Origin of the sequence: Streptomyces canus (assembly GCF_030815415.1) — a bacterium.
GTDB lineage: Bacteria > Actinomycetota > Actinomycetes > Streptomycetales > Streptomycetaceae > Streptomyces > Streptomyces canus_F.
On record NZ_JAUSWW010000001.1, the window covers coordinates 6,656,487 to 7,117,859 of the forward strand.

Consider the following 461,373-nt stretch of genomic DNA (forward strand, 5'->3'; position numbering starts at 1 on the left):
GGCTGCATGTCCATCGGCAGGTCCATGCGGGCGGTCTGGTCGGCGCCGTAGGACGGCTGCTGCGGGATGCGCGGGGTCGGTGTGACGGCGCGGTAAGCGGCCGCGAAGCCGTTCGCGGGCTCGGGGGCGGGCGGCGCGGGGGCCTCGTAGGACGGGGCCGTACGCGACTGCCCCGCGCGCTTGTTCTCGTAGCCCGGCAGGGCGGACGCGGTCTCCGCGTTCCTGGCACGGCTCGCGTCCAGCTCCTCGCGGCCCGGCCGCTCCCCGGTGCCCAGGACGGCCTGGATCCGGTCGGCGACCTTGCGCTTGATCGGGCGGGGCGCCGCGCGCAGGGCGAGTGCGCCGATGACGCCGGCCAGCGAGAGGCTGTAGAGGATCACGAAGATCGGCTTGGCCTCGCGGCCCGAGTACAGGCCGTGGACCAGGGCGAAGCACCAGGCCGGGTAGGCCAGCATGTGCATGGCGCGCCAGCGGGCGGCGACTGGGGCCGGGGAGGCGAACTGGCTGCGCAGGGCGCCGGTGATGCCCACGAAGATCATCAGCAGGCCGGCCAGTGATCCCAGGCCGATCAGGCCGGCGCTGCCGGTGACGCCGAGTGAGAACGGGATGATCGCCGAGATCAGCGATGTGTGGTCGAGGGCGACCTTCGTGGTGATGTGCAGCAGCAGGAACGCGATCGAGCCGACCGCCGTCGTCCGGTGCACCGCCTGGCCGATGATCCGCTGTTGCGGATTGAGGAAGATCCGGTCCTGGGCGACCAGGCCCCAGATCACCGAGCAGGTGAGGCAGACGAGGGAGAGCACGCCCGCGCCGAAGTTCAGGAAGTCGCGGACCCTTTCACCTCCGACCAGTACGAACACGGGTATGAAAAGCAGGACGACAGCCGACACCACGCCATAGGCCGAGCGGCCTGTCCTGGGGAGCGAGCTGTTACTACGACGAGCGTTCATGGGGGCAACTCCGAGCAGTTCGGGAAAGCGGTCCCGCTGCCGCACTCTAAGTGGAGCCATACCGATCGGTACGAGGTTTGAGTTATTGCGTTGTTACCAAAGGACTATGCGGTTGTTGTGATGTCCTTTACTAGTCGTTACGCGAAGTAACTTTTGACTCTTGTTCAGTTCTAGGCGGGTGATGTTGGAGTGCTCTGCGGGGTTGGAGCGAACGGCACCCGGTGCCGAAGAGGCATACGTAAGCGCGTCGCGGCTTGCTCAACGGCTGCGGTACTCTGACGCCATGCGTGCCGTACGCCTTCTGCTTAGCGGGCCGCGCTGATCAGTCCCGACCGCCGGGCGAACCGGGTGGGTCGGAATCGGCGCGGCGTCCCCTCCTGTGCGAGGGGATTTTTCGTTTCCTGAACGACACAGCCGCTGGCAGAGACGATCGATGGAGCTTAAGGATCATGAGCGAGACGAACCCCGCTGCCGAGGTGGCCGCGCCGCACCGCTACACGGCCGCCGTGGCGGCCGAGATCGAGGCACGCTGGCAGGACTTCTGGGACGTCGAGGGCACGTACGCCGCGCCGAACCCCAAAGGTGACCTGGCCGGTGACCCGGAGCTGGTCGCCAAGCCCAAGAAGTTCATCATGGACATGTTCCCGTACCCCTCCGGTGCGGGTCTGCACGTCGGCCACCCCCTGGGCTACATCGCGACCGACGTCTACGCCCGGTTCCAGCGGATGACCGGCCACAACGTCCTGCACACCCTGGGCTTCGACGCCTTCGGCCTGCCCGCCGAGCAGTACGCCGTGCAGACCGGCACGCACCCGCGTGTCTCCACCGAGGCCAACATCGAGAACATGAAGGTCCAGCTGCGCCGGCTGGGTCTGGGCCACGACAATCGCCGGTCGTTCGCCACGATCGACCCGGAGTACTACAAGTGGACCCAGTGGATCTTCCTGCAGATCTTCAACTCCTGGTACGACGACGAGGCGAAGAAGGCCCGCCCGATCTCCTCGCTGATCGCCCAGTTCGAGACCGGTGAGCGCGCCGTACCGGGACACACACGCGCGTGGAACGAGCTGACCGCCGCCGAGCGGGCCGACGTCCTGGGCGAGTTCCGCCTGGCCTACGCCTCCGACGCCCCGGTCAACTGGTGCCCCGGGCTGGGCACCGTACTGGCCAACGAGGAAGTCACCGCCGACGGCCGCTCCGAGCGCGGCAACTTCCCCGTCTTCAAGGCCAAGCTGCGCCAGTGGAACATGCGCATCACCGCCTACGCCGACCGGCTGCTGGACGACCTGGACGCGCTGGACTGGCCCGAGGCCATCAAGCTGCAGCAGCGCAACTGGATCGGCCGCTCCGAGGGCGCCCGCGTCGACTTCCCCATCGACGGCGAGAACATCACCGTCTTCACCACGCGCCCGGACACCCTGTTCGGCGCCACCTACATGGTGCTGGCGCCCGAACACCCGCTGGTCGAGAAGTTCACGCCGCAGGAGTGGCCCGAAGGCACCCACGACGTGTGGACCGGCGGTCACGCGACCCCGGCCGAGGCCGTCGCCGCCTACCGCGCGCAGGCCGCCTCCAAGTCCGACGTGGAGCGACAGGCCGAGGCCAAGGACAAGACCGGCGTCTTCATCGGCTCGTACGCCACCAACCCGGTCAACGGCGACCGGATCCCGGTCTTCATCGCCGACTACGTCCTGATGGGCTACGGCACCGGCGCGATCATGGCCGTCCCGGCGGGCGACCAGCGCGACTTCGAGTTCGCGCGCGCCTTCGAGCTGCCGATCCACTGCATCGTCGAGCCGACGGACGGCCGGGGCACCGACACCTCCACGTGGGAGAACGCCTTCGCGTCCTACGACGCGAAGATCATCAACTCCAGCGGTGAGGGTGTCTCCCTGGACGGCCTGGGCGTCGTCGAGGCCAAGGCGCGCATCACCGAGTGGCTGGAGCGCTCCGGCGTCGGTGAGGGCACCGTCAACTTCCGGCTGCGCGACTGGCTGTTCAGCCGGCAGCGCTACTGGGGCGAGCCCTTCCCGATCGTCTACGACGAGGACGGCATCGCCCACTCCCTGCCCGAGTCGATGCTGCCGCTGGAGCTGCCCGAGGTCGAGGACTACTCGCCGCGCACCTTCGACCCGGACGACGCCGACACCTCTCCCGAGACGCCGCTGTCGCGCAACGCGGACTGGGTGAACGTCACCCTGGACCTGGGCGACGGGCGCGGTCCGCGCGCGTACCGCCGTGAGACCAACACCATGCCCAACTGGGCCGGTTCCTGTTGGTACGAACTGCGCTACCTGGACCCGCACAACAGCGAGCAGCTGGTCGACCCGGAGATCGAGCAGTACTGGATGGGCCCGCGCGAGGGCCAGCCGCACGGCGGTGTCGACCTGTACGTCGGCGGCGCCGAGCACGCCGTGCTGCACCTGCTGTACGCGCGCTTCTGGTCCAAGGTGCTGTTCGACCTGGGCCACGTCTCCTCCGTGGAGCCGTTCCACAAGCTGTTCAACCAGGGCATGATCCAGGCCTTCGTCTACCGCGACAGCCGTGGCATCGCGGTGCCGGCCGCCGAGGTGGAGGAGCGCGACGGCGCGTACTACTACCAGGGCGAGAAGGTCTCCCGGCTGCTGGGCAAGATGGGCAAGTCCCTGAAGAACGCCGTCACTCCGGACGAGATCTGCGAGGAGTACGGCGCCGACACCCTGCGCCTGTACGAGATGGCCATGGGCCCGCTGGACGTCTCCCGGCCGTGGGACACGCGCGCGGTGGTCGGCCAGTTCCGGCTGCTGCAGCGGCTGTGGCGCAACGTCGTCGACGAGGCGACCGGCTCGCTGGTGGTGACCGACGCCGAGCCCGACGAGGACACCCTGCGCGCCCTGCACAAGGCCATCGACGGCGTGCGTCAGGACCTGGACGGGATGCGGTTCAACACCGCCATCGCCAAGGTCACCGAGCTGAACAACCACCTGACCAAGGCGGGCGGCCCGGTGCCCCGCTCGGTCGCCGAGTCGCTGGTGCTGCTGGTCGCGCCGCTGGCCCCGCACATCGCCGAGGAGCTGTGGCGCAAGCTGGGTCACACGGACTCGGTCGTCCACCAGGACTTCCCGGTCGCCGACCCGGCGTACGTCGTGGACGAGACCGTGACCTGCGTGGTGCAGATCAAGGGCAAGGTCAAGGCCCGTCTGGAGGTGTCCCCGGCCATCTCCGACGAGGAGCTGGAGAAGGTGGCGCTGGCCGACGACAAGGTCGTGGCGGCGCTGGACGGGGCGGGGATCCGCAAGGTGATCGTGCGCGCGCCGAAGCTGGTGAACATCGTTCCGTCGTGAGCCACGGCGCCCCCTAGGGGTTCCGTACGGGCAGGTTCGGGGTTCTTCCGGAACTCCGCGCCTGCCCGTTGCGTTTACCGTTGAAGAGCGGCGCGGAGCATCGCGTCCGGTCCAAGGAGGAGCATCGTGGAGGCACTGATGGCGATAGTCGCTCTGCTTTTCGTGCTCTTCCTGGTGCTCGGCGCCTACGCCACGGTGAAGGTGGTCGGCGCGGCCAAGCGCGGCGTGGACCGCACCATCACCCAGGCCCGCCGCACGGTCGAGGACCACACACTGCGGGCCAAGTCCTTCGCCCAGCCCGGCGCGGCGGGCGAACTGGCGCAACTGCGGCTGAAGCTGCGCACCTCCATGCGCGCCACCCAGGACGCCCTGCACGCGGGCGTGGCCGAGGACGAGTCCCTCAAGGAGTCCCTCGCCCTCTTCCAGCGGCTCAGCGCCCACGGACACGAACTGGACGCCGAACTCAGGCGCCTGGAGTCCGAACCGGACCGGGCGACGCTCGCCGAGCGACTGCCGGGGCTGCGCGAGCGGACCGAGCAGATCACGCACTCCGCGGACTCACTGCGCTGGGCGGCCCGGGACCGCGCCCGCCGCTTCGCGGACGACGACCTGGACTCGCTGAGCTCCCAGATCGACATGGAGGCCGGCGCGCTGCGGCACTGGACGACAGCGGAGCCGACCGAGCCCGCGCAGTCCCCGCCCCCGTGGCCCGAGGCACCCGTCGCCGACGCCACCACGGCCCGGCAGACCTGGCCGGAGACACCGAAGTCACGCACCGCCGACGAACCGACCCGGCCCGCCATCACCCCGCCGGCACAGCGCCCCGCGTACCCCTGGCAGAAGAAGCCCCGTCCCGAGAGCACGACTTGATCCGGTCAAGGCTGTTCCAGGTGACAGGGGTCGGGCTGCCGCCCTGGCGCTACGGCAGGTAACCTCCAGCTCATGTCCCGCCATGTCGCGATCGTCACCGATTCAACGGCCTACCTGCCGCAGCGGACGATGGAGCGCCACGGCATCACCGCGGTGCCCCTGACCGTCGTCCTCGGCGACCAGGCCCTCGAAGAGGGCACCGAGATCTCGACCCGATCCCTGGCCCAGGCACTGCAGAAGCGGCGCCCGGTCACCACCTCGCGCCCCAGCCCCCAGCTCTTCGCGGAGACCTACCGGCGGGTCGCGGAGTCCGGCGCGACCGGCATCGTCTCCCTGCACCTGTCCGCCGAGCTCTCCGGCACCTACGACGCCGCGGTCCTCGCGGCGCGCGAGGCACCGGTGCCGGTACGGGTCGTGGACACCGGGATGATCGCGATGGCCCTCGGTTTCTGCGCCCTCGCGGCGGCGGAGGTGGCCGAGGCGGGCGGCACGGTGGACGAGGCCGTCACCGCCGCGGAGAAGCGGGCCGCCGGGACGTCCGCCTTCTTCTACGTCGACACTCTCGACTATCTGCGCCGCGGCGGCCGGATCGGCGCCGCACAGGCACTCCTCGGCTCCGCGCTCGCGGTCAAGCCGCTGCTCCAGTTGCAGGGCGGGCGGATCGAACCGCTGGAGAAGGTGCGCACGGCGTCGAAGGCGATCGCCCGCCTCGAGGAGATCGTGGCCGACCGGGCGGGCAGCGCGCAGGTCGACATCGCAGTTCATCATCTCGCCGCCCCCGACCGAGCGTCGGCACTGGCGGACCGGCTGCGGGCGCGGGTGCCGGGGCTGGCGGATCTGCATGTCAGTGAGGTCGGTGCGGTGATCGGGGCGCATACGGGGCCCGGGCTGTTGGGGACCGTGGTCTCGCCGCGGTGAGGCGGTGACGCGAAGGTGCGGTGACGCCGTCATCGAAGGCTGTGGGCGGGTGGTCGGCTGCCACTCGTGAGGGTGGCGGAGTTATCCACAACCGGGGTGGCGTCCCCGGGAATTGAGCAAGATCATCGCGAGCGTGCCGGGTGCCCGATCCTCGTCGCATGGCACTTCGATCACGTTCACGCACAGCGACTCCGACCAGCGGGCCGGGCCGTGGGCCTGCCTCCGACGTCCGTACCCGTCACCACCAACACCACCACCGGACGCCACGGGGTCGGCACCGGTACGCCTCGGCCGAGGAACTCCGTCGGCGTGCGGAGGTCATGTTCGCCGATCGCGTCGGGGAGCGACGCGAGGCGGGGACGGGGCCGCCGGGCCTCGACGGGGGTGGTGTGCCCGGTGCGGAAGCCGACGGAATCGGCGCGGACACGGACTTCGGCCCTGACGCCGGGCCGGCACCGGTGGACTGGGCTGATGTCCCTCCTACGACGGGCGACCGGCGAGTGCGGGCCGGGCTGGCTCTGCGGGAGCGGATGCCGGTGTGGTTGCAGACCAGGTGCGGCCTGGAGCGGCGGAGCGTGGTCGCGCTGGCGGTGGTGCTCGTCGTCGCCGCGGGCTTCGCCGTGCAGCACTTCTGGGCGGGGCGGACGCAGGCGGTGCGCCCACCCGAAGTCGTGGCCGCCCCCTTCGCGGAGCGGAGTGAGCAGGCCGGTCCCGGAGCTTCGGCCGGTGCGCCGAACGCGGTGGGCTCGCCCGTGGCCGAGATCGTGGTGGACGTCAGTGGCAAGGTCCGCGAGCCCGGCGTCCACCGGCTCCCCGCGGGTTCGCGCGTCGCCGACGCACTGCGCGCGGCCGGTGGGGTGCGGTCCGGTACGGACACCGAGGGGCTCAACCGTGCTCGCTTCCTCGTGGACGGCGAGCAGGTCGTGGTCGGCGGCCCTGCCGCGCCCGGGGCCGGCCAGGGCGGGCCGGCGGGCGGCGGTCCGGTCGGTTCCGCCGGATCCGTGCCGGGAGCGGGACCCGCTGCCCCGGTCCCCCTCAACACGGCCACCGTGGACCAACTGGACACCCTGCCGGGGGTCGGCCCGGTCCTGGCCCAGCACATCGTCGACTACCGCACCCAGCACGGCGGCTTCCGCTCGGTGGACGAACTGCGCGAGGTCAACGGCATCGGAGAACGGCGCTTCGCCGATCTGCGGAATCTCGTACGGCCATGAGTCACGTACCCGAGGGTCAGCCCTCCTCCCCATCCCCACCCCCGATGCCCCGGTCTCGCCGAGCCGTGCACGCCGCCTCCGGCACACGGCTCGGGGACGCCAACCCCCGCCAGGAAGGGCCGGCCGACCTACGACTCGTCCCACCCGCGCTCGCCGCCTGGGCGACGGCGGCGCTGACGCTGGACGCCGCGCCCGAGTGGATCACCGGGATCGCCGTCCTGTGCCTGGTGGCGGCAGGTGTGCTGCTGCTGACCCGGGGACGTGCGGGGCCACGGGTCCCCGTCGCCGCCGCGCTGCTCTGCGTCGCCGCGGCCGCCGTCTCGGCCGGACTGCACGGAGCCGATCTGCGCCGTGGGCCCGTACCCGGGCTGGCGCGGGAGTACGCGACCGCGACCGCCGAGATCGAGGTCACCTCCGATCCCCGGCTCACCCGGCCGAGGGTCCAGGGAGACCGTCCGGCGCCGACCTCCGTGCTGATCAAGGGTGAGGTGCGGCGGGTGGAGAAGGCGGGCGGGGCGGTGGTGGACACGCGGACACCGGTGCTGGTGATGGTCGACGTGACAGGGACCGGAGGGAGTGCGGACGGAGGGGCCGGGGCGCCGACGGCGGGTTCGGGAGGTCGAGGGAGTCCGAGTGCCGTTGCCCGGGGCGGAGAGGGAGGCGTGGATCGTTCCGGCGGGGCGGTGAACGGGGGCGGATCTGGCCTCGGGGCGGCAGGTGGGGGCGGCTTCGCCGACGGATCGAAAGGGGGGAGTCCCTTCGCCGACCGGGCGGCGGGTGGTGGCGGCTCCTTGGTCGGCGGGCCCGGTTCCTCGCCCTGGCTGCGGTTGCTGCCCTCCACACGGTTCCGTGTCTCCGCGCGGCTGGCGCCGGTGATGGTGGGCGGGGACAGGGTCGCGGCCGTGGTGCGGGTGCGGGGGCAGCGGGCGCCGGAGGTCGTGGCGGGGCCGTCGGGGGTGCAGCGGTTCGCCGGGCGGTTGCGGGGCGGGCTGCGGGAGGCCACCGACGGGCTGCCCGGAGATGCGCGGGCGCTGCTGCCCGGGTTCGTCGTCGGGGACACCTCGCGGATCACCCCGGACCTGGACGAGGCGTTCAAGGAGACCGACCTCGCGCATACGCTCGCCGTCTCCGGGAGCAACCTCACGATCATCCTGGCCCTGCTCATCGGGCCGCCAGGACTGGCCCAGCGCGTAGAGCGCCGGGGGCTCGCACCCCGGCTCGGCATCCCCCTGCGGACGACGGCGCTGCTCGGCGGGGCGCTCACGCTCACCTTCGTCGTCGTGTGCCGACCGGACCCGAGCGTGCTGCGGGCCGCGGCCTGCGGAACCGTGGTCCTGCTCGCCCTGGCGACCGGGCGCCGCAGGTCGCTGATCCCGGCGCTGGCGACGGCCGTCCTGCTGCTGGTGCTGTACGACCCCTGGCTGGCCCGGAGTTACGGATTCCTGCTGTCCGTGCTGGCCACCGGGGCCCTGCTCACGCTCGCGCCCCGCTGGAGCGCGGCCCTGCGAGCGCGGCGGGTGCCGCCGCGGCTGGCCGAGGCGCTGGCCGCCGCGGGTGCCGCGCAAGCCCTGTGCGCGCCGGTCGTCGCGGTGCTGTCGGCGCGGGTCAGCCTGGTGGCGGTGCCGTGCAATCTGCTCGTGGAGTTCGCCGTGGCGCCGGCCACCGTGCTGGGCTTCGCCGCGCTGGCCACGGCACCCCTGGTGATGCCGGTCGCCAAGGCACTGGCCTGGTGCGCGAGTTGGCCCGCGGGATGGATCGCGGACGTCGCCCGTACCGGGGCGTCCCTGCCCGGCGCCGGGATCGACTGGCCCGGCAGCTGGACCGGCGCGGTCCTGCTCGCCCTGGTCACGGTGGCCGTGGTGACGGCCGGGCGGCGGCTGTCGCGGCATCCCGCGTGGTGCGGGGTCTGCGGAGTACTGCTCCTGCTGGTGGTGGTGCAGCCGCCGCCGCTGGCCCGCGTGATCACCGGGTGGCCGCCGCCCGGCTGGCGGCTGGTGATGTGCGATGTGGGGCAGGGGGACGCGACCGTGCTCGCGGCGGGCGACGGTACCGGTGTGGTGGTGGACGCGGGGCCCGATCCGACGCTCGTCGACCGGTGTCTGCGCACCCTCGGCATCACCAGGATCCCGCTGGTCGTGCTGACCCACTTCCACGCCGACCACGTGGCAGGGCTGCCCGGCGTGCTGCGCGGGCGGAGCGTGGGGGCGATCGAGACGACCGGGTTCGAGGAACCGGTGGACCAGGTGGAGTTCGTACGGCGGCAGGCGGCGCGGCAGCGGATTCCGCTCACCCGTGCCGTGGCGGGGGAGCGACGGCGCACCGGGGCGCTGGACTGGGAGGTGGTGTGGCCGCCGCCGACCGGGGGAGCTCCGGCCCTCTCGACGGAACCGGAAGGGCCGAACGACGCCAGCGTCGCCCTCCTCGTGCGGTCGGGCGGACTGCGGTTCCTGCTCCTCGGCGATCTCGAACCCCCGGCCCAGCGGGCTCTGTTGAGATCCCCGGCGGGCGCGCTGCTGGGTGGCGTAGACGTCCTCAAAGTCGCCCACCACGGCTCGGCCTACCAGGATCCGGAACTGATACGCAGAGCGGCTCCGCGGCTGGCGCTCATCTCGGTGGGGAGGGACAACACATACGGACATCCGGCCCCCGGCACGGTCGCGGCGCTGCGGGCCCACGGGGCGATGGTGCTGCGGACGGACGAGGACGGGGCGCTGGCGGTCCTGGGAACGGGTGAGTCGATACGGGTGGCGGGAGACTGAGGGCATGAATTCCGCACAGGTTGATGCCTATCTCCGCCGCCTCGGTGCCGAGCACCCGGCGTGGCCCACCGCGGACGTCCTGCGCGAGCTGCAACTGCGCCATCTGCAGACCGTGCCCTTCGAGAACCTGTCGATCCATCTCGGCGAGGAGATCGTGCTGGAGGAGAAACGGCTGCTGGACAAGGTGGTGGGGGCGCGAAGGGGCGGGTTCTGCTACGAACTCAACGGTTGCTTCGGGGCGTTGCTCGCCGCGCTGGGCTTCGAGGTGACACTGCTCGCGGCCCGGGTGTACGGGGAGGAGGAGCGCCTCGGCATCCCCTACGACCATCTCGCCCTGCGGGTGCGGACGGTGGACGGGGGCGACTGGCTGGCCGACGTCGGCTTCGGGGCGCACAGCCACCATCCCCTGGCGATGGGGGCGCGGGGGGAACAGGTGGACCCCGGGGGCACGTTCCGGATCGTCGAGGCCGGGGCGGACGCGGCCGGGGTGCGGGGCGGGCACGTGGGGGCGGAGACGGCCGACCTGGACGTCGTCATGGGCGGCAAGCCCCAGTACCGCCTGGAGGTACGGCCCCGGGTGCTCGGTGACTTCGTGGCGGGCGCCTGGTGGCACAGCACCTCGCCGGCCTCGCACTTCACACGGTCGCCAGTGTGTTCGCGGGTGACGGAGGACGGCGGCAGGATCACGCTCAGCGGGCGCAGCTTCACGGTGACGGGGGCGGACGGGACCCGCGAGGTGCGGGAGCTGGGGACGGACGAGGAGGTGCTGGGGGTGTACCGGGAGCGGTTCGGGGTGGAGCTCGATCGGGTGCCGGTGGCGCGGAAGACGGGGTGAGGTGGATGGGCCGGGACAGCGGGGCAGGTCCTGGTGGTCGTGGGCTGAGCTGGGGTTCGAGGCTATCCGGGTGCCGGACAATGGCTGGGTGAGCGATGTGAGACATGTGCTGGTGCTGCCTGATCGGGATGCCGCGGCGGAGGTGGCGGAGGCGCTCAGGGAGCGGTTCGGGGTGGCTGAGGAGCCCCGCATCGTCCGCGACGCGCTGGCCGGGGAGGACGACGCCGAGGACGCGCAGTGGCTCGTTGTGCTGCGGGACGAGGACGGACGGCTGGATCCCGGGACGCTGGACGAGTTCGCGGGGGAGTGGGACGGGTGGCGGGAGGAGCCGTAGGGGTGGGGCTGCCCGTCGGGCTCGTGCGGTGGGCGGGGCTCGCTGTCAGTGGCCCGTGCCATGCTTGTCGACGATGGCAAAGAAGAGTGCGAACGACGACCCCCTTGCCCCGCTGACGCTGGCCGTGGGGCAGGAGGACCTGCTGCTCGACCGTGCCGTGCGGGAGGTGGTGGCCGCCGCGAAGGCCGCTGACGCCGACACGGACGTACGGGATCTGAACCCGGAACAGTTGCAGCCCGGCACTCTCGCCGAGTTGACCAGTCCGTCGCTCTTCGCGGAGCGCAAGGTCGTGGTCGTACGCAATGCGCAGGATCTGTCGGCCGACACCGTGAAGGACGTGAAGGCGTACCTCTCGGCCCCCGCCGAGGAGATCACGCTCGTGCTGCTGCATGCCGGCGGGCTGAAGGGCAAGGGGTTGCTCGACGCCGCGCGGAAGGTGGGGGCGCGGGAGATCGCCTGTCCCAAGATGACCAAGCCGGCGGATCGGCTGGCCTTCGTGCGGCAGGAGTTCCGGGCGACCGGGCGGTCCGCCACACCCGAGGCCTGTCAGGTGCTCGTCGATGCGATCGGGAGTGAACTGCGGGAGCTGGCGTCGGCCGTGTCGCAGCTGGTCGCCGATGTCGAGGGGACGATCGACGAGGCGATCGTGGGGCGGTACTACACCGGGCGGGCCGAGGCGTCGAGCTTCACCGTCGCCGACCGGGCGGTCGAGGGGCGGGCGGCGGAGGCGCTGGAGGCGTTGCGCTGGTCGTTGGCCACGGGGGTGGCGCCGGTGATGATCACGAGTGCGTTGGCTCAGGGGGTGCGGGCGATCGGGAAGCTGTCGTCGGCTCGGGGTGGGCGGCCGGCGGATCTCGCGCGGGAGCTGGGGATGCCGCCGTGGAAGATCGATCGGGTGCGGCAGCAGATGCGGGGGTGGACGCCGGATGGGGTCGCTGTGGCGTTGCAGGCCGTTGCCGAGGCGGATGCGGGGGTGAAGGGCGGGGGGGACGATCCTGGGTACGCCCTGGAGAAGGCGGTCGTGGTGATTGCTCGGGCGGCGCGGTCGCGAGGGCGGGGGTAGCGGGCCTCGCTGAGGTTCGTCCGTGGCCGGCGTCGGGCTGTTTTCGCCCCCGCCGCCCCTACCCGTCCCGTCCTCCAGGGGCGCTGCCCCTTCGACCCCGTTCCTGGGGGCTGCGCCCCCAGACCCCCGTCGGCCCCGAAAGGGCCTCGTCCTCAAACGCCGGACGGGCTGTAGTTGCCTATATCGGCGTGACGGCGGGCTTCTCCCGGAGGACAATCAGGTCCATCAGCCGTATATCGCCGAAGCAACGGGAAGGTGGCGGTTGCCATGGCTGAACACCCGCACGCTGTGCTCGTCCGCAAGGGCTACGAGGCCTTTCAGCGCGGTGACATGGACGCCTTGCGTGGTCTGATGACCGCGGACTGTACGCAGCATGTGCCCGGTAGTCACCCGCTCTCGGGGGACTACAAGGGACAGGACGCCATCATCGAGATGTACGGCCGGCTGTTCGAGGAGACCAACGGCACGATGAGCGCCGAGCTGCGCAGCCTCCTCGTCGACGGTCGCGGCCATGTCGTCGCACTGCACCACTTCACCGCGGAACGCAACGGGAAGCGGCTGGAGGAAGACGGCTGCATCGTCTTCCGGATCGTGGGAGACAAGGTCACCGATCTCGACGAGTGTGTCGAGGACATCGACAGGGCCGACGACTTCTGGTCGTGACAGCGCATGCGAAGGCCCATGCCGAAGGCCCCGGCTTCCGCCCTGGGGAAGGGCGGGCTCCGGGGCCTTCGGACCAAGCTTTCGAGCTCATACCCGCGTGGCGAACGCAGGCCGCGTACGAGCTCTGGGTGCCGGGTGGGAGCGGATGAGAGAGGGCCCGCTCTGGGTCCTTCCGGCAGTCAGATCAAAAAGATCAGATCAGATAGAGGTGTCAGCCCTTGAGGGAAGCGACCTTCGAAGCAAGCGCCGACTTCTTGTTGGCGGCCTGGTTCTTGTGGATGACGCCCTTGGCGACGGCCTTGTCGAGCTGACGCGCAGCAGCGCGCTGGTACTCGGTGGCCTTCTCGGTGTCACCCGCGGCAGCGGCCTCACGGGCCTTGCGGATGGCGGTCTTCAGGGAGGACTTGACGGCCTTGTTGCGCAGCCGAGCCTTCTCGTTGGTCTTGATCCGCTTGATCTGGGACTTGATGTTCGCCACTGATTGAGCCTTTTCAGGTTCAGGCACGGGACCACAAGGGACCCGGGCCAGGTGATTTCTTGGGGTGTGCCTCGTGCTGAGAGGGCAGGAGACACAGCCACCCACAGTACCAGTGGGCCGACCGACGGCCCAAAACGGCCTCCGGTCGCCGCCCATGGGACCATGGAGCCTACGTATCGATCCGACCCGAGGCACAAGGCGCCTCAAGAGACAGGACCCTGCGTGCCCGCGACCCCTAACAATGTGCCCGAGCCGAGCCGTACCGACCCGGCTCTGATCCGCAATTTCTGCATCATCGCGCACATCGACCACGGCAAGTCCACGCTCGCCGACCGCATGCTCCAGCTGACCGGAGTGGTCGATCAGCGCCAGATGCGTGCTCAGTACCTCGACCGCATGGACATCGAGCGTGAGCGTGGCATCACGATCAAGTCCCAGGCAGTCCGACTGCCCTGGGCCCCGACCGAGGACCCGGGCAAGACCCACATCCTCAACATGATCGACACCCCGGGGCACGTGGACTTCACGTACGAGGTGTCCCGGTCGCTGGCCGCCTGTGAGGGCACCGTCCTCCTGGTCGACGCCGCCCAGGGCATCGAGGCCCAGACTCTCGCCAACCTGTACCTGGCGATGGAGAACGACCTCAAGATCATCCCCGTACTGAACAAGATCGACCTGCCGGCCGCCCAGCCGGAGAAGTTCTCCGAGGAGCTCGCCAACCTCATCGGCTGCCAGCCCGAGGACGTGCTCAAGGTCTCGGCGAAGACCGGTGTCGGCGTGGACGCGCTGCTCGACCGTGTGGTCCGGGACGTGCCGGCGCCGGTCGGCGTCAAGGATGCCCCCGCCCGCGCGATGATCTTCGACTCGGTCTACGACTCCTACCGGGGCGTCGTCACCTACGTCCGTGTCATCGACGGCCAGCTCAACAAGCGCGAGCGCATCAGGATGATGTCGACCGGCGCCACCCACGAGCTCCTCGAGATCGGCGTCTCGGCCCCCGAGATGACACCGGCCGACGGCATCGGCGTCGGCGAGGTGGGCTACATCATCACCGGCGTGAAGGACGTCCGTCAGTCCAAGGTCGGTGACACGATCACCAGCAAGGACAAGGGCGCCACCGAGGCCCTCGGCGGGTACAAGGACCCCAAGCCGATGGTCTTCTCGGGCCTGTATCCGCTGGACGGCTCCGACTACCCCGAGCTGCGCGACGCCCTCGACAAGCTCCAGCTCAACGACGCCGCGCTGGTCTACGAGCCGGAGACCTCCGCGGCCCTCGGCTTCGGCTTCCGCGTCGGCTTCCTCGGGCTGCTGCACCTCGACGTCATCCGTGAGCGCCTGGAGCGCGAGTTCAACCTCGAACTCATCGCCACCGCGCCCAACGTGGTCTACCGCGTGATCATGGAGGACGGGAAGGAGCACACGGTCACCAACCCGAGCGAGTTCCCCGAGGGCAAGATCGACAAGGTCTTCGAGCCGGTCGTCCGGGCCACGATCCTCGCTCCCAGCGAGTTCATCGGCTCGATCATGGAGCTCTGCCAGACCCGTCGCGGCACCCTCCTCGGCATGGACTACCTCTCCGAGGACCGCGTCGAGATCCGCTACACGCTCCCGCTCGCCGAGATCGTCTTCGACTTCTTCGACAACCTGAAGTCCAAGACCCGTGGCTACGCCTCCCTGGACTACGAGCCCACCGGCGAGCAGGACGCCCAGCTGGTGAAGGTCGACATCCTGCTCCACGGCGACCGGGTCGACGCCTTCTCCGCCGTCACCCACCGGGACGCCGCCTACGCGTACGGCGTACGGCTCGTCGCCAAGCTGCGCGAGCTGATCCCGCGGCAGGCCTTCGAGATCCCCATCCAGGCCGCCATCGGCTCCCGGGTCATCGCCCGCGAGACCATCCGCGCCATCCGCAAGGACGTCCTCGCCAAGTGCTACGGCGGTGACATCTCCCGTAAGCGGAAGCTGCTGGAGAAGCAGAAGGAGGGCAAGAAGCGGATGAAGATGGTGGGCTCTGTGGAGGTTCCGCAGGAGGCCTTTATCGCCGTGCTGAGCAGCGACGACAACGCGGGTTCCGGCAAGGGCAAGAAGTAGCGTCGTTTTCCCGTGAAAACAGGGGCCTGTCGCGGGTGAGAGCGACGGGCCCCTACGCGTGCGTAGTGTCGCGCTCTGTAGGAAGTGACAGGCCGCCGCCCCTTACATCGGCGTCGGTCGCGTTCTACTCTGATCTCCACTCGATAGTTACTCGTGAGTTAAACAACACCCCTCGAGTCACCAGCCGCACTGAGCCAGCCGCCGCACCGTCGCGGGCCCCGGAGGATGTCGTGAGCGACACACAGACCCTGATCGAGAACCGTCCGCCGAGCGTGGCGTCCCTCTTCTTGGAGCGCGTTTCGGCCACTCCGGACGCCGAGGCGTACCGCTACCCCGTGCCCTCGGCCTCCGGCGAGGGTCCCGACGACTGGAAGTCGCTGAGCTGGGGGCAGACCGCCGAGCGGGTCTACGCCATCGCCGCCGGCCTGATCGAGCTCGGGGTGCAGCCCGAGCAGCGGGTCGCCCTGTCCTCCGCGACCCGGATCGAGTGGATCCTCGCGGACCTCGGCATCCTGTGCGCCGGTGCCGCCACGACCACGGTGTATCCGCAGACCAACGCCGACGAGTCCGCGTTCATCGTCGCCGACTCCGACAGCCGCGTGCTGTTCGCGGAGAACGCCGAGCAGCTGGCCAAGGCGCAGGAGAAGCGCGCCGAGCTGCCCGACCTGACCCATGTCGTGGTCATCGACGCCGAGGGCGTGGAGACCGGCGACTGGGTGCTGACCCTCGCCGAGCTGGAGGCCCGTGGCACGGCCCGCCTGGAGAAGGACCCCGACCTGATCAAGGAGCGGGTCGGCGCGATCACCAAGGACCAGCTCGCCACCCTCATCTACACCTCCGGCACCACCGGCCGCCCCAAGGGTGTCCGCCTGCCGCACGACAACTGGGCGTACATGGCGAAGGCGATCGCCGCGACCGGTCTGGTGAGCGTCGAGGACGTGCAGTACCTGTGGCTGCCGCTCGCGCACGTCTTCGGCAAGGTGCTCACCTCGGGGCAGATCGAGGTCGGTCACGTCACCGCCGTCGACGGCCGAGTCGACAAGATCATCGAGAATCTGCCGATCGTGCAGCCGACGTACATGGCGGCCGTCCCTCGTATCTTCGAGAAGGTCTACAACGGCATCGCCAACAAGGCCCGCGCGGGCGGCGGCGCCAAGTACAAGATCTTCCGCTGGGCCGCCGAGGTCGCCCGCGAGTACGCCAAGGTCGCCCAGGACAACTTCCGCCGCACCGGCACGGCGAGCGTCCCCTTCGGCCTCGCCGCCAAGCACGCGGTCGCCGACAAGCTGGTGTACGCCAAGATCCGCGAGGCCTTCGGCGGCAATCTGCGCGCCTGTGTCTCCGGCTCCGTGGCCCTCGCCCCCGAGATCGGGTTCTTCTTCTCCGGTGCCGGCATCCACATCCTCGAGGGCTACGGGCTGACCGAGTCCTCGGCTGCCTCCTTCGTGAACCCGGGCGAGGCGTACCGCACCGGCACGGTCGGCAAGCCGCTGCCCGGCACGGAGGTACGGATCGCGGAGGACGGCGAGATCCTGCTGCGCGGTCCCGGCATCATGGAGGGCTACCACCGGCTGCCGGAGAAGACCGCCGAGGTGCTGGAGGCCGACGGCTGGTTCCACACCGGCGACATCGGCGAGCTGTCGCCCGACGGCTACCTCCGCATCACCGACCGCAAGAAGGACCTCTTCAAGACCTCCGGCGGCAAGTACATCGCGCCCACCGAGGTCGAAGGACAGTTCAAGTCGGTGTGCCCGTACGTCTCCAACATCCTGGTGCACGGCGCCGACCGGAACTTCTGCACCGCCCTCATCGCCCTCGACGAGGTGTCGATCCTCGGCTGGGCGAAGGAGAACGGCCTGGAGGGCAAGTCGTACGCCGAGGTCGTGGCCGCGCCGGCCACCGTCGAGATGATCGAGGGCCACATCAAGGAACTCAACGAGGGTCTCCAGCGCTGGCAGACCATCAAGAAGTTCCGGCTGCTGCCGCGTGACCTCGACGTCGAGCACGGCGAGATCACTCCGAGCCTCAAGCTGAAGCGGCCGGTGGTGGAGCGGGAGTACAAGCACCTCATCGACGAGATGTACGCCGGGGCTCGCGAGGCGTAGGGGCGTGGGGCGTTACAGGCGCCCTCCGCCGACCAGTCGGCGTATCTCCCGGACCTGTGTGCGCAGTGCCGCCAGGTCCGGGGGGTTCTCTCCGGAGAGTTGCTTCTCCAGTTCGGCCAGTCGGGTGTTCACCTCGCCCTGGTCCTGGGCCAGCAGTCGCTTCAGTTGCTGGTTCTTGCGGTGCAGGTCCAGGAAGACGGTGACCTTCGCCCGGAGCACCCAGGGGTCGAAGGGCTTGGTCAGATAGTCCGCGGCGCCGGTCGCGTAGCCGCGGAAGGCGTAGCCGGAGTCGTCCTCCGCGCCGGTCAGGAAGATGATCGGGACGTCCTTGGTCTGATCGAGCCGTTTGATGTTCGCGGCGGTCTCGAAGCCGTCCATGCCCGGCATGCGGACGTCGAGCAGGACGAGGGCGAACTGCTGCCGCAGCAGTGCCTTCATGGCCTCCTCGCCCGAACGTGCGCGGACGAGCGGCTCGTTGAGGGACCCCAGGACGGCCTCCAGGGCGACCAGGTTGTCCTCCATGTCGTCGACGAGGAGGATGCTGGCGCGCTCTTCGGTCGTTGCCTCAGCGCTCATGGTGACTGTGCCTCATTCAGTCGTCGGCGGGACCGGCACTTCGCCTGTCATGCCCGGTTCCGCTGCGTCGGTCACCGCGTCGGCCGCGGGCCCCTGGGTGCCATCGTCGCCCTGCGGGCCCTCCGGGTCGAGGAGCGCGCACACGACGGTCAGCAGCTGGTCCACGTCGACCGGCTTGGGTACGTAGTCGTTGGCGCCCCGCGCGATCGACTTCTCCCGGTCGCCCGGCATCGCCTTCGCGGTCAGCGCGACGATCGGCAGGCCCGTCCAGCGCGGGGTGCGGCGGATGGCGGCGATCGTCTCGTAACCGTCCATCTCCGGCATCATGATGTCCATCAGGACGAGCTCGACGTCCGGGTTGCGCTCCAGCGTCTCGATGCCCTCCCGGCCGTTCTCGGCGTAGAGGACGGGCATGCCGACCCGGCCCAGGACATGGGTCAGCGCGAAGACGTTGCGGATGTCGTCGTCGACGATCAGCACCCGCCGCCCGGGCAGCACCTGTCCCGCCCGGCCCCTCTTCCACGCCTCCAGTTTGGTGGGCGTCGGCCAGGAGTCGTCCACCTCGGCGGAGGTGAAGAGCTCGGTCGACGGCTGTTCCGGTACCGGCAGGGTGTGTTCCTCGGGGGTGGGGCCGGTCGCCGCGTGGCCGGGGCTGACCACGGGGACGTACAGCGTGAACGTGGAGCCCTTGCCGGGCTCGCTCTCGGCGACGATCCGGCCACCGAGCAGACCGGCGATCTCGCGGCTGATCGACAGACCGAGGCCGGTGCCGCCGTACTTGCGGTTGGTGGTGCCGTCGGCCTGCTGGAACGCCTCGAAGATCACCGGCAGCTTCTCCTGCGCGATGCCGATGCCGGTGTCGCTGACGGAGAACGCGATCACCTGACCGCTGTCGCGGACGTGGTGGAGCTCGGTGTCCGTGACCCGGTTGACGCGCAGCTCGACCCGGCCCGACGCGGTGAACTTGATCGCGTTGGAGAGCAGGTTGCGCAGGATCTGCTGGAGCCGCTGCTCGTCCGAGTACATCTCGCGCGGCACGTCCTCGCCGACCGCCAATTCGAAGGCGAGCCCCCGGTCGATGGTGACTGGGCGGAAGGTGGCGTGGACGTAGTCGAGCAGCTTGATCAGCGGCAGCTTCTTCGGGCGTACGTCCATCCGGCCCGCCTCGATCTTCGACAGGTCGAGGATGTCGTTGATCAGCTGGAGGAGGTCCGAGCCCGAGCGGTGGATCGTCGTCGCGAACTGCACCTCCTGGTCGGAGAGATGGCCGTCGGGGTTGTCAGAGAGCAGCCGGGCCAGGATCAGCAGGGAGTTGAGCGGGGTGCGCAGCTCGTGCGACATGTTCGCCAGGAACTCCGACTTGTACTGGGAGCTGGTCGCCAACAGGGCCGCCTTCTCCTCCAGTTCGGCATTCGAGCGCTGCAACTCCGCCTGCTGTTTCTGCAGTTCGTCGGAGCGCTCCTGGAGCTGGCGGGCCAGGCGCTGGGACTCGCCGAGCAGGGACTCCGTACGGGAGTTGGCGATGATCGTGTTGATCGCGACGGCGATGGTGTTCACGAACTGGTCGAAGAAGGCGAGATGGACGTCGGAGAAGCGGGAGAACGACGCCAGCTCGATCACGCCGAGGAGCTTGTCCTCGAAGAGGATCGGGATGATGACCACGCTGGTGGGCGCCGCCTCACCGAGCCCGCTGTTGATCTTGATGTAGTCCGGCGGGGCCTCCTCGACCAGGATCCGCTTCTTCTCGCGGGCGGCCTGCCGGACCAGGCCGTGCACCGGGAGGCCGCCGGTCTCCATGGTCGCGCCCTGCGCCGAGCCGTAACCGGCGATGAACGCGAGTCCCTTCGCGGGAACGGTGGTCCGCAGAGCCGCACTGTCCTCGTCGGGGTCGGCCAGGAAGAACGCGCCGTACTGGGCGTTCACCAGCGGGGTCAGCTCGCGCAGCAGCAGGTCGGCGACCTCCATCAGGTCCCGGTGGCCCTGCATCAGCGCGGCCAGGCGGGCCAGGTTGGACTCCAGCCAGTCCTTGGCGCGGGTGGTCTCGCGGAGGTTGGCCACCATCAGGTTGATGTTGTCCTTGAGTTCGGTGACCTCGCCCTGGGTCTCCACCGTGATCGAGCGGGACATGTCGCCCTGGGCCACCGCGGAGGCGACCTCGGCGATCGCGCGGACCTGGGTGGTCAGGTTCAGGGCGAGCTCGTTCACGTTCGTCGTCAGACGCTTCCAGGTGCCGTAGACGCCCTCGACCCGGGCCTGGCCGCCGAGCTGGCCCTCGGAGCCGACCTCGCGGGCCACGCGGGTGACCTCGGAGGAGAAGGAGGACAGCGTGTCGACCATGGTGTTGATGGCGGTCTTCAGCTCCAGGATCTCGCCCCGGGCGTCCACGTCGATCTTCTTGGAGAGGTCGCCGTTGGCGACGGCCGTGGTCACCTGGGCGATGTTGCGGACCTGCGAAGTGAGGTTGTCCGCCATGTAGTTGACGTTGTCCGTCAGGTCCCGCCACACCCCGGACACGCCCAGTACCTGGGCGCGGCCGCCGAGCCGGCCGTCGGTGCCGACCTCGCGGGCCACCCGGGTGACCTCGTCGGCGAAGGCGCGCAGCTGCTCCACCATCGTGTTGACGGTGTCCTTGAGTTCGAGGATCTCGCCGCGCGCGTCCACGGTGATCTTCTTGGAGAGGTCGCCGTTGGCGACCGCGGTCGTCACCTGGGCGATGTTGCGGACCTGCGAAGTCAGGTTCAGAGCCATGAAGTTGACGTTGTCGGTGAGGTCCTTCCAGACACCCGACACACCTCGCACCTGCGCCTGGCCGCCGAGATTGCCTTCGGTGCCGACCTCGCGGGCCACCCGGGTGACCTCGTCGGCGAAGGCGGAGAGCTGGTCGACCATCGTGTTGATGGTGGACTTGAGCTCCAGGATCTCGCCCTTCGCCTCCACCGTGATCTTCTTGCCGAGGTCGCCCTGGGCCACAGCGGTGGAGACCAGGGCGATGTTGCGGACCTGCGAAGTGAGGTTGTCCGCCATGAAGTTGACGTTGTCGGTGAGGTCCTTCCAGACACCGCTCACCCCCCGCACCTGAGCGCGCCCGCCGAGGTTGCCCTCGGTGCCGACTTCGCGGGCCACGCGGGTGACCTCGTCGGCGAAGGCGGAGAGCTGGTCGACCATCGTGTTGATGGTGGACTTCAGCTCCAGGATCTCGCCCTGCGCGTCGACGGTGATCTTCTGGCTCAGGTCGCCGTTGGCGACGGCGGTCGTGACCTGGGCTATGTTCCGCACCTGCGAGGTCAGGTTCGACGCCATGAAGTTGACGTTGTCGGTGAGGTCCTTCCACACCCCCGACACGCCCCGCACCTGGGCCCGGCCGCCCAACTGGCCCTCGGTGCCGACCTCGCGGGCGACCCGGGTGACCTCGTCGGCGAAGGCGGAGAGCTGGTCCACCATCGTGTTCACGGTCAGCTTCAGCTCGAGCAGCTCACCGGTGGCCTCGACGGTGACCGAACGGGTCAGGTCGCCGCGCGCCACCGACGTGGTCACCAGGGCGATGTCCCGCACCTGGGCCGTCAGCCGGGACGCCATGGTGTTGACCGCCTCGGTCACATCCCGCCAACTTCCCGACAGCCCTTGCACCTTGGCCCGACCGCCCAGCCGCCCCTCGGTGCCGACCTCGCGCGCCACCCGGGTCACCTCGCCGGTGAACAACGACAACTGGTCGACCATCCTGTTCACGGCCCGCCCCAGCCGCCGCAGATCACCGCGCAACTGGCGGTTGCCGTCGTGCAGGTCGACCCGCTGGGTCAGATCGCCGCCGGCCACCGCGTCCAGGACCCGGGTCGCGTTCGCCGCCGGGGCCACCAGGGCGTCCAGCAGCTGGTTCACATCGCTGACCCGGGACGCCCAGGCGCCCGCCCCGGGGCTCGGCGAGAGCCGCTCGTCGAGCCGGCCGTATCGCACCAACTCCCTTTTCACCCGCTGGACTTCGGTGGTGAAGTGGACATTGCGGTCGACCAGTTGATTGAAGATCGCGGCCAGTTCGGCCGTGACGCCATGGGCGCCGGTCTCCGTCACCTTCGCGAAGTGCCCGTCCCGGGCGGCCGTCATCGCGGCGAGTAGCGGACGCAGATCCGATGCTCGAATCTGGTCATCTTTCTGTCCGTCTTCGAGCACACGCGTAGCACTGTTCTCACTCATGGCGGCCCACTTCAGTAACTCGGCGCTTATGGGCGGGGCCAGTCTGTCACTCTGTCCGCACTGACCGAGGTGTATTCGTCCGAACTGCTCGGGGAGCGGGACATGGGGGCCATTCCGGCACAACGGGAGACCGATCCCGGTACGTGTGACGCCCCCGTGCGCAGGAGTGTGCTTCCGTACGCCCGGGCGCACGCCACCCTCGCGGGCAGCCCCCTCGCACCGAGCGCCGCCCGCGCCCTTCTGCGCGCCGCCCTCTCCGAGTGGGCCGAACTGGGCCTGCCCGACACGGCACCGCTCACCGACCGGCTCGCCGACGACGCCGTCGTGGTCGTCAGCGAACTCGTCACCAACGCGGTCGTGCACGCCGGCACCGACGTCGATCTGGAGTGCCGCCTGGAGACGGAGACCGGTGCCCTCGTCGTCGAGGTCGCCGACCAGCACCCCTCGCGCGCCCCGCGCGACGGCACCGGCGAACCGTCGTACGAGACACCGGAGTACGGCCGCGGACTGCGCCTCGTCGCCACCCTCGCCGAGTCCTGGGGCATCACCTACCGCAAGGGCACCAAGACCGTGTGGGCGCGGCTGACCGAGGAGGACAGCGCGGCCGTCGGGCAGAGCGGACCGTACGCGGGGCAGGACGGGGTGTACGCGGGGGCGCACGGCCTGGAGATCGCCGCGGTCCTCGCCCCCGAGCCCCGGCGCACCGAACGCGACCGGGACTGGCTCAACCGCGGCGCCCTGTCCTTCCTCGCCGAGGCCTCCGACCTGCTCGCCGGACAGCTCGACGAGGACCTGGTCGCCGCCCTCGCCGGACAGCTGATCGTGCCGCGGCTCGCCGACTGGTGCGCGGTGTGGCTGGAGGACGAGCACATGGGGCGCGGCGGCGTCTGGGGCAGCGAGGGGACCGGCGGGGCGGGCCCACGGCTCGCCCGCGTCTGGCACGGCCACGAGAGCCGTATCGAGGAACTGCGCCGGGCCCTGGAGAAGGACCCGCCCAGACCGGTGGACCCGCCGCGTTCCGGGCCCGTGCCGTTCCCCTGGCCCGGTGACGCGCTGGGCGAGCGCGGGGCGCGCGGCACGGCACTGGCGTACCGGCTGATCGCGGGCGGGCGGCCGCTCGGCACGCTTGTCATCGGACGGTCCGGGCTGCTCCGCTTCCCCGACGAGATCACCGGCCTGGTCGAGGACCTCGGCCGCCGGGTCGCCCTCGCCATCGGCGCGGCCCGCCAGTACGCCCGCCAGGCCACCATCAGCGCCATCCTCCAGCGCGGGCTGCTGCCCGGCGCGGTCGCGGAGATCCCCGGGATGCGCAGCGCGCTGGTGTACGAGCCGTGCGACAAGGGCGGTCCCAGCGGCGACTTCTACGACCTCTTCCCGGCCGGCGACGGCCGCTGGTGCTTCGCCGTCGGCGACGTCCAGGGCAAGGGCCCCGAGGCCGCCGTGGTGATCGGCCTGGCCCGCCCCTGGCTACGGCTCCTCGCCCGCGAGGGCTACCGCGTCGCCGACGTCCTGGACCGCCTCAACCAGCTGCTCCTCGACGACGCCACGGAGGCCGCCGACGCCGCCGCCCGCGCACTGATCGCCGCGGGCGGCCGGTCCCTGACCGGCGACGGCCCCCAGACCCGCTTCCTCTCCCTCCTCTACGGCGAGCTGGCCCCCTTCGACGGCGGCGTGCGCTGCACCCTCGCCTCCGCCGGGCATCCACTCCCGCTGCTCCTCGGCGCGGGAGGCGAGGTCCGCACCGTGGCCCGGCCGCAGACCCTGCTCGGGGTCGTCGAGGACGAGACGTACACCAGCGAGACCTTCGAGCTGCGACCCGGCGACACCCTGCTCGCCGTCACCGACGGGGTGACGGAGCGGCGCTGCGGCCCCCGCCAGTTCGACGACGGCGACGGACTCGCGACGGCGCTCGCCGACTGTGCCGGGCTCACCGCCCCGCTGATCGCGGAGCGCGTCAGACGGATGGTGCACGAGTTCGGCGTAGGACCGCCCGAGGACGATCTCGCGCTGCTGGTGCTTCAGGCGGAGTAGCCGGAGCAGTCGCCACGGTCCTGGACAATGGAGGACATGCCTTCCGCACTCCCCGACGGCGAGCCCGTCCCCGACGACGGCGCGCTCCCCGCGTCCGCACTCGCCGGGGCCGAGGCCCGCCCCCTCGGGTTCTACCTGCACGTTCCGTACTGCGCGACCCGCTGCGGCTACTGCGACTTCAACACCTACACGGCGACCGAGCTGCGCGGCACGGGCGGTGTGCTGGCCTCCCGCGACAACTACGCCGACACCCTGATCGACGAGATCCGGCTGGCCCGCAAGGTCCTCGGCGACGACCCGCGCCAGGTCCGCACGGTGTTCGTCGGCGGCGGTACGCCGACCCTGCTGGCCGCGGACGACCTCGTACGGATGCTGGCGGCGATCCGTGACGAGTTCGGGCTGGCGCCGGACGCGGAGATCACGACGGAGGCGAACCCGGAGTCCGTGGACCCGGCATATCTGGCCACCCTGCGGCAGGGCGGCTTCAACCGGATCTCCTTCGGCATGCAGAGCGCGCGGCAGCACGTGCTGAAGGTGCTCGACCGCACCCACACCCCGGGCCGCCCCGAGGCGTGCGTGGCGGAGGCCCGGGCGGCCGGGTTCTCGCACGTCAACCTGGACCTGATCTACGGCACTCCCGGTGAGTCGGACGACGACTGGCGGGCGTCCCTGGAGGCGGCGATCGGTGCGGGACCGGACCACGTCAGCGCGTACGCCCTGATCGTCGAGGAGGGCACCCAGCTGGCCCGTCGTATCCGGCGCGGCGAGGTCCCGATGACCGACGACGACGTCCACGCGGACCGCTACCTCATCGCGGAGTCGGTGCTGTCCGAGGCGGGCTACGACTGGTACGAGGTGTCGAACTGGGCCACCTCGGAGGCGGGCCGCTGCCTCCACAACGAGCTGTACTGGCGCGGCGCCGACTGGTGGGGCGCGGGCCCCGGCGCGCACTCCCACGTGGGCGGGGTGCGCTGGTGGAACGTGAAGCATCCGGGGGCGTACGCCGGGGCGCTGGCGGCGGGTCGGTCGCCGGGGGCGGGCCGTGAGCTCCTGTCCGAGGAGGACCGACGGGTCGAGCGGATCCTGCTGGAGCTGCGGCTTCTGGAGGGGGTGCCGTTGTCGCTGCTGCGGGAGGAGGGGCTCCGGGCCTCCCGCCGGGCTCTGTCGGACGGGCTTCTCCAGGAGGAGCCGTATGGCGCGGGGCGTGCGGTGCTCACCCTGCGGGGACGGCTGCTGGCGGATGCGGTGGTGCGGGACCTGGTGGACTAGGCGCCCTGTGGGGTGCGGGGCATTGTCGTCTGGCGGCTGCGGGCTCGTCGTGGCTGGTCGCGCAGTTCCCCGCGCCCCTGAGGCGGGTGCGGTTCGCGTTTCTTAGGACGTTACGAAGTCGATCAGTTCCTCTACCCGTCCCAGCAGTTCCGGCTCCAGGTCCTTGTAAGAGTTCACCCGCTTCAGGATCGCCTGCCACACCGCGCCCGTGTTCTCCGAGGGCCAGCCCAGGGCCCGGCACACGCCCGTCTTCCAGTCCTGGCCGTGGGGGACGCGTGGCCAGGAATCGATGCCCAGGGACGACGGCTTCACCGCCTCCCAGATGTCGATGTACGGGTGGCCGACGACGAGGGCGTGGTCGCTGGTCACCGACTGTGCGATGCGCCACTCCTTCGTGCCCGGCACCAAGTGGTCCACCAGGACGCCCAGACGGGCGTCCGGGCCCGGCGCGAACTCCTCGACGATCGACGGGAGGTCGTCGACGCCCTCCAGGTACTCCACGACCACGCCCTCGATGCGCAGGTCGTCGCCCCAGACCCTCTCCACCAGTTCCGCGTCGTGCCGGCCCTCGACGTAGATCCGGCCGGCGCGGGCGACGCGGGCGCGGGCGCCGGGGACGGCCACCGAGCCGGATGCCGTACGGGTGGGACGTAGCGGCGCCTGACCGGTGGGACGTACGAGCGTCACCACCCGGCCCTCCAGCAGGAAGCCCCTCGGCTCCATCGGGAACACCCGGTGCTTGCCGAAGCGGTCCTCCAGGGTCACCGTGCCCGCCTCGCAGCGGATCACCGCACCGCAGAAACCGGTGCCGGGTTCCTCGACCACCAGGCCGGGCTCCGCCGGGACCTCGGGGACGGGCTTCGGCTTCTTCCAGGGAGGGGTCAGGTCGGCGGAGTACTGGCGCATTCGGATGACGATAGGAGAAGTGCGCCGTCACCTAACGCGACACGCCGAAGCGGGTCGCCAGGGCGTCGCGCTGCCGTCGTACGAACGCCGCGTCCACCACCGCTCCGTGACCGGGTACGTACAGCGCGTCCTCGCCGCCCAGGTCCAGAAGCCGGTCCAGCGCCGCCGGCCAGTGCGACGGTACGGCGTCGGGGCCCGCCTGCGGTTCGCCGGACTCCTCGACCAGGTCGCCGCAGAAGACCACCTCGGGGGAGCCCGGGACCAGGACCACGAGGTCGTGGCCGGTATGGCCGGGGCCGACGTTCGCCAGCAGGACCTGGCGGCCGCCGCCGAGGTCGAGGGTCCACTCGCCGGAGACATGATGGCGGGGGCGGGGCAGGGCGTCGACCGCCTCGTCGGCCAGTGCCGGGTCCAGGCCGTTGTGGATCGCGTCCGCGCGCAGCGCCTCGCGGGCCTGGTGCTGGTCGAACAGCGCGTCCATGCCCACCGGCCCGTACACCTCGGCCCCCGCGAACGCCGCCGCCCCGAAGACATGGTCGAAGTGGGGATGGGTCAGCGCGAGATGAGTCACACGCTGCCCGGCGAGCGATTCGGCATGCGCCCGCAGCCGCGCGCCCTCGCCGAGGCTCGATCCGGCGTCGATCAGCAGAGCGGTCCCCGAACCGACGACCAGCCCCGCTGTGCAGTCCCAGCCCGGCAGCCGGCACCGCCCGACCCCGGTCGCAACCCGCTCCCACCCCAGCTCTTCCCAAGTCACCGTCATACGGCGACGCTAGCCGTAGGAGCGGTCGCGGCAGGGCCGACCTTGCCCGGGCGGTACCCCACCGCCGTACACTGGGCCGGGGGATGCTGGCACTCGGACGGACAGAGTGCCAGGCAAGCACAGCGGGAACGACTTCTGGAGGTGTGCGCGATGCTGAGTGAACGCAGGCTTCAGGTGCTGCGCGCCATCGTCCAGGACTATGTGGGCACCGAGGAGCCGGTCGGTTCCAAGGCCCTCACCGAGCGGCACAGTCTCGGCGTCTCTCCTGCGACGATCCGCAACGACATGGCGGCCCTGGAGGACGAGGGGTTCATCGCCCAGCCGCACACCAGTGCCGGGCGGATCCCCACGGACAAGGGCTACCGGCTGTTCGTCGACAAGCTCGCGGGCGTCAAGCCGATGACCGCGCCCGAGCGGCGCGCCATCCAGAACTTCCTCGACGGCGCCGTCGATCTCGACGATGTGGTGGCGCGGACCGTACGGCTGCTCGCGCAGCTCACACGGCAGGTCGCGGTGGTGCAGTACCCCTCGCTCACCCGGTCCACCGTGCGCCATGTCGAACTGCTCGCGCTCGCACCCGCACGCCTGATGCTCGTGCTGATCACGGACACCGGGCGGGTCGAGCAGCGGATGATCGACTGCCCGGCGCCCTTCGGCGAGACGTCCCTCGCCGATCTGCGGGCGCGGCTCAACAGCAAGGTCGCGGGCCGGCGCTTCAGCGATGTGCCGATGCTCGTCGAGGACCTCCCCGAGGGCTTCGACCTGGAGGACCGCGGCACCGTCTCGACCGTGCTCTCCACCCTTCTGGAGACACTCGTCGAGGAGAATGAGGAGCGGTTGATGATCGGCGGAACCGCCAATCTCACCCGCTTCGGACATGACTTCCCCCTCACTATCCGTCCGGTGCTCGAAGCCCTCGAGGAGCAGGTCGTGCTCCTCAAGTTGCTTGGTGAGGCCGGGGATTCGGGCATGACCGTACGCATCGGTCATGAGAACGCCTATGAGGGACTCAACTCCACGTCTGTCGTGTCGGTCGGCTACGGTTCGGGCGGCGAGGCAGTAGCCAAGCTCGGCGTGGTCGGACCGACCCGCATGGATTACCCGGGAACGATGGGAGCGGTACGCGCAGTGGCACGGTACGTCGGACAGATCCTGGCGGAGTCGTAAGTGGCCACGGACTACTACGCCGTTCTCGGCGTGCGTCGCGACGCGTCGCAGGAAGAGATCAAGAAGGCCTTCCGTCGGCTCGCACGCGAGCTGCACCCGGATGTCAACCCTGATCCGAAGACCCAGGAGCGGTTCAAGGAGATCAACGCCGCTTACGAGGTGCTCTCGGACCCGCAGAAGAAGCAGGTCTACGACCTCGGCGGCGACCCCCTGTCCCAGGCGGGCGGCGGTGGCGCGGGCGGCTTCGGAGCCGGCGGGTTCGGGAACTTCTCGGACATCATGGACGCGTTCTTCGGTACGGCGTCGCAGCGGGGTCCGCGGTCGCGTACGCGGCGGGGCCAGGACGCGATGATCCGGCTGGAGATCGAGCTGGACGAGGCGGCCTTCGGCACGACGAAGGACATCCAGGTCGACACGGCGATCGTGTGCACCACCTGTAGTGGTGAGGGCGCGGCGCCGGGGACCTCCGCCCAGACGTGTGACATGTGCCGCGGACGCGGTGAGGTGTCGCAGGTGACGCGGTCGTTCCTGGGGCAGGTCATGACGTCCCGGCCGTGTCCGCAGTGCCAGGGGTTCGGGACGGTCGTTCCGACGCCGTGCCCCGAGTGCGCGGGCGACGGTCGCGTACGGTCCCGTCGCACCCTCACGGTCAAGATTCCGGCCGGTGTGGACAACGGCACGCGGATCCAGCTCGCCGGTGAGGGTGAGGTCGGTCCCGGTGGGGGGCCCGCCGGTGACCTGTACGTCGAGATCCACGAGCTGCCGCACTCGCAGTTCCAGCGGCGTGGTGACGATCTGCACTGCACGGTCACGCTCCCGATGACCGCGGCGTCTCTCGGCACCAAGGTCCCGCTGGAGACGCTGGACGGGCTGGAGGAGGTCGACATCCGGCCGGGCACGCAGTCCGGGCAGTCGATCCCGCTGCACGCGCGTGGTGTCACGCATCTGCGCGGCGGCGGCCGCGGTGACCTCATCGTCCATGTCGAGGTGCAGACGCCGAACAAGCTGGATCCGGAGCAGGAGCGGTTGCTGCGGGAGCTGGCGAAGCTGCGCGGTGAGGAGCGGCCCACGGGGCAGTTCCAGCCCGGGCAGCAGGGGTTGTTCTCGCGGTTGAAGGACGCCTTCAACGGTCGGTGAGCGGGGTGGCTGCGGGGCCTCGTTCAAGCGCCGGACGGGCCGGTTTTCGTTGGTCCGCGTCGAGCGGTCGAGGCCCTCACCCCGCGCCCATTCCGCTGTCCTATGCCAGTGGAAGGCCGGATTCGGACTTGTTCGGAGGACGTGACAACATGCGGTCATGTCCTCCGCGCTGACCGATCTTTTCCCGCATCCGATCGTGCAGGCCCCCATGGCGGGCGGCGTCTCCGTGCCGCAGCTCGCGGCCGCCGTGTCCGATGCCGGGGGGCTCGGGTTTCTTGCCGCCGGGTACAAGACGGCGGACGGGTTGTACCAGGAGATCAAGCAGCTGCGGGGGCTGACCGGGCGGCCTTTCGGGGTCAATCTGTTCATGCCGCAGCCGGAGTATGCCGACCCGGCCGCCGTCGAGGTGTACGCGCACCAGCTGTCCGGCGAGGCCTCCTGGTACGAGACCGAGCTCGGGGACCCCGACAGCGGACGTGACGACGGATACGACGCCAAGCTCGCCGTACTGCTCGACAACCCGGTGCCGGTGGTCTCCTTCCACTTCGGCGTGCCCAGCAGCGAGGTGCTGGAGTCCCTGCGGCGCGCAGGAACCTTCACCCTCGTCACCGCGACGACCGCCGAGGAGGCCCTCGCCGTGCAGCGGGCCGGTGCCGACGCGGTCATCGCGCAGGGCGTGGAGGCCGGCGGGCACCAGGGGACCCACCGCGACATCCCGGAGAACGACGGGACCGGGATAGGGCTGCTGTCCCTCGTCGGGCAGATCCGCGAGACCGTCGGCATCCCCGTCGTCGCCGCCGGCGGCATCATGCGCGGCAGCCAGATCGCCGCCGTCCTCGCGGCAGGCGCCGCCGCCGCCCAGCTCGGCACCGCCTTCCTCGCCACCACGGAGTCCGGCGCCGCACCCATCCACAAGCAGGCGCTCACCAACCCCCTGTTCGTCCGCACCGAGTTGACCCGTGCCTTCTCCGGCCGCCCCGCCCGCGGGCTCGTCAACCGCTTCCTGCGCGAGCACGGCCGGTACGCCCCCGCCGCCTACCCGGAGATCCACCACCTCACCTCCCCGCTGCGGAAGGCCGCCGCCAAGGCCAAGGACGCCCAGGGCATGGCCCTGTGGGCCGGCCAGGGCCACCGCATGGCGCGCGAGCTGCCCGCCGGGCGGCTGGTGGAGGTACTGGTCGCCGAACTCGCCGACGCCCAGACAGCGTTGTCGGTCTTCCCGAAGGGCGATGAGCTGCGATGACGGCTCCCGTGTTCGTGGTCGGGCACTTCGACGCCGGGGCCGGCGGACGCTACGTCCTGGAGGGGCCCGAGGGACGGCACGCGGTCTCCGTGAAGCGGCTCCAGCCCGGCGAGGAAGTCGTCCTCACCGACGGCGCGGGTCGCTACGCGGTGTGCGACGTGATCGGCACCGAGGGCAAGGACCGGCTGATCGTCCACATGACCTCGGTGTCCGAGGAGCCGGCGGAGTCCCCCCGTGTCACCGTCGTCCAGGCCCTCCCCAAGGGCGACCGCGGGGAGCTGGCCGTCGAGACCATGACCGAGACCGGCGTCGACGCGATCGTGCCCTGGCAGGCCTCCCGCTGCATCACCCAGTGGAAGGGCGACCGCGGACTGAAGGCCCTCACCAAGTGGCGGTCCACCGCCCGCGAGGCCGGCAAGCAGTCCCGGCGGTTCCGCTTCCCCGAGGTCGCGGACCTGGCCACGTCCAAGCAGGTCGCGGCGCTGCTCGCCGAGGCCGACTTCGCCGCCGTACTCCACGAGAGCGGTGACGAACCGCTCGCCACCGTCGAACTCCCCGCCGAGGGCGACATCGTGCTCGTCGTCGGGCCCGAAGGGGGCGTCTCCCCCGAGGAGTTGGCGCTGTTCGAGGAGGCGGGCGCAAAGCCGTACGTCCTCGGGCGTACCGTGCTGCGTACATCGACCGCCGGGACCGCCGCGACCGCCGTGCTCCTCGCGCGCACCGGCCGCTGGTCCTGAGAACCAGAGGGAACGCCTTGGAACTCGCCCAAGTCCGGCTGCTCGTCTCCGACTTCCCCGTCTGTTACCGCTTCTACGCCGACGTCCTTGGCCTCAAGGCGCAGTCGGGGGCGACGCAGGGACCGTACGAGAAGTTCAGTCCCGCCACCGGCTCCGCCGGTATCGCCCTCCAGGACCGGTCCATGATGGCCGGAATACTGGGGGAGCTGGGCGACGAGGCGAGCGGGCACCGGTCACTGGTCGTGCTGCGCGTCGACGATCTCGACACCTACTGCGAGCAGATCGCCGAGCGGGGCGCCGAGCTGCTGCACGGGCCCGCCCCCATGACCGACCGGATGCGGGTCGCCCACCTCAAGGACCCGGAGGGCAACCTTGTGGAGCTGCAGGAGTGGCTGCTGCTGCGCGCTTGAGGTCGACGGCCCCGGCGACGGCGTGGAACAGCTCCCAGCCGTCCAGCTCCCGGTCACCGGGCCGCAGCAGTCCGCGCCGGGCGGCTTCGTCGAGCAGGGCGCGTACGACGCCGGGCTCGCGGAGGTTGATCCCCTCGCCCTGGCCGTCGGCCGCGTAGCCCTGGAACCAGGGGTGGCCCTCGGAGACGTACTGCCCCGACCCGGGGCCGCCCGCCCGGAAGACGATCCGGGTGCGGTCGCCGTCCCGGTGCAGGGTGACGATGTCCCGCCAGACGCCGTCAGGGCCCTTCTTCTGGCGGAAGTTCCACAGGTAGGCCGTCCGCTCGTCCACGACGAGACGGCGAAGGCGGCGGTCGTTGCGCATGCCGTCACGCTAGTGCCCCGGCAGGCAACGTTTGCCCCGTCGCGACGCCCGGCACGCACTCTCGCCGCACCGGCCGAAAGCCCAAGTACGTCCAGTACGAGGGCTTCCGGCCGGCACGCCGAGAGCACGCACCGGACGCCGCTCCTTGACGGGCAAACGTTGCCTGCCGCGGCACTAGACGGACGGGCAGCGCTCGGTCTTCGGGTTTTCCGCGGGGATCAGCCGGACGTCCTCGCGGCGGACCGCGAAGGACTCCTGGACGTCGCCGTTCTTGCGCTTCGGGTCCCAGAGCCAGATCCAGTCGCCCGAGGTGCCGAAGGACAGGACGGGGTGGTCGGTCGGGGCCGGGCCGTTCTCGACGGGGAGCGGCTTGTCCGGGTCCACCGGGCTCAGACACATGAAGTGGCCGTAGATGCCGAAGTAGGGCTTCGGTTCCTCGCCGTCGCGGGCGGCGTTCTCGGCGTCCCGGCCGGCGGTCTTGGCCGCCTGCGAGGTGCCCAGGAGGATGGCGCCCAGCGCGTAGGAGACGAGCAGCAGGCTCGCCAGGACCGCGGCGAAGAAGCGGTTGCCGCTGTCCCGGCCCAGGTGGAAGTGGCGCAGCCAGCCCACCACCGCCAGGAAGAACAGCATGCTGCCCAGGGCGAGGCCCATGGGTTCGCCGGCCGCCAGATAGGTGCCGAGACGGGGTGTGGGCACGGCGTTCGCGCGGATGTCGAAGCGGTCCAGATACGACGCATGCATCTGGCCGCCCAGCCAGTTGACCATCGACCACACCACCGGCACCGACAACGGCAGCAGCCAGGCCGCATGCCGGGTGAAGATCGTCCGGCGCAGCGCGAGCACCGTCCCGGCCCCGGTGAACGCGACCACCGCCATCACCAGCACGACCGCCCACAGCACCCGCGGCTCGGTGTCCGTGCCCACCAGTGCCCCGAAACCCGCCATCGCCGAGGTCCCCGCCACCCCCGCCGCCCACTGCACCGGCCGCCCCCGGTCCCGGGTCTCCTTCGCCATCCGGCCCAGCGGCAGCGCCCCTGCCGTGCTCAGCAGCGCGGGCAGCAGCTTCCACCAGCCGTCCGCCCACACCACGTACATCCCGCAGACAGCCGCCAGCACGATCCCGGCCGCGCCCGCCGTCACCCAGGTCCAACGGACCCGGCGTGCGTGCGGGGTCTCGTCCAGCGGCGGATTCGCGTCCGAGTGCCCCGGCACCCGCAGCCCGTGCGCGGCGGGGTCGAAAACCCGCCCGCCCAGCGCCCGGGCGGCCAGCTCGGTGCGCGCGGCCTCCCGGGACTCCGGCCCCGCCGGCACCGTCACCGCCCGCTGCTCGTCCGCGAACCCCAGCCAGGTCAACAGGCCGCCCCAGGAGGGCAGTACGCGATGCACGTGGTACGTCGTCGTCGCCGGCCGGGGGTGCTCCACCAGGGCCGCGTCCCGCACCCATGCGCCCAACTCCGCCTGTCGGGCGAGCCGTTCGACCTCCGCGGTGGCCGTGCGCAGCGCTCCCAGACGGGCTCCGTGCAGCCGGATCTCGACGACGAGCGAGGTGCGGTGCGGCGCGGCGGGGGCGGACTCCCCGGCCTCGGCCGGACGCACGGTCCAGCCCCGCTCCTCGAACAGGGCTGTCACATAGGCCACTTCATCCGCCTGGTCGACCACGTCGACAAGCATCCGCACCCGACGCCGACGCGGCGGAGCGGGCGGCCCCGCCGTCGGGTCGGGCGCCGTTTCCACGGACTGCGGGGTGTCGTCCGAGGGGCGCGGCGCGGGCAGAACGCGCCGACGGAGCGGCGAGCTGGGCAACGGTCCTCCAGATGATCGTGTGTCAGTCGATTGTGGGGCGAGTGTCCGTATGCGCTCTACCGCGGCGGCCGTGACAGTGGGAAGCTGCCCTCCATGGGGGTATTGCTCAGGTTTTGGGGCCGCCCGCGAGGACACCGGGTCCAGCGGGTGGCAGCCGTGTCCGTGCTCGCGGTCGTGGTCGCCGGCGGGCTCACCGCCTGTGATCCGGCGGGGCTGAACTCCGCGTCCGTGGCGTACACGACCGATCAGACGGTCACCAAGGAGCTGGAGCGTCAGAAGGCCAACGTGCAGTGGCTGACCTGCCAGGCCTCCTACGGGAACCGGCCCACGCCGACGGCGACCGACAACGCCGTCGCCGAGGTCCACTGCACCGGGGAGACCACCAGCAATCAGGACATCGACGTCGACGGCAAGATCACCCGTGTGGTCAACGGGCAGTGTGTGCGCGGTGAGCTGACCGCGAAGATCGACGGCAAGCAGTGGTTCCAGGTCAACGGACTGGGCAACTGCGACGCCTCGCCCGAGCCGAACAACCCGGGCGGCAACGGGCAGCCGGGGGACACCGTCACCGTGACGGTCACGGAGACCATCTGGTGCGACAAGTACCCGGACTGCAGGCCCGTCCAGGGCAAGTGATCCAAAGCCCTGTCCGTGGGCCGTCGGCCCTGCATAGGGTTGACGGGTGACACAGCCCGCGACGCCCTCGTATCTCCGGTTTCCGCACCTGCACGGCGACTTGGCGGCCTTCACCGCCGAGGACGACGTATGGATCGCCCCCCTCGACGGCGGCCGGGCCTGGCGGGTCAGCGCCGACAACGTGCCCGTCTCCACACCGCGCATCTCGCCCGACGGCACCACCGTCGCTTGGACCTCCACCCGGGACGGCGCCCCCGAGGTGCACATCGCCCCGGTGGACGGCGGTCCCGCCAAGCGGCTGACGCACTGGGGTAGTTGGCGTACCCAGGTGCGCGGCTGGACCCCGGACGGCCAGGTCCTCGCGATCACCACCCACGGCCAGGCCAGCCTGCGCCGCTCCTGGGCACACGCCGTCCCGCTCGACGGGGGACCGTCGACCCTCCTGCCGTACGGGCCCGTGGGCGGTGTCGCGTTCGGACCGTCCACCGTGCTGCTGTCCGCGCCGATGGGGCGGGAGGCCGCCTGGTGGAAGCGGTACCGGGGCGGCACGGCGGGCAAGCTGTGGATCGATCACGAGGGCGACGGCGAGTTCGTACGGCTGCACGAAGACCTCGACGGGAACATCGAGTTCCCGGTGTGGGCGGGGGTGGGGGTCCCCCCGGTCGAGCGAAGCCGAGAGTGGGGGAGGATTGCCTTTCTCTCCGACCACGAAGGCGTCGGCGCGCTGTACTCCTCCCTCGCCGACGGGTCCGATCTGCGGCGCCACACACCCCTCGACGGGTTCTACGCCCGGCACGCCGCCGGTGACGGCACCCGCGTCATCCACACCTCGGCCGGTGAACTGTGGGTCCTGGACGACCTGGACGGGGCCGAGCCGCGCCGGCTGGAGGTGCGGCTCGGCGGACAGCGCGTCGACCGGCAGCCGTTCGCGGTGAACGCCTCGCGCTGGTTCGGCTCCGCCGCCCCCGACCACACCGCGCGCGGCAGCGCGGTCGCCGTCCGGGGCGCTGTGCACTGGGTCACCCACCGCTCCGGTCCGACCCGGGCGCTGGCCGCCGAACCCGGCGTACGGGCCCGGCTGCCCCGCACCTTCCGCACGGAGGGCGAGGAGTGGGTGGTGTGGGTGACCGACGCGGAGGGCGACGACGCCCTGGAGTTCGCGCCCGCCACCGGCCTCGCCCCCGGTGCCACCCCGCGCCGCCTCGCCGCCGGACAGCTCGGCCGGGTCCTCGGGCTCGCCATGGCCCCCGACGGCAGCCGGGCCGCGGTCGCCGCGCACGACGGCCGCGTCCTGCTCGTCGAGCGGGAGACCGGCGAGGTCCGCGAGGTGGACCGGAGCGCCGACGGCGACGTCTCCGGGCTGGTCTTCTCGCCCGACTCGACCTGGCTCGCCTGGTCCCACCCCGGCCCGCGCCCGCTCCGCCAGCTCCGCCTCGCCAACACCACCGACCTCTCCGTCACCGAGGCGACCCCGCTCCGCTTCCAGGACTACGCGCCGACCTTCACCCTGGACGGCAAGCACCTCGCCTTCCTCTCCACCCGCTCCTTCGACCCGGTCTACGACGAGCACGTCTTCGACCTCGCCTTCGTGGTCGGCGACCGCCCGCACCTGATCACGCTCGCCGCGACCACGCCCTCGCCGTTCGGCCCGCAGCGGCACGGCCGCCCCTTCGAGGCCCCGGACAAGGACGAGACACCCGACAGCGAGGGCACCCCGGCCACCCGCATCGACCTCGAGGGCCTCGCCGACCGGATCGTGCCGTTCCCGGTCGAGGCCGCCCGCTACTCCAACCTGCGCGCGGCGAAGGACGGCGTGCTGTGGCTGCGTCACCCGGTGCAGGGTGTCCTCGGCTCGTCCCGGGCCACCCCGGACGACCCCGACCCCAAGACCGAGCTGGAGCGCTACGACCTCGCCCAGCAGCGCCTGGAGCATCTCGCCGCCGACGCCGACCACTTCGCGGTCAGCGGGGACGGCAAGCGGGTCCTGCTGTGGACCGACGGGCGGCTGAAGGTCGTCCCGAGCGACCGGCGGGCCTCGGGCGACGAGGACAGCGACAGCAACATCACCGTCGACCTCGCCCGGATCCGGCAGACCGCCGACCCGTCGGCCGAGTGGCGGCAGATGTACGAGGAGACCGGCCGCATCATGCGGGACCACTTCTGGCGCCCCGACATGAGCGGTGTCGACTGGTCCGGCGTCCTGGACCGCTACCGCCCCGTGGTGGACCGGGTCGCCACCCACGACGACCTCGTCGACCTCCTCTGGGAGGTGCAGGGCGAGCTCGGCACCTCGCACGCCTACGTCATGCCGCGCGGCGGCTACGGCAGCGGCCCGCGCCAAGGGCTCCTCGGCGCCGACATCTCCCGCCACGACGACGGCCCCCAGGGTGCGCCGCAGTGGCGTATCGACCGCATCCTGCCGACCGAGACCTCCGACCCCGACGCCCGTTCCCCGCTCGCCGCGCCCGGTGTCGCGGTGCGCGCGGGCGACGCGATCGTCGCGGTCGGCGGGCATCCGGTCGACCCGGTCACCGGTCCCGGCCCGCTCCTCGTCGGCACGGCGGGCAAGCCGGTCGAGCTGACCGTCTCGCCGTCCGGCGGCGGTGACGTGCGGCACGCCGTCGTCGTACCGATCGCGGACGAGGAACCGCTGCGCTACCACGCGTGGGTCGCGGACCGGCGGGCGTACGTCCACGAGAGGTCCGGTGGCCGGCTCGGCTACCTGCACGTCCCCGACATGCAGGCTCCCGGCTGGGCGCAGATCCACCGTGACCTGCGGGTCGAGGTGGCTCGTGAGGGGCTGGTCGTCGACGTCCGGGAGAACCGCGGCGGTCACACGTCCCAGCTCGTCGTCGAGAAGCTGGCCCGGCGGATCGTCGGCTGGGCCCTGCCGCGCGGGCTGCGGCCGTACAGCTACCCCGAGGACGCGCCGAGGGGCCCGGTGGTCGCCGTGGCGAACGAGTTCTCGGGCTCCGACGGCGACATCGTCAACGCGGCGATCAAGGCGCTGGGGATCGGTCCGGTGGTCGGCACGCGGACCTGGGGCGGCGTCATCGGGATCGACAGCCGGTACCGGCTCGTCGACGGCACGCTGATCACCCAGCCCAAGTACGCGTTCTGGCTGGAGGGTTACGAGTGGGGCGTGGAGAACCACGGCGTGGACCCGGACGTCGAGGTGGTCCAGCGCCCGCAGGACCACGGCGCGGGGAAGGACGTACAACTGGACGAGGCGGTACGCATCGCGCTGGAGGCCCTGGAGCGGACTCCGGCGAAGGTGCCTCCGTCGCTTCCCTGACCTGATCGATACGATGCCCCCACACCCGCGACCCGAAGGGACACCACATGCCAGGGGAACCGCAGGACGACTGCCTGTTCTGCAAGATCGTCGCAGGGCACATCCCGGCGACGATCGTCCGTGAGACGGACACCACCGTCGCCTTCCGGGACATCAACCCCCAGGCCCCCACGCACGTCCTGGTGATCCCCAAGGCGCACTACGAGAACGCCGCGACCCTCGCCGCCGCCGAACCGGCCCTCGCCGCCGACGTCCTCGGCGAGGCGCAGTCCGTCGCCGACGAGGACAAGCTGGAGAGCTACCGCATCGTCTTCAACACCGGTGCCGGTGCCGGCCAGACCGTCTTCCACGCGCACGCGCACGTCCTGGGCGGTCGTGGTCTGCAGTGGCCGCCCGGGTAAGTCACCGTGTCCGTACGTGAATTGGTGGTCCTCGGCACCGCCAGCCAGGTTCCCACCCGGCACCGCAACCACAACGGCTACCTCCTGCGCTGGGACGGCGAGGGCATCCTCTTCGACCCGGGCGAGGGCACCCAGCGCCAGATGCTGCGGGCCGGTGTCGCCGCGCACGACCTGAACCGGATCTGCGTCACGCACTTCCACGGCGACCATTCGCTGGGGCTCGCCGGTGTCATCCAGCGCATCAACCTCGACAAGGTCCCGCACCCGGTCACGGCCCACTACCCGAAGTCCGGCCAGCGCTTCTTCGACCGGCTGCGGTACTCCACGGCGTACCGGGAGACCGTCGGGATCACCGAGGCACCGGTGAGTGCGGACGGGCCGCTGGCCACGGGCTCTTCCTACGAGCTGGAGACCCGCAAGCTCTCCCACCCCGTCGAGTCGTACGGCTATCGCGTCGTCGAACCCGACGGCCGCCGCATGCTGCCCGACCGCCTCGCCGCGCACGGCATCAAGGGCCCGGACGTCGGCCGGATCCAGCGGGAGGGCTCGGTCAGCGGGGTCCTTCTCGAGGACGTCAGCGAGGTGCGGCGCGGGCAGCGGTTCGCGTTCGTCATGGACACCCGGCTGTGCGACGGCGTGCACGCGCTGGCCGAGGGGTGCGACATGCTCGTCATCGAGTCGACGTTCCTGGACGAGGACATCGACCTGGCGGTCGACCACGGCCATCTGACCGCCGGGCAGGCGGCCACGGTGGCGCGGGACGCCGGCGTACGGCATCTCGTGCTCACGCACTTCAGCCAGCGCTACAGCGACCATGGGGGCACCTCCCGCTCGAGCGAAGCCGAGAGTGGGGGAGAGTTCGAACGGCAGGCGCGGGCGGCGGGCTTCGAGGGCGAGCTGACGGTCGCACACGATCTGCTGCGGGTGCCGGTTCCGAAACGGCGGTAAACCACCCGTACGATGCTTCGATGCCCCTCCCCAAAGCTGAACTGCACCTCCACATCGAAGGCACGCTGGAGCCCGAGCTGGCGTTTGAGCTGGCCGCCCGCAACGGCGTCGAGCTGCCGTACGCGGACACGGACGAGCTCCGCAAGGCGTACCAGTTCGAGGACCTCCAGTCCTTCCTGAACCTGTACTACGAGCTCATGGCCGTCCTGCGCACCGAGCGGGACTTCGAGGACCTCGCGAACGCGTATCTCGCCCGTGCCGCCGCGCAGGGGGTGCGGCACGCGGAGATCTTCTTCGACCCGCAGGCGCACCTCGCGCGCGGTGTGGGCATGGGGACGGTCGTCGACGGGCTGTGGCGGGCGCTCGGCAGCAGCGAGGCGAACCACGGTGTCTCCACGCAGCTGATCCTGTGCTTCCTGCGGGACGAGTCCGCCGAGTCGGCCCTGGAGACGCTGGACGCCGCCAAGCCGTATCTCGACCGGATCGTCGGCGTCGGGCTCGACTCCGCCGAGGTCGGGCATCCGCCGGTCAAGTTCCGCGAGGTGTACGAGGCGGCTGCGGCCCTTGGTCTGCGGCGGGTGGCGCATGCCGGGGAGGAGGGGCCGCCGGAGTACATCACGCAGGCCCTTGATGTGCTCGGCGTGGAGCGGATCGATCATGGGCTGCGGTGCATGGAGGACCCCGAGCTGGTCTCGCGGTTGGTCCGGGACCGCGTGCCGCTGACGCTGTGCCCGTTGTCGAACGTGCGGCTGCGGACGGTTGATGTGCTGGCGGATCATCCGCTTCCGGCGATGCTGGACGCGGGGTTGTTGTGCACGGTGAACTCTGATGACCCGGCGTACTTCGGGGGGTACGCCGGGGACAACTTCGATGCGGTGCGCTCGGCGCTGGGCCTTGGCGAGGAGCGGTTGCGCGAGCTGGCTCGGAACTCGTTCGTCGCGTCCTTCTTGGAGCATGACGAGGAGCGGCGTCAGCGGTATCTGGGTGAAGTGGAGAGCTACGAGTTCTCGTAGTCGTCATGCTGCGGCCGGTGGGGGTTGATCGCGCAGTTCCCCGCGCCCCTGGCGGGGCGCTTACGCGGCCGTTGCCCTGTCGTATGCCGGAGCCTCCACCGGGATTTCCACCACCGGCAGTTTGTGGCGTCCCGTGCCCACTGCCACTGCCGTCATCGGTACGGCGATGACCAACAGCCCTGCTGCCAGGACCAGGCCCATCGCCGGGAAGCCTGCCTGGGCCGCCAGCAGGCTGCCGGTCAGGGGGCCTGCCGCCGTGCCCAGTGATGATGCCGAGCCGACCAGGACCGCCCATCTGCCGCGGGGGTCCAGGGAGGCGGCCAGGCCTATGACGTAGGACAGGACGATCGGGTAGAGCGTGTTCCAGGCGATCTCGCCCGTTGCGAAGGTCGTGAGGTCGGTCGCGGAGGCGCTGAGGGCGATGCAGGCGGCGATCAGGGCCGTGCCCGCGCCGATGGGCAGGGCGTGGCCGAGACGGGGGCCGAGGGTGCCCGCGCCGATGACGCCGAGCAGGCCCGCGCCGAGCGCCACGGCGAAGACGGCGCCGACCGTGGCCTCCGTCAGGTGGGCCTGGGTGAGGCCGATGTGGCCGCTGACGCCCCAGAGGGCGTTCTGGGCGAGGGACCAGCAGGGGAGGGTGGCGGCGAGGAGCAGGCCGGACCGGAAGTGGGGGAGGGGGGTGTCCGGCGGGTCTGCGGGGTGGCGGCCGTGTCCAGCGGGAGACGGTTCGTCAGGGGCCAGACCGCGAGGGCGGTGAGGGCGATCGCGGCCAGGGGTTGGCCGTGGCCCGGCCCCAGGTGCGGGACGGTCAGATAGACGGCGCCCGCCAGGGCGGAGACGCCGAGCAGACCGAGTGTGGTCGTGCGGTGCGGGTCGCGCTGGGCGGCGATCCCGGTGGCGGCGACCGTGGTGGCCGTACCGGATCCGAACCCGCCGATCATCGCGCCGGTGACGACGGCCGCGACGCCGCCGCTGAGCGCGGCCCAGCCGTAGCCGGCCACCGCGAGGGCGAGTCCGATCCGCGCCAGCCGCCGCGCGCCGATCCGGTCCACCTTCGACGCCAGCAGGAACCCCGCGGCCGCCGAACTCAGCAGCAGCGCACTGCCGACGGCGCCCGCCTGAGTGGCGGTCAGTGGAAGACCCGAATCCAGTCTGCCGACGGTGGTCGGGAGGAGGTACGGGGCGACGTACCCGGCCGTGAAAAGGGCGACAAAGGGCCAGGCGATGGTGCGGGGGGCGAACACGGGCGTTCCCTGGGCATGCGAAAGAAGCGGCTCAAAAGGGTGATTGGGCGACGACCGTCGACGGACAGGAACGCGCGGGCAATTTGTATCAAGCACGCGGTTTCAGAAGAAGAGTGGGGGGTGTGATCTGAGGCACGTGGTGTTTCGGGTGGGGAATGCCGGGTAAACGAGCGCCTCAACGCCAGTGAACAGCGGCCCCGCCCGCCGCCGGTACTGTCGCCTCGATCTTGGCCCTGACCTCCCGCATCACCGCGATGATCTGCTCCTCGTGCGCCGGGGTCAGCCGGGCCACCGGGACCGAGCAGCTGATGGCGTCCTGGGCGGGGGAGTCGTACCGCAGCGCGAAGCCGAAGCCGATGATGCCGAGGACGCCCTCCTCGCGGTCGACGGAGTGGCCCCGGGAGCGGATCTCGCGGAGGTCGGCCGTCAGGGCGTCGCGGGTGGTGTGGGAGTTGGGGGTCAGGGCCTCGTACGGGCCCTCCGGCAGCTCGTCGTCGGGGTGTTCGGCCAGGAGGGCCTTGCCCAGGGCGCCGACGTGGGCGGGGAGGCGGCGGCCGACGCGGCTGATCGTGCGCAGGTACTCGTGGGACTCGCGGGTCGCCAGATACGCCACGTCCCGGCCGTCCAGGCGGCCCATGTGGATGGTCTCGCCGAGCGACTGGGACGCCTCGTCGAGATAGGGGCGTACGCCCCGGACGCGTGGGTCGGAGTCGAGGTAGCTCGTGCCGGTCAGCAGGGCGTGGATGCCGATGCCGTAGAGCGAACCGGTGATGTCGGTGCGGACCCAGCCGCGGGAGATCAGGGTCTGCAGCAGCGCGTACATCGAGCTGCGCGGCACCTCCAGCTCGTCCGCCAGCTCCTGCAGCCGCGCCGGGCGGTCCCCGCGCGCGGCCAGCACTTCCAGCAGCTCGACCGTCCGCGCGGCCGACTTCACCTCGCGCACGCCCCCTGTCTCCGACATGCACCGATCGTAATCGGGGTGTCCGCGCCATTGACGGTCGCGGTTCGCGTATCTAATCTCCATCTTCATACGTGGATAGTGTCTACATAGGGAGATGATTGAGGGTGAGTCTCGATACGGGCGACGTCGTGCGGCGGCTGGAGGAGGGCATGGCGGGCGGCGTCCTGTCGTTCCCGCTGACCAGCTTCCACGCCGACGGCTCCCTCGACCCGGACGGCTTCCGCACCCATGTCGCCGCCCAGATCGCCACCGCCCCCGGCGCCGTCTTCCCCGCCTGCGGCACCGGCGAGTTCTTCTCACTGGACGAGGACGAGTACCGGACCGTGGTCTCGGCGGCCGTCCAGGAGTCCGCCGGCCGGGTGCCCGTCGTCGCCGGGATCGGCTACGGCTGGGCGCAGGCCGTCCGCTTCGCCCGCATCGCCGAGGAGGCCGGCGCCGACGCGCTGCTGGTGCTCCCGCACTACCTGGTCGCCGCTCCGCAGGAGGGCCTCGTCCGGCAGGTGGCGGAGATCGCCGCGCGGACCCGGCTGCCGCTCATCGCCTACCAGCGCGGACAGGTCGCTTTCGGCGTGGAGGCGTTCCGGCAGCTGGCCGCCATCCCCACCGTCATCGGCCTCAAGGACGGCCACAGCGACCTCGACCGCCTCCAGCGCCTCACCCTCGCCGCCCCCGGGGGCTTCCTCTTCTTCAACGGCGCCGCCACCGCCGAGATCCAGGCCCGCGCCTATGCCACCGTCGGCGTCCCCGCCTACTCCTCCGCCGTCCACGCCTTCGCCCCGGAGATCGCCGACGCCTTCTTCGGCGCGCTGAAAACCGGCGACGAGGGCACGGTGGAGAAGCTGCTGCGCGACTTCTACGTCCCGCTCGTCGAACTCCGCGACCGCGTCCCGGGCTACGCCGTGTCGCTGGTGAAGGCCGCGGCCCGGCTGCGGGGCCGTCCCGTGGGTCCCGTACGCGCGCCCCTGACCGATCCGTCGGCCGCCGATCTGGCCGACCTCACGTCCCTCCTCGCCACCGGCCTCGACCTCGTAGGAGCCGACCTGTGAACCTCACCATCACGGATGTCCGGCTGACGCCGATCCTCGTCGCCGACCCGCCGCTGCTCAACACACAGGGCGTGCACCAGCCGTACACCCCGCGGCTGATCGTGGAGGTGGAGACCGCGGACGGGGTGACCGGGATCGGTGAGACGTACGGCGACACCAAGTACCTGGAGCTGGCGCGGCCCTTCGCCGAGAAGCTGGTGGGGCGGCAGGTGTCCGACCTGAACGGGCTGTTCACGGTCGCCGAGGAAGTCTCGGTCGACTCCTCCCGGGTCTCCGGGCAGGTCGACGTCGGCGGGCTGCGCGGTGTCCAGACCGCCGACAAGCTGCGGCTGTCCGTCGTCTCCGGGTTCGAGGTCGCCTGTCTCGACGCGCTCGGCAAGACGCTCGGGCTGCCGGTGCACGCGCTGCTCGGAGGGAAGGTGCGGGACGCGGTCGAGTACAGCGCGTACCTGTTCTACCGGTGGGCCGATCACCCCTCCGGCGTGGCCTGCGAGAAGGACGACTGGGGGGCGGCTGTGGATCCCGCCGGGGTCGTGGAGCAGGCGCGGCTGTTCAAGGAGCGGTACGGGTTCACGTCGTTCAAGCTGAAGGGCGGGGTCTTTCCGCCGGACGAGGAGATCGCCGCCGTTCGGGCGCTGGCGGAGGCCTTTCCCGGGCATCCGCTGCGGCTCGACCCCAACGGGGCCTGGTCCGTGGAGACTTCACTGAAGGTCGCCGAGGAGCTCGGGGACGTCCTCGAATACCTGGAGGATCCGGCGCTCGGTACGCCGGCCATGGCCGAGGTGTCCGCCGGGACCGATGTGCCGCTCGCCACCAACATGTGCGTGACGACTTTCGCGGAGATCAAGGAGGCGTTCACGCGCGATGCCGTTCAGGTGGTGCTGTCGGATCACCACTACTGGGGAGGGTTGCGCAACACCCAGCAACTCGCTGCGATCTGCCGGACGTTCGGGGTCGGGGTGTCCATGCACTCCAACACCCATCTGGGGATCTCGCTGGCGGCGATGACGCATGTGGCGGCCACCGTGCCCAACCTCCACCACGCGTGCGACTCCCACTATCCCTGGCAGTCGGAGGACGTTCTCACCTCGCGGCTGACCTTCGACGACGGCAAGGTCGCTGTCTTGGACGCGCCGGGTCTCGGGGTCGAACTGGACCGGGAGAAGCTGGAGTTCCTGCATCAGCGGTGGCTCGACGACGACGGGGCGTTGCGGGAGCGGGACGACGCGGCGGCGATGCGGGTCGCCGAGCCGGGGTGGGTGACGCCGAGCGTGCCTCGCTGGTAGCGCCGGGCTTTTTCTCGCCCCCGCCGCCCCTACCCGTCCCATCCTCCAGGGGCTGCCGCCCCTTCGACCCCGCCCCCAGGGGGCTCCGCCCCCTGGACCCCCATCGGCCCGAAGGGCCTCGTCCTCAAACGCCGGACGGGCTGAAATAGCGGGACCGGCATCGAGAGGCGGAGCCCTCTCCGGGTGGGTGGGGGCTGGGGACGGCAGGTCCTCGTTCTCGAACGCTGGAGGGGCTGAGTTTGCCTGGGCCGGTGTCGAGTGGTGCAGCCGCCTGCGGGTGGGTGGGGGCTGGGGACGGCAGGTCCTCGTTCTCGAACGCTGGAGGGGCTGAGTTTGCCTGGGCCGGTGTCGAGAGGCGGAGCCCTCTGGGCGGCGGGTGCGACGACCGGATCCGGACACGGCCCGCGAAGGGGCCGGTGGCCTCCCCGGCCCCCAGGGCGGCTCCCGGAGCGGCTCGCAGCGCCCGGCCGGGGCCGTCGGCGGCCTGACGTGACGGGCGGGTCGGGCGTGAGGGGCGGCCGGTTGTCAGTGGTGTGGTGCAGACTGGCCTGATCGGCACCACGTCAGGGAGCGCACCGTGATCGTGTCCGGGAAGGGACCGTCGTACGACACCGGAGAGATCGGCCACTGCCAGGCCCGGGTCGACCCGCTGGCCGCCCTGCGCGCACCGGACGACCCGCCCTGGGACGTGTATCTGACCGGCCCCGTCTTCCTCGACATCATCTTCACCGGGCTCGACTCCGCCCCGGTCCGCGGGACCGAGTCCTGGGCGCGCGGGATGGGGTCGAGCCCCGGCGGCGTCGCGAACATGGCCACCGCGCTGGCCCGGCTGGGGCTGAAAACGTCCCTTGCCGCCGCCTTCGGCTCCGATCACTACGGCGAGTACTGCTGGGACGCCCTGGAGCAGGGCGAGGGCATCGACCTCTCACCGTCCCGCACGGTCACCGGCTGGCACTCCCCGGTCACCGTCTCGATGGCGTACGAGGGCGAGCGCACGATGGTCTCCCACGGGCACGAGCCGCCCCCCGAGGAAGCCGCCCCGGACTGCCCGCCCCGCGCGCGTGCGGCCGTGGCCTCGCTGGTGCCGGGCAAGCGGGCCCCCTGGATCACCCAGGCCGCGCGTGAGGGCACTCGCATCTTCGCCGACGTCGGCTGGGACGAGACCGGTGCCTGGGACCTGGCGGGTCTGGCCGACCTGGAGCACTGCGAGGCGTTCCTGCCGAACGCGGAAGAGGCCATGCGGTACACCGGCGCCTCCTGCCCCCGCGAGGCCGCCCACGCCCTCACCGCACACGTGCCGCTGGCCGTGGTCACCCTCGGCGCGGACGGCGCGTACGCGGTGGACCGGCGCACGGGGGAGACCGCCGAGGTCCCCGCCATCGCCGTGGAGGCACTCGACCCCACCGGCGCCGGCGATGTCTTCGTGGCCGGCTTCGTCACCGGCACGCTGGCGGGCTGGCCGCTGGCCGACCGGCTGGCCTTCGCGGGGCTCACGGCCGCGCTGTCGGTGCAGGAGTTCGGTGGGTCGCTGTCGGCGCCGGGCTGGTCCGAGATCGGGGCCTGGTGGCGCAAGGTCCAGTCCGTCGAGGGACAGGACCCGACGGCCCTGCGGCGCTACGGGTTCCTGGCGGACCTGGTGCCTACGGAGCAGACGAGGCCGTGGCCGTTGCGGCGGGCGGTGCCGACCATCGGCTTCCGCCGGTCGGCCTGACGCGCGGCGGGCAGCTTCAGGCGGCGCGGGCGAGGACGGCGGTCACCTCTTCGCGGACCACGTCCCACGCTCCGGCGGGCAGCGCGCCGATCGGTGTGCGCGCCAGGGCGTCGAGGACCGGGCCGTTCCCCGTGTCGTACTCCACGCTCTCGCAGAGCACGTCGTAGCCGTCCCGGACGGCGATCCGCAGGACGTGTCCGTCCGTCCCGTCCCTCCCGGCCGTCACCGCGACCGCGACGACGAGCGGCGGTGCGCCGCCCGGCTCGTCGGGCAGCTTGCGGTGGCTGCTGGCCAGCGGGGTGCGCCAGCGCAGACTCAGCAGCACCGGACGCTTCGCCGTGAGCTCGCTCAGGTCGGTCTCGTAGGGGCCCTCCGCGTCCAGCACCGTGGCGCGGGCGTCCAGGACGAGCGCCGCGGGGAGAAGGCAGCGCAGAGTGCTGCCGACGATGTTCCCGCCGACCGTCGCGGCCCGGCGCACCGCCCCGGTACCCACCCGCGAGGCCGCCCGGCGCAGCACCTCCGGGACCCGGTCGTCGACCCGGGACAGCAGCACCGCCGCCCCCAGCTCCTCGGCGGCGAGCACATTGGCCTCCGGCACCTCGCGCAGCGACACCGCCTGCTCCGGGAAGCCGTCCCGTTGCCAGAGGGCCCACTGGAGCGTGGCACCGCCGACGGGTATCGCTCCCTCGGACAGACACCGCTGTGCCTCGGACACGGACGTGGGCAGAAGCAACAGCACGGCCGACCTGCTTTCCCCGGACTTACGGCGACGAACGGAGCCGCCCCGAACATGCGTGGCACGGACGGGGCGGATTCTGCCCATGCGTGCGGGGGGAGCATGCAGGGCTCACCGTTTCACGCAGGGCGCCCTCATCCGTCGGTGCCGCCGAGGCGGTCCGTCGCCCGAAAAGGCCTACGGGGTTGTCAGTCCAGCGGCGTACCCTTGAAATCGCCAGGCCGCCCATGTGGCGGGCGAGTCTTTTCGAGGAGGACGAGCAAGGCCTACAGAGCCGGCCCATGACTCAGACACCCACAGCTCACACACCCGCGCAGGGGCAGGCGAGAGCAGAGTTCACCGTCCCCGCCCAGCACCCCATGGTGACCGTGCTGGGGTCCGGCGACTCCCTCCTGCGCGTGATCGAGAAGGCATTCCCGGCGGCCGACATCCATGTCCGGGGCAATGAGGTCAGCGCGGTCGGCGCCCCCGCCGAAGTCGCCCTCATCCAGCGCTTGTTCGACGAGATGATGCTGGTGCTCCGCACCGGACAGCCGATGACGGAGGACGCAGTGGAACGCTCTATCGCGATGCTCAGAGCGAGTGAGAACGGCGAGGGAGACGGCCCGGAGACCCCGGCCGAGGTCCTCACCCAGAACATCCTCTCCTCGCGCGGCCGGACGATCCGCCCCAAGACCCTGAACCAGAAGCGGTACGTCGACGCGATCGACAAGCACACGATCGTCTTCGGTATCGGCCCCGCCGGCACCGGCAAGACCTACCTCGCCATGGCCAAGGCGGTGCAGGCCCTGCAGTCCAAGCAGGTCAACCGCATCATCCTGACCCGGCCCGCGGTCGAGGCGGGCGAGCGGCTCGGCTTCCTCCCCGGCACGCTCTACGAGAAGATCGACCCCTACCTGCGCCCGCTGTACGACGCGCTGCACGACATGCTGGACCCGGACTCGATCCCGAGGCTCATGGCCGCGGGGACCATCGAGGTCGCGCCGCTGGCCTACATGCGCGGCCGTACGCTCAACGACGCCTTCATCATCCTGGACGAGGCCCAGAACACCTCACCCGAGCAGATGAAGATGTTCCTCACCCGTCTCGGCTTCGAGTCGAAGATCGTGATCACGGGTGACGTGACCCAGGTCGACCTGCCCAACGGCACCAAGTCGGGTCTGCGTCAGGTCCAGGACATCCTGGAGGGCCTCGACGACGTCCACTTCTCCCGCCTGTCGTCCCAGGACGTCGTACGGCACAAGCTGGTCGGCCGTATCGTCGACGCGTACGAGAAGTACGACAGCCAGAACGGTACGGAGAACGGCACCCACAAGGGCGGCCGTAACAAGCGGAAGTAGACGACCCAGCACCATGTCGATCGACGTCAACAACGAGTCCGGAACCGAGGTCGACGAGCAGGCGATCCTCGACATCGCCCGCTACGCACTCGCGCGGATGCGCATCCACCCGCTCTCCGAGCTCTCGGTGATCGTCGTGGACGCCGACGCCATGGAGCAGTTGCACATCCAGTGGATGGACCTGCCGGGGCCGACGGACGTCATGTCCTTCCCGATGGACGAGCTCCGTCCGCCGTCGAAGGACGACGACGAGCCCCCGCAGGGCCTCCTCGGCGACATCGTGCTGTGCCCCGAGGTCGCCAAGAAGCAGGGCGAGGAAGCCGAGACGCAGCACTCCATGGACGAGGAGCTCCAGCTCCTCACCGTCCACGGGGTGCTGCACCTGCTCGGCTACGACCACGAGGAGCCGGACGAGAAGGCCGAGATGTTCGGTCTTCAGGCCGCCATCGTGGACGGCTGGCGCGCGGAGAAGGGCCACACCGGCCCGTCCCCGGCCCCGACCGTGTCATGAGCCTTCCCCTCGTCTCCGGTGCGATCGCCCTGGTCGTCGTCGCGTGGCTCGCCGCCTGTGCGGAGGCGGGCATCGCGCGCATGTCCAGCTTCCGTGCCGAGGAGGCCGTACGCTCCGGCCGCCGCGGCAGCGCCAAGCTCGCCCAGGTCGCCGCGGACCCGACCCGCTATCTGAACGTGGCGCTGCTGGTCCGGGTCGCTTGCGAGATGGCGGCGGCCGCCCTGGTCACGTACGCCTGCCTCCAGGAGTTCGGCGGCACGACCGAGGCCCTGCTGGTCGCCATCGGCGTCATGGTCCTGGTGTCGTACGTCGCCGTCGGTGTCTCCCCGCGCACCATCGGCCGGCAGCACCCGCTGAACACGTCCACGGCGGCGGCGTACGTCCTGCTGCCGCTCGCCCGGGTCATGGGCCCGATCCCGAGCCTGCTGATCCTCATCGGCAACGCGCTCACCCCCGGCAAGGGCTTCCGGCGCGGTCCCTTCGCCTCCGAGGCGGAGCTGCGTGCGCTGGTCGACCTCGCGGAGGCGGAGTCGCTGATCGAGGATGACGAGCGCCGGATGGTGCACTCGGTCTTCGAGCTCGGCGACACGCTCGTGCGGGAGGTGATGGTGCCGCGGACCGATCTCGTGGTGATCGAGCGGTACAAGACGATCCGTCAGGCACTCACCCTCGCGCTGCGGTCCGGTTTCTCGCGGATACCGGTCAGCGGTGAGAGCGAGGACGACATCGTCGGGATCGTGTATCTGAAGGACCTGGCCCGCAAGACGCACATCAGCCGGGACGCGGAGAGCGAGCTGGTGTCGACCGCCATGCGGCCCGCCGCCTTTGTGCCCGACACCAAGAACGCCGGTGACCTGCTCCGTGAGATGCAGCGGGACCGCAACCACGTCGCCGTCGTCATCGACGAGTACGGCGGCACGGCCGGCATCGTCACGATCGAGGACATCCTCGAGGAGATCGTCGGCGAGATCACCGACGAGTACGACCGTGAACTCCCGCCGGTGGAGGAGCTGGGCGAGGACCGCTACCGGGTCACCGCGCGCCTCGACATCACCGATCTAGGGGAGCTGTACGACCTCGACGAGTACGACGACGAGGACGTGGAGACCGTCGGCGGGCTGCTGGCGAAGGCGCTCGGACGGGTGCCGATCGCCGGGGCGTCCTCCGTGGTGGAGCTGCCGGACGGGCGGGCGCTGCGATTGACGGCGGAAGCGGCGGCCGGGCGGCGGAACAAGATCGTGACCGTGCTGGTGGAGCCGGTGGAGCCGCCGAAGGAGGAGGACGAGCCGGAGTGACCCCACAGGAGCTGCGTACCTTCTGTCTGTCCTTCAACGCGACCGAGGAGGACTTCCCCTTCGCGCCGGAGATCTCGGTCTTCAAGGTGCTGGGCAAGATGTTCGCGCTGAGCTGGATCGACGCCAGCCCTCTGAAGGTCAACCTCAAGTGCGATCCGGAGGACGCGATCCGGCTCCGTGGCGAGTACGAGGGGTTGATCGCGCCCGGGTACCACATGAACAAGCGGCACTGGAACACGGTGCGGGTCGACGGGGAGCTGCCGGACCGGCTGGTGCGGGAGCTCATCGAGGACTCGTACGACCTGGTGGTGGCCGGGCTGCCGCGTGCGGAGCGGCTCCGCCTGGACCGGGGCTGATCCGTGATGTTTATGCTCGCTCCATGACTGACAGCAGCGCGCTTGACCCCGAGGACCGCAAGATCGTCACCCTGGCCCGTTCCGCGCGGGCGCGTAACGGTGTGCCCGAGGGGGCGGCTGTGCGGGACGAGACGGGGCGCACGTATGTGGCGGGGACGGTGGGGCTCGACTCGTTGCGGTTGAGTGCGTTGCGGACCGCGGTGGCGATGGCTGTGGCGTCCGGGGCGAAGTCGTTGGAGGCGGCGGCGGTGGTGACGGATGCGGAGTCGGTGCCTGCGGAGGATCTGGCCGCGGTGCGGGATCTGGGTGGGGCGGGCACGCCGGTGCTGGTGGCTGGGGTGGACGGGGTTGTGCGGCTGACTGTGTCGGCGGGCTGAGGCCCAGAGGGTTTTCGCCCCCGCCGCCCCTACCCAGGCTGAAAGACCCGCCGGGCTGAGAGGTCGCGGTGTCGGCTGGAATTGAACCTTGCCGTTTTCAGTCTCTCGCGCATCAATGGAATCTGTAGTTCCGACGGTCCGTCAGATCTGGATCCCGCCACCCCCCACGCGGAGCGTTCCGCACCACGCGCCGCAGGCGGGCCGTTCGGGTGTTCTCCCAATCCATCCCCACATGGCAATTTCCCTGTATGGGAAGGGAGTCGGAACCCCATGAGAGGCAAACGATTCGGTACGGGTGCGGCACTGGCCGTCGGGGCCCTCGCGGTCACCGGGCTGGCGTTCGCGCCCACCGCCGTGGCCGTGACCCCGGACACGGCCACGATCACCGCCGACTGCGGAACCTTCGGCAGTGGCGAGGCAACGCTCACCGCCACCCAGGACGGTACGTCCGCAACCATCACCGTCACCTCCGCGATCACCGCGCCGATCGCGCTGGCCGAGGACTCCATCACCTCCACCCTCACCCTGGTGAACGCGAGTGGCGGCACCGCCACCTTCAGCGGCACGGAGAACCCCGCGCTCGCCGCCGGTGACGCCGTCACCGTCGGTCCGCTCAATGGCACCGTGGCCTCGGGCGACAGCCTGGAGGCGTACGGCGGCTCGCTGCAGATCGTCGTCCTCGGGATCACCGTCACCTGCACGGCGACCGGGCCCCAGTCGCCCGGACCGTTCGTGTTCGACTGAGAATCTGCAACCGAACCGGCCCAACCTGCTTGTCTGGAGCGTCAGTTCACCTCGCGACACGGTGAACTGACGCTCCATCAGTTCACCGGCTCGTATCCATTGACTTCTCACGCAATCCACACATCAATGCCCCCTGTCGGCGCAGAAGAGCCGCCGCGCCCGCATCCCTCAGAGGGGGCAACCAGACATGAGATCCCAAGCGCCCAGACCCAGAAGTCGAAGACGCCGTCTCGCCGCGCTGCTCGGCGCCACCGCCCTCGCGGTCACCACGGGCGGCGCGCTGGCCGGTCCGGCCCAGGCCGCCGACAACGTCGACTTCGCCACCCGCTGCGTCCCGCCCGCCATCTCGGGACTCCCGCCGATCGAGGGCACCACCACCGCGATCATCACGGTCAGCGACACCACCCCCTACGTCGGCGACACCGTCGACGTGACGTACACGGTGGTCAAGCCGGCCGCGAGCAACCCCACCGCCATCGACCTGCCGGCCGACATCATGACGCCGTCCGGCAAGGCCGTCCTGAGCGGGGCGCAGAGCGGGAACGTCACGGTCGCCGGACCCAAGAAGAACAATCCGGTACCGGGCAACGCCGCGTTCCCGTCGTTCAGCATGACCGGCAGCTTCACGGTCACCGCCACGGGCGCCATCACGCTCTCGCCCGGCGACTACAACATCCACACCAGCTATCTGCTGGAGCTGGACACCCCCTGCACCGTCATCACCCCGCCCGCCCCGGGCTCCGTGACCCTCACGGCGAGCGATGCCCCCGGGCCCAACACCCGTGCCATCGCGCTGGGTTCGAACTCCGGTAACCCCGGCGCCGGTGTCACCGTCACCGGCAGCCACTTCACCCCGGGCGCCACCGTCACCCTCGCCGGACGCGCCGGTTCCAGCCAGACCGGGGACACGGCGACCGTGACGGCGGACGCGAGCGGTGCCATCAGCGGCTCGCTGGTCGTCAACGACAAGACCACGACCGGCATCGTGGCCTACGAAGGGAGCAGCTGGGACTCCGCACTGGGGGCCGGACCGGTCGCCTACACCGTCATCGACGACACACCCGTCCCGGACAACGCCCAGAAACTCACCACCACGGTGCGCGGCGGAGTCCTGTCCATGACCCAGGCCGGGGACACCGTCTCACTGTCGGCGGTCGAGTACGGCGCGGGCGGCGCCTCCACCGGTGACCTCAACGCCGTGACCGTCAAGGACTTCCGCGGCGGTACCGCGGGCTGGTCCCTGACCGGCAAGGTCACCGACTTCACCGGACCCGGTGTCACCATCGGTGCCGACCAGCTGAACTGGACCCCCGCCTGCGACACCAAGGCGGGCAGCCCCAGCACCTGCCAGGCCGGTTCGGCGGGCAAGGTCGGCTCGTCCGGGGCGACCCTCGCGTCGGCGCCCGCCGACACGACGACCGGCGGCGAGTTCACCGCCAACGCCGAACTCTCCCTGAACGTACCGGCGTTCACGCCTCCGGGCTCGTACTCCGGCGTTCTCACCCTCACGCTCAGCTGACCGTACGGGCGTCCGCACCCGCCCGTCCACCTCGTCCCGTGGGGGTCCGCACCCATGCGCAAGCTGTACGTCCTGCTCCTGAGCCTGCTGCTCACCGCCCTCGCCACGCCCTCGCACGCCGCCGACAACGGGAGCTGGTCCGTCTACCCCGTGTCCGGGTCGGTGGCCGAGCGGCCGTACTTCTACCTCTTCGCCGATCCCGGGCAGACCATCGAGGACAAGGTGGTCGTCGTCAACAAGACGGCCGAGCCCATGACGTTCCGGCTGTACTCCGCCGACGCCTACAACACCGCGCGCGACGGCGGATTCGCCGTACGCACCGTGAAAGAGAAGATGCGCGGCGTCGGTGTGTGGGCGAAGCCCGCGAAGTCCCGGATCAAGGTCCCCGGGCACGGCAAGGTCACCGTCCCCTTCACGCTGAAGGTGCCCGACGGCGCCGAACCCGGTGACCACCCCGGCGCGATCGTGGCACTCGACGAGCGCGTCGACCGCGGGGACGGTTCCGTCGCGCTCGGGGTGCAGCGGGCCGTCGCCGCCCGCCTCTACCTCCGGGTCGGCGGGCCCACCCTGCCCGCGATCTCCGTCGAGGACGTCCGCGTCGCCCACCACCAGCCGCTCGTGCCCGGCTTCGGCGACAGCGCGGCGACGGTCTCGTACACCCTCCACAACACCGGCAATCTCACCCTGAACCCGAAGGTGGAGCTGCGGGCGACGGGCCTCTTCGGCCGTACGCTGCTCGCCCGCGACCTGACGAGGATCCCCTCCGAGCTGCTGCCCGGCCAGCGGGTACGGCTGAGCGAGCCGTGGAAGGGCGCGCCGCAGCTGGACTGGGGTGAGGTGACACTGACGGCGAGCGCTGAGGACACCCGCGAGTCGGCGGGTGCCTCCTTCTTCGCGCTGCCGTGGCTGGTGGCGGTGGTGCTGCTGGTGGTCGTGGCCGTGGGCGTCGTCCTGCTGATCAGGGCGCGACGGGCACGGGCCGGGTCCCGGCGCCCACGGCGCGGCGCGGGCGGTCCCGCCGCGGGGGAGCCGCGGGCGGTTCGGCGGGAGCCGGCCGCCGTGTCGTCACGAGCTCCGCGACGGTGATGAGGGCGAACGCGTACCGCTCGCCCTCGTGACGCACCGGCTCAGAGCGCGTCCGGACCGCGCTCGCCCGTCCGCACCCGTACGACGGTCTCGACCGGCAGGGCCCACACCTTGCCGTCGCCGATCTTGCCGGTGCGCGCGGCCTTCACGATCGCGTCGATCACGGCCTCGGAGTCGGCGTTGTCGACGACGACCTCGATACGGACCTTGGGTACCAGGTCGACCTGGTACTCGGCGCCGCGGTACACCTCGGTGTGGCCGCGCTGACGGCCGTAGCCACTGGCCTCGGTCACGGTCAGCCCGTGCACGCCGAGCTCCTGGAGCGCCGTCTTGACCTCGTCGAGGCGGTACGGCTTGACGATCGCGGTGATGAGCTTCATGCCTGGGGCTTGACCTTCTGAGCGGAGGGAACGACGGAGGCGCTGACCGGGGCACCGTGGCCCAGGACGCCGTGATCGTATGCCGTCTCGGCGTGCACCGTAAGGTCGAGACCGGTGTGCTCCTGCTCCTCGCCCGCCCGCAGGCCCAGCGTCCTGTCGATCAGCCTGGCGATGCCGTACGTCACCACGAAGGCGTACGTCCCCACGGCGACCACGGCCACCAGCTGTTTGCCGAGCTGGGCGAGGCCGCCGCCGTAGAGGAGGCCCTCGGTGCCGCCGGTCATCGACTCGACGGCGAAGACGCCGATGAGAAGGGTGCCGATGACGCCGCCGACCAGGTGGACGCCGACGACGTCGAGGGAGTCGTCGTAGTTCAGCCTGAACTTCCAGCCCACGGCGTACGAGCAGACGACACCGGCCGCCAGGCCGATGACCAGCGCGCCGAGCAGGGAGACCGAGCCGCAGGACGGGGTGATCGCGACGAGACCGGCGACCGCGCCGGAGGCCGAGCCCAGGGTGGTGGGGTGCCCGTCGCGCTTCTGCTCCACGAACAGCCAGCCCAGCAGGCCCGTGCAGCCCGCCGCGAGGGTGTTGAGGAAGGCGGCCGCGGCCAGTCCGTTGGCGCCCAGTGCCGAGCCGGCATCGCGTCCTTCTTGAAGCCGAGACGCGGGCCCAGGACCAGGCACAGCGCCAGACCGGAGGCACCCGAGGTGATCTCGACGGGGAGACCGCCCGCGAAGTCGAGGGCGCCGAGCCTGTCCAGGATCCAGCCGCCAGGGCCCCAGACCCAGTGGGCGACGGGAACGTATACGAGCAGCGTCCACACCGGGACGAAGACCAGCCACGCGCCGAACTTCGCACGGTCCGCGATCGCGCCGCTGATCAGCGCGGCCGTGATGATCGCGAAGGTCAGCTGGAAGGTGGCGAAGAGGAGGGTGGGGACGGTGCCCTGGACGCTGTCGGGGCCGAGGCCGGCCATGCCGGCGTGGTCGAGGCCGCCGACGAGTCCGCCGCCGATGTCGTCACCGAAGACGAGGGAGTAGCCCGCGGCCAGCCATACGACGGTCACCAGGGCGATCGACACGAAGCTCATCATCAGCATGTTGAGGACGCTCTTCGTGCGGACCATGCCGCCGTAGAACAGGGCGAGGCCCGGGGTCATCAGCAGGACGAGGGCGGTGGCGGCGAGCAGCCAGGCGGTGTCGCCGGTGTCGATACGCCCGGCGGCAAGGGGGGCGGCGAGAGTCACGGGGTCTCCATCGAGGTGGGGGCTCGTCAGAGGGTCACCGGCGTGCGTTACCGGATGTGTACCGGCGTGTTTCCGTCACGTTTCGTTGCGTACGGGTTACCGGGACCTCACCGTCGGGGACGGGTGCGGCCGGTTGTACGGCGGGGCTCCGGGGATCAGGGAGAATGGGCGCCATGAGCGTTCGCAGTCAGTCATCCGAGCAGTCCGCCGAGTCCGGCCACCGTGCGGGCTTCGCCTGCTTCGTGGGCCGTCCCAACGCGGGCAAGTCCACCCTCACGAACGCTCTGGTCGGCCAGAAGGTGGCGATCACCGCGGACCAGCCGCAGACCACGCGGCACACCGTCCGGGGGATCGTGCACCGCCCGGACGCGCAGCTGATCCTGGTGGACACGCCTGGGCTGCACAAGCCGCGCACGCTGCTGGGCCAGCGCTTGAACGACATCGTGCGGACGACGTGGGCCGAGGTCGACGTGATCGGGTTCTGCCTTCCCGCGAACGAGAAGCTCGGTCCCGGTGACCGCTTCATCGCGAAGGAGCTGGCGTCGATCAAGAAGACGCCGAAGATCGCGATCGTCACCAAGACGGACCTGGTGGACTCCAAGACGCTGGCCGAGCAGCTGATCGCCATCGACCAGCTCGGCAAGGAGCTCGGCTTCGAGTGGGCCGAGATCGTTCCCGTCTCGGCGGTGGCGGACCAGCAGGTGGATCTGCTGGCCGACCTGATCGTGCCGCTGCTGCCGGAGGGGCCGGCGCTCTACCCCGAGGGTGACCTCACGGACGAGCCCGAGCAGGTCATGATCGCGGAGTTGATCCGCGAGGCGGCGCTCGAGGGTGTCCGCGACGAGCTTCCGCACTCCATCGCGGTCGTGGTGGAGGAGATGCTGCCCCGCGAGGACCGCCCCGCCGACAAGCCCCTCCTCGACATCCACGCCTTCGTCTACATCGAGCGCCCCAGCCAGAAGGGCATCATCATCGGCCCCAAGGGCAAGCGCCTGAAGGAGGTCGGCATCAAGTCCCGCAAGCAGATCGAAGCGCTGCTGGGGACGCCGGTCTTCCTCGACCTCCACGTGAAGGTGGCGAAGGACTGGCAACGGGATCCCCGGCAGCTGCGGAAGCTGGGGTTCTAAGGGGTTACTCCCCGAGGGGACAGGTCCTGCAAGCCCACCACCCGCAGCAGCTGCAACCGCTCGTGGGACTCCGTGCCGGGGCGGGCTGTGTGGATGACGAGCAGGTGGTGGTCCTGGTCGAGGAGGATCTCGCAGTCCAGTTCCAGGAGGCCCACCGAGGGGTGCAGGAAGCGTTTCGTCGTCTGGCGGCGTACCGCGACCTCGTGGGTGTCCCACAGGCGGGCGAACTCCTCGCTGGATGAGCGGAGTTCGGCCACCAGCCGCGCCGGTTCCGGGTCGTCGGGGCGGGCTGCCGCCACCGCTCGCAGGTTCGCCACGTGGGCGCGGGCGTGGTCGGGCACGTCCTCCGCGGGGAACAGCTCCCGTGCCGCCGGGTCCAGGAAGAAGCGGCGCAGCAGGTTGCGCTCCCGGGGCGGGCGGGCGCACACGTCCCCGCCCAGAGCCCTCGCCATCGCGTTCTGCGCCAGCACCTCGCCGGTGTCGCTCACGACCTGCGCCGGGGTGTCGTGCAGACGGTCCAGAACCAGCAGCAGACCCGGGCGTACATGCGCCGACGTGCCTCCGCGACGCGGCGGCTCCTCGCCCGTCAGATGGAACAGGTGGTCTCGTTCGTCGTCCGTCAGGCGCAGCGCGCGGGCCAGCGCGGTCAGCATCTGGCGGGACGGACGCGGGCCCCGGGCCTGTTCCAGGCGTGTGTAGTAATCCACCGACATGCCCGCCAGTGACGCCACTTCCTCCCGGCGCAGCCCTGGTGTGCGGCGGCGGGCCCCGGGGGGCAGGCCCACGTCGGAGGGTTCCAGGCGGGCGCGGCCACGGCGCAGGAAGTCGGCGAGCTCGGATCGGTTCACCTCTCCAGGCTGCGGCAGTCCGTCCGGCTTATCCAGGGTCTGCCGATCCCCCGATCGGCAGGTCTCTCCCGCTTCCCGTGGCACCGCCCGAGGCTGGGTCGGGACGAGAGGAGCAGGACATGCTGACGTTGGTGACGGGGACGACAGGACAGGTCGGCCGGCGGTTCGTGCCCAGGCTGCTGGCGCAGGCCCGGCCGGGGAGGGTGCGGGTGCTGGTGAGGGACGCGGAACGGGCGGAGCCGTTCGCGGGGTCGGGCGCCGAGGTCGTGGTCGGGGACCTGCGGGACGACGGGGTGCTCGGCAAGGCGGTCGCCGGGGTGGACGCGGTCGTCAATATCGCGGCCTCCTTCCGCGGGGTCCCGGACGACGAGGCCTGGGCCGTCAACCGGGACGTCGCCGTCGCACTGGGCCGTGCCGCGCTCGCCGCCGGCGTACAGCGCTTCGTGCAGGTCAGCACCGGGCTCGTGTACGGACTCGGACGCGGCCGTCCGCTGACCGAGGAGGACGAGATCCGGCCCGGTGGCGAGATGTGGGGCGCCTACACCGAGTCGAAGGCGGCGGCCGAACGGGAACTGCTCGCCCTGGAAGGACTGGACGTGCGGGTCGGCCGGCTCGTCTTCGTCTACGGCGAGGGCGATCCGCACCTGGCCCAGTCCCTGATGTGGGCCCGGAACTGGGCGTCGGCCCAGCGGTTGCAGATGGTCCATCACGCGGATGTCGCCCAGGGGCTGCTGCGTCTCCTGTACGCGCCGGGGGTCGCCGGCCGGATCTACAACATCTCCGACGACGCCCCCGTCACGGCACTCGAACTGCACGAGCTCAACGGCGTCGAGGTCCCCGCCGAACTCCACGACCGCACGGATCCCGACCCGTGGCTCGGGATCACCTCCACCGAGCGCATCCGCCGGGAGCTCGGCTTCCGCCCGCTGTACCCCAGCGTCTGGTCGGCCCGGGACGCCGGCGCCCTCTGACCGGCCCTGGTTCAGCGCCGGTCCACTCCTGGTCCACCCCTTTGATCCGCCCCACCAGCACCGCCCCCGCCAGCCCGACCAGCGCGGCCACCAGATACAGCACCCGGTATCCGCCCAGGTACGTCACGATCGGTGCGGCGAGGGCGGGGGCGGCGACCTGGGGCAGGGAGTTGGCCACGTTGATGACGCCGAGGTCCTTGCCGCGGTCCCCCGCCTTCGGGAGCACGTCCGTCATCAGCGCGAAGTCGACCGACATGAACACCCCGAGGCCCACGCCCAGCAACGCCGCCACGACGATCGCGCTCGGCCAGGTCTGCCACACGGACAGCAGGGCCGTGGCCGCCGCCATCAGCACCCCGGACCACCGCACATACGGCTTGCGGCGGCCCGACCGGTCCGACCGGACGCCGCCCACCACGACCGTGGCCAGCAGCCTCACGCTGTTCACCGCGGTCAGGATCAGCACGCCCCGCTCGGGGTCGTCGTGGTGGAGGCGGTCGCGCAGGTAGTAGAGGAGGTAGAGGATGACCAGCGCGTTGCTGAGGTTGATCAGGAAGCGGGTCAGCCAGGCCCAGCCGAAGTCCGGGTAGCGGCGCGGACTCAGCCAGAACCCGCGGAAGAAGGTCTTCGCGGACCACGCCGGGCGGTCCGCCACCGGCAGCCGCAGATCCTCGTACCGGAGCACGTACGGCAGTACGCCCGCCAGCGTGAAGGCCGCACAGGCCGCGTACCCCGCGGCGGTCCCGCCGGCCGCCGTCGCCAGCCCCGTACCGGCGACCGCCCCGAGAATCTGCGCCGCCCCCAGCCAGCCGCCCACCGCACCCCGCTGCAACCGGGGCACCCGGTCCGGCACCGCCGCGGTCACCGCCGCGAAGGCCGCGTTGAGGGTCAGCTGGACCAGGCACCAGCCGAGCATCATCAGCCACAGCCCGCCCGCCCCCGCGAGCAGCAGCAGCGACAGCGCGCGGCCCGCCGCACGGCCACGATCCTCCCCCACTCTCGACTTCGCTCGAGCGGGGGGACCCCCACGTACGGCGGCCCCGGTGGCTCGTGGTGCGGTCCGACATTGCGCCGAAGAACGGGTTGGCGGTCAGTGACACCACCGCGCCCACACCGGTCACCCACGCCAGCAGCGACTCCTTCGACATCCCGGCGCCGGGCGCGAAGTCCTCCGCCTGCCGGGCCAGCAGGATCTGGAGCGGGCCGTACCAGCCCACCCAGATCGCCACGTTGGCCAGCGAGAGCGCCGTCATCCAGCCCCGGCCGACCCGGTCGGCCGGCTCGGTGAGGGCCGTGGTCACCTCTGGGCCCGGAGCAGCTCCTGGTACCAGCCGTACGAGTCCTTGGGCGTCCGCTCCTGGGTGTCGAGGTTCACGTGCACGAGCCCGAACTGCTGGGCGTAACCCTCGGCCCACTCGAAGTTGTCCATCAACGACCACACGAAGTAGCCGCGTACGTCCACACCAGCCTCGACCGCCCGGTGCAGTGCGCGGAGATGACCGTCCAGGTAGTCGATCCTGGCCCGGTCGTGGATCCCCTCGTACGAGCAGCCGTTCTCGGTGATGACGACGGGCGGGAGGCGGTCGCCGTAGCGCTCACGGAAGCCGGTGAGGAGTTCCGTCAGCGCCTCGGGCACCACCGGCCAGCCGAAGTCGGTCACCGGGACGTCCTCGATCTCCCGCACGGAGAAGGGGAGTTCCGCCGGGATCGTCAGGCCACCGAACTCGATGTCCGCACCCTGCGGGGCGCCCACCCTGGTCGGCGCGTAGAAGTTGACGCCGTAGAAGTCCAGCGGCTCCCCGATGACCTTCAGGTCGGCCGCCACGTCACCCGGCATCAACTCGCCCAGCCCCGCGGGGTATTCGCCCAGCAGGACCGGGTCCGCGAACAGCCGGTTCAGCAGGACGTCGTAGAAGTCCGCCGCCTCCACGTCGGCGGCCTCCTGGGACGCCGGCCATGTCGGCCCGTGCGAGTTGGCGATACCGATGTCGGTGGCACCGGCCGCGCGCAGGGCCTGGACGCCCAGTCCGTGGGCCAGCAGCAGATGGTGGGCGACCGGCAGCGCGTCGAACATCAGCCGCTTGCCGGGCGCGTGGGCGCCCAACGCGTGCCCGAACAGGGTGTGTTCGGCGGGCTCGTTGATGGTGATCCACTTCTTGACACGGTCACCGAGCCGCTCGGCGACGACCGAGACGTACTCCGCGTACCGCGCCGCGGTGTCCCGCTCCAGCCAGCCGCCCCCCGCGGCGGAGCCGCTGTCGGACACAGTCTGGAAGGCCACCGGCAGGTCCCAGTGGAAGAGGGTCGGCACCGGTCGTACGCCCGCGGCGCACAGCTCGTCGACGAGCCGGTCGTAGAAGTCCAGGCCGCCCTCGGCGCGCACCCGCGGCCAGGAGATGGAGAAGCGGTACGCGTCCACGCCGAGGCCGGACAGGAGCGCCACGTCCTCGCGGTAGCGGTGGTAGTGGTCGACGGCCACCGCCGCCGTCGAGCCGTCCTTCACCCGTCCCGGCTCGGCCGTGAAGGCGTCCCACACCGAGGGCTCGCGCAGCTCCGCCGCGCCCTCGATCTGATGGGCCGAGGTCGAGACACCCCACAGGAAGCCGGCCGGGAACTGGGGTATCGGGTGCTCTTGATTCGCCATGCGCCGGATCATCCGTACCGCTGGTAACGGAAGTCAACGGGCAGGCGTGAAGAAGGGGTTACGCACCTCCCGTCAGGCCCCTTCTTTCAGGACCCATGAGATCAGCTCGCGCTGCTCCTCGGTCAGCCGTGGGTCGGCGGCGTACACCGTTGTGCCGTCCACGGTGATCTCGTAGGCGAAACCGTCGGGCACCCCGATGGGCGGCGTGCCCCGGCCGGAGGCGAGCGCCTTCTCGGCCAGGGCGTGCCACTCGTGGGCGTCGGGCCGGCCCGAGGTGTCCACCTCGGCATGACGCTCGATGCCCGCGAATCCACCGGTACGTCTCACTCGAATACGCATGGGACCGTGTCTAGTACGGAACTACGCCGTGCGCACCCCGACCTGCTCCCACGCCTTCAGAACGGCCTGAAGCTCCTCGCCGTCCTTGTAGCGGTCCTTGGCCGCCTCGACCGTCAGGGCGGCGAAGTCCGTGAAGAGGGCGTCCTTCTTCAGCCGACCGCCGGTCAGGACGTCGTACCAGATCTGTCCGGCCCGCTCCCAGGCGTGGCCGCCGAGGGTGGTGGCGGCGAGGTAGAAGGCGTGGTTGGGGATGCCGGAGTTGATGTGGACGCCGCCGTTGTCGCGGCCGGTGCGGACGAAGTCGTCCATGGTCGCGGGCTGCGGGTCCTTGCCAAGGACGTCGTCGTCGTACGCCGTGCCCGGGGCCTTCATGGAACGCAGGGCGGAGCCGGTGACGCGCGGGGCGAGCAGGCCCGCGCCGATGAGCCAGTCGGCCTCGGCGGCGGTCTGCCCGAGGGTGTGCTGCTTGATGAGGGAGCCGAAGACGTCGGACATCGACTCGTTGAGGGCGCCGGGCTGGCCGAAGTAGGTGAGGTTGGCCGTGTACTGCGTGACGCCGTGGGTGAGTTCGTGGCCGATGACGTCGATCGGGATGGTGAAGTCGAGGAAGATCTCGCCGTCGCCGTCGCCGAACACCATCTGCTCGCCGTTCCAGAAGGCGTTGTTGTAGTTCTCCTCGTAGTGGACGGTGGCGTCCAGCGGGAGGCCGCCTCCGTCGATGGAGTCGCGTCGGTACGCCGCCAGGAACAGCTCGAAGGTGGCTCCGAGACCGGCGTAGGCGCGGTTGACCGTGGCGTCCTTGCCGGGCTCCGAGCCCTCGGTGCGGACCTTCTTGCCGGGCAGGTCGGTGCGGTGCCGGGCGTCGTAGACGGTGCGGTGCGGCTTGCCGGGCTCGGCGCCGGGCGGCGCGGCGACGGAGGGGGCGCCGACGACCGTGGTCAGCCGGCGGTGGGTGCGCTCGAAGGCGTCGCGTTCCAGGGTCCTGCGGGCGGGATCGGCGAGCGCGGGGTCCTCGGCCTGGGCGAGCTTGTCGAGGACATGTGGTGGTACGACGGTGCAGAAGACGGGCTCAGAGCCCCCGTGGGTCGTCATGCCCGGCACCATTGCACTGTGTTACGCCGCTGTCACTACTCGCAACCATGATTGGTGAAATGTGCGGACAAGGAGCCCGGGTCGCCGTCACCGAGTGGTATGGCGCACGTTTTGTCCCGTTGGTCCCCCGGGTCCCGCATACTGATACGGCGCCCCGCACGGACCGCGGCTCGGATAACATGCTTCGCATCATGCGTTTCGGGCTGCTTCTTCTTAGCTGCCGCGGCGAGGGCCTGTAGTCCAGGTCGACTCCCTCCCCGCGGAGCTTGGCGTTGCGTCGTCGGCCGTCCTTCCGGACATCCTGAGGAGCCCCCGCATCATGGCGAACCGCCAGCAGCCCAGTGCCATGCCGATCCACAAGTACGGCCAGTACGACCAGGTCGACATCGCGGACCGCACCTGGCCGAACAACCGGATCACCGTCGCCCCCCGCTGGCTCTCCACGGACCTGCGCGACGGCAACCAGGCCCTGATCGACCCGATGTCGCCCGAGCGCAAGCGCCGGATGTTCGACCAGCTGGTCAAGATGGGCTACAAGGAGATCGAGGTCGGCTTCCCGGCCTCGGGGCAGACCGACTTCGACTTCGTGCGCTCCATCGTCGAGGAGCCGGGCGCGATCCCCGACGACGTCACCATCTCCGTACTGACCCAGGCCCGCGAGGACCTGATCGAGCGCACGGTGGAGTCCCTGAAGGGCGCCAAGCGCGCCACCGTGCACCTGTACAACGCCACCGCTCCCGTCTTCCGCCGCGTGGTCTTCCGCGGCTCCAAGGACGACATCAAGCAGATCGCCGTCGACGGCACCCGCCTGGTGATGGAGTACGCCGAGAAGCTGCTGGGCCCCGAGACCGAGTTCGGCTACCAGTACAGCCCGGAGATCTTCACCGACACCGAACTGGACTTCGCGCTGGAGGTCTGCGAGGCGGTGATGGACGTCTACCAGCCGGGTCCGGGCCGCGAGATCATCCTCAACCTGCCCGCCACGGTGGAGCGTTCGACTCCGTCCACGCACGCGGACCGCTTCGAGTGGATGAGCCGCAACATCTCCCGCCGCGAGCACGTCGTCATCTCCGTCCACCCGCACAACGACCGCGGCACCGCCGTCGCCGCCGCCGAGCTGGCCCTGATGGCCGGCGCCGACCGCGTCGAGGGCTGCCTGTTCGGGCAGGGCGAGCGCACCGGCAACGTCGACCTGGTCACCCTGGGCATGAACCTGTTCTCCCAGGGCGTCGACCCGCAGATCGACTTCTCCGACATCGACGAGATCCGTCGTACGTGGGAGTACTGCAACCAGATGGAGGTCCACCCGCGCCACCCGTACGTGGGCGACCTGGTCTACACGTCCTTCTCCGGCTCCCACCAGGACGCCATCAAGAAGGGCTTCGACGCCATGGAGGCCGACGCGGCCGCGAAGGGCGTCACCGTCGACGACATCGAGTGGGCGGTCCCGTACCTGCCGATCGACCCGAAGGACGTCGGCCGCTCCTATGAGGCGGTCATCCGGGTCAACTCGCAGTCCGGCAAGGGCGGTATCGCGTACGTCCTGAAGAACGACCACAAGCTGGACCTGCCGCGCCGGATGCAGATCGAGTTCTCCAAGCTGATCCAGGCCAAGACGGACGCCGAGGGCGGCGAGGTCACCGGCGGCGACATCTGGGCGACCTTCCGGGACGAGTACCTGCCGAACCCCGAGAACCCGTGGGGCCGCGTCCAGGTCAAGAACAACCAGTCGACGACCGACACGGACGGCGTGGACACGCTGAAGGTGGAGGCCACGGTCGACGGCCAGGACACCGTCCTGACGGGCTCCGGCAACGGTCCGATCTCGGCCTTCTTCGACGCCCTGCAGTCCATCGGCATCGACGTACGGCTGCTGGACTACCAGGAGCACACGATGAGCGAGGGGGCCTCCGCGCAGGCCGCCTCCTACATCGAATGCGCGATCGACGGCAAGGTTCTGTGGGGGATCGGCATCGATGCGAACACGACACGTGCGTCGCTGAAGGCGGTCGTCTCGGCCGTCAATCGGGCGGCTCGCTGACGGTTCACTGCCGCGACAGGGGGTGCCTCGATCGGTCGTGGATCGGCTGCGGGCGCGTCGTGGCTGGTCGCGCAGTTCCCCGCGCCCCTGAGGTGTGCCCCGCTCGCCGTTTCTCGGTGAGTGGGGCACCTCTGTTTTCGGCCAACGAGCTGTGCAGGTCACGGAGAGGTCTCGTCAGGGGTGCTGACTCCGGGTGCGTGATGTGGCTAACATCACGCCAGCACGGCGATGTTGCCGTGCCGTTACGCGGAGGTGCGACGTGCTGCCAGGACGGGGACGAAACGGCCAGGCCGTCAGGGCTGCGCGCCTGCTGGGCACCCGCACCGCGTGGACGCCCGTGGGCGACGGGGAGTTCTTCTGCCCCGGCTGCGGCGGCGACCGCAACTACCAGCGGCTGACCGGCAGGCGCCGCTTCACTCTCCTCGGCATGCCCGTGCTGCCGCGCGGCGAGACCGGACCGGTCGTGGAGTGCGCCGCCTGCAAGCGCCACTTCGGCACCGACGTCCTCGACCACCCGACCACCACCCGCTTCTCCGCGATGCTCCGCGACGCCGTCCACACCGTCGCCCTCGCGGTGCTCGCCGCGGGCGGCACCTGCTCCCGTACGGCGCTGGAGGCCGCCGCCTGCACGGTCCGTGCCGCCGGCTTCGACGACTGTACGGAGGACCAGCTCGGGGCGCTGGTCGAGGCGCTGGCCGCGGACACCGGACGGGTCTTCGGCGAGCCCTGCGGGGCAGGCCTGGCCATAGAGCTCCACGAGGCTCTGGACCCGCTGGCCCCGCACCTCGCCCCTGCCGGCCGCGAGTCGATCCTCCTCCAGGGCGCACGGATCGCCCTGGTCGACGGGCCCTACACCCCAGCGGAGCGGGACGCCCTCGCGACGGTCGGCGCCGCGCTCACCATCTGTGCGGACGATGTGACGCGGCTGCTGGCGGCGGCGCGCACCCCGTCGTAGCAGGCGGGCGGTGCCGCCGCAGTCGTACCACCGCCGTTACTCCCCGGGGAGTAACGGCACCTGAAGGACGCCCTGCGCAGTAACCCCCAACTCGCCCTGCCGCCCGACGAATCGGCCCCCGGCCGCCGGGAGTCTGGAACCGAACCAGACATCCGACCGAGGGGAGGCCCGACTCATGGGGGCCGCAACGACAACCATCCGGGGACGCCGTGCCGTGCCCTGGCTCGTGCTGGGGCTGTGGATCGCCGTGCTGGCGCTCACCTCGCCGTTCGCGTCGAAGCTCGCGGACGTGCAGCGCGACCGGGCCGTCGACTATCTGCCGGCGAGCGCCGACTCCACCCAGGTCGCCAAGATCCAGGACCGGTTGCCGGGCGGCGAGACGACCCAGATGGTCGTCGTCTACCACCGCGACGGCGGACTGACCGCGGCGGACAAGGCGACGGCCGCCGACCAGATCGGCGAGATCGCGAGCGCGCACCGGCTCGCCGCGCGGCCGGAGGGCGTCCCGTCCAAGGACGGCACCACCCTGATGTACCCGGTGGCCAGCACCGAGCCCGGCACGGACGAGGAGAAGCGCGACCAACTCGTCGGCGACGTACGGGACATCGCCCAGGGTGAGGACGGGCTGAGCGTCGACGTCGGCGGCGAGGGCGCGCTCGCGACGGACGCCAGCGAGGTCTACAACTCGCTCGACGGGCCCCTGCTCTACACCACCGCCGCCGTCGTGGCGCTGCTGCTGATCCTCATCTACCGCAGCCCGTTCCTGTGGCTGGTGCCGCTCGCCGTCGCGGGCATCGCCGACTATCTGTCCATGGGGGTCGCCTACGGGCTGAACCAGGGGTTCGGGACGTCGGTCTCCGGCCAGAGCTCCGGCATCATGACGATCCTCGTGTTCGGCGCGGGCACCGACTACGCCCTGCTGCTCGTCTCCCGGTACCGCGAGGAGCTGCGGCGCGTCGAGCGGCCCTACGACGCGATGGCCGCCGCGCTGAAGGGCTGCGGACCGGCGGTGCTGGCCTCCTCCGGGACGGTCGCCGCGGGCCTGTTCTGCCTCCTCGCCGCCGATCTCAACTCCAGCCGCGGCATGGGCCCGTTGGGTACGGTCGGCATCCTGTGCGCGCTGGCCGCCATGATGACCCTGCTGCCCGCGATCCTCGTCCTGCTCGGCCGTCGCGTCTTCTGGCCGCTGGTGCCCCGCTACGGCAGCACGCCCAAGGCCCGCCGGTCGCTGTTCGCGGCGATGGGCAGCTCCGCCGGACGCAGGCCGCTGACGGTCCTCGCGGGCGGCGCGGTGCTGCTCGGCGCGTTGGCGCTCGGGGCGCTGAACCTCCCCGGCAGCCTCAAGCAGGAGGACTCCTTCACCAGCAAGCCCGAGGCGGTCGCCGCCCTGGAGACCCTGGGGAAGGCCTATCCGGAGCGCGGCACCCAGCCGATCTCCGTCATCGCCCCCACCGACCGCGCCGACGCCGCCCTGGCCGAGGCCCGGGACACCCCGGGCGTCGACAGCGCGACGCGCGGCCGCAGCGGATGGGGGTCCCCCCGCTCGAGCGAAGCCGAGAGTGGGGGAGGCTGGACGGAGCTCTCCGTCATCGCCGGCTCCGCACCCCAGTCGGCGGGGGAGACCGCCACCATCAAGGAGCTGCGCGACCGCCTCGACGGCTCCTACGTCGGCGGACCCAGCGCCGAGCAGCTCGACATGAAGGACACCAACGCCCGGGACCGGCTGGTCGTCGTACCGCTCGTCCTCGCCTCCGTGCTGCTGATCCTGATCGCCCTGCTGCGGTCGGTCGTCGCGCCGCTGATCCTGGTGGCGGCCGTGGTCGCGGTGTGGGGCGCGGCGCTCGGCATCGGCGGACTGGTCTTCGGCCCGGTCTTCGGCTTCGAGGGCACGGACCCGGGGCTCGGCCTGCTGTCCTTCGTGTTCCTGGTCGCGCTGGGCGTCGACTACGGCATCTTCCTGATGCACCGCATGCGCGAGGAGTCCCTGAAGGGCACCGAACCGGCGCAGGCCGCGCTGATCGCGCTGCGCACGACCGGCGGGGTCATCGCCTCGGCGGGCCTGGTCCTGGCGGCGACGTTCGCGGTGCTGACCAGCATGCCGATGGTGCAGCTGGTGGAGCTGGGCTTCGTCATCGCGGTCGGCGTGCTGCTGGACACCTTCCTGGTCCGCACGTACCTGGTCACCAGCGCGAGCGTGGCGCTGCGGCGCAAGGTGTGGTGGCCGGGCGCGCTGTCGAAGCAACCGGCAGTGGGCGGCGACTCGCCCGAGCCGGTCGCGGAGCCCGCGGGGATGCGCTGAACCGCACGCGCACAGCCGGCCGGACCTCCGGGCTCACTCCCCGGGGGTCCGGCCCCGGGCCGGATCCGCGAGGATGGAGCACGTGGTGACCACCAAGGAGCAACTCGCCCGCCCCGGCAGGCGACTCGTCCGGCCCGCCCGGCGCGACTGGCTGTTCGCGGTAGGGGTCGGGCTGGCGTCGGTGCCGCTGGCGTTCGTGGCGCAGGGCTCCGGCGCGCACACCCCGGACGTCGTCGGCTGGACGCTGTTCGGCCTCTCGGCGCTGACGCTCGCCTGGCGGCGGCACTATCCGATGGGCACGCTCGTCGCGCTCATCGTCGTCGAGGGCACCTACCACTCCCTGGACAACGCCCACTCCGGGCTGATCGCGGTGACGATGGTCGCCATCTACGCCCTCGCGGTGGCCGGACCGAGGCGCCGGACCCTGATCGTGGTGCCGAGCCTGGTCGGCCTGAGCGTGATCATGCTCCTCCTGATCAATCCGGAACGGGGTGTGGAGCTGCTGCGCATCTCCGGCTGGATCCTGGCGACCGCCATCACCGGTGAAGCGGTCCGCGTCCACCGCAACTATGTCGGAGCCATCCTCGAACGCGCCGAACGTGCCGAACGCACCCGCGAGGAGGAGGCCCGGCGCAGGGTGGCGGAGGAACGTCTGCGGATCGCCCGGGACCTGCACGACCTGCTCGCCCACAGCATCACCCTCATCGGCGTGCAGACCTCGGTGGCCGCGCACGTGCTGGCCACGGACCCGGAACGCCTCGACCGCGAGACGGTCGCCAAGGCGTTGGAGGACATCGCGCAGACGTGCCGTTCGGCGCGCGGAGAGCTGCGCACGACACTGGAGGTGCTGCGCGAACAGGGCGCCGCCGGGGACGTCCGCGGCCCGCTGCCCGGCCTCGACGGCCTGTCCGACCTTGTGGAGACGGCCCGGCAGACGGGGGCGCGGGTCGAGCGGACGGTACGGGTTCGCGAGGCGTCCCCCGCCGTCGGCGCGGCGGCCTACCGCATCGTCCAGGAGGCCCTGACGAACGCGGTCCGGCACGCGGGACCCGAACCGGCGATCTCCGTCGAGCTCTACGAGGACCAGGGCGCCCTCAGGCTGTCGGTGACCGACGACGGCACGGGCCCGGTGGCCGGTTCCGAAGGCGCCGGCTTCGGGCTCGTCGGCATGCGGGAGAGGGCCCGCAGCGTGGGTGGCACACTCGACGCCGGGCCGCGGCCGGAGGGCGGGTTCGCGGTGACGGCCGTACTGCCGTTGACGACTGCGCTGGAGAGGGCCGTATGACGATTCGTGTACTGCTTGCCGACGACCAGACCCTCGTACGGGCCGCGTTCGCGATGCTCGTCGAGTCGGCACGGGACATGGAGGTGGTGGGGGAGGCGGCGACCGGCCGGGAGGCGGTGGACCTGGCGCGACGGACACGGCCCGACCTCGTCGTCATGGACATCCGGATGCCCGACCTCGACGGCATCGAGGCGACCCGGCTGATCGCGGCGGACGAGGAACTGGCCGGGGTGAAGGTGCTGGTCCTGACGACGTACGACACCGACGAGTACATCATCGAGGCGTTGCGTGCGGGCGCCTCGGGGTTCCTGGTGAAGGACACCAGACCGGCGGAGCTGCTGGACGCGATCCGTACGGTGACGGCGGGGGAGTCGCTGTTGTCACCGGGCCCGACGGCCCGCCTGATCGCCCGGCTGCTGAGCCAGACACCGGCGTCGGCACCGGCGCTCTCGAGTGGGCCGGAGTGCTTGTCGGAACGGGAGCGTGAGGTGCTCGTGCTGGTCGGGCGGGGACTCAACAACGCCGAGATCGCCGAGGCGTTGGGCTTGAGTCCGCTGACCGCGAAGACCCATGTCAGCCGGATCATGGGGAAGCTGGGGGCGCGTGACCGGGCGCAGTTGGTGATCGTGGCGTACGAGTCGGGGATGGTCACGCCGGGGAGTGTGCGCGAGGGCTAGCCTCCCGGCGACCCCTCACAGCAACCCCGCCCCCGACAGGAACTTCCCCACCCCCTCGATCTCCCTCTCCGACAACGGAACCTGAGGCTCGGCCGTCACCGGGCACTCGATGACCCCCCGCAGATACAGGGCCGCCTTGAACGCCCCCAACGCCGCCGAACTCGCGCCCATCCGCGCCGGATCCCCCGCCTTCACCATCCCGAACAGCGCACACAGCCGCTCCTGCTCCACCCGGGCCCGCTCCCAGTCGCCCACCCTGCACAGCCGGTCCAGCCGCACATAACCCTCCGGGTCGACGTTCGCGAGCCCCGGTACCGCCCCGTCCGCCCCCGCCGCCAGTGCCGCGTCCACGAGCAGCTCGGAGCCCGTCAGCACGCTGAAGCCGTTGATGTCACCCCGGGTCCTGGCCCCGACGACGACCTCGCGGAACGCCCCCAGGTCCCCGCTGGAGTCCTTGAGACCCGCCAGCACCCCCTCGGCCGCGAGCGACAGCACCAACTCCGCGGGGAGCTTGGTGTGGACGGCACCGGGGAGGTCGTAGGCCAGCACGGGCACCGGGCTCGCGGCGGCCACCAGTCGGTAGTGGCGGGCGATCTCCGCGGGGTGCGTACTCGTGTAGAACGGCGAGATCACGACCACCGCGTCGGCCCCCGCCGCCGCCACGGAAGCCACGTGGTCCAGGACCCGCGGCGTCGTCAGGTCGATCGCGCCCGCCAGCACCGGGAGTTGGCCACCCACATGGCCCGTCACCGTCTCCACCACCAACCGGCGCTGCGCGTCCGTCAGATACGCCGCCTCCGACGACGTACCGAGCACGAACAGCCCGTGCACCCCGCTCCGCACCAGATGGTCGACCAGACGGAGCAGCGACGGGACGTCCACCTCGCGTGACGGTGTCAGGGGGGTGCAGACGGGCGGGACGACACCGGTCAGCGGGGCGGGGATCGTCATCAGGGCTCCCTGTCTTCGTGGTTCTCGGGTACAGGTACCAGGCCGGGGGTCTGTTCACCCTTCTTTCCCCGGATGGTGGCCGCGGATGGTCGAATGGACCCGTGGAGAACTGGGACGAGAACACCGCGGGAGTACTGCGACTGCCGTCCGGCAGGCTGGTGCGGGGCCGTGGCCTGCGGTACCCGCTCGCACCGGGGGCGCCGACCCCTTCGTACGCCCTCTACCTCCTGGGCCGTCAACCACCCGCGGTCTCCTGGGAGTTCCACTGGATCCGCTGGCCCGACTTCCGCCTCCCGGCGGACCGGCCGGCCGCTCGCGCGGCGCTGAGCGAGGCCTGGGAGCGGGCCGCGGGTGAACGCGTCGAGGTCGCCTGCGGGGGCGGACGCGGACGTACGGGGACGGCGCTGGCCGCTCTCGCGGTCCTGGACGGCGTACCGGCGGACGAGGCCGTCGGATATGTGCGGGCGCACTACGACCGGCGAGCGGTGGAGACGCCGTGGCAGCGGCGGTATGTGCGGCGCTTCTCAGGGACGGCGGGCGCGGAAACGTAGGCTGCCGGACTTCTGGTGGACGTCCACGGCCACCTCGCCGAAACCGGCCCGCTCGAGACGGGCCGGAAGGCTCGCGGGGTCCAGGGTGTTCATCGTGTCCCGCAGGTGGAGAAGCCGGAAGCCGAAGCTCGGTTGGCTGTCGCTGCCGGCGAAGGTGCCGCCGGGGCGCAGGACGCGAAACGCCTCGGCGAAGATACGGTCCTGGTGGGCGACCGTCGGCACGTGGTGGAGCATGGTGAAGCAGACGACGGAGTCGAACGCCGCCCCCTCCACGGGCAGTTGGGCGCCGTCGGCGTGGAGGATGCGGGCGCGGTCGCCCCACCGCTCCGTGAGCAGGCGGGCTGTGTCCGCGTCGATCTCGGCGGCCGTCAGCCTCGGCACCCGCTCCACCAGAACACGGAGGTTGGCGCCGTAGCCCGGTCCGATCTCCAGCACGTCCTCGCCGAGGTCCACCTGCTTCAGGGCCCAGGGCAGGATGCGGTCCTTCGTCGTCTGCGCCCACGTCTCGGAGCTGCACAGTCTCCGGTGGGCTCGGTTCATCGGCATGGGTCCGACGCTAGGCGGGGTCCTGGGCTGTCCACTACGGGCTAGGCTGCCGTCCCATGTCGCCGAACGGACAGTACGGCCCGTACCCTCCGGCCGACACCGCGGTCTTCGTCGGCCGTTTCTCGATGCCCCGGGGCAGCTTCTTCGGCACCCACCGGCACGACCACCACCAACTCGCCTGGTCCGTGCGGGGATTGCTCCGCGTCCGCAGCGAACAGGCTGTGTGGCTGCTGCCGCCGTCGCTGGCCCTGTGGATCCCCGCGGGCGTTCCGCACGCCACCGGGTCGGAGGGCGGTGCCCTCCTGCGCAGCCCCTACGTCGACCCCGCGTGCTGCCCGCACATCGGCTGGACCGAGCCGACCGTCGTGCAGGTCACCGCGCTGCTGCGGGCGCTCGTCGACCATCTCGTCCGGACGGACCTCGCCCCACAGGCCCGCTCGCGCGCGGAGGCAGTGCTGCTCGACGAGCTGCGCCCGGTGCCGGTGACCAGTGTCTCGGTCCCCTCGCCCCGTGATCCGCGGGCCCTGGCCGTGGCCGGGGCGCTGACGGCCGACCCGGCGGACGCGCGAACTCTGGCCGACTGGGGTGCCCAAGTCGGCGCGAGCGCAAGGACGTTGGCCCGCCTCTTCGTCGCCGAGACCGGCATCGCCTTCGGTCAGTGGCGGGAACGGCTGCGGATGCAGGCCGCGATGCCGCACCTCGCGGCGGGCCTCCCGGTCGAACCGGTGGCCCACCGCGTCGGCTATGCCTCGGCCAGCTCCTTCACCGCCGCCTTCCATCGGGTGGTGGGGGTGACGCCGAGGCAGTACTTTCCCGTCGGCTGAGCCGTCAACCAAGCGCGTCCGCGAGGGCCTTGGCCGTGTTGGCGACCAGTATGTCGTCGCGGGGGGCGGACTGCTCCGGCATTGTCGTCAGGACGGCCAGTACGAGCGGGGTGCCCTCCGGTGTCCAGGCGATGCCCACGTTGTTGTTGGTGCCGTAGGAACCGCCGCCCGTCTTGTCGGCGACCGTCCATGTCTTCGGCAGCCCGGCGCGCAGCCGGGTCCCGCTCGTGGTGTTGTTCAGCAGCCAGTGCGTGAGGAGCTCGCGGTCGCGGCGGTTCAGGGCGTCGCCGAGGACCAGCCGGCCGTACGTCCGGCCGATCGCGTACGGGCTCGTCGTGTCCGTGATCCGCCAGGGCTCCGCCGAGTTGAGCTCGGTCTCCCAGCGGTCCAGGCGGGTCACCCGGTCGCCGAGGGAACGGGCGAAGCGGGTGATGGCGGTGGGGCCGCCGAGCTCCCGCAGCAGGAGGTTGCCCGCGCCGTTGTCGCTGAACGTGATGGCGACCTCGGCGAGTTCGGCGACCGTCATGCCGTCGGCCAGGTGCTCCCGGGTCTTGTCGGAGCCCTCCTTCGGCAGATCGGCGTCCGTGTAGTGGATCCGGCGGGACAGGAACTCGCCGTCGCGGTCCAGATCGCGCAGCACGGCCGCGGACGCCAGGGTCTTGAACAGCGAGCACATCGGGAACAGTTCGTCGGCGCGGTGCCGCACGGTCCGGCCGGTGCCGAGGTTGCGGGCGAACACGCCGAGGCGGGCGCCGTGTTGCCGCTCCAGCTCGCGGAGGCGTTCGGTGACCCGGGGGGTGGTGGCGTTCGCGGGGGCGGCCGCCACGAGAGTGGCGGCAGAGGCGGCGAGAAGGGTACGTCGGGCTAAGATCGCGCTCTCCTTCGTTCGGTGGACGTGCCTTTGGCAGGCGGGCGTGGACGATCTCCTCAGTAGATCGACGCCGGAACGCATTCCTTGGTTGCGGCGCTGTAGACCATCGGCGGACGGCGGGGCGGGCGCGGGCTCGCCACAGTGGCCGTATGGAGAAGACCAAGGGGATCAACCGGGCACAGTTCCTGGCCGGGGCGGCGGCGGTCGGGGTGGCGGGGGCGGTGCTGCCCGCGGGCGGAGCCGGGGCGACCGGGCGGGGCGAGACCGGCGGCCGGGGCGGGCTGACCCGCCGGGGTGTCGTCTACACCCTCGGCGCCGGTGAGACGCCGGCCACCGCGTGGAGCGCCGACCGGATGCGGGCGGACCTCCGCGCCATCCGCGACGACCTGCACGCCGACACCGTCGACGTCACCGGCGACGGCGTCGAACGCCTCACCGCCACCGCCGCCGAGGCGGCCGAGCTCGGACTGCACATCTGGCTCCAGCCCACCCTCGGCGACGTCCCGGAACGGGACATCCTCGACCACCTCGCCGAGACCGGACGGTTCGCGGAACGGCTGCGCCGGCAGGGCGCGAGCGTCGAGTTCAGCGTGGGCTGCGAGTTCTGGCTGTTCGTGCCCGGAATCATCCCGGGGGACACGGTCCTCGAGCGCATCGAGAACCTCCAGAACGGCACCGTCGACCGGGCGCGGATGCAGCGCCGACTGGCCCGCTTCACGGCGAAGGCGGCGGCACTGGGCCGCAAGGTCTTCCACGGCCGGCTGAGCTATGCCTCCGCCCCGGAGATCGACCACGTCGACTGGAACCTCTTCGACGTGGTGGGCATCGACTACTACTCGTACTTCCCGCAACGAAAGGACTACGTGCGGGAGTTGAGGCAGCACCTGCGCTGGGGCAAGCCCGTCGCCATCACCGAGTTCGGCACCTGCACCTACCGTGGCGCCCCCGAGGCGGGCGGCATGGGCTGGGACATCGTCGACTACGACAAGACACCGCCGGAGATCAAGGGCGACCCGCCCCCGGTCCGCAGCGAACGCACCCAGGCGGCCTACCTGCTCGACCTCCTGGCCGTCTTCGAGTCGATGAACCTGTACGCGGCGATGGTGTTCGAGTTCCTCACCGCGGACGCCCCGCACCGCCCCGGCGACCCCCGCCATGACCTCGACATGGCGAGCTACGGCATCGCCAAGGCGGTCCAGGACCGCCCCGGCGACCCGGACACGGGCTGGCACCGGGAGCCCAAGGAGGCGTTCCACGCCGTGGCCCGCGCCTACCGCCGGGCGGGTCAGCGGCAGTAGGTGTCGGCGGCGGGACGCTGACCGGTGGCGAGGAACCTCGACACGGTCTCGTCCCCGCACGCGTTGCCGTTGCGGAGATAGGAGCCGTGGCCCGTGGAGTTCACGGTGACCATGACAGCGCGCCGGCCGAGGGCCTCGCGGAGCTTCAGGGCGCCGCTCACGGGGGTGGCGACGTCCCGTTCGTTCTGCACGAGCAGAATGTTCGACGGCCCTCGGTCGGTGACGCGGACCGGCGGCTCCTTCGGCGCGTAGGGCCAGGCGGCGCAGACCATCGCGTTGCGCGGCATGCCGGCGGTCAGCGGGTACTTGGCCCGGCTCTCGGCGACACCCTTCTCGTACACCGCCGTTGAGGTGGGCCACGCGACGTCGTTGCAGAGGGTCCCGGCGCCGACGGCGGTGACGTTCTGGAGTGCCGCGTCGGGCGGCGAGGCGGGCGCGGGCGGCAGGGTGCCGCTCTGGGCGGCCAGCATCAGCGCGGCCAGGGCGGGGAAGTGGTCCGGGTCGTAGAGGGTGTCCAGCATCGTCTGGCGCAGCACGTTGCCGTTCAGCTCCTCGGGGTTGGCGCCGGGCCAGGGGATCGGTTCCCGGTCGAGTCGCTCGGCCAGCCGCAGGAACAGCGGCCGCACCTCGGCGGCCGTGTCGGCGAGACGGTACGGATTCCCGGGCTCCGAGGCCCACTTGGCGAACTCCGGGAAGGTGTCCTCGACACCCTGCTCGTGCCCGGCGAGCCAGGCCCTGGAGACCTTCGTCGGGTCGGGGTTGTCGTTGCTGTCCAGTACGAACCGGTCCGTGCGCGCCGGGAACAACTGGGCGTAGACGGAGCCGACATACGTTCCGTACGACACTCCCCACGCGGAGATCTTCCGCTCGCCCAGTGCGGCCCGCAGCCGGTCGAGATCGCGGGCTTCGTTACGGGTGCTGAGGTGCTGGATGAGCTCACCGCCGTTCGCCGCGCAGGCGTCCGCCATCCGCCGGGCGGTGGCCATGTTGCCGTCGACGGACCCGTCCGCGGCGGGCCACGGCCGCAGCTTGGAGAGGGCGAGGTCCCCGTGCTCCAGCCCGCAGTCGACGGACGTGGAGGGCGCGAGCCCACGAGGTGCGAACCCGATGAGGTCGTAGGCGTCCCGCACCTCCTGAGGCAGCTTCTGCCCCTTGTTCGAGGGGTCGGTGAGGCTCGACCCGCCCGGCCCGCCGGGGATCAGGAACAGCGCCCCGCGCCGGGCGTCCGGGTTCTCGCTCGGGATCCGTGAGACGGCGATCCCGATCTTCCGGCCGTCCGGGTGGGCGTAGTCCATGGGCACCTCGAGAGTGGCGCACTGCTGACGGGGGTCGAGGGTGGAGCCGGCGCACTTCTTCCAGTCGAGAGCGGGCGCCTGCTCCACCGCGACGGCCAGCGGAGTGACCATCCCGAGGGCGACGGCGGTGACGGCCACGAGGGCGGCATTGCGCTTGATCTGCGTCATGGAACGAGCCTCGCGGATCTTCTTCGCGGCCCCCATCCGGTCAACTCCCTTGTCGATCGGGGGTTTTCCCCAGGTGTGTGCGGTCCGCCCTGCCAGGCACCCCGCCGAAAATCCCGCGCCCCCGCAGCACCCCCATGGAACCCTGCCCCCATGACCCGGCACCCCTCCTCGCTCCCCACCCCCTCCACCACCCCCACCCCCTACGACGAAGACCGAGCCGCCTACTCGCCCCGAGCCCTCGCCCGTCTGGCCCTCTGCGCTCGAGCGGTGGACCTCGCGGCTGCCGCTCAGGCGCTCGTGGGGACGCAGCACGACGTGGACACCGGGCTCGGGGGGCGGGTCAGTGAGGGGGTGCGGGCGGTGGAGATCGCGGAGGGGGTGCTGGCGCGGGCTGTTGTGTACGAGAGGGAGCGCGGCGCGTCCTGGGAGGACATCGGGCGGTATCTCGGAGTGGACGCCGGGGCCGCCGAGGAGCGGTACGCGCCCGAAGTCGAGCGTTGGAACACCGCGTTCCAGGTTCCGTACCGACTGGACCCCGCCGGACGCAAACGCATCCCCCAGCTGCCCCAGGCCGCCTACAACCCCAGGAGCGCCGCCCGGCAGCTGGACCTCTGGGCCGGGCTGCACGTGACCACCGGCGACTGGCATGCCGTGAGCGGAGGGCTCGGGGGGCCGGCGGGCGGTCCGGCCGTTCCGTACGACCTCGACGGGTCCCTGCGCAGCGAGAACCTCCGTACCTTCCTGGAGCTGCTCTCCGGCTATGTCCACTACGACTTCGACGACACCGACTGGGACACCATCGCCCTCGGGATCGAGGAGACGGACGCCGAGGACGCCGCCGCCTGGTACGACTATCCGCTCCACGGCGGTCTCCACGCCGCGCAGGTGCATCTCGCGTACTCCCGGCCCTACCCCGAGGACGACGACGGCGAGCCCGACACCGTGTCCGTCCGTGTCACCGGCGCGCACCCCCGCGACCTGCGGCTACGGATCGACACCCTGATCGCGGCGCTGGGTCACCCTCCGCAGTTCCCGTGAACTCGAATGCGCTCGAATGAAGTCGAACCAATCGGCGTGGCGTAGGGCGCGATATCCGCCGCACAATTCCCCTACCGCTTTCCCGTCGCGGCTTTCCTGCTCGAACTGCCCCATGTAAAGGCGGGCCGTATACGAAGCCCGCAGGTCATGCAGGTCATGTGAACCCTGGGCCACGGATCGACGCCCCTGGGCCACCCCGCCCTTGGCGTGCACAGACTCCTGCCGAGTGTAGGAGCACAGCGGGGTGCCGTAGGTGAAAAGCGTGAAAGTCGAAAAGGCGGGGGATCCAGGTGACGGTGGAGAAAGAGGAGCGGAAATGAAACCCCCCGTCGGAAGCCACGTCGTGGACACCCGGAGCGGAAAGGTCGGCATCGTCATGGGGCACGAAGGACCGTACGTACAACTCAGACCGTACGGCGGCGGAAAGGAGTGGGACGCGGCCCCGGTCACCGTACGCCGGGCCACCCCCGCCGAGCGGCTCAGCGCGGCGAACGCGTATGCCGACGCCCGCAGCCGGGATGAGGTCCCTTGACGCCGGTGTCGTAGGGTGCGGGCGCATGGGCCTGTGGAGCATACGCAGATGGACGAGAGCGAGGCGGAAGGCCACCGACCGTCCTCCCGTGCCGCCGCTCACCACGCACCAGCTCTGGATGGTGTCGCTGAGCGCGCCGGTGAGCCGGGACCGGGGCGCTTCGCGGACCACCCTGTACCCGTTCACGCGGGCCGACGACGACGGTGCCCGGCGCTGGCTGGCCGAGCAGTGGGAGATCACCTCGCGGGACGGGCTGGCCGACCGGCTCGACGAGCTGGCCCGCTCCGGTTACCGCGCCCGGGCCCAGCGCCTCCTCGGCGTCTCACCGCTCGCCTGGGACGCCGCCCTGTACGTCGACATCTCCCGGCGCGGTTTCGCCGCCGGGATGATCACCGAGGGCGAGGCCTGGACCGCCCTGAAGAACATCGTGCCGGCGGTGGTGTCGGCGTACGCCTCCTGGCAGGAGTACGCCGATGACTATCTGCTGGGCCGCAAGGTGTGGAAGGACGGGCTGGACGGCACCCCCGACGCCCCCGCCCCGCAGACGACCGCCGACGCCCACCTCCGCGCCCTCCTCGACCCCGCCAACAGGGACAGCCCCTGGAACCTGGCCCCCTGGGACACCATCAGCCACCCCGACCGTGCCCGCTGACCCCCGCGCGTACGGGAGAATGGACCCATGAGCCTGTTCCGCGACGACGGCATCGTGCTGCGCACCCAGAGGCCGGGTGAGGCGGACCGGATCACGCTGCGCGCCCCCAGGGAACACACCGCCCGGGGAGCCGCCCGATGAGCCTCTTCCGTGACGACGGCGTCGTGCTGCGCACCCAGAAACTCGGCGAGGCCGACCGCATCATCACCCTGCTCACCCGCGGTCACGGACGGGTACGGGCGGTGGCCCGCGGTGTCCGGCGCACCAAGTCCAAGTTCGGGGCGCGGCTCGAACCCTTCTCCCACGTCGACGTGCAGTTCTTCGCGCGCGGCAGCGAGCTGGTCGGGCGCGGGCTGCCGCTGTGCACCCAGAGCGAGACCATCGCGCCGTACGGCGGCGGCATCGTCAGCGACTACTCCCGGTACACCGCCGGGACGGCCATGCTGGAGACGGCCGAGCGGTTCACCGACCACGAGGGCGAGCCGGCCGTACAGCAGTACCTGCTGCTCGTCGGCGCCCTGCGGACGCTCTCCCGGGGCGAGCACGCCCCGAACCTGGTGCTCGACGCCTTCCTGCTGCGCTCCCTCGCCGTCAACGGGTACGCCCCGAGCTTCAGCGACTGCGCCAAGTGCGGTCTGCCCGGGCCGAACCGGTTCTTCTCGGTCGGTTCGGGCGGTTCCGTCTGCGGGGACTGCCGGGTGGCGGGGAGCGTCGTACCCTCGCCGCAGACCCTGGAACTCCTCGGCGCGCTGCTTACGGGAGACTGGGAGACCGCGGACGCGAGCGAGCCGCGGCACGTCCGGGAGGGCAGCGGGCTGGTCTCCGCCTACCTGCACTGGCATCTGGAACGCGGGCTCCGCTCGCTGCGTTACGTAGAGAAGTAAGCCGAAGAGGAATCGAGAAGCACATGGTGGTAGGCCGGCTGTTGGGGCGCCAGCGGCGCGAGTACAAGTCGCCGGAGCCGCACCCGTCCGGCGCCCGTGCGCCGAAGCTGCCCGGCGAGCTCGTCCCCAAGCATGTGGCGATCGTCATGGACGGGAACGGCCGATGGGCCAAGGAGCGCGGGCTGCCGCGCACCGAGGGCCACAAGGTCGGTGCCGAGCGCGTTCTCGACGTGCTTCAGGGCGGGGTCGAGATCGGCGTCGGCGCCATCTCGCTGTACGCCTTCTCCACGGAGAACTGGAAGCGCTCGCCCGACGAGGTGCGCTTCCTGATGAACTTCAACCGTGACTTCATCCGCAAGACCCGTGACACCCTCGACGAGCTCGGTATCCGGGTGCGCTGGGTGGGCCGGATGCCCAAGCTGTGGAAGTCGGTCGCCAAGGAGCTCCAGATCGCCCAGGAGCAGACCAAGGACAACGACAAGCTCACCTTGTACTTCTGCATGAACTACGGCGGCCGTGCCGAGATCGCCGACGCGGCGCAGGCGCTGGCGGAGGACGTCCGGGCCGGGCGGCTCGACCCGTCGAAGGTCGACGAGAAGACCTTCGCGAAGTACCTCTACTACCCGGACATGCCGGACGTGGACCTGTTCCTGCGCCCCAGCGGCGAGCAGCGCACCTCCAACTACCTGCTGTGGCAGAGCGCGTACGCCGAGATGGTCTTCCAGGACGTCCTGTGGCCGGACTTCGACCGCCGCGACCTGTGGCGGGCGTGTGTGGAGTTCGCCTCCCGGGACCGCCGCTTCGGCGGCGCGATCCCGAACGAGGAACTCCTGGCCATGCAGGGAAGGACTCCCGACCAGCAGTCCACCTCATAGCCGCCACGCGTTCACCCGGGCCGTCGACGCTGCGGGAGACCACCCACGGTCTCCCGCTCGTGGAAACGGCCCGCGCCCGCATCCGCTCGGGTCACCCCCCGGCGCGCCCCGCGCAGTCCGCGCACGTGCCGAAGATCTCGACCGTGTGCGCCACATTGACGTAGCCGTGCTCCGCGGCGATCGCCTCGGCCCACTTCTCCACCGCCGGGCCCTCGACCTCGACGGCCTTGCCGCACACCCGGCACACCAGGTGATGGTGGTGGTCGCCGGTCGAGCAGCGGCGGTAGACGGACTCCCCGTCGGAGGTGCGCAGAACGTCGACCTCGCCCGCGTCGGCGAGGTTCTGGAGCGTGCGGTAGACCGTGGTCAGGCCGACCGAGTCGCCCTTGTGCTTGAGCATGTCGTGGAGTTCCTGCGCGCTGCGGAACTCGTCGACCTCGTCGAGCGCCGCCGCCACGGCGGCCCGCTGTCGGGTCGCGCGGCCCTTTACGGGCGGTCCAGCGGTCGTCACCGGTTGCCTCCTCACGTCTGCACTTGCCGGGCCATTGTGCCAGCCCGGTCTGCGCGGAGTCAGACGCCGACCTTCCCGGTCCCCTCCCGGCTGGCCGGAATCGTGCACTCCGCCGGGTCGCCGCCGGGCTGTGCCGCGGCCGCCTGACGGGCTCGGCGCCGGGCCAGTGGGGTCGCCAGGACGGTCAGCACGATGAACGCGCCGATGGTCAGCAGCACGATCGTCGCGCCGGGCGGGACGTCCTGGTAGTACGAGGTCACCGTGCCGCCGATGGTCACGCTGACGCCGATGGCCACGGCGATCGCGAAGGTCGCCGCGAAGCTGCGGGTGAGCTGCTGCGCCGCCGCCACGGGCACCACCATCAGCGCCGACACCAGGAGCAGGCCGACCACGCGCATGGCCACCGTCACCGTCACGGCCGCCGTGATGGCGGTCAGCAGGTTCAGGGCGCGCACCGGCAGTCCCGTGACGCGCGCGAACTCCTCGTCCTGGCTGACCGCGAAGAGCTGCCGGCGCAGGCCCAGGGTGACCAACACCACGAAGGCGGCGAGCACACAGATCGCGGTCACGTCGTCCTGGGAGACCGTCGAGAGCGATCCGAACAGATAAGAAGTCAGGTTCGCGTTGGAGCCCGTCGGCGCGAGGTTGATGAACATCACGCCGCCGGCCATACCGCCGTAGAAGAGCATCGCGAGGGCGATGTCGCCGCGGGTGCGGCCGAACCAGCGGATCAGCTCCATGAGGACCGCGCCGAGGACCGACACGACGGTCGCCGTCCACACCGGTGACCAGGAGAGCAGGAAGCCGAGGCCGACGCCGGTCATCGCGACGTGGCCGATGCCGTCTCCCATGAGGGCCTGGCGGCGCTGGACCAGGTAGATGCCGATCGCGGGGGCCGTGATGCCGACGAGGACGGCGGCGAGCAGAGCCCGTTGCATGAAGGCGTAGTTCAGGAATTCCATCAGCTCAGCAGCCCCGTCCGGATCGGTTCGGCGTCGTGGGCCGCGTGCGGGTGTACGTGGTCGTGGCCGGGCAGCGCGTGCTGGCCGAGGGCCTTCGGGGGCGGGCCGTCGTGCATCACGCAGCCGTCGCGCAGGACGACCGCGCGGTCGATCAGCGGCTCCAGGGGGCCCAGTTCATGGAGGACGAGGAGGACGGTCGCGCCCTGCGCCACCTGCTCGCGCAGGGTCCGCGCCAACACCTCCTGGCTGGCGAGGTCGACGCCCGCCATCGGCTCGTCCATGATCAGCAGTTCGGGGTCGGAGGCCAGCGCGCGGGCGATGAGCACGCGCTGGTGCTGGCCGCCGGAGAGGGCGTTCACGGAGTCCTTGGCGCGGTCCGCCACGCCGACCAGCTCCAGGGCGTGGCGGACGGCCGCGTGGTCCGCCTTGCGCAGCACGCCGAAGCGGGCCCGGGACAGGCGGCCGGAGGCGACGATCTCGGTCACGGTGGCGGGCACGCCGCCCGCGGCCGTGGTGCGCTGCGGGACGTAGCCCACACGCGCCCAGTCGCGGAACCGGCGGCGCGGGGTGCCGAACAGTTCGATCTCGCCGGCCGCGACGGGAACCTGGCCGATGACGCTGCGCACGGCCGTCGACTTGCCCGAGCCGTTGGCGCCGAGCAGCGCGACGACCTCACCGCGGTGCACGGTGAGGTCGATGCCGCGGAGGACGGGGCGTGAGCCCAGGTCGGCGCGGACACCACGCATCGATATGACGGGCTCGATGACGGGTTCGCTCACGAGGGCCTCCGTAACGATCACTTGGCGCCTAGTGCTGTCTTGAGCGCCGAGAGGTTGGACTCCATGACCTGGAAGTAGTCGTCGCCCTTGGACTTGTCGGTGATTCCCTCGAGCGGGTCGAGGACATCCGTCTTCAGTCCCGCGTCCGAGGCGAGGGTCTTCGCGGTCTTGTCGGACACCAGTGTCTCGTAGAACACAGTGGTCACACCGTCGGCCCTGGCCTCGGTCTGGAGCTCCTTGATCCGGGCCGGGCTGGGCTCGCTCTCCGGGTCCAGGCCGGAGATGGCCTCCTGGGTGAGGCCGTAGCGCTCGGCGAGGTAGCCGAAGGCGGCGTGGTTGGTGAAGAAGACCTTGGTCGCGGTGTTCTTCAGCCCGTCCTCGTAGGCGGTGTCGAGGGTGTCGAGCTTCTTCGTCAGCGCGGCGGCGTTCTTCCTGTAGTCGGCCGCGTGGTCGGGGTCGGCCTTCTCGAAGGCCTTGGCGACGCCGTCGGCGACCTCGCGGTACTTCACCGGGTCGAGCCAGATGTGCGGGTCGAGGGCGTGCTCCTCCTCTTCCTCGGCGTGCTCTTCCTCGGCTCCGTGCTCGTGCTCGACGTCGCCGTGGTCCTCGAGCTTCGTCAGCGTCGCCGCGTCGATCTTCGACTTGACCCCGGACTGGGAGACGGCCTCGTCGACGGCCGGCTGGAGGCTCTTGAGGTAGAGCACGGCGTCCGCCTCGCCGAGTTCGGCGGTCTGCTTGGTGCTGAGCTCCAGGTCGTGCGGTTCCTGGCCGGGCTCGGTGAGCGTGGTGACGTTCACGTGGTCCCCGCCGATCTGCTCGGCGAGGTACTGCATCGGGTAGAACGACGCGACGACGTCGAACTTGTCCGTGTTGCTGGCCGCGGCGCTGTCGGTCGAGCAGGCGGACAGGGTCCCGAGGCCGAGAGCGGTGGCCGCCGCGATCGCGAGCCCGGTCATCCGGGATGCCCGGGGTATGCGGTGTCGTCGTACGTTCATGACAGTCATTTTCAACAAATATGGAAACGGTTGTCAACAAAGCGTGGTAGGAGGCCTGTGAGGGCCCGTAGACCGAACCGATTTGATTGAGGGGCAGGCGCCGCCGGTAACCTGAAGCATTCGCTCTGAAGCACTGCTCGATCGCAGACATGCTTCGTCGCCCGTCGTCGTAATGAAGAGAGCACCGTGGCCGCCGACAAGATCGACACCATCGTCAGCCTGAGCAAGCGCCGTGGCTTCGTATTCCCGTGCAGTGAGATCTACGGCGGCCAGAAGGCCGCCTGGGACTACGGACCGCTGGGTGTCGAGCTCAAGGAGAACCTGAAGCGCCAGTGGTGGCGCTACATGGTGACCTCGCGCGAGGACGTCGTCGGTATCGACTCGTCCGTGATCCTGGCCCCCGAGGTCTGGGTGGCCTCCGGTCACGTCGCCACGTTCTCCGACCCGTTGACCGAGTGCACCTCCTGCCACAAGCGGTTCCGCGCGGACCACCTGGAGGAGGAGTACGAGGCCAAGAAGGGCCGCCTGCCGGAGAACGGCCTCGCGGACATCAACTGCCCGCACTGCGGCAACAAGGGCCAGTTCACCGAGCCCAAGCAGTTCTCGGGTCTGCTCTCCACGCACCTCGGCCCGACCCAGGACACCGGCTCGATCGCGTACCTGCGCCCCGAGACCGCACAGGGCATCTTCACCAACTTCTCCCAGGTGCAGACCACTTCGCGCAAGAAGCCCCCGTTCGGCATCGCGCAGATGGGCAAGTCCTTCCGCAACGAGATCACGCCCGGCAACTTCATCTTCCGCACCCGCGAGTTCGAGCAGATGGAGATGGAGTTCTTCGTCAAGCCGGGCGAGGACGAGAAGTGGCAGGAGTACTGGATGGAGCAGCGCTGGAACTGGTACACCGGTCTCGGCATGCGCGAGGAGAACATGCGGTGGTTCGAGCACCCGAAGGAGAAGCTCTCCCACTACTCCAAGCGCACCGCTGACATCGAGTACCGCTTCCAGTTCGGCGGCAACGAGTGGGGCGAGCTCGAGGGTGTGGCCAACCGCACCGACTACGACCTCAACGCGCACTCCAAGGCCTCCGGCCAGGACCTCTTCTTCTACGACCAGGAGGCCCAGGAGCGCTGGACGCCGTACGTCATCGAGCCCGCGGCCGGTGTCGGCCGCGCGATGCTGGCGTTCCTCCTCGACGCCTACGTCGAGGACGAGGCGCCCAACGCCAAGGGCAAGCTGGAGAAGCGCACCGTGCTGCGCCTGGACCACCGCCTGGCCCCGGTGAAGGTCGCGGTGCTGCCGCTGTCCCGCAACCCGGAGCTGTCCCCGAAGGCCAAGGGCCTGGCCCAGGCGCTGCGCCAGAACTGGAACATCGAGTTCGACGACGCCGGCGCCATCGGCCGCCGCTACCGTCGCCAGGACGAGATCGGTACGCCGTTCTGCGTCACGGTCGACTTCGACACGCTCGAGGACAACGCGGTCACCGTCCGCGAGCGGGACTCGATGAAGCAGGAGCGCGTGTCGCTGGACCAGATCGAGGGCTACCTGGCGAGCCGCCTGATCGGCTGCTGACACCGTTCGCGGTCTCGCCCGACCGCGCTCGGCGGCGGGCATCCGAAGCCCCCGCGTCCTCGACGGACGCGGGGGCTTCGGCGTATCAGGGCCCAGGTCAGTTGGCGGTGTGGCCGCCGTCCACCGCGAGGGCGGCGCCGGTGGCGAAGGAGGCGCGGTCGCTGAGCAGCCACAGCGCCGCCTCGGCGCTCTCGGCGGGTTCGGCCATCCGCTTCTGCATCTGCCGGGCGACGAAGTGCTCCGCGAGCTCCGGACGCCTCGACGGCCTGGGCGATCATCTCGGTACGGGTCGTGCCCACCAGGAGGGTGTTGATCCGGATACCGCGCTCGGCGTACCGCCGGCACTCCCGCCGGCCGCCGGCATCACCGGGATCTGGGCGCGCGGACAGTTCCAGGTGCCGCGCACGTTGACGTCCATGACACGGTCGAAGTGGGCCTCGTCGAGTTCGTGCAGGGGAGCGATCTTGTCGCCGGCGTATCCGGCGTTGTCGAACCGTCAAGCGCCCCGAACCGCTCCGTCGCGGTGGCCACCGCGCCGGACGTCCTCGGCGTCCGCGACGTCGCCCGCGCTGACCGCCGCCCGCCCGCCGCGGCGATCTCCTCGGCGAGCTGGTCCAAGGCCTTCTCGCGCCGGGCCATCAGGACCACGGCCGCTCCCTCCGCCGCGAACAGCCGGGCGGCGGCCTCGCCGATCCCGCTGGACGCGCCGGTGATCATCACGACTTTGCCGGCGAGTGTTCCGTTGCTGTCAGTCATCCGGCCGGTAAATCCCGGAGTGCCGAGTTCCGGGTAAGTCCCTTTGTGTCCAGGCCGGTTGGCGTCTCCGATTGGTCCGTCATGGAGGCGCGCGATTGGCCCTGCGGGGCGACCGCCGGCCGCGGCAGGGTGGTCCGCATGAGTCTCGCGTTTCTGCTGACCACCCTCGTCGTGGTCGCCACTCCTGGTACCGGTGTCGTCTACACGCTCGCGGCGGGGCTGTCGCGGGGGCGGCGGGCGAGTGTCGTCGCGGCGTTCGGCTGCACCCTGGGGATCGTGCCGCACATGGTGGCGGCGATCACCGGGGTGGCGGCGCTGCTGCACGCGAGCGCGACGGCGTTCCAGGTGCTGAAGTACGCCGGTGTCGCGTATCTGCTGTGGATGGCGTGGGCGACGCTGCGGGACCGCGAGGCGATCGCCGTGGAGCGGGACGCGGCTCCCGTCTCCGCGGGGCGGGTCGTGGTCCGGGCCGTTCTGATCAACGTCCTCAATCCGAAACTGACGATCTTCTTCTTCGCGTTCCTGCCGCAGTTCGTGCCGTCGGGGGAGTCGGGTGCGTTGCTTCGGATGCTGGTGCTGAGCGGGGTGTTCATGCTGTCCACCTTTGTGGTGTTCGCCGCGTACGGGGTGCTGGCGGCGTCGGTCCGTCGTCATGTGATCGGGCGGCCGAGGGTGATGGCGTGGCTGCGACGGAGTTTCGCGGGGTCGTTCGTCCTGCTCGGGGCCAAGCTGGCCACGACAGACGGGTGACAAATGACAGCTGACAGATATTGAAATCTGTCAGCTGTCATGTCAGGGTGGAGGGCATGACGACACAGACCCCCCGCACCCTCGGAACCACCGGCCCCCAGGTCTCCGCCCTCGGCCTCGGCTGCATGGGCATGTCCGGCGCGTACGGCGAGTCGGACCGTGCCGAGTCCATCGCCACCGTCCACGCCGCCCTGGAAGCCGGCGTGACCCTGCTCGACACCGGCGACTTCTACGGCATGGGCCACAACGAACTGCTGATCGCCGAGGCCCTGCGCACCGCCCCGGCCGCGCTCCGCGAGAACGCGCTGACCAGCGTGAAGTTCGGTGCCCTGCGCGGCCCGGACGACTCCTGGAACGGCTTCGACGGCCGCCCGGCCGCCGTCAAGAACTTCGCCGCGTACTCCCTCCAGCGCCTCGGCGTCGACCACATCGACGTCTACCGCCCCGCCCGGCTCGACCCGGACGTGCCGATCGAGGAGACCGTCGGCGCGATAGCCGAACTGGTCGAGAAGGGATACGTCCGCCACATCGGGCTCAGCGAGGTCGGCGCCGACACCATCCGCCGGGCCGCCGCCACCGCCCCGATCGCCGACCTCCAGATCGAGTACGCGCTCATCTCCCGCGGCCCCGAGCGGGAGATCCTGCCCACCCTGCGCGAACTGGGCATCGGCGTCACCGCGTACGGCGTGCTCTCGCGCGGGCTGCTCTCCGGCCATGTCGCGGCCGGACAGGGGTTCGCGGCGAACGACTTCCGCGCCCACTCGCCCCGCTTCCAGGGCGACAACCTCCAGCACAACCTCACGCTCGTCGAGGCCCTGCGCAAGATCGCCGAGCAGAAGGACGTCTCCGTCGCGCAGATCGCCATCGCCTGGGTGGTCTCCCGCGGCGAGGACATCGTGCCGCTGATCGGCGCCCGCACCCGCGAGCGGCTCGACGAGGCCCTCGGCGCCCTGGACGTGACCCTGGACGCGGCCGACCTCGCCGCCATCGAGGCCGCCGTACCGGCGGACGCGGCGGCCGGCGAGCGGTACGCCCCCGCACAGATGGCCATGCTCGACAGCGAGCGCTGATCGCGGTGCCGGGTACCGTCTACGCATGCCTCCGACCAGCGAGACCCTGACCGCCGAGCGCATCCTCGAGGCCACCGAGGACGTGCTGCGCCGCCACGGCCCGGCGAAGGCGACCGTGGTCGACGTGGCCCGCGCGCTCGGCGTCAGCCACGGCAGTGTCTACCGGCACTTCCGTACGAAGGCGGCGCTGCGGGAGGCCGTGACCAAGCGCTGGCTGGACCGGACGACGGAGGAACTGGCCGGCATCGTCGCGGCCACCGACCGTGACCCGCAGACCCGGCTGCGCGACTGGCTCGCGGCGCTCCTGGAGGCGAAGCGCCGCAAGGCGGGCGACGACCCCGAACTCTTCGCCACCTACTCGGTGCTGGCCGCGGACGCCGGTGAGGTGGTCGGCGCCCACCTCACCGAGCTGACCGACCAGCTGACCGAGATCGTGCGGGCCGGCGTCGCGGCGGGCACCTTCACCACCCCCGACCCGGCCACCACCGCCCGCGCCCTCTTCCACGCCACCGGCCGCTTCCACGACCCCGGTTACGCCCGGGAATGGGAGCGGCCGGAGGTGTGGGACGACTTCGCGGCGGTGGTGGACATGCTCGTACGGGGACTGCGGGCCTAGTGCCGCGGCAGGCAACGTTTGCCCGTCAAGGAGCGGCGTCCGGTGCGTGCTCTCGGCGTGCCGGCCGGAAGCCCTCGTACTGGATGTACTTGGGCTTTCGGCCGGTGCGGCGAGAGTGCGTGCCGGGCGTCGCGACGGGGCAAACGTTGCCTGCCGCGGCACTAGGCGTCAGGGGTCCCGTACGGCGTCTGCTCGCCCTCGTGCAGCGTCTGGAGCCGGTGTTCCGTGGGCGAGACCCCGTACGCGGCGCGGAAGGCGCGGGGTCCGCCAGATCGTGGCGGTCAGCCTCCGCCCGGGTCCACCGTCGCCTGGTGTTCCTGCGCGAGGTGTTCCTCCGCCTTCAGCCACGGCAGGAACTGCGCGTTCTTGCGCCAGCCGCAGGTGTCGCATCTGATCGTGCGTTGCGCGCCTTTGCGCTGCACCTGGACGACATGCTCGCGTCCGTGTTGGTCCCAACGGCTCACTTTGCTCGTGTTGATCTGCAACATGGCCTCGCCTCCGGCTAGGAGTGTGCAGCAAGACCAACATCAACAGCGGTTTCTTCACGGCAAGTTCGTCGATCCTTGAACCGCCTCACCCGACCGTCCTCGGCAGCCGCAGGCTCAGCAGCCCGGTCAGGGCCACGCCCACCAGCTGCACCAGGAGCGTCGTCACCAGCGCGTCCCGCATGCCCAACCCCGGGGTCAGGGACAGGAACAGGGTGCCGAGCGTCGCCACCCCCAGGGCCAGGGCGGACTGTTGGGTGGTGACCATGACCCCGCTGCCCACGCCCGCCCTCGCGGTCGGCACCTCGGAGAGCACGATCCGGAAGATCACCGGGAGTTGAAGGGCCTGGCCCGCGCCCGCGATCGCCGCTCCGGGCAGCAACTCCACCAGGCCCAGGTCCGGCCAGGAGCGCCACGCCACCAGCGCCATCAGGCCCACGCCCACCGCCTGGATCCCGGCACCCGCGGTCACCACGCGCGTCCCGTACCTCGTCACCAGCCGCGGACCCGCGAGGGAGACGAAGAAGAACACCACCGCCATCGGAGCCAGCGCGAGCCCCGCCCGCACCGGGCCGAGCCCCGCACCCTGCTGGAGCGCCACCGCGATCACGAACATGAAGCCGCTGAAGCCGATGGAGAACGGCACGATCATCACCAACCCGCGCCGCAGGGACACCAGTCGGAACAGGCTCGGCGGCACCAGCGGCGTCCGTCCCCGCCGGTCCGCCCCGCGCTCCACCGCGTAGAACGCCGCCGCCACGAACGGGAACGCCGCCAGCGACAGCCACGTCCACAGCGGCCACCCCGCGGAGCGGCCCTCGGTCAGCGGGGCCAGCAGCGCGAGCAGGGACGCGGCGAGCAGGACCGTGCCCGGGCCGTCCACCGGCTCCGGGTTCGGGGAGCGGGTCTCCGGGACGGCACGGGCGGCCAGGAACAGGCCCACGAGGACGACCGGGACGTTCACCAGGAACACCGAGCGCCAGCCCGTGCCCGCGCCAAAAAGAAAAGACAGAGGCGTGGCCGCTACCAGGACACCGCCGAGGATCTGGCCCGCCACCATCGACAGACCGGCCGTCGCGCCGTACAGGCCCATCGCCTTCGCGCGCCGCTGTCCCGACGTCGCCGCCTGGATCGTCGCCAGCACCTGCGGCAGCATCGCCGCGGACGCCGCGCCCTGCGCGACCCGGGCCGCGACCAGGGTCCACGCGGTGGGGGCGAGCCCGCAGGCCAGTGAGGTCAGGCCGAAGGCCGCCATGCCGCCGAGGAAGAGCCGGCGGCGGCCGAAGAGATCGCCGAGCCGCCCGCCGAGGACGAGGAGGACGGCGTACGCCAACCCGTAGCCGGAGACGACGAGTTCGAGGACCGACTCGCTCGCCGCGAGGTCGTGGCCGATGGTGGGCAGGGCGACGTTCACGATGAAGAAGTCGATGAGGGGGAGTGCCGCGCCGAGCAGCACGGTGAAGAGTCCGAGGCCGCCGAGCACGGGTGGCGCGCTCGCGGTGCGGACCTGGCCTGGGATGGTGATTTCGGTACTCACGGAGACAAGCCTCCGCTTCCCGTCAGACGGGTACCAGAGTGTCTTTATCCTGGTACAAGGAGTACCTGGAAACAGGGTCCGCGGGGCGGCACGCTGGAGGCATGACGATGACGGTCCAGGAGACGACGACGGCGGCTCCCGCGGACATCCGGCGGCACGAACTCGCCGCCTTCCTGCGCCACCGCCGCGAGCACATCACGCCCGAGCAGGTCGGCCTGCCCCGCGGCCGCCGGCGCCGCACCCCCGGTCTGCGCCGCGAGGAGGTCGCCCACCTCTCCGCGGTCGGCGTGACCTGGTACACCTGGCTGGAGCAGGCCCGTGACATCCAGGTCTCCGTGCAGGTCCTGGACGCCCTCGCCCGCAGCCTGCTGCTCGACCCGAGCGAACGCGCCCACCTCTTCCAGCTCGCCGGGGCGGCGGACCCGATGCCGGCCACCAGCTGCCCGTCGATCACCCCCGCGCTGCGCCAGCTGATCGAGCAGATGGAGCCGCTCCCGGCCTGTGTGCAGAACAGCCGCTACGACATCCTCGCCCACAACCGCACCTACGGCCTGCTCCTGTGCGACCTGGACGCGGTGCCGGCAGAGGACCGCAACTGCATGGTCCTCTGCTACACGAACGAGGAGTGGGCCGGGTCGATCGTGCACCTGGAGGAGACCCGCCGCCTCATGGCCGCCCGGCTGCGCGCCGCCATGGCCAACCATCTCGCCGAGCCCGCCTGGAAGATGCTGCTGAAGCGGCTGCGCGCGGAGTCCCCGGAGTTCTGCGAGGCCTGGGACCGGCACGAGGTGGTCTCGCACCGCAGCAAGCAGAAGGAGTTCCGCAACCCCTACGTCGGCCGGGTCTCCGTCATCCACACCGACCTGTGGCTCGGGCCGGACCTGGGTCCGCGCATGGTCACGTACACGCCGGCGGACGAGGAGTCGCGGAGGCGGCTGGAGGAACTGCACGCGATCGCGGTCGCCAGGTCGGCCTGATCCACCGCGTCAACGGTCGGTTCCGGTCGCACGCGAGGCTGGTACCGGCTTTCGGCGCGACGGCGAGGTCCAGCGCCAGGCGCCACGTACAGCCGGACCTGCTCAGGGACGCGGGGCTGTATCGCTATGCGGCTCCGCCGCGCGGGCGCGACCAGCCACGACGCACCCGCACCCGCCGGACTACGCGCCCACCCTCTCCGCTTCGCGCACCTCGACCGACTCCAATCGCTCGGCGGTCCGCTGAGCGGTCCCACGGGCCCAGGCCCCGCTCGTCACCGCACCCAGCACCAGCACGGCGAGCCCGCACCCGGCGATGATCCACCAGGCCGGTACCGAGGCGGAGACGAACGTGTCGGCGTACGAGGACGACCCGACGCCCGCCACCAGCACGGCCCCCACCACGGCGACCCCCAGTGTCTGCCCCAGCTGCCGGCTCGTGGACGCCACCGCCGCGGCGACCCCGGCCTGCGACCGGGGCATCCCCGACACCGCCGTGTTCGTGATCGGCGCGTTCACGAAGCCGAACCCGACGCCGAACAGCACGTACCCGAGCAGCAGGGTGCCATGGGACGTCTCCGCGTCGAACGCGGCGAACAGCACCCCGCTCGCGGTGATGGAGACGCCGGCGACCAGCAGCGGCAGCCGCGGTCCGTGCCGGCCGACCAGCCGTCCGGACAGCGGGGCGCAGAGGAACGCGGGGGCCGCGATCGGCAGCATCCACAGGCCGGCGTGCATCGCGTCGAGACCGCGGACGTTCTGCAGGTACAGCGTCGACAGGAACAGGAACCCGCCCAGCGCGGCGAACGCGCTGATCGCGATCACCGTGGCCCCGCTGAACGGCGCCGACCGGAAGAACCGCAGATCGATCAGCGGCTCGGCACGCCGGGGCTCGTACACCAGCAGCCCGATCAGCGCGGCAAGCGCCAGCACGGCGTACGGCAGGACCGAGCCGAACCCGGTGTTCGGCGCCTCGATGATCGCGTACGTCATCGAGCCGAACAGCGCGATCACCAGGAGCTGGCCGACCGGGTCGGGGCGGCGGGCCTTGGGGGCGCGGGACTCGGGGACGAAGCGGAGGGTGAGCAGGAGGGCGGCGAGACCGACCGGGACGTTGATCCAGAAGATCGAGCGCCAGCCGACGGTGTCCACGAGCAGTCCGCCCACCAGCGGTCCCGCCGCCATGGAGATACCGACGACCGCGCCCCACGCCCCGATCGCGCTGGCCCGCTCACGGGGGTCGGTGAAGGTGTTGGTGATGATCGACATGGCGACCGGGTTGAGCATCGAGCCGCCCACCGCCTGCACCATGCGGAAGGCGACCAGCGCCTCCAGGTTCGGGGCCATCGAGCACAGCACCGAGCCGATCGTGAAGACGACCAGGCCCGCGACGAAGACCCGCTTGCGGCCGATCCGGTCGGCCGTGGAGCCGGCCAGCATCAGGAGCGAGGCGAGCACCAGCGTGTACGCGTCGATGGTCCACTGCAGGCCCGACGTGGTGGTGTCGAGATCGTGCTGCATGGACGGCAGGGCGACGTTCAGCACGGTGTTGTCGAGGCTCACGATCAGCAGGCTCATACAGCAGATCGCGAGGACCAGCAGACGTCGGCGGAAGCTGGGCTCGGGCATGCGCTCCATCGTACGCCGACATCGATAGTGCGTCTAACTAATGGTCGATACAAGATCAGTCGGCCGGGCACGGGCCGCCGTACGCCACAATGGGGGAATGCCCACGATCACGACCACCTCGAACACGACCCTGCAGATCGGGCCGCACACCGTGCAGCCGCCCGTCGTCCTGGCCCCCATGGCCGGGATCACCAACGCGCCCTTCCGCACCCTGTGCAGGGAGTTCAGTGGTGGCAAGGGGCTGTTCGTGAGCGAGATGATCACCACCCGGGCGCTGGTCGAGCGCAACGAGAAGACCATGCAGCTGATCCACTTCGACGCGACCGAGAAGCCGCGCTCGATCCAGCTGTACGGCGTCGATCCGGCGACCGTCGGCAAGGCCGTCCGCATGATCGCGGACGAGGGCCTCGCCGACCACATCGACCTGAACTTCGGCTGCCCGGTCCCCAAGGTGACGCGCAAGGGCGGCGGCTCGGCACTGCCGTACAAGCGGAATCTGCTGCGCGCGATCCTGCGCGAGGCGGTGAGCGGGGCCGGCGACCTCCCCGTCACGATGAAGATGCGCAAGGGCATCGACGACGACCACATCACCTACCTCGACGCCGGCCGTATCGCGGTGGAGGAGGGCGTGACGGCCATCGCGCTGCACGGCCGCACCGCCGCCCAGCACTACGGCGGCACCGCGGACTGGGACGCCATCGCCCGGCTCAAGGAGCATGTGCCGGAGATCCCCGTCCTCGGCAACGGTGACATCTGGTCGGCCGAGGACGCGGTGCGGATGGTGCGCGAGACCGGCTGCGACGGAGTGGTGGTCGGACGCGGGTGCCTGGGGCGGCCGTGGCTGTTCTCCGACCTCGTGGCCGTCTTCGAAGGCCGTACCGAGGACATCGCGCGTCCCGCCCTGCGTGAGGTCGCCGATGTGATGGTCCGTCACGCCACGCTCCTCGGCGAGTGGATCGGCGACGAGGCCCGCGGTGTCATCGACTTCCGCAAGCACGTCGCCTGGTACCTCAAGGGCTTCGCGGTCGGCTCGGAGATGCGCAAGCGCCTCGCTATCACCTCCTCCCTGGAGGAACTGCGGTCCGGTCTCGACGAGTTGGACCTCGACCAGCCCTGGCCGGCGGGCGCCGACGGGCCGCGTGGACGTACGTCGGGGAACAACAGGGTTGTCCTGCCGGACGGTTGGCTCAAGGACCCGTACGACTGCGCGGGCATCGGCGAGGACGCGGAACTGGACACGTCGGGCGGCTGAGTCGGGCGCGGAGCGGCGAGCCTGTTGCGTCCGGTTGCTGTAACGGCAGGTGGACGGCGGGGAATCGTTGCATTGGCTGCCGCGCCCGACGCACCGCCCGCCGCCTATGCTTCAGGTTTCCGCGGCGCACGAAGGAGGCCCGATGCCGGGAGGCAGGCTCACCCAGCAGGAGCGTCAGCAGATCGCGCTGGGGCTGGCCGACGGACTCGCCTACGCGGAGATCGCCCGCCGTCTGGAGCGCCCGACCTCGACCGTCACGCGCGAAGTCATGCGCAACGGCGGTCCGAGCGCCTACCGCGCCGAGGCGGCCCATCGCGCCACCGAGCGCCGCGCGCATCGGCGCAGGCCGACCACGCCGCGGGACGCGTGGGCGCCCGAGCAGGCCCATGGGCGTGATGCCGAGGCGGTGCGCGAGTACGAGGAGACGTTCACCACCGTCATGATGGGCTCCGGCATGCCCACGATGATGTCCCGCGTGATGGCCTGCATCACCCTCACCGACACCGGCAGTCTGACCGCCACGGATCTCGTCCAGCGCCTGAACGTCAGCCCTGCCTCCGTCTCCAAGGCGATCACCTTCCTGGAGAGCCAGGGCATGGTGCGCCGGGAACGTGACGGGCGCCGCCGCGAGCGCTATGTCGTCGACGACGACATCTGGTACCAGTCCATGATGGCCAGCGCCCGCTCCACCGCCCAGATCGTCGAGATCGCCCGCCAGGGCGTCACCGTCCTCGGCCCCGACACCCCGGCCGCGGTCCGCCTCGAAAACATCGCCCGCTTCCTCGACTTCGTCTCCGAGAGCATCGCCCGAGCGGCGGAACAGGCCCGCGACATCCTCTACACGAAGCCGGGGACGCCGTCGGACGACTGAGGGTTTCCGCCCCCGCCGCCCCTACCCGTTCCCATCCCCAGGGGCTGCCGCCCCTTCGACCCCGCCGCCAGGGGGCGCTGCCCCCTGGACCCCCGCTCCTCAAACGCCGGAGGGGCTGAATAAAGCCCAGCCCCTCCGGCACCCCAGAAACGAGGCTGACGCCGTCCCGAACTCCATCCACCCGCCGGAGGCGCGCCGCGAGGGCTCGCCGTCTCGAACCTTCACCCACCCGCCGGAGGCGCGCCGCGAGGGCTCGCCGACCCGCCCCCTCCACCCACCCGCCGGGGCGCGCGTCACGAGGGCTTGCCGCCCCGAGCCCCCCGCCGGGGGCTTCGCTTCTCGGCGGCGGTCCGCATTTTTCAGCCCGTCCGGCGTTTGAGGACGAGGCCCGTTCAGGGCCGTAGTGGGGGTCTGGGGGCGGTAGCCCCCAGGGATGGGACGGGTAGGGGCAGCGGGGGCGAGAAACCTCAGTCCTTCGACGGGTGCGGGGTCGAGCCGTAGGCCGTCAGGAAACGGTCGCGGAAGGAGCTCATTTTCCAGACCGGGGCGTTGTGGGAGGGGCGCAGACCGTCGGTCCAGTTCCAGCTCGCGATCCTGTCCAGGATCTTCGGGTCCTTGGCCACGATCGAGACCGGGACGTCCCGGCTGGCGTGGTCGCCGCTGACACGGGCGATGGGCTGGTGGTCGCCGAGGAAGACGAGGACGGTGTCGTCGGTGCCGTAGCGCTCCAGCCACTGGGTGAGGGCCGTCACCGAGTACTGGATCGACTTGCCGTACTCCTCACGGGACTTGGTCGAGTCCGTGACGATGTCACCGGGGTTCTTGCCGGCCTTCTGGATCGCGTCGAAGACCGAGCCGTCGCCGAGCCGGTCCCAGTCCACCAGCTTCGGGATCGGCGCCCACGGCTGGTGGCTCGACGTCAGAATGACCTCCGACATCAGCGGCTTGTCCCGCTTCTTGCCGTGGACGAGGCGCTGGAAGGCCTCCAGCGCATACTGGTCGGGCATCGTCGACCAGCTGAACTTCGGCCCCTGGTAACCGAGTTGGAAGGCGTTGTAGACCTTGTCCAGACCGTAGTACTTCGCCTCCGGCCAGCCCTTCTGGATCCCCGGCATCACCCCGACCGTGTCCCAGTCACCGGTCTTCTGGAACGCCTTGGTGAGGGTCAGATGCTCCCCGGAGGTCACCGTGCGATACCGCTGCTGGTTGTCGATCCACAGGCCCGACAGAAACGTCGAGTGCCCCAGCCAGCTGCTGCCCCCGTACGTCGCCGACGTCAGCCACCCGCTCTTGGCATGGAACCCCGCCTTGTCCAACGCCTTCGTCCGCGCCGCCAGCGTCGAGTCCACCCCCGGCGCCATGATCGGATCCTCGATCGCGCTACGGCCGTAACTCTCGATGAACGTGAAGATCACGTCCTTGCCCCGCAGATCCGGCACCAACTGCGCACCTGGCGTCGCCCCGAACGTGTCCGCCTTCGCCTCCTTCGCGAACGCCGCCTCGTCCCGAACCGTGTCCGCCACCCGCCGCGCCTGGATCTTCAGCGCGTCGGCGGCCCGGTCGGAGGCGATGGGGGTACCGGCGATCTGCAGCCCGAGCGCGTAACAGGTGATCCACGCCAGCGCCGCGATGAGCGTGCCCCGCGCGGCGACCGGTCTGCTCGCCACCAGGACGTTGCTCAGCCGCACCATCGCCAGCGCCATGACCCCCACCAGCACCAGCACCAGCACGACCGCCCCGACGGCGGCCAGCACCGCGAACGTCCCGCCCATCGAGTCCGCCACATACGACTGCGCGTCGTCCAGCAACTCCCAGTCGAGCACCAGGTTGAAGCCCCGCCCCAGATACTCCCGGAACCCCATGTCGAGCACGTTCAGCACGGTCAGCACCCCGAGCCCCACCCCGGCCACCACCGCCAGGACCACCCGAGGCCGCCGCGGCAGCCACAACGCCACCGCCGCCCCGAGGATCGCCTCGGCGGGGATACGGGTGAACCGATTCGGCTTCAGCGCCCCAAGGGCGTTCGGCAACAGCAACGCCCCGAGGACGAGCAGCGCGGCAAGTGCGGTGACCGTCCACCGGAGGATCGGCGGACGCGCAGAAGGCGCGGGTGCATCCGGCAGCTGGGGCGTGCGCAGAGTGACGGCCACCCGAGGGTCCTTCCGTACGGAACTTGGCACATTCCCGTACGGCTCTCTCACGAGGGCCGTTCACAGCCCCGGGCAAACAGGCAGCAAACAGCAGACCAAAGGCAACTGCACCCGCCTAAGGGGCGCGGGGCTGTATCGATTTGCGGCTCCGCCGCGTGGGCGCGACAAGCCACGAAGCACCCGCACCCGAAATTCGGCCCTCCCAGCGGAGCGTCTACGCACCCCCTACCGCGGTCAACAAAGCAAGAGGCGCCGCCGCAGACCGAGACTCCCGCACACATGCATGCGGATACGGCACCGGCTCCGGATGCGAGTCCCGCCCGTACCCCGCGATAACCTCCGGCAACCGATGCCCCGTGGTCGTCGCCGCGTCGACCAACGCGTGCGCGACCGCCCGCGCCTCGTCATGCAGCCCGTACCGAGCCAGCCCCAGCGTGATCAGCGCGTTGTCATGCGGCCACACCGACCCCCGGTGATACGAGAGCGGGTGATACGCCGACTGCCCGGCCGCCACCGTCCGCACCCCCCACCCGGAGAAGAAGTCCGGCTCCAGCAACCGCCGCCCCACCGCCTCCCCGTACTCCTTGTCCAGCAGCCCGGACCACAGCAGATGCCCGGCATCCGAGGCCAGCGCGTCCACCTGCTGTCCCTCGCCGTCCAGCGCCAGCGCCGGAAACGTCCGGTCCGGCATCCAGAAGTCCCGCTGGAAACGGTCCCGCAGATCGCCCGCGGCCTGTTCGAGGAGCGCCGCGTACGTCTCGTCCGCCCAGACCGTCCGCGCCACCCAGGCCGTGCGCCGCAGCGCGTCGTACGCGTACCCCTGCGCCCCGGCCGCCATCACCGCCCCGCTCGCCCGCGTCCCGTCGGCCCAGCAGATCGCCCCGGGCGAGTCCTTCCAGTTCTGGTTGGCGAGCCCGCCCTGGTCGGCGCGGTACACGAGGTATCCGCGCGAGGTCAGCCCGCCGTGGTCCAGCATCCAGCCGATCGCCGCCCGGGCATGCGACTCCAGACGCCGGGCCATCGCGACGTCCCTCGTGTGCTCCACATACGCCCCGAGCAGCACCAGGAACAACGGCGTCGCGTCCACCGAGCCGTAGTAACGCCCGTACGGCACCTGGCCGAAGTGCGCCAGCTCCCCGTGCCGCACCTCGTGCACGATCTTTCCGGGCTGCGCCACCGAGTCCGCGCCGACCTCCGTGGCCTGGGCCGCGGCGAGCGCGGGGAGGGTGTCGGCTGCCAGCTGGGGACGGTAGGGGAGGGCGAACAGCGAGGTGAGCAGCGCGTCGCGGCCCAGCAGGGTCAGGAACCAGGGCGCGCCGGCGGCCGGGACGCGCAGTTCCTCGCCGTCCGGTCCGGTCGCCGGGACCTGGAGCGAGGCGAGGTCGGCGAGGCCACGGGCGCACGCGGCGGCCAGTTCGGGCCAGCCGGTCGGGAAGGCGACGCCCTCCACGAACTCGCCTTCCATGGCGAGGAGTTGTGAGTTCAGAGCGGCCGGTGACTTCGGTACCCGCAGGGTCCGTTTGTCGCCGTGCGGCCGTGCCATCACCCGCAGCGTCAGCTCCGCCGTGCCGTGCGGCTCCAGTTCCAGCGTCCACACCAGGCGCCGGGCTCCGGTGCCCGTCTCCTCGACGCCGTCCGGAGCGGGCTCGGCCGTCACCGTCGTACAGGAACGCCATTCGCCGCGCTGGTAGGTGAACTCGACGCCCGCGTCGAGGACTTCGCGGGAGCGGGTGGCTCCTGTCTTCGGGTAGGTGCGGTAGTCGGAGCGGAGTTCGAACTGGTCGGTGAAGTCGGCGTCGGCGGTGACCGCGAGCCGGACCGTGGCCGGCGCCGGGCGGTTGCTGGTGACGCGCAGGGACTCGATGAACGAGCCGTCGCCCACGGCCTGTTCGCGGAAGATCGTGTACGCGGGCGGTTCCTGGCGGCCGCCGCGCGGGACGAGGACACAGCGCGCGGTGTCGCCGTCGGCGACGGGGGTGAGGGCCTCGGGCACGGCGCCGTCGACCGTCAGCTGCCAGCGGCTGAGGTGGCGGGCGTCGCGTACGAACAAGCCTTCCGGGGACGGGGAGGCGCCGCCCCGGACCCCGCTGATGTCTCCGCCGTCGCCCACGGCTGCGAACGTCCCGCCGTGCACGAGCAGATGATGCCGGTCCGTCATTGCCGGTCCCCTCCCTTGGCTGTGCCGGTGTGCAGCAGATCGAGCGTGAGCGCGGCGGTCCAGCCGAAGCCGGTCGCGCCGCAGGCCTCACCGGTGTACGGGTCGACGTACTCGGCGAAGCCCGAGGTGTCCGCGATGTCGAGGACGGCCCGGCGCAGGGCGTCGGCGCGGCCTCGCTCGCCGTGGGTGCGCAGGCCCCGCTCCACCAGCCAGCCGGTGTTGAACCAGGCCGGGCCCCGCCAGTAGCGGTGCGGGTCGAAGGCCTCGCCGAGAAGGTCGTAGCTGGGCACGAGGCGGGTGGTGCCGCCCAGGCCGAAGTGCTTGGAGGCGGCCGTACGGACGAGCGCCTCGACGATGTCCCGGGGGAGCGTCGGCAGCAGGAGCGGGATGAGCCCGGACACGCTGCGCTCGGGGATCAGGCCCCCGCCCCGCACGTCCCGGGAGAAGAACATGCCCTCCGCCGGGTCCCACAGCCGGTCGATCAGCGCCGCCGTCAGACGCTCGGCGCGCGCGTGCCGGGCCGTGCCGGTCGCGCCCAGCTCCTGCGCGATACGGGCGAGGGCGTGCTCGGAGGCGATGAGCAGGGCGTTGAAGGAGGGGTCCTCGACGGCGAATTCGCTACGGCCGCCCCCTTGTCTCCCGTCCAGCCCGTCCCGGTACTCCCCGTCCCGGTAGTCCGTCGCCAGCCGCACATACCGCCCGTAGTCCAGATCCGTCGGCCGGTCCTGAGCCGACCCGTGGTCGAGGTCGGCGCGCCGGAAGGAGCGGGCGGGGGCGGGGGTGACGCGGGAGAGCGGCAGGTCCCAGCAGGGGCTGTTGTCCATCCCCTGTTCCCAGGGGTGCACGACGGACGCCAGCGAACCTCCGCCCAGGTCCCGCCGGTGCAGCAGATAGCGGTGCCAGGCCGCCAGCCGGGGGTACATCCGGGTGAGGAAGCCGCGCGCCCGTGACAGACCCGGGTCCGAGCAGTGCACCAGCCACGCGGCCAGCGCGTGCACCGGTGGCTGCACGATGCCCGAGGTCTGTACGGTGCGCGGGGCGCCCGCGGCGCGCCCCGCGGTCGAGGAGCGCCAGAAGTCGGGGCTCGGGAAGTACGCGTCGAGCGGCACGGAGGGGTTGAAGACGATGTGCGGGATGCGCCCGTCGTCCCACTGGGCGGCGAGGAGTGTCTCCAGCTCCGTCTGCGCCCTGAGCGGCGACAGATGCCGCAGGCCGATCGCGATGAACGCCGAGTCCCACGACCACTGGTGCGGATACAGGCCGCGCGAGGGCACTGTGGAGGTGCCGGTCCAGTTGTCCTCCAGCACCCGAGCGGCCCTGAGGTGCAGCGAACTCCGGGTCGGCGGTGGATCGTATACAAACTCACGTTCTGTGAGACGGGCTGTGAGCTGGGCAGTGCGATCCACTCGGGGCTCCCCGAAAGACGTCCGGCCGACCGGTTCGGTCGTGGCTACCGTAGGGTTACGTCTATTTAACACGCAAAACTCAATATGTAATGCAGAGTTGAGAAACACAAGGGGGTGCGCATGACCGGACGGGGTCAGGGAAGCGCCGGTGATCTGCTCGAACTGGTACGAAGCGGGCGTGCGATCACGCGCGGCGCGCTCCAGCAGGCCACCGGGCTGTCCCGTGCCACCGTCGGCCAGCGCCTGGACCGTCTCTTCCGCGCGGGCTGGCTGCGCGAGGGCGCCGGCGGTCCCGTGGACTCCCCGCTCGGCGGGCGTCCCTCCATCACCCTGGAGTTCGACGACGCCCATGCCGTCGTCCTCGCCGCCGACCTGGACACCCGGCACGCCCGCGCGGCTGTCGTGTCGCTGACCGGCGAGCTTCTCGCCGAGCACAGCGGCACGCTCGTCATCGAGGACGGGCCGGACGTGGTGCTGGGGGAGCTGGGCCGCTGGTTCGCCGAGCTGCTGGAGAAGGCGGGCCACCGCGCGGACGAGGTCTGCGGGATCGGGCTCGCGGTGCCGGGACCGGTCGACAGCGAGAGTGGCCGAGTGGTCCAGCCACCGATGATGCCGGGCTGGGACGGCTACGACATAAGAGGCCGCCTCGCCCGCTCCTTCACCGAACACACGGGGGCGGCCCTGGTGCCGGTCCTCGTCGACAACGACGCCAACCTCATGGCGTACGGCGAACAGCGCACGTCCTGTCCCGACTGCTCGGCGTTCGTGCTGGTCAAGGTCTCGACCGGCATCGGTGCCGGGGTCGTCGTCGGCGGCTCGATCTTCCGGGGCATCGACGGGGGCGCCGGGGACATCGGCCATATCCGGGTGGGCGCGGACGCGCTGTGCCGGTGCGGTTCCCACGGCTGTCTGGCCGCAGTCGCCAGTGGTGGCGCCGTGGCGCGGCGGCTGGCCGAGGCGGGGGTGCCCGCGGCCTCCGGAGCGGATGTGCGGGACCTGCTGACCGCCGGTCATCCGGAGGCGGCCGCGCTCGCCCGCGAGGCCGGGCGGCAGGTCGGGGACGTCCTGGCGACCGTGGTGACGCTGCTGAACCCCGGGGTTCTGATGATCGCCGGCGATCTGGCCGGAACCGCCTTCCTCACCGGGGTGCGGGAGCTGCTGTACCAGCGGGCGCTGCCGCGCTCGACCGCTCATCTGGACGTCGTGACGTCACGGCTGGGGGAGCGGGCCGGACTGGTGGGGGCGGGAGCGCTGGTCGTGGAGCACCTCTACGCCCCTGAGCGGGTCGAGGAGCGGCTGGCCGCGCTCGGTGTGTGACCGGCGCATTTCGGTCCGGACACCCGTCCGCATGGTGAAATCCGGGCGCCTGTGGCAGCGTGATTCTCGCCACCCTTGATAGGGGTAGCGCTCAGATGAGCGGATCTTGAGCGACTGCACTTCTCCAAAGGGTGGCACTCGGTGCCACCCTTTGATCGTTCATCGATCGAAATCAGGCGTGCCGAATGCCGCTCAGGTGAGCGATATGCCGCCACTTCGAGAGCTCTCGTGTTCAAGAAGTGAAAACATCCGAGTCCTGACGCTTGCCAAGCTTTGACTTTCAATCCGCTGGCGGACGAGTGGTTACAGGCACATGACGCGCAAGTGGACCTCCCCAGAAGCCTTCGATCTGGGTATGTTCCCCGTCGTCAGGGCAGCCACCGCGTCCTCGAGGGAGTCGAGAACCGTGTCGGAAAACAAAGAACCCCACGTAACGAAGTTCGTTTACGACTTCACCGAGGGGAACAAGGACCTCAAGGACCTCCTGGGTGGCAAGGGCGCGAACCTCGCCGAGATGACCAACCTGGGACTCCCCGTTCCTCCCGGCTTCACCATCACGACCGAAGCCTGCAAGGTCTACCTGGAGAGCGGCGCCGAGCCCGTGGCACTGCGTGACGAGGTGAGTGCACACCTCGAAGCGCTCGAGACGCAGATGGGCAAGAAGCTCGGCCAGGCCGACAACCCGCTCCTCGTCTCGGTCCGCTCCGGCGCCAAGTTCTCCATGCCCGGCATGATGGACACGGTCCTGAACATCGGCCTCTCCGACAGGTCGGTGAAGGGCCTCGCCGAGCAGGCGGGCGACGAGCGGTTCGCCTGGGACTCCTACCGCCGTCTCATCCAGATGTTCGGCAAGACGGTCCTCGGTGTCGACGGCGAGCTCTTCGAGGAGGCGCTGGAGGCGGCGAAGGCGGCCAAGAAGGTCCACGTCGACACGGACCTGGAGGCGGCCGACCTCAAGAAGCTCGTCACCAAGTTCAAGAAGATCGTCAAGACCGAGGCCGGGCGGGACTTCCCGCAGGACCCGCGCGAGCAGATGGACCTCGCCATCGAGGCGGTCTTCAACTCCTGGAACACCGACCGCGCCAAGCTCTACCGCCGCCAGGAGCGCATCCCCGGCGACCTGGGCACCGCCGTCAACGTCTGCTCGATGGTCTTCGGCAACCTCGGCCCCGACTCCGGCACCGGCGTCGCCTTCACCCGCGACCCGGCCAGCGGCCACCAGGGCGTCTACGGCGACTACCTCCAGAACGCCCAGGGCGAGGACGTCGTCGCCGGTATCCGCAACACCGTCCCGCTCGCGGAGCTGGAGTCGATCGACAAGAAGTCGTACGACCAGCTGATGCAGATCATGGAGACCCTGGAGAACCACTACAAGGATCTCTGCGACATCGAGTTCACCATCGAGCGCGGCCAGCTCTGGATGCTCCAGACCCGCGTCGGCAAGCGCACGGCGGGCGCGGCCTTCCGTATCGCCACGCAGCTCGTGGACCAGGGTCTGATCGACGAGGCCGAGGCGCTCCAGCGCGTCAGCGGCGCCCAGCTGGCCCAGCTGATGTTCCCGCGCTTCGACGAGGACACGAAGGTCCAGACCGTCGGCCGGGGCATCGCGGCGTCGCCGGGCGCGGCGGTCGGCAAGGCGGTCTTCGACTCGTACACCGCGGTGAAGTGGTCGCGCTCCGGGGAGAAGGTCATCCTGGTCCGCCGGGAGACCAACCCCGACGACCTGGACGGCATGATCGCCGCCGAGGGCATCCTGACCTCGCGCGGCGGCAAGACCTCGCACGCGGCCGTGGTCGCGCGCGGCATGGGCAAGACCTGTGTGTGCGGTGCCGAGGAGCTGGAGGTCGACACCAAGCGGCGGCGGATGACGGTGCCCGGCGGCCATGTGGTCGAGGAGGGCGACATCATCTCCATCGACGGGTCCAGCGGCAAGGTGTACCTCGGTGAGGTGCCCGTCGTCCCCTCCCCGGTCGTGGAGTACTTCGAGGGCCGGATGCACGCGGGTGCGCAGGACGCCGACGAGCTGGTCGAGGCCGTGCACCGGATCATGGCGTTCGCCGACCGCAAGCGCCGGCTGCGGGTGCGGGCCAACGCGGACAACGCCGAGGACGCCATGCGCGCCCGTCGCTTCGGAGCCCAGGGCATCGGCCTGTGCCGTACCGAGCACATGTTCCTCGGCGACCGGCGTGAACTGGTCGAGCGCCTCATCCTGGCCGACACGGAGAACGAGCGCGAGGAGTCGCTGAAGCAGCTGCTCCCGCTCCAGAAGCAGGACTTCGTGGAGCTGTTCGCGGCGATGGACGGCCTGCCGGTGACGGTCCGGCTCCTGGACCCGCCGCTGCACGAGTTCCTGCCGGACATCACCGAGCTGTCGGTGCGTGTGGCGCTCGCGGAGTCCCGTCAGGAGCCGCACGAGAACGAGCTGCGGCTGCTCCAGGCGGTCCACCGGCTGCACGAGCAGAACCCGATGCTGGGTCTGCGCGGTGTACGCCTCGGCCTGGTCATCCCGGGTCTGTTCACGATGCAGGTACGGGCGATCGCGGAGGCGGCGGCCGAGCGGAAGGCCGCGAAGGGCGACCCGCGCGCGGAGATCATGATCCCGCTCGTCGGCACGGTCCAGGAGCTGGAGATCGTCCGCGAGGAGGCCGACCAGGTCATCGCGGAGGTCGAGGCGGCGACGGGCACCGAGCTCAAGCTGACCATCGGCACGATGATCGAGCTCCCGCGCGCCGCGCTGACCGCCGGTCAGATCGCGGAGGCTGCGGAGTTCTTCAGCTTCGGCACGAACGACCTCACCCAGACGGTGTGGGGCTTCAGCCGGGACGACGTGGAGGCGTCCTTCTTCACGGCGTACCTGGAGAAGGGCATCTTCGGCGTCAGCCCGTTCGAGACGATCGACAGGGACGGCGTCGGCTCCCTGGTCAAGCTGGCGGCGGAGGCCGGCCGCAAGACCCGCCCCGACCTCAAGCTCGGCGTCTGCGGCGAGCACGGCGGTGACCCGGAGTCGGTCCACTTCTTCCACGAGGTCGGCCTGGACTACGTCTCCTGCTCGCCCTTCCGTATCCCGGTGGCCCGCCTGGAGGCCGGCCGCGCGGCCTCGGAGTCGGCGGGCAGCGACCACCGCTAGGGCCGCACGGCCACCACGACCCCGGAACCGACGCTTGTCCCCGACCCTCAGTACCGATGGGCGCCGGTTCCGGATCACCAGGAAGGGGCGGCACCCTGTGCGGGGGTGCCGCCCCTTCGGTCTGCGTTCAGTGGTGGTCCGCGCGCCGCCTGTTCACGACGACCAGGACGCCCGCCCCGGCGAGCATGACGGACATGCCGGCGGCCGCGAAGTACGGGGTGTTGTCGTCGCCGCCGGTCTCGGCGAGGTCCGTGTCCTTCGGGGCCGCAGCGTCCGCCTCCTGGTCCTCGGCGGGGGTGAAGTCCGCGGGCGGGCTGTCGCAGCCGATGCCGTCGCCGTCCCGGTCCAGATGGGTGCCGTAGTGCTCGTCGCTCTCGGGGATGTTCGCGTAGCCGTTCTCGTACGCCTCGGTGCAGTTGGCGAACGGGTGGTCGCCGTCGTGCGCCTGGGCGGCTGAGGGCAGGACGGCGAGGGCCAGCGCGGCGACGACGATGGCGCCGGGCTTGCGGAGCAGGTTCACGGCGGGTCCTTACGGGGTTGGTGGTGACAAGAGGTGCCCGAAGGTAGTGCGAGACCGTGTTGGTGGAAGTGGTGTGAAGAACCCGTGACGCGAACGTGACGCGACCGAACGGAAGCGCACAGTGACCGCTCAAGTCCGGTCGCACGTAAGGGCATTGTGATCCACCCGGCAAAGTCAGCTGAGGCGGCGAGCCCTATGAGCGGAACGGACCCGTCACCTCGTACGTGATTCCGCCCGATGAGCTCCCCGTCGTGCCCCGCTGGCTGGAGAAGTACAGCCGGGTGCCGTTCGGGGAGAATGCCGGGCCGGTGATTTCCGAGGAGGACTGGCCGTCGATTCTCAGGAACGGTGTCACCACGTCGTCGGGGGTGATCAGGCAGATGTCCATGCTGCCGCCGTCCTCGGCGACGTAGAGGTCGCCGGAGGAGGAGCCGGTGATGTTGTCGACGCCGGTGAGCGGGGCCGTGCCGGAGGTGACCAGGGAGTCGTCGTAGGCCAGCTCGTAGGTGTTCGCGGTGAGGTCGAGCTGCCAGACGCGGTTGTCGCCCTTGGTCGTGAACCAGACCTTGTCGTCGGCGTAGTGGCAGCCCTCGCCGCCGTTGAAGGACTTGGAGCCGGAGACCTGGGTGCGGGTCGACGTGGGGGAGCCGTCCGGGTCGGGGACGGTCGTCCAGGTGTAGGAGCCCGAGGTGGCGGTGCCGGCGACCAGTACCTGGAGGGTGCCGGAGGCGAGGCTGCCCCAAGTCGTCGGTACGAAGCGGTAGAAGCGGCCGTTCGTCTCGTCCTCGGTCAGATAGATCACCTGGCGGACCGGGTCGGCCGCGGCCGCCTCGTGCTTGAAACGGCCCATCGCGGGTCGCTGCACCGCCGCGTTCGTGCCCCACGGATCGGTCTCGTAGACGTACCCCCGGTCGACCTCCTCGCAGGACAGCCAGGTGTTCCACGGGGTCCTGCCGCCCGCGCAGTTCTGCCGGGTGCCGGACAGGATGCGGTACGCCGAGGTGATCGCGCCGCTCGACGAGAACCGCACCGCGCTCGCGCCGCCGGAAGGGTTGATCTCCGAGTTGGAGACGTAGATCCAGCCCGTGCCGTCCGCGTAACAGGCGCCGCCGTCCGGGGCGTTGTGCCAGGTGTACGACGTTCCGGTGACCGTCTGGCCCGAGCGGGCGATGACCCGGCTGGTGAAGCCCGACGGGAGTCTGATGCCGTTGGCGTCCGGGGATCCGAGCGCCCCGTAGGGGCCCGTGCCGGGCTGGGCCGGTGCGGCGTACGCGGCGCCGCGCCACAGGGTACCGCCGAAGACGGCGGAGGTGCCGCCGATGGCGGTCGCACGGAGGAAGGTACGACGTTCCACTGTCGCTCCAAGGGGTGCCGTGACCGTCCCGCCACCGGTCGGGGGCGGGAGCGTGCGGGTGGAAACCTAGGGGAACTCGGTAGCGATGTCATGGACAGGCCATGAACGCGTGGTCCATGGCGAGTCCAAGGTTTCCCGGTGTCCTGTCGACGGCGGGCCTCATCGGGGGCAGGCTGGCGGCAAGCGCCGAAGCGGCGGGAAGGAGCCCGGGCATGTCCTCCGGCTGGAACGAGCAGCACATCCCCGAACAGCACGGCCGCACCGCCGTCGTCACCGGTGCCAACAGCGGCATCGGCTACGTCACCGCGCGCGAGCTGGCACGCAAGGGCGCCCGGGTGGTGCTCGCCTGCCGGAGCGAGGCGCGCGGGACCGAGGCGGGGGACCGGCTGGTCACCGAAGTGCCGGGCGCACAGGTGGAGTTCGCTCGGCTCGACCTCGGAGACCTCGCCTCCGTAAGGGAGTTCGCGCGGACGCTGCCGTACGACCGGCTCGACCTGCTGATCAACAACGCGGGCGTGATGGCCCTGCCGTACGGCACCACGGCGGACGGCTTCGAGACCCAGTTCGGCGTCAACCACCTGGGCCACTTCGCACTCACCGGGCTGCTGCTGCCCGCGCTGCTCGACACCCCGGGCGCGCGGGTGGTGACCGTCTCCAGCACGACGCACGCCCTGGCCAACATCGACATCGACGACCTCAACAGCGAACACAGGTACCGCCGTTGGGTCGCCTACGCCCGCTCCAAGACCGCCAACCTGCTCTTCACCCACGAACTGGCCCGCAGGCTCGCCGCCCACGGTTCGGACGTCGTCGCGGCGGCCGCCCACCCGGGATACGCGGCGACCAACCTCCAGGCGGCCGGACCCCGGATGGCGGGCCGCCGCTTCACCGAGCGCTTCATGGCCGTCGGCAACAGGTTCTTCGCCCAGTCGGCGCAGGCGGGCGCCCTCCCCACCCTCTACGCCGCCACCGCCCCCGACGTGTCCCCCGACTCCTTCACCGGCCCGTCCCTCGCGGGCTGGCGCGGCTCGCCGGGACCGTCCTGGCGAGCGCCCTGGACCCACAACGACCAGGCGGGCGAACGGCTTTGGGTCGCGTCCGAGCGGCTCACGGGAGTGTCGTACGACGTCCTGAAGGCCTAGGGTCACTCGCCATGCGACCGGACTTACCGACGAAGCTGCCGAAGCATCCCCTGAACACCCCGCTGCTGGAGTACCTGCGGGCGCAGGGTGCGCCACCAGGCAGGCCGGGCGACTACACGTTGGGTGAGTGGCAGCTGCACGCGCACCCCGATCTGTTGGATCGGTTGAAGGAGTTGGCTCTGGGCGTGCCCCTGAACGGCGCCTATGGCATTCCGCTCCTGGCCCACAAGGGCGTCGCGGCCGTCGCCGCCCAGGGGACGGGCACCCTGCTGATGCGCCTGCCCGAGCCACCGGCCGACCTCAAGGAGGGCCGCTGGCCGGTCCCCGAGCTCACCGGTCACGGATGGGTGACCGTCGACGCCTGGCAGAGCGACCTGCGCATCATCGAGGGAGAGCACAGGCTTCTGATGGCCATCGAGCAAGCGTTGTCCCACACCCGGGACCTCATGTCCTAGCCCGGTGTGCGGCACTCCGGCGGAGCGTTCACGTGGTCTTGCCGCTGTCCACCACCAGGTCCGCGCCCACCACGGACGCGGCGTCGTCCGAGGCCAGATAGAGGACCGCGGCGGCGATCTCCGCCGTGGTGGAGGCGCGGCCCAGCGGCACCGAGTTCTCCATGCGCTCGGCGCGCTCGGCCTCCGTCTCGCCGGGGAGCAGGGACATCTCCGTCTCCACGGGACCGGGGCTGACCGCGTTGATGCGGACCCCGTCGCCGATGTGGTCGCGTGCGGCGCCCCGGGTGAGGACGGAGACGGCGGCCTTGGTGGCGGCGTACGCGGTGGCGCCCGGGTGGCGGGCGTGGACGCCGAAGACGGAGGCGATGTTGACGATCGCGCCGCCGGACGGCTGGGACCGCATCTGACGGACCTCGGCCTGGAGGGCGTGGAAGACGCCGGTGACGTTGATGTCGAGCTGTTCGGTCCAGTCGGACTCCGACAGGTCGGCCAGCGGCTGCCCGCCCCGGAAGACCCCCGCGTTGTTGACCGCCGCGTCGAGGGAGCCGAAGCGGTCAACGGCGGCGGCCACGACGGCCTGGACGTCGGCGGCACGGGACACGTCGGCGGTGAGCGCCAGCGCCTTGCCGCCCGCCTCCTCGATCAGGGCCGCCGTGTCGTCGAGGGGTTCCCGTCGCCGCCCGGCCACGACGACCTGCGCCCCCTCGGCGGCGAACGCCAGCGCGACGGCACGGCCGATGCCGGAGCCGGCGCCGGTCACGAGAACGGTCCTGTCGTGGAAACGCGTGCTGGTCATGATCTCCCCTTATTCTTGACCGAACGGTTCATTATGGCGTCAAATAAAAACGGCGGCCCTCGGTGAGCAGCCGCCCTCAGTCCAGCAGTGTCAGAGCCTGTTCCGCCGCGTCCCGCACCCGCGCCGGGTCCGGCGACGCCTTGCCCACCACCTTGAGGCCCTGGAGCAGCACCAGCAGCATGCGGGCGAGGGCGAGCGGATCGCGGCCCGCGCCGAGCTCGCCCTGGGCCCCGGCGCGGACCAGCGCCGAGTGCAGCACTGTCTCCACGTGGTCCCAGTTCCGCTCGACCTGCCGCGCGGCGGCCGGGTCGTGCGGGGCGAGCTCGGCCGCCGTGTTGGTGATGAAACAGCCGTTCAGGCGCAGGTTCTCGGCGGTGGCCTCGTCCGCGTAACGCCGTACGAGCGCCCGTACCGCGGGCAGTACCGGGCCCGGCCGGGACAGCTCCCCGAGCAGGTCCGGGAGCTGTTCCTGATAGCGCTCCAGTGCCTTCAGATACAGCTCGTGCTTGTTGCCGAAGGTCGCGTAGAGGCTGGCGCGGCCGATGCCGAGGTGCTCGACGAGGTCGGACATGGACGTCGCCTCGTAGCCGCGCCGCCAGAACAGCTCCAGGGCTGCCTGCAGCGCGGCCTCCGGATCGAACTCCTTGGTCCTGGCCATGTGTCGCAGCCTAGATCCAATGAGAACGGTCGGTCAAGAAAGGTTGGGCCGGGAGCGGGTCACGACACCCGGACCTGGTACGTCGGGATCCGTACCGTCTCGTCGTCCAGGCACTGTCCCGACAGCAGATCGAAGCGCTGCTTCAGCAGGGGCGAGGCGACGAACGGCCGGCCCTCGTGGGTGCCGGTCAGTCCGCGGGACAGGACCGCCGCGCCACCGAACGGGTCGCGGTTGTCGATGGCGTACAGCTCGCCCGCGCGGTCGCGGAAGAGGGCCACCTGCCGGCCGTCGGGCAGCAGGGCCGCCACGCCGCGGCCCGGCAGCAGGACGTTCAGGTCGCAGACCGTGAACCAGCCGTCGTCGAGGCGCAGTTGGATCTTCAGGGCGGTCGTCTCGGGTGCCAGGGTCATCGCTGGGCGCTTCCTTCCAGGACGTCTTCAGCGGGGCGCATGCCGATGGACAGCAGGGGCAGGTCGGGCTTGATCTGGTCGCGCTCGGGGACGAAGCCGACGACCGGGTCGGGGGTGTCCGGCGCGTTCACGAAGGACACGAACCGGGCGAGCTTCTCGGGGTCGTTGATGGTGTCGGACCACTCGTCGCGGTAGTGGGCGACGTGCGAGGTCATCAGCGACTCCAGCTCCTCGCAGATGCCGAGGGAGTCCTCCACCACCACGTCCCGGACGTGGTCCAGGCCGCCGGGGATCCGCTCCAGCCAGGTGGAGGTGCGCTCCAGGCGGTCGGCGGTGCGGATGTAGAACATCAGGAACCGGTCGATCAGCTTGATCAGTTCGGTGTCGCTGAGGTCCTGGGCCAGCAGGTCCGCATGGCGCGGGGTGGCGCCGCCGTTGCCGCCGACGTACAGGTTCCAGCCGCCCGAGGTGGCGATGATCCCGAAGTCCTTGGACTGGGCCTCGGCGCACTCGCGGGCGCAGCCCGACACCGCCGACTTCAGCTTGTGCGGGGAGCGCAGGCCCCGGTAGCGCAACTCCAGGTCGATCGCCATGCGCACCGAGTCCTGGACGCCGTAGCGGCACCAGGTCTGGCCCACGCAGGACTTGACCGTACGCAGCGACTTTCCGTACGCGTGGCCGGACTCGAAGCCCGCGTCGACCAGCCGGGTCCAGATCAGCGGGAGCTGTTCGACGCGGGCGCCGAACATGTCGATCCGCTGACCGCCGGTGATCTTCGTGTAGAGGCCGAAGTCGCGGGCGATCTCGCCGATGACGATCAGGCCCTCCGGGGTGATCTCACCGCCGGGGATACGCGGGACGACCGAGTACGAGCCGTTCTTCTGGAGGTTGGCCAGGAAGTGGTCGTTGGTGTCCTGGAGCGCGGCCTGCTCGCCGTCCAGGACGTAGACGTCGGCCCCGATGGTCGAGGCGAGGGAGGCGATGATCGAGGCCACGGCCGGCTTGCAGGTCTCGCAGCCGTCGCCGCCCCGGGCGCCCTCGCGGCCGTAGCGGTCCAGCAGGTCCTGGTAGGTGTTGATGCGCAGGGCGAGGACGATCTCGTAGAGCTCCTCGCGGGTCTGCGAGAAGCAGCCGCACAGGCCCTTGTCGACGACGACGCCGGACGCCTCCAGCTCGGCGGTGACCAGCTGGCCCAGGACCTTGACGCAACTGCCGCAGGTCGTACCGGCCTTGGTGCACTTCTTCACCTCGGGCACGGTGGTGCAGTTGTGCTCGGTGACCGCGCCGCGGATGGTGCCCTTGCGGACGTTGTTGCAGGAGCAGATGATCGCGTCGTCCGGCAGGGCGCTCGGGCCGAGCTGGACGGACTCGCCGGCACCGGCGGGCAGCACGAGTGACTCGGGCGAGACCGGCGGGACCGAACCCGTGAAGGCCTTCAGCGTGCCGTACGCCTCGGCGTCGCCGACCAGGATGCCGCCCAGCAGCGTGCCGTCGCGGCCGATGACGAGCTTCTTGTACAGGCCCGAGCGGGAGTCGGAGTAGACGACGTCGAGGCAGTCCTCGGTCGCGCCGTGCGCGTCACCGAAGGAGGCCACGTCCACGCCGAGCAGCTTCAGCTTGGTGGAGAGGTCGGCGCCGAGGAACGAGGCCTCGTCCGAGGCGATGGTCGCCGCGACCGTCTCGGCCTGCTCGTACCCGGGGGCGACCAGGCCGTAGACCCGGCCGTCGGCGGCCAGCGCGCACTCGCCGATCGCGAAGACGTGCGGGTCGGCGACCGTGCGGCACTGCTCGTCGACGGTGATGCCGCCGCGCTCGCCGACCGTGAGGCCGCAGTCGCGGGCCAGCTGGTCGCGGGGGCGGACACCGGCGGAGAACACCACCAGATCGGTGGCGAGTTCGGAGCCGTCGGAGAGCTTCATGCCGGTGACGGCACCCTCGGAGTCGACCACGATCTCCTGCGTGCCGACGCCCGTGTGGACGCTCAGCCCCATCTCCTCGATGGTCCGCAGCAGCGCCGCGCCACCGCCCTCGTCGACCTGCACCGGCATCAGCCGCGGCGCGAACTCGACGATGTGGGAGGTGAGTCCGAGGCCCTTCAGCGCGCCTGCGGCCTCCAGGCCGAGCAGACCGCCGCCGACCACGGCACCGGTGGTGCGCGTCCTGGCGTACTCCTCGATGGCGAGGAGATCCTCGATGGTGCGGTAGACGAAACAGCCCTTGGCGTCCTTGTTGGGGACCGGCGGCACGAAGGGGTACGAGCCGGTCGCGAGGACGAGGATGTCGTAGTCGAAGACCTCGCCGGACCGGGCGGTCACCCTGCGGGCGTCACGGTCGACGGTCTCCGCCGGGTCGCCGACGTAGAGCTCGATGCCCTCCTTCTCGATGAACTCCATGTCCGTCATCGAGAGGTCCTCGGGCGTCTTGCCCGAGAAGTACGAGGTGAGCGCTACGCGGTCGTAGGCCGGGCGCGGCTCCTCACAGAGCACGACCACGCGGTGCGTGGCGGTCAGGCCGCGCTCGGCGAGCGCTTCGAGGAAGCGCTGGCCGACCATGCCGTGGCCGACGAGCACGATCGTGGGAGTGGTCTCCCTGTTGGCGGTCATCAGGAGCCTCCATCGTTGGTGAGCAGGTGGAGCAGAGGACCGTCGTCGGGGAGCGGCTCTGCTCCCTCCCAGGCGCGCGCGAGCGCGCCGACGGTGCCGAGTTCGCCGACGAGGACCCCGCCGACCAGGCGGTCGTCGCGGACGACGACCTTGCGGTAGGTGCCTCGGGTGGCATCGGCGAGCTGTACGACGTCGTCGCCGGGAAGTGCCTCCGTCTCGCCGAACGCGGCGAGGTCGAAGGCGGTCTGACCGGGCAGCGTGAGCCGGGTCAGCGAACGGGTGCCGGTGTAGCGGGCGGTCGCCCGCCCGGCCAGCAGCTCGGCGAGTACCTCGGCCTGTTCGAGGGCCGGAGTGGCGAGCCCGTAGACGTTTCCGTCGTGCTGGGCGCAGTCGCCGATGGCGTGGATGTACGGGTCGGAGGTGCGCAGTTCGTCGTCCACGACGATGCCCTTGCGGACCTCGATGCCGGCGCCCCAGGCGAGACCCGCGCGCGGGCGCACCCCGCAGGCCAGGACCACCAGGTCGGCGTCGAGGGCGTATCCGTCGGCCATCTCGACCGAGCGGACCGCGCCGTTGACGCAACGCACGTCACGCACCCGCAGATCGGTGTGGACCTCGACGCCGAGCTCGCTCAGATGGCGCCGGACGAGCTGTGAGGCGTTCGGGTCGAGCTGGCGCTCCATGAGCCGCTCGGACTGCTGGGCGAGGATCACCTGCGCGCCGCGCTGGGCGAGCGCCCGGGCGGCGGAGACCCCGAGGAGTCCACCGCCGATGACGACCGCCTTCGCACCCGGCCGGACCGCCTTGGACAGGCCCAGGCAGTCGTCCATCGTGCGGAAGGCGTGGACGCCCTCTGGCAGGACGTGGTCGGGGGTGAACAGACCGCGCAGGGGCGGCAGCACCGGGTTCGAGCCGGTGGCCAGAACCAGCCGGTCGTATGCGATCTTGGAACCGTCGGCGCACTCGACGGTCCGCGCCTCCCGGTCGATGCCGGTGACCCGGGCGCGGGTGAGCTCCGCGGGGGCCGGCAGCGCGATCACGTCGGGGCTGTACCGTCCGGCCAGCACCTCGGCGAGCAGCACCCGGTTGTACGGGCGGTGCTCCTCGTCGCCGATCAGCGTCACGGGCGTGCCGAGCTCGCCGAGCCGCCGGGCGAGACGGACGCCCGCGAGGCCGGCGCCGATCACCACCACACGCGTATTCGAGGTCATGTCCAGGAGCGTGCGTTGCCGGTGTTACCCGACCGCATCACCTCTGTTTCCCGCGAGGAACGCTGCCCTCAGCAGAGGCGGTGGGCGGGTGTGAGGGTTCCCGGAGTGCGCCGGGGACGGGCTGTGAGGTCGCGAAACCAGCGGAATCCGTGCAGGTGACATCGTCTACGAGACCCAGCTGAAGATCATCTCGATGGACTGGACACCTATCTCCTGTCTAAGGTCCCGATCATGCCCGACATATCGCTGACCACCCTCGTCGTCCTGTGCCTCGCGGCTCTGGCCGCCGGCTGGATCGACGCCGTGGTCGGCGGCGGGGGTCTGCTCCTGCTTCCGGCCCTGCTGCTGGGCCTGCCGTCGAGCACCCCGGCCGCGTACGCCCTGGGCACCAACAAGGCGGTCGCCATCGTCGGCACGTCCGGCGCGGCGGTGACCTACGCCCGCAAGGCCCCGGTCGACGTACGCCTCGCCGTCCGCATCGGCCTCGCGGCCCTCGCGGGCTCCTCGGCGGGGGCGTTCTTCGCGGCGGGGATGAGCACGGAGGTACTGAAGCCCGTGATCATGGTGGTGCTTCTGGCCGTCGCCGCCTTCGTCATCCTGCGCCCCGCCTTCGGCACCGCCCCCGCCACCGGCCCGGCCGGCCGCCGCCGCGTCTTTGCCGCGATCGGCCTCGCGGGCCTCGGCGTCGGCTTCTACGACGGTCTGATCGGCCCCGGCACCGGCACCTTCCTGGTCCTCACGCTCACCGCCGTCCTCCACCTCGACCTCGTCACCGCCTCCGCCACCGCGAAGATCGTCAACTGCTGCACCAACGCCGGCGCGCTGGCCACCTTCGCCTGGCAGGGCACGGTCCTGTGGCAGCTGGCGGGACTGATGGCGGTGTTCAACCTGGCGGGCGGCATGCTCGGCGCGCACACGGCGCTGAAGAAGGGGAGCGGTTTCGTCCGGGTCGTGCTGCTGACGGTGGTGTTCGCGCTGGTGACGAAAATGGCGTACGAGCAGTGGCTCGCCTGACCTACGGTGACGTCATGGCGACCCAGGTGATCGTAGTCAACGGCGGCTCCAGCTCCGGCAAGTCCGGGATCGTGCGGTGTCTGCAGGCGGTGCTGCCGGACCCGTGGCTGGCCTTCGGGGTCGACTCGCTGATCGAGGCGATGCCGGGTCAGGGCGCGGGCATCGAGTTCGCCCCGGACGGCGCGGTCCACGTCGGCCCTGAGTACATGGCCCTGGAAGCGGCCTGGGCCAAGGGCATCGCGGCCATGGTCCACGCGGGCGCCCGCGTGATCATCGACGACGTCTTCCTCGGCGGAGCGGCGACCCAGGACCGCTGGCGCCGTGTCCTCGACGGCCTGGACGTGCTCTGGGTCGGCGTCCGCTGCGAGGCTTCGGTCGCCGCGGGCCGGGAGATCGCCCGCGGCGACCGGGTGCGCGGGATGGCGGAGAAGCAGGCGGAGATCGTCCACCAGGGAGTGGTGTACGACGTGGAGGTGGACACCGCCGGGACCGAGTCCCTGGAGTGTGCGCGGACGATCGCCGCGCACGTGGGCTGAGCGCTCCGCTGGAAGTGCCGCGACATGTCGTCGATCACCTGCGCCACCGTCGTGGCTGGTCGCGCGCACGCGGCGGAGCCGCATATCGACACAGCCCCGCGCCCCTCGGGGCGCTGCCGAACCACAGGGACTTCGCCCGACCTGCTCAGACCGTCAGGACTTCTTCTCCTGCACGAGCAGTTCGAGCACCCCCGTGATGTCCTCGTCCCCGTGCCCGTCCGCGACCCGCCGCGCCATCAGGTCCGCGTACGGCGTCAGCAGTTCGGTGCTCACGCCCTGCTCCTCGGCCGTGCTCAGCAGCGTGGCGTTGGCGGCGGACTGCATGGCCAGGTTGGAGACCACGTCCTTGGCGTAGTCGCCGCTCGCCACTTGGTCGGCGGCCTTGTGCACCATGAACGTCATCGCGGTCAGCCACTCCGCGAGCAGCTGGGCGAAGTCCTTCGGCGCGATGTCCTCGGAGTGGATCAGCGCGAAGGCGTGGGTGATGCCCGCGAACATGCCGTCCATCGCGCTCAGCAGCGCCACGTCGTGCAGCGCGGCGAACCCCGGGTCCGCGCCGACGTACGTGGTCGCGGCCGGTACGGCGAGGGTGGCGCGGTGCTCCTCGAAGAGGCCGGCGGAACCGCTGTAGAAGACGTACGCACCGGAGTCCGGCGCCTCGATCATCGGCGGTGTGCCCATGATTCCGCCGTCCAGGAAACGGGCGCCGCGGCCCTGTGCCCAGGCGGCCCGCTCCCGCCCCTGCCCCGGCGTCCCGGTGGTGAGGTTCACCAGGTCCCTGTCCTGGAGATCGGCCGTCCCGAGCGCCTCGCCGACCGAAGCGTCGTCCAGCAGACAGGCGATCACCAGCCGGTTCGCGGCCACCGCCGCGGCGGCGCTGGCGGCGACCGTCGCGCCCTCGGCGGCCAGGGCCTCGGCGCGGGCGGGGGTGCGGTTCCAGACAGTCACGGGATGGCCGGCGGCGAGCCAGGTGCGGGCGAGGGCGGTGCCCATGGCACCGGCGCCGAGGAGGGTGAGCGGGGTCTTGGTGGTGAGGGCGTTGTCAGTCATGCCGCTTAGGGTTGTTCGTGGGGAAGCGCCTGCTCAAGTACGTACTTGAGAGTGGGTGGTTACCGCCGGGAAAGAGTCCAGGCAGGAAGAGGGGGCGGCATGGCGAGGGCACGGCGGCCGGGGTCGTACGTCTGCGGGATCGACGCGGCGATGGATGTGATCGGCGGCAAGTGGAAGGTGCTCATCCTCTGGGCGCTGCATGAGAAGCCGTGCCGCTTCGGCGAACTGCGCCGGGAGCTGCCGGGGGTGACGGAGAAGGTGCTCGCGGCTCATCTGCGGGAGCTGGAGGCGGACGGGATCGTGCACCGGGAGGCGTACGACGAGGTGCCGCCGAGGGTCGAGTACTCCCTGACCGAGCGGGGCGAGACGCTCAACGAGGCGCTGGGGCCGCTGGGCGACTGGGGCAAGGAGAACATGCTCGGTGGCGTGTCAGCGGCTGCCGGTCAGATGCGCGAAGACGACGACGTTGCCCTGATAGCCGGTCGCCCGTGAGTAGCCCCCGCCGCAGGTGATCACCCGCAGCTCGGGCCGGTGCGCCGCGCCGTACACCTTCTCGTCGGGGAAGTCCTTCGCGTCGTACACCTCGACGGCGTCGACCGAGAAGACGGCCGCGGTGCCGTCGCGCCGGGCCACCTCGATGGTGCTGCCCTTCTTCAGGGCGCCGAGGCGGTAGAAGACGGCGGGACCGTCGGCGTTGTCGACATGTCCGGCGACGATCGCGGTGCCCGTCTCACCGGGGGTGGTGCCGGCCTCGTACCAGCCGGCGAGGTTCTCCTTCTCGGCGGGCGGGACGTCGAGGCTGCCGGCCGGGTTGAGTCCGAGGCCCGTCAGGGGGGCGTTCACGCGGATCGACGGGATGTGGATGCGGTCCGGCGGGGAGGGCGGCAGCGCGGGCGCGGAGCGCGCGTCGGCGCGGTCGGCGCGGGCCTCGGCGGCGGACGGCTGCGGCGGTGCGTGGGTCGAGGCGCCACTGCGCAGTAGCCAGGCGCCGCAGCACAGGGCGATGACGGTGACGGCCGCTATGACGAAGTTGCCGGCGCCGTGGTGTCCGCGCATGCCGAGCCTCCTTTTCGCTGGGCCTGCTCCTGTCCCCCTCCGGGCCGCGAGGGGCGTCGGACCCGGAGGGGGAGGGGACATGCGGTACCGGCGGACGGACAGCGGAGGGTGTCCGTCAGATCCCGTCGCCTCTCGCCCGGCGATGCAGGAGCCAGGTACCGCCCGCGGCGGCGACGGCGAGAGCCGCCACGCCGGCCGCGGTCTGCACGGGATCGGGGCCAAGCGCGCCACCGACCCCCGTCTTCACACTTCCTCGGGGGTACACCTGCTGACGGGTGGCGGTGAGTGTGACCACCAGGTCACCCGTGACCCGCCGGCCGCCCTCCGCGCACGTCGCGACGATCTCGTACGTCCCCGGCTGCGCGCTCTCCGGCACCTGGAACTGTCCGATCGCGTCCTGCTCATGGGTGCTCGGCGCGAGCGTGAACGGGCCGGCGCCCACCGCACTCGCGTCGCCCGCCGCGGTGTCGCCGTCCTCGCACGCCGCCGTGTTCACGGTGACCTGTTCACCGGGCACGACCGAGGACGGGTACACCTCCAGGCTCCCGGCATCCGCGGCGTGCGCCGGTGCGGCGACCAGTCCCGCGGCCGCGACGGCGAGCGCGGTGCCGGTCAGCATGCGGGCGGTACGGCGCATCGGTGCTCCCTCGAGCTCTTCGGTGTTCCCTGCCCTTCCGAGGTAAGTGGCAGCGGGCCGAGCGCGCTTCCTGAGCGTGCGTCAGAAATGGGGTGAATGGGTGTCAGATCGGTCTGCGGCCGGGCCGCGGTGGCGGTGTTTGGGCAGGTCACCGGCGTGGGACGGAGGTGTCGCGGAAGAGAACCCGAAGGGCGCAGAGCGAGGGTGCGACCGGGTGACCCGGTGTCGGCGGCCGGGGCTTGACCTCAAGCTTTGTTGAGGTATCAGGCTGTTCCTCATGCAGATCACAGACGCCCCTTTGAAGGTCACCCTCGTCGTCGGCAGCAACCGCCACGGCCGCTTCGGCCCCGTCGTCGCGGACTGGCTCCTCGACCTGATGCACGACCGGGAGGGCCTGCTCCCCGAGGTCGTGGACGTCGCGGAGACGGACCTCCCCATGTCCTTCGCCCGCACCCGGGAGGCGACGGCCGCCCTCTCCGGGATCTCCCCGAAACTGGCCGCCGCGGACGCCTTCGTCGTCCTCACCCCCGAGTACAACCACTCCTACCCCGCCGGCCTCAAGAACCTCATCGACTGGCACTACACCGAGTGGCAGACCAAGCCCGTCGCGCTCGTCTCGTACGGCGGCATGTCCGGCGGCCTGCGCGCGGTGGAACACCTCCGGCAGGTCTTCGCGGAACTGCACGCGGTGACGGTCCGGGACACGGTGTCCTTCCACAACGCGGGGGCGTCGTTCGACGACGAGGGGAGGCTGAAGGACCCGGCGGGACCGGGGGCGGCGGCGAAGACGATGCTGGACCAGCTGGTGTGGTGGGGGAGGGGGTTGAGGGAGGCGAGGGAGCTGAGGCCGTACGGGGCGTAGCCCCGCCCCTTGCCCGGCGGTGCGGCGGCGGGCCTGGTCACGCCCGCCGCCGCACCGCCGTCGCGTCACCGGCTGCCGCGCCTCAGCTCACGTTCACCGCACTCCACGCCGCGGCCACCGCGTTGTACTCCGTGCTCCCGGCCCCGTACAGGTCCTTCGCCGCGTTCAGCGTCGCCGTACGCGCACCCGCGTAGTTCGTCGAGGACGTCATGTAGACCGTCAGCGCCCGGTACCAGATCGCGCCCACCTTGTCCCGGCCGATGCCCGACACCGAGGACCCGTTGCAGGTAGGGGAGTTGTAGCTGACGCCGTTCACCGTGCGGGCGCCGCTGCCCTCCGCCAGCAGGAACGCGAAGTGGTTCGCGACGCCGGACGAGTAGTGCACGTCCAGGTCCTTGACCGTCGAACTCCAGCAGTCCGCCGAGTTCCCGTCCTTCGACGGCTTGTCCATGTAGCGCAGCGCGTCCCGGCCGAAGCCGGAGCGGACGATCTTCTCGCCGATCAGGTAGTCCCCGCCGTCCGTGGAGTTCTTCGCGTAGAACTCCACCAGCGTCCCGAAGATGTCCGACGTGGCCTCGTTCAGGCCGCCCGACTCACCCGAGTACGTCAGCGCCGCCGTCTTCGATGTCACCCCGTGCGACATCTCGTGGCCCGCCACGTCCAGCGACACGAGCGGACCGAGCTGCGTCCCGTCGCCGTCGCCGTACGTCATGCAGAAGCAACTGTCGTCCCAGAAGGCGTTGTTGTAGTTGTTGCCGTAGTGGACGCGGTTGAACGAGCCCTTGCCGTCGCCGGCGATACCGCTGCGCCCGTGGACGTTCTTGTAGTAGTCCCAGGTGACGTCGGTGCCGTACTGGGCGTCCACGGCCGCCGTCGCGCGGTCCGAAGCCGCCCCCGTTCCCCAGTGGTTGTCCGCGTCCGTGAAGAGCGTCGCCGGGGCGCGGCTGATGCAGATGCCCAGGATGCAGAGGTCCGTCTTGTTCGCCGCGTCGCCCGTGTACGTGTTTCCGCGCGTCGCGTCCTTGAGCTGGTACGCCGACCCTGACAGCGTCGTCTCCAGCGGCACCGTCCCGCCGTACAGCGACTTGCCGTCACCCGTCGCCGTCTCGATCGAGTCCCACGCGTCGATCTGCGCGCCCGTGCCCGCGTCGGTCAGTACCGTGCGCCCGACCGGGTTGCCGAGCGCGTCCTGGGCGACGACGTTCGTCTGCCAGGCCAGCTTCGGGGCGCCGTGCAGGGCGTCGACGACCAGCTGGGGCTTGGCCGTCAGCTTCCTGAGCGTCTCGCCGAGGTTGGCCGCGCGCAGTGCGTTCGCCGCGATGTCGGCGGCCTTCGGGGCGGCGAGGGCAGGGGTGACCGAGGGCAGGGTGATGGACCGGCGGGTGGCCCTGTCGGTGCCGCGGTACGTTCCGTTCGCGTGCAGGTGGACCACGAAGTCGCCGCCCAGTACCGGGATTCCGCGGTACGTACGGTCGTAGCGGACGTGCTGTCCGCCGTCCTTGTCGACCACCACGTCCCGGACCTTCGTGTCCTGCGCGGCGGTGAGGCCCAGCTTCGAGGCCTGCGCCACGAGCACGTCCGCCGCGTTGTCGATCGCGGCGGCCCGGGTCGGCCTGTCGGCCGCACCCGCGGTCGGGGAGAGCGCGGTGGCCAGGAGGGTCGCGGCGGTGGCGGCCATACCGACCGTGGCGAGACGGGACCCCAGGAGGGTGTGGACAGGGCGAACGGGACGTATCCGGCTCATCTGTCTCCTTGAAAAGGCGCGTTGGGGCGCGTGGGGGAAAGGAGGAGGCGCGAGTGCTGCCTGAGATTTAAGGGGTCATGACATGTGGTGTCCATAGGGCGTCTGTGCACGTCCGGCACCCGTGTGTGAGGAGAGAGAATCGTTTCTGTGAGACTCCCGTTCTTCGTCTACGGCACCCTTCGGCCCGGAGAGGTCAACCACGACCTCTTCCTCCGCGGCCGCACCGGCTCACAGGAGCCGGGGCGGCTCGACGGCGTGGTGCTGTACGACGGTCCCGGCTATCCGTACGCCGTCGAGGAGCCCGCGGGCGCCGTCCGCGGGGAGCTCGTCACCGCCCTCCCCGAGGCGTACGACGACCTCCTGGTCGCCCTCGACCGGCTCGAGGAGTACGCCCCCGGCGATCCCCGCAATCTCTACGAGCGGATCGAGGGCGACGTCGTACGGGACGCCGACGGCGTGTCCGTGCGGGCGTGGGTGTACGTCGCCGCCCCCGCCGTGGCCGCCGAACTGCGTGCGCGCGGCAAGCTCATCGACAGCGGCGACTGGCTGGTCCGCGGCTGAGGAAGCACCCCGGTGCCGATGCCGTCGAGCACCTGAGCCGCACCGGCATCGACGCCGGCCGGACGGGACGGCCGGCTCCTACGGCTTCACCGTCTCCAGCCGTACCGCGCACGCCTTGAACTCCGGCATCCGCGAGGTCGGGTCGAGCGCCGGGTTGGTGAGGGTGTTCGCGCGGCCCTCGCCCGGCCAGTGGAAGGGCATGAAGACGGTGTCGGGGCGGATGCCGGTGGTGATGCGGGCCGGTGCCACGGCCCGGCCCCGCCGCGACACGACCGCCACCGGGTCACCCTCGGCCGCGCCCAGCCGGGCCGCGAGCCGCGGGTGCAGCTCCACGAACGGGCCCGGTGCGGCGGCGTTCAGCTCGTCCACCCGCCGGGTCTGGGCGCCGGACTGGTACTGGGCGACGACCCGGCCGGTCGTCAGCAGCACCGGGTACTCCTCGTCCGGCTCCTCGGCGGAGGGCCGGTGCGAGACCGGGACGAAGCGCGCGCGGCCGTCCGGCGTGGCGAAGCGGTCGAGGAAGAGACGGGGCGTCCCGGGATGTCCCGCTTCCGCATCGGCCGCGGGACACGGCCAGAACACCCCGTTCTCCTCGGCCAGTCGCCGGTAGGTGATTCCCGAGTAGTCCGCGGGCCCGCCCGCGCTCGCCCGCCGCAGCTCCTCGAAGACCTCCTCGGGGTCGGTCGGGAAGCCCTTCTCCACACCGAGCCGGTCGGCGAGTTCGTGCATGACCTCCAGGTCACTGCGCACGCCCTCGGGCGGGGTGATCGCCTGGCGGCGCAGCAGCACCCGGCCTTCCAGGTTGGTCGTCGTGCCCGTCTCCTCCGCCCACTGCGTGACCGGCAGGACGACGTCGGCGAGCTCCGCCGTCTCCGACAGCACGACGTCACAGACGACAAGGAAATCAAGGGACTTGATGCGCTCCTCGATGTGCGCGGCACGCGGCGCCGACACCACCGGGTTGGAGCCCATCAGCAGCAGCGACCTGATGTCGACACCCAGGGCGTCCAGCAACTCGTAGGCGCTGCGTCCGGGGCCGGGCAGCGAGTCGGGCTCGACACCCCACACCTCGGCCACATGCCGCCGCGCCGCCGGGTCGTCCAGTTTGCGGTAGCCGGGCAACTGGTCGGCCTTCTGGCCGTGTTCGCGCCCGCCCTGTCCGTTGCCCTGCCCGGTCAGACAGCCGTACCCGGAGAACGGCTTCCCCGCCCGGCCCGTCGCCAGACACAGGTTGATCCAGGCGCCCACGGTGTCCGTGCCCTTGGACTGCTGCTCGGGGCCGCGCGCGGTCAGCACCATCGCGGCCTCCGGCTCGCAGAACATCCGTACGGTCTCGCGGAGTTGGGGCACCGGAACGCCGGTGATCCGCTCCACGTACTCCGGCCAGTGGGCCATCGCCGCGGCGCGGGCCTCCTCCCAGCCGGCCGTGCGCTCGTCGACGTACGCCTCGTCGACCCGCCCCTCGGCGACGACCAGGTGCAGCAGGCCCAGCGCCAGCGCGAGGTCGGTGCCCGGGCGGGGCATCAGATGCAGGTCCGCCTGCTCGGCGGTCTTGGTGCGGCGCGGGTCGATGACGATGAGCGTGCCGCCGTTCTCGCGCAGCTCGTTGAAGAAGCGCAGCGACGGCGGCATGGTCTCGGCGAGGTTGGAGCCGACGAGGATCACACAGCCCGTCTTCGGGATGTCCTCCAGCGGGAACGGCAGCCCGCGGTCCAGGCCGAACGCCTTGATTCCGCCGGCCGCCGCGGAGGACATGCAGAAGCGGCCGTTGTAGTCGATCTGCGAGGTGCCGAGGACGACCCGGGCGAACTTGCCCAGCGTGTACGCCTTCTCGTTCGTCAGGCCGCCCCCGCCGAACACCCCGCACGCGTCCGGACCATGCTCCGCCCGCGTACGCCGCAGTTCCCCGGCGATCCGGTCCAGCGCCTCTTCCCAGGTGGCGGGCACCAGCTTGCCCTCGGAGCGCACCAACGGGGAGGTCAGGCGCACCCGGGAGGAGAGCACCTGGTGAGCCGTGCGGCCCTTGCCGCACAGCGCACCCCGGTTCACCGGAAAGTCCGCGCGCTCGGTGACCTCCACGCCCCCGTCCGGGACGGGCGTGAGATTCATCCCGCACTGCAGGGCGCAGTAGGGGCAGTGGGTGGGCGTCGCGGAGTTCTGCATGCTCCTCAGCGTGCTTCCGCCGTGTTACGTGCACGGGGGCTCCCTGTTACACGAGCGGGACGGCGACCTCCCCGCCGGACGCCGGGCGCGGTGAGGCCGCCCGGCCGGGCGCACAGGTGCCCACCAAGAGTCGCCACCGACGGTGACGAACGTTGCCTCTGCTGTGAAAGACGTCACATGTGGCTCGTTCCGTCTCGTCGTTGGCCGATGACGCGTTGTTGAGCGTTGAAAAACCGGAGCTACAGTCGAGCGCGGATCCAGCTTGGCGCCAGGCAATCTCTCACGCGAAAAGCCAGCCAGGAGGTTTCCCCAGCATGCCCCTGCGCCATCTAGCCCCCCGCGACCAGCACCTCTTCCACCGGTACGGCTTCGGCCCGGCCGTCCCCGTCCCGGATCCGCTGATCCACCACGCCGTCGAACGGCAGGCGGCCGCCGCCCCGCACGCCGTCGCCGCCGAACACCTCGGCGCCCGGATCACCTACGGCGAGCTCGACCGCTACGCCGACGCCCTCGCCGCCCGTCTGATCCGCCGGGGTGTGCGCCCCGGCGACCACGTCGGCCTCTTCGTCCGCCGCTCCGTGCCGATGCTCGTCGGCATCCTCGGCATCCTGAAGGCGGGCGCCGCCTACGTCCCCCAGGACATCGGCCTCGCCCCCGCCTCCCAGCTCGCCCACGTGATCCGCGCCGCCCGCACCCGCGTCGTGATCACCGTCGCCGAGCACGCCCACCGTGTCCCGCTGCCACCGGGCCACCATCTGATCGCCCTCGACGAGCCGCTGCCGTACGTCCCGGGCCCCCGCACCGCCGCCCCCGGACCGGCACCGGACGTCCGGGTGCACCCCGACGACGGCTGCTACGTCCTGTTCACCTCCGGCACCACCGGCCGCCCCAACGGGGTCAAGGTCACCCACCGCAATGTCGCCAACATCCTCCTCACCGCCCCCGGCGACCTCGGCATCCGCCCCGGCGACCGGGTCGCCCAGCTCCTCAACATCGCCTTCGACATGGCCGCCTGGGAGATCCTCGGCTGTCTCGCCCACGGCGCCACCCTCGTCATCCGCGGCAAGGACATCGCGGCGGCGGCCCGCCGTGCGGACGTCGTCATCGCCACCCCGACGGTCCTGTCCGGCGTCGACCCGGCGACCTGCCCGCGTGTGCGCACGGTTGCGGTGGCGGGGGAGCCCTGCCCGCGCCCGCTCGCCGACCGCTGGGCCCGACAGGCGACGTTCTACAACTGCTGCGGTCCGACGGAGACGACCATCGTCAACACGATGCGCCGCCACGAGGTGTCGTCTCGGACCCTCACCATCGGCCGCCCCACCCCCAACAACACGGTCTACGTCCTCGATCCGGACCTGCGTCCGCTCCCCATCGGCGAGGTCGGCGAGATGTGGGCGGGCGGCGCCTGCGTCTCGGCGGGCTACCTGGACAACGACCGGCTCAACGCCGAGCGCTACGCCCCCGACCCCTTCCTGGGCGCCGGCCACCGCATGTTCCGCACCCGGGACCTCGGCCGCTGGACGCCCGACGGCGAACTGGAGCACCTCGGCCGCACCGACGACCAGGTCAAGGTGCGCGGCTTCCGCGTCGAACTCGACTCCGTCTCCTCGGTGCTGGAGTCGGTCGAGGGCTGCCGGCGTGCGGTGACCCTGAAGCGGGACGCCCGCACCCTGGTCTCCTTCGTCACCCCGGCCGACGTCGACCCCGACACGGCCCGGCGCGCGGTGGCGGACGCGCTGCCGTACTACTGCGTGCCCGAGAGTGTCATGGCCCTGACATACCTGCCCGAGACGGACCGCGGCAAGATCGACAAAGCGGCGCTGCTGCGGCTGGCCGAGGAGCGCACGGCGGTGTCCCGATGACGACCTCACTCGAGCGCCAGTCGGTGGAACTGCCCCCGCGGGCCTCGGCCCCGCGCCGACTGCTGAAGCACCCGCGCCTGATGCACTACAACCGCCTGGCGGCACTGGTACTGACGGCCAACCTGGTGTTCCTCTACATGAGTTGGACCCCGTCGGCACGCACCATGGGCCACGCGGCCCTCGCCGACCTGGCCCTCGCGATCCTCGTGCGCCAGCAGTACGTCATCAACCTCCTCTTCAAGCTGGCCACTTGGGCGCCGACCAGCTGGCCGCTGAAGGTCCGCTGGACGCTGGGGAAGGTGTACCACTTCGGCGGACTGCACGTGGGCGGGGCGCTGGCGGGGGCGAGCTGGTTCCTGGCGCTCACCGTCACCACGACCGACGCCCCGCTCAGGGCGGTGGGCTGGACCCTGACGGCCCTCCTCGCACTGATCATCGCCACGGCCCTGCCACCCTTCCGCTCCCGCCACCACGACCACTTCGAGAAGATCCACCGCTTCGGCGGCTGGGCGGCCCTCGCCCTCTTCTGGACACACACGCTCCTGGCGGCCCCGGGCCCCGTGGAGGTGACGGTCCTGTCGGTCGTCACCTTCAGCGTCGCCCTGCCGTGGCTGCGCCTGCGCAAGGTCGACGTACGCGTCGAACGCCCGTCCCCGCACGTGGTGCTGGCCCGCTTCGACCACGGCGAGACCCCCTTCGCGGGCTCCTCCACGGCCATCAGCCGCAGCCCGCTGAAGGAATGGCACTCCTTCGCCAACGTCCCGGCCCCCGGCGAGCCCGGCTTCCGGCTCACGATCTCCCGGGCCGGTGACTGGACGGGCGCCTTCATCGACGACATGCCGAACCGGATCTGGGTCAAAGGCATCACCACGGCCGGAGTCGCCAACATCGAGACCCTCTTCACGAAGGTGGTCTACGTGGCGACCGGCAGCGGCATCGGCCCCTGCCTCCCGCACCTCCTGGCCGCCGAGGTCCCCTCCCGCCTCGTCTGGGCGACCCGCGACCCCCGCACCACCTACGGCGACGCCCTCGTCGACGAGATCCTCGCCGTCCAGCCCCACGCCCTGATCTGGGACACCTCCCGCGACGGCAAACCCGACATGGTGCGCCTCGCGTACGCCGCCTACCGCGACTTCGGCGCCGAGGCGGTGATCTGCATCAGCAACAAGAAGCTGACCTGGCAGGTGGTCCACGGCCTGGAACAGCGGGGGATTCCGGCGTACGGCGCGATCTGGGACTCGTAATTCCACGGAGGACAGATGAACACGATAAAGATCGAGCGCTACGGCCGTGTCGTGGCCGTACGCCTGCACCGCCCCCACGTCCGCAACGCGCTGAGCGGCGAGCTCCTGACCGAACTCCTCGACGCCCTGCGCCCGCTGGACGCGGATCCCGAGGCCGGCTGCTTCGTCGTCACCGGCTCGGAGAAGGTCTTCGCGGCGGGCGCCGACATCAAGGAGATGGCCGCGAGGACGGCCGTGGACATGGCCGCGGAGGACTACTTCCGCGCGTGGGAGGAGTTCGCGGACCTCCGCACCCCGAAGATCGCCGCCGTCAACGGCCATGCGCTGGGCGGCGGTTGCGAACTGGCGATGATGTGCGACCTCGTGATCGCGGGGGAGTCGGCGGTGTTCGGCCAGCCCGAGATCAAGCTCGGCGTGATCCCCGGCATCGGCGGCACCCAGCGTCTGACCCGGCTCATAGGCCGGGCCAAGGCCATGGACCTGGTCCTCACCGGCCGCACGATGGACGCGAGGGAGGCGGAGAGCGCCGGCCTGGTCTCCCGGGTCGTCCCCGACGAACGGGTCCTCACGGAGGCCCTGGAGGCCGCGGAGACGATCGCCTCGTACGGCCGTACGGCGGTCAGGGCCGCCCGCGACTGCGTCGACCGGTCCCTGGAGACGGGCCTGCGCGACGGCATCCGCTACGAACGCCGCGTCTTCCACGCCCTGTTCGCGACCCAGGACCAGAAGGAGGGCATGACCGCCTTCCTGGAGAAACGCGCCCCGCGCTTCACCGGCCGCTAGCGAGCGCCTGCCCGACCCCCGGTTCCTCCGGGCCGAGGAACCGGGGGTCCGGCTCGAAGACCGCGTCGAGAGCCGCCTTGCCCGCCGCGACGACCTCCCGCGCCCCGCCGTAGTACCAGGTGGCGTCGTGCTTGGCCTCGACCCCGATGCCGTACGACGTCACACCGGCCTGCTGGCACAGCGCGACGGCCCGCCGGATGTGGAAGCCCTGGCTGATCAGGACCGCCCGGTCGACGCCGAAGATCTTCTTGGCGCGGACGCAGGAGTCCCAGGTGTCGAACCCGGCGTAGTCGCTGACGATGCGCCGGTCGGGAACACCGTGCCCGGTCAGATAGGCGCGCATGGCGTCGGGCTCGTCGTAGTCCTCGCGGCTGTTGTCGCCGGTGACGAGGACGACCTCGATCCGGCCCTCGCGGTACAGCTTCGCCGCCGCGTCCAGCCGGTGGGCGAGGTACGGGGACGGCTCGTCGTTCCACAGCCCCGCGCCGAAGACGACGGCGACCTCGGTGTGCGGCACGTCCGCGGTCGTGCGCAGCCGGTCGCCCGTCACGACGTACATCCACGTCGCCGGCAGCAGTGCCAGTACGCACCCGAGCATCACGGCCTGCACCAGCCGCCGCTGCCCGGTACGGGTGCGGGGGATACGTGGCCTGTGCGGCCTGCGCAGTCTCACGGGAGCCCCTCCCTGGTCGTCCTTCGACAGTCAGGGACGTGATGTAAGCCCCGACGGTTCGCCGAAGGGCACGTGACCAGCCTCACCAGCTTCGGCGAAACCGCAGGTCAGAACAGCTCACAGAGGCTACCCACCCCACCGTGAACCCACGGAAAATCCCCGTTATCTTCGCGCAACGGGGCGGCAACCTCCCACCGCGACCATCTGTTCATGACGCCGTCGAACCCTCCGCGCGACGAGTCCACCGCCAGCCCCGGCGCCCTGCTGCTCCCGGGGGCCGACCTCGACAGTACGGCGCACCTCATGAACCGGATCAGCAGCCAGCTCGCCAGCCAGCTCAGCCTCGTGTCGCTCGACGGCAGGCGGCGCCCCGAACAGCCCGCGCTCGTCGTCGTCGCCCACGGCAGCCGCGACCCGCGTGCCCTGAGCACCGTACGCACCCTCCTCGACAAGGTCCGCGCCCTGCGCCCCGGCCTGTCCGTCCACCTCGGCCACATCGAGCTGAACGAGCCCCTGCTGCCCGACACCCTCACCGCCCTCGGCGACCGCGAGGCGATCCTCGTCCCGCTCCTGCTCAGTCGCGGCTACCACGTCAAGCGCGACATCCCCGAGATGGCCGCCGCGACCCGGGTACGCGCCCGCGTGGCCGCCCCGCTCGGCCCGCACCCCCTCCTGGTGGAGACCCTGTACTCCCGCCTCGTCGAGGCCGGCTGGTGCACCCGCATGGACGACACGACGCGCGGCCGCACCGCGGTGGTCCTGGCGGCGGCGGGCTCCCGCGACCCGGAGTCCAAGGTCGACACCGGCCGCACGGCCCAGCTCCTCTCCGACCGGCTCGGCGTCCCGGTCGTCCCCGCCTACGCCACGACGGCGGCTCCCAGGGTCCCCGACGCCATCGAGGCCCTCGCGGCGAGCGGCCGCACGCGAATCGCCATCGCCTCCTACTTCACGGCCCCCGGCCGCTTCGCCACGGAGTGCGCGGAGGCGGCCCCGTGGATCGCCTCGGCCCCCCTGGGCACCCACCCCGCGATGGCGAGGCTCCTCCTGCACAGGTACGACCAGATGACCAACCTCAGGGGCGCGAGCAACCACACGCCGGCCGCACTCGCCGGATAGCGGAACCAGGCAGACGCGAAGGCGCACTCCGTTTGTCAGCCCCTGCCCTTACTGTCGAGACATGTCGTACGACCTGGAGTCAACCGAACGCTGGGCCCCGGAACCGGACAAACGCCCCGGCCGCACCGCCTTCCAACGCGACCGCGCCCGCATCCTCCACTCATCGGCCCTCCGACGCCTAGCCGGCAAAACCCAGGTCGTCACCCCCGGAACCCGCAGCCAGGCCTGGGACGCCAGCCCCCGCACCCGTCTCACGCACTCCCTGGAATGCGCCCAGGTGGGCCGCGAGCTCGGCGCCGCCCTCGGCTGTGACCCGGACCTGGTGGAAGCCGCCTGCCTCGCCCACGACCTCGGCCACCCGCCCTTCGGACACAACGGCGAACAGGCGCTGAACGAATTCGCCGAGGACTGCGGCGGCTTCGAGGGCAACGCCCAGTCCCTCAGACTCCTCACCCGCATCGAACCCAAACGCTTCACCCCCGAGGGCTCGGTCGGCCTCAACCTCACCCGGGCCGCCCTCGACGCGGCCACCAAGTACCCCTGGCCCCGAGGCGCCCACCCCACGGACCCCAAGAGCCCCAAGTTCGGTGTGTACGACGACGACCGCCCCGTCTTCGACTGGGTCCGCAAGGCCGCCCCCGGCACCCGCACCACCTTCGAGGCCCAGGTCATGGACTGGTCCGACGACGTGGCGTACTCCGTCCACGACGTCGAGGACGGACTGCACGCCGGCCACATCGACCCCAACCACCTCCACGCCGAACCCGAGCGCGAGGCGGTCTTCGCGGTGGCCCTCGGCCGGTACGTCCCGCAGGACACCGACCCGGCGGAACTCGCGGCGGCCCTCGACCGGCTCCAGGACCAGCCCTGGTGGCCGCACGGCTACGACGGCTCGGCCGTGGCCCAGGCCCGGCTGAAGGACGCCACCAGCCAGCTCATCGGCCACTTCTGCCTCGCCGCGGAGGCCGCCACACGCGCGCGCTACGGCACCGGGCGCCTGACCCGCTACACCGCCGAACTCGTCGTACCCCACGAGACCCGGCTGGAGTGCGCGGTCCTCAAGGCGGTCGCCGACCGGTACGTCATGCAGCGCGCCGAGCAGGAGCGGCTGCGGGCGGACCAGCGGATCGTGGTCGCCGAACTCGCCGAGGCGCTCACCCGCCGTGCCCCGGACGGCCTGGAGCCGCAGTTCCGCGCGGCCTTCGACCAGGCCCCCGACGACCGCGCCCGCAAGCGCGTGATCGTCGACCAGATCGCCTCCCTCACCGACCCCTCGGCCCGCTCGCTGCACGCACGGCTGACAGGGCACGCGTGAGAGCGCTGCCGTGTGCACATGTTCCCGACCGGGTACTTGTGCGACATATGTGCCACGGGTGACGCCAAACGCGCCCGAATGTGACCCTCCGTGGCCTGATCGGGCCACTCCCTCTTCCCCCATCACGCTCCGTGCGGGACGCTCCCATGTGGCGGCACCCTTACGAGGAGGCATCAAGTGGTCGACGCGGATCAGACATTCGTCATTGTCGGAGGCGGTCTCGGCGGCGCCAAGGCGGCCGAGACGCTCCGCGCGGAGGGCTTCACGGGCCGCGTGATACTGATCTGCGACGAACGCGATCACCCCTACGAGCGCCCGCCCCTGTCCAAGGGCTATCTGCTCGGCAAGGAGGAGCGCGACAGCGTCTTCGTGCACGAGCCGGCCTGGTATGCGCGCAACGACATCGAGCTGCACCTCGGCCAGACCGTCGACGCGATCGACCGCACCGCGAAGACGGTCCGCTTCGGCGACGACGGCACGCTCGTGCACTACGACAAGCTCCTCATCGCCACCGGTGCCGAGCCCCGCCGCCTCGACATCCCGGGCACGGACCTCGCGGGCGTCCACCACCTGCGCCGCCTCGCCCACGCGGAACGGCTCAAGGGCGTGCTGGCCGCCCTCGGCCGGGACAACGGACACATCGTGATCGCCGGCGCCGGCTGGATCGGCCTGGAGGTCGCGGCGGCGGCCCGCGAGTACGGCGCCGAGGTCACCGTCGTGGAGCCCGAGCCGACCCCCCTGCACTCCGTGCTGGGCCCCGAGCTCGGCGGGCTCTTCGCCGACCTGCACCGGGAGCGCGGCGTCCGCTTCCACTTCGGCGCGAAACTGACCGAGATCGTCGGCCAGGACGGCATGGTGCTGGCCGCCCGCACCGACGACGGCGAGGAGCACCCGGCGCACGACGTCCTCGCCGCGATCGGCGCCGCCCCGCGCATCGCCCTCGCCGAGGCCGCGGGACTGGAGATCGCCGAGCGCGCGTACGGCGGCGGGATCGTGGTCGACGAGCGGCTGCGCACCTCCGACCCCGACATCTACGCCGCCGGGGACGTGGCCTCCTTCCACCACGCCCTCTTCGGCACCCGGCTGCGCGTCGAGCACTGGGCCAACGCCCTCAACGGCGGCCCCTCGGCGGCGCGCGCGATGCTCGGCCGCGACCTCGCCTACGACCGCGTGCCCTATTTCTTCTCCGACCAGTACGACTTGGGGATGGAGTACAGCGGCTGGGCGCCCCCGGGGTCGTACGACGAAGTGGTGATTCGAGGGGACGCAGGAAAGCGTGAGTTCATCGCGTTCTGGGTGAAGGAGCGCCGCGTGCTCGCCGGGATGAACGTGAACGTGTGGGACGTCACAGAGCCCGTCCAACAGCTGATTCGCTCGAAGACACAGGTGGACACCGAGGCGCTGGCGGACCCGCACGTTCCGCTCGAAAACCTCGTCCCTTAGATGTCAGTTCTGCCCCGGCTGCAACTCCCGGGGGGCAACCCCCGGACCCCCGGCCGACGGACAGCTCGCCCCATGAGTGTCAGTTCTGCCCCGTAGACTCACCTCGTGGCAGGACGGATCAACGACGAGGACGTGAAGGCGGTACGGGACGCGGTCCCGATCGACGCCGTGGTGTCCGAGTACCTCCAGCTGCGCAACGCGGGCGGAGGCAATCTCAAGGGCTTGTGCCCCTTCCATGACGAGAAGTCGCCGTCCTTCCAGGTCAGCCCCAGCAAGGGTCTCTTCCACTGCTTCGGCTGCCAGGAGGGCGGCGACACCATCACGTTCGTGATGAAGGTCGACCACCTCTCCTTCTCCGAGGCGGTCGAGCGCCTCGCCGGACAGGCCGGCATCACGCTGCGCTACGAGGAGGGCGGCTACAACCCCTCCCACCAGCGCGGTGAACGGATCCGCCTGGTCGAGGCCCACAAGATCGCCGCCGACTGGTACGTGGAACAGCTCGCCACCAGCCCCGAAGCCGACGCCGGCCGCAAGTTCCTCGCCGAGCGAGGCTTCGACCAGTCCGCCGCCGAGCACTTCTCCGTCGGCTACAGCCCCCAGGGCTGGGACCACCTCACCCGCTATCTGCGCGGCAAGGGCTTCACCGACAAGGAGCTCCTGCTCTCCGGCCTCTCCCAGGAGGGCCGCCGCGGCCCCATCGACCGCTTCCGCGGCCGCCTGATGTGGCCGATCCGCGACATCGGCGGCGAGGTCGTCGGCTTCGGCGCCCGCAAGCTCTACGAGGCGGACACCGGCCCCAAGTACCTCAACACGCCCGACACGGCGATCTACCGGAAGTCCCAGGTCCTCTACGGCATCGACCTGGCGAAGAAGGACATCGCCAAGGCGTCCCGCGCGGTCGTCGTAGAGGGCTACACCGATGTCATGGCCTGCCACCTCGCGGGCGTCACGACCGCCATCGCCACCTGCGGCACCGCCTTCGGCAGCGACCACATCAAGATCCTCCGCCGGCTCCTGATGGACAACGGATCGGCCCGCGTGATCTTCACCTTCGACGGCGACGCGGCCGGCCAGAAGGCGGCCCTGCGCGCCTTCGAGGACGACCAGAAGTTCGCCGCCGAGACGTACATCGCGATCGCCCCCGACGGCATGGACCCCTGCGAGCTGCGCCTCGCGAAGGGCGACGAGGCGGTGGCCGAGCTCGCCGAACCCCGCACCCCGCTCTTCGAGTTCGCGCTCCGCCAGATCGTCGTCCGCTACGACCTGGACACCCCGGCGGGCCGGGCGGCCGCCCTGGACGAGGCCGCCCCGATCGTCGCCCGGATCAAGAACAGCGGCGCCCAGCACGAGGTCGCCGTCCAGCTCGCCGGCATGCTCGGCATCCTCGACACCCAGTTCGTGGTCAAGCGGGTGGCCCAGCTGGCCCGCTGGTCCCGCGACCGCGGCGGCAAGGGCCCGGCACCGGCCGCCCGCGGCCCGCAGCACTACGACTCCGCACCCCGGCCCCAGGCATCAGGACCGGCCCTCAACCTCCGCAACCCCGTCTACGCCACCGAACGCGAGCTCCTCAAACTCGCCCTCCAGCGCCCCGAGCTGGTCTCCCCGGCCTTCGACGCGTACGGCATCGACGAGTTCACCGCCGCGCCCTACGCCGCCGTACGTCAGGCGATCATGGAGGCAGGCGGCGCCGAGTACGGCGTGCAGGACTCCCAGGACTACCTCGTGAGAGTCCGTGAGGCCGCGCCCGACGACACGGTCCGCGCGATGGTCACGGAGCTGGCCGTCGAGGCGATCATGCGCAAGACCGTCGACGAGATCTACGCGGGCGTACAGCTGGTGGCGGTCCGCCGCCGCGCCGTCGAGCGCCGCATCATCGACATCCAGTCCACGCTCACCCGGCTGGGAACCCACGGAGATCCGGCGCAATTGGCCGCCGTACAGAACGAATTGTGGGTACTCCAGCAGTACGACCAGGCGCTGCGCGGGCACGGAGCCGCAGCTCTCTGAGGGGTTGGGAACTGCTGCCGCTGGACTTAGCAGAAGTGACTTCTGGTGATCGTGAGTGAGCGCCTGTACTCGATGCGGTGGTTCATTTGCACGCCAAGAGGGTCTGCCGACGGGGGTGTGCTGCCTGCAGTTTCGGGAGGGAACGCGAGTTCGTGGGTCGAATGAGTGACCTTTGCGGATGCTGCTCGTTGACTGCCGTGGACGGGGATTTTCGGAAGGGCGGGGGTGTATGAGTGGGCGCACTGCGGGAGGTGGCGGCGTCGTTCGTGGTGCCCGGCCCGGCCGGAGTGGCGGTCCGGGACCGGCTGCGGGTGTCGGATGCGGACGCGGCGGTGCTCACCGAGGTCGGTGTCTACTTGGGTTCGCTGGCGGCCGGTGATCTCGCGGAGCGGTCCCGGCAGGGGCCGGCACATGATGCCGCGGGGTGGGCGGTGCGCAAGCGGGAGCTGACGGGGAGGTCGTCGGCTCGGTGGGCGGGCAGTATCACCAAGGCCACGCATGATCAGTGGGCGCTGGCCCGGCGTGGGCAGGCCGCCCACATGGCGTGGCTGCGGGGGCAGATCGCGTCCATCGAGGCGCGGCTGGCCCGGCCACTGGGCGCAAAGGCCGACAAGCGGGCAGGGCTGGCGCGCGGTTATGCCACGCGCGTCGAGTGGCATGCCAAGTCCCGCCGCCTGCAGACGTTGAAGGCCCGGCTGGCGGTGGTGGAGGCGGACTGGGCGGCGGGCCGGGTGCGGGTCGTGCGTGGTGGCAAACGCCTCGCCCACACCCGCCACCACCTTGAGGCGGCCGGACTGGAGGAGCACGCCTGGCGGGAGCGCTGGCGAGCGGAGCGGATGTTCCTGGCCGCAGACGGGGAGTCCGGCAAACGCTTCGGCAACGAGACCCTCCGCGTCACCGACACCGGACAGGTCTCCCTCAAGCTCCCCGCTCCGCTGGCCCACCTGGCGAACGCGCCGCACGGCCGGTTTGTGCTGGACTCGGCCGTGGTGTTCAAGCACCGGGGGCAGGAGTGGCTCGACCGGATCACCGTCAACCGGGCGGTGGCTTACCGCATCCACCACGATGTGGTGCGCGGCCGCTGGTACATCACCGCGTCCTGGCAGCGCGCAGCGCCCGCCCCCGCCCTGCCGCTTCAGGCGGCGCTTGCGCGGGGGGTGGTGGGAGTGGACATGAACGACGACCACCTCGCCGCCTGGCACCTCGATATGCACGGCAACCCCATCGGCGAACCCCAGCGCTACTTCTACGACCTGACCGGCACCGCCCAGCACCGGGACGCGCAGATCCGGCACGCCTTGACCCGGCTGCTGCACCACGCCCGGCGCTGCGGGGCCGCCGCGATCGCCATCGAGGACCTCGACTTCACCGATGGCACCAGCCGCGAGAAGCACGGCCGCAACAAGCGTTTCCGCCGCCTCATCTCCCGCTTCCCCACCGCGAAGCTCAGGTCCCGGCTGGTGTCGATGGCCGCCGAGCAGGACATCGCCGTCGTCGCGGTGGATCCCGCTTACACCAGCCGCTGGGGCGCGCAGCACTGGCAGAAACCGCTGACCACCACGACTCGCACGATTTCCCGGCACGATGCGGCGAGCATCGCGGTCGGGCGACGCGCCCTCGGGCATCCGATCCGGCGACGGACGACACCGCCCCCGTCCCACCAGAGTGATGGTGCGGGGCATCGGACCGTCCAGGCCCGACCGGACACCCGCAGGCGTGAGGGAACCCGCCCCCACCCTCCCGGACCGCGCACCGGATGCGCGCCGCCGGGCCATGGAGCGAAAGCGGGCGACCAGGGTGCCCAACACCGTTCGGGACACCCGGCTGAGCACCGGTCCTGGCAACAGGACTCACTCCCGCTCAGTCTTTAGGAACGGTTCGCCTCCGTCAGGGTAACCACCCGGTCACGGACCGGACTCAAAAAGTCACCGCACGCCCCTCGTGGCGGCGATGTGTCGTACTCCACACTGGGTTCCGGTGCCTGAGTCCTCGGAGCGCGGCCGATCCGTCCCCAGCGGGTCCCACACCCCCGCGGTTCCGCTCATCGCGTACGGGACGGACAGCGGCGAGGCCGTCGACTCCGCCCCCGAAACAGCGCTGCCGCTCACTTCTGCAGCGATCATCCTGGAGGTCGCCCCCGTGCAGACCCAGACCCTCAACAAGACCGACGCCAGTACGGACGGCGCGGAGCCGGATACGGAGACCGACGTTCTCGCCGCGGTCCCTCCGCAGAGCCGTGTCGCGCACCACCCCGAGGCGGAGCCGGACGAGCCGCCGGCCGACGCCCTGGAGACCGTGGAACCCGCCGAGCCGGTCGAGGCTCCCCAGCCGAAGAGCCGCAGCCGCGTCGCCGACACCAGCGGGCCCTCCTCCGATCTCTTCCGTCAGTACCTCCGCGAGATCGGCCGTATCCCGCTGCTCACGGCAGCCGAGGAGGTCGAGCTGGCCCGCCGCGTCGAAGCCGGCCTGTTCGCCGAGGAGAAGCTCCTCAACACCCCTGACCTGGAAAGCCAGTTGGCGATCGACCTGGACCGCCTGGTCGTCATGGGCCGGATGGCCAAACGCCGGCTCATCGAGGCGAATCTGCGGCTCGTGGTCTCGGTGGCCAAGAGGTACGTCGGCCGCGGCCTGACCATGCTCGACCTGGTCCAGGAAGGAAACCTGGGCCTGATCAGGGCCGTCGAGAAGTTCGACTACGCCCGCGGCTACAAGTTCTCGACCTACGCGACCTGGTGGATCCGCCAGGCCATGTCCCGGGCTCTCGCCGACCAGGCCCGGACCATCCGGGTCCCGGTCCACGTCGTGGAGTTGATCAACCGGGTCGTCCGCGTCCAGCGCCGCATGCTGCAGGAACGCGGCTACGAACCGACCCCGGAAGAGGTGGCCGCCCACCTCGACCTCGCCCCGGAACGCGTCAGCGAGGTCCTGCGCCTGGCCCAGGAACCCGTCTCCCTGCACGCCCCGGTGGGCGAGGAGGACGACGTCGCCCTCGGCGACCTCATCGAGGACGGCGACGCGACGTCGCCGGTCGAGTCGGCGGCGTTCCTGCTGCTCAGGGAGCACCTGGAGGCGGTGCTGTCGACGCTGGGGGAGCGGGAACGGAAGGTCGTACAACTCCGTTACGGCCTGGCGGACGGCCGCCCGCGCACGCTGGAGGAGATCGGACGGATCTTCGGCGTGACGCGGGAGCGGATCAGGCAGATCGAGTCCAAGACGTTGAACAAGCTGCGGGACCACGCATTTGCGGATCAGCTGAGGGGCTATCTGGACTGACGCCGGGCGCGGGTGAGTTGTGGCCGGTCGCGCAGTTCCCCGCGCCCCTGAGGTACGTGTACTGGACCCACCTCTTCAGGGGCGCGGGGCTGTGACATGTGCGGCTCCGCCGCGTGGGCGCGACCAGCCCCCACGCACCCGCAGTCGACCGCCGACCTGCCTCGCCCCCTCCTCAGTCGACCTCGGCCACCGCCTGCGCGAACTGTGCCTTGTACAGCCGCGCATATGCTCCATCCGCGGCCAACAGGTCCCCGTGTGAACCCTGTTCCACGATCGACCCGTTCTCCATCACCAGAATCGTGTCCGCGTCCCGGATCGTCGACAGCCGGTGCGCGATCACGAACGACGTCCGTCCGTGCGCCAGTTTCGCCATCGCCTTCTGGATCAGCACCTCGGTCCGGGTGTCGACGGACGACGTCGCCTCGTCGAGGACCAGGATCACCGGGTCGGACAGGAACGCCCGCGCGATGGTGATGAGCTGCTTCTCACCGGCGCTGACCCCCGAGCCCTCGTCGTCGATCACGGTGTCGTACCCGTCGGGCAGCGTCCGGATGAACCGGTCCGCGTGCGCGGCCCGCGCGGCCTCCTCGATCTCGCCCCGGGTGACCTCCCGCGAGGCCCCGTAGGCGATGTTCTCCGCGATCGTGCCGCCGAACAGCCAGGTGTCCTGGAGCACCATGCCGATCCCGGCCCGCAGGTCGTCCCGGGACATCCGCGCGATGTCGACCCCGTCGAGAGTGATGCGCCCGCCGGAGACGTCGTAGAACCGCATCAGCAGGTTGACCAGCGTGGTCTTGCCCGCGCCCGTCGGACCCACGATCGCGACCGTGTGCCCCGGCTCCACCTTGAGCGACAGATCCTCGATGAGCGGCTTCTCGGGGTCGTACCGGAAGGACACGCCTTCCAGTGCCACCCGCCCCCGCAGCTCGGCGGGCCGCTCGCCCGGCATCGGGTCGGCCTTCTGCTCCTCCGCGTCGAGCAGCTCGAAGATCCGCTCGGCCGAGGCGACCCCGGACTGCACCAGGTTGGCCATTGACGCGACCTGCGTCAGCGGCATCGAGAACTGGCGCGAGTACTGGATGAAGGCCTGCACATCACCGATGGACAGCGTGCCGGAGGCGACCCGCAGGCCACCCACCACCGCGACCAGCACATAGTTCAGGTTCGACACGAACATCATCAGCGGCTGCATGACCCCGCTGTTGAACTGCGCCTTGAACCCGGCCTCGTACAGCGCCTCGTTCTGCTCGGCGAACTGCTGCGCCGACTCGTCCTGCCGCCCGAACACCTTCACCAGCGTGTGCCCGGTGTACATCTCCTCGACGTGCGCGTTGAGCTTGCCCGTCGAGCGCCACTGCTGCACGAAGTGCGGCTGCGACCGCTTGCCGACGCGCGTGGCGATCACGAACGACAGCGGCACGGTGACGAGCGCGACCAGCGCCAGCAGCCATGACACCCAGAACATCATCGCGAGCACCCCGATGATGGTGAGGATCGAGTTGATGAGCTGGCCCATCGACTGGTTGAGGGTCTGCCCGATGTTGTCGATGTCGTTCGTCGCCCGGGACAGCACCTCACCGCGCTGCCGCTTGTCGAAGTACGACAGCGGCAGCCGCGACAGCTTCGTCTGTACGTCCTCCCGCATCCGGAACATGGTCCGGTTGACGACCCGGTTCACCAGCCGCGTCGCCACCAGCATCAGCAGCCCGGCGGCGACGAACACGACGAGCGCGATCAGCAGGACATGGCCGACAGCACCGAAGTCGATGCCCTCGCCCGGGGTGAAGTCGGTGCTGCGGAGCATGTCGGCGACCTGGCCGTCCCCGCGCTCCCGCATCGCCTCAAGCACCTGCTCCTTCGAGGCGCCGGGCTCCATCTGCCGTCCGACGATGCCCGCGAAGACCAGATCGGTGGCCTCGCCGAGGATCTTCGGCCCGACGACCGACAGACCCACGCTGACGAACACGCAGAACACCAGCGCGTAGACCGTGAACCGCTCCGGCCGGAAGTGGGAGATGAGCCGCCGCCCCGACACCTTGAAGTCCATCGACCGGTGATCGGGGCCGGTCCCGGCCATCATGCGCCCCATGGGCCCGGCCATCAGGCAGCCTCCGCTTCCGTGAGCTGGGAGAGCACGATCTCCCGGTAGGTCTCGTTGTCCGCCATCAGTTCGTGATGCCGGCCGGTGCCGACGACCCGTCCTTCGTCGAGTACGACGATCCGGTCGGCGTCCCGGATGGTCGCCACCCGCTGGGCGACGATCACGACGGTCGCCTCGGCGGTCTCCCGGGACAGGGCCGCGCGCAGGGCCGCGTCGGTGGCGTAGTCGAGGGCGGAGAAGGAGTCGTCGAAGAGGTAGATCTCCGGGCGCTGCACGAGCGTACGGGCGATGGCGAGCCGCTGCCGCTGACCACCCGAGACATTGGTGCCGCCCTGGGCGACGGGGGAGTCGAGCCCGTTCTCCAGCCGCTCCACGAAGTCCTTGGCCTGCGCCACCTCCAGCGCGTGCCACAGTTCCTCGTCCGTGGCGTCCGGATTGCCGTAGCGCAGATTGCTCGCCACGGTCCCCGCGAAGAGGTACGGCCGCTGCGGCACCATGCCGACGGTCCGCGCCAGCAGCTCGGGCTCGATGCCCGCCACGCTCTCCCCGTCGACCAGCACCTCGCCGTCGGTGGCGTCGAACAGCCGGGGCACGAGCCCCAGCAGCGTGGACTTGCCGCTGCCGGTCGACCCGATGACGGCGGTCACCTCACCGGGCCGGGCGACGAGATCGACGCCCTTGAGCACCGGCTCCTCGGCACCCGGGTAGCGGAAGCCCGCCCCGCGGATCTCCAGATGGCCGTGGCGGCGCAGCTCCAGCACCGGAGCCTTGGGCGGAACCACGCTCGAGGAGGTGTCCAGCACCTCCTGGATCCGCTCGGCGCACACCTCCGCGCGCGGCACCATCATGAACATGAAGGTGGCCATCATCACGGACATGACGATCTGCATCAGATAGGCGAGGAACGCCGTCAGATCACCGATCTGCATCTGCCCGTCGTCGATCCGGTGGGCGCCGAACCACACCACCGCGATCGACGACACGTTCACCACCGTCATGACCATCGGGAACATCAGCGCGAGGTACTTGCCGGTGCCCAGCGACATCTCGGTGAGCTCGGCGTTCGCGCGCCGGAAGCGGTCCTTCTCGTAGTCGTCGCGCACGAAGGCGCGGATCACCCGGTTGCCGGTGATCTGCTCGCGCAGCACCTGGTTCACGGTGTCGAGGCGCACCTGCATGGCCCGGAACAGCGGGCGCAGCCGCCGCACGATCAAGGTCACGCAGACACCCAGCACGGGGACGACCGCGACGAGGACCGCGGACAGCGGCACGTCCAGACCGAGCGCCAGCACGATCCCGCCCACACACATGATGGGCGCGGACACCATCAGCGTGAACGTCATCAGGGCCAGCATCTGGACCTGCTGCACGTCGTTCGTCGTCCGGGTGATCAGCGAGGGCGCCCCGAACTGGCCCACCTCGCGGGAGGAGAAGGACTGCACCCGGTCGAACACGGCGGCCCGCACGTCCCGGCCCAGCGCCGCGGCCGTCCGCGCGCCGTAGTACACGGCACCGATGTTGCACACGACCTGGATCAGCGAGATACCGATCATCAGAGCGCCGAAGGACAGGATGTACCCGGTGTCGCCCTTCACGACGCCGCTGTCGATGATGTCCGCGTTCAGCGTGGGCAGATAGAGGGTGGCGCAGGTCTGCAGGAACTGCAGCACCACCAGGAGGGCGATGGGTTTCCGGTAGGGCCTGAGATAGGTCCGCAGAAGTCGTATGAGCACGCTTGTCTCTCGGAGTCGGCGGTAGGAGCAGGGTGGTTGCCCCTGGCCCCTATCGTCGGACACTCCCCCCGCGTTACCTCAACCGATTAAGCCGACAGCAGTGCTTCGTACGGCCTTCCGGGGTACAGAAGCGCTGGTTTCCTACCGGTCTCTTACCTTCCGCTACGACCGGAACGCCCCCGGATGCGTCTGCTCCCGCACCGACACGAACTGCTGCCGCACCGCCTGTCCCACCGCCAGGTCCTCGCCGGGCTCCAGGATCTGCGCGGCCGCCCCCTGCCAGGCCGGCGGGTTCCGCGGGTCGAGCGTGCCCTGCGACACACCGAGCGCCCAGGCGGCCTGCCGGGCGGCACCGCGCGCCGCGTAGTCCGCCGGCTGCGGTACGACGACCTGCGCCCCGAAGATCGACGGCGCCGCCGCCTGCACGGCCGCCAGCTCGGCCGCCGCCCCCAGCAGAAAGACCCGCCGCACCTCCACACCGCGTCCGCGCAGCACGTCGAGCGCGTCGGCGAGCCCGCACAGCATGCCCTCGAACGCGGCCCGCGCGAGATGCTCCGCCTTCATCGACTCCCGCCGCAGCCCGGCGAGCGTCCCGGCGGTGTGCGGCAGGCTCGGCGTCCGCTCGCCTTCCAGATACGGCAGCAGGACGAGGCCATGGGCGCCCGGCGTCGACTTCATCGCCAGCTCCGACAGGCTCTCCAGGTCGGGCAGCCCGAGCAGCTCGGAGGTGCCGCGCAGGGTGCGTACGGCGTTCAGCGTGGTGACGACCGGAAGGTGCATGCCGGTGGCGTCGGCCAGGGACGTGATCATCCCGGTGTTGTCGACGAGCGCCTCGGGGTGCACGGCCATGACGGAGCCGGAGGCCCCGAGCGAGACGACGGCGTCGCCGAGCCCGATCCCCAGCCCGAAGGCGGCGGCCATGGTCTCGCCGGTGCCGGCGGAGATCAGCAGGCCTTCCGGAGTCGTACCGGCCGCGTCGGAGGGGCCGATCACCTCGGGCAGCATGGCCTGGTGACCGAGCGCCAGCTCGACGAGGTCGGTGCGGTAGCCGCCGGTGGCGGCGGACCAGTAGCCGGTGCCGGAGGCGCCCCCGCGGTCGGTGGTCCGGCGGACCGGCCTGCCGAGGAGCTGCCACACCAGCCAGTCGTGGGCCTGGAGGAGGACGGCGGTACGGGCGGCCGCGTCGGGCTCGTTCTTGACCAGCCAGCGGAGCTTGGTGATGGGCTGGGCGGCCTGCGGTACGCATCCCACCGCCTGCGCCCACGCCTCGCGCCCGCCGAGCGCGTCGACCAGATCGGCCGCCGCGACCTGGGCGCGCTTGTCGCCGCCGACGAGGGCGGGGCGCACGGTGTTGCCCTGGGAGTCCAGCGGCACGACCGCGTTCTGCTGGGACGACACGCCGATGGCCTGCACGCCCTCGAGGAGTCCTCCGCCGGCTGCCTCGCCGAGGGAGAGGAGCCAGGCCTGGGGATCGACGTCGGAGGGGCGGCCTTCCACCGGATGCGGGGCATACCCCTGTTTGAGCACGGCACCGGTGTCCGCGTCGCAGACGACGATGCGAGTGAAATCGGGCGAACTGTCCAGCCCGGCGACTATCCCCATGGCGGAAATTCTATGGGCCACGCGCCGTGGGGGTGCGCGGGCGCTGTCGGGCGCGGGTGCGACGCGGTCGTTCGCGCCGTTCCCCGCGCCCCCAGGCCTGTCTCCGGCGACGCCGGTCTATGTGTTGCTGGTGCCCCAGTCGTCCTGTGCCGCACCGTTCGTGTTCCTGTCCCGCAGGGAGCGCACCCGCTGAGTCACCGACTCGGGAACCCGCTCGCCCACCTTCTCGCTGACCACGTGGTACGCCTTGCCCGCGAACTGGCGGCCCTGCTGGGCGGCCGACTCGGCGGTGTTGCGGACCGCGGGGTTCTGGGACACCTGACGTGCCGACTTCTTCAGCTGTTCGTAACGTTCCCGTCCGGCCCGGGTGCCCAGCACGTAACCCAGTGCCAGCCCGGTGACGAACGTGAGCTTGTAGCGCATGGCGGAGCCACCCTTCCGTCGTGCAGAAGTACCGATTGGCGGAGCACCCCCCTGCTTGCGCTAATGTATGTGTCGCAGCGAACGCCCGCCCCCTGGCGACTACCCAGGGAGCTACGTTCGATGCAACCGAGGCATTCCTCCGTAGCTCAATTGGCAGAGCAGCCGGCTGTTAACCGGCAGGTTACTGGTTCGAGTCCAGTCGGGGGAGCTTCGATCTTCCGTAGCTCAATTGGCAGAGCAGCCGGCTGTTAACCGGCAGGTTACTGGTTCGAGTCCAGTCGGGAGAGCACGTTGAAAAAGGACCCCCGAAGGGGTCCTTTTTTCATGTGATCACCCTTGCCCCGGGAACCGTGCAGGTCACAGCGGAGTCCTTCAGGGCATGCGAAGTCGACCATCCGAAGCAGGAGATCGTATGAGCGGCTATGCTGCGGCAGACGGCGCGCACACGTGTACGCGACACGCCGCTATGGGGCGGTAGCTCAGCCGGTTAGAGCAGCGGACTCATAATCCGTCGGCCGTGGGTTCGAGTCCCACCCGCCCCACTCTTCGCTACGCGAGGAGAAACCTTCTGACCAGCAACTTAGCTGGGGGGCTGGGTCACTTGAGGGATCTTGGCGGCTCTAGTGGATCAAGGAATCATGATCCAGGGGCCAGCCAGGGGCCAGAGGGTCACGCCGCCTGCGCGGGGCCCTCATCAGGGGCCGAATCGTCCGCCTCGGGGGTTGCCGTGGAGTCCTCAGAGACCTCAGCCCCGTCCTGGTCCTTTTTCTTGGGGCTGGTCTTGCGCTCGGCGCGGGGCACCGTGGCGATGGTCGACTCCGCCTCGGCGGTCATCAGCTGGGGCAGGACGCTGGTGTACGTGTCCGACGTGATCTGACGGGAACTGTGGCCCAGACGCTCCTGCACCACCTTGATGTCGTTCTTCGCGAGTAGCGACAGAGTGGCGGAGATATGGCGCAGATCATGAAGGCGGACGGGCGGAAGCCCGGACAGCTCGACCAGCCTCTTGAAGCGCCGACTGATCCAGTCCGGGTGGTACGGCTCGCCGTTCTCCTGGGTGAAGACCCGGTCTGACTCGGTCCAAGCCTGCACACCGGACCACTGCGTCCGTTCCTTCTCCTGAGTGATCCGCCATTCGCGAAGCACCTCCACCGACTCCGCGCTCATGGAGATCGTGCGGACGCTGTCGGCCTTCGGCGGCTCGCCGTACAACAGGTACGCGACTTCGACGATCTGAGCAGAGACGCGGAGCCACCGGCTCGTCAGATGCACCTCCGGCCACGGCAGGGCGCACATCTCACCGCGTCGTGGGCCGAGAAAGATGAAGGTGTGCCACAGGGGGTAGAGCCGGTCGTCGCTCACGAAGTCGAGGAACTGGCCCGTTTGCTCCGGGGTCCAGACCATGACCGGGCCTGGCTTCTCGCCGGTCTGTCTCCACTGCTCGACCCGCTCTGGTGTCCACACCAGGGGCTTGGGCCGTTTGGCTGCTGGAAGTTCGACGAGCTGGGCCCAGTTGGTTGAGTACTCGCCTCGCCTGATGCCGAGGCCCAGGAATGAGCTGAGGGTGGCGTTGATCCGGTGCATCGTCGCGGCGCTGATGATCTTCCGCTTGCCTTTGCGGCCCTCCCGCAGCGCGGCGTTGGCATCCAGGTAGGCACGGCGTGCGACACGGCGCTCCTCCCTCTTGCCCGCGGCGCGCACCCAGGTCGTGTAGGCGGCGTCCCGAGCTTCCTGCAGTTCGAGCACCTTGGCGTGGTGGAGCAGCCGCTCGGCGTTCTGACGCTCAATCGCGTCGTACATGGCCTCGATGTGGCGCAGCCTGAGGTCGCGCCGCTTGACGTGACCGAGGTGCGGTTCGAGGTAGAGGTCGATGTGCTCCTCATAGCCGTGGCGCGTGGTACGGGCCAGGCTCCTCTTGCGCTTGAGCCAGGACCGCAGGTCTTCACCGACGGTCGTATCGCTGAGCACGTCGGTCCCGCCGAAAGCCTCGCGGTACACCTCGGTGGCCTTCTCCTTCGCCGCGTCCTTGGTCGCGAACCCGCCCCGCCGCGCGCGTTGCCGCTTGCCGCCCTCACCGGGATCTACGTCGAAGGCGAAGTACCACGTCCCGTGGCCCTTGCTCGTGAGCTTGGGGCAGGTCTGGCCGATGTCCTTCATCTTCCGTGAACCGTCGGTCTTGAATATGGGCTTCCCGGCGTCGTCTGTCGCCGGCGCCTTGCACTGGCAGCGTTTGAAATAGCTGATGTCTGACACGCTTCTCCCCGCGTGGTGGCATGTGGATCTTCTGTGTCGGTCCTTGTCGAACCAATGTCTATCTTGCCCCAACACTCCAGTGTTGGCGTATCCTTATGGCATGTTGGCGTGGGGGAGATCGCGACAACGGGAATGACAACGAAGGACGCTTCTGCAGCTACGGACTCCGGGGCCAGCCCGATGACCCGGGAAGAACTGCTCGCGCTCCCGACGACGGTGAACGTCACGACGGCTGCTCGGGCGATGGGGATCGGCGCGCACAAGGCTTACAACTTGATCAAGAACGGGTCATTCCCTGTGCCGACACTCCTTCTGGGCGGCACGGTGAGGGTCCCTACCGCAGCACTCTGGCACGTTCTGGGGGTGAAGCCCCCGGAGTAGTGACCTGCGTAGCCCTTGATCAGCCGGTCCTCTCGGTTCATAGTCACGGCACAGGTGCTGTGACTTAGGATTCGGGCGGTTGCAGGGCGTATGAGATGAGAACGGACCACCGCATGCCACGGCTCTACGGTTTCGACGATCAGTCGCGTCAGCGGCTGCGTGATGACGAAGTGGACCCGCTGCGCCAGATGGTCAGCCGGGCGCTGGTCGACCTCACTGTGTCCAATGCAGACGTTGCTGTCTGGGCGAATGGACAGGGCTACCGGGGGACGCTCGGCGGAGAGTGGAAGGACGCCTCGGTCGGACGGCTCTTCCGTAACCCGGCGATCGCAGGGCTGCGCTACGACGACGATGGACAGCTCGTCGACGCCGGCCACCTGGGCGTTATTACTCGCGAGGAGTTCGAGGCGCTGCTCGAGCGCGAGCAGCACCGGAAGCTGGGCGACGCAGACGTGCCGTACGACTACCTGTTGACCGATGGCGGGTGCACCTGTGGCCAGTGCACTCATGCGCTTCAGGGTGCACGGACCAATGCGGGAACCCCTGGTTATCGCTGTCGCCCGAAGGACAAGGAGGGGCGAGGCGGTTGCGGTGAAGTCCGTATCGATGCGGAACTGCTGGAGAGTCACGTCGGTGAGTACGTCGTGGCAGAGCTCCTCAAGCCCGGTGTCCGAGCCCAGATCCTCAAGGCCCAAGAGGCTGTGCGGAAGCTGGTGAAGAGCCTTGACCTTGACATCAAGGACCTGGAAGCGCGTCGGACTGAGGTCGGAACCCTGTACGGAGCGCGTCAGATCAGCAAGGCTGCGCTCGTGGCGGCTGAGAAGGAGATCGCCGACAGCCTCAAGTCCGCTCGATCCCGGAAGCGGTACTCGGATCAGATGGCGAGCTTCTCACTGGGGCGGGCGAAGGATCTGGTGAGGTGGTGGAACTCTGCGCCAACCGCATCGAAGAGGGCCATCACCACGCTGCTCTTGGAGGGCGTTGAGGTCTTCCCAGCGAGCGCCCGCGGTGTTCGCACCTTGGAGCCAGGGCGTGTTGTCCTCCGCTGGCGCAAGCTGGCCGACCTCTCAGCTGAGTCAGACGATGCGGGCGGCGAGCCGCCTGCCGATCATCGCCATGGTCAGTCCGGTGATTAGTGTGATCACGGAGAGCCCCGCCAGAAGGGGCGAGATGATCTCTTCCGTCTCCAGACTCCAAGGGTGGCCAAGGTAGTTGGCCACCAGGTATGAGCCCTTGCTGGCGGCGTAGCCAACTCCGAGAAGCGCCGACACCGTAGAAAGCCCCAGCCCGCGAGCCGACCAGGAATGCCCCCTTCGCCTGGCGACGAGCGCCATCCCAGAGCACAGGAACGCGATCTCGCCGCACGTGATGGCGGCGTAGCCGAGGTAGACCAGCAGGTAAACGGTGACGCCGGGGACGTTGGCGTATTCGGTCGTGAACTCGATCCCCTCCGCGGTGGTGTAGGCGAAGAGCGGCAGCATGGCTGCAAGGACGCACGCCGCGAAGGCGATACGCGCGTAGAGGCTGGCCTTCAGTACGTCCTGGTTGTACGACCAATCCACGAGCATGAGTTGAAGGCTGCCGCACCACAGGACCGCGCAGATGTGGGCGCCGATCTTTGCCGCGTTGTTCATTCCGGTCGCAGACTCGACCAGGCTCTCAATCGCTGGTACAGCCAAGAGCACGCCTAACGTGCAGACGCCGAAGGCCGCTGCCCGGGTGGATCGAGCGATGCGGTACTCGATTTGGTCCCGATGGCGCCATGCCTCGCGAGCGGAGAGCAAGGTGCCCGCTAAGCCGAACAGGGCGCACAGTCCGAAGACGATGCCGTCCATGTAGTTCAGTTTCCTTCCAGATCAGAGACCGCGCGTTCGGCTGCTTCGGTGAAGCTGAGGCGCCTGCGCCGACCTGGCCGCGGTGGTTCAGCTACAGGGGGGAGAGGTTCGGGCACCTCTGGCACGGTGAGATCGCTGCGCCCATGTCGCAGCCGGATCTCACGTGCGGCCTCCAATAGTTCAGCGGCGCCGGCTTCACCCAGGTCGTGAATGAGCCGGAGCGCCTCGCGGGCGTCTTGGTGTTCTTCGTAGACGGTCAGGGAGGTCAGACCGTTGTAACCGGAGAGTAGGTAAGCTACCGGACCATCGAATGCCCTTGCGAGTCCGGCCAATTGGGAACTCTTGGGGTCAGACTTCACGCCGTTCAGAAGATCGTTGATGACCTGATGAGTCATCACCGGCTTGCCCCCGGGCGTCGCTGCTGTCGCACTGGCCAGGTTGCGAGTACTGGGTGTTTTCCCTTCCCTCGCCCGTTTCCTGCCGAGCAGTACAGCGAGCTTGCTGGAAAGAGGGGTGTCCGGGCCGAGCGGCATAGGACGGCGGCTCCTCGGTGAGTAGCGGGCCCGGTTGGGCGGTAGTGGCAAGGCGTGGTGCATGCCAAGTATCAGGGGTGACACAGGGAACGGTCTAATGTCTAGGTTGGTTGACATTGCAAGAGGGCTCCAGCAAGATCGGTAGCCAGCAGTCATAGAAAGCGCACTCAGCGTGCGGGTCGCCGCCCCACTTCCACCTCTCAGGCTGTGAGAATCGCGTCCGGCGCCCTTTGGTGTCTGATGTGTGCCTCCATCACGGCTGTGTAGGGATCTAAGCGACCACGTTTGCCGCGGGGGACGAACGGCTGAACGCGGGGAGGGTACGGGTGGGGATCGAGCTGGACCGAGTGCTAGCCCGATTGGAAGAGTCGGGCGGCGTGGAGAACGTCGCCCTGGATGAGGGGACGGCGCTCGTTGCGCTCGGCGCGCTGGCCATTGTTGACCCGAAACGGGTCGGGTGTGGCTTGCAGCAGTCGGATGCGCCCGCCGCGGGCTGACCTGCGCGGAAAGTCGAACGCGGATCCGTCGTGGGTCCGCGTTTTGGCGTCTGACCTGCAGAAACTTATCGAAAAATTGTGGACGCTTCTTCTAAATGCATATAGAATAGAACCAGAAGGAAGGGGGAAGCCCGAGCCCCCACTGACCGCTTGGAGACCGAAATGACGCACAAGTACGCCACCCTGAAGATGCGCCAGATCCACCGCAACCCGCACCAGCCCCGTAAGGCCTTCACCGAGGACGCGCTGAACGAGCTGGCCGAGTCGATCAAGGAGCACGGCCTCCTTCAGCCGATCGTCGTCCGGAAGGTGGCGGAGGGCTACGAGCTCGTTGCCGGCGAGCGCCGCTTCCGCGCCAACGAACTCGCGGACAACATCACCATCGAGGCGAAGATCCTTCTGCCCGAGGGCGAGTCCGAGATCAGCGACATGGACTCCTTCAAGAAGGCGATGGCCGAGAACCTGAACCGCGAGGACATGCTTCCGCTGGAGGAGGCGCGCGGCTTCAAGAAGGTCCTGGACGACGAGTACGACGGTGACCCTGCCTGCGTCCCCAAGGTCGCCAAGACCTTTTCCAAGTCGGTCCAGTTCGTCAACCAGCGGCTGGCCCTGCTCGCCCTGCGCCCCGAGATCCAGGCGGCCGTCGACCTCGGGCACATCGGTACCCAGGCAGCCGTCCAGATCGCCGCGCTGTCGAGGGAGAACCAGAAGGCGGTCTTCCAGGACTGGAAGAAGGGCGACAAGAACGACAATCAGCTCGTCCACATCGCCTACGCCATGCGCAAGCAGGAGAAGGCGGCCACGCAGGCCTCCATGGTCGACGTCGACGAGATGACCCCCGAGGAGAAGGCCGAGCGGAGCCGCGCGCAGGCCAAGACCAAGAGCGACCTCGACGCCATCGAGGGGATGTGGGCGCTGTTGGACAGCATTGGAAAGGCGGACCCCATGGAGCTGGCCCGCACTCTGGCGGGGGAGGTCGGCAAGCGGCTTGAGCAGATGGACCGGGTCGCGGACGTCGTGCAGAGGGCCCGCTTCCAGCTCCGCCAGGCGAAAGCGCACGCCGACGCCAGCGAGATCATGGTCAACCCCGCCGCCGCGGCACCCGACCTGATGGCCGACGCCGACGCCGTTCTCGCCCAGCTGGACCCGGCTGCGGGCGACGCCGAGCCGGAGACGCAGGCCGAGCCCGCCTCGGACGCCGACGCCGACGCGGAGACCGGGGCCGCTCTGGCCGCCGATGTGGAGCCCGAGGGCCCGGCGGAGCAGGAGGGGGACGACACCGAGACCGAGGCGGCGGCCGAGCCGGGCGCCGTCGCAGCTTGACCTGTCCATCCCGGGGCGGCCCCCAGCGGGCCGCCCCCTTCCCTATGGAGCCCCACAGTGATGAACGACATCAGGGCTATGCGCAGCATCAACCGCAACCTGTTCGACGTGCCGGTCTCCGCCAACGCCCTTGAGGAGTACGACCCCGACGTGGCTCAGCTCGTCCGCGAGGCTGCGGCGCACCTGTTCAAGGCGCGTCGTGACAATGAGGGGACGGCGCTGAACGAGGCGTACAACCTCACGCTGCTCGCGGCCGCCGGCCTCATGGAAAGCGCCGGGAGTTCGGTGTACGTGCGCACCCACCTCATGGTCACGGCCCGCCTGGTCGAGCTCGAAGCGGCGCTGCTCGCCGCCGAGGCCAAGGCTGCCAGGGAGTGAGGGAGCTTCACCTGCAAGGCCGATGGTGGTCCGGCAGGGGCTGTTCTTCACGGACGGGCCGACAGCCCACGGCGCAGAGCCCCTCGACGGGTTCGAGTACGGCGCTGCGTCATAGGCAAAAATAGATCCCAACACTGACGCGTGGTACGGTCTATCTCGTTGGTGGGGACGGCCTCAGCCGAGGAACCGGCTCACCAACGTGCCGTGGCATGCGGCACTCCCCTTCGGTGCCTGGCGGGTGGCCAATCCCCCGCGCCCTACCCGCCAGGCACCGGCCCCGCGCCTGAGCGGAGCCGCCGGAGCGCCGCCAAGATCCACGATCACGACCGGACCCGTCCCCGCCTCACGCCGGGGGCGGGTCCCCGTGCACTCAGGAGTGCCATGAACACAGAGGACTTCGCCGGGCACCCAGAGGACCGCGAGCTGTACGAACGTCTCCTCGTCGAGCGGGACGGGAAGCCGATCAGGGCCCTCGCTGAACGTGACCCGGGCCTCGAAGTACCAGGAGACCCCGATCCGGACGCAGCCCGGCACCTCACGGAACCCGAAGCAGCCGCAACTCCCCGACGACGAAAGCGACATGGAGCATGACCGCCAAGCAGGCACCGCCCGCAGAACCGGACCGTCGGACACCTCCCGTACCTGGCGCGGAGTGGTGCCGATCCTGTGCTTCCTGGTGCCTGCCTACCGGCATCTGCGGCTGCAACAACCGATGATGCACACCCTCCTCCGCCTTGCCGCCGACGCGATGGCCGTCCTGCTCATGGCGGCCATTGCTGTTGTCGCCTGGGTCGTTGTACAGCTCGGCGGCGGTGGGGTCCTTCTTGCCAGCCTCTTGGCATTCCCCGCCTGCGGGCTGGTGGCCGCCGCCATCCATCACGTTCACCGATGGGTGGGCAGTCGGCGACGAACGGACCAGCTGAACCCTCGCCCTGGCGACCGCCGCGACCCAGCGTGATCGTCTAGTCTGAACTGGCTGTAGGGCGCGGGGAACGGCCTACACAAGGGACGCCCAGTGACCCCGACGCCCGTCAACATCCCCGACCTGCTCCTGCCGCTCGCCATTCCTACCGAGGACCTCGTTCCGTACTACCGGAACCCGCGCAACGGTGACCTCCCCTCGATCGCCGAATCGCTGACCGTCAACGGCCAGTACCGCGCGATCGTCGTCAACAAGGGCACCCACACGGGACGCCGCAACGAGATCCTGGCCGGCAACCACACGTACGCGGCTGCCCAGCAGCTCGGCTGGGAACAGATCGCCGTCACCTGGGTCGACGTCGATGACGACGCGGCGGCCCGCATCGTCATCGTCGACAACCGGACCAACGACCTCGCCGGATACGACAGCGTGCTCCTGGCCGAGATCCTCTCCGAGATCCCGGACCTGGCCGGTACCGGCTATGACCGCGAGAGCGTAGACCGGCTCCTCGACGACACCTCCCTTCCCGAGACGCTGGAACTCACCTCTGACGGCGCGGGCACCGGTGCCGCAGCCACCGTCGACTACCTCCAATGGGGCTACCTCCAGTGGGAGTCCAAGCGGGTCCGGATCACCTCCGAAGAGGTCGAAGCCCTCAACGCCATCTACACGAAGTTCGTGGACGACACCAACAGTGACCTCGGCTTCGGCTGGCACGTCTTGCAGCAGGCCCACGAGGAGGGCGAGGCGGCGTGAGCAGTGCCCCCACCACGACGTTCTACGAGGCGTACCCGCTCGATCGACTTCGCCCTGCCGACTACAACCCGCGCCGTCTCAGCGAGGAGGCGTTCGTCAGGCTCCAGGCACCCCTGCGCCGCCACGGTGTCGTGAAGCCCGTCATCCTCAACGCCGACGGCACGCTCGTCGCAGGCCACCAGAGAACCAAGGGCCTCCAAGCCATCGGCCTGACGCACACGCCCGCGGTCATGCTGGGCACGAAGGTCAGGTTGCAGGACGAGATCCAGTTCAACCTGCTGCACAACCGGGTCGAGACCGAGGCCAGCGTCGTCTACGCCGAGCCCGGCGTCATCGGCGCCTGGTCGTGGATTCCGTGGCAGTCCATCCGGGTGGCAGAACGGAAGAACCTCTCGTTCGTCAACGCCATCGGACACATGACCGCCGGCCATGGCCCCTGGGGGAGCGTGGTCATCGACGACCAAGGCCGCATCGTCCTCAACGCCGAATACGCCGTCGTCGCCTCCATCAACCGCTTCGACCTCCTCGCCTGGACCGTCACGTCCGCCGACGCCGCCCAACTCCACGCCGATCTCACCGGCGAGTACGGCGTCTACGACTGGACCGCCATCGAGAGCAAGGCCCCGGTGTGGAACCAGCACATCGTGCAGCCCAAGAGGCTCCGCAAGTTCTCCTCCAAGGCCAAGGCCGGAAAGCTTGCCTACGGCTCCGAGACCTGGGACCAACTGGTCACGCCCTGGCTCAAGCCCACCCACCGGGTCGTGGACTTCGGCGCCGGGTACGGCGACTACGCCAAGCACCTGCGCGCCATGGGCTTCAACATCCACGACTACGAGCCCTACCGCTGCCGAGACGGCTCGTACGCCGTCGACATCCGCGCCGTCGTCGGCATGATCCGCGACATCGACAAGGACATCCAGGCCAACGGCCTCTACGACGTGGTGGTCCTCGACTCCGTCATCAACGCCACCACCACCCTCGACTACCAGCACTGGGTGATGACCACCGTCAACGCCCTCTGCGCGGCGGACGGCGTCGTATGCCTCGGCACCCGCAACCTCGCCCGCGAACTCAGGGACGAGCAAGCCAAGCGGGTCACCTCCCAGACAGCCACCACGAAAATGAGCTTCCTCGACGCGGACAACGTCGAGATGAACTTCGTCAAGGGGAAATGGCAGAAGCTGCGTTTCCACACCCCCGAGACCCTGGAGCCGCTGCTCCGCCGCTACTTCGAGGACGTGCAAGTCACCGACCTCAGTGGCTCCAACATCAAGGCCACCTGTCGACGCCCCATCGCGCTCCCCAAGGAGGAATACGAGAAGGCATTCGAAGAAGAATTCAACATGCCTTACCCGAATGGCTTCCGGCATGACAGGCATCTGGAATTGGTGGGAAATTTGATAAAATTGGTAGTAGAGAGAAATGAATCTCTCGCCAATTGAAGCGGGTAAATGGGGAGCGGATGTCGCAGCGAATACAGGTCCAAATTGAATCACGAACTCGGTACCACATCATGTGGCTGGCAGGCGTGCGGCACGTAGCCCTCGACCAACACTGCCTGCGCAGCTTCGGCCAGCCCGACCGCCCTCGGCTCGACATCTACAGTCGGCACCAGACTCTCGAACTCCCCGAGGACAACCCGCCGCTGGCCTGGTACTTGTGCGCGCTGCCCAACCCATGGAACTGGGCCGCGAACGCGCACCTTGCCTTCGAGCCTGCTCCCGGCGAGCACTGGGAAGGCCCGGCATTGGTGCCGGGCCTTCTTGTCAGCCTCGACAACGCTCGCCCCATCATCGGATGGGGCGAGCACTCCATTCCCGAGAGTGCGCCGCTGCGTCGATCGACGCGCTACCGCTCGTGCCGCAACTACCAATTCGCCTGGTGGCTACGGCAGAACCGTAATGCGCCCGACGCTTCGTCCGAGTACGTGCTGCCTCGACGGCCAGGTGAAGGGGAGCAGATGTCCTTCATGTGAGTGGCACCGGGCCGGATGTCGAGTCCGGCCCGGGCTCGTCGGGATCCTCGTCTTCTTCGGCCTCATGCCTCCGGTCAGGCTCATCGTCATTGGGAGCAGGCGGTGCATCAAGGTGGCCTCCGCCCTTGATGGCGTCCAGGAAACGGAGCCACGCCTCGTACACGCGGCGTAGATCGTCCAGCAGGCGCTCAAGGAACATCATGAACAAGGCCGGCGGGCCGAAAATTGCCACAAGGGCCGGAATGAGCTTGTCTTCCACGGTTCGGCATTACCTCTCGAACAGGGCCGAACGCGTGACAGGCACGCTCAGTTCGGCCACGGACTGTGGCTGAACTGAGATTCGTGCCGACGCTGAAACTCAGGTACTGCTGGTACTGCCGTCCTGCCCGTAAGGTCGAGCCCCAGAGGGTGCCCGCAGCGGCCTTCCTTGTCTTGCAGGGCCCGGTTTCACTATGCCGAGACAATATGAGTTAGCGACGAGAGTCGTCGGACTCCGGCGCCTCGCTCATCCTGCGTCTTTTACGCTAGTGGAAGGAATTCAACCGGCGTTGACCTTGCAGAGGGCTTCACTCGATCGAGTGATGTTGTGGCAGTTCCCTTGCACGCAGGTGAGGCCGAACGCATCCCTTTGATGGGATCATGGTTTCCGGGCGCGGGGGTGCACCCGAGCTGTGAAGGACCCCCGCCGTGGGACGCCCCGACAAAGCCGCGCGTGCGGCCATCGCGCGCCGCCGCTCGGACGCCATCGATCTACGCCTCGCCGGCGTGGACTGGCTGACGATCGCCCGCAAGCTCGCCGCCGACCCGACCGTCAACTCCGACGGGATCGCCTACCCGCAGGGCTACGGAGTCGAGCGGTACCGCAAGAACCAAGACCCGCCCACCAACGGGGCCCTGATTCATGCCGCCTGCCGGGACGTCCGCACCGCACTCGCCGACCGCCGCGCCGAACTCAACGACGACGTAGATGAGTTGCGCGCAATGGAATCCGACCGCCTCGACCGGCTGTTCTTCGTCGCCTACAAGAAGGCCGTCCGGGACCAGGACCTTGCTGCCATCGACCGCACCCTGCGGATCATGGAGCGCCGCGCACGACTGCTCGGCCTCGACATGCCTGTCCGTGCGGAACTGTCCGGCCCGGACGGCGGACCGGTCCAGGTCGAGAGCGTGACCGTCGACGAACTCGACGCCCTGATCGCGCTCACCGATCCGGACGGCAAATGACCCCGCGCGACCACGAAAGCGTCATAGCCCACTACAAGACCCGTCCGCCAGCGCAGCGGCGGTCCATCGTGCGAGCGGCATCTCCCACGCTGCGGGCCGAGTTGGCGCGCGTCGAACGCCAACTCGCCATGGACCGCTCGCCTGGTGCACTCGCAGCCGTCCTCACCAGCGGACGTGAGATGCAAGCCCCGCACCTGGATCTCATCGACCAGGCGTTCATCGACATGGCCGCAGGCCGATGCGACCGCGTCATGCTGACCATGCCCCCGCGGCACGGCAAGAGCCGACGGGCCTCCCGCTGGGCGCCTCTCTGGTACCTGCGGCGCAACCCCGGCCATCGCATGATGATCGCCAGCTACTCCGCCGACCTGGCCGACGACCACGGCCGGTGGATCAGGGACGCCATCAACACCTGGGGCGACGACCTCGGGATCCAACTCAAGCCAGGAAGCCAGGCCGCCAACCGCTTCGACATCGTCGGCGGCGAAGGCGGCCTCCTCGCGGCCGGTATCGGCGGTGGCCTCACCGGACGCGGCGCACACATCGCCATCGTCGACGACCCGGTCAAGGACATGGCGGACGCCGACAGCCCCACCATGCGCAAGCGCGCCTGGGACTGGTGGACCTCCGTACTGCAGACCCGACTCGAACCAGTCGGCGCTATCTGCCTCATCCAGACCCGCTGGCACGAAGACGACCTCGCCGGACGCATCCTCGCCACCGAGCGCGACGCCTGGCGGGTCATCGACCTGCCCGCCATCGCCGACAGCCTCGACGACCCGCTCGGCCGCGCTCCGGGCGAGGCGCTGTGGCCCGAACGCTTCGACGTCACCCACCACACCAAGACTCGTAAGCGAGTCGGCGAACGCGTCTGGGCTGCCCTCTACTTGCAGAAGCCCCGTCCGCCGGAGGGGGGCGTCTGGCGGCGGGAGTGGATAGAGACCGCCCGTATCAACGCCGTCCAGTTCTCCGGCCTCGACATGGCGCGCATCGTCGTCGCCGTCGACCCCGCCGGCGGAGAGTCCACGGTCGGCGACGAGACGGGCGTCATCGGCGTCGGCCGCGACTTCGACCGGCAGCTGTACGTCCTGGCTGACCGATCCGGATCGATGGGCGCCAACGACTGGGGCCTGGCCGCATGCCGTCTCGCACTCGAACTCAAGGCCGACGCGATCGTGGTCGAGAAGAACTACGGCGGAGACATGGCGCGGCAGATCGTCACCCAGGCATGGGAGCAGCTGCGCCGCGAGGGCGTCACCAAGGGGCTCCTCATGCCCATGATCCTGGAGGTCACCGCCAAGGTCGGCAAACGCCTGCGGGCCGCCCCCGTGGCCCAGCTGTACGAACAGCGGCTCGTACACCACGTCGGCGAATACCCCGAGTTGGAAGGCCAGATGGTCACCTGGGTCGAGGGAATGGACAGCCCCGACCGCATGGACGCCGCCGTGCACGGACTGACGGAGCTGGCCGACCCCGACCAGCTCGACACTCTGCCCGCCGACACAGATGACGACCGCTTCGACGGCCGCCGCTGAACTGGTGAGGGCAGACGCACGACCGACAACGGCCCCAAGAGGAAATGGCCCAGGGCGTATCGGTCCCCAGCGGCCCGCATGGGGCCTGCCGGCCTACGGGCTGGTCCTCGCCGCGCGCAGCACTCCGCCAGTGACCAGGTGTTGTCGTGTCCTGGGCCTCTGGGAACGTCGACGATGTCAGCCGCAGTCCGGCGCCGCCATCGCCGTGGTGACGCGGTGGGTTACCTGCGCCGTAACTGCCCAGTGAGCCCTACGAGAGAAGGCGTTTCGTCTACGCCAAACACTGCACCCTCCGTACGCTGGCGAGTACTGTGAGCATGTCGACTAACGGGGGGTGGGCCCTATTCCCAGATCTGGGGGGCCGAGGTGGTGGAGTCGCTCTCGTCATGCATCGGAGATAGGGCACGCCCGCCCTCTGCATTTTGATCGGAACATTAAGTCCGATCCTGTGGATGAGGCTTTGCTCGCACAGGCATATATCCGCATCCACCGGGATCTTCTCCAACTTGGTTCGTCTGCTTTCACGAAGGCGGAGCTTGCCGAGGCCCTGATGCAGCACATGACCAGTGCACCATCGATCGAGAGCACGGCCCTGCTCGATGCCCTGCATGACCTGGGATTCATCATCAGCCTGCCAACGCCTGGAGCACTAGATTCAGTTGAGATCATCCAATTGGCGAGGCAGATCATTGACCGGATGGAGTCTCCGGCCCGGGTAGACGACCTCGAGAGTGCCGACGGCGAGGCCGCGAACACCGCAGCCAAGCACGAATCGGAGTCCACCGTCAGCGGGAGTTTCGCGCGCGGAACGAGGGTGTATCCACGCGCGGATATCGATCTGCTTGTCCAGCCTGTCGATCATGAGGAACTCGAAGTAGACGCCGCCGAGCAGTCGATCGAACGCTCCTTGGCCGCGCTTTTCCTACGTCTTGGACCGCCGCCGGAACCGACAGAACTCGACTACTCGCCAGCAGGAAGCGGCGACGGAGGGGCGCATCAGTGAGCGTAGAGAACAGCAGCACGTCGCCGATGCGGCGCGACGATGATCCGCTGGTCTCTGCTGGACTGGAGATCGCCATGAAATGGGGAGCGGCTCTTGGCGGACCGGACCAACTCAAGGTGGCCCTTGAAGCCCTCGAACCACAGTTGAAGCGTGAACACCAAATACGTCTAAGGCAGTTGGACGCACAGAGGCAGGCTGCTGAGAGGAAGGCCCGCTCAGAGCGGGAGGTGCGCCAGCACAGGTTTCGGATGGCCAGTCTGATAGTCGGCGGTCTCATGAGTATCGCTATGTTGGGGGCGGGCGTTTATGTGGCGCGGGACGTCTGGTGGTTGGCCATGGTGCTTTGTGGACCGAGCCTGATCGCTATTCTCAAGATCGTTGTCCTGCGCCGCAGTGAAGCGTCGGATATGACGGCCGTCGCCGCCGCTGCGAGAGGGGCCACGAACGCCGCCGCGCAGGCCCAGCCCCCTATCTGACCGACCTGAGTCGTCCTACCGCTGCCACGTTGTTGTCCGCCACCGCACCACCCGATCCGATCTGAGGTGGCCACGTCGACATGGTCCCAGTCCTCCAGGCAGGCGCGGCGGGGGAACGCGGCGGCCGCCGCCCTCATCGGGCGGATAGACGACCACGGGCCTTGGTGTGGACCAGTTCGATCCTGAGAGTGAGATCGCGTAGGGAATGTCAGCTGTGGGCCAATCACCCGGCAAGTTGCTGTGCATGACGAATTCTTCGACATCGAACCTTCAGCTGCTCGGTAATTTCCGGTCCCGAGGCGCTGTGAACTGCGGAAGCCCGACGTAGAAGACGTCTCGTAGGCTGGAGGCGCGGCGCGGGGCCGACTGCCGGAGGGGCACTGTGGGCCTGCGCGAGCTGATCACCGACGTCTGGAGCTGGCTGGACTACAAGCCAGCCATGGCCGACCCGCGCCGACCAGGCCGTAACACCTGGGCGGAACTGACCCGATCCTGGGTGCCAGACGAGGACCTGCGACGCCTGGCCGCCTACCGGCTGCTGGCCGCGTACGACTCCAACCAGGTCGGCCAGGTCGCCGCCGTGACAGGCGATGACGAGGCTGGCTTCGAACGGAGGGAACTCGGCGACGCCTCCAAGCTGGTCGACACCGCGCTCGGCTACCTTCTTGGCTCCCAGCAGGTCATCAGCGTTGCGGGCGCGGAGCACACCGACGACGAGCCGACCCTTGAGGCAGCTGCGGCGCTGGCCGTACAGGACAAGCTGAGGGCGTGGGCGGAGAAGGAAATGCTGCCGCTACGCCTTCAGCAGGCCGAGAGAACCGCGATCCTGCTGGGCGACGCCGTCTACACCTTGGCCTGGGACCCAGGGAAGGGCCGGGTCCTGCTGCGCACTTGGGACCCCGGTCTGTACTTTCCGGAGTGGCCGGAAGACGGCGAGCAGGACGGCGCCGAGTTCCCGCTGCGCGTTCACCTGGCGTGGGAACTGCCCGAGGACAAACGGCGCGGGCTCAAAGCGAGGCTTCGGCGGGTCACGTACGAACTTGGAGCGATCGGACCGGCCAGTCGGCGCGGCGCAGCAAAGGACGGCGGCCCCGCACGCGAGTACCTGTACACCGACAGCGGCGACCCGATCCTGGTCACGGGCGACGCGCGCAACGCCGACACCGGACTCATCACCCGCACCTACCCGTGGGCACCCACCCGGCCCTCCCCGTGGACGTGCTACCTCACTGACGCGGAATGGGACCTGGACGAGCTTAAGCACGGCGACCTGCTGTACGACCTGCCGATGCACAAGGCCCGGTACCGGGTTCGCTCGGACGGCGAAGTCCTCGACAGGCTCGACCTGATGGCGGACTTCATACCCGTCATCCACATCACGAACAGCATCCCCGCCAGCGGAGAGCACTGGGGCAAGCCCACTGTGGCCACCGTCCTCCAAGCCCTCGACGAACTGTCCGCGACCGACACCGACGGCGCTGGTGCTTCGGCCACCACCGGCTCCCCGATCATCGGCCTAGCCGGGGCACGGCTGTCCTCGTCCAGGTCCAGCTGGCCCTTGAACAGCTCGGTGCGCGGGTCGTGGCCGATGGCGATGAACAGGCCGGACACGTCTAGGTCGCGTGTCTTGCCGGTGAAGACGTCACGCAGGACGACCCCGCCGAGCATGCCGTTCTTCTCCTTGATCTCGGCGATCTCACTGTCAAAGGCGAAGGAAATCTTGTCGTTTGCGAAGGCGCGGTTCTGCATGACCTGGGAGGCACGCAAGGTAGAGCGCCGGTGTACGACGGTGACCGAGCGGGCGAAGCGAGTGAGGAAGGTGGCCTCCTCCATGGCGGTGTCACCACCGCCGACTACGACGATGTCGCGGTCGCGGAAGAAGAAGCCGTCGCAGGTCGCGCACCAGGACACCCCGCGTCCCGACAGCGCGTCCTCGTTCGGCAGGCCAAGCTTGCGGTAGCCGGACCCGGTCGCGACGATCACAGCCTTCGCATGGTGCACGGTCCCGGCGGTGTCCGTGACGGTCTTGATGTCCCCGGCAAGGTCGACCGAGACGACGTCGTCCTCGACGATCTCGGCGCCGAACCTCTCAGCCTGCGCCCGCATGTTCTGCATCAGGTCCGGTCCGTCGATGCCCTCGGGAAAGCCGGGGAAGTTCTCTACCTCGGTCGTCGTGGTGAGCGCGCCGCCGACGAAGATCGCGCCGCCGAACACGAGCGGCTTGAGTTCGGCGCGGGCGGTGTAGAGGGCGGCGGTGTATCCGGCGGGGCCGGAGCCGATGACGATGACCTCGCGTACGTCGTCTGTGCCGGTCACGCCGCTCATGCCTCCTGCTTGGCGTCGATCTCGGCGATCAGGGCCTCGATGCGGGTCTTGATCTCGTCGCGGATGGGGCGTACGGCCTCGATGCCCTTGCCCGCCGGATCATCGAGGGCCCAGTCGAGGTACTTCTTGCCGGGGAAGATGGGGCAGGCGTCGCCGCAGCCCATGGTGATGACGTAGTCGGATGCCTGGACAGCCTCGGTGGTGAGGATCTTCGGCTTGGCGTCGGCGATGTCGACGCCGGCTTCCTTCATCGCCTCGACGGCGGCCGGGTTGACCTGGTCGCCGGGGATGGATCCGGCGGAGCGGACCTCGATCCGGTCGCCCGCGAGGTGGGTGAGGAATCCGGCGGCCATCTGTGAGCGGCCGGCGTTGTGGACGCAGACGAAGAGCACGGAGGCGAGCGGGGCGGTGGACATGGGTTCTTCCTTCACGAGGGTGGACCAGCGGGTGGTTCAGGCGGGCAGGGAGGACAGCAGTTCGGTGATGTGGGCGGCAATCGCGTCGCGGATGTCGCGGACGGCGGCGAGCGGCGCTCCGTCGGGGTCGGCGACGCGCCAGTCCAGGTAGCGGCGGCCGGGCACGACAGGGCAAGCGTCGCCGCAGCCCATGGTGATGACGATGTCGGCGGCCCTCACGACCTCGTCGGTCAGCGGCTTGGGGAACGCCCCGGAGGCGTCGACGCCGGCCTCGGTGAGGACCTGCGCGATGAACGGCTCCACCTCAGCCGCGGGGTGCGTGCCGGCGGAGGACACGGTGACCTGGCCGACGGCGCGGTGTGCGAGGAGGGCGGCGGCGAGCTGGGAGCGGCCCGCGTTGTGGCTGCAGACGAACAGCACGCGCGGCAGCCCGCTGCCGGGGCCGCCTTGGACGCGGGCGAGAGCAACCAGGCGCTCCGCGGTGAAGCGTTCGGCCACCACGACCAGGTGCCTGCGCACCTGCGCGGCGGCGGCCAGGAGGTTGTAGGAGTCGGTGAGCAGGGCCTGGACGGTCTCGGCGGAGAAGCGGCCAGCGTGCCGGGTGGCGAGGCGGGCGGCCCCGGCGGCCAGGCGCTGGTCGGGCAGGAGGGGCAGGGAGGAGGCGGACACGGGGACTCCTTCGACGCGCCCAATAAGTCAGCCCGCGCTGGTATCAGTGCGTGGTGATGTGACAGTATCAGGGCATGCTGACTTCAGTCGATACTGATGTGATCAGGGTGTTGGGCGATCCGCTCCGCCTGAAAATCGTGACTCTGCTGGCGCGCGAGACGCTCTGCATGACGCACCTGGTTGAGGAGACCGGAGCCAAGCAGACCAACCTGTCCAACCACATGAAGGTGCTGCGCGAGGCCGGACTGGTGGAGACCGAGCCCTGCGGCCGGTTCACCTACTTCAAGCTCAAGCCCGACGTCCTGGCCGGGCTGTCCGAGCAGTTCGCCGCGCTGGCCGCCTCCGCCCGTACCGCTGCCGAGAACAAGAGGGCCTGCCCGTGACCTCCACCGAGCCCGCCGCCGCGTCAACAGACACTGGCGGGGACGACTCGATCGTCAAGAAGCTCTCCACCCTCGACCGCTACCTCGCGGTGTGGATCCTGCTCGCCATGGCCGTCGGCCTGGGCCTGGGACGCCTCATCCCGGGGATGAACGACGCGCTGGCGAAGATCGAGATCGGCGGGATCTCCCTGCCGATCGCACTCGGCCTGCTGATCATGATGTATCCGGTGCTGGCCAAGGTCCGCTACGACAAGCTGGATTCCGTCACCGGCGACAAGAAGCTGATGGTCTCCTCGCTGGTCATCAACTGGATCGTCGGCCCCGCGGTCATGTTCGCGCTGGCGTGGATCTTCCTGCCGGACCTGCCCGAGTACCGCACCGGCCTGATCATCGTCGGCCTTGCCCGCTGTATCGCGATGGTCATCATCTGGAACGACCTCGCGTGCGGCGACCGCGAGGCGGCCGCCGTCCTGGTCGCGCTGAACTCCGTCTTCCAGGTCATCGCGTTCGGCCTGCTGGGCTGGCTGTACCTGGACCTGCTGCCGGGCTGGCTGGGTCTGGGCGATGGCGACCACCTGGACATCTCCATGTGGGAGATCGCCCTGAACGTCGTCATCTTCCTCGGCATCCCGCTCCTGGCCGGGTTCCTCACCCGCCGGATCGGTGAGCAGAAGATGGGCCGCGAGTCCTACGAGACGAAGTTCCTGCCGAAGATCGGGCCGTGGGCTCTGTACGGGCTCCTCTTCACGATCGTCATCCTCTTCGCTCTGCAGGGTAAGACGATCACCTCGCAGCCGCTGGACGTCGTACGGATCGCGCTGCCGCTGCTGGTGTACTTCGCGGTCATGTTCTTCGGCAGCTTCCTGCTCGGCAAGGGCCTCGGTCTCGCCTACGACCGCACGGCGACGCTGGCGTTCACCGCGGCGGGCAACAACTTCGAGCTGGCCATCGCGGTCGCCATCGCCACCTTCGGGGTTACCTCCGGACAGGCCCTGTCAGGTGTCGTCGGCCCTCTCATTGAGGTGCCCGTCCTGATCGGCCTGGTCTACGTCGCCCTCGCCTGGCGCCGGAAGTTCACCGCGTCCGCGCTGACCACCACTGGGGGAGCCCGCTGATGCACTGCCTCGACTGCCGCACGCAGGCGACCACCCACACGGCTGTCGGGATCTGCCGCGACTGCGGCGCCGCCGTCTGTGAGGCACATGCCCGGGTGGCCGTGAACGAGGCCCGTCGTCCATCGATGCTCAGCACTCCGTACCAGCCCCCGGCCCGTACGGTGCGATGCGCCACGTGCGCGACGGCGCGGGCCGCATGACGCAACATGCCGACGTGGTGGTGATCGGCGGCGGGCAGGCCGGACTCGCCGCCGGCTACCATCTGCGCCGCCACAAGCTCGACTTCGTCATCCTCGACGCCCAGAGCGCGCCGGGCGGAGCCTGGCGGCACACCTGGGACTCGCTGCACCTGTTCTCCCCGGCCGCGTTCTCCTCGCTGCCGGGCTGGCTCATGCCCGCCCAGGCGGGCCAGGAGTACCCGGACGCCGGACACGTCGTGGACTACCTGGCCGAGTACGAGCATCGCTACGACCTGCCCGTCCAGCGCCCGGTCCGAGTGAGCGCGGTGCGGCCCGACGCCGGGCGGTTGCGGGTGGAGACCGACATGGGTGTCTGGACGGCGGGGGCGGTCGTGTCGGCGACCGGCACCTGGTGGCGCCCCTTCCTGCCCGCCGTCCCGGGCCGCGAGGTGTTCGCCGGCCGCCAACTGCACACGACGGGCTACCGGCGCCCGTCCGACTTCGCGGGGCAGCGCGTCGTGGTGGTGGGCGGCGGGAACTCTGGTGCACAGATCGCAGCCGACCTGGCTGCCCACGGCGGGATCGACCTGACCTGGGTAACTCAGCGCCCGCCCCGCTACCTCGCCGACGACATCGACGGCCGCGCCCTGTTCGACGCCGCCACTGCCCGCCGCCGCGCCCTGGACGCTGGCACGGCCGATACCGGCGGTGTGGCCTCGCTCGGCGACATCGTCGCCGTGTCGCCGGTCCGTGCTGCGCGGGACGCGGGGCTGTTGAAGGCCCAGCCGATGTTCGACCGTCTCACCAGCGGCGGGGTGGTGTGGGCCGACGGCACTTCGGCTCTCGCGGACGCGATGATCTGGTGCACGGGCTTTCGGCCCGCCCTGTCCCACCTGGCCCCGCTGAGCCTGCGAGGGACGCGCGGGCACATTGCCACCGAGGGCACGCGCGCTGTCGGCGAGCCACGGCTGCACCTGCTGGGCTACGGCGACTGGACCGGACCCGCTTCGGCCACCCTGATCGGAGTCGGACGCCCGGCCCGCGAGGCCGCCGCGCAGATCGCAGCCCTCCTGTCCTGACCGGAGACGCCACGGCTAAGCGGCTTGGCGACGCAGCCGGGACACGACGTGGACGGCGTCGCCCGCGCAGGGTCTGCCGGAATGACTGACCCGTGCCGTCAGCGGGAGTCGGCTCGACAGGGCCGCGGGCGTTCACCGTTCAGGCCCGCGGCCCGGCAGCGCGAGGACGGGCAGCCGGCGCCCGGACTGAGTGCCGTCCGTGGGATCGAAGGGGGCGGTCAGCTGCATGCGGCGCGCGGTGCGGGATCCAGGATGGAGCGGATTCGTTTCAGCCCGTCGTGGTTGACGGAGTACCAGGCCCAGGTGCCGCGGCGCTCCCGGTCCAGCAGCCCCGCCTCGGTCATGATCTTGAGGTGATGGCTGACGGTGGACTGGCGCAGTCCCAGGCTGCCAGCCAGGTCGCATACGCAGGCTTCGCCGTTGGGGGCCTGCTCCAGCAACCGGAACAACTGCAACCGGGTCGGATCGGCGATGGACTTGAGTATCGCGGACAGTTGCTCGGCCTCCGTGCGGTCCAGGGGCTTGCACTCCAGTCCCGGTCCGCACGAGCCGCTCTGGGGGAAACCGTCCTGCGACGCCTGCAGCTCTATGAGAGTCACGGTTCAACCATAGACGCCGAGTGATCACTCGTGTGCGATCAAAAATGGACGTACCACGAATCCGTCTGCTCGCGGGCGGCCACGCCGCCAGCGCCCTGGCGGCTCCAGCCGACGACCGGATGCTGCCGCAATGCGACGCTGCAACAGAATTGGCGGTGGCCGACTCCGGCTCTGGTGCCTGCCACAGCGGGCTGTGACAGGGCGACGAGCCTGGCGTTCCACAGCGGCACGCACGGCAGCGCTCTGGTGGTAGAGGGCAGCATGTCACGGCCGGATGGGTGTCCGGCTCCGCTCAGCCCCAAGTCACAGGCGGTCTGGGCACAGTAGAGCCGCGGCGAGCGGCAGGGGCACAGGGTGATGACGGCCAGGTGCATCGCGAATGCCGACCGTGCCAGGGCAGCCAGGAAGAGAAAAGGAGCGGCTGCGGGCGGGCGGCCACGGTGACGGCGGCGCGAGTGGCGGTCCGGATCAGAGAGGTGTGCTGCCAGGCTGACTTGGTGGGCCGGCCGGGCGGCCAGGCGGTGAAGGCGATCGAGTCCGGTTAGTCGGCGCATCCGGGTTCCGCTCCGCCCTTGGCAGGTGATTAGATAACTGTCAACATAGAGGCATGTCTAAGTTGGCTTCAGGTCCTGCCGTGCTGGCTGTCACCACGTCGTTGCAGTGCTGCCAGCCGTTGGGGCGAGAGGAACTCTCCGCGGCCGATGCGGAAAAGATCGCCGCCATGTTCAAGGCACTGTCCGACCCGGTACGGCTGAGGCTGTTCTCCAGGATTGCCGCACAGCCCGACGGTGAGGCCTGTGTCTGCGATATCCAGGACGTCGGCGTCTCCCAGCCCACTGTCAGCCACCACCTTCGCAAACTGCGCGAGGCGGGACTGCTGGAGTCGGAGCGGCGCGCCAGCTGGGTGTACTACCGGGTGGCCCCCGGTGTGCTGGCCGCCATGGCCGGCCTGTTGTCGCAGGCCGTCTGAGCCTTCCGGGCCGGTCGGTGGCCCGGTGCGCCGCGGGCACCGGGACCGTGGGCGTGCCTCGCCCATCTATATCTCCCCAGAGGGACGCTGGGGTGAGGAGACGACATGGACCACCATGGGCCGGAGACCGAATGCCAGGGGGAGTGTCTGCAGCTCAGCGAAGCTGACACTGCCTGGTGGTCGAGCGTGTTCAAAACGCTCGGCGATCCCGTTCGCCTGCAGTTGCTCGTCCGCCTGGCCGCGCTGAAAGGGGCCGAGGTCCCGGTGCACGAACTGTGTGACGTGCAGGTGTCCGCGTCGACGGTCAGCCACCATCTCAAGCGGCTGCGCTGCATGGGGTTGATCGAGAGCCGCCGCGACGGACGCGTCATCTACTACCGCCTTGGACACGGGGTCCGCGCGGTGTTGCTGCAGATCCTGCACCAAAGAGAGCGGGCAGGAGCGCCCTGAAGAGCGGCCCTCCAGGCCCACCCCAGCCCTTCGGCCCTGTACCTCTCTGATACGCGAGCGCAGGCCAGGGCCGAAGAGGGCAGGGACAGCAGGCGTTTTCGTGCTGCCCCCTCAGCAGGAAGAACGAGGGGTCAGGAGACTGCGGCGGGGGATGCCGCCGCCACCGGCTGGTCCAGGTGCACGGTCGTGTCGCACAGACGCTCCACCTGTGCCGGGTCGTGGGAGACGAGCAGGACAGCCCGTCGGCCGTGCAGCGCCGCGATGGACTGCTCGACGGTGTCCCTGCTGCGTTCGTCGAGCGCGCTGGTCGGCTCGTCGAGGAGGAGTCCGGCTGGTTCCAGGGCCAGAGCGCGAGCCAGACACAGCCGCTGGCGCTGTCCTGCGGACAGGTTCGCGGCCGGTGAATCGAGTCGGTCAGCGACTTCCTTCCACAGCCCGGCTTCGTGCAGAGCTTGTTCGGCTCGTTCCCGGAGCACTTCCCGGGAGGCCCGCAGGACGTGGCGCAGGCCGAACAGGGCGTTGTCGAGGATGCTGCCCCCGAACACGACGGGCGTCTGCGGAACGAGGACGATCTTGGCCCTGAGGTCGGCGTCTCCCTTGCCGGGCGCGATCGTCCGGTCCAGCACCTGCAGGTCGCCCTCGCGGGTCAGCCCGCGGGGGAGCAGGTCCACCAGGGCGCGCAGGACGGTCGACTTGCCTGCGCCCGACGGTCCGCACAGTCCGGTGGTGGATCCGTGCTCGAGACTGAAGGAGACGGGCCCGACGAGGGTCTTGTCGCGGCTGCGTACGCATAGCTGGCGCACGGTGATTACGCTGTCCATCGCTCTCCTTCGAAGCGGTTGCGCAGCCAGACCGCCGCGCTGAGGAGTACTGCAGTGATCAGGACCAGCACCATGGCGCTTCCCCAGGCCTGGCTGACGGCCTGCGGGTCGCCCGAGTCCTGGGAGAGAGTGAAGATGTGGGTCGGCAGCGCCTGCACCGGGGATTCCACGATGCCGCTCGGCACGGTGGGAGCGCCGAAGAAGACCGTGGCGGTGAACAGCAGCGGAGCGGTTTCACCCGCTGCGCGAGCCAGGCCCAAAAGCAGGCCGGTGACCGTCGCGGGCCAGGTGTAGGGGACGATGACGGACCGGATGTACTGCGCCCGGGTCAGGCCCAGTGCCATGGCGCTCTCGGTGAGCTCGGTCGGCAGGCTCCGCACGCGGGCCGACGTGGTCAGAGCGATCACCGGGATGACGACAGGTACCAGGACGACGGCGCCGGCCAGCCAGGATCGGCCCCATCCCATGGTGGTGGACAAGATGACGAATCCTGCCAGTCCCAGCAGGATCGTCGGCGCTCCTCCCAGGACCACCGTCAGGGTCTGCAGCAGGCGCGCCGTGCGCTCGGATGCGTGGACGCCGATCAGGATGCCGGCGCCGAAGCCGAGCGGCAGAGCCAGCACGCCGGTGGTGACGGTGAGCAGCATGGTGCCGACGATCTGGTCGCGTACGCCGCCGCCGGCCGCGCCCGTTGCCCCGGTGAACCAGAAGGACGGGTTGAACGCGGCGCTGCCGCGTGTCGCCAGGACAGCGATCATCCCGACCAGGAGAGCGCTAGGCAGCAGCAAGGCCCCCAGCCGCACGGCCATCATCAGCCGGTCCAGCTGCACCCGCAGCCGCGGCGTGCTGCGGTAGCGGGCGGTCTGCTTGCTGGTGGTGTGCTGGCGCCGTTCCCGGGTGCCCCAGATCGTCACCGCGGCCACCAGCGCCAGCAGGACCAGGCCCAGGCCGCACAGCGCAGCGAAATAGGGGCCGGAGGTCCCGGCCAGGACAGGCTCCGGACCGGCAAGTTTCGTCGTGAGTGTCTGGCCGGGATGGACCAGCGAGTCCAAGAACTCGCCGAAGCTGGTGGGCAGGTGCCCGTCGGCTCGGCCCACGACCAGGAACACCGCGATGGCTTCACCCAGGGCGCGCGCAAGGCCGAGCAGGACGGCTGCTCGCATGCCCGAGCGTGCGAGCGGCAGCACCGACGAGCGGATGACTTCGCGACGGGTCAGCCCGAGGGCGAAGGCGGCCTCGCGGTAGCGGTCGGGCACGGCGGCCAGCGCGTCGACACTGACCGCCACGATCGTCGGAGTGATCATGACGGCGAGGACGATTCCGGCAGCCGCGAGACTGTCCCCGCCCGGTACGCCTGCCATCTGCGCGATAAGCGGACGGACGGCCATGATGCCGATGAGACCGTAGACGATGGACGGGACGGCAGCGAGCAGCTCGACGCATATCCGCAACGGCCGGGCCACCCGGGCGGGGAGATACTCCGACAGGGCGAGAGCCGCTGCCCAGCCGACAGGCACCGCGAGGGCGAGTGCCAGGGCACACACGACGGCGGTGCCGTAGATCATCGCCAGGCCGCCGAACAGGGAGTTGGGCGGGCTCCACGCCGCTTCGGTCAGCAGGTCCAGCCAGTTGACGTGGCCGCTGCTCACCCCCGCCCCGAGATACCCCGCGACGGTCAGGAGCAGCCCTGCCACAGCGAACGCCCCGGCGTACACCCAGCCCCAGACCCACCTCGAGCGTCGTGGGCGGATGCTGGCCTTGGGGGTGACGGGTTTTCGCGCCAGTGTTTGGGTGGCCATCGGCTACTTCCCGATCTGCTTGAGCGTCAGGTAGCCGTGTTTGGTCATCAGCGCCTGGCCCTTGGCCGACAGGACATAGTCGATGAACGTCTTCGACGACCCCTTCGGCTCACCGTCTGTGATCAAGAACAGAGGCCGGGACATGGGGTACTTGCTGGAGGCGATGTTCTCGGAGGTCGGTGCGATGCCGTCCAGCGTTACCGCGGCCAGTTTGTCGCGCCCTTCGATGAAGCTCGTGGACAGCGGCGCCACCGCTCCGGGCGTGGACTCCAGCTTGTTGCGGGTCTCGAGGTTGCCGCCCACGATGGCGAAGTTGTCCGAATTCGGCGGCGGCGGGGCCTTCTTGTCGCCGTAGAGGTACTTGTCGAGCACTTCCCGCGTGCCGCGTCCGGGTTCCTTGTCGTAGACGAAGACCTTCAGGTCGGGCCCGCCGACTTCGGACCAGTTGGTGATCTTCCCCTCGAACAGGCCGCGTACCTGGGCTGCGGTGAGGTTCTTGACGCCGCCGTCGGCGACTTCCTTGGTGACGATGACGCCGACGGCGTCCGCACCGATCTGGACAGGGTGGAAGTCGGTGTTGGGGCTGGCGGCCTTGTCCTCGTCTGCCAGCGGCTTCGAGCTCATCGCGATGCTGATCTGGCCGGAGCCGAGTTGAGAGATGCCGCCGGCGGAACCACCCTGGGTGGCCACGGTGATCTCCAGACCGTCGGTCTTGAGAGCCTCGGCCGCATCCGCGGCTACCGGCGCTACCGTGGTCGACCCGCTGACTTGCAGTGCGCCGCCGCCTGCTTGGGCTTTGCTGCCGGCGCAGCCGGCCACGGACATGACGAGCAGTGCGGTTGAGGCGAGAGCGGCGGTGCGGCGCTTCATGGTGAACACGTGTGGGGCTCTTCCTTCTTCCAGCGGAACCGTGGGGTCGTGGCGTGGGACCTGCAACGTCCCTCGGGCAGTCACTGGCCGGACGGCGGGGGCAGGGCCGGCCAGGCGGCCACGTTCCGGGCGGTCGCCTCAGGAGAGGACGGGCCGCCACTCGCAGAGCCGCAGCGGGTGCCGAAGGAGCCCGGGCCAGTCGCCATCGGCGATGACTGCACGGCGGGCATGATGTCGCGCACCGCACGAGAGGCGAGGAACGCGCGCTCTCCCAGGAGCGCTGCGGGTGTCGACGGCGGGTGCAGGCCGGGCCAAAGGGTACGGGCCCTCCAGAGGGCGATGCTCGCCAGCGTCGCGGCAGCCATGACGGGGACCCGTCCGGCGGGGGAGAGGTCCGTGCCGGATACGAGGGTCATCGCGGGGCCGGAAGGAAGAAGGAACAGGCAGACAAGGGCTGCCGTGACGATGGTTCCCCAGGCGGTCGCAGGGTGCGTTCCGGCCTGGGTGGCGCTGGCCGATTCGGGGACGGCTCGGACCGGGCCAGCGGCCGCGGATGGAGCGGACACCAGTGAGCGAACGAGTTCATACATGTCAGATCCTTCGGGGTTGGCGGTGCCCTGAAAGAGAACGCGGGCCGGGCACCCGAAAGGGGCTGCCCACGCAGGCTGCAGTGGATCTGTGGATCTGGTGCGTAGGTGGGGCCGACGGTTCAGAGGCGGCACCTTGATGCGGATATCCGGGGCTCAGGAGCCCGGATCTTGAGGCCTCACCTCCTTCACAGGGCTGCGGTGAGCCAGACGTGAGCGGACGGCGCCAGGTGGACACACAGTCCGCCGTCGGCCTCGCTGGTGTGCATGGACCCGCTGACGAAGTGCCAGGTCTGCTCGGCGTGTTCGGGCAGGAGGGACGGCAGGTGGATGCGCACCTCGTCGGCGGTCGGGTTGTGCAGGCCCAGGACCGCGCGGGAGCGGTCGGCGACCTCGCGCAGCACGGCGTCGGCGCCGTCGGCATCCAGTGCGCGGACGACGGCGTCCTTCGCGAACGCCGCCTCCAGGTGCGCGGAGTTCGTGCAGCCGGTCAGGTCGGGCGCCGGGGGCCAGGCGGTCTGGACGGGGGCAGGGGCGAGCGGGCTCACAGCAGGGGCCTTCCTGTCATGGCGGATCCGGGTTTGTGTCCCAACAGGTGCAGGACGGTGGGAGCGACGTCGGCGAGCGTGACGCTCTTCGGCAGCACGGGCGCCGGAGTGGCGGTGCCTGCGGGCACGATCACCAGGGGCACTGGGTGGGTGGTGTGCCCGCCGTAGGCGCGGGCGGTGCCGTCGGATGCCTGCTTGGTCATGGTCTCGGCGTTGCCGTGGTCGCCGACGGCCAGCAGCCACCGGCCGCTGTCGCGGGCAGCCTCGAGGATCTGCCCCACCGCAGCGTCGGTTGCCTCGCAGGCGGTGACGGTGGCGGGCAGATGTCCGGTGTGCCCGACGACGTCGATGTTGGCCAGGTTGGCGATGACCAGGTCGACGTCCGTGCGGCCGATGGCCTCGACGACCGCGGCGGTGACACGGTCAAGGTTCATCTGCGGCCGCGCGATGTAGTCGGGCTTGCCCTCGCCGGTGATCCGCACGTGTTCCTCGACGCTGCGTACCGTGGCGTCACGGCCGTTGACGTAGTAGGTGACGTGCTCGAACTTCTCGGCCTCGGCGATGCGCACACTGCGCAGCCCGGCCGCGGAGAGCTCGTCGGCCAGGCCGCCGGAGGCATCCGCCCGCTCCACCAGGGCGGGTATGGCGGCGCGGGTGTCGTACTGGGCCAGACTGAGCATGTCCGCCGAGCGTCCACTGGCTGCCAGGTGCTCGATGAGGGCGTCGGCGAACTGCTGGATGCGGTCGCTGCGGAAGTTGAACCACACCACCGCGTCCCCGTCGGCGATGGCCGCCTGCCCGGCGGAGGTGAGCACACTGGCGGGCATCCACTCGTCGCCGCGTTCGGAGGCGGCCACCGCCTGCTGCACGCTGCTCACTGCCGCGCCCTGGCCGTCGGCGACCAGGGCGACCGCCTGCTCGGTGAGGTCGAGGTTGCCAGCCTTGTCCATGGCGTATCCGCGGCCGATGACGGTGGCGATCTGTCCCGTCCCGGCCCGCTGCGCGAGCGCGGCGACGCGCTCCAGGTAAACGGTCGAGGAGCCGTCGGCGACGTCACGCCCGTCCGTGATCGCGTGGATGAACACGCGGCTCACCTGGTGGGCGGCTGCGGCGGCCAGCAGGTCACCCAGGTGATCGACGTGGGCATGGATCTGCCCGTCCGAGCACAGCCCGATCAGATGCAGGGCGCGCCCGGTGGCGGCCGTCTTGGTAAGGACGGTGCTCAGCAGGGGGTGGGTGCGCAGGGTGCCGTCGTCGATGGCCTGCTGGACCAGCAGGCTGTCGTACGGGAGTGGCCGTCCGGCACCGATGACCATGTGGCCGATCTCGGAGTTGCCGACCGTTCCCGCAATCAGGCCGACCGCTTCGCCGGAGGCGTCGGCCAGCGTGCTGGGAAAGCGGGTGACGAGGTCGTCCAGGACCGGGGTGTGGGCCAGGGCCAGGGCGTTGTCGTCGGCTGCGGGGGCGTGGCCCCAGCCGTCGAGGACCAGCAGGATGCCCGGGCCGGCGAACGCCGCCTCAGAGGTGCTCATATGGTGCTCTCCAGGGAGGGGTGGAGGGCGTCGAGGGTCTGCCAGAAGGTGGGGAAGGACTTGGCGACGCAGCCGGGGTCCTTGATGACGACGCCTTCGGTGCGCAGGCCGCCGATGGCGAAGGTCATGGCGATGCGGTGGTCGTCGTAGGTGTCGATGACCGCGGCGTGCGGGGTGCCGCCGGTGATGTACATGGCGTCGGCGTGTTCCTCGACGGCGATGCCCATCTTGCGCAGTTCGGTGGTGACGGCGGCGATCCGGTCACACTCCTTGACCCGCAGGGAGGCGATGTTGGTGATGCGGGTGGTGCCCTCGGCGTAGGCGGCGGCGATGGCCAGGGAGGGCACCACGTCGGGCATGGCCTCCATGTCGATGTCGATGCCGCGCAGCTGGCCGCCGGACAGGGTGATGTCGCTGCCGGTGACCTGGGTGTGACAGCCCATCCGCTCGAACGCCTCCACCAGGTGGACATCGCCCTGGTGGGAGCCTGCGCCGATGCCGGGGATGGTCACCCGGGATTCGAGGATGGCGGCGGCTGCCAGGAAGTACGACATGCCCGAGGCGTCCGGCTCTACGGTCACCTGCCCGCCGCGGGCCTGCTGTCCGGCGGGGACGGTGAAGCGGCGGTAGCCCTCGCGTTCGACATGGACGCCCATCTCCTTCAGGGCTGCGAGTGTCATCTCCACATACGGCTTGGAGACCAGCTCGTCGCTGATGGTGATCTCGGTGTCGCTCTGGGCGCGCAGCGCGTTGATGATCAGGCTGGAGGTGAACTGGCTGGAGACGGCGCCGCTGATGGTGGTGGCGCCGCCCTTGAAGGAGCCGCCGACGATGCGGATGGGCGGGCTGCCGTTGCCGCGGACGGCGGTGGCGTCCACTCCCAGCGGGGGCAGGGCCGTGAGCAGGTCGCCCATCGGGCGTTCCTGCATGCGGGCGTTGCCGTTGATGACGGTGGTGCCCTCGGCGTGCCCGGCCATGGAGATCAGGAAGCGCAGCGGGGTGCCGGCGCCACCGACGAAGATCTCCTCCTGCGGTGCGCGCATCGGCCGGCCCGTGGGAGTGACGCGGATCCGGGCGGCAGCATGGTCGATGTCGCAGGTGACATGACCGAAGGCCTCGAGGGCACGGGAGAGGTAGATGGTGTCGTCGGACAGCAGCGCGTTGTCGATGACCGTTTCCTGCCCGGACAGGGAGGCGATGGCCAGGTAGCGGTTGGTGTAGCTCTTGGAGCCCAGAACCCGGACGGTCTCGTCGAAGGCGGCCAGGGGCCGGACGGTGACGGATTCGGCCTTCAGCCGCGGGTCGGATGTGGCGCTCATGTGCTGCCTCCGTGAAGGTGGACGGGGTGTGCGGTCTTGGCGGGCCGTGTCAGGCCTTGACGATTCGGCAGGCGAAGCATTTGAAGGCCTGCTGGCCGGAGAGGTTGTCGTAATAGCGGTCGTCGGGAAGGGTGTTGGCCGCCTCGTAGCGGGGGTCACCGAAGAGGTCGCCGACCTTTTGCGCGGGACCGAAGGTGTTGGGCACGAACACGGTGTCCGCCCGGATGCCCTCCCACAGCAGCGCGGTCCCGGTCACCGCACCGCGAGGGCTTTCGACGCGGACGTCGTCGCCGTCGGCGATGCCGGCCCGGCGGGCGGCGTCGGGGTGGATCTGGATGAAGCGGATGCCGTTGAGCTGCTTGCCGGTGGCAGTCCAGTGGGTGACCTCGGCGAAGTGCACGACGCTGGGCCGGCCGGTCATGCCCATCAGCGGGAAGTCGCGGTGCACCGCGCCCGTGCCGGGCACGCCTAGGCGCACCGGGTGGGTGACGGCCTGGGGGTTGATGGGATTGGTGACGAACGTGCTGCTGTAGGCCAGCGTGGGGTGTGCCCCGGTGACTTCCGGGTGGGTGTAGAAGATGGGCAGTGCGCTGTGCCCGGTGACCGACAGCTGCTTGTCCAGCTCGGCTGTGGTGATTTCGACCTTCCCACTCGGCGTGAGAAAACGCTTGCCGCGAAAGCCCGGATCCAGGGATTCGGCCGCCTTGTACCAGCTGGGATGGTCCAGGTAGAGCGTGCTCACCCCGGGGTGGTCGGTACTCGGGCAGGGCCAGCGCAGCGGTTCTGTGCGCTCTTTCATCCGCTCGCGGGTCATGCCGCCGGCGCCCGGCGTGTGGGAGACGAAGTCGTCCCACAGCTGCTTGTAGTCCATCCACCGTTCGGGGAAGGCCTCGCGCCAGTCGGCGGCCGGGCGGCGGGTGTCGAGATCGGCCAGCGCCCGTGCGAGGCCGATCCAGATCTCCCAGTCCGGCCGGGACTCGCCCACGCGGTCGACGACTTGGTCCTGCCAGCGGATCGCGCGGTCGTCGCGGCGCATGTAGACGCCCTCCATCTCCAGCCCGCTGCACACGGGCAGGATGATGTCGGCGTAGTAGGCGGCCTCTTCCATGAACAGACCGGTGTAGACGTAGAAGTCGAGCTGCTCGAACGCCTTCTTCACCTTGGTGGTGTTGGCGGAGGACACCAGCGGGTTGCCCTGCGTGATCACCGCGCGCAGCCGGTAGGGATTGCCGGTGAGGATGGACTCGGCGAAGTAGTCCGGGCCGACCGGCAGTGCCTCGCGCCGCTTGGGTACCTGCGCCTTTAGCGGCGGCAGGTGCAGGTCGCCGGGCCAGGTGTTGTGCATGAAGTTGCAGCCGCCGCCCGGGCGGCCGATGTTGCCGGTGACCGCAGCCAGGAAGGTCGCCACCCGGTAGGTGTCGAAGGCGCCGAGCTGGTGCGAGATCCCGGCGTTGCAGAAGATCGCTGCCGGCCTGGCCTGCGCGTACTCCTCGGCCATGGCGGTGATGGTGGCCGCGGGCACGCCGGTGACCTTCGCCGCCCACGCCGGGGTGTACTGGTGCTTGGCCAGGTGGGCGCGCAGCTCGCCGAAGCCGACCACCCACCGCTTGACGAACGCCTTGTCGTACAGGCCCTCATCGACGATGTGGTGCAGCATGGCCAGCAGCAGCGCGAGGTCGGTGTGCGGCTTGGGCGCCACCCACCGGTCGGCCGCCGCGCCGGTCGGCGTCAGCCGCGGGTCGACCACGGTCAGGGTGGCCTTCGTCTTCTTGCGCCCGCGCAGCAGGTAGTCGAAGGTGACCGGGTGGGTCTCGGCCTGGTTGGTGCCCAGGAACAGATAGTGGCGTGCTGAGCCGAGGTCGTCCTTGCCGGTGGCGCCGTCGATGCCGTAGCCGTTGGTGAAGTTGCCCAGGCCGAAGGTGGCCGCCAGCGCGTTGCCGCCGGCGTCATTGCAGACCGGGCCGACGTCGGTGTTGTTGGGGCTGCCCAGCATCGTGAACAGCCGGGCCACCAGCGAGCCGGTGCCGCGCGGCAGCCGCCCGGTGGTGCGGTTGGCGATGGTGTGGGCCTGCCCGGCGTCCCGCAGCGCCAGCAGCTTCCCCGCGATCGTGCGCAGTGCCTCCTGCCAGCTGACCGCCTCGAACTTCGAGTGCGGCGAGCCCTTCGCGCCGGAGACGCGGCGCAGCGGTGTCGTCAGGCGCTCGGCGTTGTACACGAGCTGGGGCATCAGCTCTGCCTTGACGCAGACCTGCCCCTGCTGCACCGGATCCTTGTCCTCGCCGCGCACGGCCAGCACGCGGCCCGCCTTGAGATCGACGTTCAGGCGGCAGTTGCTGTTGCAGAACTGGCAGGCCGTGGCCACCGTTCGGTCCGGGGTCAGAGCAGCGGACTGGTCGGTGAACGCCGCCCCGGCAACACTGCCGGGGGGTAACGCTGAGCCTGGCGCGGCGGACGCGTGCGCGGGAATGAGGGGCAGCAGAGCGGGCGCTCCGAGGCCAGTGCCGCCGATGACGCTGCCGCGGACGAATCCGCGCCGGGACAGGCCGTGCTGGTCGGACTTCATGAAGAGGTGAGGTTCCTTCCGCCTGTTGTGGGGACGAGGCGGGCATGGCGGTGCCCGGACCGTGCGCACAACGGCGCACGGCCTTGGAGACTGCAGCGGTCGTCCGCGTCAGTGAGAAGCCGCTGCCGCGAAGCCCGCCTTGGCGCGCACGGCGGCCAGGAACGCCTTGAGGATCTCGTGCTCGGAGCCGGGCGCGGAGGACAGTTCGGGCTGGAAGAGGCTCCCCATGAAGAACGGGTGGCCGGTGATCTCCAGAGCACGCGGCGCGCCGTCGACGTCCCAGGCGCTGATCTGCAGCGATCCCTGGCTGGCAGCGTCCATGAAGGTGTCGGTCAGCCCGTAGTCGCAGTGGAAGATCTCCTCCACCTCGGTGGTGCCGTAGATGGAGGCCAGCAGAGTGTCCTCCTTGACCTTCAGGGGCGCCTTCTCCCCGCGGAAGGAGCACTTGAGCGGCGTGACGAGCGGCATCAGGCGCTCCGGGTCCTCATCGACGCCCTCGGCCTCGGGCAGGTGCAGCACGTTCTGCGCGTGCTCGATCAGGGCGCTGAAGAAGCCTCCGCAGGTGCCCAGGAACGGCAGCCCGTTCTCCCGGGCGTAGCGCACCGCGGTGTGCACGCCCTTCTGGTTGAAGTAGGGCGCGCCGGGCACCACCCATATCCCGTCGAAGCCCTGCAGGAGTGAGGTGTCGTGGATGTCGGTGGTCGGGATCCACTGGGTGGTCAGGTCCCACTGCTCACGCATCGCGTCGATCTTGGGGTGAGACGGCTCGTCGTGATTGCCGCGGTCGCCCACCAGGGCAAGTCGGGGCCGAGCAGAGACTGACATCGTTTCCCTTTCAATATTTCAGGAAGGGCCCGGAACAGCCGTCGCCGGTGACGGTTCCAGCCTCGTGAGCGCAGCAGTCCGCGTGCCGAGCGCGGTCTGCTCCGCAGGAAGTGGTGGTGCGTGAGGTGATGTCAGGACCGTGCGCCACGCACGGATCCGTGAACAGAAGTGGGAGAACCGAGGCGTGTTATCGCCGCGCCGGCGGTGATGCGACTGAGAGCGTCTGCTTGCCGGATGTACGCATGTGTCCCCCTGGCACCCCGTGAGCGGGACCCTCTGCGCAGGCCCCCGTGCTGCTTCTCGCTCAATTTATCGATGACGGTCAAAGTATTCGAGGGTCTCCTGCTCGGCCTGGAACGATTCGCGCCAACTCAGGCCTCCGCACCGGAACGCCGCCTTCCATGGCGCGGGGTGAGGGTTGATCAGGATCTTCGGCGCGGGTGCCGTTTCGTCGCGGAGCGCAGTGCCTCGCGACGGGCCGGACGGTCGGCGGACCGGGTGGTGGTGCGGCCTTGCGGTGTTCGCGCACTTCAGCCCCGATATCCCCTGCCGTGGACGGCCAGTTGTGAAGGCGCGGCGCAGATGGCCGGATGTGGCATACAAAGTTCGTCGTTATCAACAGCAAGTGCTGTTGATAACTGTGTTTGCTGCTTAATTGGGGGTGGCCGGCGGCTGGTCCGGCCTCTTCAATCCCCCGCGGGCCCGGCCAGTCCTGGCTGCCCCACGTGGGCGCCACCCCGTCGCGCATGAGGAGAACGCACGTTGAACCGCTCAGCAGGCCATCCCCGCAGATGGCAAATCCTGAACATCCTGTGCCTGAGCCTGGTCCTGATCGGTCTGGACACCCTGATCCTCAACCTGGCCCTGCCCAGCATCCAAAAGGACCTGGACGCCACCAGCAGCCAGCTGCAGTGGACCGTCGACTCCTACGCCCTGGCCTTCGGCGGACTGCTGCTCATGGCCGGCGGTCTGTCCGACCGCTTCGGCCGCAAGCGCCTGCTCTCCATCGGCCTGGCCGCGTTCGCACTGACCAGTCTCGGGGCGGCCTTCGCCTCCAGCGCCGAAATGCTCATCACCTTCCGCACCCTGATGGGCATTTCCGCCGCCTTGATGATGCCCGCCACCCTGGCCATCATCAAGGACGTCTTCCCGCCCGAGGAGCAGGGCAAGGCGATCGGCATCTGGTCCGGGGCCGCCGCTGTGGGCGTGCCGCTGGGCCCGGTGGTCAGCGGGCTGCTGCTGGAGCACTTCTGGTGGGGCTCGATGTTCCTCATCAACGTGCCTCTCGCCGCCATCGCCCTGATCGGCGGTGCCAAGCTGATTCCCGAGTCCAAGGCCGAAGGCCACCCCGGCCTGGACCTCGTCGGGGCCCTGCTCTCGGTTGCCGGCCTGGTCGCCATCGTCTACGGCCTGGTGGAGGCCCCGCACAACGGATGGGGCGACATCGTCACCCTCGGCTCCCTGTTCGTGGGCGTCGTCCTCATGGTCGCCTTCGTGCTGTGGGAGCGGCGCACCGCCCACCCGATGCTCGATGTCGGCCTGTTCCTCAACGCCCGCTACGGCGGCGGCGCCCTGGCGATCGCCTGCACCTCCTTCGGCCTCTACAGCGGCCTCTATCTGCTCACCCAGTACCTGCAGTCCGTGCTCGAACTCGACCCGCTGGGCGCGGGCCTGCGCATGCTCGCCATCGGCACCATGATGATCGGCGCACCGCTGTCGGCGAAGCTCGTCGAGCGCACCGGACTGAAGGCCACTGTCGTCCTGGGCCTGTTGCTGTGCGCGGCCGGGCTCGGCGTGCTGGCCGGACTGCAGGTCGACGACGAGGCCCAGGCGCTCATCGGGCTGGCCGTGTTCGGACTGGGCATGGGCATCGCCCTGCCGGCTGCTGTGGATGCCATCCTGGTCGTCTCCGCCGCCCGCCAGGCCGGCGCAGGCTCCGCCGTGGCGGATGTGGGCATGCAAGTCGGCGGCGCGCTGGGCATCGCGATCAGCGGCAGCGTGATCACCACCGTCTACCGGGACGACCTGCCGCAGGCCGCAACGCTGCCCGGGGAAGCGGGAGATGCGGTACGAGAGTCCCTGGCCGGCGCGTCCGCGGTCGCCCAGCAGATGGGTGGCAGCGCAGGCCAGAAAGTCCTGGACGCCGCCCAGCACTCCTTCGTCGGCGGCTTCGCCACCACGCTGCTGATCGCTGTCGGTGTCGCCGTGGCCGGAGCGGTCACCGCCGCGCTCGTTCTGCCTCGGGACCGTGTGGCCGAGGACGACGGCACCGCGCAGGCCGAAGTCGCCCACGGCACCAGCGCCGATGCCCCCGCAACCTCCTGATCCCGGAAGGGCGGACAGTGCGTAGGATCAAGCCCGTAGCCCGGCCCGGTGCGCACGCCGCGGCCCGCCCGGCGCCGGAAGACCGGCCCGGGGGCGAAAGGGAGGTGGCGATGGCACGGCCATCGAAGCTGAGGGTCGCGGTCAGTGATCCGGCTCAGTGGCTCAGTGAACGCGAGCGCGCCCAGATGCTGGCGCCCAAACTGCGGGCGCTGGCCGATGAGACCCGGCTGATGCTGATCCTTCTGATCGCGCAGCGTCCTCGCACCGTCAAGGAACTGCAGGAAGCCACCGGCTTGAGCCAGACGCTGGTCAGCCACCACCTGGCCCCGCTGCGTGAGCAGCAACTCGTCGAGGCGATCCCCAAGGGCCGCAGCAACCAGTACGTCATGTGCTGCCAGACCCTGGCCGAACCGCTGCGCATGTTCGCCAGCCTGGCGGCCATGGACCCCGAGACGGTGGCGGCCTGCCTGCACCCCGAGGCCGACCAGCCCGCCGCGCAAGGCGCCTGACCGCCCACCCACGCAAACCCGGCAGGGCCGGTGTCCCTTCCCCACGGGGAGGAGCACCGGCCCTGCCGCGTGCTGTCCTACTGCTGCAGGCTCTGCTGGAAACGGTCGCGGATGTCCAGCGTTGTCAGGGCGTTGGTCGCCCGCGGCGGTATGGAGCCCGTCCGGGGCAGCGTCTTGACGCTGATCAGGTGCGGGCCGGAAGCGGCCTGGGCCCGCTGCATCGCACCGCGCAGACCCTCCTCGCTGTCACAGGCGACGGCGCTGGCGTAGCCGGCGGCCCGTGCCATCTCGGGAAACGAGGTGGTCGCCGACGTGGTCGCCTGCCCGCCCGTCGACTCGTGCACCCGGTTGTCGAGCACCACATGGATGAGGTTGGCGGGCGCCGCGTGCCCGATCATCGACAGTGCGCCCAGATGCATCAGCAGGGCCCCGTCCCCGTCCAGCACCACCACGGTGCGCTCGGGATGGGTGAGCGCCACGCCGAGACCGATCGACGAGGCGTGGCCCATGGAGCCCTGCATGTAGAAGTTGCCGGGCGCATCCGCGACTGCGAACGTGTCCCGCCCGGTGAAGCCGGTGGTGGCGATGACCGCGGCCTTCGGCGCGGCCGCCGTCACGACACCGATCGCGTGCGCGGCGGCAAGCCCTTGCGTATGCGGGTCGTTGGCGGCTTCGGCCTTGCCGATGGCGCCGCGTTCGACCAGCACGAACGGCGCCCGCTGCTCCGCCAGGTCCTTCTCCGCCTGGTCTAGCACGGACCGGAAGTCCTCCACCCCGTGCTGGGCGTACAGCGTGTAGTGCGGGGTGTCGACGCTGTCCAGCAGGGCGGGGGTGGCCGGCCCCATCACAGCGTGCTGGGGCTCGTCGGTGGCCGGGTCGGGCCAGCCCCGCAGACTGGTGAAGGTCAGAATCGGCAGCTGGTAGGTCATCACCAGCGAGGTGAGCGGGTTGATCAGGTTGCCCAGGCCGGAGTTCTGCAGCATGACGTAGGCGCGCTGCCCGCCCAGGGCGGCGCCAGCGGCGACGGCCAGTGCGCTGCCCTCGTTGGGGGCGGGCACATAGCGGCCGGGCTGGCTGCTCAGGTGGGCGATCGGCCCGCCGAAGTGGGAGCACGGCACGCCGCTGGCGAGCGTGAACCCGCGCTCGGCGAGAAGGTCACAGAATTCTTCAGCGGAGATCATGGACGGGGCAGCTCCGTTTCAGCGGTGGGGGACGGTGCGCTGGGCGCCTTTTGGGCAGCGGCCCGGGAGCGGCGGCGCATCTTGATGCCTTCGATGATGATGGGGATGCCGGAGACGAGCACGATGCCGATGACGATGGCCTCGATGTTGTCGCGGACGAAGGCGATCTGGCCGAGGTAGTAGCCGACCAGGGTGAGGCTCACCGACCACAGGACCGCGCCCAGCACGTTGAACAGGAAGAACGTGCGGTAGGTCATGCGGCCCACGCCCGCGGTGATGGGGATGAAGGTACGGAACACGGGGATGAAGCGGGCCATCACCAGTGCCTTGGGCCCGTGCTTGAGCATGAATTCCTGGGCGCGTTCGGCGTTCTCCTGCTTGAAGAAGCGGGAGTTGGGCCGCCTGAAGAGAGCCGGGCCGATCTTGCGGCCGAAGGCGTAGCCGAACTGGTCGCCCAGCACCGCGGCGACGGCGATGGCGAGCATGACCAGCCACAGGGGTTGGTGCAGGATCTGGTCGTTGGCCACCAGCAGGCCTGAGGTGAACAGCAGCGAGTCGCCGGGCAGGAAGAAGCAGACGATCAGCCCGGATTCGGCGAAGACGGTGGCCATGATGCCGAGCATCCCGAAGGTGGATATCAGCGCTTCGGCATCGAGTAAGGGTGAGGAGGCGAGGTTCATCATCGCGGTGTGCCCCAGAGGTCAGATGGATTGAGCGGACGGCAGGACGCGCGCCGGCACCGCAGCGGGGCCGGCGCGCCGTACAGCGCTAGCGGGCGGCCCACACGGGACGCTCGTCGATACGGACCACGGCACACGTGATGGACACCCCGCCGCCATGGGCCACGATCAGGACGTGGTCGCCGGGGCCGACCTGACCGGTCTCCACCAGGTGGGTCAGGCCCACGATCTGGTCGTTGACCGTCATGTGGCCCAGATTGCGGCCGAAGTCGAGCAGGCCCTGCTCGGGGGAGAGCCCCATCGGGTCGAGAATGACCTTCAGGTACGCTTTCCTGGCCGGTGAAGACGTGGCAGACACGGGTGACGTCGCCCGGCTCCAGGCCCGCCTCGGCCAGCGTGCGCAGCGCGATCTCGGTGCGCAGCTCTCCCTGGCGGCGCACGACCTCGGCGACGGTCTCCTCCAGCCCCCCGGTGGCGGCCAGGCGCTCTTTGAAGTCCATGCTGCGCCCGACCGTCAGCGACGGCGGGAAGAGCGGCTCGCTGCCGCGGTACTGCTCCTCGACCTCGGCGGTCGAGCCGGTGTTGATGGACAGCAGGCTCGCAAATCCCTCCGACTTCGACAGTAGGACGGCGCTGCCCCCGTCACCGAGGACACCGTTTTGGATGCCGAAGGCCCACCGGTTGAAATTCGGGGTGCCGACGTTGTCGGCGCCGGTGAGCAGCGCGGCACTGCGTTCGGGTACGGCCTTGAGGTAGCAGACGGCCAGCTCCAGGGAGCCGATCAGGCCGCTGCACGCCTGCCAGACACGGAAGGAGGGCACGTCGCGGTCGGTGACGTGCCGCAGGATGTAGTGCTGCGGTGACCATCCCTCAGGCCCCTGCTCGTGGCCACAGGCGTGAATGTGCAGGTCGATGTCGTGCGGGTGCAGCCTGGAGCGTTCCATGGCCTGCCGGGCAGCGGCGATCGCCATGTCCGGGGCAGGCATGTCGTCCGCGACAGCGGCGCCGGTCCAGCCGTAGAACTCGTAGTCCTCGGCGTCGTACAGGCCCAGAGCGACGGCCTTTCGGGCGTCGACGATCTCAGGGATGTACGTGCCCAGTCCGGCGATGCGAATGTCGGTGGTCTTCATGAAGTCGGTCCTCGTCCCTCGCTCGGTCAGGCCGAGGCGTCAGCGGAGTTCAGTTCGGCGGCCAGGGCTTGGGCGACGGTGGTGATGCTGCCGTCCTTGAGGAGTTGCACCATGGGCAGCTTGACCTGGTAGCGGCGTTCGATGCGGTTGCGTAGTTCGACGGCCATGAGGGAGTCCATGCCGAGCCGGTTCAGCGGCCGGTTGACGTTGACGCGCTCGGCGCGCAGCCCCATCACCACGGCGGCCTCCTGCCTGAGGAAGTCCAGCAGTTCGCTGCCGGGCACCGCCTGCGCCACAGCGGTCTGGGCTCCTGCGGACTCCGGCGCCGCGGGTGCCTCGGCGGGGGCAGCTGTTTCGGCGACGGGTGCGACCGGTGCGACAGAACCCGCCTCGGGTTCGTCGACGGCCACCGGTGCGCCCGCATCGTCGGTCACGGTGTCAGCCGGGCCTTGTGCAGGGTGGAGTTCGGCGGCCAGGGCTTGGGCGACGGTGGTGATGCTGCCGTCCTTGAGGAGTTGCACCATGGGCAGCTTGACCTGGTAGCGGCGTTCGATGCGGTTGCGTAGTTCGACGGCCATGAGGGAGTCCATGCCGAGCCGGTTCAGCGGCCGGTTGACGTTGACGCGTTCCGCGCGCAGCCCCATCACCACGGCGGCCTCCTGCCTGAGGAAGTCCAGCAGCTCGCTGCCGGGCACCGCCTGCGCCACAACGGCAGCCTGCGTGACAGGCCGGGCAGCGGCCGCAGGCGCGGTAGCTGTCTGCGGTGCGGGGGCGGCCGAAGGCGAGGTGGTGGGAGCCGCAGTCTGGGCGGGCGCGACCGCCTCGCCACCTCGCTGCTCGTGCCTGGTTACGGCCGACGGCACGGGCTGCTTGACGCCGGTCAAGTGCTGCAGCAGCGGCGCGGCTGCGGCGCCCGGGTACGCGCGTGCCCAGGCGGGCCAGTCGGCCGGCAGCACCGCGGTGTGCAGACGGCCCTCGGCCAGGATCCTGCCGAGCAGTTCGAGGCCGTCGGCCGGGCTGAAGGAGGCCATGCCCTGCGGCAGCAGGGTGCGCTCTTCCTGCTGTTCCTTGCGGGCCACCATGCCGACGCTGTCCCAGAAGCCCCAGTTGATGACGGTGGCCGGCAGCCCTTGGGCGTGCCGGTGGTGTGCCAGGGCGTCGAGGAAGGCGTTGCCGGCCGCGTACCCGCCCAGCATGGGCGAGCTGAGCAGGGCAGAGCCGGAGGAGAACAGGACGAACGCCTCCACCGACTCCTCGTGCAGCAGCCGGTGCAGGTTCCAGGCCCCGGAGACCTTGGCCGCCAGCACCCGGTCCATTTCGGGGGTACTCATGTCGCTCAGTGGCGTGTAGTCGATGACCCCGGCGGCGTGGAAGACACCGCGCACGGGCGGAAGGCCGGTGCGGCGCCGGGAGGCGAACAGCGCCTGCATGGCCTGGAGGTCGGCGACGTCGACGGCCTGGTACGTCACGTGCACGCCACGCTCGCGCAGCTGCTGGAGCACGGCGACAGCACCAGCTTGCGGATGATCGTCGCTCATCGGCGCGTCGGGGTCGGGCAGCTGGCTGCGCCCGGTCAGCAGCAGGTGCCGGGCGCCCTGGTCGGCCAGCCACAGGGCCAGCTGTCCGCCGATGCCGCCCGCCCCGCCGGTGATCAGGTACGTGCCGTCGGCGTGGACGCTCACAGCCCGGCCGCGAGGACCTGCCGCAACAGCGGGCTGCGGGCCGAACGACAGCACGATCTTGCCGGTGTGGCGGGACTGGGCCATCAGGCGGAAGGCGTCCGCGGCCTTGTCCGCCGGGTACACCGTGTGCGGCAGTGCCTCCAGGGTGCCCTGGCCGACCAGGGCGGCGGCGGCCCGCAGCACGCGGCCGGCCCGCTCGGGGGCGTGCTGGATCATGTGCACGACGTCGACGGCGTGGAAGGACAGGTTGCGGGCGAAGGCCCCCAGCGGCAGCGGATTGTTGTCGAGGATGTCCCGCTTGCTCAGCTCGAGGTAGTGCCCGTAGGGGGCCATCAGCGACAGGTTCGCTTCGATGGCGTCGCCGGCCAGGGTGTTGTAGATGGCGTCGAATCCCTCGTCGCCGAGGGCCTTTTTGAAGGTGTCGGCGAAGGTGAGGCTGCGGGAGTCGGCCACCTGCTCCACGCCGAGTTCGGTGAGCAGTTGGCGCTTGGCGTCGCTGCCGGCGGTGGCGAAGATGCGGGCGCCCTTCCAGCGGGCGATGCTCAGCGCGGCCCGTCCGGTGCCGCCGGTGGCGGTGTGGATGAGGACCTTCTGGCCGCGCTCCAGGCGGGCCAGGTCGTGCAGCGCGTGGTAGGCGGTGAGGTACGCGGCGGGCAAGGTCGCGGCCTCGGCCCCGGTCAGCTGGGCCGGTTTGGGCGCGGTCAGGCAGGCGCGGGTGACGACCTCGGTGGCCAGGGCGCCTTCGGCGAAGGCGATGACCTCCTCGCCCACCGTGACATCGGTGACGGCGGGGCCCGTCTCGGTGACGGTGCCGGCGCACTCCCAGCCCATGACCGGCGGCCGGTTGTCCTGCCCGGGGTATGCGCCCAGGCTCAGCAGCACGTCGCGGTAGTTGACGCCGGCGTGGCTGACCTGGATACGGACTTCGTCCGCGGCAAGGGCTCGCTCGGGTATCGCGGTGAGCTGCAGGTCGTCGATGACGCCCGGTGTGGGCAGTGACAGAGCCCGCGGCGCGTGAGCGGCGGCCGCGGGCCGCAGCCGGGCTGCCAGGCGCCGTCCGTCGCGCAGCGCGATCTGGTCCTCCTGGTCGCCGTGCTGCAGCAGTTCGGCCAGGGTGGCGACGCTGGCAGCGGACCGGTCGAGGTCGGCCAGGCGCGGGGTCAGCGCCGGGGCCTCGGCGGCCAGGGTGCGGCCCAGTCCCCACAGCATGGCCTGGAAGGGATGGCGTACCTGCTCTCCGGTTCCGGTGGCCTGGGCGAGCTGGGTGATCAGCCACAGCGGAGGCTGTCCGATCAGGCGCTCTTCCAGGGCCCGGGCCAGGTGCAGCACGCTGTGGGCGGACAGGAGTTGGGCGCGGCGGATCTCGGTGGGGGTTGCGTCCAGGCCGGCCTGGGCGTCCAGGGCCCACAGGTGGAGGATGCCGCGGCAGGCGCCGATGCGGGCGACGTCGCCCAGGATCTCGCGGTAGTGCTCCTGCTTCGACGGGTCGATGCGGTACCGGTCGCCGCCTCCGGCCAGGGGGCCGGCGCCTGCGGTGACGGCGACCACGCGCTGTCCGCGACCGGTCAGTTCCCGCAGGAGTGCCCGCCCGGTGGAGCCGCTGTCGGTCAGCACCAGCCAGAAGCCCTCCTGTGCGGGTGCGGCCGTGCTGGGCGCGGGCAGAGGGCTCTCGTCCCAGGTCAGGGAGTGCAGCCAGGTGTCGCGGTCACGGCCGCCGCCGGGGGCGGCGGGGGTGCGGGAAGGCTCGGTCGGCGTCACGAGGTCCTCGGGGGGTGTGGTGAGCAGTGCGGGCGCGTGACCGGCCAGGTACTGCAGGCGCAGGCCGCGCATCTGCGCGATCAGGCGGCCGTCCTGGTCACGGATGTCGATGTCGGCGGCGAAGGAGTCCTCACGCGGGGAGGGCAGCAGCCTGGCGTGGCTAAACAAGGCGGCGGGCGGCTGCTGGTAGAAGCGGACCTCGTCGATGCCGCCCAGGACGAAGACGCCTTCCTCGCCGGCAACGGTCAGCGGCCGGGCAGCGGCCATGGCGTGGCCGCTGGCGTCCAGGAGCGCCGGGTGGAAGTGGTGGTGGGCCAGGCCGTCGGCGAGCGCGGAAGGGCAGTCCAGGCGGGCGAGGACTTCGCCGTCGGTGCGCCACAGTTCGGTGATGCCCTGGAAGGTGCCGTTCCACTGGTTGCCGCGTGCGGCGTTGAACGGGTAGAAGTCGCCGGCGTCCTGGTGCTGGGGCAGGCGGGCGCGGATGGCGTGGAGCGGTTCGGACGGTTCGGGAGCATCCTGCGGCAGAGCGCGGGCGGTGGCTTCGGTGTGCAGGATCCACTCGCCGCCGTCGGCGTCCTGGCTGTGGATGCGGCAGTGCAGCGAGGTGTCCGGGCGCGGGGTGACGGTGACCTTGACCTCGGGTGCGGGGCCGCCTTCGTCCAGGAACAGGGCGCGGTGATAGTGCACGTCGGACACCGACAGGGCGCCGGATCCTGTCACGGTGCGAGCGGCTGCGCCGATGAGTTCCAGGTGGGCGGTGCCCGGCAGGATGATCGTGTCCTGGATGCAGTGGTCGCGCAGGTACGCGTTGTCGCTCAGGTCCAGCGGTCCCTGCCAGACGTGCGTGGCGCCTTCGGCGGGTACGGGCCGGCCCAGCAGCGGATGCGCGGTCTGTGCTGCCTTTTGCCGGACGGCCGGTGGCACCTGGGGTGTCGCGGCCGCGGGGGCTGTCGCCGGGCTGGGGGTGTGGCTGATCCAGTGGCGGGTGCGCTGCCACGGGTAGGACGGCAGCGGCACGTAGTGGCCGCCGGCGCTCATGGTGGCGAAGTCCAGGCGTGCGCCGGCCGTGTGCAGGGCGGCGGCGAAGGTGAGCAGGCTGGTGCGTTCGTCGGTGTGGCGGCGCAGACTGCCGATCGCGGTGGTGTCCGCGCCGGTGTGCAGGCGGCTGGTCTCCTTGATGCCGGCGACGAGCAGCGGGTGAGGGCTGACTTCGATGAAGGCTGTCTCGCCCAGGTCGAGTTGGCCGCGTACGGCGCCGGCGAAGTCGACGGGCCGGCGGATGTTGCGCACCCAGTAGTCGGCGTCCATGCCGGAGCCGTCGATCACCTCGTTGAGCAGGGTGGAGTGCAGTGGGATGCGGCCCGCACGCGGGGTGAGGTGAGCGAGTTCTTCGAGCAGGTCCTCGCGCAGGGCGTCCATCTGGGGGCAGTGCGAGGCGAAGTCGACGTTGACGCGCCGGTTGTCGATGCCGCGGGCGTCGAGGGCGGCCAGGACCTGGGTCAGGGCGTCGACATCCCCGGACAGCAGGGTGGAGGTGGGGCTGTTGATGGCAGCCACCGCGACCTTGTCCTCGAATCCGGCCAGTGCGGCTTCGGCCTCGTCGGCGGGCAGCGCGACCCAGGCCATGGTGCCGAGACCAGAGAGACGTTTGGCGAGCCGGCTGCGGCGGCAGATGACGGCGGCCGCGTCCTGCAGGGAGAGCGCGCCGGCGATGTAGGCGGCGGCGGATTCGCCCATGCTGTGGCCGATGACGACGTCCGGCGTGATGCCCCAGGACTGCCACAGTTCGGCCAGGGCTATCTCCATGGCCCACAGGGTGGGCTGGATGACGTCGAGCTGCTTGAGCCGTTCCTCGTCCGCGGAGCGCAGCAGGTCGATGACCGACCAGCCGGTCTCGGTCTTGATGGCCTCGTCGCAGGCTTCCATGCTGTGGCGGAAGACCGGTTCGCTGTCCAGGAGTTCACGGCCCATGCCGGGCCACTGCGAGCCCTGGCCGGGGAAGACGAAGGCGATCCTGGGTGCCGCTTCGGGGTCGGTGTAGTCGCTGAAGAACAGACCGGGCTCGGCCTCGCCGTCGGCGAAGCCCCGCAGGGCGGCGGCCGCTTCGGTGTGGCTGTCGGCGGCGAGTGCCAGGCGGGCGTCGTGGGGGGTGCGGCGCAGGGCGGCGGAGTGGCAGATGTCGCGCCAGGCGTGCTGGGCGCCGGAGCCCTCGAGGTGGCCGGCCATGGCGCGGGCGGCGTCGGTCAGGGCTTCGGGGCTGAGGGCGGACAGCACCAGCAGTTCGCTCCGGGTGGCCGGCGTGTGGGTGTCCGTGTCGCGGGTGGCCGGTTGGGGTGCGGCTTCGAGGACGAGGTGGGCGTTGGTGCCGGAGAAGCCGAAGCTGGAGACCCCGGCGACGGCGGGCCGGCCGTGGTCGGGCAGCGGCGTGGCCTGGGTAGGGACGCTCAGCGGCAGGTTGTCCCAGTCGACGGCTGGGTTGGGGTGGTTCAGATGCAGGTTGGGCGGGACCGTCTTGTTCTCCAGGCACAGCACGGCCTTGATCAGCCCGGCGATTCCGGCGGCCGCCTCGGCGTGGCCGATGTTGGTCTTCACCGAGCCGACCAGGCAGCGCTGATCCAGAGGGCGGGGGCCGACGATGTGGGCCAGGGCTTCGAGTTCGACCGGGTCGCCGACGCTGGTGCCGGTGCCGTGGGCCTCGATGTAGTCGACGTCGGCCGGGTCGATGCCGGCGTTGGCGTAGGCGCGGCGCAGCACGTCGCGCTGGCCTTCGACGGCCGGTGTGACGAGGTAGCCGCTGCTTTGTCCGTCGTTGCCGACGGCGGAGCCGCGGATGACGGCGCGGATGCGGTCGCCGTCGGCTTGAGCGGCTGAGAGCGGTTTGAGGATGACGGCGCCGATGCCGTCGCTGCGCACGAAGCCGTCGCCGGAGGCGTCGGCGAACTTGCAGCGGCCGTCGGAGGCGAGCATGCCGGCTCCGGAGTAGACGACGCCTTCCTCCGGCAGCAGCACGAGGTTGACGCCGCCGGCGATCGCCAGCGGGCACTCGCCGAGCCGGATCGCCTGAACGGCGTTGTGCACGGCGACCAGGGCGGAGGAGCAGGCGGTGTCGACGGTGAAGCTGGGGCCGCGCAGGTCGAAGGCGTACGACAGGCGCCCGGAGGTGATGGCGCGGGAGGCCGCACCGGTCATGGCGTACAGGTCCAGTTGGTCGCGGTTGCTGTACTGCAGGTGCCAGTAGTCGCCGCCCAACTGGCCGATGAACACTCCCGCGTCGGTGCCGGCGATCTGCGGCAGGGGCTGGCCTGCGTCCTCCAGTGCTTCGTAGGCGACTTCCAGCAGCAGCCGCTGCTGGGGGTCCATGCGGTCGGCCTCCCGCGGGGAGATGCCGAAGAACTCCGCGTCGAAGGCGTCGATGTCGCGCAGCAGCCCGCCCCACCGGCTCACGGTGCGGCCGGGTGTGCGGGGAGCCGGGTCGTAGACGGCGTCGACGTCGTAGCGCTCGGGCGGGATGTCCGTGATGGCGTCACGGCCCTGCAGCAGCATGTCCCACAGCTGCTCAAGACTGGTGGCGTCGGCGAAGCGTCCGGCCATACCGATGATGGCGATCGGTTCGCTGGCGGCGTCAGCCGCGCGGGTGGGGTCGTGAGGCATGGATGTCCTTCCGGGCATGGCGAAGCCGTTCACTGGTGAAGCAGCACGGAAGGAACCGCGGTCTGTGCGCGGCAGACCGGCACAACAGCCGGCCCGGTGGCGGGCGCACACACCGAGGCAGAAGGGGAGGGAACAGGGAAGAGCCGGTCCCGTCTTTTGAGCGGTCGAAGGCGTGGCGAGCGCTTCACACCGTTCACGGTCCGGACGCGGCCGTCGGCACAGCCGCTGTTTCCTGAATGTCGTTACGGCACTGGGCGATTGCCCCGTGCCGCACACCCCCGCTGTTTCGATATGTATCGAGATTGACTCGTCGGGGGCGCCACATGCAACGCGGCGCGAAGTGACGCTCGTCACACTGGATGAGGCTCCGGCCGAAGGTTGACATTCATCGAATCAGAGGCAAGGCTGGAATCTTGATTCGTTGTTTATCTATATAGGCGGTTGTGATGAAGCCTCCGCCGCGCCGCCGGCGGGGCCGCCGCGACAGGAGCCGATCCCGATGAGTGATTCGGCCGGAAACCCGGCCGCCGACGAGCAGAGCGAGAGCCCCTGCTGCGCCGCGATCGCCGAGTTACAGCGCCGGGCACGGCAGCGCGCCGAGCAGCGCCTGCAGGCAGACGGCGACGAGGCTTCCCCGACCGCGCCGTCCAAGCCCGCACGCGATGCCTGAGCACCGCTACCCCCTTCCCGAAAGGACACCGCACCGTGGTTGACCACAGCCCCGACCGTCTTCCCGTCGCCGTGATCGGAGCCGGACCCGTCGGCCTGGCCGCCGCCGCCCACCTGGCCGAGCGCAGCCTGCCCTTCGTCGTCCTGGAAACCGGCGACACCCCGGCCTCGGCTGTGCGGGCCTGGTCCCACATCCAGCTCTTCAGTCCCTGGGAGTACAACACCGACCCCGCCGCCCGCCGCCTGCTCGAGGTCGCCGGAGGCTGGGACGAACCCGACGCTTCCGCTTTGCCCACCGGCGGCGACCTGGTCAAGCAGTACCTCCAGCCGCTGGCCGAACTGCCGGCACTGGCCCCCCACATCCGCTACGGCGCCACCGTCACGGCCATCAGCCGCCTGGGCATCGACCGACTGCGCACCGCCGGCCGCGAGAACACGCCATTCGTCCTGCGCCTGGCCGACGGCGAGGAACTGCTCGCCAGCGCCGTGATTGATGCCTCCGGCACCTGGCGCCAGCCCAACCCCGTCGGCGCAGGCGGCCTGCCCGCGCGCGGCGAAGCGGAAGCCGCCGCCTGGATCAACCACGGACTGCCCGACGTCTTCGGCGCCGACCGCGCCCAGCACGCAGGCCGCCACACCATCGTCGTCGGCGCCGGCCACTCAGCTGCCAACACCCTGCTCGCACTCGCCGAACTCGCCGACGCCGAACCGGGCACCACCATCACCTGGGCCATCCGGGCCGCCGACCCCGCCGCCTCCTTCGGCGGCGGAAGCGACGACGAACTGCCGGCCCGCGGCGCTCTCGGCTCGGGCTTGAAGATGCTCGTCGACACCGGCCGCGTCACCCTCGCCGCCAACTTCCGCACCCACAGCATCCGCCGCCTGGGCGACGACCCGGCACACGACCAGGTCCAGCTCATCTCCCGCACCCCGGACGGCGCCGAGCAGACCCTGACCGCCGACCGCATCGTCGCCGCCACCGGCTTCCGCCCCGACCTGCACATCACCGACGAACTGCGCCTGGAACTGGACCCGATCATGTCCGCGCCGCGCGCGCTGGCCCCCCTGATCGACCCCAACCAGCACTCCTGCGGCACCGTCACCCCCCACGGCTACCGCGAGCTCGCCCACCCCGAACCGGGCTACTACGCCGTCGGCATGAAGAGCTACGGCCGCGCCCCGACCTTCCTCATGCTCACCGGCTACGAGCAGGTCCGCTCCATCGCCGCAGCCCTGGCAGGCGACATTGACGCCGCCCAGTCGGTCGAACTGCAGCTGCCGGAGACCGGCGTGTGCTCGGTGACCGCCGGCGGCGAAGCCATCGCACTGCGCCTGGGACTGACCAAGGACCAGCACGAGCAGCTGCTCCACGTCACCGCCAAGCACCTGGGCACCTCCTCCAGCGCAGCCGAGGCGGTCCTGTCCGCGGCCACCGAACTCGGCATCGACCACACCGCCGCACTCCAGCTGGCCGCCTACGCCGCCGAACAGTTCGACGCGCCCGGCGCCACCGGCTGCTGACTGGCCCGGCAACGAAAGCGGCTGCCCCTCCCGCATCGGGGCAGAGGCAGCCGCACCGGCTGTCAGGACGTGCGGTGCACCTTGTGCTGCGCTGCCTGCGCCCTGGGCCGCACCACCAGCAGATCGATGTTCACGTGCGAGGGGCGGGACACCGCCCAGACCACCGCATCCGCCACGTCCTCGGCCACCAGCGGGCCGGGCACACCGGCGTAGACGGCGTCGGCCCGGTCGGAGTCACCTCGGTAGCGGTTGAGCGAGAACTCCTCGGTCTGCACCATGCCCGGCGCGATCTCGACCACCCGCAGCGGCTGCCCGCACGCCTCCAGCCGCAGCGTCTCGGCGAGCACGTGCGCCCCGTGCTTGGCCGCGCTGTAACCGCCGCCGCCCTCGTAGCACGTAAACGAAGCCGTCGACGTCAGCACCACCACCGTGCCGTCACCGCTCGCCAGCAGCTTCGGCATCAGCGCCTGGGTCACCTGCAGAGTGCCCAGCACGTTGACCTCGTACATGTGCCGCCAGTCGGCGGGATCGGCCTGCGTGATCTCGTCGACCCCGAAAGCCCCGCCGGCGACGTTCACCAGCACCTCGCAGGCTTCCACCTGCTCAGCGAATGCGGCGACTGCTTCGCGGTCCGTCACATCCAGGGGACAGACATGCACGATGCCGCCCTCGGCGCGAATTTCCTTGGCCACCGCTTCCAGGCGGTCGACCCTGCGTGCGGTGAGGACGACGGTGAACCCTGCCCGGGCCAGCTCGCGCGCTGTGGCTGCTCCGATACCGCTGCTGCCTCCAGTCACCACCGCGGTGCGCTGTTTGGAACCCTGAGTGGGTATGGCCATGAAGTGCTTCCCCCAGCCCTTGATTAGACAGGCATCGAATTATGGGATCTTGGCATCCGTGTCAACGAGTGTCAACATAGACAGATGTCAAAGCTCCAGGGGAAAGTGGCCGCGCTCCCGGCCGAGCCGTGCTGCCCGGCACTGACCGAACGAGAGCTGACGGTGCAAGAAGCCGAAGTCACCGCCGCGATGTTCAAGGCCCTCGGCGACCCGGTCCGGCTCCGCCTGTTCTCGAAGGTGGCCTCCCACCCCGACAGCGAAGCATGCGTGTGCGACATCGCTGACGTCGGTGTCTCCCAGCCCACCGTCTCCCACCACCTGAAGAAGCTCAAGGAAGCCGGTCTTCTGGCGTCCGAACGCAGGGGGACGTGGGTCTACTACCGCGTCGAACCCTCCGTCCTCGCTGCGATGGGGCATCTGCTCACTCCCGCGCCGGCCAAAGCAGCCTGAGGCTCCCTCCCGGCTCGCTGTCGCTGTTGGGGCTGGAGGTGTGGGCGGCGACACGCGCCTGCGCACCACCACTTCTGAGTCCTCGCGCCTCACGCTGAAATGCAAAACTGGCCGCCCAGGGGCCAGCGGGAGCGGCATTCTCACGCCGGGTGTCGCGGCGTGCGGACAGGGCCCTGCCGTGTCCTGCCATCAAAGCCTGGGCGCCCTGAATCCTCGCGTCGGCCGGTTGGCCGCCGTCGTCAGTTGCGCCGCTGAGCTACCGCCGGGACGCAAGCTCACGTCGCAAGCCCGGTGCGGACTGGAGTACCTGCAGCGGATGCCGGTGCCATTCGACTAGGAAGTGCGCGGGCCGCTCTGGGGGCGAGGGGTGCCTCTGCGGGCGCCTTCGGCCACCTGGTACAGCCGGCCCGGCCCAGTGATCACCCCCGGCTAACGGGTAGCCCGCCACGAGTGACGGCCGACGTCTGTGCCACGGCTTCTCGGCTGCCCGACAGGTGCTGGTCTGCGAGCCGGATGCGACCGCGACCTTCGACCGCTCGCCTGAGTCTCCTGCCTGTCTACGGTGTGGGCGGCTAGGGCGCGCTGGCTGCCCTGATCGCCCGCAATCGTCGACTCGGTCTACAAGCCTTCACCCCCATGAAATCGATGAACGTCTATGTTGACGTTCATCGATGTGAGTGCCATGCTGGGCAGCACAAGAGATCGACGGATGTCGAAACAAAGGGGATTCCAGTGAGCGCGCCCATCACCGATCAGTTGCCCGTCGTGGTCATCGGGGCCGGCCCCGTCGGCCTTGCCGCCGCCGCCCACCTGGTCGAGCGCGGCCTCGACCCCCTGGTCCTGGAGGCTGGCCCGGCCGCAGGCTCCGCTGTCCGGGAGTGGTCGCACGTTCGTCTGTTCTCCACGTGGGGGGAGGTCGTCGACCCGGCCGCGGAGAAGCTGTTGGCCCCGACCGGCTGGACCGGCCCCGACGTCTCCGCCTATCCGACCGGCGGTGACTGGGCCGAGCGGTACCTCCAGCCGCTCGCCGATGTCCTCGGCGACAAGGTCCGCTACGGCGTCCGGGTGGCCGGCGTCGCCCGCGCCGGTCGTGACCGGATCGTCGACTCGGGCCGTGACGATCAGCCTTTCACCGTGCACATTGAGACCGCTGACGGCCGCGAGGAGCGGATCACCGCGCGTGCCGTCATCGACGCGTCCGGTACGTGGTCGACGCCGAGCCCGATGGGCGCGGACGGCCTGGCCGCGCTCGGGGAGAAGGCGGTCGCTGACCGCGTCTCCTACCGTGTCCCTGATCTCAACGATCCGGCCGCACGTGCCCGTTACGCAGGCAAGCGCACCGCTGTCGTCGGCTCCGGAGCCTCCGCCTTTACCGCCCTTGCCCTGCTCGCCGACCTGGCCGAGAAGGAGAAGGGGACGCACGCGGTGTGGATCCTGCGCCGGGGGATCGGCGCCAACACCTACGGCGGCGGCGAGGCCGACCAACTCCCCGCCCGCGGAGCTCTGGGCCTGCGCGCCAAGGCGGCCGTCGAGGCCGGTCATGCGAGCGCAATCACCGGATTCCGCACCCAGGCCGTCTCCTACGACGGTGACCGCCTCGTCCTCGAGTCCGAAGACGGCCACCGCACGGGCCCCATCGACGAGGTCATCGTCCTGACCGGCCTCCGCCCCGACCTGTCCTTCCTCTCCGAGCTCCGCCTCGGCCTGGACGAGCGCCTCCAGGCACCGACCGACCTTGCCCCGTTGATCGACCCGAACGTGCACTCCTGCGGCACCGTCTACCCGCACGGCGTGAACGAGCTCTCCCACCCCGAGCAGGGCATTTACCTGGTCGGCATGAAGTCCTACGGCCGCGCCCCCACCTTCCTGGCCATGACGGGCTACGAGCAGGTCCGTTCCGTCACCGCTGCGATCGCCGGTGACCAGGAGGCTGCCGAACGCGTCGAACTCACCCTCCCGGAGACCGGAGTCTGCGGCGGCGCGGGCCTGTTCGACGAGGCGGAGAACACCGAGCAGTCCGGCGGCGGATGCTGCGCCACCCCCACCACGCTCCAGATCGGCATCGGCGTCCCGGCCTCCACGTCCGGCGGCTGCTGAACACCCCATCCACACCAGGAGGTTCGTCATGTCCCGAGTACAACTCGCCCTCCGTGTCCCGGATCTCGACGCGTCCATCGCCTTCTACAGCAAGCTATTCGGCACCGAACCCGCCAAACTCCGCGACGGCTACGCCAACTTCGCCATCACCGAGCCACCGCTCAAGCTCGTCCTCATCGAAGGCAGCGCAGGCGAGACGACCCGCATGAACCACCTCGGCGTCGAGGTCGACAGCACCGAGGCGGTCCACGCGGCCACCGCGCGGCTGAGCGGAGAAGGCCTGGCCACCGACGTCGAGAACGACACCACCTGCTGCTACGCCCTCCAGGACAAGGTCTGGGTGCACGGCCCCGGCCAGGAACCCTGGGAGGTGTACGTCGTCAAGGCCGACGCCGACTCCCTGGCCAAGCAGCAGGGCAGCACCTGTTGCGCCGACCCGACGAGGGCCGACACGAAGGAACCGGCCGCCGCAAGCAGTTGCTGCTGATCCGCCGATGGCCCAGATCCGCACCACCGAGGCCGTGACCGGAACGGGGGACCGGTCGCGGCCTCGCGCCGTGCTGCCTGCCTTGTGCGCCACCCAGATCACCAGCTGGGGCATCGTCTACTACGCTTTCCCGGTACTCAACCCGCAGATCAACAGGGCCACCGGCTGGCCGGTCGGGGCGACCACGGCAGCCTTCTCCGCCGCCCTGCTCGTCTCCGCATTCACCGGCATACGGGTCGGCCGGATCATCGACCGCAGGGGCCCACGCGCCGTGATGACCGCCGGCTCGGTCCTCGGCGTATTCAGCATCCTTATCGTGGCCGCCGCCCCGAACCTGGCCCTCTTCACGCTCGGCTGGCTACTCGCCGGAATGTCGATGGCGGCCACCTTCTACCAGCCCGCCTTCGCCGCGCTGACCCGTTGGTGGGCCCCCGACCACGTCCGCGCCCTCACGATCGTCACCCTGGCCGGAGGCCTCGCCTCTACCGTCTTCGCACCTCTCACCGCGGCGCTCGCCGATCACCTGTCCTGGCGTGCGACCTACGCAGTGCTCGCCCTGGTGCTCGCCGCCGTGACCATCCCCGCTCACGCCTTCGCACTCAACGCACCCTGGCCCAAGGCGCCACCTGCTCCCGCCCACATCACCGGCGGCGCGGACACGGTGGCCCGCAGCTGCCCGTTCTGGATGCTGGCCGCAGCCCTGACCCTCTCAGCGTTCGCCGTATCCGCCGTCGTCGTCGCGCTCGTGCCCCTCCTCCTGGAACGCGGCTACTCCACCACCGAAGCCGCCGGGGCACTCGGCCTCGGCGGCGCCGGCCAGACCCTGGGCCGCACTCTGTACGCGGCCATTGCTCGCCGCACCAGGACAACAGCCCGCACGACCGCACTGATTGCGCTCGGCGCGCTGGCCACAGCGGCACTCGCCCTCGTACCCGGCCCGTACGCCCTGCTGGTCGCCCTGTCCGTCGCGGCCGGGATGGTGCGCGGCAACCTCACCCTCCTCCAGGCCACCGCCATCACCGACCGCTGGGGCACCACCCACTACGGCCGCCTGTCCGGACTCCTCGCCGCGCCCACCACGGCAGCCTCCGCACTGGCCCCCTTCGCCGGCGCCGCCTTGGCCGCGCCACTGGGTGGCTACCCGCAGCTGTTCGGACTGCTGGCACTGATCGCCGGACTCGCCGCTCTAGTCACCTTCGGGACCAAACCGCGCCGACCAGCTCTGAAGCAGTAACGGCGCCCGGCCAGATGACCGAGGAAGCCAGTCAGGAGTGCTGTGAGCTGCGCTTTGACCGGTCGGCCATCGGCCATTGACCGCGGTCAGGCCTTCCCACAGGGTTCCGCACAGTCATAATGGCCCCATAAGGAAACGGACCAGTCCGGCTGATCGCTACACTGATCACTGGCGCGGGGGCGCTGGAGACCTGTGGATGGTTCACGCATGACGCGCCCCTCACTCCCCAACCCCCTCGAACCGGTCGGGCACCGCCGTGACGGGCGGCCCGTCTATCCGATCCTCGGTGCCTCGCCTGACGACGACTCCAACAAGGACGGCGAGGGCGGAGGGGCCCAGAACGGCAGCGTCACGCAGGAAGACCTGTCGCGGCTGCTGGCCCGGGAGAAAACCCAGGGCGGCCGGGCCGCCGTGAAGAAGTTGCTCGGCGACCTTGGCTTCGACGACTCTGAGGCGCTGACCGAGTTCGTCACCACCAAACGCGATGCCGACCAGGCCGCGCTGACGGAGGTCGAACGCCGCGAGCAAGCCGCCGAGGAGAAGCTGAGGATAGCTGAGGCGCGCGAGGCGCAGGCCCTGGCCAGAGAGAGCGCCGCCATCCGGCGAGCCGCACTGGCAGGACTCGGCGCTACCGGGGACGATCTCGATGACGCGGCACTCCTGATCGACCGTGCCCTCGGTGAACAGCCCGATGCGGACGAGGGAGCCGTCATCGCCGCCGCTGAGCAACTGAAGGAACGGCGACCCGAACTGTTCGGCCAGGTCCGAGAGGCTGCGCCGCCCGCTCCGGGCGGATCTCCCGCCGGCGGCCCGCCGACCCGTGGAGGCATTCCACCCAAGCCTGGAGCGGCTGGTCTCGAAATGGCCCGGCGACGAGGGTTCATTAGCGGCTGACCACGTCCACCAGATCTGGCGCTGGGACCACGCCCCCTCAAAACCGTGGACGTCCTACCGGAAGCCGGTCGGGCTTGATCAGGGACCACGCCCTGGCACGGCTCAGCCGTCGTCGTCTCGTGGACACCGCCCCTTGCCGCTCGCGCCGGGTGCGGGAGGAATCTGATCCGCACCCACGAGGGAGACATCGTGAGCGACTACCAGGTCGTCACCACTGCCACGACGGTCACCGACGACCGGACATGGCTCGCTTCACTGGACGGCGTCCACGAAGCCCAGACAATCACCGTCGACACCAGCAAGCTGACGGCAGGCACCCACTACATGGCGGGCACGCAGAACCAGCCCCGCCACATCATCAAGTCCGGCATCCCGCTTGGGAAGATCACCGCGTCTGGCCTGTACGCCCCGTATATCGCCGCAGCGAGCGACGGCACTCAGATCCTCGCCGGATTCCTCGTTGCCGAGACCGCGTTCACCCCCGGCTCTGCGAGGACCGCGGGGGCGCTGCTGTGGCGCGGCGAGGTGTACGCGTCGAAGCTGCCCGTCGCCTTCGCACCCCCCGCCGCCGCGAACACGACCGCATTCATCCACTACCGGTAAGGAGGCATCCCCATGGCACTTGAGAAGATTCTTGAGGCGATCGTCCCCGAAGACATCCAGGCGTTTATCCGAGCGATCACGACGCCGGAGGACTACCTCCTCACCCGCGAGGTGTTCGCCGAACGGAATATCGACAACGTCAAGTTCCGTACCAAGAGCAACAAGCGGCGCGTCAACGCGGCGAAGTTCCGCGCGTGGGAAGCCGCGCCGACGCTCGCCAGGCGGCGTGCCGAGCAGGTCATCAGCGAAGGCATGCTGCCCTGGGTCGGCCAGGAACTACCCTTCTCCGAACTCCAGATCATCCTGGCCGCCGTCGATCGCGGCCACGACACCAGCGAGTTCCTCGACCTGCTCTACGACGACCTCGAACAGCACGTGGAGGCCACGAAGGCCGCCATGGAGATCGCCGCCGGACAGATGCTGTCCACCGGTGTGGTGTCCCTGCCCGGAGTCGCCCTCGATGTGGACTGGAAGGTGCCGGCCGCCAACCGGCCGACGGTCGCGGTGCCCTGGTCCCAATCGGATGCGGCCACCCCGATCACCGACGAGCTGGCGTGGATCCAGTACCTGAAGAGCATCGGAGCGCCGCGCCCCGAGCGGGTCATCAGCTCGGAGAAGGCGCTGTCGCTGCTCGGGTCCACGGCGGAGTACCGGGCCGCGTTCCACAACTCGCCGTCTACCGATCAGATCCCGACCGGGATGCTCGCTCCGGAGGAGGTCAACCGGGTACGCGCCAAGTACAACCTGCCGCCCGTGACCACCTACGACGTGCAGGCGTACGACAGCAGCGACAATCTGGTGCGCACGACCCCGGAGTCGCTGTGGGCGATGATCCCGCCGCGCCGCGAACAGTGGGGCGAGACCCAGTACGGTCTGACCGCTGAGGCGATCGAGCTCCGCGGCAAGGGAGTCATCACCGCCGAGGAAGCCCCCGGCATCGTGATCACCACCCACGTGCAGACGCGTACCCCAGTTCAGCTGTCCACGATCTCCGCCGCTGCTGCGATGCCCGTGCTGTACGTGCCGGACATCCACATCGCCGCGACGGTCTTCTAACGGGGGCTGGTCATGGCGAAGTTGGCGCGCACGGTATTTCTGCGAGACCCCGAGCAGGGCCCGATCCGGCTGGAAGCGGGGGAGGAGGTTCCCGAGCGGCTCGCCCTCCTCATCCCGAATCCGGCCGCCTGGCCGGGGGAGGCTCGCTCTCCGGATGAGGCCACCTCAGACCCGCTCGGCGCGGAAGGCGATGCGGGAGAGACGCCGACCGTGGCGGATCCTGCCTCGGAGTCGGAGTCGGAGTCGGAGTCGGAGTCGGAGTCGGAGTCGGAGTCGGAGTCGGAGCCGGAGCCCGTCAAGGCTCCGAGGCGACGCACCGCGAAGGCTGCTGGTGCAGGTGCGTAGGTAGCGGCACATCACCAGTGAGGCTCGGCACCGCCACAGTGTCGAGCCTCACCTCGTACGACAGGAGCATCGGATGGACATCGCTATTCGCGCCTGGCTGCTGGCTCAGCTCGGTCCCACCACTGACACCTCAGACCTCGACGCACGCTACGCGCGGCTGGCCTCCGCTCGTGCTGTCGCGAACGAGGTCTTGGCCGAACGGCGCGCGAAGCTGCTCGCCGAACCGCTCCGCATGACCGTGGACGGCATGGTCACCATCGACCAGAGCAACAACCTCGCAGGACTCGAACGCCAGATCACCGCGCTCGTGAACCTGGTTGCGCCCGACGAATTGGCCGATGGAGAAGGAAGCACCGATCTCGTGACCGCGCCGCTGCTACGCGCTCGCCGGGGCCGGTAGGCTCGCATGCCGTATGAGTGGCCACCGCTGGTGCCCGGAGACCCGGACGAGATCGCCCGCCGCGTCGCGGCGGTACTCGAGGAAGCCTGGCAACGGCTCGCCGCCAAACAGCGCGCCATCCTCGCCCAGTTCGCCGACAACCCGAGGACGCCGCACACCGTGGCGACGTTGGAGGAGTTCAAGCAGGCGATCCGCGCCTTCCGCCAGCGCGTAGACCAGGAGGCTCGGCAGTTCGTCCAGCGGCAGCTACCCCACCTGTACGCCGCTGGCGCCCAATCTTCCGCCGAGGCACTGGGGGCGACCTTCACCTGGACCACGTTCCACCGCGATGCCCTGCAGTCGCTTGCGGCCGACTCGTACGCCGATTTTCTGCGCCGCTCGCAGGAGGCCGAGCGGATGGCGAACCAGTTCTACCGCGCTGCGCGAGAGGCGGCCCGCAGAGAGGTTCCGCTACTCGCGGCGGGCAACATGACGGCGAAGCAGGCCGCGAGGAACCTGGCGGCCAGACTCGCTGCCGAGCACAAGCTAACCCACGTCGTCTACCGCGACGGTGCTCGCGTCCCGGTCCGGGCCTGGGCTGAGGCCGCCACCCTCGCCAAGTCGGCCGTCGCCTACAACGCCGGCACCCTCAACCGGACCCGCCAGGCGGGCGTCACCATGGTCGAAGTCTTCGACGGCCTCGACTGCGGCTGGACCACCCATCAGGACACCGACAAGGCCAACCGCACAGTGCGGACCGTCGAAGATGCTGCCGAGTGGCCGATCTCCCATCCGCGCTGTCGGCGGGCGTTCGGTCCTCGTCCGGATATCCGCGCCGGGTAGCTGGACTGAGCTGGACGCGGCCCGGACTGGCCGCTACGGCACCTTGCACGCTGCGCCTCGGCCGAGGGAAGGTGGCGCAAGAGGCGTCTGGGCAGGCAGGATCGAGGCATGAGGATTCTCGTGCTGGGCGGTACTTGGTTTCTGGGCAGGGCGGTTGTTGAAGGCGCGCTGCAACGGAATTGGCAAGTGACCACCTTCAACCGCGGGCTCTCTGGCGAGGCTGTCGCTGGTGCCGCAGCTGTGCACGGCGACCGCATGAACCTCGGCGACCTGCAGCGACTTGCGGAGCACGGCCCGTGGGATGCCGTGGTGGATACGTCCGCCTCGGCGCTTGCGCCGCGCGATGTCCTGGCGGGCGCAAAGGCGTTGAAGGATGTAGTCGGGCAGTACGTGTACGTCTCGACGGTCTCTGCCTACCAGGGGTGGCCCGACGAGCCGTTGACGGAGTCCTCGCTGGTTCTTGACGGACCGCCGGATGCTGATAGCGAGTACGGGAAGATGCCTGAGGGCTGGGACGGTCCTGACCTGCACTATGGCCGTCAGAAAGCTGGCACGGAGCGAGCCGTGCTTGCCGTATTCGGACAGGGCGGCACGACGATCATGCGACCGGGCGTGATCCTCGGCCCAGGGGAGTATGTGGGACGCCTGCCTTGGTGGCTGACCCGCGCAGCGCGCGGCGGGAAGATCGTCGCTCCGGGAGCTCCCGAAAAGACTATCCAGCCCGTCGACGTACGGGACGTTGCCGCCTTCGCGCTCGACCTTGCTGAGGCCAGCTCCGGCGGGACCTTCAACGTCACCGCACCGGTGGGACGAGACACTATGGGGGGATTCCTTACTGCGTGCCTGGAAACAACGGGTGCACCCGGAAGACTGGTGTGGGCACCTGATGAACTTCTCATCGAGCACAAGGTGCGGCAATGGACAGAACTGCCGCTGTGGCGCACCCACGCTGGCGTGTGGCGCATTGACTCCAGTGGTGCATACGCTGCTGGCCTGAGCTGCCGTCCACTGGCGGAAACCGTGGCCGACACCTGGCGATGGATGCAGAGCGGTGGAATGCCGGTGGAACATCCCCGCTGGGCCGAGCACGGTATCGATCCCACCAAGGAAGCCAAGATCCTTGCTGCACTCGGCCGTTGAGCCTGCGACCTACTACCCCTCAATGGCGAGCCGAGCGGCCGCCCCGAGTTGTTGGGGCGCAGCGATGCGGCAGAAATGCTCGATCCGTTCGCCCAACGAGGCCGCCTGCGGTGAGGCTTGGAAGTCCGTGTGCGTGAGTTCACTGCGTACTGCGCTGATCCGTTCGACGACTCCTGCCCCTCGCCACTCGGCTGGTAGCTGGAAGACCGGCTCAAGAGCTTCGACCGCTCCGTCCAGTTCGCGGCGCAGCAGACGCGCTCCGGCAAGATCGACTCCCGCCTGGGAAGTGATCAGCACTGGTCGGAGCTCGGGAGGCTGGGCGTTGAGCAAAGACAGAGCCTGATCCGCTGCTTCCTCGGCGCCTTCGGCGTTACGGAGGAGGAGGTAGGTAGTGGCGTTGCTCATCGCGACTCGATCCGGCGGAAAGCCGAACTCGCCACCAATGTCGTCGTGCATTTCGTCACGGCGACCGGTGTCGGCCTCCAACGAGCGACGGATTGCCTGAGCGGCAGCGTCACCGTTACCAAGATGGCCGTATGCCCGGCCTTCGATAACCGCGAGTCGCGTCACAGCGGTGTCGCCGAGTCCAGAGAAACGTTGTGCGGTGTGGACCAGACGAACTGCTTCGCTGGGACGGCCCTCCCAGTAGGCGCGTAGCGCCAGTGCCCCATGTGCGAATGCCTGAAGAGGACCATGCTCGATGACCTGCCCATACAACGCGGCAGTACGAGCGAGCTGCGCAGACGGGCCGAGTGCGCCCAGGTCGAAGCAGGCAGAGGCGAGAATCGCCGCAGCCTGGCCCGCGTTCAGATATGCGCGCTGGCGTTGGCGGGGCATCTGAGTGCGATCGAGCATCTCCTGTGCGACGGCGAGCAGTTCCTTCGCCCTGCGGTACACCTCGAAAGGCGGTGTGCGGCCGTAGGTCTGCGCGATCGTCACGACGTCTTCTTCGAGCTGATCCATGCTGATGTCAGGCACGGCCTGGGAGGCTGCGGCGCCGGCGTGTGCGGCGGCATCCCGAGCGGTCATTGCGAGTTCACCTTCGCTGAGCGTTCGTTGTTCTGTGGCGGGCCCCGTCGCCTCGCCAGGTGGAGCGAGCAACTGCCGGACTGTGTAGTCGGGGAACATGCGCACTAAGACTTGGGGGGCGGGCCGGGCGGGTGTCTGGACCTTTCCTGCGGTCCATCTCCGATAGGTCATCTCAGCGACTTCGGCACCCCGCAGGACAGCATCGCCTGTCTCTGTGTACAGGTCTTCTGCTACGCCCTTGTAGATCCGATTGAAGTCGTCGTATGTCCAATGCCGCTCGTCCACGAGCCGCCGAAGGAGCGTCGCTTCTGCCATGGGGTGCTCTCCCGCCCTTCCCCCCGGCGCCGGATGGCGTCGGGTGGTGTGTCCCCTGCCTAGCTGATGATCACCCCTCAGAGGCATCCCCTAACCCATTCAGTGGTGATGGCGCCCAAGTGGTATCTGGGCGGCACTTGACATCTTCTGACGATGCCTCAGCGACGCCCCAGTGTTATGGCGTGCGCCGTGGCAACGGCGCAATCCTTGCCAGGCTGAATTCGCGCCAGCACGTTCTGTGACGCTTCCCAGCGATCCGAAGCAGCCTGATCGGGGGCCGGGTGCCCCCGCTGGAGGGGAGCTATGACGCCGACCAAGGAACAGGCGCTCATCGACAGTCCGCGGAGGGCTGCCAGCGTCCGATCGGTATTACGCGACTTTTGGAGGACACGGTGATGACGACGTCCGTATGGCCTCCGAGAACGCGCGACCGGTCTGCGCTGGTACACACGTACACCGATCTGCTGGGGTGGGCCCTTTTCGTAGGCCCGGACCCGGTCCAACCGGGGGTGGTAGAGGACGCCTTCACCTCCAACCCGAACACCGTCTTGCTCGCGTCGTGCTCCTCCTTCGACGCCGTGTCGATCTCGTACAGCGCGGCCGCGGAGGTGCTCATCCGGCTCGAACGGATGGAGCTCTTGGTGCCCTGCCTGCTGAGCGGCGACACGGGCACCTTCTTGGTCAAAGCCGGCAGCGGCAAGCACGTAGCAAGTCTCGGCGGTGTCGAAGTCGCGGCGGGGGGCGCTGCTCGGATGGTCCTGCCGCCGACAGCCGGGGCACGCTGGGATACGCCGCCATGGAGACGTAGCGAACGAGCGCCCGTGGCGCTCCACAACGCAGACGTGGTTGGCCCCTTCCTGAGCGGTGCCCTGCGCCTCTACCCGCTCTGCTCCGGGACAGGTGAGGCCACATGACGATGCCGCGCGCAGGCTGGGCGAACGCGACGGCGGACACCATGGTCCGCGTCGTAGCCAAGCTCCGGGACTGGGAACCGCTCGACTGGGACGTGACCTTCGACGCCTTAGCCAGCGTCCTGGACTGCCAGGCGCCTCTGGACGACGAACTGGAAGAACTCGCTCAGCGCCTGCGCGGAGCCCTCATGCAGGTCGTCACCATCGCCGTGGCCGGTTTCGCGGACGAGGATGAGGAAGCCGCCGTGCTGATCGCACGGGCCCGGACTCTGCGCTCCGAGGAACTGCCCGGCGACTACTGGAAGGCGCTCGGCCACCTCCGCCGCCTGGGGTGGGTCACCAGCGAGCTGGTGGAACTCCTCTCCAAGACCGGGCACTTCAGGGACGCCGCATGACGACCGCCACCGGAACTCCGAGCCTGCTGACCGCAACCGCCCTGCCCGCGGTGGAAGCGTACGACTACGACTACTACCGCGCCCGGCTCGCGCACCCCTGCGTGCTGGAGCAGAGCGTCGCCGTCCGCGCCCTCCGGATGCCGTTTCTGGCTGTGCCCGTCGGCGGCCCGCGCCGTGGTGGCTACTTCCCCGTACACAACATGCTCATCGGCCTCGCAGTGTGCGACCTGCTCGAAGGCCGACCGGGCTTCATTCAGCTGCGGCTTCGTTGTTCGCCAGATCGTGACGTCAGCCTCCTGGTCGAGTGGGGCGATGCACCGCCGGCCGAGGACGACGCGGCTCGCGGTCGCTTCTACGGCTACAGCGACACCGCGATCTCAAGGTTCCTCCGCTCCACCGCGCGCAGACCTACGACTCCCTCTTCGACGTCCACCCGTTCCCCCGCGGGGCTGTGACGTCGGAGAGGGGCCCTATCCCGTACGAGCAGATTCGAGAGGAAGAGCACCCATGTGTCGGCACGATCCCCCATGTCCAGTAGCTGAGGCGTCTGACCGCGAGGCGGCCATGGCCGTCCTGCGGGACGACGTGCTGGGCTGGACTCTGCTCTGCAACGGTGTGCTGCTCTTCGCGGACACCGGCGAGTTGCTGCCGGACGGCCGGATCATCGCTCCCCACCGTCCCGCCGTGCCGACGGGAGCAGCCGCATGACCGCCACCGCCAGCCGCCTGGTCCCGTACATCACTGCGCGCGAGGGTGAGGAGGCTGATTCCTTCCTGGCGCTGCGTGCGAGTTTCGGCGCCGACGGCCGCTCCCGCCTCTCCTACTGGGACGAGTCCCGAGACGACCGGGACGTGCGCGGCACGCTGTGGGCCCGGACGTCCCAGTCGATAGGCCGGGACGGGATGCCGGTGGGATCGCCGCGGTGGCGGCTCGTGCACCCTGCGCGGCAGCGGCACACGATGATGAACCTCCTTTGCCAGGTCTGTGTCGGACCGACCAAGACCCCCGACGGATACCTGTTCCTGGAGAGCGGCACCGTTCCCGGGCCGGGTGTCACCGTACGAACTGCACAGCCTCCGGTCTGCCTGAAGCACGCGCACGCTGCGGCCAAGTTGTGTCCCAACCTGGTCCGGCACGGACACGTTGCCCTGATGGTGCAGAGCGCCCCGCTTTATGGCGTCATCGGCACCCCGTATCAGTGGAGCAGCGACGGTGTGCAGACCCTGGCAGGCGACGACATCCCCCTGCCGTACGGCAGCCCCAACCTGCGTTGGTTCCTGGCCTCCCAACTCGTACGCACCCTACGGGCCTTCACGGTCATCGACCTCGACGACCTCGCGCCCGCTGCCTAGACGGCCCGGCCCTGTTCGCAGGGCTGGGCATGCCAAAAAACTCCAACTCCCGTGGGAGAACCTCTTGATCAGGCCGCCTGAGGACGACGCGTTCCGCGTGGTCACGTGGAACGTTGAGCACAACGGCATCAGCAACAGCGGCGACGACGCGCGATGGCATTTGGCCATGGACGTTCTTGCCACCCTCCAGCCGCACGTCCTCCTCCGCCAGGAGCTGACCCGCGCGGACATGTTCGGTGGGCGCGCGGTCTGGGCGGAGTCCGCCCGGCTCGGCGGCCACGCCGCTTTCCTTGCCAGCGCGACCCCCGAATCCGCCAACCCGACCGGCGTCTATGTGGACCGAGACCTGTGCCAGCCGACCGAGTTCTTCGAGCACCGCACCGGAATGTGGCACCCGGCGTGTAACCCGGTGGTTCGAATCAAGGGCGCTCTGAAGAAGCTGAGTCTGGCGTCGATCCATTTGTGTTCCTTCGACCCGGCCACGCGGGCGAGCGAGGCGAAGCGAGTGGCCACGCTGGGCCGGCCGGGCATGGCGGCGATCGTCGGGGGCGACATGAACTCGTACTCGCACCGGCTGAGCAGAGGGCGTCCGCTGCCCGACTGGAGTCAGATTAAGGACCGATCTCACTTTGAGGCGCGCACGATCGAGCGGGATGGCAAGCGGGTCTCCGACACGCTGCCGGACGAGATCCTCTCGGGCGAACACGAGGGGCGACCGCCAGTCTTCGTGGACCTGGCGTACTACGCCGCGACCGAACTTGGTCTGGAGGAAGCCCTCGATCCGACGGCGTCGTTGTGGCGTACGGACCAGGGGGCGAGGCAGCGAATCGACCGGCTGTACGCGACGCCGCAGGTCGCTGGCGCCCTGACGGAGCTGGAGGTCGTGGTCACCGATGAGGTGATCGAGGCGTCCGACCATGCCCCGGTGGTCGCCACCTTCAGTCTCTCGGCGCTGCGTCGTGCCCTGTCAGCCGATCCGGCACTCGCCGCCTGAACCGGGACGGACAGCAACGCCAAGAGTCGCGACGAAGCGAGGAACCCATGAACGAGATCACTCTGTTGTCCTGGAACTTCGAGAACAACGGCGGAGACGACCCAGCGAAGCGCCTGAAGGCACATGAACTGTTGGTCTCGCTCAACCCACACGTCGTGTTCCGCCAGGAGATGTGGGGAGCGGACACCAATGGCAACACGATCCTCTACGAGCTGGAGCACGTGCTCGGCCTGCGGGGCTGGCTCGGCCCTGAGTCGTGCACCGCGGTCTTCGCCGACCCGCGCGTATTCAGGCCGGTGCGGGAGTGGGACAAGGCCGCCCCCACGTGGGTGCTGCCGCCCACAGCACTGATCATGCGCTACCTGCCTGCCGGAACCGAGGCGATGCCGCTCGCCTTGGTCTCTTACCACCTCAACTACGCGTCCGGCACGAACCGGGTCGCCGAATCGGAATGGGTCTCGACCTGGGCCGACAAGAAGTGGACCGGGCCGCAGGGCGAGATCGTACGGATGCCGTGCCTGGCTGCTGGAGACAACAACAGCTACCCGGTGCCTGGCGTCGAGGGCGACCCGGCGCTGCCGGTGCTTGAGGAGATAGACGACAGGCCCCACAGGCTGCATCGCTCGTACGTCGGAGCGAACGGCACTCGGGTGATGGATACCCGCCCGGACGAGGCGCTCCGCACCGCTGGCTTGGAGGACCTGGCCCGCTACTGGGCGACCGCGAGACAGGGGGACCGAAGGGCGGTGTCCCGAACGGTCAACGCCTGTGCGACGCACGGTCCGGACTCCCGCGTCGACCGCGTCTACGGCACCACCGACCTGCTGACCGCGGTGACCGGTGTGGACGTGGTCGAGGTGCCCGAAGACGTGTCGGACCACCACATCGTCCGCGTCATGCTCGACGGCGACAGCATCTCGGACGTCCTCAACCAGCAAGGCGCAGACGCCGCGGCTTGATAGACGGCCGCGCTGATGAACTGGCTGATTCGAGCCGGGTTCGACACCCCGAGAGCCCCAAGAGAGAAGGAGACTCCGCGTGTTCATCGACATCCCGAGCGAACTCGAAGCCGCTCTGATCGACCGTTCTCTCCCGCCCTGGGAACTGGACGGTTCGTTCCTGGCGCAGTCCACCATGGATCGGTACCGGATGACGGCCACCCCGCGGTTCGAGGAGACCGCCGCGGCCCTGCGCCACGCGCTGACCGGAGAGGGCGGCGGATACGTCGTGCTGCGCCTGGGGAACCTCGCCAAGGCGCTGGGGACCGACGACGACCGGTTCCTGCGGCTGGTGACGGGCTTTGCGGCCGAGGTGGCCGTCCCCTTCTCGCCCTTCCCGCGGTGGCCCCTCTGGAAGGACATCGGGGTCAAGGTCGACAAGGACCCCGGCAAGTCCAGCGGCATCGGGTACAACGCGTTCCACATGGACCTGGTGAACGGGACCCTGCCCCCGGACTACACCACGCTCCTGTGCGTTCGCCCCGACCCGCTCGGCGGCGGCCCCAGCATTCTCTCCGACGCCCACGCGGCGGTGGCGCGGCTGTCGGAGAACAACCGCGCTCTCCTGGCAGAGTCGGCCTACCACTACGGGACCTTCTTCGACCTGCACGGCGTCGGCGAGGAGTACAAGCCGTTCCCGATCCTGGACGGCTCCGACCCGGGCGGGTTTGTCCGGTTCACCGCCAAGATGCTGAAGAGGTCCGAGCTCGGCGAGGCGCACGCCGACGCCGCCAGGGAGCTCGCCGAGGAGCTCGTCCGGGGACAGGTCTCCTTCATGCTCCAGCCCGGGGACTACCTCATCGTGAACCAGCGTCGCTTCCTGCATGGCCGGGAGGCGCTCCACAGCGGTCAGGAGACCGTCTCGGTCGCCGACCGACGGCTGCTCCTCCAGTTGTTCCTGCGCGCGAGGACCGGCGACGACTCGGCCGCGTAGCCGGCCGAAGGCACCGGTGACCTACCGAGTCCCACCCCTGGGTCCAGCCCCCGAGCACGCGGCACGGCCACGAGGCGGGGGCCCGGTCGGGCACCCCCGGAAACAGTCGCGCACCGGGCTCCCTGGGCCCGTGCACGGACCTAGATGAGGGAGTTGCGCAGCGACTGCCACACAGCGCCGGCCAGCGCCCGCGTCGCCCGCGGGGCCGACAGATGCTCGTGCTCGCGGTACAGGGCCCAGTTGTATTGCACGAGCGACAGCTTGTTGGAGGACAGCGATCCCGCCTGGTGGGCCCTGTACACCGCAAGCGGCTCAGCCAGGCCCCGGGCGTCAGCGCCGTCCCGCATGATCGACAGCCAGAGGGCGTAGTCCTGGCGCTTGCGCATCTCCGGCATCAGCCTCGTGCCCAGGACATTGCGGTCGTACATGGCGGTGAGAGCACCGATGTGGTCTTGGACCAGCATCGCGCGGTAGTCCACGTGCTCCCGCGCACGGATCACCCGCCCGTTCGGGACCCAGTCGGTGCTCTCGCCGTCGTAGTCGGCGTCCATCTTGAAGTACGAGGTGAACGTCAAAGGCGCAGTGGCCTCCGCAGCGAAGGCGAGCTGCTTCTCGGTCTTCTCTGGAAGCCACATGTCGTCGCTGTCGAGAAAGGCGATGTAGTCCCCGCGGGCCCGCTCGATCGCGAGGTTGCGGGCCCGGCCCGCACCGCCCCGTTCGGGTGCCGACTCCGGCAGGACGCGCTCGTCCTGCTCGGTGAATTCGCGGAGCAGGTCCATGGAGCCATCGGAGGACTGGTCGTCGGTGACCAGCAGCTCCAGGTCGCTGTGGGTCTGTGTGAGCACTGAACGGACGGCTGCGCCGAGGGTCGCCGCCGAGTTGTACACGGGCATCACGACAGACACCAGGGGCACGGCTCTTCTCCTTGCCAGATCAGGAACGACGGTCCATTCAAGCACCGCAATCGAGTAGGAGCTGTCATGCAGATAGTTGTCGCTGGTCAGGGCTATGTAGGGCTTCCCCTGGCCGTACGCGCCGCCGAGGTGGGTCACCATGTCGTCGGCTACGACGTGGACCCGCACCGCGTTCAACAGCTCACCGCCGGCCAGTCCTACGTGGCGGACGTGGACTCCTCGCGGCTGCGCGCAGTGCTGGACTCCGGGGTCTACTCCGCGACCGCCGACGCTGCCGCGCTGGCCGGCTTCGACATCGCGGTGATCACCGTGCCGACCCCGCTGCGGGACGGCGTGCCCGACCTGACCTACATCGAGTCCTGCGCCCGGACGCTGGGCGAGCACCTTCGCCCCGGCGCGACGGTGGTCCTGGAGTCCACGACCTATCCCGGCACCACTGAGGAACTGCTGCTGCCGATCCTGGAGAAGACCTCGGGCCTCAAAGGCGGGGTGGACTTCCTGGCCGGATTCAGTCCCGAACGCATCGCTCCTGGGAACAAGAGGTGGTCGTTCGAGGGGACGCCGAAATTGGTGTCCGGAATCGACGCCAAATCACTCGATGCGATCAAGGGTTTCTACGACGGCATCTTTCAGACCACGGTTCCGGTGTCCGGGACCAAGGTCGCCGAGATGGCCAAGCTGATCGAAAACGTCTTCCGGTTCGTCAACATCTCCCTGGCCAACGAGATGGCGACGCTGGCGGCTCCCCTCGGCGTGAATATCTGGGAGGCGATCGACGCCGCCTCGACCAAGCCCTTCGGATTCACGCGGTTCACCCCGGGGCCGGGAGTCGGCGGGCACTGCCTGCCCGTCGACCCGTTGTTCCTCTCGTGGAAGGTCTGGCAGGAGCTCGGCGTCCCTTTCCGGTTCGTGGAGCTCGCCGACGACGTGAACCGCCACATGCCCGACTACGTCGTCCAGCGTCTCGTGGAAGCACTCGACAAGCGTGGCATGCCCGTCAACGGATCTCGGATCCTGCTGCTCGGCCTGACCTACAAGTACAACGCCACCGACCTTCGCAATTCACCTTCGGCCCGTGTCGCCGAACTGCTGATCGACCTCGGCGCCGAGGTGCGCGGCGCCGACCCCAACATCCCGGAGGGTGATGACACCGAGCTGAACGTGCCCCGGGTGGATGCGAGCGCGGAGGAGGTCGCGGCGGCCGATGCCGTGGTGCTTCTCATGGACCACACCCGATTCGACCTCGCGATGATCGAGAAGAACGCGGCCTATGTTCTCGACTGCCGAAACCGCCTTTCCGGAGTGAACGTCGAGACTCTTTAGCTTCTCGAAATCCCCCAGCCCCGCTGCCGATCTTCCATCCCCAGGAGTTCTCTTGCGCGACGAATGGGAACACGCCCACACGGACTACACCATGCCCGCGCAGCGTCAAATTCCTGCCTCGCTGGCTGAAAGCGAGAGCGACTGGCGCCACCACCTGGAACGCTCAACCCCCAACGGCTGGCTGATACGACACAACGCCATGGCCGAAGCGTTCGTCAGCGGAAAGCCGATGTACTTGCTGCACACCACCAAGGACATCAACGCCATCCGCACCAGCCAGCAGTTGCACGTCTCCACCGGATGCCTGGTCGGGGCCCTGTACTGCTCGCCTCTCGCCAGTCAGCGCGAGGGACTGCGCCCACACAACCTCGGCGCCTACCTGATGCGGACGAATCCCTCCACCACGCCCATGATCTTCGAGGTCACCCCGGATGCCCCGATCCGGCCCAAGGGCGTCGACTACCTGCATCTCGGTGCCATCCACCTGCGTACCTACCTGCGTTACCAGAGCTTTCTCACCCCGGCCGAGAACGACCAGCTCGACCGCGCCGTGCTGGCCGGGCTGCGCGCCGCGGCCGTGTTCCTCGACGTCGCCCTGCGCAACGCCGCCGGCCATGCCACTTCGGTACCCGAGTTCATCGACCAGCTGTCGGCCGCCGTGGCCCATGTGCCGTTCCTCGGCTACCTGTACTTCGAGGTTCTGTCCGAATACCTGATGCTCCACTCCGCTACTCCGGAGACCAAGACCTACGCCCAGGCGGGAGAGCTGAACAACTGGCTCTACAAACGACTCGCCTTCGCCGCCGTGGATGGCATGGACCAGTTGTTCGACCTGGCCCGCTTCAATCCGCGCCATCACCGGCTCGTCCAGCTCATCGAAGGCATAGAACCGGCTCTCGGTCCGGGAGTCGCCGAGTATGTCCGGCGACGACTGTCCCACCTGTTCGCCCGGACCGCGCTGCACCCGTCCCAGGACGCGGCATCGGTCACCTTCCAGGGCGTCGATCTCAGCACGCTCCGGAAAGCAGCGCCCGGACTGATCGGCCAGATGATCTTCCGCGAGATCCGGTACATGGCCCGCTATCGGCAGTTGTACCACTGCTTCGAGAAAGCCAAGGCGCTGGAGGCCTGGGACTACTGGAACAACGAGGGAATACCCACCCCCTTCAACGGAGTCCTCCCCAAGGGAGAGATAGGGATAAATCCCGTCTACCCCCGATCGGCAGTCAGAGTATGGACGGCAGAACTGGACGGTAAGGGCTATTTACATCCGGCCGATGAGGTCACGGCCGTCTTCACGCCGCACCTGGCGTCGTGGTGGGCGCCACCCCGTCAGTGCGAGATGCGGAACGCCACCGATGATTCACGATTCGAGGCCCTGGGAGCCCGATCTCCGGTTCCACCCCAACGGTCATCCATGAATGGAGTTTCCGCATGACCGCCCAGCTCCTGAACATCTTGACTGGCATCAACCGCACTGCCGCGCCTTCGTCCGGGAGCATGATCCTCGTTAACGATCTCTACGGCGCGATGCCTGAAATCCACACGACTTTCCTGGGCAGGGCGCCGGTCGATCAGGCTTGGGAGGCTGCGTTTGATCAGCTGATCGCCCTCTCCACGACGAAACGCCCTCACGGCCCCGACTTCGACCCGTACGTTGACGAGTTGACGCATGAGGTCGGTGCGCTCATCGAGAAGATCCAGCCGAACGCCATTCACGCCCAGTACCTCGGGTTCGCTCTCAGCCTGGCCTTCACCCGAACCGCCGGCAACATCCCGATCGTCGCCATCGCCCACGGCCCCGACGTGATGGTGGCCGAGCGCAGCACATCGGAACGTGAGGCCATGAATGAAGTTGCTGCCGCCAGCGCCGCGATCGTCGCCCCGACCTCCGCCCTCGCCGACCGCATCGACCGTCTCACCGGACGCCGATTCACCGATCGACTCACCGTCATCCCATGGGGCATCCGTTTGAGCGATGCCCGGGTACGCGACCAACCGCCTACTGGAATCGGACCCCTGTCTCTGGTGCACGCCGGTCGCCTGGACGACAACAAATCCACGATCACCGCCGTCGAAGCCCTCGCATTGACCGATCAGCCGCACCACTTGACCGTGATCGGCAAAGGACCCCTACGGGAGCATCTGGAGCAGCGGGCTATCGAACTCGGGCTGCGGGACCGGGTCCATTTTGATCCGTTCCTGCCCCGCGCCGAACTGTGGCGCCGCCTGCCGAACTTCGACGCCTTCGTCTTCACAACCAGAGGTCTGGAGGCTTTCGGGCTCGTCCTCATCGAGGCCCAAGCCCACGGACTCCCGGTCGCCTACGCCGATCTTCCCGGTGTGAGGGAAATTCTCGGGGGCGCTGGCGTTCCCTATACTCCTGGCGACCCGGGCTCGCTGGCTGCGGCCCTGGACGAGATGGGCCGGGACTTCCACCGGCGCAAGGCCCTGAACAAGGCGGCCCTCAATAGCGCGCGCCGATACGACATCACTAACACCGGCCGCCGGCTTCGCGAACTGACGCTCCGCGTTACCTCCTAACCCCGGTGTTTCGAGACCGGCCTCGGGGCACGAAGGTGGCACGCCAGTAAGACAACTCGGTTAAGCGCAGGGGCTGTTCGGCATATCGCAGCCTTGGATGATATGTACCGGCTGCAGCCAGGAGGAATCCGGGCTGTCAGCTGACGGGGCTACGCTCGAACATATGAGCACTCCCACTGAAGGATTGACCCTCGGGGCCGTCAGTGCCCTGATCGAACGCAAGATCCTCACCGACATCGTACGTATCAGCAGAGCGGGCGAGCCGGTCTTCAACCCGGACACAGGCCAGTACGAGCCCGGTCCGCCCGTCATCATCTACGAAGGGCACGGCGGCATCTTCCCGAACGGCGTTCCCGGGATCGTCCTGCATCTGGAAGGCCAGGCGTACGTCGACGACTCCACGTCGAAGTACAAGCTGATCACGCCGCTGGACGCCCCGGTGGCTTCGCGCGAGGACACGGTGAGCGTCGTCAACGCCGCCGACCCGGCAGCGATCGGCCGCACGTGGCGAGTCCTCGATGTCGGGCAGACCTCCACTCTGGCCGTGGTCCGCACGACGTTCCTGGATCAAAATACCCAGTCCAGCACTTCGGGCAGCACCTCATGAGCACGCCGATCGACACCGAGGCGGAGCGCCAGAGGCTGGAGTCGACGCTGCTGGTGGACACGGTACGGATTACCCGCCCAACGGGGACTCCCCAACTCGACCCCTCGACCGGTCTCCTGGGGCCCGTGCCAGCGGAGCCGGTCTACGAGGGGCCGGGAGCTGTCCTGTCCGGCCATGGCCAGGTCACCGCGCAGCATGTTCTCGGGCGGGAATGGCTGGACGACACCGTCAGCTGGTACCGGCTCCTCACGCCGATTTCGGCGCCCGTTCCCGTGCGGTACGACCGCGTGGAGGTCGTGGCCGCAGCTGGTGAGCACGCGGCGACAGAGAATCGGGCGTGGCAGGTCCTCGATCCGTCGGAGGCGTCGACGGTCGAGATCGTTCGGGTGACCCGTCTCGACGAAATCACCCCTCCGTAGACGGCTGGCGAACTGGGTTGTCAGCGAAGACGCGTAATCTCATATAGGTGCCAACACATCAAAGCAATGAACCTATCTCTCCGGAGGGTGAGCTCCTGCCGGTACGCGTCACCGGGCAGGGGCATACCGCCGTCGTGGAGATCGGCGGTCACGATGTCTCCCGGGATCTCTCTGCCTATTCGCTGGCCCACCGCGCGGGCGACGTACCGCAGATGGTCATCGAACTCTCCCCGAGATCCACGGCGACCGGTGTGTTCGAGGGCCTGGCGCACGTCGTCATCGGCGACCCGCCAGACCCTGGCCCGGCAGCGGCTGCCTTCCTATCCGCGATCAGTCCCGCCGAGTTGGAGAAGGCTGCGCTCGACCGTCACGACCTCATGGACGGCCGTCCGCACGAGTTGACCCGCGCCATGCTCGCCCTGTTGCGGGAATGGGCCCTCGGCCAGTGGGGCGAGCCGGAACCGGAAGACGGGCGGTGAGTCAGTGGCGTCCTCGCTGAATCCGCATCCCAACGCCCACCCTCTTGTGGGTGCCTACTCCAACGCATACCAGATCGCCGCGCAGCTCGACGCCAGGGCCGCGCGCACTCTGCCCGAGGTCACCGCCACCGTCCAGCACTACGCGATGCTGCTGGAGACCAGGATCAAGGCCAAGGCCAGCGGCAGACCTGGTCCCAACGCGCCCACGGGCGACTACCGGCGCTCCTGGACGCACGAGGTGTCCACGGACGGGTTCTCCGTCACGGCGGTCGTCGGCACGAACAAGCCCCAAGCCCGACGCCTTGAGTACGGCTTCGTCGGCGCCGACAGCCTGGGGCGCATCTACAACCAGCCGCCCTACCCGCACGTCGGGCCAGCTGTTGAGGAGATCCGGCCGCTGTTCATCGGCGCGCTCGGCGACACGATCGACGACGGCTCGTGAGTGACCGCCACACCACCGGGCGACAAATCACCACCCTCGCATAAGAAGAGGAGGAGCAGTGCCCGTCTCCGGCAGAGAGGTGTCCCTCGCGATCCAGAAGACACTGGCCACAGCAACCGCCCGAAGCTGCGGATACGGGACCGCCCCCACGGCATCAAGCACGCCCACCGGCGCAACGATCCCCTACAGCGTCCTCTATCCGCTGGGCGTGACTACGAGCGGTCCGCCCTACGGTGACGGCGATGCTGACGCGCGCGTGCTCGTCCAGGTCACCGCGGTCGCCTCAACAGCCGAACAGGTCGAGTGGATGGCAGACAAGGTCCGCACCGCACTCCTCGCGCGCTTGAGCGGGACCTACGTCAACACCATCACCATCACCGGCTACATCGTGATCGACCGCGAGCTGGACAAGGAGGAAGGGATGTCTGTCAGCGGTGGCGTATACAGTTATGTGCAGCGGTACGTCCTCACTGTGACCACTCTCGGGTCCTGACGTTCCAGCTACCTCACCGCGGAGGCATCTCGCGGACGCCCGGCCACCCGGCACGGGCCGATTCCCCCTTCATGGGGACCGGCCCGGCGTGTGCGCGCTCCGGAACACCGGTTCCCGGAGAGCGAGAATCAGTGTCACAGCAACGGTTCACCCGTCGCGGCACCACGAAGTTCTTCTTCCTGAAGGACATCGTCTCGAAGGAACTGATCCCGACCCGTCCGGAGCTCGGCGGCACCAATGGGACAGATCTGTCCCCGGCCATCAGCGACATCGAAGGCTTCGCCGTCGAGAACACCCCCATCGATACGCCGGACTTGGCCACCGAGTTCACCGGCAACATCCCCGGCGAGGACAAGGCCGACAACAGCAGCCTCACCTTCTACGAGGACAAGGTCGACAACGCCCTGGAGACGCTCCTCGCCAAGGGTGTCGAGGGCTACGTGGTCATCCTCCGCAAAGGCGACATCCCGGCGTCGAAGTCCATGGACATCTTCCCGGTGCGCGTCGGCTCCCGGTCGAGCACGTACACGACCGCCTCCGAGCCGGCGAAGTTCAAGGTCAGCTTCAACGTGACCGCCAAGCCCGTCCAGGACGTAGCCGTCCCGGCCGCAGCCTGATCGGCGGTGGTGCTGCATGACTACGACCTTCGTTGAACCGCCGGCCGATGCCGTCGCCCGTGATCCGCACTGGGCAGCCAAGATGGCCCGTCTGCGGGCCCGTCGACTGCCCGAGCGCGCTGTGTCCTTCCTCGACGACCAGGACCTGAAGCAGCGTGTGACCGATGCGGCGCTCAACATGGCCAAGGCCCGCACCAGTGCCATTGGACGCGCCTCTGAGATGGAGGTACCCGCCGACGACCGCGAGAGCTGGGCGCTGAATCAGCCGGATGTGCTGGCCGCGCAGGCCGCACTGGACGAGGCACGCCGAGCCCTGGCCGCAGGGACCCTCACGCTCACTTTCCGGGCTCTGCCACGACCCGCCTGGGAGCAGCTCCTTCGCGAGCACGCCCCCACGGAGGAGCAGGCGGACCTCGGCCACGAGTACAACGTCGAGACCTTTCCCGCCGCTCTCGTCTCGGCCTCATCGGTGGACGGCATGAGCGAGGCGGAGGCGCAGGAACTCCTCGACAGCTGGAGCGACGCGGACGCCAAGGCCCTGTTCACGGCCGCGCTGCTGGTCAACCAGACCATGAGGGCCGACCTGGGAAAAGGCTGATCGCCGACGCCCAGTTCAGGACCGAGATGGAGCTGTGCCACACCTACAGACTCCCGCACTCGCACTTCACAGGTGCGGGGGACGGTCGGTGGACGGCTTTGGACCGGGCGAAGGCGATGGCCTACCTCGCATACCAGCGCAGCGTCTGCGAGACCTGCGGGACCCGGGCGGCGGAGTGGGACGAAAGCCAGGGCGGCGACCGCTTCGCGTACGTGGCCGAGCCCCACCGCTGTGTGGGCTGCGAGGTCATCGAGATGGAGCGCGAGCACATTCCTGATGGACCAGATGCGCGGGGGCTCAAGATCGGGCTGAAGCCCAGAGAGGCATCCTGACGTGGCTGGTGCCTACACGCTGTACGTCAACTTGCTCGCGTCAACCGGTGGGCTGTCCACCGGTCTGCGGCAGGGCGCCACCCAGCTCCGTGCTTTTGACGGGCAGTTGGATGGAACGGCTGCCCGGCTGAACCAGGTTCGCGTGGCCGGTGACAATCTGGCCCGCGCTCAAGTGGCCGCGTCGGCACAGATGGTTCGCTCCCAGGCGCAGGTGGCTCAGGCTGTGCAGCGGACCACAGTGCTCCAGGAACGCGCTGGCCGCGCACAGGCGGTGGCGGCGACAGCGGCTCGTCGTTCGGCTGCGGAGCAGGCTGCGGTGGCGGCGACGGGAGAGCGAGCCGCACGTGCACAGGCCCTGGCGCGGACGATGAACGCCCGCGCTCAGGCCACGGCGGGCGCCGGGGCCGCAGCCGCCGCGCGTACCGCCGCTGCGGCTCAGACGGTCGCCGCCCGCGCCGCCCAGGAGCACGCTGAAGCCCAACGGCGTGCGGCCGCGGCCCAGGCGACGGCGACGCGCGCCAGTGGTCTCGCGGCTTCGGCCGACGCCCGTGCCGTTTCCGCAGTGCGGATGCGGGATGAGGCACAGACCACTGCCGCGCGCAACGCACAGCGACAGGCGCAGCAAGTCGCACGTGCCGAGGCCCAGTTGGCAGCCGCACGGAACGCGCAGGCAGCGCGGACCGCCAAGAACGGCCTGATCATCGGTGCCGCACTTGGTGTTGGCGTAGCTCAGGCGATCTCGCTGGAGCGGGCGATGGCCAACGTGCTGACGATCTCCCAGCAGATCACGTCCGAGAACGTTGGAGCCTTCACCGATCAGACCGTTGAGCTGTCGACCCGACTACCGCAGACCGCCGATCAGCTAGCCGACGGCCTGTACCAGATCGTCTCGTCCGGCTTCGACGGCGCGGACGCCATGGAGATCCTCGAAGTCTCTGCCCAAGGCGCGGCAGCAGGTCTGACCACATCGGAGACCTCGGCGCGGGCGTTGCTTGGAGTGCTCAACGCGTACGGATTGTCCGCATCCGACGCCACCGACGTCATGGACGTGATGTTCCAGACCGTCAACTACGGCGTCATCTCCTTCGAGGAACTTGCACAGCAGCTCGGCGACGTTGTACCGATGGCTGCGGCGGCCGGCGTCGAGTTCGACGACATGAGCGCGGCGCTCGCCGCGATCACCCTCACCGGCATTCCCGCAGCCGAAGCCGTGACCGCCCTGAACATGCTTCTCACCCGCGTCATGAAGCCGACGCAGGACCTGAAGCAGGCCGTCAAGGACCTGGGCTACGAGTCTGCTGCTTCCGCCGTCGAACAAGACGGCCTGTACGTGGTCGTGAACAAGCTCAACGGGGCGGCGGGCAATACCGCCGAGGGCATCGCAAACATGTGGAAGGACATCCGCGCCACGCGAGCCGCCCTTGCCTTGGCCTCCGCCGGCGGACAGAACTACGCCAACACCTACTCGGGCATCGCCACCGAAGTAGCGCGGGCCGAAGCCACACAGAGGGCGTATGCCCTCCAGACCGACACCGTTACCGGCCAGTGGCAGTTGGCCTCCAATCAGGCCCGTGCTCTCGCTATCGACGTTGGCCGAGCCCTGCTGCCGGTACTGAAGACCCTCGGGTCCGCCGTCCACACCGTGGTCGGCACCATTGAGGACCTTCCCGGGCCCATGAAGTCCGTCCTCGCGATGGTCGCCGCATCCGTTGCGGCACTGCTCCTGCTCCGTGCTGCCTACACGAAGGTCACCGTACAGATCGCCGCGTTCCGCACCGCCCAGGCCGCCGCCCAGGCCGGAGGCGCTGTGATGCCCGCAGTGCTCGCCGGCAGCAGCCTCGCGGTCACCGGCCTGGCGGCTGTCCTCACCCTCGGGATCGCCGGGTACGCCGCCTACACCGCCTCCAAGCAGAAGGCGAAGGACGCCACCAACGAGCTGGTCCAGGCCTTGCAGCAGGAACGTGACCAGGCGACGACCGGTGCCAGCATCAACAAGCTCTATGACCAGCTCACCGCCGACGGCGCGCTGAAAGACCTTGAGAAGGTCGGTATCGGCACCACCGAGGCCATAGACGCGATCACCGCCGGCGGAGCGAAACTCGCCACCCTCCAGAACCGCCTTCAGCAGGACTCCTACGAGTACGCCAGTAAGGCCAGAGCCGGTGAGGTATCCGGCGACTACGAGAGCATCACCCAGTACTCCGATGCGAAGAAGACCCTCGAAGAGCGCCACAAGATGTGGTCCGAGGCGGTCAAGAAGGAATCGGAGATCGCGCAGCAGAAGGCGATCGTCGAGGCGAAGATCAAACAGCAGGCGAAGTCCAGCGGCGGCATCTTCGACCTGTTCTCCCTCGCGGACATCGACCGCACCGGTGCTCCCGAGATCACCGACGAGATGAAAGCACTCGCTGAGGCCGTTGGTGACGCCGTCGATCCATCCCGCGCCTTCAAGGACGCACAGACCGCCGCAGCTGAAGCGATGCGCAAAGCGGGAAAGGACGCCGACACCGCCAAGGCCAAGCTGTCCGACTACGTGAAGGAGCTGCAGCAACAGCTTCAGGCGCAGCGCGACTTCCAGGGAAATCTGTCCGGGCTTGCGGTATTCGGCTACGACGACCTCGCTGACCATTTCGCGGAACTCGGCGTCGACGCCGCACCGATGCTCAACGAACTCGTCGGGCAGCTGAAGAAGGGCAAGACGAAGGTCGCCGACGAATTGCGCGACATCGTGACCGAGGACGCGGAGCGGTCCACGGAGGCGTACCGGCTGGGGCTCCAGAAGACCGCCGAGATCACCGAGAAGTACGGCTCGGAGATCGGCCGCGCCTGGGCCAAGGCATCGGAGCGCAACGATCCGGCTGCCTTCCAGAGGGTCACCGAGGAGATGGCCCTGATGGACCTGCGCAAGGCCGTCAAGAAGTCCGTCGGTGACGCGCGCGGCGAGTTCGACCGTGGCATGGAGTTGCTCGCAGAGGTAGCCAAAACGAAGGGAGAGGACGCCGCTGGAGCTTTCCAAGACGCCCTTCTCTCAGGCGACACCGAGCGAGCTATGGATGCACTGAAGAGCATTTGGGGAGCGGACGTGCCGATTGACGCGCCCGACCTGTCGAAGGTCGTGGGCGCGTTCTCCAAGGCAGGGAAGGACGCGGACGCCGAATGGTCCGGAGCCTTGGACCTGATCCGGCAAGTCGCAGACACCAAGGGCACCGAGGCCGCCGCGGCGCTGACTTCCGCCTTGCTGTCCGGTGACATGGCCGCGGTCAAGGAACAGCTCGACGCCATCGGTCTGTCGGTCCAGAACATCCCAGGCTCCAAGTCGATCACCGTCAACGTGACCGCGAACCAACCACCGCCTGTCGTAGTCCCGCTCTTGATCAAGCGGCAGGCGACATCCTGGGACCGTGATGCCAACGGAGTTCCCGACTCCATCCAGGCACCGAGCCAACAGGCCAACGGTTCCATCCTGGAGTTCTACGCCAACGGCGGCCTCCGCGAGAACCACGTAGCGCAGATCGCCCGGCAGGGAACGTGGCGAGTGTGGGCGGAGGAAGCCGCGGGCGCCGAGGCGTACATCCCGCTCGCCCACAACAAGCGGACCCGGTCCCGCGCGATCACCGAGCAAGTCGTACGGCGCCTCGGCGGCAAGGGTGTCGAGTGGTACGCCGACGGCGGGCTGAGCGGCTGGTCGTACAGCCCGTCCACGACCTCGGAACTCGTGTCGGTCTCCTCGATCCGCTCAGACTCCATGCGCACGGTGAAGAAGAACGGCAAGGAGACCGAGGTCTTCGACCTGAAGCTGTTCGAGAAGAACCTCGACAAGGCGGTGAAGAAGGCCCAGAAGTGGCGCAAGGACCTCGCCACCGTCGCCCGCCGTGCCGGGCAGGACGTGGCCGATGCCCTGGAGGCCATGGGAGAGGACGGCGTCGAACTCACCCACAAGATGGCCACCGGCAGCTCCAAGTACATCCAGGAGATGACGAAGGACCTGGAAAAGCTGGGACTCGTCGTACGGGCCACCCTCTCCGACTACACGACCCAACTCCAGCAGGCCGTCAAGGACCAGGCCGCCTTCGAGAAGAACCTGTCCAAGCTCGCCGCCATGGGGTACGGCGACCTCGCGACGATGCTCGCCGAGCAGGGCGACGAAGACGCCGAGGACCTGGCCGCCGAGGCCGTCAAGTCACCGAGCAAGGCAAAGAAGGCCAACAGCCAGGCGAAGGCCGCCTCCAAGGCGGTTCCCGACGAGGACCTCCCCGACCTCGTCGCGATCATCTCCGCCATCACCTCCAGCAAGGTCGGCATCCACGCCGTCGCCGAAAAGACCGAGCTGGACGAGGACCGCATCATCGAGGTAGCCACCCTCGGCCGCACCCGTATCAAGGACGCCCGAGGCTCCAAGGCTGGCCGGTTCCTCAGCGACCTGGACAAGGCGTCCAAGGGGCTGGCCTATCTCAATGGCGGCATCCTCACCCCGGGCATCTACGCCACCTCGAACGGGATCGTGCGGTTCGCCGAGCCCGCCACCGGCGGCGAAGCGTTCCTGCCCCTCGGTACCGCCAAGAGGACCTCGGCGACCGCGGTCCTCAAGGACGTCGCCCACCGCTTCGGCTACACCCTCACCCCCAGCGGAGTCACCGGCCCGATGCCCCTCGTGGACGCCCGGCCGGCGAGCGCCGTGCAAGTCGTCGTCGTACGCGAGCAGCCTGCCGCGCTGGTCGGCTCCATGCCGATCACCGTCACCGGTGGCGCGGACGCGAAAGCAGCCGACCGTGTCGGCACGGAGATCATGCGGCGCCTGCGCAACGCCCAGCGAGGAGGACGTCTGTGATGGCGACGATCACACGCGAGTGGCAGGTCGACTTCGCAGGCGTGCTCCTGGGCCCCGGAACGCCCTGCCCCATCGGGGACATCACCGGGCTCGGTACCCCCGAAGTCCGCGTCCAGGACGTCGAGTTGCCGACGGACGACGGGGCGTTCCCCGGTGTCGACTACTACAGCGCCCGCACCGTGACGATCGAGGCCGGCATACGTACGCCGGGCGATCCGCAGGCCGCCGCCGACATTCTTTCCGCACTCCACCAGGCCGCCTCCGACCCCGCCGCACGGAAGACCGCGGGCGCGCTGCAGACCCTTCGCGTGCTCTGGCCCGGCCGCGAGGACGTCAAGCTGCTGTACGGCAGGGTGCGACGGGTCGAAGCCGTGTCCATGGCCCAGTCCGTCTTCGGCTGGATCCCGCTGACGCTGGAGTTCACCGCCACCGACCCGCGCTGGCACGGGGAGCCGGAGCAGCAGGTCACCCTGCCGCTCGCCTACACCGGCGGCATCGGCTTCAAGGCCCCCGTGACCGCGCCGGTCACCACCGGGGTCGCCGACCCCACAGACCGCAAGGGCTGGGTCACCAACAATGGCGACCTGCCCGCCTGGCCCGCTTTGACCATCAAGGGCCCGGTCGTGAACCCCCGCATCTGGATCACCGAGACCGGCCAGGTCCTCGACCTCGCGCTGACCCTCGGTGAGAACGACACCCTCCGGATCGACACGCGCCCCGGCACCCGGTGGGTCCTGCGCAACGGCGGCAACGCCTCCTCGGCGCTGTCGGCCGCCTCCCGCCTGGACCTGTTCCAGCTTCCCCCCGGCACCAGCGAAGTCCGGTGGATCGGCGCGGACTACACCAACTCCACCCGCCTCACGGTGTCGTGGCGCGACGCCTACACCGCCCTATAAGGAGCCCGATGGCACTGATACAGCCGCCCATGCTGACCCACGGCGGCACCCACCCCGCGCGCGCCTTCCGCATGATGATCAGAGATCTCGCGAGAGGCAATCAGGGCGTCACCGAAGGGAACGACCTCAAGGTCCGCGAGTGGGCCACCCCCGGCGCCGGCGTCCGCGTCGGCGACGGTTCCGCCGTGGTCCGCGGCGCCGCGTGGGGGCAGGGCTCCTACACCCAGTACAACGTGGGCGACGCGAGCGTACCGATCTCGTCCACCGGCGCCTCTGCCCGTTCCGACCTGATCTGCCTGCGCGTCGAGGATCCGGAGTACGAGGGCAACCGCAACCCGGCCTCCGACGACATCGGCTACTTCCACGTCATCCCCGGCGTCACCACATCGACGAAGACGGTCCCGCCAGGTCTGACCGCAATCCCCCTGGCCCGCCTCGACATTCCGGCGAACACGGCCACCATCACCAGCGCCCTGATCACGGACCTACGGCAGATCGCGAACCCGCGGCGCGACCGGAAGTTGCACACGGCGTTCCCTGGCGCGCTGAGCGAGCTGAAGTACCAGGACAACAAGTGGCACGCCTGGCCCACGGCCGCGAAATGGTCGGTGGCGATCCCCTCCTGGGCCGTGTCCGCCAAGGTCACCGTCACCATCGCGGGACTGCGCATGTCCCGGGCCGACGTATACGCAGCCATGCAGACGAAGCTGGGCTCCGACCTCGGCGAGAACACCCTCATCGACGACAACCAGGGCGCGGTCGTACGCCGTCAGACAGTCGTGGTCGCCGACAACATCACCATCAGCCCGGCGCAGCGCGGCACCACTCAGGTCCTGTCGCTCCAGACCTACATGTCCAAGAGCGAGACCGGTGACCTGTCGGTCGACGGGTCGACGTCGATCATCGCCGACGTCGAGTTCACCGAAGGCGTCATCTGACCAGACGCCGGCACCACCACAGCACGGCGCGGGGGAGAAGCAGGAACGCGCCTGATGGCGTCGCCGTCGTACCGCTACCTCACCGCTGACGCGCTCACCAACAAGGTCCTCGCTTGGGACCTGCCCCTGAACAACGTCGAGTTCGGGCCCACACTGTCCGCGACCGGCATCTTCACCGCCGCCGTCGAGCCCCGCCTGGCCCACCTGGTCCGCGCGCAGCTCGACCCCGGCACCACCAAGATCTACGCCGAACGGGACGGGCGGCTGCTGTGGGGCGGCCTGATCTGGAGAGCCGACCCCGAGGGCCAGCAGCTCACCATCGAGGCCTCCGGCTGGGGCTCCTACCCGTACCGGCGCTACGACCTCCACGGCCAGCTCAACGCGCGCGGCCCCTACACCTACGCCGACCCGTGCACGGTCATCCGGGACGTCTGGGCCTACTGCCAGGAACAGCCGGACAGCCAGCTCGGCATCCAGGTCGACGACACCACCTCCAAGGCAACTGTCGGCACCCCGGAGGATCCCTACCGGATCGACTGGTGGGACACCCCATCGCTCGGCGACGTCATCGAGGACATGGTCGCTGCCGAGGGCGGCCCCGAATGGACCGAAGAGGTCACCTGGAGCAGCGGCACCCCGCAGGGCCGCATACGGATCGGATGGCCTCGGCTGGGCCGCCGCCGCTCCGACATCCACTTCCAGTCCGGCATCAACATCACCCGGGCCGTGCCCGTCGAGTACGACGCCGACAGCGCCGCCCAAGTCGTCGTCGCCCTCGGCGCCGGCGAGGGCCGCAACCGGCGCCGCGCCATCGACGCCGTACGCGACGGCCGCCTGCGCCTGGAGTACCTCCTCGAGGTACCCGAGGAGAAGGCGAACGACCGGTTGGCCGCCCGCGCCCGCAAGGAACGCATCTCCCGCCAGGTGATCGGCGAGGTCACCGAGATCACCGTCCGCGACCACCCATCGGCGCGCCTCGGCGCCTGGCAGATCGGCGACGACGTTCGTGTCCGGGTCCACGACCAGTGGACCGACTTCGACGCATGGTGCCGCATCGTCGGCTGGCAGATCCGGCCAGCTACCGAGGACGCCCCCGAGCAGGCCGTCATCCAGCTCCAGCGCGCGGACCGCTTCACCTACGGGGGAGGCACCGCGTGAGCAGCGAACTCGCCCGCCTGGCCGCCCGAGTCGCCGCCTTGGAGAAGCAACTCTCCCGAACCACCCGCACTGCACGCATGGCGTACTCGTCGATCGAGAGCGGCGCGATCGAGGTCTACGACCAGGACGGCACCCTGCGCGGCAGCATGGGCCTCCAGGACGACGGCACCGTCGGCTTCATCGCCCACAACGGGCCGCCGCCCCCCACCCCCACGGCACCGACGGTTGAGCCGACGCTGTCCGGGCTGACGATCACCTGGCCGGGCACCTGGACAGACGCGGAGACGGCGCCCCTGGACCTGGCCGAAGTCCAGGTCCATATCGCCGCAACCGCCGACGCCGAGCCAGACACGGCCCGTCCTGTGGCCGCGTTCCACACCACGGTCGGCGGCAGCGTCACCGTCGCCCTGGACACCTACGAGATGGTGTGGGTGCGGCTGATCGCGGTCAACACCTCCGGCACAGCCGGAGAACCGTCGACCGCCGTACCCGGTCTGGCCCGCAAGGCGGTCCCGGACGACCTCGTCAACGCGATCATCGACGAGACCAAACTGGCACGCGGCGCGGTGACCGACGCAGCCCTCGCGCTCGGGGCCGTCAACTCGACGGCTCTCGCCGACGGCGCAGTGCTCGCAGCGAAACTCGCCGCCAACTCCGTCACGCTGGGCAAGCTCGCCGACGGCGCGGTGACCTTGAGCGCCCTCGGCGGCGCCCTGGCAGACTCCACCAGCCAGCGCCTGATCGACGCGATGGGCGAAGCCGCCGCCTGGCAGACCACCGCGCAGGGCACGGGCGCCACCTGGAGCCATCTCTCCGGTGTCACAGACGCACCCACCGGCCAGACCGTCGGCGAGGCCCACGGCTTCATACAACTCCGTGGAACGACGCTCGTCCCCTACGAACCCGGAGTTCTCTACCGGGTCAGCGCCCGCGTCCGAGCCACGGCGCAACTCTCCACGGGCCCGGAGGCGTTCTACGTCGGGGTCCTCGGAGTCGGCGCCGACAAGACCACCCTGGTCAACCGAACAGGGGCCAACTCTCCAAACAACCACTACTACGCAGCCGCCTCAGCACGCTCTCTGCCGACCACGGACGGTTGGATCACGGTCGTCGGCTACCTGAAGGACCGCGCGGCAACCGGCTCCGCCGGCACCAACAACGACCCGCGTGCCCCCGGAGCCGTACACGACTTCGTCCGCTATATCACGCCGTACCTGTGGCTGAACTACGGCTCACAGAGCGTCTCCGGCTCCACCTCCGCCATGCAGGTCGACGCCGTCGCGATCGAGACGCTGAAGACGGGGATCGTCGACGCCACCAACCTGGTGAGCGGATCGGTCACCGCGGCCGCGCTCGCCGCGGATTCGGTCATCGCCGGGAAGATCGCCGCCGACTCCGTTACCGGCCGTGAGATCGCCGCGAACTCGGTCACCGCCTCCGAGATCGCCGCCGCATCGATCTCCACCGACAAGCTCGTCGTCGCGGGCGGAACGAATGTGCTCAGCGACCCTTCCTTCGAGGGCGCCTACACCGCGGCGATCGCCAAGAACGAATGGTCCGTCGTCTCCGGCGGCAACGGCTCGGCGAAGGCGCTCCGTGTCGACGCCACCGCCACGACGGCCACCACCCGTGCGCTCGCGCTCACGTCGCTGCCGATGCTGAGCAGCGAACAGCTGTACCTCGCCATCGACGCCAACGCATCATCGGACTGGGTCGGAGGAGCTCTCAAGTTCTACGCCCGGTGGCTGGACGGGAACGGCGGCACACTCGGCTGGGGCGTCGCCCAGATTGACGCCCCGACCCGCGGCTCTTGGCTGCGTCTCGCCGCAACGGTCACCGCGCCGGCGAACACGACCACGGCCACCATCTGGGTGGAGTCGTACCAGGGAACAGCCGGATCGGTTCTGTGGGACAACGCGGTCGTCCGGCCCCTGCTGACCGGGGTACAGATCGCCGACGGAGCCATCACCGCGCCCAAGCTGCTGGCCGGATCGGTGACCGCCGAGAAGATCACAGCTTTGGCCGTCACGGCCGAGAAGATAGCGGCCCTCGCCGTCACGACGGACAAGTTGAACGCCCTGTCGGTGACCGCTGAGAAGATCGCGGTCAACGCGATTACCGCAACCAAGATCGCCGCTGGGGCGATCGAGGCCACCCACATCAAGTCCGGGTCGATCACCGCAGAGAAGCTCGACGCGGACGCCATCAACGGCAAGACGATCAACGGGGCAGTGATCATCGGCAGCACCCTGCAAACTGCGGCCAGCGGGCAGAGGGTTGTGATCAGCCCAGGAAACGCGACTCCGGAAACCGGGTCGATCGAGTTCTACTCGGGCAGCGCAGATGAAGCAGCGCCTGCAGAACTTAGTACGGCGATTGCCTACGGTTCGCAGGGCTCCGTGGACTACGAGATTCCCAGCGTCGCCCTCACCGCCCCGCGCGTGAGCGGCACAAGCCAGGAATCCGGTATGTGGCTCCAGGGCCACATACCCGGCTACTCGGGAGGTGCGTTCCACCTCTACGCCAACGACAGCGGTGGCAACGGAGCCGCGTCCATCACTGGCTACGGGGCCGATACCTCGGATGCCGGGTCATCCATCGAGTTGTCCGTGCGCGACGCCCCCAGCGGCTCGGCGTCATCCTCCGCCGAGCTCACCTCCAGCGGTTTCAACATCTCAGGAGTGCTGAAGGCGGGGAACATCGTTGCTGGCCGCGTGACCATCACCCCGAGCGCAGCGAACGTACCGACGTCGGTCACAGTCACCGGATTGAACGTCAAGGGCACCGCCTTCCGAGCAGTGGCAACGCCATCAACCTCTGTTCCTGGAACGTCAGTTACCGGAGTCGGGGTCACCAATGTGACGGCGACGGGACTGACGATCTGGGTGACGAGGACGAACACTACGAGTACGGGCGTGGACTGGATGGTGATGGGAAGCTGATGGTCGGCGCAGTTGAAGAGGAGTTCCCGCCCTCCAAGCAGTTCATTGCGGTGTGCCGAACCGGCGAGTGTCCGGTCGCGGGCATCGAATTCGAGGTCACGTTGTATGGGCCCAACTACGCATGTATCTGCGGTCGTTGCGGACAGGCCCATTCGGAGCTGATCGAGTTATGACCTGGTGCACGCATAAGTGCCTCTCCTGATGCCCGGTTCTGAGCAGGCTTGGCGCCTAGGCTGGCTGGGTGTCCGAGGATGCCGGACAGGCCCGAGAGCGTGTGCGTGAAGGCCGCGGTGAACGGCTGATGCCGGAAGCAACACCTGATCACCGACGGGCTGCTCGGCTTCCGACGCCTGCGCATCCGATGGGAACGCAGGGCCGACATTCACGAAGCCTTTCTCAAACTCGCCTGTTGCCTGGTCACTCACCGGCAACTCGGCGTTTTGCGGTGCCGTCGGTAGAGGTCATCACGCGGCTGGGCGCTGCGACGATGCAGATCTGCTCGGGGAGCATCCAGTGGCCTATGAAATGTCGACATCATGCTGCAGTTCACACCTGTCGCGCTGGAGGTGCAGCCGGTGGAGGTCTTGCAGGGCAGCGATGGGAAAGGAGTGCTGAACCCACTTCGCCCGAAAGCCGTCCTGTCGTGATCGCCCGTACTCGGTGCACGGATGCGTCGATCAGCATGCCTTCTCCGGCCCGGATGACACGAGCGGGATCGCACAGCGGCGTCATCCTCGCTTGATCCGGCCACGAATGGCGAGAGCTGCCAACCCAAGAAGAATCGGCTCTGAGAACCGTGAGGCCATCTCTGTGTACGTTCCCCAAGTGGTCAAGTCCTGATCACTGGAACGAAACACCACCGAATTTAGTACCACCCGCACAGACTTTTCGAATCGATTGCTCGTAAACCGAGATGATATCGCCAGCGTCAGCTCAGGATCCGGTTTGTCAATCACAGTCTTGACTGTGTTTCCCAGCTGAACTCGTTGGATCTCCTGTTTCGGTGTTTGGTCGGGAATTCCAAGGCCCATCATGAGGATGATTGTTGTAGCCATGGCTGCAAGGAGCCAGGAAAGCGCCCTCGATGCACGAAGGCCGTAGCCCGAGAAAATCCAATAGAGATTTAGGAGGATTGTTTCTCCGAGCGGGAGGGTTCGATTGTGGCGACGCATTTCCATCTCACCGTAGTAAAAGTCTGCTGCGCCTGGTTCATCTTTCGCATCCTCTCTGCATTTACGAAGCTGTCGGTAAATCTCCGTGAGCCTTGCGAGGCCGAGGACCTCGTCGTGGCTTTCGGGTGATTCACCCCACCCGTCACGAAGGGAGGAGGAGTGGGTTTCAAGAGATCTCCATCTTCGTTCTTCTTCTATTACCTGGCGCGAAGACCAGCGGTATGGAAAAAGGCCAACCTGGCGCCACCCTCGAGGTGTGCGACGGAAGGTGCAGTTTCCTTCCAGGCGGATTTGGTCGAGATTGAATGCGCCAGCAAATATGCAGTCCGATAGGTCGACGTCCGAGAATGTCAGGAACGAGGCGTCTGTTCCCTCCATTGAGGACACGCTGACGCTGGGATCCTCCATTGTGGGAATATCTTCGTCGACTGGGAGGTCGTATGAGATAAAGGGTGCAGGGTGCGCCACTACAGCGAGCGGTTGGGTCAGCACCGTCTCCGTCAAGTACACCTGTGCATACCTAAGCCTGAGAACGGTGGGTATGTCCCAACGGGTTCGGCGACAAAAGAGGATTTTGGCTGCGACGTCAATTCTCGCGTCACTTCTGAATTCCGCCTCGTTGAGAATGAGCACGAGGCATACTATGCTTCCGAGGCTGGCGTTCTTGTTGAACTGGCACGACAAAAATGAGATCACAGTAGAGCAGCGGACCCGGGCGAAGATTGCGCGATCCTTGAATTCCGACCTCATGAGCGAGAGCTCGTAATGCTCTGAAGCCGTAAAGTTTGCGACGTCAAAGAATTTAACGCCGATAAAGAGTGACTTTCCTTCAAATTTGGCATCGAAGAATGAAGCCTCCGATGCGAAGATTGCGCCGTCAAAGTCCGAATCCGCGGAGAATCGGGCGCCGGCGAAATCGACCTCCCCATGAAAATGCGCCGACTTGAAAGAGCATCCTTTTGAGAATACGGCTCCCCGTGCCCTGACGTCGTCGATGAAAACTGAATCATCAAATATGGCCGTGCCGAATTTAGGTGGTTGCTCAGGGGTTGCTCTCAGTTTCGCCAGGATCTGACTGAAGACGTCTCCTGTTATTGTGGTTCCGCTCAAATCGATGCCCGCTCCGGGGGTGAGGCTGTTCAAGTAGCTTTGCTGGTCGCTGGGGCTCATATGGGCCAGGCACTTTCCCTCGCTGCCAAGTCGTATTCCTCGGCAGCCGACAGGATCCTCCTCTGTAGCTCCTGTACCGCAGTAACTCCACGATGGGGGCATGATCGTCATATGCCGATCACATCAGGATCGGCGGGCTGGGCGCAGTAACTTGTCCGATCTTGACGTGCTGTACCGCGCCTCCGGACGTCACTGCGGGCTCTTCGCGGACCAGGGGCGGCAACCAAGCAGGGCCTCGTGGAGCCGCTGCCAGACGCCGGCGTCATTCCAGTCGCGCGGTCGACGCCAGCACGCGACCGCGTCCGCCAGCGGGACCGGCGCGGCAGTCCGGCCCAGTTGGGCCAGCGCGGTGGGTATGGGAGAAGATGCAGGAGCAGGCAAGGACTCGCCAGGTGTTCATGGGACTTCGACACTCACATGATCACTGAGGCCGTGCCTGCACTGCGTCCGCCCGCCCGAACCGGGATGTCCCCTCCAAGGACGGGCCAGCACGACACTCCGGACGAAACGTGATCACGCAACGGCCCCTGGCGAGTCGACCGCCTTTCCATGCCGACTGGACCTGACTGCCGCTCGCGCGGGATCTGGCCTGCCGCTCGGGGGAAAGCGGCAGGCCAGATCCTGCTCCACAGGGTCACCTTTGCCCGGAGAGCGGGTGTTGGGCCGACAAGATCGCCCAATATCACGCCCATCAACAGCCGTTGATAACTGCCATGTTCGTTCCATCTCCTCGTGGCCTACATATTTGCCCAGGAGGAACATGCGTGTCAGGCGTAGAAAGCGCTTTTATATTCACAGCACAGTAAAGCTATCCTTTACCAAGCTGTACGTTTTGAGTGCTTGAGTCTCGACTTCCAGGGACGACAACCTTGAATCCTTGACAGGTTGGTACCAGGTATTGATCTGGTAGGACATCCCGTCAGCGTTGAAGCCGAGAAGCAAGGCATGCCAGGGCACGTCCTGAAGGGTGAAAGTGTATTCCCAGACGACTGCCGGCCAGCCGCGGAACGTGGCCTCCGTCAGACGGATCTTCCGATAGTCCATGCCTCCGTGGGCATTCTGTTCCGAGGTCTGCCATGTGTCCATCAAGTCGCCGCGGGCCATGGAGGATTTTCCGACGACTTCCTGTTTGCCGTCCGGCGAGGTGTAGTGCACCTCGTTCCCTGTCTTTACGTCCCGCCGCCAGCCTTTGGGCGGGACCCACGCGAACTGTCCGGCCTCGTTGGTTGCCCCCACGGGCAGCGTGGGCGCCGCACCGATGACGACGGGCGAGTTCGCCACAGTCTGGCTGTGCACATAGGACGAGGTGCCGAACCCGGCGCCGAAGACCAGCAATACGGAAGCGGCGACGGTCAGCCAGTTCTTGCGGACAAGACTGGTTGCGCTCCTGACCTTGGCGGTCGAGATGCGCTTCACCTTTTCGGCCGGGCGCTTATCAGTCAACTCGATGTCGAACAGTGAGGCAATGTACCTGCGCCACAGCGTTGTGTCCTTGCGAAGCCCGTGTTCGATGATGTAGTCCATTGATTCCAGGTTTTCGTCCCTGGAATCGGTCAGCGACGCCCAATAGCGTTGGCCGAATTTAGTCATGGCCGAGTACCTCAGCCCCCATCAGACGTGGTTGTGGAGTCCTGGCCTGGCTCCAGAGCCAGGCCGGTGGAGTGGCCCCCGCTGATCGCTGCCTGGATCGACTTCACACTGCCAAGTTGTCGGAGCAGCGCCGGTGCCGAGGCTCCCACCGCTACTGCCGCTGATGCCCCTGTCAGTTGAGGGGAGAAGATCCATCCTGCGCTCGCGCCGAGGGAGAGCCGGGTCAGTGCTGCCAGAGCATCGGATGGCACGTCAATATACTTGCCAAGTGGCGGCAATTGGTCTCCTGTCTTCTTCTTCGACAAGGAGCGATGGCGGGCCGCTTGCCATGCCGTGATGCGCCTGTAGAAGACCACAATCTCCACTAAGAGGCCGCCCAGTGCACCACACATGATGGACGTCGTCCACTGCACAGTCGCCGCCCCCTCGGCAGTACTTCTGGCTGAGTGTGTTCAGCATTCCAGAGCGGAGGTTTTCGCGGGAGGGTGACGGCACAGAACCTCCTGTGATCCTTTTTCCACTACTGACTTCGGCTGGTCAGGGGGCGTGGATCAGGGGCCGTTGCGTGATCACGTTTCGTCCGGAGTGTCGTGCTGGCCCGTCCTTGGAGGGGACATCCCGATTCGGGCGGGGCGGACGCAGTGCAGGCACGGTCTCAGTGATCATGTGAGTGTCGAAGTCCCATGAACACCTGGCGAGTCCGTGCCTGCTCCTGCATCTTCTCGCTCGGTCACCGGCTCATCCCCGGCGAAGGCCAGAACCGACATATCGGCCGGGTGGACAGCGGCAGATCTTCGTATTCGGGCACCACTGCGAGCACACCGCCACCATCGTCCTGAGCAACACGGTTAAGGCCCGTCGAATACCCCCGAAACCACACCACACACCAGTAGTCAGACGCGTCCCCTCACCCGCCCCACGCCTCGGGCAGAACCACCTGAAGCGAGCCCTCCGGACCTATGCGCAGTCAAGCCGGGGATCAGGCACTAAGAGGAATCGCCCCTTGTCTCGGGTCTCATAGACTGATCTCCAGCGGCGCGGGGCTGCCGAATGGAGCACCGTGACCGAGCCGCAAGGGCAGGACCCCACGCCGTGGGAGCTACTGCGGGCCATGAGGCAGATGCGCGACGACTTGCGCGCGGACTTCGCTGCCCTGGGCGCGCGGCTCGCCGAGATGGTGACGAAGATCCAGTACGAGGCCGACCGTCGCGCCGACGAGCTGAGGATCAAAGCCATCGAGGACGACATCGCTCAGATAGAGCGCGAGCGCGAGGCAGAGCGCCAAGATGCCCGCGGCGTACGGCGGTTGGCACTGACAGCTTTGATCGCCCCCATCACTGTGGGAGTGATCGTTGCGATCGTGACCGGCAAGCTCGGACTGTAGGCTCATCACAGCAGGCGCGGGGGAGAACTAGGAACGCGCCATGCCTGATCTGTGGCTGCCGGGGGCCGAACGGCACCCCCTCAGCGACACCGCACCAACCGACAGCCAGTACGACCCTCGCGTGATCTGGCACATCACCTGGGACAAGAACGCCTCCGCTTCCAAGCCCGCGGCTCTCGTACCATTCGACACGCTCGTGAGGTACTTCAGCGCCGGCGGCAAGGGAGTCGCCCCGCACCTCCTGTGGGATCCGTTCACGGGCCGGATCGCCCAGTTCTATCCGGCGAACAGCCGAGCTAAGGCACTCGTCGACGCCGCTGGCGGTACCCGCACCAACCGGACCGGGCGCGTGTGCCTGCAAGTCGAGACCCTCTTCTTCCCCTACTGCCGGTTGGACTCGAGGACGTTCGCGACTGTCCGGGACACCCCGGCCAAGAGCCTCGACAAGATCCTCACCTGGGCGCGGAGTTGGGGTGTGCCTGACGCCTGGCCGATGGGCACCCCGACGTGGAAAGCGAACCGCAACGAGCATATCTGGGAAACGCAGGGCGGGCACTACGGCCACGGGCAGACCCCAGAGAACCGGCACACTGATCCCGGACCGATGCCGGACTGGCCCGGCACCACGCCGGGGCCGCCGGCGTTCCCCGGCCGGAGCGCGTTCGGCCCCGGCAAGTCGAATACCTCGATCCTCCTGCTGGGCCAGCAGCTCGTTCGGCGGGGCTTCGGCCATCACTACCGCGTTGGCCCGTCCCGCGACTGGGGTGAGGCGGACCGCCTCAACGTCGCCGCCTTCCAGCGCGCCCAGAAGTGGACAGGTTCCGACGCCGACGGCTACCCCGGCCCGGAGACCTGGCGCCGTCTCTTCGCCTGATTCCCCTCAGCAATACAAGGAGCACATCCCCATGAACTTCTACGCTTCGTTGCTGCGTACGGGAGTCCCGGCCGCGGTCGGCTGGATCGTCGCGGTGGCCCTCCGTCACGGTCTTGATCTCGACGCAACCGCCGTCACGGGAGTCCTGACTCCGGTCGCCACCTTCTCCTACTACGGCGTCTTCCGGTTCGCCGAGGAGCACCTGTCGCCTCGGTTCGGCTGGCTGCTCGGCTACGCCCGCCCGCCCAAGTACGAGAGCACGTCGCTCACACTGCCGCGCATCTAATCCAGGAGGAGGTGACGTCTAGCGGCCCGAGAGTCTGGAATGGAAGAAGACCCCCGTCTCACAACGGGGGTCTTCGACCTCTTGGAGACTCCACCCTATCGCCTCTCTGACGGGGTCGGACTCTGCTTCCACGCTGGTTACAATCTATATGCGGACGTGACGTGAGCTGGAGGCGATGGAGTGGCAGAGGGTAAGGCGTCGGCGGGAAGGAAGCCGTACCTGGCCGGCGGAGCTGAGTTCGCCGCACTGTACGACGTGAAGCGGCTCCAGGTCAGCCAGTGGATCAGTCGGGATCGAACGCTCGATTACCGCTACGCGAAGATCATCAGCGGGTCGCCGTACTGGCTGCTTCAGTTCGTGAAGGGCTTCGGAGAGACGACCCCGCGTCCGAAGCATCTCAATCAGACGGAGCTTGAGCGGCTGACCAAGGAGCAGGACCCCGGCTACTGGGTGCGGGAGGTCGAGCAACTCCCTCCGTTGGCAGGTCAGGCTGAGTTGGTGGCTCTGTTCCGGTTGCCGTCGGGCGCGCTGCTGCGGAAGGCGATGAGTACGGGCCGGTTCCGGCCCGCTGATTACAACCTGTCCGGATCGCCGATTTGGCTGCTGGAGCCAGTCGTTGCAGATGCGCCCGCACTGCAGGCGGGTGCGCGCGGTGTGGACTGGGCCATCGATGAGGAAGTCTTGGCTGCCCTACGTGACGGCAGTTACGACGGGCCTGGATCCAGGATCGTGCCGCGAGGCAAGGCGGCGAACAAGGCTGCCGAGTAAGGCCAGGTCAGAAGCTTGCAGCCCTTGATTCAACCCTCCATTGCATATAGAATGGAAGCGCACTCGAAGGGGTGCGCTTCATTCGTGTAAGGGGGATCGTGCGGAGATCCAGGGGGCCGCCGGAGGATGGTCGGCGGCGTTATCGATCGACAGCTCCCGCGTCTGAAGATAGATTCCAACACTTCAATGTGCTAGATCTATCCTTGGAGGGGGAGCCTTGCTGATCGAACAGCCGCCGTTGTTCGGCACCATCCAGCCCGTTCGCCACCCCGCCGACGTCGGCAGCCTGACGATCCAGCAGAGATTCGAGGCGTTCCACGCTCTCAACCCCTGGGTTCTCAGGGCGCTGGCCCGGATGACCGCCGACTGCGCGGAGAAGGGGTTCGGCCGCATAGGCATCGGGATGCTCTTCGAGCTCCTGCGCTACCAGTACGGCGCGGCGACCCGAGGCGACGAGTTCACGCTGAACAACGATTACCGCTCCCGGTACGTACGGCTCCTGTTGGCCGAACACCCGGAGTGGTCAGCCCTCTTCGAAGTCCGGGCCCTGCGCACGGACTGACCACGACCTCTTGGAGCCAGATCGTGAACGCACCGGCGGGTACCGCAAAGCCGCCCGCAGCCCAACTGAAAACACGCAAGCCGACGGGGATCGTCCCCTGGCCCCTCCTCCTCATCGAGGGCGAGGAGGGCGCGGGCAAGACCTACTCTGCCGCACAGTTCTCCAGCAGCGACCGCATCGGTCAGATGTACTGGATCGACCTCGACGAGGGATCGGCCGACGAGTACGCGGCCATCGAGGGCGCCAACTATCTGATCATCGAGCACGACGGCACTTACCGAGACATTCTCGAACAGGTTGAGGCCGTGCACGCCGAGGCCAGGCGCGCGGCGGCAGCCGGAGAGCCCCCCGTCGTCCTGACCATCGACTCGGGATCCGCACTATGGCGGATGCTCACCAACTGGACCTACGAACGCGGTCGCCGGACACGCAAGAACCGCGCTCTGCTCCAGGAGGATCCGGACGCAGCGTTCGACATCGGCCGGAATCTGTGGAACGACGCCACGGAGCGGTGGAACAGGATCATCTACCTGTTGCGCACACTGCCCGGCATCGCCATCGTGCTGGCCCGGGGTAAGCAAGTCAGTGCCACGGACGACAACGGCCAGCCGATCCAGAACAAGAGCGAGTGGAAGGTCTCGGCCCAGAAAGACCTTGGCTTCGACTCGTCGTGCTGGGTCCGCATGAAGCGCAACGCCGATCCCCAGGTCATCAAGGTCCGATCGCTGCGGATGCGTGTCGAGCGGAACAAGCCGCTGCCGCTGCGGGACTTCAGCATCGAGGACCTGGTCTTCAACAAGCTGGGCTGCTCCGTCGAGTCTCAGCCGCGCATCATGCCCGCGCTCGTCGGCGATCTCGTACAGCCCTGGCTCGCCCGCATCGCCGGCCTGACCGACAAGAAGCTCCTTGAGGCACTGTGGCGGACCGTCCCAGATCCGGTGAACCGCCTGAGCCACGACGAGATCCTCACCATCCGGGCCGCCGCCGAGCAGCGTGCCGCCGAACTCGACAGCCCCCGGCGGGAGATGGGGGAGGGCCCACTGTCCGACGCTGACAAGCTCCGTGCCGCCGCCCAGCGCAAGGCCGACGAGCAGGACGCGGACGCCGAGCAGTGACCGCCCACGCTGACCTCTTGGAGAACCCCCTATGTCCGTAGCCACCGTCGACGGCATCGCACCTTCCATCTGGGATGCCGCGCACGACGTGGACGCCCGCCGCCCGCGCTCTCGTCAGACACAGCTCGGCGCGTCCGACACCGTGTGCGGCCGACGCGCCGCCTACATCCTGCACGGCGTCACACCGACCGATCACCCGGACAAGCGAGCGGCGATCCTCGGGACATTCATCCACCACGGGCTGCTGGAGTCGGCACGCACGGAGTACGGATGGCTGGTGGAACGCAGCGTCCAGGACAACCTCATCCGAGGGCATGTCGACGTCGTACAGCTCGACGCGGCGACTGCCGCTCGCCTGCCCGCTCGTCACCGGCCAGCGATACCCGCCGACGTCCTCACCGTGGAGGACGTGAAGACCAAGTCCACGTATCTGTGGGACCGCGTTCTTCGCTACGGGGCGACGGCCGCCGAGCTGCGGCAGGTCCAGCTGTACGCGGGCGCGCTGTTCGAGGTCGGGTTCGAGGACGTTCCCGGCCAGCGGTACCTGTCCCGCCTGGGACCACTGAACATCGGTCGTATCCGCTTCCGTTTCATCAACCGGGACTCCGGTGCGGAGCACGTCCAGGAGATCGACTTCGACCCGCAGCGCGCGGCGGAGGCCCAGTGGTGGGTGGAGCGTGTGCGCGAGACCGGCAACCCCGAGGAGATGCCCCGCGACTTCAACGGCCCCGGTCTGGACGCCATCTGCGACTACTGCCCGTTCCGCTCCCTGTGCTGGCCCGGGACAGCTCCGGGCGTGCCCGAGCAGACCGCGCTCATCCGGAACGACGCCGACCGTGAACAGGCGCTCATCGACTACATAAAGGGACACGAACTCGCCAGCGAGGGCGACAGGGTCAAGAAGTTCGCCCGCAAGAAGCTCGACCAATCCCCTGAGGGGATCTACGGCCCCAACAAGCTGTCCTGGCGCGGAGGCAACGACGAGGAGAAGGACGACGTGGAGGCGATGGTCGACCTGCATGAGGTCGCCGGAATCCCGGTCCCGATGACGCCGGATGTCAACCGCATGGTCAAGAACCTCAAGGACGCAGGACTGGCGATCCCCCGGCGGAAGACCGGAAAGAAGACGCCCGCGGTCATCAACATCGCGCCGGCCTGACCCGGTTCCGATGAGTCTCAGCCCCGCCCGGGAGCGACCGGGCGGGGCGTCCCGTCCTGCCGCCGTGTATGTACCGCCCAAGGGGAACCGTGTCCATCCAACTGATGATTGCTGCGGCCTACTTGCCGCCTGACGTGCTCAGCCAGAGCCAGAAACTCGCCCTCATGAAGATCGCGGACAGTGCCGACGACGAGACGCGCCTCGCGCGCCCCGGTCTCACCCGTCTCGCGGCATGGGTCGGCGTGACCGACAAGCGCGCCATCACCATCGTCACGGAGCTGATAGCCAAAGGACTTGTCGAGCGCGTGGAGACCGGCAAGGCGGGACGCACGGCGGTCTATCGGGTCTTCCCACTCGGGGTACCGCCCACACCGACCACACCGGAGCTCAAGGAGCGCCTGGAGGCCCGCAAGGCTGCCCCGAAGAACGCCAAAAAGGTCCGCTCCGGAGTTGCACGTTCGGCCCCGGCGAAGCCTGCGATGACCTATCAGGACGTCGAAGACCGCGAGGCCGCTCGCCGAGAGAAGGTCGAATCGCCGCAGGTCGAAGCTGGGTTTCCCTCGTGGAACCCAGGCGAGGAGGCAGGGTTCCACGAGGGGAACCCGGGCGGGCAGGACAGCCGGGTTCCACCCGTGGAACCCGGTGAGTTTCACGGGGGGAACCCACTGGGTTCCAGCGGTGGAACCCCTTCCTTTCCTGGTTCTTCCTCTGTTCTTCCTTCCCCCCTTACCCCCGCGGCCGACGCCGCAGGGGAACCCGCGTCCGCTCCGCCTGACGACTTCATCCAGGAGGGCGGGGAGCCGCCCAGGGGCTGTGCGAAGCACCGGGGGCGCCCTGCTGCCTCCTGCCGTGGGTGCGGCACCAACCCGCGCGCAGGGCGGCAGAGGGAGCAGGAGAAGGCCAAGGATGAGGAACACCGGGAGCGCGGGCGCTTCTGGGATGAGTGGCACGAGGGCGCCGCCAGGCGCCGTCGACGGGTCGAGGAGCATCCGGAAGCGACCGAAGACGCGCGCAGAGCTGCGCGTGAGGCCGTACAAGCGCGGAAGGGTGGCAGCCAGAGAAAAACTTAGACGCCCGAATGAAAATTTCACCAGGAATATGGACATTCCTGGTAATGCATATAGAATAGAACCACAGGAGGGGGAAGGTCCCCTCTCGACCGGAAGGACGACATGACCTACCTGCCCATCCTTCGCCGCGGCCACAAGGGCGCGCTCGTGCTCGACAGCAGCGGCGCCGCCCGCGAGCAGCTCCATTGCCTCGCCGATCTCTATCGCCAAGACCCCGAGGGCGTCGGCGACATGCTCATCCAGATCGCCGATCTGAAGGACCTGGTCGAGTGTGAGCGCAACGTGGGCGGGCTCGGGCGCGCCAGGTCGGTGCGGGATGAGATCGTCGGCGAACTCCTCAACGACATAGGCGGCGCGGAGATCCACCTCGACCACCGAGAGACTCATCAGGCGCTCATGCAGACTCGCGACCTTGCTCACCAGGCGCTGGATATCGCCGAGGTCGCCCATCAGCGTGTCGACGAGCTGGAAGTGCGGACCGCGCTCGTGCGGCAGGCGCGCGAGGAGCTGCGCAAGAACCCCCGCCTGGTCTTCGTCACTCGCCTTTGGTGAGTGCGTCAGCGTGCGTCGATCTGCCCCAAAGTAGATCCCAACTCTGTACTGTTTGACTGCACACGACCTCTTGGAGAAGGAACTGTGAGCAACCACCCGGCGCCGATGGCTCCGATGCCCGTGCACAACAACACCGACGACTCGCTGTGGCGGACCCTGTGGAACGCGTACGAGCCGGTCATCACCGCGCTCCGGCGCATCCCGCTCGTGACCAACGTCGAGTCCGGGAACATGTTCGCCATCACCGCCGAGCTCACCGACGGCTCGCATCTGTGGATCTCCTCGGTCGAGGATCTGCCCATCGACCCGGGTGCGCTGGAGGGCTTCCACGTCAAGCGCCTTCACGACGACATCCCGACCATCGACGAGGTGGTCTACGACTCCACTGACAGCGGAGAGCAGTCGGAACACGGCAATAACATCGTCCCGCTCCTGCAGGCCATCAAGGCCTTCGTAACCGAGCGGCGCCTTGCGCCTTGCGTCATCGACTTGGTCTCCGTCCAGCTCCAGGCCGTGACGGCGCAACACCAGCCGCTGTCCGAGCTTCTCCAGGGCCCGTTCAACGACCGCCAGGCGGCGGTCAAGGAGTACGGCTACGCCACGCAACAGATGGCGGAGGAGGGCTGGACGTGTGTCCACACGCAGGGCGGCACGGACTGGCCGCTCACCGTGTGGGAGCTGAACGGTGAGGTCGCCACCATCTACCTCGCGCACGTCGGGCAGGCGATCGTCTGATGGCGGGCACCGAACCGGTCCCGTCGAGCACGGCGGAGGAGACCGGCAAGCGCCGTTGTGCCTGCATCTTCGCCCACCCGCAGGACGACGTCGAACGAGCCCGGGTCCAGGCGGCGCTGGACAACGCACTCGTGACCAACGACGCCCACGCGGTGTTCGTGGCCTGCATGCAGCTTCTGCCGCCCTGCCCGACTACCTCCGTGGCCGTGGCGCAGTGACCGTCATGTGCGCGCTACTCGCGCTCGCTGTCGGAGTCGGCTCTGTCCTCGGCGTGATCGTCATCGAAGAACTTCGCTGGGAGACCCGCAGCCGGGTCCCGCGCTGCATGACCTGCGGCGAACTTCACCACCGCCACGCCGCCCACCGCTGACCGCGCTGCCCGGCCCTACTTCGGGCCGGGCAGTCGCAGACCTCTTGGAGAACACCCCGTGGGATACGACATCTACATCCAGACCTCCGACGGTAAGTACGCCGAAGGGGACGAGAACTACTTCCAGTTCGCCTACACCGCGATGCCGCGCACCCTCGACGCGATGAACAACCTTGGGATGCTCGTCGAGCTGCCCATACCGTCCTACCCCGAGCTGTCCGCCTACGGGCTGACGCGCCAGGACCTCCAGCCTGACACCGAGCCCGACCTGAACACGGTGAACCGCATCGCCGAGTTCAGGACTGCGTACCAGGCCGCCAAGGACGCCTCGGAGCCGAAGCCGGCCGGGATCCCCAGGTACAAGCTCTCTTACAACGACGGCTTCCTCGTGACGGTCGCCGAGATCACCGTCGCCCTCGCCGCCTATGACGCCCATCCGGGCGTGGCCATCGCCGAGATGCCCGTAGGCGACCCGACATGGGGACGCTGGATCGCCTTCCTACGCCGCGCGCAGGCGCACGGCGGACTCCGCACTCACTGATCTCGGCGCGTGCCCGGCCCCGCGCGGCGGGGCCGGGCACGCAAGACCTCTTGGAGAACAACTACCAGCATGGCCACCTGGATTGACCTGTTGTGTGGCGCGGGAGGCAGCAGCACCGGACTTGTCGAAGCCGGACACGAGTTGCTGCTCGGCATCAACCACTGGCGGCTCGCGATCGAGACACACGCTGCCAACCACCCCAACTGCGAGCACGCCGTCATGACGCTCAGCGACGGCTTCCCCATGCGCATGCTGCCCAAGGCCGATGGCCTGTGGGCATCCGTCATCTGCACCGAGATCAGCCCTGCGGGCGGCAAGCCCCGGGAGACCAACCAACTTGACCTCCTCGACCTGCTCGAAGAGGAACGAGACGAGTGGGAGTCCCTGACCAAGGACGCCTTCGAAGCCACCCGGGTCACCGCCTGGTGCGTGGTGCGAGCCGCGGAAGCGAAGCGATTCAAGGCCATCGTCGTCGAGAACGTCGTCGAATTCGGCCTGGACTGGATCCTTTTCGCGACCTGGCTCCAAGCCATGGAACTGCTCGGATACCAGTACCAGATCGTGTGCGTCAGCAGCGCCCACGTCGGCGACGAGGTCAACCTGCGCGCCCCGCAGTGGCGTGATCGGATGTACGTGGTCTTCACCCTCAAGACCATGCGCAAGCCCGACCTGGAGCCCAGGCCGCTCGCTCCCTGCGTCGACTGCGGTGAGGACGTGCACGCGGTCCAGTCGTGGACCAAGACCGATGGCCTGCGTATCGGGAAGTACCGGCGCGACTACATCTACCGCTGTCCCAACACCCGTTGCCGCCACTCCATGGTCGAGCCGTACGTTCGCCCGGCAAGCGACATCATCGACTTCAGCGATCTCGGGAAGCGGATCGGAGACCGCAAGAAGCCGCTCGCCGATACCACCATGGACCGGATCCGCGCGGGGCGCCTCAAGTTCCCCTGGCGTCCCTACTCGATCTCGCTCACCCACGGCAAGGACGGCGGAGACAGGGCGTACGCAATCGAGGACCGGCCGCTGCCCGCCCGAACGGTGAAGCAGGGCGACGCTCTTCTGGTGCCGACCGGCGGCTCGTGGAACACCGACGCCGTCCCTCTCGACGTGCCGATGCGTACTCGCACCACCCGCGCGAGCGAAGCCCTGCTGACGATGGACCCGTTCATCATCGAGTACCGCAACCACGCCACTGCCAGCCCCGCGAGCGACCCGCTCAGCGTCGTCACCGCCCAAGGCAACCACCACGCCCTGGTCACCCACGACGGCACTGTGCCCGACCGCGTGCGGAACACCCTCGTCGTGCCGTACCGCAAGGCCGCGGTGAAGACGGCCGCCGAACCCGTCCACACCCTCACCACCCGAGACTCGGCCGCCCTGCTGCAAAACGCCCTGGACATCAACGACTGCCACTTCCGGATGCTCAAGCCCCGCGAACAGCTCGAAGGGCAGCGGTTCCCCAGGAAGTACGTCGTCTACGGCAACCAGGCAGAGCAGACCGCGCAAGCAGGCAACGCGGTCTCGGTCAACGTCGCCCGGTGGATTGGCCAGCGATTGGAGCCCGTCCTGTGACCGGATCGCGAACCCTGATCGGCACCTACGTCACCTCCCACGCTCCGTGCTTCGGCGACGAGGACTTCGCCGTCGCCGACGACAGATGGAAGAACGGCAAGGATCTGGTCGCCATCTGTGAACCGGTCCTCTACGTCTGCGGTGGCTGCCCCTCCCGGGCCGCCTGCATACGGCAAGTCGCCCCAGCCAAGAGCGAGTTCACCGGCGTCTGTGGCGGTCGGATCTGGCTCAACGGCGTGATCATCCACGAGCTGCAGGATGCCGACCCCGGCGAGCTCCCAGTCCCAGTTATCCGCAAGTCGTGCGGCACGGCCGCCGGATCGCGCGCTCACCGCAGGGCCGTGGAACAGCAGTGCCTCCGGTGCCTGCCCTACTACCGCCCCGGACCGAACCCACTGGACGCGGAGGAACAGGCCGCGCAGCAGCTCGAACTCCCCGACGCTCCTTGACCAACCGAGAGGAATCGCAGTGAAGCACCTGACCGCAATATGCACAGGCACATCGGACGGCTACCGGATTCGAGTTCTGGCCGAGGGCCACGACGACGACCTGGTGGACCTCTTCTTCGACTGGGCCAGCTTCCGCCCGGCCAGCGCCGGGCACCGGCTGATCGAACACGGCTACATGATCCGACCCGACGCCCGAACTCCGGAGGCGGTGAACGGCTGGAGAGAGGTTCCGGGCCAGCCCGGAACCTGGTCCGTGCCGGTCATACCGACGAACGGGGGCGACTCAGTGACGCAACCGACGGTCAGCGAGCGCCTCGTCGAAGCGGTCACCCACTGGACGGAGGGACACCACGACCAGGCCCAGGAAGTCCTGGCGGACCTCGCGCGGAACGGGACACCCTCGCTGATGTACGGCGTCGCGACGGGGCTCGCAGATATGGCGAAGGAAGCCTCGGCGAAGATGCAGGGACTCGATGCCGACACGGCGTTCTGGATCATTTCGACTTCCGACGGCGGCCGCCCCGAGGACATCGTCCCGCATCCGCATCTCTTCGCAGCACGCTTCATCACCGCGTTCGCCAACGGAGACACCGCGACGACGCTCGCGCTTTACGGGGCCGCTTTCACCGCGCCGGACCCCGAACTCTTCTCCCACTGCCTGGAGATGCTGCTGGCAGCGACCGGTGAGGCAGTTCGCGCCGCCACTATGGGGGCCCTTCGATGACCAGCTCTGCCACCTACTCGTCCGACGGACTGCGTCACGACGTTGCGGACCCGGCGACGTGGAGCGTCCGGATCTGCGCGGGACGATGCGGCACGTGCATCTTCCGGCCGGGCAACCTGATGCGCCTCGAAGAGGGACGCGTGGCGGAGATGATCGCCAATGCCATCGCCGAGGAGGGACACATCGTCTGCCACGCCACGCTCGGCACCGATTCCCCCGCCATCTGCGCGGGCTTCGCCGCGCACCGGAACGGTCGCGCAGCCTCCCTTGCCCTGCGCCTGGCCCGAGCCCGCGTCCTTCGAACCGTCTGGGTTCACGTCGACACCAGAAAGGTGGAGGCATGACCAGTGTTCTCGCTCTGCTTGTCCTGCTCGCGTGGGCAGCGGGGGTCGTGGTCCTGGCGGACGCCTTCCGGAGGATGCTCGCCCACGACCCGGTCCTGCAACTGGTGTGCCAACTGCGGCCGGGCGCCGTCGCTTTGTACTTCGCGGTGGTCATTGTTGCGTGGCCGGCGGCAGTGGCGGCGATGGCTCTGTCGAATCTCGTCGACCGGGGGCGCGGGTGACACATATCAAGCCCGGACGGATCTTCGTGGCCTGCGACCCGCGGGACAGCATCCGTATACGGATCGAGCAGTACAAGCCGGGGGACATACGCGCCCTGGTCGCAGACGCCGCGACTGGCCGTAGGCGCCGCCTCATGCTGACCTCCGCCTTGCACGCGTCGGCCCTCACCAACGCCGGCGTGCAACGTCGGAGTGGATACGCCCCCGACACAGCAGAGTCGGCGACGCCCAAAGCAGTTCCCCCGGTCGGCCTTCTGGGCGAGGAAGAACCGGACTGGTTCGAGGGGATGCCCGGGCGCCAGTACAGGGTCGCGCTACCGCCCCGGCTGACGCTCCTGAACGCTAACCAGCGGCTCCACCACCACAAGCGCGCTGAGATCACCCGGGTGCTGCGGCGCGCGGCCTGGGCTGCCTCGCGCGCAGTGCCACGCCTGGAACGGGTCCACATCATCGGCGTCCTGCACCCCGAGGACAGGCAGAGGAGAGATCCAGCCAACTGGTATCCCAGCTTCAAGGCATGCGTCGACGGACTGGTGGACCAAGGTGTCCTGGACGACGACGACCACACGCGCGTCGTCGGCCCGGACATGCGCATGGGGCACGTGGTCGAGGGTGCGCGGCTGGTCCTCCACATACGCGACCTCACGCCGGTCGGCATGCCTGCTGACCTGCTGAAATAAAGCCCCTAGGTGATCAGAAAAATCCGCCGAAAATCTTGCCCCCCTTTCAAATGCATATAGAATAGAACCAGAAGGGGGTGGTCCCCTTCTTGAAACCGTCAGGAGAGACCGTGACAGACGCCTTCAGCCCCGAGGGCATCCGCCAGCGCCTGAGTTTTTCGAGCAGGTCAGCCCCGCCCAGGCGGACCGGCTGGCTGAGGCGATCGCGGGCTCCCTTCGGCGGACCTGCGAGGAATGGTTCCCCGGCACCGAGTACGACAAGTGGCGGCAGATGCTTCCCGAACCGCTGCTCGACGTCGTGATCCAGCTCCTCACGTGGAGCGAGGACGGTCAGATCGTGGCCGACCACATGCCCACCGCCGCGGCCGCCTGCATCTTCCTGGACCTGCAGAGGTCTGCCATCCCCGTCGGCTGACACCACCAATCACTCCGTCCGGCGACCACCGCATCCCGGCCGCCGGGCGGCCTTATGTCAAGGAGGTACGTGAAGTGCAAGATCCCTGCCCGCTCGCGGACCGGCGGGTGTGTGAGGCCACCCGCGACCTCGCTCGCGCCGTTCTGAGGCGCATGGCTGTGACGGCGGCGGCGATCCAGCCGCGCATCAGGACTCTCGTTGCCACCCGCGACGAGCCCGGCTATGCCCTGTGGAGTGTGCACGGCGACGACGGACGGCTCCTTCTCCGGTTCGATCTGCAAAAGCGGCCGGACCCGATTTGGGGCAAGCTCACCGCCGATCTGTGCTTCCTCGCTCGGCTCGCGGACCTGCGCACGCACCCGCCCGGCTACTACTTCGTCCACCCGCTGACCGACGAGCGCGACATCGCCGTCCCTCTCCCCGCCAACCCCCGCGGCCTCCCTCCTCGCGAGATCGGTCAACTTCGGTGGTAGCTGTCGGCGAGGGCGACCGCCCCGTCAGCGGAGCGGCGTCGGTGGTTTACGTCAGTCAGCACTGACCCCTTCCGTACTCGCTCGCGGCGGGGTCGCAACATCCCCTGAATGCATATAGAAGAGAAGCGTTCGGGGCCTCGTTCATCCTCAACCGGAGGTACCCGTGCCCGATCGCCCCTCGGTACCGGTCATCAACACGCCGGACCACCACTTCGGTGCGATGTTCCTCATCCTTCTCGCCCGCGCGCCCGACACCGCCATGCTCCGCGCGGCCACCCGCCTCGCCGACAGCGCAGCAGTCGCCTCCTGGGCGCTGCGCCCCGACGGCCTTAAACCTCTCACCGTCGACCAATACCGGGAGCTGCTCGCTTACGCCGCCGCTCCCGAAGTCCTCGACCTCGCCCTCTACCTGCGCGGCGACAGGAAGCGCATCCGCACGCTCATCGACCACATCGGCCGAGAGATCGCGGAACTCCTTAGCCACTACTCCGCGCCGACACCCGAGTCTGACGCCCGCCCCTGAACACCAAAGGAGAGCTATGACCAGTCCACCCGCACGGCAGTGGTGGGTCATCTACCGGGAGCCGAACCCCGCACAGATGGACGTCGTTGCCGTCGAAGCCCTTCCCGAGGACGACGTCGCCCACGACAAACGGTGCGCCGAACTGGAGACATCCGGCCAGCTCGCCTATGTCATCACCGCGCCCGACCAAGACGCCGCCGCAGAGATCGCCGGCCGGATCTGGGCCGAGGAACTCGTCACCAACCCGGCACGCCACGCCGCCGCAGAGGCCTACCTCGCCGCCAACCAACGGCCCAACTGACCCCATTGGAGAATGACATGAACCCCGACATGCTGAAGGATCTGTGCGCGAGCGTCGTGCACCGCTTGGGCCTCCGCCCCACCACAGTCGAGGCCGCGCTACTGGTTACCCTTCACCACTTCAGCGGTGGATCCCGCAACCCCGCCGTGGCCTACATCGGACTCACGCCCGATCAGTACGTCCTGCGGTCCCTCTCGACCCCCCGCTTCGAGGCCACCCTCGCGAGTGCCGCCCTCAAGGCTGAGGGCAGAGAAGCCGACGCCCGCCTGAACTGGGAGGCGTTCGTGCAGCGGGAGCAGGAAGCGGCCAGGCTTGCCCACGAGGCCATACCGAAGCCGGCTCTCCTCGCAGACGCCGACGCGATCCACCGGATCGGTCGTCAGCTCGGTCTCTGTGATGAATGCACGGACCAGCTCGTCTCCGGCGTCGTGCTCACCCTGGCGCTTGGATACCCCTACCGCCTAGCTGATCAATGGCACCTCAGCCTCACCGATCTGCTCGCCCAGGTCACCACCGAGGAACTGACCGAGCTGGTGCGGCACGCCGCGCACTCGGAGGCGGGTCGCACGGAAGAGGCCGCCGCCACGCTCCGGCGCATGCAGCGCGCTGTGCGCTGACCTTCCCCCGTGGCGGCCTGTGGGCCGCCACGGGATGCCTCGATCGAACCGAATCCAGGAGATCGCATGAGCCAACTCGACCTGTTCGCCGACCCCGACGAGCCCGACCAGCCACCCGCGCCGCCCAGCCTTGCCGCCCCGGCCCGCAAGTACCTCACCGACCTGCCGCCGGCCCCCGCGCCCGTGACCATGCCTGCCGCCACGCCTCGCCCTTCGCTCGCTGTCGTCAAGCGCAGGCTGGGTCACTACCGCCCGGCGCAGAGCAACCCGCACGCGCACACGTTCGGGATCGCGGAAGCCGTCAGCTACGCCTGGCACCACGCGCACGGGGGGAGCAGCATCGAAATCCCCATCGGCACGGTTGCCGCACTCGCCCTGTGGCCTCTGCGCGGCCCGGACGCCCACCTTGCCGCCGACTGGTGGCTCGGCCTCGACGACACCGAGCTGCTGGCCGCCTTCCGCGAGTGCTGGGCCCGCATGTGGATCATGCGGCCCGACCTCATCGACCGAGCCACACCTCTCCACAAGTGGGTCGACGACGAGAAGCCCGATGCTCGGCGAGCCGCTGCGGTGCGAGCCGTCGTTGAGGCTGCGCTCACCAACGGGCTGCTGCACCTGACCGCAAGCGATGACCCCGACCTCCGCTCCACCACCGACGTGATCGGAGCCCTACTTGCCGTCATGCGCTCCGAGGGCGCTCACGATGCACTCGCGGAGATACACACCCCTCCGGACGTCGCCTACCTGATGGCCAGGATGCTGCTCGACGGCAAGCCGCTTGAGCCCGGCATGAAGTTCGACGAGCCCGCGGGCGGGACCGGTGGCATGTACCGCGCCGCCGTACAGGTCATGCGTGAACGCGGCATCGACCCGCACCAGTTCGGATGGTCACTGACGGACATCGACCCCCTCGCGGCAGCGGGCGCCGCCGTCAACGCGATCCTCTGGGACCTCGGCCCGCACGTACTCATCGGGTGCGGTGACACCCTGCACGAAGGCAACGTGCTCGCCAGGGCCGCCCGGGAGGCACTGGAGTCCCTGGAACGGCGCGATCGACTGCACTCGCAGGCCGTCTTCCTCGCGGCCATCCGAAAGGTCGAAGCTCTGGTGCGCGATATAGCGGCCTGACCTGGGGGAACTGACTTAGTCGATCTTGAACTCTCTCCTTGATGCATATAGAATAGAACTATTAGGAGAGGGAGTCATGAAAGAGCCGCCGTTCACATTCCCGTACTGCCGCAGCCACGACATCCGGTGCCAGGAACCGGACTGCGAGGCCTGCGCCTGCGACCACTGCTTCGACTGCGGAGCCTGCCCCGGTCAGGCATGTGACCACGACGCCTAGCAGGCGACCCGCGGCGGCCCCGTCAACCGGCGGGGTCGCCGCGGGCCACCGCCACTCCCACAACTCACCACAACTGGAGCGCAGATGACCTACAAGCAAGGTGACCGCATCGCCCTGGTGCACACCACCGACGCGCACACCGAACTCGAACCCGGAGACGAAGGAACCGTCCGCCGGTTCGACACCGGCCTCTCCATCCTCTCCGTGAACTGGGACAGCGGCTCCACTCTCTCCATGCTTCTCGACCAGGGCGACGAAGTACGCCCCGCGTAACCACACCGGGCCCGCCCACGGCAGAGGCGGGCCCCGCTTCACCCGCAGACCTCTTGGAGAACAACACATGCTCATTACCGACGCCGCAGTCCGAGAAGCCGCGGCCAACCTCGCCCAAAGCCTCGGCGGAGACTGGGCAATCGACACCACGGCGCCCGCCGACGGCGCAGCGCACCTCGTCTACAGCGACGGGCGAGGCATCAGCTTCCGTCCAATCTTCGGCGGAACCACCGTCCAGCTCTGGATCACCGGCAGCGCCGCACCCCCGCTCCCCGACGACGCTGCCCTGGTCGACCATGCCCTCCATGAAGCGCAACTCGCCGCGCGCTTGGCCGAAGGGCACCGCTACAACAAGGCGACCACCCTCGTCACCGAAGGCGACGAAGATCCGGAAATCATCATTCTGCGAACCCTCGAAGACGACCTCCTCCCCGCCTTCGACTACAAGCCCCGTTACGTCGGCCACCGGCCATGGATAGACCTGTTCGACACCGCACTCTCGCAAGTAATGGATGAAGCCCCGCCGGCCACGGGCACCTCTCTGCGGGACTGCGGCCCCGAAGCCCACACGACGCCGCCCGACGTCGGTGAAGACGCCGAGCCCACGACCGGCACCGAATCTGCCCCCGGCGCTGACAACAAGGCGGCGATCGAGCCTGATCCAACCCCAGCGCCCGACGATGATCAGCAGACCGACGACCCCGCAGCTGACGAGGTCCAGGAGGAAGGCTCGTCACCCGTCGAGGATCCGGACCTCGAAGTTGCGCAGCCTCCGAGTTCCGGGCCCGAAACGGAATCCGACTCGGAGCCGAGGCCCTCCGGCGAGAGCGGCGGCGAAGCGGATGCCCAACCGGTAGCCGAGAGCAGCCCCAGCACAAGACGGCGCCCCCGCACCCCCAGGCGCCGTGCGAAGACCAACTCTGCCTGACTCCATACGACTCGACCAGGGGGCGCGGCCAGCGCCGCGCTCCCTCCGGAGCGTCATGACCAACGACAAGCTCCACGATCAGGATGCCGAGGGTCGCGGGCACCATAAGGTGCCAAGCCCAGGCCGTCTGGTCGTCAACTCGGAGGTCGGCCAAGCATCGTACGCCGGTAGACCGGTCGTTGCGCGGAGCCGGGCGGATTTCCGGTCGCGACGGTGTTCGGTTTCTTGAAGGGGGAGTTGCCAGCCGGTATCTGCCTGTATGTATCAGGGATGGTGGGTGACGGAGAGTGCACGTCTGGGCTGGGGGATCGGCTCCAGGGACCGGTGCGGACGGTGTGGGCGAAGCATGACAGGGACAGCGAGGGCTGGTTGCCGTTGTGGCGACACATGGAGGACAGCGCCGCGGTAGCGGGACTGTTGTGGGACCAGTGGCTACCCGCGAACGTACGGGCTTTGATATCCGAGGTGTTGCCGGGCGGTGCGGGGGATGCCCGGCGGCTGGCGGTGTGGCTGGCGGGTGTGCACGACATAGGCAAGGCGACGCCGGCGTTCGCGTGTCAGGTCGACCAGCTCGCCGATGTCATGCGTGCGCACGGTTTGGAGATGAAGACGCGGCGTCAGTTCGGGCCTGACCGGCGGCTGGCTCCGCACGGCCTGGCCGGGCAGGTGCTGCTGGCGCAGTGGTTGGAGGAGCAACACGGCTGGACGGGGCGGCAGTCCGCGCAGTTCGCGGTCGTCGTGGGCGGCCATCACGGTGTGCCTCCGGATCACGGGCAGCTCAAAGCTCTTGACGACCGCCCTCAGTTGTTGCGCACTCCGGGGGCGAGCCGGGGGCTGTGGCGGCAGGTGCAAGAGGAGCTGCTGGATGTGTGCGCCGAGGAGTTCGGCGTACAGGATCGGCTCACTGCATGGCGGGCGGTGAAGCTGCCGCAGCCGGTACAGGCGCTGCTGTCGGCGCTGGTGATCGTTGCCGACTGGATCGCCAGCAACCCCGACCTGTTTCCGTATTTTCCGCAGGCGGTTCATCGCACGGGCGCCGAACGGGTGGCAGCTGCGTGGCAGGGGCTTCGCCTGCCCGAGCCGTGGGAAGCCGAGGAGCCGCCCGAGGGCGTGCAGGAGCTGTTCGGTGCGCGATTCGACCTGCCGCCTGGGGCCGTCGTTCGGCCGGTCCAGGAGGCGGCGGTGCGGTTGGCGCGCAGGACGTCCGCCCCGGGGTTGATGGTGATCGAGGCGCCGATGGGCGAGGGGAAGACGGAGGCCGCGCTGGCGGTGGCGGAGGTGCTGGCCGCGCGGTCGGGTGCGGGCGGGGTGTTCTTCGCGCTGCCGACCATGGCCACGGGCAATGCGATGTTTCCGCGGCTGTTGGACTGGCTGAAGCGGCTTCCGGCCGAGGAGGGCACGCGGCTGTCGGCGCTGCTGGCACATTCCAAGGCAGCTCTCAACGACGAGTACGCGGATCTGATGCGCAAGAGTGCGCAGCGGATTGCCGCCGTCGAGGTAGATGAGGAAGAACGCTCCTGGCGGCCTGGCGACGAGCAGCGGATCGCGTCGGCCGAACTCGTGGCACATGCGTGGTTGCGGGGTCGCAAGAAGGCGATGCTGTCGTCGTTCGTCGTGGGCACGGTCGACCAGTTGCTGTTCGCGGGGCTGAAGAGCCGGCACCTTGCGCTGAGGCACCTGGCGGTCGCGGGCAAGGTTGTGGTGATTGACGAGGCGCACGCCTACGACACCTATATGAGTGCCTATCTGGACCGGGTTCTGTCGTGGCTGGGGGCGTACCGGGTGCCGGTGGTGGTGCTGTCGGCGACGCTGCCCGCCGGGCGTAGACGGCAGCTGGCCGAGGCCTACGCGGGAGCCGGAGGCGCCGTCGACGCCGAGGAGTTCGAGGCGGTGGCGCGCACCGATGCGTATCCGCTGCTGACCGCTGTGCCGCCGGGCGGTACGCCCGTCGTCGAGTGCCCGCAGGTATCGGCGCGCGGGACATCGGTTCATCTCGAACGCCTTGATGACGACTTCGGTGTCCTGGCGGACCGGTTGGCCGCCGAGTTGGAGGGCGGGGGGTGCGCGTTGGTGGTGCGGAACACCGTCCATCGGGTTCTGGAAACGGCTCGCGTCCTGCGTGAGCGGTTCGGTGACGACGCCGTGACGGTCGCCCATTCACGCTTTATTGACGTGGACCGGGCGGCGAAGGATGCCGGGCTGCTCGCCCGGTTCGGTCCGCCGGGCAAGAGTGAGGAGCGTCCGCGCGGGCCTCATGTCGTGGTGGCCAGCCAGGTGGCGGAGCAGTCCTTGGACGTCGACTTCGATCTGCTGGTGAGCGACCTGTGCCCGGTCGACTTGTTGCTGCAGCGCATGGGGCGTCTGCACCGGCACCAGCGGGGCAAGGGCCAGGCGGATCGTCCGCGGCGGCTGCGTACGGCGCGTTGCCTGGTGACCGGAGTCGACTGGACGGGCCCGGTGCCGGTGCCGGTGCGGGGTTCTGTTGCCGTCTACGGCGCCTATGGGCTGTTGCGCTCGGCCGCCGTCCTGCTGGAGCACCTTGACGGCTCCCGTCGGCCGGTGCGGTTGCCGCAGGACATCAGTCCGCTGGTGCAGGGCGCGTACGGGGACGGGCCGGCCGGTCCCGCCAGCTGGGCCGAGGCGATGGATGCAGCGTTGCAGCGGCATGAGGAGCATCGCAAGGACCAGGCCGAGCGGGCCGGTGCGTTCCGGCTGGATGCGGTGGGCCGGCCGGGGCGTCCGCTCATCGGCTGGGTGGCGGCCGGGGTGGGGGACGCGGACGACACGCGCACGGGCCGGGCCCAGGTCCGTGACAGCAGGGAGGCTTTGGAGGTCGTGGTCGTGCAGCGGCGTGCTGATGGGTCGCTGGCCACCGTGGACTGGATCGCGCCGGACAAGGCGGGCTTGGAGCTGCCCCAGGACCGGCCCCCCGCCCCTCGGGCGGCCAGAGCGGCGGCCGCCTGCGGGCTGCGGCTGCCGAGCCAGTTCTCCTACGCGGACGTGATGGATCGCGCCATCGCCGAGCTGAAGGAACTCTACGTTCCGGCCTGGCAGGTGAAGGACAGTCACTGGCTGGCCGGTCAGCTGATTCTTGCGCTGGACGCCGATTGTCAGACCCGTCTGGCAGGGTTCTCACTCCGTTACAGCCCCTCCGACGGACTTGAGGTGACGCGTGCCTGATGCCAGTGAAAGTTCTGCGAACGGCCCGTTAGCGTTCGACCTGACGCTGCGGCCGTGGATCCCGGTTCTGCGGCGGGGCGGCAGGCAGGACGAGTTGTCCCTGCGGGAAGTGTTCGCCCAGGCCGACAGCCTGCGTCGGATCGTCGGCGACGTGCCCACCCAGGAGTTCGCCCTGCTGCGGCTGCTGCTGGCGGTGGCCCACGACGCCCTGGACGGGCCGCGCGACACCGAGGAGTGGGCGGAGTTGTGGGCGGACGACGCCTGCTTCGCGCCGGTCCCGGCCTACCTCGATGCGCACCGTGGCCGATTCGACCTGCTGCACCCGCGCACACCGTTCTTCCAGGTGGCGGATTTGCGGACGGCGCGCGACGAGGTGTTCTCCCTCAACCGGATCGTCGCCGACGTCCCCAACGGGGAGCCGTTCTTCACCTCCCGGATGCCTGCCGTCGACCGGCTCGGCTTCGCCGAGGCCGCCCGCTGGGTGGTGCATGCCCACGCCTATGACACCTCCGGGATCAAGACCGGAACCGTCGGCGACGACCGTGCCAAGAACAACAAGGTGTACCCGCTCGGAGTGGGCTGGGCGGGCACCCTGGGCGCAGCCTTCGTCGAGGGCGACACCCTGCGCGAGACGCTGCTGCTCAACCTGGTCGCCGCGGACACCACCGGACTGCGCATCGACGGCGATGACCGGCCGGCCTGGCGACGCGAGCCGTGCGGGCCCACAGCCGCTGCGGCCAGGCACCCCTCGGGCGTACGAGACCTGTACACCTGGCAGACACGGCGGCTGCGGCTCCACTTCGACGAGGCAGGAGTCCATGGCGTCGTCCTCGGCTACGGTGACCCGCTCGCCGCGCACAACCTGCACACACGTGAGCCCATGACCGCGTGGCGGCGCAGCAAGGCGCAGGAGAAGAAGCGCGGCGAGGCCTTGGTCTACCTGCCCCGGGAGCACGACCCATCGCGTGCCGTGTGGCGGGGGCTGTCCTCGCTGATCACCGAGCGGGAGGTCGCCGGCCAGGGCGCCGAGGCCGCGTCTGCGCTGCGTCCCGGGATCCTGGAGTGGGTGGCCCGGCTGGTCACCGAGGGAGAACTGCCCCGCGGTTTCCTGATCCGTACGCGGGTGGTCGGCGCGGTGTACGGCACCCAGCAGTCCGTGATCGACGAGATCGTCGACGACCACCTGGCCATGGCGGTCCTGCTGCTGCACCGTCAGGACCGGGAGTACGCGCAGCAGTCGATCGACGCGGTGGGGGACGCGGAGCACGCCGTCACCGCTCTCGGAGACCTGGCCACCGACCTGGCGCGGGCAGCCGGCACGCAAACGGAAGGGCCCCGTACCCGGGCCCGAGAACGCGGCTTCGCCGCACTGGACGACCCGTACCGCATCTGGCTGCGCACGCTAGCCGACGCCGCCGACCCCGAGGATCAGCGCACGCTCTGGCGACGCCGGACCCACCGCATCATCAGCCGGCTCGGCTACGAACTGCTGGCCGAGGCCGGAGACGCCGCGTGGGAGGGCCGGATCGTGGCCACCGCCAAAGGCACCGTGTGGTTCAACTCCGCCTACGCCGAAGGATGGTTCCGGCGTCGGCTCAGCGACGCCCTCGGTCTTCAGGACTTCTCCGGCACCGAGGCGGACGAGAAGGAGCCCCGTGCCGCCGACCCCGCTGTCGAAGCCGACGCAGCCTTCCCCGCAGAAAGGGCACACGCGTGACCACCCGCACCGTCATCCCCCTCCCCGAACGAGTCCGGGAGATCACCGGGGAGAACATCAACGACCTGCAGCGGGGCTACCTGGCCGACCAGCCGCGCGCGGTGGCGGCACTGGCCCGGCTGCGCCGCGGCGCCGGCAAGGAGATCCAGCAACTCCCCGACCTGTGGGGCCTGATCGACACCGGCCCGCTGCACGACCCGACGCACGAGGGCGGCCGACCTCCGCGCGAAGCGGACCTGACACGTGCCGAGGACGCCGTACACGTCGCTCTAACCCTGTGGGCCCTGCACCAGCAGTCACGCGGAACCGGCATGCACCGCCCCGACCGCAAGGACGCACCCGCCGGTCTCGGGGCCGCCGTCCGCCGGCTCATGCCCCAGGGCGACATCGACGAGACGATCCTCAAACGGCTCGTCCGGGCCGGCCATGCACCGGATCTTCCCGCACTCGCTCAGCGGCTGCGAGAGATCGTGCTGCTGCTGCGCCGCGAGGACATCCCCCTCGACTACGCCCTGCTCGCCAGGCAGTTGTGCCACTGGCAGCAGCCCGGCGGCCGGGACGACGTACGCCGCGCGTGGGGTCGCTCCTTCCACTCCTACCGCCCGCCCAAGGACCCCGACCCTGACGCCGGTGACCGGGCCGGATCCGCCTCCGACACCGACCTCGCTTCCGACCCCTACACGACCAAGGACGCCTCGTGAACCGCATCTTCCTCGACGTGCACGCCCTGCAGACCGTGCCGCCCAGCAACCTCAACCGGGACGACACCGGCGCCCCGAAGTCAGCCGTCTACGGCGGGGTCCCCCGGGCCCGGGTCTCCAGCCAGGCCTGGAAGCGCGTCACCCGTGAGTACTTCGGTAACGAGCAGCTGCTCGACCCGAGCGAACTGGGCGTCAGGACCAAGAAGGTCGCCGAACTCCTCGCCACCCGCATCACGGATCTCGATGCGTCGATGGGGGACGCCGAGGCGCTGCGGCTCGCGGCCGAGGTGATCGAGACAGCCACCGGCTCGAAGATGGAGGCACCGGAGCGAAAGACGCGCAAGGCGAAGGCCGATGCGGAGGGTGAGAAACAGGAGGCGGCGGCGCCCCAGTCCAAGTACTTGATGTTCCTCAGTGCCCGGCAGCTCGACGGTCTCGCCGCCCTCGCCGTCGAAGGGGCCAGCGACATCACGGCGTACCTGAAGGACAAGGACAACAAGGCGCGCGCCAAGCAGATCGCCGACACCCGCCACTCCGTCGACATCGCCCTGTTCGGGCGCATGGTCGCCGACTCCGCCGACTTCAACGTCGATGCCGCAGCCCAGGTCGCCCACGCCATCAGCGTGCACCGGGTGGAAAACGAGTCCGACTACTACACGGCCGTCGACGACGAGAACACCGACGCCGAGACCGGCGCCGGCATGATCGGAACGGTCGACTTCAACTCCGCGACCCTCTACCGCTACGCCGCCGTCAGCGTGCACCAGCTCGCCGCCAACCTCGGCGAAGGACTACGTGAGGACGAACCCGTCAACACCCCCGTGCGCCGCGCTGTCGAGGCGTTCGTGCACGCCTTTGTCGCCTCACTGCCCAAGGGAAAGATCAACACGTTCGGGCACCACACCCTGCCGGACGCCGTCGTCGTCAAGCTCCGCACCACCCGCCCCATCAGCTTTGTCGCCGCTTTCGAGGAGCCGGTGAGCGCCGAAGCCGGCGGCGGGCATCTGCGCGAGGCCTCCGCCCGCCTGGCCGAGTACATCCCCGAGGTCGAACGAGCCTACGGTGATGAGCAGTCCACCCTGACCTGGGTACTGCGCGTGGGGGCTGCCACTGACAAGCTCTCCGGCATCGGTCAGGAGACGCCCAGCCTGTCCGCGCTCGTCGAGACGGTCGGCCAGGCCGTGGCCGAGCGCATGGACAAGCCCGCATGAGCGTGTTGACCCTGCGCCTGGCGGGCCCCCTGCAAGCGTGGGGGGCCTCGGCCCGGTTCGCCCGCCGCACCACCGAGTCCGCCCCGACCAAGAGCGGCGTGATCGGCATGCTCGCCGCGGCCCGAGGTATGGACCGCGACGACGATGACGCACTGGCCCGCCTGGCCGTGCTCCGTTTCGGGGTCCGAATCGACCAACCCGGCACCCGGGTCCGCGACTTCCAGACCGCCCACCACGCCGACACCGGCAAGTCGATGCCTCTGTCCGAGCGTTACTACCTCGCCGATGCGGTCTTCGTCGCCGCGGTCGAGGGCGAGGATGTGCTGCTCGATGAACTCGACGCAGCCCTGCGTAGCCCCGTCCATCCGCCCTATCTCGGCCGACGCTCCTGCCCGCCGGCCCACCCGGTCCGGCTCGGCCTGCACCGCGGGGCCGGCCTCGCCGAGGCGCTCCAGGCGGAGCCCTGGCAAGCCGGCGCCTGGTACCGCAAGCAGCGCCGCGGCGAGGAGACCGTGTCCTTGACCGTGCTGCGCGAGGCCCGTCCCGACGAACCCGATGCGGACCTGCTGCGTGACCAGCCCCTCAGCTTCGCCGCCGAACACCGCCGGCACGCCCTGCGCACCGTAGTCACCACGACCGTTGAGGTGCCCAACCCCAATGGCAGGGCCGCCTCGAGGCCCAGGGCAGTACCCCCGCACGACCCGTTCGCAGCCTTGGAGGAAGAGAGCGCCTGATGTACCTGTCCCGCTTCCGCATGAACGCCGCGCGCCCCGGCACCCGGCGCCTGCTCTCCTCCCCCCAGTCCCTGCACGCGGCCGTCATGTCGTCCTTTCCCCACCTGCTGCCCACAGCCTCCACAAATCCCGGCACACCCTCCGACGGCCCGCGGGTGTTGTGGCGCCTGGACCAGAACGCCGCCGCCGAGGTCTTCCTGTACGTGGTCAGCCCCGACCGGCCCGACCTGACCCACCTCGTCGAGCAAGCCGGCTGGCCCGCAGCTGCGGCGGCCGACCCGGACAATCCCGGCTGGCAGACCCGGCCCTACGCCCCCTTCCTCGACCGGCTCGCGCAAGGCACTACCTGGGCGTTTAGGCTCACCGCCAACCCGGTGCACCACATCCGCCGCAAGGACGACGAACCGATCAAGAGGACCGCCCACCTCACCCCGGTCCACCAGATGGCATGGCTCCTCGAACGGCAGGAACGCTGCGGATTCCGCATCTGCGAAAAACCCGACAGCAAGCGACTCCTGCCCAGCGGCACCACGCACAAGAAATCCGCCCACCACGGCGACCGCTACGAACTCATGGTCCGCGACCAGCGCAACCTGTCCTTCGCCAAGCCCCGCGATGACAACGCGCCAGGACGGCGACCAGTCACTCTGGTCGCCGTCACCTTCGACGGCCGCCTCCAGATCACCGACTCCGCCCTGCTACGCCGCACCCTCGTACAAGGTCTGGGCAAGGCGAAGGCCTACGGCTGCGGGCTGATGACTCTCGCACCGGCCCCCGACACCGGTGAGCGCAACCCGTGACGACAGTTGGCCGACGCACCGCGCTGGTCCCGAGGTTTACCGATTCCCAAGCCGCAGGCCGGGGTGCTCCCCGCGCCCGCGGGGGATGGTCCCGCGCCGTCGTTCAGGCTGTCGGCGCCGACCCGGTGCTCCCCGCGCCCGCGGGGATGGTCCCTCCGTGAAGGTCGATGTCGGGGCGGACGGCACGTGCTCCCCGCGCCCGCGGGGATGGTCCCCTCGAACAGTTCCAGACGCTGATCAACGTCGCATGCTCCCCGCGCCCGCGAGGATGGTCCCAGGCCCCGCGTCACCCCGCCGAGTGCCGCCAGGTGCTCCCCGCGCCCGCGGGGATGGTCCCGGCGGCTTCGGCGGGCAGGTGGTCATGACGTCGTGCTCCCCGCACCCGCGGGGATGGTCCTCCGTGCTTGAGGCCGAGTCGGGTGAGGGAGTCGTGCTCCCCGCGCCCGCGGGGATGGTCCCGCGATCCAGACCAAGATGCGCGCCAAGAAGGTGTGCTCCCCACGCCCGCGGGGATGGTCCCTTCGTCGGCGCCACGAAGGTGCCGTAGGTCGAGTGCTCCCCGCGTCCGCTGGGATGGTCCCCCGCGGCACGTCCACACCGACGTGAAACCGCAGTGCTCCCCGCGCCTGCGGGGATGGTCCCACCACGACCGCCAGGTCCGCGATGGTGGCCCTGTGCTTCCCGCGCCCGCGGGGATGGTCCCCGCTGGTCTGTCGATGACACCGACCGGTACGCGTGCTCCCCGCGCCCGCGGGGATGGTCCCCAGCACTGCCTGCACTCCCCGCGCGGCGGGGTGTGCTCCCCGCGCCCGCGGGGATGGTCCCGTGCCGTCACGCCAGGCAACCGTCTGGTCAATGTGCTCCCCGCGCCGCGGGGATGGTCCCTTCGGCAGCAGCGACCGCACGGTCGTGGCCATGTGCTCCCCGCGCCCGGGGATGGTCCTAACCCCATCGGCATTGCCGTGCAATGCCTTTGGTGCTCCCCGCGCCCGCGGGGATGGTCCCGGCATGGACATCCGGCGCCCGCAGCACACGCTGTGCTCCCCGCGCCCGCGGGGATGGTCCCCTGGAGACGGGACAGATCCTCGTGCTGCGCAAGTGCTCCCCGCGCCCGCAGGGATGGTCCCGGCACGCTGTCCGGGTAGGCGGCAGGCAGGTTGTGCTCCCCGCGCCCGCGAGGATGGTCTCGCGGACTCGGGGAGGTCGGCGAGGCCGCTGCGGTGCTCCCCGCGCCCGCGGGGATGGTCCCCGTTCGGGCAGTTCTGGCAGGAGGTCTACACAGTGCTCCCCGCGCCCGCGGGGATGGTCCCTACTGCCAGTACCAGACCAAGCTCGAGACCAAGTGCTCCCCGCGCCCGCGGGGATGGTCCCGAAGTCTCCAAGCTGTCACGGGGGATCAAGCTGTGCTCCCCGCGCCCGCGGGGATGGTCCCAGGATGATTCGCCGTGCAGTCAGCGGGACCTGGTGTTCCCCGCGCCCGCGGGGATGGTCCCGGTTGATCAGGAGGGCCTGCGGGTCGGCGTTCGTGCTCCCCGCGCCTGCGGGGATGGTCCCTGGGTGTTGGACCCAGCCGGGACGTCGGTGGGGTGCTCCCCGCGCCCGCGGGGATGGTCCCGCTCAGGTTCTGGCGGACATCAACCTCGCTCCGTGCCTTCCGCGCCAGCGGGGATGGTCCCTATGCGGAGGCGGTGAAGGAGGCTCATCTGCGGTGCTCCCCGCGCCCGCGGGGATGGTCCCTCGCCGACCTCTTCGGCGCCTCACCCCACACCGTGCTCCCCGCGCCCGCAGGGATGGTCCCGTCGTACGACGCACCACCTTGGACATGACGAAGTGCTCCCCGCGCCCGCAGGGATGGTCCCCACGGGCCTCCGTGCTTCCCGGGTCGGTCGATGTGCTCCCCGCGCCCGCGGGGATGGTCCCAGCAACCCGAAGGAGACCCAGTCATGATGTTCGTGCTCCCCGCGCCCGCGGGGATGGTCCCATCAACAACCTTCGGGCCGAGGCGGACGAAGCGTGCTCCCCGCGCCCGCGGGGATGGTCCCGACTCGTCGGGCAGTGGTGCGAACGTGCCCTCGTGCTCCCCGCGCCCGCGGGGATGGTCCCGAGACATGCTCGCCTTGCTCCCACCGGAACCGGTGCTCCCCGCGCCCGCGGGGATGGTCCCAAGCCGGTCATCAAGATCTTCGGCGCCTTCGAGTGCTCCCCGCGCCCGCGGGGATGGTCCCGAGCAGAAGGTGCGCGCCAAGCGGGGGCTCTAGTGCTCCCCGCGCCCGCGGGGATGGTCCCGGCCAGTCCGGAGCCGTCGTCATCGACGGCATGTGCTCCCCGCGCCTGCGGGGATGGTCCCTCGACACAGGGAGGGGGGCCATCATGTCGCTTGTGCTCCCCGCGCCTGCGGGGATGGCCCCACGCGGGCGTCGGGCTGGCTGCAGCTGTGTGGGTGCTCCCCGCGCCCGCGGGGATGGTCCCACGGAGAAGGCCACCGACAACCCCGGCACCACGTGCTCCCCGCGCCCGCGGGGATGGTCCCGAGAAGATGGATGGCGTCGCGAAGGATAAGGCGTGCTCCCCGCGCCCGTGGGGATGGTCCCCGCAACGCGGGCATGGTCGACGAGCAGGCCCTGTGCTCCCCGCGCCCGCGGGGATGGTCCCAGACTGTTCGTCTACCTCCTGTTGTACGCCCTGTGCTCCCCGCGCCCGCGGGGATGGTCCAAACTCAACAGTGGAGACGCCGTGAACGAGAACGTGCTCCCCGCGCTCGCGGGGATGGTCCCTCGTCGGGCCTGGCCGTGTAGTTCCGCCCGTCGTGCCCCCCGCGCCCGCGGGGATGGTCCCCCGGCGCCGACGGCGGGCAACGTGCCCGACGAGTGCCCCCCGCGCCCGCGGGGATGGTCCCCCGGCGCCGACGGCGGGCAACGTGCCCGACGAGTGCTCCCCGCGCCCGCGGGGATGGTCCCGACTTCCTGATGGGGGAGGACCGGCCGAACGAGTGCTCCCTGCGCCCGCGGGGATGGTCCCCAGCCGCAACGTCCACGCGAAGCGGTCGCCCTGTGCTCCCCGCGAACGCGAGGATGGTCCACACTCTTCGAAGCCGCCGCTGTCGGTCGAGACGTGCTCCCCGCGCCCGCGGGGATGGTCCCGACGACCCCCGCCAGTTCACCGGCGGTCGCTGGTGCTCCCCGCGCCCGCGAGGATGGTCCCGCGCCGGTCTGCCACAACCGCACTGGTGCCCTGTGCTCCCCGCGTCCGCGGGGATGGTCCCCTCCGCCGCCCGCCCACCGGCACCAAGGGCATGTGCTCCCCGCGCCCGCGGGGATGGTCCCGCCAAGCTCGCCGCACAGCTGGGCGTCGGTCCGTGCTCCCCGCGCCTGCGGGGATGGTCCCCGGGTGTGGCCGACCTCGTACCGAGGCCCCGTGTGCTCCCCGCGCCCGCGGGGATGGTCCCACGTCCGTGTCGGGCAGGTAAAGCACCTGCCCGAGCTCCCCGCGCCTGCGGGGATGGTCCCGACTCCCACATGGCGATGGCCCTGGCGATGGGGTGCTCCCCGCGCCCGCGGGGATGGTCCTGAGCAAGAAACTCCGTTGAGTCGTCCCCACTCGTGCTCCCCGCGCCCGCGGGGATGGTCCCGCGTACGCCGGCAAGCTGCGCGGCCGCGGCGTGTGCTCCCCGCGCGCGGGGATGGTCCCGACCGGGGTGGAGGCCGGGACACTGTGGGAAAGTGCTCCCTGCGCCCGCGGGGATGGCCCCCAGCGCCCGGAGGCGGACAGGCGCACGGCGGTGTGCTCCTCGCGCCCGCGGGGATGGTCCCGAGAACTGAAAGGGGCCTCCGTGGACAACACAGTGCTCCCCGCGCCCGCGGGGATGGTCCCCGGCGGACCAGGTACACGCCCTCTTCGAGCTGGTGCTCCCCGTGCCCGCGGGGATGGTCCCTGGACCAGCGCGCCCGACGGGTACAGGCGCCCGTGCTCCCCGCGCCCGCGGGGATGGTCCCTCCTCATACAGCCGGGGCGGTACGAGGACAGTTTGCTCCCCGCGCCTGCGGGGATGGTCCCTACGCCTGCCAGAGTGCCGCGCGGGACGTACTGTGCTCCCCGCGCCCGCGGGGATGGTCCCCGGCGCGTGTACCGCGTCACCGGGGTTGACGAGTGCTCCCCGCGCCCGCGGGGATGGTCCCCGGAGACGCTGCTGCCTCGGGGTACTTCGTTGGTGCTCCCCGCGCCTGCGGGGATGGTCCCCCGCTCAGGACACCAACCCGTTCTTCGCGCACGTGCTCCCCGCGCCCGCGGGGGATGGTCCCGACATCAGCCAGTCCCGGTCGTTCGGCTGTCTGCGCTCCCCGCGCGCGGGGATGGTCCCCAACCGCAACGTCCACGCGAAGCTGTCGCCCTGTGCTCCCCGCGAACGCGGGGATGGTCCCGCCGTCACCCCGAACTGCTCCGAGGTCATCGTGTGCTCCCCGCGCCCGCGGGGATGGTCCGCCAGTTCGCTGATAAGGGGGCATGTGTAGACCTCGACTGTGTCCTTCGCGCCGGATGCCGACTCGGCCGTCACCGAAGTCATCTCACGGCAGCCATGAACTCCGGGCCACGCGGCAATCATGTCCCGCCTGTACGCCGAACCATGCTTTGGCCGGCACGACGCGAGGGAAGCCCGTGGCGGGGGCATCCTCACGCCGTGTGCCCGAAGCTGCAATCCGCCCGATCTCTCCAGCTCACTCTGGAAGATGGCGGCTGAGCTGGATAAGCTGACCAGACGACGTCTGGCCTGCGGAAACGGCTATCGAGGCTGGGTGCAGATCTTCCGAGGGTGCCTCGTTGGGGTGATTCGCAGAGGTTCGGGATGTAGCTGGTCGTGCCGACTCCTACCGTCGCCGGGGTCGAGCCCGCCGTGAGGCGTGCGGGTGCTGAGCGAGGGTGGGTGTGATGTGCCGTCGTTGATGGAGGCGTTGGAGGCCAGGCGGGCTGAGGTGCTGGGCGAGGCCGAGCGGCTGCGTGAGCAGATCGCCGGTCTGTCCGAAGAGTTGTCGCGGGCCGAGGAGCGGCTGGCGCGGTTGCAGATCGCGCGCGAGACGGTGGAGGAGGTGCTGGCCGCGCCGTCTTCGCCGGTGCCGGACGCGGAAGCCGCGGGTGGGGGTGCGGACGCCGCGGGTGGGGGTGCCGGCGGGGTAGCTGTGGCGTTGGTGAAGGCCGAGGCAGGGCTCGACGTGACGGTGATGTCGCCGGAGTACCAGGGGATCATCGCTTTGTTCGCGACCTCGGGGGCGGCGATGCGCTGCAAAGAGGTCTGCCAGCACCTGGGTCTGGGGACCGAGCCGCGGCATGTCGAGGGGATGCGCTCGAAGCTGAAGAGGCTCGTGGAGCGCGGGATCCTGGCGGAGCCTTCGTCCGGGCTGTTCAAGGTCGACGGCAGGAAGCAGGGATGGTGAGCGTGGTGGGGCCGGCCCAGGCTTCGCTCGCAGAGTGTGAGGACGCCTTCGCCGCCTCGGCGAGTCTGTTCGCCGCGGCGTGCGCGGAGCTGGCGGCCCCTCAGGCGGCGGTGATGACACATGCACAGTTGGAGGATCTGCTGGGTGCGCGGATGCGCGAGGTCACCCGGCAGTTGTTCCAGGACCACCTGACCCTGCGGGCCAGGGACGAGGTGCGCCGTGAGGAGGTCGTGGACGCCGCCGGTGTCGGACGCTCAAGGATCGAGCGGGGTCGGCACCGGATTCTGGCCACGGTGTTCGGCAAGGTCACCGTGGTCCGGATCGCCTACCGCGGCGCGGGCGTGGCGGACCTACACCCGGCCGACGCGTTACTGAACCTTCCAGACGCAATGCACTCGCACGGGCTGGCCAGGCTCGCCGCGATCGAGTCCGCCCGCGGCAGTTTCGCCGACGCCTGCGAGCGGATCAACGCCGTCACCGGCTCCGGAATCGGGCACCGGCAGGTCCAGGAACTCGCCGTCGGCGCCGCAGTCGACATCGACGCGTTCTACGACGCCGTCGTGCCGGCTCCCTGCACCGACACCACGCCGCTGATCTTGTCGGTCGACGGCAAGGGCGTGGTGATAAGACCCGAAGCACTGCGTGAGGACACCGCGAAGGCTGCAGCCGCCAAGGGAGGCAACGCGATGAAGACCCGGCTGGCGTCCGGGGAGAAACACGGCAGGAAACGGATGGCCACCCTGGGAGCCGTCTACGATGCCGAGCCCGCGCCGCGCACGGTGGACGACATCTTCGCCGACCCCGACCGGCAAGACGACGCCGGCCACGGCGCGGCGCCCGAGCGCCGCCAGGGGCCGAAGGCCCGGTCGAAGTGGTTGTGCGGTTCGGTGACCGACACCGCCGTGCAGGTGGTGTCGGCCGTGTTTGACCAGGCGGAGCACCGCGACCCCGGCCACCGCCGTTGCTGGGTCGTCCTGGTCGACGGGGCCCGCCATCAGATCGACCTCATCAAGGCCGAAGCGCGGCAGCGCGGCGTGGACGTCCACATCATCGTCGACCTGATCCACGTGCTCGAATATCTGTGGCGAGCGGCCTGGTGCCTGCACGACAGCGGCGATGCCTCCGCCGAGAGCTGGGTCGCCCGTCACGCCCGCGTTCTGTTGGGCGGCGGCGTGCAGCAGACCGTCGCCGCACTCGAGGAAGCCGCCCGCGCCGCCGGACTGCGTGGCGCCCAGCGCAAGGGCATCGACGAGGCCGTGAACTACCTATCCGGCAAGGCCGAGCACCTGCGCTACGACACCGCCCTTGAACGCGGCTGGCCGATCGCCACCGGAATCATCGAGGGAGCATGCCGGCACCTGGTCAAAGACCGCCTGGACATCACCGGCGCCCGCTGGGGCCTGTCCGGAGCTGAAGCCGTGCTCAAGCTGCGTGCCGTCCGCGCCAACGGCGACTTCGACGCCTACTGGACCTGGCACCAGCAGCAGGAGTTCATCCGCAACCACCAGACGCGCTACCGCGACCAGGTCATACCCACCGCCTGATCGACAGCACCCTCATTGGATCTGCACCCATCGAGGCTTCGCCCCGAGTGGAGGGGCGGAGCCTCTGCGCGTTGGAAGGGAAATCCGCTGTGCGAGGGTTCTATCCTCTTGGCTGAACTGGGCGGACGCGGCTGCTGCTGTGGTAAGCGTCCAACTCATCAGCCCCCAGGGGCCATTGAGGGGCCACAAGGACAGGAACAGACCGACAAGCACTGCAAAGGGCTGACACGGATCAGCACGTCTGACCTGCAAGAACGGCGTGAATCGGCACTGATCGGCAAAGGCCGCCAAGATCCCCAATGGACTCATAATCCGTCGGCCGTGGGTTCGAGTCCCACCCGCCCCACCTGCGCAGGCTTCTGACCTGCGGAAACGTTCATTTTGGGTGTCGAGGCGTCAATATTGCATGGACGGACGGAATCCGCTGCTCGGGGGTTTGGAGTCGGGCGGCACTTGGGGGAGCTCCAACCCCTCTGACCTGCGGCTGAGTAGATGATCGAGGGTGTCGCTCGTGGTCCGGGTGACTGTCCTGAGGACTGAGGCCCAGGCCAAGGGGCCGCGCAGGGGCCCGGAGAGCGCAGCAGCGCGCAGACCGACGGTGCCTCCGGCCGATTCGCTGTCCCATTTGCTGGGTTGCGCGGCTGGGGCGGCCATCCACAGGGCGACCAGTTGAGCACCGGGCTGGCGGCGGAGGCAGTGCAGATACCGGTGTGGTGGGTACGCAGGCGCGGGTAGGGCGTCGGCGGCGTACCGATAGCGCACCTGGTGTCCAGTGGAAGCAGTGGCTACCGGGAGAGCATCTGGCGTCCGGCTGTTCTGCGTGTCGCGGACGGTCCCGGAGGGGGCATGGCGGAGGTCTGTGCGACACCCCGTGGGAAGGGCTCTCGGGTCCGGCCTGCCTCATCTGTGCCACCGACTACCGGAACGCACCCGACTCGGAGGCGGTGGTGGTTTCCCACCGCGACGACAGCAGCTCCTCGCCTTCCACGGGGGCGTGCGCACGCATGGCGAGGAGGTCGGTCAATGGTCTGGACGAGACGCCCCTCCCGCTGGCCGAGCGCGTCCGCAGGCACCAGGTCGACGGCTCCTGACCCGGCGATCGCCGAGGCCTGAGGGCCACTCGGCGATCTCGAGGGCCCGGCCGAGGAAGTGCTCGGGCCAGTTCGACCGCGATCGCGGCGGCGAACGCGCCGATGTCGCGTACCGCGATCAGCGGCATCGAGGAGTGACGTCGGATCGGCCGGGTCGCCGACGACAAGGCCGGCGCCTGCCGCCCGCATCGCCCTGACGGACAGTGACCCGGATGCATGCCAGGGCTCTGACCGGCCGACCACACTTGAGCAGGCGCTGTGCGGTCGCGCCACCTTGCCGGCCGGTGGCACAGATGACCAGCAGCGGCCCTCGCGATCGGCCATCCGAACCCCCTCACGGTGGAGGTCTGCGGGAGTGGTGACCCCGGTCTCCGCGGACTGTGACGGGAAGAGGCGGCCGAGCAGCCCGGTGCGCCCGTCCTCCATGAGGAGGAGAACGGGCGCCACGAGGGGGGCGGGTGTGGTGCCCGGATCCGGTGGCAGAGACTGAGCTGCTGCCGCTGGCACACAGGCCCCCTCCTCCGGTGCCGTGGCGTCCGCGCCATCTCCGTACACCAGGGGCTCGGCGCCTCTGTGCACTTCAGCCGCGCCCCGCCCCCTCCGGGGTGTCGTCGGCGAATGCCGGGGGCTCACTCGGGCCGACTCCTGGGAACGCTAGAACAGCGACACGCAGGAATTGGCGTCACCGACGAAGCAGACGTACAGCTTCACGTCGCGGACGCTGTGCCCGTTGCCGTTCGCGTAGCCGGGGGTGCTGTTGGCACCGTTGCTGTCCGAACCGAGCTTGGTGTAGCCGTGGTAGTTCCACCCTCCGTTCTCCCACTTCTGGTAGGTGGTGTAGAGCCCCGCGCCCTTGCCGTCTGCGCAGTTGTCCCAGATCGTGAAGTCCCAGTTGGTGTCGTAGCCCGTCGTGACCTGCCAGTAGTTGTAGGAGCCGTTGACGGAGGCGCAGCCGTCGGACGTGCTCTGGTAATAGCTCGCGGCCTGAGCCTGGCCGGAGAAGGCCATGACCAGGCCTGCGGCGGCGGCCGCGACCGCGAGCTTCTTCTGAACGCTCTTGAGCGTGATGCCATTGACCATGGCGGTCCTCCTGGATGTCGATGGTGTGACTGGGGACGGATCCACTGGGTGGACGACGGGACAGAGGCCCAGGCTGTGCTGCTCGCACCCCGGGGCGAGGTTGCTGTGCGTTCAGTGCGACAGCCTGCGTTCTGCCGCTACTTGCGTGCGTATCCGGGGTAACTAGTGCGGAGGCGCCACTCCACGCCCCGGGTCGCTGACTGCCCGCTCGTCGGGTGCGGCCGTTTCGCTGTGCGGCTGAACGCTTGCCGAGCTGGGCCTCCGGGTTCTTCGTGGCGCTGTTTCCTGTCCTGGACCAAGATGCTCGGTCGACCGTCGGCGAACCTTGAGCAAACGTTGAATTGGCTGGTCGAAGGTGTTGTGCCAGGGTGGGGATCTGAGAGTGGGGGGCGTGCTGTGACGGTTGAGTTCGGTGTGCTCGGCAGCGTCGAGGCGCGGGTGGACGGCCGAAGCGTCGATCTGGGCCATGCCCGTCAGCGGTGTGTGCTCGCAGTGCTGCTGGTGGACGCCAACCAGGTGGTTTCGGTGGACCAGCTCGTCGAGCGCGTCTGGGCCGACCGTCCTCCGCAGCGGGCCCGGAACACGGTCTACGGCTATGTCTCCCGTCTGCGGCACGCCTTGGCCGTCGCCCAGGGGGCGGATATCGTCCGCCGTTCCGGTGGGTATGTCCTCGACGTCGAGGCGGCGGCAGTGGATCTGCACCGTTTCCGTGACGTTGCCGCACGGGCCCGCGCGGCCGCGTGGAACGAGAAGGACGAGCAGGCTGCAACCCTGTTCGGGCAGGCACTCGGCCTCTGGCGGGGAGATGCCTTCGCGGGTCTGGACACCCCTTGGATCAACGCCCTCCGCGACGCGGTCGACCAAGAACGGGTCGCGGTCGAACTGGACCACACCGATGTCCGGCTCCGCTGCGGTCACCACAGCGGACTGTTGTCCGAGTTGTCGGCCCGGGTCGACTTGCACCCACTGGACGAACGGCTGGCAGGCCAGTTCATCCTCACCCTGTACCGCTGCGGTCGCCCGGCCGATGCCCTCAACCGCTACCAGCAGATCCGGCTGCTGCTGGCCGAAGAACTCGGCTGTGACCCCGGCCTCCCGCTGCGGCAACTGCACCAGCAGATCCTCACCACCGACCCCGCACTGAACGTCCCCGCCGCCGGCCCCGCTGCCGGGCGTGCTCCGGGATCCACACCCGCTCTCGGGCCGGGCCCGTCACCCACGCCACCGCCGGTGGGAACCCCACAGGATGGCGCCGACCTGCCCGGCCCGCCGACACCGCGGCGCCCCCGGACGGGGAGCCACCTCGTCGGGCGGGCAGCGGAGTTGGCGGTTCTCGACGATGCGATCGAGGATGCCCTGGCCGGTGCGCCAGCGGTGGTCGAGGTGGTCGGGGAACCGGGTATCGGAAAGACACGGCTGCTCGGCGAACTGGGCGAGCGGGCGAGACGGCGCGGTTTCGTGACCCTGGCCGGCCGCAGCGTGGAGTTCGACCGGGCTCCCTACGGTGCGTTCGTGGACGCCTTGGACGACCACCTCGGCCGTGTGGACTTCCTCCGGCTCCGGCACGATGGATCACTGCCAGGCGCGTTCGCGCTGCTGAGTACGGTCTTCCCCGCACTCCGTGACCGGTTCCCGGCCGGGCTGGAGCCGGTGACGGTCGAACGGTACTGGTTCCACCGGGCGGTGCGGACGTTGCTGGAGGCGCTGAGTGCCGACGGCGGGCTCGTGCTCAGCCTGGACGACCTGCAGTGGACGGATGACGGTACAGCCGAGCTGATCGACCATCTGGTACGGCACCCGCCGAGGACACCGCTGCTCCTCGCCCTCGGCTACCGTCCCCGGCAGGCTCCGCCGCGACTGGCCGCGGCACTGGCCCGGGCCGGAACCGAGGGAAGAGTGGCCAGGGTCGAGCTGGGGCCGCTGTCCCCGACCGAGGGAGCGGAGCTGTGCGGGGCCAGGCCGGATCACTGGCGCTTCCGACGGCTGTACGAGGCCAGCGGCGGCAACCCGTTCTACCTGGAGGCGCTGGCCCGAAGCGCCGGGAACGAAAGCCCGTCGGTGGTCCCGGCCGACGCGGTGCCTGTCGCCGACGATCTGCCGCAATCGGTGCGTGCCGCACTGCTGGAGGAGCTGGGAGGTCTGTCGGCCACTGCGAGGGCCTGTACACAGGCGGCCGCGGTGCTCGGTGACTCCTTCGAAGCCGAGATGGTTGCAGTCGTGGCCCGGACCGGTGAGGCACAGGCCCTTGCCGCCCTGGACGAGGTCGCGGAGCGGGACCTGGTACGCCAGATCGGCTCCACGCGCCGATTCCGGTTCCGCCATCCGCTGGTGCGGGCAGCGGTGTACCAGGGGGCGGGCGCCGGCTGGCGGATCGAGGCGCATACCCGGGCCGCGCACGGCCTGGCGCTGCACGGCGCACCGCTGACCGCCCAGGCGTCGCACGTTCAGCGTTCGGCGCGGGTGGGAGACGAACATGCCGTTGACGTACTGGTACGCGCCGCCCGTCAGGTGATGACGATCGCACCGGCCGCTGCCGCGCACTGGACGCAGGAAGCCCTGCGGTTGCTCGGTGAGCAGAGTCGGCTGCGGCCCGAACTGTGGCTCCAGCAGGCCGATGCGCTGGGCATGGCCGGACGACTGCTGGAAAGCCGCGACGTCCTGCGCACGACCGCTTCTCTCCCGCCTGCGCAGGCAGGGGCTCAGCGGGCTCGGCTGACCGTCTCCCGAGCCACGGTGGAGTGGAAGCTCGGCCGTTACAAGAAGGCGACGTCGCTGCTGCTTCGGGAACTGGCGGACCACGACGACCGGCCGGAATCCGAGACCGCCGCTCTGCAGATGGGGGTCGCGACGGTGGCGCTTCGCACAGCCGACTTTCCCACAGCCATCGGTTGGGGCGAACGCGCGCTGCACTCGGCAGAAACCACCGGCGACCCATGGCGGATCACCGCTGTCCGGAGTCTGCTGGCACTGGCACATACCTTGGCCGGGGACTCCGTCCGATCGACCGACTACCTGGACCTGGTACGGGAAGTAGTCGACGAAGCCGATGACCAGCAACTGGTCGACCAGATCGACACCCTTGTCACGATCGGCTGGACGGAAATGTTCCTGGGACACTACGACGCCGCGCTCCGGCACCTCGGTCAGGGCCTGGACCTTTCCCGTCGTACCGGCCAAAGCCTCATGCTCGCCGATCTCTTCGCTGCCTCCGCGTACGTACTGATGTGGCTCGGGCATCTGGACGAGGCAGCAAAGTACGCCGACGACGCGCTGGAGGCGGCATCACTCGTCGGCAGCAACGAGCCACGCTCGCTGGCCGAGGCGGTGAACGCGGCGGTCTCGATGTGGCGGGGAGACTTCGCCGGAGCACTGAAGATCTGTGAGGAGTCGCTTTCGCAGGCCGGCCCCGAACCGACCCAGTACCGGTCGGCGATCCTCGGAATGCTCGGCAATGCGTTGCTGTTCACCGGTGATCCGGCGGGCTGCGTCCGCAGGGTGATCGAAGCGGGTGGTGGCCCCGAAATGTCAGCGTTCGAAGCACCCGTGCGCACAGTGTGGTTGCGGCTGTTGACTGGTGCGGAACTGGCCCGGGGCGATGTGGTGGCTGCCGAGATGTGGGCCCGCCGTGCAGCATCCGCTGTGAGCCCCGACAGACCGCCCGGACAGCTCGGCTTCGCTTTGCTGGCCCGCGCCGAGGTACACCTCGCAAGGGAAGACGCGGCTGCGGCAGAGGCTGCGTGCGAGGCCGCTGCCGCGTTCTGCGCAGCTCGAATGCCACTCTATGAAGCCACAGCCCGGCTGACGGCGGGCATCGCACTGTCCGTCGTCGACCGCCGGCCCGAAGGACTCGCGCAGCTGGAACGAGCGAGAGCATTGTTCACTGGCTGCGGGGCAACGGCCCTGTCCGCACTGGCCGATCAAGAACACGATCGCATCGCCGCCCGAACTCCGCTTCCGACAACCGGCATCACACCCGGGATCTGAGACTCCCGGACGGCGCAAGCTCCGCTGGAGCGAGTCCCCCAAGGGTTACTCGCCGGGTTCATCCGTCTCGGCGTCGGGAGTTCAGCCGCCGCAAGCAGACGTGTGTCGGCCTGCGAAAACGGACATGCGGATTTTGCCTCGGATGAGGGGGAGCCTGCTGCTCCTGTAGGCGCCGACCGAAATACGCTCAGGGGTTATTGAGGGGCCACAAGGACAGGAACAGATCGACAAGCACTGCATAGGATTGACACGGATCAACCGTCCTGACCTGGGAAAACGTCAAGAATGAGCGTTGATCGGCAAGAGCTGCCAAGATCCCCAAGGGACTCATAATCCGTCGGCCGTGGGTTCGAGTCCCACCCGCCCCACCTGCGCAGGCTTCTGACGCGTAAATACGAACCGGCGTGGGCAAACCGCAGGTAGCTGACCTCGCCTCCTGCGTTGCCACCCCGCGGCGCGGTGTTGATCAAGGGCTACGGGGCGTTCGTTCTGCCCATTTACCCGTCCCACGGCGGGCGGCGAAGCCGCCCTGGGTCGCTGACGCGTAAATACGAACCGGCGTGGGCAAACCGCAGGTAGCTGACCTCGCCTCCTGCGTTGCCACCCCGCGGCGCGGTGTTGATCAAGGGCTACGGGGCGTTCGTTCTGCCCATTTACCCGTCCCACGGCGGGCGGCGAAGCCGCCCTGGGTCGCTGACCTGCGGAAACGTTCCGCGTTGAGCGTCTGAACGTCAACTTGCTCTCAACGGACTGAATCCGCTGCTCGCGAGTTCGGATTCTTCTGAGTCTGGCGCCGTCCGCGAGTAGGCGCGCGGCTCTGACCTGCGGCGGAGCAGGTGGTCAGGGTGGTTGTCGGACCCGGGAACAGCTGCCCTGGGGCTCGGAGCCATGATCCAGGGACCAGACAGGGACCAAGACGGCGCCGATGCCTCGCGTGTGTAGGTTTTCCGGCTGGGTCCCTGCTCATTCGTCGGCTGTGAGCCTTCGTCCGCAGGGCGCCCGGTCGGATCCCCCGCGTGCAGTGGGACAACGAGCCGGCCATCGGACGCCGCCGGGGGGACATGAGTTCGCCGCCCTGGCCGGGCTGCTGGCCTGCAAGGTGATCCTTTGCCGGGCCCCGCGACCCGGAGTCGAAGGATCTGGTCGAGCGGACGAACGGCTACCTGGAGGCCAGCTGCGCGGCAGCCTGCTGTTGACACCCGGTGCGCTGGAGCGGCTCGACTTCCTCCACCAGTTCGCCGACCGATTCGACATCCAGGACAGAGCCGCGAGCGTCAACCTGGGCCTTACCCACTTCCTCGCCGATGTGGCGCAGGACCCGCGACGCTTCTCGCTGCTGCCCGCCGACGTGCCGCTGCCGGAGGTCCTCGGGCTGCGTTCCATTCCCCTGGTCAACCCCGCACCGCTGTACGCCTGGTCGCTGCTGTGGCGCACAGGCAACGGACACCCTGGGCTGGACGGCCTCACCGCCGCCTGCGCCGCGCAAGCAGGGCAGCCGATGGCTGGAGTACGACCCGGCGCGCGACTGGCTGCCCGAACCGCCCATGAACGCACCCCGGGGCAAAGCAGCCTTGAACAACGCTGGAACGTGAGCAGCCCTGGGGATTTTTGGAGGACCTCATCAGTGAGGGCGTGCACCAGCAACGGCTGGACGAGACGCAGGGCCAGACCACGGCCGAGGAGCACGGTACCGGGGGCGGGAACGGCCTCGTCCGCATCCGGCAGCCGACCGAGCACCAGTTGGCTGCGGGAACTGAAGTCCACAGGCCGGCGGGTAGTCGTTGCGCCCCGGGCCGGTGGAGTCGCGGCGGGCCGTGAGCCAGTCCACGATGCCGAGGTGCCTTCTGCGCTGGGAGCCTTCAGCCGGTTCTGGCTGGTGGTGTTGTTGTCCAGAAGCTCACTGAGACTGTGGCCGCGGGCTGTTCTCTCTCTTTACGCAACATGAGTGAGTCAGCTGACTTTTCCGCCCGGTGCTGGTGGTGAGTCTCGTACGGTCTGTGTACGGGGCCGACGGCCGTGGGGGAGGTCCTGACGGCGGGCGCCGGTTGAAAGGCGCACCTGCATGTTGAGGTTGGGGAAGCCGTCGGACGGGCTCACGGTCCAGACGAGTTGCTGCCATTGGGCCAGGGCAAGTGTCTGGAGCGCGGCCGCTGTGGAATGTCTTGTTGGAACAGTGCCGACTGCCCCGGATGGTGGGCAGGCGGGGGTCTGGCGGCGCGGATGATGTCCCTCGGACCGTCCATCGGCTGCTGGGTGTTGACGTTCTCTCTGCTGCTCCGTGTCTGGGGCGCGAGTGGGCGGGTGCGGAAGCGGCTGCTGCTGTTGGCGGGATCTACGACCGCCGGGGGCGTCTATCGGGCCGCGACTACCGCGCTGTGGGCTCAACCGGCGCAGGGACTGGACTCACGAGGCTTGGCCGGTTCGGCGGTGGTCACCGGAGTGACGATCGCGGTCGGTCTGGGGATGGCCGGTCTGGTGGTCGCCGCCGATGCCGGTACAGGTCGGCACGCGTGGCTGCGGCGCGTGCTTGATGGGGCCGTCACGGCCGGGGCTGTGTTCATGGCCGGATGGGTACTCCTGGGGAGAGCCGGTGATGGCTGGCGGCCGGAGACGGGGATGATCGGCGTCCTTTGGGCCTCGGAAGTCGTGTCCCTCAGTTTTCTGCTCGTCCTGCGACGTCTCGTACGGTGCGACCAGCAGGCCACTGTGTGGGCAGCGATCGTCGGACTGTTCCTCATGCTGATCGGCGACACCCTGCGACTGCGGATGATCGGCGGCCCACATGGCCCCGAGGCGATGTCATTCCAACTGGGCGACGTCTGCGTTACCGCGGGACTGCTGGCAATCGCTGTCGGACCCTGGGTGCCCGGCGGGGGGAGCGTACTGGTCGCAGGTCGGCCGATGCTGCGGTCGGGGAGCGCGTTCATTGTCCTGACAGTCTGCACCGTCACGGCGCTCGGATATGCGTTGACTCCTCTTGCCTACGACCCGGTATCGCTGTTGGTCGGTGGAACAGTAATGCTGGGCCTCTGGGCACGCCATACCTTCCTGCCGAGCGAGAGCACCGGAAGAGATGACTGAGATGCCTGTCCGGCACGGAGGATTCCGTGCCGGACAGGCATCTCAGAGGAACCGCAGGGACCACATAGGGACCACATAGGGACCACAAGGACCGGAACCAACCGACAAGGACCGTGCAAGGCCGACAGGGATGCACTCGCCTGACCTGCAAGAACGCCATGAATCGACGTGAAATGGTAAGGACCGCCAAGATCCTGAATGGACTCATAATCCGTCGGCCGTGGGTTCGAGTCCCACCCGCCCCACTCTTCGCTACGCGGGCAGACGCCAGTGACCAGCGGAAACGTCAAGGCCCTCGCTCCTGCGGGGGCCTTTTTGCGTCCTTCAAGATTGCTTGCTCGCCCGAAGTGGGAACCCGCCACGTCCACGGTCCAGCCGCGCAGTTCGGGCGCGGCCTGGCGGGCGCAGAAGGCGAGAGGGCCTCCGGCTGTGTGCGCCAGGGGCCCTCTCGCGTATGAGCAGTTACTGTCGCGGCCATGGCGACTGGCCGGCGCTGAGCCGCCGAAGAACGTCCGGCGTATCGACATCGACGACCTGACCGCCCTCGCTGCGGCACTCGGCGTGAACCCGAACGCCCTGCTGCTCCCCCACCAGGGTCCGGAGCTACGACCGTCGCCAGCCAGCTGGGCAGTGCACATCGAGGACTCCGGAGGCCGCGGGTCGCCTGTCGGGTAGCCGTGACCAATCATTTCGGCGGCGGGCCGTCAGGAGCCCCGTGTCAGGGGCGTGCGCCCACCATGCTGGCGCAGAGGTTGATCAGGTCGGGGAGGGCGCAGATTTCTCTGTCGTCGCTGAGGGGCGGCGTGGTGTGCGGCGGCTCGCTGGGCGCGGGCGGCGTCGGCGCGGGCGGCGGCGCCGGGCTCGGTGTCTGCGGCTTCGTCTCGCCCGGAGGTGTGGGCGCCCGGCGCGGACGGTTCGCCTGGGGTGCCGGTCCCGGGGCGGTCCTGGCCGCCGTGTCCGCTGTCGCCCTTGTGGTCATCTTCGGTGACGTCGGCCGGGCCGGGAAGCGCGAGATGGGCGCCGTCATTCCTTGGGCCGCTGTGTCGGTCGTGACGTCCGTGCGGTGCTCGGCGGGTGTGCTCGGCTCTGGGCCCTGGGCGTTGCTGTCCGTGCCGGGGAGCGTCAACGATGTGCCAGGCTCAGCGAGGGGCCGTGGCGCTGCCTGGCCGATGTTGGCGTACTAGGCAGCAGCGCCGCACGCGACGAGGAGGGACGTCGCGGCGACGGCGAGGACGGCCGGTCGCCCGCGCACGAACTACGGAGGCGGTCGCCTACAAGTGGACCGCGAGCGGGAGGTCGGCAGCCGGCCGGAAGGGACACGACAGGCTGAGGAAGACCCGATCCGACATGAACCGACTCCACGCCGAATTGACCGCGCCGAAGATCGCCGCACAGACACCGTTGTCGCTGACTCCAAAGTGGGCGACGGTGTGCTCACCGCGGTGCGACTACGAAGAGCGTGCGCTCGCACTGGTCGATCAGCACCGCATCACGAAAGTCCTCCCGATGCCAGTGCGGTGCCGAGTTCGCGCGCGGAGCGGCGCGGGGTGTCACAGGGCAGCGGACCCTCGGTGTTCCACGTACCAGGCGTACGCTTCGGCGATTCCCTCCCGCAGGCCGATACGCGGGGCCCATCCCAGAGTGGTGATCCGGGAGACGTCAAGGACCTTGCGTGGAGTGCCGTCCGGCTGGGCCGCGTCCCACTCGATGGCCCCCTGGTAGCCGACGACCTCTGCCACCAACTCGGCGGCCTCCCGGATCGTCAGGTCCGTGCCGGTGCCGACATTCACCGATCCGTCCGCGTCGTAGTGCTCCAGCAGGTACAGGCATGCCCGAGCCAGATCATCCACGTGCAGGAACTCCCGGCGAGGTGTTCCGGTACCCCAGTTCACCACTCGCCGTGCCCCTGCCGTTCGGGCCTCGTGGAAGCGCCGGATCAGCGATGCCAGGACATGGGACTGCTCGGGATGAAAGTTGTCGCCGGGGCCGTACAGGTTGGTCGGCATGGCGGAAATCCAGGGGAGACCGTGCTGCCGCCGCACCGCCTGCACGTGCAGGAGCCCGGCGATCTTGGCGATGGCGTAGGCGTCGTTGGTCGGCTCCAACGCACCGGTCAGCAGCGCCTCCTCTCGAATGGGCTGGTCGGCGAATTTCGGATAGACGCAGCTGGAACCCAGGAACAGCAGCTGCTCCACCCCCTGTTCCAGGGCCGCGTCCAGCACGTTGACCTGGATACGCAGGTTGTCGGAGAGGAACTCCGTGGGACGGGTGGCATTTGCTTTGATCCCGCCCACCCGTGCGGCGGCCAGCACCACCACATCCGGCCGGGTGGCCGCGAACCAGTCGAGGACGGCACGGCGCTCGCGCAGGTCCAGTTGGGCGGAGCCGGGTCCGACCACGTCGGTGAAGCCCTCCCGCTCCAGATGCCGGCACACCGCGGAACCGACGAGTCCACGGCTTCCGCCAACGAATACGCGCGCGGAGCGGTCGAGGCGGCGGTGAACGTACCCGCACGGTGCTGAGGCTGGGGAGCTCACCGCTGCGCGCTCCGGTCGGCGGTCATGGAGTGAGGCTCGCCGTCGAGTGCCTCCTGCGTGCCCGTGGCCTGGGCATCCTGCTCTCCGCCTGGAGTCGGCAGGGCCGGAGCGCCACCGGCGGGCGGCATGTGCCAGCTGCCGCGTCGTTTGGAGAATAGGCCGGCTGTCCGGTGCTGCGGCCGGTATTCGTACGCATAGCCATACGTGCTGCCCTCCTCCTTCGACGACGTCATGTTCAGGACCGTACCGAGCACGGAAGCACCGACCTGCTGCAGTGTGCGAAGGGCTGCGCCGACCTGGTCGCGGCTGGTGCGTGAAGCCCGCACCACCACCAGGTAGCCGTCCACGACGGTGGCGATCACGGACGCGTCCGCCACCGGCAGCACCGGCGGGGTGTCCACCACGACATGGTCGAACTTGCCGGCGAGGCTGCGCAGCACGCCCCTCAACTGGTCGCTGCCCAGCAGCTCGGTGGGATTGGGCGGCACCGAGCCACTGGTCAGCACCGAGAAGGAGCCCACGGACTGCAGCACTTGGTGGACCTCGGCCTGGCCGATCAGCACGGTGGTCAACCCGGCGTCCCGCACCAGCCCCAGGACGCGGGCAGTGGAAGGCCGGCGCAGGTCGGTGTCGACCAGGCACACCGAGGCACCGGTCTCGGCCAGCGCCGCGGCCAGGTTGATCGCGACACTGGTCTTCCCCTCACGAGGCAGCGGGCTGGTTACCGCGATCACCTTCGGCGGCTGGTCCACGTCCACGAACCGCAGGCTGGTGCGCAGCCGCCGGAAGCCCTCGGCGCGCGGTCCGTGCAAGTCGTCGAGCAATGCCACGGGATGGCGGGTGGTCCGCGGGTCGTGCGCGACGCTCCCGAGCACGGGAGGGCCGCCGAACCCGGCCAGGAGCTCGGTGAGAGTCTGAAGACTGCGTACCGAGCGATCCATCGACTCCCTGGCCACGGCGAAACCGGCCCCGAGGGCCAGCCCGACCATCAGCCCGATGGCGAGGTTCACCGCCGGGCGCGGGGAAAAAGGCGCGGAGGGCACGGAGGCCGGCTGGGTGATGCTCAGCCGCACTGGGGACGTCCTCGCGTCGTCCGGGCGCTCAAGGCCGCGGACCACGTCGGCGAAGCGCTCGGCCACAGCGTTGCTGATGCGGGCAGCCCGCTCCGGCCGGGTGTCCGTGACAGTGAGCCGGAGCAGCACCGTGTCGGGCTGCGTGGTCGCGCTGATGCGACGGCTCAGTTGATCCGGCGTCATGTCGAGACCCAGGGTCTCCACGACGTGCCGGGACACCAGAGGACTCGCCGCCACCTCGGCGTACGACCGGACCCGAGCCTGGGTGAAGACATTTCCCTGCGCGAGCTGGAGGGTGTCGGACCCCTCCCGCACGGACACGAAGAGCTTTGCAGTGGCCCGGTACTCGAGGGTCGCCGTGTGGGTGATGAGCGCACCGACCGCCGTTCCGAGCAGAGCGAGCACGGTGACGGCACGCCAGCGGCGAGAGAGGACTCGTAGGTAGTCGCGCAGGTCCAAGACGTCCGTCCCTGATCGGATCCGGTGAGTTCCGTCCTCACCGTACGACACCAGTGGACAAATGACCGGTATATCCATCGAGTCACGCAAAGATGGCAATCGTCACAATCCAGGTGAATTGATAGGTTTCACTGCCCGAGTGAGGCAGTTCCCGCATCCCCGCATCCCTCGATCCCTTCATCTGCGTCGCCGCAGCAAGGAGTGCATGTGACGGTCAAGAAAGCGCTCATCACCGGTATCACCGGTCAGGACGGCTCCTACCTCGCGGAGCTGCTGCTGCAGAAGGGCTATGTGGTGCACGGAATCGTCCGTCGCGCCTCGACCTTCAACACGCAACGCATCGACCATCTCTACCGAGACCCGCACGATCCCGACGCGCGCATGTTCCTCCATTACGGCGATCTCACCGACGGCACCCGGATCGCCGGCCTCCTGGAGCAGGTCCAGCCGGACGAGGTCTACCACCTGGCGGCCCAGTCGCATGTCCGGGTCTCCTTCGACGAGCCGGAGTTCACCGGCAACACGACGGGCCTCAGCACCATCCGGTTGCTCGAAGCGATCCGGGTGACCGGCCTGCCCTGCCGCTTCTACCAGGCCTCCAGCTCCGAGATGTTCGGTGGCACACCTCCGCCGCAGAACGAGGACACCGCCTTCCACCCTCGCTCTCCCTACGGAGTCGCCAAGGTCTACGCCTACTGGGCGACACGCAACTACCGTGAGGCGTACGGGATGTACGCGGTCAACGGCATCCTGTTCAACCACGAGTCCCCCCGCCGCGGCCCCACGTTCGTCACCCGCAAGGTGGCCATGGCCGCCGCACGCATCAAGGCCGGCCTCCAGGACGTCGTCTACCTCGGCAATCTCGGCGCCCGACGGGACTGGGGGTACGCGGCCGAGTACGTCGAGGCGATGTGGCTGATGCTGCAACAGGACAAGCCGGACGACTACGTGGTCGCCACCGGCGCCAGCCACAGCGTCCGCGACTTCGTCGAGCACTGCTTCTCCCACGTCGGACTCGTCTGGCGCGACCACGTCCGTTTCGACGACCGCTATCTGCGCCCCTCCGAGGTCGACGATCTCGTCGGTGACGCCTCCAAGGCCGAACGCGTCCTGGGCTGGCGGCCGACCGTGCTGGCCCCGGAACTGGCCCGGCTGATGGTGGACGCGGAACTGGACAGGCTCGGGCAGGGCGTCGTGGCCACGGCGTCGCCTTCTCCCGCGCAGGCGCTGGTCGGCCTGTGACCGCCGGAGCGGGCAGAGGCGGCAAGAAGAAGGAGGAAGGCGGCAGATGAGTCTGCGACACACGGCCCGCTTGGCGGCCCGCCGCCTGGGCGTCGACGTCGAGCGGTTTCCCGAATGCTCCTCCGACTACCGCTTGGTGCGGCTGCTGCTGCGCGCGGGCATCGACGTGGTCCTCGACGTCGGTGCGAACGGCGGCCAGTACGGAGCGATGCTCCGCCGGTTCGGATATCGAGGGCGCATCGTGTCGTTCGAGCCGTTGCATGGAGCGCTGGAGACCCTGCACCGGTGCACGGCGCGGGACCCCTTGTGGCGGGTCTTCCCCTACGCTCTCGGTGACCGTACGGCCACGGTCACGCTGAATGTGGCGGGCAATGACGGAGCCAGCAGTTCCGTCCTGCCCATGTTGCCGAGGCACGTCCAGGCGTGCCCCAGCGCCCGTTATGTCGGCACGCAGGAAGCCCAACAGCGCCGCCTGGACGAGGTCTGGCCACAGGCGGTGGAGTCGCAGGAACGAGTGTTCCTCAAACTCGATGTGCAGGGTTACGAGGAGTCTGTCCTCGTCGGAGGCGGAGACCGCATCCGGCGCTGCCATGGGCTGCAGATGGAGGTCTCGTCCGTACCTCTGTACGACGGTGGTCTGCTGATCGACCGGGCGATCGAGCTGGCCCAGCGCCGCTACGGATTCACGCTGATGGGGCTGGAGCCCTGCTTCATCGATCAGCGGACGGGCCAGGTGCTGCAATACGACGCCTTATTCATGTCCGACCCGTCCCGGTACGCGAAAGGCGGGGAAGTGGCGCTCCTTTGACAGGATGCGCTGCTTCTCTCAGTCGCTTCCCTCAGTCACATCTCCCTGTCGCTTCTCCCGGCGGTTCGACTGTTCAGCCGCGCAGTTCCCCGGCCCGCTAGGACGGGTGCGAAGACAAGGTTCTCGCAGCCGTACTCGGCACGTGGCCGGTGGGGGACGGGGCGGCCTTCGCGGAGCTCGAGCGCCCGGTAGCAGAAGGCCGGCGCATGCTCGACCAGATCGCGGCTGGGCGGTGCACCCGGGATGCCGAAGTCCCCCACCCGCCCGAAAGATCCACTGACACAGATGCCTTGGTCCCGCGGGCCCGCAAACGCCCGGCGCCAGGGCTTCGCCGCTACGGCGGACGCCCTGGGCTGCGGGGGTGCCGCCGCTCGGGGGGCGTGGGCCCGACCTGAGCCGGAAACGGCATGGCAAAGCCGTCTCCAGCCACCTCTATGCATATTGTGTAAATATGTGTGATTTCAGACGCGCTTCCGGGCATGGCTGAGCGTCGGCCGAGGTTGCGGATCGGCCTGGCGAAGCGGCTGGTGCGCCCTGCCGGGGAGACAGGGGACACCTCCTATGTCGGCCTGGCGTCCGCCTCCCTGGTGGTCCGGCTGGCGACCCTTCCGCTGACAGGCGCCGCCGGCATCATCTCGGCCCGTATCGTCGTGGACGAGACCGGCGTGGCCGGTTACGCACTGTTCTCCCTGGTGGTGACGCTTCCTCAGCTGCTTCCCGTCGGGGACCTGGGGATGGGCGCGGCCGTCATGGACGCATGCGGGCGGCGGGACAGCCTCGGGATCGAGGCCGCGCGCCGGACGATCACCACCAGCGCCCGCAACCTGTTCCTCCTCGGTCTGCTGGTCGTGGCGGTCAGCACGGGGCTGGGCATCTTCGGAGCCTGGCCCGCGCTGCTCGGTGTGCGGGAGAGCGCCGAGGCCAACGCGGCCGCGGTCGTCGCCTTCTGTGTGTTCGGCCTCGGGCTGCCGTTCGGACTCGGCAGCCGGGTACTCGCGGCGCTGAACCTGAATCACCTGGCCCTGTTGCTGCAAGCCGGCGGAAGTGTCGCAGCGTTGGCGGTCACCGCGCTCGTGGCGCAGCTGCACGGCCCGACGGCGGCGTACTGCGTCGCAGGCTTCGTCGGAATGGGACTGGCAGGCGCCGCCTCCCTCGTGATGGCGGGCCGCGTCCTCGGCCTCCCTCTCCTCAGGGACGTCGCCCTCAGCGCATGGCCCGGCCGACCGAGTGCCCGCGTCTGGCACTTCGCCGGACCCATGACGGTGGTGGTACTGGCCTCATCGGTCGCCTACTCCTGCGACCGGGTCGTCCTCAGCCATGTCGCCGGCCCGGTCAGCGTCGCGGCGTACTCCGCCGCGGCCCAGCTGTACGGCCCCCTGTTCGGCGCCGTCGGCATGATGGGACTGGCCTTGTGGGGCGCGTACGCGCGCCGCCGGGGATCCGAGGGAGCGGTCACCCCGGCCGACCTGAAGCAGGTGACGGCCTTCTTCGCGCTCGTGGGCCTCGGCATGGGGGCGGCCCTGGTCGGCTTCGGTCCGCTGGTCGTCTCCTGGCTGATGTCGGATCGGATCGAGGTAACCACGGGCCTGTTCGTAGCCTTCGCTCTGCTGCTCCTCGGCCATGCGTGCAACTACCCGAACGCGATGCTGCTGACCGATCCCCCGGGGCTGCGAAGACTGGCGGTCTGCTGCTGCGCCGCGGCCGTGGTGAGTACGGCACTGACGATCGTCCTGAGTCGGGAGATCGGTGCGTCCGGTCCGCCCCTCGCGTCCTTCATCGCTCTCGTCGGATGCATCTACCTTCCGGGGCGCCGAATGGTGCGCTCCCGCCTGCACGCGGACCGAACCCCGCGTCCGCCCGCCGAACCGGCCTCTGAGAAGTCCAGGACCCTGATCCAGAAGGAGAACCATGGCGCAACCGTCTGCGGGCCTTGCGGCGGACCGGAGGGCACCGGAATTCCACCCCGAGACCCATCGGCAGCAGGAGACTGCCCCTCCTGAAAGGCGTGCGCCGTTCACGCCGATTTCCCCGCTGGCCACCGTCGTCGGTACCGGCATGGCGGCGGTGCGCTTCACGCTTCCGGGCACTCATCTGTCGGTGTCGGGCCTGGTGGCGGTCGCGGCCGTGACGATGCCGGGCCTCCAACGCTGGATCATGGCGCGCCGGGAGAACCGGGTCCTGGCGCTCCTGCTGGTCCTCTGGTTCGCCGGTCAGGTGGCGTCGAGCCTGTGCGCGGACGTTCCCGTCGTAGAGGCGGTGCTCAACGCTCTCGTCTTCCCGACCCTGGTGGGCGTGGGTGCCTTCGTCCTGTCGCGTCTCGCTCATGGCTCCACCTCCCGCGTCGCGGGCCTCGCCGTGCTCGCCTCCGCCGCCTACTGCGTGTTCCTCACCATCTCTCCGACCGGGTACTTCGAACAGGACCCGTGGAAATACGGGCTGGGAGTCCCGTCCACCATCATCTGCTTCGCCGCGGTCGGCACCCTTCGCCGCAGGGGGCACCCGGCCGCGGCCCTGCTGCTGGTGGCCGGTCTGGCGGCCCTCCATCTGTTTCTCGGATTCCGCAGTCTCGCGGCGATCTGCCTGGTGGCCCTGGCGGTGCTGATCGCCCGGCGGCCGGACCGAAGACTCACCATCGGCCGGGCGGCGCTGACGGCCTGCGTATGTCTGTTCGCCGTATGGCTCTGCGCCACCGCCTACTCGGCCGTCGTCGAACGAGGCTGGCTGGGCCAGGAGCAGTACGACAAACAGCACTACCAGTCACAGGTCCAGGGCGGCTATCTGGTGGCGAGCCGCCCCGAGATGATGATGTCCGCGGAGCTCATCACCGAACAGCCCCTGCTCGGCCGTGGCGCCGACGTGGTCGTGTCGCCCCAGGAGCGGCAGGACGTCGTCATGGAACTGTACGAGCGTGGCGTGAACATCTCCCTCGGGCAGCAGCGCCGGCTCTTCGACAACGGCACCAATTCCCATTCCCTCGCCCTCGCTTCCTGGATTCGCGGCGGTGTCCTCGGCTTTCTGCCCTGGTTCTTCGTCCTGCTCATGCTCTACCGGACGGTGCTGCGCAGATGGCAGTCGAGCGACCAACTCCTCTACCCTCTGGCCGTCTTCATGACGCTTCTGCTGACCTGGGACTTCTTCTTCTCCCCCTGGGCCCCCGGGTACGAGATCGTGCTCGGGATCGCGTGGAGTGTGGTCCTCGCCGTCGCCCATCTCAACCGGCCCGACAGAGCGAAGAGTTGACATGGCGCAGCGAGTCGCCTGGTACTCCCAGTGGGTGCTGCCGCGTTCGGAGACCTTCGTCGCCCATCAGCTCCAGGCGATGAGCGGCATCGAGACGGCACTTTTCGGCGTCGACCATGTGCCGGGAATGGAGGTGCCCGGGCGGACCTTCGTCCTCGGGCGCGACCGGACGCTCGGATCCGCCGAGGCGCTCGTGTGGAAGTCCGTACGCCGGGCACCCCGGCTGGAGTCGGCCGTACGGGCTTTCCGTCCCGACCTGCTGATCGCCCATCACCTGCAGAACGCCTGGCGGGTCGCCCGCCTCGCCGAGGGGAGCGGCATTCCACTCGCGGCCATGTGTCACGGCTCCGACCTGCTGAGTCTCGGAGGAACCGTCCCGCCCCGGTCCCGGGGCATGCGGCAACTGGCCGCCAACTGGTCGCGCCTGCTGGAGACCGTACGGCTCTTTCTGCCGGTATCACGGTTCCTCGGGGACCGTCTGGTCCGGGCTGGCGTCGCACCGTCACGGGTCGCCGTCCACCACCTCGGGGTGCCGATTCCGGACGGCGCCGACCTGGGCAGCGCCGCGGACCGTTCCGGTGTGCTGTTCGTCGGGCGCCTCGTGGAGAACAAGGGATGCGACCTGCTGCTGCGGGCCGTGGACACGCTCGCGCAGTCCCGGCGGGTGGAGGTGACCGTCGTCGGGGACGGCCCGCAGCGAGCCGGCCTCCAGCGCCAGGCCGATCGGCTGCCACCCGGGGCGGTGGTGCGTCTCCTCGGCGGCGGACTGCCGCATCGCACCGTCCTGGAGCTGATGAAACGCCACCGTGTGGTGTGCATGCCCAGTGTGGAGATCTCCACGGGTGTGTCGGAAGGACTGGGCCTGGTCGCCTGTGAAGCCGCCGCCCACGGACGGCCGGCGGTCGTGTTCGACACGGGTGGTCTCCCGGAGACCGTCGTCCACGGTGCGACCGGCCTGGTCGTCCCACAACGAGACGTCCGGCGGCTCGCGGAGGCCCTGGACACCGTGCTGACCGATGACTCGATCGCACACGACATGGGCCTGGCGGCGCGGAGCATGGCGGTCGACAGGTTCGACTTCCTGGTCCAGGGCGCCCGGCTCCGTGGACTGCTGTCCGCTCATGGCCTGCTCGCGGCCGAGACGAGGAAGTGAGCTTCTGATGACACACCGCAGACCACGCGTTCGCCTGGTGGTGCCGACCACGGGTGGGCGCCTGACCTATCTGGAACAGTGCCTGGCCTCGATCGGCCGCCAGGACGAACTGGCCGAGGTGGTGATCGTCGGCCCGGCGGCGCCCTCCCCTGCACTGCGTGAACTCGTACGGAGCCATCCGTGCCGATACGCCGCGGAAAGCGGCCGTGGCCTCAGCAACGCGGTCAACCAGGGCTGGACGGACGCCGACACCGACTACCTCGGCTGGCTGGGAGACGACGACCTTCTCACCGTGGGATCCTTGTCGGCGGCGGTGGGAGAACTCGAACGAACCCCCTCGGCGGCCATGGTGTACGGCAGGGTGGGCGTCATCGACTCCAGCGGGAACGACCTGTACACCATGCGCCCCGGGAGGCTTGCCCCCTGGCTGCTCCCGTACGGCGTGAACTTCGTCTGGCAGCCCGGCTCGCTGTACCGGCGGGCCGCCGTACGACAAGTCGGCATGCTCGATCCGTCACTGCGCTACACCATGGACTTCGACCTGCATCTACGGCTGCGGGAGTACGGAAGGCTGCGCTACCTCCCGCGCCCGCTGGCCTGCTACCGCTCTCACCCCGACACTTTGACGGCGACGAATCCCGAGCCGTACGGCGAGCGCCGCCGGGTCATGAACCGCCACCTCGGGCCCGTGGCGGGTGCCCTTCAGGCGTGCTGGTGGCCGGCGGCCAAGTACGCCGGCCGGGCCTTGGGCGCACTGCAGTTCCATATCGGCCGCCATGCCACAGCGCGCGACCAACCCACGTCCTAGTAGGGCTTGGTCATCTTCACTTGTGCGTGCGTGTCTGATGCTGCGTGTGTGTCGTTGGAGTGGTGTGACACCTGAGGAGATGGCCTCGGTCCGGGGGGACTTGGAGGCGTTCGCGGCGGAGTTGTTCGACGGGTTCTTCCGTGCGGATCAGCGGCGGTGGGGGCAGGCGTATGTGCGCGGGCTGCTGCTGGACGGGCAGCGCAAGTCGGTGGAGCCGATGGCGGCCCGGCTGGGTGAGGACGGCAACCGGCAGGCGCTGGCGCACTTCATCACCTCCAGCCCGTGGGATCCCGCGCACGTGCGGGCCCGGCTGGCCTGGAGGATGCACGAGGCGATCGGCCCCGAGGCGTTGATCGTCGACGACACCGGCTTCCTCAAGGACGGGGATGCGTCGGCGTGTGTGTCGCGGCAGTACACCGGCACCGCGGGCAAGGTCACCAACTGCCAGGTGGGCGTCTCGCTGCACCTGGCCAACGACCGTGCCTCGGCCGCGATCGACTGGCGGCTGTTCCTGCCCGCATCCTGGGATCCCGACGCGCCGGAGTCCGACCCGGACAAGATCGCCCGCCGCGGCCGGTGCGGGATCCCCGACGGGGTGGGGCATGTGGAGAAGTGGCAGCTGGCCCTGGACATGATCGACGAGACCCGGTCGTGGGGCATCGACGTCCCCCTGGTCGTCGCGGACGCCGGATACGGCGATGCCGCCGCCTTCCGGCTGGGCCTGGAGGAACGCAAGCAGCCCTACGCGGTGGGGATTTCTTCCCGCCATACCGCCCAGCCCGCCGACGCCCAACCCGTCCAGCCCGACTGTGCGGGCACCGGCCGGCCACCCAAAATGCAGTACCCCGAGCCTGCGCAGAGCATGAAAGACCTGGTCATCGCGGCCGGGAGAACGGCCGCGAGACCGGTGTCGTGGCGGGAAGGCTCCCGGCCGGGCAAGGGGGTCAGTGGCTTCAAGCGTATGTATTCGCGGTTCGTCGCCCTGCGGATCCGCCCGGCCGGCCGCGCCATCCGCAAGGCCACCGACGATCCTGAACTGCCCGTGCGGTGGCTGCTGGCGGAATGGCCCGCGACCGAGCCCGAGCCGGTCCAGTTCTGGCTCTCCAACCTGCCCTCCGGCATGCCACTGGCCACGCTGGTGCGGCTGGCCAAGCTCCGCTGGCGCATCGAGCACGACTACCGCGAGATGAAACAGGCCCTGGGACTGGCCCACTTCGAAGGCCGCACCTTCAACGGATGGCACCACCACGTCACCCTCGTCTCCGCCGCCCACGCCTTCTGCACCCTGCAACGACTGGCACCAGACCCAAAAGACGCCACGCAGGCCTGAGCCTCTACCAAGTGGTCCGCGACCTGCAGACCCTCCTCGCCACCTGGACCGGCACCTGCCCCACCTGCCACCGCGACATACCCACACCACTACGAACCTGACCAAGCCCTACTAGTCCCGCACCTCGTAGACGAGGAAGTCCGCGAACGAGGTGTCGGGCCTGGTCGAGTCGGTGCAGGGGTACCGGTTCCCGACCCTCTCGCGGAGCCGCCACCGGGGAAACCGCTCCACCACGTCGCGCGCCACCGGGCGGTGGCGCACATGCGGCGGGACATGCCCACGCGCGGCCAGGGTGTCCGAGTCGCTCGTGTAGAGCACCACGAACCGCCCGGCAGCCCCGAACACCTGCGACAGATGCAGGTCGTAGAGGTCGTCCTCGACCAAGTGGAAGATGACGTCCAGCGACAGCGCCAGGTCCGCCCGCAGGAAACCGGCGGGGTCCGAGAACAGCCTCGGACTGAACGTCAGGAAGCTCTTGGTGGAGTCCCCGGCGAACCGGGCGGCGGCGCCCCGAAGCCCTGCCGGGGACACGTCGAGACCGAGGTAGCGGGGGTATTCGGCGAGTTCGAGCTGGCGGCCGTCCCCGCAGCCGAACTCGACGACCGACGCCACGCCGTTCTCGGCGACGAACCGGTTGAGCACCTCGGCCTTGAACCGGGCGAGCGCATCCTGCGACCCGGGGCCCGACGTGCCTCCCTTTGCGTAGCGTTGCTCCCAGTAGGTGAGCGACCCCGGGAAGAGCCGTCGCCTGGCCGAACGGTGGACGGCGTCGACCGCCGGCCCGATGAGCGGCATGGTGCGCACTGTCTCTCCGGCGGACCTGCTCGGTGTCACGACATGCTCCTGTCTGGGGTGGGGGGACTGTCCGCGAGGATCCCGCGGTACAGCTGTTCAGCGAGTTCAGCCTTGGCCGTCCAGGTGCTACGGAGCGCCCGGCGCCGACCCGCGGCCACACCACCACGAACGGTGACAGCAGGCTGTGGAAGGCCAAAACCTCGAGGAAATCGATGAGTTGTGAGTCGTGAGTCGGCTGGACGGGATCATCGTCTGCTGATCAGCCGCAGCAGGCCGTCGCAGAATCGTGTGGCCATGCCCTCGGCCGTGTAGTCGGCGGCGTCCGTCACGCAGGCCGCGCTGAGCGACGCCAGACGGGCGGGGTCGTGCATCAACGCGGCTGCGGCTGCGGCGAAGGCAGCCGGATGGTCCGGTGTGATCGCGGCGTTGCGGCCGTTGACCAGGTACTCGAATTCCGGCGCGTGCCAACGCCAGTCGGTTGTGATGATCGGGGTGCGTAGGGCGAATGAGTCGACCGCGCACAGTCCGACCCTTCCAGGCATCAGCATGACGTCGCTGACAGCTCCGAGCAGGGCCGCGCTCCGCCCGGTCGCGCGGCCTACCGGGACCACTGGACTTCCTGGACGGGAGGCAGCCTCGGCCACCAGTCTCTGCTCAGTGCCGTCCCCGGCCACCAGTAGGCGAAACCCAGGCAGTTCATCGGCGATCCGCTCGGCGGAGTCCAACAGGAACGGGATTCGCTTCGGCCTGTCCAGTCCACCGACGAACAGTGCGGTGCGCCCGGCGACCAGGCCGTACCGCTGCCGTAGCGCCGCCGCTTCCGCATGCTCGGCCGTCCCCGGCTGCTCGGCGCGCTCGCGGTCGGCGGCCAGTTCCGCGGTGTCGGCGGAGTTGCGCACCACGGTGATTCGGGCCCGGGGAAAACCTCGCGATGCCACGTGAGCGGCTCCGCTCTCTGTATAGGCGAAAAACCACGCGCCCCGCCGGGTCAGCGTGTCCTTGATCGAGGAACCCAGGCGGCTGGAGGGTCTGGTATAGGTCCGGCCATGGCCCCAGAAGGCGACCCGGGGAGCGCGCCCCGCCGCTCGTCCGACCAACTGCTTCAGCAGGAGCGGATACGTCTCCAGATTGTGCAGCGCCTGCTCCAGCACGACCACGTCGGCAGAACCTGCTCGACGCTGTACCTGATGCCAGATCAGGTATCGCCCACGGGGCGCGGGCAGCCTTCGGGCGGGCACCTGCACCGTGCAGGTGCAGGGAGTTGTGTCCCGCCGGGCTTCATGACCCGGCAGGGGAGGGCCGTGCAGCACTTCCAGGGCGACACCTTCGGCATCGAGGCAGGTCTGCACGTGCTGGAAGAAGGTGGCCCGATAGTTGGGCACGTACGGCTGTACGACGACGACCCGTCGCCGAGAACCACTTCTGCTCAGCACGCCGCCTCCGCGATGTCAATGCGCCGCGGCCCCGTGGCACACTCGATGGCCTGTGCGTAGACGGAGGCCATGGTGGCCGTCCAGGACGGTGCGGCGTATCGCTCGGCGTGCACTCTCCGGCAGCGCTCACGCAATGCGGGAAAGCGCTCGTGGGCGGCAGTGAGCGCGTGCGGCAGCTCGTGGGCGCCCTTGTAGACCGCACCCGTGCCGTGGCGAAGCACACTGTCCGCCGCGGCTGACCCGGCCAGGGCCAGCACCGGCAACCCGGCGGCCAGGGCCTCCTGACAGATGACGGGTGCCATCTCGGGACAGACACTGGGGAAGATCAGGCCCGTATAGCAGGGCAGTCGGTCCCGGAGCTGCTGACGTGAGAGCGCGCCGATGAGCCGCACCCCTTTGGGTGCGGCTGCTCTGCAAGCCGACTCCAACGGGCCGGAGCCGATCACGTCGAGCGGTTCGTTCTCCGGCCAGCTTTGCAGCAGCGGAACGATGCCCTTCTCCTCGCTCAGTCGGCCGGCGAACAACCAGCGCATCGCCGGTTCTTCCACGGTGGAGTCCATGGTGTGAACGGCTCCTGAAGCGTCGACGAAGTTGGGCACCAGGGCGAGTTTCCGGGGCGGTAAACCAAAACCGAGGTAGAAGTTCCGGCTGTACTCGGAGAGCACCACCAATCGGTTGGCGCGACGCAGCACGGGATGCATCGCCGGACCTCTCCGGCCGGCCCACGCGAGGGGGAAGGTGGCGCTGCGTGCGGCGCGGTAGCAGCCGTGCCGTAGCCCGGCCCATCGGTCGCCGTCGGGACATGCGGTGCACATCCTCTCGTCACGGAAGAGTGTCCCGGCCGCGCATGCCGGACGGTAGTTGTGCACGGTGGCCACGAGGGCGCCAGGCCAGCGCTCCAGCCAGCTGGTGCCGAAGTTGGGGAAGAGGTTATGTACATGAACGACATCAGGGGCCAGTCGCTCCAGTTCCGCCAGGGGCGATCGGCCGTGGCCGGTTGCGACTCGGACCGCAGCCCGCAGGGTGTACCCCGGCTCAGCCTGCAACGCGTCGGTGTGCGCGGCAACGATGGTGACCTCGTGTCCGGCGGCGCGCAGCGCCTCCGCTTGGTCGAGCACGACTGTGTTCTCGCCGCTGGGCTGGTGCGAGGAATAGAAGCTGTGCACCAGCGCCACGCGGTAGGTCACGGGAGGCCCGGGCGGACCTTCGGCCCGGAGGTGAGCTGTCTCGTTCACTCGGCCATCCTCGGCATCCGTGTCGCTGATCAAGCATGATGATGGTGTCACCGGCGGTTCCCGGCGACGAGGCCGAAGGTCGTCGTTGGGAAGAACCGTTCTCCGGCGACCTGCAGCAGCCCTGACTGGGTGGACCAGTACCGCTTGACCTCTACTTCCTGGAAGGACGGGTCGAGCAGGTCGCGCAGGGCCTCCTCGTCCACACCGTCGCGGACGACGTGGTACTCGACCATGTCGGCCTCGTTGGCCTGGTCGTAGACGCCGCGCGACCTGCGCAGGCGGGTGGCGAGGCCGCGGCGGAGTTGGCCCTGCCCGAGTCGCCAGAGGAAGTACGCGTTGCGGTCCAGGCTCATGGACAGCCGGGAGCGGCGGGGATACCAGAGGGGATCCTGGGCGCTGAAGAACGCGCCGCCGGGAACGACTTGATCGATGAGCTGCTCGACGGTGCGCAGGTAGTCCGGGATGTGGTGCAGGACGGAGATGCACACGACGGCGTCGACAGGCCCGGCTCGGTGGGCCGAGGTGCCGTCCTTGTCGTACAGCACAGTGACGTTCGGATTGCACCGGAACCGGCTCCGGAGAAAGCGGACGCTCGGCTCGCTCATCTCCGTCAACGTGACCTGCGCGCCTGCAGCCAGCAGATGGTCGGTGAAGGTGCCGTGCCCAGCTCCCAGTTCGAGTACTCGGCATTGCCCATTCCGGTCGATGACCCCCTGTACGAGGGCATGCAGGCTTCCGATCAGCCGGTCACGAATCGTGTGGTGGCGGATATGCGGGGAGCCCTTTGAGTAGTCGTGCCCGACTCCATGCTCGCGCTCTTGCAGTTCCCGAATCGACGGTTTCCCCGGAGTGATCGTCATGGCCGTACCCTAGGAACCCCACCGGGAATCTCCCGGACTTCGCCAACGAGTTGGCCCGAATTCAGGCGATCGGCCGCCGGGTGCACCGCACCGCCGCCGGTTCTCAGCGGGCGGCTCGCCTGGCGCATCACACCGCGCACGAACCGCGCATTCCCGAACACGTACCGCCGCCACAACCGTCGCGGCTCGCTGCCCAGTCGGAACAGCCACTCCAGCCCGTTGCGCTGTATCCAGGGCGGTGCCTGCCGCTTGGTGCCGGCGATGAAGTCGAAGGCGGCGCCCACGGCGACGGCCACCACGGGAAGTGCGGCACGCAGGTCGGCGACCCAGCGATCCTGCTTGGGGGTGCCGAGACCGACCCAGACGATGTCCGCTGCGGCGGAACGGATGTCCTCCACCTGTTGCCGCAGATCCTGGGGGGTCAACGGCCGGAAGGGCGGGGAACAGGTGCCGACGATCTGCGCTTCCGGAAAACGCCGTCGCAGTTCCCGGTGCAGCGCGTTCAGTACCTGGGGCGTGGAGCCGAGGAGGTAGTGGTTCAGTTCGGCGTGTCGGCTGAGGGCGAAGACGTCCAGCAGGAGGTCGGGGCCGTAGACGCGTGTGCTCGGCAGGGTGACGCCGCGGTGGAGCAGCTGGTTGGCCCATACGACAGGCTGTCCGTCGGGCAGGTTGAGAGAGGCCGAGCGCAGGATGCCGTGCAGCTCGGGGTCCCGGTCCGCGAGGGCGAGCGTGTACGCGTTGGACAGATGGACGTCACTGCCGGGCGGGGCGCCGAGGGCGTCCGGTCCGCCGGTGTCCCCATGGCGGGCCGCGCGGATCCGATGGGCGAGGTGCACGATGTGACGGGCCGCACTCTCGCGGGTGTGCGCGGTGATGGGTACCCCCAGGCACTCGACCACGGGTGCGGTCGACGTCAGCCCTGTCGTTCGTGAGCTTGGTGGGGCGGCGGTCATGAGGAAGCGGCTTCGGTGCTCGGCGGGACCGTGGCGGGCGCCTTGTCGTGCCTGGCGAACTCGGTGAAAGCCAGGCGGCGTCGGAAGTCGGTGATGGTGTCGCACAGGCCGCGCTCCACCGGAGTCGTGGGCTCCCATTCCAGGAGGTCGCGGGCCAAGGTGATGTCCGGGCGCCGCTTTTCCGGATCGTCCTGAGGTCGGGGGATCAGCGTGATCTCGGAGGCGGATACGGTGAGTTTGCTGATCCACTGGGCCAGCTCGAGCATGGAGACCTCGTGCGGGTTGCCCAGGTTGACCGGTCCGCCATGGCTGCTGGCGAGCATCCGCACCAACCCGTCGACCACATCATCGACGTAGCACAGGGACCGGGTCTGACTGCCGTCTCCGGTGACGGTGATCGGCTCTCCGCGCAGCGCCTGGCGAATGAAGGTGGGAATGGCCCGCCCGTCGTCCGGGCGCATCCGCGGGCCGAAGGTGTTGAAGATGCGCACGATCTTGGCGTCGACACCGCGGCTCCTGCGGTACGCCATGGTCAGTGCCTCGCCGAAGCGCTTCGCTTCGTCGTACACCGAGCGCGGACCGACCGGGTTCACATGGCCCCAGTAGCTCTCTGGTTGAGGGTGAATCAGGGGGTCGCCGTACGACTCGGAGGTGGAGGTCAGCAGGAATCGAGCACGCTTCGCGGCGGCCAGGTCCAGGGCGTGCCAGGTTCCGGCCGAGCCCACACGGAGTGTCTCCAGCGGCAGTTTCAGGTAGTCCGCGGGTGAGGCGGGTGAGGCCAGATGGAGGACTGCGTCCACCGGCCCCGGCACGTCCAGGCTCCGGGTGACGTCCCAGCGGCAGAACCGGAAGTGTCGCTCGCCCATGAGATGTTCGATGTTGTCAACGCTGGATGTCATCAAGTTGTCCACGCAGACCACGTCGTGGCCCGCGTGGAGCAGTCGCTCACAAAGATGGGAGCCGATGAACCCAGCCCCACCCGTTACTACCGCCCGCATGCAGGTCCTCTCGGCAGGCCCCGTCCAAGCTGGTGGGCGGGGGGCAGTGCAGTGTCATTGACGAAATTCAGGGAGATCTCGTGTTTCTCTATTGATCAGATTTAAGTCGAATGGGACGGCAAGTACGTGGAAATGCCTCGCGGTGGAGCGGCCTTTCACCCGTCTGTCGTACTAGGAGAAGGGGCACGGAAATGTCGGTATCCGCTGCAGAGACGGCTCGCCGCCGGCCGGATGCGTGCCGTTGGCGGCGATGGGCGGGACGGGCGGCCAAACGGACCATCGACATGGTGGGGGCCGTAGTGCTGCTCGCGCTGGCGGTGCCGGTGCTCCTCGGGGCCGTCATCGCCGTGAGGGCCGACACTCCGGGGCCCGCGCTGTTCCGTCAGCGGCGCACGGGCTGGCATGGCAAGGAGTTCAAGCTCCTCAAGCTGCGCACCATGCAGCTCGGCTCCGAGGGGTTGCGGGTGGCGCTGGCCGACCGCAACGAAGCCAACGGGCAGCTGTTCAAGATTCGTGAGGACCCCCGTGTCACCCCTGTGGGGCGTTGGCTGCGTCGCTACTCCCTGGACGAGCTGCCGCAACTGCTCAATGTGCTGATGGGGCATATGTCATTGGTCGGCCCTCGGCCGTTGCCGGTCGAGGACTCGGTGTTCACCGGGGAGGCCCGGCGTCGCCTGCTGGTCCGGCCGGGGCTCACCGGCTTGTGGCAGATCGGCGGCCGGTCCGACCTCGTATGGGAGGACGCCCTGCGCCTGGACCTGGAATACGTCGACACCTGGTCGATCCGGAAGGACTTGGCCATCCTCGCGAGGACACTGCCTGTCGTACTGCGTGGCGACGGCGCCTACTGACACCGCCGGCGCCGAGCCGCGGCCACACGAGCGGATGTGGCCGCGTGGATCGTGGGAGTGGGCCATTGGGAGGGTCTTGAGACGTCTCGTGTTAGCCCCAGGGTAAATATCAGCATATAGAAATATATCGGTGATTCTTTGGCGGCGCTGCCATCCGGACACGAGAGCAGCTGGAAGATTGGTGCAAGATGATCAAGCCTTCGCTGTGGCGGACCGTCCTGACTGCCACAGCCGCCACCTTCGTTGCCGCCGTACCGCTGGTGAACGCTCAGTCCGCGTATGCCGAGGTGCCCACGAATGTTTACCAGCCCTACCCACCGGAGTTGAGCACTGCCACGGTGCCCGCGGGTGGGGTGATCTACTTCGTCGCAGAGGGGTTCGAGCCCGGCGAGGTGGTCACCGCAGAGCTCGTCCCGCAGTCCTCGACCACCCTCAGCGGACCGTCCCGCAGCGGGGGCGGCGGAGGCGGCGGGGGCAAGTGCAGGGACCGGGACGCGACCTACCGGGCCAACGCGCGGGGCACAGTGTTCGGGTGCTTCCAAGTGCCCAAGAACACCCGTCCCGGTCCTTACCTGTTCACGCTCACCGGCGAGGAGTCGGGAAGCGTCTCCGCTCCCGTCATGGTGACGCCGAAGCATGGGCATGGGAAAGGGGGGCGAAACGCGGACGGGGCGAGCCTCCCCATGGAAGGTGGCGTCGAAGGGTACCCCGGCACCGTCAAGGTCGCCGGGAACGGAAAGACCCTCGCCCTGAGAACCGGTGCCGCCGTGGAGCAGCCTGGCTCCACCGGGACGAGCCAGCAGAGAGAGCTTGCTTTGGCCGACTACGACGCGACCAGTCACATGAGTGGCGGCACGGTGCCAACGGAGACCGACTCGGGCACGAATTGGGCGCTGGTGGGCGGGGCTGCAGGGCTGGCAGCCATTGCCGTCAAGACGGTCACGGTCGTACGGCGTCGTCACGCTCGCACGGAACAGGGCTGAGCCGGCCCGCAGCATGCGAATGCCGCGCCTCAGGAGACACCCCGAACCCCACAATGCCGACAGCCTGGTCCGATGGCTCCGTCGCCGTCGTGCCAGGCTGCTCGTGGCCGCCCTCGCAGGCCTGCCTCTGGCCGGCGCCGGGTGGGTCGTCATCACCGGCTTGCTCGCCCGCGACGAGCTGCTGGCCTCTCAAGAGGCCCTGAACTCGCTGCGACAGCAGATTGCCGCAGGTTCCCCCGCGGAGGTGTCCGCGAGGGGTGCCGTGCCGGTGAAGCAGAGACCCGACGCCGTCGTGCGCGCAGCTGCCGCACATGCCGCGCGAGCACACAGTCTCACCACCGGTCCGGCCTGGTACTCCGCCGCGCACGTGCCCGTCCTCGGCGGTCCCGTCCGCACCGTGCGCGGTGCCGCGGAGGCTGCCGAGCGGTTGACCCGCGACGTGCTCGCCCCTCTGGCGGACACCGCCACCCAACTCGCCGCCGACACGGCGAAAGACGGTGGTCACCTGCGTCTCCCCGCGCTCCGCCGCGCCGCTCCGGCCCTCGAACGGGCCTCGGTCAGCGCCTCCGATGTGCGGAGCGAGGTCGACGAGTTGCCTCGTAGAACCTGGCTGCCCGCCGTCGACCGGTCCCGAGTCCGGCTCGCCCGGCAACTCGACCGGATCGTCCCTGCCACGGGCGACGCCGCCGCGGCGGCGCGTGTGATGCCGTCGATGCTGGGAGAACGGGGCCCACGGCGGTATGTGGTGGTGTTCGAGAACACGGCCGAGGCGCGTGGCACCGGCGGGCTGCCAGGCGCGTTCGCGGTCCTCACCGCGGACCGGGGCCGTCTGGCGTTCGAGTACTTCGGCAACGACACCGAGATGGCGGACGCTGTCGCGGCAGTCGACCTGGGCGACGAGTATGCCGCGTTGCACGGGCACAACGCCCCCACTACTACATGGGTCAACTCCAACCTCAGTCCGCACTTCCCGTACGCGGCCCGTATCTGGACGGCCGCATGGGAGGATCGCACAGGCCAGAAGACGGACGGTGCCTTCGCCCTCGATCCCAGCGCTCTGTCAGGGCTGCTCGCCGCATCCGGCCCCGCCACTCTGCCCGACGGCACCGCGGTCACCGCTGCCAATGTCGTGGATCTCACCGAGCGCAGCAGCTACGCGGCCTACTCGGACACCCGGGAGCGCAAGGCATTCTTCCTCGACGTGGCTCGCGCCGTCTCGGGAAGGCTCCTGGGGGTTGCGAACGATCCGCCGCGACGGACCGCGTTGTTCGCCGCCCTGAGCGGGCAGCTGAGGTCGGGACGGGTCAAGATGTGGAGTGCTCACCCGTCCGAGCAGCGTGAACTCCGGCGACGCCCGTTCGGCGGTACCCTGCCCGACTCCGCCGACCCGTTCGCCGGGCTGGTCGTCAACAACGCGGCCGGCACCAAGCTGGACTACTACCTGGACCGGCGTCTGGAGTGGGCTCCTGGCCGGTGCGTCGCAGCCGGTCGTGAGGTCACCGTGACCGTGGACCTCACCAACAGAGCACCGACCTCGGGACTCCCCCTGTATGTCACCCAGCGTGTGGACGCCCCCTCTTACCGGACCCGGCCCGGCGACAACCGTCTGCTGGTTTCGTACTACGCGAGTAAGGGGGCGAGGCTGGCCCAGGCGGCTCTGGACGGGCGACCGGTCATGGTGCACCAAGCTGCCGAGCGCGGTCACCCGGTCTACACCCTTGACCTGGAGCTGACCGCGGGTTCCACCCGCACCCTGGAGTTGCGTCTGCTGGAGAGCCCCTCAAGCCGCCCTCCTTTGCTGCTGCGCCAGCCGATGGTGCGGCCCTTGCGGGCCACCGTGCGGCCATACCCGACGTGTGGTGACTGACCGCTCGGATTGTTCCTCGCTCTTGGCACCCAGCCGCCTTGCCGCCCCGGGGTTCCCTCAGGCTCGGGATTCGAGCGTGAGGTGTTCACCGTCAAGGGGAATGCCCAGTACAGCTGTGGCGATCCGCTCCACCGGCTCGGCGATGCGTGCCGCGGTCTCCCGGGCCACCCGCATGGGGGCGCCGTAGGGATCAGCCACGTCATCGTCGTCCGCACCGTTGCCGTCAGTTCCACGCCGTGCCGCGGCGCCCCTGACCAGCGCTGCGGCTCGCTCGGCAGGGTCCGTCGCACCCGCGGAGTCCTCCGGCCTCAGCAACCGGCCGAACTCACGCAAGGTGAAAGCCCGCTGCAAGGCCCACAGCGGAGACAGTCGCACGGCCGCCTCGCGGTGCTCAGTGGCAGCACCCAGCACCAGGTCGGCGTCCTCCACCAGTGCTGCGGTCAGTCGGCGAGCGAGCGCGCCGCAGGGGTCCCCGCCCAACTCGACGAGGAGGGTTGCCGCCGCCGGGTCCATGGGCGTTCCCGCCATGGCTGCGGTGCCGGCGCTGCTCACCCGGAAACTCTCCGATGTTTCTGGAGACGCGGCGAGCCGGGCCGTCAGCAGGCGCTCGGCCAGTGGGGAGCGGTGCAGATTTCCCGTGCAGACGATGAGCACGCGAAAATGCGCGCCCCTGCGTCCCGGCATCGGCGAGGCAGGGGAAGGGCTCATGGGGGAAGTATCCCGCCACGTATGGTCGTCTGGGGCGCGCCTCACCGGGTGACCCGACGCAGGAACACGGATGCTGCCTCGGGCGTCCCTGTCGCCCGCGCGCCCGCAAGCAACGTAGGGAGAGCCGGACTTCGCCGAGTCCACCGCTCTGACCGCGCACAGCGGGAAGATCCGGCGGCGTAGGGCATGACGACGACGCGGTCCTGCTCATCGCCCATACCCCGCCCACCGCTCCCGATGACGTGGCGACATGCAGTCTTCCCAGCGATCGCCGGGCGGCAGGGAAGGCACGCGAATACGTCCGTGAGAAACTGGCGTCGTGGGGCTCGGACGACCTCGTCACCACACCGAACTCCTGGTCAGCGAGCTCGTCGGCAACGTCGTACGCCATGCCGCGTCCCCCGGTGTCGAACCGTACGCCGCCTATGCGCGAAGCCGAGCCGACTGGAGGTTCGTCGAACTCCTCGGAGGGCACGACCGCATCATCTCCGCCGCAGGCTCGGTCGCCACTTTGCTCGAGTTGTGCGATGTGCTGCTTTGTCCGGACGAGCCGGTGCGGACGATTGACTTGGTGCTCGTGCCGAAGCACCGTCCCGGCGGCGGAGCTGTGAGTTTCGCCTTGCGCGGTTGGACCAGGGCCCACCCGGTGGGCGGGGAGGAACACCGGACAGGCCCTGGTGGAGACTGGGGGTCTGGGCCGCGGGCGGACGTCGGGCGCCGAACCTGTCACGGGTCCGTCAGTCGCGGTGCAGCCGGACCGTGGTGTCCGTCCCTTCGGGGGTATGGGCGCCGAGGTCGAGCCCGATCGGAGAGTGGAGACGGGCGCGTTGCGCCGTTGCGGTACCGGCCTCCCGCAGGCGCTGGTTGCGGTTCTTGTGGGTACGACGAGAGCCCATCGCGCCGAAGATCGGCATGCGGGGGCGGGGCGCGTGGATTCCTGGACGGAATACGGGGGTGTCCACGCCTGGTGACCTTGGCCGGTACGCCGCGGCCGGGCTGGTAACGACCGCGTACTCACTCTCGTCGCGCGCCCGGCGGTGAGGCGGGTGCTGTGGGGGAAACTGATTTCAGTTCCCGGATGCGTAGTGGAGAAACCATGGAAATCGACCGCGTCTTCCCGTATTCGCGGGGCATGCGGAGCGACGGAGGTTGATAACTATGGTTCCCCTGCTTCTCGTTCTTCTGTTGGCTCTGATCCTCTTCGGTGCGGGTTTCGCGTTGAAGGCACTGTGGTGGATCGCCGTCGTCGTACTGGTCGTCTGGCTGCTCGGCTTCGTCATGCGCTCCGCGGACACGGGCGGCCGCAAGGGACGCTGGTATCGCTGGTAATCCGTTAAGCGGCGACATGCCTGTGGGCCCCCGAATGCATCGGGGGGCCCACAGGCATGTCCCGGATCAAAATATCCGCCCGAAAAGACCGTGCAGTCAGCTACCGACTTCCCGGGAGTCACCTACGCGAGAGGCGAGGGCTCGGCAACGGGCACTGTCAGGAGGCGACGATGCGTCGCACATTGTCGACGTCCCCGCAGCCTGCCTTCAGCTGGCGCGCGCGCTCTTCCGTGAACGCCCCACCCAGCTCCTCCCGGCGTTCCATGGCCACGTTCTCGCGCGCTCCGTTGAGAATGGTGCGCTCCTCCTCGTCGGCGTGGTGGGTGACGGCCTGCACGAGCTCCTCCAGCTTCTCGTCCCACTCCTGGGAGCCGACCTCGTCGACCTCCAGGAGTTCCAGAAGTGCCTTGTTGCCCTCCTCGTGCTCCTCCTCGCCGTGTTCCACCTCTTCGTCGTCGATGTTCTTGTAGCGCCTGAGGGCGGGATAGACCTTGGCCTCTTCCGCCAGCGCGTGCGCGATCAGCAGATCGGAGAATTCCCGGAGCGCGGTGGCCCGGTCGGCTTCGACGCTGCGCATCTGACGAAATAGATCCTCCATCTTCCGGTGGTCCTGGAGAATGAGTTCAACGACGTCTCGAGTCTGTGCCATGGGACTAGGCATCACTTTCTTGCTGGGAAACCTTGCGGGGAATTCTTCCTGAAACCCACCCGGAATCCTGGTACCCCGTCCTGCGCGGTTCAGCAGGAGAGCTGACCATCGGCGAGCGGTGTTCTGATGTGTTGAGGCGAGACGTGGCGCGGGTGCGGAAGTCGTGGGCGTGACCACCGGGCCAGGGGGTAGAGGCGGCAGCGGTGAGCTGAAAGGGCCGGGGTCGGCAGGGCCGACAGGGGCGGGACACATGATCACGGATACGGCAGCGACGATGGATGCGTACTGCGGTGTACTGCCTGAGGACATCGTCCAGGTCGGTGTGATCGGTCTGATCAAGGCCATCGATCGGTTCGAGCTCTCTCGCGAGGTGGAGTTCACCTCTTTCTCGATCCCCTACATCGTGGGAGAGATCAAGCGGTTCTTCCGTGACACCACGTGGGCCGTGCACGTTCCCCGCCGCCTGCAGGAGGCCCGCGTCCAACTGGCGCGTGCCACCGAGGAGCTAAGCAGCCGCCTGGGCCGTACGCCGACCGTGGCGGAGCTGGCCCAGCTGATGAACCTGGAGGAAAAGGAGGTCATCGAGGCGCGGCTGGCCTCCAACGGTTACCGCTCCTCCTCCCTGGACGCGGCCATCAACAACAGTGAGGACGGCGAGACGGCACGGGACGACTTCATCGGCGACGAGGACAGCGCGCTGGAACTGGTGGAGGACTTCCACGCACTCGCTCCGATGATCGCCGGTCTCGATGAGCGATCGCGCAAGCTCCTGCACTGGAGGTTCGTCGAGGAAGAGACGCAGGCCCAGATCGGCGAGCGTCTCGGCGTCTCCCAGATGCACTGACACCGCCCGGTAAAGCGGCGCCCTCGCGATGGTGGCGCCACCACCTCCATCGGGGCTGCTTCGCCAGGGCTCGTCGATCAGTGCTGCCTGAATGCACGATGGGCGGGCGGCCTGCCCGGACAGGGGCAGGCCGCCCACGCGTGCGCTACAGGCTGAGGTAGAAGCGCACCGTCGTACCGTCGTCGCCGGTGTGCATGCGCACCAGGTCGGACACGCAGTTGACCAGCATCAAGCCCCGGCCGCCCATCTGCCCGCGCTCCGGCGGACGGCGGCCGGCCAGCGGATCGGTCATCCGGCCCGCATCACGGACCTCGATCACGAGCTGTTCCCGCTCGGTCCAGACCGCGAGCGTGCCATGGCCGCCGCCGTGCACCACGCTGTTGGTCGTCAGTTCCGCGACCGCCAGCTCCGCGTCCATCAGCCGCTCACCGGCCAGACCCAGCCGCGTGGCCTGAGCCACCGCGAAACGGCGGACCGACGGAAGGTCCTCCTCGCCGTAGGAGAAGACCGCGGCGTCCGGCACCGTCGGCAGTTCCTGGTTGTAGCGGGAGACGAGCGCTTGCCAGTCGTAGACGTCGCTGGCCCACTCACGGCCCTCCCCGTTGATGAGGGACGGGTGGGTAACGCGAGCATCGGCGATCACCTGCGGATCCAGCCGTACCTCGTCGTACGGGCACAGGATCGTCACCGCCCTGCCCTCGAAGGCGGCGTTGATCAGAGCCTCGTGCTGCGCGCACGCCGGGTACTCCACCGCGCTGCGCCCGGCCCAGATCGGTTCACCGATGATGCGCACCCGCCCCTGCGGGTGTGCGTCGGCGAATCCGCGCAGGACCTTGGGGATGATCCGCCCGGGATTGCGGCCGGCCTCGGTCATGTCCAGGAACAGGATGCCCTCGGCATCCGCGCCCAGCCCGCTCCTGATCAGTTCCAGGTTGGGGCCGGGCACCGCGACGGCCATCGGCTCGCCGTTGTCCAGCCCTTCGCGCAGGAACGACACCGTCTGCCGCGTGTACTCGTGAGCGGTGCGATAGAACAGGGCAGGGTGCACGAACGCCTCGTCGGTGGTCACCGTGCTCATCACAGAGCCACCTCGATCCGGTCCAGATCCGGCCAGAACAGTTCCAGAACCCGGGGGACCTGCGGCGGCGGATGCTCCACCACGACCCGGCCGTCCCGCAGGTTCATGGCGGTGACCGCCAGCGCGGTCACCCCAGCCACGTCGACGAACGCCACATCCGACAGCTCCACGTACGACACGCCCGCGTGCCGCCGGGCCAGCTCCGCCAGGGCCTGTTCCCAGGAAGAACGTGTCAGGGCGCTGATCTCACCACGGGCACGTATCCCGGAACGACCGTCGGGCAACGGACTCACCTCCAACGCGACCTCCCCGCGCGTTACCGGGCCGATTCCGCCCACCGTATGTGAGGCATCCACGCTCGGACTCCTTCACCTTTCGAGCCAACTGCACGCCGCCCAGGCACGGGCAGACGAAAAATCCCCAGCGGGGGAGTCTAGCCCGACACACAGGCCGACCCCGCTGTCCCGTTCGGTGCTTCACAGGAACGGCGTGCGCGTTCAGGGCCGGTGCCGCGACCGGGGCGGGTGCGCTCGCAGGCGGTCACAGCTGACGACCGGCGTCGAAGACCTCCTGGCCGATGTGGTCGAGCGCGGCGCGGAGAGCTGTGACCGGGGTGCGGTCAGACGCATGTCGTTGTCGAGGGCGGCAGCGTAGGCGCGTACGGCGTCGGTGGCCTCGGGGGCAGTCGGCAACGCCGTCACCCAGCTGGGCAAGGACCCTCAGCTGATGACCAAGGCCAGCGGCGTCGGCCTCGCCTGTTTCTGCGGCTCCAACAGCAGCGACACCCTCACGGTCACCGCACCCTCCGCTCCCACGGGTGCCTTGCATCCGCGTGTTGACACCGGGCCGAGCCGAGGGGAGTCATTCGGACTCGCCCTGCGGGACAGCGCGGCTGTTGATCGCATCGGCGATGGCGTAGGCAGTGCTGACGAAGGAATCCGCCTGCTGCTGCGACAGGTTCAGCGCGGAGGTCTCCTCCAGGGCCCGCCACATGGCCGCGATGGGCTCGCGCATCGCCCGGCCCTTGTCCGTGAGGTGGACGACCATGACCCGTCGGTCGTGCGCGGCCGGCTCGCGCACGAGCAGGCCCGCCTCCTGCATACGGCGCAGCGACTTGGAGACGGTGGAGTGGTCCAGGCCGACGCTTTCGAGCAGTTCGGACTGGGTCTGGCCGTCCCGGTCGAGGAGCTGCATCAGCAGCAGTTCCTGTCCGGGGTGCAGGTCCATCTCACGGAGCATGACGCCGGCGCGGGCGCGATGAGCGCGGGCGAGCTGGAAGATCGCGTAGCTCATCGGCCCCTCGCTGGCCGTGGACGGGGTGCGGTGTGTGGCGGGCATCGGTTCCTCAGACGGTGTGGGTGGGGTAGTCGGTGTAGCCGGCCACTCCGCCGCCGTAGAAGGTCGCCGGGTCGGGGGTGTTCAGCGGCGCGTCAGAGCGTAGCCGCTCGACCAGGTCCGGGTTGGCGAGGGCCAGGGCGCCGACCGAGACGAGGTCGGCCGTGCCGTTGTCGACGTCCTTGGCGCGGGTGACGATGTCGGTGCCGGCCCGGTTCAGGACCAGCGTGGTCGGCCACAGTGCGCGCAGGGTGCTCAGCAGCTCCTCGTCGCCCGCGTGCATCACGTGGAGGTAGGCGAGGCCGAGCGGGCTCAGGGCGCGCAGGAGCGCCGGGTACAGCTCGGCGGTGTCGGACTCGGCGATGTCGTTGTAGGGGTTGCCGGGGGAGATGCGCAGGCCGGTGCGGTCGGCGCCGATCTCGTCGGCCACGGCGGCGGCCACCTCGACGGCGAAGCGGATGCGGTTGTCGAGGGAACCGCCGTAACTGTCGGTGCGCTGGTTGGTGTTGTCGGCGAGGAACTGGTGTACCAGGTAGCCGTTGGCGCCGTGGATCTCCACGCCGTCGGCGCCTGCCGCGATGGCGGCCGCCGCGGCGCGGCGGAAGTCGTCGACGGTCGCCGCGATCTCCTGCGTCGACAGAGGGCGGGGCACCGGCATCTCCTGGGGCCCGGACGCGGTGAACATCGCGCCCTGCGGCTGGATCGCCGACGGGGCGACGGGCTGACGGCCGTGCGGGGTGTTGTCGGGGTGGGCGATACGTCCGGTGTGCATCAGCTGGATGACGATCCGGCCGTCGGCCTCGTGCACGGCGTCGGTGACCTTGCGCCACCCGGCGATCTGCTCGTCATTGTGGATGCCGGGGGTGAGGAGGTAGCCCTGGCCGTCGGGGGAGGGCTGGGTGCCCTCGGTGATGATGAGCGCGTGCGAGGCCCGCTGGGCGTAGTACTCGGCGTTCAGCTCGGTGGGGACGCCTTCGGGCGTGGAGCGGTCGCGGGTCATGGGGGCCATGACCAGGCGGTGCGGGAGGGGGATCTCGCCGATGGTGGTCGGTGTCCACAGGGCGTTCAGCATGAGGGGTCCTTCGGTGCGGTGATGGTCGTAACAGGGGGGAGTACGGGCGTGATCAGTCGACGGTGAGGACGAGCTTGCCCCGGCCGTGCCCGGCGTCGCTGACCTGCTGGGCCTTGGCGGCCTGGTCGAGCGGGTAGGCGTTGACGGTGGTGACGAGCTTGCCGGTCGCGGCGTCCTGCGCCAGCTCGGCCAGACGGGTGGCGGAGCGCTTCTGGCCGCCGCTGGAGAAGGTGACGCCGAGCTGGTGCGCGCGGAAGTCGGAGATGGTGACAATGCGCTCGGTGCCGCCGCGCAGGGTGATGGAGTCCTCGAGAGCTCCCTTGCCGGCCAGGTCGAAGACCGCGTCCACGCCGTCGGGGGCGAGTGCCCTGACCCGCTCGACCAGGCCCTCGCCGTAGAGGGTGGCGGTGGCGCCGAGCGAGGTGAGGTAGTCCTGGTTGGCGGGGCCGGCGGTGGCGATGACACGCGCTCCGCGGGCCGTGGCGAGCTGGACCGCCAGGGTGCCGACCGCTCCGGCCGCGCCGTGCATCAGTACGGTCTCCCCGGCGACGACGCCCAGCAGGTTCAGGACCCGCTCGGCCGTCTCGCCCGCGACCGGCAGCGCGACCGCGTGCTGCCAGTCGAGGCCGGCGGGCTTGGGGGCCACGGTGGTGGCCAGTGCGTACTGGGCGTACGAGCCGGTGTCCGACCAGCCCAGCACCTCGTCGCCCACCCGCACGTCCTGCACGCCCTCACCCAGGGCGTCCACCACGCCGGCGAGCTCGGCACCGGGGACGGCGGGGAGCGGTGTGGGGAACGCGGCCTCCATCGCCCCGGAGCGGATCTTGCCGTCCAGCGCGTTCAGCCCGGCCGCCCTGACGCGGACGCGGATCTGGCCGGAGCCGGGCCGCGGGACCTCGATGTCCGCCTCGTGCAGCACTTCGGTGCCACCGAAACGGTCGAACAGGATGGCTTTCATGACGACTCCTCCCGTGCCGCCACGCATTTAGGTGGCTGGACACATAACCAACGTAACAGCAAAAGTGTGGCTAGCCAAGTATTCGCTGTCGCGCTGGGAGGCCGCTCGGGACGTCGTCACGCCGGCCGGCAGGTCGGTCGGCTGAGCCGGGCGTCGTGGAGGTGCTTGGCCAGCAGGTGGGAGTTCTTGGCGGGCATGAGGATGTCGCTCTCGCCGTCGGCGACCAGGACCAGCTGGAAGAGGGGCCTTCGGGCGCACCGGCTTGGACTTGTCGGGGATGTCTCACTCGGGCCAGGCGGTGAGCCGGCGGTCGCGGGCGGCCGGGCTGGAGGGGGATCGACGCCCACGCCGTCCAGCTCCTGGACCGGGCGCAGCACGAGGGGCTCCTCGCCCCGGACGCGGACCTGGAGTGGACGCGGCAGGTGTACTACGCCCTTCTCGGCGAAGCACTCAACAGGCCCGGCGCGGATCAGGATCCGGCCACGCAGGACCCGGACGCGCAGGCCACGCTCGTCATCGACGCGCTCCTGCACGGCGCGGGACCGCGCGGCTGAGCCGCGACCGCCCGGCGGGGCTCCGGGTCCGCGATCGGCTGCCGCCGTCCCGCGTGCGTTCCCTACTCCGCCCCCTGTGCCCTCTCGCGTACGGCGGTGACGTGGGTGACGGCGGCGGTCAGCTGTTTGCGGGCCTCCTCGGGCGGGGGTTCGCCCCGGACGGAGTCCACCAGTTGCTGTGCCGCGCGGTGGAGCTTGGTGTTGGTGTTCTGCGAGGTCATCACCAGGACGTTCCAGGCCTCCTCCGCGCTGAGGGAGAAGGTGGCCATGAGGATGCCGCGGGCCAGATCGATGAGTCCCCGGGTCTGCATCGCCCGCCGCAGCTGTACGACCTCGACCCGTGGGTCCGTCGCTGAGTGCGAGGCGTCGTCCTCCTGGACCATCTCACCCTCCGGGGCGAACAGGGGCAGGGTGTTGGTGAGGGCGAACACTCGTTCGGCGGCCGGGCTGATGGCGCGGATCGTGACCGTCTTGCACTGGTCGAGGGCCTGCTGCCGGATCCCCAGCAGGGTGTTGAGTCCGGAGCAGTCGCAGAACTCGACGCCGTCGAGGTCCAGGTCGATGCCCTTGCCGGAGTCCGTGAGCGCCGAGCGCAGAGCCTGCTGGAGCTCCTGGTCGGCGGCGAGGTCGAGGTCGCCGTGCACGGTGACCGCCGTTCGGTCGCCGTCGGGTCGGGCGCAGACCGTCAGCCGTGTCTCGCCGTCGTGGCCGGTGAGCCTCGTGCATCCGCTGACCGGCCCGGCGCAGCCGGGTGCCGACTTGGACATGGTCCTCTCCCCAGGGCTGGGAACACCCACCGTTCCGACGCCACCAGGTTCACCCGAACGCGGACTCACGTCAAGAGATACATGAAATTCGCTTCGTGTATTCTCATACCTGAATCCCTAGGCGTACGATGCCTTCATGAGTGGAGCGACGGAGCCGCACGCGGGGTGGACGTTCATCACCAACCATGCGCGGGTACTGGCGGCCATTGCCGAGAATCAGAGCGCGAGGGTGCGCGACATCGCCGCCCATTGCCGACTCACGGAGCGCGCTGTCCAGAAGATCATTTCCGATCTGGAGCAGAGTGGATACCTGTCCCACACGCGTGAGGGGCGCAGCAACACGTACCGGATCGCGCAGGGGAAGGTTCTGCGCCACCCCGCCGAGGCCAGGCTCACCGTCGCCTCGCTGCTCGGGCTGCTCGTCCAGATGGACGGGCACCACGAGGACGCGCCACGCGCCGGTGCGATGGCGGTCGAAGAGGCGTGAGCACGCACGGCGACGCGGGCCCCGGACGGGACCCGCGTCGCTGTGCGGGGAGTGTCAGCCGGTCGTCACGGCCGTGTCGTCCACCACGAAGCTGGTCTGGAGCGAGGAGTCCTCGACACCGGAGAACTTCAGCGTGACGGTGGTTCCCGCGAAGGCGGACAGGCTGAAGGACTTCTGGACGTAGCCGCCGGCCGCGTTCAGGTTGGAGTAGGTGGCCAGGGTGGTCGATCCGGCGGTGACCGTCAGCTTGTCGTACTGGGTGCTGGTAGTGGTCTCGGCCGTGTCGATGTGCAGGTAGAAGGTGAACGTGGTGCCCGTGCAGCCGCTCGGGACGGTCACCGACTGGGAGAGCGTGTCGGTGTGGGTGGAGCCGTAGCCGTCCAGCCAGGCCTTGTAGGAGCCGGTGCGGGCCGCCTGGCCGCTGGAGCTGGTGATGACGCCGCTGCCGGCGGTCCAGGTGGTGTTGCCCGACTCGAAGCCCTGGTTGCCCAGGAGCTGGGCCGAGGTGCAGGTGCCGCTGCCGCCGGCGCTGACCGTCCAGGCGAAGGAGGCGGTGCCGGTCGCGCCCGTGCTGTCGGTCACCGTGACCGTCGTGCTGTACGTGCCCGCGGTCGTCGGGGTGCCGGAGACGGCGCCCGTGGAGCTGATCGACAGGCCGGTCGGCAGGCCGCTCGCCGCGTAGGTCAGTGAGCCGCTGTTGGTGCTGCTCGCGCTGATCTGGAGGCTCACCGCGGTGCCGACGGTCGAGGACTGGCTGCCCGGGTTGGTGACCGTGACGCCGGTCGTCGGGACCGTGATGTGGCTGCCGACGTTGATGCCGGCGAAGGCGTTGCCCACCCCGGCGTACTGGGTCGAGCTGGTGCCGTAGAGGTCGGCGGCCGCGCTCAGGGCGGCGGTGCGGGCGCCCGCGTACGAGGTGCTGGACGTCATGTACGTCGTCAGCGCCCGGTACCAGATCTGCAGGGCCGCGGCCCGGCCGATGCCGGCGACCGCGACGCCGTCGGAGGTCGGGCTGTTGTAGGTGACGCCGTTGACGGTCTTGGTGCCGCTGCCCTCGGAGAGCAGGTAGAACATGTGGTTCGCCGGGCCCGAGGAGTAGTGGACGTCGAGATTGCCGACGCCGGAGTACCAACTGTCCGCGGAGCCGCCGTCCTTGTCGGGCTCGTCCATGTAACGCAGGGGCGTGCCGTCGCCGTTGATGTCGATCTTCTCGCCGATGAGGTAGTCGCCCACGTCGGTCGAGTTGGCCGCGTAGAACTCCACGCCGGTGCCGAAGATATCGGACGTCGCCTCGTTCAACCCGCCTGATTCTCCGGTGTAGTTGAGGTTCGCGGTGTTGGAGGTGACGCCATGGGTCATCTCGTGGCCGGCGACGTCGAGCGAGGTCAGCGCGTGGGTGCTGCTGGTGCCGTCGCCGTAGGTCATGCAGAAGCAGTCGTCGTCCCAGAAGGCGTTGACGTACGCCGTGCTGTAGTGGACGCGCGAGTAGGCGGCCACGCCGTCGTTCTTGATGCCGCTGCGGCCGAAGGTGTTCTTGTAGAAGTCCCAGGTGGTCTGGGCGCCGTAGTGGGCGTCCACACCAGCGGTCTGCGTGTTGGAGCCGGAGCCGGTGCCCCACACGTCGTCCGAGTCGGTCATCAACGTGCCCGTGCCGGACGTGCCGTTGTTGAGGCTGTACGTCTTGTGGGTGCCGCGCGTGGTGTCGTTCAGCTGGTACGTCGAACCGGACAGCGTGGTGCCGATGGTGACGGTGCCGCTGTACTGGCTGTTGCCCGTGCCGGTCTTGATGGCCTGGTACCGGTAGAGCTCCGCGCCCGTGGCCGCGTCGGTGATGACGTGCAGTTGGCTGGGTGTGCCGTCGTCCTGGAGGCCGCCGACCACCGTCTCCCAGGCGAGCTTCGGCGTTCCGCCGCCCGCCCAGATCACCTTGCGGGCGCTGTCGGTGGTGGGTTTCTCGGCGTCGAGGGCCTTGGCCGCCTTGAGTGCCTTGGTCTCGGCGGCGGACTTGGCGAAGGCGGCGGTGGTGGAGGCGACCTTGATGGTCCGCTTGGTGTTGAAGGTGGTGCTCACCGTGCCGGTGGCCTCGGCGGCCGGCGGGGTGTGCACGACCAGGTCGCCGCCGAGGACCGGCAGACCGGCGTAGGTGCGCTCGTAACGGGTGTGCAGGGTGCCGTCGTTGTCCTTGACGACGTCCTTGACGACCAGCTTCTCCTTCGCGCCCAGGCCGAGCGTGCCGGCCGTCGCCGCGGTCTGCTTCGATGCCTTCTTCAGCAGCGCCGCGTGCTGGGCCAGGGTGAGTTCGGCCTGGAGGCCGCCGGTGCGCAGGGGACTGGGGTGGGGGGAGGTCTCGGCGGCCGCGGGGACCGTCTGTATGCCGAGGGCCAGCAGTGCGGCGGTGGCAGCCAGGGCTCCGGCTGCGGTCGCCGGGCGGGGGGTACGTCTCACTCTTGCTCCTACTGCGACGGCCGCGCGTCGACGGCCGGTGACAGACCGGGCAGACGGGATGTGCTGTCCGGGTCGAGCTGAGCAGGGCCGTGCGGGAACCTCCGCGCTCGGCGTGTGCGGCCGGTGCGCAGGGTGGAGGAAGAGTGGCAGATTTGACCGTGGCATGTCATTGGGTCGGGGGTCATTCGAGGGTTATCCCTCTACGACCCCGCTGACCTGTGTGTTTGCTGTGGAGCGGCTCAGCGCTCGGCGGCCTCCAGGACGGCTTCCAGCTGCCGGAGCGGCTCGGGGCCGACGAAGCGGAGGACGACGGTGTCGGCGCCGGACGCCCGTAGTGCGCCGATCCTCTCAGCGGCCTGTGCCGCGCTGCCGGAGACCGTGAAGACCTCCTCCTGCGGGCGGCCCAGCCAGGCACCGTGGCCCTCGGTGTGCGGATGCAGGGTCCGGGCCACCTCCTCGGGGTCGTCACCCACGGCACAGAAGGCGAACACACTGAGCGTGTGGTCCTCGCCCGCGCCGCCCTTCGCCAGCAGCGCCCGGATGTTCTCCAGGTCCCGCGGTCCGTGCCCCTCGGCGATCAGGGTGCCGTCCGCGACCCGCCCCGACAGCTCCAGGGAGCGGGGCCGCACCACACCGGCGACCAACGGCGGCGGCTCGGCGGGCGGGTGGACGAGCCGGATGCCGTCGATCCGCACCTCCCGCCCCTGCGACGTGACCCGCTCCCCGTGGAGCAGCGCCCGAACGGAGGTGATCGTCTCCTCCAGCAGGGCCAGCGGAGAGCGCGGCGCGACACCGACCTGCTCCATCCACTCCCGTACGCCATGACCGATCCCGGCCACCAGCCGGCCCGGGAACACCCTTGCCAGCGTGGCCAGTTCCATCGCCAGCAGCGCCGGGCTGCGCAACGGCGCCGGTGCGATCCCGATTCCCACCCGCAACCGCCCGGTCGCGCCCAGCGCCACGGCCGCCGCCGACACCCCGCCGTTCCAGCGGAGGTCCTCCACCACCCACAGGTCGTCCGCGCCGAGCGCCTCGGCCCGCCGCGCGAAGTCGGGCAGCCCCTCGGGGGCCCAGTCGCGGTCGTACATCACACCGATCCGGAGATTCGTCATACGACGGAACCTACGGTCCGGCCGAGGAATCGATCAACGGGCTTTGGCGCCAAGATCCAGCAGGACCGCCTCAGTTCAGACAGATCCTGACCGCCGTACGCAACGCCGTGCGCACCTCCTCGGGCGGCGGCGGGCCATCGGACTCCGTGCCGGCCGTGAGGGCCGCGGCTATCGTGCGCAGCTTGGTGTTGGAGAGCTGGGAGGTCGTGCGCAGGATGGTCCAGGCCTCCTCGGACGTACAGGAGTGGGCGGCCATGAGGATGCCGCGGGCCTGGTCGATCACGGGCCGGGAGGCGATCGCCTGGCGGAGCTGCTCGACCTCCGCGCGCAGCAGATGGAGCTGCTCCGCGCGCTCCAGGGCCACCGCGGAGGGGGCCGGGGGAGCGGGCTCGGGGCCGGCCGGGTGCGGGGCCGCCCGCAGCGGGTCGGTGGTGTCCAGGCCGGCGAGCTCCAGGATCCGGCGCGGCTGGCCGGTCCAGCCGGTGGCGGACACCGGGATGCGCCGCCGACGGCTGTAGCTGTCGAGGACTTCCAGGAACTGGAGTCCGGCGGTGTCCATGAACACCACGGCGGACATGTCCAGTTCGACCCGGCGGACTCCGTCCGGCAGCGCCGTCAGGGTCTCGTCCAGGACCTTCGCGCAACCGTGGACGAGCTCGCCGCGCGGCCGCAGCTCCGCCCGGCCCGCTTCCGTACGGCCATCGATGACCAGGGTGTTCAGCCGCCCCGTGAGAGATGTGTGTGCCGCTGAGATCATGTCTCCGCCTCGTCGGTCCCCGACCGTCGTCGCCCTGATGTGGCTCCTTCGTCGCCCACCGGAATCCGGGCGGAGCCGGACAGCCGGCTCCGCGGGGGCCCGGTGGTGCTGATCGTGCGTCTGCCCGACCGGTCGGGGGCTACACCCACGAGGCTGGGATTGACAGGCCCCCGCCGGGGTAAGCGCGTTTCGTCCACGAAGAGCGGGAGAATGCGCCCACGAAGAGCGGAGAATGCGCACGAGCAGTGGGAGAGGGCGTGCATCTTCACCAGCGACCACCTCAGCGGTCCGCCGGCGCGGCACCGCGCCTCACGGTGTCCACGTTGCGCGGGCACAGCGGTCTGCGGGCCGTGGGTGAGGTGGGCCACGGCACGCACGAGATCTGGGAGCGCGCATTGGAGCAGGCGTTGGGCGCGCGTACGGACGTGTACCGGCTGGAGATGTCGGAGGTGACCTTCGTCGACGTCGCGGGTGCCGATGCCCTCGCGTCCGCCGCGCGGCGACTGGAGGAGGGCCGGCTGCTCCAGCTGCACCGCCCGCCGTCCACACTGAGCCGGACGCTGGACATGTTCTGGCCGGGCCTGTCGGGAATCGAGGTGACACAGCCGTGACCGCCGCTTTCCTGCACCCCGCCCTCTTCTACCAGGACGACGAGGACTACCTCGCCGGCACGATCCCCTTCGTCCGCGAGGGCCTCGACGCGGGCGAACCGGTCGCCGTCGCCGTACCGGGCGACAACCTCCGGCTGATCCGCGACGCCCTCGGCGACGCCGCCGACACCGTACGGCTCCTGGACATGCGGGAAGCCGGCCGCAACCCCGGCCGGATCATCCCCGGCGTGCTGCGGGCCTTCGCCGACGCCCAGCCGGACGGCCGCCGGGTGCGGATCATCGGCGAACCGATCTGGGCCGGTCGCACGGCCGGCGAGTACCCCGCGTGCGTCCAGCACGAGGCACTGATCAACGCGGCCTTCGCGGGCCGGCTCGCGACCATCCTGTGCCCCTACGACGTCCGGCGCCTCGACGAGCGGGTGCTCGCCGACGCCTACGCCACCCACCCCACGGTCATCCCCTCCGGCGGCGGACCGGAACAGGAGAGCGGCCGATACGCCCCCGACGACGTCGTGGCCCGCTACAACGAGCCGCTGCCCGTCGTCGCGGACGTGCTCTCCCTCTGCTTCGACGCCGGATCGCTGCCCGAGGTCCGCCATCTCGCGACCGCCGAGGGCGCCCGGCTCGGACTGACCGGGATCGCACTGGAGAACCTCACCCTGGCGGCGGCCGAGCTGACCACCAACAGCGTGGTGCACGGCGGCGGTTCGGGGACGCTGCGGGTGTGGGGCGAGGACGGGTACGCGGTGTGCGAGGTGCGGGACAAGGGACGGCTCGCCGATCCCCTGGCGGGACGGCGGCCCGCGGCCCGCGACCAGCGCGGCGGGCGGGGCCTGCTGCTGGTCAACCTGATCGCCGACCTCGTCCGCACCCACACCGGCGAGGAGGGGACGACGGTGCGCTGCTGGTTCGCGTGCTGACACCGCGTCCAGCCCCCTCGGCCCCCTGACCTCAGAGCGGCGCCTGCCAGGTCACGGTGGTCCCCGTGCCCCCGTCGTCGGCCGTCCCGTCGTCGTACACCGTCAGCCGTACGCCCCCCGCCGTCCGGCAGGGCCGCCGTCGCGTCGACCCCGACCTCGATGCGCGAGACGCCGGAGCGGCGGGACGCGGTGGCGAGGGCGCGGCGCAGGGCGGCGAGGAGACGGCCGGCCGTCCGCTCGGGGACACGGTTCTCGACCGCGCCGGTGAACTGTGCGGACGGCGCGAAGCCCAGCAGGGCGGCCACCCCCGCAGTCTCTCGGAGCACCTTGCCCCGGAACGTCGTCGGGGCGTCCGCGGGCGGCTGCCGCAGCGCGAAGATCGTCGTACGGACCTCCTGGACGGTCGACTGGAGCTCGTCGACCGCCTTCCCCAGCGTCTCGTGCACGTCGTCCGCCCCGCTGCGGCGCTGGATGGACTCCAGCATCAGGCCGGTGGCGAACAGCCGCTGGACGACGAGGTCGTGCAGATCCCGGGCGATACGGTCGCGGTCCTCGAAGACGGCGAGGAGTTCGCGGCTGTGCTGGGCGTCGGCGAGGACCAGGGCGAGCGCGGCCTGCGAGGCGAACTGGACCGCGAGCAGGCGCTCCACGGAGGTGTACGGGCGGTCGCCGCGCCGGCGGGGCGGGGCGAGGGTCCCGATCAGCCGGCCGCCGGCCTGGAGCGGCAGCATCATGCTGGGCCCGAACCGGTGCCGTACCGGGGTCGTCATCCGCGGGTCGGTCGCCGAGTCGTCGACGAACACCGGTTCACCGCCGAGGAGTTGCTCCAGCACCGGACTGCCGGGGGCGATCGTGCCGACGATGTCGCCGGGATCGTCGTACGTCGAGGCGGTCACGATCTCCATGCCGCCCTCCTCGGTGGGCTGGAGGATGACGCCCGCGGAGGCCTCGGCGAGCAGGCGGGCGCGTTCGGCGACCGTCGTGAGCGCGTCGGCCGCGGACCCCCTCGCCGAGCAGCGCGGTCGTCACGGCCGCCGCGCCCTCGATCCAGCGCTCACGCTGCCGGGCCGCCTCGTACAGCCGGGCGTTGCCGATGGCGATCCCGGCCTGGGCGGCGAGGACGTGCAGGGGCTGCTCGTCCTCGGCGGTGAAGGGCTCCTTGCCCTTGTCCGCGAGGTGCAGCGTGCCGAACTCCTCGTCCTGCACCCGGATCGACACGGTGAGCGAGACCGCCGTGCGCGCGGGGCCGGGCCCGGCGAGCGAAGCGAGATGGGGTCCCCCGGACGAAGTCTGGGGGAGGAGCTCGATGAGTCCGTCCTGGCCCGGGTCGGCCGTCCCCAGTGCGGCGTACCGGGCGCCGGTGAGGTCGGCGGCGGCGTCCACGATGTGCTGGAGGGTGGTGCGCAGTTCGAGATCGGTGCCGACGCTGAGGACGGCTTCCAGGAGCGGGGGAAGGGGATCGTCGGCCATACGGTCGATGAATACCGGTGTCGGTCTCGGTGCCGGCGTCAGTCGGTCAGCGGGTCCAGTGCCAGCGGCTCGATACGGCCCTCCAGCATCGCGCCGAGACCCTCCACCGCGCACACCTCGGGGCGTTCGGCGATGTGCACCGGCATGCCGGTCGCGTGCCGCAGCATCTCGTCGAAACCGGGGAGCAGCGCACTGCCGCCGACCATCATGATCCCGCGGTCGGCGAGGTCGGCCACCAGGTCGGGCGGGCAGTCCCGCAGCACCTTGCCGATGCCGTCGAGCACGGCGGTGAGCGGGGTCTGGATCGCGTCACGGACGGCGGCGGTGTCGACCTGGACGGAGCGGGCGAGGCCGGTGGCGACGTCCCGTCCGTGGATCTCGGTGGAGGCGGGGCCCGAGGCGGTGAGGCCGTTGCCGGACAGGGCGAGCTGGAGCGGTCGTACGGACTGGCTCGGCAGCATCAGCTCGTGCTGGTGGCGCAGGTGCTGCACGATCGCGTGGTCCACGGCCTCGCCGCCGACGGGGATGCGTACGGCGTTGACGATCGAGCCGAGGGAGAGCACGGCGACCTGGGTGGCCGCGGCCCCGCACACCAGCACCATCGTCGCCTCGGGCCGCTCCACCGGCAGTCCGCAGCCGACGGCGGCGGCGATGAGCGTGTCCACGAGTTCGACGCGGCGGGCACCCAGCCCGACCATGGTCTCGATGCAGGCGCGCTGGGCGAGGGGGTCCGCGTCGTGCGGGGTGCAGGCGGCGGCGCGCAGGATCGCCTTGCGGCGCAGCGAGCGGCGGACCTTGTCGCCGAGCAGGTGCCGCAGCATGCGCTGGGCCATCTCGATGTCGACGACCGTGCCGCCGGAGACGGGACGGACGACACGGATGTAGTCGGGGGTGCGGCCCGTCATCTTCTCCGCGAACTCGCCCACCGCGATCAGCGCGCCGGTCCGGGTGTTCACGGCGGCGACGGACGGCTGGTCGACGACGAGCCCGGTGCCCTTCACGTACACCCGCGTCCTCGCCGCACCCATGTCGACGGCGAAGTGGCAGCGACGCAGCTGCTCCAGACTGGCGGTGGCGGTCATGGGCAGGTCCTCCCGAGAACACAGACCGTGGCCGCGCCGGGTGGCGGGGCTCATTGGCATCGTGTGGGGGGTGGGGGTGGGGCGCCTTTTGTGGGGGGCCGGGTGGGGGGAGGCTGAATGGGGGGTTTAGCGGCTTATGTCCCACATATGGAACATGTAAAGGCTCGCTTCACGAGGGCAACGGGCCCCCCGCCCGGACCACCCCCAGCTCCACCAGGTCCTGCGGCCGGATGCGGAGTTGGTCCGCCGTCGCCTCCGTCTCCTTGGGGGGCCGCTTGAGGATGGCCGCCGCCGACTCCGGTGCGATGACGGAGAAGTAGCTGTCCGGGGTGGCCCAGGTGTTGCCGGGGGCGGCCAGGGCCAGGGCGCCCCCGGAGCCGCCCTCGCCGATGAGGAGGGTGGTGACCGGGGTCCGGGCGGAGGCCACCGCGCCGAACACCTCCGCGATCGCCGCCCCCGCCCCCTGCCGCTCCGCCTCCGCGTCGTTGGCGGCGCCCGGGGTGTCCACCAGCGTCAGCACCGGGATGCCGAGCCGGTCCGCGAGCCGGATCAGCCGGGCGGCGGTGCGATAACCGGCGGGGCGGGTGGCGGTGCCGGTCTGCGCGGCGTACGCGACCGTCCGTCCCGCGTGTTCGCCGAAGCCGCACAGCATGCCGGGGTCCGTGCCGCCGCAGCGGTCGCCGGAGACGGTGACGCGGTGGGTGAAGTAGTCGTCCAAGTAGCGGTCGGCGCGCGGGCGTCGGGGGGAGCGGGCACGCCGGACGGCTTCCCAGCCGGTGAGCGAGAGGTGCGGGGCGGGGGCGGAGCCGCGGGCTCCCCCGGCGTCTTCGGCCGCTGCGATGTCCGTGGGGAGGCCGGGGCGTGGGGCGGTGCCGCCGGGGGCGGGTGCGCCGGGGCCGCGGGCTTCTGCGGCGTCGTCGGCGGCCGCGGGGACGTCGGGGCGTGCGGCGGTGCCGCCGGAGTCAGGTGCTTCCGGTGCGGCGTCGGTCGTCGGGGGCCCGGCCGTGTCGTGCGCGACGGAGTGGCCCGGCGTCCGTGGCACCGGCGCCGCCCGTGTCGACGATCCCGTCAGCAGCCGCAGCCAGCGGCCCAGTGTCTCCCTCAGTTCCTCCGGGCGTACGACCGCGTCCACCGCACCCGCCGCCATCTGCGCCTCGGCCGTGTACGCCCTCGGGTCCGCGTCCGGCGGGCGGACCCGGGAGCCCGCGAAGCCGATCTGGGCGCCGGGGAGGGCGAGGACGATGTCGGCGCCCGCGCCCAGGGTGGCCCAGCCGCCGCCTGTGGTCGGGTCCCGCGCCACCGCGATCTGGGGCAGGCCCGCCTCGCGGGTGAGGGCCGACTGGCGTGCCACGCGCTGGAGTTGGGTCAGGGCGAGCATGCCCTCCTGCATACGGCTGCCGCCCGTGGCGACCAGGGGGACGACCGGGAGACGGTGGGCGCGGGCGTAGGCGTACGCCGCCTCCAGCCGGTCGCCGGTGCGTACGCCCAGGGAGCCGCCGAGGTAGCCGAACTCGAAGGCGAGCAGCACTGCCCGGGTTCCCTCGACCTGTCCCGTTCCGCAGACGACGGACTCGTCCTCGCCGGTGCGCTCGGTCGCGCGGGCGCGTGCGGCGTCGTAGCCCTGCCAGCCGAGCGGGCCGTCGGGCGTCGACTCCCGTGCGGGGGCGGGGAGTTCGGTGAAGTCGTCCGTGACGAGGGCGAGGAACTCGCGGGCGGAGAGACGGTCAGTCATGGGCCAGCGACCGCTTCATGATCTTCCCCATGTCGTTGCGGGGGAGGGCGTCCAGGTGGTGGACGACGCGTGGGCGCTTGTGCGGGGCGAGGCGGCGGGCCACGTGGTCGGCCAACTCCTCCGCGGTGGGCGGGGACTCGGGGTCCGCCGGCACGATCCAGGCGACGATCCGTTCGCCCAGATCGGCGTCCGGCTCTCCGGTGACCGCCGCCTCCCGCACCCCGGGGTGTTCGAGGAGCGCGTTCTCGATCTCACCCGCCCCGATCTTGTACCCCCCGCTCTTGATCAGGTCGGTGGCCTTCCGGCCCACGATCCGGACATAGCCGTCGGACTCGCGCACCGCCATGTCCCCCGTACGGAACCAGCCGTCCGCCGTGAACGCGGCCGCCGTCGCGTCGGGCCGGTTGAGGTACTCGGTGAACAGGTTCGGGCCGCGCACCTGGATCTCGCCCACCGTCTCCCCGTCGTACGAGGTGATCGGCGCCCCGTCCTCCTCCACCAGCCGCAGCTCCACCCCCGGCAGCGGCACCCCCACCGTCCCCGCCCGGGCCTCGCCGTCCGCGCGGACACTGGTGTTCATCAGCGTCTCCGTCATGCCGTACCGCTCGATCACCCGCCGCCCCGTCGCGGCCGTGATCCGCTCGTGGTCGTGCACCGGCAGCGCGGCCGACCCGGAGACGAGCAGCCGCGCCCGCCCCAGCGCCTTCGCCAACTCCGGTTCCCCGGACAGGGACTGGGCGATCCGGTGGTACATCGTCGGCACCCCGAACAGCATCGTCGCGCCGCCGGACAGCTCCCGCGTGACACCCTGCGTCGAGAACCGGCCCAGATGGCGCACCGATCCGCCGCGCCGCAGCGGCCCGAGGATGCCCAGGACCAGGCCGTGCACATGGAACAGCGGCAGACCGTGCACCAGCACGTCCTCGCCGGTCCACTGCCAGGCGTCGGCCAGCGCGTCCAGGGTCGAGGCGATCGCCCGGCGGGGAATGACGGCGCCCTTCGGGGGGCCGGTGGTGCCGGAGGTGTAGACGACGAGGGCGGGGTCGTCGTCGGTGGCCGTCTCTTGGGTGGGGGTGACCGCGGTGGTCGTGTCGGGGGTTACGTCGATGCGTGGCAAGTCCCTTATTACGGCGGGTAGTTCATCTCCCGGTGCCGCCAGGACCAGCGACGGCGCACTGTCCGACAGGATGTGTCCGAGCTCCTTCTCCCCGGACTTCGGGTTCAGCGGCACCGCGGGCACACCGGCCCGCAGTGCCGCCACGACGGCGACGGCGGTCTCCAGCGTCGGGGTCGCCCAGACGGCGACGCGGCCGGCGTCCCGGAGGCTGCCGGCCAGCAGACCGGTCGCGGTGGCGAGCTCCGCGTACGTCAGGGACCGGTCGCCGAACCGCAGGGCGGGGCGGTCCGCCGGAGCGTCCGTCAGGGCCGGGAAGAGAGAGGTCACGCGTCGTACTGCTTCCTTCTCAGTGCTCACGGTTGAGCAGGGATCGGATGGTTCGCTCTCCGCACCGGCACGTGCTCCCGGCGCTGGAGTCCTGGTCCGGCAGTCTGGACCGTTGGCGATCTGTACGTTCCTGCAGAATCTGCCGCACGCGCCTGTACGGGGTGTGCGGGGTGATGTCGGGGTCACTCGCTCTGTGCAGGATGTTGATCGCTCCGGCGTGGTCTGCTTGCCACACCGCCCCGCATGGGCAGTGAAGCCGGTCCCCTTTGCGGACACCGAGGTTATCCGTGAAAGGGACGGCTTGTGAGGTGTAGGCAGCGTTGACCAGCCGCACCGCAGAACCTTTGCGGCCCGACACAGCTTCCAGCGCTTCTGCGGTGACACCCTTGGTCCAGGTTGCCAAGCGCCGGTTGGTGTTCTTCCCCAGCCTCTTTCGGCTGGTGAAAGTCTTGGTGAGGTCTTCGGCCACGATCATTGCGGCTTTGTCCACCACGGTGTGTACGGCCTGGAAAGTGACATCGCGGATCCGGGCGCGCCATGCGGCATCTCTGCGCTCCTTCTTGAGCATGCCGAGATTGTTGGTCCAGATCCGCTGCGCTTTCGCATGGTTCCCACGCGCGGATGCCTTTTCGGCGATGGAACGAAGTTTGGCGCGGTGGGCGTTGACCAGTTTGCGCTGGTCGGATTCGGTGGTCAGTAGGCGCCCGAGTTCCCGGCCGTGACGCCGGCCGTCGGAGTCGGTGAGAACCTCGCTGTATCCCTTGTCCACCCCGATCTCACGGGTACCGCACGGACGCCGGGACGACTTCAGTGCACCGTCGTGGATCTGGTAGTGCACCTCGATCCGCCCGCCTCGGATGATCAGCCGTAAGGTTCCAGTCGGTTCCATCGTGGTGTTCAGCGGGATTCTGACGAGTTGGCGACGCTCCAGTCCGGGCACGGCAAGCCAGACGTTGCCGCCCTCGGCGAGAGTGAAGGTCCTGTATTGGTCGGAACGCACGACGATCTGGTTGTGCGTGCGGTTCCGGCCGTGCTTCCAATGGCCGCGCATCTGGCGGGACAGGTATGGATCCGCGGTCCATGTGTCGTACTTGAGCGCGGTGAACAGACGCTTGCGCTCGGCATCGTCTGTGGTGTGACGGATGATGGCCCGGCGGACCTTGGCCTTGGCCGCCTCGCGGTTCGCGGTGATGTCGGCGACCGCGTCCCGCACCGTTTCCTTCCAGGCGTTCGCGAGCACACCGAAACCGGCCGCGGTGCCGTCTCGTAGCCACCGGTCACGGATCGTGCGATCCCGCACACCGACGCCGGCGACGGAGCCGTACTGGCGCCATACCAGCGACCGCACGCGGCCCAGCTGGGATGCCTGCTGGACCAGCTGGGCGTACTTGCCGTCGTTGAGGTTCTTCGAAAGGGCGATGCGGGTGACCTTCACCTGTTGCCGCCCGCGAGATCGGCCTTGGGGATTCCGGTTCCCGACACGGCCGCGACCTTGAAAACGAGCCACACCGTTTCGCCTGGGACGTGCTCGGTGACGCCGAAGTCGTCCGCCAACTCGCGTACCAGGAAGAGGCCCCGCCCATCGGGATCCGCTATGTCTGGCAGGCGGACCACTGGCTGACCGTCTCCGCTGTCGCGGACCTCGACTCTGAGTGTGGTGCCGTCCAGGCAGAGCCGTACGCAGAAGTCCCGCCCCGGTGGCACTCCGTGGATCAGGGCGTTGGTGGCGACTTCCGAGACGCACAGCCGGATGTCGTCGTGGCGGTCATCGACGTGCCACTCGCCGAGAGTGGCAAGGGCGAAATCTCGCGCGGCGCGCGCAGAGCAACGCGATCGGGAGAACCGTCGCTGCCGTAACAAGGGCACGGCGAACCACCGCCTTGATCCTGGGCTGTACGATCTCCACAAGTTACTGCTATTCGCGAAAAGCAGCAAGATGTCGAAAGGGCGATCGCGGTCACCAAGTCGCTTACTGTGTAAGGCGGAAAGGTCCGCGAGTGATGGTCCTGCGGGAGGTCTCGTGAGTGATGGCAGGTGGGTCAGTGCCTCGTTGCCGTATGTGACCCCGCGCGGGAAAGGGCAGTCGGACGCCTGGAGTGCTGAGCTTGAAGCACGGGGCCGGAGCGGCGGGCAGCATATCGTTCACGCCGTTGAGGTGCCTGCACCGAGAGGCGTCGCGGAGCTTCTCGGGCTGTCCGAAGGGGATGTGGCGGTCGTACGCCGTCGGGTCATGTATCTCGACGATGCGCCTTGCGAGTTGACCGATACGTTCTACCCGGTTGGCCTTGCGCGTGGCACAGGGCTGGCGGGCACAGCCAAGATCCGCGGCGGGGCGGTTGCGTTGCTCAGTGAGCTGGGACATGTCGGCGTACGTGTCCGTGAGGACGTGGTGGCGCGAATGCCCAGCAAGGCGGAACGGGATGTGCTTCGGACTGCGCCCGACGAGCCCGTGCTCCAGTTGACCCGGCTCACGCTGGATCGGGACGATCAGCCGATCCAGGTGGACCGTATGGTCATGCCTGCGCATCGGCAGCAATTGCGCTATGAGATGTGGATCGGGGACTGACCGTGCCCAAGGCCGAGGCGGAAGACATCGACCGGCGTTCCCTGCATGAGCGGATCGCGGCAGATCTGCGGGACGACATCCTGAGTGGAGGGATGCCGCCAGGCGCCAAACTCCCATCGACGGTGCAGCTTAAGGCCCGCTTCGAGGCGTCTAGCGCCACCGTGCAGAAGGCTTTGCAGCTACTCAAGGACGAGCGGCTCGTGATCGGGCGGGCGGGCGCCGCTGTCACCGTGCGCGAGCATCGGCAGCGGACCTTGCGCCCGGCCTCGTCCATGGCCACGGCCGCTCCCGGCGAACCTTACCGCTGGCTCACGGATGCGGGCAGGCACGGGGCGCGGGCGCGAAGCAAGCTGCTCGACGTCATGGAGACCGTTCCTCCCCCGGACGTCGCTGAAGCGCTGAACCTGCTGGAGGGCGGTACAGCAGTGCTGCGCCACCAGTTGCTGCTCATCGACGATGAACCGGCTGAACTGGTCTACTCCTACTATCCGTTGGGTATAGCGCGCGGCACCGCCATAGTGGAGCGGCGACGGATCACGGGCGGCACGCCCGCTCTCCTCGCCGGTCTCGGACACCCGCCTCGGTTCAGCGTGGACAGAGTCTCCGCCCGCGTCCCCACGCAGGAGCAGTACCGGGCACTGAAACTTCCCGGTGGCAGCCTGCCGGTGCTGCGGACTCTGCGCGTGGTGTACGGCGATGACGAACGCCCGATCGAAGCAACCGTCATGGTGAAGGCGGGCCATCTCTACGAGGTGCAGTACGAGTTCACGCCTGAATGAAGCTCCGTACTGGACTGGGAGGCGGAGGAGGACGACCGCTAGCGGTCAGGGTGCGAAGCGCAGGCGGATCCGACGCCGCACGAGGTTGATGTCGGTGACCTCGACGGTCAGTTTCGCGCCGGTCTCGACGGCGGCGCGGTCGGTCAGCTCGTCGCGGTGAACCAGGCCCTCGATCCCCTCGGCGACCCGTACGAACACGCCGAACGGCACGACCTTGGTGACGGTCCCGGACAGGCGCCGCCCGAACGCGCTCCGGGCGAACTCCCCGAACGGGTCCGGTTCCAGGGCCGCCGTAGAGATCCTGACCTGCGGCCGGAACAGCTCGAAGGCGAGGATCTCCGCGGTCACCTCCTGGCCGACGTGGACGACCTCGTCGTAGGAGTCGAAGGGGCGCCGGGTGAGCTCGGGGGCGGTGATGAAGCCCTCGCTGCCGTCGAGGTCCACGAACACGCCGAAGCGCTCGATGCGGGTGACGACGCCCCGCACGATCTGCCCGTACGCGAACCCCCGCCAGGTCGTCTCCGTCCCGGCGAGCCGGCGCCGGGTCCCGACGAGGGTGGCCAGGTCGGGTGCCAGGGGGAGTTCGAGGGTGTTCAGGGCGGGGTGGCGCAGCCAGAACAGCCGGGGCCGGTCCACCTTCCCGTCGTGCAGCGGTGGATCGTCGGTCGCCGGGGTGAAGTCGTCGATCACGACCGTGCCGTCCGGAGTGAGCAGCCGGGCCGGGTCGGCGGGGTCGTCGTCCGCGGACTTGCCGGTGCCGCCGCCGTCCAGGACGAGGAGGTCGTACGGACCCCGCTCACCGATCCGCCGCCAGTCCCCGTGGAGGATCTCCACCTCGGGCCGGTCGGCGAAGACCTCGGCGCAGACGCGGGCGCGCTCCGGGTCCCGCTCCACGCCGACGATCCGTACGCCCTCCCGGGCCCCCGAGGCCAGCCACGCCAGGCCCACCCCGCAGCCCGCGCCCGTCTCCCCGACGGCACCCGCCGCGCCCCCTGCCAGGGCGTGCAGCAGACGGCCCTGCTCGGGGCGGACGGAGTGCGGGAAGGCAAGGGCGCGGGCGGCGGCGAGGGCGCGCTCGACCAGTGGGGGGAGGTGGGTTTCCGTGGCGTAGGCGTCCGTTCCGGAGATCGACATGCGGTGATTGTGCCGGGGCGCTCCCACCCGGTGCCCCCGCTTTCCCGCGGTGCTCAGGCGGGGTCCCGCTCCACCGGGATCCACAGCTCCGCGTCCGCCTGTGCCGCGTCCGGTGTCAGGCGGGTCCGCAGCAGCTCGGGGCCCGGGCGGCTGCGGTACGGGTTGGACGGGAACCACTGGGTGAACACGTCCCGCCACAGGTACTGGAGCGCCTGCGGGAAGGGCCCTGAGTTCTCGAAGACGGCCCAGGTCCCGGCCGGTACGGTGAGCGCCTCCATGTCGTCGGGCACGGGCGCCCCGCTCACCACCCCGTGGTAGTAGTCGAGTTCGGTGCCCTCCGCCCGGCTCGGGTCCAGGTTGTCGCTCACGCCCAGAATTCCCTGCGGTTCCTGGTCGGACAGCTCCTCGATGCGCCGCAGTGTCTCCTGGCCGAGGCCGCGGATGAAGTCGGCGATGGCCGGGTTCATCCCCTCGTGCACGAGGGGGACGCGTACCTTCCTGCCGACCACCCTGAACTCGTCCTTCTCCACGATCCGGTATCGCATGCTGCTGTTCCCTTCGACGGTGAGACGGAAGGACAGCCGTGGCTGGGACTCCAGAGCCGCGCCGGTCCGCCTGGCCTCGCCGGGACCGACGCCGTGCATGGCGCGGAACGCGCGCGCGAACGCCTCTCCCGAGGTGTAGCCGTAGCGCACCGCGATCTCCAGCAGCGTCCGGTCCCCGGCCAGCACCTCGGCGCCGGCGATCGTGAGCCGTCTGCGCCGGATGTACTCCGACAGCGGCATCCCCGCCAGCGCGGAGAACAGCCGCCGCAGGTGGTACTCCGAGGTCAGCGCGGTCCGTGCCACGTCGGCCGCCTCGATCCGCTGATCGAGGCGGTCCTCGATGTACTCCATGGCCTGGTTGAGCCGCTCCAGCACCCCGGCCTCCTTCCCTTGTGATCACCCACGTTAGGAAGGACCCACCCTGCCCGACCCGACATCCTGTGCCCGATCAGGTCGGGTGCGGCGGGTGGCCGTCCGCCGTCACCAGGTCCGCGACCGCGCAGCTGACGTTGTCCGGGCCGCCCGCGGTGTTCGCCGCGGCGATCAGGGTGTGGACGGCCGCGTCCGGGGCGGCGGCCGAGGCGAGCGTGCGGCGGATGTCGTCCTCCGGCACGACCGAGGACAGGCCGTCGGAGCACAGGAGGTAGCGGTCGCCGGGGCGGGCCTCGTGGAGGCGGAGGTCGGGGGCCGTGGTGCCGAGGGCTTTGAGGAGCAGGGCGCGTTGTGGGTGGGACCTCGCCTCCTCCGGTGTCAGACGGCCCTCGTCGATCAGCGACTGGACGAGCGTGTGGTCGTGGGTGATGCGGAACAGACCGCCCTCGCGGAGCAGATAGGCGCGGGAGTCGCCGATGTGCACCAGGGCCAGCCGGGAGCCCGTCCACAGCAGCGCCGTCAGGGTCGTGCCCGACTCGGCCGCCTCCGCGACGGCCTCCGTCGCGCCCCGCACCGCCTCCTCGAGCAGATTGAGCACGTCGCCCGCCGACACGTCCTCGGCGTCCAGGCACTTCAGTGCCTCCACGGCCGCGCTGCTCGCCGGCAGGCCCGCGGGGCCGTAGCCGTCGGCGACCGCGAGCAGCCGGGTGCCCGCGTAGGCCGTGTCCTGGTTGGCGGGGCGGACCCGGCCGGGGTCCGAGCGGGCGGCGTAGCGGAGTTCCAGCACGGGCGGGTCCCTTCGCGCGACGGACGTCAGGTGGTCGACCAGGAACCCGGCCAGGTCACGCCGCTGCGCGGTCTCCGCCTCGACCCGTGCCCAGTAGGCACGGACCTCCCGGGCCGCCGCCGCGGCATCGAGGGCGCACACCTCGCGGATCCGGGCCAGCGGCATCCCGATCCGCCGCAGCCACGCCACCAGCCGTGCCCGTTCCAGCTGCTCGACCGCGTAGTACCGGTATCCGGTGTCCGGGTCGACCTTCGCGGGACGCAGCAGGTCCAGCTCGTCGTAGAGCCGCAGGGCCTTGGGCGACAGCCGGCACGCCTTCGCGAAGGCACCGATCGTCAGCATGTACGTCCTCCCCGTCCGGGTCCTGCCTCCGATGCTGGGGCTTCACCGAGGGGGAAGGTCAAACGGGTTGGCGCGGTTGCGGAGGCCGTGCCTGAGCGCTCCGCTGGAAGGGCAGTACGGAAACCGCGGGCGGTGGGGGCTGTTCGCGCAGTTCCCCGCGCCCCTTACGGGGCGCGGTGCCGCACTCGACTTCGCCAAGGCCGCTTAGTCTGCCGATGTACCCGTCGTACGAGAAGGGACCCCCGTCGTGCCCCGAGTCGCCCTCGTCACCTACGACCCCCGGCCGGAGCCCAGCCACGACCGCGATCTGCCGGTGCTCCTGGACGCCCTGCGGGTGGCCGGGGCCGAGGCGGACGCCGTGTTCTGGGACGACGCCGAGGTCGACTGGGGCGGCTACGACCTCGCCCTCATCCGGTCCACCTGGGACTACAGCTGGCGGGTGGCGGAGTTCGTGGCGTGGGCCGAGCGGTGCGCCGAGGCCACCCGGCTCGCGAATCCGGCCGAGGTCGTGCGGTGGAACACCGACAAGCGGTATCTGGGGGAGCTGGCGGCGGCGGGGGTGCCCACCGTGCCCACGCGGTATCTCGCGCCCGGTGACGCCGTCGACCTCCCGGACGACCGGGAGTACGTCGTCAAGCCGGCCTCCGGAGCGGGCGCCCGCTATGCCGCGCGGTACACGCCGGAGCAGCACGGGACCGCCGTACGGCAGCTCGCGCGGATGCACGAGGAGGGGCTCACCGCGATGGTGCAGCCGTACATGAAGGGCATCGACGCCGGCGGTGAGCGGGCGCTGCTGTTCTTCGGGGGCCGGTTCCTGCACGCCAGCCGCAAGCGGGCGGTCCTCGCGCCCGGTACGGCCTTCGACGCGGCCAAGGTCGCCCACCCGGGCCTGGAGCCGTGGACGGCGACCCCGGCCGAACTCGCCGTCGCCGAGCGCGCTCTGGCCGCCGCACCGGATGCTCCGGAGCTGCTGTACGCGCGCGTGGACCTCGTCGACGGGGACGACGCCCGGCCGTGGGTGATGGAGCTGGAGCTCGTCGAACCGAATCTCTTCCTCGACCTGCATCCACGGTCCCTGCCGCTCGTCGTGGCGGCGATCCTGAAGGCGGCCCAGGAGCCGGGCGCCACCGCTCACCCCTGAAAGGGTCAGCGCACCGCCAGCCGTTGCAGCAGGCCCCAGGTGAACTCCGCCGCGCACTCACGCCGTATGCCCTCCCGGTCCGGGGCCGTGAATGCCAGACCCCAGCGGGTCGGAGCCGTGCCCTCCAGGGGGCGGGCCGGGGCGAAGGCCCGTGCCGCCTCGTCGACCGTGCAGGACCAAGGGGTGAGGTCTTCCAGGGCCCGTAGCTCCGGTGCGGAAGCTCCCGGCGCCCGGACCAGCCACTCGTTCCACACCGCGCCGTTCGGTGCCAGCAGTACCTCGAAGCGCAGGTCCGGCCAGAGGGGCAGGGGCCACAGCCAGGCCTCGCAGTCCAGGTCGCCGACCTTGCGGGTGAGGACCGTCTCCGGGGTTCCCAGCACCGAGCGGTAGCGGGACGCTGCGCCGCGTGCGCGGGGGGAGCGGATCATCGCCTGCCAGCGTTTGTTCGCCTCGCGCATGTCGGCCAGGGAGGCGCCCAGCTCGCGGCGGGCGTCCTCGACGAGGTCCGGGTTGTGGTCGGCCATGCGACGGAGCAGCACCAGCTGGAAATCAAGGGACATGTGATCCATCGTGGCCCACCGGGCGGCGGGCGTCGGGCAGGAAGAGCACCGAATTGACGTACCGGGGACCCCGCAGGGGCAGGACGCGGCGGAGCAGGCCGTGGCTGACGACGTAGGAGGCCTCCGCCTGGTGGGCCTCCAGCGGGAAGGTGCTCAACCGCACCCAGTCGCGGCCCGGCAGCACCCAGCCCTCGTAGCCGAGCAGGGACAGATACGTCACCACCGGGGCGATCGGCTGGATACGGGACTCCAGCTCGATGAAGAGGGCCGGACGGTCGCGCGTCAGGATGCCGGTCGCGCCGCGGAGGACCGCGAGCTCGCTGCCGTCGACGTCGACCTTGACGAAACCGACGTCCTTGAGGCCCAGTTCGTCGAGGGTGACGCAGCCGACCGAGAGGGCCTGGGCGTGGATGTCGCGCCGGACCAGGGAGGACACGCCCCGGTCGCCCGCGTCGCGCGCCGGCAGCCACAGACGGGCCTGGCCGGGGCGTTCGGCCGCGGCGGCCTGGACGACCCGGACGTTCGGCGGGGCGGTCGCCGCGAGAAGCCGGGCCAGGTGGGGGACCGGCTCCACGGTCACCACCCGGCGCGCCCGTCTCGACAGCCGGCGTGTCCAGGGGCCGTACCAGCCGCCGACGTCCACGGCGGTGCCGCAGCCCGCGGGGCACAGCTCGCCGAGGCGCGCCAACTCCGGTTCGAAGCGCGGGTACACGGCCCGGGCGACGGCGGCGACCAGCCGGGTGGGCAGCAGCGGGGCGATTCGCGCGGCCAGGGTCATGGGCTCATCCGCTTGAGCAGGTCCTCGTGTTCGTCGTCCGAGACCTGTTCCCCGGAGGACGGCAGCAGCTGCGGGATGCCGTCCACCACGGGGTAACGGCGGTGCAGGCGCGGGTTGTAGAGGACCTCGTCCGGTACGACGAGGTGCAGCGGCCCCTTGTCGAGCGGGCACGCCAGTATCTGCAGCAGCGGGTCGTCGGGTTTCATGGGGGTGTCAACTCCTTGGCGCCGATGGGGGGTTGGGTGGCGCTCTGGTCGTGCCTGGGCATGGACAGCAGTACGGAGACGGCGAGTGCGGTGCCGGCCAGCCGCAGCGCGAGCCGCAGCGGGTCGTGCGGCAGCGCCTCGCCGAACGACAGGGTGCCGAGCACCGCCGTGAACAGACAGGTCACCGTCGTGCACACGGGGACGATCAGTGAGGCCCGGCAGCGTTGCAGGGCTGCCTGCGACATGACGAGCCCGAACGCGCCGGTGAAGAGGAGGAGATACGGATAGGGGGAGCGGAGGAGGCCGATGACCGCTCCTCCGAGGCCGCTCGAGGTCAGATAGCTCGACACGCCTTTGATCGCGAGGGAGCTCACGCCGTACAGCAGACCCACCGCCACGCCGTACTCGACACCGGTCGTCGGCATCCGGTGGCGGTGGCGGGCGCGGCGCTCAGCGGACCCGTACAGCCACACGCCCGCCGCCAGCGACGGCACGCACACCAGCAGGATCAGCGGGTACGGGGCGGCCTGGCTGACGGTGTCCGCGCGCTCGTCCAGCGACAGGACGACCATGAGCAGCGCGGCGAGGATCGCGCCGAGGGCGTACCGCTCCCGCCCGGTCGTCTCCTCGCCCAGCAGCCGCGCCGACAGCAGGACCAGCAGCACGAGACCGGAGACGAAGATGCCCTGTGCGGCGGCGATCGGCAGGGTGCGGTAGACGATCAGCTGTGCGCCGAACCCGGCGAACAGCGCGAGCGACCCGCCGATCCACAGCGGGCTGCCGAGCACCAGTCGCAGCAGCCGGGCGGGTTGCCGGATCGACACCTCGGGCAGGGAGCCGAGCGCTCGTTTCTCCAGGACGAAACCGATGCTGTACAGGGTGTTCGCCAACAGAGCCGCCGCCACTCCCCACCACATGGCCAGGCCCCCTAGGTCTTCCGCGCGTGCAACAGCAGGATCGAGGCGAGGGAGGGTCTGCGGCACGCCAGCCGGTCGAGCGGCCGCATGGGCCGCGGTACGCCGTGGAAGGGCGCCCCTTCCAGTCGTACGACCGTGAAGCCGGCCGCGGCGACGAACTCCCGCAGCGCCCGGGCGGTGTAGAGCCGCAGATGCCCCACCACCTCCCGGCCCGGGCGGCCGTGGATGGCACGCAGACTGACCTCGGAGAACACCGGCTGCACCCCGGCCAGCAGCAGGCCACGGTTGTACCAGGCGGCCAGGTTCGGGGTGGACAGCATGAGATGGCCTCCCGGGCGCAGGACCCGCCGGATCTCGTCCAGCGCCGCATCCGGGTCGACGAGATGCTCGATGACCTCGCTGAACAGCACGGCGTCGACGGACTCGGTGCCGAACGGCAGTCCGCCGTCGCCGAGTTCGCCGCGGACCGTGTACGGCAGCCGGGTGCGGGCGCGGCGCAGGGCGTCCTGGGACCAGTCGACGCCGACGAGGCGGTGGCCCGGGAGCAGGGGGGCGGCGACCGCGGCGGCGGTGCCGTCGCCGCAGCCGATGTCGAGGATGGTGTGCGCGCGCTCCGCCGTCAGTGCCTCGGCCAGCATGCGGGCCTGGCGGAGGCTGCGCGGGGTGCCGGAGGCGACGGGGACGGCGGGGTCCTCGTAGAAGTCGCGCAGCTCGGGCGGCCTGGCGGGGGCGGTCCGGGAGGTCTGGGATGCCTGGGAGGTCTGGGCGGTCGTCATCGCTGGTCCATGTCCGTCGTGTGCAGATAGTGCTCGAACAGGTCCCGCAGATGGGCGCCGTCGCCATGGCTGAGCAGGGCGCGCGACCAGCGCAGGGCGAGGTGGAGACGGCCGGCCGTCGAGGCGGTCGTGACCGTGAGGCCGCGGGGCATCCGGGCGGGCGCCGAGAACCACACGGCGTGCGCCCGGCCCGCCTCCTCGCCGAAGTCCAGCGGGTACGGGATGCGGCCGATGTTGCTGAGGAGCGTGGTGGACGTCCAGGGCCCGGCCGCTCTGCGCAGGCTCCGGGTCAGGGCGGCCCGCCAGGCGACGGGGGTGACCGGGGCGGTGAGCAGGGTGGCGCCGCGGCCGAGTTGGGGGCGCGGGAGGGACTTGAGGGCGCGGGTACGGGTCGCTGTGCGCTCCAACAGGCCGGGCAGGTCGGTGGTCGTCAACTCCTGCGGTGAGAAGGGGACTTCGACGAGCCGGGTGCCGTTGCCGATCGGCATGCTTGTGTCGCGGGGGCGGTCGTCCACCGGCATGGTGATGCGTAAGGGGCGGGGTGGGGTGCCGTGTTCGCGGTTCCAGTGGGCGATGGTGAGGGCCGTGGCGACCATGAGCTGGTCGTTCACGGTGTAGGGGGCTCCCTTGGGGCGGTGCGGCAGGGGGAGTTCGGTGACGAGCATGCCGTTGCCGGGGGAGTGCTCGGGGGTGCCGGGCGCCACTCGTGCGGGCGGAGACCAGTTTGACGGGGTCTCCGCGGGGTCCTGGGGGATCTCGGCGGCGCGGACCGGAGGTGCGGCGGGGCTGTTGTCGCGGCCGCCGTAGAGCTCGGCGGCGGTGGCGAGGACGCGGAGGCAGGCGGGGCCGTCCAGGGCGGTGTGGTTGATGGTGAGGAAGAGGACGGTGGAGTCGCTCAGCCGGGAACCCGGCCGCCGGTCCGCCGCCCTGCCCCATCCCACGACGTCCGTCGCCTCGCTTCCTTCCGCCCGTCCCGCCCCCTCCACCACCTCCAGCCGGATCGGCGGCGAGTCCGTCAGCGGCGGCGCCGTCGTCAGCGCCCGGGTCCGCGCGTCCCGCAACGCGTCCTTCCCCGGAGTGGGGAAGGTGACCACCTCCACGTCCGGGCGCTCGGTCAGCTCCCACTCGTACCGGCGCCGGTACCACGCCCCGCGCGCCTCCCTCATCAGGATCCGCGGATGCCGCAGCAGCGCTTCGTGGAACGCCTTCCGCAGCCCCGCCGGGTCAAGACGCCCGGGCAGATGGACCTCGATGTGGACCGTCTCCGGCTCCTCCTCCTGGAGGCAGTGCCGGGAGACCTCGTCCACCACCGGGAACGGGATGCGCGCGGGTGCGGTGGTCATGCGGGTTCGCCCCCTTCGGCTTTGGGTAGCTGTCGCGTCGGCGCCTCCGAGCCGGGTGGCGTGCTCTCCGCCTCGGAGTCCCGCACGCTCACCACCGCCGCGAACAAGCCGATCAGCGCCAGCAGTTGGGCCGTATGACCGAAGGCCCCGTGCTCCGCCGCGACCGGTTCGCCCGCCCCGGTCGCGGCCGCGATGCCCGCCCCGGCCAGCGCCGCGAACGCGATCGGTACGAGCCACTCGTGCCGCCGGTGCGCCAGCAGCGCCAGCGCCGGCACCAGCAGGGCGAACCACCCGGCGATCAGTACCCCCACCACGGTGAGCGCGACCGTGCCCAGCCAGAGACCCGGCGGCGGCGGAAGGACCTGCGGCTCGTCGGGGTTGGGCGAGCGCCGGCGCCACAGCACCAGGCCCACCAGGGCCAGCAGCGCCACACCGCTGCCGATCAGCGCGCCGTCGTAGGTCGTCGCCGGTTCGTACGACAGCTTGACGTCGCCGCCCGCCCCGGCCGGGATCCGCCAGGCCTGCTGCCAGCCGTCGAGCCGCACCGACGACAGTTCCTTGCCGCCCAGCGTGGCCTTCCAGCCGTCGTTGTAGTTCTCGTACGTCGTCAGATACATGGCCGCACCGGAGCCGACGCTCACCTCGCGGCGGTCGCCCAGCCAGTCCCGGATCCGGAGGTCACGTCCGGTGGCGGTGGGTTCGGCGACCGTCCCGCGGGTCAGGGTGACGTCGGTCAGCGTCAGGGGCCCGGCGTCGCCCGCCTCGACCTGGTGCGTACCGGATGCGAGGTCCAACTCGGCATCCGTGCGCCCCTCCTGACAGAGAGTCACCTCGAGGGGGCGGCGCTGGGTGAGGTCTCCCACCGTCCCCTTCACGCTGGTCTGGTAGAGCTCGCGGTCCACCGACACCACCGGTCCCTCGCCGCACGGCAGCGAGAACTTCCGGTCGCTGTCCGGCTGGGGTGTGCGGGCGGAGCCCTGGGGCGTCTCCAGCGAGGGGATGTACGCCTCGGTCAGGCCCACCGGCAGGCGCAGATCCTCGTCGACCATCGGGTTGTAGAGGGTCAGCGGTGCCGTCTGGGTGATCGTGATGTCGAGACGGTCGGTGGTGATCGCCGGGAAGCGGACCCAGCCGTTCTCGTCGACGCCGGCGATGGTCGCGCCGTCCGGGGAGCTGATGTTCACCTCGGTCGGACGGGTGGACAGGCCGCCCGCGGGGGCCAGCACCAGTTCACTGACGGGCTGTTTGCCGTCCCAGCGCAGATGGATCGTCGGCCGGTCGCCCGCGATCCACGCCGTCGTCAGATCGCCGTCGGTGAGGTTGCGCGCGGACAGCCCGACGCCGAGGGCCGCCGTGGAGTCCGCGGTGGCGATCACGCGCTGGTCCTGGCCTTCGGGCGCGATCTCGTAGAGCAGCCGGTCGAGTTGCTCGCCCGGCACCGGGACGGCGCTCGCCCGGATCGCGTACGTCCCTCCCGTGGCCGTCGAGAAGCGCCGGTGCAGGCCCGCCTCCATACCCGTGGCGGACAGGCCGGTCGGGTTGGCCGTGCGGTGCAGGGAGATCAGCTCGGCGCCGGCGTTGGTGTCCTCGGCGTCGGTCGGCAGCCGCAGCAGCCGGGTCACCTGGACGTCCGGCAGAGCGATCTCGGAGAAGCCGGCGCCCAGCAGTCCGGTGCGGCGTTCCACCGCGTCGAGGATCGTCAGCTTCATCCAACCCGTCGCTCCGGGCGGCGACTTGACGGCCTGGGTGCTGCCGTCGGAGCGCAGGACCGTGGTCCTGGACCCCTTCTCGGTCTCCACCCGCACCTTCGTCGCCGCCGACCGCACACTGTCCTGCGGCAGCGGGGTCACCTTGAACGACGACGGCATGTCGTACGCGTCGTCCGAGAACGAGATCCGCAGCCACTGTCCGTCCGCCGAGCCCAGCGCACCCTCCGCCCAGGCGGTGTCCGGGTTCCCGTCGAAGGCGTTGACCGGGTCGTACTGCGGGAGGTGGAACAGCCAGTTGCCGTACGAGGACGCCGACACCGAGCGGGCGCCGCGCAGTTGGGCCACCGTCTGATGGCCGAGGCCCTTCGCGGGCAGGATCTGGTGCGGTTTCTCGCCCGGGTCCTCCGCCGCCTCGGGGGCGTTGCGTTCGTCGCTGGTGTACGTGTACGAGGTGTTGGCGTTGACCAGGCCGAACCGGGTGTCCGCGCGGCGCAGTCCGTCGCCGACCACCTGGAGCGGCGGGGTCCCGACGCCGGGGTGGTTGTCGCCGGTCAGCACGGTCGGCCGGCCGCGCAGCTCGGTCGCGAGCGGCAGCAGGGACTCGGGCCCGCCGGAGACGACGGCGGTGTCGGCGACCGGCAGCAGCCCGGCGTGCCCGGGACGCGGTACGGCTTCGGCGGGAGCGTAGATCTCCACCGCCCGCTGCCTCGGATACAGGCCCTCGATCGCGAGCGGGGCGTCCTGGATGATCCGGCCGCCGGTCATGATCGGGCCGAGCCCCTTCATGCGTTGATAACCGGACTCCTCCAGGGTCCGCTTGACCGTCGTCGTCGGCACATAGCCGATCTGGTCCGGGTCCAGGTCGTTGCGGACGACGATGTAGTAGATGCCGGAGCGGCTCAAGTAGTCGGCCAGGCCCGGGACTTCGCCGCCGGACATCAGGGCCTGCTCGACGGCGTCCATCGCGCGCCGGTTGCCGGCGGTGCCGAAGGGGACGTAGTCGCGCTGCGCCCAGCGGGACTCGGCGACCACGTCGAGCGGCTGGTCGATGGTCGAGCCCCAGGTGTAGATGCCGTGCGCGGTCGCCGGGACGACCAGGGCGCGGGAGTCGGGCGAGGCGTCCTTCAGCCAGGCGGCCGTGGCCTTCCAGTACTTGGGGATCTCCTGGAACGAACCCGGGTTGAGAATCGAGCCGTTGAGGTACGGCCACATCAGACCGGGCAGGATCAGCACCGCCGCGATCAGCGGCGCGAACCGGCGCCCCCGCACCGGTCTGGCGCCCCGCGACTCGCCCGCGACCCCGACCAGATGGGCGAGGCCCAGCACCAGCGCCAGGGCTAGCCCCGTCTGGAACTTGTAGATGTTCCGGAACGGGACGAGCCCGCCGTTCAGCCAGTCCTGCACCACCCCGTCGAAGGGCGCCCCGAACGCGCCGCCGTACCCGGCGAGCAGGATCGGCGCGATCACGATCACGGTGAGCGTCAGCCAGCGTCGCTCCGGCATGTCCCGCCGGGCGAGCCCCGCGAGGCCGAGGCCGGCCGCGAGGGCCGAGCAGACGATGACGACCACCGAGGCCGCCACGGTCCAGCCGGCCGGCAGCCAGGCCTCGCCGAAGTGCAGATACGCGACCCAGTTCCCGGCGCCGCGCAGTGCCTCGGTCGCCGCCATGGTCTCCGTCGTGGTCTGTGAACTCTCCACGTACGGAAGGAAGTTCTCGCCGTAGAAGCCGAGCAGCAGCAGCGGGATCCACCACCAGGCCGTCGCCAGCACCAGGCCCGGCACCCACCAGGCGATCAGCTTGCGCTGCCGTGGCCCGGGCGGGCGGGACAGCAGATACAGCCCGACCGGGAGGAGGGACGCGAGGGTCGAGGCCGCGTTCACCCCGCCCATGAACGGGATGATCACCGCCGAGCGCAGGGCGGCGACCCGGGCGCTGTACCGCTCGTCGACCAGCGGCAGCAGCACCCACGGCAGGACCGCGCCGGGCAGCGCGGCCGCCGACGTCGACCCGATGACGATGGTGAACACCGGCCACAGCGCGTAGGCGACGGCGGCGAGCAGCCGTGACGCGCCGCTGCCGATGCGCAGCCGCTCGGCCAGCCGCAGGGCGCCCCAGAAGGCGACCGACACGATGAGCGACATCCACAGCCGTTCGGCCAGCCACACCGGCAGCCGTACGGCGTCGGCCAGCCAGTAGAACGGCAGCATCGGCCACAGATAGCCGGTGTACTGGTCGGAGATCCCGCCGAAACCGCCCTGGTCCTGCCACAGCTGGCCCAGGTCGGAGAAGAACCGGCCGGGGTCGACGGTGACCCCGAGCTTGGTGTCGAAGGTCTGACGCCCCGGGTGCACCGCAAGGAACAGCACGAACACCACGGCCCAGAACCCCAGCAGCCAGCTCCGCGACCGCGGGCCCTCCGGCGGGCCCGACATACGCGCGGTGGAGGGTACGGCCGCCGGGGGAGGGGCCTGGACCGTGGACGTCGTCATCGTGGACACCGCCGGAGGATGAGGAGGAGGTTCCAGGTGGCGACCTCGCGGATACCCGGCGCCTTGACGACGGTCTCCGCGAGGAACGGCCAGTAGCGGGAGCGCGCCGAGACCACCCGCACATCGTCGCGGGCGCGCACCTGCCGCAGGGTCGGGCCGATGTGCACGGCGAACAGGTTCTCGCCGAGGGTGTGCTTGGCGGCCTTTCCGGTACGGCGCCGGTAGCGGGCCCGCGCCCGCTCGGCACCCAGGTAGTGCCAGGGCGCCCACTCGTGGCCGCCCCACGGGGACAGCCAGTTGGTGAACGACAGATAGATCAGCCCGCCGGGCCGTGTGACCCGTACGAGCTCACTGACGAAGGTCTGCGGATCGGCGACATGCTCCAGGACGTTGGAGGAGAAGGTGACGTCCGCGACCCCGTCGTACAGCGGCAGCAGGTATCCGTCGGCGATCACGGCCCCGTCGGTCGGCTTGGGGCCGAGCTCCCGCAGGTCGGGTTCGAAGAGGTACGCGTGCGCACCCCGTCTGCGGAACTCCTCGGTGAAACACCCGCTGCCCCCACCGACGTCCACGACCGTACGCCCGGCGACGGGCCCGTCATAGGCCTCGACCTGGTCGACGGAGTCGCGGGCGAGGAGGGAGTAGCAGTGCTCGGGATCGTCCTGCTCATGGAGGAAAGCTCGGAAAAGGGTGACGGAACGCCGAAACGAAGGGTCCTTCATGCCGGTTGAGGGGCGCGGGGCGGTGTCTGATGTGCGGCTACCGCCGCGTGTGCGCGACAAGCCACGACGCACCCGCAGCCGCGAACCGGCATCACCACGACGGCGCATGGCCGGTCTCCCCCCTCACCGCCTCGGCGGCGACCGCACGGAACTGTCTCACCGTCCGATCCCAGCGATAACGCGCCGCATGATCTCGGGCCGTCTTGCCCATCAGTTCACGGCGATGACCCGACAAGGCCAACGTGCACCACGCCGCCGCGAACGAGGACTCGCCGTGCGCCAGCACACCCGTCTCCCCGTCCACGACGGAATCCCGCAGACCGGGCACGTCGAAGGCGATCGTCGGCGTCTCACGAGCCGCGGCCTCCGTGACGACCAGCCCCCAGCCCTCGACCGCCGACGGATGCAGCAGCAGCCACGCCGCACAGAGCAGCCGGTGCTTCTCCGCCTCGGACACATGGCCGGTGAACTCCACGCCGGGACCGGCGAGTTGCTCGAGACGCTCCCGTTCGGGACCGTCGCCGACGATCAGCAGCCGACCGCCGGTCACGGGCCGTACCCGCTCCCACAGCCGCAGCAGCAGGTCGATGCGCTTGTACTCGACGAGCCGGCCGACCGCCACGAACAGCGGCTCGGGGGAGCGGTCCGCGCGCGGGCCCGGCTCCTCCACTCCGTTGTGCACGACACGGATACGGTCCCGTTCGACGCCGATCCCGCGCAGTGCGTGGGCCGTCGAGGGGGACACGGCCACCAGCAGACTCCGGTGCTGCGCACCGGTCAGCGCCCAGTGCTCGAGTCTTCGGCCGAGGCGCGCGGCGGGGGCCATCGGCCCGCCGAACCGCATCTTCCACAGATCGGTGTGCACATGGTTGACCAGGCACAGCGTGGGACCGCGGTGCCAGACGGGCGCGAAGTACGGCATCCCGTTGCAGACCTCGACCAGCAGATCGCAGTCGCCGACCTGGCGGGAGAAGGCCGAACGGGCACGGAGGAAGTGACCGAGTTCGCCGCCCGCGGAGACGACCCGGTAGTCGCGGTACGACGCGGGACCGCCGCACAGCAGGGTGACCTGGTGGCCGAGGCCGGTGAGGCCGTCGGCGAGCCGGTCGACCAGGAGCTCGGAGCCCCCGGCGGCCGGGTTGCCCAGATCACGATGGGCAAGGAAAACGATTCGGCGCGGGGGTGGGGGGAGCGCCGAGGGGTGCTGCGACGCCCGGGGCGATGCGGCGTGGTGGGGGTCCCCCCGCTCGAGCGAAGCCGAGAGTGGGGGAGTGGGTGGCACGTGCTGGGGCATGTGCGCTCCAACTCGTCTCAGGGTGCGGAACTTTGAGCGTGGGGGTGAGCTTTGCGTTCCTGTGGGGGGTTTGAGTGCTTGCTGCGAGGGTCGTGTGGGTGGACTGTGCTCGGGTGGGGGTGGACAGTTTTCGCCCACCCGTTCGCCGTGGCTACTCACCTGGGTGACAATTTCCGGCCTTATTAGAGCTGACGTCCAGTCACATCGTGAGCGGGGAATCGGGCGTATCGGATGAACCGGGATGCCGCCTCCCGCGTACCACCAAAACGGAACCGGCCACCACCAGGACGAACCCCAGCACAGCCGCACCGATCGGCACCGTCTCGCCGATCGCCTTCAGCTGACCGCTGTCCTGCTCGGCCTTCTTCACCGCGTCCTTCTGCGTCGCGGTCGTGAAGGCGATCTTCTCGCTGTTCAGCAGCACCACCGCGTCCTTCTTGGCGCCCGGCGCCCGCAGGGTCCGCTTCGGGCCGGTCTGCGCGTAGATCACGCGGCCGGTGCGCTGGTCGACGACCAGCTCGAAACCGTGGTTGGAGTACCACTCCTCGGCCAGCACCTGCGGGCTGTCCGGCCGGCCGACGAGGCTGCCCGGCACCATCCGGGTGCCGACCTTCGTCGGGGCGACCGTGCCGGTGAACCGGTAACCCGTGTACCCCTGGACCTTCTTGGTATCCCGGTAGGTCAGCACGATGGTGTTGCCGAGGGTGTTGTCCCACCACTGGTAGGCGCGTTTCTGCACGTCGAAGGGGAACTTCAGATAGGCCTCGCCCTCGATGTACGGCTTCTCGCCGCAGCAGTGGACGGGCTTGGTGGTCCTGCGGTCCATGACCCAGCGGTGCGGTACGAAGTCCAGCGCGTCGTGCGGATCCGCCGCCGGCAGGGTCTTGTCGGTGTCGACCGTGGTCGTCACGTCCCAGACCGCGTCACCGCTGCGCTCGCTGTCCTCGACGTTGCCGCGCACCCGCTGGGTGACGGTGATCGTCTGGCCGTCCACGGTCTCGACCTTGTCGGTGTCGAAGACGCTGCCGGTGCCTTTGTAGACGGCGGTCTGGTCGATGTCGATCGGGTTCACTGCGGCCCGTGGGGTCACGTACCACGCCAGCATGGGCGCCAGGACCAGCAAAAACGTGCCGAGTCCCAGCAGAATCAGAGAGAAAGGAGAGGCTGTACGGCGCATCCGGGCACTCCTGGGGCGTGAGGGTACGGAGTTCGGGCCGCTCTGGGACCTGTCGTCACACTCCCGTCGTTCGCCCGTAGGGCGGGCCCCGCGGCGTCTGGTGCGTGCAGCTGCAAGGCGGAGGAGGGAGTCGACGCGATGGGGGTCCCCCCGCTCGAGCGAAGCCGAGAGTGGGGGAGTCGGCGACCGACGACAACGCCGCAGGTGCGCGTGCCAGACGCCGCGGGGCAGGCGGGAGTGTGACGACAGGGCCCTTGGGCCGAGGACCGTAGGCGCCCCTTGACGGAGTGTCAATGTCTTGCTGACACTGGGGCGGACAGACAGGGTGGAACGCCGGGGTGGGGACAACCGCCGGAAAGAGCCACTGAAAGGCTGACCCTGCGATGTCCAGACTGCTCGCCGCCGCACTCACCGTCGTGGCAGCCGCCGCGCTCGCCGTGGGGGCCGCGTTCGGCATTGTCGCGCTGCTCGAAGCGACGCCCGACCAGCCGAACACGCCCTTGATCACGTACGAGCAAGCAGGTCAGGGGAGTTGAGCCGTGACGGCGGTGACTTCACGGTCGGCCTGGCTCGACGTACCCCGGCTCCAGGTGCGCCGCTTCGCGGAGATCGCGATGGCGGAGGCACCGGCGCTCGCCGAGGAGATCCTGCGCGAGATCCGCCGCGAGTACCCCCATCTGCCCGTCGTCCTCGACGAGTCGGGCGAGCCGATGGCCCTCGTCGGTATCCGCCGCGCCATCGAGGTCTTCGTCCAGCACCTGGAGACCGCGGAGGGCCGCCCGAGGGTCCCCCCGGGCGTCTTCCAGGAGTTCGGCCGGGGCGAGGGGCTGAACGGGCGCAGCCTGGACTCCCTCCAGGCCATCTACCGCATGGGCGTACGCCTGGCCTGGCGCCGTTTCGCCGAGATCGGCCAGCGCGTCGAGATCCCGCCGCCGGCGATGTACGAACTCGTCGACGCGGGCTACGAGTACCTCGACGGCCTCGTCGACCAGTCGGTCCGCGGCTACGCCGAGGCGGCGGCCCGCCAGGCGGGCGAACGGCTCCGGCTCCAACGCCGCCTGATGGAACTCCTGTTGGTCGAACGCCACCGGCACGGCGACCCGGCCGAGGCCCTCACGGAACGCGCCGCCCGCATCGGCTGGCCGCTCCCCGAGAGAGTCGCCGTCGGCGTCCTGCTGCGCCCGGCACGAGAGGCGGTACCGCCCGCGGTCGGCCAGGGAGTGCTCCTGGACATGGAGTACGAACTGCCCCGCATGGTCGTCCCCGAACCGGACGCGGCGGGCCGCCCCGAACTCCTCCACCGCGCCCTGACCGGCTGGTCCGGCGCGATAGGACCCCCCGTCCCGCTGGCCGACGCGGCGAAGTCGCTGCGCTGGGCCGAGGCCGCCGTACGCCTGATGGAACGCCGTCTGCTGCCCTCGGGCGAGGTCCTGCACTGCACGGAGCACACGGAGGCGCTGGTGCTCCTCCAGCCGGAGGAACTGATCGACGACCTCGCGCTGCGCTGCCTGGCCCCCCTGGTCCACTGCGGCCCCACCCATGGCCGCCGGCTCGCCGAGACGTTACTGGCCTGGCTGGAGACCCGTGGCGGCGCTCCGGAGGTGGCCGCCCGGCTGGGCGTCCACCCCCAGACGGTCCGCTACCGCCTGCGCCAGATCCGTGAGCTCTGGGGCGCGGAGATCGACGACCCGGACCGGCGCTTCGAGCTGGAACTGGTGCTCAGGGCGCAGCGATTGAGGGGGGTGCTGGGGGAGTCGCCCGGCTAGGCCCTGTCGTCAAATTCCCGTCGTCCGCCCGAAGGGGGGCAGGCGGGAATTTGACGACCCCTAGGAGTCCGACCGTCGCTTGAACTCCACCGGGCCCGCGTTCATCTCGATCGTGCCGTCCGGGTGCAGCACCGGCCGGCGTTCGTTCATGCGGCCGCTGTAGGACTCGATGTGCTGGATCGCCGCGCCGTCGGCGGTGGTGAAGTCGACCAGGGCGATGACCACCCAGTAGCGGGTCTTGGTGTTCTCGTACAGCGGCACGGTGATGTTGGAGCCGCGCCCGTCGTCGACCACGACCTGCGCACCGAAGCTCTTGAAGGAACCGAACCCGTTGCTGACGGCCGAGTACGCGCACAGCAGGACGTACCCCTGCTCCTCGGGCCGCACGATACGGATGGTCTCCCGGCCGGGGACACGGGCGTCCCCGTCGAGCTGGATGTAAGGCGCCTGCTGCAACGAGCCGAGGTTCTTGTAGTAGACGACGTCGCCGCCCTCACCCTTTTTCTCCCCGCGCCCGGTCTTGATGATCGTGCCCGGCGCCTGTGACCCGCGCTGCGCCTGAGCGGCGGGCACGAACAGGGCGTACAGGTCCAGGTCGGCGCCCTGGCGTCGGCGCTTGTCGCTGCCGCCGTCCCACTCCAGGGCCACGGTGACGACCAGCTGGCGGTCCGACTTGTCCAGACTGATCGAAACCTGGCCGCCCTTGTCCAGGCTGACCTTGCCGAGCGGGGGTTTGACGAGACTGGTCGGAGTCGGAACCTGTGCGGGAGCGGGAGCGGATGCCGGTGACTGTGCGGGAGGCGTCTCGGCCTCCGGCCGGGACACATCGATTCCGAAGTCCGTGGCCAGCCCCGCCAGCCCCTCGGCGTACCCCTGCCCGATGGCCCGCAGCTTCCATCCGTCGCCCCGCCGGTACAGCTCCACGAGCAGCACCGCGCGCTCGCCGTCGGTCAGCGCGGGCGCGCGGAAGACGACGGGCTCCCCTTCGGCCTGATGCGCCCGGACGGTGACCTCCTCGACCTCACGGAAGGTACGGGCGGTGTTGTCGGGATCACAGCTGCCGACCAGCACGACCCGGTCCACGTCCGCGGGCAGCCCGGCCGGATCCACGACGACCCGCTCGGGCCCCGAACCATCGGCACCGACATGCCGCACGGCCCCGTCCGCACCCGAGGGCTGGTTGTAGAACACCAGATCCCCATCGGACCGCACCCGCCCGTCCGCCCCCACCAGCAGCGCACTCAGATCCACCGGATCACCCACGGTGTGCAGCTCGGCGGTCAGCGGCCCGGAGCCCACCACGGTGTTCCCGCCCTTGAGAAGCTCAGGCACAGCGACTCTCCCACCCTTCGACGTGACGTCACCCTGCCATACCGGATCAGGAAGGGAGGAGGGGATGTCGGGGCAGGGCCGACAGGGCAGTGTTCGACCCTTTGGTCATGTCACGCACGAGATCCCCCCAGGAACCGCATCCCCCAAGACACGCCACGCAGTGTGACGTGTCACACACGAACGCAGTAGTGCCGGTGTCTCGCACCCGTACGCTTCCTGCCGAAACGGGACGGTTGCGCGGGGCGTAGTCTGCAGGCCCATTGCCCGGGGAAACGTGGTATGGCTAGCCTGTGTTCGTTATGCCGATCGTCTGTTGAAATTTCGAACAGATGCCTAAGACGCAAAGGGAGGGGGCTGGACGTGGGACGTCTTGTACCTGCCGTGACCCGGGCTCTCGACATTCTCGAGCTCTTCCTCGACGGGGACGGCACACTCTCCGCCCCCGACATAGTGCGCAAGCTCCAGTTGCCGCGCACCACCGTGCATGAGCTGGTGACCACGCTCGCCGCGCGGTCGTACATCGTCCCGGTGCCGGGTCAGCCGGGACGTTACCGGCTCGGGGTGCGGCCGTACCAGCTCGGCAGCCGCTACGCCGAGCAGCTCGACCTCGCCGCCGAGGGGCAGCAGGTCGCCCGGACCGTCGCCGAGACCTGCGACGAGACGGTGCACGTGGCGATCCTGGAGGGCACCGACGTCATCTACATCGCCAAGGTGGACTCGACGCACGCGGTGCGGATGGTGTCCGCCGCCGGGCGCCGGCTCCCCGCCCATTGCACCTCCGTCGGCAAGATGCTGCTCGCCTCGCTCCCCGAGTCGGAGCTGAGCTCCCGCATCCCGGACTCCGCCGAGCTGGTTCGGATGACTCCGAACAGCATCACCGAACCGGGCGCCCTGCGCGAGGCCCTCATCCACATCCGCGAGCGCGGCGTCGCCGTGGAGAACCGTGAGTCCAACCCGGACGTCTCCTGCGTCGCCGCCCCGGTCCGCGACCGCACCGGCCGGGTGGTGGCCGCGCTGTCCATTTCCGTGCCCATGATCCGCTGGAGCGACGAGCGCCGCGACGAGCTGGAGCAGCTCGCCGCGAAGGGTGCCGCCCAGCTGTCCGAGCGCCTCGGTCACCGGAGCGTGGGATGACCTCGAAGACGTTCGACTACGAGGTGGCCGTCCGCGCCGAGGCGATACTCGGCGAGGGCCCCACCTGGGACCCGGTGCACAACCGCCTGATCTGGCTCGACATCCTCGGCGCCCGGATCAACACCTACGACCCCGTCTCCGGCCACCGCACGGTCCGCGTCACCGACCAGCACATCGGCGCCGCCAAGCCGCGCACCGGCGGCGGGCTCGTCCTCAACCTGCGGGACGGCGTCGCCCTCCTGGACCCGGACGACTCCTTCCGCTGGCTGCACCACGAGCCGGTCCCCGGCCGCCGCGCCAACGACGCCGCCGTCGCCCCCGACGGTTCGCTGTGGGCGGGCACCATGCGCTACGACGAGGCACCGGGCGGCGGCACCCTGTCCCGGCTCACCGGCGACGGTTCCTTCGAGACCGTCCTCGACGACGTCGCGGTCAGCAACGGCACCGGCTGGAGCCCCGACGGCCGCCGGATGTACTACATCGACTCACCGACCCGCCGCCTCGACGTCTTCGACTTCGAGGCCGGCCGCCCCGTGAACCGCCGTCCCCTCGTCGAGATCGAGGAGGGCGCCGGCTTCCCCGACGGCCTCACCGTCGACGCCGACGGCTGTGTGTGGGTGGCCCTGTGGGACGGCGGAGCGGTACGCCGTTACACACCGGACGGCACGCTGGACCGGGTGATCACCCTCCCCGCCCCGAGGGTGACGGCGTGTGCCTTCGGCGGCGCCGACCTGACCGACCTGTACATCACGACGGCGACGGTGGGCCTGGAGGCACCGCACCCGGTGGCAGGCTCGCTGCTGGTGGTGCCTGGCGCGGGGAAAGGTTTGCCGCAACCGCTGTTCGCCGGGTGAGCGGACTCACCCAGGGGCGCGGGGCTGTATCGATTTGCGGCTCCGCCGCGTGGGCGCGACCAGCCCCCACCGCCCCGCGCCCGACGAACTACTGAAGCCCCACCCGCTTCAACTCCTCAGCAGTCAAAGGCGGCGCCGCCAAAGGGGCCTTCAACGGCCCCACCACCGCCGCCAACACCACCGACGGACTCAGCAACACCTCCGCCCGCCGCTCCAGCGACGTCACATCCGTCACGCGGCGGGCGATCCGCCCGTTCCCCGTGGCCGTGCGCATCAGCCGGTCCACATACCCGGCGAGCAGCCGATCCCGCAGCGTCGGCCCACCCTCCGTCGCCCCCGGATAGAACACGTCCTGCCCCGTCGCCAGATCCCACGCCGCCCCCACCGGACGGGCAACGGCCTTCTGGACCCGCCGGGACAGCCCGGGCGCACCCCAGCCATGACGCGCGGTCAGCTTCCGCAGGAGCAGCGCACTTTGCGCACCGACCGCCAGCCCGTGGCCGTACACCGGGTTGTACGCGGCCAACGCGTCGCCCAGCACGGTGAAGTTGTCGGGCCAGGCCGGCATCCGCTCGTAGAAGTACCGGCGGTTGACCGTGGCGCGGGTGACCGCCACCTCGGACAGCGGCTCGGCCCGCCGCAGCAGGTCGCCGATGAGAGGGTGCCGCAGCTCCTCGCGGGCGAAGCGGACGAAGTCGTCGTCGGCGCCGGAGGGTTCGCCGCCCCGTGTGCCGTTCACCGTGACGATCCAGCGGCCGTTCTCGATGGGCAGCAGAAACCCCGCCCGGCCCGGGACGCCGGCGTGCGGGTCGGGCTGCACATGGATGACGGGGAAGCCGCCGCGGGCCTGCTCGGGCGCGAGGTAGAGCCGACTGGCGTACGCGAGGCCGGAGTCGACCTTGCGCTCCCGTGGCGCGGGCAGTCCGAGTTCCGTCAGCCAGCGGGGCGCCCCGGAGCCCCGGCCGGTGGCGTCGACCACCATGCCCGCCCCGATGGTCCGTTCACGGCCGTCGTGCTCCCGCACCCGTACCCCGGTGACCGCCTCCGGTGTGCCCGCGAGGCCCAGCACCTCGGTGCCGCCGAGTACTTCCACCGGCCCGCCGGCCAGGACCTGTGCGCGGACCGCCGCGTCCAGCAGGTCCCGTCCGGCCAGGATCACATGGTGGGACTCGGGCCAGCGCCGGAACCAGCCCTGCGCCGAGTAGCCGACGATGTCCGTGGTGACCGGCGCCCGCCGGGCCCCCGCCTTGCGGAGTGTCTCGGAGATGCCCGGCAGCAGCTCCTCCATGGCCCGCACCCCGCCCGACCAGAGCATGTGGGCGTGCCGGGCCTGCGGCAGACCCTTGCGCGGCTCGGGGCCCTCGGGCAGCACGTCCCGCTCGACGACCAGGACGCGGTCGGCGAAGGCGGCGAGCGCCCGTGCCGCGAGCATGCCGGTATGGGATCCCCCCAGGACCACGGCGGTTCTGGCGGGGGAGGGACTCTCACTCATGCGCGGACATGCTCTCTGCCGGGACGGCCGCGCGGATGCGTACCGCCTTGATCTCGTCGGGGCTGCGCAGGGCCTCGGACACGGCCTGGATCTCCTGCAGCAGGTAGGTGGTGTCGGGGGCGCTCGCGTCGGCGTCCGGGGGGCCCGGCTCGCGTTCCATGGCGTCCAGGATCGTCACGGCCGCCGCCAGCGCCTGGGCCCGGCCGCGTTCGAGACCGAGGGCCAGGGCGGCGTCGTAGGCCCGGGCGCGCAGCTCGTCGTCGAGGTGGCGGGAGAGGTGCAGGAGCGCGTCGCGGATGAGTGTCTCGCGGCGGATCAGCCGCATCTCGAGGGTCGCCCGCAGCGCGAAGGGCTCACGGCTGCCCGCGACGCTCCGCATCAGCCGGGCCAGGGGCTTGAGGCCGCGGTACCGGCGGCGGAGCCGCCACCGCTCCTGGAGGTACTGGCCGGCGTGCGGCACGATGAAGCCGATCGCGACCAGGGTCGCCGCGATGCACGCGGCCGACGGCGCGATGTTGGTGTTCAGCCAGTCCAGGTCGTGTCCGGTCCAGCGGGCGACGACGGCCGTGAGCTTGGCGACGCTGAAGAGCAGGTTCGTCGCGAAGCCGACTCCCAGGAACCTCAGTCCCCAGCGCAGCCAGCCGTCGAGGCCCGCGGTGCGGATCCAGTTCCACACGAGCCGGGACGTGACCAGGCTGGCCACCATGTGCGCGAACAGGTAGAGGAGGATCGCCTCACGCATGAACGGCGTGCCGGCGTAGTAGGTGTCGAAGTCCCGGATCTGTTCCACGGGCACGTCGGCGAGGGCGAACAGCACCCACAGGGCGACCACGACCCCCGCGTAGACGGCGACCACCCACCGGGTCGCGCGGCGGGTGCGGGCATGGCGCTCGGTGCGGCCGTTGCGCCAGTGGACGACCAGCAGCAGCCAGGACGCGCAGAGCGCGGTGATGAGCGAGTACACCCAGGGTGCCGCGATGTTCGGCACACCGGTGACCCGGTTGGTCCAGGAGATGGTGCTGGGGGCCGCGAAGACGAACACCGCGCAGGCGAACAGCAGCAGTCCGCCGACGGCCCGCAGCAGCGGGTCCCGCCACAGCTTGAGGATGCTGGGCAGTTTGATCACCAGGGCCGCGGTCAGCACCACGGTGGGGAGCCAGAAGGAGACGTACACCCCGCTGAGGAGGTTGCCCTGCGCGAGCGGACCGGCGTGTGTCACCGCTCCGTGCCTCTGCGCCCGCGGTACCCCATGGACCGCTCCATCCCGGTGAGGGACGCCCTGCCGCCGTGGCCCGACAGATAGGGCCGGAACGCCGCCGCCAGCCGGTGTCCGAAGTCGTCCGCCTCCGCCTCGTCGGTCTGCCGGGAGCCGTCGCGTGCGGCGATGGCCAGGGCGTCCTTCCAGTCGGGGCCACCGGCCAGCGCGCGGGCGGCGGCCGGGCCCACCCCGTGCCGGTGCCCGGCGTCGAGATGCCACAACTCATGGCCGAGGATGACCAGTTGCTGCACCGCCTCGGCCCGCTCCTCGACGATGACCAGGTCGAAGTCCTGGAACTCCACGCACAGGCCGGTCACCTCGATCTCGTCGGGGAACCGTTCGAAGCGCAGCTCGACGGGCCGCCCGTCGCGGCGCGCGCTCATCTCCTCGCACAGCGCCCGGCACACCTCGCGCACGCCGGCCGGGGGAGTGGGCCTGGCCCGCAGCGCGGCGTCGAGTTCGACGGCGAGCCGACGCATCGCGGACGCGGTTCTCGCGCGCCGCAGCGCCGTGGCGACCCGCCCCGCCCTCGTGCGCGCGATGTCCATCGATCCCCCTTCTCACCGCTGTCCGGCAGCCCGTCCGAGCGTACGCGGCCCGAACTGTCCACGTCATGCGATCCGGGGACCGTTCGTACAAGTGAGAACGACCGCTCGCGGTTCTGAAAATCCTGTCCGGACCATTGACTGGAAAGCGCTTCCTATCTACGGTCCCGTTCGAAGTTACGAGCATCTTTCGACATACCGAACAGCATTGAACTGACCGGATTCCCTCTCCGACTGGAAGGGCAGGCAATGGGACGACCTGACCTGAACCGCAGGCAACTGCTCGCCGCCGCAGGCGGGTTGGCCGTGGCCGGCAGCTTCGGCTTCGCCGCGCTCGGCACCGGCGCCGACGCGCTCGCCTCCGACGCGGACACCCGGGTGCGCTACTGGAACCTCTTCAGCGGCGGCGACGGCGCCAACATGATCGCGATGCTGGACTCCTTCCGGAAGGAACACCCCGGCATCGCGGTCAAGGACTCCACCCTCCAGTGGGGCAACCCCTTCTACACCAAGCTCGCCATGGCCGCCGCGGGCAACCGCGCCCCCGAACTCGGCGTCATGCACGTGGGCCGCGTCGCGGGCTTCTCACCGGGACGGCTCCTGGATCCGTGGGACGAGGCACTCCTCGCCCGGTACGGCGTGCGCAAGGCGGACTTCAACCCGGCGCTGTGGAACCGCGGCGTCATCGACGGCAAGCTCTACGCCCTCCCCCTCGACATCCACGTCCAGCTCTGCTTCTACCGCAAGGACGTCCTGAAGAAGGCGGACCTGCTCGGCGACGACGGCCGGATGATCCCGGTCGGCTCCACCGGCGAGTGGTTCGACGTCCTGAAGAAGGCCAAGCAGGTCCAGAAGAAGGGCCTGCAGACCATCGGCCTGTGGACCAACGACCAGAACTTCCAGTGGTGGTTCTTCGTCGCCTTCTACACCCAGCTCGGCGGCCGCTGGTTCGACGACGGCAACACCGAGGTCCTCTTCGACGCCGACAAGGCCACCCAGGTCCTGGAGTTCCTCCGGCAACACGTCACCGACGGCTACGTCATCCCCGGCGCACCCACCGGCGAGCAGTTCATCAACGGCGCCCCCTTCACCTGGGAGGGCAACTGGTCGGTGCCGGTCTTCTCCGGCGCCAAGCTGGACTACGGCGCGACCCCGCTGCCGCCCGTCTTCGGCGAGCCCGCCACCCACGCCGAGTCGCACGCGTTCGTCCTGCCCCACCAGTCGGGCCGCGGCGGCGCCACCAACGAGGCCGCGCACGAACTCGCCGCGTACGTCGTCACCCACGCCCAGCAGTGGGCGGCCGGCGGCCACATCCCCGCCTACACGCCGACGCTGTCCACGGCCGCGTACCAGAAGCTCGAACCGCAGAACGAGTACGTGAGCGCCATGGACCACCAGGCCACCGAGCCCAAGGTGTGGTTCGCCGGCTCCACCGGCGTCCTCGCCCAGGACCTCGGCCCCGTCGTCGTCTCCTCGACCACGGGCTCCGCCAAGCCGGCCGCCGTCGCACAGCGGATGAAGTCCCGGCTCACCACGCTCCTCGCCTCGAAGAACCCGATGGACGGCAGGACCGCCGCGCAGGGAGGTACGGCCGCATGACGACCAGCGCTCAGACCGTCGTCGCACCGGCACGGGCGAGGACCGCCACCGCCACCGCGACCGTCCGCCGCAAGCAGGGCTTCCAGCACGGGGGCTGGTTCATCGCCCCGTTCCTGGCGCTGTTCGCGCTCTTCGTCGTCTGGCCGCTGCTGCGCGGCCTCTACCTCAGCTTCACGGACGCCAACATCTCCGGCGAGGGCGCGAGCTTCGTCGGCCTCGACAACTACCGCGAAGCCCTGAACGACCAGGCCATGTGGGACGCGCTCGGCCACAGCGCCTGGTTCACCCTCCTCGTCGTCCCGTGCATCACGATCCTGGCGTTCCTGCTCGCGATGCTCGCCCACCACATCGAGCGCGGCAAATGGCTGTGGCGGCTGTGCTTCTTCGTCCCCTTCCTGCTGCCCTCGACGGTCGCCGCCAACCTGTGGCAGTGGCTCTTCACCCAGGGCATCGGCCTGTTCAACGAGACCTTCGGCCTCGACACGCCGTGGCTGACCGACAAGTCGTACGCGATGCTCGCCATCGTCATCCAGACCCTGTGGTGGACGGTCGGCTTCAGCTTCCTGCTGTACCTCGCCGCGCTCCAGGGCATCCCCGGCCACCTCTACGAGGCCGCCAAGCTGGACGGCGCCAACGCCTGGCACCGCATGGTCCACATCACCCTGCCGATGCTGCGCCACATCACCGGTCTGGTGATCGCGCTCCAGATCCTCGCCTCGCTCCAGCTCTTCGACCAGGCCGTCGTGATGATGGACTTCAGTCCCGGACCCGAGCTCAGCACCCGCTCCTTCGTCCAGTACACCCTCGAACAGGGCTTCACCAGCTACCGCGTGGGCTACGCCTCCGCGATGTCCATCATCTTCTTCGTGATCATCGCGGCCGTCGCCCTCGGACGGATGGCACTGCTGCGCAACCGTGAGGAGGGCACCCGATGAGCACCACCCAGCCCCGGCTCAAGTCCCGCAAGCCCTGGACGCCCAGCCAGATCGTCCTCACGCTGACCGGCGTCGCCGTCGCCGCCGTCTTCGTGTCCCCCATCGCCGCCGCCCTGTTCACCTCGCTCAAGTCCGAGGCGGAGGCGGCCGAGATCCCGCCGCACTGGCTGCCGGAGGTATGGACGGTCCAGGCCTGGAAGTCCCTCTGGGAGACCGGCAACATCGGCAACTGGTTCATCAACTCCCTGGTCGTCTCGGTGTGCGTGACGACCATCGTGCTGGCGGTGAGCGCGCTGGCCGGATACGGCTTCGCCCGCACCGAGTTCCGCGGCAAGAACGTCCTGATGGGCGTGGTGATGGCGGGCCTCATGGTGTCCCCCGCGGTCCTCGGCGTGCCGCTGTTCACCACGGTCCAGCAGATGGGGATGGTCGACACCTACTGGGGCATGATCCTGCCGCAGTGCGCGCCCGCCGCGATGGTCTACATCCTCTACAAGTTCTTCCAGGGCATCCCGCGCGAACTGGAGGAGGCCGCGTTCATCGACGGCGCCGGCCGCTGGCGCGTCTTCTTCACGATCGTCGTCCCGCTCGCGCGGCCCTCCCTGGCGGCGGTGGGCATCTTCACCTTCATCGCCTCCTGGAACAACTTCCTGTGGCCGTACATGGTCACCAACAACCCCGATCTGATGACCATGCCGAACGGCATCGCGACCGTCATGAACTCCTACGGCATCCAGTGGGCCCAGCTCATGGCCGGCGGTCTGATGGCGGGCCTGCCACTGATCGTCGTCTTCGTCTTCTTCCAGCGGCAGATCGTGACGGGCGTCGCCCACACGGGATTGGCGGGACAGTGAGAGCGCCCAGAGCGTTGACGGCCCTGATCGCTGCGGTGTTCCTGGCGCTCCTGCCCAACACGGCGTACGCACAGCCGGATTACCCGGACCCGCAGCCCGTCACCGGCCAGCAGATCATCCACGACCCCACCGTCATCCGCCTCAAGTCCGGCGGCTACGTGGCCTATTCGACGGGCGGCGTCATCGGCGCCCGCCTGTCCAAGGACCGCGAGCACTGGGCCGACTCCGGCAACGCCTTCGCCGAGCCGCCGAGTTGGTGGTACGAGTACAACGACACCGGCGACCCGTGGGCGCCGGACATCTCTTACCGCGCGGGCCGGTACTGGCTGTACTACGCGGTGTCGAGCTGGGGCACCAACCACTCCGCGATCGGCGTCGCCACCTCCCCTTCCGGTCTCCCCGGTACCTGGAAGGACCACGGCAAGGTCTTCTCCTCCGAGCGCACGGACACCTGGAACGCCATCGACCCCGCCCTGATCAGGGCGGACGGCCGACTGTGGATGTCGTTCGGCTCGTACTGGACGGGCATCCGCATGGTCGAGCTGAACCCGAGGACGGGCAAGGCCGTGGCGGGCACGACCGTCCACCACCTGGCCACCCGCCCGGACGCCCCCTACGCGGTCGAGGGCCCGTACATCGTCAAACACGGCCGCTACTACTACCTCTTCGCCTCCTACGACGCGTGCTGCGCGGGCGTGAACTCCACGTACAAGATCAAGGTCGGCAGATCCACCTCGGTGACGGGCCCCTACGCCGACAGCACGGGCAAGCCGATGCTGGAGGGCGGCGGTGACCTCTTGCTGGAGGGCCACGGCAGGTATGTCGGCACGGGCGGCGAGTCGGTCTTCCAGGACCATGGTCAAGACTGGCTCGCGTACCACTACTACGACGCAGAGGACGAGGGCACACCAAAGCTGGGCCTCAACAGGCTGAGCTGGAAAAAGAACGGCTGGCCGATCGTCCTTTAGGGGCGCGGGGAACTGCGCGACCAGCCACGACGGCCCCGCAGCCGCCAACGATTCAGAACCACCCTCTTGGGAAGGCAAAAATGAGCACCGCCCGCTTCACCCTCGACCCGGCCTTCACCGTAGGCCAGGTCAACCCCCGTATCTTCGGCTCCTTCGTCGAGCACCTCGGCCGCTGCGTCTACACCGGCATCTACGAACCCGGCCACCCCACCGCAGACGCCGAAGGCCTCCGCACCGACGTCCTGGACCTCGTCCGCGAACTCGGCGCCACCGCCATCCGCTACCCCGGCGGCAACTTCGTCTCGGGCTACAAGTGGGAGGACAGCGTCGGCCCCGCCGAGGACCGCCCCCGCCGCCTCGACCTCGCCTGGCACTCCACGGAGACGAACCGCTTCGGCCTCTCCGAGTACATCGGCTTCCTCCGCAAGGTCGGCCCCCAGGCCGAGCCCATGATGGCCGTCAACCTCGGCACGAGGGGCGTGGCCGAAGCCCTGGAGCTCCAGGAGTACTCCAACCACGCCGAGGGCACGGCACTCGCCGACCAGCGCATCGCCCACGGCGACAAGGACCCCTTCGGTATCCGCCTATGGTGCCTCGGCAACGAGATGGACGGCCCCTGGCAGACCGGCCACAAGACGGCCGAGGAGTACGGCCGGATCGCTGCCGAGACGGCCCGCGCGATGCGCCAGCAGGACCCGAAGGTCGAACTCGTGGCCTGCGGCTCCTCCAGCCAGTCCATGCCGACGTTCGCCGAGTGGGAGGCGACGGTCCTCCAGGAGACGTACGACCTCGTCGACTACATCTCGCTGCACGCCTACTACTGGCCGGAGGACGGTGACATCGACTCCTTCCTCGCCTCCGCCGTCGACATGGAGTCGTTCATCGAGAACGTCGTCGCCACCGCCGACCACGTGGGCGCCCGGCTGAAGTCGAAGAAGAAGATCAACCTCTCCTTCGACGAGTGGAACGTCTGGTACCTGCCCGAGTGGGAGGCGAGGGCGAAGACCTTCGAGCAGGACGACTGGCCCGAGGCCCCCCGCCTCCTGGAGGACAACTACAGCGTCACCGACGCCGTCGTCTTCGGCTCCCTCCTCATCGCCCTGCTCCGGCACGCCGACCGCGTCACCGTGGCCTGCCTCGCCCAGCTGGTCAACGTCATCGCGCCGATCATGACCGAGCCGGGCGGTCCGGCCTGGCGTCAGACGACGTTCTTCCCGTTCGCCCAGGCCGCCCAGTACGGGCGCGGCGAGGTCCTGGACGTGCGGGTCGACTCACCGACGTACGAGACGAAGAAGTACGGCGAGACCGACCTGCTGCACGCCACCGCCGTGCGCGGCGAGGACGGCTCGGTCACCGTCTTCGCGGTCAACCGCAGCCGGACCGAGGCGCTTCCCCTCGAAGTCGCCCTCGGCGCACTGGACTTGTCGTCCGTGGTCGAGCACAGCGCCCTCGCCGACGCCGACCCGGACGCCAGGAACACCCTCGCCGAGCCCGAGCGGGTCGCCCCGCACACGGTCGAGGGCACCGCGCTGACCGACGGCACCCTGACCGCCGTACTCGAACCGCTGTCGTGGAACGTGATCCGGCTGGCCTAGAGACTCATCGCTCGACATACACCTGCGCGGGCGGATACGGCGAGGCGGAGTTCGTGCCGACGGACCAGTATCCGCCCGTGCCGGGCACGGACGCGAGTCCGCTGAGCAGTACGGGGGCCGTGGACAGCGGGCCCCGCTCGCTCACCCACGCGCCGTTCTCCCACCGGAGGTAGTGCGCGCGGGTCTGGTCCCAGAAGTCCCAGCCCGCGATGCGGTCGGGGCCGCCCTGGGCGTCGGCGACGATCGCGGTGAGCATGCCGACGGTGAACGGGGTGGTGGCGTAGGTCCACGCGTTGCCGTCCCAGTGGCGCAGGGTGACGGACGGCGGCTTGCCGGGCGGGCCGCCGACTCCGTAGTCGTAGCCGGTGAGCCAGACGTCGTCGGCGGCGACCGGGAGCAGTCCGGTGACGGAGGGGCGCAGTCCGGCCGGGGCGGGCAGTTCGGTCCAGGTCTCGCCGTCCCAGCGGGCGACGAGTGCGGCGTCGTACACCCAGACGCCGCCGTCGGGCGCCACGCGGACGCCGGCCGGGGCGCTCGTGGGCGGAGTCGGGGGCGGGGTCACCCAGGTCCAGCCGTCGTCCCCGCCGTCGCCGCGCAGCAGTACGCAGCCGTCGCTGTTGCGGCCGGAGAGCCAGACGCGGTCCTTCGCGTCCAGCGTCACCCCGGTCAGGCTCGTCCCGTATGCCAGTCGCCCGGCGAAGAGGGACTCCTGCCAGGTCGACCCGTCCCAGCGCAGCAGCCGGGCGACGCCGCCCCTGTCGGTGCCGACGGCCCAGGCGGCGCCCGCCGAAGCGGCGACCGAGCGCAGATACCCGCCGGTGAGCCCGAGGTGGCTGAGGTCGAGGCGGGTCCACGCGCTGCCGTCCCACACCAGGGCGAGCGGCACCCCGCGGGTGCCGCCGTTGCGGCCCTCCTCGCCCACGGCCCACGCGAGGTCGGGTCCCGCGGCCGCCACGCCGAGGAGTTGGGCGGCCGGGGTGCAGGCGGGGGCCGGTACGGTCTGCCAGTCGTGCGGGCCGAGGACCCGGGGTGCGGCGGCCCTGGCGACCCCGGTGGCTGTGCCGCCGCTCGACGAGACCAGCCCGATCCCGGCCCCCGCCCCGACTAACCCGCTGATGAATCGCCGTCTTCGCACGAGGTTCTCCTCCTCAGACGTTCTCCACTGTCACTCCGCCCGCCGTCGCGCCCAGCAGTGTCAGCCGTACGTCCTTGGGTCCCGCCTCTGTCGTACCGTCCGAAATGACCGCCAGGGCAAGGGTGTTGGCGCCCCTGGTGCGCAGGACGCCGTTCGGCAGGACGAAGGTGTGCTGGGGGCCGACGTCGTTGATGTACTGGCCCATGTTCCAGCCGTTGAGGAAGATTTGCACCCGGTAGGCACGCTTCCGGTCGTCGTCGAGGGTGAGGGCGATCGACGCGTCGATGCCGGGGTCGACGGACAGCCGGAAGGACGTGCGGTACCAGGTGACGCCCTGCCGCCGTTCCGCGTGCGGCAGCCGCACCGGCTTCCAGTCGCCGTCGTCGTGGCCGGGCAGATGCCAGCCCTCCCGCTCCCCGTACAGGCCGCCGTTGTTCAGCGGCCCGCGCACCGGATCGGCCGAGGCCGCCCCCTGGAGCCGCCAACTCACCTTGGGCGAGGCACCCTTGAACCGTACGGACGTCAGTCCCCGGGCCGCCTTGTGCGTGTCGAGGGACTCGCCGTCCATGTCGTGCTGCATCCGCCGCACGAGGACCGACAGCACATGCTCGTCCCGCTCCCTCAGCTCCTTGGGCACCTCGAAGTCCGCCGTGTCCGTCCACGTGCCCTTCCGGGCCGTCTTCTGGTCCGGGACCGGCATCCGGTGGGTGCCCAGCGGTTCCCCGTCCAGCCAGGCCATCAGGAGACCCTGGGTGCCGGTGCTGTAGGCGAGGGAGACCGACTTCGCGCCCTCGGTGCCGGAGAGGCGGCCGCGGTACCAGACGTCGCCGTAGTGGAAGCCGTAGTCGTCCGCGAAGAGCACCGGCTGTCCCTCGGGCACCGGAGTGGTGCTGAACGAGCTCTCCTTGTCGGCCCGTTGCCACGCCGAGTCGTCGAAGTCCGGCGCGGACTCGGGGTTCTCGGTGCGCCGCCGCCAGCCCTTGTCCAGTGCGGGCAGCGACACCGCGCCCACACCCGGCAGGGGTTTCAGGGCGATGAGGCTGTTGGTGGCGCTGACCCGGGTCGGTACCGGCTGTCCGTTCCAGGTGACCTGGCCGATACCGCGCGGCCCCCACACCTCCAGGCCGGTCACCACGGTCGTGTCACCGGTGAGGTGCACGGTGGAGCCCTCCAGGGTGACGGACCGCACCAGCGACGGGCCGTACACCAGCACCGTCCCGGACGGGGTCTCGTACGGCCACAGCCGCAGCGCGGTCTCGTCGTCGGCGAAGAAGATCAGCAGCGGGCGGCCGGAGCCGCCGTTCTCCACCTTCACACGGGCCAGCAGCCCGACGCCGAGCGGGGCGGTCACCCGCAGCAGGCCGCGGTCGTAGATCCACGCCGGTTCCGCGTCCAGGCGGGTCGCCGTCGGCTCGTCCGGGCACTCCAGGACGACCTGGGCCATGTCGCCGTGCCGGCCGGAGAAGACGGCGATGTCCTGCCGCCCGGCGGCGACGAACATCGCCAGCTGGGCGGTGGCGTACCTCAACGTCCGCCGTCCGAGCTTCAGTTCGGTGGTGATCAGCCGGGCGTCATGGGCCGGGACGGTCATCGGCACCTCGATGCCGGCGTCCGGCAGGGGTACGGAGACGTCCTCGGCGGAGTCGTTGCGCACGACGTAGACATGGGAGCCCGTGTCGCGGTTGGTCAGGTGGTACACCTTCAGCCGGTCGTCGGGGGACGGCATGCCCCTCGCCCGGTCCAGTTTCGCGAAGTCCGGAACCTGTCGCAGCAGATGGCCGAGCTGGTGCATCGGGGCGAGCTTCGCCGTCTGCCGGCGCCCCTCGTCGAGGACCGCCCCGTAGTCGTACGACGTGTAGACCTGCGGTGCGGGCAGCCAGCCCCACGAGGTGCCGCCGAACGTCATGTAGACGTTGTGCAGCGTGATCCCGTTGGCGAGGTTGGTGAGATGGAAGCGCCGCTCGTACGCCGCGTCCCGGGTCCGCCGCGCCTCCTCGTACCCCTTGCCGCCGAACACCGTCCCGCCCCACGGATCGGGCCGGCCGCCGCCGAACTCCGGGAGGAAACCCGGGGTCTTCGGGCTGGCCTTCGCGGCCCGCCCCGGCTGCGCGGCGAAGCGTCCCCAGTCCTGCGGGATCTCGTCGGGCTCCGGATACCCGTCGAAGCCGTACAGCCAACTCTCCTTTTCTCCACCGGTGTCGAACGACCCGGGCACCCAACGCCCCTCGCGGGTCTTGTCGTTGTGGAAGAGGGGTACGTCGATCCCGTCCGCCCGCACCTTCTTGTACAGGTGGGACATGTACGCGCGGCCGTCCGCGCCGGTGACGTCGTACGCGTTCTCGATCTGGTAGAGCAGGACCGTGCCCTTGCCCCTGGTGTAGAGGTGCCGGGCGGCGATCGCGTTCACCCGCGTCAACCACTCGTCGGCGTACGACAGATAGGTGGGGTCGGCGGTCCGGGCCCTGCCCTCGGTCGCCGTCAGCCAGCCCGGGAAGCCGCCCGCGTCGACCTCGGCGTTGATGTACGGGCCCGGGCGCAGGATCACGTACAGGCCGGTCTCGGCGGCCGTGCGCAGGAACAGGTCCAGGTCGCGGACGCCCGTGAAGTCGTACTCACCGGGCGCGGGGGAGTGGACGTTCCAGGCGACGTAGACGCTCACCGCGTTGTAGCCGTGTCCGCGCATCTTCTGCAGCACGTCCCGCCACAGCGACGGGCTCGGCAGCCGGAACGGGTGCATCTCGCCCGACCACAGGACCAGCCGCCGCCCGTCGACCAGCAGCGAATAGCGGTCGAAGCCGACGGTGTGCGCACTGCCGTCGGCGCTGGGCGGACTCGGTGGAGGGCCCGTGGGCGCGAGTCCGGGCAGGGCGGAGGACGGCAGCGCACCGCCACTGCCGGTCAGCGCCAGGCCGAGCGCGGTCGTGCCGGCCAGTGCGCTGAAGGTTCGTCTGCTGAGCTCCACGCGAGCGTCGCCTCCTGTTGTGCCTGCGTTTCCCGGGACGCGAGGGAGGGACCATTCTCCATGCCCGGCGCGGCACGCCTCACAATGGCCCTCATGAGGATCTCGGCACGGGCGGACTACGCGGTACGAGCGGTACTCGAACTCGCCGTACGACAGGGCGACGGTCCGGTGAAGGCGGAGGCCATCGCCGTCACCCAGGACATTCCGCACAAATTCCTGGAGGGCATCCTCGGTGACCTGCGGCGCGGTGGTGTCGTCGACAGCCGGCGCGGGGGCAACGGCGGTTACCGGCTGGCCCGTGACGCGGCGAAGATCACGGTCGCGGATGTGATCCGGACCGTGGACGGCCCCATCGTCTCCGTCCGGGGTGAACGCCCCACCGAGCTCGCCTACACCGGTTCCGCCCAGCCGCTGCTGCCCCTGTGGATCGCGCTGCGGGCCAATGTGCGCCGCATCCTGGAGGGCGTCACCATCGCCGACATCGCGGCGGACGCCCTGCCGGGGCCGGTGCAGGCGCTGGCGGCGGAGCCGGCGGCCTGGGAGAACCCGTAGGGCCCCTGTCCGTGAGTGCGCTCATCCGGGTACAAGGCCGTCCTCGGTTGACGCCCTGCCGTCGCGTCCCGTTCATCCGGCGCCGGAGGGTCGGCTTCCGGCCGTCCGCGCCCGACCCTCGGCGCCTGACCGCCGGTCCCTGTCGACGCCCACGGCGAGGGTCGCCCGGGTGGTGTTCGCGGTGTACGGCGAGGGCGCCTGGACCTCGGTGAGCGTGCCGTCCGTGTGCACCCGCACATGGACGTGCGCGGCGCGCGAGACGTGGTGCCCCGGCTGAAGAATTCCTTGATGTGAGACTGTGAACGATCCGGGAACGGAGTCGTCAACGGCCCCTTGTTTCCGCAGAGTTCAGACCCTGTGAAGAAACTGTGAAAAGCGCACCTGTGAATGGCTGGAGTTCGACCTGACCGCGAGGTGTCTCCCTCCCTACGGTCCGGGGTGCAACCAACCACCCCCCAACCCTTCAGGGAGAGACCCCATGGCTGGTGGACTCCTGCTGGGCGGCGCGCTCGCCGCTCTGCTCACCACCGCACTGCCCGCGCAGGGCCCGTCCGACGGGTTCGAGGACCCGCCGCCGGACAAGATCGTCATCAAGGTCGCCACGGTCAACGGCTCCGGCTGTCCGGCCGGTACGACCGCGGTCGCCGTCTCCGAGGACAACACGGCGTTCACGGTGACGTACAGCGACTACCTCGCCCAGGCGGGCGGCAACTCGGACCCGACGGCCTTCCGCAAGAACTGTCAGCTCAACCTGATCGTCCATGTCCCGCAGGGCTTCACATACGCCATCGCCAGCGCCGACTACCGGGGCTTCGCCGCCCTCCAGTCGGGGGCGAGCGCCACACAGAGAGCGTCGTACTACTTCCAGGGCTCACCGAACACGGCATCCCGGTCGCACCCCTTCAGCGGCCCGTACAACGACAACTGGCAGGCGACCGACACCACCGACTGGGCCCAACTGGTCTGGGCACCCTGCGGAGTTCAGCGCAACTTCAACATCAACACGGAGCTCCGGGTCAACGCGGGGACGAGCTCCGCGAGCAAGGTCAGCTTCATGACGATGGACTCGACGGACGGGGACATCAGCACGGTGTACCACATGGCGTGGAAGGAGTGTCCGGAGTCGTAGCGCGGCGGTTGTAGCGCTCTCCCCGGGTCCCGCCGCCGGCGGCAGGACCCGGGGAGGTGTCGCGTCGTGGGGCGGGGTCAGCGCTCGATACCGAGGGTCAGGGTCCCGGCGTAGCCGGCCGACGGTGAACTGCCCAGTGCGGTGAGGGTCAGGAGGCCGGAGGCGGCGCCTCCTTCGTCGTAGATGGAGTCCTGGGCGAGGGTGGTGCGGGTGACCGTGTTCGCCGAGTACGGCGAGAGCGCGCCGACTCTCGCGGTGATCGTCTCGTCGAAGAAGAGCTGTCCGGTGTGGAGTTCGGTGCCGCCGGTGAAGGAGCCGTCGGAGGTGAGCGTGACGCCGGTGTGCACCTTGACGTGGATGTGGACGCACCGGCCGCGGTACCAACCGGGGTAGACGGTCGTGATGGTGGCGACGCCGCCGGAGTCGGTGAGGACGCCGCCGCGCAGGAAGGTGCCGTTGTCGGGCTCGTTGTGGCCGTTGTTGCCGACGTAGCCGGAGTACTCGCCGAGGGCGTCGCAGTGCCAGATCTCCACGAGGGCGCCCGGGATCACGGCGCAGGTGTCGTCGTCGACGACGGTGAGGGCGAGGTTGAGCCGGAAGCCGGTCTTGTTTTCGCGGATGTCGGCGCGGACGAGAGCGCCGTCCAGGTAGTAGGGGCCTTCGGTCATCTCCTTCGTGAGGGTGCAGACGGCCGCGGCGGCGACGGGGACGGTGTCGGCCGCGTCGGCGGTGGGGGCTTCGGGCGCGGCGGCGGTCACGGCGAGAGCGGCTGCCGTGGCTCCGGTGGCGATCAGTACGGTGCGGCGCCCGATCGGGGTGGGGGTTGCTTCCGAAGTGTCTGTCATGAACACGGCACCGTAGGGGCGGACCCTGTCGGTGGCCTGTCAGTTAGGCAAAGTGAGGCATCGTCAAGTTTCTTGCGAGACAGGATGCCGAGAGGGCGAAGACGGGCGACGAGCCGCGCCGCCACCGGCACCACGAGTGTCCCGTGCAGGAGAGCGGATCGGACGTTGTCCGAATGCTGCTCAACGAGAAGGACGCCGAGACGGTCCGAGGGTTGCTGCGCTGCCTGACCGGCTTGCGGTGACCCGATGCGGGTTTCGGCCGCGAGGCCGGGGCGCCCCCGCGCGTCAGCCGCAGGGGGCGGCCCCGACCGAGGTCCGTCAGGACTGTGTGACGGGGCGCATGGCGAGGCCCTCGGTGCCCTGCCAGTAGCTCACCCACTGGCCGTCGTCGGCCGGGAACGAGTCGACGGGCATGGGGACGTCGACCTCGGGGCCGGCCTCGCTTTCGCCGCCGGGGCTCCCGAGACCGAGCTTCATGAACGTCACGTCGTAGGTGTCCCTATGGCCACCGGTCGCCAGGAGACCGGCATAGGCCTTGTCGCCGTGAGCGAGCGTGATGGGCTCCCCGGAGTCGGTCTCCTCCTTCACGGGGGCCGGTCCCTGGGCATCGCCGAGCGTGACCACGGGAGCGCCCTGGACGTCGCACTTGCCGTCACCGGTGTTGGTGACGGTGAGGAGGATGTACCGGGCGCCTTCGCCCAGGCTGGGCTCGTTCGTGGCGGAGACCGAGAGGTCCTCCATGGTGCACAGAGGGATGCTGGAGCTGTCGCCGCCGCCGCTGTCCTCGCTCTTCTCAGTGCCGCCGTCGCTCGGCTCCGCCGAAGCGGTCGAACCCGATGTCGCCGAAGTCGTCGCGCTCGGCGAGTTCGAGGACTTGGCCGAGTCCGTCGTGCCCGGCTCGCACGCCGTGGTCCCCAGCAGCGCGGCCGCCGCCACGACCCCGAGGGCGTAGGGCTGCCAGGCTCTGCGGTTCGTACGGTTCCTGCGGGCAAGCATGCTCATGGTGTCCCCCGTGATGCGCTGTGATCGGTCGGTGCCGAATGGCGATGACCAGCAGAGTGTGCCCCGCGAATCGCGCTGACCTCGCCTGTCGCGCACGTTTGTTGCCGATCAGGTACAGGGAAGGGGCGATTCCGCCGGAACATCACAGACGAGGCGAGCGCATCACCCGCAGCGTGTTGCGACTGCCGTGACGAAGTCGGTCCAGGTGGTGGGGGAGAGGGTGACGTGGGGGGTCTGGGGGGTCTTGGAGTCGCGGATGTGGATGGTGGAGGGGGTGAGGGCGACCTCTACGCAGTCGCCGGAACCACCGCTGCTGTAGCTCGACTTGAACCAGGACAGTTCGCTGGTGGTCATAGCTCTCCTCGCATCCGCTGTAACAGGCTCATCGAGTCCGTGAGAGTGAGAGCCTGTGAGCGCATCCTGGCATACCGCATCTGGAGCATGCTGACCACTTTTGGATCAGCGATGAACTGGCCGCTCTCCTGTCCCTCGCAGTAGGCGAACCGCTGGGTGTCCGGGGTTTCCAGCAACTGCATTGGCCCATCCAGCCCCGCATGAGTCTTCTGCACCGTCGGCATGATCTGGATCTCGACGTTCCGCAGATCCGCGATCTCCAGTACGTGCTCGATGAGTTCCCGCGTGACGTCCTCCCCGCCCGTGCACCGCCGGAACAGGTGCTCCTCCAGGATGAACCCGAACGCCGTGTTCGGCCGTTCCCGCAGCAGCCGTTGGCGCTCCGCCCGAGCGACCCACTGGGCCTCGATCTGCTCGTCGTCCAGCGGCGGGAGCTGGTACGTGAACAGGGTGCGTGCGTACGCCTCCGTCTGCAACAGCCCCGGAATCAACCGGCATTCGTAGGTGTACAGAGTGATCGCCATCTGCTCCAGCGCCGCCCACTGCCGGAACCACGCCGCCAACCCCGGCTGACGCGCCAGCTTCGGGAACGACTTTCGCAACGCCCCCGTGTTCCCCGTCGCCTCCTCCCCCCGCTCCACGAGCACCACGTCCGGCATCCGGCGCCCCAACTCCACCGAAGCCACCGTGTGTTTGGAGAACCCCACCCGATCGCCGAACTCCTCCCTGCTCAGCCCCGCGTGCTCGCGCAGCGCTTGCAGCACCGCCCCGAACGTCCGCATGCTGTCCGACGACTCCGGCTCACCGCCACCACCATCGACCACAGTCGGTCACCTCCCGCGCCCATGGTCACGGTCGGTAACGCGTACTGTCCACCCCGTGACCGCGTACTCTCACGCGGCGTACGCGGCGTCTACCTGGAGAAGTGGCCCTCAGGTTCGCCAGATTGGGCCCCATGACCGCGCCCCCCACGCCACCCCATCCAGTTACCGTACGTACGTTCACCCAGCGCCTCAGCTCAACGCCCCGAGCCGCGCGCCTCGCCAGACACCTCACCCTGAACCAGCTCCACACCTGGGGCATCCCGCACGGCAGCGACACCTCCGACACGGTCGCCCTGATCGTCGCCGAACTCGCCGCCAACGCGGTGACCCACGGCCGCGTCCCGGGCCGTGACTTCGAGCTACGGCTCACCCTGGTCACCGGCAGCGTCCGCGTAGAGGTCACCGACACCCGTACGGAGCTGAGACCGCCGGCCCCCGGCGCCGTACCCGCACCCCTCGACGAGAACGGCCGCGGCCTCGTCCTCGTCGACGCGCTCGCGGACCGGTGGGAGGTCATCGACCGGGAGCCGCCCGCCAAGACCGTCCGGGCCGAGGTCGACCTCCCTGTTCACAGGTTTCGCTGAGGAACGCTTCAGGTAGGGCATGGAGGCTGCCGCACATGGGCGGACGCCGACCCCGCACTCCCGAAGCCGAACGCAGCCGCTTCCTCGAGCTCCTCCGGTACCGCGCGCTCCGGTTCCTCCGCCGCCCCCAGCAGCATGCCCTCCGGCGGACCCGGGGGAGGGGGCGGCGGCATGGGCCCCGGCGTCTCCCAGACCAAGTACGCGGACGTCGTGGGCGTCACCACCGACGGCAAGGTCGTCGAGGACCTGTACGCGATCCACTCCACGGACGTCTCCACGGACGCGCTGGTCAAGGCGGCGCAGGCGTTCCTGGACGGCCTCTCCACGAAGGAGCGCACATCCTGCACGTTCGACATCGACGCCGACGAATGGACGGCGTGGAGCAATGTCGACGGCTATGACCGCAAGGGCGTCCGCATGGGTGACCTGACCGAGAAGCAGCGCGACCTCGGCTACGCGCTGCTCGGCAGGGCACTCTCCGCCGACGGTCTCACCCAGACGCGCGGCATCATGAAGCTCAACGCGTTCCTGGGCGACTCCAACGGCGGCAACTAAGGCCGTCTCCTCGCAGTCGAACGGCAACGTGGACATGAAGGCCGGTGCCGGCCAGGACAACCTCGAGCTCGCCTACGAGGGTGTGCCCGGCTCCGGCCTCGGCTCCGCGCAGCGCAAGAAGTCCCAGGAGCACATCCACACCATCGTCCGCACGCCCAACGGCGGGACTACGGTGTGGACCTGCTGAAGCTGCGTCTGGAGAGCGACCACTGACGGCCACTCAGGGCTGTGCCCCCGACCCGGTTCCGGGCTCGGGGGCACAGGCGTGTGCCTCAGTTCGCGGCGCAGGCCAGGTTCCAGCCGCCGTAGGAGCCGCTGACGTAGGCACCGTTGTCCACGTGGCCGACGCGGAAGTAGAAGCAGGCGTTCTCGTTCATGTCGGTGTCGTAGACGTAGGCGTTGGACAGGCTCCAGCCGGTGTATCCGCCGGTGTAGTCCACGGAGATCTTCGTGTTGCTGGTGGACGGGGTGCCCGTCGTGGGGTTCGTGTACTGGAGGCGCACGCCTTTGCCGTCCGAACAGACGTCAAGGATCCGGAAGATGTCACCGTCGGGGTAGAAGTACGCGGCTCCGCAGGAGTTGCTGGAGCTGGCCGTGTCGATGGCGTAGGACGAACCGGCCGTACCGACCACGAGGGCCGCTGCGGCGGCGGCGGTTATGGCGAGGTGTCTGAGCTTGGGCATGCCGTGGTCTCCTTGCAGGCAAAGACGGATGGCGCGAGGGGTCTTCACGCGAACTTCACGCTGTGAACGGACTATGCCCCAATGGTTGATCTCCGTACAAGATCTCTTTGGTTGCGAACTCCTGTCAATGTCAGGGCCATTGACGCGCAAGTGATTCGATTCTACGGTCCGTCCGAATTGACGATCGTCGTCCGGGATTTCGGACGACCTCCCCCTTCCGTCAAGGAGGCCCGTGTGAGCCGCACCTCGCGCGTCCGAACCACCCTCCTCACCCTCCCCGCAGCACTCCTGCTCGCCCTGATCCCCAGCAGCGCCTCCGCGTACCCCAACCCCGGGACGGTCACCGGCTCCACGGTCGTCCACGACCCGACGATGATCCGCACATCGGCGGGCCGCTACCTGCTCTACGGCACCGGCGGCGGGCTCGGCTACAAGACCTCGACCGACCGGATCGCCTTCTCGGCCGGGAGCGACGCCTTCACGGCCAAACCGGGCTGGTGGTCGTCGTACGCCACGGAGGCGTGGGCGCCCGACATTTCGTACCACGGCGGCAAGTACCTGATGTACTACGCCGTCTCGACCTTCGGGTCCAACAAGTCGGCCATCGGGCTCGCCACTTCGACCACCGGACTGCCCGGCTCCTGGACCGACTACGGCACGGTCTACACCTCCACCACGTCGAGTGACTACAACGCCATCGACCCGAATCTGTTCGTCGACGGCGACGGCAAGTGGTGGCTGTCGTTCGGCAGTTGGTGGACCGGGCTGAAGATGATCCAGATCGACCCCGGCACCGGGAAGCAGCTCTCCTCCAACACCACCCGGCACTCCCTCGCGTCCCGCCCCACCGGGACCAAGGCCGTCGAAGCGCCGTACATCGTCAAGCGCAACGGCTACTACTACCTCTTCGCCTCCTACGACACCTGCTGCGCCGGCACCAGCTCCACGTACAAGGTCAAGGTCGGCCGCGCCACCAGCGTCACCGGGCCGTACTACGACAAGAACGGCGTCTCGATGATGAACAACGGCGGGACACCCGTCCTCGAGTCCCACGGGCGATACATCGGCCCCGGCGGCCAGTCGATCATGAGCGACTCCGACGGTGACCTGATCGTCTACCACTACTACGACGGCAACGACAACGGCACCCCCAAACTCGGCATCAACCTTCTGAACTGGAGCAGCGGATGGCCCGTCGCCTACTGACCCTGCTGGCCGCGCTGGTCCTCGCCCTCTCACTCGGGCAGTCCTCCGCGAGCGCGGCCTCGTTCGCCAACCCGGTCAAGACGCAGAAGGGCGCCGACCCCTGGATCTCGTACCACGACGGCAACTACTACCTGCTGACGACGAGTTGGACCAACGTCATCACCATGCGCAAGTCCGCCACCCTGGCCGGGCTCGCCACGGCGCCCAACCTCCAGGTGTGGACGGGCGACGCCGCCTCGCGCTGCTGCAACATCTGGGCGCCCGAAATGCACTACATCAACGGCAAGTGGTACCTGTACTACGTCGCCGGGCAGAACATCTCCGACTACAACTCCACCCAGCGCACCCACGTCCTGGAGAGCGCCGGGTCGGACCCGACGGGCCCGTACACCTACAAGAACCAGCTCAACTCCGCCTGGATGCTGGACCCCACGGTCGCGACCATCAACGGCCAGCTGTATCTGTTCGGCAGCGCGAGCGGCGGCGGCACGCAGAACATCGTCGCGGCCCGGATGTCCAACCCGTACACCCTGGCCACCGGCTTCTCCACCGTCTCGACGCCGACGTACGACTGGGAGCGCAACGGCACGGTCAACGAGGGTCCTGAGATCCTCCAGCGCAACGGCCGGACCTTCCTCGTCTACTCCGGCAGCGGCTGCTGGACCCCCGACTACAAGCTCGGCCAGCTGACCTTGACGGGCTCCGATCCGCTGGCGGTCTCCTCCTGGACGAAGAAGTCCACCCCGGTCTTCCAGCGCAACGACTCGGCGGGCGTCTACGGTCCGGGCCACAACGGCTTCTTCACCTCTCCCGACGGCACCGAGAACTGGATCGTCTACCACGCGAACGACTCCGCCTCCGACGGCTGCGACAACGGCCGTACGACCCGCGCGCAGAAGTTCACCTGGAACTCCGACGGCACCCCGAACCTCGGCACACCGGTAGCGCTGGGGTCGAGTCTGACCGGTCCCTCGGGCGAACCCTCGGCCACCTCCACGACGTACACCATCACCAACCGCAACAGCGGCAAGTGCCTCGAGGTCGCCGGGAGTTCGACGGCCGACGGGGCCAACGTCCAGCAGTACACCTGCGGTGGCGGCAACAACCAGAAGTGGCGCATCGAGGACCAGGGCGACGACACCAGCCGCCTCGTCAATGTGGCCACCGGCAAGGTCCTGGACACCGCCGACTGTTCCAGCTCCGACGGTGCCGACCTGCGCCAGTGGAGCTGGCTGAACAACACCTGCCAGCGCTTCCGCTTCGTGGTCACGGACAACCACTGGGTGAGAATCGTCAACCAGGCCACCGGCAAGGTGGCGGACGTGGCGAACTGCTCGACAGCGGACGCGGCGGACGTACGACAGTGGACGTGGCTGAACAACAACTGCCAACAGTGGCGCCTAAATCCGGCTTAAGGAGTCCCACCCAGGGGCGCGGGGCTGTATCGATTTGCGGCTCCGCCGCGGGGCGCGGCCAGCCCCCACGCACCCGCAGGCGAGACTCAGCCGGTCTGCCCCATCCCTGCCGCGTTGGGCCAACTCTGAGCCTGAGCGTTGGGCCACCCCGACGCGGGGGCGGGCGTAAGCCCGTTCGTCCCCCGCACCTGCGCCGCAGTGAGTCCACCCCGTGCGGGAACCCCCGGCGGGGTGGGCCCCTGGGGCGCGGCGAACGGCGACGGGGCAGCGGCCGCGGCCGCCGGTGCAACCGGCATCTGCGCGGCGGCCGGCATGGGCGCGGGCATGGGCATGGGCGTCGGTATGGGCGTCGGCATAGGCATGGGCGTGCCGTACCCGTTCGACTGGTCGTAGGAAGCGGCCGCGGCAGCGGGCATCGGCGCGGCGACCGGCATCGGCTGCACCTGCGGAGCGAGCGGCGCCCCCGCGCCGTTCGTGGAGCCGACCAGCCGGTCCACGGCCGCCGTACCCGAGCTGTAGTTGGTCCCGTTGGCCAGCTCGGGCACGGCGGCTCCCCTCCTGGTCCCGTAGAGCACCTGTTCCAGGCCGGACACCAGGCGACGGACGTCCACCTGGGGGCGCACCACGAGTCTCAGGAAGCGGCTGGACGAGCCGATCTTGTTGCCGCACTCGCGGACCAGGATCCGGTGCTCGGTGAGCAGTCGGTCCCGGACCACGGTGCCTTCGGCGCCCACGGGGAGGCGCACGAAGAGGAAGTTGCCCTGCGAGGGGTAGACGGTGAGACCGGGCAGCGAGGCGAGCTGGCTCGACATGTCCAGCCGGTCCCGGTACACCTGCTGGAGGCTCTGCGCGTACTCGGCGCCGTGCTCCTTGAGCATGAACACCACGTACTCGGCGAAGGCGTTGAGGTTCCACTTCGGGAGCATCGAGCGGACCCGGCCGGCGAGCGACGGGTTGGCGACCATGTAGCCGAAGCGGATGCCGTGCAGACCGAAGTTCTTGCCGAGCGAGCGCAGGACGATGACGTTCGGGCGCAGCATGGCCTCCTGCACCACCGACGGCTCCGCCTCCGCGTCGGCGAACTCCAGGAAGCTCTCGTCGATGACGATCAGGTCCAGATCCGCCATCGCGTCCATGAACTGCACGATCGCGTGCTTGTGCAGGAAGCCGCCGTCGGGGTTGTTCGGGTTGCAGATGACGGCCGCCCGGGTCCCCCTGGCCCGGATGAACTCGGCGTACTGGGCGAGGTCCAGGGCGAAGCCGCTGGATTCCTGGAGCGGGAACATGTCGACGCGCTTGCCGGTCTCCATCGGCTGGTCGGTCCAGCGGCCGAAGGTGGGGACGGGGATGGCGAGGGACTCGCGGACCAGCAGGTGGTCGATCCAGGTGATGAGTTCGGTCGAGCCGTTGCCCATCGCGACGGCCTGCGGCGGCAGTTGGAGCAGATTGCAGAGCTCGGACGTGATGGTGTCGGCGCTGCTCGGGTAGTACGTGATGATGTCGCGGAGGCGGCTGGACATCTCGTCCCACATCCCCGGTGTGGGGAAATACGGATTGACCGGAATACAGAAGTCGATCGGCCCCGCCCCGTCGCCGGCCGCCCGCGTCAGCGCCGCCATCGACGGGCTGTGTGCCGCGGTGGCTCGGAACAGCGAGGTGACGTTCTCGGCCATGGAACCTCCGTATGGGGCGGACCCGGTGGGGACGACCGGGACCGTCGTCTTCAGGTGGCCCGTGCGGGGGAGCACGGGCCGCCCCTACATACGAAGGCTGCGGTGGCGCTGTTCAACCGCTGAGAAACCGGTAAGAAATTGTGTGTCACCTGTGAAGAAGTTTCACAGGTGACGCGGCGTCACGCGTGGAACGAGTGAATCGTCGTCGTGCGGTACGTCTCGCCCGGTCGCAGCACGGTCGAGGGGAACGACGGATGGTTCGGGGAGTCAGGATAGTGCTGTGTCTCCAGGCACAGCGCATCGCCCTGACGGTAGCTGCGTCCGCCCGGTCCGACCAGGGTGCCGTCGAGGAAGTTGCCCGAGTAGAACTGCAGGCCCGGCTCGCTGGTGGCGATCCCCAGGGTGCGGCCGGATGACGGGTCGTGGAGGGTCGCGACGGGCTCCGGTTCGGCCGTGACGCCCTTGTCCAGCACCCAGTTGTGGTCGTAGCCCTTGGCGGCGAGCAGTTGCGGGTGCCCGGCGCGCAGGTCCCGGCCGATCGGCTTGGTCTCGCGGAAGTCGAAGGGGGTGCCCTCGACCGGTGCCACTTCGCCGGTCGGGATCAGACCCGGGTCGGTGGGGGTGTAGCGGGACGCGGCGAGCTGGAGCTCGTGGTCCTCGATCGTGCCGCTGCCCGCCCCGGCGAGGTTCCAGTAGACGTGGCTGGTGAGGTTGACGACGGTGGCCCTGTCGGTGGTGGCCTCGTAGTCGATGCGCCAGTCGCCCTGCTCGGTGAGGGTGTACGTCACCTTCGTGCGGAGCGTGCCGGGGTGGCCCATCTCGCCGTCGGCGGAGGTGTAGGACAGGCGCAGTCCGACGTCGGTGCCGTCGGTGAACGGCTCGATGTCCCACACCCGCCGGTCGAAGCCCTCGGCGCCGCCGTGCAGGCTGTTCTCGCCGTCGTCGACGGAGAGTTGGTACGTCTCGCCGTCCAGGGTGTAACGGCCCTTGCCGATGCGGTTGCCATAGCGGCCGATCAGGGCCCCGAAGTACGGGCTGGCGGCGACGTAGTCCTCGATCCGGGCGAAGCCGAGACAGACGTCGGCGTACCGGCCGTGCCGGTCGGGGACCTCCAGGGACTGCACGATCCCGCCGTAGGACAGGACCTTCAGACGGGTGCCGCCGTTCTCCAGCGACCAGCGGTGGATCTCGGTGCCGTCGGCGAGCTCGCCGAAGAGTTCCTTCACCGGTTCTGACTCTCCTCCCATGGGAAGGGCCCCGCCTTGCGACGGGGCCCGATCCGGTCGATCCGGTCTACGAACCGGACTTGCGCTTGTTCCAGACGTCGAAGCCGACCGCGGCCAGCAGGGCCATGCCCTTGATGACCTGCTGCCAGTCGGAGCCGACGCTGAGGAGGTTCATGCCGTTGTTCAGGACACCGAGGACGAGACCGCCGATGATCGCGCCGAGGACGGTGCCGACACCACCGCTCATGGAAGCGCCACCGATGAACGCCGAGGCGATGGCCTCGAGTTCGTAGTTCAGACCCGCCTTCGGGGAGGCCGCGTTCAGTCGCGCGGCGATCGCCAGACCCGCCAGGGCGGCGAGCGCGCCCATGTTCAGGAAGACGAGGAAGACGACCTTCTTGTCCTTCACACCCGACAGCTTCGCCGCCGGCAGGTTGCCGCCGATCGCGTAGATGTGACGGCCGAAGACGGCGTTGCGCATGACGTAGCCGTAGCCGACGACCAGCCCGCCCAGGATGAGGAGGATGATCGGCGCGCCCTTGTAGCTGGCGAGCAGCATCGTGACGACGAGGACCGCGGCGACGATCGAGACGAGCTTCAGCAGGAAGAGGTTGCGCGGCACCACGTCCAGGGCGAACTCCTGCTGGCGCTTGCGGTCCCGGATCTCCTGGAGGACCACGAAGACGATCAGGACCAGGCCGAGCAGCAGCGTGATGTTGTGGTAGTTGGTGTCCGGGCCCGTCTCCGGCAGGAAGCCGTTGCCCATCTTCTCCAGGCCGCTCGGGAACGGGCTGAGGGTCTGGCCCTCCAGCAGGATCTCCGTGAAGCCACGGAAGATCAGCATGCCGGCGAGGGTCACGATGAACGACGGTATGCCGAGATACGCGATGAAGAACCCTTGGATGCCGCCCGCCACCGCGCCGACCACCAGGCTCAGCGCCACCGCGACCGGCCACGACACGTTGTGCTGCACGGTCAGCACGGCCGCGAACGCGCCCACGAACGCCGTCAACGAGCCGACCGACAGGTCGATATGGCCCGAGATGATGACCAGCATCATGCCGATCGCGAGGATCAGGACGTAGGCGTTCTGGAGGACCAGGTTGGAGACGTTGCGCGGCTCCAGCAGGACGCCGTCGGTCCAGACGGCGAAGAGGGCGACGATCAGGCCGAGGGCGATCAGCATGCCGTACTGGCGCATGTTGCGGCGCAGGCCGTCCAGCATCAGCTGCAGCAACCCGCTGTCGGAGGACGGTCCTCCGCTCTTGCCGGGCGGGACCACCGCCGGGCTCTTGGTCACGTCGGTGCTCATCGGGTTACCTCTTTGTCCTTGGTCATCTGGCGCATCAACGATTCCTGCGAGGCCTCTTCCCGAGAGAACTCGCCGGTCAGCCGGCCGGCGGCCATCGTGTAGATGCGGTCGCACATGCCGAGCAGTTCCGGCAGCTCGGACGAGATGAAGACGACCGCCTTGCCCTGGGCGGCCAGCTGGTCGATGACGGTGTAGATCTCGAACTTGGCGCCCACGTCGATGCCCCGCGTGGGCTCGTCCAGGATCAGCACATCGGGACCCGCGAAGATCCACTTGCTGAGGACGACCTTCTGCTGGTTGCCGCCGGACAGCTTGCCCACCGGCTCGAAGACGGTCGGCGCCTTGATGTTCATGGTCTTGCGGAAGCCCTCGGCGACCTTCCGCTCCTCGTGCTCGTCGACGATCCCCCGCTTGGCCACCTTGCCCAGCGCGCTGAGCGAGATGTTGCGGTTGATGGTGTCGATGAGGTTGAGGCCGTAGTGCTTGCGGTCCTCGGTGACGTACGCGATGCCGTGTCCGACCGCCTCGGACACGGTCTTGGTACGGATCTCCCTGCCGTCCTTGACGACGGTGCCGCCCGCGTGCCGGCCGTAGGAACGGCCGAAGACGCTCATGGCGAGTTCGGTACGTCCCGCACCCATCAGACCCGCGATGCCGACGATCTCCCCGCGCTTGACGTTGATCGACACGTCGTCGACCACCTTGCGCGCCTGGTCGATCGGGTGGTGCACGGTCCAGTCCCGGATCTCGAGCGCCGGAGCCTCTTCCGACTCGCCCTTGTACGCGGTGCGTTCGGGGAAGCGGTGGTCGAGGTCGCGGCCGACCATGCCGGAGATGATCCGGTCCTCGCTGGTCCCCTCGGCCTTCACGTCGAGCGTCTCGATCGTCTGCCCGTCGCGCAGGATGGTCACCGAGTCGGCGACCTTGCGGATCTCGTTGAGCTTGTGGGAGATGATGATCGAGGTGATGCCCTGCTTCTTCAACTCCAGGATGAGATCCAGGAGTTTGCCGCTGTCCTCGTCGTTGAGAGCCGCGGTCGGCTCGTCGAGGATGAGCAGCTTCACCTTCTTCGAGAGCGCCTTGGCGATCTCCACGAGCTGCTGCTTGCCCACGCCGATGTCGGCGACACGGGTCTCCGGGTGGTCGCTCAGACCGACCCGGCGCAGCAGCTCACTGGCGTGCCGCAGGGTCTCGCGCCAGTCGATGAGCCCGCCCTTGGCGTGCTCGTTGCCGAGGAAGATGTTCTCCGCGAGGGAGAGGTAGGGCACCAGCGCGAGTTCCTGGTGGATGATCACGATGCCGTGATCCTCGCTCGCGCGGATGTCCTTGAACTCGCAGCGATCCCCCTCGAAGAGGATCTCGCCCTCGTACGTGCCGTGCGGATGGACGCCGGAGAGCACCTTCATCAAGGTGGACTTGCCGGCGCCGTTCTCACCGCAGATGGCGTGGACCTCGCCCTGCCGGACGGTCAGTGTGACGTCCGAGAGCGCTTTGACACCGGGAAAGGTCTTGACGATCGAGCGCATTTCCAGGACGGGTCCCGCCATGGTCGTGCCTTCCAATCTCTGTTCTGTCTACAGGCGGCGCAGGACTACTTGAGGTCGCCCTCGGTGTAGTAGCCGCCGTCGACCAGGACCTGCTTGTAGTTGCTCTTGTCGACGCTCACCGGCTTCAGCAGGAAGGCGGGGATGACCTTGGAGCCGTTGTCGTAGGTCTTGGTGTCGTTGGTCTCCGGCTTCTTGCCGTTCAGGACCGCGTCGACCATGCTGCCGGCGACCTTGGCGAGCTCACGGGTGTCCTTGTAGACGGTCTGCGTCTGCTGGCCCGCGATGATCGACTTCACCGAGGCGAGCTCGGCGTCCTGGCCGGTGAGGACCGGGAGCGGCTTGGCCTTGGTGCCGTAGCCGTCGGACTTCAGCGCCGACAGGATGCCGATCGAGATGCCGTCGTACGGCGAGAGCACCGCGTCGACCTTCTTCTTGGAGTACGACTTGGTGAGGATGTCGTCCATGCGCTTCTGCGCCGTGGCGCCGTCCCAGCGCAGCGTGGTGACCTGGGTGAGGCCCGTCTGGCCGGACTGGACGACCAGCTTCTTGCTGTCGATGTACGGCTTCAGGACGCTCATCGCGCCGCCGAAGAAGTACTTCGTGTTGTTGTCGTCGTTGGAGCCGGCGAACAGCTCGATGTTGAAGGGGCCCTTGCCCTCCTTCAGACCGAGCTTCTCGACGATGTAGTTGGCCTGGAGCTCGCCGACCTTGGTGTTGTCGAAGGACGCGTAGTAGTCGACGTTGGCCGTGCCGAGGATGAGGCGGTCGTAGGCGATGACCGGGATGTTCGCGTCCTTGGCCTGCTGGAGCACACCGTTGAGGGACTTGTTGTCGATCGCCGCGACGATGATCGCCTTGACGCCCTTGGTGATCAGGTTCTCGATCTGCGAGACCTGGTTCTCCGGGTCGTCCTCGCCGTAGACCAGGCTGGTCTTGTAGCCCTTGGCCTCCAGGTCCGCCACGACGTTCTTGCCGTCGGCGATCCAGCGCTCGGAGGACTTGGTCGGCATCGAGATGCCGATGGTGCCGCCCTTGGCGCTGCCCGATTCCTCCGCACTGCCTCCTTCGCTGTCCTGGCCGCAGGCGGACAGGGTGAGGGCGAGGACGGCCGAGGTGGCTATGGCGGAAAGTGCGGCTCTGCGGTTCAGCATGATCATCTTCCTTGATGTTCTGGAGGCCATGGGGGGCTATCCGGCGGTGCGGGCGCCTGTCGGGGGTGCGGGGCGACCGAGAGAAGTTGTGTCGGAGTCTGTGTGACTCCGTGTACTTCTGTGAAGGGGCGTTGTCCGGAACGTTATGCAGGCGTTTCGAATCGCTTGAGCGCGCCGGGCAGTCGCGAGCCGAGCGGCGCCATGTCGCCGTCCGCTCCATGCCGTGCGAGCAGGTCCAGGGCGAGCCGTCCGCGCCGCACTCTTTCCTTGGCGGTGGACAGCGTGAGCTCGCGCATGTGATGCCCGTACGGGTAGATCCCCGGAGCCTTCGACAGGCCGAACTTCAGATAGAGCGGGGCGCCGCGCCGGATCAGCTCGGCGACCTCGTACATCCGCACATAGCCGCCGAGGTCGTCGGGGGCCTCGATGTACATGTCCATGGGAGCGCCCGACACCCGGCGGATCTCCGTGAGGTGATCCAGCGTCAGGTCGCTGGGTACGTTGATCGAGTCGCCGCCGAGGTTCTCGTAGACGGCGTACGCGGCCGGGTTCACCGGTCCGATCAGCGCCGACACCTTGAGGGTCGTGTCGGCCGGGATGATCCCGGCGACCCGCGCCCGGTGCAGCGCCCACAGCACGCCCTCGTCGGCGACGAGGAGGCACTTCACACCCAGCTCGGTGGCGCGGACGGCGTCCTCGATGCACCCGGCGACCGCGTCGTGCCCCCGGGCGCGCAGCCCGCCGCCCCTGGAGTCGGTCCGGGTCGAGCCGCCGATGTCCCAGGTGCCGCGGGGACCGGTGAACAGGCAGAGCTCGATGTCGCGCTCGGCGGTCGCCTCCACCATCTCGGTGATCTCGGCGTCGGTGAGCATCCACACGCCCGAGCCCTGGCTGATCCGGTGGATCGGCACATCGAGCCGCGAGGACTCCTTGAGGACCACGCCGAGGGCCTCGGGGCCCTCCACGGAGGGCACTTCGGTGCGCCAGCGGCCGCCTCCGGGGAAGGAGTGCGGGGAGGCGTCGGCGGGATCGTGCGCGGGTGCGTTCAGGCCGAGCGCAGCGAGCGCCTGCTCACCGGGTCGTCGGGCCGCGCTGGCGGTGGTCTCGGTCACAAGCTGTCCTTCAGGTTCGATATTTCGGACGAGGGTCGCGGCTCTGGGGAAGGCCTTGGATGTACGCCGGTACGAAGTCGTCAGGTACCCCGTACCGGCGTACGGCTCAGAGGTGTGTCACGGCCGCAGGAGGACTTTTCCGACCTTCGGGTCGCCGGATCCCACCAAGTCGATGGCCTGCGCAAACTCATCCAGCGGCAGCTCGTGCGTGACGAGCGGCAGCGGATCGAGCAGCCCGGCCCCGAAGACCCGCACGGTGTGCGCCCAGGCGTCCGGCGGCGCCCCGAACACGGTGTGCACCTCCAGCTGCCGTACGACGAGATCGGTCGGGTCGAGGCCGTCGGCACCCGGTGCCGGGATGCCCGTGAGGACGAGCCGGCCACCGCGCCTGAGCAGCGCGGCCGCGGTGTTCGCGGCGGACGCCGACCCGGCGGTCTCGATGACGACGTCGAAGTCGTCGGGCAGCTCCTGGTCCCGGGTGCGGAAGTCGGTGGCGCCGAACTTCTTCGACAGCTCCGCACGGTCCGGGCGGGTACCGACCACCAGCAGCTCCGAGGGCGAGCCCGCCTTCAGGAACTGCACGGCGAACATCCCGAGCGTGCCCGTGCCCACCACGGCGACCCGCTCACCGGGCCGCGCGTTCGCCTTCAGCGCGGCGGCCGCGATGCACGCGGCGGGCTCCAGAAGCGCCGCCGCCGTCAGGTCGGCGTCGTCCGGGAGGGCGTGCAGCAGCCGGGCCGGCAGCGTGAGCGTGGTGGCCATGGCGCCGGGCTGGGTGAACCCGGTCTCCTCGTAGCCCGCCGTGCACAGCGTGGTCTCGCCCGCGTGGCAGCGGTCGCAGACCTGGCAGTTGCGAAAGCCCTCACCCACCACCTTGCGGCCGACCAGCGAGGCCGGAACCCCGGACCCCACCGCCTCGACCGTGCCCGACCACTCGTGGCCGGGGGTGAGCGGGTAACGGACGTACCCCTCGGGCCGGTTGCCCTGGTACACCTCGCGGTCGCTGCCGCAGATGCCGACCGCGTGGACGCGGACCAGGGCCTCCCCGGCCGCGGGCTCGCGAGGGGTGTGTCCGACGAGCTCGTGCTCGCCGGGCGCCGCGACGACGACGGCGGTGCTCACTGCTCGGTGCCCTTCGGCTTGCGCCGCTCCCAGCCGTCGGCCCACAGGTCGAAGCGGGCCTGCTGCTGCGGGAACTCGGCGGCGGCGTCGACATCCAGCTCGACTCCGAGGCCGGGCTCGTGGGAGAGGTGGAAGTAGCCGTCCACGACCTGCGGGGCGCCCTTGACGACCTTCTTGATGTCCGCGTCGGCGAAATCGTTGAAGTGCTCGAGGATCTTGAAGTTCGGCGCGGTGAAGCCGACCTGGAGCGAGGCGGCGGTCAGCACCGGACCGCCCACGTTGTGGGGCGCGACCAGCATGTAGTGGGTCTCGGCGGTCGCGGCCAGCTTCCGGGTCTCCCAGATGCCGCCGATGTGGCCGACGTCGGGCTGGATGATGTCCACGGCCTGGCTCTCGAAGAGCTCGCGGAACTCGATGCGGTCGTGGATCCGCTCACCGGTGGCGACCGGCATGTCGACCTTGGCGGCGACCTTCTCCAGCGCCTTCAGGTTCTCCGGCGGCACCGGCTCCTCCAGCCACGCGGGCTTGAAGGGGGCGAGGTCCCGGGCCAGGCGTACGGCGGTGGCCGGGGAGAACCGGCCGTGCATCTCCAGCATCAGCTCGGCGTCGGGGCCGATGGCGTCCCGGACGGCCTCGATGAGGGAGACGGCGTACATGCTCTGCTCGTGGTCCAGCTCGAAGTGCCCGGTGCCGAAGGGGTCGATCTTGAGCGCCTTGTACCCGCGCTCCATGACCCCCTGGGCTGCCTTGTGGTAGGCCTCCGGGGTGCGCTCCGTGGTGTACCAGCCGTTGGCGTACGCCTTGACCTTGTCGGTGACCTTGCCGCCGAGCAACTGCCAGACCGGGACGCCCAGGGCCTTGCCCTTGATGTCCCAGCAGGCCATCTCGATCACGGCGATGCCGGACATCACGATCTCGCCGGCCCGCCCGTAGTCGCCGTACTTCATCCGCTTGACGAGGTCCTCGACAGCGAACGGGTCCGACCCGAGAATGTGGTTGGTCTCTGCCTCGTGCAGATAGCCGAGCAGAGCGTCGGTGTGGCCCAGCATGCGGGTCTCGCCGACTCCGGTGAGTCCCTCGTCGGTGTGCACCTGGACGTAGGTCAGGTTGCGCCATGGCGTCCCGACCACGTGCGTGCTGATTCCCGTGATGCGCACGTCAGCTACTCCCTAGTACTTTCCAGCTTGTTCGAAATTTCGGCTCACGTTCGAAATGCTGGCACGACCGTAAGGACGACGTGGTCGGGGTGTCAATGGGTCGGGTGGTCGAACGGCGTAACGGTTTTGGTGACGCGCACAACTGCGCCGGCATCTCGACTCTCCCAGCCAGGCGCGTTATTCAACCGTGACACCTTCCATGCTGCAGCCCTCTTGACCGCCATGAATTGTTAGCGCTCACAATGACCTCCGCATTCACCGATCGATGCCGGCCGGCATCCGAGGAGGTACGAGCATCGTGTCGGTGGTGCTTTCATCAGTGATCGCCAAGGGGGTGTGACCGTGAACCACTTACAGCTCCGGCCGCCCACCATGGCCGACGTGGCACGCCTCGCCGGCGTGTCCCACCAGACCGTGTCCCGGGTGCTGGGGGACCACCCCAACGTCCGGGACGAGACACGGGCCAAGGTGCTGCGTGCGATCGAGGAGATGGGCTACCGCCGCAACTCCTCCGCCCGTGCTCTGGTCACCCGGCGCACCCGGACCCTGGGTGTGGTCGCCTCCAACACCACGCTCTACGGACCGGCCAGCACCCTGTTCGCACTGGAGGACGCGGCGCGGGCCGCCGGGTACACCGTCTCGACGGTCAGTCTGCGCAGGCTGGCGGTGGAGACGCTCTCCGAGGCCCTGGACCATCTCAGCGAGGGCGGGGTGGAGGGGGTCATCGCCCTCGCGCCACAGCGCTCCGCGGTCGAGGCCCTCGCCGAACTCCGCCACCCCTTCCCGGTGGTGGCGGTGGGGACCGGGTCCGGTGCGGAGATCCCCAGCGTCAACGTGGACCAGCAGCTGGGCGCACGCCTGGCCACCGGCCATCTGCTGGCCGCCGGCCACCGCACGGTCTGGCATCTCGCCGGGCCCGAGGACTGGCAGGAGGCCGCCGACCGGGAGACCGGCTGGCGGGCCACCCTCGAAGCGGCGGGCATCGAGCCGCCGACGCCGCTGCGGGGGGACTGGAGTCCGCTTTCGGGCTACCGTGCGGGCCAGGAACTGGCCGGCTGGGTGGGCCGTGGACTCACCGCCGTCTTCGTCGCCAACGACCAGATGGCACTGGGGGCGTTGCGGGCGCTGCGTGAAGCGGGCGTGCGCACTCCCCAGGACGTCGCGGTGGTCGGCTTCGACGACATCCCGGAATCGGAGTTCTTCGCTCCACCGCTCACCACCGTCCGGCAGGACTTCGCGACGGTGGGCAAGCACAGCATCGCCCTGCTGCTGGACCTCATCGAGGGGCGGGCTCCCTCCGGGGTGCCCGGAGTCGCCATCGAACCCCACCTCGTCGTCCGGGCCAGCACCGCTCCCGACTGACACGACAATGCGGAACCAAAGGTCACAATTCGTACACCAGTGTGACCGATATTTCGAATAATGATCGACAGGCTGGACGCAGTGAGTCGGTCCTCGCGAGTAACAACGGTCCTCCCCGGACCGGCTCTTCAAAGGAGAAGAACATGCTCAACAGAAGGAACTTCCTCACCGCGGCCATCGGCGTCGCGGCGGCAGGCACCCTGGCCGCCTGCGCCAAGAAGGACGAAGGCTCCGGCGACTCCACCGGCAGCGGCGGCAGCAAGACGATCACCCTCGGCTTCTCCCAGGTCGGCTCCGAGAGCGGCTGGCGCACGGCCAACAGCGACTCGGTGAAGTCCGCGGCCAAGGAGGCGGGCTACAAGCTGCAGTTCTCCGACGCCCAGCAGAAGCAGGAGAACCAGATCTCCGCCATCCGCAGCTACATCTCGCAGAAGGTCGACGTCATCGCCTTCTCCCCGGTGGTCGTCACCGGCTGGGACGCGGTGCTCAAGGAGGCCAAGGCCGCGAAGATCCCGGTGGTCCTCACCGACCGCTCGGTCGAGACCTCGGACGAGTCCCTGTACGTCACCCTGGTCGGCTCCGACTTCACCGACGAGGGCCGCCGCGCCGCCAAGATCCTCGAGAAGGTCATCGCCAAGGCCGGCCTCAAGGGCAAAGTGAAGATCGCCCAGCTGGAGGGCACCACCGGTGCCGCCCCCGCCATCGAGCGCGCCAAGGGCTTCAAGGAGGTCATGGACGCCGACCACGCCGACGACTGGAAGATCGTCGTCAGCCAGACCGGTGACTTCACCCGCGCCGGCGGCAAGCAGGTCATGGCGGCCTTCCTGCAGTCCAACCCGGACATCAACGTCCTCTTCGCGCACAACGACGACATGGCCATCGGTGCCATCCAGTCCATCGAGGCGGCGGGCAAGAAGCCCGGCAAGGACATCCTGATCGTCTCGATCGACGGCGTGAAGGACGGCTTCGTCGCGATGTCCGAGGGCAAGATCAACGCCATCGTCGAGTGCAACCCGCTGCTCGGCCCCCAGCTGATGGAGGTCGTCAAGACGGTCCACGAAGGCGGCAAGGTCGAGCGCTGGATCAAGACCAAGGAGAGCGACTTCATGCAGGACCAGGCCAAGGCCGCGCTCCCCGACCGCAAGTACTGACCGACCGGCGGCGCCGACCGACTGGCGGCGCCTGCCGATTGGGGCGTCGGCCGAGCGGCGGTGCTGACCGGCCGCCGTAGTGACCGATCGCGGTGATGACCGACCGCACCACCGGCAGGGAGCCTCCCGCCGAACCGAGTACCGCTCGGCTCGGGTCACGGAGGCTCCCCGCGGGCCTGATCCGATTGCACGAGTTCAAGAGGAGCGCTGCCATGGCAGAGCCGCAGCCCGTCCTGGAGATGACGGGCATAGTCAAGGAGTTTCCGGGGGTAAGGGCTCTGTCGGGCGTCGACTTCCGGCTCTTCCCCGGCGAGATCCACGCCCTGATGGGCGAGAACGGGGCCGGGAAGTCCACCCTGATCAAGGTGCTGACGGGGGTCTACTCCCTGGACGGCGGCACCATCACCCTCGACGGCAAGACCGTACGGATCGGCAGCCCGCTGCAGGCGCAGCACGCCGGTATCAGCACGGTCTACCAGGAGGTCAACCTCTGCCCCAACCTGTCGGTGGCGGAGAACATCTTCATCGGCCGTGAACCCACCCGCGCCGGCCGCATCCAGTGGAAGCGCATGCGCAAGGAGGCCGCGGAGCTCGTCGACCGGCTCGGCCTCGACATCGACGTCACCGCGCCCCTGTCCTCGTACCCCCTCGCGGTGCAGCAACTGGTCGCGATCGTACGGTCGGTGGGCACCGGCGACAGCGACGGCTCGGGCTCCGGCACCAAGGTGCTGGTCCTGGACGAACCGACCTCAAGCCTCGACCGCGACGAGGTCCTCGAACTGTTCCGTCTGATGCGGCAGTTGCGGGACGAGGGCGTCGCGATCCTCTTCGTCTCGCACTTCCTCGACCAGATCTACGAGATCTGCGACCGCATGACCGTCCTGCGCAACGGCACCCTCGTCGGCGAGCACCTGGTGCGCGACCTCGACCAGGTCGGGCTGATCGAGCTGATGATCGGCAAGGCCCTGGACCAGCTGGAGGAGCTCCACGACCACCAACTCCACGCGGACGTCGGCGAGTCGCTGCTGAAGGCGGAAGGCCTCGGCCGGAGCGGCGGTATCGCCCCCTTCGACCTGGACATCAAGAAGGGCGAAGTCGTGGGCCTCGCGGGCCTGCTGGGCTCCGGCCGCACCGAACTGGCCCGGCTGCTCTTCGGCGCCGACCAGCCCGACAGCGGCAAGGTCACCATCGGCGGCAAGCAGGTGGCGATGAGCGCCCCGAACGACGCCATCGGCGCCGGGGTCGCGTTCTGCTCGGAGAACCGCAAGGCCGAGGGCCTGGTCCCCGACCTGACGGTCCGCGAGAACATCATCCTCGCCCTCCAGGCGTCCCGCGGCTGGACCCGCCCCATCCCCACCGCCCAGCGCGACGAACTGGTCGCCAAGTACATCAAGGCGCTGGACATCCGGCCCGCCAACCCGGAGGCCCGGGTGGGCCAGTTGAGCGGCGGCAACCAGCAGAAGGTGCTCCTCGCCCGCTGGCTGATCACCCAGCCGAAGCTGCTGATCCTCGACGAGCCGACGCGCGGCATCGACATCGGCGCCAAGACGGAGATCCAGAAGCTGGTGGTCTCCCTCTCCGAGGACGGCATGTCCGTGCTCTACATCGCGGCCGAGCTGGAGGAGGTCCTCCGTCTCAGCCACACCATCGGCGTCCTGCGCGACCGCAAGCTGGTCGCGCAGCTCACCAACGGGCCCGAGATCACCACCAGCAAGATCCTCGAGACCATCGCGAGCGGAGAACAGCAGTGACCACCACCTCCCGCTGGCGAGCACTGACGCGCCACAACCTCTTCTGGCCGATCGTGGTCCTGGTGGCCCTGCTGCTCGTCAACGTCCCCTTCACACCCGACTTCTTCGCCATCCGCATGACGGACGGCCACCTCTACGGCAGCCTCGTCTCGATCGTGCTGTTCGGCTCGCCCCTCATCCTGGTGGCCGTCGGCATGACCCTCGTCATCGCGACCGGCGGCATCGACCTCTCGGTCGGCGCGGTCGTCGCCATCACGGGCGCCCTGACGTGCTCGTACATCAGCGACCAGTCCGACCAGGACGCCCTGGCCGGAGTGCTGCTGGCGATGGGCGTGGGCCTGATAGCGGCGGTCGTCTGCGGCCTCTGGAACGGCTTCCTCGTCGCCCGTATGGGCATCCAGCCGATCATCGCGACGCTGATCATCATGGTCGCCGGCCGCGGCGTGGCCCAGCTGATCACCGACGGCCAGATCATCACCATCAACAGCGAGCCGTACAAGCTGATCGGCGGCGGCTACTGGCTGACCCTGCCCTTCTCCATCTTCGTGGTGGCCGCGGTGGTCGCCGTCACGGTGGCGCTGACCCGCCGCACGGCCCTCGGCCTGCTCGTCGAGTCCGTCGGCGGCAACGCCGAGGCCAGCCGCCTGGTCGGCATCCGCTCCCGCCGTATCAAGATCATGGTGTACGTCTTCTGCGCCCTGTGCGCGGGCATCGCGGGCCTGATGATCAGCTCCAACACCTCGGCCGCGGACGGCAACAACGCCGGCCTGTGGATCGAGCTCGACGCGATCCTCGCCGTGGTGATCGGCGGCACCTCGCTGCTGGGCGGCCGGTTCTCGATCGGCGGCACGGTGGTGGGAGCCCTGGTCATCCAGACCCTGACCACCACGATCTACACGATCGGCGTCCCGACCCAGACCAACCTGGTCTTCAAGGCCGCCGTCGTCATCGTCGTCTGCCTCCTCCAGTCCCCGAAGTTCCGCGCCAAGGTCTTCGGCGCCCGCGCGGAGACCGCCGCCCCGGCGGCGCCCGCCGCGGTCGCCGAGCCCGCCGACTCCGCTCCCAAGATGGAGGTGTCGTGATGAGTACGACCACCAAGACCCCCACGACACCGCAGACCCGTACGCCGTCCAAGGCCGCGCGCCTGCTCGGTGACCGGCGGCTGCCCGTCCTGGTCACGGCGGCGTTGTTCCTCGTGATGTACATCGGCGGACTGAGCCGCTATGTGAACTACGGCTTCGGCGACTCGCAGGTGTTCCTCAACCTGTTCATCGACAACAGCTATCTCCTGGTCGCCGCCGTCGGGGCCACCTTCGTCATCATGTCCGGCGGCATCGACCTGTCCGTGGGCTCGCTGATCGGCTTCACGACGATGCTCACGGCGTGGCTGGTGCAGGACGTGGGTCTGCCGCTGCTGGTCGTCATCCCCATATCGCTGGGCGTGGGAGCGTTCGGCGGCTTCCTCATGGGCTATGTGATCCACAACTTCGAGATCCAGCCGTTCATCGTGACACTCGCGGGCCTCTTCCTCTTCCGGGGCCTGTGCCTGGTCATCAGCAAGGAGTCGATCGCCATCACCGACTCGGCCGTGAGCAGTCTGGCCGAGACGCGGGTGTCGCTGGGCGTGGGGGACCTGTCGATCGGTGCCGTCGTGGCCCTGCTCGTCCTTGCCGGGGCGTTCTACCTCCTCCACTACACCCGCTTCGGACGCCGGATATACGCCATCGGCGGCAACGAGCAGTCGGCCCTGCTGATGGGCCTGCCGCTGGGCGGCACGAAGATCGCGGTCTACACGCTGAGCGGCTTCTGCTCGGCCCTGGCGGGCCTGCTCTTCATGCTCTACATCCAGTCCGGCGACCCGCTGCACGCCGTGGGCATGGAGCTCGACGCGATCGCCGCGGTGGTCATCGGCGGCACGCTGCTGACGGGTGGTTCGGGTTATGTCGTGGGCACGCTGTTCGGCGTACTCGTCCTCGGTCTGATCAAGAGCATCATCCAGTTCGAGGGCACGCTCAGCTCCTGGTGGACGAAGATCGCCACGGGTGTGCTGCTGTGTGCGTTCATCCTGATCCAGCGCGTCATGACGACCCGTAAGGAAACGTGAGCGGAGGGGGAACCGGTCCGCTGCGGCGCGATGTCGCTTTCGATGCGATGAGGTGGCTTGAGGGCAGAAGATCCTCAACTCGCCGCGCCGGAACGTCCGGTTCCCCACACAACCTTCACAGGAACCTCTAGGAACGTCGCCGCTCAGGAACTTAATCTTCCCGCGTCATGGACTACTGCCTCCCGTGCCGAAGGCACCTCAACGGAGCCCTCGCCTGCCCGGGCTGCGGCACCTCAGCCCAACAACTCCACGCGTACGCGGCGGCCGAGCCGCATGCCGCCGCCCAGCCGCAACAGCCGCATATGCAGCAGCAGGCGGGTGTGGGGGCGGACGGTGACGCCTATGAGGCGTACGGGGCTGCCGGAGGGTACACGGGTGCGGCGTACGGCGACGGGTCCAAGGGCGGTGTTGCCGCGGAGAGTGGCGACCAGAGCGACGAGCGGGCCGAGGCGGCTGAGACCGTGGGAGTGCCCGCGGGTGGTGGTCGGGCGGCGCGAAGACGTGCGCGGGGTAGGGGTGGCAGGGCTGTCGAAGTCGATGAGGAGCCCGAGGGCTACGACGACTCCGACGAGTTCGACGAGTTCGAGGACGACGCCGAGGACGATGCCGCCGGTGGTACGAGTCGCCGTGACCGCAAAGCGGCGGCGCATCGGCGTCGGCGCCGGCGGACCCTGCTCATCGCGGCGGGCTTCCTGCTTGCCGCCGGTGGTCTGAGCCTGGCGGAGCTCGGCATGGACGCTCCCGGCTCGTCGTCGACGCCTGCCGCGGCGGGGGGCGAGTCGGCGGAGGGCGCGGCCGAGGCGGAGGCGAGCAAGCCGGCGGAGCCACTGACCGACGAGAACGGAACCACCCCGTCGGCCTCCGCATCACCGGACGCCTCGAAGTCCCCGTCGGCATCGGCCTCGGCCTCGGAGTCCAAGGACCCCGACAAGGGCACCCAGTCCGCGGAAGCCTCCGCTCCGAACCTCACCACATCCGCCCCGGCGGCAACGACCCCGGCATCCTCCGCGACCCCCACGTCGAACCCGACAACATCGGACCCGACACCAGCCCCGTCCCCGACCCAGACGTGCGAACGCTTCCTGTGGTGGTGCACCTAGGCGGGTGGATGCCTGCGGCGGCCCGTGGCGGGTTGGTGGGGGTTCGCGTTGCGCACTGCTCGTCGTTGGGGGTCGGTGCCGCACCGGGGGGTGTCCGTCCTCGGTCGGGCGGTGCTGTGGGTTGGGGATGTGCTCTTGGTTGGTCGCCCGAGGCTGCGGGCGGACACCCCCCGGTACGTCCCCTTCTCGCCGTTGCGCGAGCGCGGGCCCGTCCCGCCGGGGGTCACAGGAGACGGCTCTACGGTGGCGGCCGGTCCGGCGTCCGGGGACGGGGGCTCGCCATCCCGATCCCCACCCACCCGGAGAGGGCTCCGCCTCTCGATGCCGGTCCAGGTATTTTCAGCCCGTCCGGCGTTTGAGGACGAGGCCCTTCGGGCCGATGGGGGTCCAGGGGGCGGAGCCCCCTGGGGCGGGGTCGAAGGGGCGGCAGCCCCTGGAGGATGGGACGGGTAGGGGCGGCGGGGGCGAGGAACCGCCCGGCGCGTACCCCCCGTCTCAAACCCCCAGCATCCGCCGCAACAGATCCCGGAAAACCGTCCGCTCCGCATCGGACAACCCCGCCAACGGCTCCCGAGCGAACCGCAACGACTCCCGAAGGCTGCGGGCCACCGCCCGCCCTTCCTCCGTCACCGCCGCCAGCTTCACCCGCCGATCCGCAGGATCCGGCCGCCGCTCCACCAGCCCGCGAGACTCCAGCCGATCCACGATCCCGGTGACATTGGACGGCTCACACCGCAGCTTGTGCGCCAGCTTCCGCATCGGCAGCGGCTCCAGCGCCAGCAGACTCACCAGCCGAGCCTGCGCCCCGGTCAGCGCATGCTCCGCCGCCGCATCCTCGAAATCCGCGTAGAAACGGGCCACGACGTCCCCGATCAGCTCGACGACCTCAAGGGTCAGCGCATCGGGACGAGCGGTCTTCTGTGGTGTGGCCATGGCCCCAGCGTACCCCCATTACTTGACAACCTGAAATATTCAGGAGCATGGTTGTTTAAGGTACTGAAGTAAATCTGAAAGGCTCCGTCATGATCAACCGCGAGTGGCACCTCCTCTCCCGCCCCGTCGGCTGGCCCAAGCCCGAGGACTTCGCCCTGGTCGAGGCGGAGGTCCGGCAGCCCGCCGAGGGGCAGGTGCTCGTACGGAACAAGTACCTGTCCGTCGATCCGTACATGCGCGGCCGTATGAGCGCCGCGAAGTCCTACGTCGCCCCCTTCGAGCTCGGCAAGGTGATGCAGGGCGGCGCGGTCGGCGAGGTCGTCGCCTCCGAGGCGAAGGGCATAGCCGTCGGCGACCACGTCCTGCACTTCGGCGGCTGGCGCGAGTACGCCACGTTCGACGCCGCGCAGGCCGTGAAGGTCGACCCGGAGGCCGCGCCCCTGTCGACGTACCTCGGCGTCCTCGGCATGACCGGCCTCACCGCCTACGCCGGCCTGCTGCGCACCGCCGTCTTCAAGGAGGGCGACAGCGTCTTCGTGTCCGGCGCGGCCGGTGCCGTCGGCAGCCAGGTCGGTCAGATCGCCAAGCTCAAGGGCGCCTCGCGGGTCATCGGCTCGGCCGGGTCCGATGAGAAGGTCAAGCTCCTCGTCGAGGAGTACGGCTTCGACGCCGCCTTCAATTACAAGAGCGGCCCGGTGAGCGAGCAGCTGCGCGCCGCCGCTCCCGACGGTGTCGACGTCTACTTCGACAATGTCGGCGGTGACCACCTGGAGGCCGCCATCGGCTCTCTCAACGAGGGCGGCCGCATCGCCGTCTGCGGCATGATCTCCGTCTACAACAGCACCGAGCCCGCCCCCGGCCCGAAGAACCTCGCCCGCCTCATCGCGACCCGCGGCCGCATCGAGGGCTTCCTGGTCAGCGACCACTACGACCTCCAGTCCCAGTTCGTCCAGGAGGTCGGCCCCTGGGTCGCCTCGGGCGCGCTGAAGTACCGCGAGACCGTCGTCGAGGGCATCGAGAACAACCTGGAGGCCTTCCTGGGCGTCCTGCGCGGCGACAACACCGGAAAGATGATCGTCAAGGTCTGACATCTTCTGTCGGTTTCCGGCATGCGGTAACTTCTTTCCGAAACCCGTCGTCGATCGTGGGCGCGAGCGCGGCGGACCTAGGAGGAAGACACCGCATGTCCATCCAGCAGACCGACGTCCTCTACACCGCCGTCGCCACCGCCGAGAACGGTCGCGACGGCCGGGTGGCCACCGAGGACGGCAGGCTCGACGTCGTCGTGAACCCGCCCAAGGAGATGGGCGGCAGTGGCGAGGGCACCAACCCGGAGCAGCTGTTCGCCGCCGGTTACAGCGCCTGCTTCCAGGGCGCCCTCGGCGTCGTCGCCCGTCTGGAGAAGGCCGACATCTCCGGCTCGACGGTCACCGCGAAGGTCGGCATCGGCAAGAACGACGACGGCTTCGGGATCATCGTCGAGATCTCGGCCCGGATCCCGAACGTCGACGCCGAGACCGCCAGGGCCCTCCTCGAGAAGGCCCACCAGGTCTGCCCGTACTCCAAGGCGACCCGCGGCAACATCAGCGTGACGCTGGTCTGACCCGTTCGTTGCGTACGACGGAGGCCGCACCCCTGGACGTGGGGTGCGGCCTTCGCTGTTGCCGTCGGTCAACTCGCCAGCGCCGCGGTGTGCACCGCCCTCACCAGCCGGTCGTTCTCCGGTGCCGCCCCGCCCGGGAAGGCGAGCCGGCGCCGGGTGTAGCCGTAGGCGAGGCCGCTCCACGGGTCGGCGAAGGCCTGGGAGCCGCCCGCGCCGCTGTGCCCGAAGGTGCCGGCGCCCAGGAACGGGTGACGGCTGTCGGCGATCGCCTGGAAGCCCAGGCCGAAGGAGCGGTGCTGGCGGGCCACCAGGTCGTAGCCGGTGGAGTGGATCTGGCCGACCTCGGCGATCGTGTCCGGCTTGAGGAGTGGCGGCCGGTCGCCCACCTCGCTGATCGCCGCCGCGTACATTCCGGCGAGCCCGCGCGCGGCCGCCACCCCGCCCGCCGACGCCGGGCCCTTGACCCGCACGGTACGGGAGTTGATGTACTCCAGCAGGTCACCCGGGTCCGGCACGTGTGTGTTGAACGCGATCGACGTCAGAGTGTGCGGGCCGGTGGGGGTGGCATCGATCTCGGCCTGCTGGACGGGGGTGGGGATCATCGGCTGCGCGGAGCGGTACCGCGGTTCCAGGGCCGCGGGCAGGCCCAGGTGGAAGTCCAGGCCGTACGGAGCCCGGATCCGCTCCTCCCACAGCTCCTGGATCGAACGGCCCGTCGCCCGGCGTACGACCTCGCCGGTGAGCGCGCCGATCACCAGGGCGTGATAGCCGAAGGCCGTGCCCGGGCGCCAGAACGGCCGCTGGTCGGCGAGGCGTTCGGCGATCGCCCGGTCGTCGGCCAGCTCCTCCCGGCTGAACCCGGCGTCGAGACCGACCAGCCCGGCCCGGTGCGTGATCAGCTCGCGCAGGGTCAGCGCGCCCTTGCCCTCGGCCGCGAACTCCGGCCAGTAGTAGGTCACCTTGCGGTCCAGTTCGAGCGTGCCGTCCTGGACGAGGAGAGCGGCCACGAGATGCGCGGCACCCTTCGTCGACGAGAACACCGCGTGCAGGGAGTCGGCGTCGTTGCCGTCGCCCGTCCACAGGTCCACGACCCTGCGGCCATGGACGTACGCGCACAACTGGCCCTCGTAGTCGGGGCGTTCACCGGCCACGACCGCGGCGAACTCCTCGCGCACCGCCTCGAAGCCGTCGGCGACGGTGCCGTGTATCTCCTGTGTCATCCGCTCTCCTTGACTGATCTACACCGCTAGCCGGCGTCGGCCACGCGGAACAACGCCCCTGCGACCTGCGGGAATTCTCCCTTCGGATGATCCCGGAAGAGGGGCTCGGTGCCGAACAGGACCGACTGCGGACCGCTGACGACCGAGGGCTGTCCGGCTGCGGCCAGGGGTCCGCCGCCGCCGTCCGCCGACGGGCGCCAGTGCCCGGAGACGAGGGGGTTCCCGGTCGCGTACGACTGCTCCACGCGGACCTGCGGGCCGAGGTCCGTGAACCAGACGGGCGCGTACACGAAACCGTGCCCGGGAGCGCCGGCGGTCACCGGCCCCGAGTTCACCACCCGCACCACACCGTTGGCGTCCCCGTTGCCCTCGACCGGCTTCGCGGCCAGCAGGCCGGTGGCGGTGGCGAGTTCGGCTCCGGTGACGCCGCGCCCGACGAGACCGTGACCGGCGTCGAGGAAGGCGTCCAGGGCCGTACGGGCGGACGGGGTGAGATCGCCGTACTCCAGCCCTGTGGACACGAACAGGACGTCCGCCGACGACCAGTCGAAGCCCGCGTTGGCGGCGGCCGTCGAGACCGGGGTGACCTCGAAGTTCATCTCACGCAGCGCGAAGAGCTCGCCGGAGGTCACGGCGGCGGCGACCCGGGTGCGGTGGAGTGGCTGGGTGCCGGTGAAGGGCGTCGCGTCGAAGGCCACGTCGTACCTCCGGGCCAGTTCGGCCGCCTTCTGCCGCGCCGACGCCGGGACGATCGCGCTGCCGCCGTCGGCTGTCCGCCGTACCGGAACACCTTGCCGGAGAAGGGAGTTGACGGCGGCGATCGCCTGCGGGTCGTCCAGGCGCAGCCGCAGGGTGCCGCGCGGGGCGACGTGGCCGACGGCCGTGGCCTCGCTGACCGATCGCAGCGGAAGGCCCTTGAGGGTCCCGGCCGGCACCGGCTCCACCGTGGCGCCCCACAACCGGCCCAGGCTCCAGCCCGAGATGTCGTACATCACCGAGACCTTGTCGCTGATGTCCCGTCCGTCGGCGAGCAGCACATTGGCCAGGCCCCGCTTGGGCTGGTGCATGTCGACGACGTACGAGCCCTTCGCGTACGTCGTCGCGCCGAGCCGGAAGGCGTGGCTCGCGCGGGTGACGCGGACGTCGTTGGCGAGGAGGTGGTCGACGAGCCGGGCGGTGGCGGTGGCCTTCGTGCCGCCGGGCAGGACGTAGGCGCGCGGGAAGACAGTCGTGTAGACGTCCTCGGGGCCGATGCCGGGGACTCCGGGGACCGTCTCGGAGGAGACGGGGACCTGTGCGGCGCCCGTGGCCCCGCGGCGGAACACCTCGATCTGGTCGTTCACCAGTGCGGTGCGGTGGGCCCGGACGAAGTCGAGCGTGGCGCGGATGGCGGCACCGGCGACGTCCACGTTGACGGCCGAACGGCGCCGCAGCTCCGCCACCGGCAGGCTGTCGTAGGCCGCGTTGTTCACCTGCAACGGGATCTCGACCGTGTGCGCGGCGACCGTGCCGTGGAAGGCCGCGTACTGCGGGGTGAAGATCGGCGGCCAGTCGTCCCAGCCCTCCTCCTGGTCCCGGAAGGGGATCTGCGCGGGTTGCACCCCGTCCTTCGCGGGCGTGTAGCCGAGGCCGTTGACGGCGGCCTCCATGCCGAGGGCGTTGGCGTAGGTGTTCTTCAGGAACAGGTCGTACTCGTAGTTCTCGCCGTGCGGGGGAGTGGTGGGCTCGATGAGGGTGCCGTTGACGTAGCCGTGCAGGTCGAGCATGACGGCGGGCTGCTTGTCGATCTCGATCTGCCGCATCGCCCGTACCTCGGGCTGCGAGGCGGTGACGAAGTCCCGGTTCATGTCGAAGCCGTTGGCGTTGGCGCGGGTGCCGGCGATACGGCCGTCCGGGTTGGCGGTGATGTTGAAGTAGAGCCGGGAGTGGGCGAGCAGGTCCCGGGTCCTGGCGTCCGTGGCGGTGGCGAGCTGCTCGATGAGCTTCAGGGAGGCGTCGGTGCCCTCCCACTCGTTGCCGTGGATGTTGTTGTTGAAGAAGACGGGCGCCTTGTAACCGGCCTTGATCTCGGGCGACTTGGCGGCCTGCGCGGGGGAGTTCTCGATGAGGTCGCGCATCCGCTCCTGGGCGCGGGCCTGGCGGGCCGTCTCGGGCGCGGTGACGGTCACGAGGTAGAGCCGGTGTCCGCCGGCCGACCGTCCGGCGACCTCGACGCTGACGCGGTCGCCGAGGGCCTGGACGGCGTTCAGCTTCGGGGCGATCGCGTGGTACGGGGTGAGCCCGAGCTTGATGGACTTGTCGGCGGGGTTCTCCGGGTCGGGGGAGAGGAACTGCTCGCGGGGGTAGCCGCGGACCGCGCCACCGGCCGCCTGTTCGTCGGCGAGGGCCCTCTCGGCGGCGCTCGCGGGGGCCTGTGCGGCCCGCTGGTCGAGCGGGGCCTGGTCCCGGGTGACGGGCGGCGCGGGTTCCGCGCCGGCCGCGTGCGGGGTGAGCAGCAGTGAGCCTGCCGTGGTGAGGGCGAGGGCGGCGATCAGTACGGGTCTCGCGGGTGCGGTTCTTGTGGTGCGCACGCGTCGTACCTCCTCCGGGAGCTTCCTGAGATCGGTACGGCGACATGTACCTGTTCGACTCAACCGGAACAAGAGGGAGTTCGTGTCACGGATGCCCCGGATGGCGCATCCCGAGGGGCCCGGACGGGGCATGCTGAGCTCGGGACACCCGGCGACGGACCCGGCAACGGCGGCTTGTCCGGCGACTCGAGGAGAGCTCCTCATGGCATCGATCCCCCCTTTCCCCAGCAGGGAAGAAGTGCTACGCATGGCGCGCAGCACCAGCGACATCACCGGCCAACTCCTGGACACGGCCGGGAACATCACGAAGATCGCGATCAACACCTTCGACCCCAGGGACGGTTCCGGCCAGGAGCTGCTGCGGGTCCTGCGCGAGACGACGGCGGAGCTGGCCCAGGCGAGCGCGTCGCCGCAGGCGCAGGAGGCGTTCTACCGGATGGTGGACACCCTGACCCGGCTCGGCACGAGCGGCGCTCCCCTGGCCGTCCACCCGGTCAGCGAACCGGCCCAGGCCCTGCTGACGGCGCTGGGCGACAGCCTGCTGCCGGTGCTGGACGCGGTGGAGCCGGCGGTGGAGGAGTTCGCGACCGCGCTGGGCGACCTGGTGGAGGCGATGTCCCCGCTGCTGCCCGCGGCGGCCGGGCTGGCGGCGGGCACCCTGCTCGCGTTGACCCCGGTGATCCGTACGGCGGCGGAGATCCTCCGCGATTCCTCCCCCGAACTCCGCCGCATCGCCGACGCGTTGACCGCGGCGCTGGCCCCGCTGATGCCGCTCCAGCTCGCCCTGGCCGAACGTGCGGCCGCCGCCGGCGCGGGCGTGGTCCGTGCCTCCCTCCAGCCCCTCGCCGACCTCACGGAAGCGGCGGCGGCGACCACGAAGGCGGCCCGTCCGGTACTGATCGCCGGGGAGGAGCTGCTGGTGGCGGGCCTTGAGCAGCTCCAGCCGGTGCTGCTGGCCGGGGCGTCGCGTGCGGGCCGGGTGGCCCGGGCGGCGGCGGTACGGGTGCAGGCGGCGGTGAGTCCGGCGGATGAGCGGGGGGTTGTGGTGGCGGTGGTGCCGGGGTGATCAGGAGGGGCCCCGCTGAGCGGAGCCACCAGAGACGAGGGCGGAGTTCAGCGGGTTCCACGGCCGGGAACCCTGTCCCCGGCGCCCGATAGAGTTCCCCCATGCGCGATCTTGGGGTGGGCTTCACATACCTGCTGAAGGGCCAGCGATGGGTGGCCCGGCACGGCAAGCAGTACGGCTTCGGGCTGATCCCGGGCCTGATCACCCTCGTTCTCTACGCGGCGGCGCTCGTCTCGCTCGCGGTCTGGGGCGAGGACTTCATCGGCTGGGCCACCCCCTTCGCCGACGACTGGTCCAGCCCCTGGCTCGGCCTCTTCCGCGGTTTCCTCACCGTCGTGCTGTGGGCCCTCGCCCTCCTCCTCGCGGTCCTGACCTTCACCGCGGTCACGCTCCTGATCGGCCAGCCCTTCTACGAGAGCCTCTCGGAGAAGGTCGACCGCGATGTGTCCCCGGACGGCACCGCCCCCGAGTCCGGCCTCCCCCTCTGGCGCGAGCTGTGGATCTCGGGCCGCGACAGCCTGCGGATCGTGGTCCGTGCCCTGCTCTGGGCGGTCCTGCTCTTCGCCCTCGGTTTCATCCCGTTCGTCGGACAGACCGTCGTCCCGGTGATCGGGTTCTTCGTCACCGGCTTCTTCCTCACCGAGGAACTCGCCGCCGTGGCCCTCCAGCGCCGCGGCGTCGAACTCCGCGACCGGCTCGCCCTGTTCCGCTCCCGCAAGACCCTGATCTGGGGCTTCGGCACCCCCCTCGCCGTGGCGTTCCTGGTGCCGTTCGTCGCGGTGTTCCTGATGCCGGGCGCGGTCGCGGGCGCCACTCTGATGGCCCGGGAACTGCTCGGGGAGGAGACCCGCGAGGACTCCGACGACAACGACAACGACACGGAGGGGATCACCTCGTGACCGAGATACTCGCCGTCGCCACGTAGGGGTGCCAGCGACTATCAGACACCTTGATGCTGTGCGGTCAGAAGATCCTCAACAAGTTGAATCCTCCCCTCCTGACGGGAAGGGATTTCTGGCTCAGGCGGCCATCCGGCGCGGCGCCCCGGATGGTCTTACGCCCTCGACACCAGCCGGGTTGAGACCAGCCCGTTGGAGCATCACGTGTGCGGAATTCTTGTCCCGAGGACTCGACACTCCGCACGCGGTGCAGGTGTAGGTGCGCATACCCAGCGGCAGTGCGTGCTTGGCTCTCGCTCCGCACTGCGCGCAGTCCATCGTGGTGTGCGCGGGGTGGACCAGGTGCACGATCCTGCCGTGCTTGCGGGCCATCTCGATCAGGGCCCGTTTGGTGGCGCCGATGGCGGCGTCGGCGGCCTTCCTGGCCATGGTGGTTCTGGCGAGGAACTTCGGCTTGAAGTCCTCGACGGCGATCGCATCGTGGTCGCGGACGACGGACTTTGCCCACTTGCGCCCAGCGTCCCGCCGTTGGCGTGCGATCTTCTCGTAGGTCATTGCCCGCAGCCTCTTCGCCTCCCGGTACCCCCGGGAGGCAGGCTGTCCCTTCCTCGATTGACGGCGGGCCATCATCCGGTCGTACCGGGACAGCTTCCCTTGGGCCTTCCGCCCGTGCTGAGCACAGGGGAGGTCATGGGCGTCAGATGTGGTGGTGGCGGTCTCCGTTACACCCCAGTCGACGCCGATCACGCGGCCGGTCGCGGGCAACGGCTGGACTTCAGCGGGGACGACGAAACTGGCATACCAGTGCCCGAGACCATCCTGATACACGCGCACCGATGACGGATTGGCCGGGAGGTCCCGCGACCACACCACCGTCAGTACGATGCCACCTGCCAGATGCAGCCGCCCGTTCTTGAGCCTGAATCCGCGCCGGGTGTAATTCAGTGTCGGGCACGCTTCGCGCTTCTTCTTGTAACGCGGCATTCCGGCCCGCTGCGGCTGCGGCAGCTGGTTCTTGATGTCCTTCTGAGCCTTGGCCCGGGACTTGCCGAAGTCTCGAATGAGTTGCTGCTGCGGGACACTGGAGCCCTCACACAGCCACGGAGTGGACGCTCGGGCGGCGGTCAGCATCAGGTCCAGCTGCGCCGGACCGCAGGTGCGCTTGTCAGTACCCTCGGGACGGTTCTCGTTCCAGGCGTGAACTTGCTTGGACTTGGCCACGCACTCGTTCCACAGCCACCGGCACCGGTCCCACTCCGCCCACAGCGACGTGCGCGCGGTCGAAGACAGACGAAGCCGGAACGTGAACCGGGCGTGCTCCATCCCCTCGGCCCTCGCCACCACGCCTTGACTCCCTACCCGCGTCCCGGTCACTCAGCACTTGCAGGACGACCGTACGTGCGAGATGCACACGCTTGCCCCCCTCTCCCGTCGTGATCACCCTCTCCGGTGACTGCATGTACGTGCGTTCGTCTGCCTGTTGGGTAGGTGACAGTGCGTTCTGGATGGTTGCCATCGGATTGGATTCTCTGTCCTCGCCCGCAAACGAGGCGCGTCCACCCCGGCGTGAGCACAGGGGGGCATCCTCGACCAGATGACCGGCTCCATCCTCGCCGGACTCGGCGTCAGCCTCGCGTTCGCCCCGTCTCATTGACCGCCACGGTCATGATCGACCGCACCTGGGCGATGATGTCCAGCCGGTTCCGCACGAACTCGGGGTCGGTGACCTCGGTGGTGTTGCCGGTGGCGAACTGGAGCACGGGCGTGTGCACATGCCCACCCGGCAGCTTGTCGTGCAGCCCCAGCCGGTCCCGCAACAGCGTCGCCCGGTAGGCGATCTCGTTCGACAGGTAGTCCCCGCCGCCCCCGGCCCGGGCCGTCGACCCCGCCGTCGGACCGTCGGCCCGTACGACGGGTTCCGTCCCTCCCGCCGGGATCTCGGTCACGCTCGTGTTGTCGTACACGGGGAAGCGCCCGGTGCTCGCCGCCACAATGTCTTTGTACGGCAAGGTCGTCGTCGTCCACTGCGGCTGCGAGGCCGGATCGGTGACGGGGACGGTCTCCGTCCGGGAGATGTTCTCGTTGTCCGGGAACCCGCCCCGCCAGGCCCCGTTGGTCCGCTCGATGTCGAACCGCCCGACCCGCCCCTGGCTGACCGTGGTGAAGAGGTCGGCCTTCCTCAGATACGGCCGCAACGTCCGCTCCACCGTCCCCTCCGCGAAGTCCCGCCAGCGCACGGGGAACACGGCCGTCTCCACCCGCGCCGGCCCCTGGGCCGTCTCGATCACCGTGCCGTCGAGCGCGAGCGCGGTCGCCCCGGACGGATTGGAGATCCGGATGTCCCGGTCCAGCGTGAACGGATCGAACCCGGTGACGAGGATCCGCTTGATCCCCTTACCGGACGGGTATCGGATGGCGGTCTGCCCCCGCGAGGTCCGCTCCAACTCGTCCAGCAGCGCGGCCCGTTGCCCGTCGCCCAGCCCGAACCCCGGCTCCCAGGTCCGCACCTCCCGCGTCATGCCCAACCGCGCCCAGTACAACGGCCGGTCGTCGTCCCGGCTCAGATCACCCCCGGCCGGCCCCCGCCCCTGCGCCCGGTCGACGGCCCGCTTCCACAGCGCGGATCCTTCGCGTACGACGATCCGGCGGGCCTGCGCAAAGCTGTGCGCCGAGCCGAGCTCCCGTGCGAACTCCGGTGCCACGGAGTCGAATCCGGACCGCCGCAGAATCTCCTGCGGCACGGCCTTGTCGAGCCGCTGTTCCTCGACGGTGGCGGTGGGAGCCGCCTCGGCGGTCTGCGCCGGGTGGGGGGCGACCGTGAGCCCGGTCATCAGGGCGAGTCCGAGGACGACTGTCCGAACACGTAGAGCAGCCACGGGAGTTCAGCCTCCGTCTGGTGTGGGGGAGTGGGCTGAAGTATCGCGTGACGGAAGTGGTCTACGCCATGGTGTGTGATTCAGGAAGGGCTCCTTGGGCCCCGAAAGGGGCGCGGGGCTGTATCAATTTGCGGCTACCGCCGCGTGGGCGCGACCAGCCCCCACCGGCGCGCGCTTTCGTCACTGCGCCACCGACACAGCGATCCTCCCCGCAGCCTCCCGCAACGCCCCCACGAACGCCCTCACCGCAGGCACCGCGGAGCGCCCCCGCACGGTCGCCGCGTACACCGCCCGCGCCGGTGCCCCCTCGTCCAGGACCGGCAGCAGGGCGACGTCCGGCCGCACCGACTCCGCCGCCAGCGCCGGGACCAGCGTCACGCCGAGGCCCGCGGCGACGTAGCCCTGCTTGGCGGTCCACTCGGCGACGACGTGTGCGACGCGCGGCCGGAAGCCCTGGCGCAGGGCAGCGTCCAGGAGCGTGCCCTCCGGGCGTGCGCTGCCGGAGATCCAGTCGGCGTCGGCGAGTCGGCCGAGGCGGACCGGACCGCCGTCCGCCAGCGGATGCGCGGCCGGGACGGCGACGTACAGGGACTCGTCGAGGAGGTGGTGGAGGACGTACGGCTCCAGCGGCGTGCCGCCCGTCGTGGACACCACCGCCAGGTCCAGATGCCCGGCGGCGAGCCGGCCCAGGAGCCCGGGGGTGAACCCTTCCTCGCGGGAGACCCGCACGCGCGGATGGCGCTCGCGGAAGGCACCGAGCGCACGCGGCACCAGCGCCGCGTCGGCCGTGGCGAACGCCCCGAACCGCAGCCTCCCGCCCGCCACTTCGCGCAGCGCCGCCAGCTCGCGTCCGGCCCCGTGCAGCGCCTCGACGACGGCCTCCGCGTGCGGCACGAGCACCCGGCCCGCCTCGGTGAGCCGTACGCCCCGCGGCAGCCGGTCGAAGAGCGGGGCCCCGCCCAGCGCCGACTCCAGCGAGGAGATCTGCCGGGACACCGCGGACTGGGTCCAGCCGAGGCTCCGCGCGGCGACCGTGAAGGAACCCCGGTGGGCGACTTCCAGGAAGGCGCGCAGCCAGACGGTGGAGAGATCGGGCAACTCATGCGGAGACGGCATGGGACCCATGCTAGACATTCGCTTGTCGCATCACAGGGGCGGACATAGCGTCGGCGCCATGGAGCACATCGCATTCCTCGGCCTGGGACACATGGGCGCCCCCATGGCCCGCCGACTCCTCGCCACGGGCCACCCGTTGACCGTCTGGAACCGCACCGCCGAGAAGGCCGGACCGCTCGTCGCCGCGGGCGCCGGACTCGCCGCCTCCCCGGCCGACGCGGTCCGGGACGCCGACGTCGTCATCACCATGCTCGCCGGCCCGGACGCGCTGGAGGGGGTGGCAGGGGCGGCCGCGGCAGCCCTGCGGCCGGGCGTCCACTGGATCGAGATGTCGACCGTCGGACCGGATGCCGTACACCGCCTCGCGGCCCGGCTGTCCGAAGGTGTCACCCTCGTCGACGCGCCCGTCATCGGCAGCACCGACAAGGCGGCTTCGGGCGCCCTCGGCATTCTCGCCGGCGGTGACACGGCCGGCGTCGAGCACGTGCTCGCTCACCTCGGCAACGTCACCCGCACGGGACCCCTCGGCTCCGGCGCCGCCCTCAAGCTCGTCCTCAACTCGGCCGTCATCAGCGGGATCGCGGTGGTCGCCGAAGCCCTGCGGCTCGCCGACGCCCTCGGCCTGGACGGCGGCACGGCCCGCACCGCCCTCGCGAGCGGGCCCCTCGCCGGAGTCGTCGCCCGCGCCCACGCCGAGGGCGTGCACTTCGACGCCACGCTCGCGCTGAAGGACCTCGACCTGGCCACGAAGACGGCACGACTGCCCGTCATCGAGGCCGCCTCGGAGCACTACCGCCGGGTCGCCGAACCCGGCGAGGACATCTCCCGGGCCGCGGCCCGCATCCGCACCGCCTGACCTCGCAGACAAGGGAATCCATGAAGGTCACCCTCGACAACCCCGCCTCCGCACCCCAGCCCCTGAGCCCCTACTACTCCCAGGTCGCCCGAGTCGAACAGGCCGACGGCAGCGCCCTGTTGTTCGTCTCCGGACAGATCGCCGAGGGGGAGACCCTCGCCGAGCAGAGCCGAGGCGTCTTCGAGACGATCGACGCCCTGCTGAAGGCCCACGGCGGCACCCTCGCGGACGTCATCAACATCCGCACCTACCTCACCGACATCGACAGGCTCCAGGAATACGGCGCCGTACGACGGGAGTTCCTCACCGGGACCCCGCCCACCAGCATGACCTTCGAGGTACCGAAGCTGTTCCGGCCGCAGGCGCAGATCGAGGTGGAGGTGGTCGCCGCGGTCAGGCCGGGTTCTCAGGGGTCTCGGGGTTCTCGCCCAGCAGGCTGAGGAAGTCCCGGAACGCCCCCGGCATGTCCACCGACTCGGGGTCGAGGAGCCACTGGTACTGGAGCCCGTCCATGACCGCCACCAGCAGCGGCGCCGTCCGCTCGGGCGTCAGCCCGTTCGGCAGCCGGTCCCCGTACTCGGCACGCAGCACCGCCGCCATGGACTCGCGCACCCGCGCATAGCGCTCGGTGAAGTACGCGCGCGCCGGATGCCCGTCCGTCACGCTCTCGCCGAGCAGCGCCGAGAAGGTCTGGATGATGCCGGGCCGCATCGCGTTGTACTCGACGAGCGAGGCGAGCAGGTCGATCCGCCACTGGGTGTCCGGCACCGCGTCCCACTGGTCCCGCTCCTTGAGCACGGCGACCAGCAGTGCTTCCTTCGTGGGGAAGTGGTGCAGCAGCCCCTGCTGGGTGAGCCCGACACGCTCCGCGACGGCGGCGAGGCTCGCCCCGCGGTAGCCGCGCTCGGCGATCACCTCCAGGGCCGCCCGGACGATCTCCGCGCGCCGTTCCTCACTCCTGACCCTGGCGTTCATGGGGTCACCGTACGGCATGACCGTATGTCAAATATAACGGCCAGATAACGAAACCTACCGGTCTACAGGTGTCGGGTGCACGATGGGGGAACGGCACGGACCCGAGACCAGGAGGACCCCATGGCGGGCACCCAATCCACCACTCCCGCGGACCAGGCACGCGAGGCTGCCGTGGAGGCGGCCCTCGGCAAGCTCGACCTGGACGCGAAGGCCCGGCTGCTGGCCGGCCAGGACATGTGGACGCTGCCCGCGCTGCCCGAGGTCGGCCTCGAGTCCCTCGTCATGTCCGACGGACCGATCGGCGTCCGAGGCGTGCGCTGGACCGCCGACGACCCCTCGATCGCGCTGCCGTCCCCGACCGCGCTCGGCGCCACCTGGGACCCCGAACTCGCCCGCCGCGCCGGCGCGCTGCTCGCCCAGGAGGCCCGGCGCAAGGGCGTCCACGTCCTGCTCGCCCCCACCGTCAACCTGCACCGCTCCCCGCTCGGCGGCCGCCACTTCGAGGCCTACAGCGAGGACCCGTACCTCACCGGACTCATCGGCGCGGGCTATGTGAACGGCGTCCAGTCCGGCGGAGTCGGCACCACCGTCAAGCACTTCGTCGCCAACGACGCCGAGACCGACCGCTTCACGGTCAACAACGTCGTCTCCGAGCGCGCCCTGCGCGAGCTCTACCTGCGGCCCTTCGAGCTCATCGTCGAGAACGCCCGCCCGTGGGGCATCATGACCGCGTACAACCAGGTCAACGGCGTGACGATGACCGAGCACCACCACCTCGTGAACGAGATCGCGCGCGGCGAGTGGGGCTTCGACGGCTACAACGTCTCCGACTGGATGGCCGCCCGCTCGACGAAGGGCGCCATCGAGGGCGGCCTCGACGTCGCCATGCCGGGCCCCCGGACCGTGTACGGCGAGGCCCTCGCCCAGGCCGTCCGCGACGGCGAGGTCGAGGAGGCCAAGGTCGACGAGGCGGTACGCAACGTCCTGCGGCTCGCCGCCCGTGTGGGCATCCTGGAGAACGCCGAGCCGGTCGTCACCGAGCTCCCGGACGCGATCGACGGCGAGGCGCTGGCCCGCGAGATCGCCCGCCGCGCCTTCGTCCTGGTCCGCAACGAGGTACGCGACGGGAACAGCGCGCTGCCGCTGAAGCAGGGCACCGTGGCGCTGATCGGCGCCGCCGCCCGCGACGCCCGCGTCCTCGGCGGCGGCTCCGCCACCGTCTTCCCGCCCCGGATCGTCTCCCCGCTCGACGGCCTCACCGCCGCCCTCCCCGAGGGCACCCTCACCTACGCCGTCGGCGCCGACCCCAACACCGAACTCGCGGTCGCCGACAAGGGGTTCACCCTGCGCGCCGTCTGCCGCGACACCGACGGCAACGTCATCGGCACCGGCAACGCCCCGGGCGGCCAGATCCAGTGGATGGGCAACGACCTCCCCGAGGGCGTCACCCACGACACCCTCCACACCATCGAGCTGACCGGCACCTTCACCCCGCGCGAGAGCGGCACCCACACCTTCGGCATCAAGGGCGTCGGCGCCTTCACCCTCACCGTCGACGGCACGACGTACTACGACGACCTCCAGCTCCCCGCCGACACCAGCGACCCCTTCGAGGCCTTCTTCGGCTCCCCGGTGCCGCACGGCGAGGTCGAACTGACCGCGGGCGAGCCGGTCGAGGTCTCCCTCACCTATGTCTTCCAGCTGCCCGAGGGCATCCCGTTCATGGTCATCGCCTTCGCCCTCGCCCACCAGGAGCCGCGGCGCGACGCCGACGAGCTGATCGCCGAGGCCGTCGAGGCCGCCCGGAACGCCGACACCGCCGTCGTCGTGGTCGCCACCACCGACCGCGTCGAGTCCGAGGGCTTCGACCGCGGGGACCTCGCACTGCCCGGCCGCCAGGACGACCTCGTCCGCGCTGTCGCCGCCGCCAATCCGAACACCGTGGTCGTCGTCAACTCCGGCTCCCCGGTCGAACTGCCCTGGCGCGACGACGTCGCCGCCGTACTCCTGAGCTGGTTCCCCGGCCAGGAGGGCGGAGCCGCCCTCGCCGACGTCCTCACCGGAGCCCACGAGCCCGGCGGCCGCCTGCCCACCACCTGGGGCTCCCTGGACGCCGCCCCGGTCACCCGGGTGATCCCCGCCGACGGCGAACTCCCGTACACCGAGGACGTGTTCATCGGCTACCGCGCCTGGGCGAAGGAGGGCCGCACCCCCTCGTACCCCTTCGGCCACGGCCTCGGCTACACCGACTGGACGTATGAGTCCGTCCAGGTCGAGGGCACCACGGTCCGCGTCCGCCTCCGCAACTCCGGCGAGCGCACCGGCCGCGAGGTCGTCCAGGTCTACCTCGCCCCCGCCGACGCTCCCGGCCTCGACCGCCCCGAGCGCCTGCTGGCCGGCTTCGCCGGTGTCGAGGCCGCGCCCGGCGAGAGCGCGGAGGGCACCGTCGAGATCCCGCGCCGCGCCTTCGAGACATGGACCGGGGGAGAGGGCGCGGAGGGCTCATGGTCGTTTGTGAAGGGTTCGTACGAGATCCAGATCGGCCGCTCGATCACGGACCGTCGCCTCACCGCCACGATTAACGTCTGATCCGGGAGCAGGACTCCCCATGAGCAGCCCCGGTCCGGGACCTGACACCCGGGCCGGGGCTTGTGGTTCTCCGGAACCCTCGGCGGGGCCTCAGCGCGTGGAGAACGCGTACACCGTCTCCGACCGGAACACCTCGCCCGGTCGCAGCACCGTGCTCGGGAACTCCGGCCGGTTCGGGGAGTCCGGGAAGTGCTGGGTCTCCAGCGCGACACCCTCGCAGGGCACGAAGGGCTCCTCCAGGTGGTCCGCGGTGTACAGCTGCAGGCCCGGTTCGGTCGTGGACACCGTCAGCACCCGCCCGGTGGAGGGGTCGTGCAGCTCGGCGACCTCGGCCGGCGACCGCGTCAGACCCTTGTCGAGGACGAAGTTGTGGTCGTACCCCGAGCCCACCTTCCGGCTCTCCCGGAAATCGAAGCGCCCGCCGGTCACGTCCTGAAGCACCCCGGTCGGGATCCGGTCCGCGTCGACCGGCGTGAACCGGGAGGCCGCGATCCGCAGTTCATGGCCGCACGCGTCACCGGAGCCGGCCAGGTTGAAGTAGCTGTGGTTCGTCAGGGCGAGAACCGTCGGCGCGTCCGTCACCGCCTCGTACGCGATCCGCAGCGCACCCTCCGCGTCCAGCGTGTACGTCGCCGAGACCTCCAGCCGGCCCGGGAAGCCTTCCTCGCCGTGCGGACTGACCCGGGAGAGCCGGATGCCGTGCTCGACGGGCGCCACGTCCCACACCCGCTTGTCGAAGCCGCGCTCGCCGCCGTGCAGGCAGTTCGGCGCGTTGTTGGGCGCCAGCGCGTACGTCACACCGTCCAGCGGGAAGCGGCCGCCGGCGATCCGGTTCGCGTACCGGCCGATCAGCGCACCGAAGTAGGGCCCGGTGTGCGTGAGATATCCGTCCAGCTCCGCGAACCCCAGCACCACGTTCCCGGTGCTTCCGTCCCGGTCCGGGACCTCGGCGGACTGCACGATCCCGCCGTACGACAGCACCCTGACCCGCACGCCGGCCCGCTCCAGCGTCCAGCGGTGGACCGGGGTGCCGTCGGAAAGTGTGCCGAAGAGTTCATTCATGTTCAAAACTCTAGGTCACGCCTTCTCCGCCGTGACCTCCCGGTAGGCGATCTCGGCCAGCCTGGCCTGCCCGTTCACACTCGGGTGGAACCAGTCGATATGGCTCAGCTGCTCCGTGCCGAACCGGAACTCGTACACCGCGCCCCCGTCGAAACGGCACCGCTCGTCCTTGGCGCAGACCTCCTCCAGGACCTTGTTGTACGCCTCCACCCGGTCCTGCACGGTGTCGCGCCGCTCGGCCGCCGCCGTGTCCACGGCATCCGCGTCGCCCAGCATCGACGGGCATATCCCGAGCTTCCACACCTGCTTGCCCATCGGGTTGGTGCGCCCCTCGGACCACAGCCGCTTCAGGTTCGGCACGCTCGCCACGTACACCTGCGCCTTCGGCGCCGCGTCGCGCAGGGTGCTCATCGCGTCCTCGAACTGTGCCCGGAAGTCGGCCACGGACGTCATCAGCGAGGTGGAGTCCCGGCACGCGTCATTGGCCCCCGCCATCACCGTCACCAGCCCGGGCTTCTTCGCCGCGGCCTGCGCCATCTGCCCGGCCAGATCGCTCATCCGCGCCCCGCTGACCGCGTAGTTCCAGCTGTGGGAGGCCGCCTTCGCCGACCCCAGCAGCCGTACGGCCAGACTGTCGACCTCGGCACGGCTGCCCGTCGCCCAGGAGGCCTCCGGGCAGTCCTGGAGGAGCGAACAGGCGTCGAAGCCGCGGGTGATGGAGTCGCCCACGGCGGCGAGGGAGGACGGGCTGGAGTCCCAGGCGGGCGTCGTCGCACTGGGGGAGGGCTTCGCTCTCTGCGCCTCGGTGCCGGAGCCGGACGGCGCCGACTCGTTGCCGCCGACGGCGTCACAGCCGGCGGCGCCCAGGACGGCCGCCGTCACGACGGCGAGAACGGCACGCGAGTGGTGCCTGCGCTTCCGCATCCCCTGGTGATCCCCTCGGTCGACATGCAATCCCTTGCGAACTTCGTCCCCCTCCATACCAACGCACGGGAGTTCCCGACCTTCACCAGCCGTCGCCGTGCAACGGCTCACACCCCTACTAGCGTCCTGCTGGGTGAATGGCGGGCGTTTCGGGGCACCTGGACCGACGGTACGTCACACTCCTTGCGCCGCCGCACGGTAGCCTCGCCATCAACGTGGCTGCCGCCACCACCGTTCCGCCCATTCGCACAATGGTCCCGCTCTGCCCGGAGGTCCCGGTGACGACACGTGGAGTTCTGTACGTGCACTCCGCGCCGCGCGCGCTGTGCCCGCACGTCGAGTGGGCCGTCGCCGGGGTGCTCGGCACGCGCGTCAACCTCGACTGGATCCGGCAGCCGGCGGCCCCTGGCACCTGGCGCTCGGAGTTCTCCTGGAAGGGCGAGGCGGGCACGGCGTCGAAGCTGGCGTCGGCCCTGCGCGGCTGGCAGCTGTTGCGCTTCGAGGTGACGGCCGAGCCCTGCCCCACCGCCGAGGGCGAGCGTTACAGCTGCACCCCCGACCTCGGCATCTACCACGCGGTGACGGGCATCCACGGCGACATCCTGATCCCCGAGGACCGCCTGAGAGCGGCACTGGCCCGCTCACAGGGCGGCGAGACCAACCTGGAAGCAGAGATCGCCAAGCTCCTGGGCAAGCCGTGGGACGACGAGTTGGAGCCCTTCAGATACGCGGGAGAGGGCGCCCCGGTCCGCTGGCTGCACCAGGTCGTCTAGGAATCCGGACATGCCGAAGGGCCCCCACCGACCGGTGGGGGCCCTTCAGTTGCGTACGGAGGTCTCTCAGACCGTACGGAACGCCAGCACCACGTTGTGGCCGCCGAACCCGAACGAGTCGTTCAGCGCGGCGATACGGCCCTCGACGGGCAGCTTGCGCGCCTCACCGCGGACGATGTCGGCGTTGGCCTCCGCCTCCGGGTCGAGGTTCTCGACGTTGATGGTCGGCGGGGCGAGACGGTTGTACAGGGCGAGGATCGTCGCCACGGACTCCACACCGCCGGCGCCACCCAGCAGGTGACCCGTCATGGACTTGGTGGCGGACACCGCGAAGTGGTCGGCCTCGTCGCCGAACACCTTGCGCAGCGCCTTCAGCTCGGCCACGTCACCGGCCGGAGTCGAGGTGGCGTGCGCGTTGACGTGCACGATCTCCGCCGGGTTCAGGTCGGAGTTGGCGAGCAGGTTCTTGAGGGCCTGGGCGATACCGCGGCCCTCCGGCTCCGGCTGCACGATGTCGTGGCCGTCGGCGGAGATGCCCTGGCCGACCGCCTCGGCGTACACGCGCGCACCGCGCCGGGCGGCGTGCTCCGCGGACTCCAGGACGATCACGCCGGCGCCCTCGCCGAGGACGAAGCCGTCACGCGCGGTGTCGTAGGGACGCGAGGCGCCCTGCGGGTCGTCGTTGTTCTTCGACATCGCCATCATGTTGCCGAACGCGGCGATCGGCAGCGGGTGGATCGCCGCCTCCGTGCCGCCCGCGATGACGACGTCGGCGCGGCCGGTGCGGATCATCTCGATGGCGTAGCCGATGGCCTCGGCGCCCGAGGCGCACGCGGAGACCGGGGTGTGCACACCGGCGCGGGCGCCGACGAGGAGACCCACGTTGGCGGACGGGCCGTTCGGCATGAGCATGGGGACGGTGTGCGGGGAGACGCGGCGGACGCCCTTCTCCTTGAGCACGTCGTACTGGTCGAGCAGCGTGGTGACGCCACCGATGCCGGAGGCGATGACCGCACCGAGGCGGTCGGCGTCGACGGCAGTGTCCGCACCGGCCTTGCCGGTGAAGCCCGCGTCGGCCCACGCCTCCTGGGCGGCGACCAGCGCGAACTGCGCCGACCGGTCCAGGCGCCGGGCCTGCGGCCGCGGGATGACCTCGGTCGGCTCCACGGCGACGGGCGCCGCGATACGGACGGCCTGGTCGGCCGCCCACTCCTGCTCCAGGGGCTTCACGCCGGACTTGCCGGCGACCAGACCCTCCCAGGTAGAGGCTGCGTCGCCACCCAGCGGTGTGGTTGCGCCGATACCGGTGACGACCACGGTGCGATTGGTCGGGCTCACGGGAAATCTTTCTCCAACGATTACGAGGATTCAGCGGCGCCACCGCCGGGTGGCGGGGCAATGGACTGATCCGGGGATCAGCCCTGGTTCTTCAGGATGTAGTCGGTGGCGTCGCCGACCGTCTTGAGGTTCTTGACGTCCTCGTCCGGGATCTTGACGTCGAAGCGCTCTTCGGCGGCGACGACGACCTCGACCATGGACAGCGAGTCGACGTCCAGGTCGTCGGTGAAGGACTTGTCCAGCTGGACGTCCTCGACCGGGATGCCGGCGATCTCGTTGACGATGTCGGCGAGACCGGCGACGATCTCTTCCTGAGTGGCGGCCATGAGAGGCGCTCCTTCGTTGTTGTCCAGAGGGTTGGCAGTGCCCGCCGCGGCAGCGGCAGGTAAGTACAGCCGAACCGGATCGTTGCTGATCCGGCACGGAGTGCCTAGGGGAGGGTAACGACAGTCGCGGCGTAGACGAGACCCGCCCCGAAGCCGATGACGAGCGCGGTGTCGCCGCTCTTCGCCTCGCCGGTCGCCAGGAGCCGCTCCATCGCGAGCGGGATCGAGGCGGCCGAGGTGTTGCCGGTGGTGCGTACGTCACGCGCGACCGTGACGGTCTCCGGCAGCTTGAGTGTCTTCACCATCGAGTCGATGATCCGCTCGTTGGCCTGGTGCGGAATGAAGACGTCCAGTTCGTCCGCGGTGATACCGGCGACGTCCAGCGCCTCCTTGGCGACCTTCGCCATCTCGAAGACGGCCCAGCGGAACACCGCCTGGCCCTCCTGCGTGATGGCGGGGAACTTGCCCGTGCTGTCGTACTCGGTCCACGCCACGGTCTGCTTGATCGTGTCGGACTTGTCGCCCTCGGAACCCCACACCGTCGGGCCGATGGCCGGCTCCTGGGAGGGGCCCACGACGACCGCGCCGGCCCCGTCACCGAACAGGAAGGCCGTGGCCCGGTCCTCCAGGTCGGTCAGGTCGGAGAGCCGCTCGACGCCGATGACCAGGACGTACTCCGCCGAACCCTCGACGATCATGCCCTTGGCGAGGGTCAGGCCGTAGCCGAAGCCCGCGCAGCCGGCCGAGATGTCGAAGGCGGCCGCCTTGGCCGTGCCGAGCTTGTGGGCGATCTCGGTGGCGACGGCCGGGGTCTGCTTGAAGTGCGACACGGTCGAGACGATCACGCCACCGATCTGCTCGGCGGAGATCCCGGCGTCGGCGATCGCCTTGCCGGACGCCTCGATCGACATCGCGGCGACGGTCTCCTCGTCGCTCGCCCAGTGCCGGGTCTCGATGCCGGAGCGCGAGCGGATCCACTCGTCGGACGAGTCGATCGTCTCGAGGATCACCTCGTTCGGCACGACCCTCGTCGGCCGGTAGCCACCGACACCGAGGATGCGCGCGTACGGGGCGCCCTTGCTGGGCTTGATCTTCGACATTGCTCTCTGGCTCCTTTTCAGGCGCCCGCCGCGTCAGCGGCAGGTGTCGCGGCCTCTGCGATGAGCTCGCGAGCGGCGTCGAGGTCGTCGGGGGACTTGAGCGCCAGCGTCTTCACGCCGGGCAGCGCGCGCTTGGCGAGACCGGTGAGGGTGCCGCCGGGGCACACCTCGATCAGGGCCGTGACACCGAGCTCCTTGAAGGTCTCCATGCACAGGTCCCAGCGGACCGGGTTGGCGACCTGGCCGACCAGACGCGCAAGGACCTCGGCGCCGGTGGCGACCGTCTGCCCGTCCTTGTTCGAGACGTAGGGCAGCTTCGGGTCGGCGGGCGTGAGGGCCTCGGCGGCCTTCGCCAGCGCGTCGACCGCGGGGCTCATGTGGTGCGTGTGGAAGGCACCGGCCACCTTCAGCGGGACGACCTTGCGGACACCCTCGGGCTTGTCCTCGTTCAGCGCGGCGAGCTGCTCCATGGTGCCGGCGGCCACGATCTGGCCGGCGCCGTTCACGTTCGCGGGAGTCAGCCCCAGCTTCTCCAGGTGCGCGACGCTCACCTCGGGGTCGCCGCCGAGCAGCGCCGACATCCCGGTCTCGGTGATCGCGGCGGCCTCGGCCATGGCCAGACCGCGCTTGCGCACGAGGGTCAGCGCGGCGGTTTCGTCGAGGACACCGGCGAAGGAGGCGGCGGTGATCTCACCGACGCTGTGGCCCGCGACGGCGCCCGGGGTGACGGCACCGAGTGCCGAGGCGGACAGGATCCCGGCGGCGACCAGCAGCGGCTGGGCCACCGAGGTGTCACGGATCTCGTCCGCGTCGGCCTGGGTCCCGTAGTGGGCGAGGTCCAGGCCGATGGCGTCCGACCACGCGGCGACGCGGTCGGCGGCACCGGGGAGTTCGAGCCAGGGGGTCAGGAAGCCGGGCGTCTGGGCGCCCTGGCCGGGAGCGACGAGTACGAGCACTCTCACACTCTCTCTTGTGGACGGGCATGCCCGCCCGTGGGGACAGGGACGAAGAACACGAGGGGGTTTTGTGGACCCCCGACAAAAGCCTAGAGCTGGATATCGCCGTCGACCAGACGCCCCAGGATGAGGGCGATCCGCAGCGTGAACGCGGAACGTACGTCGGAGGGCGACCAGCCGGTGACGTCAGTCACACGTCGAAGCCGGTAGCGCACGGTGTTGGGATGGACGAAGAGCATCCGGGCGGCGCCTTCGAGACTGCTCGCCTGTTCGAGATAGACCGAGAGCGTCTCCAGGAGAGCTGAACCGGCTTCCTCCAGTGGTCTGTAGATCTCCTCCACCAACTGCTCGCGCGCGCTCGGGTCACCCGCGATGGCGCGCTCCGGAAGCAGATCGTCCGCCAGTACCGGGCGCGGGGCGTCCTGCCAGGCAGTACCGGCTTTGAGCCCCGCCGCGGCGGCCTGTGCGGACCGCGTGGCGGCCAGCAGATCGGGTACGACGGGCCCCGCGACCACGGGTCCGGCCGCATAAGGCCCGATCAGCGACTTGGCGACGGCGAGCGGATTGTCGCTGCCGCCGGCGATGACGACGAGCCGGTCGCCGAGCACCCCGGTGAGCACCTGGAGCTTGGCATGCCGGGCGGCCCGCCGAATGGCCTCGACGGTGAGCTCGGAGTCCCCGTCGGGAGCGGTGCCGAGGACGACGCACACATGCTCGGGCGCGTTCCAGCCGAGCGCGGCGGCCCGGGAGACGGCCCCCTCGTCGGCCTCGCCGCTGAGCACGGCGTTGACGACCAGCGATTCGAGCCGGGCGTCCCAGGCACCGCGTGCCTCGGCGGCCTGGGCGTAGACCTGGGCGGTGGCGAAGGCGATCTCGCGGGCGTAGACGAGAAGGGCCTCGCGCAGTATGGACTCGTCACCGGGAGCGGCCACCTCGTCGATGGCGGACTCCATGACCTCGATGGTGGTGCGCACCATCTCCACGGTCTGCCGCAGCGTGATGGCCCGGGTCAGCTCGCGCGGAGCGGTTCCGAACACATCGGTGGAGATCGCCTGCGGGGCGTCGGGATGCCGGAACCACTCGGTGAACGCGGCGATACCGGCCTGCGCGACCAGCCCGATCCAGGAACGGTTCTCCGGGGGCATGGCCCGGTACCACGACAGCGTCTCGTCCATCCGCGCGATGGCCTGCGCCGCCAGGGACCCGGACGACTTCTCCAGCCGCTTCAGGGTCGCCGAGTGCGGATGGGAGTCACGTGCGAAGGCTTCGGTGTTGCTGGCTTCGGGTTCGGGCACGGGACAAGACTGCCTTATCCGGACGTGAGTGCGCTCCGCCGGGTACCGGGTGAGGGCTACGGTGGGGTCCGTGATGGACGTACGGCGCGCCGCTGAGCGCTACCCGGGGGGCGATCCGGCGACCGGGATCGAGTCCTTCCACGCCTTCTCCTTCGGTCCGCACTACGACCCCGGCAACCTCCGTTTCGGCGCGGTGATCGCCTGCAACGAGGAGCGGCTCGCACCCGGCGCCGGGTTCGACGAGCATCCGCACAGCCACACCGAGATCGTGACCTGGGTGGTCGAGGGAGAGCTCACCCACCGCGACTCGACGGGCCACGAGACGACCGTGCGGCCCGGGGACGTGCAGCGCCTCAGCTCGGCCGCGGGCGTCCGCCACGTGGAGCGCAACGACGGCGACACCCCCCTGACCTTCGTGCAGATGTGGCTGGCCCCCCTGGAGCCCGGTGGCGAGCCGTCCTACGAGATCGTCCGCGGCATCGCCGACTCGACGCCGTACGCCGTCCCGGAGGCGGCGGCGATGCTGCACGTACGACGCCTCGCGACGGGTGAGCGTACGGCGCTCCCGGACGGCCGACACCTGTACGTCCATGTCGTCCGCGGCGAAGTACACCTGGCCGGCGAACACCTGCACCCGGGCGACGCGGCCCGCGTCACGAACGCCGAGGGCCTGGACACGGTGGCTCTGACGGCAGCGGAACTGCTGATCTGGGAGATGTAGGGCCCACTGGTCCGCCGGGGGGCTTTGCTTCTCGACTGTGGTCCGCATCTTTCAGCCCGTCCGGCGTTTGAGGACGAGGCCCGTTCAGGGCCGAAGCGGGGGTCTGGGGGCGGCAGCCCCCAGGGATGGGACGGGTAGGGGCGGCGGGGGCGAGGAAAACGGGCTCAGCCCCGCAGGTCCGCGAGTACCCCGTCCGTGAACAGCGGCCACGCCTCGATCGCCCAGGGCCCGAAGGCACGGTCGGTCAGTGCCACGCAGGCCGCGCCCGCGACGGGGTCGATCCACAGGAACGTACCGGACTGCCCGAAGTGCCCGAAGGTACGGGGGGAGGACGAAGACCCCGTCCAGTGCGGGGACTTGGAGTCACGGATCTCGAAGCCGAGCCCCCAGTCGTTGGGGCTCTGATGCCCGTACCCCGGCAGCACACCCTTGGTACCCGGGTACTGGACGGTCATCGCGTCGGCGACCGTACGGGGATCCAGCAGCCGAGGCGCCTGGACCTCCGCGGCGAACCGGACCAGATCCTCGACCGTCGAGACCCCGTCCTTGGCCGGCGACCCCTCCAGCGAGGTCGACACCATGCCCAGCGGCTCCAGCACGGCCTGCCGCAGGTACTCCGGGAACGCGATGTCCGTCGCCTTCGCGATGTGGTCGCCCAACTGCTCGAACCCGGCGTTGGAGTACAGCCGCCGTTCCCCGGCCGGTGCCGTGACCCGGTGCTCGTCGAACGCGAGCCCCGAGGTGTGCGCCAGCAGATGCCGCACCGTCGACCCGGCGGGCCCGGCCGGCTCGTCGAGCTCGATCGCGCCCTCCTCGTACGCGACGAGCGCCGCGTACGCCGCGAGCGGCTTGGTGACCGACGCCAGCGGGAAGCGGTGCCCGACGGGACCGTGCGTACCGAGCAGGGTCCCGTCCGCCCGTACGACGGCCGCGGCGGCGGTCGGAACCGGCCAGTTCTCGATCAGGGCGAGGCTCTTCAGCGACATGCCGTCGAGACTATGCCGGTCACAGTGCCAGGCGCATCGAGGGGTCGGGCTTGCGGACGAAGCCGAGGGAGGCGTAGAGCGGCTCGGCGTCGGCGGAGGCGTTCAGGTCGACCTGGGTGGCGCCCCGCTCGCGGAGCCAGACCAGCAGTTCGGTCATGCATGCCCGCGCGTAACCGCGACGGCGGGCGTCGGGGTCGGTCGCGACGCTGAAGACGTACCCGACCCGCCCGTGCGGATTGTCCGCCCGTCCGATCCGGTACTCCAGCGTCCCGGCCGCCATCGCCGCCGCTCCCGGCCGCTCCGGATGATCGACGACGAACACGGCGAAGTCCCCGTCCGGGTCCGCCAGCCGCCCCTTCAGCACGGGCAGCGACTCGGCATGCCACTGCGTGGAAGGATCGGCACCGGCCATCGAGTCGATCATCACCTGTCGAAGTCGCAGCACTTCCCCGGCGTCCTCGGCTCCAGCACGTCGTACGAGACTCATGTCCCGCACGCTAGTGCCGCGGCAGGCAACGTTTGCCCCGTCGCGACGCCCGGCACGCACTCTCGCCGCACCGGCCGAAAGCCCAAGTACGTCCAGTACGAGGGCTTCCGGCCGGCACGCCGAGAGCACGCTCCCCCACCCTCGAACCGCGCTTCGCACGGCTCGGGCGGGAGGGACCCCCACGACGCCGCTCCTTGACGGGCAAACGTTGCCTGCCGCGGCACTAGCCACCCCGCCCGGTCGGCGTCCCGCGAATTCTTATCGGATTCGCTTGCTTGGAGTGCACTCCAAGGTCATAGCGTTGAGGTCATGACGGTGATGGAGACCACCACGACGGGTACCAGGACCGACAGCTGCAGCGCCCCGCCGCACCCGCACCGGCGCCCCCAGGGCCAGGACAGCTACACCATCAGCGAGGTCGTCGCCTTCACCGGGCTGACCGCGCACACGCTGCGCTGGTACGAGCGCATCGGCCTGATGCCGCACATCGACCGCTCGCACACCGGTCAGCGCCGCTACAGCAACCGCGACCTGGACTGGCTCGACTTCGTCGGCAAGCTCCGGCTCACCGGGATGCCGGTCGCCGACATGGTGCGCTACGCGGAACTGGTCCGCGAGGGCGACCACACCTTCGGCGAGCGCTTCGAACTGCTGGAGTCGACCCGCCGGGACGTCCTGTCCCGGATCACGGAACTGCAGGACACGCTCGCCGTACTCGACCGGAAGATCAGCTTCTACGCCGATGCCGGTCACCGCTACGAAACGGAGAAGGCCGGATGACCGACCACAGGATCCCGACCGCACGACTGGGCGCCGACGGCCCCGAGGTGGGCGTGCAGGGCCTGGGCTGCATGGGCATGAGCTTCGCGTACGGCCCCACGGACGCGGACGAGTCCCGGGCGACCCTGGAGCGGGCCCTGGAACTCGGCGTCACGCTCTACGACACGGCGGACGCCTACGGTGCGGGGGAGAACGAGAAGTTCCTCTCGCCGTTCTTCAAGGCCCACCGTGACGAGGTGGTCATCGCCACGAAGTTCGCCCTGTCGATCCCGCCCGACGAGCCGACCCGGCGTGTCATCCGCAACGACACCCCGTACATCCGCCAGGCCGTCGAGGCGAGCCTGAAGCGACTGGACGTCGATGCGATCGACCTCTACTACATGCACCGGCGCGATCCGAACGTGCCGATCGAGGAGACCGTCGCGACCATGGCCGACCTGGTCCGTGAGGGCAAGGTCAAGCACCTGGGTCTGAGCGAGGTCACCGGCTCGGAACTGCGTGCGGCCCAGGCCGTCCACCCCATCGCGGCCGTGCAGTCGGAGTGGTCCCTGTTCAGCCGCGACATCGAGACGGGCGTGGTCCCGGCCGCCCGCGAGCTCGGCGTCGCCCTCGTCCCGTACTCCCCGCTGGGCCGAGGTTTCCTGACCGGCTCCTTCGCCGACGCCGACAAGGATCTGACGGCCGACGACTTCCGCCGCCACCAGCCCCGCTTCACCGGCGACAACGCGGCCACGAACGCGGCCCTCCTGGACCCGATCCGCACGATCGCCGAGGCCCACGACGCCTCCCTGGGCCAGATAGCCCTGGCCTGGGTCCAACACCAGGCCCAGACCCACGACCTGACGGTCATCCCGATCCCGGGCACGAGGAAGCCGACCCGGGTGGAGGAGAACGTGAAGGCGACGGCCATCGTCCTGACGGAGGCCGAACTGGCCCTGCTGGAGCCGATCGCGGCAAAGGTGGCAGGCGACCGCTACGCAGACATGACGTTCACCTCTGCCGGACGTGAGTAACCCCCACGACCCGCAGTCGACGTACTACCTCAGAGCTCAGCCAACAACTCCGCTTTCTTCACGGAGAACTCCTCATCCGTGACAAGCCCCGCTTGGTGCAGCTCCCCGAGATGACGAATGCGCTCGGCGATGTCGGCCGGATCGCGCCTAGGCGCACTGGCCGGCACCGCCGCGACGGGCCCCCGCTCTCGAACCGCCGCCAAGACCGCGGCAGCGAACGGCAACGACTCGTGCACCGGCCCGTACCCGAGGCCGAACACCACGGCGGCCGGATCCTGGTCGGCCTGCACCGGCTGCCCGTCACCGTCCCGCGGGATCAGCCGCAGATGCCCCTCGAACACCTCGGGCGAGCGCCACTCCACGCCACCGAGGTCGGTGACCGGGAAACTCTGGTCGCCGGCCTTCCACTTCGCCGAGGATGCGCCCGTCCAGAACCACCGGAAGTGCACGGTCTCCCCGTCGAAGGACGCCTTGCCGTCGTACGCCTTGAAGGACAGCGGCACTTCGGGCGCCGGCGCCAGAAACCGCTCGGCCGGCTCACCGTCGTCCGGCTTCAGCAGGGCACGCAACTCGTCGGCGTAGTACTCGGCGAGCACCTCCCGCTCGGCGGGCAGCACGAGGCGGTACGGATCGCACCCTTCCTTCAGCTGCCCCGCGGCCGCCTCCATCAACGGGTCGGCGCCGGGGCGGGGCTCGGCGCGCAGCACCACCGTGCCGCGCTTGCCGGGGGTGAGTGTCACACCGGACAGTGCCGAAAGGGGGATCCGTCGCTCTCCCAGGGACTGGAAGAGCTTGGGTGTTCGAATCCCCCGCTCGTAACGGATGAGGACGGAGTCGGACTCGAACTCCCAGGCGGCATGAAATCCGGCCAGTACGTCACCCATGCGGCTCATCGTATGCGGCACGAGCTCCTCCGTCGCCTCCCTGCGCAGACCGCAATTCCTGCGTCGCTACGCGCGTCAGCCCGCCACGGTGCCGGACAAACCGGCGTGGCAGGCCTCGTCGTCCTTCGCACAGTGCACCGAGCGATATGCGCCGACGCCGATCTCGGCGAAGTTCAGCAGGCTCTCGGTACCCGGCTCGAAATAGCCGCTGTGCCCCTTCGCGTCCGCCGCCGAAAGCACCCGTGCCCCGAACGCGGAGGACACCGGGTCGGCACCGTGGCCCAGACCGCCGAGTTCCAGGTACGGCACGTCCTGGATCCAGTCGTCGGCGTCCCGCATCGCCCACACCTGGGCCGAGGTGTGCAGCTGGGCGGCGTTGGTGGCCCGCATCCCGGGGCTGCCGGCCACCGCGATGTCGGCCACCCGCTCCGGCAGGGTGTGCGCGGCGACACCGCACACCACCGAGCCGTAGCTGTGGCAGAACAGGGAGACGGGCGTGCTGCCGGGCAACGCGCGCACCAGCGCGTTCAGTCGGACGGCCCCGCCCTCGGCGCGGCTCGCGGTCGCCGAGTCGAGGCCGAGGCCGCCGGGGGCGGTGTAGTCGGCCCAGGCGATGACGGCCGTACGCGTCGAGGGGCTCGCCGCCTTCTCCGCGGCGTACAGCGACTTGGCCATGCCGACCGGGGCCGAGTACTTGCGGTAGGTGCGCTGGAAGGTGAGCAGATCGGTGTCGACGCCGGGGACGACGACCGAGATCCGCTGTGCCTTGTCCAGATTGCCGAAGACCTCGGCGACCCGCCCGGAGCCCGCCGGGTCGAAGGCGAGGATCTTGCGCTTGGTGGTCATCAGCGCCTCGAAGCGCTGCATACGGTGGCCCGCCTGGCGTTGCCCGTCGGCCGAGAGCCGGCTGTCGTGCATGCGTTTCAGCTCGACCTTGCGGGCCTGGCCGAGCGCGATGCGGTTGGCGCGGTAGCGCAGCTCGACCGGGGCGCCGTTCATGTTGCCGACCGCGAGGGGATAGCGGCGGGCGAGGGTGGAGCGCTGCTGGGCGGTCAGCGAGGCGAAGAAGCGCGAGAGCGCGGCGGAGGTCGAGTCGTCCGGGTCCGGCAGCCGGTGTCCCGCTATCCGGCCGTGCTCCCAGGAGCTGAGCGAGCTCTGGAGCGGCGTCGTGTTCTGCTGGTTGCGCAGGGCGGTCCAGCCGGTGGTCGCGAGCATCACGAACACCACGGCCAGCGCGAGCAGCGCGCGCGACGCGTTCAGTTGGGGAGAGGTGTCGAAGGAAGTCACTGAAAGGACACACTAGGAGAACGAGAGGGTCTCGCGTTAACTGAGTGACAGAGGTCACGTTTCGGTGGGCGTGGCGATGACCTCAGTGTGTTCGCCAGTTCTCCGTCAGTGCCGGACCCACCTGTTCGAGATACGAAACGGTGAGCGTCCGCATCGCGTCCAGGCTGAAGTCCGCGGCCGCGCTCCACTGTCGTTCCGTCACCCGCATCACCCCGCTGAAGACGGCCACCGCGAGCCGCGGCCGCGGGTCGGCCGCCACGTCGAGGCCCTCGCGCTCGGCGATCACGCGCGCCAGGGTCTCCTCGACCTCCATGGAGCGTCGCAGATGGGCGGCGAGCAGCACCGGCGTCGACTCGATCACCCGGTACATCTGCAGATAGAGCTCCACCGGTACGACGGACTCGATCACCTCGTTGAGCGAGTCCCAGCCCTCCAGGACCGCCTGGCGCAGCGCCTCCAGCGGCGCCTCGTGCGGCGGTCGCTCGCGCACCGCCTCGGTGAAGTGCGCGACGGCCATCTCGACGACGGCGAGGGCGGCCTCCTCCTTGTTGGCGAAGTAGCGGAAGAAGGTGCGCTGCGAGACCTCGACGGCGTCCGTGATGTCGTCGACGGTCGTCCCCTCGTAGCCACGGGTGGTGAACAGCTCGAGGGCGGCTCGAATCAGCGCCTCACGGGTGCGCTGCTTCTTGCGTTGGCGCAGGGTTTCCATGCTGTGTCAGTTACAGACTTATGAAACGGTTTGTCAATTGTCAGCGGCTGTCATTAGCCTCGACGTATGACTAGTCAGACCACGCTCGACAAGACGGGGCCGGGGGACGGCAGGCCGGCCGCCCCGTCGGAGGGGGCACGGGCCTCAGGGCTGCGCGGCCACCCCTGGTTCACGCTCATCACCGTCGCCGTAGGCGTCATGATGGTGGCCCTCGACGGCACCATCGTGGCCATCGCCAACCCGGCCATCCAGCAGGACCTCGGCGCCACCTTCGCCGAGGTGCAGTGGATCACCAACGGCTACTTCCTCGCCCTCGCGGTCTCCCTGATCACCGCGGGCAAGCTCGGTGACCGCTTCGGCCACCGCCAGACCTTCCTGATAGGTGTGGTCGGCTTCGCGGCCGCCTCCGGTGCGATCGGCCTGTCCGACAGCATCGCGTTCGTCGTCACCTTCCGGGTGCTGCAGGGCGTGTTCGGTGCCCTGCTGATGCCGGCCGCGCTCGGTCTGCTGCGGGCGACCTTCCCGGCCGAGAAGCTCAACATGGCCATCGGCATCTGGGGCATGGTCATCGGCGCCTCCACCGCGGGCGGCCCGATCCTCGGCGGCGTCCTCGTCGAGCACGTCAACTGGCAGTCGGTGTTCTTCATCAACGTGCCGGTCGGCGTCCTCGCCCTCGTCCTGGGCATCCTGATCCTGCTCGACCACCGTGCCGAGAACGCCCCGCGCTCCTTCGACATTCTCGGCATCGCCCTGCTGTCGGCCGCGATGTTCTGCCTGGTCTGGGCCCTCATCAAGGCCCCGGCGTGGGGCTGGGGCGACGGAAAGACGTGGACCTTCATCGCCGCGTCGATCCTGGGCTTCGCGCTCTTCGCCTTCTGGGAGACCAAGGTGAGGGAGCCACTGATCCCGCTGGGCCTGTTCCGCTCGGTCGCGCTGTCCGCGGGTGTGGTCCTGATGGTCCTCATGGCCATCGCCTTCATGGGCGGCCTGTTCTTCGTGACGTTCTACCTCCAGAACGTGCACGGGATGAGCCCGATCGACGCCGGCCTCCACCTCCTCCCGCTCACCGGCATGATGATCGTCGGCTCCCCGCTCGCGGGCGTGATGATCACCAAGCTGGGCCCGCGCATCCCGCTGGCCGGCGGCATGGCGGCCACCGCGATCGCCATGTACGGCATGTCCACGCTGGAGACGGACACCGGCAGTGCGGTGATGTCCCTCTGGTTCGCCCTGCTGGGCCTGGGTCTCGCCCCGGTCATGGTCGGCGCGACCGAGGTCATCGTGGGCAACGCGCCGCTGGAGCTCTCCGGTGTCGCCGGCGGTCTCCAGCAGGCCGCGATGCAGATCGGCGGCAGCCTCGGCACCGCCGTCCTGGGCGCGGTGATGGCGTCGAAGGTCGACAGCGACCTCGCCGGCAACTGGAAGGACGCGGGACTGCCGCCGCTCACCGCGGCCCAGGAGGCCCAGGCCTCCGAGGCGGTCCAGGTCGGTATGCCGCCGGTCGCCAAGGGCACCCCGGAGGCGATCGCCGCGAAGATCACCGACGTCGCGCACGACACCTTCATCTCCGGCATGAGCCTGGCGTCCCTGGTCGCCGCCGGAGTCGCCGCCATCGCCGTCTTCGTCGCCCTGCTCACCAAGCGCGGCGAGAACGCGGAGGCGGGCGCGGGCGTGGGCCACGTCTGACGGGCCCTGTCCCGCGGGAGTTCCGCGGGTCGAAACTGACGGGATTTCAGGCGACTTCGCCTATCAGGGTGAAGACGCTAAAGATTCCTCGCCCCCGGTACGCGCCGCAGGTCACAGTTAGTCAAGCCCTCCGCACGGCAGTGCATATGCCGCGGAGGGCGGCCGGTGCTGCGGCGCGCTGCCGGAGGGGGGCGGCGCGCCGCAAAGCCGGAGGATTGAGCCCCGCAGCGGGGGTACTCGCCCTCTCGAACCCAATCTGCCTAGGGGTTCAGGGAGTTGTTGATGATGGCGGGTTTCGGAAACGGCACGCGCACGCGCAGGCACCCCCGCTCACGTGGCCGGACGTGGTCACGGACCGGGCCGGATCGCGCGACGCTCGGAATCATCGGTGTCATCTGCGCGGTCGCGGGATTCTTCGTACTGGGGATCATCCTCGGTCCGATCGCGATCGTGACCGGCTGGCTCGGAATGGGCCGCAGCTGGACGGGCTCCCGCCCGGTGACGGCCCTGGTCGCCGTCGTACTGGGCGCCATAGACACGCTCCTGGCCATCATCTGGCTGGCCGGAGCGGCCACCCCCGGAAGCGGCATGTTCTGAGCCGGGGGGAGTGAGGGGAGGGCCCCCGGTGGATGGGCCGGGGGCCCACCTCAGTGTCTGACCGACCCCTGCTCCTGCAAGGCGGTCACCTGGGCCCGCAGTGCCCTCACTTCCTCGGTCAGCGCCACGATCGCCTCCGTCTGCCGCCGCTCCTCCACGTCGTCCTTCTCGAAGCGGGCGATGAACCAGGCCGCGATGTTCGCGGTGACGACACCGAGCAGCGCGATGCCGCAGAGCATCAGCCCCACCGCGATGATCCGGCCCAGTCCGGTGGTCGGCGCGTGGTCCCCGTACCCCACGGTCGTCATCGTGGTGAACGACCACCACACCGCGTCACCCAGCGTCCGGATGTTCCCGTCCGGCGAGTCCCGCTCCACCGAGAGCACCGCGAGCGAGCCGAACATCAGCAGCCCGACCACCGCGCCCGCGACATACGTCGTCAGCCGGATCTGCGAGGCCATCCGCGCCCGCCGCTGCACCAGCAGCAGCGTCGCCACGAGCCGCAGCAGCCGCAGCGGCTGGAGCATGGGCAGCAGCACCGCGCACAGGTCCAGCCAGTGGCTGCGGACGAATCGCCGCCGGTCCCGGGAGAGCGACAGCCGTACGAGGTAGTCGACGGCGAACGCGCCCCACACCGCCCACTCGACCGCCGTGCACGCCGTCGTGAGCGACCGGCCGGCCGTGTCGTCCACGATCGGCACGGCATAGGCGACGGCGAACAGCACCGCGAGCGCCATCAGAGGCCGCTGGGTCAGGTGTTCCCAACGGACCTGCGCCGATTGTTCCTTCATGACCGCATCGTAAAGAAGCGGTAAGGGCGGTGGGGCCTTGAGCCCCACCGCCCTTCACATCACCGCGATCCCTACGCGTCGCCTCCGGCGGCGCCCGGGTCGGCCGCCGACACGTCGAGCAGCTGGTACCGGTCGATGGCCTGCTTCAGCACGGACCGGTCGACCTTGCCCTCCCGGGCCAGCTCGGTCAGCACGCCCACCACGATCGACTGCGCGTCGATGTGGAAGAACCGCCGAGCCGCGCCCCGGGTGTCCGCGAAGCCGAACCCGTCCGCGCCCAGCGACTGGTACGTCCCCGGCACCCAGCGCGCGATCTGGTCCGGCACCGCCCGCATCCAGTCGGACACGGCGACGAACGGACCCTGAGCGCCCGACAGCTTCCGCGTCACGTACGGCACCCGCTGCTCCTCCTCGGGGTGCAGCAGGTTGTGCCGCTCGACGTCGACCGCCTCGCGCCGCAGCTCGTTCCAGGAGGTCGCCGACCAGACGTCCGCCTTGACGTTCCACTCCTCGGCGAGGATCTTCTGCGCCTCGATGGCCCACGGCACGGCGACACCGGACGCGATGATCTGCGCCGGGATGGTGCCCGAAGTGCCCTCGTGGTAGCGGTGGATGCCCTTCAGGATGCCCTCGACGTCCACGTTCTCGGGCTCGGCGGGGTGCTGGATCGGCTCGTTGTAGACGGTGAGGTAGTAGAAGACGTCCTCGCTGTCCGGGCCGTACATCCGCCGCAGACCGTCCTGCACGATGTGCGCGATCTCGAAGCCGTACGCCGGGTCGTAGGCGACACAGCCCGGGTTGGTCGAGGCGAGCAGCTGCGAGTGGCCGTCGGCGTGTTGCAGACCCTCACCGGTCAGCGTCGTACGTCCGGCGGTCGCACCCAGGACGAAACCGCGCGCCAGCTGGTCGGCCATCTGCCAGAACTGGTCGCCGGTGCGCTGGAAACCGAACATCGAGTAGAAGACGTAGACCGGGATGAGCGGCTCGCCGTGCGTGGCGTAGGCCGAGCCCGCCGCGATCAGGGAGGCCGTGCAGCCCGCCTCGGAGATGCCGTCGTGCAGCATCTGGCCGGTCGGCGACTCCTTGTAGGCGAGGAGCAGATCGCGGTCCACGGACTCGTACTGCTGGCCGAGCGGGTTGTAGATCTTCGCACTCGGGAAGAAGGAGTCCATGCCGAAGGTGCGGTACTCGTCCGGCGCGATCAGTACGAATCGCTTGCCGAGTTCCTTGTCCCGCATGAGGTCCTTGAGCAGCCGTACGAAAGCCATGGTGGTGGCGATCGACTGTTGCCCGGAACCCTTCTTCACGGTCGCGTACGTCTTGTCGTCCGGCAGCGCGAGGGGCTTGGCGCGCACGACACGGGTGGGGACATAACCGCCGAGCGAGTTGCGGCGGTCGTGCATGTACTGGATCTCCTCCGAGTCCCGGCCCGGGTGGTAGTACGGCGGGGCGCCGGACTCCAGCTCCTGGTCGGTGATCGGGATGTGCAGCCGGTCGCGGAAGCCCTTGAGGTCGTCGACCGTCAGCTTCTTCATCTGGTGCGTGGCGTTGCGGCCCTCGAAGTTGGGACCGAGCGTCCAGCCCTTGACGGTCTTGGCGAGGATCACCGTCGGCTGGCCCTTGTGCGCCTTGGCCGCCGAGAACGCCGCGAAGATCTTCCGGTGGTCGTGACCGCCGCGGCCCAGGTGCAGGATCTGGTCGTCGGTCATGTTCTCGACCATCGCGCGCAGCCGCTGGTCGTCGCCGAAGAAGTGGTCGCGGATGTACGCGCCGGTCTCGGTGGCGTACGTCTGGTACTGGCCGTCCGGCGTGGTGTTCATCCGGTTGACCAGCAGACCGTCGCGGTCCTGCGCGAGCAGCGGGTCCCAGGAGCGGTCCCAGACCAGCTTGACGACGTTCCAGCCGGCGCCGCGGAAGACCGACTCCAGCTCCTGGATGACCTTGCCGTTGCCGCGCACCGGGCCGTCGAGGCGCTGGAGGTTGCAGTTGACGACGAAGGTCAGGTTGTCCAGGCCCTCGCGGGCGGCGATCGTCAGCTGGCCGAGCGACTCGGGCTCGTCCATCTCGCCGTCGCCGAGGAAGGCCCACACGTGCGACTTGGAGGTGTCCGCGATCCCGCGCGCGTGCATGTAGCGGTTCATCCGGGCCTGGTAGATCGCGCCGATCGGGCCGAGGCCCATCGACACGGTCGGGAACTCCCAGAAGTCCGGCATCAGGCGCGGGTGCGGGTAGCTGGACAGGCCGTGGGGCGCCTTCGACTTCTCCTGGCGGAAGGCGTCGAGGTTCTGCTCGCTGAGCCGGTCCAGGAGGTACGCGCGCGCGTAGATGCCCGGGGAGGCGTGGCCCTGGAAGAAGACCTGGTCGCCGCCGTCCCCCTCGTCCTTGCCGCGGAAGAAGTGGTTGAAGCCGACGTCGTAGAGCGAGGCCGAGGAGGCGAAGGTGGCGATGTGGCCGCCGACGCCGATACCGGGGCGCTGGGCCCTGGACACCATGACAGCGGCGTTCCAGCGGGTCGCGTTGAGGATCTTGCGCTCGATCTCCTCGTTGCCCGGGAAGAACGGCTCGTCCTTGGTGGCGATGGTGTTGACGTAGTCCGTGCTGCGCATCTCAGGCACGGCCACGCGCTTCTCGCGGGCCCGCTCGATCAGCCGCAGCATCAGGTAGCGGGCCCGCTCGCGGCCGCGCTCGTCAACGGCGGCGTCGAGGGAGTCGAGCCACTCCTGGGTTTCCTCGGGATCGAAGTCAGGAACCTGACTCGGAAGGCCGCCAATGATGATCGGATTGCGATCGGATCCGGAAGCCACGCTGTTCCTTCGCTGTCAGAGGGCTGTTTTCCATGGGTATGTGGGAGGTCTGCACCGCTCCCCATCGTGTACCTCGGAAAAGCAAACGTCATCTCTACTGATTGGTAACCCGGTCTCTTCACGGGTTCCTCGACTCTCACTCGGGTTCCCAATGCCACAAATCGGGCAGAAAGGTGTGGTGTAGGTCACTTATGACCACAATCGTGTGCCTGGAGTTGCGGTGACACGGCCAGGAACGTCACCGTTTCGGCGGTCTGAACGGCCGGGTACTTGCGCGATCGGTCCCGCCCGTGTGGACTACGGCCAATGCTTCGCGCACGCGCGTGGCTGAGTTATTCCCGAAACATGATCAGGAGGCAACCCGTGAGCGCGACCGCGGACCACGCGGAGGAGCGGACGAACCCTGCCGCAAGGCTGGGGTTCCAGCCCGAGCAGGTGGTCCAGGAGATCGGCTACGACGACGACGTCGACCAGGAGCTCCGCGAGTCCATTGAGGAAGTCATCGGCAGCGAGCTGATGGACGAGGAATACGACGACGTCGCCGATGCCGTAGTGCTTTGGTTCCGCGACGACGACGGCGACCTCACCGACGTACTGGTGGACGCCACCACGTACATCGAGGAGGGCGGCTCGATCCTGCTGCTGACGCCGAAGACCGGCCGCGACGGCTACGTCGAGCCCAGCGACATCTCCGAAGCCGCGACGACGGCGGGGCTCTCCGCCTCCAAGAGCGTCAGCGTCGGCAAGGACTGGAGCGGCAGCCGGCTGGTGACGCCGAAGGCAGCCAAGTCCAAGCGGTGATCCTCCGCTAGTGATTACCGGACGGGCTGAGTTCCACTCAGCCCGTCCGTCAGTCTGTCGTGATCGCTGCGTAGGGTGTTCTCACCCGAACAGTCCACCCGAGAGGGATTCACGACGATGGCGATCCAGGCCGGGGAAAAGGCCCCCGACTTCGAGCTCAAGGACAACCACGGCAGGGCCGTGAAGCTGTCGGACTTCCGCGGCAGCAAGAACGTCGTCCTGCTCTTCTACCCCTTCGCCTTCACCGGGGTGTGTACCGGCGAGCTCTGCGAGCTGCGCGACAACCTGCCGCAGTTCTCCGACCGCGACACCCAGCTGCTCGCCGTCTCCAACGACTCCATCCACACCCTGCGCGTCTTCGCCGAGCAGGAAGGCCTGGACTACCCGCTGCTCAGCGACTTCTGGCCGCACGGCGAGGTCTCGCGCGCCTACGGCGTCTTCGCCGAGGACAAGGGCTGCGCGGTCCGCGGCACCTTCGTCATCGACAAGGAGGGCGTGGTCCGCTGGACCGTCGTCAACGCCCTTCCGGACGCCCGTGACCTGAACGAGTACGTGAAGGCGCTCGACACCCTGTGATTGTTAGGTTCCAAGCCCTGCGGAGGGCGGGAACCCGTCACTAGGATCGACTCGTTGATCCGATATCAAACGCATGGCGGGGCTCCCCGCCCCTGGACACCAATGGAGGACTCGTGGGAGTCAGCCTCAGCAAGGGCGGCAACGTATCGCTGACCAAGGAGGCCCCCGGGCTGACCGCGGTCATCATCGGTCTCGGGTGGGACGTCCGCACCACGACCGGCACCGACTTCGACCTGGACGCCAGCGCGCTGCTGATCGACGGCTCGGGCAAGGTGAGCAGCGACGCGAACTTCGTCTTCTTCAACAACCTCAAGAGCCCCGACGGCTCGGTGGAGCACACCGGCGACAACATCACCGGTGAGGGCGAGGGCGACGACGAGCAGATCAAGGTCAACCTCGCGGGCGTCCCGGCCGAGATCGAGAAGATCGTCTTCCCGGTCTCGATCTACGACGCCGAGAACCGCCAGCAGTCCTTCGGCCAGGTCCGCAACGCGTTCATCCGCGTCGTGAACCAGGCCGGCGAGGCGGAGATCGCGCGCTACGACCTCTCCGAGGACGCGTCCACCGAAACCGCGATGGTCTTCGGCGAGCTGTACCGGCACGGAGCGGAGTGGAAGTTCCGCGCCATCGGCCAGGGCTACGCCTCGGGCCTGCGCGGCATCGCGCAGGACTTCGGCGTGAACGTCTGAGCCGTTCCACCCGCACCACCCCGTCCGGCGCCGCACCGACCGCGTGCGGCGCCGGACGCGCAAGGCCACCTAGGAAGCAGCACACGGGGAGGGACCAGGATCATGGGCGTCACGCTCGCCAAGGGAGGCAATGTCTCCCTGTCCAAGGCCGCACCCAACCTCACTCAGGTGATGGTCGGACTCGGCTGGGACGCGCGCTCCACCACCGGAGCCGCCTTCGACCTCGATGCCAGCGCGCTGGTCTGCAACAGCGGACGGGTCATGGGGGACGAGTGGTTCGTCTTCTACAACCAGCTCAAGAGCCCCGACGGCTCGGTGGAGCACACCGGCGACAACCTCACCGGTGAGGGCGACGGTGACGACGAGTCGATCCTGATCGACCTCTCCAAGGTGCCGGCCCAGTGCGACAAGATCGTCTTTCCGGTCTCGATCCACGACGCGGACAACCGGGGCCAGACCTTCGGGCAGGTCAGCAACGCCTTCATCCGCGTGGTGAACCAGGCCGACGGCCAGGAGCTCGCCCGCTACGACCTCAGCGAGGACGCCTCCACCGAGACCGCCATGATCTTCGGCGAGCTCTACCGGTACCAGGGCGAGTGGAAGTTCCGCGCCGTCGGCCAGGGGTACGCGTCCGGACTGCGGGGCATCGCGCTCGACTTCGGGGTCAACGTCTCGTAACGCGATATGAGCAAAAACCGGGGCCGGGTGGGGTGCGGAGGGGGGCCGACTAGACTCCGCTTCAAAGTTCGGTAAAAAGCCGAGTAGGGCAGCGGGGGAGACCCGTACATACAGGATTGGGTAGCCAGTGGTTCTGAAAACCTTCGGCTGGTCGTTCGCGGTCACCGCGCTCGGCCTCGTAGCGGCGGTCTTCTACGGGGGGTGGACCGGGTTCGGCATCGTGGCGATCCTCTCCATCCTCGAGATCTCGCTGTCCTTCGACAACGCGGTGGTCAACGCCGGAATCCTGAAGAAGATGAATGCCTTCTGGCAGAAGATCTTCCTCACCGTCGGTGTCCTCATCGCCGTGTTCGGCATGCGGCTGGTGTTCCCGGTCGTGATCGTCGCCATCAGCGCCAAGATCGGTCCGATCGACGCGGTCGACCTCGCCCTCAACGACAAGGATCACTACCAGGAGCTCGTGACCGACGCCCACCCGGCGATCGCCGCGTTCGGTGGCATGTTCCTGCTGATGATCTTCCTCGACTTCATCTTCGAGGACCGTGACATCAAGTGGCTCGCGTGGCTGGAGCGCCCGCTCGCCAAGCTCGGCAAGGTCGACATGCTGTCGGTCTGCATCGCGCTCGTCGTCCTGCTCGCCACCGCCATGACCTTCGCGACCCATGCCCACCAGCACGGCGGCGCGCACGTCGACAAGGCGGAGACGGTTCTGCTCTCCGGTATCGCCGGTCTGATCACGTACATGATCGTCGGTGGTCTCTCCGGCTACTTCGAGGACAAGCTCGAAGAGGACGAGGAACGCGAGCACGAGGAGGAGGAAGAGGCGGCACGCTCCGGCAAGCCACGTTCGGCCGTCGCGCTCGCCGGCAAGGCCGCGTTCTTCATGTTCCTCTACCTCGAGGTCCTCGACGCCTCCTTCTCCTTCGACGGAGTGATCGGCGCCTTCGCCGTCACCAACGACATCGTGCTGATGGCGCTGGGCCTGGGCATCGGCGCCATGTACGTCCGTTCGCTGACCGTGTACCTGGTCCGCCAGGGCACCCTCGACGACTACGTCTACCTGGAGCACGGCGCGCACTACGCGATCGGTGCGCTGGCCGTGATCCTCATGATCACCATCCAGTACCAGATCCACGAGGTCATCACCGGCCTCGTCGGTGTCGTCCTGATCGCCTGGTCCTTCTGGTCCTCTGTGCGCCGCAACAAGCGGCTGGCGGAAGCCGAGGGAAAAGCGGCGGGCTCGGACGAGAAGACTGAGGTCTCGTCCGGGGTGTGACCCGGCCTCGGGTGAGGAACGCTCTGAGCGGGGCGGCGTCGACTCCTCGACGCCGCCCCGTCGGTCTTTGACGTGAACGTGGGGGCGGGAACATGGGCTTCTTTGACGGACTCCGGCGCGGACGCGCTGCCGACTTCGACTCGGGCAACGCGGCGACCAACTCGATCGTGCTGACCAAGCGGCACGACCGGGTCTCCCTCAAGGAGCAGGGCGCAGAGACGGGCCATCTGCGCATCAACCTCGCCTGGCGGATGCGGACCTCCGACTTCGGCGGCTCACAGCGCGAGAGCCTGCTCAGGCACCCCTTCAGGGCGCTCAAGCCGCCGGAGGTGATGGGGCACAGCCAGAGCATGGTCAACGTCGACCTCGACCTGGGATGCCTGTACGAGCTGGCCGACGGGACGAAGGGCGTCGTACAGCCCCTCGGCGGGTTCTTCGGGGACGTCAACTCGGCGCCGTACGTGAAACTCAGCGGCGACGACCGGTTCGGATCGGCGTCCGGGGAGACGATCTACGTCAACCTCGACCACAAGGACGCCATCAAGCGGATCCTGGTCTTCGTCTACATCTACGACCAGACGCCGGCGTTCGACCGTACGCACGCGATCGTGACGCTGTATCCGAGCAACGGGCCGCGCATCGAGATAGGCCTCGACGAACGCCACCCCCAGGCCCGCTCCTGCGCCGTCGTGATGATCGAGAACGTCAAGGGCGAGATCGTCGTCCGCCGCGAGGTGAAGTTCGTCTACGGGTTCCAGGCGGAGCTGGACCGGCTGTACGGGTGGGGGCTGCAGTGGGGCCGGGGCTTCAAGACCAAGGCGGAACGCTGACGCCGTGTCCTGGCCGCTTCGCCTAGGGGCTCGGGGCGCGTGGTCCGACGGCGGCTGCTGGTTGCTCGTGGTTGATCGCGCAGTTCCTCGCGCCCCTGGGGTGGTCTCGTCAGCGCCCGATGAACTGGGGGCCCTGCGGAGGCAGCCGGAAGTCCGGGTCCGGAGAGACCGTGACCGGGGCTTGGGGGTAGCCGTAGGCGGGCTGGCTGGTCGGCTGAGGGTAGCCGTACGCCGGCTGGGTCGGCGGCGGGGACTGGGGGTAGCCGTAGGCCGGCTGGGGCGGGACCGCTGTCGTGGGCTGCTCCGGGGGCAGGGGCTGGGAGAACTCCGGGGCCGGATCCTGCGCCGCCGCCTCCGACTCGTCCACCGAGATGCCGTAGTCGCCCGCCAGGCCCTTCAGACCGTCCGAGTAGCCCTCGCCCAGGGCACGGAACTTCCAGCCCTCCCCGCGGCGGTACAGCTCCCCGCAGATCAGCGCGGTCTCGCGGCCGGTCTCCGGCTTGATGTCGAAGTAGGCCAGCGGCTCGCCGTCGGCGACCGCGGCGTCGTACAGCAGGATGCGCAGGCCCTGCACGCGGTCGAAGGTGACGTCCTCCGCCGATGCGACCAGGAGAATCTGGCCGACGCCGGACTCGACACCGGTGAGATCTGTCTGGATCGTGTCGGTGAGGCCCTCGGCGACCCGCTTCTTGCCGAGGCGCCAGACCTTCCCGGAGGGGTGCCGGGGCTGGTTGTAGAAGACAAAGTCCTCGTCGGAGCGCACACGACCGTCGGGGCCGAGGAGCAGCGCCGAGGCGTCGACATCCGGGACCCCCTGCCCGGGCGTCCAGCGCACCACGGCGCGCACCGTGGTGACTTCGAGCGGGACGTTCGACCCCTTCAGCATGGCGTGCGTCATGCGGTCATCCTGCCTTCTCGGTCCTGGTCACGACAACGCGGGGGTGCGGGTTCCGCAAGGAAAACCGACCCGGTCGTGCGCGCCTGCGTTACCTGAAGTTCATGCCCGATGGGAACCCCTGACATGGGTTTGTACGTACTATTACCGGCCACCTGTGAAGTGTTCACAGAAGGCCCAGCCGCCACGGGGGAGTCATATGCGTCATTTCGGGCACATCGCCCCTGAGGTGCGTCAGCGCCTCTTCCACCAGGAGCCGTGCGAGTTCGACGCGGACTCCTCGGCCCGGCTGCTCTCCGCGGCCCTGGGCGCCACGCTCTACAGCCCGGCCACCAGGCCGCGGCTCGCCGACGACATCCAGAAACAGGTCGGGCGTGGCGTGGTCTCGATGGTGTTGTGCCTGGAGGACTCGATCGGCGACGAGGACGTCGTGGAGGCCGAGGAGAACCTCGTACGACAGTTCACGGAGCTCGCCGAGGGAGCGGTGGCCGATCCTCCGCTGCTCTTCATCCGGGTCCGCCACCCCGAGCAGATCCCCGACCTCGTCCACCGGCTCGGCCCTGCGGTCCGGCTGCTGTCCGGGTTCGTGCTGCCGAAGTTCACCGAGGAGCGCGGCATCTCCTTCCTGGAGGCGCTCTCCGGCGCCGAGGCGGCGAGCGGGCGGCGGCTGTTCGCCATGCCGGTGCTGGAGTCGCCGGACCTGATGTACCGCGAGTCACGAGTGGAGACCCTGGAGGGCATCGCCCGCGCGGTCGACAAGTACCGGGACCGGGTGCTGGCGCTCCGCCTCGGCGTCACCGACTTCTGCTCCTCCTACGGCCTGCGCCGCGCCCCCGACATGACCGCCTGGGACGTCCAGATCGTCGCCTCCGTGATCGCCGACGTGGTGAACATGCTGGGCCGGGCCGACGGCACCGGCTTCACGGTGACCGGGCCGGTCTGGGAGTACTTCCGCGTCCAGGAGCGCATGTTCAAGCCGCAGCTGCGCCGCAGCCCCTTCCTGGAGGGCCAGGCCGAGGAACTGCGCGAGGCACTCATAGAGCACGCCATGGACGGGCTGCTCCGCGAGATCTCCCTCGACCAGGCCAACGGTCTGATGGGTAAGACTTGTATTCACCCTTCGCACGTGCTGCCCGTGCACGCACTGTCGGTGGTCAGTCACGAAGAGTTCAGTGACGCCGCGGACATCCTGCGCCCGGAGCGCGGCGGCGGGGGAGTGCTGCGGTCGCAGTACACGAACAAGATGAACGAGGTGAAGCCGCACCGGGCCTGGGCCGAGCGCACCATGCTGCGCGCCGAGGTGTTCGGGGTGGCCAACGAGGACATCGGCTTCGTGGAGCTGCTCGCCGCCGGAATCCCCGACTGAGACACGCAGTGGCTGGGTCGGTTACACACAAGGGACGCATGAACAACGCAGTGAACAACGAGGTGCCTGGCGGGATCTGGTCCGGCACCTGGGTCGCCGAGCGGCTCGGGGTCGAACTCCTGGGCGACGACACGCTGACCGACCTGCTGGGCCTCGCCCTGCGCCGCAACCCCAAGCGGGCCCATCTGCTGGTCTCGAACGTGCTCGGCAAGCACGTCCCCCAGTCACCGTCCGTGGTGTACGGCCACGGCCTCACCCTCGGCCGCCGGGTCAGGGACCTCCTGGGCGCCGAGGAGGCGGCCCGCGCGGTCGTCCTCGGCTACGCGGAGACCGCGACCGGCCTCGGCCACTCCGTCGCCGACGGCGTCGGCCTCGCCCCCTACCTCCACTCCACCCGCCGCCCGGTGCCCGGCGTGGCCACGGCGGGCGGCTTCGAGGAGTCCCACTCCCACGCCACCTCGCACCTGCTGCTCCCCGAGGACCCGGCCCTGCTGGTCGGCAACGGCCCGCTGGTCCTCGTCGACGACGAGTTCTCCACAGGCAACACGGTCCTGAACACCATCAGGGACCTCCACGACCGGTACCCGCGACAGCGGTACGTGGTCGTGGCCCTGGTCGACATGCGCTCGGAGGCGGACGCGGGACGCCTGGACGAGTTCGCGCGCGAGATAGGCGCGAGGGTGGACCTGGTGGCGGCGGCGTCGGGCACTGTAAAGCTGCCGGAGGGTGTGTTGGAGAAAGGGCAGGACCTTGTAGCGAGGCATGAGGTCACCCACCTAGGGGCGCGGGGAACTGCGCGATCAACCCCCACCGGCTCGCAGCCGACACACAGCCTCACTCGAGTCGAACTGTGCTGGCCTCGCGGATTGCCGGACGGCGGCCGCCACGGCTTCACGCCCCAACACCGAATACGCCTGGAGACCGCTCTCCCGGCCATGGCCGCCCGCCTGGCCGAGGCCCTTCCGGCAGACGCCCGCCGCGTTCACGTCCTCGGCTTCGAAGAACTGATGTACGCCCCCCTCCGCCTCGCCCGCGAGCTGGAGCAGATCACCGACGCCGAGGTCCGCTACTCCACCACCACCCGCTCACCCGTCCTGGCCGTCGACGACCCGGGCTACGCGATCCGCACCCGCATCGCCTTCCCGGCCCACGACAACCCCGTGGACGGCCCCGGCGAGCGCTATGCCTACAACATCGCCGGCGCCGGCTTCGACGCGATCGTCGCCGTCATCGACTCCACCGCCGACACAGCGGAGCTGCACGCCCCCGACGGTCTGCTCGCGCAGCTGCACGCGCACACCCCGCAGGTGCTGCTCGCGGTCGTCCCGTCGTACGTCCCAGAGCCCCTGTACGTCCCCGAAAGGCCCCCGATGCTGCCCGAGCCCCTCCGCGGCCCCGCCTTCTCCTCGTACGCCCCGGAAGACGTCGGCTGGCTGCTCCAGGACCTCTCGGACGTGACGCTGGAGGCGCCGACCGAGGAGCGCGAGGAGGCCATCCAGAGCGGCGGCGCGCACTACGCGGAGTCGCTGCCGGTGGAGTACCAGCCGAGCGAGCAGTACCAGCGGCTCTTCCACACCGCGCTGGACGGGTCCGCCGCACGGCTCGCGCAGGCGGTCGGCGCGGTCACCGAGATCGTGCTCGCGGAGCGCTCGCCCCGCCCGGTCCTCGTCTCCCTCGCCCGCGCCGGTACCCCCGTCGGGGTCCTGATGCGCCGCTGGGCCCAGTTCCGGCACGGCCTGGACCTGCCGCACTACGCCGTGTCGATCGTGCGCGGCCGTGGCATCGACGCCAACGCGCTGCGCTGGCTGGCCGCCCACCACGACCCGGCCGACATCGTGTTCGTCGACGGCTGGACCGGCAAGGGCGCGATCACCCGTGAACTGGCTGACGCCGTCAAGGAGTTCGAGGAGTCCGACGGCATCACCGGCTTCGACCCGGAGATCGCGGTGCTGGCCGACCCGGGCTCGTGCGTGAAGACGTACGGCACCCGTGAGGACTTCCTCATCCCCTCCGCCTGCCTCAACTCCACGGTCTCCGGCCTGATTTCGCGCACCGTACTGCGCGCGGACCTCGTCGGCCCGAACGACTTCCACGGCGCGAAGTTCTACCGCGAACTCGCCGGCGCCGACGTCTCGGTGGAGTTCCTCGACGCCGTCGCCGCCACCTTCCCGGAGGTCGTGGAGGCGGTGGACGCCCAGACCAAGGAGCTGCTGTCGAGCGACCGCGACCCGACCTGGGAGGGCTGGGCGGCCGTCGAGCGGATCAGCGAGGAGTACGGCATCCACGACGTGAACCTCGTCAAGCCCGGTGTCGGCGAGACCACCCGGGTGCTGCTGCGCCGGGTGCCGTGGAAGATCCTGGCGCGGGCCGGCGCGGGCGCCGACCTCGACCACGTACGCCTGTTGGCCGAACAGAGAGGTGTCCCGGTGGAAGAGGTCGACGAACTCCCGTACACCTGCGTGGGGTTGATCCACCCCAAGTACACGCGGGGCGCGACGGGCGCCGACGGCAAGGCGGTGAACGTCTGATGCCGGTGCTGGTGGCGAGCGACCTCGACCGTACGCTCATCTACTCCTCCGCGGCCCTCGCGCTGACCATGCCGGACGCGCGGGCGCCCCGGCTGCTCTGCGTCGAGGTGCACGAGAGCAAGCCGCTGTCGTACATGACGGAGACGGCCGCCGGACTGCTGGCCGAACTCGGCGACGCGGCGGTGTTCGTGCCGACGACCACGCGGACCCGTAAGCAGTACCAGCGCATCAACCTGCCGGGCCCGCCCCCGAAGTACGCGATCTGCGCCAACGGCGGGCATCTGCTGGTGGACGGCGTGACGGACGCCGACTGGCACGCGCGCGTGCAGGCCCGGCTGGCCGACGAGTGCGCGCCGCTGGACGAGGTGCGTGAGCACCTGCTGCGGACGGCCGACCCCGTGTGGGTGCGCAAGCACCGGGTCGCCGAGGACCTCTTCGCCTACCTCGTCGTCGAGCGTGAACTGCTGACCGAGGACTGGGTGAAGGAACTCGCGGTGTGGGCGGAGAACCGCGGCTGGACGGTCTCGCTCCAGGGCCGCAAGATCTACGCCGTCCCGAAGCCGCTGACCAAGAGCGCCGCCATGCACGAGGTCGCCCGCCGCAGCGGCGCGGAGCTGACGCTGGCCGCCGGTGACTCCCTGCTCGACGCCGACCTGCTGCTCGCCGCGGACCAGGGCTGGCGGCCGGGCCACGGCGAGCTGGCCGACGAGGCCTTCACCGCTCCGACGGTCAGCGCGCTACCGGAGCGGGGTGTGCTGGCGGGGGAGCGGATCCTGCGGGAGTTCCTCAGGACGACTCGGACACCTCGCTAGACGCGGGCCGCCGCAGCAGTCGTACGGCCAGGAAGGCCACGACTGCTGCGGCGGCGAGCGCGAGGACGATCTTCGAGTACGTGGACGCCACGTCGGTGACCTGGGTCCAGTTGGCGCCCAGCGTGTAGCCCGCCATCACGAACGCCGTGTTCCACAGCGCGCTGCCCAGCGTGGTCAGGCCGAGGAAGACGGGCAGGGGCATGCGCTCGACGCCGGCCGGGACCGAGATCAGACTGCGGAAGATCGGGATCATCCGGCCGAAGAAGACCGCCTTGGTGCCGTGCCGCAGGAACCAGGCCTCGGTCTTCTCGATGTCGCTGGTCTTCACCAGCGGCAGCCGCGCCGCGATCGCCACCGTCCGGTCACGGCCGAGCAGCGCGCCGACGCCGTACAGGGCGAGCGCGCCGATCACCGAACCTGCGGTCGTCCATAGCAGCGCGGCCCACAGGCTCATCCGGCCGGTGCTCGCCGCGAACCCCGCGAGCGGCAGGATGACCTCGCTCGGCAGTGGCGGGAAGAGGTTCTCCAGGGCGATGGCCAGGCCGGCGCCGGGCGCGCCGAGCGTGTCCATGAGTCCGTTGATCCACTGCGGGGCGGCTGTCATACCGCCCACGGTAGGAAACCGCGGCTGAAGGGTTCCTGAAGCCGCTGTCCGTCAGCCGCAGCAGCCCCCGCCGCAGCAACCGCCGCCGCCTCCGCCGCCGGAGCGGGGGGCCTGGGCCGGTGCGGAGGCCGAGCCGCCGACGGCCACCGTCGACAGGAGCTTCACCGTGTCGTCGTGGCCGGCCGGGCAGTCCGCGGGGGCGGCGGACTCCGCCATCGGACGGCTCAGTTCGAAGGTGTCGCCGCAGGTCCGGCAGCGGTACTCATAGCGAGGCATACGCACAGGTTAACCGGCGGCGGCCGACGGCTGTAGAGCCGTCAGTGCCCCGCCCCGCGCTCCTCCCGGATCTGCGCCACCACCCGCGCCACCGTCTGCCGCACCGCCTCCGTCTCCGTGAGGAAGTGCCAGTAGTCGGGGTGCCGGCCCTCCAGCGTGCCGATCGCCCGCTCCAGCCGGGCCACGGAGTCGTCCAGGGGACGTGCGTGACGCGGATCGGGGGTGTTCCGGCCCGTCATGGCCAGCCGCTGCGCGTCACGGATCGCGAAGCGGGTGCGGTCGATCTCCTGCTGGGGGTCCTTCTGCACGGCGTTCAGCCGCCGCAGCCGGTCGCCCGCCGCGGAGACGGACTCGTCGGTGCTGTTCAACAGGGCCCGTACGGTCGACAGCAGGGCGGTCGCGTCCGGCCAGCGCTGCTCGTCACGGGCGGCGCGGGCCTCCATGAGCTTGCGCTCGGCCTGGCGCACGTTCTCCGTGGCCTGGTCCGGGACCTGCTGGAGGTCCTGCCAGCAGGCCGCGGTGAAGCGCCGCCGCAGCTCGCTCAGGACCGGGTCGACCTGGCCCGCGCGGGTGGTGAGGGCCTGAGCGCGGGTGCGCAGGGAGACGAGCCGGTGGTCGATCTCGGCGGCCTTCTCGGGCAGCCGCTCGGACTCGACCCGGACCGCCTCGGCCTCCCGGGCGACGCGCTCGGCACGCTCCAGGGTGTCCGGGACGCCGTGCTGCCCGGCGCCCTGGTTCAGCTTGGTCAGCTCGGGGCCGAGGGCGGCGAGCCGGGCGGCGAGGTCATCGGCCTTCAGACCCGACTGCCGTACGGCGTCAAGGGCGTTGGAGGCGGCCAGCAGTCCCTGTCTGGCCCGTTCGACGGCGGGAGCGAGGCGGACCAGCTGGGTCTCGGCCTTGCCGAGGAGCGGACCGAGGCTGTCGCCGAAGCGGTCCAGTTCCCGCTTGACGCCTGCGAGCTCGTCCTTGGCCCTGGTGAGCTCGGTGCGCGCGTGTACGGCGACCGACGCCTCCAGGTCGTCCCGGTCCAGGTCGTGCGCGTCGACGGCCTCGATGTACTGGTGACTGGCCTCGTCGATCCGTCTGCTGATCGCCTCGAAGTCGGCGACCGCGCGCCGGGCGGCGGGGGAGTCGTCGACCGCGGTGATCGTCTCTATCGAGATCCGCAGATCACGCTGGGCGGTGTCGAGCTCGTAGAACGCGGCCGCGGCGGCGTCCTTCGCGGCCTGCGCCTCGGCCCGCTGGCTCTCGGAACGCCCCCCGAACCAGCGCCGGGTGCCGCCGCCGGCGAACGCGGCCGGCAGCGCGAGGGCCGCGACCAGCGGCAGCGCGATGAGAGTGAGCGTGTCGCGCAGCGCATGATGTGCGCGCGGCTTCGACGGCGAGTACGGCTGCGCTGGTGTCGCCGTCACATCCCTCTCCCGTGCTGTGTCCGTCCTGGCCCGGTGTCATTCTCCCACCGGTTAAGGACGAACACACGGGCCCGTTAGTTCGCGGTCCGGACCGTGACTTTGCCGTCGCCGGTACGGGCGGTGATGACGTGCGAGCTGGAGTCGGCCCGCGGCACGGTCACGTCCACCCCGCCGTCGCCGGTCTGGGTCGTCACCTTGTACGTGGCCTCCGGGACGTCGATGGTCACGGAGCCGTCGCCACTCCTGGACTCCACGCGGTCCGGGACGGCGCCCAGTTCGAGGTGGACCGAGCCGTCGCCGGTCTGGGACCGCACGTCGCGCGAGGTGACGTCGGCGCGCACGGACCCGTCGCCGGTCTTCAGGTCGAGCGGCCCGCTGGAGTCGGTGACATGCACCGATCCGTCGCCCGTACGAATGCTCAGCGCGTCCTCGAACCCCCTGGCCCGCACACTCCCGTCCCCGTCCTCGACCTTCACGGAGACACCGCGCGGGACCTCGATGCGGTGCTTGGCCGCGCAGTCGGCGACCACGCCGGTGCACTTCATCCGCAGCTTCAGCGTGTCGTCCGTCATCGACCAGGTGACCTTCGGGTCCTTGCCGAGGGCGACCGTGCCCTGGAACCAGCGGGTGACCTCGATCCGGCCCGCCTTGTTGTCGTCGGCGGCGACGATCTCCAGCGCCGAGTCGTCGGAGTCGATGGTCAGCGTCTTCCCCTCCAGCGCGAACGACCGCTGGTCCGGGTCCTTGTCGTCCCCGGCGGAGGCACCGCAGGCACTGACGCCCGCGATGAGAGCGACGGCGCCTGCGGCGAGGACCATGCGAGCGGTGGCGGTGCGTGCCATTGGGATCTCCCCCTGAGCCAGAATGATGAGGCTCTTCGACCGTACGGAGCGGGGCGCCGTCGCGGGATCCGGGACGCTCCCGGATCCGGGGTGGGGTAAACCCCCGGATCGACCCCGAGATCCGGCTCCCGCGATACGCCGCGCTACGCGTTTGCAGGACGGGGCCCTGGGCAAGGTAGTCTGTCGACTCGTCCTGAGCGCGCTTGTTCGGGACCCGGGTGCGTAGCTCAGGGGTAGAGCGCCTGCCTTACAAGCAGGATGTCGGCGGTTCGAAACCGTCCGCGCCCACACGGAAAGAAGACCCCGGCCGATCACGGCCGGGGTCTTCCGCGTTTCTCAGCTGTCCTCCCGCGCGTGCTTCAGCCTCATGCGGGCGTCCACGCGCTCCTCGCCGGCGACCTCCGCCCAGAAGCGATGGCCGGTGACGAAGACGACGAGTTCGTGTTCGCGCTGCCTGAGCTTTTCGACCTCGGCCTGTTCGTCGGGTGTCCAGCCCGGGGAGGCGGGGCGTTCCACCTTGCGCCAGCCCGCGGTGTCGCTGAAGCCGTCCAGGGGCTCGACCGACCAGGGCAGCCGCTTGAGCAGGGCCGACAGCTCGGCCCGGACCTGATGCAGCTCCTCCTGACCGGCGAGGAGGTCACTCGGAAAGTCATAGGTCGTAGCCACGGCGCAATGCTACGCCTGTTCGATTTAGGGGTGCGAGTTTCTTGGGGTAGTTCATGTGTTCGGGAAGGGAGGATCTGAGAAGATCACCGGAACCGTACGAACGCAGAGGTGGGGACATGACCGTTCTGGTGCTGGTGGGCGTTCTGGGTCTCGCCGTCTTCGGGTGTGTGTGCGTGGTGTGGGCGGAGCGCGGCGGACCGACCTGGGTCCGCGCCGTGGCAGCCGTGACGGTCGGCCTGGGCAAGGTGCTGCAGAGCTCGGGGAAGACGCGGGGCGGCTCCTCCAGGGGCGACGACTGACGAACTCGGGTGCTCCTGTTGTCGGGCGGCTGCGGGTGGTGTGTGGCTGGTCGCGCCCACGGGGCGGAGCCGCATATCGATACGGTCCCGCGCCCCTAGGGCATTCGCTCAGCCCCTGATGCATGTGGCCCGCGCTGCTGTGAACGCGGCGCGGGCCACATGCAGGCGCCGCTCGGCCGACCCCGGCCGCAAGCCCTCTCAGCGGCCCGCGTGCCTCAACTCCCCTACCAGGCGCGTCGCCACCGGCACCGGTACCCCGTATCGCTCCGCCGCGCGGAGCAACGCGCCGCCGATCGCGTCCAGTTCGAGGGGGCGGCCCGCCTCGGCGTCGCGCTGCATCGACGACCTGGTCTGCGGCGGGAACGCGTCGTAGCGGGCCAGGGCCTGGGCCGGGTCCGTCGGGGCGCCCGACGCGCGGCTCACCGCGGCCGTCTCCTCGACCAGTGCCGTCAGCTCCTCGCGGTGACGGGTGCGTACGTCGCCCAGCGGGAGGGCGTACCGCGTGGTGAGGAGGGCGAACGGGGCCAGGAACGACATCTTGGCCCACAGTGCCGCCGTCTCGTCCGGCAGCACCCGGGTGGTCGGACCGGCAGAGCCCAGCGCGTCCGCCAGCGACTCCAGCCGCTCCTTCGCCACCCCGTCGCCGGTCAGGTCGATCTCCGCGAACGGGCTGCCGTGCACGATCTCCCCGGGTGCCACCCGCGTCGACTCCACGCGGATCACCGCCGGGGCCACCACGTCCTCGCGATAGCGGGCCCGCAGCGCCGCCGGATGCTCCACACCGTTCAGGAACGGCACCAGGAGCGCGTCGCCCAGCGCGGCGGGCGGGACGCGGTCCAGGGCGGCCCCGAGCGCCGTGTGCTTCACCGCGACCAGGCAGGCGTCCACCGGCACCCGCAGCTCGGTGTCCGCCTCCACCTCGGCCGTGAAGTCCCCGAACGGGCCACTGCGGACCCGGATCCCGGACGCCCGCAGGGTCGCCGCCGTCTCGTCCCCGGCCAGGCAGATCACCCGGTGCCCGGCCCGCGACAGCAGTCCGGCGAGCAGGCCGCCGATGCCGCCCGGGCCCAGCACGGCCACGGTCGGTTTCTTGTCGTGCGTCATCACACGAAGTCCCTTCGTCGGTCGGCCCCTTGAACGGTGGCCGCCTCGGAACGGATCATCGCAGATGTCACAGGCGTACGGACTCCCCTGGCGCCATCAGGTGCAGTCGGTCCGTCAGTCCGGCCTCCGCGAAGGCCTTCGTCAGCGTCGGTCCGTCCTGGGTGAAGTGGCCCCAGTGCTCGAAGTGCAGCGGTACGACATGCCGGGCGCCCAGGATCGCCGCCGCCTCGGCCGCCTGCTCGCTGGTCAGGGTCAGCGTCGCGTCCGGTACGAGGGGGGTGCGTGCCGCGCCCGCGAACAGCAGGGCCACGTCGAAGGGGCCCGCGCGGTCGGCGATCTCCCGGACCCGGTCCAGAGAGGCGTTGTCGCCGCTGACGTACACCTTGGGCAGGCCCTCCCCGGACAGCACGAAGCCGGTGACCTCGCCGACGAGGGGCTCGGAGCCCTCGGGTCCGTGCAGGGCGGGGACGGCGGTGACGCGTACGCCGCCCAGCTCGACGCTCTCCCAGGCGGGCAGGGCGCGGACGGGGGCGCCCAGGCGGTCATGGGCGGAGGCGGTCGACAGGACGAGGGGGACACCGGCGAGGTAGGCGCGGCCCGCGGCGTCCAGGTTGTCGGGGTGCTGGTCGTGGGAGAGCAGCACGGCGTCCACCGGGCCGAGGTCCGCCGCCGCGAGCGCCGGGCCCGTCGTCTTCACCAGCGCGCGGGAGCCGATGGGGTACTCGCCGGGCGCGTCGAAGGTCGGGTCGGTGAGGAGACGCACGCCCCCGAGAGACACAACGGCGGTCGGGCCGCCGACGTAGGAGATCTCCACTGTCGTCATGCTCGACACAATTCCGCGGACGCCCGGCGCTATTCCCCGGCGGGGGCGAGACTGGAGGTATGTGCCGCAGCATCAAGACTCTTCGCCCGCCCGCGTTGCCCGAGGAGGCGACGGAGGACGAGATCCGCGCCGCCGCCCTCCAGTACGTACGGAAGGTGTCCGGCTTCCGGGCACCGGCCGCACACAACAAGGAGGTCTTCGAGCGGGCGGTGGCCGCGGTGGCCGAGGCCACGGCCGAGCTACTGTCCGACCTCGAGGTCCGAGGCACCCCAGCACAGCGCGCCGGTTAGCGGGGCGCCCGGAGGGTCTGGCCGGGTTCGGCAATTGGCGGATCCGGCGCACGCCCGCTGGCAAAACCGCAGGTCACCGACGGCCGACAGGGGACACATCTGCCAATCCCTCACGCCGGGCGGCGGCGCATCACGAATGCCGCTGCGGCTCCCGCGGCGAACAGGGCCAGTACCGAGACGCCGGTCGCCAGCCATGTCGTGCCCAGCCACTGGGCGCCGTAGTAGCCGAGGGCGACGCTGTACGCCGCCCAGGCCAGGCCCGCGAGGGCGGACCAGGGGAGGAATTCCCGGACCCGGCGGTGGGCGGCGCCCGCGACGAAGGAGACGACCGAGCGGCCGGCCGGGGCGAAGCGGGCGAGGACGACCAGGGGGCCGCCGCCGTGGGCGAGGGCGGTGCCGAGACGTTCCTGCGCGGAGGTGAGGCGGCGGGAGCGGGCGATGGCCCGGTCCAGGCGGGCGCCGCCGCGCCAGGCCAGCCGGTACGCGACCATGTCGCCGAGCACCGACGCCGTCGCGGCGACCAGGGTGAGCAGCAGCAGGTCGGGAACCTCGCCGGGGACCTTGCCGGTCGCCGCTCCGGTGCCCGCCGCCGCGGCCGTGGCGGCCGTGATGACCAGGACGCCGCTCGGCAGGACCGGCAGGAACACGTCCAGCAGCACTGACGCGGCCACCATCGCGTAGATGATTCCTGGGCTGCCGGTCAGCACGCCCATATTCCCGAGACTCTCGAACACCGTCACTCCCCGTTTTCCCCCGTAACAGCCTTACAGCGTACGCCCGGGGTGTGACAGGGGATTCATGGGGGGCGCGTGTGTTCGCCACAGCATGTTCACCCGGCCGACACGTCGCGGCGCCCGTCCCCTGTGCGGGCACGGGCGCCGTCGGATGCGGGTACGGCTCAGACGGTCACCGGTGCCTGGTCCGAGGCCGGTCGCTCGGTGGCGGCCGAGCGCTTCTGGAACAGCCGGTCGAGCCCGAAGGCGCCGGAGCCGGTGAAGACCAGCAGCAGGAAGGACCAGCAGAACATCGCCGCGCCCTCGCCGCTGTTCTCGATCGGCCACAGGGCGTTCGGCTGGTGCACCTTGAAGTAGGCGTAGGCCATCGCGCCGGAGGCGATGAACGCGGCGAAGCGGGTGCCCAGGCCGATCAGGACCAGGGAGCCGCCGACGAGCTCGATCGCGGCCGCGTACCAGCCGGGCCAGGTGCCCAGCTCGACGGTGCCGCCCTTGCCGTCCGCGCCGCCGAGCACGCCGAAGAGCGCGACGGCGCCGTGGCAGGTGAAGAGCAGTCCGACGACGATGCGGAACAGGCCGAGGACGTACGGCTGGGCGCTGTTGAGGCGTCCGGTCATGTGGGGGGTACTCCTACGGTCGGGCCGGTCCCTGGGGCGGACCGGTCGGGGGACGGAACCGAGCGAGCACCCCACGTTAGGTCGGACTAATCAATGCTTACAAGTTCAACATTTGGCCACGGCTTTGCTTCCGTTTGGCGTTCCGTTCCTGCTGTAGCCGCACGTAGAGCCGCTCTCGCCACCGCGTCGGCGTCCGAAAGCGTGACCGAATCCACACCCGGCCGCGCGCCCGCCGCGGTCACCCAGTGCACCCCCTCCGTCGGCACCCCGAACGCGAACCGCCTTTCGTGCACGCCTCCTTGACGGTCAATCAGGTGATATGGGCGAGGTGTCACGTCCAGCCCGCCGGTTTCGTAACCGTCGACCGAGTGCGGCCGGCACTGTCCGGTCCGCAGCAGCCGGGCGAGGAGTCCGTCGGCCGTGCGTCGCAGATCCGGTTCCGGAAGCCGTGCCTCTATGAGCGTCGTCACGCGTACGCCGGACCCGTGGACGTCGGGCGAGCGCGCCACCCAGGCCCCGTCCCGCGCCCGGACCTCCAGGCGCGGCCCGAGCACCTCCATCACACCCGCCTCCATCAGCGCCACCAGCTCCTCGATCCGGCGCCGTGGCGGGCCGATGGACAGGAAGGCGTTGAGGGGGGTGTACCAGCGGTCGAGATGGTCCCGGCGGGAGGCACCGGCGATGCCGCCGTGGTCGACGGTCAGCCGGAGTTCGTTGCGCAGATCGCGCAGCACGTCGAGGGCCGCCTTGAGCGGGCCGTCCGCGTTGCCGAGAGCGGCCTGCGCGGCGTCCTCGCGCAGATGAGCCAGCAGCCACGCGCGCCACCGGCCGGGGTCGGTGAAGCCGCGTCCCGCATACGGGCGGGAGATCCGGTCCCAGCTCCAGCGGTCGGCGTCCGGGACACCGAACTCGTCGAGGATCAGCGCCTCTTGGGGGTCGCGGTGGGGGACGGCGAGGAAGCGGTCGGCGAGGTCCGGTCGCCGTACGAGCGCCGAGTAGTAGACCGTCTCCACCTCCTTCGCCACCAACGGCCATATCTCGGCGAGGAAGTCGGGCGCCTCACCCGAGTCGGCACGCTTGCGGAAGCCCGCTATGACCTCCGGCGTCAGGACGAGCGGGGTGTGGCGGCCGTACGGCCCCTTCGCGTTGTCGCCGCGGGCCTGGTAGGGGACGCCGCGCCGCGACCCGGCGTACAGCCGCGGCTCGCGGCCGGAGGGGACGTACCGCAGCCCGCCCCGATCGCGCACGAAACGGCCGCCGCGGCCGGTCGTCAACAGGGCCGTGTGATCGAAGAAGTTGAGGCCGAGACCGCGCAACAGCACCGGTTCGCCCGGGGAGACGGGGGAGAGGTCGACGTCGGCCGGGTTGGCGGGCGGGATGTGGAGCAGGCCGTGGGTCTCGGCGTACGACGAGACGGTCCGCTGCGCCGCGTCGGGGACGGTCGGCAGATGGCCCTGGGCGAGGACGACGGCGGACAGGCCGGTCAGTTCACGGCCGTCGTCGAGGGTGAGGACCTGGCGGCCGTCGGGGGCGTCGTCGAGCCGTAGCGCACGAGCCGTGTGCGTCCGCACGCGGACGCCGGGCGGCGCCTCGCGCACCGTGCGGGCGAACACCCACTCCAGATAACGGCCGTAGTGGGCGCGGGTCGGATACTCGTCCGGGCCCAGCTCGCCGGCCGCCCACTCGTGCAGGCTGGGGCCGGGGCGGACGGGGCCGGAGCAGTCGACGCTCTCGTCGGTGAAGAGGGTCACCTGGCAGGCCACGGTGTTCATCAGGAGCTCCGCCGGCTGTGCGGTGCGCCAGACGCGGCCGGCGCCGGGCGGTGCCGGGTCGACCACGTGGACGGTGAGCCGGGTGCCGGGCGGGAGCAGTTCCGGCGCGGAGGCGCAGAGGCGTTCCAGGACGCTGGTCCCGCGCGGTCCGGCGCCGACCACGGCGACGGAGACGGGCACGCAGGCCGTGGGCGGTGCGGACAAAACGGGGACTCCCGGGCGTGTGGGGGCGCTTGGCAGCAGACCGCCCACCGGAAGCGGACGGTCCGCCTCATCATGCCTGCCGCGCTCCGGCCGGGCGTCAGGTACCCCGGATCACGCGTTGCCGGTGGCGATGCTCAGCCACGGGGTCCAGGTCGAACAGTTCTCCCAGCCGATGTCATTGGAGTAGTTGCGCAGACACACCTTGATCCGGACCTTGTAGTCCTCGTCGAAGTTGTAGTTGCACTCCTCGCGGCCGGTGAACGCCCCGCCGGTCGCCTTGCACTCGCCCTCGCGACCGTAGTTGGTCTCCCATCGGGTGACGGTGCTCTTGTGGTCCTCGCCGATGTCGTTCGCCATGATCCAGTCGCCCTCGGCCTGGAAGGCGCCCTCGCCCGCGTTGTCGGAGGTGTACGCGTGCTGCGGCCACCCCGTCGGGTACCAGGTGGCGTGGGCCGGTACGGCCATGAGGAGGACGCCCGCTCCGGCGGCGCCGAGGGAGATGCTGATCTTCTTCAACAAGGCTTGTCCTTCGCGCAGTCGGGCCGTACGTGGGGGCCCAAGGTCGAGTGAGCATAAGTTCGATCGCGCGCCTGCTGAAGATGTAATTGTGCCCAACTGACCCTTCCCAAGGCTCACTTGTGCACAGCCCGGTCACTTCTCGCTCAGCACCGACTCCGACACCAAGGCCAGCCGCGCCTTCCCGCCCCGCACGGCCCGCGCCTGCTCCAGCCGCAGTCCCGCCGAACGCCCGCGCAGCGTCAGCGTCATGAGCTGGTTGCCGAACCAGGGCCCGCCCGTCCGCCGCCAGTCCACCGACGGCTGGGGACAGGCGCCGTGTCCGGCGAACCGGCGCCCCAGAAAGCGGCCCACCGCGCTCCACCCGAAGCGGAAGCCGAGGCGTATCGACAACGGGATGGAGTTGTGGACGGGGGAGCAGGTCAGCTGCAGCACCCGCGCATCGGGCCCGCTTCCCTCCGGCCACCTCGGCTCGGCGATGTACGCGTGATGGACGTCGCCCGACAGCACACACACCGTCGCCGGCGCGTCAGGCCCCGACCCCGCCTCCGCGATGAGCTCCACCAGCGCCTCGAAGGACGCCGGGAACGCCGCCCAGTGCTCCAGATCCGCCCGCCGCCGCAGATCCTCCCCGAACCGCGCCCAGCGCGCCCCGCGTTCACCCCGGCACAGCGCCGCGTTCCACGCCTCGGCGTCGTGCACCAGATGCGGCAGCAGCCAGGGCAGCGAGGTCCCGATCAGGAGATGGTCGTACGACCCCGGCCCGTCCAGCACCTGCTCGCGCACCCAGCGCTCCTCGCCGGGGGCGAGCATCGACCGGTTCTCCTCGTCGAGGACCCGTGCCGCCCGGCTGTCGACCATCACCAGCCGCACGCGCCCGAAGTCCCGCCGGTAACTCCAGCGCACGGAGGCCGGATCGACGTCGGCCTTGCAGGCGAAGGCCCGCAACTCGTCGGTGCCGTCCGGGGTTTCGCGTACGGCGGCGTAGAGCGGGTCGGAGTCGAGCTCCGCCGGGGACAGGTTCCCGAGGTGCTGATGCACCCAGTACGACATCAGCCCGCTCAGCAGCCGCTCCCGCCACCACGGGGTGGCCCGCATGTCCTCCACCCAGGCGGCGGAGGTGTTCCAGTCATCGATCACGTCGTGATCGTCGAAGACCATACAAGTGGGCACGGTGGACAGCAGCCACCGGATCTCGGGATCGAGCCAGGACTCGTAGTAGAGGTGGGTGTACTCCTCGTAGTCCGCGACCCCGCTGCCCGGCGGATCACCGAGATCCCGGCGCGCGGCGAGCCAGCGGCGGGTCGCCGGGGAGGTCTCGTCGGCGTAGACCTGATCGCCCAGCAGCAGCAGCACGTCGGGCCGTTCACCGTCCGGGTCGGTCGCGATCCGGGCCGCCAGGGTGTCCAGGGCGTCCTGGCCGACGGGGTCCGGCTCGCCGTGCGGCGGAGCGGCCCAGCGGCAGGACCCGAAGGCGACACGGACGGTGTCCCCTTCGGCCGGCGTGCGGATGACGGACTCCGGGAACGGGGAGTCGGGCAGCGGCCACACACGTACTCCGTCGAGCAGGACCTCGTACGGCGACGAGGTCCCCGGCGTCAGACCGGTGACCGGAACCAGGGCGTAGTGATGACCGCAGACCTGAAAGGTCTGGGTCTCACCGCCCGCCCCGTCCGCGCAGCGCACCTCGGCGGCGCACGGACGGCTCGCCTCGACCCATACGGTCGCGGACGAGCCGTCGGCATACCTGAGCAGCGGTCCCAACCGAAGTTCGGCCACGTGATCCTCCTCCGTCGCCCCGTACGGTACGGAACGACGGAGGCCGGCGGGGAGGTTCCGTTACTGAATCGTCAGCAGTTGGCCAGGTAGCTGGTGAGCGCGCTCTTCTCCGCGGAGTCCACGGACAGGTCGTAGTAGTACTTCACCTGGACCCAGGCGCGGACGTAGGTGCAGCGGTACGAGGTGACCGACGGCATCCACTCGGCCGGGTCCTGGTCGCTCTTGGACTGGTTCACGTTGTCCGTGACGGCGATGAGCTGGGGGCGGGTGACGTCGTTGGCGAAGCCCTGGCGCCGGGCGGTGGTCCAGGCGCTCGCGCCGGAGTCCCAGGCCTCGGCGAGCGGGACCAGGTGGTCGATGTCGAGGTCGGAGGCGGCGGTCCAGGTGGCGCCGTCGTACGGGGAGTACCAGCTGCCGCTGGTGGCGGTGCAGGCGGAGTTGGTGACGACGTTCGAACCGTCCCGCTTGAGGATGTACTCGCGGGTGTTGCAGGTGCCGCTGATGGTGATCCACGTCGGGAACAGATCGCGGTCGTAGCCGGTGCGGTTCTCGGTGGCCACGGTGAGCGAGGCGAGGTAGGTGCGGGCGGTGGCCGCGCTGACCGGCGTGGGGAGGGCGGCGGAAGCGGTCGGACCGTTGAAAAGCCCGACCGAGGCTATGAGACCGGTGAGCGCCGTGAGTATGCTGAGCCGTCGACGCGCGTAGAACTTCGCCATGCGAACTCCCTTAGAGGGGTGGGGGTGTTGAAGCGCGAGCGAGGAGAACTCTCGCGGCTCCGCGTTGCGGGGAGGTGTGCGTTGGGTTAGAAGTTAGTGACGCGTACATGACACGACAAGGTTTACGGCGAAACGATCTCGTATGATTGACGGAGTTGAAGGGGAGTAGCTCTTCGCCGGACCGTCGACATACTGCTCAGCTCGTCTGAGCCGGCGCCCGGAGGCAGGTCATCCGTGACCGGCCGGCGAGACCTTCGGCCAGTAGTGCACTGACTGTGTGCTGCCGTGCCGAGGTGTCGTTTTTCGCGGTAACACTCTCGGTGGGGCAGCCCCGACCGATTGAGGAACCTTGATCAGCTTCACCGTGACGGCCGTCGTCTTCGGCGTCGTCTTCCTCGCAGAGCTGCCGGACAAGACCGCGCTGGCGGGTCTGGTCCTGGGCACCCGCTATCGCGCGTCGTACGTCTTCGCGGGTGTGGCGGCGGCCTTCGCCCTCCATGTGGCGCTGGCCGTGGCGGCGGGCAGCGTACTCACGCTCTTGCCGCAGCAGCTCGTACACGCCCTGACGGGTGTCCTCTTCCTGGGCGGTGCCGCGGTGCTGCTGATGACGAAGGGCGGGGCCGATGGTGACGCGGAGATCCGGCGCCCGGAGAACCAGTCCTTCTGGAAGGTCGCGGGCGCAGGCTTCATGCTCATCCTGGTCGCGGAGTTCGGCGACCTCACGCAGATCATGACGGCGAATCTGGCCGCCCGCTACGACGATCCGCTCTCCGTCGGTCTCGGCGCGGTGCTCGCGCTCTGGGCGGTGGCCGGGCTCGGCATCGTCGGTGGAAAGGCGCTGATGAAGCGGGTGCCGTTGCGGTTGATCACGAAGGTGGCGGCGCTGCTGATGCTGGGGCTCGGGCTGTGGAGCCTGTGGGAGGCGGCCACCGCGTGAACTGAACGGCCGGTGAACAGTCCCGGCATGCGCTGGCGCAAAGCGGGCCATGTTTTGTACCGTAGGAAAACAAAGTGGCTCCCCGCTCGTTCTCCCTGACCGGCGGGTGGGGGCCGCCTTGTCCCTCCGGGTCACCCCCGGTCCCCGCGCCTTGGAGCTGCCGATGACGGCCACCGCCGTGCCCACCGTGCTGACCGCCCGCGCCCTCCTGCTCGACATGGACGGCACCCTTGTGAACTCCGATGTCGTCGTCGAGCGCTGCTGGCGGCGGTGGGCGTCGTGGCACGGGCTGGACGGCGACGAGGTCATGAAGGTCGTCCACGGACGGCAGGGGTACGCGTCGATGGCGTTGCTGCTGCCGGATCGGCCGATGGAGCAGAACCACGCGGACAACGCGTTGATGCTCGCCGAGGAGACGGCGGACATGGAGGGCGTGGTCGAGGTACCGGGGGCGTCGGAGTTTCTGGCGTCCCTTCGGGGGGTGCCGCATGCGCTGGTGACCTCGGCGGATGTCGCCCTCTCCACGGCGCGGATGGCCGCGGCCGGTCTGCCGCTGCCGGACATCCGGATCACCGCCGAGTCCGTCGGCGCGAGCAAGCCGGATCCGGAGGGCTTTCTGAAGGGGGCCGCGGAACTGGGGCTGGCGCCGGAGGACTGCGTCGTCTTCGAGGACTCCGGGGCGGGGATCGCGGCGGGGCGCGCCGCGGGGATGCGGGTGGTCGGCGTCGGCTCGCGGGCCGACTTCTACGATCCGGACGTCGTCGTCCGCGACCTGACCCGGGTCCGTGTGTCGCCCACGGCGGACGGGGCGATACGGCTGTACGTCAGCTAGGCCGGTGCGTGGGGCTGCCCTCGGCTGTTTTCGCCCCCGCCGCCCCTACCCGTCCCATCCTCCAGGGGCTGCCGCCCCTTCGACCCCGCCCCCCAAGGGGCTCCGCCCCCTGGACCCCCATCGGCCCGAAGGGCCTCGTCCTCAAACGCCGGACGGGCTGAAATAGCGGGACCGGCATCGAGAGGCGGAGCCCTCTCCGGGCGGGCTGAAAGACACGGACCGGCATCGAGAGGCGCAGCAGCCTGCGGGTGGGTGGGGGATCGGGACGGCAGTGCCTCGTCCCCGGACGCCGGACCGGTCTGGCAAGGCCTCGTCCTCGGACGCCGGACCGGCCGCCACCGTAGAGCCGCTCCTGGGCCCCCCAGCGGGGCACCACCCACGCATGCGCACTGTCCCCAGGCGGGGACGCACCCGCACCGCCGCACTGTCCCCAGGCGGGACGCACCCGCAGCGGCGCACTGGCGCACCGTCCCCAGGCGGGACGGGCCCGCGCTTGCGCAACGGCGAGAAGGGGACGTACCGGGGGGTGTCCGCCCGCAGCGTCGGGCGACCGACCAAGAGCACATCCCCAGCCCACAGCACCGCCCGACCGAGGACGGACACCCCCCGGTGCGGCACCGACCCCCAACGACGAGTAGTGCGCAACGCGAACCCCCACCGAAGCCGCCACGGGCCGCCGCAGGCATCCGCCCACTCGCCGTCAGGCGTTCACGGTTCCCCGCACAGCACCGCCCGACCGAGGATGGACACCCCCGACGGCATCCGCCCACTTGCCGTCAGGCGTTCACGGCTCCTGTGTCTCCGATTCCAGTCGCTCCCGCGTCGTCAGGTCGTACACCCCGGGCTCGGCCGTCTGGATTCCCCGTGCCCACTGGTACCGGCTCACCGCGTCCTCGACGCCCTCGTTGTAGTGGCCGCTCGCCTTGCGGGTGTAGAGGCCCAGTTGGGTGAGGCGGCGTTCCAGTTCGAGGACCTCGTCGCCCTCGGAGCCGCGGCGTAGCACGGGGGGTGTGCTTTCGCGGGCGTCGGAGGCGTCGTCGGCTGTGGGCGAGGTGGCGGGGGAGGTTGGCGGGGAGGTCGTTGAGCGGGACGGGGTCGGGGAGGCGGTTGTCGGGGTCGGGGTCGGGGATGGCGACGGGGTGGTGGAGGCGGACGGCGGTGGGGGTACCGCGGTGGGGCGGGGTGCCGTCGTGGTGGGGGACTGGGACGCCGCTTCCGTTGTCGGTGACGCGTCCGGGACGCTCGCCCGTACCTCCTGCGGCAGCGCTCCGTTGCGGGTGGGCGTGTCGTACGAGAACAGCCCGCTCGCCAGCCCGGCCGCCGCGATCACCGCGACGAGCCCGCCGGCCGCGCCCAGCAGGACCGTGCGGCGGGGGCGTCGGCGCGGTTCGTCGTCGAAGTCGTCGAAGTCGTCCAAGCCGGGGAGGTCGGCGCCCTCGGCTTCCCGTCCCGCTCCCTCGAACAGGCTCAGGTCCCTGGTGCTGGGCACCGGGCCCGGCACCGCACGCAACGGCATCGTCATGTCGGCCGCCCCGGTCGCCGCTCCGGCCGCCGCTTCGGTCGCTGACCCGGCCGACGCCTCCCCCTCCAGCTCCACGTAGGGACGTATGCGCAACGGATCAAAATCCTCCGCCGCGGCCGCCTCCGCCGTACGCGCGTCGCGCAGGGCGTCGGACGCCCGTTGCGTGCACCCGCACGACGGCGTGTTGTCGGTCCCTCTGGGTGCCCCGCACTCCGGGCACAGATGGCCATGCGATTCCGCCATGTGTTCGTCCCTCCCCTCGCGAACTCCAGAGATTATGCAGACTCCCTCCACACTCCCGTCCCATAAGCCCCCGGAATACCGGCTTCCACCAGGACTCAACAGGCCATAAACGGTCACACCAACCACGATGGAGAGGTAACGAGACCTTCGGGAGGTCTTCATGGCCGCGGATGCGGACGGTATGACGGGTGATGTGCGAGACCCACGAAACCCAGCCGGGGACGGAACACCCGGCCAGACGCAGGACCCCCACGTGTCCGGCAACGTCCTCGTGTCGATCGGCGCCCTGCTCCTCGGCATGCTGCTCGCCGCCCTGGACCAGACCATCGTCTCCACCGCGCTGCCCACCATCGTCAGCGACCTCGGCGGCCTGGAGCACCTGTCCTGGGTGGTCACCGCGTATCTGCTCGCCTCGACCGCCGCGACCCCGCTGTGGGGCAAGCTCGGCGACCAGTACGGCCGGAAGAAGCTGTTCCAGACCGCGATCGTGATCTTCCTGATCGGGTCGGCGCTGTGCGGCATGGCGCAGAACATGCCGCAGCTGATCGCGTTCCGGGCGCTCCAGGGACTCGGCGGCGGCGGGCTCATGGTGCTGTCGATGGCGATCGTCGGCGACCTCGTCTCGCCGCGCGAACGCGGGCGGTACCAGGGACTGTTCGGCGCGGTCTTCGGGGCGACCAGCGTCCTCGGCCCGCTCCTCGGCGGACTGTTCACCGAGCACCTCAGCTGGCGCTGGGTCTTCTACATCAACATCCCCGTGGGCGTCGTCGCCCTCGCCGTCATCGCCACCGTGCTCCGCATCCCGAGCAAGGCGACACGGCACGTCATCGACTACCTCGGCACGTTCCTGATCGCCTCCGTCGCGACCTGTCTGGTCCTGGTGGCGTCCCTCGGCGGCACCACCTGGGGCTGGGGCTCGCCGCAGATCATCGGCCTGGCGGTGCTCGGCGTCGTGCTCACCGTGGCCTTCGTCGCCGTGGAACGCAAGGCGGCCGAACCCGTCCTGCCGCTCAAGCTCTTCCGTATCCGCACGTTCACGCTCTCTGCGGTCATCAGCTTCATCGTGGGCTTCGCGATGTTCGGCGCGATGACGTACCTGCCGACGTTCCTCCAGGTGGTGCAGGGCGTCAGCCCGACCATGTCCGGTGTGCACATGCTGCCGATGGTGGCCGGACTGCTGCTGTCGTCGACCGCGTCCGGGCAGATCGTCAGCCGTACCGGACGGTGGAAGGTGTTCCCGGTCGTGGGCACGGGGGTCACGACCATCGGTCTGCTCCTGCTCCACCGGCTGGACGAGAACAGCTCGGCCTGGGAGATGAGCACGTACTTCTTCGTGTTCGGTCTGGGCCTGGGCCTGGTGATGCAGGTGCTGGTCCTCATCGTGCAGAACGCGGTCTCGTACGAGGATCTGGGCGTCGCCACCTCCGGCGCGACCTTCTTCCGGTCCATCGGAGCCTCCTTCGGCGTCGCCATCTTCGGCACGGTCTTCGCGAACCGCCTCGGCGACAAACTCACCGCCGCCTTCCGCGGCGCCGAACTCCCGCCGGGCGCCTCGGTGGACGGGCTGGAGTCCGACCCTCGTGGCATCACGGAGCTGCCGGGCGCGCTCCAGCCGCCCGCGGTGCACGCGTACGCCTCGTCCATCACCGACGTCTTCCTGTACGCCGCGCCGGTCGCGCTCGTCGGCTTCGTGCTGGCCTGGTTCCTCAAGGAGGACCGGCTGCGCGGCTCGGTCACGGCGCCGGACCTCACCGAGACGCTCGCCAGCAATCCGGTAGAGCGTTCGTCGTACGACGAGGTGTGCCGGGCGCTGTCGGTGCTGGGTACGCGGGAGGGGCGGCGGGAGATCTACCGGACGATCACCGAACGGGCGGGGTACGACCTGCTGCCGGGCGCGAGCTGGCTGCTGCTGCGGATCAAGAGGCACGGCTGGGTGGAGCCGGCCCTCCTCGCCGCACGCAGCTCCGTTCCGCTGCACGTCATCGTGGACGCCGCCCGCCAGGTCGAGGAGCGGCGCCTGGCCCGGCGCGACGGCATCGACCTCGTCCTCACCGACGGCGGCCACGAGGTCGCCGACCGCCTCGCCCGGGCCCGCGAGGAGTCCCTGGCGGAGCTCCTCGGCGACTGGTGGGGCCCGGACCGCCCGACGGACCTGGAGCGCCTCGTGAAGGACCTCACCAGCGAACTCTGCGGCTCGGACCGCGAACAGCCCCACAACGGCTCGACGGCACGCCGCGAATGACCGCCTCCGCGACCTACAGCTTCTTGGCGAACCAGTGCTCCGCGTACGGGTCGTCGTTGTGCGGCCCGGTCTCCTCGTAGCCGAGGCGCGTGTACAGCGCACGTGCCTCGGTGAGGTCGTCGCGGGTGTCGAGGATCATGCGGGCGGCGCCCAGTTCGCGGGCGGTGTCCTCGGCGGCGCGGACGAGGACCGGGCCGCCGCCCTTGCCGCGCAGCTCCTCGCGGACGTACACCCGCTTCAGCTCGGCGGTGTCCGCGTCCAGGAGGCGCACGCCCGCGGTGCCGGCGGGCTCGCCGCCGTACCGGGCCACCAGCAGCCGCCCTTTCGGCGGGGTGAGTGCGGACCAGTCCGCGCCGGTGACCTCCCGCTCCAGCTCCTCCGGCTCGGTGCGCCGCCCCTGGTGCAGGAGGTAGTAGCGGTCGCTGACCTCCGTGTAGTACGCCCGCCACAGTGCGGCGGCGACGGGGGAGTCGTAGGGCTCGGGGGCCACGGTCCAGGAAGTCATGCGGCCCATTCTCGGGAGGTGCGCCCTGGCGACCGCAAGCGAATAACCGGCGGTTTGGGGAGCCACTTCGGGGCTACCCGGTAGCCATGTCAACTGGCCTGATCATCGCTCTGATCGTGATCGTTGTGGCCGTCATTGCCGTGGCGGCCGTTCTTGCCCGGCGTGCTCGGGGGCCGCAGCGCGGCCGGAGTCTGAAGCGGCGCTTCGGGCCCGAGTACGACCGTGCCCTGGCCCAGCACGACGGCGACCCAGAGGCTGCCGAGCGGGAGCTCGCCGCCCGTGTCGAGCGGCATGGTTCGCTGCGCGAGCGGCCGCTGGAGCCGGCGCAGCGCCAGCAGTACGAGGCCCGCTGGACGGCGGCCCAGGAGCGCTTCGTCGACTCGCCGCGGGAGGCCGTGGCCGAGGCGGACCGGCTGCTCGCCGACCTCGCCGGGGCCAAGGGGTTCCCGGACGGCGGGCAGTACGAGGAGCAGCTCGCCGCACTGTCCGTGCACCACGCGGACCATGTGCAGGGCTACCGGCGTGTGCACCAAGCCGCCCATCTGCGCGGGGACGAGACACAGGACGGCGCCCGGGCGGGCACCGAGGAGATGCGCGAGGCCATGGTCGAGGCCCGGTCCCTGTTCGAGGACCTGGTGGGCCACAACGGCCGGCACGGGGACTCGTCCCGGACGGCCGAGCGCGTGGAGAACACACCCGAGCACGAGGCATCCGACGGCGGGAACCGACCCGCCCGCACCGAGAGCCGCGGCCATCTGCCGTGGGTATCCACCCGGCGTCACGCGAAGGGGAGTTGAGTGACATGACGGACGCGACGACCGGCCAGGGCGCCGACGGCGCACGGCGCGGCGAGAAGACGACGGGCGAGGGCCCGGCAGGGCGTGCCTATGGGACGGGCGGCCAGTCGAACCTCCCCCAGGGCGACCGCTCCAAGGGCCCCCAGGGCCAGGAGAGCGCCCCTCTCGTGGCGGGCCACGACACGCGCGACACCACCTCCGGTGCCGAGCGGACCGACACGGGCGACGGCTCACGCTCGCCCCTCGTCGCCGGTCCCGCCGGGCACGAGGCGGCGACCAAGGGCCACGACACGGCCGCGACGGCCAAGGGCGAGGGTTCGCAGCGCGGTCGGCTGCTTCCGCACGATGAGAGCGACAAGCTCTCGCTGCAGCTCCAGCACGCGGTCGCCGGGTTCGTCGACGGGCCCCGGAACGCCGTCGAGGAGGCCGACCACGTGATGGAGGAGCTGGCCTCCCGCGTCACGGACGCCCTGACCAACCGCCGCCGCACCCTGCGCACGTCCTGGCAGGACGGCGAGGACAAGCACGGGAACGCCGGCGACACCGAGCAGCTCCGCCTCGCCCTGCGCGACTACCGGGAGCTGGCGGACCGGCTACTGCACCTCTGACCTACCCGCCGCCGCGCGGCGTTCCCGCCACTGCCGTACGACGTCCTCGACGTCGTACGGCTTTTTTCCGAGCGGGGGGCCGGGCGGCGGCCTGAACATCATCTCGCGGATCTTGACGTTGACGTCCGTGATCAGTTTCCGGACGATCCGCTCGGAGGGTGCCGCGAACGCGGCGGCGAGGGTGTCCTCGGCCTCCTTGCGCAGGGCCAGCGCGGGCGGCAGCACGGCGAGACCCTCGCGGGCCATCTTGCGCCTGATCCACCAGAGTTCGTCGTACGGGGTGTCGAGATCGGCGGGCAGGGGCTCGCCCACGCCGGGGAGACGGTCGAAGTCGCCGCGGCCCTGCGCGTCTTGGATCTGCTTGTCGACCCAGGACTCGAACGGGACGCCGGGTGGCTTTCGCTCGGTCATGAGTCCATTGTGCCGGACGCGGAATGGCCGGGCGATTTATCATGCGGCCGCTGTGCAAGCACACTTGCACAGGGACATTTCAGCAACTGCACAAGGGAGCGCACGTGCTCGAACTCACCATGGCCGCCGTATCCGCGGCGGAGGAGGGTGCCACGGCCGGCATGCAGATGGCCGACGCGCCCAGTGATCCGGGCGCCGTGCTGCGAGTCGGCCGCGACAAGTCCGTGTGCCGCCTCTCGACGCCCGACGACTGGCTGTTCGTCTCCCGGGTCCATCTGGAGTTCCTGTGCGGTCCCGAGGGCGGCTGGCAGGTCACCTGGCTGCAGGGCTCACAGCCCGAACCGTCCTCCGAGGTGCACCTGGTGGTCGGCCAGTACGCGCAGCCGCTCGTCTACGGCGGGACCATCCCGCTGCCCAGGGGCGGCAACGGCGAGATCGTCATCCGGGACCGCACCGCCCCCCGTACCGTCAACGTGGGTTTCTACCACGAGGCTTGATCTTTCACGGGCCCGCAGCGGGCTACGGCAGCACCCGCGCCAGCGCGAAGCCGTCGTAGCCCTTGCTGCCCACCGTCTGGATCGCGGTGCCGCTCAACTTCGGGTGGGAGCCGATCAGTTCGATCGCGGCCCGGGTCCCGGTGACGTCCGGGTCGGTGCTGCCGGAGTCCGCGACGCGGCCCCCGCGTACGACGTTGTCGACGATGATCAGGCTGCCCGGACGGGTCAGCTTCAGGGCCCACTCCAGGTAGTGCGGGTTGTTGTCCTTGTCGGCGTCGATGAAGACGAGGTCGAAGGGGGCCGGGGCCTCGTCGGCCAGCCGGGACAGCGACTCCAGGGCCGGACCGACCCGGATCTCGACGAGTTTGTCGAGGCCGGCCCGCGCGATGTTGCGGGTCGCGACCTCGGCGTGCCGGGGGCTGTACTCCAGCGAGACCAGCCGGCCGTCTGCGGGCAGCGCACGGGCCAGCCAGATGGTGCTGTAGCCGCCGAGGGTGCCGATCTCCAGGATGTTCCGGGCGCCCTGGATCTGGGCGAACAGCTGGAGGAGCTTGCCCTGCGGGGCGGCGACGGCGATCTGCGGGAGTGCGGCCGCCTCGCTGTCACGCAGGGCCGCGGCCAGCACTTCGTCGTCGGGTGTGAGGTGGGTGGTGAAGTAGTCGTCGACGTCGTCCCAGATCTTCGACTCGCTCATGCGACCTGTGCCTTTCGGGTGGCTGTTCGGGTGGCTAGTTGACCGGTGGGGGTGGTTGCAGCGGCTTGGGCGGTATCACCGGGCGCCGGGAGCGCCGTACGGCGAGCAGGACCGCGGCCGTGACGAGCAGCGCGAGACCGCCGACGACCGTCAGCAGCCATGCCGGGACCCCGGCCACCGTCCGCAGCCGGTCCTCGTAGATCACCTGCTGGAACGTGGTGTCGGACGCCGTCCGGCGCAGCACGTGGTCGCCGTCGATCAGAGCCGGGGTGGGGAACTCCTGGCCCACGGCGGTCAGGAACGGTGTGCCCCGCGCCAGCTCGGCGAGCGGGCCGGACTTCGCGCTCACCCGGCCGGCGAAGGTGACCCGGGGCCGCTCCCCGCCGATCTCGGAGGCGGGCTCCATGCGGTGCGGGGCCAGGACGTACAGGCCCAGCGACTGCGGGGTCCGCGCGAGGCGGGACAGCCGCATCGGGTAGACCGGCCTGTCGGCGGAGAAGGTGAGGTGGAGCGGGTCCAGGGCGCCGCTCAGGGCGGTGCCGGAGGTCTCGGGGGCCAGTCGCACCGCCACGTACTCCCAGCGGTCCTGGACGTAGGGCTCGAGCGCGGTGCTGAGGCGGGGCGGGAGGGCGAAGCCGTTGGTGTCCAGCCAGTCGCCCAGTGCGTCCGGGTCGGTCGCGGTCAACCGGGCCACGTCGAAGGGGCCGAGTTTCTGGCGGCCGACCACGCTCACGGGTGGCTCGGCGCCGACTCCGGCGCCCGGCGGTGGTGCGCCGGTGTCGGGGCCGCCGCCGCCGGAGACGAGCGGCCAGTCGCCGTCCTGGGGCCAGAAGTGGTGGCGCGTGCGGTGCACCGGCGCGGTGGCCGCGTCCAGTTCGTCGAAGAGGGCCGGATCGCCGAGCTTGACGGTCGCCCGGCGGGGCACCGGCATGACCCAGGCGGCCCGGTCGCTGTCGCCGTTCACCGTCAGCCGCATCACGATCTGTTCCTGGGTGCCGTCCCAGCGCACGACGGACACCTCGCGCGACACGCCGACCCGCCGGGCGGTGTCCGGGATCAGGGCGCCGCAGCCGCACGCGTAGGCGGGGGCGACGAGCGAGCCGAGCTGGGTGGCGAGTAACGCCAGAACGACCGAGAGCACGCGCCGACGCGCCCGCCCCCGTAGGAAACCGACCATTTCCCCAGACCCCTCCGCCGTACCGTCGACGGCTTCAGACGGTAATACGGCGGGAGCATACGGTTCCGTTCCGTCCGGCGCCGTAAGTGATCGACGTCGCGCCCGGCGAGGCGGAGCGACCGGCCGCGGACTATCGTCATTCGGACAAAAGCGCCGGGAGCGACGCGATCCCTGACTAAGGTTCCCAAAGCAGCCCTCAAGCATCCAATGCGTGGGAAAACGGGGCGGGAGGCCTACGAGGCGTGGCGAATGCGGAACACAGCGGAGCGACGGACGCCGAGACGGTACGGGCACGCGTGCGCGTGGCCCGCCTGGGACTGTGGCTGATCGCCGCGATACTCGCCGTCCGGCAGGTGGCCGTCGTCCTGAGCACCCCCGACGGGGAGCGGCTGACCGATCTGGAGACCTGGGTCGGCCCGGACGGCGTCCTGCATGTGAAGGGTTCGCTGTACGACTCGACCCTGTTCACCGGTACCCCTTTCGGGGGACTTGTTCTGAAGCCGTTGACACGTGCCGCCGAGCAGGCTCTCGGCTGGGGCTGGACCTTCGGCACGCTGCTCCTGGTCGTCGCGCTCGGCCTCGTCGCCGCGCGGGCGCTTCCTCATCCGGTGAACAGACGTACGTCGCTGCTGGCCGCGCCGGTCGCGATCAGCCTGCTGATGCTGTCGTTGCCGGTCCGCAACACGCTGTACCTCGGCCAGACGAGCATCATGCCGGTGCTCCTGGTGTTGCTGGGCTGCTTCGTCGTCCGCGGACAACGAGCGGGCGGCGTGCTGATCGGCGTGGCCGCCGCGCTCCAGCCGACGGTGCTGCTGTTCGCGCCGCTGCTGTGGTTCACGGGCCGGCGCCCGGCCGGGCTGTCGGCCGGCGTGACGTTCGCCGCGTGCACGGCGCTCGCGTGGCTGGCGATGCCGCACGACTCGTACACCTACTGGGTCCACCACGTGGCCGGCACGGGGCTCGGCGGCGCGGCGGACGGTCTCGCCAACCAGTCGCTGCACGGCGCGCTGCTGCGGGCGGGCCTGTCCGGGCCGCCGGAGATCGCGCTGTTCCTCGTGCTGGGCACGGCGGTGGCGGTGCTGGGGCTGCGCCGGGCGGTGCGCTACGCCCACGACGGGCAGTTGCTGCTCGCGGTCGCGATCACGGGCTGCGCGGCCATCCTGATCTCGCCGACGACCTGGCAGCACCAGCTGCTGTGGGTACTGCTCGCGGTGGTCGGGCGGGTCGGGAAGCGGGCGTCGGACCGGTATGTGTGGCCCGTGGCGGTGGTGCTGGTGATGACGCTGCCGACGAAGATGATGCTGCCGGACATGTCGTCGCTGTACCCCTTGCGCGACAACATCGTGCTGCTGGCGGCCCTCGCGGCGGCGACGATGATCCCGTTCCTGTCCCGCACCTCGCCGTACTACCAGATCGCGATCCCCGCGGAGTACGCCGAGCCGGTCCCGACCCGCTTCAGGCGGGTGCCGCTGCTGCCGTTCCTGAAGCGGGTGCTGACCCGCCCGAACCTGCTCCTCGAACTCCTGCTGATCCGGGTGACGTACGCGGCCTACCAGAAGGTGCGGCTGGCGGCGACGGGCGGCAGCAACTCGGAGGGCCGGGCGCGGGCGGAGGCACACGGCCAGCAGATCCTCGATCTGGAGCGCCGGCTGCACCTCGACATCGAGCACTGGGCCAACCACGCGGTGGTCAACATCGCCTGGCTGCACGACTTCTTCGACTTCTACTACACGTCCCTCCACTTCGTGGTGCCGCTGTCGGTGCTGGCGGTCCTGTACTGGCGGCGCCCGGTGGACTACCGCTGGGCCCGCGCGTCACTGAGCGTCGCGACCCTGCTGGCCCTGGTCGGCTTCTGGCTCTACCCGTTGGCCCCGCCCCGGCTCATGCCGTCGCTGGGCATCATCGACACGGTCCACGGGGTCCAGGACTTCTCCAAGCCGGACTACGGCACCCTGACCGCGCTGACGAACCAGTACGCCGCGATGCCGTCCCTGCACTTCGGCTGGTCGCTGTGGTGCGGTCTGGTCATCGCGATCGTCGCCCCGAAGTGGTGGCTCAAGGCCTTGGGCCTGCTGCACCCCCTGTTCACGGTGACGGCGATCGTGGCGACGGGCAACCACTGGGTCCTGGACGCGGCGGGCGGCGCGCTGGTCGTGGGCGGCGGCTTCGGGCTGGCCTGTCTGTTCCAGGGGCCGCGGGCCCGTACGGCCGCGCTGCCTGCCAAGGCGGGCAGAGACCCGGAGCTGGTGAAGGAGGGCGCGCCGGGCTGAGTCGGGGCTCGGTCCCGTGCGCCGGAAGGAATAGTGCCCGCCGCGGCGCCGATCCGCCGGCGGTGCGTGGCCGGGCGGAAGATGCCCGTCGGGCGCGCTCGTCCCGCGGTGGGATGACAGTCGGTCTCCTTTTCGCGGAGCGCGTCGTACGGCACATGGCGGCGCGGCGGCCCCGAGCGGACGGAAGCCGTTGCGGGCCTCGGGAGAGGCAGGAGCGAGGCGTAGGGATGGGGGTGCTCGCTGCCTCCCCCGGGTCTGGGGACGGGCCGACGGCGCCGGGAAGCCGTCGGCCCGAGTAGGGGTGGGTGCGGTCAGCCCACGCTCACCTGGAGTTCCTTCACGCCGTTGATCCACGCGGAGCGCAGCCGGCGGGGGTCGCCGGTCAGATGGAGGCCGGGCATGGCGTCGGCTATGGCGTTGAAGATCAGGTTGATCTCCATGACGGCCAGGGACTTGCCGAGGCAGAAGTGCGGGCCGCCGCCTCCGAAGCCGAGGTGGGGGTTGGGGTCGCGGGTGATGTCGAAGGTGTCCGGGTTCTCGAAGACGTCCGGGTCGTGGTTGGCCGAGGAGTAGAAGATGCCGACCCGGTCGCCCTGCTTGATCTTCTTGCCGCCGAGCTCCGTGTCCTGCGTGGCCGTGCGCTGGAAGCTGACCACCGGGGTCGCCCAGCGGACGATCTCCTCCGCGGTCGTCGCCGGGCGCTCGCGCTTGAACAGTTCCCACTGGTCGGGGTGGGTCAGGAAGGCGTGCATGCCGTGGCTGATCGCGTTGCGGGTGGTCTCGTTGCCCGCGACGGCGAGCGCGAGGACGAACATGCCGAACTCGTCCGAGCCCAGGTTGCCTTCGTTCTCCGCCGCCACCAGCGTGGTCACGATGTCCTTCGCCGGGCACTTCTTGCGGTCGGCGGCCATGTTCATGGCGTAGGCGATGACCTCCATCGCCGCCTCCTGGCCGACCTCCTCGGTGATGGCGTACTCGGGATCGTCGTACGAGATCATCCGGTTCGACCACTCGAAGATCTTGAGACGGTCCTCCTGCGGGATGCCGATGAGCTCGGCGATGGCCTGGAGGGGGAGTTCGCAGGCGACCTGGGTGACGAAGTCGAAGGAGCCCTCCTGGGCGAGGGCGTTCTGGACGATGCCCTGGGCCCGGGCGCGCAGGGTGTCCTCCAGGGCCCGGATCGAGCGCGGGGTGAAGCCGCGCTGGACGATCTGGCGGACACGGGTGTGCTCCGGCGGGTCCATGTTGAGGATGATGAGCCGCTGGGCGTCGATGGCGTCGCGCTCGATGTGCTCGTTGAAGCGGATGATCGCCGTGTTGAGCATGGACGAGAAGAGCTCGGGGTGCGTGGAGACGAACTTGACGTCCTCGTGGCGGGTGACGGCCCAGTAGCCCTCGTCCTGGAAACCGGCGACATTGTCCGACTGGGCGATCCAGTGGACCGGTTCCGTCCGGCGCAGCTCGGCGAACTCCGGTAGTGGTACGCGCTGTTGCAGCATGTCGGGGTCGGTGAGGTCGAACCCGTCGGGGAGCGCTGGACAGGTCATGGGCAGCTCCAGCCGTGTTCCGGCAGTCTTCTGACGGTCCATCAGTTCGTGTCGTGAACGTAGTAACCGGTTCTAGAAGTAGCAAGAGGCGTGCACGACTCTTGCGGGGATGGACTTGGTGTCAGCAGACTGCCTGTGGAACTAGAACACGTACTAGTTCCGCGTGGCGGGCCGGGCCGGGACGCCCCCGCGCCGCGCTCTTGAGGAGGAGAGGAACTCCCCATGGCCGCGGAACCCGTGATCGTCGAAGCCGTACGCACCCCCATCGGCAGGCGCGGCGGCGCGCTCGCCAACCTCCACCCCGCCTACCTGTTGGGCGAGACCTACCGTGAGCTTCTCGGCCGCACCGGCATCCCCGCCGACTGCGTCGAGCAGATCGTCGGCGGCACGGTGACCCACGCCGGCGAGCAGTCCATGAACCCCGCGCGCACGGCCTGGCTGACGATGGGCCTGCCGTACGAGACGGCGGCGACGACCGTCGACTGTCAGTGCGGCTCCTCGCAGCAGGCCTCGCACATGACGGCGAACCTGATCGCGGCGGGCGTCATCGACGTCGGCATCTCCTGCGGCGTCGAGGCGATGTCACGGGTGCCGCTCGGGTCCGGGTCCA

The 461,373-nt window shown here is 69.8% G+C and carries 411 protein-coding genes, 5 tRNA genes and 10 pseudogenes (2 of these 426 running past the window's edge); 247 read left to right on the forward strand and 179 right to left on the reverse strand.

Annotated elements, in window-relative coordinates; translation table 11 throughout:
- Positions 1–950, reverse strand: the 5' portion of a protein-coding gene (locus QF037_RS30780; RefSeq protein WP_307030743.1) for a cytochrome b/b6 domain-containing protein. Its footprint begins 337 nt before the window's first position; 950 of the gene's 1,287 nt are visible here — the first part of the coding sequence; the start codon lies at positions 948–950; the stop codon falls past the left edge of the window.
- A 449-nt stretch (positions 951–1,399) separates the two neighbouring features.
- On the opposite strand from QF037_RS30780, the gene leuS reads away from it, so the two are divergent.
- The 9 genes from leuS (at position 1,400) to QF037_RS30825 (ending at position 12,929) form a co-directional block, all read left to right on the forward strand.
- The gene (leuS, locus tag QF037_RS30785) at positions 1,400–4,273 is read left to right on the forward strand and encodes a leucine--tRNA ligase (RefSeq protein ID WP_307030745.1); all 2,874 of its coding nucleotides are present in this window, start codon (positions 1,400–1,402) and stop codon (positions 4,271–4,273) included.
- 138 nt (positions 4,274–4,411) lie between these two features.
- Positions 4,412–5,143, forward strand: a complete 732-nt coding sequence (locus tag QF037_RS30790) for a hypothetical protein (RefSeq protein ID WP_373463838.1) — start codon at positions 4,412–4,414, stop codon at positions 5,141–5,143.
- 72 nt (positions 5,144–5,215) lie between these two features.
- Positions 5,216–6,061 (forward strand): DegV family protein, encoded by an 846-nt coding sequence (locus QF037_RS30795; RefSeq protein ID WP_307030749.1) that lies wholly within the window; start codon positions 5,216–5,218, stop codon positions 6,059–6,061.
- Positions 6,062–6,219: 158 nt separating this feature from the next.
- The gene (locus QF037_RS30800; protein ID WP_307030751.1) at positions 6,220–7,275 is read left to right on the forward strand and encodes a ComEA family DNA-binding protein; all 1,056 of its coding nucleotides are present in this window, start codon (positions 6,220–6,222) and stop codon (positions 7,273–7,275) included.
- A 44-nt stretch (positions 7,276–7,319) separates the two neighbouring features.
- The gene (locus tag QF037_RS30805) at positions 7,320–10,034 is read left to right on the forward strand and encodes a ComEC/Rec2 family competence protein (RefSeq protein ID WP_307030753.1); all 2,715 of its coding nucleotides are present in this window, start codon (positions 7,320–7,322) and stop codon (positions 10,032–10,034) included.
- A 4-nt stretch (positions 10,035–10,038) separates the two neighbouring features.
- Complete coding sequence (locus QF037_RS30810) at positions 10,039–10,869, forward strand: arylamine N-acetyltransferase family protein (RefSeq protein WP_307030755.1); 831 nt, start codon at positions 10,039–10,041, stop codon at positions 10,867–10,869.
- A gap of 88 nt (positions 10,870–10,957) precedes the next feature.
- Positions 10,958–11,203 carry a hypothetical protein gene (locus QF037_RS30815; protein ID WP_307030757.1) on the forward strand — a complete coding sequence of 82 codons (246 nt, stop codon included), beginning with the start codon at positions 10,958–10,960 and terminating at the stop codon, positions 11,201–11,203.
- A gap of 73 nt (positions 11,204–11,276) precedes the next feature.
- A complete protein-coding gene (gene holA, locus QF037_RS30820) occupies positions 11,277–12,266 on the forward strand; it encodes a DNA polymerase III subunit delta (protein ID WP_307030759.1) in 990 nt (329 codons plus the stop codon).
- A gap of 267 nt (positions 12,267–12,533) precedes the next feature.
- Positions 12,534–12,929 (forward strand): nuclear transport factor 2 family protein, encoded by a 396-nt coding sequence (locus tag QF037_RS30825; protein ID WP_307030761.1) that lies wholly within the window; start codon positions 12,534–12,536, stop codon positions 12,927–12,929.
- A gap of 211 nt (positions 12,930–13,140) precedes the next feature.
- Here QF037_RS30825 and rpsT read toward each other — a convergent pair whose 3' ends face one another.
- The gene (gene rpsT / locus QF037_RS30830; RefSeq protein ID WP_093909403.1) at positions 13,141–13,407 is read right to left on the reverse strand and encodes a 30S ribosomal protein S20; all 267 of its coding nucleotides are present in this window, start codon (positions 13,405–13,407) and stop codon (positions 13,141–13,143) included.
- A 222-nt stretch (positions 13,408–13,629) separates the two neighbouring features.
- Between rpsT and lepA the strand changes: the two genes are divergently transcribed.
- Both lepA and QF037_RS30840 read left to right on the forward strand, forming a co-directional pair.
- Positions 13,630–15,498 carry a translation elongation factor 4 gene (lepA, locus tag QF037_RS30835; RefSeq protein WP_307030764.1) on the forward strand — a complete coding sequence of 623 codons (1,869 nt, stop codon included), beginning with the start codon at positions 13,630–13,632 and terminating at the stop codon, positions 15,496–15,498.
- Between the two features lie 230 nt (positions 15,499–15,728).
- Positions 15,729–17,603, forward strand: a complete 1,875-nt coding sequence (locus QF037_RS30840; RefSeq protein ID WP_307030766.1) for an AMP-dependent synthetase/ligase — start codon at positions 15,729–15,731, stop codon at positions 17,601–17,603.
- A gap of 12 nt (positions 17,604–17,615) precedes the next feature.
- Here QF037_RS30840 and QF037_RS30845 read toward each other — a convergent pair whose 3' ends face one another.
- Both QF037_RS30845 and QF037_RS30850 read right to left on the reverse strand, forming a co-directional pair.
- Positions 17,616–18,179, reverse strand: coding sequence for a response regulator (locus QF037_RS30845; RefSeq protein WP_307030768.1), 564 nt, complete (start codon positions 18,177–18,179; stop codon positions 17,616–17,618).
- Between the two features lie 12 nt (positions 18,180–18,191).
- Positions 18,192–22,367 carry a HAMP domain-containing protein gene (locus QF037_RS30850; RefSeq protein ID WP_307030770.1) on the reverse strand — a complete coding sequence of 1,392 codons (4,176 nt, stop codon included), beginning with the start codon at positions 22,365–22,367 and terminating at the stop codon, positions 18,192–18,194.
- A 102-nt stretch (positions 22,368–22,469) separates the two neighbouring features.
- On the opposite strand from QF037_RS30850, the gene QF037_RS30855 reads away from it, so the two are divergent.
- The gene (locus QF037_RS30855) at positions 22,470–24,398 is read left to right on the forward strand and encodes an ATP-binding SpoIIE family protein phosphatase (RefSeq protein WP_307030772.1); all 1,929 of its coding nucleotides are present in this window, start codon (positions 22,470–22,472) and stop codon (positions 24,396–24,398) included.
- Between the two features lie 36 nt (positions 24,399–24,434).
- Entirely contained in the window at positions 24,435–25,667 is a 1,233-nt protein-coding gene (hemW, locus tag QF037_RS30860; RefSeq protein WP_307030774.1) for a radical SAM family heme chaperone HemW, read from the forward strand.
- A gap of 102 nt (positions 25,668–25,769) precedes the next feature.
- Here hemW and QF037_RS30865 read toward each other — a convergent pair whose 3' ends face one another.
- Both QF037_RS30865 and QF037_RS30870 read right to left on the reverse strand, forming a co-directional pair.
- Entirely contained in the window at positions 25,770–26,573 is an 804-nt protein-coding gene (locus QF037_RS30865; protein ID WP_307030776.1) for a DUF3097 domain-containing protein, read from the reverse strand.
- 31 nt (positions 26,574–26,604) lie between these two features.
- Positions 26,605–27,336: an MBL fold metallo-hydrolase gene (locus QF037_RS30870; protein ID WP_307030778.1), complete on the reverse strand. Its 732-nt coding sequence runs from the start codon at positions 27,334–27,336 to the stop codon at positions 26,605–26,607.
- A gap of 150 nt (positions 27,337–27,486) precedes the next feature.
- Here QF037_RS30870 and hrcA point away from each other — a divergent pair, with 150 nt between their 5' ends.
- The 5 genes from hrcA to QF037_RS30895 all read left to right on the forward strand — a co-directional run bounded on the left by hrcA (position 27,487) and on the right by QF037_RS30895 (position 32,030).
- Positions 27,487–28,503: a heat-inducible transcriptional repressor HrcA gene (hrcA, locus tag QF037_RS30875; protein WP_266892532.1), complete on the forward strand. Its 1,017-nt coding sequence runs from the start codon at positions 27,487–27,489 to the stop codon at positions 28,501–28,503.
- The gene (gene dnaJ, locus QF037_RS30880; RefSeq protein ID WP_266892534.1) at positions 28,504–29,640 is read left to right on the forward strand and encodes a molecular chaperone DnaJ; all 1,137 of its coding nucleotides are present in this window, start codon (positions 28,504–28,506) and stop codon (positions 29,638–29,640) included. It begins immediately after the preceding gene.
- A 157-nt stretch (positions 29,641–29,797) separates the two neighbouring features.
- Positions 29,798–30,883 (forward strand): nitronate monooxygenase, encoded by a 1,086-nt coding sequence (locus QF037_RS30885; RefSeq protein WP_307030782.1) that lies wholly within the window; start codon positions 29,798–29,800, stop codon positions 30,881–30,883.
- Entirely contained in the window at positions 30,880–31,620 is a 741-nt protein-coding gene (locus QF037_RS30890) for a 16S rRNA (uracil(1498)-N(3))-methyltransferase (RefSeq protein WP_307030784.1), read from the forward strand. Before QF037_RS30885 ends, QF037_RS30890 begins: the two co-directional genes overlap by 4 nt.
- Positions 31,621–31,637: 17 nt before the next feature.
- Positions 31,638–32,030: a VOC family protein gene (locus QF037_RS30895; protein ID WP_307030786.1), complete on the forward strand. Its 393-nt coding sequence runs from the start codon at positions 31,638–31,640 to the stop codon at positions 32,028–32,030.
- On the opposite strand, the gene QF037_RS30900 is transcribed toward QF037_RS30895, so the two are convergent.
- Together QF037_RS30900 and QF037_RS30905 are read right to left on the reverse strand one after the other, a co-directional pair.
- The gene (locus QF037_RS30900) at positions 31,972–32,394 is read right to left on the reverse strand and encodes a hypothetical protein (protein WP_307030788.1); all 423 of its coding nucleotides are present in this window, start codon (positions 32,392–32,394) and stop codon (positions 31,972–31,974) included. The two genes, QF037_RS30895 and QF037_RS30900, sit on opposite strands and share 59 nt — an antisense overlap.
- A gap of 174 nt (positions 32,395–32,568) precedes the next feature.
- Positions 32,569–34,128, reverse strand: coding sequence for a hypothetical protein (locus tag QF037_RS30905; RefSeq protein WP_307030790.1), 1,560 nt, complete (start codon positions 34,126–34,128; stop codon positions 32,569–32,571).
- A gap of 216 nt (positions 34,129–34,344) precedes the next feature.
- Between QF037_RS30905 and QF037_RS30910 the strand changes: the two genes are divergently transcribed.
- Genes QF037_RS30910 through QF037_RS30930 form a run of 5 tightly spaced genes read left to right on the forward strand, consistent with a single transcriptional unit; the run spans position 34,345 to position 40,490 of the window.
- Positions 34,345–34,833 carry a hypothetical protein gene (locus tag QF037_RS30910; RefSeq protein ID WP_307030793.1) on the forward strand — a complete coding sequence of 163 codons (489 nt, stop codon included), beginning with the start codon at positions 34,345–34,347 and terminating at the stop codon, positions 34,831–34,833.
- A gap of 46 nt (positions 34,834–34,879) precedes the next feature.
- Positions 34,880–38,128 (forward strand): S41 family peptidase, encoded by a 3,249-nt coding sequence (locus QF037_RS30915; protein WP_307030795.1) that lies wholly within the window; start codon positions 34,880–34,882, stop codon positions 38,126–38,128.
- 47 nt (positions 38,129–38,175) lie between these two features.
- The gene (locus tag QF037_RS30920) at positions 38,176–38,529 is read left to right on the forward strand and encodes a histidine triad nucleotide-binding protein (protein ID WP_307030797.1); all 354 of its coding nucleotides are present in this window, start codon (positions 38,176–38,178) and stop codon (positions 38,527–38,529) included.
- 6 nt (positions 38,530–38,535) lie between these two features.
- Entirely contained in the window at positions 38,536–39,477 is a 942-nt protein-coding gene (locus QF037_RS30925; protein WP_307030799.1) for a ribonuclease Z, read from the forward strand.
- A gap of 20 nt (positions 39,478–39,497) precedes the next feature.
- Positions 39,498–40,490 (forward strand): adenosine deaminase, encoded by a 993-nt coding sequence (locus QF037_RS30930; protein ID WP_307030801.1) that lies wholly within the window; start codon positions 39,498–39,500, stop codon positions 40,488–40,490.
- 60 nt (positions 40,491–40,550) lie between these two features.
- Here QF037_RS30930 and QF037_RS30935 read toward each other — a convergent pair.
- Together QF037_RS30935 and QF037_RS30940 are read right to left on the reverse strand one after the other, a co-directional pair.
- Positions 40,551–41,734 (reverse strand): annotated as a pseudogene (locus tag QF037_RS30935) (MFS transporter).
- Positions 41,735–41,909: 175 nt separating this feature from the next.
- Positions 41,910–42,695 carry an IclR family transcriptional regulator gene (locus QF037_RS30940; protein ID WP_307030803.1) on the reverse strand — a complete coding sequence of 262 codons (786 nt, stop codon included), beginning with the start codon at positions 42,693–42,695 and terminating at the stop codon, positions 41,910–41,912.
- 104 nt (positions 42,696–42,799) lie between these two features.
- Here QF037_RS30940 and QF037_RS30945 point away from each other — a divergent pair, with 104 nt between their 5' ends.
- From QF037_RS30945 to QF037_RS30955, 3 genes are all read left to right on the forward strand, one after another.
- On the forward strand, positions 42,800–43,741 hold the full coding sequence (locus QF037_RS30945) for a 5-dehydro-4-deoxyglucarate dehydratase (RefSeq protein WP_307030806.1): 942 nt from the start codon (positions 42,800–42,802) through the stop codon (positions 43,739–43,741).
- Positions 43,738–45,027 carry a glucarate dehydratase family protein gene (locus QF037_RS30950; RefSeq protein WP_307030808.1) on the forward strand — a complete coding sequence of 430 codons (1,290 nt, stop codon included), beginning with the start codon at positions 43,738–43,740 and terminating at the stop codon, positions 45,025–45,027. Before QF037_RS30945 ends, QF037_RS30950 begins: the two co-directional genes overlap by 4 nt.
- 577 nt (positions 45,028–45,604) lie before the next feature.
- Positions 45,605–46,738 (forward strand): carbohydrate kinase family protein, encoded by a 1,134-nt coding sequence (locus QF037_RS30955; protein WP_373463839.1) that lies wholly within the window; start codon positions 45,605–45,607, stop codon positions 46,736–46,738.
- Between the two features lie 16 nt (positions 46,739–46,754).
- On the opposite strand, the gene QF037_RS30960 is transcribed toward QF037_RS30955, so the two are convergent.
- On the reverse strand, positions 46,755–47,477 hold the full coding sequence (locus QF037_RS30960) for an FAD binding domain-containing protein (RefSeq protein ID WP_307030811.1): 723 nt from the start codon (positions 47,475–47,477) through the stop codon (positions 46,755–46,757).
- 278 nt (positions 47,478–47,755) lie between these two features.
- On the opposite strand from QF037_RS30960, the gene QF037_RS30965 reads away from it, so the two are divergent.
- The 8 genes from QF037_RS30965 to QF037_RS31000 all read left to right on the forward strand — a co-directional run bounded on the left by QF037_RS30965 (position 47,756) and on the right by QF037_RS31000 (position 54,702).
- Positions 47,756–48,814, forward strand: a complete 1,059-nt coding sequence (locus QF037_RS30965; protein WP_307030813.1) for a PhoH family protein — start codon at positions 47,756–47,758, stop codon at positions 48,812–48,814.
- Positions 48,815–48,827: 13 nt separating this feature from the next.
- Positions 48,828–49,325, forward strand: a complete 498-nt coding sequence (gene ybeY / locus QF037_RS30970; protein ID WP_046262733.1) for an rRNA maturation RNase YbeY — start codon at positions 48,828–48,830, stop codon at positions 49,323–49,325.
- Positions 49,322–50,620: a hemolysin family protein gene (locus tag QF037_RS30975; RefSeq protein WP_307030815.1), complete on the forward strand. Its 1,299-nt coding sequence runs from the start codon at positions 49,322–49,324 to the stop codon at positions 50,618–50,620. The genes ybeY and QF037_RS30975 overlap by 4 nt, the downstream gene beginning before the upstream one ends.
- Positions 50,617–50,976 (forward strand): MmcQ/YjbR family DNA-binding protein, encoded by a 360-nt coding sequence (locus QF037_RS30980; protein WP_307030817.1) that lies wholly within the window; start codon positions 50,617–50,619, stop codon positions 50,974–50,976. Before QF037_RS30975 ends, QF037_RS30980 begins: the two co-directional genes overlap by 4 nt.
- Positions 50,977–50,999: 23 nt before the next feature.
- Positions 51,000–51,353, forward strand: coding sequence for a cytidine deaminase (locus QF037_RS30985; RefSeq protein ID WP_307030819.1), 354 nt, complete (start codon positions 51,000–51,002; stop codon positions 51,351–51,353).
- Between the two features lie 270 nt (positions 51,354–51,623).
- Positions 51,624–52,097 (forward strand): hypothetical protein, encoded by a 474-nt coding sequence (locus QF037_RS30990; RefSeq protein WP_307030821.1) that lies wholly within the window; start codon positions 51,624–51,626, stop codon positions 52,095–52,097.
- 187 nt (positions 52,098–52,284) lie between these two features.
- Positions 52,285–53,616, forward strand: a complete 1,332-nt coding sequence (locus QF037_RS30995) for a beta-xylosidase (RefSeq protein ID WP_307030823.1) — start codon at positions 52,285–52,287, stop codon at positions 53,614–53,616.
- Between the two features lie 54 nt (positions 53,617–53,670).
- Positions 53,671–54,702 (forward strand): WxL protein peptidoglycan domain-containing protein, encoded by a 1,032-nt coding sequence (locus QF037_RS31000; RefSeq protein ID WP_307030824.1) that lies wholly within the window; start codon positions 53,671–53,673, stop codon positions 54,700–54,702.
- A gap of 41 nt (positions 54,703–54,743) precedes the next feature.
- Here QF037_RS31000 and QF037_RS31005 read toward each other — a convergent pair whose 3' ends face one another.
- Both QF037_RS31005 and QF037_RS31010 read right to left on the reverse strand, forming a co-directional pair.
- Positions 54,744–55,082 (reverse strand): P-II family nitrogen regulator, encoded by a 339-nt coding sequence (locus tag QF037_RS31005; RefSeq protein ID WP_307030826.1) that lies wholly within the window; start codon positions 55,080–55,082, stop codon positions 54,744–54,746.
- Positions 55,079–56,331 (reverse strand): annotated as a pseudogene (locus QF037_RS31010) (ammonium transporter). Before QF037_RS31010 ends, QF037_RS31005 begins: the two are co-directional and overlap by 4 nt.
- 164 nt (positions 56,332–56,495) lie before the next feature.
- Between QF037_RS31010 and era the strand changes: the two are divergent.
- Positions 56,496–57,458 (forward strand): GTPase Era, encoded by a 963-nt coding sequence (era, locus tag QF037_RS31015; protein ID WP_307030828.1) that lies wholly within the window; start codon positions 56,496–56,498, stop codon positions 57,456–57,458.
- Here the strand turns inward: era and QF037_RS31020 are convergent.
- The gene (locus QF037_RS31020) at positions 57,455–58,306 is read right to left on the reverse strand and encodes a helix-turn-helix transcriptional regulator (protein ID WP_307030830.1); all 852 of its coding nucleotides are present in this window, start codon (positions 58,304–58,306) and stop codon (positions 57,455–57,457) included. The genes era and QF037_RS31020 overlap by 4 nt on opposite strands.
- Before the next feature lie 119 nt (positions 58,307–58,425).
- Between QF037_RS31020 and QF037_RS31025 the strand changes: the two genes are divergently transcribed.
- Positions 58,426–59,277 carry an NAD-dependent epimerase/dehydratase family protein gene (locus QF037_RS31025; RefSeq protein WP_307030832.1) on the forward strand — a complete coding sequence of 284 codons (852 nt, stop codon included), beginning with the start codon at positions 58,426–58,428 and terminating at the stop codon, positions 59,275–59,277.
- A 31-nt stretch (positions 59,278–59,308) separates the two neighbouring features.
- Here the strand turns inward: QF037_RS31025 and QF037_RS31030 are convergent.
- The 4 genes and pseudogenes from QF037_RS31030 to QF037_RS31045 all read right to left on the reverse strand — a co-directional run.
- Positions 59,309–60,530, reverse strand: a pseudogene (locus QF037_RS31030) (MFS transporter); the annotation flags it as partial.
- Between the two features lie 44 nt (positions 60,531–60,574).
- Positions 60,575–61,933, reverse strand: coding sequence for a GH1 family beta-glucosidase (locus QF037_RS31035; protein WP_307030834.1), 1,359 nt, complete (start codon positions 61,931–61,933; stop codon positions 60,575–60,577).
- A 60-nt stretch (positions 61,934–61,993) separates the two neighbouring features.
- On the reverse strand, positions 61,994–62,260 hold the full coding sequence (locus QF037_RS31040; protein ID WP_307030835.1) for a protealysin inhibitor emfourin: 267 nt from the start codon (positions 62,258–62,260) through the stop codon (positions 61,994–61,996).
- Positions 62,261–62,281: 21 nt separating this feature from the next.
- On the reverse strand, positions 62,282–63,352 hold the full coding sequence (locus QF037_RS31045) for a M4 family metallopeptidase (protein WP_307030837.1): 1,071 nt from the start codon (positions 63,350–63,352) through the stop codon (positions 62,282–62,284).
- A gap of 319 nt (positions 63,353–63,671) precedes the next feature.
- On the opposite strand from QF037_RS31045, the gene leuA reads away from it, so the two are divergent.
- The 5 genes from leuA to QF037_RS31070 all read left to right on the forward strand — a co-directional run bounded on the left by leuA (position 63,672) and on the right by QF037_RS31070 (position 70,609).
- Entirely contained in the window at positions 63,672–65,393 is a 1,722-nt protein-coding gene (leuA, locus tag QF037_RS31050; protein ID WP_307030839.1) for a 2-isopropylmalate synthase, read from the forward strand.
- 259 nt (positions 65,394–65,652) lie between these two features.
- Positions 65,653–66,348, forward strand: a complete 696-nt coding sequence (locus QF037_RS31055) for a TerB family tellurite resistance protein (protein WP_307030840.1) — start codon at positions 65,653–65,655, stop codon at positions 66,346–66,348.
- A 175-nt stretch (positions 66,349–66,523) separates the two neighbouring features.
- Positions 66,524–68,647 (forward strand): MMPL family transporter, encoded by a 2,124-nt coding sequence (locus QF037_RS31060; protein WP_307030842.1) that lies wholly within the window; start codon positions 66,524–66,526, stop codon positions 68,645–68,647.
- A 73-nt stretch (positions 68,648–68,720) separates the two neighbouring features.
- Positions 68,721–69,932, forward strand: coding sequence for a sensor histidine kinase (locus QF037_RS31065; RefSeq protein ID WP_373463840.1), 1,212 nt, complete (start codon positions 68,721–68,723; stop codon positions 69,930–69,932).
- Positions 69,929–70,609, forward strand: a complete 681-nt coding sequence (locus QF037_RS31070; RefSeq protein ID WP_307030846.1) for a response regulator transcription factor — start codon at positions 69,929–69,931, stop codon at positions 70,607–70,609. Before QF037_RS31065 ends, QF037_RS31070 begins: the two co-directional genes overlap by 4 nt.
- Positions 70,610–70,624: 15 nt before the next feature.
- On the opposite strand, the gene QF037_RS31075 is transcribed toward QF037_RS31070, so the two are convergent.
- Positions 70,625–71,560: a dihydrodipicolinate synthase family protein gene (locus tag QF037_RS31075; protein ID WP_307030848.1), complete on the reverse strand. Its 936-nt coding sequence runs from the start codon at positions 71,558–71,560 to the stop codon at positions 70,625–70,627.
- Positions 71,561–71,661: 101 nt separating this feature from the next.
- Between QF037_RS31075 and QF037_RS31080 the strand changes: the two genes are divergently transcribed.
- Positions 71,662–72,111, forward strand: coding sequence for a protein-tyrosine phosphatase family protein (locus QF037_RS31080; protein WP_307030851.1), 450 nt, complete (start codon positions 71,662–71,664; stop codon positions 72,109–72,111).
- Here the strand turns inward: QF037_RS31080 and QF037_RS31085 are convergent.
- Positions 72,085–72,657 (reverse strand): class I SAM-dependent methyltransferase, encoded by a 573-nt coding sequence (locus QF037_RS31085; RefSeq protein WP_307030853.1) that lies wholly within the window; start codon positions 72,655–72,657, stop codon positions 72,085–72,087. The two genes, QF037_RS31080 and QF037_RS31085, sit on opposite strands and share 27 nt — an antisense overlap.
- A gap of 56 nt (positions 72,658–72,713) precedes the next feature.
- On the opposite strand from QF037_RS31085, the gene QF037_RS31090 reads away from it, so the two are divergent.
- On the forward strand, positions 72,714–73,481 hold the full coding sequence (locus QF037_RS31090) for an AraC family transcriptional regulator (RefSeq protein WP_307030855.1): 768 nt from the start codon (positions 72,714–72,716) through the stop codon (positions 73,479–73,481).
- Between the two features lie 4 nt (positions 73,482–73,485).
- On the opposite strand, the gene bla is transcribed toward QF037_RS31090, so the two are convergent.
- Positions 73,486–74,307 (reverse strand): class A beta-lactamase, encoded by an 822-nt coding sequence (gene bla / locus QF037_RS31095; protein WP_307030857.1) that lies wholly within the window; start codon positions 74,305–74,307, stop codon positions 73,486–73,488.
- 194 nt (positions 74,308–74,501) lie between these two features.
- Here bla and QF037_RS31100 point away from each other — a divergent pair, with 194 nt between their 5' ends.
- Complete coding sequence (locus tag QF037_RS31100; protein WP_307030859.1) at positions 74,502–75,650, forward strand: abortive phage infection protein; 1,149 nt, start codon at positions 74,502–74,504, stop codon at positions 75,648–75,650.
- Here the strand turns inward: QF037_RS31100 and QF037_RS31105 are convergent.
- Positions 75,638–77,113 (reverse strand): alpha/beta hydrolase, encoded by a 1,476-nt coding sequence (locus QF037_RS31105; RefSeq protein WP_307030861.1) that lies wholly within the window; start codon positions 77,111–77,113, stop codon positions 75,638–75,640. The two genes, QF037_RS31100 and QF037_RS31105, sit on opposite strands and share 13 nt — an antisense overlap.
- A gap of 150 nt (positions 77,114–77,263) precedes the next feature.
- Between QF037_RS31105 and QF037_RS31110 the strand changes: the two genes are divergently transcribed.
- The 6 genes and pseudogenes from QF037_RS31110 (at position 77,264) to QF037_RS31130 (ending at position 81,094) form a co-directional block, all read left to right on the forward strand.
- Complete coding sequence (locus QF037_RS31110) at positions 77,264–78,151, forward strand: hypothetical protein (RefSeq protein WP_307030863.1); 888 nt, start codon at positions 77,264–77,266, stop codon at positions 78,149–78,151.
- Between the two features lie 316 nt (positions 78,152–78,467).
- Positions 78,468–78,683 carry a hypothetical protein gene (locus tag QF037_RS31115; protein ID WP_307030865.1) on the forward strand — a complete coding sequence of 72 codons (216 nt, stop codon included), beginning with the start codon at positions 78,468–78,470 and terminating at the stop codon, positions 78,681–78,683.
- Between the two features lie 25 nt (positions 78,684–78,708).
- The gene (locus QF037_RS31120) at positions 78,709–79,335 is read left to right on the forward strand and encodes a DUF1266 domain-containing protein (RefSeq protein WP_307030866.1); all 627 of its coding nucleotides are present in this window, start codon (positions 78,709–78,711) and stop codon (positions 79,333–79,335) included.
- Positions 79,336–79,362: 27 nt separating this feature from the next.
- Positions 79,363–79,473: pseudogene (locus tag QF037_RS51500) on the forward strand (DNA repair protein RecO); the annotation flags it as partial.
- The gene (gene recO / locus QF037_RS31125) at positions 79,473–80,219 is read left to right on the forward strand and encodes a DNA repair protein RecO (RefSeq protein WP_307030868.1); all 747 of its coding nucleotides are present in this window, start codon (positions 79,473–79,475) and stop codon (positions 80,217–80,219) included. The pseudogene QF037_RS51500 and the gene recO, both read left to right, overlap by 1 nt.
- 23 nt (positions 80,220–80,242) lie before the next feature.
- A complete protein-coding gene (locus QF037_RS31130) occupies positions 80,243–81,094 on the forward strand; it encodes an isoprenyl transferase (protein ID WP_307030870.1) in 852 nt (283 codons plus the stop codon).
- A gap of 91 nt (positions 81,095–81,185) precedes the next feature.
- Here QF037_RS31130 and QF037_RS31135 read toward each other — a convergent pair whose 3' ends face one another.
- From QF037_RS31135 to QF037_RS31150, 4 genes are read right to left on the reverse strand one after another with little or no spacing between them, the layout of a single operon-like run.
- Positions 81,186–81,605 (reverse strand): Fur family transcriptional regulator, encoded by a 420-nt coding sequence (locus QF037_RS31135; RefSeq protein WP_046262667.1) that lies wholly within the window; start codon positions 81,603–81,605, stop codon positions 81,186–81,188.
- A 59-nt stretch (positions 81,606–81,664) separates the two neighbouring features.
- Entirely contained in the window at positions 81,665–82,567 is a 903-nt protein-coding gene (locus QF037_RS31140) for a metal ABC transporter permease (RefSeq protein ID WP_307030872.1), read from the reverse strand.
- Positions 82,567–83,313, reverse strand: coding sequence for a metal ABC transporter ATP-binding protein (locus tag QF037_RS31145; RefSeq protein WP_307037463.1), 747 nt, complete (start codon positions 83,311–83,313; stop codon positions 82,567–82,569). Before QF037_RS31145 ends, QF037_RS31140 begins: the two co-directional genes overlap by 1 nt.
- 50 nt (positions 83,314–83,363) lie before the next feature.
- Positions 83,364–84,341 (reverse strand): zinc ABC transporter substrate-binding protein, encoded by a 978-nt coding sequence (locus tag QF037_RS31150; RefSeq protein WP_307030874.1) that lies wholly within the window; start codon positions 84,339–84,341, stop codon positions 83,364–83,366.
- A 186-nt stretch (positions 84,342–84,527) separates the two neighbouring features.
- Here QF037_RS31150 and QF037_RS31155 point away from each other — a divergent pair, with 186 nt between their 5' ends.
- On the forward strand, positions 84,528–85,910 hold the full coding sequence (locus QF037_RS31155; protein WP_307030876.1) for a glycine--tRNA ligase: 1,383 nt from the start codon (positions 84,528–84,530) through the stop codon (positions 85,908–85,910).
- A gap of 97 nt (positions 85,911–86,007) precedes the next feature.
- Here QF037_RS31155 and QF037_RS31160 read toward each other — a convergent pair whose 3' ends face one another.
- From QF037_RS31160 to QF037_RS31170, 3 genes and pseudogenes are all read right to left on the reverse strand, one after another.
- Positions 86,008–86,118: an SDR family oxidoreductase gene (locus tag QF037_RS31160; protein WP_307030877.1), complete on the reverse strand. Its 111-nt coding sequence runs from the start codon at positions 86,116–86,118 to the stop codon at positions 86,008–86,010.
- A gap of 66 nt (positions 86,119–86,184) precedes the next feature.
- On the reverse strand, positions 86,185–86,373 hold the full coding sequence (locus QF037_RS31165; protein WP_307037465.1) for a hypothetical protein: 189 nt from the start codon (positions 86,371–86,373) through the stop codon (positions 86,185–86,187).
- Positions 86,374–86,462: 89 nt separating this feature from the next.
- Positions 86,463–86,666, reverse strand: a pseudogene (locus QF037_RS31170) (SDR family NAD(P)-dependent oxidoreductase); the annotation flags it as partial.
- 138 nt (positions 86,667–86,804) lie between these two features.
- On the opposite strand from QF037_RS31170, the gene QF037_RS31175 reads away from it, so the two are divergent.
- Genes QF037_RS31175 through QF037_RS31185 form a run of 3 tightly spaced genes read left to right on the forward strand, consistent with a single transcriptional unit; the run spans position 86,805 to position 89,102 of the window.
- Positions 86,805–87,416, forward strand: coding sequence for a LysE family translocator (locus QF037_RS31175; RefSeq protein ID WP_307030880.1), 612 nt, complete (start codon positions 86,805–86,807; stop codon positions 87,414–87,416).
- 56 nt (positions 87,417–87,472) lie between these two features.
- Complete coding sequence (locus QF037_RS31180; RefSeq protein WP_307030882.1) at positions 87,473–88,486, forward strand: aldo/keto reductase; 1,014 nt, start codon at positions 87,473–87,475, stop codon at positions 88,484–88,486.
- A gap of 25 nt (positions 88,487–88,511) precedes the next feature.
- Positions 88,512–89,102, forward strand: a complete 591-nt coding sequence (locus tag QF037_RS31185; protein ID WP_307030886.1) for a TetR family transcriptional regulator — start codon at positions 88,512–88,514, stop codon at positions 89,100–89,102.
- Between the two features lie 281 nt (positions 89,103–89,383).
- Here QF037_RS31185 and QF037_RS31190 read toward each other — a convergent pair whose 3' ends face one another.
- The gene (locus QF037_RS31190) at positions 89,384–89,590 is read right to left on the reverse strand and encodes a hypothetical protein (RefSeq protein WP_307030887.1); all 207 of its coding nucleotides are present in this window, start codon (positions 89,588–89,590) and stop codon (positions 89,384–89,386) included.
- Positions 89,591–89,675: 85 nt separating this feature from the next.
- The gene (locus tag QF037_RS31195) at positions 89,676–91,124 is read right to left on the reverse strand and encodes an MFS transporter (RefSeq protein ID WP_307030889.1); all 1,449 of its coding nucleotides are present in this window, start codon (positions 91,122–91,124) and stop codon (positions 89,676–89,678) included.
- Positions 91,125–91,225: 101 nt separating this feature from the next.
- On the opposite strand from QF037_RS31195, the gene QF037_RS31200 reads away from it, so the two are divergent.
- Positions 91,226–92,101: a helix-turn-helix transcriptional regulator gene (locus tag QF037_RS31200; RefSeq protein ID WP_373463841.1), complete on the forward strand. Its 876-nt coding sequence runs from the start codon at positions 91,226–91,228 to the stop codon at positions 92,099–92,101.
- A 180-nt stretch (positions 92,102–92,281) separates the two neighbouring features.
- On the opposite strand, the gene QF037_RS31205 is transcribed toward QF037_RS31200, so the two are convergent.
- Positions 92,282–93,727: an MFS transporter gene (locus tag QF037_RS31205; protein ID WP_307030891.1), complete on the reverse strand. Its 1,446-nt coding sequence runs from the start codon at positions 93,725–93,727 to the stop codon at positions 92,282–92,284.
- Positions 93,728–93,824: 97 nt separating this feature from the next.
- On the opposite strand from QF037_RS31205, the gene dusB reads away from it, so the two are divergent.
- Entirely contained in the window at positions 93,825–94,979 is a 1,155-nt protein-coding gene (dusB, locus tag QF037_RS31210) for a tRNA dihydrouridine synthase DusB (protein ID WP_307030893.1), read from the forward strand.
- A gap of 142 nt (positions 94,980–95,121) precedes the next feature.
- The gene (locus QF037_RS31215) at positions 95,122–95,850 is read left to right on the forward strand and encodes a helix-turn-helix domain-containing protein (protein ID WP_307030894.1); all 729 of its coding nucleotides are present in this window, start codon (positions 95,122–95,124) and stop codon (positions 95,848–95,850) included.
- Between the two features lie 467 nt (positions 95,851–96,317).
- Here the strand turns inward: QF037_RS31215 and QF037_RS31220 are convergent, their stop codons facing one another.
- The 3 genes from QF037_RS31220 to QF037_RS31230 form a co-directional block, all read right to left on the reverse strand.
- Positions 96,318–97,973: a CDP-alcohol phosphatidyltransferase gene (locus QF037_RS31220; protein ID WP_307037469.1), complete on the reverse strand. Its 1,656-nt coding sequence runs from the start codon at positions 97,971–97,973 to the stop codon at positions 96,318–96,320.
- Between the two features lie 241 nt (positions 97,974–98,214).
- Entirely contained in the window at positions 98,215–100,158 is a 1,944-nt protein-coding gene (locus tag QF037_RS31225) for an amylo-alpha-1,6-glucosidase (RefSeq protein WP_307030896.1), read from the reverse strand.
- Entirely contained in the window at positions 100,155–101,564 is a 1,410-nt protein-coding gene (locus QF037_RS31230; RefSeq protein WP_307030898.1) for an MGH1-like glycoside hydrolase domain-containing protein, read from the reverse strand. Before QF037_RS31230 ends, QF037_RS31225 begins: the two co-directional genes overlap by 4 nt.
- 120 nt (positions 101,565–101,684) lie before the next feature.
- On the opposite strand from QF037_RS31230, the gene QF037_RS31235 reads away from it, so the two are divergent.
- The gene (locus QF037_RS31235; RefSeq protein WP_307030900.1) at positions 101,685–102,881 is read left to right on the forward strand and encodes an ROK family protein; all 1,197 of its coding nucleotides are present in this window, start codon (positions 101,685–101,687) and stop codon (positions 102,879–102,881) included.
- A 406-nt stretch (positions 102,882–103,287) separates the two neighbouring features.
- Positions 103,288–106,008, forward strand: a complete 2,721-nt coding sequence (ppdK, locus tag QF037_RS31240) for a pyruvate, phosphate dikinase (RefSeq protein WP_307030902.1) — start codon at positions 103,288–103,290, stop codon at positions 106,006–106,008.
- A 127-nt stretch (positions 106,009–106,135) separates the two neighbouring features.
- Here ppdK and QF037_RS31245 read toward each other — a convergent pair whose 3' ends face one another.
- Both QF037_RS31245 and QF037_RS31250 read right to left on the reverse strand, forming a co-directional pair.
- Positions 106,136–106,528 (reverse strand): excalibur calcium-binding domain-containing protein, encoded by a 393-nt coding sequence (locus QF037_RS31245; protein ID WP_307030904.1) that lies wholly within the window; start codon positions 106,526–106,528, stop codon positions 106,136–106,138.
- Positions 106,529–106,721: 193 nt separating this feature from the next.
- A complete protein-coding gene (locus QF037_RS31250) occupies positions 106,722–107,882 on the reverse strand; it encodes an alkaline phosphatase PhoX (RefSeq protein WP_307030906.1) in 1,161 nt (386 codons plus the stop codon).
- Positions 107,883–108,094: 212 nt separating this feature from the next.
- On the opposite strand from QF037_RS31250, the gene QF037_RS31255 reads away from it, so the two are divergent.
- On the forward strand, positions 108,095–109,024 hold the full coding sequence (locus QF037_RS31255; protein ID WP_307030908.1) for an oxidoreductase: 930 nt from the start codon (positions 108,095–108,097) through the stop codon (positions 109,022–109,024).
- Positions 109,025–109,035: 11 nt separating this feature from the next.
- Complete coding sequence (locus QF037_RS31260; protein WP_307030910.1) at positions 109,036–109,479, forward strand: hypothetical protein; 444 nt, start codon at positions 109,036–109,038, stop codon at positions 109,477–109,479.
- 28 nt (positions 109,480–109,507) lie between these two features.
- Here QF037_RS31260 and QF037_RS31265 read toward each other — a convergent pair whose 3' ends face one another.
- From QF037_RS31265 to QF037_RS31285, 5 genes are all read right to left on the reverse strand, one after another.
- On the reverse strand, positions 109,508–110,275 hold the full coding sequence (locus QF037_RS31265) for an SDR family NAD(P)-dependent oxidoreductase (RefSeq protein WP_307030912.1): 768 nt from the start codon (positions 110,273–110,275) through the stop codon (positions 109,508–109,510).
- A gap of 76 nt (positions 110,276–110,351) precedes the next feature.
- The gene (locus QF037_RS31270) at positions 110,352–110,933 is read right to left on the reverse strand and encodes a TetR/AcrR family transcriptional regulator (protein WP_307030914.1); all 582 of its coding nucleotides are present in this window, start codon (positions 110,931–110,933) and stop codon (positions 110,352–110,354) included.
- 59 nt (positions 110,934–110,992) lie between these two features.
- Positions 110,993–111,343, reverse strand: coding sequence for a nitrite reductase small subunit NirD (nirD, locus tag QF037_RS31275; protein ID WP_307030915.1), 351 nt, complete (start codon positions 111,341–111,343; stop codon positions 110,993–110,995).
- Positions 111,340–113,946, reverse strand: a complete 2,607-nt coding sequence (gene nirB, locus QF037_RS31280; RefSeq protein ID WP_307030917.1) for a nitrite reductase large subunit NirB — start codon at positions 113,944–113,946, stop codon at positions 111,340–111,342. The genes nirD and nirB overlap by 4 nt, the downstream gene beginning before the upstream one ends.
- Positions 113,946–115,157: an NAD(P)/FAD-dependent oxidoreductase gene (locus tag QF037_RS31285; protein ID WP_307030919.1), complete on the reverse strand. Its 1,212-nt coding sequence runs from the start codon at positions 115,155–115,157 to the stop codon at positions 113,946–113,948. The genes nirB and QF037_RS31285 overlap by 1 nt, the downstream gene beginning before the upstream one ends.
- Positions 115,158–115,388: 231 nt before the next feature.
- On the opposite strand from QF037_RS31285, the gene QF037_RS31290 reads away from it, so the two are divergent.
- Both QF037_RS31290 and cpt read left to right on the forward strand, forming a co-directional pair.
- The gene (locus tag QF037_RS31290; RefSeq protein WP_307030921.1) at positions 115,389–116,171 is read left to right on the forward strand and encodes a sulfite exporter TauE/SafE family protein; all 783 of its coding nucleotides are present in this window, start codon (positions 115,389–115,391) and stop codon (positions 116,169–116,171) included.
- 14 nt (positions 116,172–116,185) lie between these two features.
- Complete coding sequence (gene cpt / locus QF037_RS31295; protein ID WP_307030923.1) at positions 116,186–116,707, forward strand: chloramphenicol phosphotransferase CPT; 522 nt, start codon at positions 116,186–116,188, stop codon at positions 116,705–116,707.
- A 153-nt stretch (positions 116,708–116,860) separates the two neighbouring features.
- Here cpt and QF037_RS31300 read toward each other — a convergent pair whose 3' ends face one another.
- On the reverse strand, positions 116,861–117,757 hold the full coding sequence (locus tag QF037_RS31300) for an NAD(P)-dependent oxidoreductase (protein WP_307030926.1): 897 nt from the start codon (positions 117,755–117,757) through the stop codon (positions 116,861–116,863).
- Between the two features lie 99 nt (positions 117,758–117,856).
- Here QF037_RS31300 and QF037_RS31305 point away from each other — a divergent pair, with 99 nt between their 5' ends.
- Positions 117,857–118,249 (forward strand): winged helix-turn-helix transcriptional regulator, encoded by a 393-nt coding sequence (locus tag QF037_RS31305; RefSeq protein WP_307030928.1) that lies wholly within the window; start codon positions 117,857–117,859, stop codon positions 118,247–118,249.
- Here QF037_RS31305 and QF037_RS31310 read toward each other — a convergent pair.
- Positions 118,187–118,813, reverse strand: coding sequence for a class F sortase (locus QF037_RS31310; protein WP_307030930.1), 627 nt, complete (start codon positions 118,811–118,813; stop codon positions 118,187–118,189). The two genes, QF037_RS31305 and QF037_RS31310, sit on opposite strands and share 63 nt — an antisense overlap.
- Positions 118,814–118,928: 115 nt before the next feature.
- Positions 118,929–119,450 carry a hypothetical protein gene (locus QF037_RS31315; protein ID WP_307030932.1) on the reverse strand — a complete coding sequence of 174 codons (522 nt, stop codon included), beginning with the start codon at positions 119,448–119,450 and terminating at the stop codon, positions 118,929–118,931.
- 277 nt (positions 119,451–119,727) lie between these two features.
- Between QF037_RS31315 and QF037_RS31320 the strand changes: the two genes are divergently transcribed.
- Positions 119,728–120,312 carry an NADPH-dependent FMN reductase gene (locus tag QF037_RS31320; RefSeq protein WP_307030934.1) on the forward strand — a complete coding sequence of 195 codons (585 nt, stop codon included), beginning with the start codon at positions 119,728–119,730 and terminating at the stop codon, positions 120,310–120,312.
- A gap of 82 nt (positions 120,313–120,394) precedes the next feature.
- Here QF037_RS31320 and QF037_RS31325 read toward each other — a convergent pair whose 3' ends face one another.
- A complete protein-coding gene (locus QF037_RS31325; RefSeq protein ID WP_307030936.1) occupies positions 120,395–122,056 on the reverse strand; it encodes a M4 family metallopeptidase in 1,662 nt (553 codons plus the stop codon).
- A gap of 147 nt (positions 122,057–122,203) precedes the next feature.
- On the opposite strand from QF037_RS31325, the gene QF037_RS31330 reads away from it, so the two are divergent.
- Positions 122,204–122,617, forward strand: a complete 414-nt coding sequence (locus QF037_RS31330) for a gamma-glutamylcyclotransferase family protein (protein ID WP_307030938.1) — start codon at positions 122,204–122,206, stop codon at positions 122,615–122,617.
- A gap of 78 nt (positions 122,618–122,695) precedes the next feature.
- Here the strand turns inward: QF037_RS31330 and QF037_RS31335 are convergent, their stop codons facing one another.
- Positions 122,696–124,780, reverse strand: a complete 2,085-nt coding sequence (locus QF037_RS31335) for a molybdopterin oxidoreductase family protein (RefSeq protein WP_307030939.1) — start codon at positions 124,778–124,780, stop codon at positions 122,696–122,698.
- Positions 124,781–125,094: 314 nt separating this feature from the next.
- Between QF037_RS31335 and QF037_RS31340 the strand changes: the two genes are divergently transcribed.
- The 3 genes from QF037_RS31340 to QF037_RS31350 are packed head-to-tail and all read left to right on the forward strand — an operon-like array spanning position 125,095 to position 128,669.
- A complete protein-coding gene (locus tag QF037_RS31340) occupies positions 125,095–126,642 on the forward strand; it encodes an amino acid adenylation domain-containing protein (protein ID WP_307030942.1) in 1,548 nt (515 codons plus the stop codon).
- A complete protein-coding gene (locus QF037_RS31345) occupies positions 126,639–127,886 on the forward strand; it encodes a hypothetical protein (protein ID WP_307030944.1) in 1,248 nt (415 codons plus the stop codon). The genes QF037_RS31340 and QF037_RS31345 overlap by 4 nt, the downstream gene beginning before the upstream one ends.
- 15 nt (positions 127,887–127,901) lie before the next feature.
- Complete coding sequence (locus tag QF037_RS31350) at positions 127,902–128,669, forward strand: enoyl-CoA hydratase-related protein (RefSeq protein ID WP_307030946.1); 768 nt, start codon at positions 127,902–127,904, stop codon at positions 128,667–128,669.
- Here QF037_RS31350 and QF037_RS31355 read toward each other — a convergent pair.
- Complete coding sequence (locus tag QF037_RS31355) at positions 128,656–129,336, reverse strand: SanA/YdcF family protein (RefSeq protein WP_307037472.1); 681 nt, start codon at positions 129,334–129,336, stop codon at positions 128,656–128,658. The two genes, QF037_RS31350 and QF037_RS31355, sit on opposite strands and share 14 nt — an antisense overlap.
- Positions 129,337–129,552: 216 nt before the next feature.
- Here QF037_RS31355 and QF037_RS31360 point away from each other — a divergent pair, with 216 nt between their 5' ends.
- The 6 genes from QF037_RS31360 (at position 129,553) to QF037_RS31385 (ending at position 138,496) form a co-directional block, all read left to right on the forward strand.
- Positions 129,553–130,458 carry a sirohydrochlorin chelatase gene (locus QF037_RS31360; protein WP_373463842.1) on the forward strand — a complete coding sequence of 302 codons (906 nt, stop codon included), beginning with the start codon at positions 129,553–129,555 and terminating at the stop codon, positions 130,456–130,458.
- Between the two features lie 61 nt (positions 130,459–130,519).
- Positions 130,520–131,773, forward strand: coding sequence for a deoxyguanosinetriphosphate triphosphohydrolase (locus tag QF037_RS31365; RefSeq protein ID WP_307030948.1), 1,254 nt, complete (start codon positions 130,520–130,522; stop codon positions 131,771–131,773).
- 177 nt (positions 131,774–131,950) lie between these two features.
- The gene (locus QF037_RS31370; RefSeq protein ID WP_307030950.1) at positions 131,951–133,216 is read left to right on the forward strand and encodes an NAD(P)/FAD-dependent oxidoreductase; all 1,266 of its coding nucleotides are present in this window, start codon (positions 131,951–131,953) and stop codon (positions 133,214–133,216) included.
- Positions 133,217–133,321: 105 nt separating this feature from the next.
- Positions 133,322–135,223 carry a DNA primase gene (gene dnaG / locus QF037_RS31375; RefSeq protein WP_307030952.1) on the forward strand — a complete coding sequence of 634 codons (1,902 nt, stop codon included), beginning with the start codon at positions 133,322–133,324 and terminating at the stop codon, positions 135,221–135,223.
- Between the two features lie 233 nt (positions 135,224–135,456).
- A complete protein-coding gene (locus tag QF037_RS31380; RefSeq protein ID WP_307030954.1) occupies positions 135,457–137,094 on the forward strand; it encodes a transposase in 1,638 nt (545 codons plus the stop codon).
- 106 nt (positions 137,095–137,200) lie between these two features.
- Positions 137,201–138,496 carry an RNA polymerase sigma factor gene (locus QF037_RS31385; protein ID WP_307030956.1) on the forward strand — a complete coding sequence of 432 codons (1,296 nt, stop codon included), beginning with the start codon at positions 137,201–137,203 and terminating at the stop codon, positions 138,494–138,496.
- Between the two features lie 172 nt (positions 138,497–138,668).
- Here the strand turns inward: QF037_RS31385 and QF037_RS31390 are convergent, their stop codons facing one another.
- The 4 genes from QF037_RS31390 to QF037_RS31405 all read right to left on the reverse strand — a co-directional run bounded on the left by QF037_RS31390 (position 138,669) and on the right by QF037_RS31405 (position 144,355).
- Positions 138,669–140,597: an ABC transporter ATP-binding protein gene (locus QF037_RS31390; RefSeq protein ID WP_307030958.1), complete on the reverse strand. Its 1,929-nt coding sequence runs from the start codon at positions 140,595–140,597 to the stop codon at positions 138,669–138,671.
- Positions 140,597–142,330, reverse strand: a complete 1,734-nt coding sequence (locus QF037_RS31395; RefSeq protein WP_307030960.1) for an ABC transporter ATP-binding protein — start codon at positions 142,328–142,330, stop codon at positions 140,597–140,599. The genes QF037_RS31390 and QF037_RS31395 overlap by 1 nt, the downstream gene beginning before the upstream one ends.
- Before the next feature lie 162 nt (positions 142,331–142,492).
- Complete coding sequence (locus QF037_RS31400; protein ID WP_307030962.1) at positions 142,493–143,932, reverse strand: xylulokinase; 1,440 nt, start codon at positions 143,930–143,932, stop codon at positions 142,493–142,495.
- A 117-nt stretch (positions 143,933–144,049) separates the two neighbouring features.
- Positions 144,050–144,355, reverse strand: coding sequence for a YtxH domain-containing protein (locus QF037_RS31405; RefSeq protein WP_307030964.1), 306 nt, complete (start codon positions 144,353–144,355; stop codon positions 144,050–144,052).
- A 135-nt stretch (positions 144,356–144,490) separates the two neighbouring features.
- Between QF037_RS31405 and QF037_RS31410 the strand changes: the two genes are divergently transcribed.
- The 3 genes from QF037_RS31410 to QF037_RS31420 all read left to right on the forward strand — a co-directional run bounded on the left by QF037_RS31410 (position 144,491) and on the right by QF037_RS31420 (position 144,897).
- Positions 144,491–144,563 (forward strand) — tRNA-Asn (locus QF037_RS31410).
- Positions 144,564–144,569: 6 nt separating this feature from the next.
- Positions 144,570–144,642: transfer RNA gene (locus QF037_RS31415), tRNA-Asn, on the forward strand.
- 181 nt (positions 144,643–144,823) lie between these two features.
- Positions 144,824–144,897: transfer RNA gene (locus QF037_RS31420), tRNA-Ile, on the forward strand.
- A gap of 127 nt (positions 144,898–145,024) precedes the next feature.
- Here QF037_RS31420 and QF037_RS31425 read toward each other — a convergent pair.
- Positions 145,025–146,512, reverse strand: a complete 1,488-nt coding sequence (locus tag QF037_RS31425; protein WP_307030966.1) for a tyrosine-type recombinase/integrase — start codon at positions 146,510–146,512, stop codon at positions 145,025–145,027.
- A gap of 590 nt (positions 146,513–147,102) precedes the next feature.
- On the opposite strand from QF037_RS31425, the gene QF037_RS31430 reads away from it, so the two are divergent.
- Positions 147,103–148,125 (forward strand): recombinase family protein, encoded by a 1,023-nt coding sequence (locus tag QF037_RS31430; RefSeq protein WP_307030967.1) that lies wholly within the window; start codon positions 147,103–147,105, stop codon positions 148,123–148,125.
- Here QF037_RS31430 and QF037_RS31435 read toward each other — a convergent pair.
- Complete coding sequence (locus QF037_RS31435; protein ID WP_307030970.1) at positions 148,066–148,824, reverse strand: hypothetical protein; 759 nt, start codon at positions 148,822–148,824, stop codon at positions 148,066–148,068. The two genes, QF037_RS31430 and QF037_RS31435, sit on opposite strands and share 60 nt — an antisense overlap.
- Before the next feature lie 5 nt (positions 148,825–148,829).
- On the reverse strand, positions 148,830–149,357 hold the full coding sequence (locus QF037_RS31440) for a hypothetical protein (RefSeq protein WP_307030972.1): 528 nt from the start codon (positions 149,355–149,357) through the stop codon (positions 148,830–148,832).
- A 326-nt stretch (positions 149,358–149,683) separates the two neighbouring features.
- Here QF037_RS31440 and QF037_RS31445 point away from each other — a divergent pair, with 326 nt between their 5' ends.
- The 7 genes from QF037_RS31445 (at position 149,684) to QF037_RS31475 (ending at position 155,208) form a co-directional block, all read left to right on the forward strand.
- Positions 149,684–149,854: a hypothetical protein gene (locus QF037_RS31445; protein ID WP_307030973.1), complete on the forward strand. Its 171-nt coding sequence runs from the start codon at positions 149,684–149,686 to the stop codon at positions 149,852–149,854.
- A 162-nt stretch (positions 149,855–150,016) separates the two neighbouring features.
- Complete coding sequence (locus QF037_RS31450) at positions 150,017–151,177, forward strand: ParB/RepB/Spo0J family partition protein (RefSeq protein WP_307030975.1); 1,161 nt, start codon at positions 150,017–150,019, stop codon at positions 151,175–151,177.
- Positions 151,178–151,237: 60 nt separating this feature from the next.
- Positions 151,238–151,555: a hypothetical protein gene (locus QF037_RS31455; RefSeq protein WP_307030977.1), complete on the forward strand. Its 318-nt coding sequence runs from the start codon at positions 151,238–151,240 to the stop codon at positions 151,553–151,555.
- Between the two features lie 580 nt (positions 151,556–152,135).
- A complete protein-coding gene (locus QF037_RS31460; protein ID WP_307030980.1) occupies positions 152,136–152,513 on the forward strand; it encodes a hypothetical protein in 378 nt (125 codons plus the stop codon).
- A 57-nt stretch (positions 152,514–152,570) separates the two neighbouring features.
- A complete protein-coding gene (locus tag QF037_RS31465) occupies positions 152,571–153,233 on the forward strand; it encodes a ParB/RepB/Spo0J family partition protein (RefSeq protein ID WP_307030982.1) in 663 nt (220 codons plus the stop codon).
- Positions 153,230–154,675, forward strand: coding sequence for a methyltransferase domain-containing protein (locus QF037_RS31470; RefSeq protein WP_307030984.1), 1,446 nt, complete (start codon positions 153,230–153,232; stop codon positions 154,673–154,675). Before QF037_RS31465 ends, QF037_RS31470 begins: the two co-directional genes overlap by 4 nt.
- Before the next feature lie 71 nt (positions 154,676–154,746).
- On the forward strand, positions 154,747–155,208 hold the full coding sequence (locus tag QF037_RS31475; RefSeq protein ID WP_307030985.1) for a hypothetical protein: 462 nt from the start codon (positions 154,747–154,749) through the stop codon (positions 155,206–155,208).
- Here the strand turns inward: QF037_RS31475 and QF037_RS31480 are convergent.
- The gene (locus QF037_RS31480; protein WP_307030987.1) at positions 155,201–155,467 is read right to left on the reverse strand and encodes a hypothetical protein; all 267 of its coding nucleotides are present in this window, start codon (positions 155,465–155,467) and stop codon (positions 155,201–155,203) included. The genes QF037_RS31475 and QF037_RS31480 overlap by 8 nt on opposite strands.
- Before the next feature lie 428 nt (positions 155,468–155,895).
- Here QF037_RS31480 and QF037_RS31485 point away from each other — a divergent pair, with 428 nt between their 5' ends.
- The 4 genes from QF037_RS31485 (at position 155,896) to QF037_RS31500 (ending at position 159,446) form a co-directional block, all read left to right on the forward strand.
- Positions 155,896–156,432, forward strand: a complete 537-nt coding sequence (locus tag QF037_RS31485) for a hypothetical protein (protein WP_307030989.1) — start codon at positions 155,896–155,898, stop codon at positions 156,430–156,432.
- A complete protein-coding gene (locus QF037_RS31490; RefSeq protein WP_307030991.1) occupies positions 156,429–157,967 on the forward strand; it encodes a terminase large subunit domain-containing protein in 1,539 nt (512 codons plus the stop codon). Before QF037_RS31485 ends, QF037_RS31490 begins: the two co-directional genes overlap by 4 nt.
- 448 nt (positions 157,968–158,415) lie before the next feature.
- Positions 158,416–158,970 carry a hypothetical protein gene (locus QF037_RS31495; RefSeq protein ID WP_307030993.1) on the forward strand — a complete coding sequence of 185 codons (555 nt, stop codon included), beginning with the start codon at positions 158,416–158,418 and terminating at the stop codon, positions 158,968–158,970.
- A complete protein-coding gene (locus QF037_RS31500; protein WP_307030995.1) occupies positions 158,967–159,446 on the forward strand; it encodes a hypothetical protein in 480 nt (159 codons plus the stop codon). Before QF037_RS31495 ends, QF037_RS31500 begins: the two co-directional genes overlap by 4 nt.
- Before the next feature lie 1,533 nt (positions 159,447–160,979).
- On the opposite strand, the pseudogene QF037_RS31505 reads toward QF037_RS31500, so the two are convergent.
- From QF037_RS31505 to QF037_RS31515, 3 genes and pseudogenes are all read right to left on the reverse strand, one after another.
- Positions 160,980–161,771, reverse strand: a pseudogene (locus tag QF037_RS31505) (NAD(P)/FAD-dependent oxidoreductase); the annotation flags it as partial.
- The gene (locus QF037_RS31510) at positions 161,768–162,187 is read right to left on the reverse strand and encodes an arsenate reductase ArsC (RefSeq protein WP_307030997.1); all 420 of its coding nucleotides are present in this window, start codon (positions 162,185–162,187) and stop codon (positions 161,768–161,770) included. The gene QF037_RS31510 and the pseudogene QF037_RS31505, both read right to left, overlap by 4 nt.
- A gap of 36 nt (positions 162,188–162,223) precedes the next feature.
- Positions 162,224–162,856 carry an arsenate-mycothiol transferase ArsC gene (locus tag QF037_RS31515; protein WP_307030998.1) on the reverse strand — a complete coding sequence of 211 codons (633 nt, stop codon included), beginning with the start codon at positions 162,854–162,856 and terminating at the stop codon, positions 162,224–162,226.
- Positions 162,857–162,930: 74 nt separating this feature from the next.
- On the opposite strand from QF037_RS31515, the gene QF037_RS31520 reads away from it, so the two are divergent.
- From QF037_RS31520 to QF037_RS31530, 3 genes are all read left to right on the forward strand, one after another.
- The gene (locus QF037_RS31520; protein ID WP_307031000.1) at positions 162,931–163,239 is read left to right on the forward strand and encodes an ArsR/SmtB family transcription factor; all 309 of its coding nucleotides are present in this window, start codon (positions 162,931–162,933) and stop codon (positions 163,237–163,239) included.
- Positions 163,236–164,354, forward strand: coding sequence for an ACR3 family arsenite efflux transporter (gene arsB, locus QF037_RS31525; RefSeq protein ID WP_307031002.1), 1,119 nt, complete (start codon positions 163,236–163,238; stop codon positions 164,352–164,354). Before QF037_RS31520 ends, arsB begins: the two co-directional genes overlap by 4 nt.
- A gap of 196 nt (positions 164,355–164,550) precedes the next feature.
- Positions 164,551–165,612 carry an ArsO family NAD(P)H-dependent flavin-containing monooxygenase gene (locus QF037_RS31530; protein WP_307031004.1) on the forward strand — a complete coding sequence of 354 codons (1,062 nt, stop codon included), beginning with the start codon at positions 164,551–164,553 and terminating at the stop codon, positions 165,610–165,612.
- A 218-nt stretch (positions 165,613–165,830) separates the two neighbouring features.
- Here QF037_RS31530 and QF037_RS31535 read toward each other — a convergent pair whose 3' ends face one another.
- On the reverse strand, positions 165,831–166,211 hold the full coding sequence (locus QF037_RS31535) for an ArsR/SmtB family transcription factor (RefSeq protein ID WP_307031006.1): 381 nt from the start codon (positions 166,209–166,211) through the stop codon (positions 165,831–165,833).
- Positions 166,212–166,818: 607 nt separating this feature from the next.
- Here QF037_RS31535 and QF037_RS31540 point away from each other — a divergent pair.
- Both QF037_RS31540 and QF037_RS31545 read left to right on the forward strand, forming a co-directional pair.
- Complete coding sequence (locus QF037_RS31540) at positions 166,819–167,181, forward strand: ArsR/SmtB family transcription factor (protein WP_307031008.1); 363 nt, start codon at positions 166,819–166,821, stop codon at positions 167,179–167,181.
- Positions 167,182–167,286: 105 nt separating this feature from the next.
- Complete coding sequence (locus tag QF037_RS31545; protein WP_307031011.1) at positions 167,287–167,631, forward strand: ArsR/SmtB family transcription factor; 345 nt, start codon at positions 167,287–167,289, stop codon at positions 167,629–167,631.
- Between the two features lie 131 nt (positions 167,632–167,762).
- On the opposite strand, the gene QF037_RS31550 is transcribed toward QF037_RS31545, so the two are convergent.
- From QF037_RS31550 to QF037_RS31590, 9 genes are all read right to left on the reverse strand, one after another.
- A complete protein-coding gene (locus QF037_RS31550; RefSeq protein WP_307031013.1) occupies positions 167,763–168,452 on the reverse strand; it encodes a phosphate ABC transporter ATP-binding protein in 690 nt (229 codons plus the stop codon).
- Positions 168,440–170,251 (reverse strand): phosphate ABC transporter permease subunit PstC, encoded by a 1,812-nt coding sequence (gene pstC, locus QF037_RS31555; RefSeq protein ID WP_307031016.1) that lies wholly within the window; start codon positions 170,249–170,251, stop codon positions 168,440–168,442. Before pstC ends, QF037_RS31550 begins: the two co-directional genes overlap by 13 nt.
- A gap of 3 nt (positions 170,252–170,254) precedes the next feature.
- Entirely contained in the window at positions 170,255–171,076 is an 822-nt protein-coding gene (locus QF037_RS31560) for a phosphate ABC transporter substrate-binding protein (protein ID WP_307031018.1), read from the reverse strand.
- A gap of 125 nt (positions 171,077–171,201) precedes the next feature.
- Entirely contained in the window at positions 171,202–171,537 is a 336-nt protein-coding gene (locus QF037_RS31565) for a hypothetical protein (RefSeq protein ID WP_307031021.1), read from the reverse strand.
- Between the two features lie 359 nt (positions 171,538–171,896).
- Positions 171,897–172,256, reverse strand: coding sequence for a hypothetical protein (locus QF037_RS31570; protein WP_307031022.1), 360 nt, complete (start codon positions 172,254–172,256; stop codon positions 171,897–171,899).
- Complete coding sequence (gpmI, locus tag QF037_RS31575; RefSeq protein WP_307031024.1) at positions 172,253–173,788, reverse strand: 2,3-bisphosphoglycerate-independent phosphoglycerate mutase; 1,536 nt, start codon at positions 173,786–173,788, stop codon at positions 172,253–172,255. The genes QF037_RS31570 and gpmI overlap by 4 nt, the downstream gene beginning before the upstream one ends.
- A complete protein-coding gene (aroA, locus tag QF037_RS31580; protein WP_307031025.1) occupies positions 173,785–175,107 on the reverse strand; it encodes a 3-phosphoshikimate 1-carboxyvinyltransferase in 1,323 nt (440 codons plus the stop codon). The genes gpmI and aroA overlap by 4 nt, the downstream gene beginning before the upstream one ends.
- A 49-nt stretch (positions 175,108–175,156) precedes the next feature.
- A complete protein-coding gene (locus QF037_RS31585) occupies positions 175,157–177,670 on the reverse strand; it encodes a molybdopterin-containing oxidoreductase family protein (RefSeq protein WP_307031027.1) in 2,514 nt (837 codons plus the stop codon).
- A gap of 108 nt (positions 177,671–177,778) precedes the next feature.
- Entirely contained in the window at positions 177,779–178,495 is a 717-nt protein-coding gene (locus QF037_RS31590) for a glutamine amidotransferase-related protein (protein ID WP_307031029.1), read from the reverse strand.
- A 762-nt stretch (positions 178,496–179,257) separates the two neighbouring features.
- On the opposite strand from QF037_RS31590, the gene QF037_RS31595 reads away from it, so the two are divergent.
- Together QF037_RS31595 and QF037_RS31600 are read left to right on the forward strand one after the other, a co-directional pair.
- The gene (locus QF037_RS31595) at positions 179,258–180,820 is read left to right on the forward strand and encodes an MFS transporter (RefSeq protein WP_307031031.1); all 1,563 of its coding nucleotides are present in this window, start codon (positions 179,258–179,260) and stop codon (positions 180,818–180,820) included.
- A gap of 110 nt (positions 180,821–180,930) precedes the next feature.
- The gene (locus tag QF037_RS31600) at positions 180,931–181,329 is read left to right on the forward strand and encodes an ArsR/SmtB family transcription factor (protein WP_307031033.1); all 399 of its coding nucleotides are present in this window, start codon (positions 180,931–180,933) and stop codon (positions 181,327–181,329) included.
- Positions 181,330–181,406: 77 nt separating this feature from the next.
- On the opposite strand, the gene aepY is transcribed toward QF037_RS31600, so the two are convergent.
- From aepY to QF037_RS31625, 4 genes are read right to left on the reverse strand one after another with little or no spacing between them, the layout of a single operon-like run.
- Positions 181,407–182,510: a phosphonopyruvate decarboxylase gene (gene aepY / locus QF037_RS31605; RefSeq protein WP_307031036.1), complete on the reverse strand. Its 1,104-nt coding sequence runs from the start codon at positions 182,508–182,510 to the stop codon at positions 181,407–181,409.
- Positions 182,507–183,193, reverse strand: a complete 687-nt coding sequence (locus QF037_RS31610; protein ID WP_307031038.1) for a DedA family protein — start codon at positions 183,191–183,193, stop codon at positions 182,507–182,509. Before QF037_RS31610 ends, aepY begins: the two co-directional genes overlap by 4 nt.
- Positions 183,190–184,320 (reverse strand): ketoacyl-ACP synthase III family protein, encoded by a 1,131-nt coding sequence (locus QF037_RS51505; RefSeq protein WP_444972120.1) that lies wholly within the window; start codon positions 184,318–184,320, stop codon positions 183,190–183,192. The genes QF037_RS31610 and QF037_RS51505 overlap by 4 nt, the downstream gene beginning before the upstream one ends.
- Before the next feature lie 26 nt (positions 184,321–184,346).
- Positions 184,347–191,411, reverse strand: a complete 7,065-nt coding sequence (locus QF037_RS31625) for a type I polyketide synthase (RefSeq protein WP_307031044.1) — start codon at positions 191,409–191,411, stop codon at positions 184,347–184,349.
- A gap of 499 nt (positions 191,412–191,910) precedes the next feature.
- Between QF037_RS31625 and QF037_RS31630 the strand changes: the two genes are divergently transcribed.
- Positions 191,911–192,081, forward strand: coding sequence for a hypothetical protein (locus QF037_RS31630; RefSeq protein WP_307031046.1), 171 nt, complete (start codon positions 191,911–191,913; stop codon positions 192,079–192,081).
- Between the two features lie 35 nt (positions 192,082–192,116).
- The gene (locus QF037_RS31635) at positions 192,117–193,601 is read left to right on the forward strand and encodes an NAD(P)-binding domain-containing protein (RefSeq protein ID WP_307031048.1); all 1,485 of its coding nucleotides are present in this window, start codon (positions 192,117–192,119) and stop codon (positions 193,599–193,601) included.
- Positions 193,602–193,663: 62 nt separating this feature from the next.
- Here QF037_RS31635 and QF037_RS31640 read toward each other — a convergent pair whose 3' ends face one another.
- Positions 193,664–194,440: an SDR family oxidoreductase gene (locus QF037_RS31640; protein WP_307031051.1), complete on the reverse strand. Its 777-nt coding sequence runs from the start codon at positions 194,438–194,440 to the stop codon at positions 193,664–193,666.
- Between the two features lie 84 nt (positions 194,441–194,524).
- Here QF037_RS31640 and QF037_RS31645 point away from each other — a divergent pair, with 84 nt between their 5' ends.
- The 10 genes from QF037_RS31645 to QF037_RS31690 all read left to right on the forward strand — a co-directional run bounded on the left by QF037_RS31645 (position 194,525) and on the right by QF037_RS31690 (position 203,968).
- On the forward strand, positions 194,525–194,890 hold the full coding sequence (locus QF037_RS31645) for an ArsR/SmtB family transcription factor (RefSeq protein ID WP_307031053.1): 366 nt from the start codon (positions 194,525–194,527) through the stop codon (positions 194,888–194,890).
- 732 nt (positions 194,891–195,622) lie between these two features.
- A complete protein-coding gene (locus QF037_RS31650) occupies positions 195,623–196,987 on the forward strand; it encodes an FAD-dependent oxidoreductase (RefSeq protein WP_307031055.1) in 1,365 nt (454 codons plus the stop codon).
- A 28-nt stretch (positions 196,988–197,015) separates the two neighbouring features.
- The gene (locus QF037_RS31655) at positions 197,016–197,474 is read left to right on the forward strand and encodes an ArsI/CadI family heavy metal resistance metalloenzyme (protein WP_307031057.1); all 459 of its coding nucleotides are present in this window, start codon (positions 197,016–197,018) and stop codon (positions 197,472–197,474) included.
- Between the two features lie 7 nt (positions 197,475–197,481).
- Complete coding sequence (locus QF037_RS31660) at positions 197,482–198,708, forward strand: MFS transporter (protein WP_307031059.1); 1,227 nt, start codon at positions 197,482–197,484, stop codon at positions 198,706–198,708.
- A gap of 207 nt (positions 198,709–198,915) precedes the next feature.
- Positions 198,916–199,602 carry a hypothetical protein gene (locus QF037_RS31665; protein ID WP_307031061.1) on the forward strand — a complete coding sequence of 229 codons (687 nt, stop codon included), beginning with the start codon at positions 198,916–198,918 and terminating at the stop codon, positions 199,600–199,602.
- Positions 199,603–199,791: 189 nt separating this feature from the next.
- Positions 199,792–200,205 carry a head decoration protein gene (locus QF037_RS31670; protein ID WP_307031063.1) on the forward strand — a complete coding sequence of 138 codons (414 nt, stop codon included), beginning with the start codon at positions 199,792–199,794 and terminating at the stop codon, positions 200,203–200,205.
- Positions 200,206–200,217: 12 nt separating this feature from the next.
- Positions 200,218–201,261: a major capsid protein gene (locus QF037_RS31675; RefSeq protein ID WP_307031064.1), complete on the forward strand. Its 1,044-nt coding sequence runs from the start codon at positions 200,218–200,220 to the stop codon at positions 201,259–201,261.
- A gap of 418 nt (positions 201,262–201,679) precedes the next feature.
- Positions 201,680–202,006 carry a hypothetical protein gene (locus QF037_RS31680; RefSeq protein ID WP_307031066.1) on the forward strand — a complete coding sequence of 109 codons (327 nt, stop codon included), beginning with the start codon at positions 201,680–201,682 and terminating at the stop codon, positions 202,004–202,006.
- Positions 202,007–202,012: 6 nt separating this feature from the next.
- Entirely contained in the window at positions 202,013–202,828 is an 816-nt protein-coding gene (locus QF037_RS31685) for a hypothetical protein (RefSeq protein ID WP_307031069.1), read from the forward strand.
- Positions 202,829–202,936: 108 nt separating this feature from the next.
- Positions 202,937–203,968 (forward strand): NAD-dependent epimerase/dehydratase family protein, encoded by a 1,032-nt coding sequence (locus tag QF037_RS31690; RefSeq protein ID WP_307031071.1) that lies wholly within the window; start codon positions 202,937–202,939, stop codon positions 203,966–203,968.
- A 12-nt stretch (positions 203,969–203,980) separates the two neighbouring features.
- Here QF037_RS31690 and QF037_RS31695 read toward each other — a convergent pair whose 3' ends face one another.
- The gene (locus QF037_RS31695) at positions 203,981–205,312 is read right to left on the reverse strand and encodes a hypothetical protein (protein WP_307031073.1); all 1,332 of its coding nucleotides are present in this window, start codon (positions 205,310–205,312) and stop codon (positions 203,981–203,983) included.
- A 395-nt stretch (positions 205,313–205,707) separates the two neighbouring features.
- On the opposite strand from QF037_RS31695, the gene QF037_RS31700 reads away from it, so the two are divergent.
- The 8 genes from QF037_RS31700 to QF037_RS31735 all read left to right on the forward strand — a co-directional run bounded on the left by QF037_RS31700 (position 205,708) and on the right by QF037_RS31735 (position 210,896).
- A complete protein-coding gene (locus tag QF037_RS31700; protein ID WP_307031075.1) occupies positions 205,708–206,226 on the forward strand; it encodes a hypothetical protein in 519 nt (172 codons plus the stop codon).
- A complete protein-coding gene (locus QF037_RS31705) occupies positions 206,223–206,618 on the forward strand; it encodes a DUF6415 family natural product biosynthesis protein (protein WP_307031077.1) in 396 nt (131 codons plus the stop codon). Before QF037_RS31700 ends, QF037_RS31705 begins: the two co-directional genes overlap by 4 nt.
- The gene (locus QF037_RS31710) at positions 206,615–207,073 is read left to right on the forward strand and encodes a DUF6302 family protein (RefSeq protein ID WP_307031079.1); all 459 of its coding nucleotides are present in this window, start codon (positions 206,615–206,617) and stop codon (positions 207,071–207,073) included. Before QF037_RS31705 ends, QF037_RS31710 begins: the two co-directional genes overlap by 4 nt.
- Before the next feature lie 52 nt (positions 207,074–207,125).
- Positions 207,126–207,326 carry a DUF5999 family protein gene (locus QF037_RS31715; protein ID WP_307031081.1) on the forward strand — a complete coding sequence of 67 codons (201 nt, stop codon included), beginning with the start codon at positions 207,126–207,128 and terminating at the stop codon, positions 207,324–207,326.
- Positions 207,323–207,970: a hypothetical protein gene (locus tag QF037_RS31720; protein WP_307031083.1), complete on the forward strand. Its 648-nt coding sequence runs from the start codon at positions 207,323–207,325 to the stop codon at positions 207,968–207,970. The genes QF037_RS31715 and QF037_RS31720 overlap by 4 nt, the downstream gene beginning before the upstream one ends.
- A gap of 64 nt (positions 207,971–208,034) precedes the next feature.
- Positions 208,035–208,964, forward strand: coding sequence for an endonuclease/exonuclease/phosphatase family protein (locus tag QF037_RS31725; RefSeq protein ID WP_307031085.1), 930 nt, complete (start codon positions 208,035–208,037; stop codon positions 208,962–208,964).
- Between the two features lie 47 nt (positions 208,965–209,011).
- Positions 209,012–209,923: an endonuclease/exonuclease/phosphatase family protein gene (locus QF037_RS31730; protein ID WP_307031087.1), complete on the forward strand. Its 912-nt coding sequence runs from the start codon at positions 209,012–209,014 to the stop codon at positions 209,921–209,923.
- Between the two features lie 79 nt (positions 209,924–210,002).
- Positions 210,003–210,896: a TauD/TfdA family dioxygenase gene (locus QF037_RS31735; protein WP_307031089.1), complete on the forward strand. Its 894-nt coding sequence runs from the start codon at positions 210,003–210,005 to the stop codon at positions 210,894–210,896.
- 140 nt (positions 210,897–211,036) lie between these two features.
- Here QF037_RS31735 and QF037_RS31740 read toward each other — a convergent pair whose 3' ends face one another.
- Entirely contained in the window at positions 211,037–211,810 is a 774-nt protein-coding gene (locus QF037_RS31740) for a glycosyltransferase family 2 protein (protein WP_307031091.1), read from the reverse strand.
- A 66-nt stretch (positions 211,811–211,876) separates the two neighbouring features.
- Here QF037_RS31740 and QF037_RS31745 point away from each other — a divergent pair, with 66 nt between their 5' ends.
- The 17 genes and pseudogenes from QF037_RS31745 to QF037_RS31825 form a co-directional block, all read left to right on the forward strand.
- Complete coding sequence (locus tag QF037_RS31745) at positions 211,877–213,133, forward strand: nucleotide sugar dehydrogenase (RefSeq protein ID WP_307031093.1); 1,257 nt, start codon at positions 211,877–211,879, stop codon at positions 213,131–213,133.
- Positions 213,134–213,185: 52 nt separating this feature from the next.
- Complete coding sequence (locus tag QF037_RS31750) at positions 213,186–214,571, forward strand: hypothetical protein (RefSeq protein WP_307031095.1); 1,386 nt, start codon at positions 213,186–213,188, stop codon at positions 214,569–214,571.
- Positions 214,568–215,677, forward strand: coding sequence for a glycosyltransferase family 4 protein (locus QF037_RS31755; protein WP_307031098.1), 1,110 nt, complete (start codon positions 214,568–214,570; stop codon positions 215,675–215,677). Before QF037_RS31750 ends, QF037_RS31755 begins: the two co-directional genes overlap by 4 nt.
- Before the next feature lie 163 nt (positions 215,678–215,840).
- Positions 215,841–216,284, forward strand: a complete 444-nt coding sequence (locus QF037_RS31760; RefSeq protein ID WP_307031100.1) for a DUF6093 family protein — start codon at positions 215,841–215,843, stop codon at positions 216,282–216,284.
- Positions 216,281–216,703, forward strand: a complete 423-nt coding sequence (locus QF037_RS31765; protein ID WP_307031102.1) for a DUF6093 family protein — start codon at positions 216,281–216,283, stop codon at positions 216,701–216,703. The genes QF037_RS31760 and QF037_RS31765 overlap by 4 nt, the downstream gene beginning before the upstream one ends.
- 47 nt (positions 216,704–216,750) lie before the next feature.
- Positions 216,751–217,182 (forward strand): hypothetical protein, encoded by a 432-nt coding sequence (locus QF037_RS31770; RefSeq protein ID WP_307031104.1) that lies wholly within the window; start codon positions 216,751–216,753, stop codon positions 217,180–217,182.
- Between the two features lie 4 nt (positions 217,183–217,186).
- On the forward strand, positions 217,187–217,624 hold the full coding sequence (locus tag QF037_RS31775; RefSeq protein ID WP_307031106.1) for an HK97 gp10 family phage protein: 438 nt from the start codon (positions 217,187–217,189) through the stop codon (positions 217,622–217,624).
- Between the two features lie 58 nt (positions 217,625–217,682).
- On the forward strand, positions 217,683–218,117 hold the full coding sequence (locus QF037_RS31780; RefSeq protein ID WP_307031108.1) for a hypothetical protein: 435 nt from the start codon (positions 217,683–217,685) through the stop codon (positions 218,115–218,117).
- 131 nt (positions 218,118–218,248) lie between these two features.
- Positions 218,249–218,734, forward strand: coding sequence for a phage tail tube protein (locus QF037_RS31785; protein WP_307031110.1), 486 nt, complete (start codon positions 218,249–218,251; stop codon positions 218,732–218,734).
- Positions 218,735–218,750: 16 nt separating this feature from the next.
- On the forward strand, positions 218,751–219,332 hold the full coding sequence (locus QF037_RS31790) for a hypothetical protein (protein WP_307031112.1): 582 nt from the start codon (positions 218,751–218,753) through the stop codon (positions 219,330–219,332).
- Between the two features lie 116 nt (positions 219,333–219,448).
- Positions 219,449–219,664 carry a hypothetical protein gene (locus QF037_RS31795; RefSeq protein WP_307031114.1) on the forward strand — a complete coding sequence of 72 codons (216 nt, stop codon included), beginning with the start codon at positions 219,449–219,451 and terminating at the stop codon, positions 219,662–219,664.
- A 223-nt stretch (positions 219,665–219,887) separates the two neighbouring features.
- On the forward strand, positions 219,888–224,492 hold the full coding sequence (locus QF037_RS31800) for a phage tail tape measure protein (RefSeq protein ID WP_307031116.1): 4,605 nt from the start codon (positions 219,888–219,890) through the stop codon (positions 224,490–224,492).
- The gene (locus QF037_RS31805) at positions 224,492–225,388 is read left to right on the forward strand and encodes a phage distal tail protein (RefSeq protein WP_307031118.1); all 897 of its coding nucleotides are present in this window, start codon (positions 224,492–224,494) and stop codon (positions 225,386–225,388) included. The genes QF037_RS31800 and QF037_RS31805 overlap by 1 nt, the downstream gene beginning before the upstream one ends.
- 8 nt (positions 225,389–225,396) lie before the next feature.
- Positions 225,397–226,326: a hypothetical protein gene (locus QF037_RS31810; RefSeq protein WP_307031120.1), complete on the forward strand. Its 930-nt coding sequence runs from the start codon at positions 225,397–225,399 to the stop codon at positions 226,324–226,326.
- A gap of 54 nt (positions 226,327–226,380) precedes the next feature.
- A complete protein-coding gene (locus QF037_RS31815; protein ID WP_307031122.1) occupies positions 226,381–227,484 on the forward strand; it encodes a hypothetical protein in 1,104 nt (367 codons plus the stop codon).
- Positions 227,481–230,426 (forward strand): hypothetical protein, encoded by a 2,946-nt coding sequence (locus QF037_RS31820; RefSeq protein WP_307031124.1) that lies wholly within the window; start codon positions 227,481–227,483, stop codon positions 230,424–230,426. The genes QF037_RS31815 and QF037_RS31820 overlap by 4 nt, the downstream gene beginning before the upstream one ends.
- Before the next feature lie 332 nt (positions 230,427–230,758).
- Positions 230,759–230,884 (forward strand): annotated as a pseudogene (locus tag QF037_RS31825) (IS5/IS1182 family transposase); the annotation flags it as partial.
- A 270-nt stretch (positions 230,885–231,154) separates the two neighbouring features.
- Here the strand turns inward: QF037_RS31825 and QF037_RS31830 are convergent.
- Together QF037_RS31830 and QF037_RS31835 are read right to left on the reverse strand one after the other, a co-directional pair.
- The gene (locus QF037_RS31830; protein WP_307031126.1) at positions 231,155–232,741 is read right to left on the reverse strand and encodes a pentapeptide repeat-containing protein; all 1,587 of its coding nucleotides are present in this window, start codon (positions 232,739–232,741) and stop codon (positions 231,155–231,157) included.
- A gap of 819 nt (positions 232,742–233,560) precedes the next feature.
- Positions 233,561–234,358, reverse strand: coding sequence for a hypothetical protein (locus QF037_RS31835; protein WP_307031129.1), 798 nt, complete (start codon positions 234,356–234,358; stop codon positions 233,561–233,563).
- Between the two features lie 1,060 nt (positions 234,359–235,418).
- Between QF037_RS31835 and QF037_RS31840 the strand changes: the two genes are divergently transcribed.
- From QF037_RS31840 to QF037_RS32005, 34 genes are all read left to right on the forward strand, one after another.
- A complete protein-coding gene (locus tag QF037_RS31840; protein ID WP_307031131.1) occupies positions 235,419–235,742 on the forward strand; it encodes a hypothetical protein in 324 nt (107 codons plus the stop codon).
- Positions 235,743–235,782: 40 nt separating this feature from the next.
- Complete coding sequence (locus QF037_RS31845) at positions 235,783–236,616, forward strand: peptidoglycan-binding protein (protein WP_307031133.1); 834 nt, start codon at positions 235,783–235,785, stop codon at positions 236,614–236,616.
- A gap of 31 nt (positions 236,617–236,647) precedes the next feature.
- Positions 236,648–236,902 carry a hypothetical protein gene (locus QF037_RS31850; RefSeq protein ID WP_307031135.1) on the forward strand — a complete coding sequence of 85 codons (255 nt, stop codon included), beginning with the start codon at positions 236,648–236,650 and terminating at the stop codon, positions 236,900–236,902.
- A 180-nt stretch (positions 236,903–237,082) separates the two neighbouring features.
- On the forward strand, positions 237,083–237,670 hold the full coding sequence (locus QF037_RS31855) for a hypothetical protein (RefSeq protein ID WP_307031137.1): 588 nt from the start codon (positions 237,083–237,085) through the stop codon (positions 237,668–237,670).
- 217 nt (positions 237,671–237,887) lie between these two features.
- Entirely contained in the window at positions 237,888–238,232 is a 345-nt protein-coding gene (locus QF037_RS31860) for a hypothetical protein (protein ID WP_307031139.1), read from the forward strand.
- A 23-nt stretch (positions 238,233–238,255) separates the two neighbouring features.
- Complete coding sequence (locus QF037_RS31865) at positions 238,256–239,347, forward strand: AAA family ATPase (protein ID WP_307031142.1); 1,092 nt, start codon at positions 238,256–238,258, stop codon at positions 239,345–239,347.
- A gap of 31 nt (positions 239,348–239,378) precedes the next feature.
- Entirely contained in the window at positions 239,379–240,506 is a 1,128-nt protein-coding gene (locus QF037_RS31870; RefSeq protein WP_307031144.1) for a PD-(D/E)XK nuclease family protein, read from the forward strand.
- Positions 240,507–240,595: 89 nt separating this feature from the next.
- Positions 240,596–241,576, forward strand: coding sequence for a helix-turn-helix domain-containing protein (locus QF037_RS31875; RefSeq protein ID WP_307031146.1), 981 nt, complete (start codon positions 240,596–240,598; stop codon positions 241,574–241,576).
- Between the two features lie 102 nt (positions 241,577–241,678).
- On the forward strand, positions 241,679–242,128 hold the full coding sequence (locus QF037_RS31880; protein WP_307031148.1) for a hypothetical protein: 450 nt from the start codon (positions 241,679–241,681) through the stop codon (positions 242,126–242,128).
- An 84-nt stretch (positions 242,129–242,212) separates the two neighbouring features.
- The gene (locus QF037_RS31885) at positions 242,213–242,863 is read left to right on the forward strand and encodes a hypothetical protein (protein WP_307031150.1); all 651 of its coding nucleotides are present in this window, start codon (positions 242,213–242,215) and stop codon (positions 242,861–242,863) included.
- Positions 242,863–243,081: a hypothetical protein gene (locus QF037_RS31890; RefSeq protein ID WP_307031152.1), complete on the forward strand. Its 219-nt coding sequence runs from the start codon at positions 242,863–242,865 to the stop codon at positions 243,079–243,081. The genes QF037_RS31885 and QF037_RS31890 overlap by 1 nt, the downstream gene beginning before the upstream one ends.
- A gap of 210 nt (positions 243,082–243,291) precedes the next feature.
- Entirely contained in the window at positions 243,292–243,774 is a 483-nt protein-coding gene (locus tag QF037_RS31895) for a hypothetical protein (RefSeq protein ID WP_307031154.1), read from the forward strand.
- A 69-nt stretch (positions 243,775–243,843) separates the two neighbouring features.
- A complete protein-coding gene (locus tag QF037_RS31900; RefSeq protein ID WP_307031156.1) occupies positions 243,844–245,349 on the forward strand; it encodes a DNA cytosine methyltransferase in 1,506 nt (501 codons plus the stop codon).
- Positions 245,346–245,798 carry a hypothetical protein gene (locus tag QF037_RS31905; protein WP_307031158.1) on the forward strand — a complete coding sequence of 151 codons (453 nt, stop codon included), beginning with the start codon at positions 245,346–245,348 and terminating at the stop codon, positions 245,796–245,798. Before QF037_RS31900 ends, QF037_RS31905 begins: the two co-directional genes overlap by 4 nt.
- Positions 245,799–245,817: 19 nt before the next feature.
- Positions 245,818–246,522: a hypothetical protein gene (locus tag QF037_RS31910; RefSeq protein WP_307031160.1), complete on the forward strand. Its 705-nt coding sequence runs from the start codon at positions 245,818–245,820 to the stop codon at positions 246,520–246,522.
- Positions 246,519–246,866, forward strand: coding sequence for a hypothetical protein (locus QF037_RS31915; protein ID WP_307031163.1), 348 nt, complete (start codon positions 246,519–246,521; stop codon positions 246,864–246,866). Before QF037_RS31910 ends, QF037_RS31915 begins: the two co-directional genes overlap by 4 nt.
- Complete coding sequence (locus QF037_RS31920; RefSeq protein WP_307031165.1) at positions 246,863–247,087, forward strand: hypothetical protein; 225 nt, start codon at positions 246,863–246,865, stop codon at positions 247,085–247,087. The genes QF037_RS31915 and QF037_RS31920 overlap by 4 nt, the downstream gene beginning before the upstream one ends.
- Before the next feature lie 134 nt (positions 247,088–247,221).
- The gene (locus tag QF037_RS31925) at positions 247,222–247,767 is read left to right on the forward strand and encodes a hypothetical protein (RefSeq protein ID WP_307031168.1); all 546 of its coding nucleotides are present in this window, start codon (positions 247,222–247,224) and stop codon (positions 247,765–247,767) included.
- Positions 247,768–248,038: 271 nt separating this feature from the next.
- Positions 248,039–248,182, forward strand: a complete 144-nt coding sequence (locus QF037_RS31930; protein WP_307031170.1) for a hypothetical protein — start codon at positions 248,039–248,041, stop codon at positions 248,180–248,182.
- A 152-nt stretch (positions 248,183–248,334) separates the two neighbouring features.
- The gene (locus tag QF037_RS31935) at positions 248,335–248,655 is read left to right on the forward strand and encodes a hypothetical protein (protein WP_307031173.1); all 321 of its coding nucleotides are present in this window, start codon (positions 248,335–248,337) and stop codon (positions 248,653–248,655) included.
- 163 nt (positions 248,656–248,818) lie between these two features.
- Complete coding sequence (locus QF037_RS31940; protein WP_307031175.1) at positions 248,819–249,178, forward strand: hypothetical protein; 360 nt, start codon at positions 248,819–248,821, stop codon at positions 249,176–249,178.
- 16 nt (positions 249,179–249,194) lie between these two features.
- On the forward strand, positions 249,195–249,479 hold the full coding sequence (locus QF037_RS31945) for a hypothetical protein (RefSeq protein WP_307031177.1): 285 nt from the start codon (positions 249,195–249,197) through the stop codon (positions 249,477–249,479).
- A 17-nt stretch (positions 249,480–249,496) separates the two neighbouring features.
- Positions 249,497–250,096, forward strand: coding sequence for a hypothetical protein (locus QF037_RS31950; protein ID WP_307031179.1), 600 nt, complete (start codon positions 249,497–249,499; stop codon positions 250,094–250,096).
- 66 nt (positions 250,097–250,162) lie between these two features.
- Complete coding sequence (locus QF037_RS31955) at positions 250,163–251,224, forward strand: hypothetical protein (RefSeq protein ID WP_307031181.1); 1,062 nt, start codon at positions 250,163–250,165, stop codon at positions 251,222–251,224.
- 301 nt (positions 251,225–251,525) lie between these two features.
- The gene (locus QF037_RS31960; RefSeq protein WP_307031182.1) at positions 251,526–251,714 is read left to right on the forward strand and encodes a DUF4314 domain-containing protein; all 189 of its coding nucleotides are present in this window, start codon (positions 251,526–251,528) and stop codon (positions 251,712–251,714) included.
- Positions 251,715–251,781: 67 nt separating this feature from the next.
- Entirely contained in the window at positions 251,782–252,642 is an 861-nt protein-coding gene (locus QF037_RS31965) for a hypothetical protein (RefSeq protein WP_307031184.1), read from the forward strand.
- Between the two features lie 387 nt (positions 252,643–253,029).
- Entirely contained in the window at positions 253,030–255,822 is a 2,793-nt protein-coding gene (cas3, locus tag QF037_RS31970) for a CRISPR-associated helicase Cas3' (RefSeq protein ID WP_307031186.1), read from the forward strand.
- On the forward strand, positions 255,815–257,539 hold the full coding sequence (casA, locus tag QF037_RS31975) for a type I-E CRISPR-associated protein Cse1/CasA (RefSeq protein ID WP_307031188.1): 1,725 nt from the start codon (positions 255,815–255,817) through the stop codon (positions 257,537–257,539). Before cas3 ends, casA begins: the two co-directional genes overlap by 8 nt.
- Positions 257,536–258,240 (forward strand): type I-E CRISPR-associated protein Cse2/CasB, encoded by a 705-nt coding sequence (casB, locus tag QF037_RS31980; RefSeq protein ID WP_307031189.1) that lies wholly within the window; start codon positions 257,536–257,538, stop codon positions 258,238–258,240. The genes casA and casB overlap by 4 nt, the downstream gene beginning before the upstream one ends.
- On the forward strand, positions 258,237–259,451 hold the full coding sequence (gene cas7e / locus QF037_RS31985; RefSeq protein WP_307031191.1) for a type I-E CRISPR-associated protein Cas7/Cse4/CasC: 1,215 nt from the start codon (positions 258,237–258,239) through the stop codon (positions 259,449–259,451). The genes casB and cas7e overlap by 4 nt, the downstream gene beginning before the upstream one ends.
- Positions 259,448–260,185 carry a type I-E CRISPR-associated protein Cas5/CasD gene (gene cas5e / locus QF037_RS31990; protein WP_307031193.1) on the forward strand — a complete coding sequence of 246 codons (738 nt, stop codon included), beginning with the start codon at positions 259,448–259,450 and terminating at the stop codon, positions 260,183–260,185. Before cas7e ends, cas5e begins: the two co-directional genes overlap by 4 nt.
- A complete protein-coding gene (gene cas6e / locus QF037_RS31995) occupies positions 260,185–260,985 on the forward strand; it encodes a type I-E CRISPR-associated protein Cas6/Cse3/CasE (protein WP_307031195.1) in 801 nt (266 codons plus the stop codon). Before cas5e ends, cas6e begins: the two co-directional genes overlap by 1 nt.
- A 4,925-nt stretch (positions 260,986–265,910) precedes the next feature.
- A complete protein-coding gene (locus QF037_RS32000; RefSeq protein ID WP_307031197.1) occupies positions 265,911–266,411 on the forward strand; it encodes a hypothetical protein in 501 nt (166 codons plus the stop codon).
- Entirely contained in the window at positions 266,405–267,955 is a 1,551-nt protein-coding gene (locus tag QF037_RS32005) for an ISKra4 family transposase (protein ID WP_307031199.1), read from the forward strand. Before QF037_RS32000 ends, QF037_RS32005 begins: the two co-directional genes overlap by 7 nt.
- Before the next feature lie 1,745 nt (positions 267,956–269,700).
- On the opposite strand, the gene QF037_RS32010 is transcribed toward QF037_RS32005, so the two are convergent.
- Entirely contained in the window at positions 269,701–270,126 is a 426-nt protein-coding gene (locus tag QF037_RS32010; RefSeq protein WP_307031201.1) for a Tat pathway signal protein, read from the reverse strand.
- 300 nt (positions 270,127–270,426) lie between these two features.
- On the opposite strand from QF037_RS32010, the gene QF037_RS32015 reads away from it, so the two are divergent.
- The 4 genes from QF037_RS32015 (at position 270,427) to QF037_RS32030 (ending at position 278,375) form a co-directional block, all read left to right on the forward strand.
- Positions 270,427–274,110 (forward strand): BTAD domain-containing putative transcriptional regulator, encoded by a 3,684-nt coding sequence (locus QF037_RS32015; protein WP_307031203.1) that lies wholly within the window; start codon positions 270,427–270,429, stop codon positions 274,108–274,110.
- Between the two features lie 2,439 nt (positions 274,111–276,549).
- The gene (locus tag QF037_RS32020; RefSeq protein WP_307031205.1) at positions 276,550–277,191 is read left to right on the forward strand and encodes a hypothetical protein; all 642 of its coding nucleotides are present in this window, start codon (positions 276,550–276,552) and stop codon (positions 277,189–277,191) included.
- A gap of 168 nt (positions 277,192–277,359) precedes the next feature.
- Positions 277,360–277,436: transfer RNA gene (locus QF037_RS32025), tRNA-OTHER, on the forward strand.
- Positions 277,437–277,928: 492 nt separating this feature from the next.
- A complete protein-coding gene (locus tag QF037_RS32030) occupies positions 277,929–278,375 on the forward strand; it encodes a hypothetical protein (RefSeq protein ID WP_307031207.1) in 447 nt (148 codons plus the stop codon).
- Positions 278,376–278,741: 366 nt separating this feature from the next.
- On the opposite strand, the gene QF037_RS32035 is transcribed toward QF037_RS32030, so the two are convergent.
- Positions 278,742–279,728: a GDP-L-fucose synthase family protein gene (locus tag QF037_RS32035; protein WP_307031209.1), complete on the reverse strand. Its 987-nt coding sequence runs from the start codon at positions 279,726–279,728 to the stop codon at positions 278,742–278,744.
- A complete protein-coding gene (locus QF037_RS32040; RefSeq protein ID WP_307031211.1) occupies positions 279,725–281,260 on the reverse strand; it encodes a polysaccharide biosynthesis tyrosine autokinase in 1,536 nt (511 codons plus the stop codon). The genes QF037_RS32035 and QF037_RS32040 overlap by 4 nt, the downstream gene beginning before the upstream one ends.
- A gap of 207 nt (positions 281,261–281,467) precedes the next feature.
- On the opposite strand from QF037_RS32040, the gene gmd reads away from it, so the two are divergent.
- The 7 genes from gmd (at position 281,468) to QF037_RS32075 (ending at position 289,841) form a co-directional block, all read left to right on the forward strand.
- Positions 281,468–282,502 carry a GDP-mannose 4,6-dehydratase gene (gene gmd / locus QF037_RS32045; RefSeq protein WP_307031213.1) on the forward strand — a complete coding sequence of 345 codons (1,035 nt, stop codon included), beginning with the start codon at positions 281,468–281,470 and terminating at the stop codon, positions 282,500–282,502.
- A 46-nt stretch (positions 282,503–282,548) separates the two neighbouring features.
- Positions 282,549–283,310 carry an FkbM family methyltransferase gene (locus QF037_RS32050; protein ID WP_307031216.1) on the forward strand — a complete coding sequence of 254 codons (762 nt, stop codon included), beginning with the start codon at positions 282,549–282,551 and terminating at the stop codon, positions 283,308–283,310.
- A 479-nt stretch (positions 283,311–283,789) separates the two neighbouring features.
- Positions 283,790–285,310 (forward strand): hypothetical protein, encoded by a 1,521-nt coding sequence (locus QF037_RS32055; RefSeq protein ID WP_307031218.1) that lies wholly within the window; start codon positions 283,790–283,792, stop codon positions 285,308–285,310.
- A gap of 55 nt (positions 285,311–285,365) precedes the next feature.
- Positions 285,366–286,550 carry a hypothetical protein gene (locus QF037_RS32060; protein ID WP_307031220.1) on the forward strand — a complete coding sequence of 395 codons (1,185 nt, stop codon included), beginning with the start codon at positions 285,366–285,368 and terminating at the stop codon, positions 286,548–286,550.
- 1 nt (position 286,551) lies between these two features.
- Entirely contained in the window at positions 286,552–287,703 is a 1,152-nt protein-coding gene (locus tag QF037_RS32065) for a glycosyltransferase (RefSeq protein WP_307031222.1), read from the forward strand.
- A gap of 7 nt (positions 287,704–287,710) precedes the next feature.
- The gene (locus QF037_RS32070; protein ID WP_307031224.1) at positions 287,711–288,511 is read left to right on the forward strand and encodes a glycosyltransferase; all 801 of its coding nucleotides are present in this window, start codon (positions 287,711–287,713) and stop codon (positions 288,509–288,511) included.
- A 64-nt stretch (positions 288,512–288,575) separates the two neighbouring features.
- The gene (locus QF037_RS32075; RefSeq protein WP_373463704.1) at positions 288,576–289,841 is read left to right on the forward strand and encodes an IS701 family transposase; all 1,266 of its coding nucleotides are present in this window, start codon (positions 288,576–288,578) and stop codon (positions 289,839–289,841) included.
- Between the two features lie 111 nt (positions 289,842–289,952).
- Here QF037_RS32075 and QF037_RS32080 read toward each other — a convergent pair whose 3' ends face one another.
- The 6 genes from QF037_RS32080 to QF037_RS32105 form a co-directional block, all read right to left on the reverse strand.
- Positions 289,953–290,675 (reverse strand): class I SAM-dependent methyltransferase, encoded by a 723-nt coding sequence (locus QF037_RS32080; protein WP_307031226.1) that lies wholly within the window; start codon positions 290,673–290,675, stop codon positions 289,953–289,955.
- A gap of 206 nt (positions 290,676–290,881) precedes the next feature.
- On the reverse strand, positions 290,882–291,985 hold the full coding sequence (locus QF037_RS32085; RefSeq protein WP_307031228.1) for a glycosyltransferase: 1,104 nt from the start codon (positions 291,983–291,985) through the stop codon (positions 290,882–290,884).
- Between the two features lie 77 nt (positions 291,986–292,062).
- Positions 292,063–293,256, reverse strand: coding sequence for a glycosyltransferase family 4 protein (locus tag QF037_RS32090; protein WP_307031231.1), 1,194 nt, complete (start codon positions 293,254–293,256; stop codon positions 292,063–292,065).
- Positions 293,257–293,351: 95 nt separating this feature from the next.
- A complete protein-coding gene (locus QF037_RS32095) occupies positions 293,352–294,074 on the reverse strand; it encodes a class I SAM-dependent methyltransferase (RefSeq protein ID WP_307037476.1) in 723 nt (240 codons plus the stop codon).
- Between the two features lie 86 nt (positions 294,075–294,160).
- On the reverse strand, positions 294,161–295,063 hold the full coding sequence (locus QF037_RS32100) for a WecB/TagA/CpsF family glycosyltransferase (RefSeq protein ID WP_307031233.1): 903 nt from the start codon (positions 295,061–295,063) through the stop codon (positions 294,161–294,163).
- 50 nt (positions 295,064–295,113) lie between these two features.
- Entirely contained in the window at positions 295,114–296,115 is a 1,002-nt protein-coding gene (locus QF037_RS32105) for a UDP-glucuronic acid decarboxylase family protein (protein ID WP_307031235.1), read from the reverse strand.
- A 191-nt stretch (positions 296,116–296,306) separates the two neighbouring features.
- On the opposite strand from QF037_RS32105, the gene QF037_RS32110 reads away from it, so the two are divergent.
- The 3 genes from QF037_RS32110 to QF037_RS32120 all read left to right on the forward strand — a co-directional run bounded on the left by QF037_RS32110 (position 296,307) and on the right by QF037_RS32120 (position 299,816).
- Positions 296,307–296,966 carry a sugar transferase gene (locus QF037_RS32110; RefSeq protein WP_307031237.1) on the forward strand — a complete coding sequence of 220 codons (660 nt, stop codon included), beginning with the start codon at positions 296,307–296,309 and terminating at the stop codon, positions 296,964–296,966.
- A gap of 188 nt (positions 296,967–297,154) precedes the next feature.
- Positions 297,155–297,949, forward strand: coding sequence for a hypothetical protein (locus tag QF037_RS32115; RefSeq protein ID WP_307031239.1), 795 nt, complete (start codon positions 297,155–297,157; stop codon positions 297,947–297,949).
- A gap of 103 nt (positions 297,950–298,052) precedes the next feature.
- On the forward strand, positions 298,053–299,816 hold the full coding sequence (locus QF037_RS32120; protein WP_307031241.1) for a DUF4012 domain-containing protein: 1,764 nt from the start codon (positions 298,053–298,055) through the stop codon (positions 299,814–299,816).
- 57 nt (positions 299,817–299,873) lie between these two features.
- Here QF037_RS32120 and QF037_RS32125 read toward each other — a convergent pair whose 3' ends face one another.
- Positions 299,874–300,524, reverse strand: a complete 651-nt coding sequence (locus tag QF037_RS32125; RefSeq protein ID WP_307031243.1) for an arsenate reductase/protein-tyrosine-phosphatase family protein — start codon at positions 300,522–300,524, stop codon at positions 299,874–299,876.
- Positions 300,525–301,261: 737 nt separating this feature from the next.
- Entirely contained in the window at positions 301,262–301,486 is a 225-nt protein-coding gene (locus QF037_RS32130; protein ID WP_373463843.1) for an XdhC family protein, read from the reverse strand.
- 196 nt (positions 301,487–301,682) lie between these two features.
- Between QF037_RS32130 and QF037_RS32135 the strand changes: the two genes are divergently transcribed.
- Positions 301,683–301,853, forward strand: coding sequence for a hydrophobic protein (locus QF037_RS32135; RefSeq protein ID WP_307031245.1), 171 nt, complete (start codon positions 301,683–301,685; stop codon positions 301,851–301,853).
- Positions 301,854–302,010: 157 nt separating this feature from the next.
- Here QF037_RS32135 and QF037_RS32140 read toward each other — a convergent pair whose 3' ends face one another.
- Positions 302,011–302,502, reverse strand: coding sequence for a hemerythrin domain-containing protein (locus QF037_RS32140; RefSeq protein ID WP_307031247.1), 492 nt, complete (start codon positions 302,500–302,502; stop codon positions 302,011–302,013).
- Between the two features lie 250 nt (positions 302,503–302,752).
- Here QF037_RS32140 and QF037_RS32145 point away from each other — a divergent pair, with 250 nt between their 5' ends.
- Positions 302,753–303,346 (forward strand): SigB/SigF/SigG family RNA polymerase sigma factor, encoded by a 594-nt coding sequence (locus QF037_RS32145; RefSeq protein ID WP_307031248.1) that lies wholly within the window; start codon positions 302,753–302,755, stop codon positions 303,344–303,346.
- 145 nt (positions 303,347–303,491) lie between these two features.
- Here QF037_RS32145 and QF037_RS32150 read toward each other — a convergent pair whose 3' ends face one another.
- From QF037_RS32150 to QF037_RS32175, 6 genes are all read right to left on the reverse strand, one after another.
- Complete coding sequence (locus QF037_RS32150; protein WP_307031250.1) at positions 303,492–304,424, reverse strand: anti-sigma factor RsbA family regulatory protein; 933 nt, start codon at positions 304,422–304,424, stop codon at positions 303,492–303,494.
- Positions 304,424–304,717: an STAS domain-containing protein gene (locus QF037_RS32155; RefSeq protein WP_307037478.1), complete on the reverse strand. Its 294-nt coding sequence runs from the start codon at positions 304,715–304,717 to the stop codon at positions 304,424–304,426. Before QF037_RS32155 ends, QF037_RS32150 begins: the two co-directional genes overlap by 1 nt.
- A 568-nt stretch (positions 304,718–305,285) precedes the next feature.
- Positions 305,286–305,762, reverse strand: coding sequence for a MarR family winged helix-turn-helix transcriptional regulator (locus QF037_RS32160; protein ID WP_307031252.1), 477 nt, complete (start codon positions 305,760–305,762; stop codon positions 305,286–305,288).
- A gap of 7 nt (positions 305,763–305,769) precedes the next feature.
- Positions 305,770–306,831 carry an alkene reductase gene (locus QF037_RS32165; RefSeq protein ID WP_307031255.1) on the reverse strand — a complete coding sequence of 354 codons (1,062 nt, stop codon included), beginning with the start codon at positions 306,829–306,831 and terminating at the stop codon, positions 305,770–305,772.
- A gap of 52 nt (positions 306,832–306,883) precedes the next feature.
- On the reverse strand, positions 306,884–307,789 hold the full coding sequence (locus QF037_RS32170) for an NADP-dependent oxidoreductase (RefSeq protein ID WP_307031257.1): 906 nt from the start codon (positions 307,787–307,789) through the stop codon (positions 306,884–306,886).
- 116 nt (positions 307,790–307,905) lie between these two features.
- Positions 307,906–308,166: a hypothetical protein gene (locus QF037_RS32175; RefSeq protein ID WP_307031259.1), complete on the reverse strand. Its 261-nt coding sequence runs from the start codon at positions 308,164–308,166 to the stop codon at positions 307,906–307,908.
- A 45-nt stretch (positions 308,167–308,211) separates the two neighbouring features.
- Between QF037_RS32175 and QF037_RS32180 the strand changes: the two genes are divergently transcribed.
- The gene (locus tag QF037_RS32180; RefSeq protein ID WP_307031261.1) at positions 308,212–308,343 is read left to right on the forward strand and encodes a hypothetical protein; all 132 of its coding nucleotides are present in this window, start codon (positions 308,212–308,214) and stop codon (positions 308,341–308,343) included.
- 62 nt (positions 308,344–308,405) lie between these two features.
- Here the strand turns inward: QF037_RS32180 and QF037_RS32185 are convergent, their stop codons facing one another.
- Positions 308,406–309,110 (reverse strand): ANTAR domain-containing protein, encoded by a 705-nt coding sequence (locus QF037_RS32185; RefSeq protein WP_307031263.1) that lies wholly within the window; start codon positions 309,108–309,110, stop codon positions 308,406–308,408.
- A 136-nt stretch (positions 309,111–309,246) separates the two neighbouring features.
- On the opposite strand from QF037_RS32185, the gene QF037_RS32190 reads away from it, so the two are divergent.
- Positions 309,247–309,597, forward strand: a complete 351-nt coding sequence (locus QF037_RS32190; protein ID WP_307031264.1) for a helix-turn-helix transcriptional regulator — start codon at positions 309,247–309,249, stop codon at positions 309,595–309,597.
- A gap of 54 nt (positions 309,598–309,651) precedes the next feature.
- Here QF037_RS32190 and QF037_RS32195 read toward each other — a convergent pair whose 3' ends face one another.
- The 3 genes from QF037_RS32195 to QF037_RS32205 form a co-directional block, all read right to left on the reverse strand.
- Positions 309,652–312,042 (reverse strand): M4 family metallopeptidase, encoded by a 2,391-nt coding sequence (locus QF037_RS32195; protein ID WP_307031266.1) that lies wholly within the window; start codon positions 312,040–312,042, stop codon positions 309,652–309,654.
- A 239-nt stretch (positions 312,043–312,281) separates the two neighbouring features.
- Entirely contained in the window at positions 312,282–313,154 is an 873-nt protein-coding gene (locus tag QF037_RS32200) for an LLM class flavin-dependent oxidoreductase (RefSeq protein WP_307031268.1), read from the reverse strand.
- A 70-nt stretch (positions 313,155–313,224) separates the two neighbouring features.
- Positions 313,225–313,911 (reverse strand): ANTAR domain-containing protein, encoded by a 687-nt coding sequence (locus QF037_RS32205; RefSeq protein ID WP_307031270.1) that lies wholly within the window; start codon positions 313,909–313,911, stop codon positions 313,225–313,227.
- A 257-nt stretch (positions 313,912–314,168) separates the two neighbouring features.
- On the opposite strand from QF037_RS32205, the gene QF037_RS32210 reads away from it, so the two are divergent.
- Positions 314,169–314,522, forward strand: a complete 354-nt coding sequence (locus tag QF037_RS32210) for an STAS domain-containing protein (RefSeq protein WP_307031272.1) — start codon at positions 314,169–314,171, stop codon at positions 314,520–314,522.
- The gene (locus tag QF037_RS32215; RefSeq protein ID WP_307031275.1) at positions 314,519–315,442 is read left to right on the forward strand and encodes an anti-sigma factor RsbA family regulatory protein; all 924 of its coding nucleotides are present in this window, start codon (positions 314,519–314,521) and stop codon (positions 315,440–315,442) included. Before QF037_RS32210 ends, QF037_RS32215 begins: the two co-directional genes overlap by 4 nt.
- A gap of 31 nt (positions 315,443–315,473) precedes the next feature.
- Here the strand turns inward: QF037_RS32215 and QF037_RS32220 are convergent.
- The 6 genes and pseudogenes from QF037_RS32220 to QF037_RS32245 form a co-directional block, all read right to left on the reverse strand.
- Positions 315,474–316,912 (reverse strand): annotated as a pseudogene (locus tag QF037_RS32220) (sensor histidine kinase).
- Positions 316,913–316,950: 38 nt separating this feature from the next.
- Positions 316,951–317,994 carry a rod shape-determining protein gene (locus QF037_RS32225; protein ID WP_307031278.1) on the reverse strand — a complete coding sequence of 348 codons (1,044 nt, stop codon included), beginning with the start codon at positions 317,992–317,994 and terminating at the stop codon, positions 316,951–316,953.
- Positions 317,995–318,163: 169 nt separating this feature from the next.
- Complete coding sequence (locus QF037_RS32230; RefSeq protein WP_307031280.1) at positions 318,164–319,726, reverse strand: carboxyl transferase domain-containing protein; 1,563 nt, start codon at positions 319,724–319,726, stop codon at positions 318,164–318,166.
- Positions 319,719–321,170 carry an acyl-CoA synthetase gene (locus QF037_RS32235; protein ID WP_307031282.1) on the reverse strand — a complete coding sequence of 484 codons (1,452 nt, stop codon included), beginning with the start codon at positions 321,168–321,170 and terminating at the stop codon, positions 319,719–319,721. Before QF037_RS32235 ends, QF037_RS32230 begins: the two co-directional genes overlap by 8 nt.
- Positions 321,171–321,189: 19 nt before the next feature.
- A complete protein-coding gene (locus tag QF037_RS32240) occupies positions 321,190–322,605 on the reverse strand; it encodes a transposase (RefSeq protein WP_307031284.1) in 1,416 nt (471 codons plus the stop codon).
- Entirely contained in the window at positions 322,602–323,036 is a 435-nt protein-coding gene (locus tag QF037_RS32245) for an ATP-binding protein (protein WP_307031286.1), read from the reverse strand. The genes QF037_RS32240 and QF037_RS32245 overlap by 4 nt, the downstream gene beginning before the upstream one ends.
- 154 nt (positions 323,037–323,190) lie before the next feature.
- Here QF037_RS32245 and QF037_RS32250 point away from each other — a divergent pair, with 154 nt between their 5' ends.
- Both QF037_RS32250 and QF037_RS32255 read left to right on the forward strand, forming a co-directional pair.
- A complete protein-coding gene (locus QF037_RS32250) occupies positions 323,191–323,736 on the forward strand; it encodes a GntR family transcriptional regulator (protein ID WP_307031288.1) in 546 nt (181 codons plus the stop codon).
- On the forward strand, positions 323,733–324,515 hold the full coding sequence (locus tag QF037_RS32255) for a GntR family transcriptional regulator (protein ID WP_307037480.1): 783 nt from the start codon (positions 323,733–323,735) through the stop codon (positions 324,513–324,515). The genes QF037_RS32250 and QF037_RS32255 overlap by 4 nt, the downstream gene beginning before the upstream one ends.
- Positions 324,516–324,560: 45 nt before the next feature.
- On the opposite strand, the gene QF037_RS32260 is transcribed toward QF037_RS32255, so the two are convergent.
- The 3 genes from QF037_RS32260 to QF037_RS32270 form a co-directional block, all read right to left on the reverse strand.
- Entirely contained in the window at positions 324,561–325,649 is a 1,089-nt protein-coding gene (locus QF037_RS32260; RefSeq protein WP_307031290.1) for a S1 RNA-binding domain-containing protein, read from the reverse strand.
- Between the two features lie 53 nt (positions 325,650–325,702).
- Entirely contained in the window at positions 325,703–326,569 is an 867-nt protein-coding gene (locus tag QF037_RS32265; RefSeq protein ID WP_307031293.1) for an AraC family transcriptional regulator, read from the reverse strand.
- A gap of 73 nt (positions 326,570–326,642) precedes the next feature.
- Entirely contained in the window at positions 326,643–327,695 is a 1,053-nt protein-coding gene (locus tag QF037_RS32270) for a MerR family transcriptional regulator (RefSeq protein ID WP_307031295.1), read from the reverse strand.
- Positions 327,696–327,942: 247 nt separating this feature from the next.
- Between QF037_RS32270 and QF037_RS32275 the strand changes: the two genes are divergently transcribed.
- The gene (locus QF037_RS32275) at positions 327,943–328,836 is read left to right on the forward strand and encodes an ATP-grasp domain-containing protein (RefSeq protein WP_307031296.1); all 894 of its coding nucleotides are present in this window, start codon (positions 327,943–327,945) and stop codon (positions 328,834–328,836) included.
- A gap of 5 nt (positions 328,837–328,841) precedes the next feature.
- Here QF037_RS32275 and QF037_RS32280 read toward each other — a convergent pair whose 3' ends face one another.
- The 10 genes from QF037_RS32280 to QF037_RS32325 form a co-directional block, all read right to left on the reverse strand.
- Positions 328,842–329,405 (reverse strand): hypothetical protein, encoded by a 564-nt coding sequence (locus QF037_RS32280; RefSeq protein ID WP_373463844.1) that lies wholly within the window; start codon positions 329,403–329,405, stop codon positions 328,842–328,844.
- A complete protein-coding gene (locus QF037_RS32285) occupies positions 329,386–330,174 on the reverse strand; it encodes an FkbM family methyltransferase (RefSeq protein WP_307031300.1) in 789 nt (262 codons plus the stop codon). Before QF037_RS32285 ends, QF037_RS32280 begins: the two co-directional genes overlap by 20 nt.
- Positions 330,171–330,380 (reverse strand): Trm112 family protein, encoded by a 210-nt coding sequence (locus QF037_RS32290; protein ID WP_171146433.1) that lies wholly within the window; start codon positions 330,378–330,380, stop codon positions 330,171–330,173. The genes QF037_RS32285 and QF037_RS32290 overlap by 4 nt, the downstream gene beginning before the upstream one ends.
- On the reverse strand, positions 330,377–331,285 hold the full coding sequence (locus tag QF037_RS32295; protein ID WP_307037482.1) for a hypothetical protein: 909 nt from the start codon (positions 331,283–331,285) through the stop codon (positions 330,377–330,379). Before QF037_RS32295 ends, QF037_RS32290 begins: the two co-directional genes overlap by 4 nt.
- Positions 331,286–331,308: 23 nt before the next feature.
- Entirely contained in the window at positions 331,309–332,073 is a 765-nt protein-coding gene (locus QF037_RS32300; RefSeq protein WP_307031304.1) for a class I SAM-dependent methyltransferase, read from the reverse strand.
- Positions 332,070–333,416, reverse strand: coding sequence for a condensation protein (locus QF037_RS32305; RefSeq protein WP_307031306.1), 1,347 nt, complete (start codon positions 333,414–333,416; stop codon positions 332,070–332,072). Before QF037_RS32305 ends, QF037_RS32300 begins: the two co-directional genes overlap by 4 nt.
- Positions 333,413–337,615, reverse strand: coding sequence for an alpha-(1->3)-arabinofuranosyltransferase domain-containing protein (locus QF037_RS32310; protein WP_307037485.1), 4,203 nt, complete (start codon positions 337,613–337,615; stop codon positions 333,413–333,415). Before QF037_RS32310 ends, QF037_RS32305 begins: the two co-directional genes overlap by 4 nt.
- Positions 337,612–338,337 carry a class I SAM-dependent methyltransferase gene (locus QF037_RS32315; RefSeq protein ID WP_307031308.1) on the reverse strand — a complete coding sequence of 242 codons (726 nt, stop codon included), beginning with the start codon at positions 338,335–338,337 and terminating at the stop codon, positions 337,612–337,614. Before QF037_RS32315 ends, QF037_RS32310 begins: the two co-directional genes overlap by 4 nt.
- A gap of 91 nt (positions 338,338–338,428) precedes the next feature.
- The gene (locus QF037_RS32320; protein ID WP_307031310.1) at positions 338,429–339,631 is read right to left on the reverse strand and encodes a glycosyltransferase family 4 protein; all 1,203 of its coding nucleotides are present in this window, start codon (positions 339,629–339,631) and stop codon (positions 338,429–338,431) included.
- Between the two features lie 199 nt (positions 339,632–339,830).
- The gene (locus tag QF037_RS32325) at positions 339,831–340,808 is read right to left on the reverse strand and encodes a DUF3068 domain-containing protein (protein WP_307031313.1); all 978 of its coding nucleotides are present in this window, start codon (positions 340,806–340,808) and stop codon (positions 339,831–339,833) included.
- Between the two features lie 383 nt (positions 340,809–341,191).
- Here QF037_RS32325 and QF037_RS32330 point away from each other — a divergent pair, with 383 nt between their 5' ends.
- Together QF037_RS32330 and QF037_RS32335 are read left to right on the forward strand one after the other, a co-directional pair.
- Positions 341,192–341,344 (forward strand): hypothetical protein, encoded by a 153-nt coding sequence (locus tag QF037_RS32330; RefSeq protein ID WP_199924585.1) that lies wholly within the window; start codon positions 341,192–341,194, stop codon positions 341,342–341,344.
- Positions 341,345–341,356: 12 nt separating this feature from the next.
- A complete protein-coding gene (locus tag QF037_RS32335; RefSeq protein WP_307037487.1) occupies positions 341,357–342,574 on the forward strand; it encodes a helix-turn-helix domain-containing protein in 1,218 nt (405 codons plus the stop codon).
- Positions 342,575–342,634: 60 nt separating this feature from the next.
- On the opposite strand, the gene QF037_RS32340 is transcribed toward QF037_RS32335, so the two are convergent.
- Positions 342,635–343,906: a TerD family protein gene (locus QF037_RS32340; protein ID WP_307031316.1), complete on the reverse strand. Its 1,272-nt coding sequence runs from the start codon at positions 343,904–343,906 to the stop codon at positions 342,635–342,637.
- A gap of 360 nt (positions 343,907–344,266) precedes the next feature.
- On the opposite strand from QF037_RS32340, the gene QF037_RS32345 reads away from it, so the two are divergent.
- Both QF037_RS32345 and QF037_RS32350 read left to right on the forward strand, forming a co-directional pair.
- Positions 344,267–345,040 (forward strand): IclR family transcriptional regulator, encoded by a 774-nt coding sequence (locus QF037_RS32345; RefSeq protein ID WP_307031318.1) that lies wholly within the window; start codon positions 344,267–344,269, stop codon positions 345,038–345,040.
- The gene (locus QF037_RS32350; RefSeq protein ID WP_307031320.1) at positions 345,037–345,894 is read left to right on the forward strand and encodes an SMP-30/gluconolactonase/LRE family protein; all 858 of its coding nucleotides are present in this window, start codon (positions 345,037–345,039) and stop codon (positions 345,892–345,894) included. Before QF037_RS32345 ends, QF037_RS32350 begins: the two co-directional genes overlap by 4 nt.
- A gap of 88 nt (positions 345,895–345,982) precedes the next feature.
- Here the strand turns inward: QF037_RS32350 and QF037_RS32355 are convergent, their stop codons facing one another.
- From QF037_RS32355 to QF037_RS32365, 3 genes are read right to left on the reverse strand one after another with little or no spacing between them, the layout of a single operon-like run.
- Positions 345,983–347,386, reverse strand: a complete 1,404-nt coding sequence (locus QF037_RS32355; protein WP_373463845.1) for an NAD(P)/FAD-dependent oxidoreductase — start codon at positions 347,384–347,386, stop codon at positions 345,983–345,985.
- On the reverse strand, positions 347,379–348,605 hold the full coding sequence (locus QF037_RS32360) for an MAB_1171c family putative transporter (protein WP_307031324.1): 1,227 nt from the start codon (positions 348,603–348,605) through the stop codon (positions 347,379–347,381). Before QF037_RS32360 ends, QF037_RS32355 begins: the two co-directional genes overlap by 8 nt.
- A complete protein-coding gene (locus QF037_RS32365) occupies positions 348,602–349,192 on the reverse strand; it encodes a toxin-antitoxin system, toxin component family protein (protein WP_307031325.1) in 591 nt (196 codons plus the stop codon). The genes QF037_RS32360 and QF037_RS32365 overlap by 4 nt, the downstream gene beginning before the upstream one ends.
- A gap of 246 nt (positions 349,193–349,438) precedes the next feature.
- On the opposite strand from QF037_RS32365, the gene QF037_RS32370 reads away from it, so the two are divergent.
- From QF037_RS32370 to arfA, 5 genes are all read left to right on the forward strand, one after another.
- Positions 349,439–350,788: an extracellular solute-binding protein gene (locus QF037_RS32370; RefSeq protein WP_307031327.1), complete on the forward strand. Its 1,350-nt coding sequence runs from the start codon at positions 349,439–349,441 to the stop codon at positions 350,786–350,788.
- Positions 350,785–351,723, forward strand: a complete 939-nt coding sequence (locus QF037_RS32375) for a carbohydrate ABC transporter permease (RefSeq protein ID WP_307031329.1) — start codon at positions 350,785–350,787, stop codon at positions 351,721–351,723. The genes QF037_RS32370 and QF037_RS32375 overlap by 4 nt, the downstream gene beginning before the upstream one ends.
- Positions 351,720–352,577: a carbohydrate ABC transporter permease gene (locus tag QF037_RS32380; RefSeq protein WP_307031331.1), complete on the forward strand. Its 858-nt coding sequence runs from the start codon at positions 351,720–351,722 to the stop codon at positions 352,575–352,577. The genes QF037_RS32375 and QF037_RS32380 overlap by 4 nt, the downstream gene beginning before the upstream one ends.
- Positions 352,574–353,545 (forward strand): arabinan endo-1,5-alpha-L-arabinosidase, encoded by a 972-nt coding sequence (locus tag QF037_RS32385; RefSeq protein ID WP_307031333.1) that lies wholly within the window; start codon positions 352,574–352,576, stop codon positions 353,543–353,545. Before QF037_RS32380 ends, QF037_RS32385 begins: the two co-directional genes overlap by 4 nt.
- A gap of 80 nt (positions 353,546–353,625) precedes the next feature.
- Positions 353,626–355,140, forward strand: coding sequence for an arabinosylfuranosidase ArfA (gene arfA / locus QF037_RS32390; RefSeq protein WP_307031335.1), 1,515 nt, complete (start codon positions 353,626–353,628; stop codon positions 355,138–355,140).
- 4 nt (positions 355,141–355,144) lie between these two features.
- Here arfA and QF037_RS32395 read toward each other — a convergent pair whose 3' ends face one another.
- Both QF037_RS32395 and QF037_RS32400 read right to left on the reverse strand, forming a co-directional pair.
- The gene (locus tag QF037_RS32395) at positions 355,145–356,275 is read right to left on the reverse strand and encodes a hypothetical protein (RefSeq protein WP_307031337.1); all 1,131 of its coding nucleotides are present in this window, start codon (positions 356,273–356,275) and stop codon (positions 355,145–355,147) included.
- Between the two features lie 13 nt (positions 356,276–356,288).
- Positions 356,289–359,237 carry a glycoside hydrolase family 35 protein gene (locus QF037_RS32400; RefSeq protein ID WP_307031339.1) on the reverse strand — a complete coding sequence of 983 codons (2,949 nt, stop codon included), beginning with the start codon at positions 359,235–359,237 and terminating at the stop codon, positions 356,289–356,291.
- 93 nt (positions 359,238–359,330) lie between these two features.
- On the opposite strand from QF037_RS32400, the gene QF037_RS32405 reads away from it, so the two are divergent.
- Positions 359,331–359,789 carry an RrF2 family transcriptional regulator gene (locus QF037_RS32405; protein WP_307031341.1) on the forward strand — a complete coding sequence of 153 codons (459 nt, stop codon included), beginning with the start codon at positions 359,331–359,333 and terminating at the stop codon, positions 359,787–359,789.
- A gap of 478 nt (positions 359,790–360,267) precedes the next feature.
- Entirely contained in the window at positions 360,268–360,918 is a 651-nt protein-coding gene (locus QF037_RS32410; protein WP_307031342.1) for a DUF4360 domain-containing protein, read from the forward strand.
- 77 nt (positions 360,919–360,995) lie between these two features.
- Here the strand turns inward: QF037_RS32410 and QF037_RS32415 are convergent, their stop codons facing one another.
- The 4 genes from QF037_RS32415 to QF037_RS32430 all read right to left on the reverse strand — a co-directional run bounded on the left by QF037_RS32415 (position 360,996) and on the right by QF037_RS32430 (position 363,901).
- Positions 360,996–361,763, reverse strand: coding sequence for an intradiol ring-cleavage dioxygenase (locus tag QF037_RS32415; RefSeq protein ID WP_307031344.1), 768 nt, complete (start codon positions 361,761–361,763; stop codon positions 360,996–360,998).
- Between the two features lie 318 nt (positions 361,764–362,081).
- A complete protein-coding gene (locus tag QF037_RS32420; RefSeq protein ID WP_307031346.1) occupies positions 362,082–362,765 on the reverse strand; it encodes a DUF4232 domain-containing protein in 684 nt (227 codons plus the stop codon).
- Positions 362,766–362,927: 162 nt separating this feature from the next.
- Positions 362,928–363,119, reverse strand: coding sequence for a DUF397 domain-containing protein (locus tag QF037_RS32425; RefSeq protein ID WP_307031348.1), 192 nt, complete (start codon positions 363,117–363,119; stop codon positions 362,928–362,930).
- Positions 363,116–363,901: a helix-turn-helix domain-containing protein gene (locus QF037_RS32430; RefSeq protein ID WP_373463978.1), complete on the reverse strand. Its 786-nt coding sequence runs from the start codon at positions 363,899–363,901 to the stop codon at positions 363,116–363,118. Before QF037_RS32430 ends, QF037_RS32425 begins: the two co-directional genes overlap by 4 nt.
- 173 nt (positions 363,902–364,074) lie before the next feature.
- Here QF037_RS32430 and QF037_RS32435 point away from each other — a divergent pair, with 173 nt between their 5' ends.
- The 3 genes from QF037_RS32435 to QF037_RS32445 all read left to right on the forward strand — a co-directional run bounded on the left by QF037_RS32435 (position 364,075) and on the right by QF037_RS32445 (position 365,269).
- Positions 364,075–364,527, forward strand: coding sequence for an ATP-binding protein (locus tag QF037_RS32435; protein WP_307031352.1), 453 nt, complete (start codon positions 364,075–364,077; stop codon positions 364,525–364,527).
- A gap of 171 nt (positions 364,528–364,698) precedes the next feature.
- Positions 364,699–365,082, forward strand: coding sequence for a DUF3500 domain-containing protein (locus QF037_RS32440; protein WP_307031354.1), 384 nt, complete (start codon positions 364,699–364,701; stop codon positions 365,080–365,082).
- 28 nt (positions 365,083–365,110) lie between these two features.
- On the forward strand, positions 365,111–365,269 hold the full coding sequence (locus tag QF037_RS32445; RefSeq protein WP_307031357.1) for a hypothetical protein: 159 nt from the start codon (positions 365,111–365,113) through the stop codon (positions 365,267–365,269).
- Positions 365,270–365,354: 85 nt separating this feature from the next.
- Here the strand turns inward: QF037_RS32445 and QF037_RS32450 are convergent, their stop codons facing one another.
- Positions 365,355–365,765 carry a hypothetical protein gene (locus QF037_RS32450; RefSeq protein ID WP_307031360.1) on the reverse strand — a complete coding sequence of 137 codons (411 nt, stop codon included), beginning with the start codon at positions 365,763–365,765 and terminating at the stop codon, positions 365,355–365,357.
- Between the two features lie 234 nt (positions 365,766–365,999).
- Here QF037_RS32450 and QF037_RS32455 point away from each other — a divergent pair, with 234 nt between their 5' ends.
- Entirely contained in the window at positions 366,000–366,971 is a 972-nt protein-coding gene (locus QF037_RS32455; protein ID WP_307031362.1) for an arabinan endo-1,5-alpha-L-arabinosidase, read from the forward strand.
- Positions 366,953–368,386, forward strand: a complete 1,434-nt coding sequence (locus tag QF037_RS32460) for a family 43 glycosylhydrolase (protein ID WP_307031364.1) — start codon at positions 366,953–366,955, stop codon at positions 368,384–368,386. The genes QF037_RS32455 and QF037_RS32460 overlap by 19 nt, the downstream gene beginning before the upstream one ends.
- Positions 368,387–368,472: 86 nt before the next feature.
- On the opposite strand, the gene QF037_RS32465 is transcribed toward QF037_RS32460, so the two are convergent.
- The 8 genes and pseudogenes from QF037_RS32465 to QF037_RS32500 form a co-directional block, all read right to left on the reverse strand.
- Positions 368,473–370,059, reverse strand: a complete 1,587-nt coding sequence (locus QF037_RS32465; protein WP_307031366.1) for a pyridoxal phosphate-dependent aminotransferase — start codon at positions 370,057–370,059, stop codon at positions 368,473–368,475.
- A 179-nt stretch (positions 370,060–370,238) separates the two neighbouring features.
- Positions 370,239–371,294, reverse strand: a pseudogene (locus tag QF037_RS32470) (aldose epimerase family protein); the annotation flags it as partial.
- Positions 371,295–371,352: 58 nt separating this feature from the next.
- Complete coding sequence (gene mmsB, locus QF037_RS32475) at positions 371,353–372,597, reverse strand: multiple monosaccharide ABC transporter permease (RefSeq protein WP_307031370.1); 1,245 nt, start codon at positions 372,595–372,597, stop codon at positions 371,353–371,355.
- Complete coding sequence (gene mmsA / locus QF037_RS32480; RefSeq protein WP_307031372.1) at positions 372,594–374,144, reverse strand: multiple monosaccharide ABC transporter ATP-binding protein; 1,551 nt, start codon at positions 374,142–374,144, stop codon at positions 372,594–372,596. Before mmsA ends, mmsB begins: the two co-directional genes overlap by 4 nt.
- 44 nt (positions 374,145–374,188) lie before the next feature.
- Positions 374,189–375,295, reverse strand: a complete 1,107-nt coding sequence (gene chvE, locus QF037_RS32485) for a multiple monosaccharide ABC transporter substrate-binding protein (protein ID WP_307031374.1) — start codon at positions 375,293–375,295, stop codon at positions 374,189–374,191.
- A gap of 143 nt (positions 375,296–375,438) precedes the next feature.
- Positions 375,439–376,407, reverse strand: a complete 969-nt coding sequence (locus tag QF037_RS32490; RefSeq protein ID WP_307031376.1) for a hypothetical protein — start codon at positions 376,405–376,407, stop codon at positions 375,439–375,441.
- Positions 376,408–376,524: 117 nt separating this feature from the next.
- Positions 376,525–377,529, reverse strand: a complete 1,005-nt coding sequence (locus tag QF037_RS32495) for a zinc-dependent alcohol dehydrogenase (RefSeq protein WP_307031378.1) — start codon at positions 377,527–377,529, stop codon at positions 376,525–376,527.
- Positions 377,526–378,686 carry a mandelate racemase/muconate lactonizing enzyme family protein gene (locus QF037_RS32500; protein WP_307031380.1) on the reverse strand — a complete coding sequence of 387 codons (1,161 nt, stop codon included), beginning with the start codon at positions 378,684–378,686 and terminating at the stop codon, positions 377,526–377,528. The genes QF037_RS32495 and QF037_RS32500 overlap by 4 nt, the downstream gene beginning before the upstream one ends.
- 342 nt (positions 378,687–379,028) lie before the next feature.
- Between QF037_RS32500 and QF037_RS32505 the strand changes: the two genes are divergently transcribed.
- The 7 genes and pseudogenes from QF037_RS32505 (at position 379,029) to QF037_RS32535 (ending at position 386,154) form a co-directional block, all read left to right on the forward strand.
- Positions 379,029–380,048, forward strand: a complete 1,020-nt coding sequence (locus QF037_RS32505; RefSeq protein WP_307031382.1) for a LacI family DNA-binding transcriptional regulator — start codon at positions 379,029–379,031, stop codon at positions 380,046–380,048.
- A gap of 143 nt (positions 380,049–380,191) precedes the next feature.
- Positions 380,192–381,199 (forward strand): ABC transporter substrate-binding protein, encoded by a 1,008-nt coding sequence (locus QF037_RS32510; RefSeq protein WP_307031383.1) that lies wholly within the window; start codon positions 380,192–380,194, stop codon positions 381,197–381,199.
- A 212-nt stretch (positions 381,200–381,411) separates the two neighbouring features.
- On the forward strand, positions 381,412–382,950 hold the full coding sequence (locus QF037_RS32515) for a sugar ABC transporter ATP-binding protein (protein WP_307031385.1): 1,539 nt from the start codon (positions 381,412–381,414) through the stop codon (positions 382,948–382,950).
- Positions 382,947–384,032 (forward strand): ABC transporter permease, encoded by a 1,086-nt coding sequence (locus tag QF037_RS32520; RefSeq protein ID WP_307031387.1) that lies wholly within the window; start codon positions 382,947–382,949, stop codon positions 384,030–384,032. The genes QF037_RS32515 and QF037_RS32520 overlap by 4 nt, the downstream gene beginning before the upstream one ends.
- Positions 384,032–385,054, forward strand: coding sequence for a galactofuranose ABC transporter, permease protein YjfF (gene yjfF / locus QF037_RS32525; RefSeq protein ID WP_307031389.1), 1,023 nt, complete (start codon positions 384,032–384,034; stop codon positions 385,052–385,054). The genes QF037_RS32520 and yjfF overlap by 1 nt, the downstream gene beginning before the upstream one ends.
- Before the next feature lie 167 nt (positions 385,055–385,221).
- Positions 385,222–385,761, forward strand: a pseudogene (locus QF037_RS51510) (SCO2400 family protein); the annotation flags it as partial.
- Positions 385,762–385,785: 24 nt separating this feature from the next.
- Entirely contained in the window at positions 385,786–386,154 is a 369-nt protein-coding gene (locus QF037_RS32535) for a hypothetical protein (protein ID WP_307031393.1), read from the forward strand.
- Positions 386,155–386,649: 495 nt separating this feature from the next.
- Here QF037_RS32535 and QF037_RS32540 read toward each other — a convergent pair whose 3' ends face one another.
- The gene (locus tag QF037_RS32540) at positions 386,650–387,087 is read right to left on the reverse strand and encodes a MarR family winged helix-turn-helix transcriptional regulator (protein WP_307031395.1); all 438 of its coding nucleotides are present in this window, start codon (positions 387,085–387,087) and stop codon (positions 386,650–386,652) included.
- A gap of 89 nt (positions 387,088–387,176) precedes the next feature.
- On the opposite strand from QF037_RS32540, the gene QF037_RS32545 reads away from it, so the two are divergent.
- Together QF037_RS32545 and QF037_RS32550 are read left to right on the forward strand one after the other, a co-directional pair.
- Positions 387,177–388,175, forward strand: coding sequence for an NADP-dependent oxidoreductase (locus tag QF037_RS32545; protein WP_307031397.1), 999 nt, complete (start codon positions 387,177–387,179; stop codon positions 388,173–388,175).
- 95 nt (positions 388,176–388,270) lie between these two features.
- Positions 388,271–388,690 (forward strand): organic hydroperoxide resistance protein, encoded by a 420-nt coding sequence (locus QF037_RS32550; RefSeq protein WP_307031401.1) that lies wholly within the window; start codon positions 388,271–388,273, stop codon positions 388,688–388,690.
- Between the two features lie 68 nt (positions 388,691–388,758).
- On the opposite strand, the gene QF037_RS32555 is transcribed toward QF037_RS32550, so the two are convergent.
- Entirely contained in the window at positions 388,759–389,910 is a 1,152-nt protein-coding gene (locus QF037_RS32555; RefSeq protein ID WP_307031403.1) for a serine hydrolase domain-containing protein, read from the reverse strand.
- Positions 389,911–389,936: 26 nt separating this feature from the next.
- Complete coding sequence (locus QF037_RS32560; RefSeq protein WP_307031406.1) at positions 389,937–392,480, reverse strand: M14 family zinc carboxypeptidase; 2,544 nt, start codon at positions 392,478–392,480, stop codon at positions 389,937–389,939.
- A 247-nt stretch (positions 392,481–392,727) separates the two neighbouring features.
- Here QF037_RS32560 and QF037_RS32565 point away from each other — a divergent pair, with 247 nt between their 5' ends.
- On the forward strand, positions 392,728–393,546 hold the full coding sequence (locus QF037_RS32565) for a hypothetical protein (protein WP_307031410.1): 819 nt from the start codon (positions 392,728–392,730) through the stop codon (positions 393,544–393,546).
- A 101-nt stretch (positions 393,547–393,647) separates the two neighbouring features.
- Positions 393,648–394,445: an EI24 domain-containing protein gene (locus QF037_RS32570; protein WP_307031412.1), complete on the forward strand. Its 798-nt coding sequence runs from the start codon at positions 393,648–393,650 to the stop codon at positions 394,443–394,445.
- Between the two features lie 120 nt (positions 394,446–394,565).
- Here QF037_RS32570 and QF037_RS32575 read toward each other — a convergent pair whose 3' ends face one another.
- The 3 genes from QF037_RS32575 to QF037_RS32585 form a co-directional block, all read right to left on the reverse strand.
- Positions 394,566–395,768 carry an RNA-guided endonuclease InsQ/TnpB family protein gene (locus QF037_RS32575; RefSeq protein WP_307037489.1) on the reverse strand — a complete coding sequence of 401 codons (1,203 nt, stop codon included), beginning with the start codon at positions 395,766–395,768 and terminating at the stop codon, positions 394,566–394,568.
- Positions 395,769–396,070: 302 nt separating this feature from the next.
- Positions 396,071–397,321: a pyroglutamyl peptidase gene (locus QF037_RS32580; RefSeq protein WP_307031414.1), complete on the reverse strand. Its 1,251-nt coding sequence runs from the start codon at positions 397,319–397,321 to the stop codon at positions 396,071–396,073.
- Positions 397,322–397,501: 180 nt separating this feature from the next.
- Positions 397,502–398,446, reverse strand: coding sequence for a LysR family transcriptional regulator (locus tag QF037_RS32585; RefSeq protein WP_373463846.1), 945 nt, complete (start codon positions 398,444–398,446; stop codon positions 397,502–397,504).
- A 49-nt stretch (positions 398,447–398,495) separates the two neighbouring features.
- Between QF037_RS32585 and QF037_RS32590 the strand changes: the two genes are divergently transcribed.
- Together QF037_RS32590 and QF037_RS32595 are read left to right on the forward strand one after the other, a co-directional pair.
- Positions 398,496–399,293 (forward strand): NAD(P)-dependent oxidoreductase, encoded by a 798-nt coding sequence (locus tag QF037_RS32590; RefSeq protein ID WP_307031418.1) that lies wholly within the window; start codon positions 398,496–398,498, stop codon positions 399,291–399,293.
- 20 nt (positions 399,294–399,313) lie between these two features.
- Positions 399,314–399,733 carry a RidA family protein gene (locus tag QF037_RS32595; RefSeq protein ID WP_307031420.1) on the forward strand — a complete coding sequence of 140 codons (420 nt, stop codon included), beginning with the start codon at positions 399,314–399,316 and terminating at the stop codon, positions 399,731–399,733.
- On the opposite strand, the gene QF037_RS32600 is transcribed toward QF037_RS32595, so the two are convergent.
- Entirely contained in the window at positions 399,687–400,286 is a 600-nt protein-coding gene (locus tag QF037_RS32600; RefSeq protein WP_307031422.1) for a TetR/AcrR family transcriptional regulator, read from the reverse strand. The genes QF037_RS32595 and QF037_RS32600 overlap by 47 nt on opposite strands.
- 102 nt (positions 400,287–400,388) lie before the next feature.
- Between QF037_RS32600 and QF037_RS32605 the strand changes: the two genes are divergently transcribed.
- Complete coding sequence (locus tag QF037_RS32605; protein WP_307031423.1) at positions 400,389–402,857, forward strand: glycoside hydrolase family 3 protein; 2,469 nt, start codon at positions 400,389–400,391, stop codon at positions 402,855–402,857.
- A 90-nt stretch (positions 402,858–402,947) separates the two neighbouring features.
- On the opposite strand, the gene QF037_RS32610 is transcribed toward QF037_RS32605, so the two are convergent.
- The gene (locus tag QF037_RS32610; RefSeq protein WP_307031424.1) at positions 402,948–403,919 is read right to left on the reverse strand and encodes an aldose epimerase family protein; all 972 of its coding nucleotides are present in this window, start codon (positions 403,917–403,919) and stop codon (positions 402,948–402,950) included.
- 15 nt (positions 403,920–403,934) lie between these two features.
- The gene (locus QF037_RS32615; RefSeq protein WP_307031426.1) at positions 403,935–404,843 is read right to left on the reverse strand and encodes an SGNH/GDSL hydrolase family protein; all 909 of its coding nucleotides are present in this window, start codon (positions 404,841–404,843) and stop codon (positions 403,935–403,937) included.
- Between the two features lie 278 nt (positions 404,844–405,121).
- On the opposite strand from QF037_RS32615, the gene QF037_RS32620 reads away from it, so the two are divergent.
- On the forward strand, positions 405,122–405,616 hold the full coding sequence (locus QF037_RS32620; RefSeq protein ID WP_307031428.1) for a DUF3145 domain-containing protein: 495 nt from the start codon (positions 405,122–405,124) through the stop codon (positions 405,614–405,616).
- A gap of 66 nt (positions 405,617–405,682) precedes the next feature.
- Here QF037_RS32620 and fabF read toward each other — a convergent pair whose 3' ends face one another.
- The 5 genes from fabF to QF037_RS32645 form a co-directional block, all read right to left on the reverse strand.
- On the reverse strand, positions 405,683–406,954 hold the full coding sequence (fabF, locus tag QF037_RS32625; RefSeq protein WP_307031430.1) for a beta-ketoacyl-ACP synthase II: 1,272 nt from the start codon (positions 406,952–406,954) through the stop codon (positions 405,683–405,685).
- A 77-nt stretch (positions 406,955–407,031) separates the two neighbouring features.
- On the reverse strand, positions 407,032–407,280 hold the full coding sequence (locus QF037_RS32630; protein ID WP_019067091.1) for an acyl carrier protein: 249 nt from the start codon (positions 407,278–407,280) through the stop codon (positions 407,032–407,034).
- A gap of 104 nt (positions 407,281–407,384) precedes the next feature.
- The gene (locus tag QF037_RS32635) at positions 407,385–408,380 is read right to left on the reverse strand and encodes a ketoacyl-ACP synthase III (RefSeq protein WP_307031432.1); all 996 of its coding nucleotides are present in this window, start codon (positions 408,378–408,380) and stop codon (positions 407,385–407,387) included.
- 17 nt (positions 408,381–408,397) lie between these two features.
- Entirely contained in the window at positions 408,398–409,336 is a 939-nt protein-coding gene (locus QF037_RS32640) for an ACP S-malonyltransferase (protein ID WP_307031434.1), read from the reverse strand.
- An 89-nt stretch (positions 409,337–409,425) separates the two neighbouring features.
- Positions 409,426–410,631: a PucR family transcriptional regulator gene (locus tag QF037_RS32645; protein WP_307031437.1), complete on the reverse strand. Its 1,206-nt coding sequence runs from the start codon at positions 410,629–410,631 to the stop codon at positions 409,426–409,428.
- A gap of 73 nt (positions 410,632–410,704) precedes the next feature.
- Here QF037_RS32645 and QF037_RS32650 point away from each other — a divergent pair, with 73 nt between their 5' ends.
- Complete coding sequence (locus tag QF037_RS32650; protein WP_307037491.1) at positions 410,705–411,352, forward strand: pirin family protein; 648 nt, start codon at positions 410,705–410,707, stop codon at positions 411,350–411,352.
- A 164-nt stretch (positions 411,353–411,516) separates the two neighbouring features.
- Here the strand turns inward: QF037_RS32650 and QF037_RS32655 are convergent, their stop codons facing one another.
- Together QF037_RS32655 and QF037_RS32660 are read right to left on the reverse strand one after the other, a co-directional pair.
- Complete coding sequence (locus QF037_RS32655) at positions 411,517–412,338, reverse strand: serine hydrolase domain-containing protein (protein WP_307031439.1); 822 nt, start codon at positions 412,336–412,338, stop codon at positions 411,517–411,519.
- 19 nt (positions 412,339–412,357) lie between these two features.
- Positions 412,358–412,825: a GNAT family N-acetyltransferase gene (locus tag QF037_RS32660; protein WP_307031441.1), complete on the reverse strand. Its 468-nt coding sequence runs from the start codon at positions 412,823–412,825 to the stop codon at positions 412,358–412,360.
- Positions 412,826–413,134: 309 nt separating this feature from the next.
- Between QF037_RS32660 and QF037_RS32665 the strand changes: the two genes are divergently transcribed.
- On the forward strand, positions 413,135–413,605 hold the full coding sequence (locus tag QF037_RS32665) for a MerR family transcriptional regulator (RefSeq protein WP_307031443.1): 471 nt from the start codon (positions 413,135–413,137) through the stop codon (positions 413,603–413,605).
- Positions 413,602–414,618, forward strand: coding sequence for an aldo/keto reductase (locus tag QF037_RS32670; protein ID WP_307031445.1), 1,017 nt, complete (start codon positions 413,602–413,604; stop codon positions 414,616–414,618). The genes QF037_RS32665 and QF037_RS32670 overlap by 4 nt, the downstream gene beginning before the upstream one ends.
- Positions 414,619–414,647: 29 nt before the next feature.
- On the opposite strand, the gene QF037_RS32675 is transcribed toward QF037_RS32670, so the two are convergent.
- The 3 genes from QF037_RS32675 to QF037_RS32685 form a co-directional block, all read right to left on the reverse strand.
- Entirely contained in the window at positions 414,648–415,511 is an 864-nt protein-coding gene (locus tag QF037_RS32675) for a DUF4429 domain-containing protein (RefSeq protein ID WP_307037494.1), read from the reverse strand.
- Between the two features lie 66 nt (positions 415,512–415,577).
- Entirely contained in the window at positions 415,578–416,789 is a 1,212-nt protein-coding gene (locus QF037_RS32680) for an alpha/beta hydrolase family protein (protein WP_307031446.1), read from the reverse strand.
- A gap of 82 nt (positions 416,790–416,871) precedes the next feature.
- Positions 416,872–417,498: a TetR family transcriptional regulator gene (locus QF037_RS32685; protein WP_307031448.1), complete on the reverse strand. Its 627-nt coding sequence runs from the start codon at positions 417,496–417,498 to the stop codon at positions 416,872–416,874.
- A 66-nt stretch (positions 417,499–417,564) separates the two neighbouring features.
- Between QF037_RS32685 and QF037_RS32690 the strand changes: the two genes are divergently transcribed.
- Together QF037_RS32690 and QF037_RS32695 are read left to right on the forward strand one after the other, a co-directional pair.
- On the forward strand, positions 417,565–419,184 hold the full coding sequence (locus QF037_RS32690) for an MFS transporter (RefSeq protein ID WP_307031450.1): 1,620 nt from the start codon (positions 417,565–417,567) through the stop codon (positions 419,182–419,184).
- Positions 419,185–419,466: 282 nt separating this feature from the next.
- On the forward strand, positions 419,467–419,781 hold the full coding sequence (locus QF037_RS32695) for a small hydrophobic protein (protein WP_307031452.1): 315 nt from the start codon (positions 419,467–419,469) through the stop codon (positions 419,779–419,781).
- Between the two features lie 50 nt (positions 419,782–419,831).
- Here QF037_RS32695 and QF037_RS32700 read toward each other — a convergent pair whose 3' ends face one another.
- Both QF037_RS32700 and aceE read right to left on the reverse strand, forming a co-directional pair.
- Positions 419,832–420,572, reverse strand: coding sequence for a potassium channel family protein (locus QF037_RS32700; protein ID WP_307031454.1), 741 nt, complete (start codon positions 420,570–420,572; stop codon positions 419,832–419,834).
- 71 nt (positions 420,573–420,643) lie between these two features.
- Entirely contained in the window at positions 420,644–423,376 is a 2,733-nt protein-coding gene (gene aceE / locus QF037_RS32705) for a pyruvate dehydrogenase (acetyl-transferring), homodimeric type (RefSeq protein WP_307031456.1), read from the reverse strand.
- 363 nt (positions 423,377–423,739) lie between these two features.
- Between aceE and QF037_RS32710 the strand changes: the two genes are divergently transcribed.
- From QF037_RS32710 to QF037_RS32735, 6 genes are all read left to right on the forward strand, one after another.
- Complete coding sequence (locus QF037_RS32710) at positions 423,740–424,177, forward strand: DUF3052 domain-containing protein (RefSeq protein WP_046259140.1); 438 nt, start codon at positions 423,740–423,742, stop codon at positions 424,175–424,177.
- Between the two features lie 117 nt (positions 424,178–424,294).
- Entirely contained in the window at positions 424,295–424,753 is a 459-nt protein-coding gene (locus tag QF037_RS32715; protein ID WP_307031459.1) for a peroxiredoxin, read from the forward strand.
- 113 nt (positions 424,754–424,866) lie between these two features.
- Complete coding sequence (locus QF037_RS32720) at positions 424,867–425,442, forward strand: TerD family protein (RefSeq protein ID WP_046259138.1); 576 nt, start codon at positions 424,867–424,869, stop codon at positions 425,440–425,442.
- A gap of 102 nt (positions 425,443–425,544) precedes the next feature.
- Positions 425,545–426,120, forward strand: coding sequence for a TerD family protein (locus tag QF037_RS32725; RefSeq protein ID WP_307031462.1), 576 nt, complete (start codon positions 425,545–425,547; stop codon positions 426,118–426,120).
- A gap of 127 nt (positions 426,121–426,247) precedes the next feature.
- Positions 426,248–427,396, forward strand: coding sequence for a DUF475 domain-containing protein (locus QF037_RS32730; protein WP_307031464.1), 1,149 nt, complete (start codon positions 426,248–426,250; stop codon positions 427,394–427,396).
- Between the two features lie 92 nt (positions 427,397–427,488).
- Entirely contained in the window at positions 427,489–428,226 is a 738-nt protein-coding gene (locus tag QF037_RS32735; protein WP_307031465.1) for a TerD family protein, read from the forward strand.
- Between the two features lie 109 nt (positions 428,227–428,335).
- On the opposite strand, the gene QF037_RS32740 is transcribed toward QF037_RS32735, so the two are convergent.
- Positions 428,336–429,124 (reverse strand): TerD family protein, encoded by a 789-nt coding sequence (locus tag QF037_RS32740; RefSeq protein ID WP_307031467.1) that lies wholly within the window; start codon positions 429,122–429,124, stop codon positions 428,336–428,338.
- A gap of 196 nt (positions 429,125–429,320) precedes the next feature.
- Between QF037_RS32740 and QF037_RS32745 the strand changes: the two genes are divergently transcribed.
- The 3 genes from QF037_RS32745 to QF037_RS32755 are packed head-to-tail and all read left to right on the forward strand — an operon-like array spanning position 429,321 to position 433,827.
- Positions 429,321–430,487 carry an HpcH/HpaI aldolase/citrate lyase family protein gene (locus QF037_RS32745; protein WP_307031469.1) on the forward strand — a complete coding sequence of 389 codons (1,167 nt, stop codon included), beginning with the start codon at positions 429,321–429,323 and terminating at the stop codon, positions 430,485–430,487.
- Positions 430,488–430,525: 38 nt separating this feature from the next.
- Entirely contained in the window at positions 430,526–433,015 is a 2,490-nt protein-coding gene (locus tag QF037_RS32750) for a phosphoribosyltransferase (protein ID WP_307031471.1), read from the forward strand.
- Positions 433,015–433,827 (forward strand): HAD family hydrolase, encoded by an 813-nt coding sequence (locus QF037_RS32755; RefSeq protein ID WP_307031474.1) that lies wholly within the window; start codon positions 433,015–433,017, stop codon positions 433,825–433,827. Before QF037_RS32750 ends, QF037_RS32755 begins: the two co-directional genes overlap by 1 nt.
- Here QF037_RS32755 and QF037_RS32760 read toward each other — a convergent pair.
- The 4 genes from QF037_RS32760 to QF037_RS32775 form a co-directional block, all read right to left on the reverse strand.
- A complete protein-coding gene (locus QF037_RS32760) occupies positions 433,802–434,431 on the reverse strand; it encodes a DedA family protein (protein WP_307031476.1) in 630 nt (209 codons plus the stop codon). The two genes, QF037_RS32755 and QF037_RS32760, sit on opposite strands and share 26 nt — an antisense overlap.
- Positions 434,432–434,482: 51 nt before the next feature.
- Positions 434,483–434,707: an FmdB family zinc ribbon protein gene (locus tag QF037_RS32765; protein WP_307031478.1), complete on the reverse strand. Its 225-nt coding sequence runs from the start codon at positions 434,705–434,707 to the stop codon at positions 434,483–434,485.
- Positions 434,708–434,748: 41 nt separating this feature from the next.
- On the reverse strand, positions 434,749–436,119 hold the full coding sequence (locus QF037_RS32770; RefSeq protein WP_307031479.1) for a hypothetical protein: 1,371 nt from the start codon (positions 436,117–436,119) through the stop codon (positions 434,749–434,751).
- A 74-nt stretch (positions 436,120–436,193) separates the two neighbouring features.
- Entirely contained in the window at positions 436,194–436,961 is a 768-nt protein-coding gene (locus QF037_RS32775; RefSeq protein WP_307031481.1) for a DUF4097 family beta strand repeat-containing protein, read from the reverse strand.
- A 216-nt stretch (positions 436,962–437,177) separates the two neighbouring features.
- Between QF037_RS32775 and QF037_RS32780 the strand changes: the two genes are divergently transcribed.
- Positions 437,178–437,249 (forward strand) — tRNA-Val (locus QF037_RS32780).
- A gap of 48 nt (positions 437,250–437,297) precedes the next feature.
- Here the strand turns inward: QF037_RS32780 and QF037_RS32785 are convergent.
- Entirely contained in the window at positions 437,298–437,627 is a 330-nt protein-coding gene (locus QF037_RS32785) for a hypothetical protein (RefSeq protein WP_307031483.1), read from the reverse strand.
- A 116-nt stretch (positions 437,628–437,743) separates the two neighbouring features.
- On the opposite strand from QF037_RS32785, the gene QF037_RS32790 reads away from it, so the two are divergent.
- Entirely contained in the window at positions 437,744–437,926 is a 183-nt protein-coding gene (locus QF037_RS32790) for a hypothetical protein (RefSeq protein WP_307031484.1), read from the forward strand.
- Between the two features lie 198 nt (positions 437,927–438,124).
- Here QF037_RS32790 and QF037_RS32795 read toward each other — a convergent pair whose 3' ends face one another.
- The gene (locus tag QF037_RS32795) at positions 438,125–439,030 is read right to left on the reverse strand and encodes a ketopantoate reductase family protein (protein WP_307031486.1); all 906 of its coding nucleotides are present in this window, start codon (positions 439,028–439,030) and stop codon (positions 438,125–438,127) included.
- A 67-nt stretch (positions 439,031–439,097) separates the two neighbouring features.
- Complete coding sequence (locus QF037_RS32800; RefSeq protein WP_307031488.1) at positions 439,098–439,853, reverse strand: MBL fold metallo-hydrolase; 756 nt, start codon at positions 439,851–439,853, stop codon at positions 439,098–439,100.
- A 59-nt stretch (positions 439,854–439,912) separates the two neighbouring features.
- Here QF037_RS32800 and QF037_RS32805 point away from each other — a divergent pair, with 59 nt between their 5' ends.
- A complete protein-coding gene (locus QF037_RS32805; protein WP_307031490.1) occupies positions 439,913–440,143 on the forward strand; it encodes a DUF2277 domain-containing protein in 231 nt (76 codons plus the stop codon).
- 110 nt (positions 440,144–440,253) lie between these two features.
- Here QF037_RS32805 and QF037_RS32810 read toward each other — a convergent pair whose 3' ends face one another.
- The 6 genes from QF037_RS32810 to QF037_RS32835 all read right to left on the reverse strand — a co-directional run bounded on the left by QF037_RS32810 (position 440,254) and on the right by QF037_RS32835 (position 446,481).
- Complete coding sequence (locus QF037_RS32810) at positions 440,254–440,856, reverse strand: DedA family protein (RefSeq protein WP_373463979.1); 603 nt, start codon at positions 440,854–440,856, stop codon at positions 440,254–440,256.
- A 185-nt stretch (positions 440,857–441,041) separates the two neighbouring features.
- Positions 441,042–441,494 carry a DoxX family protein gene (locus QF037_RS32815; RefSeq protein WP_307031496.1) on the reverse strand — a complete coding sequence of 151 codons (453 nt, stop codon included), beginning with the start codon at positions 441,492–441,494 and terminating at the stop codon, positions 441,042–441,044.
- An 86-nt stretch (positions 441,495–441,580) separates the two neighbouring features.
- Positions 441,581–443,470: an FAD/NAD(P)-binding protein gene (locus QF037_RS32820; RefSeq protein WP_307031498.1), complete on the reverse strand. Its 1,890-nt coding sequence runs from the start codon at positions 443,468–443,470 to the stop codon at positions 441,581–441,583.
- 111 nt (positions 443,471–443,581) lie between these two features.
- Positions 443,582–443,986, reverse strand: a complete 405-nt coding sequence (locus tag QF037_RS32825) for a hypothetical protein (protein ID WP_307031500.1) — start codon at positions 443,984–443,986, stop codon at positions 443,582–443,584.
- Positions 443,987–444,121: 135 nt separating this feature from the next.
- The gene (locus tag QF037_RS32830; protein WP_307031502.1) at positions 444,122–445,765 is read right to left on the reverse strand and encodes an alkaline phosphatase D family protein; all 1,644 of its coding nucleotides are present in this window, start codon (positions 445,763–445,765) and stop codon (positions 444,122–444,124) included.
- A 71-nt stretch (positions 445,766–445,836) separates the two neighbouring features.
- On the reverse strand, positions 445,837–446,481 hold the full coding sequence (locus tag QF037_RS32835) for an HNH endonuclease family protein (RefSeq protein ID WP_307031504.1): 645 nt from the start codon (positions 446,479–446,481) through the stop codon (positions 445,837–445,839).
- Between the two features lie 349 nt (positions 446,482–446,830).
- On the opposite strand from QF037_RS32835, the gene QF037_RS32840 reads away from it, so the two are divergent.
- Positions 446,831–447,418: a TMEM165/GDT1 family protein gene (locus tag QF037_RS32840; protein ID WP_307031506.1), complete on the forward strand. Its 588-nt coding sequence runs from the start codon at positions 446,831–446,833 to the stop codon at positions 447,416–447,418.
- A 163-nt stretch (positions 447,419–447,581) separates the two neighbouring features.
- Positions 447,582–448,250 (forward strand): HAD-IA family hydrolase, encoded by a 669-nt coding sequence (locus QF037_RS32845; RefSeq protein ID WP_307031508.1) that lies wholly within the window; start codon positions 447,582–447,584, stop codon positions 448,248–448,250.
- Positions 448,251–449,034: 784 nt separating this feature from the next.
- Here the strand turns inward: QF037_RS32845 and QF037_RS32850 are convergent.
- Positions 449,035–450,015 (reverse strand): peptidoglycan-binding domain-containing protein, encoded by a 981-nt coding sequence (locus tag QF037_RS32850; RefSeq protein ID WP_307031509.1) that lies wholly within the window; start codon positions 450,013–450,015, stop codon positions 449,035–449,037.
- A 160-nt stretch (positions 450,016–450,175) separates the two neighbouring features.
- Here QF037_RS32850 and QF037_RS32855 point away from each other — a divergent pair, with 160 nt between their 5' ends.
- Entirely contained in the window at positions 450,176–452,257 is a 2,082-nt protein-coding gene (locus tag QF037_RS32855; RefSeq protein ID WP_307031512.1) for an MDR family MFS transporter, read from the forward strand.
- Positions 452,258–452,270: 13 nt separating this feature from the next.
- Here the strand turns inward: QF037_RS32855 and QF037_RS32860 are convergent, their stop codons facing one another.
- Positions 452,271–452,762 carry a GNAT family N-acetyltransferase gene (locus QF037_RS32860; RefSeq protein ID WP_373463847.1) on the reverse strand — a complete coding sequence of 164 codons (492 nt, stop codon included), beginning with the start codon at positions 452,760–452,762 and terminating at the stop codon, positions 452,271–452,273.
- An 86-nt stretch (positions 452,763–452,848) separates the two neighbouring features.
- Between QF037_RS32860 and QF037_RS32865 the strand changes: the two genes are divergently transcribed.
- Positions 452,849–453,559: a hypothetical protein gene (locus QF037_RS32865; RefSeq protein WP_307031515.1), complete on the forward strand. Its 711-nt coding sequence runs from the start codon at positions 452,849–452,851 to the stop codon at positions 453,557–453,559.
- 5 nt (positions 453,560–453,564) lie between these two features.
- The gene (locus QF037_RS32870; protein WP_307031518.1) at positions 453,565–454,167 is read left to right on the forward strand and encodes a hypothetical protein; all 603 of its coding nucleotides are present in this window, start codon (positions 453,565–453,567) and stop codon (positions 454,165–454,167) included.
- Here the strand turns inward: QF037_RS32870 and QF037_RS32875 are convergent.
- Positions 454,153–454,578: a DnaJ family domain-containing protein gene (locus QF037_RS32875; protein WP_307031520.1), complete on the reverse strand. Its 426-nt coding sequence runs from the start codon at positions 454,576–454,578 to the stop codon at positions 454,153–454,155. The two genes, QF037_RS32870 and QF037_RS32875, sit on opposite strands and share 15 nt — an antisense overlap.
- Before the next feature lie 104 nt (positions 454,579–454,682).
- Here QF037_RS32875 and QF037_RS32880 point away from each other — a divergent pair, with 104 nt between their 5' ends.
- A complete protein-coding gene (locus QF037_RS32880) occupies positions 454,683–455,075 on the forward strand; it encodes an FHA domain-containing protein (protein WP_046263438.1) in 393 nt (130 codons plus the stop codon).
- Positions 455,076–455,097: 22 nt separating this feature from the next.
- Here the strand turns inward: QF037_RS32880 and QF037_RS32885 are convergent, their stop codons facing one another.
- Together QF037_RS32885 and QF037_RS32890 are read right to left on the reverse strand one after the other, a co-directional pair.
- Positions 455,098–455,769, reverse strand: a complete 672-nt coding sequence (locus QF037_RS32885; protein WP_307031522.1) for an O-methyltransferase — start codon at positions 455,767–455,769, stop codon at positions 455,098–455,100.
- A 34-nt stretch (positions 455,770–455,803) separates the two neighbouring features.
- Positions 455,804–456,946, reverse strand: a complete 1,143-nt coding sequence (locus QF037_RS32890; RefSeq protein WP_307031524.1) for a DUF2330 domain-containing protein — start codon at positions 456,944–456,946, stop codon at positions 455,804–455,806.
- Positions 456,947–457,188: 242 nt separating this feature from the next.
- On the opposite strand from QF037_RS32890, the gene QF037_RS32895 reads away from it, so the two are divergent.
- Entirely contained in the window at positions 457,189–459,216 is a 2,028-nt protein-coding gene (locus QF037_RS32895; RefSeq protein WP_307031526.1) for a bifunctional glycosyltransferase 87/phosphatase PAP2 family protein, read from the forward strand.
- A 311-nt stretch (positions 459,217–459,527) separates the two neighbouring features.
- On the opposite strand, the gene QF037_RS32900 is transcribed toward QF037_RS32895, so the two are convergent.
- The gene (locus QF037_RS32900; protein ID WP_307031528.1) at positions 459,528–460,763 is read right to left on the reverse strand and encodes a cytochrome P450; all 1,236 of its coding nucleotides are present in this window, start codon (positions 460,761–460,763) and stop codon (positions 459,528–459,530) included.
- A 222-nt stretch (positions 460,764–460,985) separates the two neighbouring features.
- Here QF037_RS32900 and QF037_RS32905 point away from each other — a divergent pair, with 222 nt between their 5' ends.
- Positions 460,986–461,373, forward strand: partial view of a steroid 3-ketoacyl-CoA thiolase gene (locus QF037_RS32905; RefSeq protein WP_266893136.1) — the 5' end (the start) only. 782 nt of this gene lie beyond the right edge of the window; only the first 388 of its 1,170 coding nucleotides appear in the window; its start codon is at positions 460,986–460,988; its stop codon lies off the right edge, out of view.

Bases quoted from the DNA above. Each gene is read 5' to 3' on its own strand.
- QF037_RS32405 (WP_307031341.1), top strand. From the start codon at position 359,331: ATGAGGATCTCGGCACGGGCGGACTACGCGGTACGAGCGGTACTCGAA.
- cas6e (WP_307031195.1), top strand. From the start codon at position 260,185: ATGTACCTGTCCCGCTTCCGCATGAACGCCGCGCGCCCCGGCACCCGG.
- QF037_RS31665 (WP_307031061.1), top strand. From the start codon at position 198,916: ATGACGCGCCCCTCACTCCCCAACCCCCTCGAACCGGTCGGGCACCGC.
- QF037_RS32600 (WP_307031422.1), bottom strand. From the start codon at position 400,286: ATGCCGTACGGTGACCCCATGAACGCCAGGGTCAGGAGTGAGGAACGG.
- QF037_RS30800 (WP_307030751.1), top strand. From the start codon at position 6,220: ATGGCACTTCGATCACGTTCACGCACAGCGACTCCGACCAGCGGGCCG.
- QF037_RS31260 (WP_307030910.1), top strand. From the start codon at position 109,036: ATGCGACCGGACTTACCGACGAAGCTGCCGAAGCATCCCCTGAACACC.
- QF037_RS32815 (WP_307031496.1), bottom strand. From the start codon at position 441,494: ATGACCGGACGCCTCAACAGCGCCCAGCCGTACGTCCTCGGCCTGTTC.
- QF037_RS31190 (WP_307030887.1), bottom strand. From the start codon at position 89,590: ATGTTGCAGATCAACACGAGCAAAGTGAGCCGTTGGGACCAACACGGA.
- QF037_RS32105 (WP_307031235.1), bottom strand. From the start codon at position 296,115: ATGCGGGCGGTAGTAACGGGTGGGGCTGGGTTCATCGGCTCCCATCTT.
- QF037_RS32365 (WP_307031325.1), bottom strand. From the start codon at position 349,192: ATGGACATCGCGCGCACGAGGGCGGGGCGGGTCGCCACGGCGCTGCGG.
- QF037_RS31000 (WP_307030824.1), top strand. From the start codon at position 53,671: ATGCGCAAGCTGTACGTCCTGCTCCTGAGCCTGCTGCTCACCGCCCTC.
- QF037_RS32630 (WP_019067091.1), bottom strand. From the start codon at position 407,280: ATGGCCGCCACTCAGGAAGAGATCGTCGCCGGTCTCGCCGACATCGTC.
- QF037_RS31425 (WP_307030966.1), bottom strand. From the start codon at position 146,512: ATGAAGGACATCGGCCAGACCTGCCCCAAGCTCACGAGCAAGGGCCAC.
- QF037_RS30930 (WP_307030801.1), top strand. From the start codon at position 39,498: ATGCCCCTCCCCAAAGCTGAACTGCACCTCCACATCGAAGGCACGCTG.
- QF037_RS32300 (WP_307031304.1), bottom strand. From the start codon at position 332,073: ATGACGACCGCCCAGACCTCCCAGGCATCCCAGACCTCCCGGACCGCC.
- QF037_RS31590 (WP_307031029.1), bottom strand. From the start codon at position 178,495: ATGTCAGTCTCTGCTCGGCCCCGACTTGCCCTGGTGGGCGACCGCGGC.
- QF037_RS32185 (WP_307031263.1), bottom strand. From the start codon at position 309,110: ATGTCCAAGTCGGCACCCGGCTGCGCCGGGCCGGTCAGCGGATGCACG.
- QF037_RS32410 (WP_307031342.1), top strand. From the start codon at position 360,268: ATGGCTGGTGGACTCCTGCTGGGCGGCGCGCTCGCCGCTCTGCTCACC.
- QF037_RS31265 (WP_307030912.1), bottom strand. From the start codon at position 110,275: ATGACCAGCACGCGTTTCCACGACAGGACCGTTCTCGTGACCGGCGCC.
- QF037_RS31065 (WP_373463840.1), top strand. From the start codon at position 68,721: ATGGAGCACGTGGTGACCACCAAGGAGCAACTCGCCCGCCCCGGCAGG.
- QF037_RS31765 (WP_307031102.1), top strand. From the start codon at position 216,281: ATGAGCACGCCGATCGACACCGAGGCGGAGCGCCAGAGGCTGGAGTCG.
- QF037_RS32540 (WP_307031395.1), bottom strand. From the start codon at position 387,087: ATGGCCACACCACAGAAGACCGCTCGTCCCGATGCGCTGACCCTTGAG.
- QF037_RS31745 (WP_307031093.1), top strand. From the start codon at position 211,877: ATGCAGATAGTTGTCGCTGGTCAGGGCTATGTAGGGCTTCCCCTGGCC.
- QF037_RS32715 (WP_307031459.1), top strand. From the start codon at position 424,295: ATGGCGATCCAGGCCGGGGAAAAGGCCCCCGACTTCGAGCTCAAGGAC.
- QF037_RS32005 (WP_307031199.1), top strand. From the start codon at position 266,405: ATGGTGAGCGTGGTGGGGCCGGCCCAGGCTTCGCTCGCAGAGTGTGAG.
- QF037_RS32690 (WP_307031450.1), top strand. From the start codon at position 417,565: ATGACTAGTCAGACCACGCTCGACAAGACGGGGCCGGGGGACGGCAGG.
- QF037_RS32775 (WP_307031481.1), bottom strand. From the start codon at position 436,961: ATGGCACGCACCGCCACCGCTCGCATGGTCCTCGCCGCAGGCGCCGTC.
- QF037_RS31490 (WP_307030991.1), top strand. From the start codon at position 156,429: ATGACCCCGCGCGACCACGAAAGCGTCATAGCCCACTACAAGACCCGT.
- QF037_RS32570 (WP_307031412.1), top strand. From the start codon at position 393,648: ATGCGCGATCTTGGGGTGGGCTTCACATACCTGCTGAAGGGCCAGCGA.
- QF037_RS31175 (WP_307030880.1), top strand. From the start codon at position 86,805: ATGAGTCTCGCGTTTCTGCTGACCACCCTCGTCGTGGTCGCCACTCCT.
- QF037_RS31005 (WP_307030826.1), bottom strand. From the start codon at position 55,082: ATGAAGCTCATCACCGCGATCGTCAAGCCGTACCGCCTCGACGAGGTC.
- QF037_RS31360 (WP_373463842.1), top strand. From the start codon at position 129,553: ATGACGCCGTCGAACCCTCCGCGCGACGAGTCCACCGCCAGCCCCGGC.
- QF037_RS31185 (WP_307030886.1), top strand. From the start codon at position 88,512: ATGCCTCCGACCAGCGAGACCCTGACCGCCGAGCGCATCCTCGAGGCC.
- era (WP_307030828.1), top strand. From the start codon at position 56,496: ATGGGCGCCATGAGCGTTCGCAGTCAGTCATCCGAGCAGTCCGCCGAG.
- QF037_RS30965 (WP_307030813.1), top strand. From the start codon at position 47,756: ATGACTCAGACACCCACAGCTCACACACCCGCGCAGGGGCAGGCGAGA.
- QF037_RS31430 (WP_307030967.1), top strand. From the start codon at position 147,103: ATGCCACGGCTCTACGGTTTCGACGATCAGTCGCGTCAGCGGCTGCGT.
- QF037_RS32675 (WP_307037494.1), bottom strand. From the start codon at position 415,511: ATGAGCCGCATGGGTGACGTACTGGCCGGATTTCATGCCGCCTGGGAG.
- QF037_RS32190 (WP_307031264.1), top strand. From the start codon at position 309,247: ATGAGTGGAGCGACGGAGCCGCACGCGGGGTGGACGTTCATCACCAAC.
- QF037_RS31835 (WP_307031129.1), bottom strand. From the start codon at position 234,358: ATGACTAAATTCGGCCAACGCTATTGGGCGTCGCTGACCGATTCCAGG.
- QF037_RS31950 (WP_307031179.1), top strand. From the start codon at position 249,497: ATGAACCCCGACATGCTGAAGGATCTGTGCGCGAGCGTCGTGCACCGC.
- QF037_RS32810 (WP_373463979.1), bottom strand. From the start codon at position 440,856: ATGGGCGTGCTGACCGGCAGCCCAGGAATCATCTACGCGATGGTGGCC.
- QF037_RS30890 (WP_307030784.1), top strand. From the start codon at position 30,880: ATGACGGCTCCCGTGTTCGTGGTCGGGCACTTCGACGCCGGGGCCGGC.
- QF037_RS31345 (WP_307030944.1), top strand. From the start codon at position 126,639: ATGACGACCTCACTCGAGCGCCAGTCGGTGGAACTGCCCCCGCGGGCC.
- QF037_RS31075 (WP_307030848.1), bottom strand. From the start codon at position 71,560: ATGACGATCCCCGCCCCGCTGACCGGTGTCGTCCCGCCCGTCTGCACC.
- QF037_RS31920 (WP_307031165.1), top strand. From the start codon at position 246,863: ATGACCAGTGTTCTCGCTCTGCTTGTCCTGCTCGCGTGGGCAGCGGGG.
- QF037_RS31105 (WP_307030861.1), bottom strand. From the start codon at position 77,113: ATGACGCAGATCAAGCGCAATGCCGCCCTCGTGGCCGTCACCGCCGTC.
- QF037_RS32800 (WP_307031488.1), bottom strand. From the start codon at position 439,853: ATGACGACAGTGGAGATCTCCTACGTCGGCGGCCCGACCGCCGTTGTG.
- nirB (WP_307030917.1), bottom strand. From the start codon at position 113,946: ATGACCGCCAACAGGGAGACCACTCCCACGATCGTGCTCGTCGGCCAC.
- QF037_RS31120 (WP_307030866.1), top strand. From the start codon at position 78,709: ATGGGCCTGTGGAGCATACGCAGATGGACGAGAGCGAGGCGGAAGGCC.
- QF037_RS32350 (WP_307031320.1), top strand. From the start codon at position 345,037: ATGACCTCGAAGACGTTCGACTACGAGGTGGCCGTCCGCGCCGAGGCG.
- QF037_RS31400 (WP_307030962.1), bottom strand. From the start codon at position 143,932: ATGGGGATAGTCGCCGGGCTGGACAGTTCGCCCGATTTCACTCGCATC.
- QF037_RS32430 (WP_373463978.1), bottom strand. From the start codon at position 363,901: ATGCGGACGTTCGGGGCGGTGCTGCAAGCGCTGCGCGAGCACGCGGGG.
- QF037_RS32145 (WP_307031248.1), top strand. From the start codon at position 302,753: ATGATCACGGATACGGCAGCGACGATGGATGCGTACTGCGGTGTACTG.
- QF037_RS31685 (WP_307031069.1), top strand. From the start codon at position 202,013: ATGCCGTATGAGTGGCCACCGCTGGTGCCCGGAGACCCGGACGAGATC.
- QF037_RS31390 (WP_307030958.1), bottom strand. From the start codon at position 140,597: ATGGCCGGGCCCATGGGGCGCATGATGGCCGGGACCGGCCCCGATCAC.
- QF037_RS31880 (WP_307031148.1), top strand. From the start codon at position 241,679: ATGACCTACCTGCCCATCCTTCGCCGCGGCCACAAGGGCGCGCTCGTG.
- QF037_RS31630 (WP_307031046.1), top strand. From the start codon at position 191,911: ATGAGTGATTCGGCCGGAAACCCGGCCGCCGACGAGCAGAGCGAGAGC.
- QF037_RS31450 (WP_307030975.1), top strand. From the start codon at position 150,017: ATGACGCACAAGTACGCCACCCTGAAGATGCGCCAGATCCACCGCAAC.
- mmsA (WP_307031372.1), bottom strand. From the start codon at position 374,144: ATGGCGGGACCCGTCCTGGAAATGCGCTCGATCGTCAAGACCTTTCCC.
- QF037_RS31305 (WP_307030928.1), top strand. From the start codon at position 117,857: ATGGCGAGGGCACGGCGGCCGGGGTCGTACGTCTGCGGGATCGACGCG.
- QF037_RS32050 (WP_307031216.1), top strand. From the start codon at position 282,549: ATGAGTCTGCGACACACGGCCCGCTTGGCGGCCCGCCGCCTGGGCGTC.
- QF037_RS32650 (WP_307037491.1), top strand. From the start codon at position 410,705: ATGGACGTACGGCGCGCCGCTGAGCGCTACCCGGGGGGCGATCCGGCG.
- QF037_RS31715 (WP_307031081.1), top strand. From the start codon at position 207,126: ATGTGTCGGCACGATCCCCCATGTCCAGTAGCTGAGGCGTCTGACCGC.
- aepY (WP_307031036.1), bottom strand. From the start codon at position 182,510: ATGATCTCCGCTGAAGAATTCTGTGACCTTCTCGCCGAGCGCGGGTTC.
- QF037_RS31730 (WP_307031087.1), top strand. From the start codon at position 209,012: ATGAACGAGATCACTCTGTTGTCCTGGAACTTCGAGAACAACGGCGGA.
- QF037_RS30845 (WP_307030768.1), bottom strand. From the start codon at position 18,179: ATGAGCGCTGAGGCAACGACCGAAGAGCGCGCCAGCATCCTCCTCGTC.
- QF037_RS32225 (WP_307031278.1), bottom strand. From the start codon at position 317,994: ATGACCGCCACCGCCAGTCTGGAGCAGCTGCGTCGCTGCCACTTCGCC.
- QF037_RS32765 (WP_307031478.1), bottom strand. From the start codon at position 434,707: ATGCCTCGCTATGAGTACCGCTGCCGGACCTGCGGCGACACCTTCGAA.
- QF037_RS31440 (WP_307030972.1), bottom strand. From the start codon at position 149,357: ATGCCGCTCGGCCCGGACACCCCTCTTTCCAGCAAGCTCGCTGTACTG.
- QF037_RS32160 (WP_307031252.1), bottom strand. From the start codon at position 305,762: ATGCCCGCCACACACCGCACCCCGTCCACGGCCAGCGAGGGGCCGATG.
- QF037_RS32605 (WP_307031423.1), top strand. From the start codon at position 400,389: ATGGCGGGCACCCAATCCACCACTCCCGCGGACCAGGCACGCGAGGCT.
- QF037_RS31325 (WP_307030936.1), bottom strand. From the start codon at position 122,056: ATGAGCCGGATACGTCCCGTTCGCCCTGTCCACACCCTCCTGGGGTCC.
- QF037_RS32590 (WP_307031418.1), top strand. From the start codon at position 398,496: ATGGAGCACATCGCATTCCTCGGCCTGGGACACATGGGCGCCCCCATG.
- QF037_RS31965 (WP_307031184.1), top strand. From the start codon at position 251,782: ATGCTCATTACCGACGCCGCAGTCCGAGAAGCCGCGGCCAACCTCGCC.
- QF037_RS31290 (WP_307030921.1), top strand. From the start codon at position 115,389: ATGCCCGACATATCGCTGACCACCCTCGTCGTCCTGTGCCTCGCGGCT.
- QF037_RS32290 (WP_171146433.1), bottom strand. From the start codon at position 330,380: ATGAAACCCGACGACCCGCTGCTGCAGATACTGGCGTGCCCGCTCGAC.
- QF037_RS31140 (WP_307030872.1), bottom strand. From the start codon at position 82,567: ATGGAATTCCTGAACTACGCCTTCATGCAACGGGCTCTGCTCGCCGCC.
- QF037_RS32055 (WP_307031218.1), top strand. From the start codon at position 283,790: ATGGCTGAGCGTCGGCCGAGGTTGCGGATCGGCCTGGCGAAGCGGCTG.
- QF037_RS30865 (WP_307030776.1), bottom strand. From the start codon at position 26,573: ATGCGCCAGTACTCCGCCGACCTGACCCCTCCCTGGAAGAAGCCGAAG.
- QF037_RS31900 (WP_307031156.1), top strand. From the start codon at position 243,844: ATGGCCACCTGGATTGACCTGTTGTGTGGCGCGGGAGGCAGCAGCACC.
- QF037_RS30940 (WP_307030803.1), bottom strand. From the start codon at position 42,695: ATGTCGGAGACAGGGGGCGTGCGCGAGGTGAAGTCGGCCGCGCGGACG.
- QF037_RS32310 (WP_307037485.1), bottom strand. From the start codon at position 337,615: ATGACGACGTCCACGGTCCAGGCCCCTCCCCCGGCGGCCGTACCCTCC.
- QF037_RS32515 (WP_307031385.1), top strand. From the start codon at position 381,412: ATGGCAGAGCCGCAGCCCGTCCTGGAGATGACGGGCATAGTCAAGGAG.
- arfA (WP_307031335.1), top strand. From the start codon at position 353,626: ATGAGCACCGCCCGCTTCACCCTCGACCCGGCCTTCACCGTAGGCCAG.
- QF037_RS32355 (WP_373463845.1), bottom strand. From the start codon at position 347,386: ATGAGTGAGAGTCCCTCCCCCGCCAGAACCGCCGTGGTCCTGGGGGGA.
- QF037_RS32135 (WP_307031245.1), top strand. From the start codon at position 301,683: ATGGTTCCCCTGCTTCTCGTTCTTCTGTTGGCTCTGATCCTCTTCGGT.
- QF037_RS31915 (WP_307031163.1), top strand. From the start codon at position 246,519: ATGACCAGCTCTGCCACCTACTCGTCCGACGGACTGCGTCACGACGTT.
- QF037_RS32890 (WP_307031524.1), bottom strand. From the start codon at position 456,946: ATGGTCGGTTTCCTACGGGGGCGGGCGCGTCGGCGCGTGCTCTCGGTC.
- QF037_RS31455 (WP_307030977.1), top strand. From the start codon at position 151,238: ATGAACGACATCAGGGCTATGCGCAGCATCAACCGCAACCTGTTCGAC.
- leuS (WP_307030745.1), top strand. From the start codon at position 1,400: ATGAGCGAGACGAACCCCGCTGCCGAGGTGGCCGCGCCGCACCGCTAC.
- QF037_RS32545 (WP_307031397.1), top strand. From the start codon at position 387,177: ATGATCAACCGCGAGTGGCACCTCCTCTCCCGCCCCGTCGGCTGGCCC.
- QF037_RS31560 (WP_307031018.1), bottom strand. From the start codon at position 171,076: ATGTCCGTGGCCGGCTGCGCCGGCAGCAAAGCCCAAGCAGGCGGCGGC.
- QF037_RS32315 (WP_307031308.1), bottom strand. From the start codon at position 338,337: ATGAAGGACCCTTCGTTTCGGCGTTCCGTCACCCTTTTCCGAGCTTTC.
- QF037_RS32370 (WP_307031327.1), top strand. From the start codon at position 349,439: ATGGGACGACCTGACCTGAACCGCAGGCAACTGCTCGCCGCCGCAGGC.
- QF037_RS31960 (WP_307031182.1), top strand. From the start codon at position 251,526: ATGACCTACAAGCAAGGTGACCGCATCGCCCTGGTGCACACCACCGAC.
- QF037_RS32415 (WP_307031344.1), bottom strand. From the start codon at position 361,763: ATGACAGACACTTCGGAAGCAACCCCCACCCCGATCGGGCGCCGCACC.
- QF037_RS32865 (WP_307031515.1), top strand. From the start codon at position 452,849: ATGTCAACTGGCCTGATCATCGCTCTGATCGTGATCGTTGTGGCCGTC.
- QF037_RS32900 (WP_307031528.1), bottom strand. From the start codon at position 460,763: ATGACCTGTCCAGCGCTCCCCGACGGGTTCGACCTCACCGACCCCGAC.
- QF037_RS32655 (WP_307031439.1), bottom strand. From the start codon at position 412,338: ATGTCGCTGAAGAGCCTCGCCCTGATCGAGAACTGGCCGGTTCCGACC.
- QF037_RS32060 (WP_307031220.1), top strand. From the start codon at position 285,366: ATGGCGGCGGTGCGCTTCACGCTTCCGGGCACTCATCTGTCGGTGTCG.
- QF037_RS32375 (WP_307031329.1), top strand. From the start codon at position 350,785: ATGACGACCAGCGCTCAGACCGTCGTCGCACCGGCACGGGCGAGGACC.
- QF037_RS31110 (WP_307030863.1), top strand. From the start codon at position 77,264: ATGACCCGGCACCCCTCCTCGCTCCCCACCCCCTCCACCACCCCCACC.
- QF037_RS31645 (WP_307031053.1), top strand. From the start codon at position 194,525: ATGTCAAAGCTCCAGGGGAAAGTGGCCGCGCTCCCGGCCGAGCCGTGC.
- QF037_RS32285 (WP_307031300.1), bottom strand. From the start codon at position 330,174: ATGACCCTGGCCGCGCGAATCGCCCCGCTGCTGCCCACCCGGCTGGTC.
- QF037_RS32140 (WP_307031247.1), bottom strand. From the start codon at position 302,502: ATGGCACAGACTCGAGACGTCGTTGAACTCATTCTCCAGGACCACCGG.
- QF037_RS31235 (WP_307030900.1), top strand. From the start codon at position 101,685: ATGACCGGACGGGGTCAGGGAAGCGCCGGTGATCTGCTCGAACTGGTA.
- QF037_RS31675 (WP_307031064.1), top strand. From the start codon at position 200,218: ATGGCACTTGAGAAGATTCTTGAGGCGATCGTCCCCGAAGACATCCAG.
- QF037_RS32070 (WP_307031224.1), top strand. From the start codon at position 287,711: ATGACACACCGCAGACCACGCGTTCGCCTGGTGGTGCCGACCACGGGT.
- QF037_RS31315 (WP_307030932.1), bottom strand. From the start codon at position 119,450: ATGCGCCGTACCGCCCGCATGCTGACCGGCACCGCGCTCGCCGTCGCG.
- QF037_RS32330 (WP_199924585.1), top strand. From the start codon at position 341,192: ATGTCCAGACTGCTCGCCGCCGCACTCACCGTCGTGGCAGCCGCCGCG.
- QF037_RS30810 (WP_307030755.1), top strand. From the start codon at position 10,039: ATGAATTCCGCACAGGTTGATGCCTATCTCCGCCGCCTCGGTGCCGAG.
- cas3 (WP_307031186.1), top strand. From the start codon at position 253,030: ATGGAGGACAGCGCCGCGGTAGCGGGACTGTTGTGGGACCAGTGGCTA.
- QF037_RS32115 (WP_307031239.1), top strand. From the start codon at position 297,155: ATGATCAAGCCTTCGCTGTGGCGGACCGTCCTGACTGCCACAGCCGCC.
- QF037_RS30900 (WP_307030788.1), bottom strand. From the start codon at position 32,394: ATGCGCAACGACCGCCGCCTTCGCCGTCTCGTCGTGGACGAGCGGACG.
- QF037_RS31930 (WP_307031170.1), top strand. From the start codon at position 248,039: ATGCTTCCCGAACCGCTGCTCGACGTCGTGATCCAGCTCCTCACGTGG.
- QF037_RS30795 (WP_307030749.1), top strand. From the start codon at position 5,216: ATGTCCCGCCATGTCGCGATCGTCACCGATTCAACGGCCTACCTGCCG.
- QF037_RS32725 (WP_307031462.1), top strand. From the start codon at position 425,545: ATGGGCGTCACGCTCGCCAAGGGAGGCAATGTCTCCCTGTCCAAGGCC.
- QF037_RS30885 (WP_307030782.1), top strand. From the start codon at position 29,798: ATGTCCTCCGCGCTGACCGATCTTTTCCCGCATCCGATCGTGCAGGCC.
- QF037_RS30920 (WP_307030797.1), top strand. From the start codon at position 38,176: ATGCCAGGGGAACCGCAGGACGACTGCCTGTTCTGCAAGATCGTCGCA.
- QF037_RS31405 (WP_307030964.1), bottom strand. From the start codon at position 144,355: ATGCGCTACAAGCTCACGTTCGTCACCGGGCTGGCACTGGGTTACGTG.
- gpmI (WP_307031024.1), bottom strand. From the start codon at position 173,788: ATGAGCACCTCTGAGGCGGCGTTCGCCGGCCCGGGCATCCTGCTGGTC.
- QF037_RS32280 (WP_373463844.1), bottom strand. From the start codon at position 329,405: ATGGATCACATGTCCCTTGATTTCCAGCTGGTGCTGCTCCGTCGCATG.
- QF037_RS32755 (WP_307031474.1), top strand. From the start codon at position 433,015: ATGCCGGTGCTGGTGGCGAGCGACCTCGACCGTACGCTCATCTACTCC.
- QF037_RS31870 (WP_307031144.1), top strand. From the start codon at position 239,379: ATGTCCGTAGCCACCGTCGACGGCATCGCACCTTCCATCTGGGATGCC.
- QF037_RS30850 (WP_307030770.1), bottom strand. From the start codon at position 22,367: ATGAGTGAGAACAGTGCTACGCGTGTGCTCGAAGACGGACAGAAAGAT.
- QF037_RS31955 (WP_307031181.1), top strand. From the start codon at position 250,163: ATGAGCCAACTCGACCTGTTCGCCGACCCCGACGAGCCCGACCAGCCA.
- QF037_RS31890 (WP_307031152.1), top strand. From the start codon at position 242,863: ATGGCGGGCACCGAACCGGTCCCGTCGAGCACGGCGGAGGAGACCGGC.
- QF037_RS31925 (WP_307031168.1), top strand. From the start codon at position 247,222: ATGCTGACCTCCGCCTTGCACGCGTCGGCCCTCACCAACGCCGGCGTG.
- QF037_RS31225 (WP_307030896.1), bottom strand. From the start codon at position 100,158: ATGACGGACCGGCATCATCTGCTCGTGCACGGCGGGACGTTCGCAGCC.
- QF037_RS30985 (WP_307030819.1), top strand. From the start codon at position 51,000: ATGACTGACAGCAGCGCGCTTGACCCCGAGGACCGCAAGATCGTCACC.
- QF037_RS31335 (WP_307030939.1), bottom strand. From the start codon at position 124,780: ATGCAGAACTCCGCGACGCCCACCCACTGCCCCTACTGCGCCCTGCAG.
- QF037_RS31510 (WP_307030997.1), bottom strand. From the start codon at position 162,187: ATGTCCACCGCCCCGCTCGCCTCCGTGCTCTTCGTCTGCGTCCACAAC.
- QF037_RS32760 (WP_307031476.1), bottom strand. From the start codon at position 434,431: ATGACAGCCGCCCCGCAGTGGATCAACGGACTCATGGACACGCTCGGC.
- yjfF (WP_307031389.1), top strand. From the start codon at position 384,032: ATGAGTACGACCACCAAGACCCCCACGACACCGCAGACCCGTACGCCG.
- QF037_RS31655 (WP_307031057.1), top strand. From the start codon at position 197,016: ATGTCCCGAGTACAACTCGCCCTCCGTGTCCCGGATCTCGACGCGTCC.
- QF037_RS32735 (WP_307031465.1), top strand. From the start codon at position 427,489: ATGGGCTTCTTTGACGGACTCCGGCGCGGACGCGCTGCCGACTTCGAC.
- QF037_RS31200 (WP_373463841.1), top strand. From the start codon at position 91,226: ATGACGATGACGGTCCAGGAGACGACGACGGCGGCTCCCGCGGACATC.
- QF037_RS32565 (WP_307031410.1), top strand. From the start codon at position 392,728: ATGGCGCGCAGCACCAGCGACATCACCGGCCAACTCCTGGACACGGCC.
- QF037_RS31795 (WP_307031114.1), top strand. From the start codon at position 219,449: ATGGCCTACCTCGCATACCAGCGCAGCGTCTGCGAGACCTGCGGGACC.
- QF037_RS31035 (WP_307030834.1), bottom strand. From the start codon at position 61,933: ATGATCCGGCGCATGGCGAATCAAGAGCACCCGATACCCCAGTTCCCG.
- QF037_RS32460 (WP_307031364.1), top strand. From the start codon at position 366,953: ATGGCCCGTCGCCTACTGACCCTGCTGGCCGCGCTGGTCCTCGCCCTC.
- QF037_RS32465 (WP_307031366.1), bottom strand. From the start codon at position 370,059: ATGGCCGAGAACGTCACCTCGCTGTTCCGAGCCACCGCGGCACACAGC.
- QF037_RS31025 (WP_307030832.1), top strand. From the start codon at position 58,426: ATGCTGACGTTGGTGACGGGGACGACAGGACAGGTCGGCCGGCGGTTC.
- QF037_RS31720 (WP_307031083.1), top strand. From the start codon at position 207,323: ATGACCGCCACCGCCAGCCGCCTGGTCCCGTACATCACTGCGCGCGAG.
- QF037_RS31340 (WP_307030942.1), top strand. From the start codon at position 125,095: ATGCCCCTGCGCCATCTAGCCCCCCGCGACCAGCACCTCTTCCACCGG.
- QF037_RS31090 (WP_307030855.1), top strand. From the start codon at position 72,714: ATGTCGCCGAACGGACAGTACGGCCCGTACCCTCCGGCCGACACCGCG.
- chvE (WP_307031374.1), bottom strand. From the start codon at position 375,295: ATGCTGAACCGCAGAGCCGCACTTTCCGCCATAGCCACCTCGGCCGTC.
- QF037_RS32575 (WP_307037489.1), bottom strand. From the start codon at position 395,768: ATGGAGCACGCCCGGTTCACGTTCCGGCTTCGTCTGTCTTCGACCGCG.
- QF037_RS31530 (WP_307031004.1), top strand. From the start codon at position 164,551: ATGACGCAACATGCCGACGTGGTGGTGATCGGCGGCGGGCAGGCCGGA.
- QF037_RS32550 (WP_307031401.1), top strand. From the start codon at position 388,271: ATGTCCATCCAGCAGACCGACGTCCTCTACACCGCCGTCGCCACCGCC.
- QF037_RS31365 (WP_307030948.1), top strand. From the start codon at position 130,520: ATGTCGTACGACCTGGAGTCAACCGAACGCTGGGCCCCGGAACCGGAC.
- QF037_RS32200 (WP_307031268.1), bottom strand. From the start codon at position 313,154: ATGACGAATCTCCGGATCGGTGTGATGTACGACCGCGACTGGGCCCCC.
- QF037_RS31435 (WP_307030970.1), bottom strand. From the start codon at position 148,824: ATGGACGGCATCGTCTTCGGACTGTGCGCCCTGTTCGGCTTAGCGGGC.
- QF037_RS32015 (WP_307031203.1), top strand. From the start codon at position 270,427: ATGCTCGGTCGACCGTCGGCGAACCTTGAGCAAACGTTGAATTGGCTG.
- QF037_RS32845 (WP_307031508.1), top strand. From the start codon at position 447,582: ATGACGGCCACCGCCGTGCCCACCGTGCTGACCGCCCGCGCCCTCCTG.
- QF037_RS32700 (WP_307031454.1), bottom strand. From the start codon at position 420,572: ATGAAGGAACAATCGGCGCAGGTCCGTTGGGAACACCTGACCCAGCGG.
- leuA (WP_307030839.1), top strand. From the start codon at position 63,672: ATGGCGAACCGCCAGCAGCCCAGTGCCATGCCGATCCACAAGTACGGC.
- QF037_RS31310 (WP_307030930.1), bottom strand. From the start codon at position 118,813: ATGCGCGGACACCACGGCGCCGGCAACTTCGTCATAGCGGCCGTCACC.
- QF037_RS32230 (WP_307031280.1), bottom strand. From the start codon at position 319,726: ATGACTGACCGTCTCTCCGCCCGCGAGTTCCTCGCCCTCGTCACGGAC.
- QF037_RS31130 (WP_307030870.1), top strand. From the start codon at position 80,243: ATGGTGGTAGGCCGGCTGTTGGGGCGCCAGCGGCGCGAGTACAAGTCG.
- QF037_RS31100 (WP_307030859.1), top strand. From the start codon at position 74,502: ATGGAGAAGACCAAGGGGATCAACCGGGCACAGTTCCTGGCCGGGGCG.
- QF037_RS31320 (WP_307030934.1), top strand. From the start codon at position 119,728: ATGCAGATCACAGACGCCCCTTTGAAGGTCACCCTCGTCGTCGGCAGC.
- QF037_RS31180 (WP_307030882.1), top strand. From the start codon at position 87,473: ATGACGACACAGACCCCCCGCACCCTCGGAACCACCGGCCCCCAGGTC.
- QF037_RS32885 (WP_307031522.1), bottom strand. From the start codon at position 455,769: ATGAGCGAGTCGAAGATCTGGGACGACGTCGACGACTACTTCACCACC.
- QF037_RS31205 (WP_307030891.1), bottom strand. From the start codon at position 93,727: ATGCCCGAGCCCAGCTTCCGCCGACGTCTGCTGGTCCTCGCGATCTGC.
- QF037_RS32205 (WP_307031270.1), bottom strand. From the start codon at position 313,911: ATGATCTCAGCGGCACACACATCTCTCACGGGGCGGCTGAACACCCTG.
- QF037_RS32440 (WP_307031354.1), top strand. From the start codon at position 364,699: ATGGGCCCCGGCGTCTCCCAGACCAAGTACGCGGACGTCGTGGGCGTC.
- QF037_RS30790 (WP_373463838.1), top strand. From the start codon at position 4,412: ATGGCGATAGTCGCTCTGCTTTTCGTGCTCTTCCTGGTGCTCGGCGCC.
- QF037_RS31585 (WP_307031027.1), bottom strand. From the start codon at position 177,670: ATGAAGTCCGACCAGCACGGCCTGTCCCGGCGCGGATTCGTCCGCGGC.
- QF037_RS31845 (WP_307031133.1), top strand. From the start codon at position 235,783: ATGCCTGATCTGTGGCTGCCGGGGGCCGAACGGCACCCCCTCAGCGAC.
- QF037_RS31540 (WP_307031008.1), top strand. From the start codon at position 166,819: ATGTCTAAGTTGGCTTCAGGTCCTGCCGTGCTGGCTGTCACCACGTCG.
- QF037_RS32685 (WP_307031448.1), bottom strand. From the start codon at position 417,498: ATGGAAACCCTGCGCCAACGCAAGAAGCAGCGCACCCGTGAGGCGCTG.
- QF037_RS31565 (WP_307031021.1), bottom strand. From the start codon at position 171,537: ATGACCCTCGTATCCGGCACGGACCTCTCCCCCGCCGGACGGGTCCCC.
- QF037_RS31625 (WP_307031044.1), bottom strand. From the start codon at position 191,411: ATGCCTCACGACCCCACCCGCGCGGCTGACGCCGCCAGCGAACCGATC.
- QF037_RS31520 (WP_307031000.1), top strand. From the start codon at position 162,931: ATGCTGACTTCAGTCGATACTGATGTGATCAGGGTGTTGGGCGATCCG.
- QF037_RS31460 (WP_307030980.1), top strand. From the start codon at position 152,136: ATGGAGCATGACCGCCAAGCAGGCACCGCCCGCAGAACCGGACCGTCG.
- QF037_RS31160 (WP_307030877.1), bottom strand. From the start codon at position 86,118: ATGGCCGAACCCGCCGAGAGCGCCGAGGCGGCGCTGTGGCTGCTCAGC.
- QF037_RS31695 (WP_307031073.1), bottom strand. From the start codon at position 205,312: ATGGCAGAAGCGACGCTCCTTCGGCGGCTCGTGGACGAGCGGCATTGG.
- QF037_RS31755 (WP_307031098.1), top strand. From the start codon at position 214,568: ATGACCGCCCAGCTCCTGAACATCTTGACTGGCATCAACCGCACTGCC.
- QF037_RS31150 (WP_307030874.1), bottom strand. From the start codon at position 84,341: ATGAACGTACGACGACACCGCATACCCCGGGCATCCCGGATGACCGGG.
- QF037_RS31115 (WP_307030865.1), top strand. From the start codon at position 78,468: ATGAAACCCCCCGTCGGAAGCCACGTCGTGGACACCCGGAGCGGAAAG.
- QF037_RS32790 (WP_307031484.1), top strand. From the start codon at position 437,744: ATGACCGTTCTGGTGCTGGTGGGCGTTCTGGGTCTCGCCGTCTTCGGG.
- QF037_RS31285 (WP_307030919.1), bottom strand. From the start codon at position 115,157: ATGACCTCGAATACGCGTGTGGTGGTGATCGGCGCCGGCCTCGCGGGC.
- QF037_RS32610 (WP_307031424.1), bottom strand. From the start codon at position 403,919: ATGAATGAACTCTTCGGCACACTTTCCGACGGCACCCCGGTCCACCGC.
- QF037_RS32615 (WP_307031426.1), bottom strand. From the start codon at position 404,843: ATGCGGAAGCGCAGGCACCACTCGCGTGCCGTTCTCGCCGTCGTGACG.
- QF037_RS32420 (WP_307031346.1), bottom strand. From the start codon at position 362,765: ATGAGCATGCTTGCCCGCAGGAACCGTACGAACCGCAGAGCCTGGCAG.
- QF037_RS31600 (WP_307031033.1), top strand. From the start codon at position 180,931: ATGGCACGGCCATCGAAGCTGAGGGTCGCGGTCAGTGATCCGGCTCAG.
- QF037_RS31475 (WP_307030985.1), top strand. From the start codon at position 154,747: ATGTGGCTGGCAGGCGTGCGGCACGTAGCCCTCGACCAACACTGCCTG.
- QF037_RS32635 (WP_307031432.1), bottom strand. From the start codon at position 408,380: ATGTCGAAGATCAAGCCCAGCAAGGGCGCCCCGTACGCGCGCATCCTC.
- QF037_RS31710 (WP_307031079.1), top strand. From the start codon at position 206,615: ATGACGACCGCCACCGGAACTCCGAGCCTGCTGACCGCAACCGCCCTG.
- QF037_RS32510 (WP_307031383.1), top strand. From the start codon at position 380,192: ATGCTCAACAGAAGGAACTTCCTCACCGCGGCCATCGGCGTCGCGGCG.
- QF037_RS32320 (WP_307031310.1), bottom strand. From the start codon at position 339,631: ATGCCCCAGCACGTGCCACCCACTCCCCCACTCTCGGCTTCGCTCGAG.
- QF037_RS31550 (WP_307031013.1), bottom strand. From the start codon at position 168,452: ATGGACAGCGTAATCACCGTGCGCCAGCTATGCGTACGCAGCCGCGAC.
- QF037_RS32835 (WP_307031504.1), bottom strand. From the start codon at position 446,481: ATGGCGAAGTTCTACGCGCGTCGACGGCTCAGCATACTCACGGCGCTC.
- QF037_RS32860 (WP_373463847.1), bottom strand. From the start codon at position 452,762: ATGACTTCCTGGACCGTGGCCCCCGAGCCCTACGACTCCCCCGTCGCC.
- QF037_RS31705 (WP_307031077.1), top strand. From the start codon at position 206,223: ATGACGATGCCGCGCGCAGGCTGGGCGAACGCGACGGCGGACACCATG.
- QF037_RS32740 (WP_307031467.1), bottom strand. From the start codon at position 429,124: ATGACGCACGCCATGCTGAAGGGGTCGAACGTCCCGCTCGAAGTCACC.
- QF037_RS32555 (WP_307031403.1), bottom strand. From the start codon at position 389,910: ATGACACAGGAGATACACGGCACCGTCGCCGACGGCTTCGAGGCGGTG.
- QF037_RS31070 (WP_307030846.1), top strand. From the start codon at position 69,929: ATGACGATTCGTGTACTGCTTGCCGACGACCAGACCCTCGTACGGGCC.
- QF037_RS30990 (WP_307030821.1), top strand. From the start codon at position 51,624: ATGAGAGGCAAACGATTCGGTACGGGTGCGGCACTGGCCGTCGGGGCC.
- QF037_RS31610 (WP_307031038.1), bottom strand. From the start codon at position 183,193: ATGATGAACCTCGCCTCCTCACCCTTACTCGATGCCGAAGCGCTGATA.
- hemW (WP_307030774.1), top strand. From the start codon at position 24,435: ATGCCTTCCGCACTCCCCGACGGCGAGCCCGTCCCCGACGACGGCGCG.
- QF037_RS31270 (WP_307030914.1), bottom strand. From the start codon at position 110,933: ATGGCCAGGACCAAGGAGTTCGATCCGGAGGCCGCGCTGCAGGCAGCC.
- QF037_RS32110 (WP_307031237.1), top strand. From the start codon at position 296,307: ATGTCGGTATCCGCTGCAGAGACGGCTCGCCGCCGGCCGGATGCGTGC.
- QF037_RS31660 (WP_307031059.1), top strand. From the start codon at position 197,482: ATGGCCCAGATCCGCACCACCGAGGCCGTGACCGGAACGGGGGACCGG.
- QF037_RS32150 (WP_307031250.1), bottom strand. From the start codon at position 304,424: ATGAGCACGGTGACCACCGACGAGGCGTTCGTGCACCCTGCCCTGTTC.
- QF037_RS31045 (WP_307030837.1), bottom strand. From the start codon at position 63,352: ATGACGACCCACGGGGGCTCTGAGCCCGTCTTCTGCACCGTCGTACCA.
- QF037_RS32595 (WP_307031420.1), top strand. From the start codon at position 399,314: ATGAAGGTCACCCTCGACAACCCCGCCTCCGCACCCCAGCCCCTGAGC.
- QF037_RS32585 (WP_373463846.1), bottom strand. From the start codon at position 398,446: ATGGGTCCCATGCCGTCTCCGCATGAGTTGCCCGATCTCTCCACCGTC.
- QF037_RS32325 (WP_307031313.1), bottom strand. From the start codon at position 340,808: ATGCGCCGTACAGCCTCTCCTTTCTCTCTGATTCTGCTGGGACTCGGC.
- QF037_RS51505 (WP_444972120.1), bottom strand. From the start codon at position 184,320: ATGAAGACCACCGACATTCGCATCGCCGGACTGGGCACGTACATCCCT.
- ybeY (WP_046262733.1), top strand. From the start codon at position 48,828: ATGTCGATCGACGTCAACAACGAGTCCGGAACCGAGGTCGACGAGCAG.
- QF037_RS31350 (WP_307030946.1), top strand. From the start codon at position 127,902: ATGAACACGATAAAGATCGAGCGCTACGGCCGTGTCGTGGCCGTACGC.
- nirD (WP_307030915.1), bottom strand. From the start codon at position 111,343: ATGACCCTGGCACCCGAGACGACCGCCCTGAAGATCCAACTGCGCCTC.
- QF037_RS32535 (WP_307031393.1), top strand. From the start codon at position 385,786: ATGGACGCTCCCGGCTCGTCGTCGACGCCTGCCGCGGCGGGGGGCGAG.
- QF037_RS31255 (WP_307030908.1), top strand. From the start codon at position 108,095: ATGTCCTCCGGCTGGAACGAGCAGCACATCCCCGAACAGCACGGCCGC.
- QF037_RS32665 (WP_307031443.1), top strand. From the start codon at position 413,135: ATGACGGTGATGGAGACCACCACGACGGGTACCAGGACCGACAGCTGC.
- QF037_RS31760 (WP_307031100.1), top strand. From the start codon at position 215,841: ATGAGCACTCCCACTGAAGGATTGACCCTCGGGGCCGTCAGTGCCCTG.
- QF037_RS32795 (WP_307031486.1), bottom strand. From the start codon at position 439,030: ATGACGCACGACAAGAAACCGACCGTGGCCGTGCTGGGCCCGGGCGGC.
- QF037_RS32170 (WP_307031257.1), bottom strand. From the start codon at position 307,789: ATGAAAGCCATCCTGTTCGACCGTTTCGGTGGCACCGAAGTGCTGCAC.
- QF037_RS32750 (WP_307031471.1), top strand. From the start codon at position 430,526: ATGAACAACGCAGTGAACAACGAGGTGCCTGGCGGGATCTGGTCCGGC.
- QF037_RS32435 (WP_307031352.1), top strand. From the start codon at position 364,075: ATGACCGCGCCCCCCACGCCACCCCATCCAGTTACCGTACGTACGTTC.
- QF037_RS32875 (WP_307031520.1), bottom strand. From the start codon at position 454,578: ATGACCGAGCGAAAGCCACCCGGCGTCCCGTTCGAGTCCTGGGTCGAC.
- holA (WP_307030759.1), top strand. From the start codon at position 11,277: ATGGCAAAGAAGAGTGCGAACGACGACCCCCTTGCCCCGCTGACGCTG.
- QF037_RS30855 (WP_307030772.1), top strand. From the start codon at position 22,470: ATGGGGGCCATTCCGGCACAACGGGAGACCGATCCCGGTACGTGTGAC.
- QF037_RS31145 (WP_307037463.1), bottom strand. From the start codon at position 83,313: ATGCGTGGTGTCCGCGCCGACCTGGGCTCACGCCCCGTCCTCCGCGGC.
- QF037_RS32270 (WP_307031295.1), bottom strand. From the start codon at position 327,695: ATGCTGACGATCGGTGCCTTCGCGAAGGCGTGCCGGCTGTCGCCCAAG.
- QF037_RS31640 (WP_307031051.1), bottom strand. From the start codon at position 194,440: ATGGCCATACCCACTCAGGGTTCCAAACAGCGCACCGCGGTGGTGACT.
- QF037_RS30825 (WP_307030761.1), top strand. From the start codon at position 12,534: ATGGCTGAACACCCGCACGCTGTGCTCGTCCGCAAGGGCTACGAGGCC.
- QF037_RS32695 (WP_307031452.1), top strand. From the start codon at position 419,467: ATGATGGCGGGTTTCGGAAACGGCACGCGCACGCGCAGGCACCCCCGC.
- QF037_RS32745 (WP_307031469.1), top strand. From the start codon at position 429,321: ATGCGTCATTTCGGGCACATCGCCCCTGAGGTGCGTCAGCGCCTCTTC.
- QF037_RS32125 (WP_307031243.1), bottom strand. From the start codon at position 300,524: ATGAGCCCTTCCCCTGCCTCGCCGATGCCGGGACGCAGGGGCGCGCAT.
- QF037_RS31945 (WP_307031177.1), top strand. From the start codon at position 249,195: ATGACCAGTCCACCCGCACGGCAGTGGTGGGTCATCTACCGGGAGCCG.
- QF037_RS31040 (WP_307030835.1), bottom strand. From the start codon at position 62,260: ATGCGTATTCGAGTGAGACGTACCGGTGGATTCGCGGGCATCGAGCGT.
- QF037_RS32380 (WP_307031331.1), top strand. From the start codon at position 351,720: ATGAGCACCACCCAGCCCCGGCTCAAGTCCCGCAAGCCCTGGACGCCC.
- pstC (WP_307031016.1), bottom strand. From the start codon at position 170,251: ATGGCCACCCAAACACTGGCGCGAAAACCCGTCACCCCCAAGGCCAGC.
- QF037_RS32450 (WP_307031360.1), bottom strand. From the start codon at position 365,765: ATGCCCAAGCTCAGACACCTCGCCATAACCGCCGCCGCCGCAGCGGCC.
- QF037_RS31300 (WP_307030926.1), bottom strand. From the start codon at position 117,757: ATGACTGACAACGCCCTCACCACCAAGACCCCGCTCACCCTCCTCGGC.
- QF037_RS32805 (WP_307031490.1), top strand. From the start codon at position 439,913: ATGTGCCGCAGCATCAAGACTCTTCGCCCGCCCGCGTTGCCCGAGGAG.
- QF037_RS31060 (WP_307030842.1), top strand. From the start codon at position 66,524: ATGGGGGCCGCAACGACAACCATCCGGGGACGCCGTGCCGTGCCCTGG.
- QF037_RS32030 (WP_307031207.1), top strand. From the start codon at position 277,929: ATGCTGGCGCAGAGGTTGATCAGGTCGGGGAGGGCGCAGATTTCTCTG.
- QF037_RS31815 (WP_307031122.1), top strand. From the start codon at position 226,381: ATGGCGTCGCCGTCGTACCGCTACCTCACCGCTGACGCGCTCACCAAC.
- QF037_RS32850 (WP_307031509.1), bottom strand. From the start codon at position 450,015: ATGGCGGAATCGCATGGCCATCTGTGCCCGGAGTGCGGGGCACCCAGA.
- cas5e (WP_307031193.1), top strand. From the start codon at position 259,448: ATGAGCGTGTTGACCCTGCGCCTGGCGGGCCCCCTGCAAGCGTGGGGG.
- dusB (WP_307030893.1), top strand. From the start codon at position 93,825: ATGCCCACGATCACGACCACCTCGAACACGACCCTGCAGATCGGGCCG.
- QF037_RS32065 (WP_307031222.1), top strand. From the start codon at position 286,552: ATGGCGCAGCGAGTCGCCTGGTACTCCCAGTGGGTGCTGCCGCGTTCG.
- QF037_RS31545 (WP_307031011.1), top strand. From the start codon at position 167,287: ATGGACCACCATGGGCCGGAGACCGAATGCCAGGGGGAGTGTCTGCAG.
- QF037_RS31690 (WP_307031071.1), top strand. From the start codon at position 202,937: ATGAGGATTCTCGTGCTGGGCGGTACTTGGTTTCTGGGCAGGGCGGTT.
- aroA (WP_307031025.1), bottom strand. From the start codon at position 175,107: ATGAGCGCCACATCCGACCCGCGGCTGAAGGCCGAATCCGTCACCGTC.
- QF037_RS31790 (WP_307031112.1), top strand. From the start codon at position 218,751: ATGACTACGACCTTCGTTGAACCGCCGGCCGATGCCGTCGCCCGTGAT.
- QF037_RS32425 (WP_307031348.1), bottom strand. From the start codon at position 363,119: ATGACCACCAGCGAACTGTCCTGGTTCAAGTCGAGCTACAGCAGCGGT.
- QF037_RS31215 (WP_307030894.1), top strand. From the start codon at position 95,122: ATGCCGGGAGGCAGGCTCACCCAGCAGGAGCGTCAGCAGATCGCGCTG.
- QF037_RS31805 (WP_307031118.1), top strand. From the start codon at position 224,492: ATGGCGACGATCACACGCGAGTGGCAGGTCGACTTCGCAGGCGTGCTC.
- QF037_RS31680 (WP_307031066.1), top strand. From the start codon at position 201,680: ATGGACATCGCTATTCGCGCCTGGCTGCTGGCTCAGCTCGGTCCCACC.
- hrcA (WP_266892532.1), top strand. From the start codon at position 27,487: ATGCTGAGTGAACGCAGGCTTCAGGTGCTGCGCGCCATCGTCCAGGAC.
- QF037_RS32670 (WP_307031445.1), top strand. From the start codon at position 413,602: ATGACCGACCACAGGATCCCGACCGCACGACTGGGCGCCGACGGCCCC.
- QF037_RS32260 (WP_307031290.1), bottom strand. From the start codon at position 325,649: ATGTCGATCTCCGGAACGGACGCCTACGCCACGGAAACCCACCTCCCC.
- QF037_RS32870 (WP_307031518.1), top strand. From the start codon at position 453,565: ATGACGGACGCGACGACCGGCCAGGGCGCCGACGGCGCACGGCGCGGC.
- QF037_RS32855 (WP_307031512.1), top strand. From the start codon at position 450,176: ATGGCCGCGGATGCGGACGGTATGACGGGTGATGTGCGAGACCCACGA.
- QF037_RS30975 (WP_307030815.1), top strand. From the start codon at position 49,322: ATGAGCCTTCCCCTCGTCTCCGGTGCGATCGCCCTGGTCGTCGTCGCG.
- QF037_RS31810 (WP_307031120.1), top strand. From the start codon at position 225,397: ATGGCACTGATACAGCCGCCCATGCTGACCCACGGCGGCACCCACCCC.
- QF037_RS31085 (WP_307030853.1), bottom strand. From the start codon at position 72,657: ATGCCGATGAACCGAGCCCACCGGAGACTGTGCAGCTCCGAGACGTGG.
- QF037_RS31700 (WP_307031075.1), top strand. From the start codon at position 205,708: ATGACGACGTCCGTATGGCCTCCGAGAACGCGCGACCGGTCTGCGCTG.
- QF037_RS32305 (WP_307031306.1), bottom strand. From the start codon at position 333,416: ATGACCACCGCACCCGCGCGCATCCCGTTCCCGGTGGTGGACGAGGTC.
- recO (WP_307030868.1), top strand. From the start codon at position 79,473: ATGAGCCTCTTCCGTGACGACGGCGTCGTGCTGCGCACCCAGAAACTC.
- QF037_RS32660 (WP_307031441.1), bottom strand. From the start codon at position 412,825: ATGAGTCTCGTACGACGTGCTGGAGCCGAGGACGCCGGGGAAGTGCTG.
- QF037_RS30870 (WP_307030778.1), bottom strand. From the start codon at position 27,336: ATGACGGTGACTTGGGAAGAGCTGGGGTGGGAGCGGGTTGCGACCGGG.
- QF037_RS32010 (WP_307031201.1), bottom strand. From the start codon at position 270,126: ATGGTCAATGGCATCACGCTCAAGAGCGTTCAGAAGAAGCTCGCGGTC.
- QF037_RS30995 (WP_307030823.1), top strand. From the start codon at position 52,285: ATGAGATCCCAAGCGCCCAGACCCAGAAGTCGAAGACGCCGTCTCGCC.
- QF037_RS30805 (WP_307030753.1), top strand. From the start codon at position 7,320: ATGCCCCGGTCTCGCCGAGCCGTGCACGCCGCCTCCGGCACACGGCTC.
- mmsB (WP_307031370.1), bottom strand. From the start codon at position 372,597: ATGAGCACCGACGTGACCAAGAGCCCGGCGGTGGTCCCGCCCGGCAAG.
- QF037_RS31850 (WP_307031135.1), top strand. From the start codon at position 236,648: ATGAACTTCTACGCTTCGTTGCTGCGTACGGGAGTCCCGGCCGCGGTC.
- cpt (WP_307030923.1), top strand. From the start codon at position 116,186: ATGGCGACCCAGGTGATCGTAGTCAACGGCGGCTCCAGCTCCGGCAAG.
- QF037_RS32165 (WP_307031255.1), bottom strand. From the start codon at position 306,831: ATGCTGAACGCCCTGTGGACACCGACCACCATCGGCGAGATCCCCCTC.
- QF037_RS31935 (WP_307031173.1), top strand. From the start codon at position 248,335: ATGGCTGTGACGGCGGCGGCGATCCAGCCGCGCATCAGGACTCTCGTT.